Source organism: Clostridium bornimense (assembly GCF_000577895.1).
GTDB lineage: Bacteria > Bacillota > Clostridia > Clostridiales > Clostridiaceae > Clostridium_AN > Clostridium_AN bornimense.
In genome coordinates this window covers 288,357-749,729 of the sequence record NZ_HG917868.1, presented here as the reverse complement: position 1 = coordinate 749,729, position 461,373 = coordinate 288,357, and the positions used below count along the sequence as shown (strand labels likewise).

Below are 461,373 nucleotides of genomic sequence, written 5' to 3'. Positions count from 1 at the left end.
AACAGAGCAGTCGCTTCAGAAAATACTGCTCGATTGGCCCATTTTTCATTACCATGACGTTCTTCTTTATAAGCACGAACAGAAGCAAGGATGATATCCTTAGATTTACCGAAACCTTCACTGTCTCTCGTTGTTTCAACGGATATGATATCAATAAAGGTGTTCATCTTACCAAAACTCACACTCTACACCTTCCAATCTCGGTCAAGTCTAAGCAGTAAATTTACAGTGTTCCAAACTTGTTGGCTTGCCTGGACGTTATCAGCAAAAAAGCCGCCAGTACTGCCATCTCGACTTTCATAGAAGTGAGATGATAACATGATGACGGCTTGCTCTGTAGTTGGTGGCATTTCATTTTCAGAATAATGTCCTTCTGGTAGATGCTGATAACTCTCGGCATAAGCGATAGCGGTGTTGATATACATTTGAAGAAGCTCATCATCGCGTTCATGCTCGAGAATTAAGTTAGCTTTTACTTTTTCAAATAGAGTCATAACCGTCACCATCCTTTTTTTAAGGCGTATCCGCAGTCATGATTCCTGCGGCTTTAAGCTTACTTAGTAAGGCATTAAAGTCTGTCACCAAAGCTTCTACAGTTTCCGCAGTACTTGCTGGTTGATTATCAAGAACAGGGAGCCCAGTTACTTTGGCTCCCTCTTCAATTACAAGCTCTCCACCTATAACTGTCTTTTCCCCGCCTTGTTCGGTGTAGTTCTTTGCGTTATAGCTCATCATTTACACCTCCCATTAAGCCTTCTGCTGAAGAACTTTGATGGCTTCAGGTAAGATAAGCTTTCCATCTACACGCTGGCTCGCAAGGAAACCAACCTGCCCTGTGGTTGCAAAAAGCTCGTTTAAACGTTTGAAAGAACGTCCCTGTCTATCGGCAATCCAATAATATCCGAAATCACCGAAGGCAATAGTTTTAGCTCCAGCTTCAATAGTAGGAGCATAAGCTGAAGTATAAACCGGACGATTTAATAAAGTATCTGGAGTACCTGCTGTTAAAGAAGGCTGCCACAGATATTGACCTTGACCGTCTTTCAGCTTACGGATTGCCTTTACTGTTGCATCATTCATCAGGAATACCGCGTTCTTTCTATATGGCGCTTTTAATGAGTAAACAAGATCGATAATCTCATCTGCAGTAATAGCAGTTGCAGACCCTGCTGTCACTCCAAGCTGTGCTCCGCCTGTTGCGTTGAAAATACCAGTAGGTTTTCCATCTCCATCTCCAACTAAAAAAGCTTCTTCTTCCTTAGCACCGATTCTACGGGCAAATTCAGTGGAGATATAATTCTCCAGATCAAATACACTGTCATTGAGAAGTTCATCAGAAACTTTAATCATTGTACCCAGCTTGTAAGCACCGATAGATGTCTGACCGAATACAGAATCACTCTCATCAAACTCCTCACCTTCGTCAAGCCAAGCCGCTGTACCTTTGGTCACCACAACCGGGATTTTACGATCACCGCTTGAAGTCTGAATAATTTTTGCCAGTTTACGGAATACATTCTCTTCCTCAAGGGTTTGAACTAGGGTACGCTCAAATTCATCAGGAACAAGATATCCTCCCTCTGAATCAGTGCCTACAGATAAGGCGTTTAACACATCATGACGAGGATTTTTGCTACGCATTACGTTCCAGAATGCCTTTCTGTACTCATCACTGGCTCTTCCGGTCTTTGTATCCATCCCCGGAATAGCTGGCTTTTCGGTAAGAGGTGTGTTTACAGGCTTATTAAGCTCTGCTTCAAGAGCTTCTTGACGTTCCAATCTTGCTATTTCCTTACCGAGATTAATAATGTCTTCTTCCATTTTGTCATAGGTTGCTGCATCTTCTGCGGATACAAGCCCATCACTACCACGCTTTGAATCAAGAAATGCCTTTGCTGCTTCCCATGCTTTTGCGCGTTTTTCACGCAGTTCAAGAATTTTACTCATTTTTATTCCTCCTAATATTTCAATAAATTAAGCCGCTCATAAAGCGGCTCTACTGACTGTTTTACAACTGGTTTTTGAAGTTTATTCATTAGTGAATTGGTCACTGCTCTTCTGCTGAATACAAAGCTGTCTTGTAGTGAACTCTCTCCTGGTTTGAACATAATGTCATCTGCAAAACCAAGCTCAACTGCCTTATTGGCGTTTAGCCAAGTTTCAGCATCCATCAGGTGCGACAACCTTGTTCTAGATAAGCCGGTTTTAAGCTCATATGCATTGATGATGCTCTCTTTCACTTCATCAAGCATTTGGATTGCTTTTTGCATCTCCTCACTATCGCCAATAGCTATGGTAAAGGGATTATGGATCATCATCAGTGAGGTAGGAGACATTAAGACTTCCGTCCCTGCCATAGCGATGACAGAAGCAGCTGATGCAGCAATACCGTCAATCTTTACAGTGACGTTTCCTTTATAATCCATCAGCATGTTGTATATCTGAGATGCTGCAATACAATCACCACCAGGAGAGTTAATCCAAACTACTATGTCTCCTTCACCACTCATTAGCTCTTCTCTAAAAGCAGCTGGGGTAACATCATCCTCAAACCAACTCTCCTCGGCAATTACACCGTTTAGATAGAGGGTTCGTGTCTGTGTATCTGTGTCGCGAACCCAATTCCAAAATTTCTTCATTCAGGTTTTCCCTCCAATCCTTCTTTATTTGCGAAAATACCCGCATCTTCAAGTTTGGTCATATTGCCATTGATTAGATATAAATCTCCTCCAAGCTCTGGTGGGATTCGATCAAGGTTCTCAAGCTCCCTAATATCATTGGCACTCATCCAGCCGTTCTGTCTCGCGGTTGCATACCCATTCATTCGAGAAACATAATCACCTCGAAGCAGTCCATCTACATTGAACTTGGCAAAATAAAGTTTCTTTTCATCTGGCCTTAAAAGTGCTCGGCTGATGGTCTGCTCCCAACGAATCACCCAAGGATCTAATGTGTATTTCACAAACTCCAGTGACTGTTGCTCAATATTAGAAAAGCTCGATTTTTCCAAGTCACCAACCATATGTGGAGGCACGCGGAAAATCCGAGCGATTTCATTAATCTGAAACTTTCTTGTCTCTAAAAACTGAGCTTGTTCTGGTGAGATACCAATAGGCTGATACTTCATCCCTTCCTCAAGCACTGCCACACGATGGGAGTTGCTGCTTCCTTGATAGGCTGCATTCCAACTATCCCGTACTTTTTGAGGGTCTTTAATGGTACCTGGATGCTCAAGTACCCCTCCTGGAGCAGCTCCGTTAGCAAAGAATTTAGCTCCATATTCCTCACAAGCAATTGCCATACCTATAGCATTCTTAGCCATTGCAATCGGCGAATAGCCCACTAGTCCATCAAAGCCTAAGCCAGGTATATGAAATACATCACTTGGTCTAAGTGTGACTGTCATACCTTTCATCGTAGGTGCTTCATCAGAATACTTAGTATAAGTATAATAAAGAGCGCCACTGGAATCCCGATCCACCGACATTCGATTAGGCATTAACGGATATAATGCTATGACTTCGCCTTTGCCATTTCGAATAATTTGTGCATAGGCATTACCCCATAATAAAAGATGAGTCATTAACGTTTCTCGGAAAACGAAAGAACTCATCTCTGGGTTAGGTTCATCATGTAATAAAAAATACAGCGGATGAGAAAGAGCCTTTTCCTTACCACCGCTTGCAGTGTATTTATATAGGTGTAGGGGGAGCCCTGCCACAGCCTCTGCAAGTATTCTTACGCATGAATAGACCGCTGTCATTTGCATTGCTGTATGTTCGTTTACAGGCTTACCGCTGGTTGTTCCACCAAAAAAGAAGCTGTAATTGCTTCCTGTGGTTCGATTTTGCGGCTTATCACGCGCTTTGAAAATATTAGAAAACAATCCCATCTGCATCACTCTCCTTTGCTACAAAATAAGAAGCCCTCGACCGTCATAAACAGAGTTACCTGTTCCACCTTTGCGGATTGCTCGGTCAAGAGCCATAATGGTAGCGACTGCTCCATCTATTCTTTCAGTTGATTTTTCTTTATCAGGCTTGATATTCCCAGCAGGATCAGTACGTATAAAGATATTATCCATCATCCATCGCAAAACCGGATGTCCACCATGGGCCAGTTTCTCCTCTAAGGTAAGCTTCATTAATTCCTTTGTAGGTGGACTCATATCTTTAAATCCCTGACCAAAAGGAACTACCGTAAATCCTAGGTTTTCTAGGTTCTGAGTCATTTGCACAGCTCCCCAACGGTCAAAGGCTATTTCTCGGATGTTATATTTCATACCAAGTTCTTCAATAAAACTTTCAATGTAACCATAATGCACCACATTTCCTTCAGTGGTGTGTAAAAACCCCTGTTTCTCCCATACGTCATAAGGTACATGATCACGCTTTACCCTTTGATCCAGATTATCTTCCGGAATCCAGAAATAGGGAAGGATGATATATTTATCTCCCTCATACTCAGGCGGGAAGATAAGAACAAATGCTGTAATGTCAGTGGTAGAAGATAAGTCCAAACCACCATAGCATGCACGCCCTACAAGGCTTTCTGGGTTTATAGTAAATGCACATTTATCCCACTTTTCCATAGGCATCCAGCGTACCGACTGTTTAACCCATTGATTTAAACGGAGTTGTCTAAACAGGTTCTCTTCTGCTGGATTTTGCTTTGCACTTTCACAAGCAATATGAATCTTTTCTATGTCAACGGTAATGCCCATTGAGGGGTTGGCTTTCGCCCACACCTTTGGATCGGTCCAGTCATCATTCTCATCAGCACCATAAATAACTGGATAAAATGTAGGGTCAACCTTTCGCCCTTCAAGGATGTCTTTAGCCTTTTGATGCACCTCGTAACAAATGGAGTGTGTATCATTTCCGGCAGTCGTAATTAAGAAATACAGTGGCTGCTTTCTTGCATCACCAGAGCCATGAGTCATGACATCGTAAAGCTGTCTATTTGGCTGAGCATGAAGTTCATCAAATACAACACCATGCACATTTAATCCATGCTTGGTATATGCCTCTGCAGATAAAACTTGATAGAAACTACCTAGAGGTTTATAAACAAGTCGTTTTTGCGATAGTACCGGTTTAATTCTTGCTTTCAGAGCTGGACATTGTTCTACCATATCCACTGCTACATCAAAAACAATGGAAGCTTGCTGTCTGTCAGATGCACATCCATATACTTCACCACCATGCTCAAAATCGCCACAAGTAAGCAGTAAGGCAACCGCTGCTGCAAGTTCAGATTTTCCTTGCTTTTTAGCGATTTCGATATATGCAGTATTAAATTGACGGTAGCCATTGGGCTTTAAAATTCCAAAAACATCGCGGATAATCTGTTCCTGCCAGTCTATCAATTCAAATGGCTGCCCATACCATTCTCCCTTGGTATGCTTTAAGCAATTAATAAAAGACACCGCATTATCTGCAGCGTCCTTATCATATACCGAACCATCCGCCTTAAAGATGGTCGGCTTATATTTTTTTAGTTTACGTATAGCCGCCACCTCCTTATGGATACGAAAAAAGGAACCCCCTAAGAGTTCCTTAATATTTTATATAGTTGATTAGGCTATTTTATTTTGTTTTGTCTTCCCCTGTCAGAATAAAATGGACATATGCTTCTTTATCCTTTTCAAGGTAATCTACTAGCTTACTATAGCCTTCTCTTAAAGCAATGCTAGTCACAATCGGGATATCAAACATATTTGTTTCACCTGAATCTCGAATGGCAAGTATTTGTTTTTTTATGGTTTGGTTCATTCATTATCCTCCTCAAAAGAATCCGCTACCGCCTTACGCAGAATCTCTACATCAAAACCTGCACTTTTATAGCCATCTAGAATGGTGCTGTAATAATAACAGCTTGGCTGGCCTAATGGCCTTCCTTCATTCATGATGTAGACCATAGCCTGCACAGTTTTACCATTCAATCTCACTTTAATGGTTTCTTTACGATATAAAAATGGCCATCCTTCATAGCGGTCAAGAGCCGCTTCATCTGCCGGTGTGATATCCCAGACTAACACTGGAACGCTTTCGCCTTTGAAAGGCTCTATGGTTGCCACTGCTCCCGCATGTGATCCTCTAAAAAGCAGCCGATAACCTTTTATTTTACTTGCCCCAACTACCTTGGCTGTGGGGCATCTGTTTGCCATTTGCTCCAGATTAAGATTAGAACCATAGGCAAGATATAGTTTGTTACTCATTGTTTTCCTCCTTCCTAGCTTAGGACCTTAGGGCAGCTCAGGCCGCCCGAAACCGCCAAGCTGCAGAACCTGAAAGTGCTGCTGTTAAATGCTCTCTGCAGTTTTTGAACTCTTCTCCTATAAACCCAATACGGTTTAGGTAGGTTCTCATGGCAAACTTTTCATTTTCTACTTGAGGCTTCTTCGCAGAGGCAAATTTTTGCGTTAAAGCTTGGTTGTTTAAAGCTAAGGCAAGAACAATGTAGCTTCTGATCTTGCCTGCGTGCAGCTCGCTATTAAAGCCTCTAAGCTCAACCGTATGATTCCCAGTAAAAAAGCTATGTAGATTAAGGAAATGGTATCTACTATTGTGGTAATGTGTACCCCTGCTTTCGCTGTAGCCTTCGTACCAAATGTCCTCAATCTGCCTCATGGTCGTTGGCTTTTTGTGGTTCATCTTCTCAACTAAAATGCTATCCATCTTCTTGCAGTAGCGCATTCGCTCTGGTGCAATCTGTAGTGCTTTATAAAAAAGATCGTTTTTACTTGCAATAATATTTACAAAGTTTCGGATGCTTCTTGGTGTATGGTTGGAGCCATCTAAATGAATGTGAATTCCACAAGAAGTGTTTGTAAAGGCTCCAGCTTTGCGAAGCTTTCTTACTAGCTCCTGCAAAGTTTCAATGTCCTCCCGGTAGGTTAGGATTGGGCTAACCAGCTCAACGCTATAATCTCTACCTGCAGCTACTTTTCTTCTACCTTCTTTTCTTTGGCAGTTGATGCTACCATCGTACATAAACTTCCACACGCGCCCATCTGGAGCTTTTACCTTCTTAGTGTCGTAGTAAGTCCCGCCTTCACTATAAGTGCCTTGCAAAAACTCTGCAGCAACTCTGGCTGCCCTTTCCCTTGTAATCCCTGTAAATTCAATCTCGATTCCGAATTTTGCACTTAACATCGTACCTCACTCCTTTTAAAGTGTTTTTATCCTTTCGGCATGTACATATATCACTCTAAAAGGCTTATATAGCAAGACAATTCTGCAATATAAATCTACATATTTACTGCCATATTGGGCTTAAAATGTGTATTTTTATTCTTCGATTTTCTTGCATAAATCCTCTCCAAAAACCACTCCAAGGGAACTGCCTGAATCCCAACTGACGTGGATAGTTCCCATATCATCAACACTAGTAACTGTACCTTTATCTCCTGGCTGAAGCTTGGTATAAGGGTCATTCATCTTAAGTAGCATAACACGAGTTCCTGGAGTGTAATAACTTCTAAGTTGCTTTAGCATTTCTGGATGAATGATATTCATTATTCACTCACCTCCTCATGCTTAGTACTTCCGCTTTTGAAGGCAGAGCTACCCGACAGTTTGGAGAGGAGAATTTTTCGTTCTGTTTTGTATTCTGGCCCGATAAAGCCAAGTCTTAGAAGGAAACAACGGAAAGCGTACTTTTCATTCTCCACTGATTTCTCGGTCGAGTTGACGCGAGTCTGCTTCTTTGCCATTTCACAAAGTGCTGTTACAAAGTGGGTATAAGCCTTAACCTCCTCTGCGGAGCACTCACTCTGGAACCAAGGGAAGGTTATAAATTCCTCATTTATGATAATGGGAATAGAGTCAGTATCAAGTGCTTTCTTTATAAGGGTTTCTTTGCTTTCTACCAATCCTTTTAGGTTACCAAGTGCAGTTTCGCTAAAACCCTCCCTCGGCATTTGAATAATCAAACTAATAGCTTCTTCGGTTTCATTTGATTCGTTGTATACGGGAGATTCTTCGTAATCATTATATGGGCTTACCCTTCCACCAAGAGCCGCTTCATAGGGAATTTGAATATTTTCAGGAACAAGCTCTGCTTTTGGAAGTGGTGTGTCATATTCTTCCGTAGCTGCCTTGAAGTCATGAAAGCTTAATAGAGCATCAACCAGTTCAGAATTATCTGGTCCTCTGACTACTCCATTTTTGTCAATATTGTAGTCTGCCACCTCATATGCAAATGTAGGTGCTCCAAGATATCTTACAGGAGCATTCAGTTTTTGGCTGATTGCGTTGACTAACTCTTTTCTTTTTGCTCCTGTGACATTATAGTTTATCTGCATTTTTATACCGCCTTTCTATTTTCGGTACATACATATATCACTCTAAAGGCTGTTAATATCAAGTCATTTAGGGCATCTTTCTGTAGAAAATACTGTTCCATTAATCGGCGGTATTCCGTGCAGATAATACAATGCCAGTCAGCACAAAACAGACGCATGGAAGTGCTACACCATTACCCCACATTTTGTACTCAGCTGAATCAGAATGGGGGTTGTTAAGCCATTTAATAATTTGCTTTCTTGTTTTCGGCTTGCTACTCTTACCCATGATTTTGCGATGGGTTTCCCAAACCTCCGTCCAGAATGAAATTTCATCCTCTGTAGGGTTTTCCGTACCGAGGTCATCACACCAATCATCAGGGAAGCCTTGCAATCTTCCACATTCCGTTGGTGTAAGCCTTCGAACGATATAGTTCGGTTCAACCAATCCATTTTGATAACCTGGATTGGTACCATTAATAATCGTATTTGATGTACCGTCTTGTCTGTAGCATTGACTTTCGGCTTTCATCTGAGGATAAAATGAAGCTGGGTGTGCCACTGCCCCAGGTCCCTTTGCCGTGAGCGTAGGTTGCTGCTCTTCATCTATAGCAGGTTTATATAGCGCGTTCTTTCCTTGGTTAAAAGCTGCCCTATCAATACCGTAAGATGGCTGAGTCACAACAGGGGCATCCTTATAATCTCTCGACAATAACGTTGGCGCTTTATCTTCTTCAACCTGGGCATAGGCTCCAGTAGTCATGGCATAGGCAACAGCATGACGATCAGCGGTATTAAGTGTAAAAGAAACATCCTCATCTATACCGCTTCCTTGGGGATCCTGCCTTCCAATCATCGAGCCTTGAAGAGCAACTACTGCAATACCGCCTTGATTACATCCCGGATTTCCACCATTAGCATCGATGGTTCGGGAAGTATCTGCTTTATATATACCGCTGTGAGGATTGCTTGACTGCATAGAGTTGCTCTTATCAGAACAGATACCAAATGCAGTAGGCACAAAAACAGTCTGGTCATTGTTGCATCCAAGGGTAGCAGACTTATCATCCTGAATTAACGCACCTTTACCGCCACCTTCACACCCGGAACGAATTTTTAACGTTTTAGGAGTGTTCATAACAAGAGGTACATTCCCGCCACCAGTCCCCATACGAGAAGTAAGCGTCTGTACTTTATTATCTTCTGAGAGTTTCACACGGCTATCAGTTGGGTGGTTTTCTATTACAACAGCTGTTTGATTATCACCCATGCTTGCACGAAGTGCTCCACTTATATTTTCATCCGTGTGCCCGCCAATGCGTGAAACTGCACCTGGTTCAAAGGACATGACTGTACCTGGAACAACACCCGCTCTAAGGGTTGGGGAGCGTTCCTCCTCATAACCGACACTTCTACTCTTAGCACTGTGTTCGGTACAAAAACCGCTTGACTGCATGACGCAAGGCTGATGCCCGTGTTCCTCTGCTCTAAGTGTTGCAGTAATATCTTTAGAAACAGACATCACTCTTTCGCCTTGATCATTTAGGCAGGTTATGCTATTGCCTGTCTTTCTAGTGCAGTTTTTAGCATTTCCGGCAGTTCTTTGCCACGGGCTGCCGCTCGGCGTAAAATTCCTTGGCATGCCTTCGGACTCAAATAGTATTTCTGCGGCACATCTGCCTGCAAAATCTGCGACAAGGTAGATTCTACGACGACGTTGGGGTACTCCGAAATATTGCGCATCGATAGTTCGGTAAGCCACACTCCATCCGTCTCCCATATAGATGTCAGCGTATGGCCATCGTCCTTTTTCAGGTAAAGGCACCGAGGTGTTCGGCTCTTTGACACCGATGACCGCTTCGAGGACTGCCCTAAAGTCCTCTCCTTTATTTGACGAGAATGCTCCGGGGACATTTTCCCAGACTGCATACCTTGGATATTGTCCATTGGTCTTACACCTCATTTCCTTGATAATTCGTATTGCTTCATAAAAAAGGACGGATTGTTCTCCGTCCAGACCCGCTCTTTTACCCGCCACACTCATATCTGTGCAGGGAGAGCCAAATGTTATGATATCTACAGGTGGAAGCTCCGCACCATTTAATTTGTTTATATCCCCATAGTGTTTCATCTGTGGGATGCGTTTGGTCGTAACTCTTATAGGAAACGGCTCAATTTCAGATGCCCATAAAGGCTCAATGCCACAGAGCAGACCGCCTAGAGGAAAACCTCCGCTCCCATCAAAAAGAGAGCCGAGTGTCAATTTACTCATCTGCATTCACCTCCGGCAGGTCACAATATCTGATTTTCGAACCATCTCTTAAAACAAACACACCATCTGAGTTTCCAACTTGCTCAATATACCTTTTCACAATGACATCACAGTACTTTTCATCCAGTTCAATGGTGTAGCAGATTCTATCTGTCTGCTCACAGGCAATCAGTGTGCTTCCTGAACCACCAAAAGGATCAAGCACGATACAATTAGAAAGGCTTGAATTCAAAATAGGGTAGGCCACAAGTGCAACTGGCTTCATCGTAGGATGATCACTGTTTTTCTTCGGTTTCTCAAATTCCCAGATGGTGGTCTGCTTTCTATCGGAATACCAGTTATGCTTGCCTTTCTTTTTCCACCCAAAGAGAATAGGTTCATGCTGCCACTGATAAGGAGAGCGACCGAGAACAAGGGACTGCTTTTTCCATATACAAGTACCGGAAAGATAAAATCCTGCATCGGAGAATGCTCTTCTAAAATTGAGTCCTTCGGTATCCGCATGGAATACATAAATAGAAGCGTCCTTTGCCATCGCTGCTTCGGTGTTCTGAAATGCTGCAAGCAGGAAATCGTAGAACGCTTCGTTAGCCATATTGTCATTTTTGATTTTTCCAGCAGTGCCTTCATAGTTAACATTATATGGAGGGTCCGTAACTACCAAATTAGCAGTTTTCCCATCCATCAAGACATTAAAGGTGTCTTTCTTTGTACTGTCTCCGCAGACTAATCGATGCTGCCCAAGTAGCCAAATATCCCCTAAATGCGAAACAGCGGGCTTTTTCAGCTCGCTGTCTACATCGAAATCATCTTCTTTTATATTATCCTTAAGGGAATCCTTGAAAAGATCCTCCAACTCTCCCGGGTCAAAACCTGTCAAAGACACATCAAAGTCTGAAGCATTTAAGTCCGTGATGAGAAGTGCTAATTTGTCTTTATCCCAATCACCACTTATTTTATTTAGTGCAATGTTCAGCGCCTTCTCCTTTTGCTCATCCATTTCAACAACTACGCATTCTATCTCATCCATGCCCATACTCAGCAGGATTTTCAAACGTTGATGGCCTCCAATGACTCTGCCTGTAGTCTTATTCCATATTACGGGTTCTACATATCCAAACTCCTCAAGGGAGCGTTTAAGTTTCTCATATTCCGGATCACCCGGTTTTAAATCCTTCCTTGGGTTATATTCAGCGGGGATGAGTTGTTTAGTTTTTATCTTCTCTATCAACATACTTTTCCACCGCCTTTCTAAATTCACTGTACTTATTTACATCCTCCCACGGGAATAGACAACTATTAAAGTGACCATAAGCCGCGGTGTCAGAGTAAATCACATTTCTAAGACGTAGATTTTCAATAATGGCTGCAGGTCTTAAATTGAAAACTTCCTGTGCAGCAAGAGTTAATATTTCGTCAGAAACAATACCTGTGCCAAGGGTATTTACATAAAAGGCTACAGGATTTGCCTTACCAATGGCATAGGATATACTAACTTCACATCTCTTTGCATATCCACACCAGACGATATGCTTTGCAATGTACCGAGCCATATAGGCACCGCTTCGGTCAACTTTGGTGGGGTCTTTACCACTAAGTGCGCCACCTCCATGGGATGCAAGTCCTCCATAGGTATCAACCATAATTTTTCTACCAGTTAAGCCTGTATCGGCAGCGGGACCACCTTCGACAAATCTACCAGAGGGGTTAATGAGAATTTCTGTTTCATCATCAAATGAGAAGTCCTCAAAGCACTGCCATAGGACATTGTTAAGGATATCTGTCTTTAGTTCTTCCTGTGTTTTATTCTTATCATGCTGTACCGATATCACAATAGTCTTTATTCGCACTGGAGTGTCTCCTTCATATTCCACCGTCACCTGCGCTTTACCATCTGGGTGGATACCTTTTATCAGTTTCCCTTTTCGGCAATCATCCAGTCTCTTTACAATCCTGTGAGATAGTACAAGGGGTAGGGGAAGCATTTCTCCTGTTTCCTTTGTAGCATAGCCATACACAGTTCCTTGGTCTCCAGCACCTATCGAACCATACTGTTCGTTTATCCCATTTCTTACTTCCAGTGCAGTATCCACGCCAGTTGCAATATCTACACTTTGTTTGTGTACAAATACATAAATCAAGAATTTAAGAGGGTTGTATCCAATCTCTTTAAGGACATTCCTAACAATGTATCGGATGTCTATTTTCTCGCTGCAGGAGATTTCGCCCGCCACGATAATTTTCCCTTTGGTTGCCATTACCTCACAAGCGACACGTGATGCTTTGTCTTTACGTAAACATGCTTCTAAAATGCTATCTGCTATGATGTCGCATAGTTTATCAGGATGTCCAGCACATACACTTTCAGCTGTTAAATATCTTTTACTCATTACATATCTCCTCATCTTTATTTTCCTCTGCGGGCAGATAGCAGTCGCTCCATCACATCGTCCTGTGGGTTTAAACCAGAATACTCTGTAGCACAATTCTCTTTAACGATTTGATAAATCTCCATCCATAGTCTGTTTGTCTGACTCATAAAGTTCTGACTCATAGCTACATAAGGACTTTGAATAGCATTGCCGGTAGTTGGATGCTTGGCAAGAAAACCAAACTCAGTTACCGCCTCCTCACACTGTATCCATCTGGCCGCACTCATGGCATATCGTTCTAGAAGCTGTGGGAGCACCAAATGGGCACAGCCTCGCTCCTCAAGCCATTTCCAAGTAATTTCATAAATCTCGCTGGCTACTAGGGTTTTCCCGTCCTTTTGCACCGCTGAGAGCATGGCCCTTGGCTTTGGCATTTCCTGCCCCTTTAAATCAGCGGTATTTTGGAAGTCGATAATTTCTAGCTTTCTCTTACCTGGATTACCCTGTGCAATTTTATCTATAAGTGCTTTCTTTTTCTGACCAGATCCAATACGAGCACCACCTCGATTTGTACCATCTTTGGCCATTAACTCACCTCTTTTCTTATTAGGGGTTATTACCCCGTTTGAAACTGCGACTTTTTGCACGAAGCCCCACGCCCGTTGCACATTTAAATAGCTGTGGAGATATGACTCCCCCTACCGGGTTCCCCAACGGTCTCCATCTCTTGCTGTGATAGCTGAGTGACAAGGAGTACAAAGAGCCATTAGGTTGCTTTCATCGTGTGTCCCACCTCGTGCCAAGGGAAGGATATGGTGCACTTCAGTTGCTGGTGTCAGCTTTCCTTGTCTTTTACACTCTTCACATAGTGGATGGGCTGTAATGTAACGGTCACGTATTCTTTTCCATGCACGACCGTAACGCTTCCTCGTTTCAGGATCTCTCTGATATTTTTCATAACGAGAAGCTTCCTTTTTGGCATGCTCCGGACAAAAACGTCCATCTGTCAGTTCCGGACAACCAGGAGAAGAACATGGTCGTTTTGGTTTCTTTGGCATTTCGTACCTCCTTTGGACATGCAAAAAGCCCCCGCGGTATTTCCACGAAGGCTCTCTACAATTTTTCACAATACCATTGTATTATGGATTTCTAATAAAATCGTCCATGATATTACTCATTACTTTCCATAGAGTAGTAGCGCAAGATGCTGAAGCGCTCGATTCTTTTTGTTGTATGCAGAAGAACGTTCAATATTAAAGTGATCACAAATGTTATACACTGCATCAATCTGCTTTTGTTCATCATCCAAATAAAACTCCTTTAACACATACTGCTCATCTTCTGTTAAAGCATCCCATGCCGGTTGAAACCAGTCCATGTATTCCAGTGCTTGACGATAACGTTCTTTCAATACATCAATTTCATTGATGCAGGCAATGAGCCTTTTCTCTCCAGCTTTTGGATCATGGGTCGATGGCATGCCATTTAAAACTGGAGAAGCTGGGGAACTCATTTCTTCGTTGAGGGTTGCAATGTCCTCATCGGTATGTTCTATGATGTACTTCATACTGCTGTAATCTTTTAGGGCGTTAATTGCCGCTGCTCTTTTATCTAAATATTGCCAGACAATGTTCATTTTATCAGACCTCCTTTAGTGTGGCTTTAACCGCATCTATCAGTGCGGATTGAGTATTGTTTTTATCATTTAGGGCTTTCATTACACGTTCATCAATGGTGCCTTTGGAAATCAAGTGATGAATCACTACCGTTTCTTTTTGTCCTTGCCGCCAAAGACGGGCGTTGGTTTGCTGATAAAGCTCTAGGCTCCAAGTTAGACCAAACCATACAAGAGTTGAACCTCCAGCTTGCAAGTTCAGTCCATGTCCTGCTGATGCTGGATGGATAGCTGCAATAGAGATTTCTCCATCATTCCACCTCTTAATAGAATCGCTAGTGGATAACTCCTCAACCTCAAAGCGCTTTTGTATTCGTGACAAATCATGCTTAAACCAATAAGCAATTAGAACTGGCTTGCCATTAGCAGCTTCGATTAAGTCTTCCAGTGCATCCAGCTTACGGTCATGTATATGAAGTACTGTACCTTGATCATCATAGACTGCTCCGTTGGCCATTTGCAGTAGTTTTCCCGAAAGAGCTGCTGCATTGGCTGCAGTAATTTCCTCACCTTTAACCGTTGTAATTAAATCACCCTTCATAATGTCAAGGTTTTTCATTTCTTTTTCAGAAAGCTTTACATCTACTTCGTTTATAACCAGCTCAGGCAGCTTCAGGTAATCTGCCCCTTTCATGCTAATAGTGATATCAGATATTAGCCTATAAATTGCTTCTTCCGCTCCCGGTTTTGGCTTGTAGGAAAAGATCACTTGTTGATTACGCTTATCTGGTACAAAATAATCCTCTCGATATCTGCCAATAAACCTACCTAATCGCTGTCCCATATCTAATAAGCGATACTGTGCCCACAAATCCATCAATCCATTGGAGGATGGGGTTCCAGTAAGTCCCACTATCCTATTAACCTTTGGCCTAACTTTCATTAAACTTTTAAATCTCTTGGCTTGATGCGATTTAAAAGAGGACAGCTCATCAATTACCACCATATCAAAATCAAATGGAATTCCACTTCTTGCAATTAACCATTCCACATTTTCTCGATTGATAATGTAAACTTGAGCTCTTTTCATAAGGGCTGTTTTTCTCTGAACCTCCGACCCCACTGCTACGGTGTATTTAAGACCCTTTAAGTGATCCCACTTTTCAATCTCTGCAGGCCATGTATCTTTGGCAACTCGAAGTGGTGCAATAACCAGAACCTTACGAACAAGAAAACTATCTAATGTTAAATCAAATATAGCGGTTAATGTTATGACACTCTTACCTAATCCCATATCTAAGAGCACTGCTGCTATAGGATGATTGAGGATATACTCAGTGGCATAAACCTGATATTCATGAGGCTTGTATTTCACGAAGTATCCCTCCAATCTGTTCTAAGTTATCCAAGCAGAATACCAAAAACCCAAGTGCTTCTAACTGTCTTTTTCGCTTTTCCTGTAGAGGCCGTAAAGTTTTACCTGGTGCTTTTACCTCTACAAAAGCTATCTTTCTATTAGGTAACAGAATCAATCTGTCTGGCATTCCATCAAAACCTGGTGATACAATCTTTAGTGCAATGCCGCCTATATCTTTCACTGCTTTTACCAGTTGCTGTTCAATCCATTTTTCTATCATATATCCTCCATGTTCCCTACATCCAAAAAGTCTCTATACGCGCGTATATACGCGTCTGCAGGTAATTTCTTCTTTTTGTCTTTAGGATTATTTTTAATAATAATTATTGGAACAATGGAACGGAGGTTATAGAGCAGCCTACTTTACAAGGGGCTGCCGCCTGTTCCGATGGGATGTCCCAAAAGACTGTTTTTGTTTCACCGGAACAGGTGAAATCTGTTCCCGAGAAAAAATTGTTCCATGTGTTCCAAACTAAATTATTCTTTGGGAACATAAACCCATTGTGGTCCATAAAGCGGGATTCGTTCTTTTTTCACGAGACCTGTCCATCCTCCAATACTTGCCATAATCGCCGATATTTCATTACCATCCACCCTTCGCAGGTTGGCTCGATCCTTCCCAAAGCACTCACACCAAATTTCCATATTAGAAACCGATTTTCGTTTCCAAACACCAACTCTCTTGCTTTCACCAAACTCAGTTCCATTGATATATGCCCTACGTTCATATAAATCCATGGTGTCCCAATCCTCAGGTAATAGCATGTCAAGGTACTCTCGTACCAGACCTTCACGCTCATCGGATTCCATAGCTTCCCGCTGTTCTTCTTTTGCAAGCTTCTCAAGACTGGCATCAAGGTACAATTTTTCTCCGGCTTTCACATAAGTAAGAACTTCAGCCCATATCTGCAAAATTTCATCTTGCTCTAACTGCCATGACTTTTTTGTACCATTTCCCGGGGTCTTTACCGGCCAAAAACGACGGTTTCCTGTGGTATCCCGTAAATAGCCTTTTTCAGCATTAGTGGTGCCAAAAAAGACACATTGTCTTAAGTGAGGAGTAGCTCTCTTGCCAAAGCTAGCTCGATAAATATCATTCTGGCGAGATAAGAAGCTTCTAAGTGTTTCTACTTCTGCTTTTTTTAGTCCAGCCAGCTCTCCAATTTCTAAAATCCAGTAACCTTGTAACTTTTCTGCGGCGGTCTTATCCTTGGTATCTGACAAGCTCAAACTATCAGAAAACCAGTCTCCACCTAACTTGGCTATAAGAGTACTTTTTCCAACTCCCTGCGGGCCATTTAAAACCAACATGGAATCAAACTTGATGCCTGGAGTCAGTACACGAGAAATCGCTGCACATAAAGTTTTTCTTGTCACAGCTCGAACATATGGATTATCTGATGCACCTAGATAATCGATTAGCAAGGTATCTACTCTAGCTACCTTATCCCACTCAGGAAGAGCCTCAATAAATTCCCGAATCGGATGATAAGATCTATCGTCAGCGACCTTCGCTACCGCTACATCATAGTTTCTTGCAGAAAAGGTTCCGTAGTGGGTGTCAATGTAGCTGATCAGCTGTGCATCATCTGCATCTCTCCAGAACTTCGATGGATGCGGCCAAGGAACATCACCTTTAATTTCGAGACTATCAGATAGCTGATTAAACACTATGCTTTTTAGGTTGGGATCATTTTCAAGTATCAAAATCAAATTTCTAAGAGTATTTTTAACCGTTCCTGTCTTATCAATCTCCAGCTGCTTTTCCCAATCTTCATCAATAAACTCTTTTTCAGCCTGAGCCTTTCGTTCTTCAGCAAACTGCTCTTTTACCCGTTCATCCTCTAATACCAAATCTGTCATGGCTCTAAATGAAGGTAGTTTACTTGGCGGTGTATTTTCTGTCACCTTTTCATCTAGTTCCCGAAACTTATGCACTCGGACCAAATCAAATGCGTTTAGCAACATTCCACATGCTGGATCGGTAGCATGATGGCTATAAGCAAATTTACCATCATAGATTACCAAGCCTGCTGAAGAATCTGCTGGAATATAATCAAATCGTCCATTCATGGTACTAGGTTCATATACATCAGGTAGAAATTCTTCGATGGCTTCTTCAATGTTGTAGGCTCTGCAAAATGCTCCTATAACCCCTTCTTTAATTAATGGATCTGCTTGTTTAGTTATTTTCCTTTGTACAACCTCAGATTGTCGACTTGAGACTGGCCACATTGAAGTGTCCCGCCAGTCTACATATTTTGATAGATAGATATCTGGGTCCAATAGTTCACCGTCTTTCTCTTTAAATACAAACTCTCCATCTGACGGTGTAGAAGGCCAATACATTAGTCTTGAAGGTTCATAAGTGGTGTCATCGAATAAATCAATCCCAATCTCCTTTGCAACCATCCGACCAAGGGCTGGGTATTCATCCTCTGTTACTTCTCTTTTAAGTGGAATAATAAGTCTTAATCTTGGTGCATCTGGTGTATGTTTATGGGTAGAATAGATGCAGCATTTGAAATCATGTAACGCTTCAATTTGCTCCCAAACCTCTGGTTTGGCATAATCCATATCTAAAGTCAGAAGGGAACGGGAGAGGACATAACCATTTCTGCGTTTTCCTTCACGAAGGGCTCCTCCCACAAATCCTCCTACATCTTTTATTGAGTCCTGTTGAGCGCGACTCATTTTTCGGAACTCAGATACAGTTTCTGTTGTTCGTATGGTAGATTTAACTCGTGAGATAAAGTCCTCCCATGTGATATCTTTGTTCTTCCACTTTTTATCCATTCGGCTGTTACCAACCGCTATCTTCATAGCTTCTGCACCTCCTCGCAGTTTTCAGAAAAATACCGGATAGGTATACGATGCTTCGATGCTTTATTTATCTCTGCTTGCATCCCTTTTGAGATATAGCGACCAAATACCCACAGCTCATCACACTTTCTAAGCCATACCATGCCAAAGTATAGTCCTAGTTTTCTTTGTTCAGGATCGCCATCATCTAGCACTTGAGGGTATAGCAGATGAGGAGCAAAAGGAATGGTTCCTTGCTTCACTGCAAACTTCAGGTATTCTCTAGCTTTATTCAGATTTTTTTCTATGTCTCCAGCAAAAGGAGAACAAATAAAAACGCAAGGTTTATAGTTTTTTGCTTTTTCTTCACGCATGATATTTTCCAAGGCTTCTGCTGCAGTTGGATCTGGATAGCCTTCAGCGTTATATCTATCCATAAGTTACATCTCCTCGAATTCGGACTCTTGTTCAATCAATGGTAAAATGCCATGATCCTTAAGAAGCTCATAAATGAACAAGCGTCCTTTCTGAGTCCAGTAAGTATGAACCTTTGAATGCATCGTCCCATCATTTCCAAGGTAAGTATGGGTTTTTGTCGTCGTATATCCATGTTGAGCGTACTTTTGATATAGAAGCCAAATCTTCCCTTGACGGAATTGAACACCTAAATTATGCAGATACTCATTAAACCAGCGCCCTGACTTTCCATAGTCCTTGGCTATTGTTGTGATAGACACCGCATCCTTACAGTTAAGTACCACATCGTAATAACTTGCTTTAGGTTTCATTTCTGCAATTTGCTGTTCTTGAATGCTAATGGTAGTAGTTAACTCAGTATTTTTAGCTCTTTCCGCTTTAAGCTCCTGTAGTGCCTGAATCAAAAAGTCTGGATTCGCAAGTAACTCATCTGTAGCATAAAGGCCATGCCTTCTGATTGAAGGAAGCACCTCATGGGTTACCCAGCGCTTAAACTTTTTAGCTTCTGGCTTTCGAGAAACCAATATCACGCTATAAAGACCACTTTCATTGATAATAGATACTTCCTGTTTTCCTCCAGGGGTGTCGATAATATCGACTCCCTTTTCATCACTGTCCAAACGAGCCATAACATCACGACTGTTTCCAATGTCTAGTACCGAACATACATCTTTTAGAACCCACCAAGGATTTTCATCCTTCATTACTGTTCTTACTGTGTTGCCTTCATAGTTGAATATAGTTATTTTGTTCATATTGAACCTCCTGCTTATTGTAGTAGAGCAATAAGACATGCCCTCAGCTATAAGCAAAAAAAGAGGAGGTTTCGAACCCCCTCAAATTAATCTTTTTTATAAAAATTGCATTCGTATCCATCTGCGCGAAGTAAAAGTCCTTGAGCCCAAGTTGGCGTCTGATTCATTAGAGTACATATATCAGTAACGGTTACTTCTAAAGGGACTTCTAAAACTACCTCATCATGGACATGCATTACAATATCAAAACCTTTTTCATCAAGCTTTCTCATGGCACAGCAAAGAATATCTCTTGAAATAGCTTGCACAATATTCTCGACAAACTTAGGACCATAACTTTCAATGCGCTCCCATTTCTTTGTGGCACCAACTCCTTCATAAGTCACTGCTTCACTGCCAAAGCTGTTAATACCTATTCTTGGTTTAACATAAGTAAGTTGTCTGCCAGAAGGAAGCCATATTAATAGCATCCCGCTACGATACTCAAAACGGGTGCGATGAGTTTCGGTTCTGCACCTTTCTGTTACAGCTTCTTTGACAGCACGATCAACATCCCACCAAAGTCGTACAATATTAGGATTTGCATTTCGCCATGCATAGACCAAAGGTTTTAACTCTTCTTCGGTAAGACCCATGTCAAGTGCACCCATTGCTTTTAATGCACCTACAGAACCACCATAACCTAAGGCCAGCTCCGCAATTTTTCCTTTTTGTCTGAGAGGACTACCTTTTGTGACTTCTTCTAAGGGGACTTTAAACATCTGGGAAGCAGATGCTTCATAAATCTTGCCATGAGTAGCAAACACTTCATTTCTCCATGTCTCGCCTGCAATCCAAGCAATAACTCTAGCCTCTATTGCACTAAAGTCAGCAACGATAAACTTATATCCTTTCTTTGGCACAAAAGCGGTTCGAATTAATTCAGACAAAACTCCCGGAATAGAGTCATACAATATTTCCAAGGCATCAAAATGGCCACCTCTAACCAAGCGACGTGCCTGTTCCAGATCCGACAAATGGTTCTGAGGGAGATTTTGAACTTGTATAAGCCTTCCTGCAAATCTACCGGTTCGATTAGCACCGTAGAATTGTAGTAGTCCCCGAGCTCTTCCGTCAGTGCATACAGCATTTTCCATAGCGGTGTATTTCTTTACACTGGATTTAGCTAATAGTTGTCTTAGTTCCAGTACTTCACTCAGATTATCTGGAGCTTCCTTTAATAGCGCCTTAACTGATGCCTTATCAAGACTATCTGTTTCCAGACCATTTTCTGATAGCCAGGATTTCATTTGAACAACTGAATTAGGATTATCAAGATCAGTTAGTTCTTTTAGTCTGCTTGTTAGCTCTTCTCTTACTTTTTCATCACATTGAATCGCTTTTTTTACCAATTCCAAATCCAACTGAATACCTCGATCATTGATTTGCTGATCTAGAATATAGTTATTCCATTCCTCTTCAGGCATAGGAAATTTTTGAAGCTTTTCCTGTATAGAAAGTTCAACTTCAACGTCTCGTAGATTATATGCTTTGAAGCTATTCCACTTCTCTGGAGCATGTTCAGGTAGATTTCGTGTACGACCACCATTAGTTACTGTTGGTTTACATGGAACTGAAAAATATCGAATGAGCTCTTTACCTTCTGTTAGCTTTTTCTTGTCTGCTCCTGTTACGATTGCTGCTCCTTCCAAAGATAAAGGAAGCCCAAGGTACGCAGACCAAACCATTGTGCACCGCCAAGAATCAGGTGCAAGGTGTATACCAAAGTACTTCGATAAGCAAATCCGCTCAAACTGCGCATTAAACGCCCATTTGGTAACATTATTATCTAGAATCGCTTGCTGTATTTCTTTAGGTATTTCTTCGCCACAAGCGAAATCTACTACTTGAACCGGCCCAGCATCCACACTGTAACCGAAAAGTAAAACCTCAAAATCCGGTGCTTCAGCGTAACGATAGACCCCGCTTTTGGCGAGGTCTACGCTGCTATATGTTTCTATATCTATACTGAGGGTTCTCATGATAAAAAGTCATCATCCACATCAGTGGCAAAATCATCAGCTGCATTAGTTCTGCCACCCAAAGGTTCACCATCACGGATTTTTTGAATATTTCCAAGACCACAGGCTATACCTTTGTTTCCATTGGAGTTAAAGGCGTAGAAGTTGATACTCACTCTTGCATAGACACCAGAGTATACTTCAGAACGATCAATGATTGGATTGACGTTTCTATCTACAATTTGTGGAGGGGTATTGCTATTGGCATTGATAAAATAGCTATTTGCATAAGCTTCATCATCTGGACGATCAATATCTCCGTCACGTAGAGGAAGCTTTAACGCCGCTTTATTTGGAATCTTACCACCGAATTTACCTTTACCTTCTTCTATTGCAGCATTCACCGCTTCATTGATAGCACTTAAGGTTTTAGTATCACTCTTAGGAATAATCAGGCTCACACTGTATTTTTCAGCACCGCCATTGATTGATTTAGGTTCCCACACATTAGCATAAGAAAGTCTGACAACTCCTGTAACTACTTTTGTTGGATTTGTTCTTTTTGCTGTTTTTGACATAATTTTTATACCTCCATAAAATCATTTTTTGCTGATGATGTGTTCATTTCAGGACGCTTATCTGAAACTGGAACTAGCGTCGGTTTGCCTGGTGGCTTCATAACTAGCTCACCAAGGATTTCATTAAATTTTGACTTGCCCATCAATTTTTCCATTTCGGTAATGGTAATGAGACTTTGCTTGTATATATCTCGGTATCCTGCATTCTTTGCTGCTTCTGCGACTGCTTCTTCATCTTTATATTTACGGTTGGAGCGACCTTCGACTACTTTAAACCCTGGCCACTTCTTTCCATGATTAACTGCTGCATCCGTCGCATAGGCTATAATCTCATTTGCCCAGTTAGTGAGATCACCGATAGAAGATAAAATGTCAGCAATCTCTTCATCAGATATAAGTGGTGGTAGAGCAAACTCAAGCGTAGCCAGTTTCATTTTTGCTTCTGCTCTTGCTCTACATTTCACAGCTGCTCTGCAAAATTGACACCATTCACCGGGACAATAGTTGCCGTCACCATTGAAGGCTAATTCAGCTTTAGGTTTTAAAACTTCTTCAGCCCACTGATACAAGTTTTCTTTTGAGACTGTGGATGTACTGACATTTTCTCGACGGGGTTGATAAATTGTCATTGAAACCATCTCGATATCATAAATGCCATCAAATAGATCCAGTGCACCAAGGGCATAAAGTTTCATTTGAGGATTGTCTTCTGCGCTGACTAAGACACCCTGACCATACTTAAAATCAATAATGTGAAGAGTTCCATCAGCTATAATTAAACAATCCCCGGTTCCAAATCCCTCAGGTACATACTTTGAAAAGTCAAGCCGCTGTTCTATCAAGATTAGGGGATCACTACAAATTTGCTTAGCTTGCTCAATCACTTCAAGTACAAACTCCACGTAACCATCGGTATAATTGTCCATCTCATCTGAGTCGTATGGAGAGACCGGCTTTTTTGATCTCATCTTAAGTGCCTTTCGGAGTTTGTGTTCACTTAATGCATGAGCTGCTGTACCTTCAGCTGCAGCCTCACCACTGTTGTCATCAAACTCCTGTTCTAGCCTTGCCGATGGTGTACAGTTCATCCAGCGATGAGCCCCTGACGCGGAGAGAATTGCATGTTTACTCATTTCAACTCCTCCGCATCAGCAAGAATGGCAGCATACTTACTTGGATCAATCTGACTAAGTTTTGATGCACCATACTTTTCTAGAAGACCTCTAACCTGAGCAATAAATCCATCATGACTTTTCTCCGCGAGCACCGCTCTTACTTCTTCTAAGGTAATTTGCTTTTCTTCAGGCTGTTTTTCATGTTTTGGCTGCTCTGACTTTTTATCCTCCTTAGGCTCATTACTTCCAAGGGCATCAGCTACAGCCTGAACACTATCTGCCAGTGCTCGAAGATCTGACACTACATCAAGAAGGAGCTTAATCTTACTCATGTCCTACACCTCCTTCCTTTATTTCCTTAATTTCTACCGTCTCAACTGAGTCACCTGGAGTAATTACTAACAAACTGGCTTTCTTTCCAAATAGGAAATCAAGCATTCTAGTTCGGATAGTCTTACGACTACTTTGAATGACGGAGCTTTTTTCGCCATTTGGCTTTGCCACATTAATAGTGACTTTATGTTTTAGGCTCATATTCCCTCTCCTTTCCGGGGCAATTTATCTCCCCTCACCGATAAGCGAAAAAGAGAGTTCTTTCGAACCCCCTTTCAGAAAAGATTTTTTAATAGATTCTTTAGAACCCAATTAGGATAGAATTTTTCTAAGTCTTTCATGAAGCTTCTTAAGGCGGCCGCGAATGGCAGCTTCTGTCACACCTTCTTCTGCTGCAATGTCAGTGTTGGATCGTTTCTCAAGATATACTTTTTGGAAAAGTTCTTTCTGTTGTGGTAAAAGAGACTCCATTGCCTTTGTTAACTTTTCCAGCGTATCTTGATGCTCTACCTCATCTTCTGCTTGTATGATTAGCTGTTCTGGATTAGCAGTATCATCTGCAAGATACTTATTGCGGTCATGGGCTGCTTCCTCTTCACCATCATGATAAGCATCCAGATGTGTTGTTACCCGATAATCATAGCGGCGCTGCTCGTCCACTTCGTCATCATCCATAGTGTGTAAAAGCTCGATGTCCGCTTCGGTTACTCCATTCTCACCTGGAATAACCACAATCTTCGTTCCTTCGGATGTGTAATAAATGTAGTTAGTTCTCTTCTTTTGGCTAGTTTTGTACGCTCTTGACATGTTTTTGCATCCTTTCCGCCGGATTGCATTGGCGGCAAAGGATACAAAAATAGGTCTGTGCTTGAAGTACACAGACCCTTTTTCCTGAAAATGAGCGCAATAAGGTAAGGTACTTCTATTGCACCGCAACAATCTTTACAGATTGGAGCGAAACAATATGTATCCTTTGCCCTTATTGCAAATCAGGCATTTGATATTTTTTTGTAGACGAGGGTCGGTCTTAATCTAGCTACTTACGAAGGACCTTTCCTTCGTCTAATATTATTGTAAGGTAGAAATGGACAGCCTTGGCGGACACCTCATGCCCGGTTATTTCATACTCAAAATGATGCTTTTCTCCTCATAAACACCTAAAAACAGCAATAAAAAAAGCCATACACAAACCCTTAAAAGGATTCATGTATGGCTCATGTGCCTAACAGCTAAAAAAACGGACATCCCGTGTCCGCTTTTTCAAAAATATTTTGATATTTTATAATGGGTCTGCACCATGTTCCTGTAAAAACGCTCTAATCTCATCCATCGATTTTGGATATAGGTGAGTCAGGGCAAAATTATACCAAATATGACTATCGTTATTGAAGTTTAACGAAAAGGGGGAATTGCGAATTATATGACTACTAATATTAGGTGGTAGATGAAGTCCAAGGCAAATTAAGATTATGGAATTGATAGAACCTGGCTCTTCACCATTAACGATTCGTCTTATAGTACGTTCATTAATCAGTATTCGTTCAGCTAATTCTTTATAAGTTACATTTTTCCATTCACGCACTATTTTAAGAGAGCTTGTATAACTATTTGGCAGTTCATTATAGATCCGCGTTTCTTCAGCCAGTGTATCAGCTAGTATCTTTGCTTTCTTCTCTGGAGTTGCGTGTTCAAAACCGTTACAGTATTTTATGTCGAAATCAATATTTGATGTCTTATCTCGGTTGAGAAAACATTCAGTATAATATCTTTCCTTACATCCAGACTTGACTGATAAGTTAAAAGCCAAACAGCACTCTTCCATATGGGTTCGTGCATAATCAGTAAGTACAGTCTGTCCAAATATATCCTGTGTTAAATATTTGGGATGATTTAAAACAAAGTGAGAATCTACATAAACATAACTTCCATCTCCAACTAAAGCTGCCATTTCAGGATTAGTTATGCTTTGGATGGCAGCATCCTCCGCACTTATAGAGAACGTTTGATTTCTTTCAAGCGCACCCTTCTTAAACCTATGAGGTTTGACATAACGACCATCTATATATGTAAAGGTTCCAATTGCCTCCTCATACCCGGCATCAATCATACGGATTTTAGCTGCGGTTCGGGAGACACAGAAAAAAGTAGCCAAAGCGTCAATAACTGGCTCCATTACATCTATAAGTTCAGACGTTCCTAATTCCGTACGAAATTGCTTAATATACTTAAACGCTTGGGTTTTAAACATTGCAATTGGCATTTGTATCTTCGGGGTGAGGGCATTTGCCTGCCATTCCATCCAATCAGTAGCATCTCTGCTATTGTCTTTTATGCCACCAACTACCTGACACTTGATTCGTGTGACGCTGCTGTTATAAAGCCGCTCCAATTCAAATGCTTTTCTATGCTGATCCCAATGAACACACTCATGCACAATGGTATTGTTAACTGATCCTAGATTGCGTAGGAAGAACGCTTTTGGATCGACTATAATAGTTCTGGCATCTATATGGGTCTGCACCATTTCGTCACTGTCTTTATCATAGAATTCTGTATCGCAATCGTGAAAGTATAACTGTCCAAAAACAGAGAAATCCTTTGTAATTTCTCTCATTTCCACTGTAAGACCCATATTTTCTGCTAGTACTTGTGGTTCAATTGCCATTGGGGTTTTTAATGCTTTTGGGTAATGTCTGCGAAGGAAGTCTGTAGCAACAGATTCCAGTTGTTCCTTGTAAATGATAGGTACCAGAGAGTCCGACATAGGTTTGGGCTGCCTATTTTTGCTGGAATACTCAGTTACACTGGAGATTGTGAAATCATCTAAATTGCAATCTAAATCACCTGTGCATTTCAGCATAAACCACTGTCTACAGTTTTCCGATTCATCATAATGATAGTCCGACTCACGGACTTCTAATTCGGCTTCCACAACAATATCAAATTCTATTTTCATATCTGGCAAGTCATTAACAGATACAAACTTTACCTCTATATCTGATAATTCTATGCCTCCAATATTTCGAACCCTGTATAGCCTTAAGTCCAAATCATCGTAGTTGTCCGTGGTGTAACTTTGTATAGCAGCAAATACTTCATTATAGAATCTATCTGCCACATAGTCCTTAAAAGAATGATTGCCTGCCAAATGCCCACCCCCTCAAAGATAAGTTTTATTCTATTGTCTCTATACTCAAATTTAAGAAGCTCTCTATACTTATTTTCTTTCCTTTCGAATACATTTCAAATATCATTTCAGCAGGGACCTCGAACAATAATATATCTCTCAAAGTCAAACTTCTAAGAAAATCTATCTTTACTGTCCCAATTTGAGATAATGAGTTCTTTTCTGTGGGTAATAAAAATACATTTTTTACATTACTAAAGTTAAACTTTCTAATAAAAGCTTCAAAAGCAAGGTGATACAAATATTGTTTAGTAACATCCTCTACTCCTGGATGTCCAACAATTGTATCATTCTTAATTTCGAGTTTATAATACTTTGCATCTAAAATAGCAAATGTATTATGTGTAACACAGAGAATATCTGGTTTAAGGGTTGGTGCTTTATACTCTATTACTCCATCTAATGTCCATATTGGATTTGATATTAACTTCTTCAATATTGGGTATTTATTATTGAGAACATATCCACAGGTTTTCTCCCATACTAGATTGAAACTACGAGTGCCATAAAAGCTAACAAAATTATTATCTGAGTTAATAATTACATTGTTAATGAAAGAAATCATAGCCTTAAGGAGTATTTGTTTTCTGCTTACAAATTGTATGGACAGTTCATTATTTAATTTAGTCGTAATATAATTTGGTGAACCAAGGGTATTCTCATCTACATCAAATTCAAAACGGCTAAATCCAAAGTATTCAATTAATCCGTACGAATCTAATTTTTTTGTGCATTCATTAATAATATACTTGTGAAGTTGCATAAAATAGTTTTCATCATCAGTTATGTATGTATCCGTGTAATAGTCCAAATATAGAACATTGCCATTAGATAATATCGGCATGACATCATCTATAGTTTTTTGCCAGTTAATTTCTGAATTGCCATTTAACTCATTAACGCTTTTTTCATTAGTGTATACTCCATTCTCAATATAATCATTTAAAATAAAGATTATTGTAGAAAGCATATTATAAGAAGTCGTAGAATCTATTGCACCAAATGTTTCTAACTCTTCTTCCTCCAATTTCTCCCTCTTTGTGTATTGACCAAACAACTGGAGCAATTTGACAGCCTTATCTTTATAATTGCTCTTTTGAGTATATTTAGGTAAAGAAAAAATAACTTCATCCTTATATAGTAGGATACCTACATAGTCGAAAGAATAAAATCCACTGTCATATTTTATAAGTATTTTTTTACTAATCAAATATTCAATAATAGAGGAATCATTCAGAAAAATACTTTTCAAATAGTTGATATTATATTTTTCTAATTCTTTCACAAAAATCATAACTATTCATTCCCCATGTTATTCACCTGTTCGACCATTTGCTCGGTTATATCTTCTGAGTTATCTAGAAGCTCAGATGTTAGTTCAAAATCAAAAACATTCTCCCCCTTATCGTAGGCTTCGAATACTTTTGATAAAGTGTTTAAATCAGATCTGAAAAGTTTACCTTTCCGATGTTTTAATACGTCTTCATATAAGTACATTAACAGTTTACTCTTAAAAATCAGATCAATATTATTTGATTCTAGCTCTTTTTCGCTTAAAAAGAACGGCCCTATTAGCTTATCTTCGTTTATATTTAAGTCTGGTTGTGTTAATCTATCATTGATTTTCAATCTCAATTGATTCCAATTAACTCTTCCATAAGGTTTTAGGTCAATTTCCTTTTCAGAGATTTCATCCATACATTCATTAATTCCAATATATTCAAAATGCCACCTTCTCTTAAACGCAGAGTCTACTGGAGTAACACCTTGATCTGCACTGTTCATTGTTGCCCATATATACATATTGTTGGGAAGTTTTATAGAGGCGACTTCATCTATTGTAAAATAATGCTCTTCGATTAGGTATTTTCTCATATCTTCTGTTGTTGAAATTTCATATTCACTCGTACCATCCGCTTTCCTATCGAGTAATTGAAAAACATCTCCGAATACAGCAGCTACATTTGCTCTATTAATTTCTTCAATAATTAATAGATGACTTTTTCCATCATTGTCTTTCAAGCTCTTTTGTGCATTTACCCAGGTTCTTAAAAAAGGACCAGGAACAAATTCATAAGATACATACTCGTCACCGTTACCATTTTTTTTAGGTTTAGGCTTATATGAACCAACAAATTGTGAATATGAGTAGTTTGGATGGAATGTAACTCTCTCATAATTGTCGCCAAATACTGATTTATCCTTATCTAGTTTGAAACTTTTGCCTGTCCCAGGAGCGCCAAAAATAATTCTGTTATGAGGATAATCAATCACAGGTTGTTGTAAATCTACGCTTCCTTCTGGTTGTGCATTCTCCTCTATTGAAGGTGCATCATACCTATGGAGCGCATCCCTGTTTTTTAAGTATATGTGGATATTCTGGGGTTTAAAAGTTACAACATTATATGCAGAACTCTTATCAGCATACAATCCAAAAACCCTAGCTGGTTGAATATTTTCTTTTGTGTTAACTCTATATGCTCTGTTAGAGCCATCTGTTAAAATTTCCTTTGGCCATGATACTATTATGGAATTATTTAAATCCTCTTCACTATCTATTACATATAATCCTAAAACAAGCTTATTCTCTAAATTGTATTGGCTGAAGTCTTGTCCTTGAATGCGCTTTTCATATGAACTGGGTGATTCCGGGTCATCACTACGGTTACGGTACTCGTTTACCACATTCACTAATGCTACGTTATATATTACTGAATTTTCAAAGTTGGGATTGGAAAGACTTATTTTAACAAATTTACTAGAGTCATCTATAACTTGACATGTCCAACCATCCCTCTCGAATAATTCTCTTATTAATTCTGTCTTTCCCTCCCCTCTATTCCGAGAGCAAGTTGCGGCTTCTCGCCATACTAAAACCCCATTATAGTCAACTTCCCATCGCAAACTACTCATTAAAATAATCCTCCTTAATTTTTATTGCAAAGACTTCAGCAAGTAAGCAAGGAACTGCATTGCCAATTTGACGCCATTGTTCCTTTTCATCACCACAAAATTGATAACTATCTGGAAATGTTTGAAGTCTTTTTATCTCCTCTATTCTTAAGAATCGATTTTTCCAGTGAAAAGGCCCCTGATTGTTAGAGAAACTTGCTTGTATTGTCCATGACGGCCTATCAGGAGTTAGTTTTAACAAAAATGTCCAATAACGAGACTTCCATTTGAATTTAGGATCTTTACATCCTCTCTTTTCAGTGTAATACAAGTAGTTATCACCCGGGGGTATGTTCTTAAATAATTCATAATCTTTTGAACCTGGACGTTGCTTTTTCTCTTCTTCAGTAATTGTGTCGAATTCACCAATAGCCTCTCTACAAGTAACCCAAGGTAACTTATCACTCTTTTTAGTAGGATCAGAGTGAGTCTCCTCCGGGAAAACAAAAGGCTCAAGGTCCTTTTTGACTCCAACACAAATAAACCTTTTTCGTGTTTGAGGTACCCCATAGTTAGCAGCATTAACAACTTTATGCGTGATATTATATCCTAGTAGTTCCGCTTGCTCTTTTAGAAAGTTGAACGCTTCTAAATGAGTTTTAAATGTAAACCCATCCACATTTTCAAAAAAGAAAACAGTGGGTTCAAGTTCCTTAACCGCACGAAAATACTCAGGAACAGCAAATCCTGCTTTTTCATCTTCAAAACCGTCTTTTTTTCCAATTAAGTAATGACGTGTTTGACTGTATGGTGGACAAGGTGGTCCTCCAATTAAACAATCTATTTCACCGTGCTTTTCTTTCAACTTCTTGAAATCAATTTTCCTAACATCTATGCATTCAACATCATCGGCCATAGAGTTTTTCTTTAGTGTTTCACACGCAACATCCCATACGTCTGATGCATATACTGTATGAAATCCCGCCTTGTGAAATCCAATATCTAATCCTCCTGCGCCAGAGAATAAGCTTACAATAATAGGAGTTCTCATTATATCCACCTACACAATTCTTCAACAATTTTTTTTGCAAGTAAAGGTGGTACTGCATTACCAATTTGTTTTCTTTGTGACCTTAAACTTCCATAGAACACATAATCATCGGGGAAGGTCTGAATGGCTGCACACTCTCTTATACTTAATCTCCTATTATCCCAATGAAAAGGTCCCTCCCAATGTCCAGGACTAGCAATAATAGTCCAAGATGGTTGATATGGATGAAGTTTTAATAAAGAACTCCAGTATCTTTTTCCTGCAACAAATGTTGGATTCGGATGACCAGCTCTTTCCGATAAAGCAATGTAGTTCTTTCCAGGTGGAATGCAAGTCAATTCATTTTCCCATTTTCCTTCTGTACTAACATCCTCATCTATATAATATGATTTATCGTCAAATTTCCCAATCCAATCAATAACTCTTTCATACGGCAATAACTCAGGATTTTTTAGGATACTCTTTTCATCTCCGTGAGTAGCCAAAAGTTCTGCATGAATCTCCTTTTTTGATGCCAAAAAGAAAACTCTTTTTCTCTTTTGTGGTACGCCATAATCTGCTGCATTAATCTTCAAAAGGCTATAGTTGTATCCCAACTTCTCCATATTTTCAAAAATTGATTCAACTGCTTCATAATTCGAAGGATGTAAGATACTTTCTACATTTTCTAATACAAAGCCATCTGGCATTATCTCTGAAATAATTCTGAAATATTGTCCAATCATATTACGCGGATCATCATTAGCCTGTCGTTTTTCATTAGTTATCCAATATCCCGCTTTTGAAAACGGCTGGCAAGGTGGACCACCTACGACTATCAATTTGGATGGATTATTTTTCTTAATGATATCTGTAAAATCACTACCTTTAACATTACCTATATCCTCATTAAAATGAACACTATGATCAAAGAAAGAATTCTTCTTAAGAGTATTCACGCTATCTTCATAAAAATCTAAACTTGAAATAACCTTGACACCAGCAAGCTGTGTTCCTATATCCAATCCCCCACAACCTGAAAAGAAACTGATTGCTTGCACTTCAGAATTCTCAAAAAGATGCTTTTTATCGTTGCAAGTATATCCTTTATGTGTATAAGGAATATTTAGGTTTCCTTCTATATCAAATTCTAGTCCTTGAAACGCTTCCTCCAACTGAAAAGGGACAATATTCTTTAAATGTTCTTTTTTTAATTTATATATGCTATCATGCTTATTAATCATGCTGACACTCCAATTCTGTTATTATTCTTTATCTTCTGGCAATACCCAAATTCCACGCTTTGGGTTTAAGATTTTACCCTTTAATTCTGTGCGAATCCAACGCATTCTATATTCATACATAGTTCCAATACCACTCTCGTCTTCAAGAGTTAATATTTCTTCAGATAACTTAAGCAACTCTGCAACCTTGGTATTAATTTGTTGTGTTGTTGCAGTCCCACCAAGCTCTTTTATTGCCTCGATAGTAGCCTCTTTCAATACATTTTTTTCCGGAAAATAATAATTTTTATGTCCCATCCCTAAGCCTCCATATCATTTGAAACAAAATCAACTATATCCCCAATATTGCACTGCAAAACCTCACATATCTTACTTAATGTATCTATTGATACTTTCTCGTTCTTTCCTAGTTTTGCAATTACATTGGTGCTTAAATGGGCTTCATTTTTCAGCTGGGTCTTATTCATATTTTTATCAATCATCAATTTCCAGAGTTTGTTATAACTGACGTTCATATTTACACCTCTCACACAGCAAAATGGTCATACTGATGCATTCTGCTTAACTATACCATAGTGCTGGATTAAATTCAATATTTTCTTGATATTTATCAATATATTCTTGATAAAATTACTGTTAAACAATAACCTTACATCTATCCTATCTTCACAACCCTACGAAATTATCTATCCTGTCTCCACAACCCTAAGTACATCTTTGTGGTCGACTTGTTTCCTCATTAAATAAAAATAAGGATTTTCGAGATTAAAAGTAACTGCCGAACAACAGGCAGAAAACCTTCTAACCTCGGAAACCCTTTATTCATCTGTGTTTTGAGTTGCCCTATTTCTCAACCCTTGACATCAAGACAACACACTCAACATGGCACGAGATGAGCGAATGAATGTCAAACGCACATTTTCGACACCCCTTGTCCGTGGGAATATATCCACGGTATTTTGCCTGTTTGCGGGAATATGTCAACTAATATCCACCTTTAAAATTTGATATGTTTTTCCATTAAAAAAAGACGTATCTCCTTCTATTTTTCCTAATAGTTGTTTTGCCAATGGTGGAATATTCGTAGTTCCGGGAAGATAATTAACTGAAATTATTTTATGGGCATCCGTTTCAATTTCTAGAACTTCAACCTTGTGACCGACCACAATATATTTGTCTTCATTTAGTGTATCTGAAACATCTTCAGTCTTTTCATTATCATCATCTAAGTCGGCATAACCATCTTCCGAATCCACTTCCACTCCAAGATTATCTCCCTGAATAATACCATATATATTATCTACCACGATATCTGTAATCTCATCTTCGCTTAAGCAGTCAAGAATTACTCCGCCGCCTATAGCATTTAATAATTGTAATGATGGACGAATATGCTCTTTCAATGTAAGTTGTGTTCCTTCGTCTTTAAAGTTTTTTAGAGCATTTACTACACCAGTTAATATAACCGGATTAGAAGAAAAATTATTACTATAAAATATATCTGAAATTTTACTGCTTATATCGTTGCTGCCAATGATATCTAACTTTTCAAAAGGGTTGCTGTTAGTAGCATCATAAGTGTTTCTACCTACCCACCAACATTTAGCTATAGAGTTTCTGTATAATCCAGCTCTTATTCCTCCGGAAAAAAAGAATCTAGACTTTATATTGGAAACTGCTTCTTTTTGCGTTTTTGGTTTTTTCTTGTCATAATCCCATCTTTTTCTCAAGTACTCATAAAAAACAGAATGGCATAACCCCGCCCATAATCTTTCATCACAAGCCTGTGACTCAGTTAAAAATGAAAGATTCTTATATACTAATTTACAATTTTGAAATTCTATTTCACCTTTTAAGCTATCATCATCTATATGTGCAAGCGAGAAATCCGGTATCTCCTTGAATTCAACAAATGGATTGCCATCACATATTTTCCACAGCCATCTATTGTCTTTCTCCGTGAAATACATATTGTAAATCATATCCAAATTTGACTTCAGTATATCCAAAGCCTCTTTTTTCATAAAATACAATTTCATTTAAGATTCCTCCTCTTCATTTGTATCAAAAATGTCCGACATAGTTTTTAACGCCGCCGTAAGAGGTAGTTCCATTGCTTCCTGTGCTAATTGAACCGATGTTTTCTCATTTGATCTTATTTCTTCTTCGAGATTTATCCCTCTTTTTTCATAAGCTTTACTCAATGAAACAAACCATTTTTTGCCCTCATTATTTTCAATTCCATCGTCCTGTTTTAACTCTTCGAAAACATAAACCAGTGCGGGAAAAACTACCATTGTATTTAGAAGTGGTTGAAACTGAATTTTATCACAAAATTTTGAGTAAGTTTCAAATTCCTGCAAACCTAATCCAATGCCAATTTGAGTTGAATCTAAATCAACCTCCATTGGTTTTGGCTCCTTTGTAATTCTCTTGTACACTTTAAATATGGAACTTGCACTACTTAGTTCCTCATAATTTTTTATAATATCAAAAGTCGGAATATTCTTATAGGCTAATATACTTCCTTTTGATAAGTCGAACGCTATGTCTTGATAATCATCAACCCAATCTTTTACTTTTAGACCATTTATATCCGATTTTGATATAATGAGTACAACGACTTCTATTTTTCCACTAATTCTTCCAATGGGGATATCTTTTTCCACTATCTCCGCAATCGAATGTATTGTAGTTCTATATGATGTATTAGAGCATTCAATGTGAATTACATACTCAGCTCGTCCACTACCTATCAAAGATTGTAAATCTGGATTGTCCATCTCTATATTGAATTCTAGATGAAGACTATTAACACCGTTCATTTTATAACTGACATTGGCATCAAATGTAGAATTCTGATAATCATCTCTTTCTTCACTCAGCACAGGATATGTGTATAGACGTTTAGTTATGTTCATAAACATTTACCTCCATCGCATAATCTCTATTATCTAAGAGTGAAAATTCTACAAGCACCTTTTCGTTTCCATCCATGCTATCAAAATTGATGCCTAAATTACTTCTTTTAATTCCTGTACAGTGGTCTATTCCATTTGCAGCAGAAATTGATAACTTATTAGCCTTACCATTTTCTCCAACCGCAACTATCTCGATATGCCCTGCTGAAATATCTCTAGGTAGTTCAAATGATACTCTATAGTTTTTTTGAGATTTTTTTATAATCCTTACACTTTTCAAATTCTGATTTGTGTCTCCGCCACTCTTTTTATGTACTGTATCATGCCCTAAATCAGATGGTTTACCTTTATGATTCTCTGTAGTGGATCTATGACGAGTCCCCCCAAGACCTCGTGTAGTAGGAAATCCTCCGTCTTTACCTACAGTTCCAGGAGTGTCGCTATTCTTAGATTTTCCCTCTCCTTGATTACCATAGAACAATCCTCTTGTCTGTGTTTTGGTTGTACGTGGCTGAATTAATATTTCACCAATTGTTGAGTTCTCTCTTCCACACGGTTCTCTAGTTCGGATATATATTCCTTTTCTCTTTCAAGTATTTTGTCACGAAAAATACTATTTTGTGTAAAATTCGTAAATATAAAATATAGCATGATTGCTGTAATTAAAAATAATAACGAGGGAGCTTCTATACCTCTAAATACAAATAAAAGGATTGGAACTATTAGGAATAATAACTCTTTTTTTATGCGCTTAAAACTAATTTGCACTTTATCTATTTGCGCCCCTGTTTGATTTTTCTCTTCTTGATTGATTGATTTAAGTTTCATCAATCCAGAAATTCCCATTAGTACAAAAGCAGCTATGTATCCTCCATCTAAAAGAGAATTTGGTTCATATGATCTGTAAAAATATTCATAGTAATAAATGATATCGATTACTACAAAAGCAACTCCACCTGCCGCTGAAAATTTAATAAACAATGGTTCTTTTTGTTTTCTCGTTGAAAAAAACCAGATATTAGTCCATGCATATATCATAAAATCCATTATAAGTGAGCTCATGGAAACCGGATCGCTAAGCAAGACTTCGGCTTTTGCTGTATTTTGCTCAAACACAAATACCCAAACAATCACCATTATGCTTACCGCCACCATTGCTGTATCAAGAAATACTTGCATTTTATTCCAATTTCTAACTTGGAAGTACCCTGATAATATCAAAGAAAGCAGTAAAAAAAAAATCGTAAGGGAATACCCATACGTAATTAAAAGATTGTTTTCTGGATTTAGATTTAAAATTAAAGTAGAGAACCCCCAGGAAAAATCACATAAAAACCATGCAAATATGGCTAATGCATAAAACAGTCCTGATATTTTCAAAAGCTTGTTCTGCTCTTTCCAAAAAAAAGCATAAAAAACAGGTGCAAAAGCTAAAAAGGTAAGGATAGGTGATAGCAGATCACCAACTATATTATTTTGCTCAACTATCGCAATAAAATACACCATAATTAATATCGCAATAGGTATCAGTATCCGTTTTTTCATCCTATCCGCCCTCCTTGGCAATTTATTTATTTCCTAAAGCTGAAAGAAACCAACCATTTCATCCAGTTTCTCTGCACTCTTTTGATTTTCCATCGATTGATGCAGTACGTCATCCGTTTTAGAAGCAATTTCTGTTACTCTTGTTGCAATATCAGTTGTGCCTTGCGCTCCTTCACCTGCTGCAGTTGTGATTTCATCAATGGCCTGTCTCATTTGCTGAATCGTCTCATATAACTGCTCTGCAATTACATTTATCTCGGTTACAACATTCTGAACTGAGTCAGCATCCTGATCATATTGCTTGCTAGTATCTATTAACATTTTATAATCATTTAGGACCTGATTATCTACAAAATCAAGAAGTGCTTTAGAATCCTGCACTACACTCTCTACCGCTTCGGATACATTATATGTAATATCATTAATTCTAGATACCGCATTTTTAGAATTTTCAGCCAGAACTCGGATCTCATCTGCAACCACTGCAAATCCTTTTCCCGCTTCACCAGCTCTTGCTGCTTCAATTGCAGCATTTAGGGCTAGCAGATTCGTTTGACTCGTAATCTGTAGGATCGTCTGTGAAAGTTCCTTGATTTCTTCTATTGCTCCCGTTCTCTTAATCGATTCTCTCAGCTGTACATTTGTTCTATCATAAATCTCAATTGCATTCTGATGTGATTTTCCTGTCTCATCCTTAAGTTTGCCTGCACGCTGTTTAATCTCAGATGCCAGATTTTCCCCATGTAATGTTCGATCCTTCATGTTAGAAACTTCTGATTCAATTTCATAAGTAGATGCATTCATTTCTTCCGTTGATGCTGAAGTTTCTTCCATTCCGGCTGATAATTCTTCTGTAGTTGCTGAGATATCTTCAATATTTCCGTGAACTTCTTCCATTCTCTTAAACGTCTGGCTTGAAATTCCTTTTACATTTTCAGATTCAAGCTGGATATTTCTCATAATTTCCGCTATTTTTTTCTGCATATTATTAGAGGAACGTGCAATTGCTCCAACCTCATCTTTTCGATTGAGCAATTTATCTTCAAACTGAAAATTAAATTTCCCTTCTTCCATAAGCTGCAATCTGTCCTGAATTAGTTTAATGCCTTTGGCAATCGCATTCCCTAATAAATAAGAAACAACAACTCCCACAACCAGAAGAACTCCTGCCAATAAAATAATAAATATCATTGCATTATCAATCTTTTCAGACACCACATTCGTATATACTCCCACAAACCACATTCCAATAACAGCTCCACTCTCATCCATAATGGGAACATAATATGTTTGTGCAGACTTACCTAAAATATCTGCAGCACCTAAATAAGGTTTTCCTTGTTTGATAACCTGCTCAATTACTTCCGCAGAAGCCTGTGTTCCAATCATACGCTTTCCACTTTCATCCTGTACATTGGTTGCAATTCTCGTATCATTCTGAAATACCGTAGCCAGAACCTGAGTTTCCTTTGTAAAATCATCAATCAACTCATAATTTTCGTTAATCTGTGTGTCACCCTTAAAAAGTTTGCCTTCTTTTACTGACCAGCTTCCCTCATAGGCACGTTCAAATAATTGAAGTCCCATATTAGAGTAGTTCTGTAATTCCTCACTACTTTCACTAAACACAAGACTATTTACTTCTTCATGCGTAAAAAATACGATCGATAATGTTAATAAAACAATAATTCCTACTGATGCTGATACAATTTTCCATTTAATTTTCATTTTCTTATCCTCTTTTTAATGTTTTTAAATTATTTTTTTAATTCTTGTAAAATTCTAATTTCAATTTCGTTTGTTAATATATATACATAGGTATATTAATTTTACCAATATTTTGTTTTTATTTCTGTGATCATGTCACTTTGTAACAAGAAAAAAATTTCATATCCTCACTCAGAAGATGTCCTACTATTATTTCTTCGAATATAATAGCAAACGCCATGTATCGTGCAGGCTTTCCCTTTTATCATCGCCTGTTTGACTTGCATTTTCAGATTCTTTTTGTAGAACTCCTGCCAATCCTTCCACTTCAATCACTTCATCACTAGAGTGCTCACCCAAATCCTGTATAGTATCTCTAACCCAATCTTTCAGTTCACTATAATATTCTTTTGCTAAAGAAGGATTTGTTGAATGTCTGCTTGGCAACCACTTATCATGAGCAGGAGTTTCCATTTCTCTAAAGAATTCATTTAATTGCTTGCCTTCCATTTCCAATATACCAGAAAAAGAAATTAATCTAGAAATATTACCAAGGTCAAAAATTTTCATTCCTGACGATCTAGTAATAAGAATCTTACGGTTAAGTTTTTCTGTTGGATCAACTAGCACTCTCAATCTAAGTTGTCCCATCCCATGAAAATCTTTCACGAATTCCTTTGTATCTACTCTCGTTAGTACCTGATGAAACCAATACGCATTTCTTATCTCCTTTTGATACCGTCCTATATAACATTCTAAAGTGCTATTATCTATTGTATTATTACCAACGGTAACACTTAAAAGTTTTCTATTAATCGACATCAAAAAGTTTTCTAAAATTTCGCAGATAACTTCCTTTTCCCATTGATATCCGCCATTGAATCCATAGACAAAAACATCTGTGCCGACTTCACTTCTTTTTTTTATTTTGTCCAATTCGTATATTGAGTTTACAGGCAAATTTCCATCTTTATTGCCATAATAACCAAATCCCGTTGTCATTGTGTGAACGGTGTCTGCTAGATTCTCCGGAAAAGATATAAAACGTGCCATTCCTTGAGCGGCAGTTTCATTTTCTTCATTTAAGGTTCTATAGAAAACTAATCTATAATCAGAATTACAAAAAGGAGCATTTTTTCCTATACCAAATGCACCAGCTTTATCTCCGCTTTTTGTTGCCCCTCCATCTAATTTAGTAAGGGAATTCCATCCCTCATCACTATCACCATATGGATCTTTTAACCCTGTAGTATTATAATCACTTATCCTTAAAACATATGAAGAACTCTTATTTATCGCATTTAAAGCCTTTTTCAAATAACTGATCGTTTTCTCGCTTTTTTTGGTAGTCCAGTATTCATTTGCCTTTTTTATATTAGATGCGTAGTCCGTATAACCTGGAATATCATTTGAATTAATTGTATATCTTTCAAATTCTACTTTTACTCCTGTTGTACTTCCTTCAACATTAGCGTCAAGCGAATTCTGGCATATTTCTCTAGCAAGTGATTGAATTTCCGCACCTGTAAAAGTCTCAATACCTGCATCTGATATTCCTCTGACTTGACCACAACCGTTATTAGGAAAATTCCACATTGAACCCATTTTTATCACCTCAGTTTGAATTTACTTTCTTTATTACTTGTATCTTGATATTTGCTCTTGCAAACCTTTAATTCTTGCTCAATTGCAGTAAATATTTTTTTTACATCTTCATCCGTATATTCATAAGTGGCTGTACTCGAACAATTACCTAAAAGTCTAATCATGTCTATTATCTTATTAGTTCTTGATTCTGCTACTCGTACAAATTTCTCGTGTTTTGTTTCAGCCATAGATATATCCTCCTCAATCACTTTCTTAATTATACAACTGTTTTAGATATATTTCAACATTATTTTTCAAATAATTACATTATAACAAAAATATTTTTAAAATAGTTTACATATAAAACAAAAAACACCCTGCATTTCTGCAAGGTGCTGACCGTTGATATTTTCTTATCTCTCCGCATCCACGCTCATGCCGGATTTAAACTCAACCGTGAATTTATCCTGATGAACCGTTATTTTTTCAATCATTCGTCTAACCAAGGTTTCATCGTATGCTTCAATCTGTCCTGTCTGCTCGGCAAGGAACTGTTGCATCTCAGAAATGCGTTGCTTCAAGGCTTCTCGTTCTGCACTATCTGCCATAACATTAAGTTTTTGCTCCCGAAGATTGTCTATATTATCAGCAAGATCTTCGTAATCCAACTTTGAATTGGCTCGCCTAAGAAGTTCCTGCTGTTGTTCTTCCAGTTTGGCATCGATACTTTCCATTGAATTTTCATCTTCCAATGCAAGCACCATTGCTATATTCTCTTCCAAAACGGCAAGCATATCATCCTTTCCGCCGAGTGCCATATTGATTGCCTTTACCACAGCATTCTGCAATTCCGATTCCTGCACGGTTGGTGCATCACAGCAGTCGGGACCATGCTCCACACGGTTTACGCATCGCCACACCGTGGAGTGTTTTCCACGGTTGTTCCAAGCAATCCTGCGATAAATGTCTCCGCATTTTGAACAATACACAATGCTGGAAAGTGCATATTTGCTGCTGTAAACCCGTTTCTTCCGATTCGCTCCACTGTGAAGATTGGCTCGTCTGAGCATCTCTTCCTGCACCTGCATATAAATGTCACGAGGGATAATCGCTTCGTGGCTGTTCTCTACATAATACTGTGGAACGATGCCGTTATTTTTTACTCGCTTTTTGGTAAGAACATCTACGGTATAGGTCTTTTGCAGAAGGGCATCACCGATATACTTCTCGTTTTTCAGAATTTTCTTCACTGATTCCGGACGCCACTTTGGTTTTCCTGCACCCGTTAAAATTCCATCCTCCATCAATCCGTCTCCGATTTGCTTTAAACTTGCCCCCTGCAAGTATTCACGATAAATTCGTTTGACGATTTCTGCCTCGGCAGGCTCTATGATGAGATGTCCATCTTCGTCTTTTGTATATCCCATAAATCGATTATGATTGACCTGCACCTCGCCATTCTGGAATCGGAATTGCATCCCCATCTTTACATTCTTGCTTAAGGATTCTGATTCCTGCTGTGCAAGGCTGGCCATGATGGTCAGCAGAACCTCGCCCTTGGAATCCATAGTGTTGATATTTTCCTTCTCAAAAAATACAGGAATATTCTTTTCCTTTAATTGTCTTATATATCGAAGGCAGTCAAGGGTATTACGGGCAAATCTGCTGATGGACTTTGTAATGATCATATCAATATGACCTTCCATACATTCAGAAATCATGCGGTTGAACTCCTCACGCTTTTTGGTATTGGTGCCGGATATACCATCATCAGCAAATATACCGGCAAACTCCCATTCCTCATTTTTCTGTATAAAATTGGTGTAATGCTCCACCTGTGCATCATAACTGGTAGCCTGCTCATCGCTGTCGGTACTGACACGGCAGTACGCTGCGACCCTGAGCTTCGGCTTTACTTCTTTGTTTACTGTATTTCCCACACGCTTTCGTGCTGGGATAACTGTTATACTCTTATTCACTCATCGCCACCTCACTTTCAATCAAGCTGTAAGCATATTCTGCCTGTGAAAATGGATCTGCAAATTTTCTCTCAGCAGACGGCATGGTAAACCTTGTATCCGCCACAGGCTTTTGTGCAGCCTGCAGTTCTCTGACCCTGCCCAAGGAAGATGCTCTCGATATTCGGATTTCTTCCGCCTTATCAAAACGCTTTCTGTCGATAATGGCAGGATAATATTCATCGCCAAGGTAATGCGTGTTTCTTAGCATTCTCCCTGCACTGCCATGATAAATATCAAGACCCGCATTCTCTGCCGCAGGCTTTAATCCAAGTCCTGCAATGTAGCCATCAAACAGCTTTATGACTACCTCAGCCTGTTTTTCATCAACCTCTGCTTTTCCATTTACAATCTTATATCCGTAGGGTATATGTGCCATTATCCCACCAACCTTTCCTTTAATTTCAGTCCACACTTCAGTTCAAAGACGATTTCTTTTCTGGAAAGCACTGTAATCCCTTCTACATAGGAAAGGAATATCTCATCCGAATATTCCGTCAGCATCTCACTGCCGGATGCAAATTTTATAAGTGTCTCCAAGGCTTCAATCTTTGTCCTGTCACCGCTGACGGAATTTATCATTTGTTTCTTTTCTTCCTGCAAATGCTTCTCTTCCAAAATCAAAGCATTGTTTTCTTTACTGAAAAGTGCCGGCTCTAACAATCCGCTTGCCATAAGGCTCGTCAGTACCTGCCTTTGCTCCATATTCTTTTCCAGCTTTGTTTCATATTCTTGTATCTGCAAAAGCCTGTCCTTATCATCAAATCCCTGCAGGCTGTGAAGAAGCGGTTTTAGTACCCTCTGATGGGCAAATATCAGTTTATTCATCATGGTAAGGAATGCTGCTTTTATCCCATCATCCGTAATGTACTTCATAGAACAGGAATTCCTGTCCTCAATGTGTTGGGTGCAACACCAAGCAATATAACTTCCACTCGGTTTATAGTGGATTCTTCTTTTAAAGACTCCGCCGCATTCTCCGCACTTGATTCTGCCTGAGAATCCGTAACGGTTCTGATAGCGTTCGGTTCGCTCTCCATTGCCTTTTTCTCTGCCGCGCTGATTCAGAACCTCGTTTGCCTTGTCAAAAATCTCATGGCTTACAATCGGCTCATGATGATTTTCACACAGATATTGATTTAACTCGCCATCATTGGTATGGCGGCTGAATTGGCTGTCCGTATATGTCTTTTGAAAAATCACATCGCCTGTGAATTTTTCATTGCGGATAATCGCATTGATGGCTCCGGGAGTCCATTTTCCACCTTTTTTACTTGTCACTCCACAGTCATTCAGTTCCTTTGCAATGGCATGAGTGCTTTTCCCAGCAAGCGTATACTCGAATATCTTTTTTACAATCTCTGCCTGCTCCGGTACAACAATCATTTCTCCGCCTACATTTTCATATCCATAAGGCGGATAGGAAATAATATAGGTTCCATTCTGAAAGCGTTTCTGTATTGACCATTTGCTGTTTTCAGAAATAGAAACCGACTCACTTTCTGCAAGACTGCTTAAGATAGAAAGCATCAACTCACTTTCCATGCTTTCTGTGTTAATGTTCTCTTTCTCGAAAATCACGGTAACCTTCAGACCAATCAGCTTTCTTACCAGTTCCAAACAGTCTGTGGTATTTCGGCTGAAACGACTGATGGACTTTGTAATGACCAAATCCACAAGCCCTTTTTCGCAAGAATCTATCAGGGAATTCAAACCGTCACGGCACTCCTTTTTCGTGCCTGTGATACCTTCATCGTAAAATATCCCTGCATAATCCCAGTCGACATTGGATTTGATATAATCCTCATAATGTGCTTTCTGCGTATCAAGACTGATAAGCTGTTCATCGCTTGCCGTGGATACTCTGCAATAGGCAGCAACGCGGGTTTTCTTCTTAACCGATAAGGCTTTATTTTCTTCAATTTTTGTTATCCTTTTCATCAACTCACCTCGCTTTCGGTATGGACATATTCCCGTAGAATCGCTGATATAGCAAGTCATTTAGGGCATAATCTCAGATAAATATGGAGAGAAAGTTTGACGGTTTCTTTCGCTTATTTTGTTGAATTCATCCACGGAAATCATGCCGAACATAAACATGGTTTCCAAGACTTTCTGCGCCCTGTAATAATCATATTCCTTCTGCAATTCTTCCTGCGTAATCTCATGTGCAACGGCATTTGGTATCTTAAAATTCTCAATTCTCTGTACTTCCATTTCGATTCCTCCAATCATTCAACAGTGGAAATGTTTCCTCTGCCTATATGCGAAAAGACAGGCTGAATCGAACCCCCTTAAAAGCAAAAAATAATGCCCTTCAAGGAAAAATCCTCAAAGGGCATCGTCTTAGTTCGGAATCTTCAGTTTCCAACCGCTATAAATCACATTGGAAGTCAGTCCGTTCAGCTTTTTAATTTCGGTGTATCTTGCACCTTTACCAAGATACTGCTCGGCAATCTCCCATAAAGTGTCTCCCTTGACCACCGTATGGATACGGTAATCCGGCTCGGTAGTTTTATCCGCAGGGTAAATGGCAGTTCCATCATTGGCAAAAACAAAAGTGCCGGGGTTCTTATCGGCAGCTGCCTTTGCGTTGGTAAGAATACGATACGCACCTACCTGGGATTTGCTGTCCTTCCATGTCTTACGCACACGGTAATAACCGGATGTCAGCTTTTCGGGATAGGTCACCACAGGCTCGGCAGTATCTTCGGTGTCCTCCTTGGTATCGGCAGCAAGCAGAGCCTTTACCTCGGCACGGAAAGTATCCATGCTCTTGCCGTGTTTCGGAAACCAGTGCATCACATCTCCGTGGTTGGATGCAACGCCCTGTTTATAACCCTCACTGTGACAGATGATGTTCTGCTCGGTCAATCCGTACTCCTTACAAAGGTAGGCACAAAGTTCTACAGCCTCACGGTACACCTTCTTAAAGTAGGCATAATCCGTAAGACCGTCCTCGCAGATTTCAAAACCGATATGAGTATTGTTTGCACTGCCTCCGGCGTGCCATCCACGATGATTCCAAGGGAGTGTCTGATAGGTTGCGATAGTGCCGTCAGCCAACTTGCCGATAAAGGCATGAACGCAGACCTCTCTTCCTCCGGGATGATAAGTGTTCCAGTGATTGCCATACTGGTTTTTGCCAAGCAGACCATCGTCGGGACCCACATAGCGTTTCAGATTAGGGTTGTTGGCACCCGTGGAATGAACCATGATGCCTTTGACCGTGATTTTCTTACCTGCCTTGTAGCAGGCATTTTCCGTTAAAATAAGTTTGTGTAAATTCATGTTACTTTCCCTCACTTTCCGTATTTTCTGCACGGTTATGAAGTTGCTCCAAGATTTCCTTCATCTTCTCCGGAATCGGCAAACCAAGATGGGATGCGTTTTCCAAAAGGCTGACACCTTCATTGGAGATGTAGAAGAAAATAACCGCCGTTCTCAGCACACTGCCGTCACCGATGACATTGGCATCCAGGATGTGTGCCACGCCGACCATCGCAAAAATCAACACTTTTCGACAAATGCCCTTAAATCCGACCGAACTGGAAAGGTTCTTGTCCACCACAGCACACATGACTCCCGTGATATAATCCACAACCACGAAAACAATCAGTGCGTAAAGCAGACCGTCAAACCCACCGAGAAACCAGCCGAGCCAACCACCGATGGCGGCAAAGATGATTTGAATGGTGTTCCATAAATCCTTCATAGTTAAATCCTCGCTTTCATAATTTTTTGTATGCAAAAAGGGCACCCACCACATTGGCAGATACCCTTAAAGCCGTTATTCAGTTTGCTTGGGCAGCCATTCCCAGATACGCATATCCTCCTGCCCAAGGGACCACATACACATCCCTCGCAGTTTCCATCGGTATGCTGCCTGGTTCGCCCAATAGATCAGGCTGTCCACATCCTGATAATACAGAATAGAAAAGCCGTCTGAATCCCCAAGGAACAGTCTGGAAATCCATATATTGATATCCCTTGGGATGATTTTTGCCGTGTAGTCATTGCCACACTCCAAAGCCATCACATGGGAATGGTAGAACTCATAGTCCAGGGAGATACTTTCATCCCTTGTGGACGATTCCTCCACATCGGAAGTCAGCGTGAATACCTGGAACTCCTCATCCCATGTACAGTTGCTTCGCTCAATCCTGCCATAGGAAGTTTCCGTTCCATCCGGCATTACCACATCGAACCTCTCATACGGTTCATACGTCCAGGCATCACCCAATCGGAGCAACTGACAGTTTACCTTGTTATCGGAGCGTATGCCTGCATAACCGCTGACATCACTGACCGTTGCCGTAAATCGCAGTGTGTTGGATGCAGAGGAATATACACGCACCTTACTGCCACGCTTACGCATTTCAATGGTATAAACATTCGGGTTGCTGCGAAGGTCTGCCTTTGCTGTTTTGGAAAAACTGGTGGCATAACTACCTTTCAGCGTAGAACCCTCATACAACTCAACACGCTGACTGTCATAGTTATAACAGCAGAATAATGAGCCAAGGAAAATTCCCGCTTTGCCTCCACCATCTTCCGGGAAGATAATCTGCGCCCTCAGATGAATATCCGAAAAACTACCGTAATTCCACGCAAGCTGACCGTAACCCTCAAGCTGTGAATACGGTCGGTTTGCCGTGCTGTCCGGGTCTTGCCATACATCCCACTCACCGGAGAGAACCGTCCAGTAGCTTTCCGGTATTTTTTCTTCATCACGGAAGTCCTCATACCACACAAGAGCCGAGTCAGGCTTTCGGCGGAGCATCTCAAGTGTCAGCTTGAACCCTGTCGCAGGACCCACCATATCTCCGTTCACGTCTTTGAACTTTCGTGGAGCAAGGGTGTATTCCGCTTCTCCCGCCGTAGGTTCTTCAGAAAAATTGGTACATACACGGAAACCATAAAACTGCACACCGTTTACACCGACAGAAATGGTCAGCGTATGCTCTCCCGCAGAAAGGCTCACTCCCTTGGCAAGTGTCGCCCAGAAGGTAGTTCTCCAATACGGCCACCACAGACGGCTTTCCGAAAAATGCACGGTGTCACCATCCAGTGATGCGTAGATGCTGTTTTTATCCCAGAACGGGTAACACAAACGAACCGCTACATCATAAGTTCCTGCCTCATGAATCTTAAATTTGTAGGTAGCTGTACCCTCATCACCCAAAGTGACCAGTGTTTTCGATACCGAAACCACACCGCCGTAGCTGTCCGGCTCGGCATCGTGGTCAATGATGATATCTCCGAATTTGGTATGCTGCTGTTTTGCATAAGCGGTCAGATATCGTCTGCGGTTATAGGTTTCAGTCATTAGCGGATAAGAATAATCCGTTGCATCTCTTCCTTCCATATAATCGTACACGTGAGGCAATGCCCACGGTCCCATATCGTAATCGTCCCAATAAGAAACTATCGGAATGAATGGCTGCGGAGGTGCATCATCGGTAAAATTGTAAATGCCCTGCATCCAGTATTTCGCTGCATAATAAGTGTTGGATGTACCACGGTAATATTTGCCCAGGTTCTCCGGTGTATCATATATCTGCCAGTTCCAACCATAGGCAGGCATACCAAGGAATACCTTGTCGGGGTTCATCACTTTTGTTGCATAATCGTAAATGCCCTCAAGCCAACTTCTCGGAGAAACAGGGCCAGGTGCAGAACCCGCCCATGCCATACCATAGCTCATGATGGATGCCGTATCGCAATATTTATCCAAATCCCCATATACGCACCAGTTTTCTCCACCGACTGAGCCATTAACCGAGGTCATACCCGGCAGGCAGATATTCATCTCCTTGGTGGAATCGTATGCTTTTACGGTTTCATAAATATGCTTGAACATAGCTGTGGACGCTGCGTGAGTGGAATAATCATCACCCTTTTCAAGGTCAATATCCACACCATTACACCACGGGTACTTTTCCATAATACGGACAAGTTCCGAGCAGAATTTATCCTGTGCACCGTTTGTATTATCACGAAGTGCCTTGAAAATAGAATTAGCTCCATCATTTGCAACGGTAAGCAACCATCGAATGTGTGGCCATTTATTGATATAGGTCATCATACTGCTAATGGTTACACCACTTTCCGTAATTGTTCCTGTCCTGTCTACCTTAAAAGAAAACAGACCGATGGTATCAATGCGGTCACCGTAATTACGGAGTGCTTCATACATACGGGCATTACCCATGAATGTCCACACCATAATGCGTTTGCCTTTGAGTTTATCCCTCAAATCGATACACCTCCATCCGTCATTTCCTGTAATTCAAAAAGCACCCTGGCAGACTTACCGTCCTCCAAGGTGACCTTGTGCTTGGAATCCCAAGCCGCACTGTATTGATAAAAACCCTCTTTCGGCTCTGTGACGCCATTCTTTGTGCATTCCCTAACAGAAGCAAGTAAAGCCAGATCATCTTCTGCTGCCATTGCATTGGGAAATCTGACATTCTGACCTCCCACGCCTTGGGAAAGCTGCACCGAACCTGCCGTCATATCGCATTTCGGATAAATATGAATATCCAATCCTCCGGAGGTTTCTCCAAGGTTACAGACAATCACAGTTTCCGCAGAACGTACCACACCGTTGAACCATACCTTAGAGCCTTTCACAAGTCGACTCTCCGTGTGTGGCACATATCCTGTCAGTGCCGGTCCCTCTTGCAGCATGAGGTCGGTAAACCAAATTGTGCCGGAGCAATTCGTGATGGTAGGTTTCACGGTAACGCTCACAACACGCATATCCTGCTTTTTGTTGATGACCTCTGCCAAACGGATAAATACTGGTTTAGCCATCAAGCACCCACTTGATTTCGCAGGGATGACCTACCCATCCCGTGGCAACCGAACCCGGCTGCAGCAATAGGTCTGTAATATAAAAAGTGCCTGTGCAGTTAGTAACGCACACACGCACAGTAATAGATTTCACTTTGGAGAAGTAACTTTCAGGCGTTATCTTCTCCGATGTTTTAGAAAAATAAGCCATAAACACCTCCATCAGTAAAGGTCAATGAATCGGGTTTCAGTGCTGCCGTCCTCATATTCAATGACCACTTCAATGCCGACCTGTGCATCATCGGACAGCTTTTCCAGATCCTCCGATGCAATCTGCGCCGACAGTGTATAACTGCTACGGTTGGAAGGATACACGGTCTGATATAGACTTTTCGTCATTCCGGCAACACCTTCTGCCTTAAAGGATGCCGTACCGGACGCACCGTTTTCTCCATCCGCCTCAAAACCGGAACTTACCCAATAGGCAAGACCGTCATCTGCACGGGAATTTCGCAGATGATTGAATGGCACAAGTTCTCGGATATCATTGTTTGATACCATGCCTGTGCCTTCCAGTGCATCAGCAATAGTATCAATGGAACTAACCGAGCTGCCCAGGTTCTTAAGCGTAGTAGAAAGTTCCAATACTGTATTCCAAGGCTCCTGCAGATTGTACTCTCGGCGCACAATACGGGTAGTGACCGATAATCCCAAATCCTTATCTTCCACACGGACATAATCGCCTAAATTCCAAGCCTCATGCTCATAGCCTGTCAGAACAGACAAATCCATCGCATTCAGCACATAGGACACGGTCGGCTTGCAGTATTCAGCAAGGCGCATAGCCGTGTATTCCTTCATCTGATACGGATTTGTAAAAGAGGAACAATCCAGTGTGCTAATACGGATTTCGGAGGAATATGTGAAGTCCTCAAGGTACGCCTTTCCATTATTGATATCGGCAAATGTCATGCCGTTGGCACCGACCGCATAAAGTCTTGTTACAAGGGAGCGGGTGTCCACCACTCGCTCGATGCTTTTCATATTCTTTTTATAGGCAAACAGGGCACCGCTGTCTTTGCCGTTGACCGTAAGCAGATGCACCAGTCGGTTCGGACAGTCAAAAACAAGGTCGCCGCCGTGAAGATTGGCAACGCTGCGTAAGATGGAAAGTGCGTTTTTCTCCGAACTCGTCCAGGTACGTTTGGAAGTCACATTGACCGTTCCCACACTCCACTCGGTATCAGCAAGGGCATACGCCATAGCCACATCCGCCATTTCCGCATCAAACTTCTTTTCTTCCTTACGGACAGAAAAAGTAAGGTCATAAAACTCCGCCTCGGCATACACCTGCGTTACCGTGTTTCCGGTGCTGTCCTTCACATCCGTAATGGTACGCACCTTATACACATCATCTACGATTTGGATTTTCTTTTCGTTTTCCAGATACTTTCGTTTGCTGTCACGGAACGGAATGGAAAAAGTCAGCGTGTCCTCGCCGTTGATTTCGCCCGTTACGATGATATCGTAGGCATTCTCCAAAATGGCCTCCCACGCACCGTTATCATCAAGCACCACAGGACGGGCATAGCCGATTTTCTCATAAGGTGCTTTCGGAATGTCATAAAGACGGATATCGATGAGTTTCGGTGTCTTGGAAGTATCCGAAGTGGTCAGCGTTACCTTAAAACGGATATAGTTTCTGTTTGGAGATTGCAGCTTACCGTCCGTTCCGACTAAAACCCAATCGCTCCAATCCACAAGGTCATCACTGGTGGAAGTTTCCACCGAGGCGATTGCCGTTGTGCCTGCGATGTATTCGCTTGTATAGGAAACCCTGCCTGTACCAGAAAGATTGCACTCTGCCGCCTTGGTATAAAGCACACCGCTTTCGGGATAAACGCTGTCGGTTGCCTTTAGTGTCACACCACTTGCATCGGTCAGAGCATCCACATCCGAAGAACTGTCTGCACCGTTACAGAGGATGGTGGCGTTGAAATAATCCACCAGATCATCTGCGGTAAGCGGCGAATCACAGTCCAGGAACCATTCATCAAAGCCACCTGCGTAATAATAGGTGTCGGCGTGCATACCGATAACAAGGTCAGCCGTGCAGGAACGGTTCAATTCTCCACCGATTGTCAAAACTTCGGATTTCCATACCGTACCGGAAGAACGGTCACCAACAACATAAGTGAACTTCTTGTTGTACGGCTCAATAACTCCGGCAATGAAATACCACTTGCCATTCTGCAAAGAGAAAGATGGCGTTACGGTCTTATCCAAAATAAGACTGCCGGAGGAATTATAAAGCATAATTCTCGGCTTGCCGGAATACAGAGACAGATAGAAAATCGGCTGTCCCGGACCGTAACGGGTATTGAATATCGGACAGAATGTATTGCCTACGGAATAAGTGGTAGGACACATCCAACCGCCCACGATGATACGCTCACCAAGGTTTGCAAAAATTGTGCCGTCATTAGTCACCTGCAGGTGGGTTTTCTCCGTAGTCGGATTATTGATATTAAAGCGAATCTGACGCCCTTTCGGACTTTTACTAAGATTGGCGGTTGTGCCACTCCAATTTACAACAGTAAAGTTGCGTCCATAACCGGAAGAGTCGGCAAGCGCCGTATCCTCATCCGGTGCAGACTCGTTGAAACGCCACAGACCAGAGGCAGCATACTCTGCGGGAAATTCACCCGTGAAATCCGTCTGTTTATTCAGAATTGTTTTCAAAGACATACCATCACCTCCATCTGCTCTTGGCACCAATCTGTAATTCTGTCAGCGTGGCATTGCTTACTTCCACGGTGACCGTGTTATCTCCGACAGCCAGTGTCGGAAAGTTCAACTCCTGCAAATATGGCAGACCGTTACGGAGCGTTTCTCCGTTTTCATCCACCACATAGGCGGTCATTTTATCAGTATCCACAACAAGGGTTTCTCCCTCGGAAAGCGTAGCGTTTACGATTTTCAGTTCCGAGCCGTTTGTGGTAATGCTGATATAATTGCTTGCCCCTGCAGTAAGCACACCCTCAATGCGATACACAGGCAGTGACTCAATGTTTCCAATAGTTCTTGTAATAGTGTGAACTCCTTCTTCCACAATGGAGAAAGTTTCATCTGTAATGGCATATCCGAACGGGTCAGGGCAGAAAAACTTCAATTCAAAACTGCCCGCCGAGCGGATGAGCCTTTCGCAGTCCACCGCATCATTCAGACGCACCATAAAATATCTATCCGGCACATCATCAAGCACAAGCTGACGCAATCCCTGCACAGGGTCAAGCCATGCAGCCACATCATCCAAGGCAGATACCAACGCCGTAAAGCTGTGTTTCGGATAGACATTGCACTGCACCTTTATTTCACGGTAATCGAAGTCTGCTCCGAAATCCGCCACACCGTATTTACCAGGCACGGTGGTGGTAAAGTTTCGAAGTTTACCACACACCTGCCAGGAAGTCAGACGGGCTTTGATGCCCATGCTTGCCGATGTAATATCGTTAAAAATAAACCCCATAGGTCAAAACCCTCCTTTATGCCGTAGTGAAGTGACCCTGCGCACGGGAGCCACTCTGAATCAAGTTATAAAGTTCCTGGGAAATCTTACGGATGTCCTCTTCGCTTCGGACAATCATCTGCTGAATGGTAATCAGCGCACCGTAACCCGTTCCCATACCGGAAGCGGTGTCATTTCGATTGACCGTACCATTTACATTGAAATCCGTAGGCAGTGCCGTGGTCATATCATCCGCAAGGCTCTGCATCACATCATTGATGTCTGCACTCATATTTTCAGCGGCTGCAACTGCATCCTTACCACTGGTATTGATAGCACCTGCCAAGCCTTCCACCAACATCTCACCAATCCATGCCATCTCATCCGAAGGCGAATGGATACCAAAGAAGTCACAGATACCATCCCAAATGGAAGATATCCAACCGGACACCTTATTCCAGAGCCAAGACGCAAGGGACTGGATGCCCTGCCACAAGCCTTTGACAAGGTTGACGCCGACCTGCGCCATTTGGGAGACGCCTTTACTCAAGGCATTCACAATGCCCGTGATAATCTGTGGCACAGCCTTCACGATTGTTGCAATAATGGTCGGCAGATTCTTAATCAGTGAAGTCAGCAAACTGATACCCGCCTGTACAATCTGAGGAATATTGTTGATAACCGCATTGACGATGCCGGAGATGATTTCCGGAATGGCTGCCACAATGGTTGTGATGATTTCAGGCAGTGCCTCAATCAGTGCTACCAACAGGTCAATGCCTGCCTGGATAATCTGTGGAATCGAACCAAGCACCGCCGTGATAATGCCATCAATAATCTGCGGGATAGCCTCCACGATTGCCACGATGATTTCCGGCAATGCAGAAACCAACGAAGTCAGAAGCTGAATACCTACGTCTATGATTTGAGGAATTGCACCAATCACAAAGTCCACAATGGCAAGTATGATGGACGGCAGTGCCTCAATCAGCACAGGAATGGCATCAAGCAGACCTTGAGCAAGACCCATGATAAGTTGAAGTGCTGCATCCAAAATCATCGGCAGACTGTCAATCAAACTCTGCACGATGGTAATGACTGCCTGCACCGCTGTGGGAATAAGTGTAGGGAGTGCCTCGCCGATACCCTGCACAAAGGACATCACTATCTGAATAGCTGCATCAATCAGTAGAGGCAGATTTTCAATCAGCGTATTTACGATGGTCATCAGTGCATCAATTACCACAGGGATGAGTTCCGGCAACATGGTAAGTATGGTGTTAAGCACCTGCGAAAACAGGTCAACTACCGTATCCAAAAGTGTCGGAAGAAGTTCTCCCACAGTTGCTAACAGTGCATTCAGTGCCGTTGGCAAGGCTGCAATGATATTTTCAATGACAGGGGTAATATTGGTCAGCACATCCTGGAACGCATCCACCACATTGTTGCAGAGCATTTCAATGTCTGCATCTGCATTACCGAAACCTACGATAAGGTTATCGATGGCAGCCTTCATGGAGTTCAAAGAACCCTCAATGGTGTGTTCCGCCTCTGCTGCCGTTGCACCCGCCACACCCATGCTCTCTTGAATCACATGGATGGCAGAAACCACATCGGCATAGGAACTGATATCATACTCAATACCGGAAATCGCCTGTGCATCGGCAAGCAGACGTTCCATTTCAGTCTTGGTGCCGCCATAACCGAGTTTCAAGTTGTCCAGCATTGTATAGTTCTGCTTGGCAAATCCCTGGTATGCGTTCTGGATGAGTCCGATATCCGTACCCATCTTATTGGCGTTATCCGCCATATCCGTAATGGCCATATCCGCATACTTTACTGCCGCCTCGGTATCTCCTCCGAGGGAAGAAATAAGGGAGGCAGAAAAAGATGTGACCGTGGACATATAGTCGTTTGCCGACATACCCGCCGTCTTATAGGCGTTGTTTGCATATTCCTGCAGTGTAGCAGAGGAATCCCTAAACAGCGTATCGACACCGCCGACCAACTGCTCATATTCTGCGTAGGATTCAACTACTGCCTTGCCAAGGGAAACTGCGGCGGCAGCGGCAGCCGTAACCACCGCTCCCATTGCCACACCGACACCCTTTAAGACAGAACCGAGGCTTTCAAATTTGCCCTTGTTCTTTTCAGCAGAATCTCCGGCATCGTCCAGTTCTTCGCTCATATCATCGGCACTGTCAGCAACGTCATCCATTTCACGCTCGGCATCATCAAGCGCCGCATTGTTACGGTCGAGTTCACGCTCCATATCATTGAGCGCCGCCGTAGCGTTATTAAGCTGAATCTGCCACTGCTGTGTCCTGCGGTCATTTTCTCCGAAGGACTCGGAGGCATTGGCAAGGGCAGAACGAAGGGTTTCGATTTTCTGTTTCTGTGCCTCGATTTCCTTATTCAGCACCTGATTCCTTGTGGTCAGTGCCTGCACGGAATTATCGTTTTTGTCGAACTGTGAAGTAACAACCTTCATCTCCGACCCCAGAACCTTGAAGGACTGATTGATTTCTGACAGTGCCTTCTTGAATTCTTTCTCGCCCTCAAGACCGATTTTTAAGCCAAAATCATCTGCCACTTCAAACCACCTCCTTCATCAGATTCCGGCAGGAATAATGTCATCAATGAAATATTCCCTCGCAGGCTTCGCAAGCCCGTTATACTGTTTATGGCATTCCCATAAATCCAGGAGCAGACCAAACGGCATCAGCCACACCTCATCCTGTGTCAGATGAAGATGTGCGATGCCGTAATATAAAAGTCGAGTAAATAACTCATCGTCACTTACTCGACCGCCACGTTTTTTGAGTCAGCCTCGCTGACCACATTTCGCTTGGTGCCCTTATACAAAGCCTCGGTAATGGCAGATTTGTAATCAGCCAGATCCAAAGGTGTGGTCAAAAGTTCCACCATCTCCTCTGTAAGGACATCCTTCTTGTTTTCCTTGTTCTTCAGATTGTGGACAAGGATGGACTGATTGGCAAGCAGGGTAATCAGCCACACGATTTCGCCGATAGCCATCTCGAAGTTTTCGGACTTCATCAGCTTATCGCCAAGGTTCTCAAGACCGCCGTAGCGTCCTGCGATTTCCTTTGTTGCCTTGGTAGTGAGGAGCAAAGTATACTCGTCACCGCCGATATTGATAATTGCAGAGCGTTCTTTATCCATGTGTCAAATCCTCCTTATTCTGCGGCCTCGGTAGCATAGGAAGGCTCATATACTTCCTGATACCAGTTTGTGATGATATCTGCTGCAACAGCAGAATCGCCCTCGGTAACCTCTGCCTTCCAAGGATGCTTGTTCTGACCGTCCACTTTGTTACGGCGCAGAATCGTACCCTCGATTGTAGGTGTACTGAAAGTGATGCTGTCACCCTTGGTAGCAAGGTTCGTAGCAGGGATGCCGAACTTCACACGGTAAAGCCAGTAATACTTATATTTGCCGTTGGATTTCTTTGCGCGGAAACCAACAGCCACAGGCTCGCCGCCATCCTCACTTGCAGACACCACAACGCCGTTGGCATCGATGGTCGCACCCGTAAGGTCGGATGCCACAGAAGCACCGATGTCATCCACACCAAGGGAAAGGGTACCGTTCTTAAATTCCTTCACGATTTCCGATGCACCGTCATCTGCATAAAGGGTTGCCTCGGCAAGTTCTACCGAGAGGTCGGCGTTCATAGCCTTTGCCAACTTCACCGGAGTGCCGTAGGTTTCATCCCCGGCATCATCTTCGGTGATTTTGGCATAATACAGTTTGTCAAGACCGATAGTAGCCATTGTTTATTCCTCCATTTCATAGTGTTTCGCCACATCCACGTTGTAATGGAAGTAGCCTGTTTCGGTTTCATAACCGATGTATCTGCGGTCGGTTATGGTAAAATCCGCACCAAGCAAAGCACGGACGATTGCATTTTTGTCTTTGGTGTAGCTGCCTTTGGCATACATAGAAATTCGTGCCTCCTGGACATCATATTCGGGAGTATTGTCGGCATGAAGTTCAAAGCTGTCCGCCATAGGAACTACCACGATATATTTATCCGGAGCCTCGTCCTTAAAGACACCCGTTTCAAGCGGAATGCCTAACGGCTCCAGGGTTGCATTGATATCTGACAGTACACTCACAGCTTTCTGACCTCCTCCTCGAATTTATTCTGCATGGCACTGATACAGGCAGCACGGGATGCTGTTTTCGCAGGTTTCATAAAAGGTTTGGCAGGCTGACCGTGTTTGCCGTATTCGATGATGTTCGCCAGTTTTGCATTGCTGATACCGTCACTGCGGGGTTCGGCAAAACCGACTTTGATGTTGTGGTTGCCGTTCCTGTCCATCTTTACGGCAGACAATCCAAGTGCGCCCTCCAACTCTCCCGTGGAACGGGATTCATATTTTGTGCCGCTGCCTACCACAGAAGAAAGATTGCTCTGTGCCTTGGCAAGGACAATCTCGCCTCCGGCTTCAAGCACCTTCTGTGCAACAGGGTCAAAGTCCGAGCCGAGCCTGGAAATACGCTCCAGAAAGTCCTCCGGCATTTTGATATCCACTTTAGCCACTGGTCGCCACCGCCTTTTTCGCAAGCACCTCCACATACATCCCACGCCCTTTGACATCTTCCACGGACGTAATTTCAAAGCGTCCGTCCTCACAGACCAAAATGTGGTCAGTGGTAATCTCAAGACCGGGAATGACACGGAGGCGGAACAGGTCGGTTGCCTCGGAGAATGCAGCAAGGTTTGCCCAACGCTCACTCCCGTGGCAGCCTTCCCTGTAAACACGGACAGATGCGAGGATTTCATCCACCGTAGCAGAGAAACCCTCGCTGTCCTTTACCTTTTTTGCGATAATGATATCAGCAAAACCGTTCATTTTTCCAAAACTCATATCACACCTTCCAATCTCGGTCGAGCCTGAGAAGAAGGTTGACCGTATTCCATACCTGCTGACCTGCCTGCACATTGTCGGCGAAGAATCCGCCCGTAGAACCGTCCCTTGACTCATAGAAATGTGATGCCAACATAATCACGGCTTGTTCCGTGGTTGCAGGCATCGCATTTTCCGTATAATATCCTGCCTCGATGTGCTGATAGCTTTCCGCATAGGAAACGGCGGCGGTGATGAACCTTTCAATCAGTCCATCATCCACCGAATGCTCCAGTATCAGATTTTCCTTAACCTTCGTCAGAAGTTCGCTCATCACTGCCACCTCCCATCTTAGGCAGTAGCCATAGTGAGCAGTTTTACTGCTTCAGGCAGTACCAACTTGCCGTCCACACGCTCCTTGGCAACAAAGCCGACCATGCCGTTTCCGGCGAAGAGTTCCTTGAGTTCCGCAAAGGAGCGGGTACCACGGTCACCGATGTTGTAGTAGCTGTAGTCACCGAAGGCAATGGCAGGCATACCCGCAGTGATAACAGGGAAATAAGGGGAAGTATGCACCTCATAACCCAAGAGTCTGCCAGGTTCTCCCGCCTGTACGGAATCCTGCCAGAGGTAACGGCCGTTCTTGTCAGTCAGCTTACGGATGGCAGCCAAAGTCTGGTCATTGCAGATGAACTTGGCATTCTTGCGGTAAGGACGCTTAAGGGAGTACACAAGGTCGATGAGTTCATCGGCAGTGATATCCGTTGCAGATGCAGCAGTCACACCGATTTCTGCTCCGCCGTCGGTAGCAAGCAGACCCAAAGGCTGACCCACGCCGGTACCGTTGAGGAAGGCATCCTCTTCCGCATTGGCGAGTGCCTTTGCAAACTGACGGAGAATATACTTCTCAAGACCGAATGCGTTGTCATACAGAAGTTCCTCAGTTACCTTAACGGCAACATGGAGCTTGTGGGCATCCAGATTAATCTGGGCGAATTTTGCATCACCCCAAGTGAGTTCCTCACCCTCGTCAATCCACGCAGCCGCAGGCTTAGTGGCAGCGATGTTGATTTTACGCTCACCGCTGGTAGTGATGGTGTGGCCCAGCTTACGGAAGATGTTCTCTTCCTCCAATGCCTCAATCAAACGGGAATCGTACTCTTCGGGAACAAGGTAACCGCCGTCAGCATCAATGCCCTCGGACAAAACATTGCTGACCTGTCGGAAGTTGGTACGAAGAGCCTTGAGCATACCGTCCTTGTAGGCATCAGAAGCACGTCCGGTCTTTGCCTTCTGACCGTCCATAGCCTTGCCGTTCATAGGCTTTTCAGTGATGGGAGTAGAGGTAGGTTTGGAAAGCTGTGCATCCATAGCTGCCATCGCCTCCATACGCTCAATTTCAGCACCGAAGTCCTGAACCTTCTTCTCCATCTGTGCATAGGTCTTTTCATCCTCATCGGAAAGCAGACCGTCCTTGTCGCGCTTGGTTTCCACAAATGCCTTTGCAGCCTCCCAAGCCTGGTTACGCTTTTCGCGCAGTTCATTGATAGTCATAATAAATTACCTCCAATTTTTGATAAGATTTAGCCTGTCCATAAGGTCATCGGCTTTGGTTTTTCTGGTTGGTTCGGATTTAATTGCACACTTGGCGGCAACCTTATCCATCAGTGAATTGACCACATTTGCTTTGGAATAAAGCATGGATACCTGTGGCACATCCACTTCGTCCGTGGCAGTCCTTTGCATGATTTCATCAGCAAAGCCAAGTTCCACGGCCTTGTTTGCGTCCATCCATGTTTCCGCATCCATGAGGTGGGACAGCTTTGTACGGGACAAGCCTGTCTTAATCTCATAGGCATTGATGATGGAATCCTTAACGCTTGCGAGCATATCGATGGCTTTCTGCATTTCGCCGGAATCACCGAAAGTAACCGTCATCGGATTGTGAATCATCATCATGGATACCGGGGACATCAGCACCTTGGTGCCTGCCATTGCAATCACGGATGCTGCGGAGGCTGCAATGCCGTCAATCTTGACCGTGACATTGCCCTTGTAATCCATCAGCATATTGTAGATCTGGGCAGCCGCCACGCAGTCACCGCCGGGACTGTTAATCCACACGGTAATATCGCCGGAGCCTGCCATCAGTTCATCCTTGAAAAGCTGTGGAGTGACGTCATCGTCAAACCAGCTTTCTTCTGCGATTGTTCCGTTCAGAAATAGTGTCCTCGCCTTCGGCATCGTTTCCGTCTGTGCCTGGTTCTTCCACTTCCAGAACTTCTTCATCGGGGTTTTCCTCCTTTCCGTCATTGTCGGTTGTATTTGCAAAAGCACCCGCGTCTTTCAGAGGGAGCATATTGCCGTTGATAAGGTAAAGGTCGCCGCCTTCTTCCGTAGGAATACGGTCGAGGTTTTCCAGTTCACGGATATCGTTTGCAGACATCCAACCATTCTGGCGACCAATGGCGTAGCCGTTCATACGGCTTTGGTAATCGCCACGGAGCAGACCTTCCAGATTGAACTTCACGAAATAACGCACCTTTTCATCGTGGGATAAAAGCGCCCTCTGAATGGACTGCTCCCAACGGATAACCCACGGGTCAAGGGTGTACTTTACAAATTCCAAGGACTGCTGCTCTATATTAGAAAAGCTCGACTTCTCAAGGTCGCCCACCATATGGGGAGGTACTCTGAAAATTCGAGCAATTTCATTGATTTGGAACTTCCTTGTTTCAAGGAACTGTGCCTGCTCCGGAGAAATGGAAATCGGTGTGTACTTCATTCCTTCTTCGAGGACAGCCACTTTATTGGAATTGGAACTGCCACCAAAGGCAGCCTGCCAACTCTCTCTGACCCTCTGCGGGTCTTTGATGGTGCTTGGGTGTTCCAGTACGCCACCCGGCGTTGCACCGTTAGCAAAGAACTTGGCACCGTATTCCTCGCAGGCAATCGCCATACCGATGGCGTTCTTTGCCATAGCGATGGGACTGTAGCCGACAAGACCGTCAAACCCAAGACCTGGAATATGAAGCACATCGGAAGGCTGCAGGGTTACTGCAAATTCCATATTTTTAATAGCCTCATCGGGACCACGGTAATAGGTGTAATAGAGATGTCCGTTTTCATCCCTGTCCACACTCATCTTGTTTGGCATCAGAGGGTAAAGTGCCACCACCTCGTTTTTACCGTTACGGATAACCTGTGCGTAGGCATTGCCCCACAAAAGCAGATGGGTCATGAGTGTCTCTCGGAACACGAAAGAACTCATTTCCGGATTCGGCTCATCGTGGAGCAGTCGGTAAAGCGGATGGTCGATGGCTTTTTCCTTGCCGCCGTCATCGTTATATTTGTAAAGATGCAAAGGCAAGCCTGCCACTGCTTCTGCAAGGATACGGACACAGGAATACACTGCCGTCATCTGCATGGCAGAACGCTCGGTTACTGCCTTGCCGGAAGTTGTGCCGCCCATATAAAAGGTGTAGGCACTGCCCGCAGTTCTGTTTTCGGGCTTATCTCTCGACTTAAACATTCCCGTAAAAATACCCATATCAAATCACGCTCCTTCCTAAATAAACAAAATGCCACGGTCATCGTAAACCGAAGCACTGTTGGTGTTGCCACAGCGGATTGCACGGTCGAGTGCCATAATCGTGGCAACGGCACCGTCAATCTTTTCTGTGGATTTGGCTTTATCTGCTTTGATGTTTCCGGCAGGGTCAGTCTTGATGTAGATGTTATCCATCATCCACCTAAGAACCGGATGCCCGCCGTGAGCCAGTTTTTTCTCCATCGCAAGTTTCATCAGTTCCTTGGTCGGAGGGGACATATCTTTATAGCCCTGTCCGAAAGGCACTACCGTGAATCCCATGCCCTCAAGGTTCTGCACCATTTGAACAGCACCCCAACGGTCATAGGCGATTTCACGGATGTTGTATTTCTCACCCAGGGACTCGATGAATTTCTCGATGTATCCGTAATGGACTACATTGCCCTCGGTAGTCATAAGCAAGTCCTGTCGTTCCCAAATGTCATACGGCACATGGTCACGGCGGACACGCAGGTCGATGTTATCTTCCGGTATCCAGAAATACGGCAGAATGATATATTTATCATCCTCGTCTTCCGGTGGGAATACCAACACGAATGCCGTAATATCCATAGTGCTTGAAAGGTCAAGTCCACCGTAACAGACACGGCCTTCCAATTCGGATTTGTCGGTAGGAAATGCACAGGCATCCCACACCGCCATCGGCATCCAACGGACAGCCTGCTTTACCCACTGATTCAACCTTAACTGACGGAAAGCGTTCTCTTCGCCTGGGTTCTGCTTTGCCTGCTCACAGGCTTGCTGCACCTTATCGATACCGACCGTCACACCAAGAGATGGATTTGCTTTCTTCCATACTTCTGGGTCAGTCCAGTCATCATCGTCCTTTGCACCGTAAATCACAGGGTAGAAGGTAGGGTCAACTTTACGACCCTCAATAATATCCTTTGCTTTCTGATGGATTTCGTAGCAAATGGACTGTGTATCATTTCCCGCAGTGGTGATTAGGAAGTAAAGTGGCTGCATTCTTGCGTCACCGGAACCCTTGGTCATAACATCAAACAGTTTTCTGTTCGGTTGGGTATGCAGCTCATCAAAAATGACGCCGTGGGTATTGAAACCATGCTTGTTTGCCACATCTGCCGACAAGGCCTTGTACTTACTGCCTGTGGGATTGTAGGTCATGGTCTTTTGGCTTGCCTGGATGGTCATCTTATTTTTAAGCAGTGGACTTCGCCTTACCATTTCCAAAGCAACATCAAATACAATTCGTGCCTGGTCTTTATCCGCAGCACAGCCGTACACTTCTGCACCCGGCTCAAAGTCAGCACACAAAAGATACAACGCCACTGCCGCCGCCAGTTCCGATTTGCCTTGTTTCTTTGGGATTTCGATATAGGCTGTGTTGAACTGCCTGTATCCGTTTGGTTTTAGGACACCGAAGATATCTCGAATAATCTGCTCCTGCCAGTCAATCAGTTCAAATGGCTTTCCATCCCATGTACCTTTGGTGTGACAGCAGAATTTTTCGATAAAGCATACTGCGTGGTCGGCGGCATCCTTATCGTAATAACTGCCCTCCGCCATAAAGCGGGTTGGCTTATAGTTTTTCAGTTTTCTCAAATGCCGTCACCTCCTCAAAAATGGCATAAAAAATAGCCGCCACCATATTCGGTGCGACTTTGCGTATACGAGGAACAGAGCATCTCGGCTCCGTCCTGCCTTTACAGGATTTTTAATTGTGTTCGTTCAGCAAAATGCAAAGGGCAAGGTTTGCTTCTTCGGTTGCTGGCTCGATGTCCCAACCTCTGTCATAGTTGGCAATGACCTCACCATTCAGTTTCAGCATCAGCTTGCTGATTTTTCCGCCGTTGATACCGAACTGGCTGCCTTCCTCATAAACCTTTATCCAGTAGTGGACTGCCTTGTAACCGCCGTCCTTTTGCGGGATGCCGATTGTTCCTTCTTTCCACATAGTCAGTCCTCCATTTCGCCCGTCAGAATAAAGTGGGTGTATTCCTTACGGTGTTCCTCAAGGTATACCACCAATTCGTAAAAATGCATCTCATTGGCAATGTACTGCACCATCGGAACATCAAACATATTGGTGCGTCCGGTTGCTCGGATGGCGAGTATCTGTTCCTTGATTTTATTCATCGGTGCAGACCTCCTTGCCCATAAGCAGTTCAGTGTAAATCTTGGTATAGCGTTCACACTCGCTGCCCTCTGACCCTGCAATGGCACGAAGGTAGAAGTCGGCAGCCTCTTTTCTGCTGTCCCAAACCTCGGTGCTGCCGTAGCAGGTAATGGTCACTGCATCCAGTTTTCGACAATTATCGACACCATACACCACATTCAAGCCGGAGCCTGTATCCCATCTGACCATGATGGAGGCTGTGTCATCCACACCTCTGACCGTACCCTTTGTTCCAACCGGAGGCGCCTGCTCATCATCCATTTGGACGAGTTCCACACGGCATCCAACAGGATAGGCTTTTCTTACACGCTCAACCGTTTCTTTATTCGGAAATCTCATTCTTGGCACCTCCTTTGAAAGCACTGCTGCCGGAAAGATTGCGGAGCAGGATTTTTCTCTCGGTTTTGTATTCGTTTCCGATAAAACCGAGGCGAAGGAGAAAACAGCGGAATGCGTATTTTTCATTGTCCACCGCTTTTTCCGTAGCGTTGATGCGTTTCTGATTTCGGCTCATCTCACAAAGGGCTGCAATGAAATGGCTGTAAGCCTTGACCTCGTCTGCATCCAGTCCCTCTCCAAACCAAGGGAAGGAAACCCTGTCCTCGCCGATTTCGATTGGTGTTGCGGGAATGCCCAAGGCTTTCTTTATAAGGCCCCCCTTGGCATCCAGAAGGTTCGTAAGATTTCCGACCGCCACCTTATCAAGGGGAATCGCCACCGTAAGCCCCACCGTTTCGCCCTGTGGTTGTTCGGCGGGTTCTTCGGCCGTTTCCTCGGCTCTTGCATCAAGCCAAGCCTGCGCCATTTCTGCGGGAGCTGCGACAAAGCCTTTGTCGGCAAGGCTCTCAAGCAACTGCTCGATTTCCTCGCTGTCGGCTCTGTCATCAAACTCCACTGCACCGTCTTTGGTTACCGTGAAATAATCCACCTCGTAGTTCAGGCTCGGCACACCCAGGTATTTCGGTTTTACATTCAGAATGTCTGCCATTGCCGTAACCAGTGCCTTGCGGTCGCTGCCTGTTACATTAAATTCAAATCTCATCGTGTGAGTACCTCCTTGTTTTTTCGGTACTACATATATCACTCTAAAGCCGAAAAATAGCAAGTGATATGTGCAAAATATAAGGGAGAATACTTGTAGATTTACACCCCTTCGTTTTGTGTATAGTACACGATGCCCATCAGCACATAAACCACATTGGGCAGTGCCACGCCGTTGCCCCACATCTTATACTCCGCCGAATCGGAATGAGGGTTCTGAAGCCACTTGAATATCTGCTTCCGTGTTTTCGGTTTGCTTGATGTTCCCACAATCTTACGATGTGTTTCAAAGATTTCTGCCCACCGTGTGAGTTCCTCTTCAGAAGGAAGTTTCTCACCAAGGTCAGCACACCACCAATCCGGAAATCCCTGGAGCCTTGCACATTCCGTAGGAGTAAGCCTACGCACAATGTATTCCAGATCCGCATCGGTATCGTTGACAAGCGGAGGGTCTTTGTAATCCGTAGCTACTAAAGTATTGGCGAGTTCCTCTTCCGCAGAAGTGAAGAACGATGCCTTGCTGCTTGAGTAGGTGGGAACGGCAACCGCATCGGGCCCCGTGGCTTTCAGTGTGGAATTGACACCCTCATCACTGATACCCATATTCCTTGCGAAGTTCTGACCGCAGTTATAACTTTCACGGTCAATGGCATAGACAACGGCGTGGCGGTCTACGGTGTTCAAGGTGTACATGACATCACTTTCGGCATAACCGTTACCGTGGTGGGAAGGACGTGAGCCGTTGCCTTCCACAATGGCAATGCCACCCTGATTGCAGGTAGGGTTTCCACCATTGCCGTCAAGGGTACGGGAAGTGTCTGCCTTATAAAATCCGCTGTTGGGGTTGGCTGATTTCATTGCATTGCTGTCCTTGGAGCAGACGCCAAAGGCTGTCGGCTCTACCACAAACGGCTGATTGTTTCCGCCTGTGCCGTAGGTCGCAGCAACGGTCTGTGCCACATCAAGCGGTCCCACATAACGGGTATCCTGTGAGTGATTTTCATATACGGTTGCAGGAACGACTCCCGCTCGGAGTGTCGGAGATTTCTCCGCCTCATAACCGATGCCACGGCTGTCAGCAGAGTGTTCCGTGCAAAATCCCGCAGACTCCATAACACAAGGCGGATGATGCGCCGCCGCACGTAAGGTGCAGGTGAAGTCCTCTGTCACATCCATACGGTTGCCACCCTGGTCATTTAAGACGATGCCTGTCGCAGGAGTGCTTTCTTCAGTAGTTCCGGCAGTTCTTTTCCACGGGCATCGGCTCGTTTCAAGATTCCTAAACAGGCCCTCTGACTCAAATAATATTTTTCCGGCACACCCACCATTAAAATCTGCGACAAGATAGATTCGTCTTCTTCTTTGGGGAACTCCCCAAAACTGCGCGTCAACGCATCTCCATGCGATGCTGAAACTATCTCCCATGATTTCTCCTGCACCTGTCCATTTTCCTTTTGGAGGACAAGGGACAACATAGTCACCTTTGACGGACGCGACTGCTTCGAGGACGGCTTTGAAATCTTCTCCTGCGTTTGAGGAGAAGGCGCCGGGGACATTTTCCCACACGATGTATCTTGGATACTCACCATTGGTTTTACACCTCATTTCTTTTACGATTCGGATTGCTTCGTAAAACAGACAGGAACGCTCACCATCAAGACCGCTGCGTTTTCCCGCCACGCTCATATCTTGGCAGGGACTGCCGAAAGTAAGGATGTCCACGGGTTCAACTTCTGCGCCATTGATACCGGAAATATCTCCGAGGTGCTTCATCTGAGGAATGCGCCTGCTTGTTACACGAATAGGAAAAGGCTCAACTTCCGATGCCCACAAAGGGGTAATACCGGAAATCAAGCCTCCCAAAGGAAATCCCCCGGAGCCGTCAAACAGACTACCGAGGGTCATAGTTTTTTTATTCATCTGCACCAACCTCCTTCACAAGGTCGGCATAAGGTATCTGCACGCCGTTACGGATAACAAAGACACCGTCTGCATCACCTGTATCTTCCACATATCTGCGGAGGATAACCGATGCGTACTTTTCATCCAGTTCCATCGTATGGCAGATACGATTGGTTCTCTCGCAAGCCATCAGCGTAGAACCGCTGCCTCCAAAAGTATCCACTACAATGGAATTCTCACGGCTTGAGTTTCCAATCGGATAGGCAAGCAGGTCAAGAGGCTTGGAAGTCGGATGATTTTTATTTTTCTTCGGCTTATCGAAGTTCCAAATGGTAGTCTGGCTTCTGCCTGCGTTCTTGCTCCAGTAATGTTTGCCGTTCTGAAGGAAACCGTAAAGCACAGGTTCATGCTGCCACTGATAATCACTTCTGCCAAGCACCAGGGAATTTTTCACCCAAATGCAACAGCCGGAAAGATGAAAGCCTGCATCGATAAATGCCTTACGGAAATTCAAACCTTCCGTATCAGCGTGGAACACATAAGCGGCACCGCCTTTTTCCAGGTGGGCAGCCATATTCTGAAATGCCGATAACAGAAATTCATAAAACTTCTCGCTTGCCATCTTATCGTTTTTGATGGATAGACCGTCCGAACTTTCAAAGGCTACATTATACGGAGGGTCTGTCAGCACAAGGTTGGCTTTCTTACCATCCATCAGCGTTGCCACATCATCGGGGTTTGTAGCATCACCACACATAAGCCTGTGTCTGCCTACCGTCCATACATCGCCACGCTCCACAAAGGCAGCCTTTTCCAAAGCATCGTTCAAATCAAAATCGTCCTCTTTTACATCAGATTTATCATCTCCGGCAAAGAGGTCTGCGATTTCATCATCGTCAAAGCCTGCCAGGCCGATATCAAAATCCATACCCTGCAAGGACTCGATTTCGATTTTTAACATTTCCTCATCCCAGCCTGCGTCGAGCGCCATGCGGTTGTCAGCAAGGATGTAGGCTTTCTTCTGTGCCTCGGTAAGGTAGTCCACGAAAACACAAGGCACTTCATCGATGCCTTCCTCCTTGGCTGCCATCACACGGCCGTGTCCGGCAATGATGCCGTAATCCTTATCAATGATGACAGGATTGATAAAGCCGAATTCACGCAGTGAGGAACGGAGCTTCATAATCTGCTCCTGGGAATGGGTGCGGGCATTATTCACATACGGCACCAGTTTTGAAATAGACACTAATTCCATTTGTGTAGTTGTTCTTCCCATATGCGCCCTCCTTAATACAGACCCCATTCAGCGAACTTCTCAAAGCCACCGAGGTTCTGAATGTACTCTCTTGCAATGGCTACGATTTCCGCATAAGGCTTACCATCAATGATGTCATCTCCAATAGCACAGCAAAGCTGCACAGGCTGTTTTGTTTTCTGTGCTTTCAGGAACGCATACACATTTACAGATACATCCGCCTTACTGAGGTCTTTGCCGTGAAGACCGCCACCCGTTACGGAATCAGCCATATCACTGCCAAGTTTACGGTTGGTAGCACCCGTATCTACATCCGTGCCGCCAGTCCAGTCACCGAGCGGATTGATTTCCGCACCGGAATAGAGTTTCTTCAAATCTGCCGTTTCCACATTACTTTGGCAAATGATCAGGCGAACACCATCCATAATGTACTTTCCGTCATAAGGGCATCTGCCGTAAATGTCACGGGCAATAAGGGAAAGTTCCTCTTGCTCCTGTGTCAGAGGCATACCCTTAAAAATGCCGTTATCGCCACAGCGAATGCCGTCCTTCTGATTGTTTGACAGGTGCTTATCCTGGGGAACGATAACAATGCCCGTATCCATCACACCTGCGATGCGATGCACGGCACTGATGATTTCAGTCTTATCCAAATCCGCCGTGGTTTCAATAATGGCATGGCACACACCGTGGCCGATGAGAACCTCCACTGCGATTTTCGGATTATCTTCTTTTGCATACGCCAGATCCACAATGGCTCCTGCGATTCTGTCTGCCACCTTGTCCGGATGGCTCGGATTTACTTTTTCAATCATGGTTAAAACCCCTTTCGTTGGTGCAATAGTCGTTCCAGGTCATCATTCGGATTGGTACCGGAGAAATCCACGGAACAGTTTTCTTTTACGATTTGCATGATGTTGTCCCACTGCCTTGAGGCCTGGTTCATATAGTTGATGCCGATATTGATGAACGGAGAGGTGACAGGCTTTCCGGTTGTGGGATGCTTTGATAGAAATCCCAGCTCGTTTGTCATCTCCTCGCACTGCAGCCATCTCGCCACACACATGGCGTAACGCTCAATGGTCTGCGGGGAAACATAACCCGCACAGCCGATGGAATTGAGCCAGTTCCATGTATCCTCATAAATCTGCTTTGCTCTCAGTTCCGTACCGTCACGCTGCTTTGCACTGAGCAGTTCATTTGGTTTCGGCATCTGGATACCTTCCACATCGGGAATATCCAGCATCGTTAATTTGCGACCGCCGGGGTTGCCGTTCTGCACCTTTTCCAGATTGGACTTCGGCTTACGACCTGCACCCGGACGTTTTCCGCCACGGCCGCCTGTGTTATTCGATTTTGTTGGCACGATTCTCACCGCCTTTCTATCTGCGGGCCTTATTACCCTTTTGATTTCGCAATTTTTTCACACGAAACCCCACGCCCGTTACACAAAGAAAAAGCTGTGGAGATTTGACTCCCCCTACCGGGTTCCCCAACGGTCTCCATCTCTTGCAGTGATTGCAGAGTGGCAAGGTGTACAAAGAGCCATCAGATTACTTCTATCGTGAGTCCCTCCTCTTGCAAGAGGAAGAATGTGATGCACTTCGGTTGCTGGGGTCAGCTTTCCTTGTCGTTTGCATTCCTCACAAAGAGGATGAGCTGCAATGTAGCGGTCACGTATCCTTTTCCAAGCACGACCATAACGCTTACGTGTTGCTGGATCGCGGTCATACTTTTCATACCGTGCGGCTTCCTTTTTAGCATGTTCTTCACAAAACCGTCTGTCAGTCAGTTCTGGACAACCAGGATAAGAGCATGGTCGCTTAGGTTTCCTTGGCATACTACACCTCCTTTTGCCCATAGAAAAAGCCCTCGCAGGAGAAATGCTCCCGTGAAGGCTTCTGTTTGCTATTATTCCATACTACCATTATATAACTTTCACTACGGACAAACAGTGTCATCGTATGCCAACCTGTGCCAAAGTGTGCCAACTTTTATTTAGGCACCTTTAAATGCTGCAAGGCTGATGAGTGAAGTCTATGCACAGTTCTCATAGAAACATTAAGGTTGACACAGATTTCTTCCCAGTTAAGAAAGTTAATGTAACGGTAGCGAAGAAGCAGCTTCTCATCCACGTTTTCCATCTGGTTAATCGCTTCACGAATATCTGACTTAAGCTTTATTAAACGTTCCACCTCTTGTTGTATCTGCTTCTCCAAATCTACTATTCTAATCACGTATTTTTCAAAAGGTGGATCAGTACTTTTTGTTTTACTGACTTTTTCCTCAAGAACAGGAGATGAAACACTTCTTGAGAGTTCCCTTAGATTTTGCAACTCCTCAAGATCGGAATTAATCAGCTCATTTAAGCGATAAGCTTGTTTCAAGAATTCCTTTGCCGTCATCGCACCACCTCCTCATGTAGCTTTTTAATTAGCATCTCAGGATCGAGAGATGTCAGGGTAGTGAAATACCCGGAATGGAAGAAACGCTCAATCTCACGTTTCGTATATCTAGCAGAATCATTGCGAGGGTATTTTGCTAGTCTTTTCAGAGCAAAACGATAATCCTTGACCGCCTGTAGAATAATGGCATTTGCCAGCTTTTCAAATGCATCCATCATACAACACCCCTCGCTTTCCCCAGATTTGCTTTGACAGCATTAATAAGATCGGACTGTGTCTTTTCCTTTCGTTTCAAGGCTCTCATCACATCTTCATCAATCGTGCCTTTAGTAACAATGTGATGGATAACCACCGTTTCATTTTGTCCCTGTCTCCAAAGTCTTGCATTTGTTTGCTGATAGAGTTCCAGACTCCAGGTAAGACCAAACCAAATAAGCGTTGAACCTCCACTTTGTAAATTGAGACCGTGTCCTGCTGATGCGGGATGGATAACCGCCACAGAAATATCTCCGTTGTTCCAGTCTTTGATATCCTTAGATGTTTTAATTTCTCTAACATTAAATCTTGCTTTAATACGCTCTAAATCGTGATTATACCAATATGCAATAAGAACAGGTTTGCCGTTTGCACCTTCGATTAAATCTTCAAGAGCATCCAGCTTGCGGTCATGGATAATATGAGTATTTTTATCATCATCATAGACAGCACCGTTTGCCATTTGAAGGAGTTTGCCAGAAAGGACTGCTGCATTCATGGCATCAATCTCCTCATTTGCAAGCTCAAGAACCATCTCTTCACGAAAGTGATCATATACTGATTGTTCTTTATCATTTAGATACACCGACACTTCATTTATCACACATTCTGGCATTTTCAGAAAATCAACCGACTTCATTGAAATGGTAATATCTGAAATTAGCCGATATATGGCATCTTCTGCCCCAGGTAACGGTTTATATGAAAATACAATCTGCTGATTACGTTTATCTGGAGTAAAGAAGGAATTGCGGTAGTGAGTTATGTATCTGCCGAGTCTTTTACCCATGTCGAGAATACGAAACTCTGCCCACAAATCCATTAACCCGTTACTGGATGGAGTACCTGTAAGACCCACGATACGTTTCGCCCTAGGTCTGACTTTTAGTAAACTCTTAAATCTTTTTGCTCCATAGGACTTAAAAGATGACAATTCATCAATGACCACCATGTCATAATCAAAAGGAATGCCACTTTTGTTTACTAACCAGTCAACATTTTCTCTGTTTATAAGATAGACACTTGCTGGTTTCCTAAGAGCTGCTAACCGCTCCTGTTCTGTTCCAATAGCCACTGAATACTCCAGTCCTTTTAAATGCTCCCATTTGTTTATCTCAGCTGGCCAAGTATCCCTTGCTACCCTTAGAGGGGCAATGACCAGAACCTTTCCAATTTCAAAACTATCAAGACATAAATCAAATATAGCAGTTAAAGTGATTACGCTTTTGCCAAGACCCATCTCTAAAAACACCGCTGCTATGGGATGCTCAAGTATGAAATTCGTAGCATATGTTTGATATTTATGAGGATTGTATTTCATCGAGTATCCCTCCAATCTGCTCAACATCGTCAATGACATAGCAGGTAAAGCCTAACTTCTGTAATTGCTTTATTCTTCTAATCTGTAGTGGACGAGGTTTCTTTCCGGGAGCCTTTAATTCCACAAATGCTATCTTCCCAAATGGTAAAAGCACTAGGCGGTCTGGCATCCCATCCAAACCCGGACTAACAAACTTTGCTGCAATGCCTCCCATCTTTTTTACCTCAGCCACCAGTTTCTTTTCGATATATTTTTCAAGCATAAATACCTCTCATATAAAAAGGCTCGGAACAAGAAAACAACTTTGACCCATTTTTCCTATACGCGCGCGTATGCGTGTATGCACAGGCTACACTTTCTTCTTTTTTACTACTTATAAATAAATAGGATACTTCTTGTTCCACTTGTTCCGAACCGTAGATTTTCCTTTTGATTATTAGCTTTGGGGAAAGAACCAGTGTGAGAACAAGGCAAGATACAACTAGCTTTGTTCCTCGGCTCGGGAATAAGCTCGTTGCTTTCCATAGATAGGAAAATTGATTGTTCCGTTCTTGTTCCCGGTGTACTTGTTCCACCCACTGATCTTTCTCATAATGGCACCGATGGCATAAGAATCAGATGTTCTCAATGAGGATGCATCTTTTCCAAAACATTCACACCAAATCTCCATATTGCAGACAAGGGTTCTTTTTACTGTTCCAACACGGGTGCCGCCGCCAAATTCGCTACCGCCGAGGAAATTTCTACGCTCGTATAAAGACATAGTGTCCCAATCATCCGGCAAAAGAGTATCCAGATAGGTACGAACCAATCCTTCTCGTTCATCTGTTTCCATGGCATCTGCCTGCTCACTAGTTGCCATGGATGCATCATCACCTTCAAGGTAGAGTTTTTCGCCCTTCTCATATAGCACTAGTGTCTCTGCCCAAATCTGTTGTACTTCCTCTTTAGTCATCTGCCAAGCTTTCTTTTTACCATTACCGCTAATACGGACTGGCCAGAATCTTCGATTGCCGGTTATATCTCGAAGAAACCCGCTTTCTGCATTGGTAGAACCGACAATTACACATTGACGGGGATGGCTCTCCACATTGACTCCATAACTTGCCCGGTACTTATCATCTGCCCTCGAAATAAAAGACTTCACAATTTCCACATCCGTCTTACGCATACCAGCAAGCTCACCCAGTTCCAATAACCAATATCCCTGAAGTTTCTCAGCTCCAGATTTATCTTTCATGTCCGTAATGGTCAAACTATCTGAAAACCAATCTCCAGCAAGTTTTGCAAAGAAGGTTGACTTACCGATACCTTGAGGACCGTTTAAGATAAGGACACTATCAAACTTTGTGCCTGGTCTATAAATGCGGGCTACCGCTGCAACCATCGTTTTGCGGATGACTGCTTTTGTATAGGAATTATCTGTTGCACCGAAATAATCAATTAATAGATTATCTACTCGACTAATTCCATCCCATTTTGGCAGGGAGTCCAGATACTCCTTAACAGGATGGTAGGCTCGTTCAGCCGCTACCGCTAACACAGCATCCTTGGTCTTGGTAGGTGAATAAACTCCGTATTTGCTGCTTAAATACACTTTAAGAAGTGCATTATCTGAATCATTCCAACCCGCCTTGATCTGTTCCCAAGGCAGGCCACCTTTGGCATCAATACCATCACGGTGGCAATTAAAAGCTATATGCTGTAATTCCTTGTCATGACGAATAATCAAAACGATGTTGTCTAGAGTGTCTTTTATTCGGCCTTGCTTATCCAATTCCAAAGCTGTCTGCCAATCCTCATCACTAAACTCCTCTTCAGCCTGTGCCTGCCTCTCCTTAGCAAACTCAGCTTTTACTTTTTCATCTTTTATAGCAAACTCGCACATTGCCACAAAAGATGGCATCTTACCAGGAGCTGTAGTGGTAGAAGCTTTATCATCTAAAGAACCGAATTTATGAATACGAACGAGATCAAAAGCATTGAGGAGTAATCCACTTGCTGGGTCTGTAGCATGATGGCTGTATGCGAATTTATCATCGTAGATAATCACACCGGCACTACTATCAGCTGGAATATAATCGTATCGCCCTTCCATAGCAGAAGGTGCATAAACTGCACCTAAGAATTTCTCAATTGCTTCACGAACGGAGTAGGCACGACAGAATGTTCCTACCACACCTTCCTTTAAAAGCGGGTCTGCTTGCTCTTTAAGACTGCGATTTATAACTTCAGACTGCCTGCTTGATACTGGCCATGTTGATGTATCCCGCCAGTTTTGATATTTTGAAAGATAAACATCAGGGTCAAGCAATTCTCCATCCTGCTCTTCATAGACAAATTCACCATTAGAGGAAGTGGATGGCCAATACATAAGGCGATGGGCTTCATAAGTCGTATCATCGAAAAGATCTATGCCGATTTCTTTTGCCACCATACGTCCAACGGCTGCGTATTCTTCTTCGCTGATTTCACGAGCAAGAGGAACGATTAGCCTAAGTCTTGGATTTTCCGGTGTATGCTTATGGGTGGAATAAACACAGCATTTGAAATCAAAAAGCATACTGATTTGTTCCCAGATATCTGGTCTACCGTAATCCATATCTAAGGTAAGCAAAGAACGGCATAAAACATTGCCCTTCTTTCGCCTTCCCCCTTTTAAATGGCCTCCGACAAAACCACCCACATCTTTGATATCATCTTGTTGGCCTCTTTTTAATTTCCGATATTCTTCTACTGTTTCCGTAGTACGTTGTGTTGTCTTTACACGGGCACAAAAATCCTCCCACGAGATATCTTTGTTTTTCCATTTCTTGTCCTTCCGACTGTTGCCCACAGCGATTTTCATAAGCTTTCGACCTCCTCATGCTCTGGACTAAAATACCTGACCGTTTGTCTGCGTTTCTTGGCTACTTCAATCTCCCTTGCCATCCCGCTTGAGATGGTATTGCCTAGCACCCAAACCTCGGAGCATTTGCCCATAAGCACGATGTCCATAAATATGGCAAGTTCCCGTTCCTCTGGATTTTCATCATCCAAAAACTGTGGAAACATAAGGTGGGGAGCAATCGGAATACAGTTTTGGTCTAATGCAAACCTGCAAAAACTGCGAGCCTTTTTAACGTTTCCTTCTACATCACCGGAATAGGGAGAACAAATATATACAAGCGGCTTAAAGGCAGATTTTTTCTCTGCCTTTTTCTTTCTTATTATGTTGGTCAGTGCCTCATGGGGAGTTGGGTCATGGTATCCTTCATGATTGAATTTATCAATTCCCATTACACACCCTCCATTTCTATCTGCGGCAAAATACCATCTGCCTTCAACAGTTCGTAAATGAAGAGTCTGCCTTTTTGAGTCCAATATGTATGGACTTTTGTATGCAGTTCACCGTTACTACCGATGTAGCTATGTGTCTTGGTGCTGGTATAGCCTTTTTCTGCATACTTCTGATATAAAAGCCAGATACCACCTTGTTTAAACTGGATGCCCTTTTTATTAAGATAGCGGTTCATCCAAATAGCTGACTTGCCGTAATCTTTGGCAATTGCTGATGTAGAAATGAGGTCTTTGCAATTTAGAACTACATCATAATAGGAGACTTTCGGTTTCATTTCCGCAATCTGCTGATTCTGAACAGCAATCGTACCTTCAAGTAATTTATTTTGTTTCCTTACTTGAGTTAGCTGTTGATTGGCAATCTGAAGTGCCCTTGCCATGATTGCCTCTGGTGAATTCCATCTTCTTTCTATTTCAAGAAAGTATTGGCGACACTCTTTGCCTTTTGGAGTACGCTGTATCATGCATAGCTCTTTTGCCATATCAATTGTTATTTGGTGGTCAACAGCTGGTCTTCCACCTGTACTTTCCGACAGAAATGTCGAAAAGTCCGTACCCTCCACAAATCCATACTCACACATTCTTGGAAACCATTTATCATAGGGTGTTTTCACTTCCAAAACTGCATGCAAATCACGGCCAAGCACTGTGGGGCGGTCATTTTCATAATTGATTCTTACTAATTCGTCCATACGAATTACCTCCTGTAATATAGTCAGAGAGGAAACCCCTCTACCTAATAGCCACAGGAGGTAATGAATGTTGAGGATTTTGAAAAAATATATTTAATCTTTTTGATAAAACTGACACTCATAGCCATCAGCACTAAGTAACAGGCCATTTGCCCATGTTGGTGTCCTAGCCATTTGTTCACAAATAGTAGAAAGTGACATCCTCATATCCGCTTCGATTATAATTTCATCGTGTACATGAGCTACAATGGAACAATTCTTTAACGTCTGCATGGCATGACACAAAATGTCCCGACTGATTGCCTGAACAATATTCTCTACAAATTTTGGTCCATAGCTTTCGATTCTTTCCCATTTCTTTGTCCCACCAACCCCTTCATAAGTAATTGACTCACCACCAAATACATTCTCTCCCATACGAGGTTTTACATAGGAAAGCTGTCTGCCGGAAGGAAGGACAATAAAGAGCATCCCACTTTGATATATAAATTCAATACCATGTGTTTCTGTAGGAGTTTTCTGCTTAACGCAGGTTTTTACAGCACGGTCAACATCCCACCATAATTTTGTAATATTGGGATTGGATTGTCTCCAAGCCGTTACAAGAGGTTGAAGTTCCTCTTCTTCAATTCCCATCTCCAAGGCACCCATTGATTTCAGTGCTCCAACAGATCCACCGTAACCTAGGGCTAATTCAGCAATTTTTCCCTTCTGACGAAGATGTCCATTAACACCGTTTTTCTCCACAGGTACATTAAACATCTGAGATGCACTTGCACAGTAAATATCACCGCCATTTTGGAATACATCTATTCTCCATTTCTCTCCCGCAAGCCAGGCGATAACGCGAGCTTCAATCGCTGAAAAATCTGCAACTATAAACTTCATGCCCTCCTGTGGAATAAAAGCAGTTCGGATAAGTTCCGACAGTACTTCCGGGATAGAATCATAAAGTAAGGTAAGAGCATCAAAGTTTCCGCTACGAACTAAAGCACGAGCCTGTTCCAAATCAGGCATATGGTTTTGAGGGAGATTTTGTAGTTGAATAAGCCTGCCCGAAAACCTACCAGTTCTGTTTGCTCCATAAAACTGAAACATTCCTCTTGCACGACCATCTTTGCATACCGCATTCTCCATTGCCGTATATTTTTTCACCGATGATTTTGCAAGCTGCTGACGAAGTTCCAAAACGGTGCCTAGTGGTTCAGGTGCTGTCTTTAACATCTCAACAACTGCTTTTTTACCAAGACTATCTGTTTCCAATCCGTTATCAGCAAGCCATTCTTTCATTTGTTGTACAGAGTTTGGATTCTCCAAATTAGTTATATCCTGCATTAAAGCCATTAGCTTTTCCCGCGACTTTTCATCCATCTTGACGGCTTGTTTTACAAAAGCCATGTCTATAGCGATACCACGATCATTGATTTTCTGGTCAAGATGATATTCTGACCATATATTCTCTGGAAGCGGGAATTTAGATAGTCTCTGCTGTATTGACATCTCGGCTTCCACATCACGGAGGTTATATGCTTTAAATCGCTCCCATTTATCCATGTCGTGTTTTGGCAAATTACGAACTCGTCCTCCGTTTGATTTAGTAGGGGAGCAAGGTGTACAGAAATATTTAATGAGGTCTTTGCCTTCCGTCAATTTTTGTTTTTCCAATCCTAAGACTGCACCGACGCCCTCAAGTGAAAGTGGAAGTCCCATATAAGCCGACCATATCATTGAACATTTCCAGGATGTAGGGTCAAGATAATCAGTAAGGTTAAGCCATTTTGATAGGCAAACACGCTCAAACATAGCATTAAAGGCCCATTTGGTAACGGAATTATCCATAAGAGCATTGATTATTTCTTTTGGGATTTTCTCTCCGCAGGCAAGATCAACCACCTGAACTGCACCGCCATCAACCGAATAACCAAACAATAGAATTTCAAAATCATCACTCTCGGCATAACGGTAGACTCCACATTTTTGAAGATTGGCACTACTAAATGTCTCAATATCAATAGATATAGAATTCATGTATTACACCCTTTCCAATGCAAACGAGGTGACAGAAGAACAACTTCCACCACCCCGTTTGTATTCATACTTTAGCTGTTATGCTAGGAAATCATCATCTTCAATTGTGGTGAAATCATCAGCCGCTGTGGTTCTGCTGCCTAAAGGCTCTCCGTCTCTAATCTTCTGGATGTTACCAAGTCCGCAGGCCACACCCTTGTTCCCATTAGAATTGAAAGCATAGAAATTAAGTGACACTCTTGCATAGCAACCACTGTATACCTCATTGCGATCCAGAATAGGCTTGACTGCTTTATCTACAATCTGAGGCGGAGTAGTGCTGTTGGCATTTACAAAATAATGTCCTTTATAAGCCTCATCATCTCGTTCTACATCACCATCTCGAAGCGGCAGCTTGATAGCAGCCTTATTTGGTTTTTTACCGCCAAACTTTGCAATGCCCTCTTCAATAGCTGCATCAACTGCTGCATTGATGGCATTAATGGTTTCCTTATCCGATTTAGGAATCAATACCGATACACTATACTTTTCTGCCCCACCATTGATGGATACCGGTTCCCAGCCATGAAAGTAGCTGAGACGTGTGTTTACACCAGTAATAACCTTCGTTCTGTTTTTATTATTCATATTCACATTCCTCCGTTATTTCGTTAAATTCGTTTTTTGCATTAGATACGTTCATAGCCGGACGCTTATCCGATAGCGGGACCAGAGTCGGCTTTCCCGGTGGCTTGTATATAAGATCACCGAGTATCTTCTCAAATTTTGATTTGCCCATCAGCCTTTCCATTTCCGTAAGAGTGATGAGACTCTGACGAAAGATATCTTTATAACCGTTTGCTTTGGCTACTTCAGCCACAGCATCTTCATCCTTGAATTTGCGGACAGATCTGCCCTCAACAACCTTAAAACCATGCCACTCTTTACCGTGATTAACAGCTGCATCGGTGGCATAAGCAATGATTTCATTTGCCCACTTCGTAAGATCGGACAGTTTAGATAGAACTTCCTCGATTTCAGAGTCCGTAAGTAGTGGGGGTAGCTTGAATTCCGATTGTGCCAATTTCAGTTTTTCCTCGGCCCTAGCACGGCATTTAACTGCCGCTCGACAGAAAGTACACCACTCACCCGGAAGATATTCACCTTCACCGTCATAAGCTTTTTTAGCCCTTGGTTTTAGTTCTTTTTCTGCCCAATCTTTCAGATCCTCTACCCGTATTGTCCATGTGCTGACATTCTCTCTGCGTGGCTGGAAAATGGTCATGGAAACTTCCTCGATGTCGTACAAACTATCGTAAATTTCTAAAGCACCCAGTGCGTACAACTTCATCTGTGGATTGTCCACCGCATCTACCAATACTCCCATGCCATACTTGAAATCGATAATGTGAAGTTTCTTATCGGCAATAATGATGCAGTCACCGGTTCCAAATCCCTGTGGAACATAGCAAGAAAAATCAAGACGCTGTTCGATTAGTATTAAAGGGTCTGTGCAGCTCTGCTTTGCCAGCTCCAACTGCTCCATTACAAATTCCACATATGCATCACTGTGTTCTTCCATCTCATCGGAGTTATAAACTGAGACAGGACGCTTACTTCTCATATGAAGTGCTTTTTTGAGTTTATGTTCGCAGAGAGCATGGGCGGCGGTGCCTTCGGCAGCTGCACTGGATTCGTTATTTACAAACTCCAGTTCCAATCGTGCAGACGGAAGGCAATTCAGCCACCTATGGGCGCCTGATGCGGAAAGAACTGCATGATCACTCATTCCCAAGTACCTCCGCATCTTTTAACATATCTGCATAATGTTTTGGGTCCACTTCGCTTAATTTAGAGCCACCGTATTTTTGGATTATTTCTCTTACTTGGGCAGTAAGACCGACTTGACTCTTTTCAGCGAGTTTTGCTCTGACTTCCTCCAGAGTGATTTCCTTTTTATTTGGTTCAGGTTCTTTTACAGTTGAAGTTGGTTCTTTTATTTCGACAGGTTCATTGCCCGCCATTACATCAGCAACCGCTTGTATGCTGTCTGCCAAAGAGCGCATATCGGAAACCACATCAAGAAGTAGCTTGATCTTGCTCATGGTTTATTCCTCCTTCCTTAATCTCACTGATGGCGAGTTCCTGTACGGTGTCACCCGGAACAAGGATGGTCAGTTTCTGCTTATCACCAAGTAAAAAACGAAGGAAACGCTCCCTAATGGTGACGTTTCGACAGGAAACAATCCCGCCAGTCTGTGGTTTTTTTGAAACACTGATTTTCAAGTTGTGCTTCATGTATTCACCTCTTTCCGAGAGCGTTTATGTATTGCCCTCTAACTATTAGCCGTGGCAAGAGGGGAAAGTTGAGGATTTTGGATAGATTTTTTTGAAATTCTTCTTAGCTGTATCTAAGCGGTGTGAAATGGCACTTACACTTACTCCCTCACGTTCTGCATACTCCGTTACCGAAACACCATCCAAGACTATAGCTATCAGTAGCTCCGCTTGTTTTTTCTTGAGAGCCTTGCGAATAATTTCACAGATATGCTCATACTCTTCTTTTTTCTCTCTAGCCATTTCATCTGAGTAGTCAGGGAAGTAGTCCATATGGTCGGTTTCATCAACCTCTTGGTCATCCTTACGGAATGGTTTCTTTGGCATACCTCTGTGTCTGTCAAATTTATGCCAGTTATTGTACTCCGGCTTGTTGAAACGTTCGTCCATTATCTCCTGTGGAGAACGCCGAACCACAATTTCTTTGTCCTCTGCAGGAGATAGCCTGTCCTCATAATCCGCCTCAATCATTAAGGTAAAGTCCTCGTCTGGTACCTCCAGATAGATAGATTTGTTTTCGTGCTGAATTCTAATTTTCATTTTGCATCCTTTCCGCCGGATTGCATTGGCGGCAAAGGATACAAAAATAGGCCTGTACCAGAAGTACACAGACCTTTTTATCCTGAAAATGAGCGCAATAAGGTAAGGTACTTCTATTGCACCGCAACAATCCTTACGGATTGGAGCGAAACAATATGTATCCTCTGCCCTTATTGCAAATCAGGCATTCGATATTTTTTTGTAGACGAGGGACGGTCTTAATCTAGCTACTTACGAAGGACCTTTCCTTCGTCTAATATTATTGTAAGGTAGAAATGGACAGCCTTGGCGGACACCTCATGCCCGGTAATTTCAGGCTCAAAATGATGCTTTTCTCCACATAAATACCTAAAAACAGCAATAAAAAAAGCCATACACAAACCCCTAAAAGGATTCATGTATGGCTCATGTGCCTAACAGCTAAAAAAACGGACATCCCGTGTCCGCTTTTTTAAAAATATTTTGAAATTTTATAATGGATCTGCACCATGTTCCTGTAAAAACGCTCTAATCTCATCCATCGATTTTGGATATAGGTGAGTCAGGGCAAAATTATACCAAATATGACTATCGTTATTGAAGTTTAACGAAAAGGGGGAATTGCGAATTATATGACTACTAATATTAGGTGGTAGATGAAGTCCAAGGCAAATTAAGATTATGGAATTGATAGAACCTGGCTCTTCACCATTAACGATTCGTCTTATAGTACGTTCATTAATCAGTATTCGTTCAGCTAATTCTTTATAAGTTACATTTTTCCATTCACGCACTATTTTAAGAGAGCTTGTATAACTATTTGGCAGTTCATTATAGATCCGCGTTTCTTCAGCCAGTGTATCAGCTAGTATCTTTGCTTTCTTCTCTGGAGTTGCGTGTTCAAAACCGTTACAGTATTTTATGTCGAAATCAATATTTGATGTCTTATCTCGGTTGAGAAAACATTCAGTATAATATCTTTCCTTACATCCAGACTTGACTGATAAGTTAAAAGCCAAACAGCACTCTTCCATATGGGTTCGTGCATAATCAGTAAGTACAGTCTGTCCAAATATATCCTGTGTTAAATATTTGGGATGATTTAAAACAAAGTGAGAATCTACATAAACATAACTTCCATCTCCAACTAAAGCTGCCATTTCAGGATTAGTTATGCTTTGGATGGCAGCATCCTCCGCACTTATAGAGAACGTTTGATTTCTTTCAAGCGCACCCTTCTTAAACCTATGAGGTTTGACATAACGACCATCTATATAAGTAAAGGTTCCAATTGCCTCCTCATACCCGGCATCAATCATACGGATTTTAGCTGCGGTTCGAGAAACACAGAAAAACGTAGCCAAAGCGTCAATAACTGGCTCCATTACATCTATAAGTTCAGACGTTCCTAATTCCGTACGAAATTGCTTAATATACTTAAACGCTTGGGTTTTAAACATTGCAAGTGGCATTTGTATCTTTGGAGTGAGAGCATTTGCCTGCCATTCCATCCAATCAGTTGCATCTCTGCTATTGTCTTTTATGCCACCAACTACCTGACACTTGATTCGTGTGACGCTGCTGTTATAAAGCCGCTCCAATTCAAATGCTTTTCTATGCTGATCCCAATGAACACACTCATGGACAATGGTATTGTTTACCGATCCTAGATTACGTAGGAAGAACGCTTTTGGATCGACTATGATAGTTCTGGCATCTACATGGGTCTGTACCATTTCATCACTGTCTTCATCATAGAATACTGCATCACAATCATGAAAGTATAGCTGTCCAAAAACAGAGAAATCCTTTGTAATTTCTCTCATTTCCACTGTAAGACCCATTTTTTCTGCTAGTACTTGTGGTTCAATTGCCATTGGGGTTTTTAGTGCTTCTGGGTAATGTCTGCGAAGAAAGTCTGTAGCGACAGATTCAAGTTGCTCCTTATGAATGATAGGGACAAGAGAGTCCGACATAGGTTTGGGCTGCTTATTTTTACTGGTATACTCAGTTACACTAGAGATTGTAAAGTCATCTAAATTGCAAGCCAAATCTCCTGAACATGTCAGCATAAACCACTGCCTACAATTTTCCGATTCATCATAATGATAGTCTGACTCACGGACTTCTAATTCAGTTTCTACAACAACATCAAATTCTATTTTCATACCTGGTAAGTCATTAACAGATACAAACTTTACTTCTATATCTGATAATTCTATGCCACCAATATTCCGAACCCTGTATAGCCTTAAGTCTAAATCATCGTAGTTATCCGTGGTGTAACTTTGTATAGCAGCAAATATTTCATTATAGAACCTATCTGCCACATAGTCTTTAAATGAACGATTACCTGCCAAAGCACTCCCCCCCTAATCAACGATTAATTAGATATATAGTTTTGCATTACTTCCTTTATATTGAGATACTGCTCAATAATTTTTGTTCCTGTTTTTCTGTCGCCCAAATAAGCAGGGGATAATGAAAAGTGTAAATTCGAACAGGTTGCATTATTGGGTAACATCAAGGCACTATATATTTTAGTATTCTTTGAAACCCCACCTCTGAGTATCTCATTATATGAAAATTGCTTATAGTTTAAATCTGAGACATTGTAATAATATTTTGAATCGAAAATATAAATAGAATCATCTTGTTTTGCATAATGATCTAGCCGTATTTTAAACTGGTGTGAAGAATCATCTATAGCAAACTCTTTAGCTTCAAAACTTAAGGGCGATGCTACTAAGCTTTTATCAAAAATAATAGAATTAGAAACTTCGTCAACACATTTAAAATATTTATTAAGATACGCAGAAACCATCCTTTCCCATATCTTATCGAAATAATTAATTTTTATATGTATATCACCGCCTTTTGGCGACTTTTTATATTGTTCAAAAAAACTAATTAAGTTTGCTATCAGTTTTTTATGAGTGTCTTTAAAAGTTTTACTATTAATTTGGCGCAATTGTTGCAATGTATATTCTCGATGTTTGATAAAGTCAAAAGAACTTATTTTGTAACCAGTCTTTGGTAAACTAATGAAATATGGAAAGCTATTAATCGTGTAATCGATAACAAACACCATGCATTCACTCAGGAATACATTCTGTTGCTTCTTTTTCTTTCTATAGAGGGGTGAAAAAATCAGGTTGCCATCGCTAACTATAGTCTGTGCCTTTTGAATCGTTTTTCTCCAAGCAACTGGTCCACTTGCATTAGGCTTGACTTCAATATTACTTTCACGATAAATACCATATTGGCGAAAATGTTTGTAGACCTCGTAAAAGGAAGCAAAGGGGTAATCAGATACAAATTCTGGTTTTGATCCGATGTATTTAGTAGCTTTGGCAGTAGTAGATACTTCCTTTGTATATTTTACAAACACATCAAATAACAACTTAATATCTTCTAGATTCGCCTTTTTTCTTCTATTCAAATCTTTCAACTCTAAATCAGTATAAAAATGCTTCGGAAAAACAGATAATAAATTATCTTCATTTAAAACAAATCCAACAAAATCAAACACTTCTCTATTATCAGATTTTAAATATTTTGTATCACCTTTTCCCAGACTAAAAGATAATAAATCTATATCATCAACGTTAAAATAATCTTGACCATAATGAAATTTCATTAGATTAGTACCACCTCTTTTCACCAAGAAATCATAAACTACCTCTTAGCCACAGCTCTATGCATTCTAAAAATTTATCACTAAAAACCTTTTTATCATCCTCGTAAGCATCATACAGTTCGGAAAAACTTGTAATTGACGAATCAAACAAACTAATTTCAGTGCTATAACTCGATTTATGAATGTCACTCCATAAATAATGTAGTAATTTATTTTTTACTTGATTTTTATGCTCACTTGGTGTGCCACCAACTTGAAATTCAATAAAGAACTGCCCCAACTGCTTATCTTCGCCAAGTCCTAAAAATCGTGAGTCAGCAATGAATTTATTTAAAGTACCGTATAAATCAACCCACTTAACAGTTTTTTTAGTACCCGCATTATCTAAAACAACTTCAATATCAATATTATTTTTATAAGGACCTCCTACTGGTACCGGTTTTGTGCTAATATATTGCCATTCAAACCTTCTCTTAAAAGCTGTATCCATTACAAACACATTCTGGTCACTTGTATTAACAGTTCCTAAAATGTTGAAGTTAGGTGGCAATTTAATTTTATCATCAGTAATTGCAATAATGTCTTTTGCAATTATATCGTTATTGATAAAGTATTTGCTATAACCTTTATTAATGCCTTGAGATTCTCTATCTAACAATTGAAAAATATCTCCGAAAATACCCGCACAATCTCCTCTTGACATTTCCTCAATTATTAAAAATACTTGTTTAGCGGTATCTTCGTATGCTTTTTCTAATGCTCTTGTAAATACTCCCTTTGTAAATTCATAGCTGATACTAGTTGAGCCGCTTGTTGTTCTCTGGACTTTTGGCAGCAATTGTCCGACGAAATCGTTATATGTATACTCCGGATGAAATGTAGTTCTAAAAATTCTATCATCACCAACACCAGATGCTTTTACCAGTTCATCTACCATATAACTTTTTCCTGTACCTGGAGCACCATAATAAATTATCTGCATTTATTTTCCCTCCTAATTTTGTATTAAATCTTAGAAATATAGGTTCTAATGACATCAAACATGCTCAACCCTACACTATCAAAATCGTCTATATTAATTCGATATCCTTCGTCAATTGCCATATAGATTGCTGGTAATACTTTCAAACAATATCTATACATTTCAGCAGATGGATTTTTTGACGCAGTAACTTTATCTGAAAGCAACTGCAATACCTTTTCCTCATCATTGACTATAAACAGTTCATTGTCACCATTAACTGCAAATAATCGATTAAAATCAGCTAAAGAAGATATCTGGAATTCATCATCTTCCGTGCTAAGGCTCGTTAATATATCATGAAATTCTCGTCCGAATATATCCAGATACTTAAATCCAAGTAATTCTGCACATATAAAGCTTACTTTTACGGCTCTCTGTTCTGATCTGTTTGTCTCGTTTATATTTAAAATGTATACTGGTCTATTATTAAAATGTAAATCTATCATATCCTGAGATATTCCTTCATAAATTCCTAACAGTGTTGGCATAACTTGTCTGGTTAAAAAGTCATTCCCCGAGTTAAGTGAAGGAGGAATATAAAAAAACAGCCCGTCCACATTTCCATTTTCAGTTTCAAGATATCCAGCATATATAGAACTACTTCCTCTATTCCCAATAGTTTCTTTTATGTTGTCTTTATTATCGACCCTATAATTGATAATGCTCAATTTGGGAAACCTTTCGTTCATTTCAGATATAACTCTATTTATCATATCTTGAACTGTATCGACACCGATTTGAAGCCACTTTTCATGAATATCACTATCTGCATGCGCTTCGTTTAATTTAGTTTCAAACTCTTCTGGTAAAACAAGAATATGATTCAACAAGCCCGCCCCCTTAATAATTTACTATTAAGACTTCATTTTTTGAATACCGCCAACCACTTGTACCTATTTCAATCACACGGAATTTGTGCTCTTCTGCCCATTTTTGAAGAAGATGGTTTGTTCTATCTTTATGGTGCATTACATTCGATAGAATGAATTTATATCCCAATGAATCAATATGGCTTAATGTATTTAAAAGTTCTAACTCTTCATCGGCAGACCAACCCTTCATGCCCCTCTTGCCATCGTTATAGGCAGCACTTGTAATAAAGTAAGGTGGATCAAAATAAAAAACCGTATCTGGAGGAAATTCACTCCAGTTTATTGTTGTATAATCAACATTCATCATTTTTAGATTTTTGGTTTTAACTTTAAAGTTTAGTATTCGCTGTTTTATATCTTCGCTGTAACCTGCTACCCCAATCGGAGTGTTAAACTTATGCTTACCATTAAATCTGATCATATTTTGGAATGAATACATGTGGAGCAAATACAAATTTAATGGTGAATTATCCCTTTCATTATAATCTGACCTAAGTTTATCAAATGGTTCCTTCTCACCTTTCTCCAACTTGTACTTAGCTATACCTTCTTCTATAGCTTTAATAATTTCAGTTTTATCTGTTGTTAAAAGCCATTCAATAATTTCATAGACATAAGGATTGAGTTCATTGTAAACAACGCAATCTGTAGCAACGATATTAGCACCAACGTTAAATGCACCTCCCATAACATCTACAAAAGTATTCACAGATGGAGGGAGTTCTTTTATTATTGCTGGAAGCAAAGTGTCCTTACTGCCAGAATAATTGAGTGGTGATTTATTTAGAGATAAGTCTTTTTGAAAATATATTATCACTTCGTTGAGGGATTCACCGTTCCTCTTTTTACTTGACCGATGATTCTGATACTCCCTATAGTCAGTACTTTCTATGTATACTTCTCCATCTTTAGCAAATAACTTAGCCAAATCAACTAATTCATCTAAACTAACCAGTCCTTGGTTACTATAGCTCACCAATACATGCTTGTAGTTAATCTGTCTAAACAAATCTTCAAAGGCACTTAATGCCTTTGTTCTCTGAGCATATAACGAGTTTTTATTACCCCTACCTCTTTTTCCACCTACACCTTTTATATCGGGTGAATCATATTTAGCAATAGTATCCAACATATGATAAGCTGATACATATTGGGTTACAGTATATGGAGGGTCAATATATGCGATATCTCCTTCAATTCGCCTCACTAAACTATTCGTTTCTTCATTATAAACATCGTTTTCAGCAAAAAGTTCTTGTTCATTCATCTCAAGTGGTTCCAAGACAAAATCTTTTGTCGCCCTCGGATCCCAAAATTTAAAAAATGCTTCATAAGTACCTGAAGTATTTGAAAACTTAGTGGTACTTTCAATTAAAGAAGCTAATAGAAAATAATACTCATTTTCAGAAATAGTTTGTTCTCTATAAAGTTCCTCAATCTTTATTCTAATACCATCGATTTTCTTCCCATTTTCTTCTGTAAAAAACATTCTTCCGCCAATCGGGGTGTAGTTATTATAAATAAAATAATTGCTATCTGGTGTAAATTCAAGGGAATTAAGCCAATCGAAAACATTACTTTTGTATTCTTTGGTAAATTTTGAAAAAGACGGAATTCTGCTATTATTTAATTTCGCTTTGCTTATTACGTAAGAAAAATATAGAAAGTCATTAGATTGGATCTTATACCTATCTTTAAAATAATCTCCAACGCAGCTAGTACCAGCAAATAAATCTCCAAACGTATATCCTTCGATATTATACTTGTCAATAACTTTTTCTATCGTATTCAGCAATTTCGCTTTGCTGCCTAAATATCTCATCTTATCACCTTTTCTAGTTATGCTATTTTTCTTCTTTGTTGTCTGGTTGATATTCTAATAAATCAGTTAGGTCGCAACCAAGAACCCTACAGATATTATTAAGCAAATCCAAATCAATCCTTTTTACTCTTTCATGGTACAAATCACCAATTGTATTTGGGCGCACACCTACTAATTCAGCTAGTGCTTTTCTTGTCATTTTGTTTTTGCCTAATAGTTCTGACAATTTTATTCTAATCAATAATATCACCTCTAGGGTATTAAATAACGTTTATCGTTATAAATTAACATCTTTCATTATATCATAACGATATTTGTTTCTCAATAGAATAAAAATATAATTCCAAAATCCTGTGTCTAACCTTTTTCGCTGACTAGTTTATATCTATCCTGTCTCCTCAACCTCTATAAAAAATCTATTCTGTCAACTCAACCCTATCGTATTAAGTGTAGTTGACATGTTTCCTCAAAGTATAAAAATAAGGGTTTCCCGACATTAACATCCTCGACAAAGACGTCATGAGAAAAATTCAATGTCTGGAAACCCTTTATCTATCAGTGCTTAAAGTATCTTTATTTCTCCATCCTCGACATCAATGTCACGCACTCAACGTGTGACGTATGAGGAAACATATCTACCGGTGTTACTTCCTCTGCTACATATCCTAACTCTCTTAAAATCTTAAGATCTCTAGCAAGAGTTGCCGGATCACAGCTTACATATACTATTCTCTTAGGATTGATTTCTGTTATAGCATGTAATAAAGATTCTTCGCAACCTTTTCTTGGTGGATCTACTACTACTACATCAGCTTTTACACCTTTATTTATGATTTCAGGGATTATTTCTTCACATTTACCTGTAAAAAATTCCACATTATCCACATTATTTTCCTCAGCATTTTCTCTTGCTTTTATTATAGCTTCATCTATTATTTCTACACCATAAACTTTTTTTGCTTTTTGACTTAAAAATAGTGATATTGTTCCTGTTCCACAGTAGGCATCAAATACTACTTCATTTCTTGTAAGATTAGCATATTCTAATGCCTTATTATATAACACTTCTGTTTGAATAGGGTTAACCTGAAAAAATGATAATGGAGATATTTTAAACTTAAATTTTCCTATATAGTCTTCTATATCTTCTTTTCCCCATATCACTTTATTTTCTAAACCTAATATAACATTTGTCTTCTTAGTATTAATATTTTGAATTACAGAAACTAACCCTTTAATTTCCTTTTTTAACATCTCTGCTAATTTTTCAAGGCCATAAACTTTTTTCTTATTCGTTACTACTACTACCATAACTTCTCCAGTCTTATAGCCTTTTCTAACCATGATATGTCTTATTATACCTTCACCAGTACTTTCATTATAAGGAGCTATATTTTCTGCTTTCATCCACTTCTTTAAGATAGCTGTTATTATTTCTCCCTCTTCATTTTGAATATAACATTTATCCATATCAATAATTCTATGGCTCTTTTTAGCATAGAATCCTACCTTTATTCCTTCTTCATCAGCTCCCACAGGTAGCTGTACTTTATTTCTATATCTATATGGTTCATCCATTCCAATAACATCATTTAATATGATATCTTTTCCTACTGTAAAACCACCGATTCTTTCTAATACATCTTTTACTCTATCTTTTTTTAGTGTTAATTGTCCTTGATAATTTAAATGTTGCAATTGACATCCACCACATTTAAAATAACTACTACAAATAGGTTCTTCCCTATTTTCACTTGGCTCTATTATTTCTTGTAGCTTTCCAAAGCCAAAGTTTTTATTAACTTTAACTACTTTTACCTTAACTTTTTCACCTTTAAGTACCATTGGTGTGAAAAGAGTAAACTCATCTACTTTACCTACTCCTTCACCATCGTGACCAAAACCTTTTATATCAATTATATATTCTTCATTCTTCTTAACTGGAACTTCTCTTTTCATATTATCACCCTATATCTTCTATTTGCTTAATTTAGACTATCATATATTATTATTTTTCTCAATAGATAGATATTTAAATAAATACTATAAAAAAAATTAACTTCTAATTTTATTCATAGATTAACTTCCTATCATTCTAAATGTATTTAATGATATAATAATTACTATATTAAAATTTTATTGTATATTAGGGGGGCTTCACATATGCCAATAAAATTACCAGCGGGATTGCCAGCAGAAAAAATATTAGAAGAAGAAAATATCTTTATAATGACTGAAGACAGAGCTTCAACTCAAGATATACGTCCTTTAAAAATTGCAATTCTTAACTTAATGCCAACAAAAATAGTTACAGAAACGCAAATACTTAGACTTTTAGCTAATACTCCACTTCAAGTAGAGTTTGTTCTCCTACACCCTAAAACTCATATTTCAAAAAATACTTCTGCAGCTCATCTTGCAAAGTTTTATAATACCTTTGATGAAGTGAAGAATCAAAAGTTTGACGGTCTTATAATTACAGGGGCTCCAGTTGAACAAATGCCATTTCAAGAAGTGAATTATTGGGAAGAACTTTGCGAAATTATGGAATGGAGTAAAAAAAATGTTTACTCTACATTTCATATATGCTGGGGTGCACAAGCTGGACTATATTATCATTACGGAATAGAAAAGTATCCATTAGAAAATAAAATGTTTGGTGTTTTTGAACATAAAGTAATTAAGCCTGAAACTACACTTTTACGTGGATTTGATGAAGTATTCTATTGTCCTCATTCAAGACATACTGAAGTGAAAAAAGAAGATATATTAAAACATCCAGAATTATCTATTATAACAGAATCTAAAGAAGCAGGTCCTCAACTAATTATTTCAAAAGATGGTCGTCAAATTTTCTCAACTGGACATGCTGAATATGATGCTGATACCCTTGCTAAAGAATACTTTAGAGACAAAGAAAAAGGACTAAAAATTACAGTTCCAAAAAATTATTTCCCTAATGATGATGATACACAATCACCATTAATTCGTTGGAAAGCAAATGCATCCTTACTGTTCTCCAATTGGTTAAACTATTATGTTTATCAATCAACACCTTTTAATCTTAATGAACTATGAATATTCTATACCAATTTTTATAAATCATAAAGAATTATTGAAAATTACATCAATAACTAAAAGTCGCCAACTTTATTTGGTGACTTTTAGTTATTCAACATTGATATTATAATCACCTTAACCTAACATATACTATTAATCCACTGACAAAGCTCACCAGCATAATCTGCTGGCCCATGGTCCTCATCCCAAACCATTGCATAGTCAACTTTCGTTTCCTTGGTTTCTTCTAGTTTTAACGCTAATATCATAGCCATTGTAAAGGAAGTATGGGCATCTCTAGTGCCTACTCTGATTCTATAATATGGTGCTAACTTTCCTTGTCTTTCTGTTCCTATATGTATAAAGGGATCTATAGCCTCAACTCTATATTGAAGATCATTATCACCTTTCATTTTTTCATAGCTTCTGAAGTATTTATTATACTCTTCTGGATACTTCGGTTTTAATTTTTCTATAGCTTCTAATACATAATTATCAAAATGAAGATAATCTGTAGTCTCATCACCAAAAACTTGATTTTCCGGTTGATTATTCTCTAATGAATCGAAAGCTGGACAAGACTTTAATCGTGGAAGATAGTATTTTATCATATCATCTAATGATGTAATTTTTACCTTAGTACCATCATAAGTTAACCACTTTGTCTTATCTATCCCTTGAATTTCTATAACATTTTTTCCATGATGTCTTTTATATGTATAATTGCCTTTTAAATAATCCTCTACAGTACACTTTAAATTTAATTTATTTTTTTCTATTAACTTTAAATGCTTTTCCGCTGCCTTTTCTATTATTGATAATAAATATTCATAAGCTGAACCACTACGATAATCATTACCTATAATAAGGTTTTCTAATGTATCAGGATTTACTAAAGATAGACTATTGAAATAACTTGGATAATGAAATTTCAATACTTTAGATAATTCCTCTTGAAATGGTGTCAATTCTCCACCATTATTATGTCCCATACCTTTGTAGTTAGTTACATTAGAAAACATCCATTCATATGCAATATCACCATGAGATAAATCTATAATGGGACAATAACATTGTGCTCCATAAATATCATCAGTTTCCTCCATCATAGCCCCTGATTCTTCTAATAAAGATAAATATTCTTCACTATTTCCAGTGCAACCAAGTAAAGAACTCATAGCACCTCCAGCACTTACTCCTACTGATATAATTTTATTAACATCACCAGGTAAACACTCTCTATTATGCTTAATAAATCTTATAGCGGCTTTTAAATCTACTAATCCAATAGGAGCTTTACCAATAAACTCCCCATGTTCTCCAACGGTTTGCTTTCCTCTTGCTCCTACAGAAATGTAAATCATACCTGCATTTAAAAATTCCTTTCCTTTACACCATGGGTTATCAATAGTTTCTGGAGCTGCCTCTGAATATCCTCCAATAGAGTTTTCAAATACAATTGGTGCAGAAAGTGAAGTGAATTTTCCAACTTTAGATTTTATATTCTTTGACATATCACTTTTAAAATAAGCTTCTGGTACGTATATATTCATACATTGTAATTCTGGCACTTTAACATCGTTACAATATACAACATTTAACAATTCATAACACTGCAAATCATTTCTATGTTTCCATTGACATTGTTTATCTCTCAATCCCATATTATCAGTCCTCTTCCATTTAATAATTATTTATATCAATCTTACTTATTTTTACTTAATATGTCTATATTTATATTGTTAATAAAAAAAAGCTACGACATACAAATTTTATAAAATTCTTGTCATAGCTCTTTTCTATTTAAAAATTCTGGAGAAATTTTTATAAATTATTCAGTTTATGACTAATGTCACAACTGATAATAATTAACTATTAATTATTCTTCTACCGGCTCAATTTCACTAAAATTTCTTTTTAACTTCATAAATTCTTTTTCTACTGAACCAGATTTTTCGTTATAGAATAAGTTGATTCCTTGATTTAATACTCCAATACCCCAACCTACAGTAGTTGACATTGGAATTATTATTTTTCCTGATTCGCTAATTGTAATAATCCATATAATTATACTTATTGATATGTAAATAATGAGATGAAAGAAAAAATCTTTTTTCTCCTCTACTCTCTTCTTTGCCATAGTATATAGTTGCTCATCAGTTAATTGATTATCGTACACAATAATCCTCCTTAAATAATTACTACTAAAATAGTATACCATTTTTTACCAAGAATTTCAACTATATATTTTATATTCCCATATTAGTTTTATCAAAGCCATTATTTCTTATTAATTTATATACCATATAAATACCATAGGCCGCTAGTATTATCATAAGTGATGTAACTGGATACATATATCTAGAAAAAGCATAAAAAGGTAAATATACGCAATTAAAGTACAATATAATCATAGATATAAATAAGAAGTTTAAATTTCTTCCTCTCTTATATAAATAGAATATAAATCCAATTATTGCTGAAATTAATAAAATGCGATGATATACTAATACAGTATTTAAACTAATATTATATATTTCAACCCAATAAAATGGTTTTATCCAATTATGAGCAGTCTTTCCTATTGTATACCATCCTATATATCGCAATGGTTCATTTTTTAACACCTTCCAAAAGCGCTCCTTAGATAAGGCTACCTCTGTCTCATTATTTTTAAATTCATCTCTATCATAATAAGGAAACTTATCATGATCTATTCCATATTCTATATCTGTTGTATCTTTAACACTTTGATCATAATTTATATATGTACCCTGTAACATTGGATTTCCTGTTGCATAAGTAAATAATATAACTTTATCAAAAGCAACATAATTTCTTATCCACCACGGAGCCATTATAGCTATAAATATTACTATTACTATTGATGCAAACTTTACCATTTCAGAAAACTTGTATCTTCTGCTTATTATCCACATTATTAAAACTAACACTGGCAAAAGTGCTACTTGAGGCCTAAAATATGAGGATACACCTAATAGCACTCCCCCTATAACATAATACATAGTTTTTTTAGTTTCTATAGCATACATAGTCACATATATTAACAACAATAATAATGTTTTAAAGATAGTTTCTGTTAAAATAAGTTGTGATGCCCATAAATTCGGCAAATATAGTGCATCTAATATAAACGCTACAAGTGATATAGAAGAATTTTTAAATACTTTTTTAGCCATAAAAAATACTAAAAGCAATGATATAGCTTGCAAAAATACTTGTATTAACCTCACTGCTGTTATTGCTCCCATTTTTCCAAAAATAGCAGTACATGCTGCTATAACAATAGGCAACCCAGGCATCATAAATGCTGACTTATTTTCTGGATAATGATATGAATAGTAACCTCTTTCATAAAGATTCCATCCACTTCTTATAAATTTTACGTCATCATTATCTGGTACCTCTAGGCTCCCTAATAACGTATTATTTCCAAATTTAAATGTTGCATATATACCTAATAATATAAAAATAACTGTTACTAATATTAATATAATTTTAGTTTTTCTACTCTCTTCTTTTAGTGAAAACATTCTTTTCCTCCAAATTTTATTATTACAATAATACTATATCCAATTTTGATATAATAATTACTTATATATTATTAGAGTTAATTTTGTATCACCACATAGTTTAGAGATGGATTTAATAAAAAATTATGTTTATATTTAACCATATAAACTATATAATTTTAAATTATAAATTCTTAATTTATGATTGTATCTTAACATTTTTTACTTTATAAAATGCTTTTAGTATTTTAGATTCAATAATTTGAATCATATTAATTATTTTATTAATTCCAAAAGATATTGGTATCAATAATATACTTAACCATATCATAATTAATATTGGAATTTTAGGCATATACACTATATTTTGAATATATTGATAACATAAAAAGCTATGTGTAAGCCACATATTTGTAGAATTGTTTCCTAAAAAAATAAATATATTTTTTAATTTTTGTCTTTTTAATATATTTATTGTTACATAAATCAATATCGGAGTATATAGATAATCATACCTCATACTTTCAAAAGTTAAGTCTGCAATTTTAAATCTTGACGCTATTATAACTATAAAAATAGTGATATATACAAGCCTATTATGTAATTTTATCTTTTTAAAGATTTCTTTCATCTTAGTAAATGAATCAAATTTAACAAATAGACATCCCATAAAGAATATAGGTTGCCAATACAATAATGTAATGAAATCTCTATATATCATATGATTATTTAAAAATACAAGATTCGGATTAGAATTTACAACTAAAGTTGCTATCTTTCCTAACTTTGAAAATATAAAAATAATTAAAAATGATAACCATGGATTTTTACGAATTATTTTATTCATAATAGGAAATAATATTATTAATTGAACATATAATTTTAAAAACCACCATTCCCCATTATATGTTAAATCTATTGCCAAAAAGTTGTATAAAAATTCTCTCGTATTAAAGACTTTTACCCCAATCACAAATCCAATTGGAACAAAAATAAATAAAATAACCCAATAATTAATATATAATTTCTTTAAACGTTTAAAAACATTAGTTATAGTAAATCTACCATTTTTCATCACGGTAATATATAAGCCATAACCACTTAAAAATAAATATATAGCTACGCATAGCTTACCTGCATGTCCTATAATGTATGCTAAATTAGTATCTCCAAATCTTATTAAGGGTAAAAATTCATTTCCTGGTGCTATTCTATCTTGAAAAGGAAATAAATGATGTGCAAACATCAACCATAATGCTACTCCTTTCATCATTTTAGTATCTTCTTTACTTAATCCCATAATTCTTTCCTTTCACTAATGTTTCTTTTTTATTTATGTAATTCATATGTAATTCATATATACTTCATATATACTTCACATATAATTTTACATATTTTTCTTTTATAGTAAAGTAATTTTTTATAATAATGTATTATATTAACTACTATGTAATTTTTGTAGACTATTGCTATATCTATATATGGTTTAATCTTCTATTTTTTTATGATAATATTAAACTAAGGAGGTGCTTAAATGAGATCAAATTTTTCTCTTGAAAATTCTTTTTCTATAATAGATGCTATGGTAAATGACTCTCGTTTTGAAATTCTTGAATATCCTATGCTAAATGGCGGAAACTCTTTAGAATCTGCTATTGCATTTAAATATATGAAAGATAGTAATATTAAATTAAGACAAGTTAGAATCTTATTAAATGACTCCGCTGTTAAATTAGAATCAGGTTCCCTTTCATTCTTAAAAGGTGATATCGATATTGCATCTAAGATTGGTGGGGTACTGGGTATCGGTAAGAAATTTATTTCTTCTAAATTAAATAAAGAATCTATGATAAAACCTGTATACACTGGATCAGGTGCCATCTACCTTGAACCTTCCTTCAATCATTATCTTCTTTTAGAATTAGATGATGAAGAAATAATTGTTGAACCTGGTATGTTTTATTGCTGTGAAAATTCCGTTAATGTATCTACTGCAATACTAAATTCAGTATCATCATCTCTATTTAGTAATGAACAAATATTTCAAACTAAACTTTCCGGATCAGGTATTGTAGTATTAGAATCTCCAGTACCAGCCAATGAAATAATGAAATTTAGACTTTGTGATGATTTTCTTAAAATTGATGGTAATTTTTCATTTTTAAGAACTGAAGATGTAGAACTTACCGTTGAAAAATCTACAAAAACTTTTATAGGTTCGGCTGCCTCTGGTGAAGGACTTTTAAATGTATTTAGTGGAACTGGTGAAGTGTGGCTTATGCCAACAAAATCAGTGTATGATGATTTAGAAAAAGAAGGCCATAAACTAATGATAACTCCTTCCAAATCTTATGGAAAAGATGTTGAAAATACTACCGATGATGAATAAATTTAAGGGGTGTGTTATTTATGGAAACTTACAGTAAATCTTTATTAGAGCTTGAAGAATTACATGATAGTAAAATCATGTTTTCTTCATATTTTTTAAGAAAAGGAAAAAAAGAAACTAGCATTGATGATGGTACCTTCAATGACCTTATGCTAGACAATATATTTTTTAAATTTTTTTGTCCTTACTTTAAAACCTCTTTAGGTGAACAAATTTTATATAATAATCTTAGAAATCCTATTTTTAATAAGGATGAATTACTAAGTAAAAGAAAAAAACTTAATGCCTTAGATTCATCACCTGAGAAATCATCATTGTTAAATTATCTAAATTCTATAGGAACATTAAAATACTACAACTTCTCCGACATACTATTTAAGCCTTTAAAAACATCTACTCTCGTAACTGTCGTTGCATTGATATCTTTTATAATAACTTTACTTACTATAATTTTATCTTTTAAATCTATATCCGCACTATTTCTTTTAGCTATTCCTTTACTAATTTATCCTTATATAAGCGGTGTATTCTTCGATTCAATTAACTCAGAAATACTAATTCTTAGATATCTCTCTAAAGTTGTTTCTAATGCAAAATATATCTCTAATCTAGATATTCCAGAGTTTTCTGTTGAATTATCTACTCTAAAAAATCTTTATAATTAATTTAAATATATTAAATTCTACAGTAATTTTCTTGGTCAACCTCTTCAAGGTACTGATACTATTATTACTTTATTAGATGTTTTTACTGGTACAAGAGCATTAGGTTATTTATATATTGCTAAAAAAATAAATAGGAATAAGAAAGATTATATTAAAATGATAGAAATAATAGGTACTTTAGACAGTCTTGTAACTATTAACGAAATAAAAGATAATAACTCTGTCTGCATACCTACATTTACTGATGATAAAACTTTTTCTGTAGAAAATATTTATAACCCTATAATTAATAACTGTGTTAAAAATTCCATCACACTTAATAATAATGGAATACTTCTAACAGGATCAAATATGGCGGGAAAGTCTACATTTCTTAGAAGTATAGGTTTGAATGTAATTTTATCTCAAACTATAGGTATAGTATTTGCTGATAATTATATAGCTCCTATTTCGAAAATATTCACTTCTATCAGTAGAAATGATGATTTATTATCTGGCAAAAGCTATTATCTAGAAGAAGCTGAGGCTGTGCAATACATAGTTAATAACTGTAATGATGACATTCCTATGATTTGTATTATAGACGAGATTTTTAAAGGAACTAATCCTACTGAAAGAATTGCTGCTGCCACTGAAATTTGCAACTACTTATCCTCAAGTAATTGTATTCCATTTATAGCTACTCATGATTCTGACCTAACAAAATCTTTAGAAAATTATAAGTTATATCACTTCTCTGAAACAATAAATGATGATTTATCAATGACATTTGACTATAAATTAAAAGAAGGTATCTGTCCTTCATCAAATGCCATTAGAATTTTGGAAATTCTAAAATACCCAGAAAATATTTTAGATAGAATTAAGAAAAGACTATGTTAAATCTTACAAATTTAAATTCCAAAGGAGTATTGCATAATTAATCATATAAACCTATGTTTATTCAGCTAATTCACAATTAAGGTTAATTTTCCTCTGTGAGGAAAATATTGTAGTTCTACGGACGGCCAGTACCGATGAAATGAACAATAAAGAAATACTATAATCCTTCACCACTAATTAACTAGAACAGATGCTAATATATGTACTTTAACTATATCTTCATCCCATAAAGATATAGAGCATGCTATATGAAAGTGCAACTTTCATTAGCTTCATATAAGGCTGTATTATACTCTCTGTTTAATTATAAAATAAGTCTTTATAACAAACCAATAACATAATACTTATAATCTCAGAAATTCCGCAGGAATTTCCACCACAATTGTGAATCGTGAATTGCGAATTAAAAAAAGGGCCTTCGCCAACAAATTCTTGTTTGTTAACGAAAGCCTTTTTTTAATTTCTACATTCCAAGTATATCTTGAATATTTGATTTTAACACATCAGCTTTTGGCCCGTATATAGCTTGAACACCTTTATCTTTTATGATAAGTCCTAGTGCTCCAGCAGATTTCCAAGCTTTTTCATCTCCAACTAAATCTTTATTCTTAACTGTGACTCTTAATCTTGTCATACAAGCATCTACATCTTCGATATTTTCTTTTCCACCTAATAATTCAATAATCTTTATACATTGTTCATCATTAGAGGAAGTTGTTTCTGAAGCTACTTTATCTTCATTCTTTGTATTTGTAGTTTCATCATCGATATAGTTTCCTTTACGTCCTGGTGTTCCAATATCAAATTTCTTTATTAAGAAATTAAATACTACAAAGTTTATGAAGAAGAATGCTATACATGCTAATAAGAAGTTAAGTAAATCCCATCCAAGTCCTGCTTTAAACATCATTGGTAGACGTGTACATAATTCTATTGCGCCAAAGGCATGAATTCTTAAATTAATAATATCTGCTAATGCAAATCCAAGTCCTGTTATTACTGCATATACAACATATAGTATTGGTGAAATAAACATAAACATAAATTCTATTGGTTCAGTTACTCCTGTTAAGAATACTGCAAGAGCAGCTGAGAAAAATACTGATTTATATTTATCCTTTTTATCTTTATCTACATTGTTATACATCGCAAATGCTACACCTATTAAAGATGCACAAGATAAGATTACTTGTCCCACTTTAAATCTTGCAGGTGTGATATCATTTAATAATGCATTATATGCTGATGTATCTCCTGCGTCTTTTAATGAATTTAAATCTGATACCCATGCTAACCATAATGGATCTTGTCCTGCAACTCTTACACCTTCTAAAGAAGTATAAACTCCCCCTAAGTCTGTATAGTTCATTGGAATAGTAATCATATGGTGTAATCCAAATGGTAGTAATAATCTTTCCAATGTTCCATATACAAATGGTGCTAATATTGGAGCTGAATCCTTTGACTTAGCAATCCACTCTCCAAAAGCATTTAATCCTGCTTGAGCAAATGGCCATATTAAGGATAATATTAATGCAGTAACAACTGATCCTGCAATAACAACAAAAGGAACAAAACGTTTACCATTAAAGAATCCAAGAGCTTGTGGTAACTTATCAAAGTTATAATACTTATTATATAATACTGCACCTAAAAATCCTGAAATAATACCTACAAATACTCCCATATTAAGGGCCGGCGCTCCTAGCACAGAAGTAAAATAATCTCCTACTGGTAATGCACCAGCTAACAGTGAGTTTACTGTTGCTCCTTCTTTGCTAAGCATATCAGAAGTTACTCCAAAAACTGTTCCTGTAATCCTGTTAATAAGTATAAATGCTATTAAAGCAGCAAATGCTCCTCCAGCACGTTCCTTTGCCCAAGATCCACCTATAGCTACTGCAAATAATATGTTTAAATTCCCTATAATTCCCCAACCAATATCTTCTACAACTGAAGCTATTGTTGCAATAACGGTTGCATCAGAGGTCATTCCTATTAGTTTTCCTAAAGAAATCATAAGACCTGCTGCTGGCATAACAGCTACAACTACCATTAATGCCTTACCAAACTTTTGCCAGAAATCAAATGATCCTAATTTAGTCTTTCCCATTAACATCATCTCCCATAATCATTGAATTATTACAACTTATGTGAATATGATACCATATATTGTATTCATCTAAAAGAGAAAACGTTTTATTCGTAAGATTTCATATTATTATTGGCAAATTTTTGTATATTTATATAGTTATATTATTAATATTTATGTAATACACAAAGACAATACATAGTAAATGTGATTATTGAATCTATACTAAATATGAAAACGCTATGCATGCCTCAGAGCTATAATAAAATTCCTTTCTAAGGAAAATTTTTCACATTTACTCTGCGTTGTTCATAATAAACAAAAAATAAGGAAGTGAAGAACAATTTCTATTTATGCTCTTCACTTCCTATTTATCTTTTTTATATAGTTACTTCTACCCCATAGTGGTCTGAAACAACTTCTTCATTATCTCCATTAAATACTACTGATGAATTTTTTACTGATATCTCTCTATTAGCAAATATAATATCAAGTCTCATATCAATTTTATTTTTTTCCCATCCATCAATTTTACCTTTTACAGTAACACCTGAATCTTTTGTATCCGCAAGAGTAAATGTGTCTTTTAATCCTTGTGATATTAGATAATCATAGCCTTCATTTCTAACGTTGGCATTATTATTAAAATCACCCATGAAGAATGATAATCTATCTTTTGAATCTTTACTTAGAAGTTTATCAGCTTGATATTTAAATGGTTCTTCTTCATCTTTCCACCATCCTAAATGACAAGTATAAAAATCTGTTTCAGTACCATCTAAATTAATAGTTGCCTTTAATATTTTTCTAGTTTTCCAATAGTTTCTATCTTCACCTTGAGATATAAAGAAACTTTCAGTGTTTACAATTGGATGTCTAGTTAGTATACCTATACCTTCTTCATATATATCATAGCCTATGTGGGAATAATCCCACACAAAGCTATAATTATTACATCCTATCTTTTTTAATGTTTCATTTAAAACAACTAAGTAATTATCCTGCTTTATATTTTCAAAAATTATATCTGATTTTATTAATTGGCTAACTTCTTGAAGAGTAATAACATCATACTGCTCTTTTTTTATTCTATTAGCTAGTATCTCTATCTTCTTTTCTTGATCAGATTCTTGCCATGAATGGCAGTTAACTGTTAATAACTTCATTTATTTTACACTCCTAATATATCTTGTATATTAGATTTTAACACATCAGCCTTTGGTCCGTAAATAGCTTGAACTCCTTTATCTTTTAAAACAAGTCCTAATGCACCACATGCCTTCCAAGCCTTTTCATCTCCAACTACTGAAGAATCCTTTACTGTAACTCTAAGTCTTGTCATACAAGCATCTACATCTACGATATTTTCTTTTCCACCTAATAATTCAATTATTTTAATACATTGTTCATCATTAGCTGTCTTTGAATCTACTTTAGCATTAGTTGTATTTTCTTCTCCTTCATCATCAATATAGTTACCATTACGTCCTGGAGTAGCTATATTGAATTTCTTAATTAAGAAACTACATACAAAGAAGTTTAATACAAAGAATCCTACGCATGCTATTAAGAAGTTAATTATATCTCCAAGTAATCCTGCTTTTATCATCATTGGTATACGAGTAATTAACTCTATAACACCAAATGCATGTACTCTTAAATTAATTATATCTGCTAATGCGAAAGCTAAACCTGTCATAATTGCATATGCTACAAATAATATTGGTGATACAAACATGAACATAAATTCGATTGGTTCTGATACACCTGTTAAAAATACTGCAAGTGCTGCTGAGAAGAACATTGATTTATATTTATGCTTCTTATCTGCATCAACATTTTTGTACATTGCACATGCAACACCGATAAGTGATGCACAAGATAATATTACTTGACCAACCTTGAATCTTGCTGGTGTAACATCATTTAATAAAGCTGTATATGCTGCAGTGTCTCCTGCATCTTTTAAAGTATTTAAGTCTGTAACCCATGCTAACCATAATGGATCTTGTCCCGCAACTGTTGTACCTGCTAAAGTTGTATATACTCCTCCAAGTTCTGTATAGTTCATTGGAATTGTTAGCATATGATGTAATCCAAATGGTAATAATAATCTTTCTAATGTTCCATATACAAATGGTGCTAATACTGGTGCAGTATCTTTAGATGATGCAATCCATTGTCCAAATCCATTTAATGCACTTTGAATAAATGGCCAGAATAATGATAATACGATTGCTGTTACAACTGATCCACCGATAACTACAAATGGTACAAATCTCTTACCATTAAAGAAACCTAATGCTTCTGGTAGTTTGTTGAAGTTATAGAATTTGTTATATATTACAGCTCCTAAGAACCCTGAAACTATACCAACGAAAACTCCCATGTTAAGTGCTGGCGCACCAAGTATAGAAGTAAAATAATCTCCAACTGGCAATGAACCAGCTAATAAAGAATTTACTGTAGCATCTGCATCTGCTAACATATCAGAAGTTACCCCAAAAATAGCTCCTGTTATTCTATTAATAAGTATAAAAGATAATAGTCCTGCAAATGCTCCGCCGGCACGTTCTTTAGCCCAAGAACCACCAATAGCAACTGCAAATAGTACATGTAAATTACCAATTATAGCCCAACCTATATCTTCCATAACTCTTGATATTGTAGTTATAATGCTCGCATCTGATGTCATTCCTAGTAACTTAGCTAAAGAAATCATTATACCTGCTGCTGGCATTACAGCAACTACAACTAATAGAGCTTTACCAAATTTTTGCCAAAAATCAAATGATCCCAATTTAAATTTCTTCATATATTTCTCTCCTCGCCCAAATATTATGATTGGTATATGAAAACAACCGATTGCATCTTATGGAAAAAAATTTAATAATAACATATTTTTATGCACAATCGTTTGCATACAGTATAAAAAATAAGTACAGGTTTTATCCTGTACCTATATATTACACCTTTTTGAAAACGTCGTCAACATCTTTTTACTTTTTTCTTCTTGAATTTGTATTTTTCTATTTTATTTCCATAATAGCTAATGCAGCGGCTCCTAATACTCCTGCTTTTCCCCCTAAAACCGCCTTTTCAATAACGCAATTTTCGCTTATAGCTTTTAAACATCTATTATCAACTTCTTCTTGAATTTTATCAAATACTATTTGTCCTGCGTTAGTAACACCACCACCAACTACTACTTTTTCTGGATCAAAAATGTTTACTATATTTGCTACAGCAATACCTAAATATGATAATGCTGTGTTTACTATTTCTTTAGAAACTCTATCACCTTTAGCTGCTTCTTCAAATACTTCTTTTGATGTAACTTCAGAATAATTTTTTAATGTAGTATTGGCATTACTGCTTGCAGCATCTCTACCTCTCTTCATTATAGCAGTTCCTGATCCTAAAGCTTCTGCACAACCAGCATTTCCACATCCACATCTTGGTCCATCAACCATAACTGTCATGTGACCAATTTCTAAAGCATTGGCTGTATTTCCTCTGTAAAGTTTTCCATTTAATACAGCACCGCCACCAATTCCAGTACTTGCAGTTACAAAAACCATATTTTCTGTTCCCTTACCTGCACCAAACATAAATTCACCTAAAGTAGCTACATTAGCATCATTATCTAAAAAAGTAGGTAATTTATACTTCTCCTTTAAAGGTTGTACTATATTAAAATTCTTAAATGGAAGATTAGCTGAATTTACAATAATTCCATTTTTAACATCTAATGGTCCTGGTGATCCTATACCAATAGCTTTTACATTACTTATATCAACATTCTTTAATACTGTTTCTACTGTGCCTAATATTCTATTTAATACAGCTTGTTCACCCTCTGCAGCATTTGTAGCAACAGTTTCTTCTGAAATTATATTTCCTTCTAAATCAACTACTGCAGTATAAATTTTTGTTCCACCCAAATCGATTCCAATTACATAATCCTTTGACATATCCTATCCTCCTATTACTCTCTTATCAAAAATAACTAGATTTTATACCTTAAGTATATCAACTTAAGAAATTGTTTACAAATATAATTTTTTAAAATTTGCTTATTTATAATAATTATGCTCTCTTATACTATATCTCTTTTAATATATATTATGCAAGCGATTTCCTTATTTTTTATTTAAAAGATTCTCTCTCAATAAAATTTGTAGATACGATATGATTTAATTTTGTTAAAATTTCTCCTTCTAATTTATCAATAAGTAATTTTGCTGCATAATATCCTAAATCAGAAGCATTTATATCTATTGATGACAATGGTGGATCTTGAAATTCTCCTAATGGTATATTATTAAAACCTACCAACGCAACATCTTCTATTCCTTCTTCTTTTAATGCTTTATTGACCCCAAATGCCAATAAATCATCACTAGCTACTATAGCTGTGACTTTTCTCTTTGAAAGAATTTGTTTTATAGCTATATATCCCTGTTCTTCATCAAAATTATTCATCTCACAAATAATATCATTATCTATAGCAATATCTGCATCTCTTAATGCAGCTTTATAGCCTTTCAATCTATATTTCGAAACATTCATTTGACCTTTTCCACCAATAAACCCTATGTCCCTATGCCCTTTTTCTATCAATTTATGTACTACATCATAGGTAGCAGAAAAATTATCATTGTCTACCCACATAGAATTTTTTTCATCATCTGGTCTACCAATTACTACAAAAGGAAAATCCCTCTCTTTTAAAAAATTAACTATTTTATCATCTTCAACTACTCTTAATAAAACAATTCCATCTACTAGACCACTTGTACAAAAATCCGTTAACGATTCAAATTCTTCATCACCTTTTTTACTAAAAGCATACATTATGTAGTATCCCATAGATTGAGCACATATACTCATTCCCTTCATTGCTTGCATAAAAAATGGATTTGCAAATAAGTCTTCCGCCTCACTATCTAATACGACACCTAATGTTCTTGTTTTGCTATTAGCTAAACTTCTAGCAATAGCATTAGGTCTATACTTTAATTTTTTTATAGCTTTTTGAACCCTAAGTTTTGTCTCATCACTTATCTTAGGGTTATCAGATAACACCCTAGATACAGTAGAAGGTGCCACTTCAGCTTCTTTTGCTACATCCTTTATTGTAACTTTCATAACCTCACCCCTATACATACAATTATAGTATACACCAATATGCAATCGATTTCAATATTTGTAAGTAATTACATTTTGATTTTTTACAATAACTCTAAAATCATTATATGATATGAAATAAGGTGCTACAAAATAAACTCTATTATTCTGTAGCACCCCTAATGATATATTATTTATTTAAATACTTATCTACTTCAGCAGCACAAGCTTTTCCTTCATTCATTGCCCAAACTACAAGCGATTGACCTCTTCTCATATCTCCCGCTGCAAAAACTTTATCTACGTTAGTTTTAAACTTACCGTATTCAGCCTTTACATTTGTTCTAGCATCTAGCTCTACACCGAAGGTATTTGGTAATGTATTTTCACTTCCTACGAATCCCATAGCAAGTAATACTAAATCAGCTTTCCAAGTTTTTTCTGTACCCGGAATTTCCACAGGAATCATTCTTCCTGTTTCATTCTTTTCCCATTTAACATTTACAGTAATAGCTTCTTTAACATTACCATTTTCATCACCAATAAACTCTTTAACTGTAGTTACATACTCTCTTGGATCTTTTCCGAAAACAGCTTCAAATTCTTCTTGACCATAGTCTACCTTTAAGACTCTTGGCCATTGTGGCCATGGATTACTTGCAGTTCTACCCTCTGGTAATTTATCCATAATCTCAAATTGTACAAGTGAAGCACATCCATGTCTCATTGATGTTCCAACACAGTCATTTCCTGTATCTCCTCCACCAATGACAATTACATTTTTATCTTTCGCTGAAGTATATTTACCATCTTCTAAATTAGAATCTAATAAACTCTTTGTATTTGCACTTAAGAAGTCAACAGCAAATTCAATTCCCTTAAGTTCTCTTCCTTTAACCTTAAGATCTCTTGGATTACTTGCTCCCCCTGCTAATACTACGGCATCGAACTCTTTTAATAATTCTTCACCTTTTATATCTACCCCAACTTCAGTATTGACTTTAAAGTTAATTCCTTCTTCTTTCATAAGATTAACTCTTCTATCAATAATATGCTTTTCTAACTTCATATTAGGTATACCATACATTAAAAGACCACCTATTCTATCATGTCTTTCAAATACAGTTACCTCATGACCTCTTCTATTTAAATAAACTGCTGTAGTAAGTCCTGCTGGTCCTGATCCTACAATGGCTACTTTTTTACCAGTTCTATACTTTGGAATAATAGGTTTTACCCATCCTTCCTCAAATGCTCTTTCAATAATTGAAAGCTCATTTTCTTTTATTGATATAGCTGGACCATTAATTCCACAAGTACATCCTGCTTCGCAAAGAGCCGGACATACTCTACCAGTAAACTCTGGGAAGCAACTAGTTTTCATTAATCTATCTGCTGCTTCTTTCCATAATCCTCTATATATAAGATCATTCCATTCAGGAATTAAGTTATTTAATGGACATCCTGTTGCTCCACCATTAATAATAATACCTGATTGACAAAATGGAACTCCACAATTCATACAACGAGCGCCTTGAATTTCTTGCTCCTCTTTTGAGAGAGGAGTATGAAATTCATTCCAATCCTTTATTCTTTCCTTCGGATCTTTGCTTTCAGCAACCTTACGCTCATAATCCATAAATCCGGTTGGTTTTCCCATATTCTACTCCCCCTCTATTTAGTATTTAATGCGTTGTTCTTTTCAAAAGCTGCAAGTTCTGCTTCTTCTCTTGAATAGCCTTCGCCTTCTAATTCTTTTATTGTTGTAATCATTCTATTGTAATCTCTTGGCATTACTTTAATGAACTTATTAGATAATGCGTCTAAGTTTTCTAATACTGATTTACCTTTATTAGAATTAGTATTTTCTATATGAGCTTCTAATATTGTTCTTAACTCTTCAATATCTTCACTAGATAATTGTTGTAAGTCTACCATGTCAGTATTAATCTTACCTTTATTATTACCAGTTTCATCAAGTATATATGCTATACCACCAGACATACCAGCTGCAAAGTTTCTTCCTATTTCACCAAGAACAACAACTCTACCACCAGTCATATATTCACATCCGTGATCTCCTACACCTTCCACTACTGCTATCGCACCAGAATTTCTAACAGCAAATCTTTCTCCTGCTATACCATTGATATAAACCTCACCACTAGTTGCTCCATATAATGTAACATTACCAGCAATTATATTATCTTCTGCAACAATTTTTGAGTTTCTATGAGGGTAAACAGAAATCTTACCACCACATAGTCCTTTACCAAGATAATCGTTACAATCCCCTTCAATTTCAAGTGTTATACCATTATTAACAAAGGCACCAAATGAATTTCCTCCAGCTCCATTTGCTTTTATGTGTATAGTATCTGCTGGTAAACCATCTTGTCCATATACCTTTGTAACTTCTGATGATAAAATAGTTGCGAAACTTCTGTTTATATTTTTTACATCAACTTCAAAACTAACTTTTTCACCTTTTTCAATAGCATTCTTACATCTTGGAACCAAAACTTGTAAATCAATAGTATTTTCTAAATTAATTGGTTGTGGATGTGTACATGAAATAGCTACACCTTGTGGTACTGAAGGATTGTGTAAAATCTTTTCAAGATCTACCTTCTTAGCCTTCCATCCTTTTACATCTTTCTTAACCTTTAACTTATCAGTTCTACCGATCATTTCTTCTACAGTTCTAAATCCTAATTTAGCCATGTATTCTCTTAGTTCCATAGCTATGAATGTCATAAAGTTAACTACATGATCTGGATTACCTTTGAATCTTTTTCTTAACTCTTTATTTTGAGTAGCTATACCAACTGGACAAGTATCTAAATTACATACTCTCATCATAACACAACCCATTACTACTAATGGTGCTGTTGCAAAGCCATATTCTTCTGCACCAAGTAATGCAGCAATAGCTAAGTCTCTACCAGTCATAAGCTTACCATCTGTTTCAATAACAACTCTATCTCTTAATTTATTCATTACAAGAGTTTGATGAGTTTCTGCAAGACCTAATTCCCATGGAAGCCCTGCATTAGCGATACTAGTTCTTGGAGATGCTCCTGTACCTCCATCATATCCAGAAATTAATATAACCTCTGCTCCTGCTTTAGCAACACCGGCAGCAACTGTTCCTACACCAGCTTCTGAAACAAGCTTTACAGATATTCTAGCATCTCTATTAGCATTCTTTAAGTCATATATTAATTGAGCTAAATCTTCTATTGAATAAATATCATGGTGTGGTGGTGGTGATATAAGTCCTACCCCAGTTGTAGAATGTCTAGCCTTAGCTACCCATGGATAAACCTTCTTAGCTGGTAGCTGACCACCTTCACCTGGTTTTGCACCTTGTGCCATCTTTATTTGAATTTCTTTAGCATTTACTAAATATTCAGCAGTAACACCAAATCTACCTGAAGCTACTTGCTTAATAGCTGAAGAACGTAAGTCTCCATTTGCATCTCTTACAAATCTTTCTCTTTCTTCTCCACCTTCACCGGTATTTGATTTACCACCGATTCTGTTCATAGCAATTGCTAAACATTCATGAGCTTCTTTTGAAATTGATCCATAAGACATAGCTCCTGTTTTAAATCTCTTAACGATAGATTCTACTGATTCTACTTCATCTAGTGGAATTTCTTCTCCACTATAGTCAAAATCTATTATGTTTCTAAGATTTATTACTTTTTCATCTCCAGATAACATAGCAGTATATTCTTTAAATTCTTTGTAGTCTTTATTTCTACATGAATTTTGTAACTTATGAATTGTAAGAGGATTATATAAATGTTCCTCTTTATTGCTTCTATATCCATGACTTCCTTCTGAATCTAAAGTTACTTCTACTGATAACTCATCATAAGCATTTTTATGACGTTTTAAAGTTTCTTCTGCAATTTCATTTAATCCTACACCATCAATTCTGCAGGCAGTAGATGTAAAGTATTCATCAACAACTTCTTTTGAAATACCGATAGCTTCAAATATTTGAGCACCATTGTAAGATTGAATTGTTGAAATACCCATCTTAGAAAGTATTTTAACTATACCTTTATTACATGCTTTTATGAAGTTTTTAACTCCATGTTCATAAGTGTCTTTTAGCATGCCTTTTTCAATTAAATCACTAATTGTATCAAATGCAAGATATGGATTTACTGCATTAACACCAAAACCAAGTAATGTAGCAAAATGATGAATTTCTCTTGGTTCTCCTGATTCTAATACTATAGATACAGATGTTCTCTTAGCAGTTCTAATTAAATGTTGATGTAATCCTGATGTTGCCAATAAGGCAGGAATTCCAGCATTATTTTCATCAACCATTCTATCGCTAAGTACTAATATAGTAGCACCATCTTCAATAGCTTTATCAGCTTTGGCAAATAAGTCATCTAAAGCTTTCTTTAAGTCTCCACCTTTAGCATCAAATACTATTGGAAGAACTTCAACTTTAAATCCTTGATTATCAAGATTTAACACCTTATACATTTCTTCATTTGAAATAATAGGTGATGTTAATTTTACTCTTCTACAATTTGTTTCATTAGGATTTAAAAGATTTCCTTCTGGTCCTAAGTACATTCTTGAAGATGTTACAATAACTTCTCTAATAGCATCAATTGGCGGATTTGTAACTTGCGCAAATAGTTGCTTAAAGTAGTTATAAAGTGGTTGTGGTCTATCAGAAAGAACTGCAAGTGGTGTATCTACACCCATAGCTGCTAAAGCTTCTTCACCTTTTTCACTCATTGGAAGTATTGCTGATGTTAATTCATCATAAGTATATCCAAAGTTTCTTTGAAGAATTAATCTCTTACTTTCATCGAATGATTCTTCTTTAAATCCTTCTGATGAGATATTCTCTATTTTAACAAGATTCTTCTCTAACCATTCTCCATATGGTTTTGCAGAAGCATATTGTTCTTTTAATTTTTTATCATCAACAACTTCACCTTTTACAGTATCAACAAGTAACATTCTACCTGGATGAAGTCTTTGTTTTTCTTTTATATTTTCTTCTGGTATATCTAATACACCAACTTCTGATGCAAGTATTAAGTAATCATCATTAGTTACATAATATCTTGCTGGTCTAAGACCATTTCTATCAAGAGACGCTCCCATGATATCTCCATTAGTAAATACTACCGCTGCAGGACCATCCCATGGTTCCATTAAAGTAGATTGATATTCATAAAAGTCTCTCTTTGTCTTATCCATATCCTTATTTTTACTCCAAGGTTCTGGAATAAGCATCATTACTGTTTCTGGTAAAGTTCTACCGTTCATAACTAAAAATTCTAATGTGTTATCAAACATTGCAGAATCTGAACCTTCTCTATTTATAACTGGAAGAACTTTCTTTAAATCATCTTTAAAAACATCTGATTCAAATCTATCTTCTCTAGTATGAATCCAATTTGCATTTCCTCTTATTGTATTAATTTCTCCATTATGAATCATACATCTGTTAGGATGAGCTCTTTCCCAACTTGGAAATGTATTAGTTGAGAATCTAGAGTGTACCATACCTATTGCACTTTCCATATCTTCATCTTGAAGATCTAAGAAAAATTCTTCAACTTGTGTTGATAAAAGCATACCTTTATATACTATAGTTTTACTTGAAAAGCTACATGCATAAAAAGTCTTATCTTGAAGTATTTGTGTAGCTTCTTTTTCGGCAACTCTTCTTGCAACATATAACTTGCGTTCAAACGCTTGTCCTTTTTCTATATCAGTAGGTCTTTCAACAAATCCTTGTACTATATGTGGCATTGCTTCTAAAGCAGTTTCTCCTAAATTAGAAGGATTAACTGGTACTTCTCTCCATCCCAAGAATTTTAAGCCTTCACTTTTCATGGCTTTTTCAAAGACTACTTTAGCTTCTTTTCTGTCATTTTCATCTACTGGCAGGAACATCATTGCTACAGCATAATCTCCCTCTTCACCAATATTGAATCCTAATTGTTGCTTTTTGAAAAATTTGTGTGGTAATTGAATAAGAATACCTGCACCATCTCCAGTATTCTTTTCTGCTCCAGCACCCCCTCTGTGCTCAAGCTTAACTAAAATATCTAACACATCTTTAATTATATGATGTGATTTTTTACCTTTGATATGGGCAATTGCACCTATACCACAGGCATCTTTTTCAAATAATGGGTTATATAAACCCTGTGCTTGTGGAATACTGTTAAATTTCATAACCTTCCCCCTTAATTATTATTTGGGTATTCAATGATTATTAAAGAATAGCGTTATATTTACTTTCCTACATAACTGAACCATTATATTGTTTGTGAAGTTATCTTATCACCAAACTTTCATAAAATCAATATTAATTTAATATTCATTGGTGAATTTTTATGCATATTTATCTTTTTTGCAAGGATTATCTTTGATAACTTCATATTTTTTATTTTTTTATTACTATTACTTAGAATTATTTTAACATTGAATATTTTTTTTCTTTAAGATTTACTAATGCAATATAAATTTCATTTCAATAAATAAAATTTTTATCTTATAGATAAAATTTGCATTTATATATCTTATTAACATCATTGCTATAAAAAAACGCACCTTTCGGTGCATAAAATCAGTTGCCTATCTATATTATATCAAGAAATTAATGATTTAAACATATATTTACTTAAATAATTCACAATTGTGATGGATTTGTCCCATTGACAAATGAAAATTTATTAGCAATAACTCCTTTTATTATGGCACAAGTAAGGTTAATTTTCCCTGTTGGGGAAAATATTATAGTCCTGCGGACAGCAAATACAATTCGTAATTTATATTTAAAATTTAGCATTTCATAATTACTATGCATTGAAAACTGTGAACTGAAGATATGCTACATGAAAGTGCAACTTTCATTATCTCCCCGTAATGATTTTGTATCAAATAAAATTAACTTAAGAAAACTAATCTATTTTATAACACAAACTTAATCACTTAAATTCTAAGAAATTCCGCAGGAATTTCCTTCATACCTGTGCCCTGTTTTGTGCACTGTTTTCACTATTTCTATGGCATTATAAAAGGACCATAACACTAGGTTACAGTCCTTTATATTTATAAATATTAAGCTAAGTTAGCTTTACCAGCGTAAACTACTCCTCTGTTTACATCCATTGATACGAATGTTCCAGCTTTAATAACTGTAGTAGCATCACCAGCATTAGTGATTAATGGAATGTTTCTTGATACACATTCAACAGCTAAATGAGAAGTTAATCCACCTTCTTCTGAAATGATACCAGCAACTTTGTCTAAAACTTCAACGAAGTTCTTATCTAAAGTTTTAACAACTAAAATATCATCTCTTTCGATGTTGCTTAAATCTGATGAATCTGTAACAACTTTTGCATTACCAAATCCGTGAGCATTTCCCATTCCTTTTCCTTGAACTAAAACGTCACCTACTACATGAACTTTTAACATGTTTGTAGAACCTGATAAATGAACTGGGATACCAGCTGCAACAACTACTAAATCACCGTCATTTACGCATCCAGCTTCTTTAGCTTTGTTTACTGCATCTTGAATTAATTCATCAGTAGTTTCGATCTTTTCAGAAAGAATTGGGTGTACACCGAAGTTTAATGCAAGCTTTCTAGCAACTATAGCACTTGGAGTAACAGCTATAACTGGAGCTGCTGGTCTGTATTTAGAAACCATCTTAGCAGTGTTACCAGTTTGAGTTGCAGTAATTATAGCTTTAGCATTTAATTCCATTGCTGTTGTGCAAGTAGCAAGAGATATAGCGTTAGCTACGTTAGTCATAGCAGCTTCTTTTCTCTTTTCTAAAGCAGCAACATAATCTATGTTTTCTTCTACAGCTTGACAAATTTTAGCCATAGTTTGTGCAGCAACTACTGGGTAAGAACCGTTTGCAGATTCCCCTGAAAGCATAACTGCATCTGTACCATCATATATAGCATTAGCTACGTCTGATACTTCTGCTCTTGTTGGTCTTGGATTTCTCATCATAGAATCAAGCATTTGTGTAGCAGTAATTACTGGCTTACCTGCTTTGTTACATTTTTCAATGATCATTTTTTGAACCATTGGTACATTTTGTAGTGGAATTTCAACACCCATATCTCCTCTAGCTACCATGATACCATCAGAGAATTTGATAATGTCATCGATATTATCAACACCTTCTTGGTTTTCGATCTTTGAGAATATTTGGATTTCTGATCCACCATTTTCTTCTAATACTTTTCTGATTGCTAATACGTCAGCAGCTTTTCTTATGAATGAAGCAGCTACTAAATCAACACCTTGTTCACAACCGAAAATTAAATCTGCTTTATCTTTATCAGTTAAAGCTGGTAATTTAATTGATACTCCTGGTACGTTAACACCTTTGTGAGTAGCAACTAATCCTGTATTTTGAACTTCACAAATTATTTTCTTTTCGCTTTCAACTACTTCTTTAACTGTTAATCCTACTAAACCGTCATCTATTAAGATTGTGTTTCCTGGTTTAACATCTTTGTAAAGTTCTGCATATGTAACAGAACACTTTGTGATATCTCCTTCAACTTCTTGACCACAGTAAACTGTGAAAGTTTCACCTTTTTGTAATTCTTCTTTCTTATTTACAAACTTGTGTGTTCTGATTTCTGGTCCTTTAGTATCTAACATTATTGCTATTGGCTTATTATACTTTTCTCTTAACTTTTTAACTAAGTCAAGTCTAGCTTTGTGCTCAGCATGATCTCCATGTGAGAAATTATGTCTTGAACAGCTCATACCTGCTTCAATAAGTTGTGATAGAACTTCTTCAGTTTCACTTGCTGGTCCTACAGTGAATACCATTTTTGTTTTTTGCATCTTGATACTCTCCTTAATCCTTAAATTCTTTTTTAATATTTTAGATAGTATATAGTATTATAATTATAGGAAATTAGACAAAGAGTCTAATTTCCTTTATTAACTCTTTTAATTAGATATTATCTTAGATATCGTGTATAACTCCTCATCGAAACTTCTTGGTACTTCTAACGCTTCATTAATATCCATATCGAATATTTTTCCGTTTTTCATTCCAAGAACCTTAGATGTTTTTCCTTGGCACAATAATTCTACAGCCTTATAGCCCATTCTTGATGCTAAAACCCTATCAAAAGCTGATGGACTTCCTCCTCGTTGAATATGTCCTAATTTCGTAGCTCTTGTTTCAATTCCTGTTACTTCTTCTATTTTATTTGCTAATTCATCAGTGCCACCGACACCTTCTGCCATAATAATTAAACTATGTAATTTTCCTTTCACTTTGCCTTGTAAAATATTTTTACAAATTTCTTCTTCATTATATCCTTTTTCAGGAAGAATGACAAATTCAGCTCCTCCACCTACTCCTGCATGCAATGCAATATCACCACAGTCTCTTCCCATAACTTCAACGATACTCACCCTTTCATGAGAACTTGAAGTATCTCTTAACTTGTTGATTGCATCAAGAACAGTATTTAGTGCAGTGTCAAATCCAATAGTATAATCAGTATAAGGTAAATCATTATCTATAGTTCCTGGAAGTCCTATTGTTTTTACTCCTAACTTAGATAATAATTGAGCACCTGCAAAAGTACCATTGCCACCAATGACTACAAGTCCATCTATGCCAAAAACTTTTAAAACACTAGCTGCTCTTTTTCTTCCTTCCTCTGTCTTGAATTCTTCACAACGAGCTGTTCTTAAAATAGTGCCTCCTCTATGAATTATATCTGAAACTGATTCCCTATTCATTTCAAATAACTCACCATTAATTAGGCCACTATATCCTCTATTAACGCCAAATACTTTCAAATCCTTATCTAGTGCAGTTCGAACCACCGCTCTTATAGCAGCGTTCATCCCTGGTGCATCCCCACCACTAGTCAAAATAGCAATACTTTTCATCCCAATACCCCCATTGCTTTTTGGATTCTATTCAATTTTACTTTGATATTTGATAAATTCCCCTTTCTATTGTAATAGAAATATGTAAATTATTCAATGCTTTCACGAAAGCTATTGATAAATTTCACATTATCTTAAAAATAAAATAGGAACAATAGTATTTTTATCATATTTAATTATTTTTATGTTAGTTAGAGCTATTTTTTATTTTCTATAGATTTTAACACTTATACTTGTAGAACTTATTAATATTTGCAATTCAGTGCACAGTTCACAGTGAAGGTTAATTTTCCCCTGTGGGGAAAATATTATAGTCCTGCGGACAGCTAGATGTTTCTATTTTACTATAAATGAAAAATTATGTTTCACGACAAATCTCCAACTTACATTAGCATTTTACCACCCACATTCAAGCATCCTGCGAATATAACTGACATAATTCTTCTATTACAATCTATTTAGAAAATCTAAATTTATTAAAAAACCCAGAACAAATTATGAACTGTTACTTTATACTTATACTCTAAGAAATTCTGCAAGAATTTCAACCATCACTTTGAACTGTGCACTGAGAAAGGCTCTCGCATACAAATTTTTATTTGATATTGCGACAGCCCTCTCATCATTCTTACCTATATCTTATTTTATTTTTACATTTTCTTCTCCAAAAGAGGATTTCAAAAATTCCATTGTATCTAGCTTTGAATTTACCCATAAATCACTTGGCATTTTATATGCCTTTCGATCTTCTTCAATAAATATCAAAGTAGGACAACCACCCTTCATAAATTCATTCATATATCTTAATATATTTTTAGCTTCTGTCGCCGCTCTTCTATTAGCAACTCTTATATAAACTTTTTCGTCTTCTACTTTAATAAGTGGCTCTATATTTTCACAAATAACTTTAGGGGCTTCATCTTCTCTTTTTGTTATTCTTCCTCTTATTAATACCAATGCATCTTCTTTTATATACATAGCATTCTTTTCCATTGTTTTTGGAAAAACTATAACTTCAACTTCACCATATAAATCTTGTACGTTAATAAATGCCATAATATCATTATTTTTAGTAAACTTTTTAGTTACTGATGATATTATTCCACCTATTTTTACTCTATCTCCATCTTTAATATAATTTCCACCATCTACTGTTTCTCCTTCAAGTTCTACAGATCCAACAATATCTATAGTTGTTGTATCAGTCATTTCTTCTAAAGTATCAACGTAGTCATCAAGTGGATGACCAGAAATATAAATTCCTGTCATTTCTTTTTCCATCGCTAAAATATATTTTTTCTCAAATTCTTTTATATTAGGATATGAAATCTCAAGAGATTTATAGCTTTCTTCAAAATCGGTAAATAAATTCATCTGACCTGCTATATTTCTTTTTCTATCATTAGAAGCACCATCTAATAATTTTTCATATACTGCTAATAATCTAGATCTAAATATCATAAATGAATCAAAAGCACCGGCTTTTATTAAGCTTTCTACTGCTCTTTTATTAATTTCTGATGTATCAATTTTATTTATAAAATCTCCAAAATCAGTAAAGTCCCCTTTTTCTTCTCTTGTTCTTACAATAGAAGAAATAACATTAGAACCAACATTTTTTATTGCACCTAATCCAAATCTTATTGTGTTCTCTTTTGCTGTAAACTTCCAAAAAGATTCATTTATATCTGGTGGTAAAACTTCAATACCTTGTTCTTTAGCAAATCTTATATAGAAAGCAACTTTTTCGTTATTACCCATAACAGAGTTTAGCATTGCTGCTATATATTCTGTTGGATGGTAATACATAAGATACGCTGTATAATATCCTACTAACGCATATGCTGCTGCGTGGCTCTTGTTAAATGCATAAGAGGCAAAATCCATCATTTGATCAAATATTTTATTTGCTGCTTCTTCACTAATTCCATTTCTTATACATCCTGGAACCTCAATTTCTCCATTTTCATCTACAATTCCATAAATGAAATTTTTTCTTTCCTCTTCCATAACTTTATGTTTCTTTTTTGACATGGCTCTTCTAACCATGTCAGAACGTCCCATGGAATATCCGGCAAGTTTTCTAACTATTTCCATTACCTGTTCTTGGTAAACCATTACTCCATACGTCACGTTAAGAATTGGCTCCAATTCTTTAGTTATATACTGTATTCTATTTGAATTCTTTTTACTTTCTATATAGGTAGGTATCTCTGCCATAGGACCTGGTCTATAAAGAGAAATCCCCGCTATAATATCTTCCAAAGAATCCGGTTTTAATTCTTTCATAAAGTTTGTCATTCCTGGAGATTCTAATTGGAAAACTCCCACAGTCTTCCCTTCACCTATCATTCCATAAACTCTATGGTCGTCTAAATCTATTTCATCTAGATTTATATCTATTCCTTTGTTATTTTTCACGAACTCTAAAGTATCTCTTATAACTGTTAATGTTCTAAGGCCTAAGAAATCCATTTTTAGAAGTCCAAGTTCTTCTAATGTACCCATAGTAAATTGACTTACTATAGCTTCTTCATTTTTTGTAAGGGGAACATATTCTACCAATGGCTTTGATGCTATAACAACACCTGCAGCATGAGTAGATGTATGTCTAGGTAACCCTTCTAATTTTTTTGCTATATCAATAAGATTTTTTACTCTCTCATCACTTTCATAAGCTTTTTTAAGCTCTGGATTAATTTCTAATGCTTTATCTATTGTTATTCCAAGCATAGTAGGAATCATCTTAGCTATAGCATCAACTTCTGCATAAGAATAACTCATTGCCCTTCCTACATCTCTTATACAAGCTCTTGGTGCCATAGTTCCGAAGGTTATAATCTGCGAAACACATTCCTTACCATACTTATCCACAACATAATCTATAACTTCTTGTCTTCTCTCATAGCAAAAATCAGAATCCACGTCGGGCATACTTACTCTCTCAGGATTTAAGAATCTTTCAAAAATAAGACCATACTTTATTGGATCAATTTTTGTTATTCCTAATGTATAAGCGACAATAGATCCAGCTGCAGAACCTCTCCCTGGACCAGTCATTATATTATTATCAATGGCGTACTTTATAAAATCCCAAACAATTAAAAAGTAATCTACATACCCCATTGTCTTGATAATATTAAGCTCATAATCCATTCTTTCTTTTATTTCATCTGTTATAACATCATATCTTTCAGCTAGACCTTTATAACATTGCTGAACTAAATACTCATAATGATCTGTTCCTTCTGGTAGTGGAAAGTTTGGTAACTTAGAATGATGAAATTCATAATGAAAATCACATTTTTCTGCTATTTTAACAGTGTTATCTAAAGCTTCTTCAAGATCTGGAAATAATTCTTCCATCTCTTCTCTTGAACGAATATAAAATTCTCCTTCTTTATATGTCATTCTATTTTCATCATCTACAGTTTTTCCTGTTTGAATACAAATAAGAACGTCATGTGCTTTATAATCTTCTTTTTCTATATAGTGAACATCATTAGTAGCCACTAACTCTATATTTAACTCTCTTGCTAAAGATACAATTTCACTATTTACTTTTATCTGTTCTTCCATACCATGATTTTGAACTTCTAGATAAAAATCTTCTCCAAAAATATCTCTAAGTGTTATAGCCCATTGTTTTGCCTTTTCTTTCTCATCTCTTAACAAATGCTTAGCTACCGTTCCCCCTAAACATGCAGATAGGGCTACTAATCCCTCACTATGAGCTTTTAAATACTCTACATCTACCCTAGGCTTATAATAAAATCCATTTAAAGATGCCTCTGTTACAATCTTCATAAGGTTATTATACCCTGTTTCGTTTTTTACTAATAAAACTAAATGATAAGTATCATTTCCACCTTCTAAAGATTTTATTCTATGATCTTTACCTGCTAAATATATCTCGCATCCTATTATTGCTTTTACGCCGGCTTCTTGTGCTGCTTTGTAAAATTCTACACAACCATACATAGCACCATGATCAGTTATAGCAACAGACTTCATCCCCAATTCTTTTGCCTTCTCTATTACTTTCTTAACTTTACCAGATCCATCTAATAAAGAATATTCTGTATGAAGATGGAGATGCACAAAATCTTTCATCACTAAAATCACCTCCTGTATGAATTTTAACATACTTTGCTTTTTCTTTATATAAACAGTTTTAAGAAAAATCATTTACATTTTTTGTAAATAAGAGTAAGATATATTTATGGTAATATTTTACAAATAGAAGGTGATATTATGAAATATTTAATTAAAACATTATCGTTATTTTTTATAGTGCTACTTTTACCTCTTAGCGTACAAGGTGCCACTACATATAAAAAATACACTTTTAAAGAAAATGAAAAATTTCTATTTCAATACGAAGATAAAAGTTATTTTTTAGTAAATAACTTACAATTTAAAAATTCATTATGCATCATGGATAATGGCAATTTTACTCCTATAAATACATTGCATTTTTCAAATACATCTAATTATTTAGGTATATTTGATGGAAATATACTTTTTTCATTAGAAAAGGAAATCTGGAGATTCAACCCTTCAGATAATAGCTTAAATAGAGAAGAAAATATATCAACACCATTTATACAAAAATTTGTATATGAAAATGCCTATAATCACTCCAAAATCTCTGCAAATATTTCAAAAATTTTAGATTGCTTTGATAATAATACCTTTTTATTTTCTTTCTCCGGTAAGTTAGATGATGAAAAAGTAAAAGGAATTGCTACAAATAAAGGTAATTATGTAATAATACCTGATGATTTTTCTCTTATACCATCAAACAACAATGGTTCAGTATGGATAAGTTATGATGATAACAATTATACAAAAATATTAAAACTAGATTCTAATCTTAATAAAGAAGAATTTGATATTCCATTAGATTATACAAAGTTTAAAAAAGATAATTCTGTACTTATTCAAAATAATTCACTATATATACTCTCATCAAAAAATAAAATGGATAAATTTCAATTGATAGATTATCAATTTAAAAAAGTAGATTCTATTAATATATCTAAAAATTACTCAAATAAGTTAGCTCCATTAATCCTAGGTGAAGATAATTTTATTTATACAATTATCGATAATAAAATTTTTAAAATCAATGATTCAAATATTGAACCTATATCTGATATACCTACTGAATCTAATTCATTATTTGTATATAATGATAAAAACTTTGTAGCTAGTTACTCATATAAAAATCCTAAAAATGAATTTGTTCAAAATGTTAATTTCATTTCATCACCATCTAAAAATGCGAACTTAACAAATATATCAACTACAGCAGTTATTAACGATGTTAGAATTGATTCTTCCACTGAAAACACATCAATATATTACGCTCTGACTATATTATTATTAATTTTTATTACTATCTCTCTTTTCAAATTTAATAGAAAACGTAGAGGTATCTAAAAGTTTTACAATTGCTAAAAAAAGCCCTGAAATCTTAAAGATTCCAAGACTTAAAAAAAATATGTTGTCAAATTAATTATAAAGAAGCTGCTGCATCATAATTATTATAAGGAATTATTATGGATTTCCTTAAATGATAATAATATAATTTATTCTTATCATTAATCTAAAGTTTTGTATTATTGTGAATTTATATAAGGTAAGGTACTAAAGTGTAAAATTAAATGATTATGCAACAGTCTTTCAAATTGTTCAATAGGGTTATTTATACTGAAACAGACTTTAAACCTTACTAAGTTAATAGTAAGGTTTAATTGTTAAATCTAGTTAAAATTTATGTTATATTCATGTTAATCTTTCTTTTTTTTAACCGATCTATATTTTCTATTATAATGTGTGTATTTATATACTAAATATAACTTATAGTCGTTACTGTTGCTAACTATTAATTATTTCGATGAATCATCTTCATCATCTACTCTATAAAATGTTATCTTTTGCCCTACTTCAAAATAAGTAGTTTTTTCAACAGTTACTGTGAATTTATCTTCTCGATTAAAATTCCCCATCCATGTTTCATATTCTTCCTCAGGATATAAGCCTAGTCTACCTTTTGCTTCAATTGAATAAATCCAAACTCTCTCTCCAGGTCCATTTTCAAATATAAATGGAATTTCTGTACCTTTAATATTCATAGACCCAGTAGCCTGTTGATTTTCATCAACATGAATCTTAATACTACCATCTTCTGAAACCCATTCTGTACTTGGTTGATCACAAGGACGATTTCCTTTATACCAATTTATACACACACCATATAAAACTAGAGCACAGAAGAAAATCAAACAAAATATAATATAGCAACACGCTAATTTATAAAATCTCTTCATAATTTTTATCCCCCTAAATAATACCCACAAATATAATTATTCGCATATTCTGATGGTTCAGCATAACTAATATTACCCCAGCCTTTTAAATTATACGTAGCATATGAAATACCATTATAATCAACTGCAACTGTGTGTAATGAACTCATATATGGCCTACCGTTCCAAAACGATATAATATATGTCCCTGATTCCGCCATGTCATTCAATCCAACTCATATGTATATTGTATCTATAAATGTAGATTTTATCCATTTACAAAAGCTTATCATCTAAAATTTAGCTCTATACTGTATTTTTTACATACAAAATTATATAGAAAACTTTCGCCTTCTATCTTCTTTATGTTTTTTACATTTTTATCCTTTTAACTACCATGCATATGTATAATCATCTATTATATATTTTTCTATATCTCTCCATTCAGAAGAAGGATAACTTACCTCCTGTGTTATGATATATTCATTATTTATAGAAGGACATTCATGATAATTACCAAGATACTTCAAATCTTTAGGTATTATTCTTTTTGAAGTATTTAAAAGTTTTAACCTATAATTAAATAGTTTCTCACCATTATAAATACTCTTTCCTTCAAAACTTATTTTAATATACTGCAAATTATAAAATTCCTCTTCTGTAGGAAGATGTTCATCATCAGTAACTTTTACTTTAACAATAGGTACAACATGTCCTGGCCACCAATCCCCTTCTCCTACTTTTTGAAAAAGAATATATCTACCATAAAGCCCCTTTTCTCTTGCATATTCGCTATTCATTTTATATGCATACACATCACCTATTTTCCATTGACATTTGTATAATCTATACTGTGATACCTTCTTTTCTTCTGGCATTGGAGATTCTAACTTATTCTTCAGTTTTTCCAATACTTCTTTTCTTATTTTTATCTCCTTAGCTGTCCCTTCTTCTTCCCATCTTCTAATATCACTACCATCTTCTATCCACTTAATCGCATTTTCTTTTACCTCTGGTAATAATCTGCCATAATCCCATTGTATATCTGCTAATGCAAACCAGAAAATTGGACCATCATCTATATCCTCAATTTCTCCACTATATTCGTCTATTAATTCTTCTGTTATCTCTTTTGTTGTCTTCCCTCTTCTTAATCTATCTTTGTATGTATCTCTAACATCTTGTGCTATATCATCTTGATATAACTTTGGTCCCCATGACCCCATTTCATCCCCTCCCCTCATTGCGGATATCTATCTTTTTATTTTCACCATTAAAAACAAAAGTCAGAAAACTATTTGCTTTCTGACTTCCTCTTGATGAATTTAACTCTAAAATACTAATCTTTTTTTCTAAAAACCGGTCTATACCTTCCATTGCATGGTATATACTTACCTTCTAAATATAATTCATAACAATGTGGTCCAATATAATAACCTTTATCCTCTGATATAATATAATTTTTAGTTATGTATCTTTTTACCCTATTATAAAATGTATCTAAGTCTTTTAATTTATATACTAACTCTTCATTTTCATTATAATAATTATTGTTTAAATATAACCTCGAATATATTTCACCTCCATTTTTTAAATCTTTCATATTAAAACTAAAATGAATTATATCTGATTGCCAATGTTCAATATACTTTCTTTTTATTTTTTCTGCATAATCAAAAAATAATCTTGATGCATCTAACTTAATATAAAAGGTATCATATTTATAATTTCTATTCCTAAAGTTTTCATCCATTATATTTCCTAATACCTTTTCATCAACTATACTTCCATCTTCATAGATAATTCTGCCTCCGTTTTTACAAATTACTTTTAATAATTCATCAAAATCTTCTTGTACTATATAAAAACATATTTGTCTTCCCATTTTATCTACTCCTTTTAATTATAAGCGAAAAACCACACTGTATTCCCTTCACTTTCTATATCACTTATTGCTCTTCTTTCTCTTGCTACTGGCATTCCAGATTTCGTTTGTTTTCCTACTTGAACATATATTGTTTTATTATTCTTAGATACTGCAAAATCTGCATATCTCCTACTTTTATAGCCATTACTTATATCTATTCTTACTTCCTCTTTAATTAAATTATATCCTCTTTGAGATAACTTCTTTTCCATTTCTGCTATCTTAGCTTGATGTGCTGGTCCACCCTTTTTCCCATATGGATTTGTACACTTGTTATGTACCAATACACCACTATTAGAAACATAATATGTATGATAATCTTCGACTTCAAAATTATATACCTTTATTGGTGTTTCTAATATTTCATGTTGTACCTTTTCAACAACTACTTCTTTTCCATTTACTAATACAAGAATATCTCCAGCTCTTAGTTTTATAGCTTCTGTCCACCCTTGTCTTGGTACATAAAATGGATGCTCTGGTGTTGTTACTATTTCTTCTCCATTTACTTTTATATGTACTAATTCATCTGTTTCATTCTCAAAGGTTTGAACTACTCTCTTTAATCCCTTTTCTCCTGTTTCAGGATTTTCTGAGTATACTAAATCTCCTACTTTAATTTTTTCTATTGGAACATTTCCTTTTTCCGTAGATATCATCGTTCCCGCTACAAAGCATACTGATCCAGGTCCTACTACTGTACTTCCTGCTATAATTAATCCTCCAACTGAATTTACTATTCCTTCTGCCCTATTATATGCTTTCTGATTTCCTCTAAAAACTGTATTCTTAATTACATTTTTACCCGTCGCAGCCTGATATGCTCGATTTATCCCAAATGCACCTACTGCTGCGGCTGTTACATAACAAGCTGCCGCTGTTACTGCTGCTATGGCTGTCGCTGTTGCTGCTGATGCACCTATCGCAAGAGCTACCCCTGTTCCTACTGCACATGCTACTACCGGTGCTGCCACTACTATTGCAGTTACTACTGCCGCTGTAACAGCAACTTTTGCTACAACCTTTGCTGCCTTTTTCATCCACTTCGGGCATTGACCACTTTCATCACTCATATTTACTGGATTATTGAAACAATATTTAAATGCATTGTGAGTTCCTAGTTCACCTATTTTTCCGCCTATGTTATCACAATTTACAAACCTTCCCCACTCTGCATTATAATATCTACTTTGCAGATAATACATTCCAGTTTCTTCATCATATCTATATCCTCTGTATCTATATGGGTTCTTTTTACCTACACTATCCTTTAAACTTCCTGTTATTGATACTATATTTCCCCATGTATCATAACTATAGTTTACTACTACTGTTCCTGTACTATCATGCAATCCTATTACATCATTTTGTACATTTCTTATGTAGAAGTACTCTTTTCCATTTAGATTCATAGATATTAAATCGCCGTCGGCATCATATGTATAGTATATCTTATCTGTTCCATTATCTTCAAGTGTTACTGTATCTCCTGATAGATAATATTTTGTTGTTACTCCATTTACTGTTTTTTCTGTTCTTATTCCACTATCATTATACTTGTAACTTATTGTTTTATTATTGCCTTCTATTGACTTTAATTGTCTTCCCATTTCCCATGTATATTTATATCCATCATAAGTTAATGGGTTTCCTATTTCATCATAAGTTATTTCTTCCGTTGATTCTACTGTTGCTTCAGTACCATTTGATGTTATTACTGTATCTCCAACTTTAAGTTCAGAAGCAAGGCGCCATACACCTTGAGAAAGTCTAAATAAATGTCCTGGTGTTGTTTATATAAGTTCCCTGATATAACAAGGTTTATTATGGATTTTGTTTTATTTTTATAAACTTCTAAAATAGCTCTATATGCCATTTTCCTAGTATAAGTATTTTCAGAGCTTCATTCTAAATCTGCATCATAATTTTTAGTTTATAATTTATATTACTTGTAAAGTTTTGTTGTTTAATAATTTTTTTGACGATTACAAATTCCTTAGAAAGCCTTCCAGTGCCAAAAGCATCAATTTTGATAGACACAGATTTCGATATACCAATTGTATAAGCTATTCATATTTCAATTTTCTCTGCGACACCGGCAGCTACTAAATTTTTTGAAACCTATTTAGTAGCATAGTTTCCAGAGCTATCTACTTTCGTAGAATCTTTCCCGGAAAAAGCACCTCATCTATGTTCTTCAGCACCTCCATAAGAATCTACTATTATTTTTCTGTCTGTTAATCCTGAATTGCCTTGAGGACCACCAATTACAAAATGTCATGTTGGATTAATATAGAAACTTATTTTTGCGTCAAAAAGGTTTGATGGTACAATTTTCTTAATTGCATATTTTGCTATATCATTCTCATAATTTTATCAATTGGAGATTTTAGTATCTAGGTACTTAATTTTTGACGCTTACAGATATTATGATTTATTTTTACGAATACAAAAGCATGTTGCAAAACCACCGATTACAACATGCTCTTAAATTTATTTATTCACTTTCTATATATCAATAATCATATTTCCAAATATTCACCAAGTTCTTTACACCTTAAATGGTTATTGTCAAATATTAAATCTAATTCTACTGATTCGGAATCACTTCCCCATCTAAATATAACATCACCCTTTTTACATAACTTAGTTGATAAATTAAAATAATCTATACTCATATTCTTTTTATTATATTCAACAAAAGAATAATAAAAAATCTCTTTTATCGAATCGCATGTAAGCATATTTTCATTTTTACTAGCGATAAGCATAAAATTCTTTGCATCATCACTTACTAAATTTAATACCTGATCAATCTGATACAAATTTACTTCTGCAATACTAAACCAATTAACACCTGTTTCTAAGGTAAATTTAATTTCTGATCCAAGCACAAAATTGCTGATATCTATATGATTCTGTACAATTTTCCAAACCTTTTTATAATCAGAAATCTTAGAATTCACATCATAAACATTAATATTGGCTAACAAATATAATCTGTATCCTTTTAACTTAGGTAATAAGAGTAACTTTATTATTTCCATACTACACATCTTAATAAATTGTCTTTTTTCACTTATACTAAAAATTTTATCACCATTAATACTAGCTACAGCTAAGTTCAATTTCCTCTTATCAACATATTTAAATGCTTTATTATCATCTAAATACAAATAATCACATAAGTTTTCACATAATTCTAAATAAGTTTTCATGAATCTACCCCTTTAATCTCCTCTTACAGTATAATCATAATGATTTCCATTTACATCATTAATATGAGGTCCTCTATTTTGTGTTGGATCATCTTTAAATGTATGCCCTCCTGAATGATCTCTTATTACTTTTCCATTACCAAAATCATAGTCTCTGCCTTGTATCGGTTTTCCTCTTTTATCAACTGCGGGTGTTGTTACTGGTGTCTGTGTAACTGGTATACCACTTTTCCTTTTAGCTTCTCTAAAGGCACCATGTCTTCCTGCCCCCGGTGGTGTATAATTTTTAGGTCTTGATGATGGATTTGCCGAAACTTCATCATTCGAAATTTGATTATCACTTTTATTATTTACTTTAGGTTTATTTTTAGGTTTATTTTTTGCTTGTGCAACGTTATTAGCTTTGTATCTTGTATATGCATACACACTAACAACAGTTACTAACACTACTGCAGTTACAACTACTGCTGCTGGTGTACTCATAACAGCTAACACCTTGGTCGCTACCCTTGCAACTTTAAATAACGTTTTTGCATATCTTAAAGCTGCTAAAAATTCCCCATCTGTATCCTCTGCATTTACTGGATTATTACTACAATATGCAAACATATTACAAGATAAAATCTCATTCATTTCACCTATGTAACAATCTTCATTTATAAACCTTCCCCACTCTGCATTATAATATCTACTTTGCAGATAATACATTCCAGTTTCTTCATCATATCTATATCCTCTGTATCTATATGGGTTCTTTTTACCTACACTATCCTTTAAACTTCCTGTTATTGATACTATATTTCCCCATGTATCATAACTATAACTTACTACTACTTTTCCTTCTGTATCATGTAGTCCTATTACATCATTTTGTACATTTCTGATATAGAAGTACTCTTTTCCATTTAGATTCATAGATATTAAATCGCCGGAACCAGCATATGTATAGTATATCTTATGTATTCCATTTTCTTCAAGTGTTACTGCATCTCCTGATAGATAATATTTTGCCCGATGACTACCATCCGTAATATTCACTTTGTGAATATACGGCTGCTACGTCCCTGGATAACGATTTCTAACCTTTAGTCTCGCTTTGCTCCCCTAAAGCTAAGAACTCTGTTTATTGTTACTCCATTTACTGTTTTTTCTGTTCTTATTCCACTATCATTATATTTATAACTTATTTCTTTTCCATTATATGTTGTTAGCTTATCCTTCCAATTGCTATCTCCATAAGTATATTCTACTGCACCACCTTCGGTGTTTTACTTCTTCTACATTTTTAACTTTCCTTTTTAATCTCACCATTTCTATTATATCTTTTACAGCCTTCGGCTCAGCTTCGCTGTTTAACTTCTTTGCTAAAAACAAAAGAGATAGAAAACTTTCGCCTTCTATCTCTTTTATTATTTTATATGTTTAATTCATACTTCAATTACTTAGTAAACTTAATAAGAATCTTACCATTTATTTTACTACTTACTTAGATGAATCTTCGTCATCATCTACTCGATAAAATGTTATCTTTTGCCCTACTTCAAAATATGTGGTTTCTTCAACAGTGACTGTAAATTTATCTTTTCGTTTAAAATTGCCCCTCCACGTTTCATATTCCTCCTCAGGATATAACCCCAATCTATCTTTTGCTTCAATTGCATAAATCCAAATCCTCTCTCCTCTTATTTCACCTGAAAATATAAATGGAATTTCTGTACCTTTAATATTCATAGACCCAGTAGCATGTTGATTTTCATCAACATAAATCTCAATACTACCATCTTCTGAAATCCATTCCGTATCTGGCTGATCAGAAGGTCTTTTTCCTTCATATCTATATATATACATACCATATAAAACTACACCAAAAAGACAAATTAAAATAAAAATAGCAAACCCTATAATTATTTTCTCAAATAATCTCATAATTTTCACCTTCCTAAATAGTAACCACAAATATAATTGCTTGCATATTCTGATGGATCCTTATAACTAACACCATCCTCTAAATTATATGTGAAATATGAAATTCCATTATAATCAACTGCAACTGTATGTAATGAACTCATACATGGCGTACCGTTCCAATAAGATATAATATATGTTCCTGGTTCTGTCATTTCATTTAAACCTACTCTTGAGTAACTTATTCCACTATTATTTAGTACTTTGCCTATTGAATATGGATTAGATCCCAAAAATCCACCTCCAACCATTGCTTGTGACTTTTGAAATTCCAACATTGTTGACGATAAATTTGAATTTATCCCTTTTAATACTTTTGCATTATGAACAGCTATTGTCTCACATGCATTATGCGATGCTGGATAAAATCCATATCTAAAGTTTCCACCGGTTCCACTCTTATTATTTTGATCATTTATCAATTTATTTTGAGTCGTTGTTGTCTTATTTTTATCAACTTGTGTATTTCTAACATAATTCATTCCATAAAACCCCCTTTCTTTTGCATATTCACTATTCATTTTATATGCATATACATCACCAATTTTCCATTGACATTTGTATAATCTATACTGTGATACCTTCTTCTCTTCTGGCATTGGAGATTCTAACTTATTCTTCAGTTTTTCCAATACTTCTTTTCTTACTTTTACCTCCTTAGCTGTTCCTTCTTCTTCCCATCTTCTAATGTCACTACCATCTTCTATCCACTTAATTGCATTTTCCTTTACCTCTGGTAATAATCTGCCATAATCCCATTGTATATCTGCTAATGCAAACCAGAAAATTGGACCATCATCTATATCCTCAATTTCTCCACTATATTCTTCTATTAATTCTTCTGTTATCTCTTTTGTTGTTTTTCCTCTTCTTAATCTATCTTTGTATGTATCTCTAACATCTTGTGCTATATCATCTTGATATAACTTTGGTCACCATGATCCCATTTTTATCCCTTCCCCCTTATTGCTGATATCTATCTTTTTATTCTCACCATTAAAAACAAAAGTCAGAAAACTATTTGCTTTCTGACTTTCTCTTAGTGAACTTAACTTTAAAACGTTACTCCTTTTTTCTAAAAACCGGTCTATATCTTCCATTGCATGGTATATACTTACCTTCTAAATATAATTCATAACAATGTGGTCCAATATAATAACCTTTATCCTCTGATATAATATAATTTTTAGTTATGTATCTTTTTACTCTATTATAAAATGTATTTAAATCTTTTAATTTGTATATTAATTCTCCTTTTTCATTATAATAACTTTTATTGTAATATAATCTTCCAACATCATATATGTTTATATTATCTAACTGTACTTCACTCAGTGATAACTCTATTATATCTGATTTTGTTTCCAATATATACCTAGTGTAAATATCTTCTTCATCTTCAAATACTAATCTTGACTGATCCAACTTTATATTTAAACAATTATACTTATTTTTAAATGCATTTAATCTAGAATCAAATATATTTTCTAATAACACATCACTTAACTCATATCCATCACTATATATAATTATTCCATTATTCTTTTTAATAACTTTAACTAATTCATTAAAATCTTTTTGAATTATATAAAACTGTATTTGTCTTCCCATATTAATCACTCCTCTAATTATAAGGAAAAAAGAATACTGTTCCGCCTTCACTTTCTATATCACTAATAGCTCTCCTTTCTCTTATTACAGGCATTCCACTTTTTGTTTGTCGTCCAACCTGAATATATATTGTTTTATTATTTCTTGTAGCTGAAATATCAGCATATCTTGTCTTTTTAAACCCATCACTTATTTTTATTGCCACTTCTTTTTTTACTTTAAATCCATTTTTTCCAAATGCCTTTTCAAGTTCTGCTATCTTAGCTTGATGTGCTGGTCCACCTTTTTTCCCATATGGATTTGTACATTGATTATGTACCAATACACCACTATTAGAAACATAATAAGTATGATAATCTTCGACTTCAAAATTATATACCTTTATTGGTGTCTCCAATATTTCATGTTGTACCTTTTCAACAACTACTTCTTTTCCATTTACTAATACAAGAATATCTCCAGCTCTTAGTTTTATAGCTTCTGTCCACCCTTGTCTTGGTACATAAAATGGATGCTCTGGTGTTGTTACTATTTCTTCTCCATTTACTTTTATATGTACTAATTCATCTGTTTCATTCTCAAAGGTTTGAACTACTCTCTTAAATCCTTTCTCTCCCGTTTCAGGATTTTCTGAATATACCATATCTCCAACTTTTACATCTTCTATTGCTTTTTTACCCAATTGTGTTGATATTACAGTACCAGCTATAAAACACGCATTACTTGTTACCCCTCCCGTTATAGCTCCTGTTATAGCTCCTTCCATAAATCCATCTGCAGCACCACTTATCGCTGCCTTACGCGAACCCTTCCAACTTCCCGTCGTTACTCTATTTGATACTACTCTAGTGGCTGCACCTATTACTGCACCAGTTGTTGCGCCTACTATAGCTCCCACTAATGCACCACTTGCTACACAATGAACTGCCGCTAATAATGTTCCTGCTGCTGCACCTCCTGTTGCTACAGTAACTACCGCAGCTGCCGAAATTACCGCAACTCCAATTGCAATTTTTTTAAAAGTTTTAGATTTCATCCACTTTGGCCATTGACCACTTTCATCACTCATATTTACTGGATTATTGAAACAATATTTAAATGCATTGTGAGTTCCTAGTTCACCTATTTTCCCACCAATATCATCACAATTTACAAACCTTCCCCACTCTGCATTATAATATCTACTTTGAAGATAATACATTCCAGTCTCTTCATCATATCTATATCCTCTATATCTATATGGGTTCTTTACTCCTACACTATCTTTTAAACTTCCTGTTATTGATACTATATTTCCCCATGTATCATAACTATAACTTACTACTACTTTTCCTTCACTATCATGTAGTCCTATTACATCATTTTGTACATTTCTTATGTAGAAGTATTCTTTTCCATTTAGATTCATAGATATTAGATCGCCATCGGCATCATATGTATAGTATATCTTATCTGTTCCATTATCTTCAAGTGTTACTGCATCTCCTGAGAGATAATACTTTGTCCGATGACTACCATCCGTAATATTCACTTCGTGAATATTACGGATGCTACGTCCCTGGATAACGATTTCTAACTTTAGTCTCGCTTCGCTCCCCTAAAGCTAAGAACTCTGTTTATTGTTACTCCATTTATTGTTTTTTCTGTTCTTATTCCACTATCGTTATACTTATAACTTATTGTTTTATTATTGCCTTCTATTGACTTTAATTGTCTTCCTATCTTCCATGTGAATTTATAACCATCATAAGTTAATGGATTTTCTATTTCATCATATGTTATTTCTTTTCCATTATATGCTGTTAGCTTATCCTTCCAACTGATATCTCCATAAGTATAACCTACGGTGTTTTGCTTCTTCTATATTTAAAACTTTCTTTTTTCATCTTATATTTTTCATTTATAACAGCCTACGGCTCAGCTTCGCTGTTTGATTGTTCTCCTAAAAACAAAAGAGATAGAAAACCTTCGCCTTCTATCTCTTTTCTCACCTTTTATATTTATATTCATCCTTTAATTAGTTAATAAATTTAAAAAGAAACTTACTCTTGCTTTTACTGCTTACTTAGATTAATCTTCTTCATCATCAACTCGATAAAATGTTATCTTTTCTCCTACCTCAAAATAAGTAGTTTTTTCAACAGTCACTGTGAACTTATCTTTTCTTTTAAAGTTTCCCCTCCACGTTTCATATCTCTCCTCAGGATATAACCCCTCTCTACCTTTTGCTTCAATTGCATAAATATCAATTATCTCTCCTCGTATTTCACCTGAAAATATAAACGGAATTTCTGTACCTTTAATATTCATAGACCCAGTAGCATGTAGATTTTCATCAACATAAATCTCAATACTACCATCTTCTGAAATCCATTCCGTATCTGGCTGATCAGAAGGTCTTTTTCCTTCATATCTATATATATACATACCATATAAAACTACACCAAAAAGACAAATTAAAATAAAAATAGCAAACCCTATAATTATTTTCTCAAATAACCTCATAATTTTCACCTTTCTAAGCAATAGCCGCACGACATCATTTACCTTTATTATACATAAGTACACATCAGCATTTTGTAAAATTACGTAAATCACTTTAGCTAATTTTATTACAAATTCCCCTTTAAAACTGCTTATATTGTTGATTTATGTCTACATACATAAAAAAGCCCCACCTTTACAGGTGGAGCTCTTTCTTAATATTGTTCATTTCTTATCTCAGAAGCAATTTTTTCAATTCTTCTTAGCCTATGATTGACTCCTGATTTTCCAACTGGTGGATTCAGCATTTCTCCTAAGTCTTTCAGTGATTCATCAGGATATGATAATCTAAGCTCTGCGATATCTCTTAAATTTTTAGGTAATCTATTTAATCCAATTGTACTAGAAATAAGTTTTATACTTTCTATTTGTCTTACTGCAGCATTAACAGTCTTTGATAAGTTAGCTGTTTCGCAGTTAACTAAGCGATTTACGTTATTTCTCATTTCCTTCATTATTCTTATATTTTCAAAGAATAATAATGATGAATGAGCACCGACAATGTTTAGCAAATCTACTATTTGTTCCCCTTCTTTTATATAGATAATATAACTTGATTTCCTTTGAATAACTTTAGAATTTATACCATACTTATTTATTAATGCTGATAATTCTTTTGCATAGTCAACATTGTGAGTTACAAATTCTAAATGATATGTCTTTTCTGGATTTGATATACTTCCCCCACCTAAAAATGCTCCTTTTATATATGCTCTTTTTATATTATCATCTTTCAGTACAAATTCAGGTATACTATAATTTAAAGTAATTATACCATCACACTCTATCATTACCCCTACTTCTAAAAGTAAATCCTTTGCTCCCATTTTTTCGTCAATTACTACCATATATATATTATTTTTCTTCAGTGAATTACTCTTCTTAACCATTAATTTAGAGTGAATTCCAAAGCTTTCCTTTAACAACTTAAATAAAAGTCTTGCTATGGCAGGATTTTCTGTAGATACTCTAAAAGAGAATGACTTATGAGAACCTAGCATAAGAGTTCCACTAACTTTCATTATTGCTGATATAATAGCTAAGGACTCTTCTCTAGGATACTCCGCTACTCTACATATCTCACTTTTTACCTTTGCTGAAAATGACATTTAAATTACTGCTCCTTTTTATTTTTATTCTCTTTCAAACGCTCGGATAAGTAGAAATATTCTATTATCTTCTTTTTATCATAAAATAACTTCTTATCCATTATAATTTCTATAATAACTGATGCTAATACATCGGAATTATGTCTTACAAAACCATTTTTGTTTATAGCAAGTAAGTTTGCCTTTACTACCTCAACGTCTAATTCATCAATTTTATCTTCATCTATTTCTACTGGTATAGAATTTTCATCTAGGTATTTTTTCTTAAGGTCCTCACTGATTTCTTCATCATTAACGATAACATAATCTATTATATTAGTACCTATATGATTATTTATCACTTCTAAATGATCTGAAACCTTAAATCCATCAGTTTCACCAGGTTGTGTCATAACGTTAGAAACGTAAGTTATAAGTGCCGGTGTCTTATTTAATGCTTCTTTTACTTCTTCTACTAAAAGATTTGGAAGTACAGATGTATACAAGCTTCCAGGTCCTAGTATTATAGCATCTGCATTCATTATAGCATCTAATGCCTCATCTAATGCTTTTGCATCTTTAGGTTCTATCTCTAATTTGTCTATTGGAGATTTTCTATTAGAAGCTTCTATTGGTATATTAGACTCTCCACGAACTACTGTACCATCTTTTAATGTTGCCTTTAATTTCATATTATCTAAAGTAACAGGTATAACCTTTCCTGTTACAGCTAAAACTTCGCTCATGTTTTTTACAGCTTCCTCAAAATTAGTTGATATTCCATCCATAGCTGCTAAAAAAAGATTCCCAAAGCTTTGATTTTTTAATCTTCCATCTGGAAACCTATACTGTAACAACTCTTCCATTAGAGGTTCTGTATCTGAAAGTGCTAATATACAATTTCGTATATCTCCTGGAGGAAGTATTCCTAAATCCTCTCTTAAATCTCCTGAGCCTCCACCATCATCAGCAACAGTTACAATGGCTGTTATATTACTAGTATATTGTTTAAGACCTCTAAGCATAGTAGAAAGTCCTGTTCCTCCACCAATAACTACTATCTTAGGCCCTTTTACTAATAATCTCTTCTCATATATAAGGTTTCCTAATCTACGTGAATTTATATGAACATTAAGATATCCTTTATTAATAAGCACTATCATAGATTCCATTAATCTTGTTGCTGCTATATATATTATAAATGCTCCAGTAACAATTATAAATAAATAAAATAAGGTGTATTTAATTTCATATTCTCTAGATTTCACTAATATTTCAGCTAAAGCAAATGTTATAAAAAGCATTCCCATAACTGCTAACATTATAAATCTCTTAACTTTGATTCCAGGCCTTAACCAATCTAAGATTTTCATAGTTTCTTTTCACCTTTTCTATTAATATCCTCATTAATATCTCTATGATAAATATTAACTCTATGACCACTTTCAGATAACCTTTTATAAAGTTCCTCTGCTATAGCTACAGATCTATGTCTTCCACCAGTACATCCTATAGATACAATAAGTTGCTTTTTACCTTCCCTTAAATAATTAGGAATTAAAAATTCTAATAAATCTTCATATTTATCTACAAAATCTGTTGTTTGTTTAAAACTAAAAACATAGTCTCTAACATCATTATCTTTTCCTGAGTTAGGTTTAAGCTCTTTTATATAAAAAGGATTTGGTAAAAACCTAACATCCATTACTAAATCTGAATCTACTGGTATTCCATACTTAAATCCAAAAGATAATATGCTTATAGATAGTCTGCTTTCTAGTTGTCCTTCTTCTACATATATCTTTTCAATATCTTCTCTTAATTCTCTTGCTGAAAGAGTTGTAGTGTCTATTATATTATTAGAAATATCTCTTACAGCCTTTAATTTAGTTTTTTCTAATAAAATTCCATCTAACACTCTTCCTTCTGGTGATAATGGATGTTTTCTTCTAGATTCTTTATATCTCTTAATAAGAACTTCATCAGAAGCTTCTAAATATAATATCTCATATCCGTAATTTTCACTTTGAAGATAATTTAAACTTTCAAATAAATCATCAAAGAATAAGCCACCTCTAATATCTATAACAAGTGCTATTTTTTCTATTTTTACATCTGATTGAAAACATGCTTCAGCAAATTTAGGTATTAATGTTGGAGGTAAGTTATCTACACAAAAATATCCTATGTCCTCTAAACTTCGTATAGCCTGTGTCTTCCCGGCTCCTGATAACCCTGTAACTATTACAAATCTCATCTAAAACTTGCCCCCTTAACTTTTCTTTTAATATATTATATCATAAATTTAAATTGTTTCTTTATTATTAAAGACCAAATTGTTATTATTATATTAAAGAATTACAAGGAGGATCTTATGAAAAAAATAATATTAGAAGTTGCAAATAAAAATTTAGATAATATAATTGAAGTTTTAAATATACATGATATTTATAATATTTACTATGATCAACCTTTTCAAGTCACTACAACAGAGTATGGCTACGGATATGTAGAAGATGAAGATTCCATTTTTAATTTAAATATTATTATTGAAAATGATGAGGACTTAGATAATATGACAAATCTATTATCTAAAATATTACCAAACTACACTTTATCAATAGAAGATGTTGATACTAGTAATTTCGATAACACCTTTGAACCGTTAGACTTACATAATGGATATATAATTTGCTCTCCTGATGATAATATTGACGACTCATCACTAGAAAAAATTTATTTTATACCACAAGGTGCTTTTGGAACAGGTCTTCATGAGACTACTCAAGATTGTTTAAGATATATTCTTAAAAGCGACTTAAAAAATAAATCAGTACTAGACATTGGAACTGGTTCAGGAATACTTTCTCTTGCCTCTGCAAAAAAAGATGCATCTAAAATTATAGCTTTAGACATAAGAGATGTATCTGCAGAAATAGAATATAATGCTTCATTAAATTCAATAAGTAATATCGAAGTTGCTGTTGGAAATGCCCTTGATGATGAAATAAAATTCGATGAAAAATTTGATTTTGTTATTATTAATATAGGTGGAGAAGAAACCCTTATGTTTAAAGATTTTATTTATAATACTTTAAAAGATAATGGTACTCTACTAATTTCAGGTCTTGTTACTTGGAGCTATGAAGATGTGTTAAAAGGACTATCTGATCTTAATTTGACTATTATAGATAAATCTATATCTAATGAATGGGTTACTGTTTTATGCAAACAAAACCCAAAATAAATTTTTTAACATACATTTATTTTATTTAATAACAACACTTAAGTATAACAGTTTTGTATATGAAAAAAACGGAAATCTTTTCACCATAAAAAGGAGCGAAGCACAATGTCTATTTATTGCGCCTCAGCTCCTTCTCTATTATTCCTTTAACTCTATCTCTGTTATTACAGCTTCTTCTTTTTCATCTTTATTTTTATCTACTACTTCTTCTACTTTTTTTGCTTTTATAGCCGTAGTTTTTTTTGTAGTTGTTTTTCTTGGTTTTCTTCCTCTTGTTGTAGTGCTTTTTGTTTCTGTATTAGTAGATTTTTTTTCTTCCTTTTCTATAGTTTTAGATTCTTCTTTTGCTACTGTTTCAATAGTTTTTTTTACGCTTTCTTCTTCTATTTTATTTTCAATATTAATTTCTGCTTCTTTCTCTTCTATTTTATCAACTTCAACTTTGTTAATTTCTTTATTTTTTTCGATAACATTTTTAGCTTCTACTTCACTTTCAGAAACTTCTTCCACTTTTTCTCTACTCCAACTAGTACCTTTCACTTCCTCTAGAATATCTTTGTATCTAGACTCTACTTCTTTAGCTACTGACTTCCAACAATATCTAGATTTCAACATTTCCTTCGCATTCTCAATAAGAATTGGTCTTAATGGAAGATCATTAATGGCTATGTTAATATTATCCTTTAAACTTTCTGGATTTCCTTTTAACATCTTCAATCCATTAACTTTATGAATAATTGGATCTACAACTTTTTCTGTATCAGCCACTATAACTGGACATCCTGCTGCCATAGCTTCAATAGTTTCTTTACCAAACGGTTTATATGCCCCTGGAAATACTGTTACATCAGCAATATTATATAACTTTTCTACATCTTCATCACTTAATGCTCCTGTAAATAGAACTTTATTTTCTATATTATTTCTTTTACATATAGATTTTAATTCTTCACTACTATCTCCAGTTCCAACTACAACAAATTTAACATCCCATCTTTCATTTAATATCATTCTGGCAGCCTCTATAAGTAATGAAACTCCTTTATCATAATCAAGATTTCCTACAAAGAGAACTATTTTTTCATCTTCTCTAGCAAATCTATTTTTAAAAGATTTTTTATCAAATATATTAACATTAGAATTAATTCTTATTCCCTTAGGAATAACTGTAACCTTTCCCATTGGTAATGAAAATAGTCTTTGTATTTCCTCTTCCATATAATTATCACAGGCTATTATCTTAGATGATTCATATGTTAATAGCCATTCTACAGAAGCTATATATCTTTGAATTTCATTTTTTATTCCATTACTTCTTCCTACTTCTGTACCATGCATTGTAGATATAAGCGGTATACTATGACTCCACTTTAATACCTTTGCTGCATAGGAAGTATTCCAATCATGACAGTGAATTATATCGAAATTTCCTTCTCTATTTATAAGTCTTGTTCCTTCTTCTATCATAGAGAAATTTAAGTGCATTATCCATTTTGTAAAATCTTCAGTAGCTATATTACAAGGAGTTACTCTATGTACCTTTACCCCCTCAATATCTTCATATACAGGTGATACTCCCTCTTCTAAAGTAATAACATCCACCTCGTGTCCTAATATAGTAAGTTCTTTTGATAAATTATATACATAATCTGCTAATTCCCCTTTAGCTTTAGGTGGGTACTCCCAAGTTAACATCAATATTTTCATTTTTTCTCCCCCTTATTACTATTGTAAAAATTTGGTAATTATCCCCTCTTTTATTATAATATAAATATTTATAAAAAAAAACCACATAGTGAATTATATTTATTCTTTATAATATGTTATAGTTTATATAATTAGATAAATACTAAAAATGATTAATCATAAGGAGTGATAAAATGAACTTTGTAAAAGTATCAGCTGCTTCTCCTAAAGTAACTGTAGCTGATGTTGAATATAATTATAATCAAATAATCGATTTAATTGATAAAGCTGTAGAAGAAGATGTTAAGTTTATTGTTTTCCCTGAACTTTCCCTTACTTCTTATACTTGTGCAGATTTATTTCTTAACTTTTCTCTTATAAAAACTAGTGAAATATACTTAGATAAATTATGTAACTATTCTAAAAATAAAGATATTGTTATAGTAGTTGGTGCTCCTATATTAGTTAAAGATAAACTATATAACTGTGGTGTCAGTATTTTTAATGGTAAGATTCTTGGAATAGTACCTAAGAGTTTTCTTCCAAACTACTCAGAGTTTTATGAAAAAAGATGGTTTGCAGAAGGTATCGATATTAGAGACTCTTATATAGATCTTTCTTTCCAAAAGAACATTCCTTTTGGTGTAGATTTAATTTTTAAAGATAATAATATTAACTTCTTTATAGAAATTTGCGAAGATCTTTGGGTTGCAATACCACCTAGTTCTTATGCATCTATTGCCGGTGCTAATATTATAGGAAATTTATCTGCATCAAATGAAATTGTAGGAAAAGCTTCTTATAGAAAAGACCTTATTAAAAATCAAAGTGCAAGAACTTTAAGCTCTTACATATATTCATCTGCTGGTGTTCATGAATCTACTACAGACTTACTTTTCAGTGGAGACTTACTTATCGCTGAAAATGGAGGAATTTTAGCTTCTGGCGAAAGATTCTCAAGAGAAAGTCAACTTATAACTTCTTGTATAGACATTGAAAAGCTTACTTTTGAAAGAATGAAAAATTCTTCTTTTACCAACACATTAAAAAATGTACCTAAATTTAGAGAAATTGAAATCGGCTTTAAATCTCTTAATTTTAAAACATTTAATAGATTTGTAGATAAACATCCATTTGTACCAAGCAATCCTAAAGAAATTGAAGAACGTTGTGAAGAAATATTTGCTATTCAATCTTCTGCTCTAGCCAAAAGATTTGAACATACAAAATCAAAAAAAGCTGTCATTGGAATTTCTGGTGGTCTAGATTCTACTTTAGCATTACTAGTAGTTATAAGAACTTTTGATATGCTTGGAATGGATAGAAAAAATATTGTTACAATCACAATGCCAGGTTTCGGTACTACTGATAGAACTTATAATAATGCCGTAGATCTTTGTAAACTACTTAATTGTGACTTTAGGGAAATAAATATCGTTGAAGCTTCCCTTCAACATTTCAAAGATATCGGTCATGATAAAGATATTCACGATGTTACCTATGAAAATGTTCAAGCAAGAGAAAGAACTCAAATTCTTATGGACATAGCAAACAAGGAAGGCGGTTTATTAATTGGAACTGGAGACCTTTCAGAGTTAGCTCTTGGATGGTGTACATATAATGGAGATCATATGTCTATGTATGGTGTTAATGGATCAATTCCTAAAACTTTAGTTAAATATTTAGTTAGATATGTAGCTACTCATAAAATGGATGAAGAATCTAAAGCGGTATTATTAGATATATTAGATACTCCTATATCTCCAGAATTATTACCAAAAGGTAAGAATGGTGATATAGTTCAAAAAACTGAAGATGTTGTTGGGCCTTATGAACTACACGACTTCTTCCTATATCACTTTATAAGAAGTGGCGCTGAAAAAGATAAAATAAGTTTCTTAGCTAAAGAAGCCTTTAAAAATGACTATGATGAAGAAACTATAGATAAATGGTTAGATAAATTTATAACTCGTTTCTTTACACAACAATTTAAGCGTTCCGCATTACCAGATGGACCAAAAGTTGGTACTGTTTCTTTATCTCCAAGAGGAGATTTAAGAATGCCATCAGATGCTTCATATAATAGTTTTAGATAACAAAAATATGGTCTTTCTTGAAATAACTTAATATTATAACAATAAAAAGTGACTAAAACATAATAAATTAATATTGTGCTTTAGTCACTTATTTTATTATTTTAGTTGCCATATGCAATTTTCTCATATTAGTACCTGTTCTAGATAAATAGTGGTGGAATTCTACAGGTATACACTACTTTAACTGTATATTGAATTATCCATATTCATAACTATTTCTATTAATTTTTCTTTTTCATTTTTATCAGGGCTTTCTATTACTTCTTCTAATAACTTATTCAGTATCATCCCTATTTCCTTCCCCGGTTTAATACCTAATTTTATTAAATCCTTTCCTGATATAGCTAAATCCTTCAATGAAAAACATTGATTACTTTCTATAATTTCTTTAAGTTTATCTTTAATACTATTTATTGCATCTATTTTTTCTTCTATAAACTTAGGATTTTGAGCCTTTATATCTGCTATCCATACCTTAATTAAATCATTAAAATTTTCTTCCTCTACTTTACTTAATAGTTTTCTTATAGACTTTTTGCTATTTACCCTTTGATCATGATATTGAACTAATAATAACACTTTTGCTATAGTATTATTATCATATTTCATCCTTCTCAAAATATCTTCTGCCATATCTTTTGAAACTAATGGATGATTATAAAAATGATCTATACCATTTTCATCTGTCGTAATAGTTTTAGGTTTACCTATGTCATGTAAAAGCATAGTAAGTCTCAATATTAATTCTTTATCTATATTCTCCATAGATTTTATAATATGTTCCCCTACAGTATAAATATGATGAGGATTATTTTGTTTTGTATTAATTGCAAATTGAAACTCCGGTAAGAAATTTTCTAAAAGTCCATACTCGTATAAATCATATATTGACCTTGGATTATCAGATAAAATTATTTTATTAAATTCTTCTCTTATTCTTTCTACTGAAATATTTTTTATATTAGAACTTAATTTTTTTATAGCTTCTATAGTCTCTTCTTCTATATCAAAAGTTAGTTGTGCAGAAAATCTAATAGCCCTAAGCATTCTTAATGCATCTTCTTCAAATCTATCCATAGGATTTCTTACAGTTTTAATCTTTCTTTCTTTTAAATCATCTATCCCATTGAAATAATCCTTTAATCCCTCTTTAGGATTAAAAGCCATAGCATTTATAGTAAAATCTCTTCTAGCTAAATCTTCTTGTAACTTTGACGTAAATATTACTTCTTCAGGCCTTCTACTATCTTTATACTCTCCATCTATTCTATATGTGGTTATTTCATAACTATCATTATTAATAATAACTGTAACTGTCCCATGTTTTATACCTGTAGGAACTACAGTAGCACCAATATCTTTAAATACTTCCATAACCTTCTCTGGTAATGCATCAGTAGTTATATCCCAATCATTAGGCACTCTACCTAAAATAGAATCTCTTACACATCCCCCTACAACATAGGCCTCAAAGCCGTGACTTTCTAAAATTTTTATTATATTACTTACTGTACTTGGTATGTTTATATTCATCTTATCACCATCTTATTTCTCTTCTAATTTTGCTTTCAATTTTCTTAATGCTCTTTCTTTTCTTTTACATAAAGCTACATAAGAAATTCCTAATTCTTTAGCTAATTGTTTTCCCGATATTTTATTGACTTGAAGATCTATTATTAATTTCTTATCATTATCATTCATATCAGCTATAGCTTCTATAACTTCTTTTACATATTCTTTTAATATCATTTTCTCTTCTATATTTTCATTACCTTCTATTATATCAATTAATTCTATATTTTCATCATTACTTCTATTTAAAGAAGTTGTCCCATTATATTTAGCTCTATTTCTTATCATCATATAATAATTATTCACTATAGCTCTTGTACCATAAGCAACAAAAGGTCCTTTTGCTTCATCATATTTCTCCATTGCTTTCATAAGGGATATATATCCTTCTTGAATCAAATCCTCTTTATCATATCCTTCTATATATATTTTATTACATTGCTTTATTATAAACATTTTAAATGAGTCTAAAATCTCTTCTATAGCTTCTTTGTTTCCTTCCTTAGCTAATTTTATATTCATATCTCTCACTCCTTTTCTATGACTTTAGAATATAGAAAAGGACTTTTGTTTTGTATTCTGAATAAATATGTTACTTTAAAAATAAACTTCTTAAATCAATAAATAATATAAAAAAATTTGCGACTTTATTAAAAATCGCAAATTCTTTAGTAATTAAATAATTGTTCTATATCGTTACTATTTTTTATATTGTTCGAATCCCACATATATAAATAATTAAGTATAACTCCCTTTTTATATAATTTACTTGTTTCTAAATCTAAATTATATTTTTTATTATCTTCATAATTATCTCTATCTTTTTCATTAATAAAGTACACTGCTAGGGAATATTCTCCTAGGTTATTCTCTAAAAACATATTTTCTATTACTTTATATATTTTTTTTGATTCCTTCTCTTTATCAATGTTATTTTTACAAAATACATAATAAGTAAACTCTAAAGTCACATCCTCTGGATATGTTTTTATCATAGACTGAATATCCATTTCTCTATCATATTCACCTGGTGTAACTTTAAAATCAAAATAAAAATTTACATCTTCTTTGTATACTTCTTTTAATTTTTTCTCTATAACCTTTTTTCCTTCTTCATTCCATTTATATTTTAAATAATCATCTTTAAATGTTCCTATATCATCTTCACTCCATTTAACAGTAAATTGATGATTTTCATTTTTTTCTGGATATGCTGTAGCTAAATGGTATGTGCCTTTTTCTCCATTATCATGGATTTTAGATTCCTCAACTATAAATTTCTCTTCATACTTATTCTCTAAATAATTCTTCATTGCCTCCTGTACAGGATTTAACTTTTCTTCTTTAGCACCACCGCAGCCTATAAAATTAACACTAAAAATTATTGTAATAACTATAGCTATAATTTTATAGATATATATTTTTTTTATATTAATTCCTCCTTAACAGAATTTTTCTTTACTCATTACTCCGAAAAATATCCACACTACTGATGCCACAGATATTATACTTATATTGAAAAAACTTTGTGTAATAAATGCTACGAATACTAAAAGTAAAATTTTATACTGATCCTGTCTAATATTCTTTATTATATTCTTTAAAATCAATAATAAAAATATTAGATAAATGATTAATGTAGGTATTCCCATAGTTGCTGCTATCTGCAAAAATTCATTATGTGCTTTGTCTACAATAAATCCTAATTCCTTATAATCATCACCACATATCGCTGGCAATGCTTTATCTATAGTATCAGGGCCTGTTCCTAAAATCGGCTTTTCTTCTATAACCTTTATTACTAATTTCCATATTCCTATTCTACTTGATCCAGATTTTTCACTAAATGATGTAACATCTTTACCTAACAATCCTAATCTATTTGCAACTGCACCTTTAGATGTAAAATTTATAAATCCAAATATCATTATAAATGCTAAAGCTAACATAGCTAATCTTTTAAAATGTTCTTTATTTTTCTCTTTTATTAGTAGAGTTAAAAGTATAATTCCAGCAAATATAAAACCTACATATCCACTTCTCGTTAATGTACAAAGTAATGCACCATATATAAATAATGATGCTATGAAGCAATATTTATTTTTATAAAAAATATATCCCCCAATAGTTACTGGCAAAAATATAGAAAAATATGTAGAGACAAAATTCCTATTTCCGATAGTAGCTAGGTATTTTGGAAAAAGTATTTCATCACTTAACCCCTTTTTTATTCCTTCCGTTAGTTCTTTTCCAAAATAAGATTTTTGTCCCCAGATAGGGTCAAAACCATAAAATTGTATCAATGATAATATTGCTAATATAGTTACTAATGCTAATGTCATATTTAATGCTTTTTTATCTATAGAAAAATAATTTTTTGCGGCAAAAAATAATACTACATAAACTGATATCATTATTAAACCTTCATATCTTCCATGGGCACCTACTATAGATTGTTTTATATCCATAGAAAATACTGTTGATATACTAACCAGTGCTAAATATATCAACGCTATTTTAGATATTAAATCCATCTTTATCTTTTTCTCTTTTACAATGATAGTTAAACTAATAATTGATATTACAATCAAAAATATCCCTTTACCAAATTCTATACCTTTTCCTGATTCTTTCGTCACTATAAAAAAAGGTAACATCCATAATAATAAGTATATCAACGTATTTACTAACTTTTCTTTAGTAAACTCTTCTTCTAATTTTAAGTTTATTCTCATGTTTTCCCTCACCTAGAAAATTTAGTTGCATTTCTTTATATTATTATATATTTTTTACTTTAAAGTATCAATAAACTATTTTTACAACTTTTATCATATTTCTTAAGTTAAATAGTATTTAATTGTATAAAAAAGGAGAATGCCTATACTAAGCATCCCCTTCTCACTATTGAAATTCTTCTGGAATATAATAATCATCATCAATAGTCCTACTATTTACTTCAGCACTACCTTTAGACATAAGAAAATACTCATATTCTACACCATAATCTTGATCACCCCAGGTAGCATCCACATACTTTACTTCTCCATCCAATATTACTGAATTCCATGCATGTTCTTCTCCATCAGCAGTTCCAAATATAACCCAACATGGCAAATTGACTCTATCACATATAGCCTTAAAAGCAGTAGCATATCCTGTACATACAGTTTTTTCTCTTACTAAAGCTCCATAAGTCTGTCTATAAAGATTTAATTCTGACTCTAAATTTTCATTAGTTATTACATCTGCCATATCATCATCATAAATGACATCTTTACAAAGTACCTTGTATATCTCTCTATATTTTTCCTTATCACTTTTTCCATCAATATTTAATTTTGCAACAATATCATCTAATGATTTTGACACTTCTTCTTTAGCTTTTGCTGCATTATCATTACTTATATCTTCAACAGTAACTTCTAAAATATATTCGCCACTATCAACATCGCCATAAGTTAGATACATTCTCTCTACTGATGTTAATACCACATCTTCACAATCATTCCATGGAGCTGTCTCAAATAATGTTTGTAGATCATCAAAAGGAATAATATTATCTTTTACATATACCGTCATTGTTTCTGTCCCTGTCTCTACAGTATCAATAATATATTTCATAGTGTCTTTTTCATTGTTCACAACATACATATCTTTAAATGGTATTCTGTCATCTTTAAAATTAAATGTAGTCTCAATATATATTCCACTATCTTTAACATAGTAATTATATGTACAATCTTTAAGATAATAATTTATCTTTGGATCCTTCTCCATGAAACCATTCCATGAACTCTTAAACTCCTCTTCTGTTATTCCTGGATTATTAAAAAATATCTCCTTATTCTGCTTAGTATCAATAACTTCACTTATAAATTTTTCTACTACCTCTTCTGAATATACTTCTCGTTCTTCTACTACTGTTAAAAGTTCCGATATTTCATTTCTATACTTATATAAAGCCAATATACTTACTGCAACAATAACTATAAATATTACAGCTATTGTTATAAGAATTTTACTTAAAACACTTCCTTTTTTACTTTTACCCCTGAATTTTTCCATTTGCGCCCCCTTAATTTATTACTTACTTCAACTATAAATTTAAAAAGTTGTATGTAAATATTATACTATATTTACTTATAAATTATAATTTCATTTTTACTCATAATTCCAAACAAAATCCATACTATATACTCTAATCCCCTTAATTCCATATAATTTAATACTGCTTCTACTGTTTTTACAAAATATAATTTGTTCTATCTCAGCTTTCAACAATAGTATAAAAAAATTTTTTCTTGCTTTTGAAATGTCTACATATTACCGTATCTGAAACACCAATGCATAGTTAATCATACTTAATAAAATATACTTAATAAAAATAAGCCCTTGTAATATATTCATATAAACATATTGCAAAGGCTTTCCCTTTAAAAACATTTTTCGTTTTCTATCACAATTAATCTATCGTATGAAATGTGTAAAAATATGATTTTCCACTTCTGGCAATCCATATTTTTCTTTACCTAATGCAATACTCTTCATTAAAAATGCCATATTTCGTGCTAGAGTACGCATAGTCTGTAACCCCTCTTCATCCATTGATGCCTGCCCTGCTTCACGCCCATGAACACTATTCCAATACTGGCTAGATGCAACTGGCATTCCTGTTATAGTAAAGTATTTATTTAATTCATCAAATGTTGAAGAGCATCCTCCACGTCTTGCCACTGCAACACTTGCTCCTACTTTCATAGTTTTATCAAAATGAGTGCTGTAGAATAAACGATCAAGACAGGCAATCAATGTGGCATTTGCTGATGCATAATAAACAGGACTAGCAATTACAAGACCATCACAAGCTTCAAATTTGGGTGCAAGTTCATTAACCACATCATCAAATACACAAACTCCTCTTGTAGCACAAGTGCCACAAGCAATACATCCTCTTACATCTTTTTGTCCTATTTGAACAACTTCCACCTCAATCCCTATTTCTGTAAATACATTCTCCATTTCCTTTAAAGCAATAGATGTATTTCCATTTATACGTGGACTTCCATTTATCATTAATACTTTCATCTTCTTATATCCTCCAATCTAATTATACTCCAATATCTTCTAAAATCTGCTCTGGAGTTAAGTGGTTTTCTTTCAATACATCTTCTACAACATAGCGGTCAATGAATTCTTTTTTCAAACCATAGTTATACACTTTTACATCTGTTGGTCCAAAATAACGTGCAATCTTCTCTCCAAAACCACCATCTAAAATACCATCTTCTAATGTAATTACTTTCATGTGATTAGCCTGTAGTTTTTCTAAAAGTTCTACATCAAGTCCTGTAATATATCTTGGATTAATCAAAGTTGGTGCTATACCACTCTTTTCTTCAATTGCCTTTGCAACTTCTTCTCCAATCTGATAAAAATCTCCAAGGGCAAGAATAGCAATTTCGCTTCCTTCTCTATTCACTTGATACTGATTCAATCTACTATAATCTATATCTACTTTTAATCCATCAGCGTGAATAACACCGTTACATGGAGTACGAATCGCAACAGGATACTGATTCTGCTCAATACTCCAATCAAGCATTGCAAAATATTCTTCACTATTGGTTGGTGCTAAATATACAAGATTCGGAATGTTAGCCATCATTGCAATATCGTAGATTCCTAAATGCGTAACATCATTCATTCCATAAATAGAAGCAGTATTAACGATAATTGTTGCGGCATTACCATTTACACATAAATCCTGTGACAATTGATCATAGGTTCTTTGCATAAAACTAGAATGTGTTGCAAAGACTGGCTTTCCACCATTTTTTGCAATACCAGATGCAAATGCAATAGCATGTTCCTCTGCTATCCCTACATCTACAAACTGTTTCCCAGCTTCCTTACGCTTGTCTTCTGTGAACCCAATATTCGTTGGAACAGCTGCAACAATCGTAGTCACCTTTGGATCTGCTTTCATCTTTTTCATAAGAAAATCACAGGTCATGGTTGCATAATTTTCTCCTTCCATTACAAAGTTAGATTTGCCAGTTTCCACATCAAAAGGCATGCACCAGTGCCACTGTTCTTTATTATCCTCTGCAAGTTTGTAGCCTTTTCCCTTTTGTGTATTAATATGCACCACAATTGGATGATCTATATCCTTTACTTGATAAAAAGCCTCTATTAATTTCTCCAGATCATTGCCATCATCTACATATACATAATCAAGACCCATTGCCTTAAAAATATTACATTCGCAGGTACCATTGCTTTCTCTCAGTTCTTTAAGATTTTTATATAATCCACCATGATTTTCTGCAATAGACATATCATTATCATTAAAGATAAGAATAAAATTACTCTCTAACTCGGAAATAAAATTCACTCCTTCTAAAGCTTCGCCACCACTTAAAGAACCATCTCCAAGGATTGCAATTATATTTTCTTTATCTCCCTTTAAATCTCTAGCCTTTGCAAGACCAGAGGCAAGACTTACTGAAGTAGATGTATGACCTACATTAAAGAAATCATGATCACTTTCTTCTGGATTTGTATAACCTGATACATCTGTGAAATGTTCTTCATACAGATATGCATCTTTTCTACCTGTAAGCATTTTGTGAGGATAACTCTGGTGAGATACATCAAATACAAACTTATCTTTTGGAGACTCAAATACATAATGTAATGCAATTGTAGCCTCTACCATACCAAAATTAGGACCAAAATGTCCTCCTCTCTTGCTTAATCTATTCATAAGAGCATCTCTGATTTCTCCTGACAATAGCTTTAATTCTTCTCTAGACAATACTTTTACATCTTCAGGTCCGTTTATTTTCTCTAAATACATCTTCTTATTACCCCTTTTTCTTCTTTTTTCTTTACAATTATAAGTATCTAGTATAATATCAAATACTTCATATACTTCTTTAATTGTCTCTATTTTACATTCTAGAGTTAACTCCAAGTCAAGACTTTTTCTATTTTAATTTCATCAATTAGTACACCAAATGCTAGAACAGATAAAAATAATAAGATTTCTATTGCACTTCTATATGTATTCATACTCTATAATTTTCATATCCTCATAATACACTTACAATATAAAGCAAATAAAAATAAGAAATGGGGTTAATGCAGAATTTCTACATTAACCCCAGATAAATACCGGTATTAAGCCATTTATTAACTTATATCAACTATTCCCACTCAATAGTAGCTGGTGGTTTACTTGTTATATCATAAATAATTCTATTTACACCTTGAACTTCATTTACAATTCTTCTTGATACTAAGTCTAATACTTCATATGGTATTCTTGCCCATTCTGAAGTCATAGCATCAGAAGATGTTACAGCTCTTAATCCTACTGCATGGCAGTATGTTCTTTCATCACCCATAACTCCAACAGATTGAATGTTTGGTAGACAAGCAAAGTATTGCCATATTGATCCTTCAAGTCCAGCGTTAGCTATTTCTTCTCTAAAGATTGCATCAGCTTCTCTTACGATTTCTAGTTTTTCTTCTGTAACTTCACCAAGAACTCTTATAGCAAGACCTGGTCCTGGGAATGGCTGTCTCCATACTAAGTGATGTGGAATTCCAAGTTCTTCTCCAACTGCTCTTACTTCATCTTTAAATAATTCTCTTAAAGGTTCAATAAGTTCAAATTCCATATCTTCTGGAAGCCCACCAACGTTATGGTGACTCTTAATTGTCGCTGAAGTAGCTGTTCCACTTTCAACGATATCTGGATAAATTGTTCCTTGTACTAAGAAATCAATTTCTCCAAGCTTATTAGCTTCTTCTTCAAAAACTCTTATAAATTCTTCACCGATAATTTTTCTCTTCTTTTCTGGATCTGAAACGCCTTTAAGTTTTCCAAGGAATCTTTCTTGTGCATTAACTCTTATAAGATTCATATCAAATTGATTCTTAAAGATTTCTTCAACTTGATCACCTTCATCTTTTCTTAAAAGACCATGGTCAACAAATACACAAGTTAATTGATGTCCTATAGCTTTGTGTACTAATACTGCCGCTACTGAAGAATCAACTCCTCCAGAAAGAGCACATAATACTTTTCTATCTCCAACTAAATTCTTAATTTCTGCGATTTTTTCTTCAGCAAAAGAAGCCATAGACCAGTCTGCCTTTAATTCACATACATCAAATAAGAATTTTCCAAGCATATCAAATCCAAATGGAGTATGTTCTACTTCTGGGTGTAATTGTACTCCATAGATTTTTCTTTCATCATTTGCCATAGCTGCTACTGGACACTTACCAGTATGTGCTGTTACTCTAAATCCTGCTGGAACTTCTGATACATAGTCTGTATGACTCATCCAACATATATTTTCTTTATCCATTCCTTTAAATAAAGTTTCTTCTGTATTTAAAGTTATTTCAGTCTTACCATATTCACTAGTTCCCATATCTTCAGCACTTTGAACTTTTCCGCCTAGCATATGAGTTATTAATTGATGTCCGTAACAAATACCAAGTACAGGTACTCCCAAGTTAAATACTTCTGGATCTAATTTTGGAGTATCTTCTCCATAAACTGAGTTTGGTCCACCAGTAAGAATTATTCCTCTTGGATTTTTTTCTTTTATTTTTTCTGCAGTGTATGTGTAAGGTACTATTTCACAATAAACATTATGTTCTCTTACTCTTCTAGCAATAAGTTGATTATATTGACCACCAAAGTCAATAACTAATACTAATTGTCTTTCCATGGTTTCCTCCTATTATAATAGCTTAGTTTGTGCTATAATTTGGTGCTTCTTTTGTTATTTGAATATCATGTGGGTGACTTTCTCTAAGTCCTGCTGAACTTTGTACTACCATTGTAGCATTTTCATATAAATCTACTAAAGTCCTAGCTCCTAAATATCCCATACCAGATCTTATACCACCAATAATTTGGTAAATAGTTTCACATAGTGCTCCCTTAAATGGTACTCTTCCTTCTACTCCTTCTGGTACTAGCTTCTTATTTCCTTCTTGGAAATATCTGTCCTTTGATCCCTTATTCATAGCTGCAAGAGATCCCATTCCTCTATATACTTTGTAGCTTCTTCCTTGATAAATTTCAACTTCACCTGGAGCCTCTTCACAACCAGCAAACATAGATCCCATCATACAAACCTTTGCTCCTGCAGCTAAAGCCTTAACCATATCTCCAGAGTATTTAATTCCACCGTCTGCAATTACTGGAATTCCATATTCGTTAGCTACTTCCACACAATCCATAACTGCTGTTAATTGAGGTACACCTACACCAGCAACTACTCTTGTTGTACAAATAGAACCAGGTCCTATACCAACCTTAATACAATCTGCTCCAGCTTCTATAAGATCCTTTGTTGCAGCAGCTGTAGCTACGTTTCCTGCTATTATTTGCATGTCAGGATATACTTCTTTAATTTTTCTTACAGCTTCTAAAACTCCTGCTGAATGTCCATGTGCTGTATCTAAAGTTATTACATCAACTTCTACTTCATAAAGAGCCTTAACTCTTTCCATCATATCGCCAGTAACACCTACTGCAGCTCCGCATAAAAGTCTTCCTTTTTCATCTTTTGCAGCATTTGGATATGTCTTAACTTTCTCTATATCCTTTATTGTTATTAATCCTTTTAAATTGTTATTTTCGTCAACTAAAGGTAATTTTTCAATCTTATGCTTCTTTAAAATTTCTTTTGCTTCCTCTACAGTTGTCCCTTCTGGTGCTGTAATTAACTCACTCTTTGTCATTACATCTCCAATTTTAGTATTGTAGTTTTCTTCAAAAAGAATATCTCTATTTGTAAGAATTCCTATTAATTTTCCATCCTCTGTTACAGGAACACCAGAAATTCTATATTTACTCATAAGATCTAACGCATCTTGAATTTTGTGGTCCTTACTTAAAGAGAAAGGATTTGTTATAACTCCATTTTCTTGTCTCTTTACTCTATCTACTTCTAATGCTTGAGCTTCAATAGACATATTTTTATGGATAATTCCTATTCCACCTTCTCTAGCAATAGCGATAGCCATTTTAGATTCTGTTACAGTATCCATACCTGCACTCATAATAGGGATATTTAATTTTATCTTCTTCGTTAAGTTTGTACCTAAAGTTACCTCCTTTGGTAACACTTCTGACTTGTTAGGGACTAGTAATACATCATCAAATGTATAACCTTTTTTTAAAATTTTAGCCATCTTTCAATACATCCTTTCATTATTTAAATTAAATTTCCCCGAAGACAAGATTATACTAGAACTTTATCTTCTGATATCCAGGACAAAAAATAAAAAACACTCCGGGAAGGATGCGTCTTTGCACCTTCGCCCGTAGTCAGAAATTATCGGTTTCTGGTAGAGACTTCTTGCCATATTCAAGATATATACGAGGAATGATTTTTTTATTTCATTTTATTAAATTTTCCGACATACAACTTTCAATTAGTTATGTTTATAATATTTTATTAATTTTTAAGGTTCATGTCAAGGTTTGCCACTACATAATTTCTGTATAATTTTATTATTTTTATTCTATAATTTGTATTTAATAAAGAGTATCCCCCATTTTACTAGAAGATACTCTTTATTATTAATATAAATCTGGTTGTTTTACTATAGTTATTTTAGCATCAGCTGAAGTATCTGCTCCGTCGATACTAACAGTGTTATTTAATACTACACCTTCTCCGCTATAATTAGGCATAAGCCCAGTATATTTTATTAATATAGTATCATTTTTTGAAACACTACTATCATTTATACTTCCTGTTATAATAGTTGAACCTATATCTAATCCAATAGTTTTTACCTCAATTAGCTTACTTCCTACAATTTTATATGCTCTAACGTTATTAATGTTTGTAATGCTACTATCTACAACTATCTTAAATTTATCATCACTACTCTTATACTGATATTTAATACCAAACGTTCCATAAGTTCCTCCTACTAAAGAAATACTTTGTCTTATTGCATCTCCTTCATCAGGATGGTCAAAACTATAATCATCAAACAATCCATGAATTAAATTATACTCATGTGGTGGTTCAATTGGATCTGTAATTTTAAATATCTTAGTTATACAGTTTGCCTCTGCATCTCTATCGTCCTTACCTTTAATTATAACTTGTATTTCTGTTATTTTGCTATTATCTCCGTTATAATTATCTTTTGATATAGTATAATCTACATTTGCACCAGATTTAACCTTGAAAGAAGATTCTAATAAATCAATTTGTTTCCAGGATGATTTATCATTTTCTCTAACCTCTACAGTCATTGTCACAGTAATATTATCACCAATATCTATGTCATTTGGAATTACTCTAATATCCAAATCATCTTCCCTTTTTATTTCATCTACCTGATAGATATTTTTGTACTCATCATTAACATAAACCTGAGCATTCAATACTGGTGCATGATTACAAGCTCTATCAGCTTTAATTATTGTATTAACAAATAATTCTAATTCCTCATCACTAAAGTTACTAGCATGACCAGTTCCAGAATAAGTTATATTTCCTTTAGAATAGGTATAATAATAATCCCTTGCATTGTAATAGTTAAAATCATTTGCTTTTCCGCCTAAATTACCTATAGCAGCATCATTACAATTAGCAACTTGACTAGGATCCAATGTATACCAAGGTACTACATCTTCATCTTCCAAATTTAATTGATACCATTGGTTATGTGTCATGGCTACGGGCATACTTTTTTTATTAGATAAATCATATGGATAGCTAGTTATTGAACCTTTATTTAATAAATTTACTGCTGTATTTATAACCTTATATGGTTGATTTTCAATTCTTCCTTGATTTGCCTTATTACCACCTATAATAAAACCATTATTTCTTCTTACCCTCTCCAATATAGGAGTAGTATATCCACAACTATATACTTCAGTATTTCCTAAAGTGCTCTTCAAAGCATCATGAACCTTAATTTCATCATGAGGGATATTGGTATCTTGGCTTTCAAATTTCTCTACTTCTCCCTTACTATTATATATCGGTACAAATGTCGCATAAATATTCTTTTCCTCACCATTTCTCATAGGGTCTATATATCTAGCTTGACCAATATAATCTCTAAAAAATTGTGCTAATCTTTTAGGACCTGTAACTGACTCATTAATGTTTCCAGCTGATTCGATATTTATTGGCATAGTATCATGAGTAAACATTACACTTTTTCCCTTTTGTACAAACTCCTTCAATTTATTAACCATATTTTCATCTAAATCAGATGAGCCACCATAAGTATCGGCAAATCCAAATATTATCATCGTATAACTCTCGTCTATTTTTCCTATCTTATTTACATCTGAAACAGATTTAACATCTATAGATATATTGTAGCTATTTAAAAATTCACTTCCATTACTAGAAAGATATTTTTGCATTCTTTCATTAGTTTGTATATTTAATAATGTTTTATTATCTGGAGTTATTTGTAAAACTTTTATATTTTTCTTATTAGAATAATTAGTATAAACAACATTCCCTGTTACATATGTTTTAGTCCTTATATTATTTTCTACATCTTCTTTGGGAATATATCCATCCTTCAGTGTACTAACTTCTATTTTCCAATCTAGTTGACCTACAAAAGAATCTGTCATTTCATATACAACATCACAAGTAACAAATCCATTTTCTATGATTCCATAAGTACTATATACTAAATCCGTACCCTTAAATAAAGTATCTCCATTAAAATCTAAGTATAAATCAACCTTTACTTTATCTCCATCTTTTACAGCATTACCAGTATTAATAGTAACTTTACCATTAATTTTTCTATCACTTTCTACAGAAGTACTCTTAACTTTACTAGGCATTCCTTCGACAGCAACTTCCGGCTTAACATTTTCTTCTTTTACTACATCATCATCAAAATACTTATCTACTATATTTTGTACTGTAATATCACTATTATTAAGTTTTAAAACATTACTTTCTGAAACATCCCTGAAGTTACTTACTAACTTTGTCTCATTAAGATCACCTGTAAAAATAGCATTATCTAAAACTATTAATTGACCTGAATCCTTCATTGCTAGAATTTCTTTAGCTCTCTTATTAGTAATATCATTTTCACTATAATACTCTACATAAGTTTTTCCGTTATATATATCAGAAGTTTTTATACCATTTCTAATTCTATAGCTATCTGGTGTACCTTCCCCATAAGCATTTCTAAACCCCTCTGGTATCGGAATACCGGTTTTATCATCACTGCTACTAGTATCAAACATATCATATGGAGTGGCTGGATTAGTATAATCACTGTCTTTTCCTGAAACAGTATTTCTTGTAATAACTACAGCGTCATACTTACCATTCAATTGATCTACTTGTCCTATAAATTGTGGCATTGACACTGAAGTTACATTAGCAGTTACATATCTTTCGCTACCTTTATATTGAGTCTTCACTTTTCCACTTGGAGTAGTTAATTTAGTATCATTTCCTGGATTTATTACTAAAATATTTAATTTATCTTTGCTTTCCTTTAATGGATTTATAGCTGCCTTATACCTTACACCACTAAAAACAATAGTAAAAAATAAAGTTAATATAACTATAATAGATATTATCTTTTTTCTTTTTCCTAGGAAACTCTTAATATATGTCATTTCACTCCCTCCTTTTCTAATTTCTAAACTCAATTATCGTAGATATTTCTCGAGTTATATTACTATACCCCTTTTTCTTACTTAAAGTTAATATAATTTCTATTGATTTTGTGTCTTTTAAATCTTTTACAACAGGCAATGTTCCCGTAACAGTCGTTACAGTTTTATCAACTTCAGTAGATTTTACTTGGAAGCTATCTACATTCGATGAAAGTAATGTTAAACCACTTATAGTATTAGATGTCATTATATCAGGATCTGTACTCTCACCATAATATATACTTTTATTACCCTCATCATATTTGAATATTACTTCTTTATGAACAATTGCATCACTAGAATCTATAGTAGCTATATTAAATTTAATAGCCTTAACATCACCTTCTTTTAAACTCATTAAGCTATTATTATGAAAATCATTAATATCAATAATATTGGTTGTTTCCATTCCTAAGGTAGTTATTTTATCTTCAATTTTATGCCCTTCACTTTGAAGCTGTTCTTTTACATCAGCATCAGAAAGAATTCTATTACTACTAAAAGAGAACAAATATATAACGCTTAGTATTATTGTAAAAATTGATATAGAAATAAGTACTTCTATAAGCGTCATACCTTTAACTTTCTTTTTCATAACATTCTCCTTTCTATTTTTTTACTTTCCATAGTTTCTTAACAATTGCATCCTTTATCTTATATGGTTTATTTGCATCTACTCTGTCACTTACAATGGACTCTGGTTCAGTTACAGTATCAGGTATTTCAATTATATCTTTACTTATCTTTTCATATTGTAATATTTTATCTACATATGTTCCCCCTGAAGTAAATACTTTTTCTTTTTCATCATTTTCTACCTTTAAATTTCCTTTGGCTAAAATACTCCCTGTAAAATTAACCTCACCTGTGACAATTACATCTCCAGCAGTTACTATTAAACCATTTATTCTATCCCCATTTATTTTTATATATTTACTATCCTTATATTTACTATCATCTATATCTTTTCCAACTATCACAACATCCTTTTCTTCATCTTTATTTAAAGTTATCCACATCTCTTTTTCTAATCCATCTTTATCTTTAATAGTTAAACTATTTTGATTAATTTCACTAGTTATTTTCGAAAAATCCACCAAACCATCAGTTGTAGAACCTTTAGATACTGATTTCTTTATTTCACCATTTGCAAAAACTTCAGTCTTATCATCACTTTCGTTCCAATTATAACTTCCCATTCCAAATACTTTTTCAGTATATTCTTCTTGTTTCTTTGTAACTTCTTCCTGCTTGTTTATTAAAGTATCTAAATCAGTTCCTTTTATTAACTGGCCTTTCTCATCAGTAGATTTTGTAATATAAGATGCTATGGAATAAGTATTATTCACCGGTAAACTTATAGTTCCTGGTTTATCTATAGAAAAATTTGATTCTTTTGATATATCATCATACTCTTTTATATAAGTGGCCTTATCAAAAACTGTTACTTCTTCATCTCCAATTTTATATAACAATTGCATAGAATCCTGATATTTAAACTTTGCATCACCACTTGTTAGAGGTAACGGATAACTATATGCTTTATAATTTCCTTTTACCGATACAGATTCTCCTGTCTCATAACTATTTACAAAAGCAGCTCCCCAAATATAAGCTTCATCACTTATATTTATGGTTGCGCTATTTTCATTAATAATTATGCTACTAGATAAATCTTCATTACCTCTAGTTACTACTGTCTCTTTATTAGACCCGTCATTAGTCTTAGATAATGAATAAAAATCATTAATCCCATAAAAACTTTTTATATTTACTATTGCTCCAACTGAATTTATAGCAAGATCATTTCTAAGACATAAGCTGTTAGCTTTTATTTCCCCATTTTTCGCCGCATTATCACTGGAGCATTTTTTCCCAAAATTTATATTTCCTCCATATATATCTTCTGCTATTAACTGAGCATTTGAATTAATTTGAATAGTTCTCGGTGTAATTATATTTCCTTTATTCACTGAAACTTCTGCTAATGGTGATAGATTTATTCCACCATTATATTTATTTTTTATGCCGGTATATTGATTATTACTACTTCCTTTTGCATATATATCTCCATTAATTTTTACTTTCCCTGATAAATCAATATCTCCATCTACTGCAATAACCTGTTTATAATTTTTATAATCTTTGTTATATATAGTTTGATATTTTATATTTAAATAATCAGGAATATTTATCGTATACCTGGCTTCTATAACACGTGATATTTTGTTTCCTTCACCATTTTTATTATTACATTGAAATGTAGAGGTTAATTTTATGTCAAATTGTTTATAGTATTCTATCGCTCCAACTTTTACTTTTGATCCATCAACAGCTTTAACCTTAGAGTCAACTTTAAAATTCCCCTTATCATTATCTAACTTTATATCTTTACTACTATTATTTTTAACATCAAACCATATTCTATTTTCAATATTATTTTTTAAATTTACCATTAAATAGTCACTGACGTCTTTTTTAAAAATATCATTACATTTATCATAATTTGTTTCGCCAGAAGCTTTTACTGCTTTTTCACCTTGATCAATGGCTTTTTCTATACTATTAGCAATTATATTGTAAGACAAATCTAGCCCCGACTCCGCACCATACAAATTTTCAAGTCTATTAGTTTCTCCAATCCTAGCTCTATAACCACTAAATGTCAATGATATTAAAGCTGCTCCTACTGTAGAAAGTACCATAATTACTATTATTAAAGTGACTAAAGTAGATGCCTTTTTCTTTTTCTTCATAAAACCCCCTCCTTTTATTATTTTATATTTTTTATTCCCGTATCTTTGAACACTTCATCTCCATTTTGTTTTATTATTATTTGATAATTATATGCATCTCCTACCCGTTCATCACTACTTAACATCTTTACACTATTATAGGTAGTCAATGTTTTTTCATCTGTAGATTTACAATCTATTATTATAACCTCATCAGAAGGTTCTTTTACTTCTCCTTCAAAATTAATCATAATAGGCTTTATTTCTTTATTGTTAATTTCAAATTTTATCTTATCTTTATTTTTTATAATATCATCATCAATTTGAAACTTTATATATCCAGTTTTCCCCTCGATCTTATTTCCTGCATTATCTTCAAAATCATTTTCTACATCTCTAGTTATATAAATTTTCTTTGTTTCTGTATTACTAGGATTATGGATATCTGTTATCTCTTCAAACTGTATTTCTATGTTTCCATCATTTATAATGCTTATTGTATTCCCTCTAATTAAATAACTTATGCTAGTTTCTACCCATTCTTTAGTCGTACTATCATATGTATTTTCTTTCAATCTATAATAAATGTTTCCATTAATATCTTCTTTAACTATATCAATAACAGAATCCCAATTTAAGCTGCGAGCTATATTATTAGATGGCATATCATTTCTTTTATCTAAAGTTATATCTGCCGTAAGACCATTACCTATATCTTTATTACTTACACTATAATGTCCCACACTTCCATTCAACTTTATCTCATCATGGCCTATTGATATTTCTGTAGTTGTAGGATCTATATCTATATCTGACACTTTTAATTTTTCTGATATACTTTGTGCTAATAACTTAATATCCTGTTCTTCTTCCGCATTTTTATTATTCTTTACTGATGACATAATAAGATCACTTATAGGTATTATAATAATAGTGATTATAGCCATACTTATTATTATCTCTAGCAAAGTAGCACCTTTTTTCTTTTTTATATTCATGAAAATCACCTACTTTTTATCTACATCTACACTACCCTCACTATCAATATTTACTCTTGGATTTTTATGATCATCTTCTTCAATTGTTACCTTTACTGTTTTGTTTGTATTATTTACCAATTTAATCTTTACTGAAGCCTTATCATCATCAATTCTAGAACTAGACAAAATTTTAAATCTAATTTCATCTCCACTTGGCGTAAATTCTATACCATTTCCATCATAAGCCACTGGATATGAATTATTACCTACTTTATATTTACAATAGTATTTTCCTCCATCTTCTTTTAAAACTAATTCCACATTTTCTTCTTTATTATTTGTAGAGTTTATATATGAAGTACTTCCATTATCATTACCTTTTCCTAAAACTACTGTAGGAAATGAAGATTTATATGGTTTTAACATCATTATGAAATCATTACTTTCCTTCTTATCTTCTATAACTGATGATGTGTTAAATGCTACATCTACACCACCATTATTATCATTAACTAAATTTTCTTCTTTTTCATTTTCCAAGGATGGCATAACATAAATCTCTAAATTAATTGTGCCAGAAATAATATTTCCACTAGATTCTTTTATATCTATATTTCTAATAACAATTTTCTTTCCATTCTCTTCTATAGCTTTAAGAAAATCTAATGTAGAATCTAAAGATGATTCACTAAACTCCACAACAAATTTCATTTGCTCCACCGTTGCCACAGTTTTTTTCATCTTTATATCTGTAGATTTTTTAGGCACTTCACTATTATCAGTAGATATATTAGCAGTAGTATCACCTGTTACTGATGAATCTATTTCCTTTCCTAACTTATAACTATCAGCAAATTCTTTAAGAGTACTATCTGGATTTTTTACTGTAGCCATAGGATATTCCATTTCTACTACATCTATAGGATTAAAAGTTACTACTTTTCCATTAAATTTAGTATCTTCAATAAACTTATTTAATTGAACTATTATATTTTCTTCAACAAGTTCTCTATAATATTTATCTGTAACTATAGAAATATTAGAATTTAATACTTTAAGTTGTCCTTCTTTTCTTTCTAATGATGATATCTTTGTCATAGCCTCATCATATTTTCTTTTTTCTTCTAAAGCTTGTACTTTTAATTCTTCTGACCTATTTTTTTGTTTTTCAAATACAAAGAAATAATATCCTAGTGATAGTAATAATAAAATAAATATTATTAAAAGCCTTTCTTCATTCTTATTTATTTTCATTATTATCCACCACCTTTATTACAGCCTTTATAGAAAAAGCACACTTTCCAGAATTATCTTTTATATCATTAACATGAACATCATTGAAAATCCCTAATTTTTTTAGGTTATATTGTAAAGTTGCTATATCATTTCTATTGTTAGCAGTACCTTCTATATTTACTACTCCTTCTTGAATAGATAACTTAGAATATTCCATATTTTCAGTACCACATTTTCTTATTTTTTCTATATTTTCTTTAGATACATCATCTCTTCTATCTACTGCCATAGTAACTTCACTAAGATTTGTATCATAAACCTTTAATACAGATATTTTATTTTCTACTTCTTCTACTTTTTGCAGCTTCTTTGTAACCCTATCAGAATTTAGTTGCTCATTATAATGTTTATATTTATTTTTATATCTTAAAATATTAAAAGAATTATACCCTAAAGTTATAACTATTATCACTATCCAAAGTCCTATTACTATATAGAGATATTTTGACTGCTTTATTCTTTCTTGCTTTCCACCTTTATAATCTTTAAAAAAATTAAGATCTCTCATAGTTATGCTTCCTCCTCATCTAGCCTTATAAGTGCACCAATAGCATTTACATACTTTTCTATAGAAGCTTCTCCATCTCTATTATCCTCAAAGTACACATTACTTAATTCTTTTATTCTTCTTACCTTTGTAGTAAATCTTCCAGACAAATAACTTTCTATTCCCTTAGTTTTAGAAATACCACCATAAATAAAAATTCTATCTATCTTATTTCCTATATCTTTACTTTTATAAAACTTAAAGATTCTATCTATTTCAGATGTCCATTTTTCAATAATGTCTCTAACTACAGCACTTGGGCCCTCTTCTTCTAAATCTATTAAATTCACTTCTTGAAACTTTACCCTTTCAAAAGCATTTTGAGGAATATTGCACTTATTCTTCAAAGCCTCATCAATCTCATTACCACCAAGTTTAAGAATTCTAGTAAAATCTAGTTTTTCATCTTTGTATATATTTACATTAACTGAAGCTGCCCCCATATCTATAAATGCTAAGGTATCTCCATCATTATATTCATATTCATTTATTTCTTTTGAAACTTTAACTATTTTATTTAATGAGTTAAAAGTAGCATCTAAAGCGTAGGGTTTAAACCCCAAATTTTTTATAAATTCATAATAAGTCCTTGCTACTTTTTCAGGATATGCAATAACATTAACCTTTATTTTTTCTTTTCCATCAACTTCCTCTTCACCCAATTCAATATATTGCACAATATAATTATTTAGGTTTATTGGAAGATATTCTTGTATCTCAAATTTTATTACTGTATCCATTTCACTTTTATCTACTTTAGGAATATAAATTTCCCTATTAATAATTGAAGATGAATTTGTAGTACAAATAACATCTTTTATATTTATATCATTTTCTTCTATTATTTTTTTCACCACAGATTCTAAAGCTAAAATATTTATTATAGCTCCATCTATAACAGAGCCTTCAGGAGTTTTTTCTATTATGCAATCTCTTACTACTACTTTATTTCTATAAAACCTTCCTATTAATACTTTTATAGAACTTGTACCAATATCAAATACTATAACTTCTTTATCTTTTTTTCTATTAGACTTTCCTAATGATTTAAATTTATTAATATTTATATTTTTAACTTTTTCGTTACCTATATGTAACTTATCTTTTATAGCTTCCACTTTTATCTTCACCCTCTTTCTAAAATTTTATGGATTAAAGTGTAAGGAGTTCCTTACACTTTAATCTATTAATATATTATTGTAAAATAGGATCTTGATCAGGATATGCTATATAATCATTTGTACCATCTGTAATATAAACTTCTATATCTCCATTACTTAATACTTCAACTTTGAAAAATTTATCTTTACATACACCTGTCTTACTTTTTGGTAAGCCTTGTAACATACCTTCTATTTCGGTACCATCTGTATTGGCACCTGATCCATCTAAGGTTATCCTAGATGCTGATGGTACAGATATTTTTTGATCTGCAACTAAACCACTCGCTGCATTAGCTATTGTTTTTGCAGTTGATATATCATGTTTTTGATTAGCACTTTCTCTAAATGCTGAATACTTTGGTATTGCAATTGCAGCTAATACTGCCATAATAGCCATAACTATAATAAGCTCTATAAGTGTAAACCCTTTCTTTCTTTTCTTTTTGTTAAGTACATTTTGTCTTTTCATAAAAATTCCTCCTAAATCTTTAATTTTTTATATTTGTTGATACATATCAAACATAGGTAACATAATTGCAAAAACTATAAATGCTACTACAATCCCCATAACAATTATCATCAGTGGTTCTAACATTGCAGTTCCTGAAGATACAGCCATATCTAATTCTTCATCATAAAAATCTGCAGTTTTATCTAAAATATCATCTAAAGCTCCAGACTCTTCTCCGATTTTTATCATTGATGATAACATTGGTGGAAAAAGATTATTAGCCCTTACAGGTCCATACAATCCTTCTCCTTTTACTACATCTTCACTTATTTTTATAAGTCCTTCTTCAGCAACTTTATTGTTTACTACTCCTGCTACAATTCTTATAGAATCTACAAGAGAAACACCACTAGATAATAATGTTGATAAAGTTCTTGTAAACCTTGAAACTATAATTTTTTTAATCAGTTCCCTAATGATTGGCAATTTAAGCGCAAATTTACTTACGTTGTAAGCTCCTTCTTCTGTATTTTTATAATATATAAAGCCACCAATGGTAGCAGTTAAAACTATAATAATCAATATCCAATATGATGTTATAAAACCACTAATAGCTAGTAAAGCCCTTGTTACCCAAGGTAATTTTGCACCGCTTTGCTGAAACATATCAACAAACATTGGTACTACTTTCACCATCATAATGACTAATACAATAATAGCTACTATACTTAAAATTATTGGATATATCATAGCGCTTTTAACTTTACTATTTATCTTATTTTCCTTTTCATAATACTTGGCCATTCTTAACATAATAGTATCTAATGATCCACTAGCCTCTCCCGACTCTACCATCTTTACTAAAAGATTAGGAAAAACATCACTATATTTTTTCATAGAGTTAGATAATATCTCTCCTTTTTGCACATCTTCGCTAATATTTTTCAAAGTTTCTCTAAGCTTAAAGTTACTTACTTGATTTGATAAAATATCTAAAGCTGTATTTATTGTTAGTCCAGCATCGATCATTACATAAAACTGCCTACAAAATACTGCTAAATCTTTTGTTTTAACTCTCCTTGATGTTCTTAAATTTATTTCTTTACTACCATATACTTCTTCTAGCTCTAATAAATACATACCATTAGCTGAAATCATAGAAATAACATCCTCTTTTGAGTTTCCTTCATAGCTTCCTGCTAATCTTTCTCCATGACTATTCATAGCTTTATATTTAAATTTAGTCACTATACTTCATCCCCTTGTCTATATTTCCTTCAATAAAGTTATAGATGCTAATTCACTAAAAGTTGTAATACCATCTAGTACTAATTCCATACATTGTTCTCCTAAGGTCTTCATCCCTTGACTTTTCGCTATATCCCTTAATACTCCAATATCTTTCTTCATAGCCATGGCATCCCTTAACATTCTTGACATTTCCATAATTTCGTATACACCTATTCGTCCTACATATCCAGTATCATTGCAGTAACCACAACCTCTTCCTCTATGTAAAGTAAGATTTTTTGAAGTATCTCCCAGTAATACTTTTTTCTCATATTCACTAGCTTCATAAGCTTCTTTACATTTAGGGCATATTCTTTTTACAAGTCTTTGTGCAATTATTCCAGCTATAGATGTAGATGCAAGATAAGGTTCTATACCCATATCCATAAGTCTTACTACTGATGACGGTGCATCATTAGTATGAATAGTGCTAAGAACTAAATGTCCTGTTATAGCTGCTCTTACAGCTATCTCTGCAGTTTCATCATCTCTTATTTCTCCAATCATAATTATGTCTGGATCTTGTCTTAAGATGCTTCTAAGGCCACTAGCAAAAGTTAATCCTGCTTTTGTATTTACATTTACTTGATTTATACCTTTCAATGTATATTCCACTGGATCTTCTACAGTAACGATATTTACCTTATTTGTATTTAGTTCATTTAAAATTGTATATAAAGTAGTAGATTTACCACTACCTGTTGGCCCTGTTACTAGTACTATTCCATTAGGACTAGATATTATATTATCTAACTTTTTTAAATCTTCTTCCTTCATTCCTAGCTTTTCTCTACCAATTTGATAACTATTTCTATCTAATATTCTTATAACTATCTTTTCCCCATTAACTATTGGAAGAACAGATACTCTAAGATCTACATCAATATCACCTACAGTAGTTATTATCCTTCCATCCTGTGGAATTCTTTTTTCTGCTATATTCATATTGGCTAATATCTTAATCCTTGCTACTAATGGTGATAAATTTTCTATTGGTAAAGTATTAATTAATTTTAGTTGTCCGTCTATTCTATACCTTATTCTTATTTCATTTTCATAAGGTTCTATATGAATATCCGATGCCCTCATTTCGATAGAATTCTTAAATATGTACTCTATCATTTTTACTACAGGAGCATTTTTTACATCATTAACTTCTTCTATATTTGTTTCTAAAGATTTGTTTTCTAATGTTTCTTTAAACAACTCTTCTGCTGCTTTATCAATTTGTTGATTGTTATAATATACTTCTATAAATTTTCTTATTTGCCATTTCGGCGATATATATGATTCAACATCAAATCCCGTTGCAATAGATATATCATCAATTGCAAAGATATTTGAAGGATCTGCCAACGCAACTTTAATTTTATTTTCATTAAACCCAAAAGGAATGAAATCGTACTTCTTACAAAGATTGTGAGATAACATTTTTATTGCTCTATTATCAAAATCTATTACTGTAAGATCTATCTTCTCTATTCCATTCTGTATTGATATTACATCTATAATGTCTTCTTCAGATACAATATTGCTTTCTACTAATATTTCCCCTAATTTCTTACCGGATTTCTTTTGTTTATCTAGTGCAGTAAATAATTGTTCTCTTGTGAGCTTTCCACGCTCTACTAAGATGTCTCCCATTCGCTTTTTTTCAAACATATTCAATTTTACTCCCCCCTTGCACTAAACCATAAAAATCCTATTAAAACCTTTACATTTAAAAACCAGAAAAAATTTTATATCGTTAACATATAAAATTCTAATATCTTCTCTCCCCACACCGCCGCTATTACCGTAGCTAAAGCAATATATGGACCAAATGCCATTTTACTTTGTAAGCCTTTTTTTCTCCTTATAAGAAGAATAGTAGCGACAATTCCTCCTAGTACAATAGAAAGAAACAATGTTAAAATAATTCCTTTGCTGCCTAAAAACAATCCTGAAACAGCAGCTATTTCATAATCTCCTTCTCCCATCCCCTTTGTAATGACAACTATTAAAAATATAATAATAAATCCTATAGAAAAACCTAAAATATTGTCTCCAATACCATCTCCATCTATAATTACTTTTAGAACAAGAAAAATTATTCCCCCTATTATTCCTGTTCTAATAGTAGATGTATAGACAAAAGTTGTATCATAATCTATAACTCCAATCACCAATAATAATGATGACAAAAATGCAAATTTAAAAAAATCTATAGTAAATCCAAATCTTATATATAATATTAAATACAAAATTGAATTAAAAATTTCTATAATGGGATATCTTATGGATATCTTTTCTCCACAACTCCTACATCTTCCCTTCAAAAATAAATAGCTCAGCACTGGTATTAACTCAAACCACTTAAGTACATGTCCACATTTCATACAATGCGATGATGGAGTTACTATTGACTCTTCTTTTTCAATCCTATAAATACATACATTTAAAAAGCTACCTATCACTAATCCTATGATGATTACAAAAATTGTATACATAATAAATTCGTCTCCTGTTTATTAAATATATTATTAATATATTCTTGAAATTATTCCACTATATGTATTATACCATTAAAAAGATATTTTTCCACTATATTTTTATAATTAATTAAATTTTTTCTAAAAATTTTAATAGTATTTTTTACTATTAAAATATTATTGAATAAATAAAAAAGAGTAGATTTTACAAATCTACTCTTTTAAGGAATTTATTATTCTTTTTTTATTAATACATTCCATCCATTCCCATTCCAGCTGGTCCTGCTGGTGCTGGATTCTTTTCAGGAATATCTGCTACTACACCTTCTGTTGTTAAGAATGTAGCTGAAACAGATGCAGCATTTTGAAGTGCACTTCTTGTAACCTTAGTTGGATCTACGATACCAGTCTTAACCATATCAACATAAGTTTCATTATATGCATCAAAACCTATTCCTACTTCACTGTTTCTTACCTTTTCTATAATAACTGATCCTTCAAGACCTGCGTTAGTTGCAATTTGTCTTAATGGTTCTTCTAAAGCTCTTCTTATTATGTTTATACCAACTTGAACATCGGCATTATCATCTGTTAATTTTTCTACTGATGATATAGCAGAAACATAAGCTGTTCCACCACCTGGTACTATACCTTCTTCTACCGCTGCTTTAGTAGCATTTAAAGCATCTTCTATTCTTAATTTCTTTTCTTTAAGTTCAGTTTCTGTAGCTGCACCAACTTTAATTACTGCTACTCCACCAGCAAGTTTTGCTAATCTTTCTTGTAGTTTCTCTTTATCAAAATCAGAAGTAGTTTCTTCTATTCTCATCTTTATTTGACTAATTCTATCTTTTATAGCATTCTTGTCACCTTTTCCATTAACAATTGTTGTATTGTCTTTTGTTACTTTAATACTTTCAGCAACACCTAGCATGTCTAATGTAACATCTTTTAATTCTCTTCCTACTTCTTCTGATATTACTTGACCACCAGTTAAAATAGCTATGTCTTCTAACATTTCTTTTCTTCTATCACCAAAACCAGGAGCCTTAACAGCTATACAAGTAAATGTTCCTCTTAACTTGTTTACAACAAGAGTTGCGAGAGCTTCCCCTTCTATATCTTCAGCAATAATCATTAACTTCTTTCCTGTTTGAACTATTTGTTCTAATATTGGAAGTATTTCTTGAATATTAGTGATTTTTTTATCTGTAATTAAAACATATGGATTATCAAGATCAGCTACCATCTTTTCAGTATCTGTAACCATGTATGAACTTAAATATCCTCTATCAAATTGCATTCCTTCAACTACATCAAGCTCTGTTCCCATTGACTTAGATTCTTCTATAGTTATAACACCTTCGTTACCAACCTTTTCCATAGCGTCTGAAATAAGTTTTCCTACTTCTTCATCAGCTGCTGAAATAGATGCAACCCTAGCAATATCTTCTTTACCATTAATAGGTTTTGAAATCTTCTTCAATTCCTCAACAGTAACATCTACTGCCTTCTTAATTCCTTGTCTTATAAGCATTGGATTTGCTCCAGCTGTTACATTCTTTAATCCTTCTCTTATAATTGCTTGAGCAAGTAATGTAGCTGTTGTAGTACCATCACCTGCTACATCATTAGTTTTAGTAGCTACTTCTTTAACAAGTTGAGCTCCCATATTTTCAAATGGATCTTCAAGTTCAATTTCTCTTGCAATTGAAACACCATCATTAGTTATAAGTGGTGCACCAAATTTCTTATCTAAAACAACATTTCTTCCTTTTGGTCCTAATGTTACCTTTACTGTATTTGCTAATACGTCCACGCCTCTTTGCATGGCTCTTCTTCCTTCTTCGCCTAATAATATTTCCTTAGCCATAAAATAATTCCTCCTTAAATTTTTTACTATTTATATTTCACTTCTAAAAATTATTCTTCAATAACAGCTAAAACGTCTCCTTGATTTAATACTGTATATTCTGTACCTTCAAATTTGATTTCATTGCCTGCATACTTTGGAAATAAAACTTTATCTCCAACCTTTAATTCCATTTTTACCTCTTTACCATTAACAATTCCTCCTGGTCCAACAGCAACAACTTCTGCTATTTGAGGTTTTTCTTGTGCAGTTGATGTAAGGATAATTCCTCCTTTAGTAGTTTCTTCTGCTTCTACTCTTTTAATAACAACCCTATCTCCTAGTGGTCTAAGTTTCATGTCAATTCCTCCTTTTAAAATTCTATTAATATTTAAATTCATTATGTATACATTGTTGTTAGCACTTATCCTCATCGAGTGCTAATAATATTATAATAAATAATCCAACAAAGTATTGCAACCATTTTATAGATTTTTTATTTTTCAATTTATTCCTTTAATATTGATTATCTTAATTTAAATTACCTATTCTATCATTTTCACCGTTTTACTAACTTTTTCTTTTTTTGTATTTTAAAGAAACTACTATCTATACCCTCATTTTTATTTATACTATTTTATACTTTTTATTTTAAATACGCTCTATCTATTATTACTTTAAAGATAGATTTTTATTCCAATAATCAAATATACAAATATATAATTCACAATACTAAACTAATGATATCGCACTTATAATCTAAGAAATTCTACAACAATTTCTATCATTACTGTGCAGTAAAATAGGCTCTCATAAACAAATTTTCATTTGTTATTACGACAGCCTATTCTATAAAATCACTAAATTATTATCTTATTTTCCCTAGCATAATAAAATAAATATTGTTGAGCAAATCCAGCATATTTACCAAACTTCTCTCTTGCAAATTCTCTTATTTTAGGTAAAGATACATCTGGAGCTAAATAAAAATGTTGCATAGCTCTTTTTACCCAAACATCTACGGGAAATGCTGAATATTTCTCCATACTAAAAAGCATTATACAATCGGCAACTTTAGGCCCAATGCCTGGTAACTTCTGAAGTAACTTATGACACTGATCATCATTGGCCTTCAACATTTCATCTATCATATTAACATTTAAAGTTTCCACTGTAGCTTTTATATATTTTCCTCTGAACCCAACTCCACATTCTCTAAGTTCTTCTTCAGTAGCATTCCTTAAACTATCTATAGTGGGAAAAGTATAATATATATTTCCTTTATACTCTACTTTCTCTCCCCATCTTTGTGATATTTTATCAATAGCTCTTTTTATCATAGGTATCCTATTATTTGCAGAAATAATAAAGGATATAATAAGCTCAAAAGGATCTTGCTTTATTAATCTAATTCCTTTGCCAAATTCAATAGCTTCTGCTAACAATGGATCCCTTGATAATTCTTCTTTTATCATTCCATAATCCCTATTTAAATCAAAATAGTTTATCCATATATTTTCTACTTCTTCTTTAGTAGCATTATATATGTATAAGTCTTTTTCTATTACCTTTACTTCAATAACCTTACCAAAAGCTATACCAATATAACTGTTCTCATCAGTTTCATTCCATCTAAAACATTGACCACACTCAAATATATCTCTTAAATTAAAATTTTTCACATCTTTTACTTTTATATAATCATTATGTTCTTCTATATTTCTATAATCCATATTTCACCTCATATATGAAGTGCATAGTACACACAGTGCACAATGCACAATTTATTTAATTTGCAATTTAAATTAGTTTACAATTATATTTTTCCCAACTAATCATTTCACTAAAGTAACAATCTTTAATCTTTTCACTTATTTTATTTTTCTGTATTGTGTTCAATTACAAATTACTTCTTATCTCTTTTAATATATCTAAAAACTGAAAAACTTCTTCTAAGTATTCATTATATTCATCTTTTTCTATAACTTCATAATCTTCTGATGCATATCTTCTTGTAAAATAAAAATCTTTTAAATCTCTACATAAACTTTTATATTTTTTTAATTGTGGAAAATCATTAAGATACAACACCTCTAGCAACTTTACCAAATTATGTTCCCTATTTACAATTCCATATTTTTTAGTTATTATACCTTTTATATTTTTTTCAATACATTGTTGACAATGAACTAAAACTCCATCTTCTAATCCTTCGATATCTTTAGTATTTAAAATAAATTTTTCATCCATATCAGCAAAATAAAACATATCTCTTTTAACCAATTTACCACATCCTTATATCAATTAAATCATCTAATATTTCACTTTCAAATGATGGTTTCGTTGATAACTGATAAAATCTATCTTTATCATAAATCTTCAAATCAACTTCTCTATCTAATATTAACTTTTCTATCTTATCTTCTAAAGTGTGTCTAATTTGCCTAATTTCTTTTACTGATTTATCTATACTTATTAATACTAATATATCTATATCACTGACTTTCGAATAACATCCCTTTGCTATAGAACCAAATATATATATATAAGCATCATTAAAGTCATCTAAAATAGTATTCTTTACTTTAGTTATTTCTGATTTCACTTCATCTTCTAACTTGTAGCTAACATCTTTTTTTATTTCTTTTATCATATCTATATTCCTACCCATTTACTTATTATAAACTATTTTAGATTTAATTATATCATATTATCGGAAGTAAGAAATTTTCACTATTTATATACATTATAATGCACTCCTTCATTGTCCATACTCAATAACAAGAAAACTACTTTCCGAGGATAGGCATTCTTAATCATTAACCATCAAAAAAAGAGCTTCACCCTAAAGTGAACCCCTTTATTTCTTTAAATTTCTTCACCTATTATTCTTACTTCGGTTTCAAGAGTAACATCAAATTCATCTTTAACAATTTTTTGTACATGACTAATTAAATCTAAAATGTCTTTCGCTGTAGCTTGACTTTTATTTATTATAAATCCAGAATGTTTTTCTGATACTGCTGCTCCACCAATAGTTTTTCCTTTTAAGTTACTATCTTCTATAAGTTTTCCTGCAAAATACCCTACTGGTCTTTTAAAAGTACTTCCTGCTGAAGGATATTCTAATGGTTGTTTTTCTGCTCTTCTTCCCATTAAATCATCTATAGTTTTCTTAATTTCATCATATTCTCCGTTTTTAAGATTCATTTCGCATTCTAAAGCTAGATACTGATTTTTTAATACTGCAGATGTTCTATATCCTAATTCTAATTCATCATGAGATAGTATTTTTATATTCCCATCATGGTCTAAGATAGTAACATTGCATAAAACATCCTTCATTTCTCCACCGTAAGCACCTGCATTCATAGCTACTGCTCCACCAACAGTACCTGGAATACCACATGCAAATTCTAATCCTGATAAAGAATATTTTAATGCTTCTCTAGCAGTTTTAGCTAAAGATGCTCCACATTGTACTTTAATTACATTATCCTTTATATCAATATTACTAAACTTGCTTAACTTAATAACAACGCCTCTTATTCCACCGTCTTTTACAAGAAGATTAGATCCAAACCCTATTATGAAATATGGTACCTTTCTCTCCTTACAACTTCTAATTACTTTTACTAATTCATCAACATTTTTAGGAGTTACAAATATATCTGCTGGTCCTCCTACCCTAAATGAAGTATGCTTCTTCATCGGTTCATCTAATTTAATATCTTCTTCACTTAAAATTAAATTTAGCTCCTTTGCAAAGTCCAAATAATGATTCATTTTAACACCTCAACATATATGATAACAATAAACTTAGTATACTGTAATTTTATAAATCATGCAATTTCCCTTTATTTTTCAAATGATTTATTATCTTATCATAAGTATTCATAATTAATTCTTCTGGAATTAATACTTCTTTTAATATCTCTTCACATTTTTCAAACTCACCTATTGTAGTGCAAAAATGCGAATCTGATCCCAATATTATCTTCGTTTCATATTTTTTACATAGTTCAGCTACCTTTGTACAATTATTTAAACTTCCTACTCTAGATCCTCCAAGAGACGAATTGTTTATTTCTATAATTATATCCTTTTCTTTAGCCTTTTTTACTACCTCTTCATAATTTAATGGAAAAACAGGATTACCACAATGTCCCAATATAGTTACATAAGGATTATCCATAGCTTTGATAACAGCTGTAGTATTCTCTTCTATAGTACCAGGAGATATACATACATCATGAAAAGAAATAATCATATAATCAATAGATTTTTGAACTCTAGTAGGTAAATCTATATTTCCATTATAATCAATTATATTCCCTTCTGCCCCTTTTAATACCGTTACACCTTTTATTATTCTTGGTATTACCTTTAAATTCCCAAAATAAAATAATGGCGCTCCACCCGGCATTGCTGGTGCATGATCTGATACCCCATAAACTTCTATTCCTTTTTCCTCACATGCTTCTATATTTTCTAGTAAAGTTGAATACGCATGACCACTTATTATTGTATGAGTATGTAAATCTACAGGATATTTTCTCATAAGATCACTCCTTTTTATCTATACTTAAATACTCCATTAAGCTTTTTGTACTTTTTTTATCCATAGATGGTGTAGACAAAATTTCATCATAGCTAGATTTTTTTATATTTTCTATTGATCCAAATTTAATAAGTAGATTTTTTCTTCTTCTTTCCCCTATATTGGGTACATTATCTAATACAGACTTTAAGCTTCTCTTATCTCTTAAACTTCTATGATAAGTTATAGCAAATCTATGAACTTCATCACTTATCTTTCTTATTAATCCCATAGCCGGCGACGTGGCTTTAAAAGAAATCTCTTCATTCTCATAAATCAGTCCCCTTGCAGTATGCTTATTATCTTTAACCATCCCTGCTACAGGTATATCTAAATTAAACTCTCTTAAAACATCTTTAGCTACCGATACGTGCCCCTTACCTCCATCCATTAGTATTAAGTCCGGAAATACTGTAAATTTTGTTTTATCAAATTCCACCTCTAATGAAGATAACTTTTCTAATTCTTCTAATCCCCTTTTGAATCTTCTTCTAAGCACTTCTCTCATGGATTCATAATCATTAGCTCCAATAACGGTTTTTATTTTAAACCTTCTATAATCAGAATTTTTAGCTTTTCCCTTTTCAAAAACAACCATAGCACCAACAGAATCTACCCCTTGAATATTTGATATATCATAAGCCTCGATTCTTCTCGGTATATCTTCTAAAGATAAAACCTCTGCTAAAGTTCTAAGTGCCTCTTCCCCTCGCTCCTTATCTTTTATTATTTTATCTTTAAAATCTCTAAGAGTTACAACAGCATTATTTTCTACTAAATCTAGAGTTTTCTTTTTATCTCCTTTTTGAGGTATCTTTATCCATACTTTAGATTCTCTTCTCGCCGTTAACAATTCTTCTAGTAATTCTTGATCTTCAACACTATCTACATAAATTGTTTTTGGTATAAATGCTGTGTTACCATAAAAACCTTTTATAAACTCTCCAATTAAAACAGAGTTTTCTTCTGTGGCACCATCTTCAATTATAAAATGTTCTCTTCCATTAATTTTCCCTTGTCGCATAAAAAAGATTTGAATAAGAGCATCTTTTTCATCTTTAGCTAAAGAAATAAAATCTTCATCTTCAAATCTTCCTGTTATCATTTTTTGTTTAGATATAATTTTCTCAAAGCTCATTACTTTATCTCTATACATAGCTGCTTTTTCAAACTCTAAGTTTTCCGATGCTTTAATCATATCTTCTTTTAACTCTTTTATAAGAGCTATATCTTTTCCTGATAATATATCTATTACATCATTTATCATTGTTCTATATTCTTCTTTTGTCACTTTTCCAGCACATGGTGCATTACATTTCTTTATATAATAATCGAGGCAAGGTCTTATCCCTACCTCGTTTTCTTTTATTCTAAGTCTACATTCCCTAATAGGGAATAGATTTTTTATAGTATCTACTGTTTCGTAAACAGCACTAGAATCAGTATATGGTCCAAAATACTTTGACCCATCTTTTATAATATTTCTAGTTACAAAAACTCGCGGAAAATCCTCTTGTAGAGTTACTTTTATCATAGGATAATGTTTGTCATCTTTAAGTTTTATATTATATCTAGGACTATATTTTTTAATTAAATTACATTCTAAAATTAATGCTTCAAATTCTGAGTCTGTAACAATATACTCAAATTCTTCTATATTAGAAACCATCTTCTTTACTTTCTCAGAATGATTTTTAGAGTTTTGAAAATATTGTCTAACTCTATTCTTTAGTATCTTAGCTTTACCTACATAAATAATTTCTCCTAAAGAATTTTTCATTAAATAAACTCCTGGTTTATTAGGCAGTATCTTTAATTGATGAGCTAAATCAAACATATTTCCTCCTACTTTTTGGTAGCGACTTTTAATATATCTCCTGCTACTTTTGCTGCATTTATAGTCTTACTTTGATTTTCCTCTAAAATTACAGATATAGCATACTTAGGCTTATCATATGGTGCAAAACCTATAAACCATGAGTGAGCAATTCCTGCTGTTCCATTTTTCTCATGATCCGCTGTACCAGTCTTACCTGCTACTTTTATCCCTGAAACCTTAGCATTTTTACCTGTTCCCTTAGTACCTTCTACAACATTAAGCATATATTCTTGTAATGTTTCTATACTAGAAAGTTCACCTACTTTTCCTAATGATTCTATTGGTTCTTCTTCTACAACATTTCCTGATGCATCTTCTATCTTTAATAATGTATGAGGTTTCATCATCTCTCCATCATTAGCTATAGCCTGTGCCACTGCAGCCATTTGTAACGGAGTAGCTGAATCTTGTGCCTGACCAATACCGCCTTGAGCTAACTCACCATCGCTGCCATATCCCGGAAACTTAGATACAACTTCATTAGTATAAAGACCTTGTACCGGTAAATCTTGATTGAAATAAAATTTTTCTGCAGTCTCTTTTAACTTTGAACTACCTACTTCTATAGCAACTTGACCAAATACAACATTTGAAGAAACTGTAAGTGCTCCTTTTAAATCTAGTGTTCCATGAGCAATATTATTATAATTTGATAGTGTATATTCATCAGCATTACGCTCAATTATATTTCCATCTTCATCTTTTTTATCAAAAGTTAATATACCATTGTCTTTAAATGTTTCATCTTCTATTCCTGGTACATTTTCTAAGGCTGATAATGCTGTAATTACCTTAAATGTCGATCCTGGTGGATATAATCCATTAAATGCTCTATTATATAATGGGTTATTATCAGTATCTGTATTTAATTCTACCCAATCTTCTTCAAGATTATTAGCATTAAATGTTGGTCTTGATACTGCTGCAAGAATTGCTCCTGTTTCTGCATCTAATACTACCGCTGCACCTTTAAAACCATCCATAGCATCATAAGCTGCTGCTTGTATATCATAATCTAAAGTCAATGTGACATCATTTCCTACCTTAGGCACTTCTTCAAATCCATTTTTTATCAATTCCGTAAGACTTAATGAATTGTTTTTAGTTAAATATTTGTTGTAAATTTTTTCTGCTGAGGCTGTTCCATACTTTGTATTATAATATCCCAAAACATGACAAAACAAATCTCCATCTACATATGTTCTTTCTTGAGTATTACCATCTACTCTTTCCATAGTAGTTAATTGTCTTCCATTTCTATCATAAAAGTTTCCTCTTAATATTTCATTTTCTCTTATATATTTTCTCCCGTTATCATCATTGTCAATTATATCAGGCGCCACAAAGATTTCAAAATATCCAATGTATGTACATAACGCTGAAAATAATAATAATACAACTATTAATATATGCTTTATATTACTATTTAAATTTTTATTTTTTTTCTTCTTTCTAACCTTCATATTATTTTTCTCCTTCTGAAATCTTTTGAAGAATACCTAAAATTATAAATGCTGATAAAATTGAAGTACCTCCATAAGATACAAATGGTAACGTTATTCCTGTAAGTGGTATAGCTCCTGTTACACCTCCAACAATAACTAATGATTGAATAGCTATCATTGTACTTAAACCTACATCTAAAAGCTTAGCACCATTATCTCTTATATTTATTGCTCCCCTCATAGAACGATAGAACATTAATAAATATATAAGTATAATTGCAAATCCAACTAATATTCCCATTTCTTCAGAAATAGCTGAGAAAATAAAATCTGATTCACACATTGGCACTTTATTAGGATATCCTAAACCTAATCCTTTTCCTATAACTCCACCTTCTGCCATACCATAAAACCCTTGAACCAATTGATAACTTTCTCCTGACACATAAGGCCATGGATCCCTCCATATTAATACTCTTCTTTTTACATGAGCAAACATAAAGTAAGCAGCTACGGCACCCACCGATGCAAGAGCAAAAGTAGCCAACATATATTTAAAATTACCTGTAGCCATATATAGCATAGTAATAGATACCCCAAAAATCATTAGAGCTGTTCCTAAATCTGTTTGTAGCACCATAAATCCTAATGAAAACATTATTGTAAAAATAGGTTCTATGCCAATTCTGTAATACTTACCAAATGGTCCTAATACTTTTTCCATAAAGTCACTTATACCACCTAAATACTCATCTTTGCTACTACTTTCTTTATTTAATGCTAATGCTAAATATATTACTAAAAATATCTTACCAAACTCTGACGGTTGAAAAGAAAAACCACCAATATATACCCAGTTTAATGCTCCATTAACTTCTGATTTCCCTGTAAGAGTATTATAAATCTTAGCCATAGACATGAATATAAGAGTTAGTATAAGAAATATATAACGATATTTCTTAAGTCTATCTAATTCTGGCATCAATACTATAACAAAAACATATATAGTAACTCCAATTATAAACCATACAATCTGTTTAATTGCAAGATTCGTTCCCTTTGCAACATCTAATCTATAAAGCATAGTTATACCTATCGTAGCAAGGATACATGCTAATATATATAGATATTTATCTCCTTTAGGAAAGTATCTTCTAAGCATAAAATGTATTGTTCCTATAAGTACCATAAGTATAGCTCCCATAACTAAAGCCGCTGTATTAATCGGTGTAGTTATAAAAGATAAATTAATAAAGCATATAGCTATAAGTATGTATGTAAATCTAACTAACCTTTTTTCTTCCTTGTAAACTTTCCCCAAATTACTCTACCACCTTTACGGTAAAATCTCCTAATTTTATTATATCTCCAACATCTAAAAATGCTCTATTGACAATTGGATTTCCATTTAAGTATGTTCCATTTGTACTACCTAAATCCTCTAAGATATACTCTGCTTCATCTTTATATATTCTTGCATGATGAGATGATATATAAGGGTCTTTTAATACTATTGTATTTCCTTCTTTTCTACCTATAGTTATCAAGCCAGTTATCATTATGACTTGATTATTTCTTAATCTTTCATATGGTCCTATGTTTATAACTCTAAGTCCTAATCTTCTATTTCTCTTATCTGCAACCTTATCTGCTATTTTTATATCTTTATTTATTGCTTTTATTGCATAAAAAATTATAAAGTATATAACTACAATTATTACTACCCTAAAAATTAACGATAACTTTACTAATTCCAAGTTGTTCACCGTCCTACCTAATTTCTGAACTTTAATTCATTATAACATCTTTTTTAGGTATTGTCCTGTATAGGAATTTTTCACCTTAGCTATCTCCTCTGGAGTTCCTTTGCATAATATTTCTCCACCCTTATCTCCGCCTTCTGGTCCTAGGTCAATTATATAATCTACTGACTTTATAACATCTAGATTATGTTCAATTACAACAACACTATTACCGCCATCTACTAGACGTTGAAGAATTTCAATAAGTCTCTTTACATCATCAGTATGAAGTCCAGTAGTTGGCTCATCTAGAATATATAATGTTCTTCCTGTTGCACGTCTAGATAACTCATAAGCTAACTTAACCCTTTGAGCTTCACCACCAGAAAGTTGAGTTGATGGTTGACCTAATCTAACATATCCTAGACCAACATCTAATAATGTTTGTAACTTATTTTTTATTCTAGGTATATTTTCAAAGAACTCTACCCCTTCTTCTACTGTCATATTTAATACTTCATCAATATTTTTCCCCTTATATTTTACTTCTAAAGTTTCTCTATTATATCTTTTTCCTTTACACACTTCACATGGAACATATACATCTGATAAGAATTGCATCTCAATTTTTATTATTCCATCTCCACGACAAGCTTCACATCTTCCACCTTTAACATTAAATGAAAATCTTCCTGGTTTATATCCCTTCATCTTCGCTTCTGTAGTTTGTGCATAAAGTTCTCTTATATAATCAAATACACCAGTATAAGTAGCAGGATTTGATCTTGGTGTACGACCGATAGGGCTTTGATCAATATTTATTATTTTATCTATATTTTCAATACCTAAAATTTCTTTATGCTTTCCTGGGTTTTCTTTCGCCCTAGTAAGTTTTTTATGTATACCCTTATATAAAATCTCATTTACCAATGTTGATTTTCCTGAACCTGATACCCCAGTAACAGCAGTAAATACTCCCAATGGAATCTTTATGCTAATATTCTTTAAATTATTCTCTTTGGCATTCTTTACTTCAATAAAGTTACCATTTCCTTTTCTTCTTTCCTTCGGTACTTCTATCTTTTTTTCTCCTGTTAAATATTGACCTGTTATAGACTTCTTGCAGTTTTTAACTGTTTCTAAATCTCCGGCTACTATAATTTCACCACCATGTTCTCCTGCTTTTGGTCCTATATCTACTATATAATCTGCTTCCCTTATAGTATCTTCATCATGCTCTACTACTACCAATGTATTTCCTATGTCTCTAAGATTTTTCATTGTAGCAATTAATTTATCATTATCTCTTTGATGTAATCCAATACTAGGTTCATCTAATATGTATAAAACTCCTACTAATGCAGATCCAATTTGTGTTGCAAGACGTATTCTTTGAGATTCCCCACCTGATAAAGTTCTTGCTTCTCTACTTAATGAAAGATACTCAAGTCCTACATCTATCAAAAACTTTAACCTAGCAGAAATCTCTTTAACTATTTGATCACTTATTATTTTATTTTTCTCTGATAAGTGTAATGAATTTATAAATTCTAATTCCTCTTTTATAGATAATGAACATAACTCATTTATGTTTTTTCCATCAACCTTCACACTTAATGCTTCAGGTTTTAATCTTGCACCTTTACATTTCGGACATGCATTGTCACTCATATAATTTTCTATTTCTTCTTTTATAAAATCTGATCCTGTTTCCATATATCTTCGTCTTAGTTCATTTATAATCCCTTCAAAGATATAATTATATTTAACTTCTCTTCCATCTTTTCTATAATTTACTACTATTCTCTCACCTTTAGTACCATATAATAATACTTCTATTACTTCTCTAGGTAATTCATTTATTGCAGTATCTAATGAAAACTTATACTTCTCACACAAAGACTTAAGAATAGCAAAATTCCAAGAATCCTCTTTTAATCTTCCTTCACCCCAAGGCGCTATAGCTCCTTGAAGAATAGATTTTTCTTTATCTGGTAAAACTAAATCTTCATCTATTTCCATAAGAGTACCAAGTCCATCACAAGTTTCACATTTTCCAAAAGGAGAGTTAAAAGAAAATAATCTTGGTGCTATTTCTTCAATACTTATGTTACATTCAGGACAAGCGAATTTTTCTGAGAATAATACTTCTTCTTCTCCTATAATATCTATTATAACTAATCCGTCACCCATTTTCAGAGATGTTTCTATAGATTCAGCTAACCTACCTTCTATTCCCTCCTTTACTACTAATCTATCTACTACTGCTTCTATACTATGCTTTTTAGTCTTTTCTAACTTTATCTCTTCATCTTCAAGGTCATATACCTCACCATCAATTCTAGCCCTTACAAAACCATTTTTCTTTATGTTTTCTAATACCTTGACATGTTCACCTTTTCTTCCTCTAATAAGTGGCGCCAACACCTGTATTTTTGTTCTTTCTGGCAATGACATAACTTTATCCACCATCATATCCACTGTTTGTTGACTTATTTCCTTACCACATTTAGGACAATGAGGAACCCCTATTCTAGCATATAACAATCTCAAATAATCATAGATCTCTGTAACAGTACCTACTGTAGATCGTGGATTTCTTGATGTTGTTTTTTGATCTATAGATATAGCCGGTGACAAACCCTCAATATATTCTACATCTGGTTTATCCATTTGCCCTAAAAATTGACGTGCATAAGAGGATAATGATTCTACATATCTTCGTTGACCTTCAGCATATAATGTATCAAAAGCAAGGGATGACTTTCCTGATCCAGACAAGCCTGTAAACACAACTAATTTATCTCTAGGTATCTCTAAAGATACATTTTTTAAGTTGTGTACCTTCGCGCCTTTTATAACTATCCTATCTTTCATAATAACTTTCTCCTTTTTATATACTTAATAACTATTTTTTACGTATTAACTTATTTTTAACCTCGAACATTCGTTCTACTAAGATTTTAATTTTATTTATTTTCCTTGTCAATAAAAAGAAGTTGTTTTATAAATCTCTAATTAGGACTTGCCTTTATTAAATTTTATATTTTTTAGCATTTCTTGTCAAACTTTTGCTTGTATTATATTTTTTCTGTCAAATTTAATCGTAATTTGTATATAAAAATTTAAATTTTTTCTCTAAGTAAATTTATTTCATCTCTTAATTCTGCCGCTCTTTCAAATTGTAGATCTTTAGCAGCTAACTTCATTTCATCTTCAAGTTCTTTTATTTTATCTATAATTTCCTCTACTGTTAATTCTTCTTTCTTAACTGCCTCATAAGTAGCCTCTTCTTCTGCCACTGTAGAAATTTCTAAAACATCTCTAATATCTTTCTTTATAGTGGTAGGTATTATATTATTTTTTTCATTATATTCTATTTGAATCTTTCTTCTTCTTTCTGTTTCTCTTAATGCATACTCCATAGATTTAGTAATTCTATCAGCATACATAATTACCTTACTCTCAGAATTTCTTGCCGCTCTACCTATTGTCTGTATTAATGAAGTATTTGATCTTAAAAATCCTTCTTTGTCAGCATCTAAAATAGCTACAAGAGCAACTTCTGGAATATCTAACCCTTCTCTTAAAAGATTTATCCCTACTAATACATCTTGTTCACCACTTCTTAATTCCTTTATAATTTTCATTCTATCCATAGTTGATACATCTGAATGCATATATGTAGTTTTTATTCCCATGCCCTTTAAATACTCAGTTAAATCTTCTGCCATCTTTTTAGTAAGTGTAGTTATAAGTGTTCTGAATCCCTTCTTTGTAGTATTTACTATTTCACTATATAAATGATCAATTTGACCTTCCACAGGGACTACTTCTATTACTGGATCTAACAATCCTGTAGGTCTTATTATTTGTTCTGCAACATTTTCACTATGCTGAAGTTCATATTCTCCTGGCGTTGCTGATACAAATACTACCTCATTCATCTTATTTTCAAATTCATCAAACTTTAATGGTCTATTATCATAAGCTGAAGGCAATCTAAAACCATATTCTACTAAAGAATCTTTTCTAGATCTATCTCCTCCATACATCGCCTTCACCTGTGGCAACGTCACATGACTTTCATCAATGAACATAAGAAAATCCTCAGGAAAATAGTCGATTAAAGTTTTAGGAGGTTCCCCCGGATTTCTTCCATCTAATATTCTTGAATAATTTTCTATCCCAGAACAATATCCCATTTCTTTTATCATCTCAATATCAAAATTAGTTCTTTGCTTTATTCTTTGTGCCTCTAATAACTTTTCTTCACTATTAAACTTTTTAACTCTCTCATCTAACTCAATCTCTATTTGTTTTATAGCTTTTTCTGTTGTCTCTTGTGATGCAGCAAAGTGAGATGCCGGAAAAATAGATATATGTTTTCTTGTTGATAATATTTTTCCTGTCAATACATCAAATTCTCTTATTCTATCTATTTCATCTCCAAAGAATTCCACTTTTATTCCCTTTGAATTTTCACTAGCTGGAAATATATCTAATACATCTCCTCTAACTCTAAAAGTTCCTCTTACAAAATCTATATCATTTCTTTCATATTGAATAGAAACTAATTCTTTAACTACATCATTTCTTTCTTTTGTCATTCCTTCTCTTAATCTTACTGTTAACTTTTTATATTCTTCTGGATTACCTAATCCATATATACATGAAACTGATGCAACGACTATTACATCTTTTCTTTCTAATAATGCAGACGTAGCAGAATGACGTAATTTATCTATTTCATCATTAATAGAAGCATCTTTCTCTATAAAAGTATCTGTTTGAGCTACATAAGCTTCTGGTTGATAATAATCATAATATGAAACAAAATACTCTACTGCATTATTAGGAAAGAACTCTTTAAACTCTGAACAAAGCTGTGCCGCCAGCGTTTTATTATGAGCTAAAACTAATGTAGGTTTTTGTACTTTTTCTATTATATTAGCCATGGTAAATGTTTTTCCTGATCCAGTTACTCCTAATAACGTTTGAAATTTTTCACCTTTCTCTATCCCTTTAATTATAGAATCTATAGCCTCTGGCTGATCTCCTGTAGGAGAAAACTTACTCTCTATTTTAAATTTTTCCATATTTAATCACCTCTTATTTAGATTAAATCATTTGCTTTACTTACCATTATACTTTAAAATTAAAAATTTTATTACTTTTCTATATTTTATTATTAAAAACTATGCACTTAATAATAAAATTTTTTCTATAATATATTGTAGCTACTAAACATTTAACTTTTGAGTAACAGTTGAGAAACTTTACGATGTACAGAAATTCACAAGAGATAAATTTTATAATATACTAATAAAAACTAATGAGTAATTTTTCTTAACATCAAAATTAAAATACAAAGGCTGTGCAAACTTGCACAGCCTTGAATTTAAGCATCTATTTTTTTATACTTAAATCTTTATATCTTGTTAAATATAATTCATAATTCATCTTATTATTTTTAACTATTGTATCTAATATCACTCCACATACTAATGATAGTATAGCAATGACCATAAATCCTACTGCTAAAATAGCTGAAGGTACTTTACTTACAAAACTAGTTTTTACGAATTCAAAAATAACTGGAACTCCTACTAAAAGTCCTAGTAAAAAAGAAACTAAAGTTACTATACCAAAGAAAGCCATAGGTTTATAATTTTTAAATAGTGATCCTAGTGCACTTAGGACTCTATATCCATCCTTAAAAGTACTTAGTTTAGACTCACTTCCTTCTGGTCTATCTCTATAATCTATTGGAATTTCTTTTAATAAGAATTTCTTATCTAATGCATGAATACTCATTTCAGTTTCTATTTGGAATCCATCACTTAATACTGGCATAGTCTTTACAAAATATCTATTAAATGCTCTATAGCCAGTCATTATATCTCTAATTTCATTTTTAAATAATAAACCTATTAACCCCTTAACTAAGTTATTACCGAAATCGTGAAAAGGTCTTTTATTTTCTTGGAAATATGTCCCATTAGATAATCTATCTCCAATTACCATATCTGCTTCGCCATCTATAATTGGCTGTATCATATCTCTAGCTGCTTCTGCTGGATATGTATCATCTCCATCTACCATTATATATATATCAGCATCTATATCTCTAAACATAGATCTAACAACATTTCCTTTACCTTGTCTATATTCTTTAACTACAATAGCACCTTTTTCTTCTGCTATTTTTGATGTGTTGTCCTTCGAATTGTTATCATAAACATATATATCTGCCTCTGGAAGTTCCCTCTTAAAATCTTCTACAACCTTCCCAATCGTAAGTTCCTCATTATAGCAAGGAACTAATACTGCTATTTTCATATATTTTCCTCCTATATACTATCTTTTATTTATCCTTAATATAACACCTTATAAATTTTTATATTATCAACATCACTATTATATAACTTTTCAAAATTTATACTGGAATTACTGAACTCATTTTCCAAATCTCTCCTAGTTACTATATATTTAACATCAATTTTAGACATATCATCTAAATTCATATTTATAGTAATAGCATCTAAATTATCTAAAATATAACTAGTTTCTTTATCAGACAAATTAATTTTCACATGAGCATATCTATTATAATAGAATTCATTTTCACCTGTTGGATCTATCTTACTCCACTTCTCTTCATCTGGATAAAATTGTATTCCCCCAAAGGTTTTTGCTCCATTTGCATAAATATAACTCCCATTAATATCTCCATCTGAAATCCATACTCCATTAGAATCATTACTAGATATATCAATAATAGCTTTTGATAATGTTTTATTATATATAGCGCCTACTCCTCTTGCCACAGGATTTACTGTCATACCTGATACTATAATTATTATTGACATTGATATATAAAATAACTTTTTAATTCTGCAGAATAAACTTATATTTATTATCAAATATATAATGAACACAATAATATAAGACTTCATTGATACATATTCGGTAAATATTGACGTAATTATCAATCCAATATAAAATGCAAAATTGACTATAGCTACTAATATTCCGACTTTTTTTGAAAATAACTTTTCTCTAAATAACATACCTATTGCCCATATAGATAATAGCATAGATGTAAAACTAAATGCTAAGATCATTCTACTACTGGTAACATAACTAAGGAAAGTTATTTTTGCAAACCATTCTGGGAATTCAATAAAACTCCATATTAATTGACATACTGAAACTATAAATAAAGAAATTCCTACTCCATCAACTTTTTTCTTTTTAATAGATGCAACTAATATTATCACACTTCCAAGGAAGAAATTGATAAAAGAACTTACTTCACAATTATTCATATTAGGTAAATAAATATCTTTATAAGGTATAAATGCATTTATTATAAAATCCGATAATCTAAATAAATCCGTTCCTCCGCCTACTGATACCCTTTTCCCTGGATATACGGTGTTTAAAGATAACTTTAGAGCATCGTGAGATACTATAACAAAGTAACCTAATATCGCTACAATGACTAACAAAATAGATGATATCAATACGTAATCCACTTTATTCAGTTTATTCTCTTTTATAAACTTAAAAAATACAACAGCCATAAGAACAAGTGTCAAATATGCAAAAGGTACCTGTAATGCAGGATATATTACTAGTGCAAATCCAATTGTACTAAATGCAAAAACTATTGAACTAATAACTCTATATTTAGTACTATGATGATATTCAAAATACTTATAAAATGATACTATCATCGCTATAGAAAAAAATACTATATCTCCAACATGTTGCATGAACCACCATTGAACAGCTGGTGAAAATGCTATCCAAAATGCACCTATTAAAGATAATACTTTATTTTTCTTTGTTAAAATCATTGATAATTCAAAAGACAATAAAATCAATGCAATAATTTTAAAAGACCAATACCATGATAATCCATATTCTTTTCCTAGAAGTAAAAATCCCCAGTTGAATGGCTTACCGATAACTGTGATATTAGCTACTGGCGCATTATATGATAAAATCATATTCTGACCATTTTCACTTACATTTTTATTCATTAATGGATAATATTCATCATTCGTTGCTTGTGCTAAATAGTATGTCGATTGTACTAACCATTCATCACTTCTTATTGCTCTATTTTCACCAATAATCACATTTTTTTCTTGAGGGTTAATCTTTTCTGTAATTATACCGTCCCACATACCAATGGAACTTCCATGTAATTTAAATATAACACATAGTATAAATACTATAATTGATATAACAAATCTCCACTTTATTATAGAGTCAATTATATTTTTCCCAAGTTTATTATTTCTTTTCCTATCTAATCCCATCTCTTCTCCTCTAAATATAAAAATACTTATTAGATTATACCTCAATATTATATAAATCTCAATTTCTATTTTCTATTTTTGCATAATCTTAAATTATTTATCAAAAATGATCTTAAAGATTTCAATTCAATATCTAGTTCAAGATTTCTTTTATATAAAAAACAATTTTTATAATAAAATAAGAAGCCGCCGCATTCATGTATATGCGACGACTCCTTAAAAATAACATTTATTTTCTGTAGCTATAACACTTAAACAAATTAGAGACCTCATCTTCTTCAAAACTATTTAATAACATTCTCCTAGCGCACACTACATTTAGTTTATCTTCAGGTACTGAATAAAAAATTCTTATCTCCTTCTTAGCTCTAGTCAGTATATATGAGAATCTAAAAAAATCTTTATTTTTATTTAAAGGTAAGAATCTTCTGTTTTCTCCTATTACCATGGACAAGTATAACACATCTCTTTCAAACAAATAAAAATCATCTATATCTCCAATAAAAATATCTAATCCTTCATTAATCTCTTTATTAAAACAGTTACTAATACGAGAATTAATATAATTTTTTTGTTCCTCTCCACCTAAAGATACTATTCCTAAACTATATTTTTTCTCTTTATATTTCTTCATTTGAAGTCTAATATGTTTAATAATCTCATCAACTTCCTTTATATTTATGTTTTTCTTTTCCTCCCGTTTACCTCCTACAAAAACCTTTTTCATAAATATATTTCTTCTGTAATTCTCAGTAAAGTTATATTTTACAGGTAATGATTGCTTTGAAAATTCTAAAAGACTAGAATTTATCATAACCTTATCTTCTTCATCCAAATATACTTGTTTTAAGAGATTATTGCCTTCATATTGTTCCCTATAACCATCTCCACCTACAATAACTATTTCTCTCCCTAAATTAAGTAGCCCTAATTCTTTTAATGTTAAAGATTCTCCCCCTTCTACTATTACAAGATCAAAATACGTTTTACTTAGATCCATTCCTTCTCTTACTTTTTTTAAATTAACTAACCAAAGATAATTCTCTTCTATTGCTTTTTTCATTAAAGTTTGAGCTTCTTCTATATATTGATAATATTTTTTACTTCTTCCCTTCCCAATTCTAATTAATGCATCTATCCATTCAATAGTTTTTTCCTTTTTATCATTACAAAAAGTAATTAAATATTTACTTTTATTCTCTATATACATATCTAATAAATTTCTACCTTTAATATTTTCTAATCGATTTACTAGTTCTATATATTTTCCCTTTTCTTTTTTTACATAAAAAGCCTCTTCTATATCTAAGTAATTATCTTTATCTGATGACATAAGAATTTTGCATAATGTTAAAGGAATTGTACTTTTCAATTTATTTATATAATAACTATACTTCATCGCTACATTTTTTATATTCCATATATCTTTTAAATTATCAAAGCCCTCTTCTACAAGTTTTTCATCTAGATTTTTTAGTCCATTGTACAACTTTAAAAACTTCTCATTTCCTTCTATTTTCAACATTAGACCTTTAAAGATAGCACTTAATTCAATTTCATTCTTTTTATTATCAACGGCAATCTTAAGCTTTGTAATCTCTCTTGATAAATCACCACTTACAACATTAACTTTACCTATAAACTTAGCAGTTTTCATTGAATTCAGAAGTTCTCTTCCTTTAGATTCATAATCAAATACACTTTTAAAATCATCAATAAACTTTAATATTTGCATAATATTATCTATTGTGTATTTTTTAACTTTTTCATATCCATATTTATAAAAATACTTCTCCATATATTCATCTAAAATAAGTACATTTTTTTCTTCGTCTATCAAATTATCCACTATATCTTTAACAGCTTTTAACGATTTAGTCTTTTTATATAATTCATCTACTATATAATTTTCATTTTTTCTTAATATGTACTTATCTTTTAAAAACTCAATATATTCCATAGATTTTTTTAATTCCATATAATAATTATCATTTGTATTTATAATTTCCTCTCTTATTAACTTCACTTTTTCATTCATAGATAATATCAAATGAATTATTGCTTCAATATTGTTTATATTATTTATTAAATCATTTTGAAATTCTATATCATTAATATATTTATTCCAGAATTCTTTAGGAAATCTATCTTTAAACTGATCCAATTCCTTTTCATAATCTACAGCTAATATTTCAGTATTTCTTATCTCTTCAGAATCAAATTCTTTAATAAGCCATCTATTAAGAATATCTATATACTGCTTTTGTTTATCCTTTAGTTTTTTCATTGATTTAACTTTTAATACCAATTCATACTTAGTACCTATTTCTTCGAAAATAGTAATATTACTTAAATATAACTCTATATCCTCAATATTATTATTCTTAAGTATATCTATAAAATCTTTCATTTCTTCATTAGTAATAGGACATGTATCTTTATATGTCAAATCATCTTCTATCCACCCATTAGACTTATTCTTTATTCTATCTATAAATGATAATGGTACCTTTACATTCATTAATTCTTTAGCTTCCTTAGCATTTCTATAAAATTCATATTGATTGCCACTTACCCCTCTATATCTAGAGATATTATCTCTTAATTCTAGTAAATTATCATCCCCTATAAAAATCGATAACGGCTTCATAACTCCCGGAATCTTTTTTTCTATCTCACTTAGAGCCAAAGAACTTTCTGAAGTAACTAAAATTCGTTTCCCTTGCAATATATTATCTATTATTAATGATATTATTGCATAAGTCTTACCACTACCACTTATACCTTCTAAAACACCAGAACCATACTTATTTATATCTAATATAAATTTATTTTCCTCATCATTTAAAGTGTAAGGGGTTACACAAGAACCAACCTCATTATTCTCATACTTATTCCATTTAAAAATATATCTTAAAGCTGAAGTAACTACTCTCTTTTTCTCAAGACTAGTATTAATAAATTTCAATAATTTTTTTCCTTCATCAAGCAATAACTTATTTTTACTCTTTCTTAATACAATTAATTCCTCATCTAATTCCATGTATTTCTTATCTACACAGTATTCATCTTTCCCTTTGTATCCCAATTTCAGAAATAAATCATTAATCTCTATTGTTACTAATGAATTTATTATTACATCTATAGACTTAGATTCCTTATTATAATTTAATTCTACTTCATAAGAAGTTATTGGATACTTATACTTATCATCTATCTTAAAAGTACCCTGTATTAATACTACTTGATATAATGTTCCTTCTTTTTCCATAAAAGATAAGAACTTTTTTAACTTATAAAACTGATCATTATCTTCATAAATTGATATATATTTTCTTCCTATTGACTTATCCTTATTCTTACTTTCATTAGGTATATTAAAAATATATTTACTTTCGTATAAAAGATTTTTTTCATATCCATCTTCTATATTTTCTTTATGAACTAAATAACTTATTAACCTTTGTAATCTCAACATATTCCCTTTATCCATACTCATCACCTATTATTATATTGTTTAGATATTATTAATATGTTTATAATTTTACCATTTTTTGTAAATTTCTTCAAAGGTTTTATTACGTCATTTTATAACTAATAAAAAAGAAGTCTCACAAGAAACTTATATATCTTACAAATTTCCTATGAGACTTCCATATTTTCTTCTATTTTTTACAAGAATCCCTTTCTATCAAATTATGTGGTAACACATATTGAGTTACATCTAATGGCTTTTTGTTAATTATTTTTATTAACATTCTCATACCTACAGATCCCATATCATAAGATGGTTGATCTATTGTTGTTAATTTAGGATAATAAATTGAAGCTACATATGTATTATTAAAACTTACTACATCTACATCTTCTGGAACCTTTATTCCCTTTTCTCTTAACTTATTTATAGCTCCCATAGCAAGTTCATCACTACAACAAACTATAGAATCAAATTTCACATTTCTTCTTGTTAATTCTTCTATAGCTTCTTCTCCATGTTTGGCTTTTAATCCAGTAAATATAACCTTTGAAGAATCAACTTTCATATCAGCTTCTTCCAAAGCTGCTTTATACCCTAAATATCTCTTAGCTGATGCATTCTTAACTTCATAATGTGTTCCTATATATGCTATTGACTTATTTCCTTTTTGTATAAGATATGATGTTGCATCCAGAGCTGCTCCTTCATTATCAATTGTTACACTTGGAAATATTTTTTCATCATCATTAGTCTCTACTAATACTGTTGGTAAATCCAAGTCTTTTGTTAATTGTAAAATTTCTGGTGCTAATGAATTAGACATATATATAATTCCATCCACCATTTTTTCTTTTAAAACTCTTAAATAATCTTTCTCTCTTCCTGTATCTAAATCTGTATTACACAAAATTATATTATAGTTATATATATTAGCTACATCTTCAGCACCTCTAACTATTTCTGGATAGAATGCTGATGATATATCTGGCATAACTATACCCACAGTCTTTGTTCTTTGTGTTTTTAAGCTTCTTGCAACTATATTAGGTCTATACCCTAGCTTCTTTATTGCTTCCATTACTCTTTTTTTAGTTTCTTCATTAACCACATCAACTTCATTTAAAACTCTAGAAACTGTAGCAATAGATACACCTGCTTCTCTTGCCACATCTTTTATTGAGGCAACCATTTATAACCACTTCCATTCCTTATTATTAATAATTGTATTTGAAATAATGAATTATTAACTTATTTATTCACTAATTATGTTTCAAATAATAAATCATAACTTTTACAGCTCATTTTCATAAGGTTTCATAAAAAACCTTAGATTATAGCTACCATAAAAGGTTTTCATAAAATATTTTACATAATCTTTTCAGTTTTGTCTATATATATTTTCGATATTGTTCATGTATCACATTTTTTTATAAGATATTATGTGTATTATTATAAAAAATATTTTGAAAAAAAGGGCCTCACTCACGAAATTTAATCGTTATTGTGACAGCCCTATTCTATATTGTTATGTTATTTTATTACTTCTACTGCCATTGATAATTCTTCACCGTTTATCTTATTTACAGTATAGTCTCTATTTTCATCATATACTATAGCCTCTGCTAAAGTTTCTCTCTTTATAACATCTTCAAATTTCTTAATTATAGATTCTAACATATCGTTATTAGCAACATATAATTTTATTTTATCTGCAACCTCAAATCCACTTTCTTTTCTCATATTTTGAACCTTTGAAAGAATTTCTCTTAAATACCCTTCTTCCTTTAATTCTTCTGTTATATGAGTATCTAGAACTACACCAACTTCTCCTTCTCCTGCAAAAGCAAAACCTTCAAGTCCTTTCATTGTAACAAGTAAGCTTTCCTTTGTAAGATCTATGGAAGTTCCATTAGCATCTATAGTTACAGTTTTTCCACCATTAATATCTTGAGCTAATTTCATTTGATCCATTTTGCTTAAAGATTTTCTTATAGCAGGTATAAGTTTTCCATACGCTTTTCCAAGCACAGGAAGGTTCGGTTTTATTTCAAAGTTAACGTGTTCTGAAAGGTCAGCACCAAATACAATATTTTTTATGTTTAATTCTTCTTTTATTATATCTCCATAATATTCAGGAAGTGAAGCAATTGAAACTAACATTTCTCCAAGTGGTTGTCTGTTCTTAATATTAGCACCATTTCTAGCACTTCTACCAAGTTTAACTATTTTATAAGCTAAATCCATTTCTCTCTCTAAATCAGCATTAACAACAGATTCATCATATTCTGGCCATTTACATAAGTGAACACTTTCAATTGCATTACTATCTAAAGATACAACTAAGCTTTGGTATATATTTTCTGTCATAAATGGTACAAATGGAGCTGCCACTTTTGATAATGTAACTAAAACTCTATATAAAGTTGTATAAGCACCAATCTTATCATCATTAAGTTCTGTAGTCCAGAATCTTGCTCTATTTCTTCTTACATACCAGTTAGATAGCTCATCTACAAAATCTTCTATAGCAAGAGCTGCACTAGTTATATTGTAGTTTTCTAATCCGTTTTCTACAGTCTTAATTAATGTATTAAGCTTTGATAGTATCCATTTATCCATTACATGTTCTGATTTGAAATCTGAATATTTAGTTGCATCAAATTTATCTAAATCAGCATATAACACATAGAATGAATATACATTCCATAAAGTGCTTAAGAATTTTCTTTGAGTCTCTTCAACATCTTCCTTTGAGAATCTTGTTGGAAGCCATGGTGCACTTGCAGTATAGAAATGCCATCTTGTAGCATCAGCACCTACTGTATCAAGAACATCTTGAGGTGCTACGACATTTCCTTTTGACTTACTCATCTTCAAGCCCTTCTTATCAAGAACGTGACCTAAAACTATACAGTTTTCAAATGGATTTCTATCAAATATAGCTGTTGATATAGCAAGTAATGTATAGAACCATCCTCTAGTTTGGTCTACAGCTTCTGAAATAAATTGAGCTGGATAATTCTTTTCAAAAAGTTCTTTATTTTCAAATGGATAGTGTAATTGAGCAAATGGCATTGATCCTGAGTCAAACCAGCAATCTATAACTTCTGCTGTTCTTATCATTTCCTTACCACACTTTTCACATTTTAAATGAACATTATCTATAAATGGTTTATGAAGTTCTATATCATCTGGAACATTAATTCCTTTTTCTTTAAGTTCTTCTATGCTACCAATACATTCCTTATGACCACATTCACATTGCCATATTGGTAGTGGTGTTCCCCAATATCTATCTCTTGAAATACCCCAGTCAATAACATTTTCTAAGAACTTACCAAATCTACCTGTTCTAATGTTATCTGGATACCAATTTATTTTATTATTATTTTCTATAAGTTTATCTCTAAGAGAAGTCATTCTTACAAACCAACTTTCTCTTGGATAATATAAAAGTGGAGTGTCACATCTCCAACAATGTGGATATGAGTGAGTATGCTTCTCAGCTTTAAATAACTTATTATTTTCTTCTAAGTATTTAACGATGCTTTCATCACATTTCTTAACAAATTTTCCTGCCCAAGGTGTAACTTCTTCAACAAATTTTCCTTCAGCATCTACAAGGTTTAAGAAGCCCATATTATTAGCTTTTGCAACAATATTATCATCTTCACCATAAGCTGGAGCTATATGTACTATACCAGTACCATCTGTTAATGTTACATAGTCTCCATGAATAACCTCAAAAGCTTTTCCTTCTGGTTTTACAAAAGGCATTAATTGTTCATACTTTGTTCCAAGTAATTCTGAACCCTTAAATTCTTTAACAACTTCATAATCTTCACCTAATACTTTTGGTGCTAGTTCCTTAGCTAATATTAAAATTTCATCGCCAACCTTAGCTTCTATATAGTCATAACTTTTATTTAAACATAATGCTATATTAGAAGGTAAAGTCCATGGAGTAGTTGTCCATGCAAGTATATATTTATTTTCTTCTCCTACTACTTTAAACTTAGCTACAGCAGTTAAATCCTTAACGTCCTTATATCCTTGAGCTACTTCATGAGAAGATAATCCAGTTCCACATCTAGGGCAATATGGCATTACCTTATGACCTTTATATAAAAGATCTTTATCCCACATTTGTTTTAATGCCCACCATACTGATTCTATATATGAATTATGATAAGTTACATATGGATTTTCCATGTCAACCCAATAACCAATTTTATTAGTCATTTCTTCCCACATAGAAACATATGTAAAAACACTGTCTTTACATTCCTTAGTGAACTTTTCAACACCATAATCTTCTATTTGCTCTTTTCCTGATATACCAAGCTTCTTTTCTATTTCAAGTTCAACTGGTAACCCATGAGTATCCCATCCCGCTTTTCTAATAACCTTATATCCCTTCATTACTTTATATCTAGGAATAAGATCCTTCATTACTCTCGTTAAGACATGACCTACGTGTGGTTTTCCATTAGCAGTTGGAGGTCCATCGTAAAAAGTAAAATATTCTCCTTCTGGATTAGCTTCAAAACTTTTCTTAATTACGTCTTCTTCTTTCCAAAGCTTTATAACGTCTTGTTCCATCTCTACAAAAGATTTATTATTATCCATCTTTTTGTACATAATTTTGTCTCCCTTCAATAAAATAATAATAAAAAAACTCCGCCCTAAAAGGACGAAGTATTACACTCGTAACCACCTAATATGTGTTTAATTCATGCACAATCATGCACTATTCTGTAACGTAGAACTACGTGGCCACTTACTAAAATTTCAGTACCATGCTCCAAGGTGATTTTTCTTTACTCTTCCCTATAAGGCTCGCACCATCCCTTAATCGCTTTAGTAACCTAAGTAAAGTACTTATCCTTTTCAACGCTTTTTTCACTATTTGGTTAAAATTATACTTCAATATACTTTTCATGTCAATTATTTAAAATAGAAAAAGACCGTAAAGTTCTCTTTACGGTCTTTACCAAGGAAGATAAAATTATCTTCTGTTGTTTTGTTGCTTTCTTGCTTTTCTGCAAGCTGGGCATCTTACTGGATCATTTTCGAATCCTTTTTCTTTGTAAAATGCTTGTTCTCCTTCAGTAAATACGAAATCAGCTCCACAATCTTTACATACTAAATTCTTATCAGCCATTTGAAATTCCTCCATCATTAAAGATTTAGACTCGATTAACAAATTCTCTAATAATGGAGAAAATTATTATCTATTTAAATCTTTACATCTTTTATTTTCACTGTGTCATCTAACACTGTTATTTAATTATAACATAGTATTTGAAATTTTTCAACTATTTTTAATATTTTTATTAAAACCTTATTTGATCTTTAACATTATAAAAATAAATGATCAAAGTAATAATAAATGGTATATAATCTACTATTTTTTTTGTAAAAGATATCCTCTTTCCATCTAATTTCTTATAATCATTACTTTCCATCCATCTTTCTTCATTTCTTTCTTTTATAAGATTCACAAGAAGATATGTTAACCATCCAAATAATACTACGACACCAATTGCTAAAATACCTAGTAATATATAATAAGCAACATTTTGATTCTGTGATACTAACATTGAAGATGTATCAACTTCAGTATTTGAAAGTTCTCCTGGAAGCAATGTCAATAAATATGTTAAAATAACAGAAGTTCCGTTATTGAAAAAATGAAGTAACATAGGCGCTACTATAGATTGTGTATAATACATAAGATATATTGCTAAAAATCCTAAAAGTATCGGAAAAAAACCTTGTTCAAAGTTCATATGGAATATTCCAAAAAGCACTCCATTAAACAATGCTGCAGCAAATAAACTATATCTTTTAAAATTGTTTGCTACTATTCCCCTCATAAAAAATTCTTCAAAAATCGCTGGTAGTATAGCTACTACAAGAAACATGGCTAAAAATGGCATTTTGCTCAATATTGATACTGCTTCAGCCATTGGTGTATCAACAGTAAAGTATGATGTTATCATACTTATAACCCCTATAATTGGTCTTGTAACTACAGTTATTAAGAATATATAGAATATATCAGCGCCTTTTATTTTTCTTATAGGTATAACATCTTTAAATTTTTCTCTAGTTACTAAGAAATATATTAAAACAACTCCTCCTAGAATTACTATTTGATTTGTCGCTAATTGTATCGCATAAATATAAGATTCATTTCTAGTAAAACTTTGTATATTCACTAAATCTATCAATAAAAATCTCAATATATTTAGGGTAAATAATCCTATAATCATAAATACCATAAAGGTTATATTACCTTTTAAAATACTAGGTTTTTTTAAATTGTCCATTATTGATTTCAAAATCTTCACTTCCATTCTTTAAATATTAACTTCATAGTCTAGCTTTATAAAAAACTCATCTTAACTACTATTTCAAAATATCCTTCATTTTATATTCGTATAATTTATAATATATTGCTTAAAATAATGTTATATTCTAATATAAGGAGATTAATTTTATATGATTATTGAGTATATTAGTGAATCAACCTTTGTTTTCAAAACATCTCTAGGTACAAAAATACTAACAAATCCAACTAAAGAAATTTATAATACTGTATTTAAAAATTCATCTATAGATATAGTTACATTTAGCAATGCTTATTCTGAATATAATGATACTAAGTTCATAAAGAGTACATTTTCACCTGTAGTTAATTGCGGAGATTACTCTTTTCGAGATGTAAAAATTAAAGGAATTACTTCTTTTCAAGATACTTATAAAGGACATCTAAGAGGTGAAAATATAATTTTCTCTTACTTTTTTGATAATATTAACATAACTCACCTTGGCTACTTAGGACACATACCATCAAAAGAACAGTTATCTCTTTTAGGAAATATAGATATATTACTAATTCCCATAGGCGGTAATTTTACCATAAATGGTAAAACCGCTTTTGAAATAATTAATTTAATCAAGCCAAAAATATCTATTCCAATGTTATATAAATCTCCTTCATCATCATCACTAGATACAATAGACAAGTTTCTAATTTACGTAGATTCTTGTTACAAAATTAATGATAATGTTCTAGAAATTAATAATTCTTCTTTTCCTAGTGAAAACGTAATTCTACTAAAAAGTTTATTGTAACAACTATATATTTAACTTATGTTTTATATGTGATAAACCTACACTAAATATACTATTAACATGCTCATCATCTAATGAATAAAAAACAGTTTTTCCTTCTTTTCTGTATTTTACAAGACCTGTCGTCTTTAATAGTCTCAATTGATGAGATACAGATGATTGACTCATTTCTACTATTTCACATATATCACAAACACATAGCTCCTTTTGAAGTAATGCATAAATTATTTTTAATCGTGTTCCATCTCCAAAAACCTTAAATAATTCCGCTAATTTTTGAACAACGGCTTCATCTGGAATAGACTCTTTTATATTTTTCACTACTTGATCCTGTACTTCTTTACATTGACATAACTCAACATTATTATTCATAAATATAACCTCCTTCTTTTTAGACTTTATCTTTTGTTATCCTATTACTAAGTATACTATATTATATTTACATCTCTCTATCATTTCTTGTAAAAAATCTGGGAAATCCCATTAACAATAAATTATAATCATTATTTTATCCATAATATTCTCATTTATTATTTTAATTATATACTTATTTTACTATAAAAATCCTAACTTGTATTTAAAATTTACTATATATTCAAATGGAAGAGATACAGTTTTACCACTACTTAATTAGAACAGGTAATAATATAAGCTTAACTCTATATATAATCCTATGCAAATATATATTCAGAGCTTCATAAAAGTGCAACTTTCATGAGCCTTCTGTAATGACTTTTATATCAACTATATCCTAAATTAGATACATAGTCTAACTTATAACATTCAACTCAACACTTAAAATTCCAGAAATTCCGCAGGAATTTCCTCCAAAACTGTGCACTAAAAAAGAGGCCTCGCCTACAAATTTTCATTTGTTATTGCGACAGCCTCATTATATATACTTTTAAAAATCTAAAACTACTACTTCTTTTGATGTTAAAGATTCTTTAACATCAATTATTCTTTGATTTGATGATCCTCTATACTTTAATTTTTCTGATTTACTTTTTAAATCAAATATTCCGTCTACTAGTACATCAACTTCTTTCAATAAAGATGACTTTTCATCTGACTTTAAAATTTCCTCAAAAGAATATCCAGTATAACACCATATATTTAAGCCTAGAGTCTTAATTTTTTTACATAAATTCACCAATTTCATTGGCTGCTCCATAGGATCTCCACCACTTAAAGTTACGCCTTTTATAATTCCTGCATTCTTTTCTATACGATTAAAAATCTCTTCTTCTGTCATTTCTATGCCAAAATTAAAATCCTGTAACTCTTTATTATGACATCCCTTGCACTTATGAATACATCCTGATAAAAAGATTACCGTTCTTAGCCCTTTTCCATTAGCCAATGAGTTATCTAATATACCACCAACTCTTATTTTTTCCATATACCCTCCTAAACCTTAGAGTACATCGCAATAAGTTTTTTCTCCATTAGTATGTGACACTCTATCACTTCTTTCAGCAACTTTACCGCTACCAAATCTTTCATCTAAACTTAAATACCCTGTTACTCTAGAAATTCCTTGAATATCTTCGCTACCACAATTAGTACATTTGTGATCACTAGATTCTAGATATGTTCCACAAGATTTACAATATTTTATATGGAAGTTTATACCCAAATAACTTATATTGGTATTTCCATATGCATAAGTTATTATATCTTCTATTGTTTCCTCATCTGGATATCCATCTAGTTCTATATAACTTATATGCCCACCATTACATAATTTATGATAAGGAGCTTCAATATTTATTTTATCAACCATAGATATTTTATATCCTACAGGAATATGATAACTATTTGTATAATAATCTTTATCTGTTACTCCTTTTATTTTTCCAAATACTTGTTGATCTTTTAAGATGAATTTTCCAGATAACCCTTCTGCTGGTGTTGCATAACAACTCCAATTAAGTCTATCTTTTTCTTTATATTCATCACAAAACTCTCTTATATATGTTACTATTTTTACACCTAATTCTCTCGCTTCTTCAGTTTCACCATGATGAGATCCTACAAGAGCTGTTAAAGTTTCTGCTAATCCAATAAACCCAATTGCCCATGAGCCTTGTTTTAATATAGGTTCTATTGAATCATCAGGTGATAACCCCTCTGCGCCTTTCATTAATCCTTGACCAGCTACAAATGGCAAATCTTTTACTTTCAACATCTTTAGAACATTATATCTATGAAGTAAACTTTCTCTTGATAATTCTAATTTTTCTTGTAATAATTCAAAGAACTTATTAATATCACCATCAGCTAATATACCTAATCTTGGAAGATTTATAGTTGTTGGTGCTATATTTCCTCTTCCTTTTGTCCCTGGTTCACCATTTATATTACTCATTAAATAAGTTCTACATCCCATAGTTGCTGGCATATATCCATTATCATAATATTCTTTATTAAAATCAGCATCTATGTTCATAAATGTAGGATTCATTCTCTTTGATGCTACTCTACAAGCTATCTTAAATAAGTAATAATATGGATCTCCTTCTTTCTTATTCACACCATCTTTAACTCTAAAAATTATATTAGGGAATATAGGTTGTTCACCGTTACCTAATCCTTTGTCATATTCTTCTAAAAACACTTCACAAACTAAAGCTGCTTCCTCTGTATTAGGTATTCCTAAATTTATAGATGAAAAAGGTACTTGTGACCCAGCTCTAGAATGCATCGTATTTAAATTATAAACAATTCCTTGCATTGCTTGTTCTACTGATCTTCTTAATTTTTTATCTACTATTTGGTCTATCTTCGATTCAGGAACTTCCATCTCTTCTAATTCAGATTTTATTTGTTCTCTAGTAAACACAACAAATTCAGCCATATCATTATCAAAATCAGGATGTGATTGTCCTCCGAACATATCATTTTGAGTTGATTGCAGAAGGATACATGATAACTCTGCTGCTGATTCTATTCTTTTAGGTGGTCTTATATAACCATATCCAGTATTAAAACCACTTTCTAATACTTCTTTAGTAGGTATATGCAAACAATTTGTAGTCAAATTGTAACTATCTAAATCATGATAATATAAATCGCCATTTTCATGAGCTTTTGCTAATTTTTTTGGCATTATAGCTAAATTATGCCACTTATTTGACTCTGATGCTATTCTAAGCAATTTTGATGAAAAGTTATTACCTACGTTAGCATTATCTCTATCAGTTTCTACACCAATAGCACTTATAGCTCTCATCAAATCAGATTTAATTTCTCTTACTTTTGTTCTCTCTTGTCTATAACTGTTATATAAATTTGCAATATCTCTATAACCTATTTCTTTTAGAGAGGCTTCTACAAGATTTTGTATTTCTTCTACTGTTATTGACTCCACTCGCATTTCTTCTATTTTTTCAATAACTTTATGAGTGATATCTAATAAAGCAGTTTCCTTTAATTTTATATTCCCTTCAATTGCTGAACCCTTAATAGCTTTAGAAATTTTGTCAGCATTAAATTGGACTTTTCTCCCATCCCTTTTCACAACATATAGCATATGTAATCCTCCCCAAACACAATATATAGTTTAAAACCGTATATTATTATATCTCTTTATCTTAACTTTTGCAAAATGAAAAGCCATATAAAAAATTTTTTACATGGCTTTATATTAAATTACCTTTCTCTTGTTTAATATTTTATTCATTTGCTCATTATTTTCTTACACTATATATGTTGAATTCTTTATTATATTCTTAATTATAATTTTTATTACATCTTTCTTTTTACAAAAAACTTTTTTCTATTTTTTATTGAATTTACTTATATAATATAGTTATTTTTTGTTTTATTTTTCTTAATTTACGTTTTTATTCTATTTATTTTCTTGTATTTAATGGAATCATTTCCTTTATAAAATGTAATATTAATATAACCATTTATCATATTCTATTATTAAGATATATATTATTTATGAGGAGGTTCTTATGCGAAAAACTTTAGCATTGTGTATCATAAATACTACAGAGTCTTCTAATATTAAAATAACACTAAACAACTTATATACCTATGTTTCTGAAATATATTTAATTTGCACAAATACCTTTCCTTTACTCTATGAATTGATAGATACATATAGCAATATAAATATAATTACATGCAGCAATATATGTGACATAAAAGATACTAAAAATTATATCCTAAATCAAAGTAAATGTGACTATATACTATTTATGAACTCTAATGAGATTATAAATGAAGATCAATGTAGCAAATTACATTCTCTTAATGATACCTTATATGATGGATTCGCTGTTAAGATTAAAGAATATATAAATGATACATGTAATGAATATTATGAAATAAGGCTATTTAAAGTAGATAAAAATATAATATTTCAAGGATATATAAATGATACTGTTTCTTTTTCACTAAATAATCATAATTTTAATACTATACAAAGCACTATAATATTAGAACGAAAACTCTCTTCTGAAAATTTTATTGTAAGCAATACTTATAAATTTTCTCTTATAAATTCTATTAAGAAAAATAAGAAGGATGGTTATTATTACTTTTGTATTGGAGAAATATTTATGGATCTACAAGATTACAAAAGTGCTGAAACATATTTTAAAAAATCACTTTTATACTCCAAGCATGAATTTAATGTAGAATTTGTTTATAGTGTTTATTTAGCTGTAAGCATGTCTATGTGTCTACTAGAACAAAATAAAATTAAAGACTGCCTTGAAAATATCAATTATTGGCTTAATATTTTTCCTAATCATAAAGACTTATTTTTTATTGAAGGGATGTGTTTTCTTAAATTATTTCATTATAGTGAAGCACTATATTCATTTAAAAAATATAAATCTTGTAATTGTTCTTTCTATGGTACTAAATATTTTTACACTGAAAAGAATATTGATTTACTAATAAATGAATTAGAATCTCTCTCATTAAGCTCTGATATAAAATTCACTACTATAATAATTACTGAGAACTCTATTAACCCTGAAACAATTTTATCTATAAATGAAATTTCCTCAAATATATTAATTATTTCTGAAAAAAAGATATTAGATTGCAATGTAAAAAACTTATCAATTAATTCTATATCTATATATATTAAAGAAGAAAAAAATCATCTAAACTTTGACTCAATACTAGACTGTGATTACATATTCATTTTAAACAATGGTGAAGTTTGGCCTTTAGAGCCTCAAAAAAACTTAGTAAATTCTATAAAATAAAGAGACCATCGCAATAACGAATGAATTTTCGTGAGCGATAGTCTCTTTTATATTTTAAAAACCTGTCATACACTATGTGCAACAATCCTACTTTACTTATGAAGGTAACATACCTTCATTTATTATAGTTTTTAAATTTTCAACTGCTATTTCATAAGATAATCCATCTTTATAAAGTTCTTTAAACAACACTTTAGGCATTTCTCCTGATTTTATTGATAAATTAAATGCCATATTATCTAAAGTAGCATAAAAGTCACTATTTCCTTTAACATTTATCTTTCCTGCATAATTTACCATATCCATAGCACTTTTATATTCACCTAACTTAAATAATGTTATAACATTATTTATAAGGTAGTAACTATAAGTTTCTAGATAATTATTAAAATAATCAGTAGGTATATCTGTCATTACCTTGAAATTATTTTTTGCAAATCTACCTAGTATAGTTATCATATTATTTAACGCTTCTTTGCTTTCATTATACTTTTCTTGATTCATGTATTGATCAACTATTAACTTTAATTCTTCTTGAACTTCTTGAAGTTTTAATAAGTTATATTCATCTAATAAGTCCTCATATTTAAATTTCATCTTATAATCACCTCTCTAAATACAAGATTATAGTATATCATATAAATATTTTCAAAGTTTTTATACAAAATAATAATATGTCATTTTTTTTCTGTACATTTTGCAGCATTTACGTATAATTATTAATGATTATGAATATATATTTATATTTTATTGAAAATTAACTTATATATTATAAAAAGGAGTTTTGAAATGATTAACACTAAAGAAAAAAAACTTTCCTTTATGGGAATACTTAAATTCTTAATCCCTTCATTAATAGGAATTTTTCTGTTTATGATACCTTTACCTATTAATGGTAATATCACTGTTGCTGTAGCATTTTTATCTAATAGTCTCCAAGGACTTCTTGATAACTACCTTACTGCTATTATGACAACTATGATAGTTATTTCAGCAATAGGATCTATCTATACTAAAATATTTAAACCAAAACTTATTATTAATAATAATTTCTTAAATAATCTATTTAATATATCTCCTATATGGTTTATTTCAAGAATAGTTGGGGCTGTATTGGCAATACTGACTTATTTTCAAGTTGGTACAGAAATAATCTATAGTGGTGATACTGGTGGTACATTACTATTTGATTTATTACCTACATTATTTAGTGTATTTTTATTTGCAGGATTATTGTTACCACTTATATTAGATTTCGGATTATTAGAATTCTTCGGTACATTACTTTCTAAAGTAATGCGTCCATTATTTAAGCTACCTGGTCGTTCTTCAGTAGACTGTATCGCTTCATGGGTAGGCGATGGTACCGTAGGGATACTTCTTACTAGTAAGCAATATGAACAAGGCTATTATACTAAAAAAGAAGCAGCTATAATAGGAACAAACTTTTCCGTTGTTTCTATAACATTTTCATTAGTAGTTTTAGCACAAGTAGGTCTTAGTGATAAGTTTCTACCTTTTTACTTAACTATAACTTTCGCTGGAATAATAGCAGCAATAATTATACCTAGAATACCACCTCTTTCTAGAAAAAAAGATGAATATATATCTGATAGTATCAAAAAAGAAGAATGTCCAGTACCACCAGGAGTTTCAACTTTTAAATGGTCACTTTTACAAGCAGTAGATAAAGCTGAAAACTCTAAAAATATATCATCTATTATTACAAGTGGATTTAAAAATGTACTTGATCTATGGATAGGAGTTACTCCTATAATAATGGCTTTTGGAACTATAGCACTTATTATAGCTAACTATACTCCTTTATTTCAGTGGTTAAGTATACCATTTATACCGTTATTAAATCTTCTTAATGTTCCTGAAGCTACTACTGCTGCTCCAACCCTTATTGTTGGCTTTGCAGATATGTTTTTACCTTCAATATTAGCTGCTAATATAACTAGTGATATGACTCGTTTCATTATAGCAAGTGTATCAGTAACTCAGCTTATATATATGTCCGAAGTAGGTGGGCTTTTATTAGGTTCTAAAATTCCTATAAAATTGATAGATCTAATTCTTATTTTTATACTTAGAACATTAATAACATTACCTATCATTGTATTAGCTGCAAACTTAATATTCTAGATTATGGAGCTGTTGCACGAAAAGTGTGGCAGCTTTTTTCAGTATGTTTGATAGAACGCAAGGCACAAAGATGGAAGAAATCCCCGCAGAATTTCTTAGGTTATAAGTGTTGAGTTGAATGTCATAAGTTAGATTATGTCTCTTATTTATATCAAAGTTAATATAAAAGTCATTCAGAAAGCTCATGAAAGTTGTACTTTCATGAAGCTTGGATTACGAATTATAATATATTTTCTGTATCTATAGTAAATATGAAAACATTTTGCTGTCCGCAAGACTATAATAAAATTCCTCCCAAAGAGGAATTTTCACCTTACTTGTGCCCTGTGCCTTCTAACCTGTGCCATGATAAAAGGAGCTATTGCTCACGAAATTTCATCCATTATTACGAAAATTCATTTTTCTTTATAAACAAAAATACCTCAGTAAATAGTCAAAATACTTATTTACTGAGGTAGAAATTTCATTTAGATATTCATTTTAATCTTATAATCCTGTTTCTTCAAATTTTTCGCTCATTCCCTCACTAACTACTCTCATTGGTTTCTTAAATATTGATAGGCATAAAAATACTATGATAAATATAGACATTAATTTAAAATTATATATTACACTATCCCAATATGGTCCAGCTATGGCTTCTCTATACATATTTATTGCATAGGTGAATGGCCATAAAGGTTTTAACACTGCAAAAATATGAGGATTTGTTTCTACAGGATATAGTCCTCCAGTTCCGGCAATTGCAAATACCATCATTATTACAGCTATAGCTTTTCCTATGTTTCCAAAAACAGATACAAGACCATATATAACCATAGTAAAAGTAACAGCTACCAATAAAGCAGTACCTATAAATAACATAAAGTTTTCAGGTTTTATACCTAGAATTATTATGTCACCTAAAGAAACTATAAGTGCTTGGATCACTCCTATTGTTAATATTAATAGCATCTTACCAAAATGTTCTTGAATTGGAGTAACATTATGTTCTTCTGCAAAAGTTTTTTCACTCTTTAAATTTAAAATTGCACAAGCAAGTAATATTCCTACCCAAATTGCTATAGAAGTATAAAATGGTGTTAAACCAACGCCAAATATTGTTGAGTTATATATTTCTTCTTCCTGTACTTCTATAGGTGACGATAATATACTTGATATCACATCAGGATTTTTGTTCATTAAATCTAATAAACTATTTATATTATCTTCAGTAAGAACTGAAGCCTTATCTACAAGTTTATCTAATTCTACTTGAAAACTACCTATTTTACTACTTAATTCACTTGTTTTTGACTTAGTTGCAGAAGATGTATCTATAGCAAATGTTGACAATGCATCTAGCTTAGGTACTATTCCTTCTATATTTGATAAAAGAGACTCAACCTTATCTAAAGTACCTGATAAATTATTTGATGTAGAATTAATAACAGGTATTACTGTGTTATATAAATTATTTGAACTATCTAGGATATTATTACTAACTGTATTGCTTATCTGTATTAACTTTTCTATATTATTGTTTATTACTTCTTTATTGCTACTATCTGAATTAATGATATTTTTTAAATTTTCAAGTTCACTAGATGGAATTAAACTATTTTTTATATTATTAAGTTTATTTATAAGAGTAGTAGTACTTCCAGGCTTAATATTATTAATAGCTTCTAAAAATTTTATATTTGCATCTATTTTAGCACTTATAGATTCATTGGTTTTTTCTATTTCATCAATAGTAGCTACTATAGCATCTTTGTCTATATTAGTGCTATTAACTAAAGTCTTAATATTAGTTAATTTATCTGAAACATTACTATCAAGAGTCTTAATATTACTCATATCATTGTTTAAAGTTGTCACTATTGAATTCAACGTATTTTGAGTAGAAAATGTTATAATCCTACTACTTTCAGCCACTTCTTTCAAACTAGAAACGCTACTACTTATTAAAGGTAAGTTATTTTGCAAATCCTTCAAGTATTCTTCAAAACTACTTGAATTTACATTAGCTTCATCTATATTACCTTTTATTCTCTCTATATCACCTTTAGCTTCATCTAAAGTAGTTTTAATTTGTAAAATTTCAGATTTATTTTTCTCTATGTTATATCCTAAATCATTTAATATTTCGATGCTCGTTTTATTGACTGTACCAACAAATGTTTCTTTTATTTGTGTTGTTAATGTACTTTCTGCTGCACTAGTAATTTTATTTGCTATCGCATTTAACTTTTCATTAGATTTATATACTATTGATGGCTTTTCAGGATCCATACTAAGTAAGGTAACTAAACCTTCCGTAAAATTTTCTGGTATTTCTATAATTGCATAGTACTCACCAGACTCTAATCCTTCTTCTGCATCTTCCTTTTCTAAAAATCTCCAGTCTATATTGTCATTATTTTTTAGTTCCTTTACTATATTTTTACCAGCATTAATTTGCTCTCCATTTAGTACTGTTCCATCATCATCATTTACTACAGCTACAGGAATATTTCCAGTATTAGAATATGGATCCCAAGCTGCATAGATATTAACCCACGCATATAATGATGGTACTATACATAACCCAATAATTACAGCTAAAGCTACTTTATTTTTTATAATACTATTTATATCTCTTTTATATATTCCTAATATATTTCTAATTGTATTCTTCTTATTATGCTTTTTCTTACTTTTACTATTCTTCTTCATCAAAAAGTCACCTCCCTACTCTGCAAGTCCTGATTCTTTAAATCTAGCTCTTAATTTATTCATAGTATTATTTGTTTTTAATTTTAAGAAATATCCCAATAAAATGAATATTATAGATACTATAAATAAGAATGTAAAATCTTTTACAACATTTGATGTAACTACTCCCCCTATAGCTTCTCTAAATCCTCCCACAGCATATGTGAAAGGTAAAAAAGGTTGAACTATTCTAAAGAATACTGGATTAACCTCTATAGGATATGATGCCCCGCTCCCTGCCAATTGCACTACTAAAAATACTATAGATATTCCTTTACCTAAATTACCAAATAAAGAAACTAAAGTATATATTATTATTGTAAAAGTTAAAGATGTCACAAGTGAAAATGCTACTAAGAGCAATGGCTCTACAGCATGTATTTTTAATAAATACAAATCTCCTAATACTGCTATCAGCCCTTGCATTACACCTATAAAACAAAATGTCATCATTTTTCCAAAATATTTTTCCTTTATGGTTAAACTCTCACTACCTTCGAATTCTGGTGGCTCTGTCTTAAATATCGCCGATGCTATAACTCCACCTACCCATAAAGCTAATACTGTATATAATGGTGCCATAGCTGATCCATAATTAGGTATAGAGAATATAGATTCTTCTTCTATTTTAAATGGATCTGACATAAAATCACTCATAACTTCCGGACTATTTTGTAAAATAGCAATAATTTGAGATACATCATCATCATTTACTGATTTTAATTTATCACTTACTTCCTTAATAACATCTGAAAATTCCTCTAACTTATTCTTTAATTTACTTGTCATTTCAGAGGTCAAATCTGTTGCATCTGTTGCTGTAGATAGCATATTTTCTAACTCTGATGTTATTCCTTCAGTTTTAGAAATTAATTTAACTGCATCATCTGTACTATTCCTCAAACTACTTGCTATATTATTTAATTGACCTTTTACTATATTAGTATACTGAGTGGAAGTAGAATCTAAATTTGATTTTATCTTACTAATGTTTTTCTTAGCATTATCTATAGCATTACTATCTAGTTTTCCATTATTAATAGAACTTTGAATTGCTGATATATTAGTTTGTATTCCTTTTATTATCTCATTTGTATTTTCTAATGTAGAAATCATATTAACTATAACTTCATTATTATCTCTATTTATTTTTTCTAAAAAATCTTGTATATCTTTAATATTATTTGACATAGATTGAAGATCACTTTGTATTGATGTAGCAATAGCCAATCCTTCATTACGTATACCCTCAGTATCTAGTTTTTCTAAGTCTCCAATTAATGATATAACGTGCTCTGTTGATCCTTGTGATGCCTTAATCCTAAATTGTATATTGTCTATAGAAGTATTTATAGATTCTATAGATGTTTGTAATGTTCCTCCGGTATTTGCTGTATTGTTTTTTAAATTTTCTATACTCTTAGCTAACTTTGGTATAGATGTTTGCAACGTTGATAAGTATGTTGTTAAATCTCCAGAACTATTTGATACTTTATCCAACACTTCTGTTATTAAACTCATATTATTATCTATATTAATAATATTATTTTTTAAATCTATAATGGCCTTTTCATCTTCTTTCAAAGATTGTCCATTTTCTTCTAAGTATGAAAATAATATTTCATTTACTGTAGCTACAAAATTTGTAGTTATTTCATCAACTAATGTTTTTTTAGCAGTATCAGTAATCTTTACTGCTACTGCATTAGTCTTCGTATCTACTTTATATAATATAGTAGCTTTCTTAGGATTATCCGATAGAAGACTTGCTAAACTTTCAGAAAAATCCTCTGGAATTTCAATATATGAATAATAAGTTCCATCTAAAACTCCATTTTCTGCTTTTTTACTATTTACAAACTTCCATCCTATCTTCTTATTCTCTTTTAAACTTTCTATTATTGTATCTCCAAAGTTTAAATCTTCATTATTAAAAGTAGTCCCTTTATCATTATTTACTACTGCTACTGCTATATCACTAGTATTTTCATAAGGATCCCAGCAAGCTTTAATATTTATCCAAGCATATAAAGATGGAATAATACACACTGCCACCACTATTAAAATTGCTACTGGACTTTTTACTATACTAATAAGATCCCTTTTGAATACTTTCAAATCATTTTTCATATTCATCCTCCCATTGTCCTCTGCTATATATTGTACTGACCAGTTAGTACAAGAACTTATTATATTATAATACTAAAGTAATCCAATTAAAATACTATTTTCCGTTTATTTATATTTTGTTAAAATGTAATCGTTAACCGTTCCTTAATTAGATTTTACTGTAAATATATTCATTAAAATCTATATATTATTTTTATTAATATACAGAAAAAAAATGCCGTAATATAATATTACGACACTTTTTGTATTCTATATCTCTAAACCAACCATCTTCATAAGGAACTGTGCATTTGTTGTAGTGGCTTTTCCTTTTTTTATTTTATAATCAAAAACTATATTATCATTCTCATAACTTTCACTAAAATGATAGTTTTCAATTCTGCTATTTTCATCTAAATGACATAATTCAAAATCATGAGTTGCTATCCCACCAACAATCCAAGGTTTATCTAAAGTCTTAACTACAGTTTCTGCTCCTACTATTCTATCTAAAGAATTTGTTCCTCTAAATATTTCATCCATAAGGAATATCATAGGCTTTTCTTTCTTACTAAAAGCTATAATTTCTTTTATCTTTAAAAGTTCAGCATAAAATGTTGAAATTCCTTCTCCTAAATTATCTCCAATTCTCATTGATGTAAAAATATCCATCATTGAACAATTCATTGACTCTCCACAAATTGGAGCACCGGCATATGCTAAAACCATATTTATTCCTATTGTTCTAAGTATTGTTGTCTTTCCTGCCATATTTGAACCTGTTATAATGAAAATCTTATTACTTATATTTATATCATTAGATACACGCTTTTCTTTATTAATCAATGGGTGCCCTAAACTTTTACCTTCTACAATGCCCTTTTCTTCTTTAAATATAGGAAATTTACTGCATTCTTCTGTATGAATTAATACACTTAAACTAGCAAGCATCTCAATCTCACCTATATATTCAAGAATTTTGTCCATTCCTACTCCATAATTTTTTCTCCATTTTTCTAAATTATATATAAATCTATAATCTAAAAGTAATATTAAATTTAAAGGAAAATAAATTAAAGAATTATTTCTTATTGCAATCTTTCTTGATACCCTCTCTAAAGCTTCGATGGACTTCTTACCACCATTTTCATCTATTGCTATCTTTTTTGATAACTCCTTTAAATATGGAGCATCAAAATTCTCTTTTTCTATAACTTTTATAATATTTTTATATGTAGTCAGATCGTCACTATAAGTGCCCACTTCATCTAAATCTTTTGAAAACTTCATAGCACCATAAATATTAAATATTATCTGTACCACAAATAATCCTACTGCAATATAAGACACTAATTGAACTCTAATAAATAAGTTAACTAAAAGCAGTGCTATAAGAATAACTGGTATATATCTTACTATAGAAATAAATCCAATCTTTTCAGCAAAATTTTTTCTAGAAGAAAAATCTATTAATTCATCTGGCTTTTTTGTTATTCCTGATGACTTTATTCCAGATGCCTCTAAATGTTGAACAAAATCTAACTTTTCCCCTAAGTCTTTGACAGCCTGTTGTCTCTTTACTATCTCACCTATAGAATCATGAGATCCTAATAAAACATTAGCTAATTTTTCTCTTCCCTTAAAAGTATTTGTTGTATTTATAAGTTGAAAAAGTGAATTCCTACCTACTATATCTAAATCCATACCATAAAAATGTTCTTCATTGCAATATTCTTCACCTTTATCACTGAATGATTTCCATTGACCTGAAATCCTATCTACATACTTCTTATTAACTTCTATTAATCTCTCTATCCACTTTAATTCTTTTATAGCTATACTATGTTTATAAACAAAATATACAAATGTTAATACTAATACAATTAATATTATCCCTCTCAAAAATGTATATCTATCAAAAAATATAGTACATAATATAATAGCTATAGCAACCATAGTTAATCCTCTAAAATTGGATAATGAATTGCTTTTTTTCTTTGCTTTATCTCTTTCTAGTTCTAAATTATCAGCTTTTTCTTTAAATCTCAATTTCATATTACCCCCAAATATATTTCTATATATAATTATACCCTAAAAACTATAAATATCCTCCTACTTTATTATAAAAGTAATAATATAATAAATAATTAACATAAATATAGGGGATACTGGTAATAGTAAGGAGGGCTTTTTTTGAAAATTAAATCTATATTAATATTTTTATTAAATGCTACTTTTTGTTTTAATCTTATAAATTTCCACTCACTAGCATCGGAAAATACAGGTTCTATAGATATAGATGCTCTAAAAAATTATAGTATTATTTCAGAATATAGTGAAGATGTTACCGGTGATAACATTGAAGATAGAATTTTACTCCTAGCTATGAATATTGAAAATACAAACAATATAAAATCTTCTATCAAAATTTGTGTTGTAGATGGTATCACTTCAAAATATGTAATCAAATGTCCTGGCTATTTTGATAGTGGCTATGATCCTAAAATATCCTTTGGAGATATAAATAACGATGGCGTGAAAGAAATTTTAGTCTCTATTAATAGTGGCGGAAGTTGTAATTTTTCTTTTCAAAACATATTATCCTTTAAAGATTTAATTCCATATGAAATAATAGATAGTAAAAAATTCAACCGTGGTCTTAACTACATAGTTACTCTTAAAGATAATTATTACTATGAAGTTAAAAATCTAGAATTAAACAAACTATTCGGTCTTAAACTAACCAATCCATATAAATATCCTAATGCATATGATTCTAAAGGTAATTTAACTTCTTCAGTGATTGGCTCATATATACCTGGATATTACAAAACAGAGTTAGTAGATGTTGATACCGATAGAATTATTGAATTAGTTACTTATCAAAAAATAATTGGTTTTTCTAACAATAATACCATAGCAATAGCTGAAGGAATCTTTAAATATGAAAATGGAGCTTTACGACTAAAAGACTTAAAAGTAATTAGTGTATAGGCACAGGGCACAGGGCACAGGGCACAGGGCACAGGGCACAGGGCACAGGGCACAGGAATATTTTACTTTGTACATCTTTTAAATACAATTCTTTTTTAAAATATATTTTAACTATAAATTAATTCTTCATTTCAATAATAAAAATAAAAGAGTTGTAGCAAAATAATTTAACTCCTTGCTTCAACTCCTTTATTCATAAAGTTTATCTTACTTATCTATCTTATATCCAACTCCCCATACTACCTTTAAATATCTAGGTTCCTTAGGGTTTATTTCTATTTTTTCTCTTATTCTACGGATATGAACTGCTACTGTATTTTCTGAATTATAAAAAGGTTCATCCCATACCCTTTCATAGATTTCTTCTATAGGAAAAACACGACCGGTATTCTCCATTAAAAGTGCAAGTATTTTAAATTCCATTGGTGTAAGTTTAATTTCTTCCCCATTTACATGTACTTCTTTAGTCTCATTATTTAAAACTAATCCTCTTACTTCTATTTCGTTAGAATTCTTAGTTTCTTTTTCATAAGTTCCAAGAGTAACATATCTTCTCATTTGTGCTTTTACCCTAGCCACTAATTCTAAAGGATTAAATGGCTTTCTTATATAATCATCGGCTCCAACATTCAGTCCTAATATCATATCCACATCTTCTGATTTAGCTGTAACCATAATTATTGGTATATTTCTACTTTCTCTTATCTTCATAGTTGCATTTATACCATCTAAATTAGGCATCATTACATCCATTATTATCAAATGTATATCTTCACTCTCTAAAATTTGAAGAGCTTTCATCCCATCTTCTGCTAAGTAAATATTATATCCTTCGCTTTTCAAGTATATTCCTATGGAATCTCGTATGTCTTTTTCATCATCTACTACTAAAATATTTTTACTCATCTTTTCCCCTTTTCAAATTCTAAGGTTATCTTGAACAAGTCACCGTCTATATCTACCTTTACTTCACCATTTTGAGAATCTATTAAAGATTTAACAATAGAAAGTCCTAGTCCTGCACCTTCTGTATTTCTTGATTTATCTCCACGAGTAAATCTTTGTAATGCTTCTTCTCCTGTTATATCTAAAGGATATTTAGAAACATTTTTTACTGATACTACTATTTTATCAAAGTCTTCAATCATTTCCAAATACACTCTAGTACCTTCCATTGCATATTTTATTATATTAGTAAAGATATTTTGTATAATTCTATGACATCCCTTTTCATCACCTAATATTATAGTGCCTTCAATAAGCTTCGTTCTTAATGTTAAATTATTTTCTTTTAATTTTGCACTATAATTATCAATTTCTCTAACAATTAAATCATTCAAATCTATTTCTTTTAATTCCACTTTATACTCAGCAGTATTTAATGTGTCAATTAAAGCTTTAAGCCTCAATGAATTTTTGTTAATTCTATCTGCATAATCCTTTTTTTCTTCTTCTGTTACATCCTTATTTCTTAATATATCTACATAATTTATTATAGAAGTTAATGGCGTTCTTACATCATGAGAAATATTAGTTATAAGCTGGCTCTTAAAATTTTCTTCCTTTGCATTTTCTTTATAAGCCCTATCTAATGATAATTTTAGTCCATCTAAATTATTAAAAGTCTCTGCTACATATAAACTTTTAATTTTTTTATTATATTTTGTACCTAATAACAAAGACTTACTCTTATTATATAAATACCAAGTGTTCCTAAGCATTATTATTCCCATAGGGGCTAATACAATAAACAATACTATCATATCAAATAATGCAAATTCAAAAACCATATATATGTTACCAGAAAATATTAATGATATTAAAGATATTGTTACTCGAACTATTAAGTATAATGTAGCTCCTTTTATAATAAAATTCATTAATCTATTTCTTTTAAAAATTGTTTTAGTAGAGTTAAAAATCTTATATAAAGCAAATTCTTCTACTATCAACCTTCTATTTTTAAATGATCTTATTAAATCTTTAAATATAAATATTGACATATATAATGCAATAATAGCCATAAGACTTATTAAAAAGCTATTTATAAAATTTTCATTTCCTACCCTCGCTAAAAAAGACAATATTGAATTACTTAAAGCATGGCCTCTAATATTTGTGTATATATAAGATATAAATATACCAAAAGCAGCAATAAATAATACTATTTTCGCATCAAAAGGAATATTAAAACTAACATCATTTATAATTGTTTTTCTTTTCATTAATATAAAAAATAATAATGAAATCACTGATAAAACTATCAATATTACTATACCTTTTAATATTCCATTGCTATCTTGATATGCGCTATTTATTTGATACCCATCATAACTATAGAATACTCCAGATTCTAAATTAGTAATATACGCTATATATCCACAAAAACAATTTAATAAAAGAGAAGTCGTTATTAAAAAAATTATAGTTTCGAAATTAACTTTATTTTTTGTCATATTATTCTCCTCCTTTACTTAAAACTTTCAGCATTATTGTAATCTTTACCAAATCTCCATCAACCAATATATCAACATTTCCTCCTTGAGCATCTATCAAAGCTTTTGATAATAATAGTTGATTACTTCCATCATCACTAATGGCTTCTAAAATATTTATCTTATCTTCCAAAATAACTTCTTCTCTAGAAATATACTTAATTTCTAATATTCCACTATTCTCACCTAATATAGTGTCTATATAAATTCTAGTATTTTTAAAAGATTCCTTAACTATAACATTCATTATGTTATCTAATGCTTTAAAAAACTTTTCTCCATCTAATCTGCTATAAAAAGTCTCTTTATTGTTTCTTATCAACTTTAATTGATTTTTATCTATTTCATCTTCATACTCACCAATAGCTTGATCTAAAAGATTAGATACATTAACATCTGCTAAATTTAACTTCAGTGTATTTGTATTAGCCTTTGATATCTCGAACAATCTATCTACGGATTCTTTAAGATCATTAGATTCTATCCATAATTTATTAAGATTTTCCATCCTATCTTTATTTTCAGAAATATTTTCAGCATATACAACCATTTTTTCTACTGGATCTATTAACTGTTCTGCCATGTTTTCAACTACTTGTTCTTTAAAGTTCTTATTGCTGCTTGTTGAAGTAACTTTTTCTTTTATACTTTCTTTTATTTTATTTATATTTTTTATTATTATATCAATAGGAACAAGCCCTATTTCATCGGTTTCTTCATCTATCCTCTTATTATCTCTACTAGTACACTGATTAATATAAATAAGCCCGTCTATTAACTTTGATATTATTGGAATTATCACAGCAAAACATATAACAACATATGTAACAGCAGCTAAAACATCATTCCCATAATTAGTAACAGAATTGAATATTATCCAAAAGCAAACTATTCCTGCTGCTACTAATAAATAGTATCCTTTTAATTTAGCTTCTTCCTTTAAATTTAAGTATAATGATTTTTCTATCTCCTTTTTCCTAAATTCCTTAGATAAAATCATATTTGCTCCCCACCAAACAAATACAATGATAACAGCTATTAGTGAGCCTTGCGCTAATATCTTCACAATACCTGAAACATAGCTATAACTATTAATGTCAATATTTAATCCTTTTTTATTACATATTGAAGATAGAATAGAGTATGCTAAACCTCTATTATTTTGTATATAGTTATTCAGCATAGCTATTAATGAAACTACAATTGCTATTTTTATTTCTAAAATTAACTTTATATTAGTAATTTCTTTAAATTCAATTTTTTTAGCCCTTATTAAATATCTTATTATCATAGCTCCAGTAAATAGCAATATGAATGAACTTACTAAAATTACTGTTATAACCTTACTAAATTCATTATAAGAACTAGAGACCTTATACATATGCTCCTTTACTACTTCTGGTTTTGTCCAAGTATATACTACTCCTTTACCTTTTACCCCTTCTTCTATATGATGAGTCATACTATTTTTATTTTGATCAATAGATTGTTCTTCTCCTCTTAAAACCTTCACTATTTTTAAAGGTTCCTTAGTTTCTTCAGTGTACATTTCATTTAAATTTTCATAATAATATTGATCATAATCCATACCATAATATCCATATTCATCTCTTATCTCATTCCAATTTTCCGGTTCTTCTTTTTCACGTATTATAGTTCCATTTAGATATGAAATAGTACTATCATTTATAAGTGACTTTAATAATTTTTCATAACTAGAGTTACCTGTATTTTTTATTGATGAAATTTCATTTCTTTTTCCTTCTCCATCTATAAAAGAAATATAAAAATCTATAGTATTTGTATCTATTAAGTTATAAACTTCTTTATCAATATTCTCAAAAGAATTTTTTTCCTCAATATAACTTGTTATAGCATTATCTGCTACACTAGCACCATCATTATAAGATGTAAGTACAGTAATATCACCATTTACACCTACTCCATTAACATTAAGAGTATCAATATAATTTATAGATAGTCCTATAGTAAAAACTAATATAATACTCCATAAAGCCATTAAAACTCTAATAAAACTTTTCATATGTTATCACCCTAACTCCACTATATAAAATAAAATCATGCTTATTATAAATACTAATCCTATTATACTATAATATTGTTTTTTAATAATAACCTCCATAAAAATCCCCCTTCTTCATTTATCTATATTTATATAATACTGAATAAATCTTACGATAAAAGTTATAAAGTTCTTAAGAGTTTCTTAAGATATTAATTTAGTGCACAATTGTAGATAAAATCACCATAGAAATTTTACATTTCAATAATATTAATTACATCATTATGTTTAATATCTTTTAATTATTTAAAAATTAGAATCTGTTTTAAATCAGTGTTGATGATTAAACGTATAAAAGTGGACAAATTAACTTGTCCACTTTATTTATAAATCGTAATATTTTAAAAATTGTTTGCCTAAATCAATGTCAAAATTCTTAAAAGATATTTCGGTAATCAAACAAACTGCAATTTATCTACGTTGAAAGATTCTTTTCTTAAACAATCTAATTTTAGAAATATGTTGACTCGTATAGATTACAGCTACTATAAGCATTCCAAAAGATATACCTGCACAGAAAGCTGCAACACTTTCACTAATTCTACTATCAGCCAAGCCCGTTTCTTCCAGAATCATGAAAATGATAAAACTCACTACGCCAGTCCAAGAAAAAATATGTAGTTTTTTCATCAGTTTCATCTTCTCATCATTACTATAATCAGCAACCTTCAATACAGTTTCTTCTAAATCTTTGTTCATTTTCTCACTTTTCCTTTCTCCATCAAGTAATTCTCTAAGATCTACTTCGTAATAATCTGCCATTTCTATAAGAATATCTAAATCTGGCATATTATTACCTGTTTCCCATCGTGAAATTGTTCTCCCAGAAACATTAAAATATTCTGCTAATTGCTCTTGGGTGAGCCCTTTCTCTTTTCGAAGTTCTTTGAAGAAACTTCCTATTTTTTTCTGATCCACTTCATTGCTCCTCCTTTTAACAATATGATAGTTTAGGATTGCCACAATTAACACGACACAAAGTGAGAAATGCCGTATTTTCGCACTAGACATACATTGTCAAGTTAATATTTCAGCTTAGTTAGCCATACAACTTCCTATTTATCAAGTAGTTTAATAAACAAATAACTCGCATAATAATAAAATTGTTTACTATTTTACTTTCCTATTCCACTAGAATTTTTTATTTTAGAAATAAGTTTCTTTTATATATCTTATCATTTCTTCTACATCATCAAAGGTTTGGCCATAATTAACTTTAGGTCTACTTACAACTATAACTTTTGCATTATTGCTTAAAGCAGCCTCTACTTTTTCCTTTGTCCCACCCTCAATACCGCTATCCTTGGTTATTATTGCTTTTATATTATATTCTTTTATAATTCCTTCATTTAATTCATATCCAAAGGGGCCTTTTATTGCTATTATATCCTCCATATTTACCCCTATATCTAATAACTTTCTTATTATTTCTGGATATGGCATTATTCTATGAATTATTCTATTACTAATATTTAGATTACTAATTAATGAAATATTATTGCTACCAGTAGTATTTAATATATTGCCATCTATATTTTTTAATACTTCTTCTAACTCTTCATATTTATCAATTTTTATAATTCCTTCTTCTATATCAGAGAAATAACTTTTTCTTTCATATCTTATATAGCCAATATTCATAGCTTTACATACTTTTATTGCAGTATTACTAACTTCCTTAGCATAAGGATGTGATCCATCTACTAATACCGTAATATTAAAATCGTTTATTAGATCTTTAAAGCCATTTTCATCTAATGGTTTTATATTTATATACTTAGTTTTATACTCCTTTAATAACTCACCGCCATAGCTAGTAGCTGTAGATACTACTACATCATCAGTATACTGATTTATCAAAGATAAAATTTTTTTACCTTCTGAAGTGCCAAGTATAAAACCTATCATATCTTATATCCCCTTGGTGTTATAAATTTATCCTCTTTAATATAACTTTTAGAATTTCCTATTATAACAATAGAAAACATATCTACAACTTCACAATCAATAGTGCCTAATGTGCAAAGTATTGATTCTTCTCCATCTCTTAAAGCATGTCTAACTATAGCCACCGGTACATTATCACTTCTATATTTTTTAATAATATCTATAGCTTCTCTAAGATAATGTGGTCTCCCCTTACTTCTTGGATTGTATAATGATATTACAAAATCACCTTCAGCAGCTAATTTAATTCTCTTTTTAATATCTTCATATGGTGTCATCAGATCACTAAGACTTATATTACAATTATCATGCATAAGTGGTGCCCCAACTACTGAACCTGCTGCACTAGATGCCGTAATTCCCGGTATTATCTCAACATTTTCATCACTTTTCATTTCTAATATTAATCCAGCCATACCATATATACCAGAATCTCCAGTGCTGACTAATGCTACTATATTATTTCTTGAAAGTCTTAATGCTTCTCTACATCTTTCTTCTTCACCTCTCATTCCAGTAGAAAATACTTCTTTATTCTCTATTAGAGGCTTTATCATCGATATATATTTTGTATAACCGACAATAATGTTACTTTCTTCAATGGCTCTCATTGCCTTTACTGTAATGTGATCTAATCCTCCCGGTCCAATACCTATAACATATAATTTCCCCATTAATCTTTCTCCTTTATATAACTCTTCCAATAGCTAAAGTTATTCCATCTCTTTTTATCTTATTTATAATAATTTCTGCTGAAGATAGTTCTATAACTGGTTCACAGACAGCTTTCACACCAACTGTGTTCTTAACAAATTCACTACCTATATATTTATCTTCTACTACCTTTATCTCATCTCTAGAAAAAAAACTTAGTGGTACTTGTAAATCTTTAGCTAATTCTAATAAACCTTCTTCATTACTTTTTACATCTATAGATGATATATTTTTTATCGCCTTTAGTGATAAATTATTTTTCTGCATAACTTCTTCTATAAGGTTATATATTTTTTCTTTTTTTGTACCTCTTCTACAACCAATCCCTAACACTAAATCTTTTCTTATAAGCTTCGTTACAGCAGGAATTTCTTTATCTTTATCTGTAATCCATAAAGTATTTTCCTGTAATGTATCTGTAATTTCATAACCTTTTGGACAAGGTATTAACCTTCTTTCATCTAAGAAAAACACTTTCTTACCATTAACAATGCTACTAGCCAAGTCCTTACAGTTCCTTAAACTATCAATAATAAGATTATTATTTTTAGCAATTACATCAGGAGCCATTATATCCAAGTTATCTGTAGCAGTAGTTATTACTGCAATATTACTAAGGATCTTAGAGATTTCTAAAGTAAGTTCATTAGCTCCACCTAAGTGCCCTGATACTAAGCTTATAGAAAATTTACTACATACATCTACAACAACAACCGCTGGGTCCTTATCTTTTCCCTTTAAAAATTTCGCTATAGACCTTACAGCAATACCTGTAGAAGAAATAAAAACTATACCTTTATATTTATCAAAGGCTTCCTTAGTTATTTCTTTTAATGTCCTTTCTTTTACATCAAAACTTTCAAATAAATCTCCACCTATGGAACTTTGAATTTGCCTTCCTATAGAATTTCCTTTTTCAGTAACACTTATTATAGCAATCATTCTTTAATACCCTTTCTAAACATATGGGTAAAAGTCTTGTCATATAAAAGACTTTTTTCATAGGCAGTATCAATAAAATCACCAACTAATATTTGTGCACATTTTGTAATTCCTGCTTCCTTAACCTTATCAGCTATATCATCTAATGTGCCTATAATAGTTCTTTCATCTTCCCAAGTAGCTCTTTCTACTACTGCTATAGGAACATTTCTTTTATATCCTGACTTAAGCTTTGCTACTACTTTGTCTATCATTGATATTGATAAAAATATTGCCATAGAAGCACCAATAGAAGCTAATCTTTCTAAATCTTCACCTTCTGGTACAGGAGTTCTTCCTTCTACCCTTGTTAATATAACAGTTTGTGTTACCGATGGTAGTGTAAACTCTTTATTTATCGCTGCTGCTGCTGCAGTAAATGAACTTACCCCTGGCACCACCTCATAATTTATTTCTAATTTATCTAACTCGTCCATTTGTTCCTTTATTGCACCATATATTGATGGATCTCCTGTATGAAGTCTTACCACTATTTTTCCCTTATTTTCTTCTATAACATTTATAACTTCTTCTAAAGTCATTTTTGCTGAATTATATTTTAAAACATTATCTTTACAAAAATTAAGATGTTCCTTAGAAACTAATGAACCAGCATATATAACAACATCAGCTTTTTCCAAAATATCTCTACCTTTTACCGTTATTAAATCTACATCTCCTGGTCCTGCCCCTATAAAATAAACCATATTTCTCTACTCCCTACTTGCTAATATTAATGACATATAATCTCTAGCCTGTATTATATCTTCTTTTTTATCTAAAATAACTTGACCTTCTCTACCAGCTCTGCTGATATAAACATAGTCAAAACCCTTTTCCTCTAAAGTATTCACTACTAATTCCTCTTGTTTATATACTTTCATAATAACAACGTACTTTTCATCTTTAATATCTTGTACCCTTGCTGCTGGCAATATTAACAATGGATTGTTCCCTACTACCAGTGTTCTATCAACAATACTTGCTGCGGCACAGAAAGACGGTATTCCCGCTATAGTTTCTACCTCAAAACCTCTCTCCTCCATATGCTTTAAAAGATGAATATATGTACTATAAATATAAGGATCACCTATAGTTAAAAATGAAACATTTTTTCCTTCTCTAAGCTTTTCTTCAATAAAATCATATGCTTCCTTTATCTTAGATACTCTATTTTCTTTTCCCATAGGAAAATGTTTTATAACTACTTCTGTACCTTCTTTTATATATTCCCTAGCGGTTTCTAAAGCTATACTTTCTCCACCTTCTTCTGCACTAGGTGCTACTACCACTTGTGAATCTGCAATTCTTCTTGCTGCCTTTATCGTAACTAATTCTGGATCTCCAGGTCCGACACCAATACCATATAAAATTGCCACTATTAAACCTCCCCTTTACTACACTTAACTATAAAAATTGGATTATTTGATATCATCATATAAGTTCCTTCTCTATTGTTGCTTATATTAACTAAAGATATATTAGTTAAATAACTATATCTTTTAACATATTCCATTGCTTTATAACAATTATCTAAAGTTATAAAATTCATAACTAATGCTCCATCTTCCTTTAATAAGGCATCACATCTATCAATAATTTTTTCAATACTTCCACCACTACCACCAATAAATATAGAATCAACCTTAATCCCTTTTTCTATATAACTATCTAAAACTTCTATTGCTTCGCCTTTTGTAATTTCCACATTGGTACAATTAAATTTATCTATATTTTTTATAGTTGTATCATAAGCATCTTCATCTCTTTCTATAGAGTATACCATTCCCTTTGAAGCTTCTATTGCAGACTGAACTGTTATTGTTCCCGTACCAGATCCGATATCAATTATTTTAGAATCTTCTTGAATATCCATTTTTGCAATAGTTAATACTCTTATGTCTTCCTTTGTCATAGGACACTTTCCTCTAATAAAATCTTTATCTTTAATTATTGCCATATATACACCCCTATATTTCCCTTTCAACTATTAATATTGATAAATTCCCAAAATTATTTTTAATTATTTCTTCTGGAGTACCCTCCACTATTTTTTCATCTTTATAAGATAAATTTTCTCCCACATAAACCTTACATTTTATGTTGTTAAAAAAAAGAGCTTGTGATAATTTTAAAGGAGTATTTTTACTATCAGTAAGCCATATTGAAATTTTGTGATCTAAAACTTTTTCTATAAATTTATCTTCTCTTCCATGAACACTACCTAAATAACTGCCACTCCAACATTTACCTAGCTTACAAGTAAGATATTGAAATGAACTTATTCCTGGAATAACTTCTATTTTTCCATTGTATTTATTTTGCACATATTCTGTAATACCATAAAAAGTTGGATCTCCAGAAGCTATTATAGATATTGTTTCATTTTCATTTAAAAGCTCTATTATCTCACTTAAAGACTTTACCTTAACTTTTTCATTTTTTATGAATTCCAAGGAATCTATAGCCCTAGAAAACCCTATTATCTTATCACTACCATTTAAAATCTCTATTGCCTTAGGCAATATATATTCTTTACTTCCTGGTCCTAACCCTACTATATAAATCATTTTTCCTTACCTCTAGAATCATATAAAATTTTATAATCTGAATAACCGCTATACATTATTACATCACATTGTAATTCTCCATATATATATAACTCCATGCGATCCTTTACCTTATCACCAATATTTTTATATAGTTCATAATATCCATCGCCTAAAAACTTAACAGCACCTTCACTAGTTTTTTGCTCTATAACTTTTTTAACAAACTCTCTATCATAACCTAGTAACGCTAATTCTAATGCTATTACTTCAAGCCGTACATCAGCTACTCTACTATGAGTATTAAAACAACCGTAAGCTATTTTGCTAATCTTTCCTATATGACCTACTAATAACACCTTTTTTAACTTTGCAGATACACAACATTCTAAAGCAAAGCCAACGAAATTAGATATTATAGCAATATCATCAATGCTATACCCTTGTTCTATGGCACATTTTTCACCAATATTTCCAAAAGCTAATACTAAAAATTCTTGTCCTAGAGACTTCTGATTAATTTCTATTTTTATGGACTCCTTCAGAGCATCTTCTGACATTGGATATACAATTCCCGTTGTCCCTAAAACTGAAATTCCCCCTTCTATACCTAATCTAGGATTAAAAGTTCTTTTTGCAATCTCTACTCCCTCTGGGATTTCAATAGTTATTTTAATACCACTATCATTAGTAATAACTGACTGTACTGCTTTTTCTATTTCTGCTCTAGGTACAGGATTAATAGCATATTCTCCTTTAGGAACAAATAGCCCATCTTTAGTTACCATACCTACTCCCCTGCCGCCAGTTAGAATAAATCCTTTATTAATTTTTTCTGCCTTAGCCCACACTTCTATACCATCAGTAACATCACTATCATCTCCAGAATCCTTAATTACTGAAGCCTTTACATAATCTTCACCAAATTCTATATTATTAAGCTCCAAATTAAGATTAATCCCTTTAGGTGTATCAATTTCTATATTACTAATAGTTACATTATTTATTAGCATATATGTAGCTGCCTTAGCTGCTGCTGTAGCACAAGAACCTGTAGTATATCCACATCTTAATTTTTTTCCACCACTTTCTACATAAAGGTCTAGCATATCTTATTCCTACCTTTCAACTATCATGTACATTAGTGCATTTACTATAGATGCAGCTACAGTACTTCCCCCTTTTCTTCCTCTAACAGTTATATAAGGTATATTTAATTCCTCTAATCCTTCCTTACTCTCACTTGCTCCTACAAAACCAACTGGTACAGCAATAATAAGCTTTGGTTTTGCTTTTCCTTCTTTTATTAACTCTCTAAGCTTAAAGAGAGCGGTAGGAGCATTACCAAAAACAAAAATATCAACATTTTCATCACAAGCCTTCTCCACCGCCGCCATAGAACGAGTTATTGATTTTTCTTTTGCTTCTTTATGTACCTCTTCCAAGTTTACATAACAAATAGCATTACCTTTTAAAGTACCTAATGCCCTTTTATTAATGCCGGAAAGTATCATATTTGTATCTGTATAAATTAATGGTGAATTTCTTAACGCTTCCTTTCCAGCTTCTATGGCACCTTCACTAATTTCTAATAAATCCTTATACTGAAAATCTGCAGTAGTGTGGATAACTCTTTTTACTATTTGCAATTGTGCCTCTGTAAAATTATGCTCTCCCATTTCCCTACCAATAATCTCAAAGCTAGTTTTTTCAATTTCCATAGGATTCTTTATATACCTCATATTATTTCCCCTTTATTATGTATTTTAAGAAATCAATGTTGCCAAAAAAATGTACATGTGGATAACCAGCTAATGTATTTTTTTTCATATATCCACAATTCCAAGAAATTTTATCCCCATTATATTTAAACTTTTCCACATTATACACAGTCTCTTCATTTGATTCTACCTTTGATTTATGGAATTCATGACAATTTATACTTATACCATCATAATTCACCGTAGCATAACCGAATCTATTTAATCTATTAGTCATTTCGCTTTTACCATTAAGGAAACCAACCATAGGAACATCATCAATAGCTTCTGTAAGGTACATAAGCCCACCACATTCTCCGTAACATCTAAGCCCGTCCTCTAATGCTTCTCTTATTGAATTTCTCATAGAAAAATTCTTATTTAACTCTTCCTTAAATACCTCTGGATAACCTCCACCTAAATAAAGAAAATCTATATTACTTGGCAATTTCTCATCCCTTAATGGGCTAAAATAAATAACTTTTCCTATCTCCTCTAATAATTCTAAATTTTCTTTATAATAAAATCTAAAAGCCTTATCATAAGCAACGGCAATTTTAATTTTTTTATCCTTCATATGAAATAAATCTTCGTATTGATTTACTTCTTTAAAGATTTTCAGTATTTCATCTAAATCGATATATTTTTCCATCATATCAGCAATTATATCAATCTTGTCAAAAAGATTATCTACCTCAATACTCTGTACTAAACCTAAATGTCTATTAGATAATTCTATTTTTTCTTCTCTAGGTAAATATCCAAAAACTTTTATACCGCAGTTTATTTCTATTGCTGGCTTTAATAAATTATAATATCCCTCTGATATATTATTTAATATCACTCCAACAACATTGGCATTTCTAAAATTCTTAAGTCCTTCTATTTCTGCACATAAAGTTACACTTTGACCTTCAGCCGTTAATACTAGAACTATAGGTATATCACCTAATGCCTTTGATATACTATAACTTGAATATTCCTCATCTAATCCTTTACCATCATATAATCCCATAGCACCTTCAATTACTGCTAAATCACCTTCACCTCTAGAAAATGCTGCTTTTACACCATCTTCTCCCATAAGATATAAATCTAAATTTCTTGATGGTACCCCTGTAACCTCACTATGAAATGCAGTATCTATATAATCTGGCCCAGTTTTATACCCCTGAACCTTATATCCTCTATTTTTTAATGCCTTCATTAATCCTAATGTTACAGTAGTCTTTCCTCCACCACTTCTATTTGAAGAAATCATTACACTTTTCATTATCTATGCCCTTTCTTTGTTTCACCAATAGAAATATATCTTCCTTCTATAATATCCTCTATTCTAGTGATATATAATTTATTGAAACTATCTAACTCTCCAAGACCATGAGGATATGTTTTAACTTCTATCCCGGCCTTCTCTAGCATTGATTTCCATGATCCTTCATCATCAGAGGATATATCATTTAAAGTATGATCTCCTGCTACCAACATAAGTGGTATTAACTTAACGGAGTTAATATTTTTACTTTTTACTCTTTTAATAACAGTTTCTATTGTTGGATATCCTTCTACAGTACCTACAAAAATATTGTTATATCCCTCATCTTCTAACACTGATTGAAGACATCCATAAACAGCATTACTAGGATTTGCAGTACCATGCCCTACCATAACAACAGCTTCCTCATCTAGAAAGATATTTTTAACAGCATCAATAAATAAAGAATAATCATTAGGTATACCTTCTACCCCTTGATAATAAAATATAGGTCTTCCTAACTTTAAAGAATTAAACTTTCCCTCATATTGAAGCCTAACCTTATTTATATACTGAAATTCCTCTCCCGGTATTATATGCAATGGTTGCATTATCACCTCTTCGTAACCTTCATTATATAATTTCTCTAAAGCATCCTCGGGAGCATCTATATCCATACCATATTTATCATTAAGCTTTTTTATAATCCTATGTGCAGTAAAAGCCCTTCTCACCTCATAATTAATAAAATAATTTCTTATAGACTCCTCAGCCCTTTCAATTGAGCTTTTTAGAGCCTCTATGTAACTAGTTCCAAAACTTATAACTAAAATTGCTTTTTTCATAAAAACTCCTTTCTAGAACACAGCTTAGAAGGCACAGAGCACAAGTACTAAAAAAAGCTGTCACACGCCTTCGTGCGACAGCTCATTTTTTATCAATAATAAAACCTAAAGTATAATCTACTTAGGTCTCCACTTTTACTGAATTTTGCTTTTGCCTTCCCACCGAAGTAAGCATAACTTTAGGCAGGTCTCCTGACTTAAGCATCAACCGCCTCTTCTCCTTCCCAACAAAAGTAGTCAGTGGATAAATGAAGATTTGTCTGCTTTTACAGTAGCGGGGGCTGTAGTGGACTTTCACCACTTTCCCTTTTAATTTTGAATAATTAAGATTATATTCAAAAACCCAAAATTGTCCTATTTAATTAAGGTAATTATACACTATATCATTATAATTCACAACATATTAACAATCATCATAAATCACCTGCTATTAATTCTATAAAATAATAGGTATTGCACAACATTTATTTATAAAATATCATGCAATACCCATATATTATAGTCTCTTTTATAACGTATTATTACACTATAAAAACTACTAATTATTTAAATTATCTTTATATTTATCTGTTTCTAATTTATCTTTATATATTGATTTTAATTTAGCTTCTACACCATTAGTAAGTATATCTTGTTTTAATTGATATTTAAGTCCAGTTTCTCTATCAACAATTTGAATTAAGAAATACCCAAACTTTAAATTTCCATCATCATCTTTAGTAGACTCTACTATATCTGATTTTTCACCAACATTTAAATTCTTTACTGCTTCAACGAAGTTAGCATCTATACTAGACATGTCTTCTGAATCTGTATCCATAAATCCAAAGAACCCACCATTACTTGCTCCTGAATCTGTTGAGTATGTTGCAGCTATCTCATCAATTGATTTTCCTGCATCTAATTCTTTCTTAGCAGCTTCAATTTTTTCTTTGTCTGAATTTACAATATAAAGAACAGCTTTTTGGTTTTCCATAGCATCATAATCTTCTTTATTGTCTTCTTTATACTTTTCCATTGCTGATTCATTAGAACTTACTTCTAATAAGTGTTCTCCAGCAACTTTAGAATAATACATTTCCCCTAATACCTCTTTCATTTCATCTAAAGTAAGATTAAATTGAGCCTTTGCCTTTTCTTCAAAATCATCATCAGTAGCCCCTAAAGCACTCTTATAATATTCCATTTGTTCGTCAACATATTTTTCTTTATCCTCATCGTTAACTTCGATATTATTATCTTTTATATACATCTGTACCAATTCATTATAAACTAATTCATCTAATTTACTTTGTTTTGCAGATTCATAGTATGATTTTGCTGTATCATCCTTAAGAAAATCTTCTCCATAGTTTTCTATTAGAGTTGCTTCATAATCTTTTAATTCACTCTCTACTTGAGATCTCTTTATTACAGTATCTCCAACCTTTGCAACTATTTGTTTTCCTTTAGCTTTATCAGTCTTTTCTAGCACAGCACATGATGTTAATCCCATAGTTGCAAATATAAGACCAATAGCAATAACTGTATTTCTTATTTTCTTCAATTTTATTTCCTCCACCTTCTTTGTTTTATATGATAAACTGCTTCTCACAATACTTCATAGTATATATAGTATTATTTATCCCTATAAAACATTTAATTTTTGCATGAACAAAATCAGTATATTTCTTTGTAGATTATACCGAACTTTTATGTCATTTTCATGTCAATATATTATATTCCAATGTTCATGAAAACTTTTTCATCATTTTATAATTATATCATAGATCTATAACTATACAATAGAAATACTACTGTAGCATAATATACTATATAAACTTATGTTTAACAGTAAAAATCAGAAAGGGAATCTCACTGACGAAATTTAATCGTTATTGTGACATCCCCATTCTTATTACTTAATATAATGATAGATTATCTACCTTTAGCCACTTCTATTCTAACTCTACGTCCATTAACTCTCTTACCATTACACTTATCCATTATAGATGTTAAGACTCTTTCTGAAACATCTACAAAGCTAAACTTATCAAATAAATCTATTTCTCCGACATCTTCTTTATACACATTAGCTTGATTCAATAAACTTAAAATTGTCTTTGGATTTACTCTATCTATTTTTCCTACTGATAAGAATAATCTTACTTGTTTTGATTTAGATGAGCCTATTGAGTTCTTAGTATAATCAAAAGAAACTTCTTTACTATATATCATACTCATTAATGCCGCTGAAACTTCTATAAGATTATATTCTTCATCTAACTCAGTAACCATTGGAACAAACTTTTTATAATCTTCTCCATTTAAAGTCTCTTGAACTCTCTCACATATGTTTTTATATTTAGCATAAAATATATCATCAATTGTTGGTATTTCTTTTCTTTTAATTTTACCTTTAGTAGTTCTTTCTATTTGTTTTAAAGTCATATATTCTCTAGCTGTAACTAAAGTATATGCAATACCTTCTCTGTTAGCTCTTCCAGTTCTACCAATTCTATGAACATAACTTTCAGTATCTTGTGGTAAATCATAATTTATAACATGTGATACATTTTCTACATCAATACCTCTTGCGGCAACATCTGTAGCAATTAAGAACTCTAAACTTCCTTCTTTAAATTTTCTAAGAGTATTCATTCTATGGTTTTGTGTCATATCCCCGTGCATTCCTTCGACACTATAACCTCTACTTTGCATTGATTCTACTAACTCATCAACGCCTCTTTTAGTCTTACAGAATATAATTGCAGCAGTTGGTTCATCTACATCTATAACTCTACATAATGTTTCAAATCTATCTTTATTTTTAACTTCAAAGTAGAATTGACTTACTGTTGAACCAGTAATAGTATTTTTTACAATTGATATATGTTGAGATTCTGGTTTCATATATCTTTTAGCTAACTTTTTAATTTCAGCTGGCATTGTTGCGGAGAATAATAACGTTTGTCTTTCCTTATTTGCTCCTTTTAATATTGATTCAATATCATCAATGAATCCCATATTTAACATTTCATCAGCTTCATCAAGAATTAAAAAGTTTAATTTTGAAAGATCTATTACCTTTTTGTTAATTAAATCTAAAACTCTTCCTGGAGTACCTACGATTATGTCAACGCCTCTTTTAACAGCCTTTATTTGTCTATCTATCGGTTGCCCACCATACACTGGTAATATTCTAGTTTTTGAATGTTTTGCTATTCTAGCTAACTCATCATTTACTTGTATTGCTAATTCTCTAGTCGGAGCTAATACAAGACATTTTATATGATTACCCTTAGGTATATTACTAATAACCGGTGCTCCAAATGCTAATGTCTTTCCAGTTCCTGTTTGTGCCTGACCGATAACATCATGACCTTCTAACAAAACAGGAATAACTTTTTCTTGGATTTTAGAAGGTTCTTCAAAGCCCATTTCATCTATAGACTTTAAAACATTCTCGTTCAATCCTAATTCTTTAAATTTTATGTTTTCCATTAAATTTCCTCGTCTTTCAATTAATATATATAATAATTTTATTTTCTACACGCTACCCTCTATAATAATACATTTCTTTAATATTTGCTAGTAAAACTTTATTTTTTATATAATCGATCAAGTAACTTAGAAAATATAACTTGGAATACGGGCATGACAACCGCCGCTAAAATTATTATTGCCACTGAAATAACTATGAAAATAAATGGTACCATTTTTAAGTTAAATATTTTTTGTGTTATTGGTAATATAAATGCTGCTATAAATGCGGTAAGCATAGATAAAAATAATAGTGCTTTAAATCCATTAAACGGTCTTGATACATCTATTAATATTATTAAACCTATTCCACCAGCAATCATTACTGCAACAGTTCTACTATCCATTACTCCTAATCCGCTCATCATAGAAAATAAATATGCACCAATAGTAAATAATGCAAATACTAATGCATTTGGTAATGATATATTTAATATTCTCCTTAAAAATCCCTTTTTTACCACCTCTTTATTTGGTGATATCGCCAAGAAAAACGAAGGAATTCCTATGGTAATTGAACCTATTAGTGTTAACTGTATTGGCTCAAAAGGGTATGGCAATACTATAATACAAAATACTATAGACATAATAAGAGAAAAGAAAGTTTTTGATAAATATAAATTAGAAACTCTCTCTAGATTATTAATCATCTTTCTTCCTTCTTCAACTACTTTAGGTAAAGCACTAAAGTTCGAGTCAAGAAGTACTAGTTGAGCCACTGCCCTTGTAGCATCACTTCCAGAAGCCATAGCTATTCCACAATCAGCTTCCTTTAAGGCTAAAACATCGTTGACACCATCTCCAGTCATAGCCACGGTATTATTATTATACTGAAGTGCTTTCACTAAATTCTTTTTTTGATGTGGTGTTACTCTACCAAAAACACTATATTCCTTAACAAGCTCTGATAATTCCTCTATATCATCAGGTAACGCTCTTGCATCTATGTATTTTTCTGATTTTTTTACACCAGCTCTTTTAGCTACAGCAGATACTGTAATTGGGTTATCTCCAGAAATTATCTTTATTTCAACACCTTGATGTTCAAAATATTTCAAAGTACTTGGTGCTTCTGCTCTTATAATATCTTCTAACATTATTAAAGCTACTGCTCCAACATTATTAGGTAATTTTTCTGTTATATTTTCTTCTGGAAAATGTGCTAACAATAATACTCTTCTTCCTTTTTTAGCCTCTGACTCTACCTTCTCTCTAATATAATGATATTTCTCTTTTAATATCATCTCAGGAGCTCCTATAATCCAAGATCCCATTCCTTTCAAACTAGCTCCGCTCCATTTTCTTGATGATGAAAATGGCACTATCTTTTTTACCTCAACATTACCTTTGTTATGATATTTATTCATAAGTGCTACCTGGGTAGGATTTTTACTTGGAAAAGCATGAGCTAACGTTGCCATAACTTCATCTATGTTAAAATTAGATAGTAACTTAATTTCAGCCACTTCTAGAATTCCTTCTGTAAGCGTTCCAGTTTTATCTAAACATAATACATTAACCCTAGCTAAAACTTCTGTGGCAGGTAATTCTTGAACAACAGTTTTGTATTTTGACAAAGTTATTACACCTACCATAAAAGTTACACTTGTTAATAATACTAACCCTTCCGGAACCATACCTATAATCCCTGCAACAGCAGCAATAGCAGCTTCATTCCACTTCTTCCCACTAAATATTATTTGTGTACTCATTAAAAGTATACCTACAGGTAGTATTAACCATATAATTGTTCGAATTATTTTATTTATAGCATCTTGCATTTCAGAATTTATAGTTTTAAATTTCTTTGCCTCATTAGCAAGCTTAGCAACATAAGTATCTGAACCTACATTAGTAACTTTAAAATACCCTTTTCCTGCTACTACAAAGCTACCTGATAAAATTTTATCCCCTCTTTTCTTTACTATCGGATCTGACTCTCCTGTTAATAGTGATTCATCAACTTCAAAAGTATCTTCTCCAATAACAATTCCATCAGCTACAATCTGATCTCCATTTTCTAATAATACAACATCATCCTTAACTATTTCTTCTATATTTACTTTTACTTTATATCCATTTCTCATTACAGTAGCGCCTATACTACTTAACACTGATAATTTCTCTAATGTTATTTTTGATCTTACTTCTTGAAATATTCCTATTATAGTATTAGTGAAAATAACCATTGAAAAAAGAGCATTTTTAGGTGAACCAGCAATGCATACTATAACTGCTAAAATAAAATTCAATCCGTTAAATACATTAAATACATTTGCTTTAATTATTTGAGATATAGTTCTAGATGGCGTCTTTGGTAAAATATTCACTTGTCCTCTATCTATTCGTTCTTGAACTTCTTCATCATTTAAACCTGAAATATCCGCTGCGCTTTGTATCCTTAATTTTCTCATACTCCCACCTTCCTCATATAGTTAGTATAACAAAATTTATTACATATATTAACTATTTATCTACTAACTTAATTAAACTTTAAGGTTATTTACATATTTTTGCATTTTATGTTGTTTTATTTGTATTTTTTTGAATATAAAGTAAAAAAGAGAAAGTTTTTTACATTAATCTATTTACAAATTTAATGATATGCTGTAATATTAATATATAGCATAAATTTGAATTGTAGTTTTAAATTGACATATTCCCCGAAAAACTGCACCACATCTCCCCGGTGTAGTTTTTCTTTTTTTTGAAAAAATTAATAATCATGAATTATGAATTCAAAAAAGGGTTATTGCTCACGAATTATAATCGTTACAACAACCCTTTTTTCTTAATTTAAAATATTCTTTAATTCTTCTATTAAAGTTTTCATTTCTTCATCTGTACCTATAGTAATTCTTAAGAAATTATTAATTCTAGGTTCATTAAAATATCTTACTAATATACCTTTTTTTCTTAATTCTTTAAATATCTCTTCTGCTTTCATTTTTTTATGGCTCACAAATACAAAATTAGCTTTAGAATCCATAACTTTAAATCCGATATCTCTTAACTTTACTATTGTTTCTTCTCTAGTGTTTATTATCTTTGAAGTTAATTCCTTAAAATAAGCTTCATCTTCAAAAGCAGCTATGGCACCTACTATAGCTATTCTATCAATAGTATATGAATTGATAGAATTCTTTAATCTATTTAACCCTTCAATTAACTCTTTTGAACCCAAAGCAAATCCTACTCTTAACCCTGCTAATGCTCTAGATTTAGACAAAGTTTGTACTACCAATAAATTGTCATAATCTTTTATTAAATTAACTACAGAAGCTCCTCCAAAATCAATATAAGCTTCATCAACTATAACAACATTATCCCTATTTGATTCTAATATTCTTTTTATATCATCTATTGATACTTCTTTGCTAGTAGGTGCATTAGGATTTGCTAATACAACACCTCCACTATTTTTGCAAAGTTTTTCTATAGGAATATTGAATTCTTCATCTAATGGAATAATTTCTGTATCCAAATTTAATAATTTTGCATAAACTTTATAAAAACTATATGTTATATCTGGAAATAAAACTTTTTTTTCTGGTGAAAAAAATGTCATAAAAGAGAATGCTAACACTTCATCTGATCCATTTCCCACAAAAACCTCATCTTTATCTATATCATAATATTCTGCTACTACATTTCTAAGATTATCCGTATTAGGGTCTGGATAAAGTCTTAGTGTTCCATTGTTTCCTTCAGATATAGCTTCTAATACCCGTGGTGATGGTGGATATGGACTTTCATTAGTATTTAACTTTATATATTTCATATCTTTTGGTTGTTCACCTGGTACATATGGCTGAAGTTGTTTAACTGTACTATTCCAATATTTACTCATAATATAGCCCCCCAAAAATTTAATAACTACTACAATTATAACATATAAGCCATTATCTTATTTCTTATACTTAAAATGTAATATATCATGAGCTAATCCTTCTCCAGGCTTTCCCATATAGCTCTCATACATTTTTAAAATTGCTGCATTTTTATGAGCTTTTCTTCTCGGTAATTCCCTATCTTGAGTATATAGTACTGATGATCTCAAATCTTTTATTAAAAAATTAAATCTATCCATTGATGGTACATGTGGTTGTCCTCCTCCATCTATACACCCTCCAGGACATGCCATTACTTCAATAAAATGATATTGTTTTTCATTTATCTTCCCACTATTAATAAATTCAAACAGATTAGCCGCACCATTAATAACAGCTACATTATATTCTTTTCCTGCCATTTCTACTGTAGCTTCTTTTATTCCTTTGAAACCTCTAACATCTTCATAGTCTACATCTGGTAAACTTTTTCCTTCAAGTAAGTCTTTCGCCGTTCTAAGGGTAGCCTCCATTACTCCACCAGTAACTCCAAAGATAGCACCAGCACCTGTGTATAATCCCATTGCCTCATCAACTTTACCATCTTCTAAGTTTTTAAAATCAATTTTGCTATCTTTAATCATTTTAGCTAATTCTCTTGTTGTTAACACCGCATCTATATTTCTTATTCCATAGTTCTCCATACCTTCTCTATCTGCTTCATATTTTTTAGCAGTACAAGGCATTATAGTAACTGTAAATACATCTTTGGGATCTAACCCCTCTATTTTAGGATAATATGTTTTACTAGCTGTACCAAATATCTGTTGTGGAGACTTAGTACTAGATAGATTATCTAGTAATTCTGGATAGTAGTTTTCTACAAGTCTTACCCATGAAGAACAACAAGATGTAAACATTGGAAATTTTCCATTATTCTTTATTCTATCTACTAACTCCGTTGCTTCTTCAACTATTGTCAAATCTGCTCCAAAATTTATATCAAATACCTTATCAAATCCTAGAATCCTTAATGCTGTATATAATTTCCCTGTAACATCTACACCATAGCCCATTTTAAACATTTCACCCATAGAGGTTCTTATAGAAGGTGCCATAGCAACAATTACATGTTTCTTAGGATCTTCTAAAGCTTCTTTCACTCTATCTAAATGTGATTTTTCATATAATGCATCTACAGGACATGCAATGACACATTGTCCACACAATAAACATTTCGTATCATCAAAACATTTGAATTTTTCTGGTGCTATAATATCTTTATTGTCTTTAGTTTGAAACTTTATCGATTCTGTATTAGTTTTATTTTTACAAGCTTCCACACATCTTCCACACATAACGCATTTACTTCTATCTATAACTATAGATTTACTTCTATCATCAATATATTCTTGTGGATCTTTAACAATAAAAGGTTTAGATGCTCTTGCTCTATGCTTTATAATAAGCTTTAATAATTCACAATTTTCTTTTCTTTTACAAGGACCACATTTAAAATTATGTTTATCTAATATTGCTGAAAGTCTAGACTTTATTTCTTCTTCAACCTTCGGTGTTTTTGTTTCAACTATCATACCATCTTCCGCTTTTGCAACACATGCTTTAAACAATTGATCTTTTCCCTGTATTTCTACAACGCATACTCCACAAGTTCCAATATCACTACATTCCTCTAAAAAACATAATGTAGAAATATCAATATGATTTTCAGTAGCAACTTCTAATATCGTAGGTTCACCACTGAACTGAATTTCTTTCCCGTTAATAGTAATTACACCCATGTTTTTCCCCCGTTTAATAATATAGATTCCCATTAAATATTAATATTAAATTATATTGTTAATTATATCACAAATTTCACTTTTTTAAATTATTTATTAACTAATAGGAAAATAAGTGTTTTTTTATTTTAATCATTTTTTACATATAAAAATGAATACTAAACATAATATACTTGAGGTGATATAATGGCTAAAAAAATACATTTTAACTTTATAAAGATATTTATTGTATTAATAATCTTTTCCTTAGCTCTACCTAATTTATTAGTTAATGGGAAATCCCCTTCTTCCGATATACATATTGTCTTAGATACATTAAACAACACTGAAATTCCTAGAAATTTTCGTAGTACAAATAATATAAATGTATCAAATTCAATAAATACAAAAGGCATGGAGAATTTAAACATATCCGGTAGTAGTCAATTTTCTAAAACAAACCTTCCACTACTTATAAAAAGCATTAATACAAATTTACCTATAATAGATATTGACCTCAGACAAGAATCTCATGGATTTGTTAATGAAATGCCAATAAGCTTTAAGAATGACAAAAATAATGCCAATTTAGGTTTATCCTCTGAAGAAGTACTATTAAAAGAAATTAAAGATTTAAATACTATAAATTTAAATAGTACTCTAACATTTTATAATGATAAAAATAATCCCGTACTTGTTAAAAGCGTAGAAAATGAATCTCTTGTTATATCAAAAAATTCAATAGGATATCTTAGAATAGCCGTTACAGACTCTATGTTGCCAAATAAAGATGAAGTAAATAAGTTTGTAACATTTGTAAAAAATCAACCTAAAAATACTCATCTTCACTTTCATTGCAAAGAAGGGATAGGAAGAACTACTATTTTTATGATTTTATATGATATGATGAAAAATTATAATGATATACCTATGGAAGACATTATTAGTAGACAAATAGCCTTAGCTAAACTAGATGAAAAAGATTATATGGCTTTCTATGATAAAAATCATACAGAGTTTTTTACTAGTTTTTATAACTACTGTAGATCCTCTAAAGACTTATTTTTATCCCCATGGCAATAATTTAGATATAATGGCCTCGCAGCAAATTTATATTTGCTATTGCGAAAGCCATTTTTATTTTACTTATTTCAAATAATCTTTTGCTAACTTTTCAAATAATGGCATTGCTCTTTCTATTTGTTCTGTTTGTACACAATAGGAAAGTCTAAAATGTCCTGGGCATCCAAAATCATCCCCTGGAACTAATAATAAATCATACTTTTCTCTTGCCTTTTTACAAAATTCTTTTGCATCTGCTTCTAATGATTGTGGAAATAAATAAAATGCTCCTCCTGGCTTAACACATTTATATCCTAACTTAGTTAACCCTTCATATAACAAATTTCTATTAGTTTCATATATAGATATATCTGCTGTAGCAGTAGCACACTTTCCTACAACTTTTTGAAATAAACTTGGTGCATTTACATATCCTAAAACTCTTCCGCCGCCACAAATTGCTGCATAAGCTAAATTAAAATCCTCCATCTCACTTGGTACAACTATGTACCCAATTCTTTCACCAGGAAGTGATAATGATTTACTATATGAATAACAAACAAAAGTATTGTTATAGTATTTTGTTAAATATGGCACTTTAACTCCATCATAAGCAATTTCCCTATAAGGCTCATCTGAAATTAAATAAATTGGATGATTATACTCTTTTGACTTTTCTACTAATATTTTTGCTAATTTCTTTATAGTTTCTTCAGAATAAACAATCCCCGATGGATTGTTGGGAGAATTTACTATTATTGCTTTTGTATGTTCAGTGATTGATTTTTCAAACTCTATAAAATTAATTTGAAAAGTTTCTATATCTGCTGGAACTACAATTAACTTTCCCCCTGCACCCTCTACAAAACACTTATATTCTGGAAAGTACGGTGCAAAAGTTATATATTCATCTCCAACATTAGTTAATGCTTTAAGACATATGCTTATAGATGCTGCTGCTCCTACAGTCATATATAAATTATCTTTTGTAAACTTTGTATCAAATCTATCATTTAAAGATTTTGCAATGGACTCTCTAACATCATCGTCTCCTTGTGCACTTGTATACCCATGAATCAATGTAGGATCTTCATTATTTACTATTTCTAAAATAGTTTCCTTTACACATTGTGGTGCTGGTACATTAGGATTTCCAATACTAAAATCAAAAATATTTTCCTTTCCAACAACAGATGCTCTCTTTTTTCCATACTCAAAAATTTCTCTTATTGTAGACTTTTTTGTTCCTAATTTAAGTATTTCCTCTGAAAACATATAATAGCCCCCTTATTTATAATTCACAGTTCACAATTCGCAATTCATAATTGTGGAGGAAATTCCACTGGAATTTCTTAAATTGTAAATGTGGTAACTTAATGAATATAATTTAACTTCATTTGGAATGTATATCCTTTTCTTACCTATACAAAATTTCTGATATATAAAATATTTCTCTATCTCAAATTCTAATTTATCATCACATTATAGCTAAGGTAAATCACCTTACCGGGACATTTTACCACATTTAGCAAATAAATAAAAGGAGCTAGAAATTTGACGCGTACACCTTTTTATAAAATAACTATTACTGAACTTTTCCGTCTTTTATCTTTATTATCCTATTTCCATAAGTTGAAGATTCATGAGAATGTGTTACTTGAGTTATAGTAATTCCTTTTTCAATATTAATTTTCTTAAGTAAATTCATAATTTCTATACCTGTTTTAGAATCTAAAAATCATAAATATTCCTTCCTAGCTCATATCCCTACCATATTAAACTTTATTCTGCAAAGATTTTTTATATTCTGAGATACTCATTCCACACCAAACTTGGAAAGCTCTTAAAAAAGAGTTCAAATCTTTGTATCCTAATAGAAAAGCAATATCATCACTTGTCATATTAGTATTTTTAATGTAGTTCTTTGCTAACAATTCCCTTGTATGATTTAATTGCTTTTGAAAAGTTGTTTTTTCTTCTGTTAGTTTTCGTTGAAGTGTCCGTTTACTGACTGCAAGTTTTAATGACACTTCTTCAATGCTACTACACCCCATGGGCAATAATTCTACCAATGCACTTCTTACCCTCGCTCCAAAGGAATCATCAGTTTGTAATTCAGATAGTCTACGCTTCAATTCAGGTTCAAAATAATCCCACATAATTTTATTTTCACTAACAAATGGTTTCAGTGAATCGCTAAGAGATAATGTTAAAGTACTTTTACAACTTTTCTCTGGCTTACATCCCCAATATCTTTCTAATTCCATATTGTTAATTGAATTCTGCAATGTTATTCTCAAAGGAATAATTTTTTCTTTTGTGGCTTTTCGAATTAAGTTAATAAGGAAAGTAATTTCCGTAATTTCCAAAAATGAAGGTATTTTATCTACAGGATCTTCAGTAGTTATCTTAACAGTAATGCTATTCTCATTTTTCATTATAATAAAAACCATAGGTCCAATAAGTTTCTTATATTGTGCTAAACGTTCTATACATATCTGAGCATTTTTACTACAAAAGGCCGCAAAGATAGCTGGAGAAAAAGTTTCGATATTTTCTGATGTTGCGATTTTTATTGGCGTTTCTTCATTAGAAATTGATTCTCCGATGTTCTCCATCAAACGGAAATATTCCTTTTGTGATAACCTTATATTTTTTCTACTAAATAAATCCTGAGGTAATTCTGATTTTATCAGTATTTCTCGTAGAGGAAGACCTACTGCTGATAGAAGAGAACCATATCTTCCATCCATAATAAATCGATCCACAAAAACAACTCCATTCTATTTTCTTATTTTTCCTTTTGCATTTCATAAATTTGCTTTAACATTATTTTTTTAGGTGTAAATGGTGCAAGTGCTAAAAATATTCTTTGTAATGGTGTTACTCCAGCAATTACGTTTAATTTTCCATTTAACATTCCCTCATATCCTGACCTTGCAACATCAACTGGACTAACAGTCTTAGCAAACAATGGAGTATTACTCATATCTGATGCCTTAGCAAATCCTGTATCCATTGCACCTGGCATCAAAGTTGTAAGGGTTACACCTGTGCCCTTAATTTCTTGCCAAACAGCATTTCCAAACGATGTTACATATGCTTTTGTAGCATAATAAACTGCTTGCAACGGCCCTGGCATTGTAGCAGCTGTTGATGAAACATTTAATATTTTTCCACTTTTACGTTCAATAAAATCAGGCAAAAATAACTTTGTTAACCTTGTAAGAGTAATAACATTTACTTCAATCATTTGCATGTCTTGTTCCATAGTACGAATATGAAACTCACCTCTCCCACCAAATCCAGCATTATTTATTAAATAATCAATATTTATATTGGCAGCTTTTACTTCATCATAAATATCTTGGGCTGCGGTACTTAAAGATAAGTCTTTAACAATAACTATAACCTGTATGCCATATTTGCTTTCAAGCTCTGCTTTTAATTCATTAAGCTTATCTTCACTTCTTGCAACAACTACTAAATTTCCACCTTTAGATGCATGTAATTTTGCAAATTCTTTTCCAATACCACTAGATGCACCAGTAATAAGTGCAGTTTTATTCTTCATAATCATGCCCTCCAATAACTTGTATTTAAACTTATATCTCAATTATATAAACTTCCAAAAAAAATATAACATCACTTTGTGCCAATTATTATTCAATTTACGCCAAATACAATTTGAGCATTATTTATCTTAATCATAGTTTTAATCAAACTAATCTCAATATTCATATTTTCCATTTAGACATGACTAGAAATCTCTCAAAATAAGCTTTTACTACTTCTTCAATATAACCCTTATAGTAACTTCTATTAAATATATATATCCACATTTACTTCTCTATCCAAAATGATATAAATGAACCTGAGAACGACATTATAAAGTCTTTAACTCCTACAAAATAATTTTCTAAATTAAGCTCTGCACAAGAAGAAGGGTGATTAACACTAAAACCCTTAATCTTACCATTTTCTTTTACCAATCCCTTTACAACTATTAAATGTCCACCTTTTGGAATAACTTTTCCTTCGCTATTTATTTTAAGTATTTTTTACATTACTAAATCTAATAATAAACTATATTGAAAAAAGTATAGTCTTATATTTACTTAATACAAAACTATACTTAAAATTAAAAATAAGCTTTATTTAATTTTACCAAGAAGTGCTGCAAATGGATTATCCTCTTTTTCAATCTTTTCTGCTTCTTTTTGCATCTTCTTCATATAATTATTTATTTCCCTTTTATCAACTTTACCTGATTTATCAAATCTCTTCTTAAATTGCGATGCTTTTTCTCTAAAATGACAATTTGCTCCTGGACAAACATATATGGCTCCATCACCTTTTCCTCTAAGTTCCAACTTCTTTTTGCACTCTGGACATCTTGCATTAGTTATTACACTAATAGACTTTCTAAAGCCACATTCCCTATCTTGGCACACTAACATTTTACCCTTTTTGCCGTTTACCTCAAGCATCTTTTTTCCACACTCTGGGCAACGTTCTCCACTTAAATTATCATGAATAAATTTAGCTTCACTATTCTTAATTTCATTTACAATTGTTTTAGAATAATTTTTCATATCATTTATAAATATATCTTTTTTACTTTTTCCTTTAGCAATATTACTCAAAGCCATCTCCCATTTAGCTGTTAATTCTGGAGATTTTAATTCCTTAGGTACCAAATTTAGAAGTTGTTTACCCTTAGAAGTTATATAAATATCTTTGCCTTTTTTTTCTATTAAAAAAGAATTAAATAGCTTATCAATTATATCTGCTCTAGTAGCAACAGTTCCAAGTCCCCCTGTTTCTCCTAGTGTCTTCTTTAACTTTTCATCATTATTATCCATATACTTAGCTGGATTTTCCATAGCTGATAATAATGTTGCTTCATTAAATAATGCTGGTGGCTTTGTTTCTCCTGTAGTTTTGCTTACAGTAAAATTCTTTAACTCCATACCTTCTGAAAAATCTATTGATATAGAATTTTCCTCTTCTTCAGCTGAAAATACTTCTTTATATCCTAATGAAATTATCTTTTTACCTTTTGTTTTAAATATTTCCCCGGCAATTTCTCCTTCAACAGACATCTCCTCATATTGACAAGGTTCCATAAGTACAGCTAAAAATCTCTTTACTATAAGATCAAAAACTTTGCGTTCTTTATCATTTAATGATGATAAACTTGCTGGTTCTTCTGTTGGAATAATTGCATGGTGATCTGATACCTTTGAACTATCTACAAAACTCTTATTAGCCTTTATATTTTTCTTTAAAATTGATGACGCTACCTTACTATATGGACCTACAGATACTGCTTTGACTCTATCCTTAAGTGTTGATACCATGTCATCTGTTAGATATCTTGAATCAGTTCTTGGATAAGTTAAAAACTTATGACTTTCATATAATTTTTGTAAAATGTTCAAAGTTTCCTTAGGTGAGAATCCAAAGATTTTATTACAATCTCTTTGTAGTTCTGTTAAATCATATAATGATGGTGAGTAACTCTTTTTATTTGCTTTGTTCACTGATTTAATCTTAAAGATACCTTTATTTATTTTTTCAATAACATTATCTATATCTTTTTCATTGAAAGTTTTTGTATCTTTATTACTCTTATTTTGCCAAGTAAATTTTATCCCTTTATATGTTATAGTAGCTCCGTAATATTTTTTTGCTTTAAAGTTTCTTATTTCTTCTTCTCTAGTGGCTATTATAGACAATGTTGGTGTTTGCACTCTTCCCGCTGAAAGACTAGTATTATAGTGACATGTTAACGCTCTTGATGCATTTATACCAACTACCCAGTCTCCCTCTGCTCTAGCAACAGCAGAATGATATAAATTATCATAACTTCTACCATCTTTAAGATTGTTAAAGCCATCTCTTATTGCTTTATCTGTTACAGAAGATATCCATAATCTCTTTAATGGCTTCTTGCATCCCGTCTTAACAAGAATCCATCTTGCTACTAATTCCCCTTCTCTTCCGGCATCAGTAGCAATAATAACTTCATCTATATCTTTTCTAAATAATTGTTCTTTCACTGCATTAAATTGTTTTCTTGTATTAGGAATAACTGATAACTTAAAGTTGTTGGGAATTAACGGCAATTGCTCCATATCCCACTTTTTATACTTATTATCATATTGCTCTGGATCTGCTAAAGTCACAAGATGTCCTAGCGCCCAAGTAACAACATATTTATTTCCTTCTAAATAACCATTTCCTTTTTTATTACAGCCTAATACCCTTGCTATATCTCTAGCTACTGACGGCTTTTCTGCTAATACTAACTTTTTCATATTATATCCTTTCATGCCATATACCTAATTCTTTACTTATAACTATATACTATCAATTCTCTTATTTCCACATTAATAATAATATTAATATAAGTTACAATTATAGTTTTAGAATCATAATATAATTATAAATCAATATTCACTGGAGGTTTAAATGTGTTTATAAAACTTACTCCTCCAATATTTGAAGATAACACAAATAATGATACTGTCGTTAATGATGACGAAATAGTTTTCTTAAATCAAAATAGACTATTTTGTTTTCTAGCCATAAATCCTCTAAATGATGATAATGCAATAGTGGGATCAAGCATACTTTACTTAAGAATGCAAATTAGTCTAAAAAATCTTTATCTTGCCTTACTATTGACTAATTTAGATTTAGCAGAAGCACAACTAAATCCACATATAAAACTTCATGAAGATGAAAGTTTAGACGAAATAATTCATGGATACTTTTACTCCAATGTACAATATAGCTTAGCTGGACTTCCCTATGTTACTTTCGTTGTATCAAGTCTAGATGCTATAATTCCATTTTTCAACTATCAAATTAGTATAACACCAAGAGTTTTTTACATTATCTTTGTTATCTCCATTTTAGAAAATGATCCTAACCTATATTATTTTAATAATGACTATGTTGAATTTACAGACATAAACCTTGAATTAGCTTCTATGGGACGCTCAGAACCAAGACATTGTTATAAACACAAAATGGTTCCTAGAAATAGAAAATATAGACGTAATAAAAGGTCATGAAATAAGACCTAGATATAGTATTTTACCTAGGTCTTACTTATATTAATTAATTTCTATAAGTTTATTATTTAACATATCCCATTCAAAAGCTTCTTTGTTATACTTATCTATAAAATACCATCCTATAGTAGCTAGATGGTCATCCATCATTTCACTAACTTGTATCATGTAGCCTTCTTTTCCATTATTACTTTCAGCGTTTTGAACCTCTAAACTCAAATTTTCTTTATTTTCTAATTTCTCTCTTAAGAATTCAACTGCTTCATCTTCTGTAAAAGCTTCTCTTTCCTTTTTCTCTTCTTCTTCTTTTTGCTTTCTTTCAGCTTCTTCTTTAGCTAATTTTTCATCTCTCTTTTGTATTATTTCTTCCTGTAGGTTTTTAGCTTCTTCATCATCTTTTCTTACATTAAGTACATCTGTTATACTTTTTAATGCACTATCATAATCTCCCTTATCAAAAGCTTGTTTTGCTTTTTCAAAATTAATATCTACCAATGCATCATCACATTCTTTTATTTTTTCCTGTGCATCTACATATATCTTTCCTTCATTAGCATGAATCTTATTTAACTTATCTTTAGCTTCTTCATATTTTTCTTTTTTCATTAAATTTGTAGCTTCTTCAAGTAAAGTCTCTGACTTTTCAATTTTCTTCATTAATTCTAATTTTTCTTTACCTTCTTCAGTAGATTTTAAATCTTCAGCTTTTTTTAAAACCTCTTCAGCTTTGTCATATTCCCCACTCTCTACATACTCTTCAAATTGATGTAGATAATTTAATACTTTATCATTAACTTTTATACTATTAAATAATAATAGTACTCCTAATATCATAATAATTATTAATATTGAAATGATTCCTATAATAATTTTAGTAGTTTTTTTTAACTTTTTCGTTCCATTCCTCATATTATCCTCCTTTTTTATGCAACTTTATTCTTGGATATATTTATTTTTTAGGAAGTATCTTGTCACTAATAAATATATCATTAATAATCTTTCAATTTCTAATTAAAATACCATATAAAAATAAAATTCTTATTTATAAATATAACGCGAACCCCTATAAATATCAATATATATGTATTACTATTTATGTAACTACAAATTATTTAATTATAAAATGTATTTTTTATCGAAATGTATTTTAAAGGAGATTATTATGAAAAAATTTTTTGCATTAACTATTAATGGTAAGCTACGTTATGAATTAATTTTTGAAAAACTGTTCTTCTTTTTATTAATTTCTACGTTTATATTTGGAATATTAAATAAAAATTCTTTTATATATTTATCTTCTTTATTAACTTTAGTAGTATCTCTATTGATAAAGTTAGTATTTATGTACACGAGATTTAAAGCTACTCTACTTTTATACTTTCTTTCTCAATTATTTATTTTTTTATCTATGTTTCTAGGACGAATAATCTCTATATATAGTATCTTTCCTTATTGGGATAAATTTGTTCATTTTTATTCAGGAATCATATTATTTTTTATAGGGTTGGCTATTTTTACAACTTTATGTAAAAGTAATTTAAATAAAAACTTTTCCCTTTCAATTCTATTCGGTATATTTTTCAGTATATCAATGGCAGGATTATGGGAAATATATGAATTTACTACCGATTTACTTTTAAAACTTAATTCACAAAACCATAGCTTGACTGATACTATGATTGATATAATCTGTGGTTCTATCAGTACAATAATCTCATCAATAATATATATCTTTTATTCAAAATATAGGAACAATAAATAAAGATTACGTAAAAGTTCCTTTTACAGGGCACAGGCTAGAAGGCACAGGGCACACGTAAGGTGAAAATTCCTCTTTGGGAAGAATTTTATTATAGTCCTGCGGACATCAACGCGTTTTCTTATTTACTGCAAATATAGAAATTATAGCTAAAACTTCATGAAAGTACAACTTTCATGAGCTTTCTGTAACGACTTTTATATCAACTGTAATCTAAGTAAGAAACATGTTCTAACTTATAACATTCAACTTAACACTTAAAATTTCAGAAATTCTACAAGAATTTCCTCCATTACTGTGCCTTGTGCCATCATACTTGTGCCCTGCGCTCTATCAAGTTTACTTAAAAAAGCTGCGCACTCTTCGTGCAACAGCTTCTATTTTTAACTCTTAATATTGTTTTACAGGAAGTATTATAATAAATTCACTTCCAACACCCACTTTGCTTTTTACAAATATATCTCCTTTATGTAGATTTATAATTTGTTTCGTAAATGTTAATCCTAAACCACTTCCTCCATACTCTTCTGTTGTATTTCTATATCCTTGAGAAAATCTATCAAAAATAATTTCATAATTTTTTTCTTCAATTCCTATTCCAGTATCTTTAACATTTATAGTAACATATTCATCATTATCACTTATTCCCACTTCAATTTTTCCACCTCTATCAGTAAATTTAATAGCATTACCAATAAGATTAACTATACATCTCTCTATATTTTCAGCATCACATTCTATTACTTTTTCTTCTACTTCAGGATCTATAATTAATTCTAATCCAGAGTCCTCTGCAAAGTCTTTCATTGACAAAACTACTTCTTCAACTAGATATACTATATCATTTTCAGTAATATTTAATTTATAAAATCCAGCATCTATCTTTGCAGTATCTATAATGTTATTAATAAGGCTTAATAATCTTTTAGAGTTTCTATTCAATACAGACATATAATACTCTAATTTAGATTTATCTATATGCTCCTCTTTCTTATTTAATTCTGTCACTAACTTTTCTGTAGATAATATAACATTTAACGGTGTCCTAAGCTCATGAGATAGATTAATAAAATAATTATTTTTATATTGCTCATGCTCAATTATCTTATTATACAATTTTTTATTCTCTAATAGTTTATTATGTAATTGAAGTGTCCTTTGCTCAACTATCTTTTCTAAAATTCTAACATGATTTATTCCAAAGAAAATTAGTATTATAACACATATTATGTATATTAAATACGCTATTGGACTAAGCCATGGTGGGTTATCTATAACTATATTTATAGATAATTCATCACTAAGATTTCCCACTGAATCTCTAGCCATAACTTGCAATTCATATTTTCCTGGATGCAAATTAGAATAATTTATATTATTATTATTTTCATTATCTATCCATTTGTTATCTGTCTTTTTCAGTTTATATGAATACGATATTTTTGATGGATTCCTATAATCTGATACAAATAATTCTATTGATATGTTATTTTTATCATATGGTAAATTAATTTTTCCCTTATCTAAATCTAAATATTTTGCATTACCATTTTCATCTCCATTTACAAGAACCGATTCTATTTTTATCTTAAAATTTTCAAGATATTCTCTACTCATTTCTTTAGGATCAAAGGAATCTATACCTTTAATACCTCCAAAATACATTATTCCTTCTTTATTCCTATAATATGAATATATATTAAACTCATTACTTTGTAGACCATCAGTAACATCAAAATTTTCGGCTTTATTTTCTTTCACATTTAATTTAAAAATTCCACCATTAGTACTAATCCACGGATTATCTTCATCATCAAATAATATTCCATATATATATGTATTAGTTATACCTTCATTTTCACCATATCTTATAAACTTCTCATTTTCTTTATCTAGTCTATTCAATCCATGTGCAGTTCCTATCCATAAGTTTCCTTTACTATCCTCTGCTATAGACTTTATTGAATTATAACTTAAACTATTTACATCATCTTCATCATTAGTATAAGACTTCATAGTCATATTTTTTCTATCAAATCTTATTAATCCACCATCATAACCACACCCAATCCATAATATTCCATCTGAGTCTTCATATATGCTAGAAATATATCTATCACTTATTTTATATTTACTCATTAACTCACTATAATCTATAAATTTGCTTTTTCTATCAAAAGAACATAATCCATTTCTAGTGCCGATCCATAATATGCCCTCTTTATCAATATGCAATGATACTACATCATTATATACCAATGAATTTTCACCATAAATATCCTTATATCTAGTAAATAAGCCAGTACTTTTATCAAATTTATCTAATCCACCACTGGTAGCAATCCATATTTCATTGTTACCATCTCCAACAACTTGCCATACTCTATTGTTACTAATTGAATTTATATTTTCACTATCATGCTGATAATACTTTATTTCATTAGTATACTTATTAATAACATTAAGACCACCACCGTTAGTTCCTACCCAAATTAGACCTTCATTATCTTCATAAATTCCATATACCATATTATCGCTTAAAGAATTTTCTTCAAACTCACTTTTTATATAGCTTTTTAAGTTAACTTTTGGATTGAAATTATTCAGACCATCATAAGTTCCCACCCATATAAGACCTGATTTATCCTGATATAATGAAATTATATAGTCATCTGTTAACGATTTTTGATCATATTCTTTATGTATATAATTTTCAAAATTATTCTTACCTTTTCTTTTAACTGCTATTCCTTTATTAGTTCCTATCCATAAATCCCCATTATCATCTTCTAAAATAGCATCTACCCCATTATGTGGTAATGAGTTTTTATTATTTTCATCATTTTTTATATCTTCTATAGTACCTTCTTTCTTATTATATTTTTTTATTCCATTTTCTTCTGTAGCAATCAATATTTCTCCATTAGATAATGTATATATCTTATTTATATATTCATCTTCACTAACTTCTTTAAAACGTTTTAATACTCCATTTTCCTCATCTAAAAATAACACTCCTGTTCTAGTTCCGACCCATATAACTCCATCTTTATCTTCTTCTATAGTTAATATATAATTTTCTACATTATATTCATCATTGAAACCTTCTACATAAAATCTTTTAAATTTATCACTTTTCTCATCATATAAATTTAACCCTTGCTCCGTCCCTACCCAAAGTCTATTTTTAGAGTCAATAAAAACATATCTTGTATTATAATGTGATAATGCATTATTATCTTTTTCATCTGAAGTATAGTTTTGTATTTTTTTTCTATCTTTACTTATCTTGCTTAACCCTTTGTTTGTGGCTACCCAAAGATTTTCTTGCTTATCTTCTACTATCTTACATATAAAGTTCGATGGTATTGTTACTTCTTCTCCATCATTATACTTATATACCTTAAACTTCTTACCATCATATCTATTTAAACCATATGACGTAGCTATCCACATATACCCTTGCTTATCTTGATATATATCATTTATTGTTGTTTGTGATAAACCATCCTCAATAGTAATTCTTCTGAACTTAATATCTTCTCCTCGTGCAAATGCTAGTTCGCTAAAGCTTAATCCACATATAATTACCACTAATACTATTAAAAATACTCTTTTTGGTAAGCCCTTCATTTGCTCGCCCTCTTTCTATACATTGTTCCAAAATGATATATAGTTATAATATTATTAATTCAATATATTCTATCATAAATTATATTTGTATTAAATATCCTGTCATTTTTTATTGAGATTTGTTTAATCAAAAAAAACTCTAATACATTTTATGTACTAGAGTTTTCACTACTATTTTAAAGCTTCTTCTATAAATTTTTTAACTTCTGTACTATACTTAACTTTATCTTTAGGATAAGCCTCTACATGTGCTGCTCCTTCAATAAGTAATAACTTATTTTTATCACCAATTTTCCTTTTATACATGTCTTCACTCATATAACATGGTACAAAATCGTCTCCTATACCATGAATAAACATTGTAGGTATTTTCTTATCCTTTATATCATCAATAGGTGAAATATCATTCATATCGAACTTACAAAGCTTTTTACACCTTCTATTAACAAACCAATACAATGGATATAATGGTGTTCCTTTATATTGTTTAAATTGATATCTAAGTATTTCTTTCCCACTTGAATACGGACAATCGGCTATTATAAAATCTACTTTGTCTTCATATTTTCCTCCATACATAAGAACTGTGGCTGCACCCATTGACTGACCATGTAACCCGATTTTTATGTCATTACCAAGTCTATCTGTCATAAAATCTATCCATTGATTTAAATCTTCTCTTTCATAATATCCATAAGTTGCGTAAGTACCTTCACTATCACCATGACTTCTTACATCTATCATAAGTACATTAAATCCTTCTTCAAAAAACATCTCCAAGTATTGTAATGCTATATAATGATTAGAGGTATATCCATGTACTATAATCATTAACTTTTTACACTCTTTAAACTTTTCTATATAATATCCTTTTAATTTTAAGCCCTCTTTTGATACTATCTCTAGAACTTCAATATCTAATTCTTTATATTTAGATAAATCATAAGCTTTTCTTTCTGTTAATACTCCAAAAATATCTTCTTTAGTTTTTCGCTCTCTTAAAATAGTTTTATAAAAAGCATAATCTGTAAGTTTTTTTCCTATTAAAAATAGAATTACTACTAATATAACAAATGAAATAATTATTATTTTAAACATAACCTTAATTCTTCTCCAATAATTTCTATAACTTTATCTATTACTTCCATCATCTCATTGTCATCTTTCTCATTTTTACCACTTTCTAATACTGTAACTGGACACGATGAACAGCATCCTTGTAATAATGATGTTATTTTATACTCTCCTCTTAATTCCTTAAAATCTTCAAATGTCATATCTTTCTTATTAACTATTAAATTTAAAGGCTTTATACCATTTGACATCATTATTATTAGTCCATCTTCAGTAACTTGTTCTATTTTGGCTTTTACTATCCTCATATAACCCACCCCCATAATAATATCTATTTAGTATATAATTTAGATATTTCTACAATAACATCCACAGCCTTTTCCATGGAACTTACAGGTACATATTCAAATTTTCCATGAAAGTTTTCACCACCAGCAAAAATATTCGGTGTCGGAAGACCCATAAAAGAAAGTCTTGCCCCATCAGTTCCTCCTCTTATAGCTTTTACTTTTGGTGTTACACCACAATTTTTCATCGCGTCAAAAGCCTTATCTACTACATATTGAACTGGCTCTATCTTTTCTTTCATATTATAATATTGATCTTTTATTTCTATTTCACAAGAATTTTCTCCAAATTCTTTATTAATTTCTTCAGCCCACATCTTCATATTACTTTTTCTATTTTCAAAACTTTCTCTATCAAAGTCTCTTATTATATAAGATAATTTAGTTTTTTCCACAGAACCATCTATAGAAGTTAACATATAAAATCCTTCTTTATTTGAAGTTAACTCTGGCACCTCATCCTTTGGCAATTTTTCTATAAACTTGTTAGCGATAAGCATAGAATTTATCATTTTATCTTTAGCATAGCCAGGATGAACATTTACTCCATTAAGTATAACTTTAACTCCTGCAGCATTAAAATTTTCACATTCTAGCTCTCCAATAGCACCACCATCAATAGTATATGCTACATTAGCTCCGAATTTTTCTACATCAAATAAATCTGCACCTCTTCCTACCTCTTCATCTGGAGTAAAACAAATAGCAATAGGACCATGTTCTATATCTGGATTATTTATTAAAAACTCCATTGCAGTGATTATCTCTGCTACTCCAGCTTTATCATCAGCTCCAAGTAATGTAGTACCATCTGTAGTAATAAGCGTTTCTCCTATATAATTTTTTAATTCTGGCGATTTTTCTGGAGACAACACTATATTTAAATCTTTATTTAAAACAATATCTCCCCCATCATAATTCTCAACAATTTGAGGATTAACATTTTCTCCTGAAAAATCTGGTGCTGTATCCATATGAGCAATAAATCCAATTGTTTCTATTGCTTTATCAACATTAGATGGTAAATATGCCATTACATAGCCATTTTCATCTATAGATACATTTTGCATACCTATGGTTTTTAGTTCCTCAACTAACATTTCACCAAACTTGTATTGTGATTTTGTTGTTGGACATGTTTTACTTTCCTCATTGGATTTTGTGTCTATTTTTACATATCTTAAAAATTTCTCAACTACTTTTGTCATTTTCTATCCCTCCACTGTCATATAAACTTCTATTACTATTATTGTAATACATATATGAAAATTATCCCATGTTTTTATAAAAAGTTTATTTTTATATAAAAAAATAAGACTGTTGATTAAAATAATTTTTCAACAGTCCATTTAATGATACTTTAATTCTCTACTCTTCTAAACTCTCTGATAATAAAAATACCTGTTATCATTGAAGCTATAAAATCTGAAAAAGCTCCAGCAAGCCATACTCCATTTACACCAAAAAACCTAGGTAAAATTAAAGTAAAAGGAATTAATAATATTACTTGTCTTAATAAACTTAAGAAAGTAGCTATTTTTACTTTACCTATAGATTGAAAATAATTACTTCCCACTACTTGAAAACCTAGCAATGGCAACATAAATAAATATACTCTAATACCTGTAACTCCTATTTTCAAAAGACTTTCATCTGAATTAAAAATACTTATTACTTTCTCTGGGAAAAGCTGAATTACCACTGCTCCAATACAAACTATTATAGTAGCAGCTACAATAGCATATTTTAATGTCAATTTTGTTCTTTTATATTTCTTAGCTCCATAATTATATCCTATTATAGGTTGTGATCCTTGATTGATTCCGAAAATAGGCATTAAGAATATTAATGATACCGATGATATTACAGCCATAGCTCCAATAGACAAGTCATTTCCATATGCTTTAAGTGAATTATTTGCTATTATTTGAACAGCACTGGCAGCTATTTGCATTGCAAACGGTGCAAAACCTATCGCAAATATTCTTTTAACAATACTAATATCTAATTTCAAATTTTGAATTTTCAACTTTAAATTTGATGATCCCTTTGTATAATAATAAACCATCACTAAAGTACTAATAACTTGTGCTAATACTGTAGCTACAGCTGCTCCTTTTATACCAAGATTAAAAATAAAAATAAATACATAGTCAAACACTATATTCACAATACATCCTAATGCCATTGTAGCTGCTGCCATCTTTGGATTTCCATCAGCTCTTATTGTAGCATTTAATGCAAATGAACTTATTGAAAAAATCGTTCCTACTAATATTATATTAATATATTCTGTAGCATAATAAAGAGTATTTTCACTAGCACCAAATAATATCAATATTTTGTTTCTTAATAATAATCCTATCACCGTAAGAATAATTCCCATTAGGACCATCAAAACTACAGCATTTCCTAGTATGGATTCTCCATCTTTTTTATTTCCACTTCCTAAGGTCAATGATATACTAGTTGTAGCTCCTATACCTACCAACATAGATACTCCTAAAATCATGGTCATTATAGGCATAGTTACTCCTACACCTGTTAATGCAAGTGGACCTATATCCGGTATTTTACCTATAAAAATTCTATCCACTACATTATATAAAGCATTTACCAGCATACCAATTATTGCTGGTATTGAATATTGTAAAAGTAACTTCTGTATTGGTTCCTCACCTAATATCTTTTGTCTATTCATATATTTCTCCTTTGTTTATGTTTTACACATCTTATAATTATATAAACTAATTTGACTTTACAATTATACAAAAATGCTGAAACCGTCGCAATAACGAATGAATTTTCGTGAGCCCTAGTTCCTTTAGTCATGGCGCAAGTTAGAAGGTACAGGGCACAAGTAAGGTGAAAATTCCTCTTTGGGAGGAATTTTATTATAGTCCTGTGGACAGCAAAATGTTTTCATATTTACTATAGATACAGAAATTATATTATAATTCGTAATCCAAGCTTCATGAAAGTACAACTTTCATTAGCTTTCTAACGACTTTTATATTAACTTTGATATAAATAAGAGACATAATCTAACTTATAACATTCAACTTAACACTTATAACCTAAGAAATTCCGCAGGAATTTCCTCCATCCCTGTGCCTTGTGTCATCATACTTGTGCCTTGCGTTCTATAAAACTTACTGAAAAAAGCTGCCACACCCTTCGTGCAACAGCTCCAACATTTTGCTTATATTATTTTGTCTCATATGAATTAGGTCCTATTTTCTCTCCATGATATATACCTAAATCAGAATTTCCACCTGGATTCATTTTTCTACGTTCTGGTTTAGATTTAGGTCTATCTTTCATTCTATACTTATTGTTATCCATAATTTCACCTCTCTAAATTTTAAAATCAGTTGGATCATATGGTTTTGCTTTTGGTTCTCCAAAAACAGCCTTCGCACTTTCTACTCTTGGATCATGATTTACATGTTTATGAGTCTTAGTTTTATGTTTTATCATCTTGTTTCCCATAAAATCACCTTCCTCAATTATAGAATGTGATTTTTTTATAAATTTATGTCTATTTTGATTTGGATTATTCTCTATTTAATTGATATACAATATAAATATTCCTTATTTACATAATGAATTTTATTGCATTTTTGGTATAAAAATTTTCTCCAAATTTCTCGCTTTTTTATTTTTTTTAATATATATATGATATAATTATTTTGTTAATATTTGTTTTAAATATACTTATAATATTTATTATAATTCAAAATTATATAGGGGATGCAACTGATGAAAAAGCTAAAAATTAGTGCAACTATACTTAATACAGTATTATTAATGTTAATTTTTATACTAATTAATTGTATAGTAGCTAATATATCAAATAAATATTCAAAAAAAGATGATATATCCAAACATAGCAATACATTGCTATCTAATGGTCCTAAAAATGAAATTACTACTGAACCTAAGGTTCCGGAAAAAACTATAGAAGAGAAACGAAAAGAGATATCTGATAAATATGGATATGAAACAAGGGATATTGAATATATTTTGTCAAATTATATTTATAATGTAGATGGTAAAAAAGTAGCCTTCTTAACATTTGATGATGGTCCATCTACTACAAATACACCAAAAATTTTAGATATACTAGATAAAAAAGATGCAAAAGCTACATTCTTTGTATTAGGTAACGAAATTGAACGCTCCGAAGAAAGTAAAGCCGTCTTTAAGGAGATTTATAAAAAAGGACATGCTATAGGAAATCATAGTTATTCCCATGACTATAATTACTTATATCCTAATAGACATGTTAATACCGATAATATATTAGAAGACTTTACTCATTCAGAAAATGTAATGAAATCTGTATTAGGTAATAATTTTAAATGTAATGTGGTTAGATTCCCTGGAGGACACATGTCTTGGGATGGAATGAAAGCTTCTGAACAGTTTTTTATCAATCATAATATGAAATACATAGATTGGAATTGCTTAACTGGTGACTCAGAAATAAGAAATGCCACAAAAGATCAATTAATAGAAAAGTTTCATGATACATATAAAAATCAAGATAGATTAGTGGTTTTAATGCATGATACTTATGGAAAAGAATCAACTGTAGAGGCATTGCCAGAAATAATCGATTTTTTAAGATCCGAAGGATATGAATTTGGAATATTAATATAGGGCACAGGGCACAGGGCACAGGGCACAGGGCACAGGGCACAGGGCACAGGGCAATTATAATTTATAATGCTTTTTAAATCAAATAAAATGTACTAAATGAATTAGTTTTTAACACAACAATTCATTTAGTACATTTTTTATATGTGGATAGTATCTTTATTGTACTTTAATCATCCGCCTAATGTAATGTCTTGATTTTGGTACCAATCTAAGGCATCATAAAAATGCTTTTCCTTAAAGTCAGGCCAAAATTCATCTATAACATAGAAGTCTGAATATACTGATTGTATTGGCAAAAATCCACTAAGGCGTCTTCTACCTCCCCATCGAACTATCATATCAACTCTTGATATGTCACTACTTATAATATCTCTACTTAATGATTTTTCTGTTCCATCACCAGAGCTCAAGGATTCCAAATCTTTTTTCCAACTATAATTGATTAAAAAATTAACTTTTATTCCACCTTTACCACAGATTACTCTTTTTGTATACTTAATTAATTCTTTTGGAAACAATTCTGACTTAGTATTTCCTACTACTAATATTTCAGCATCTTCATTTGCTATCACATTAACAGATTTAATACACGCGTCTATAAATGCCCTTTTTTGCTCTTCTGGTCTCTTCGTATTGTCTGTAGTAAATCCATAAAAAGTTACTTCTTGTACTCCTTCTTTCTCACATAACTTAAATAACTTATATCCAGGATCTATTCCATAACTATAACCTTTATCTTTAGTCATACCTTGACCTTGTGCCCATCTTCTATTTCCATCTGGAATAACCCCTATATGCCTTGGAACTCTCATTTAAATTCCTCCAATAATATCTTTTTCTTAAATAATATAGATATTATTAGACTATATTAAAGATTTTATTCGTTACTTTAAAGATTCAAGTAATCCCTCTAGAGCATCTTCTACTTCATTTCTTGGTAAATTACCATTTTCTAAAGTTTCATCATCTAATTTTAAAAGTCTATTATAAAAATCTAACCCAAAAGAAACAATATCTTTATTATAATTTGAATCATCTAAAATGTCATATAGAAGATCTTCACTTTTATCAAAAACACCTATAGATTCATAATACTTTATTAACATTAGAGTTGTATCTATTGGCAAATGATAATTAGAAAGTATTTCTTCAATCTCATTAACCTTAAGTATATATCTTTCCTCTCTCACTGTGTCATCTTCTATCATAACTTCTGATAAAATAGTAATAGATTTAATATATGTACTTAAAGCTTCTTTTTCCTTCCCTTCTTCTCTATATAGATCTCCTTGTTCTTTTATAAGATCACCTAAAAGTAATGCTTTTACATTATTGTTTTTATCTCCACCTGTAACAATATCTATTAAACTTTTAGATTGTAAAGTTTCAATAGATTTAGGATTAAGTCCAAAAAATTGCTTCAATGCTTCCTTAATAGATTCATGGGCATCCTTAAAAGCAGTTTTTCCCTTTAAACCTGTTATTGTTGTAATAGCATCACTTATTTGCTCTATCATTTTCTCTAAAAAATCATTTTTAATCACACTTTCACCTTATTTCACTAATTATTTAATTTCTCATAATAATATATACTGTATATACTATATACACCATAATAAGTAAGAATCCTTCTTTTCTACTTATAGTTTTTTCTTCTTTTTTATTAATAAAGACTAAAGCTCCAATTAATAATGTCACCACTAATAATACAGCTAAATCTATAAATAAAGACATAGACACTTCTATAGGATTTATTGCAGCTGCAACTCCTAAAATTAATAATAAATTAAATGTGTTAGAACCAAGTATATTTCCAAGAGCTATATCATCTTCTCCTTTTATTATTGCCACAACAGATGTAACTAATTCTGGCAGAGAAGTTCCTATAGCTACAATTGTTAACCCTATAAGTTTATCGCTCATTCCAAAGGTAGCAGCTATATCTTTTGCTGAGTTTACTACTAGTTGACCACCTACAATAATACCTGCCACACCTATTATAGATAAAATAATTTTTATAGGTAGCTTAATATTATTAAACTCCTCTACTTCATCACTATTTTTCCCCTTACTTTGAAATATTAATATAAGCATATATGCTAATGTGCAAATAAGTAAAACTACTCCATCAATTCTTGATATTACTTTCCCATCTAATATAAAACAACCTAATGCTAAAATAACTACTAATATAGTCGCAAAAATATTAACAGCAAAATCTCTTTTACTATCTTTCTTATTAATAACTAGTGGAACTATCATTGCTGATACTCCTAAAACTACTAGACTATTAAATAAATTAGATCCTATTACATTTCCTAATGTTATTCCATTATTTCCTTGAATAGATGATACGACACTAACTGCTAACTCTGGAGCACTTGTTCCTAATGATACAAGAGTAAGACCTACTATCACAGGTGGTATTCCTATTTTTTTTGCAATAGATGATGATCCATCAACAAAAAGATCTGCTCCTTTTATAAGTAAAATAAATCCTATTATTAAAATAATGTAACTCAATATATTTTTCTCCTTTGCTTATATATCTTCACTGTTTATTATATACATGTTATAAATATTAAACAATTTAATTTAGGCTTGCTTTCATTGTATATTTTTTACTCTTTTTTTATCTTATAATAAAGTTTCAATTATTTCATTCGATTATCTTAAGTGAATAATTTTTTAATCATGGGGGAATATGTATGAAAAATGCGAAAAAGATAAAAAAACCTTTTTTAAGTGTGGGAAATAAAATACTTGCACAAACTGTATCATTAATAATATTTGTATCAGTTTTCTCTTCTTTGCTAGCATTTGTTCAATCAAGAGGAATTTTGATTAATTCTAGTAAAGAAAATATATCTGTTCGTTCACAAGAAAGTGCAAACGTTCTATCTAGTGAATTTAATTCAAGAAAAGAACAATTAACTTATATCGCTGGATTACCGGAAATAACATCAATGAACTGGGATATCCAAAAAGACTTTTTATTAAATCAAGCTGAAGAATGGGACTTTAGAAATATATTTGTAATGACCACTGATGGGTATGGTCACTATCCTGATACAGGAAAAATAGTTGACCAATCAAATGAAGAATTTTTTGAAACTATGGTGGAAAAATCAACTTTTATCACTGAACCTTATATAAACAAAAGTGATGATACTTATATAACTACTATTGTTGTTCCTATAAATGATTCTTCTGAAAAAATAATTGGATATCTTTGCGGTACTATAAACTTAGAATATATAAACTCTATAGTTCAAAATATAAAATTAGGCGATAGCGGTTATGCATTCTTAGTTAATGATTCTGGACAATTTGTAGCTCATAAAGATATGGATATAGTATATAGTCAAAAGAACTTAATAAAAGATTCTAAAGGTAAAAAAATATCAGATGAAGCAACATTGGATTTATTTAATAATATGAAAAATAGAAAAACCAACGTTACAGCAATAACATTAGATAATGATAAAAAATATGTAGCTTATACTCCTGTGGAAGATACGCCTTGGTCTATTGCACTAACAGTTTCTGAATCAGAATTATTATCATCAATAAATAAAGTAGGTTTCACTCAACTAATAATATTTTTCATAGCTATTATCGTTGGAGTAACTGTATCAATGTTAATTAAGAGATTTATAAAAAATAATCTCGATAATGTTAAACATTATTCTAATGAATTATCATCTTATAATCTTTCTTATAGAGGTGATGTAAAGGTTAATGATGAATTTGGACAAGTAATTACAGAATTGAATAATAGTGTAGATTCTTTAAGCACTACTATGTCAGAAGTTAAAGCTAGTGGAGATGAGATCTTTAAGAGCAGTGAAGAAATAGATACTATGCTTATTGATATTTCATCCTCTCTTGAAGAAGTAACAGCTGCAGTAGAACAGATTTCTGCAAACATGGAAGAATCAACTGCTGAAGTCTTAGAGGTTTCTTCTATGTCTCAATCAGTAAATGATATAACTAAGCGCTCTGTTGATATCGCTAATGACAGTATACATATAGCTGATAAAATAGAAACTGATGCTGAATCTCTTCATAATGAAACTATTGCATCTAAAGATAATATTGAAAAAATTTATTCTGAATGTAGAGTAAAATTAAAAGATTCTCTTAAGAAAGTCGCTGTTGTTGAAAATATTTCAACAATCTCTAATAGTATTTTATCTATATCAGATCAAACTAATCTACTTGCAATTAATGCATCTATCGAAGCTGCTAGAGCTGGTGAACATGGAAAAGGTTTCGCCGTTGTTGCTGATGAAGTTAGAAATTTAGCTGAGCAATCTGCATCTGAGGTAACAAATATTCAAAATAATGTTTCTGATGTATTAGTAGCTGTTAATGAGTTATCTTTAGCATCTTCTGAATTATTATCTATATTAGAAGATGATATATTAAAAGATTATAACAATCTTATTAATGTAACAGTAGCTTATAAAGATGCTGGTAGCACTGTTAAAGAAATGGCAACTAAATTCTCAGATATATCAAATGAAATTTCTGATTCTATGAATCAAATTTCTGATAGTATGGGTAGTTTATCTAGCTCCGTAACTAACGTTACTAATTCAGCAACTACTATAGCTGAAAATATGACTAATGTAAGTATACAAAACTCATCTATCTTAGATAAAGCTGAAAATAATAAATCTATAGTTGTAGAACTTTTAAACTTAATTAATAGATTTAAATTATAGTAAAAAGTAGTTTAACTAAAGAGCACCACAATAGGATTTTGCAATATAAATGATAAATTCATTTTAATTATTTTGCATCAATTCCTTTGTGGTGCATTTTTAATTATTAATAACTATAATTAAAAGAAAATCATTATTTGGTACTTTTTTACTGTATTTTGTATTATTTTCTTTCGATAAAATTTATGTATGTGCTAAATAGATAAATTTTATAACACTTAATGGAGGAATGTTTTATGGACAGAACAAATGATAAAAAATCATTTAATCTAAACTTTGGAACTAAAATTATGCTACAAATTATATCTTTAGTTGTAGTAATTTCACTATTTTCTGCCTATATCTCTTTTGTAGGTTCTAGAACCTCAATAATAGATTCTACAAATGGCTTATTACTAACTAAATCTGATGATGCTAGTAAGTCTGTATCAAAAGAACTTCAAGTTAGAAAAGAAAATTTAGAAGCATTTGCTAAGCTTCCTATAATAAAATCTATGGACTGGAATATTCAACGCTCTTATTTACTTCAATTAATATCACTCTCCAATTTTGATAACCTCTTCATATTGGATAAAAACGGTACAGGATATTATCCTGATACAAATGATATTAAAGATCAATCTGATGAACCTTTCTTTAAAGAAATGGTTGAAAAATCAAGCTTTATAACAGATCCTTTTATAAAAGAAATTGAGAGACAATCTATAACTACTATAGTGACTCCAATAAAAGATGATAATGAAAGAATAGTAGGATATTTATGTGGATCAGTAGATCTTAAAGATATAAATACTATTATACAAGATATAAATCTTGGTAAATCCGGCTATGCTTTCATGATAAATAACTCTGGTCAATATGTGGCTCATAAAGATATGGATCTAGTATTTTCTCAAAGAAATATCTTAAGAGATGAAAATGGCAAAGATCTTAATGACAAAAACATAACTAATCTTTTTGATATGGTTACTAGTGGAGATACTGATACTTCAACTGTTACACTTAATGGTAAAAGACAATTAATTTCTTATTGTCCCGTAGAATCTACTTCATGGGGTATAGCTATTATCGTTCCAGAAAATGAAGTTCTTTCAAGTGTAAGAAAACTTGCACTTCAACAGGTAGTAATATTTATTATAGCTATAATTGTAGGCTTTTTTGTGTCTGTATTTATTAAAAAAATAATAAACAAGCACTTATTAAATATAAAAAAATATTCTACAGAACTTTCATCATACAACTTATCATATAGAGGTGAATCATATACTAAAGATGAATTCGGTGACGTTATAACAGCTTTAAATACAGGAGTAGAATCTCTAAATGAAACCATGCTAGAAGTACAAAATAGTAGTAACGATATATTTGATAGCAGCAACACTATTGATTCTATGCTTGTTTCTATATCAACTTCACTAGAAGAAGTTACTGCTACTGTAGAACAAATATCTTCAAACATGGAAGAATCAATGGCAGAATTATTAGAAGTTTCAACAATGTCTCAATCAGTGAATGATATAACAAAACGCTCTGTAGATATAGCTGGTAGTAGCATAGAAACCGCTACAAAAATAGAAAATGATGCTCAATTACTTCATGAGGAAAGTCTTAAATCTAAGCATACTATAGAAGAAATCTATGCTTCTTGCAGTATAAAACTAAAGGAATCTCTAGAAAGAGTATCTGTAGTAGAAAATATATCTACTATTTCTAATAGTATCTTATCTATATCAGATCAAACTAATTTACTAGCAATTAACGCTTCTATTGAAGCTGCTAGAGCTGGTGAACATGGAAAAGGATTTGCAGTAGTAGCTGATGAGGTTAGACGCTTAGCAGAACAATCAACTAACGAAGTTACAAATATACAAAAAAATGTTGCTGATGTTTTAGCAGCTGTAAAAGATTTATCAATAGCATCTTCAGAATTACTAAAAATACTAGAGAATGATATATTAGAAGATTATTCAAAACTAATAAACGTTACAGTAGCATATAAAGATGCCGGAATTACTGTTAAAGACATGGCTTCTAAATTTTCAGATATATCTTCTGAAATTTCTGAGTCTATGGATCAAATATCAAGCAGTATGAATAGTATCTCTTCATCAGTATCCACTGTTACTGAATCTTCTACAACTATTGCAGAAAATATGACAAACATCAGTATTCAAAATTCAGCTATCTTAGATGCAGCTGAGCATAATAAATCTATTTCTTCAAAACTTACTAACTTAATTAATAAGTTTAAATTATAATATTGGAGCTGTTGCACAAAGTGAACTGCTCCCTGTCAAGTAGACAGGTGAAATAATAAAAATATTTAATATAGCTAATCACTTTTGTGGTTAGCTATATTTTATGCTACAGATTTTAATAAATACTCCCTATATTCTAACGGAGTCATAGAGTTGAGACGTTTTTGATATCTACGATTATTGTAATAATCTATGTACTCTATAATTGCTGCTTCTAATTCTTCATATGAATTAAATTTCTTTAAATAATACATTTCTGATTTTAACATACCCCAAAATGCTTCCATTGGACCATTATCAATACAACGTGATACTCGTGACATACTTTGAATCATATTAGCTTCTTCAAGCTTTTTCTTAAATGTTTTTGAAGTATACTGAAAACCACGATCACTATGAAAAATAGGCGTAGCCTGCGGATACTCCCTACGGGCAATATCAAATGTTTGAAACACTAGATTATTATTATTTGAATGCCCAATTACAAAAGAGACAATACTCTTATCAGAAAGATCTAGAATTGCACTTAAATATGCTTTCTTTCCAATACCATACTTCATTTCCGTTACATCTGTGAGCCACTTTTCACCAAATTTATCTGCATAGAAATCTCTATTTAGAATATTATCAGCTACAGTTTCAGGTGTAGATTTTTTATAAGTTTTTCGTTTTCTACGACATACTGACTTTAGATTAAGAATACACATAAGCCTATAAATTCTCTTTGGATTTACATGAAAATCATTTTCACGATTTAATTTTATAGTCATTTGTCTATATCCTAATATTCCGTTTATTTCTTCATATGATTCTTGTATAAGTGATAATAACACCTCATTAAATTTTTCATTCATACTTACTTTGCGATTCGTCCATTTATAATATGCGGAGCGTGCAATACCGGCTATTTCACATAATTCTTTAATAGAAAAAGATTTTTGCTTATGCAACTCTTGTATTGCTAAATAGATAAATTCATTTTTTGTTTTACTTAAAATCGCCTCCTTTCTATTTCGTCTAACTTTTTTAAGAATTCTATCTCCATCTGTTGTCTACGATTTTCGGCTTCAAGTAATTTGTTTTTCGCTTTTAACTTTTCTATTTCAGACATTTCATCGGCAAGCTTTCGCTTTCCACGTTTATCTAATAGTGCTTCAATGCCATTGGTTTCATATTTCTTAATCCAACTATATATTTGTTGATATGATATTTGAAATTTTTCTGCTGTTTTAGCGTAATTTTTATCATTTTCTATATAATACTTTACAATCTCAATACGTTCATTATAAGTTGTAGTTCTACCTTTAGTCATAATTGCTGTCCCTCCAACTCCAGAAGATTTTAGTTTATTATGACTATTATATATTGAAATCCATCTTTGTAGTTGCGTTTTTGAACGTATTTTATATTTTGCACAAATTTCATCTTGAGAATATAAATTTGACAAATAAGCTTCTACTGCTTGTAATTTCAATTCTTTAGAATAGCCCTTATATCCTTCCATCGTAAAGGCTTCCGCGCCTATACTATTGTAGTTACGAATCCATTGACGAAAAGATTCTAAGGCAATCCCCAGCATAGATGAAAAATGACTCATACTATTTTTACTTTTTAGATATTCCTCAACATATTTAACTTTTTCTTCAGCACTAAAATTACGTTTTTTACACATAAAAAAATACTCCCTCTCATGATAGACATTTTAATTATTTTATGTGTCTACCATAAGGGGAGCATATCAAAGTGCGACAGCCCCATCTATTATTTCATATGACCCTTTTTTATCTCATTTAAAGCTTTTTTTGACCCTCTTTCAATATCTTTCTTTATCTTTCTAGTTTTAAAGTCTACAAATAATTGTTCCATATCATAATCTTCAGGATATAAATCTTCCCTCTTTATTTCTAACTTTACTCTTTTATAATTCACTTCTAAAAACTCTTTTTTATATAAAACAGTTATATTGTTAAATCTATCCATTCCCTTGTATACTATAGCTGATTCACCTTTATCCAATAACAATACCTTATCACCAACGTTATAATGATTAATACTTTCCTCTTTAATCTTTTCTATAATAGTCTTCTTTTTACTTTCTTTTATCAAGTTATAACTATATTCTTTATTTTCAATATAACATTTTGTTTTTTCAATTATAAAATCCGGTATTCCCATCTTTTTAGATATATAAAGAGCATTACTATTACCTGACTTTCCAATACTTAACTTATATAGTGGTTCTAATGTCTCTTTTTCAAAATCCATAGCAGCATTTTCAAAATCCGGATGCTCTCTTGAAAAATTCTTTATCTCACCATAATGAGTAGATGCTATAGTAATTGCACCTTTATAATAAAACTCTTCTAACATAGCAATAGCTAATGCAGCTCCCTCATTTGGTTCTGTACCACTTCCTATCTCATCAAATAGCAACAATGTAGAATTATTAGTTCTTTTTAAAATATCAGCTAAATTTTTTACATGAGATGAAAAAGTACTTAGAGAATTTTCAACACTTTGATTATCACCTATATCAACAAAGATATTATCAAAAATACTTATCTCTGTCCCATCATCTGCTGCAATATGGAATCCTGATTCCGTAGCTAATGTCAATACCCCTATAGTTTTTAATACAACAGTCTTCCCCCCAGCATTTGGGCCTGTTATTATTAATGTCCTATAATCTTTTCCTATTTCATAATCCAAAGGTACTGAATTTTCTATAAAAGGATACCTTCCTTTATTAATTTTAGTATAACCGCAATCATTAACTTTTGGCATAATTCCATCTATAGCTTTACTATACTTTGCTTTAGCAAAGATCATATCATATTCTGCTATAACTTCTACATTAATTTTTATTTCTTTTATATAATTATATATTTCTTCTGTCAGTATTGATAAAATCCTGTATTCTTCAATACTTTCTTCCGCCTTCAACATAGCTAATTCTGAAGTATATTTTGAGATTGCTTCTGGTTCTATAAAGACAGTACCTCCCTTAGCTGAAGTATCTACTAAAACTCCTTTAACATAATTTTTATATTGCGCTTTTATTGGAATAGTATATTTATCATTTCTCTTACTTATGAAAAAATCTTGTATATACTCCTTATTATTAGGATTTCTTAAAAACTTATTTAACCTCTCATCAATTCTTCCTTCACAAATATCTATCTGTTTTCTTATCTTTTTTAACTCCTTAGATGCATTTGTATCTATACCACTGCCCTTTATAGCATTATTGATATTTTCTTCAACCTCACATAGCTCTGATATATTTTCACCATAAGCACTTAATGTAGGAGCATATCCTTCTTTATTCTTCATAAAACCCTTAATTTTTCTACATCCTCTTAAAAAATCCGATATACTAATTAACTCTGATGGATCCAAAACTCCATTTTTATCAATTTTATCAATAAGAACAGTGACATTTGATATTCCTTCTAATGGTATATAGTAATCTGCATCTAAAAGACATCTTCCTTCCGTTGTCTCACTTAATCTTCGCTGTACTTCTTTTATACTACTACTTGGTTGTAATTTATCAATTAGATTTCTACCTAAACTACTAGAACAATAACTCTTAACCATTTCTTTTAATTTATTATAATTTAATTTTTCCATTGTATCATTATTCATTCTCTTTATATCCTCCCTGTAATGATACAAGTCCAAATACAAAAAATATAAAAAAGCTGTAGACAATTCCACAGCTAAAATTTCAACTCTAATAAAAGGTAGTATTAAAACTCCCATCGGCTCTTGTGGACTTGTATCTTAAATAGTTATGCTTAACTCCATCACAATAAAAGGTACATAATACCCCATTTTTTGAAGCTAATATTAAATTTCTATTTTAGATACTAAACACTCACAAAGACACCTCATCTTTTATTTTATTATTATATATATATACTACTCTATTGTTATGTTCACGTCAATAAATAATTATTTCACTTAAATAACCAATAAACTTTTGTTTTTGATATATCCATACCTAGACTTCTTTGTAATTTCATTGATATTTCATTATCTTCTTTAACCTGACAATAGGGATATCTTCCCTTCGCTATTGCAATGTTTATAGCATACCTTTCCAATTCACTTCCTATCCCCCTTCCTCTGAACTCTGGTATAACTTCTAACATTCCTATTGATCCTTCCTCATGAACTCCTATAAAACCAGCTAATCTATTACCTAAAAATGCTCCATACATCTCTTTATTTTTTATTCGCTCTTCTATGTATCCATTATTACATAAACTTAATTCTGAATAATTACTATTTACTAATTCTATGAAATCTTCTTGTAGCACTTTTATCTCTGCTTCACAACTACTTTCTTCTATATATTCTTCTTTTAAATATACCGCATTATGACAAATCATTTCTTGTGAAAATTTCATTTTATTTTTTAACACCTTATATTCAAATTCATTATGCAAAACTATACAATTTGCCTCTAACACATCTTCAACGCTATCTCTTACAAATTGTTCTGATAATGCATACATCATATAAATACATGATACCTTATCTTGTATTAATACTCCATTCTCTTCAACTACAATAATATTTGCAGTCCCTCTTCTTATACACTCTAGCATATCTACATTTAATATCATTTCCTTTTTTAATATGCTCTCAGCAATTTCTTGTTTATCCATAGTAACTATATTTCCTTCCCCAAATTTATAAATTACTATAACTTATTAAGTTTACATTATTCTTATTAATATATTCTTTAATTTCAGAATCTAAATATACTTCTAACTCCCTTTCTCTATTATACGTAAGCGACGATACTCCTTTAAGCTTCTCATCAACAAACCCAGGATGTGCTAATAATTCTATGGTTATATCTCCTTCATTTTTATATTTCTCAATATTTTTTATAATATATTCTTTTGTAACTACTTTTCCTGATTGAAATAATAATATATCTGTGGTATTTATGTTGTTTTCTCTAGCTATATCAAATAAATGTTCCTCATTATCACACAAACTAAAATCTCTTCTTATTGGAACATTATATTCCTTAGCTAGCTTAACGACTATTTTAAATATTTTTTCATCCATTATAGAGAAAATATGATGTGTATCCAAATGATTTAACTTTAGCCCAGTAGATAAAAACTTTTCTATTTGTGACCTAAGTTCATTTTCTATTTCAATATAATCATATGGTACAGGAATTAATACTGGCTTTCTATAAAAATATCCATCTTTATCAACTATATTTTTTAACCCCTTTAATACAGGTTTTAAAAAAGTAATTGTTAAATGAACTCCCATTGATAATATTCCTTCCTCTTTAGCTAGAATAGCCGCATCAAAAAAATAATCTGAATTTGCTAAAGCAGAAGTATCTGTAATTATTCCTTCTTTTATCCCTTTAATTATCCCATTTGTAACACCTTCAGTTAATCCAAAATCATCACCATTAATTATTAACCTCATTTCATTATCTCCCCCATACTTTCTTATAATATTTATTATATATAAAAGGAATTGTTGCACAAGTCACAGGGGAAAATTAACCTTACTTGTGCCTTGTGTCCTAAAACCTGTGCCATAATAAAAAGCTATTACAAATCCTTTTTACTGGAATTTGTAATAGCTTTACTAAAACTACATAGTTTGTGATCTAGATTTCATATAAGAAAAATTACCATTATTTAAATGAATAACTTCATCTGATTGTCTAGCCAATTCATTTGAATGTGTTACTACTATGACACATTTATTTTCTCTATGTGCTAAATCTTTAAATATATTTATTATGTCACTAGCAGTTTCCTTATCTAGATTTCCTGTAGGCTCATCTCCTATTATTAAATCAACATCACTAACAATAGCTCTTGCTATAGCTACCCTTTGTTGCTGACCTCCTGATAACTTAGTAACAGGTCTAAATAAATCATCTTTGCTTAATCCTACTTTTTCTAATATTTCTATCGCTTTTTCTTTTTTATTAGCTACTTTCTTTTTATTTATATCCATAGCTGTAGTAACATTTTGAACAGCATTCATATAATTTATAAGATTATATGATTGAAATATTATTGCAATTTTATCTCTTCTATATTTAGTTAACCCCATAGAGTTAATATCTTCACCTTCATAACATATGGTACCACTTTTAGGTGTATCTAATCCTGCCGCTAAAGATATAGCCGTAGTTTTTCCAGATCCAGAAGGCCCTAGTATACTATAAAATGTTCCCTTATTGAAAATAACATTACTAGATTTTAATATTTCTTTAGTTCTATCGCCATCTTTATATGAATAGCATACATCTTTAAATTCTAATATCTTTTCCATATAATACCTCCTAATCTCTACTTGTTAATATATCTTTTGGCTTATATCTCATTATTGAAACAGAAGTTAATGCTGTTGATAAGAATATAATAACTACTCCTAGTCCAGCTAATTTAGCTAAATCATTTGCTGTTACATTAACATCTATTGTATCAATTGTTTCTACATTACTAGTACTTGGACCTCCTTGGCCTCCAAATTGACCTCTACCTTGTCCTCCTGGCCCATTACTTGGTACTGTTTTGCTAGTCTCTGTAACTGTTGCTTCATTAGCTAATAAGCTATCTGCCATCTTTTGAGCTATTACATTTCCTGAGAAAATTGAAATTCCAAAAGCTACTACTCCTATTATTAATAATTCTGAGAAGAATTGAAGTAATAATTTAAATTTACTTTCTCCTAAAGATAATAATACACCAATTTCATAAGTTCTTTCTTTTGTAAATAATACTACTACTAAAGTTAAAACTACAATTCCTGCTACAGCTACAATAATTACTACTTTATCTGATACTGAAGCTACATTTTCAATAGGTTGTATCATTTGTTGATATTCATCATCATTAGCATCTAATTTATATGTGTCTTCATCAACACCTTTTTTTACTGCTTCTGCCTTAAATGCATCTATATTTTCAGGGTCATTTAAATAATATACTGCACTATCAATTGTATCATCACCAGTACTACTTTCACCTTTTAAGCTCTCTGCTGCCTTATATGATGTATAAATCTTATTATATGGACTCATAGCATTCATCATTTGTCTTCCTGGTTGACTGCTAGTACTTGTATCAGAAGTTTTATATATACCAATAACTTCAAATTCAGTTGAAACTGTCTCATCTGATGATACTAATGTAACCTTACTACCTACTGAAAGATTATTATCATAAGCTAACTCTTCTTCTACTAATATATAATTACTATCTACATCATCATCACTAAGTGCTCTTCCATCTGTGATTTCACTAGTTCCATTATAGAAATCTTCATCAGAATCAGAATTCAATACACCTTTTAATGTAAAATCTGCTGATATCATTTGCTTACCACTGCCTTGTTCCTTTGTGCTACCACCTGGCATATCTGCTGGTGCATTATCACTATCACTACTTTCATCAGTAGTTGTTTCCTCAACTGGTGTTATAGTATCACTATTTACCACAGTAGAATTTACGAAGTTATATCCTTGTACATATTCTGAATCTGCTATACTTTCAGCTGTTTCTATAGAAACTGGTTCAGACGTTGGCATAGTTCTTTTGCCTCCATCAGTAGAGGAATCTGACTCACTTCTTGATGCTTCCATTGCCTTTTGCATATCATACTCATATGTAACAGTTGCACCTAGCTTCTGTCTTGCTAATTTAGCAGATTCCTTGGATGCACTCTTTATTGAAAATCCTGAAAGAACTAAATTTGTAATTACAAATAAAATTACAAATAAAATTATATTTCTACTTTTTCTTTTTATTATGCTTGTAAAGCCTCTCTTTAAAAAACTCATCGTATCACTCCTTTGAATTTATATTAACTTCCTAATATGAATTCAACATGAATTCAACTTGTAGTTTAAAAGTAATTGAAACCTTATTACATTTTTGATATTATTAGTTTAAATTCAAAAATATTAAAGGGGTTTTTTGTTATGTATTGTAGAAATTGTGGCAACAAAATTAATGATAATGCCGATGTATGTTTAAATTGTGGTGTTAAAAAAGGTAATGGTAATTCATTTTGTCCAAGCTGTGGTTGTGAAACTACCGTAACTGCCGATTTTTGTATAAATTGTGGTGTACAACTTAAAAATATATACGCAAATTATAAATCAAAAGTTGCTGCTGGTATTTTAGGAATATTACTTGGAGGTTTAGGTGTTCATAGAATGTACCTTGGTTATGTAGGTATAGGTATTCTTCAACTATTCTTATCAATCTTTACTTGTGGTTTTGCATCTTTATGGGGATTTATTGAAGGAATTTTAATTTTATGTGGTTCAGGCATAACTACTGACAAAGATGGAAATCCATTAATTTAAAAATAAAAAAGGCCCTCACAACAACGATTAAATTTCGTTAAGCGAGAGCCTTTATTCAATTCACTATTTCCACGAACTCGTAAGTTTAAATATTTTTTTATTCACTATCAACAGATACTAGTTCTATTGTAAACTTAACAGCATTTTCTATATTTTCTATAGTATACTTATAATCATGTACTTCTAAAACTTTTTTAACGATATGTAGCCCTAGACCGCTACCTCCAGTTTTTCTATTTCTTGATTTCTCAACTCTATAAAATGGTTCAAAAATCTTATCTAAATCTGCCTTATCTATATAAGCTCCAGTATTTATAACTTGAAAATTATTGCCTTCAAGTTTTATGATTAACTCTCCATTTTCTTCAGAATACTTAATACCATTAATTATTATATTGGAAAATGCTTTCTTTATCATATCTAGATTTCCTTCAATATAATATTCTTTCCTAACATCTACAGTTAATTTTAACTTTTTTTCTTCTATAAAATACATAACGTCTGCAACTATTTTATCTATCAAATCGAATAAATTTATTTTAACTTTAATTTTTAATGCCTTTTTATTATCCAGTCTATACACATCTAATAATTCATAAACTAACTTTTCCATATCTTTCATTATATATAGTGATTTTCTTAAATATTTTTCTCTATCTTTATAAGCACCTATATTATATAACATTCCTTCTATTTGTCCACTTACAGCTGTTATAGGCGATTTTAGTTCATGTGAAATAGTTGCTACAAATTCACGTCGTTCCTCTTCTTGTTCTTTTTGCCTTTGTATATCCATCTTCAATTTCTCATTTGCATTATGTAAACTATCCATAGTTTCTTTGAGATTAGCAGATAATTCGTTAAGACTAGTAGCTAGTTCACCCATTTCATCATTAGACTTAACATTACACTTTACTGAAAAATCTAATTTAGACATTTCTTTAGCTGTCTTATTTATCTTTATAAGAGGGCTTACTATTGATTTTGAGTATAAATAGGCTGCTATCAATGATACAATAATAATAATAACCATCATATAAGGCATTAAATAAGCCATAACAGTAGAAGCTTCATCTATTGGCTGTAGTGGAGTATTAACTTCCAATATATAAACTTCATCTGAATCACTAAAACTAATATTACCAGTTACTCTTATAAGTTCTTCCCCGCTTTTTCTTTTGTCGCCTAATGGCACTTTAAGATTATTTTTTTCATCATCTTTTATAATATTATCTTTAGTAGAATCTATACTATTTTTATCTGTATTATTATCAGATATAATATTTTCATTTCCCACTTCATCCTTTTCTGGCGGAGTAATATTTTCATTTTCCACTTCATTCTTTTCTGGTGGAGTAATGTTATTATTATCTTTATAAAATGCCGGAAAACTCCACCATATAACTCCATTGGAATAGGATATTTTGGCATGAACATTATTCTCTCTAACAAATTTATCTATAGCTAAAAATCCGTTACTAATACTTTCATTCTTACACTCTTCTATTAGTTTATTTACTGAAACACTTGTACTATTTTTTTTATACTTATAATAATATTGTGGTAATACCATATATAATGATAAATATATTATAAAAGCACAAAAAGTTAGTAATGCTGCTGTAGTTAAAAAAATCTTAAATCTTACACTACTCTTTCTCATCCTTAAGCTCCAATCTATATCCTACACCTTTAACAGTTTGAATATATGATTTTTTTAACTTTTTTCTTATGTTTTTTATATGAGAATCAACAATTCTAGTTTCTCCATAATAGTCATATCCCCACACCTTATCTAATAACATTTCTCTTGTTAATACTTTATGAATATTACTAATTAACAAGTTTAATATTTCAAATTCACGAGTTGTAAGCTGGATTTCTTCGCCATCCTCATAAGCTTTATATTCATCACAATTAATTTTAAGTCCTTCATAGGTAATACTATTTTCTTCCCCTTTATTGTGCCTTCTTAAAACTGCTTCTACTCTTTTTACTAATATATTAAAAGAAAATGGCTTTGTTATATAATCATCTACTTGAAACTCAAAAGCCTTTAATTGATTATCTTCATCATTTAAAGCTGTCAATATTATTATAGGTACATCTGATTTATTTCTAATCATTTTGCAAGTAGAATGTCCATCTAAATTAGGAAGCATTAAATCTAAAATAATCATATCATATTCATTACTATTAAATTTACTTAAAGCCTCTATACCATCATTTGCAGAATCTACTTCATATTCTTGTGATTTCAAAAACTCACATATCAATTCCTGTATATTTAAATCATCTTCAACCACTAAAATTTTTGCTTTCATATTTATCACCCCATATAATTATATCTTTTGTATATGAAAATGGTATGGATTTTTCTGTCCATACCATTTATATTAAAATCAGCAGTGTGTTCTCACTAACCAAAATTTTATTTTAGGATTACTCCATCCTAAATCCCATGGTACCATATATCTATCGGTATTATGACAAGTAACTAAAGGGTATCCTTTAGAATCTAATCCTGTTACCATAGAAATATGATTTATATCGCCTTTAGCTTCATATGCTACAAAATCTCCTGGAAGCATTTTATATGCAGCTTTATATACTTTTTCATAACCACCATAAGCAATTACAGATGCTCTACCTGAATTAACCATATAATTCTTAAAACCACCTGCATTTACCCAAGGTCCTGTAGCTCCACTACTATCACAATTCCAAACAGAATTTTTCTTAAATTTCCCACCTTCATGTAACATTTGTGAAGCAAAATTTGCACAATCTCCACCTTCTGGATTATAATTTCTATATTTTTTATTATATTTAAATCCATATTGTTCTTCTGTAGCACCACCACAAAATTGTTTTCCATATTCTATAATACCTTTTCTTCTTTCATTAATCCCTTCTAAATCTTTTGCCTCCTGTGCCATTATAAAACTTTTCACATCATCACTTTTTAATTTTTTTAATTCCAAAGAATCTCCAAAAGGATCCTTATACCATTCCTTAACAATTATCCATTTATCCCCTTCCCTTGCTAACGTTAAAGTGTGATCAGTTCCTATTCTAAATACATTAGTTACTTCCATATTATCTTCATACATATATTGATACTCTGTAGAGCACATAAGATAAGCATTTACCTTTTCTGATGTGCCTTTTAAACTTTTAATTACTACTTTAGGTTTTATTTCTACAAATACTGCTCCTTGCTTCTCTTCCCAATTATGAAGGTAATTAGCCTTTTTTTCTTCATACTCATAAGCCCACATTCCATATTTACTTTTAGTATTGTAATGTTCTTTTACAAGACTTAAATCATGTTCTAAAATCGCTCTATTCCTGTCTTTAAAAATTTCTTCTACAATTTTAGTTACTTCTTCCTTTTCCGGTAGTGGTAATTTCTTTTCTTCATTTCCACATCCATCTTGTGCACTTACTAAATTTCCTACACCTAATTGAATTAGCAACATTATAGTTATAATAATTAATACTACTCTTGATATCTTACTCATATTTTTCATAAGTTACCACCTTTAAAGTTTATCTATTTTCTCTATATATTCTTGCAAATTTTCAATATCTTTTGGCACACCATCATACCAATGCTCTCTTTCCTTTGACTCATCACCAAAATATTTCGCTTTAAGTATAATTTCTGGTCTATACTCATAATGAAGTATATCAAAATGACTCCATTTTCCTCCCCAAACAAAATTATTTTCTTCAAAAACCTTTGGCAATTCTTTAGAATATTCTCTTATTCTTTCATTACCTTGTTCCAATGTAGCCCATTTCCAATAATCTTTATTGTTTCTATTTAAATCTATTGCTATAGCATAAGCATGAGGGCTTAACATTCCTGTACCAGAAATAACTCTATAATTATATGTACCATTTATAGGATAAAAACAAGCAGCTGCCTTTCCTTCCCTTTTACATAACTCCCTAGCCCCTTTAAATGCTTTATTCAGTTGCTCAACAGCACCATTTTTATTATTAAATGTTACACCTTCAGTGGTAGCTTTTAAATTTTTTTCTATTTCCCCTCGATTTTTTCCGTAAACTTCATTAAGTATTCCATAATGACGTATTCTTCCTGGATCTATATTTTTATCCATAATCTTATCAATAGACTCCAATGGATATATTTGTTCCATAACATCTTGAATATCTGGATTTGCAAATTTTTCTTCAAAAGTCTTTTTTCTCTTATCATCATAAATATGCTTTTGACCAGATTTCATAATAACATATATATTGCCATTATCATTTTTTTCAAAATCCACTATATATCCTGGATAAGCTATGCTTAAAATAAGCAAATCTCTTTTCATCGTAATATCATAGTTATCTTCCGCTCCATATACTTTTCCCGTAAAGCTTAAAATATTAAAAATAATAAGTGCATAACATATAACTTTTTTCTTCATAATTTCTACCTCATCAATTAAAATAATTATATTATTCTCTTAATTTTCCCATTGATGTTTTGCACTATTCATTACTTTTACTTATTACTTCTTTAAATTTTTTTATATCATTAAATACTTCTTTTCTTTTATCTTTATCTATGCCGCCTCTTCCTAACCTATCTGATAATGAAAATAAAACAATATCATTTATATTTAATTCACTGACCATTTTATCTATTTCTTTAAATGGTAAATTCTTATTTACATAAAGACTTTGCATATGCCATCTAACTAATGATTGTACTAATAATATAAACTCCTCATCTTCATTGAAGTATTCCATAAATTCTCTTACCATAACTGCTCCAACTTTATCATGATTATAAGAAGTTAATCGTCCTTTTCTCATTTTTGTGGTAGGAGTTTTCCCTATGTCATGTAATAATAGTCCCCACATAAAAGCTCTCTTATTAGTAACTTTGTTCCTATGTTGTACACCTTCATCTATTACCATCATAACGTGATTAAAAACATTTCCCTCCGGATGGTATTTAGGGTTCTGTGGTATTTTATTAAGATCTGATATCATATTAAAAGGATATTTATTTAATCTATCTGTTTTCAGTAATTTTTCTATAGATATAGACGGTTTTTCTTCTTGCAATAAAATTTTCTCTATTTCTAAAAATTCTTCTTCCATCTTTTCCTCCTTAGTATAAAAATATATTTATATTTTACCTATATTTAATTTCCTATATACTTTTATAAAAAGAAAAAGAGTTGCTGCATATTTTTACACATGTTACAACTCTTTACAAAACAGAAAAGTCATCGGATATATTCCGATGACTTATATTAATCTGGCGACTCAGAAGGGGCTCGAACCCTCGACTTCCAGCGTGACAGGCTGGCACTCTAACCAACTGAGCTACTGAGCCATATATGGTGGGAACAACAGGGCTCGAACCTGTGACCCTCTGCTTGTAAGGCAGATGCTCTCCCAGCTGAGCTATGCTCCCATACATGTTACTAGAGAAATAACTCTCAAGCAAGTACTATTATATTTATTTTATACTAAAAAGTCAATAGTTAAATTAAAAAACTATTTTTATATTTTTTCATCTTAGTGATATAATTATTTATATAGGATGTTTTATAACAGTATATTAACTATATGACTGCCGGAATAATGATTAAATTTCATAATCGGAAGCCTTTTTTAGTGCATAGAAAATAGCGAATAAGTAAGAGTGAATAATGTTTGGAAATTTCGCCGTCCGAAGGACTTATAATATTTTTCCAAAAGGGAAAATTAACCTTCACTATTCACTTTTATCTCTTCACTATAAAAAAATCATAGACACAATGTAGATTTATTGTACTTCAGGCTCCATCAATAATTATTTATAACGTTTTCTTAAACTTACATTTTTATACTCGTTTAATATAAATACATTTAATTTTCTATATTTAAGTAGGTGAATAATATGAACAAAGATATATATTTGAAATTTGTACCAGAAGTAAGCAAAAATAAACCTAATAGTTGGAACAATAAAAAAACAATTTGTCCCTTTTGTCATCGAGAAACTTTAGTAGATATAATAGATTCTGATGGTCCTTTATTATTATTAAAAAATAAATATCAAACTTTAGAAGATGCTCTTTTGCTTGTAATTATTGAAACATATGATTGTGAAAAAGATATGTCCATGTACTCTAAAGAAGAAATGTTCAATCTTATTAAGTTTTCAATAAATCACTGGTTAAAACTAGAATCTAATGATGATTATAAATCTGTTTTATTCTTTAAGAACTTTGGCCCTCACTCTGGTGGTTCTATATCACACTCTCATATGCAATTAGTAGCACTTAAAAATGTTAATTATAGAGATCAATTAGATGATAAATATTTTGAAGGTGATATGGTTCATAAGACTAACAACTGTACTGTTAATATCTCTAAAGAACCTATAAATTGCTTTACAGAATTTAATGTGATTATTGAATCTTTAGAACACCTAGATGAGTTTGCTGATAATATACAAAAGATAGTAAAATATATTTTAAATGACTACTATGCTCCATGTGATAGCTACAATTTATTTTTCTATGATTGGAAAGGAAAAATAATATGTAAAATCGCACCTAGATTTGTTACATCTCCATTTTTATTAGGATTTTCTCTAAAACAAATTGGTAACAACTCTAAAGATATAATTAATACAATAAAAAATAAATATTATCAATCAAAATAGAGCTATTATAATAAAATAGCTCTATTTTTAAATAATATTATTGATAAATAGCCTTTATAGGATCTAATTTCGATGCATTTCTTGCTGGAATTATTCCAAAAACTATTCCAACTAAAACTGAAATGATAGAAGAACTTAAGAAGGTTTTAGTGGTCATAACTGCTTTAAATCCTTCAATTGGAATAAAACTACCAATACCCTTTCCTAATAAATATCCTAATAAAATTCCTATTAACCCACCTGTAAATGTTACAATAATAGCTTCAAATAGAAATTGAAATAATATTGTAATTGGTTTAGCTCCAATAGCTCTTCTTATTCCTATTTCTCTTTTTCTCTCTGTTACAGATACATACATTATATTCATAACACCAACTCCACCTACAAATAATGCTATTCCCGTAATTGCTGTTACAAAAGTAGTTATTGCACTTACTATTGTTGTAAGTAATTGTAATTGTTGTGATGGATCATAAACTTCATAACTTCCATCAATTCCACTATGATTTTTACTTAATATCTTCTTTATATCATCAAATGCAGTCTCTGTATCATAACTAGGATCCACATAAAAATAAATAGAAGATATAGTGTCATCTTTATTTAAACTATCCATATTATATTTTGATATAAAACAATAAAGCGAATTTATATATTCAAAAAAATTATCAGATTTTTTTGTAACTCCTATTACTTCATATATATCACCATTAATTGTTATTCCTTTTCCTATAGCATCATCAACATTATTAAACAATGTTTTAGCAGTATCTTCATTAATTACAATTGTTTTTTCCTCATTCTCTCCATCATAAAACCATCTTCCACTTTGAACTTCTGGTTTCATATTTTCATAACCCATATAAAATATTTGTGTTGAATTTGAAAAAAATCTTGCTTCTCCATATCCTGCTTCAGTAGATCCCGATGCTGTTGCTGCTGATACATCAGTGACACCTTCTATATTCTTTATGTCATCAATATCATTTTCATCGAAAGGTTCAATCATTTCTGAATTCATAGTATCATTTTCATATTCAAAATATACTTCATATTTATTAGAATTAGAGCTTTCCATGGACGAGGTTATGTATTCTGATAATCCATCACCAATTGATTTAATAGCAACAGTAGAGCTTATTCCTATAATTATACCAATCATAGTTAGAAATACTCTAAGCTTATGAGCTTTAATGCTATATAGAGAAGTTTTTATTAAATTTACTATAGACATATATCAACTCTCCTCTAAAATTACACCATCTTTTATTCTAATTACTCTAGTAGCATATTTTACTAAGTCACCATCATGAGTAACCATAATAATGGTCTTTCCTTCTTCATTTAATTTTTTTAAAATATCCATAATTTGTATACTCGTTTCACTATCTAAAGCTCCAGTAGGTTCATCGGCAAAAATAACATAAGGATCGTTTATTAAAGATCTAGCTATAGCTACTCTTTGCTGTTGACCACCAGAAAGTTCTTTTGGAAATCTATTTATCTTTTCTTCTAACCCAACTAATTTTAAATATTTTTCTACTAATTCTTTTCTCTCTTTATGAGGTACTCCACCTTTATATAAAAGTGGTAACTCAACATTCTTTCCTATTGTTAATGAATCAATTAAATGAAATTGTTGAAAAATAAATCCCATGTACTTATTTCTTAACTCTGACTTCTTATTTTCACTAATATTAGTTACATCTTCGCCATTAAAATTATAAATACCATCATCAAATCTATCTAGAAAGCCCAATGAATTCATAAGAGTAGTCTTTCCTGAACCAGACTTACCCATTATCATTACAAATTCACCTTGCTCTATATCAAAATTCAAAGATTTTAGTACATGTAACTTGTCCTTATTTAAATTATAGTACTTATTAATATTCTTTAACTCCATTAAATTACTCACATTTCATTCCCTCTTTCGTAGTACTAGATGGATTAGTAACTACCTTATCCCCTTCTTTTAATCCACTTAAAATTTTAACGTTCTTATCATCCTTTTTCTCATAAGTAACGTCTTTTTTAGCCAAAACACCATCTTTATTAATAAATACATAACTCTTGCCTTCTTTTGTTAATATTGCTTTCTTTGAAATACATATATCATTATTCCCATCATAAATAGTAGCTTGTATATGATATCCTTCTAAGATATTATCTTGCGAATCTAATATTAGTGTTACTTCATAATTAGATAAGTCGCTACTACTAGATGCACTTGCCATATCTTTACTTATAGTTGGCTTATTACTAACCTCTTCTATTTTCCCTTTGACAGTTTTATCTGTTGCTATTATTAATACATCAGCTTCTTGATCTTTTTGCAACTTACTTATGTATTTTTCATTTACACTACCTTTTATATGCATATCTTTGCTGTCAATGATGATATATGGATTTGTATAATCATCTTGAGATCCTACTATTCTAACAATGCCTGAAACTTCAGATGTTACCTTCTCATATTCCTTATCTTTAATTGATGCTAATTTACTATTTGATTGAGAAATTAAATCATCAACACTTTCTATTTCGCTATCATATGAATCTAGAGTAGCTTCTAAACTTTGTACTTCAGCTTCCAATGAAGATATAGAAGTGGCAATAGTTTCATCTTGATCATTTAATAATTGTTCCTTCATTTTTGAAAGCTGATTTTTCTTTTCACTAAGACTTTTCTTAGCCTCTTCTTTTTTACTTTGTAATCTAGATTTTTTATTATTATAACTAGCAATTTCACTATTATACTCATTAATTTGTGTTACTATAGTTTCATTTTTATACGAAAATAATACATCTCCTTTAGATACTGCTTGTCCATCAGTCACTGAGACAGTGTCAATTTTCCCTTTTTCTGCATTTAAATATATGTTTTTACTTTCTACTGCCTCAACAACTCCATTTACATATATTTTTTTAGGCCCTTTTATTGTTGTGGTTTTGATTTGTGAAACTTCATTTTTTTCCGGCTTTTTACTAAAAGCATTAATTAAGTAGATTCCTATTGTAGAAACAATTATTATTGCTGCTACAATTACAATTCTTAAATATTTTTTTTGCATTTTTTTATTTCTTCCCCCTTTATTTGAAACTACTTTATTAATTATATCAATTTTTTCTATTTCTGTGTTAATTTATATTATTTTTGTAATATTTTATGTAAATTTATTGCTATATATAATCCGTTTGATTAATTTATTACTTTAATGTATAATATTTCTAAAAGGAGTGATGATTTATGGAACAAAAATTAGGTGGAGGAATAATTACAATCTCTGTACTAACACTAGTTGGTTTTGCATTCAATTTAATCAGTTATTTAGCTATGTTAATCATGGGTGATTCACTAAATGAAATGTACTCATCAATGGGTCTAGGTAATATAATTCCTTCAACTTCTACCTTAGTAGTAAGTTTAATTTTATCTATAATAATTGGAGTATCTACAATACTAATTCTTATGAAAAAATCTATCGGCGTGTATGGCTATTTCATAGGTGAAGTACTTTCTATTATTTCATCTATAATATTTACTGGATTTTCTTTATTTGGACTAATAATCTCACTTATTTTTCCTGTACTTATGTTCATATTTATTTATAAAAGAAAAACAGTCTTTGGATTTAGCGAAAACTAATAAGTATACGTATATGAAATAAAAATGAGGCTATCGCAATAACAAATGAAAATTTGTAGGCGAGGCCTCTTTTTTTAGTGCACTGTTAAACTTAAATTTATATATTTCATTATGCACCAGTTCTATTTTTTAAGAGGGTTTTCCCAAACTTATCTAGAATAATTATATATAACATTTCATGAAAGTGGGAATTTATTTATGTATAAAAACTATGTATTCGATTTATATGGAACCTTAGTAGATATAAATACTGATGAAGATTGTGAAGTTCTATGGGAAAAGCTATCTTTATTCTATAAGTTTAAAGGGGCCGACTATTCCCCTTTTGCTCTAAAGAAAGCCTACAAAGAAAAAGTAAAAAAAGCTCAAGATGCCATAACTAATACTAAGTATCCAGACATTGTTCTAGAAGATGTCTTTAATGATCTTTTTGAAGACAAAAATGTTTATGTATCTAAAGACACATTACATGATACAGCACATTTATTTAGAGTACTTTCTATCAAATACATTAAACTTTATGACGGAGTTATAGAATTATTAGGACTTCTAAAAATGAAAGGTAAAAAAATTTACTTATTATCAAATGCTCAAAGAATATTTACTTTGTATGAGATGAAAATGTTGGGTATAGAAAAATTTTTTGATGACATATTATTTTCTTCTGATTTTAAAGTTTGTAAGCCAGATATTTTATTTTATAATCAATTATTAGAAAAGCTGAACTTAGATAAACATGAGACAATTATGATCGGCAATGATTATATTGCTGATATTGAAGGAGCCTATAACTTTGGAATAGATTCTCTCTATATAGATTCTAATTTATCTCCTAATATAGACTCAAGACTAAAAAGTACATATTCAATTATGGACAAAGATGGAACTGTAAATAAAATTGCAAGTTTTATTATTAAAAGTTAAAAAGTAATAGGATAATAAATATATATGGTAATAGATATCAAATTTCTAGGCTTATCCAAGAAATAACTTTGACTCTTATTCACTATAAAAAAATGTTCTGAAGCACAAATTTAATTTATTGTGCTTCAGAACATTTTATTTTTAACCTTAAATTATCTAACCATGTTACTCCATTTAACGCATTCTTCATATATATCTTCTTTTTTTAATATAGCTGAGATAACTGCATATCCATCTATGCCATATTGCTTAAGTAATCTTACCCTTCCTAAAGTTAACCCTCCAATAGCAATGACAGGAATATTTACTGACTCTTTTATAGCTTTTAACTGTTCCATAGTAATAGTTTTTGCATCAACCTTAGTATTAGTTGGAAAAATAGCACCTACTCCAAGATAATCTGCTCCCTGAAGTTTAGCTTCTTTTGCCTCCTCTATAGTCCTTGCAGATACACCTATTATTCTATCATTTCCCAAAATCTTCCTAACCTCCATGGCAGGGATATCACTTTGACCAACATGTACACCATCAGCATCACATAAAAGTGCTATATCAACTCTATCATTAATTATTAACCACGCACCATATTTTCTTGTAATCTCTCTGAGTTTAATAGCTTTTTCCAAAAACTCTCTTCCATCACAGTTCTTTTCCCTCAATTGAACTGTAGTTACTCCACCTTTTAAGGCATTTTCTATTTCCTCATAGAAATCTCTACCCTTTAATATTTCTGAATCCGTTACTAAATATAACCTTAACTTATCCACTTTTATTCCCCCCGTTGAATTTATAAAAATGATGTACTGGTCCCACACCTATTCCAATATCAAAAGAATTTCTTATGGCTTCCGTTATATACTCTTTACTTAATTTTACTGCATTTATTATATCATAGTCTAGTCCTAAATATCATTAACTGTCTTTATGTCACCTGTATACCTAATCCTATAAAACAATATACAACAGCTATTGTCAATGCATGTAACTATAATCTCTCATGTAATACTCGCCCTTTATTTTCATTATTATCTTATTATTTCTCTATATTGATCTTCTTTAAATCCTACTAATACCGTATTATCTTTTATTAAAATAGGTCTCTTAACTAACATACCATTTGTTGATAATAAATCTATTTTTTCCTCTAGAGACATATCCTTAAGTTTATCTTTTAATCCCATCTCTTTATATAGCTTTCCAGATGTGTTAAAAAACTTCTTTACATCTAATCCACTGTTTTCTATCCATAAAGTAAGTTCTTCTTTACTTGGATTATTCTCTACTATATTTCTATCTTCAAACTCTATATTGTTATTTATTAAAAATTTCTTTCCTTTTATACATGTAGTACATTTTGGATATTGTATATAAATCATAATTTTCTCCTCTTTCATAACTAATTAAATTTACTTATAGTTTCTTTTTCTACATTTTCGATTAAAGAAATAAATTTATCTTCACTACTTTCTTCAAGATATATATTTAATATAACTTCTGTAGTCATATCATTCAACCCTCTAACACCATTAATTATCATATTAGATATATCTTCTTCAAATTTATTTTTATTAATTTTTATTTCACTTTCCAATTTACATATTTTATTCTTAACAATTTCATCAATCAATGCATCTCTAAGAATACTTCTGAACTTTTCAATATAAGCTACTTCCTCTTTCTTATATCCAGATATATCACCTGATATTAATCTATTTAAATCAATCATATATTTTAATCTCCATTTTACAACTTATAATTATATTATCTCATAAAAATCATATATAGAGAATAATTTATTATATTTAAAATTCTCTAAAAAATTATTTTTATACTGATCAGTATATACAAGATAATAAACACTATTTTAAAATAATCATAGTACACCATGTTAAACAACATTTCCATTTTTTTCTGTATAGTTTTATAATATACTTACATTATTTGTAAGGAGTCTCTTTAATATGAATGAATTTTTTAAGAAAATCACTTCTACATTGGTAATAATATCATTTCTATGCCTTATTCCTACTCCAATATATGCAGAAAATAATTCCCAATCCACTTTAAAAGATAAAACTAACGATTATCCTATAATAATGGTTCATGGCCTATTTGGATGGGGCAATGATGAATTGGGCATTAATTACTGGGGCGGTGAATCAAGTTTAAAAGAAATTTTAGAGAGTAAAGGATATACTGTTTACACTCCAACAATAGGACCTGTATCTAGTAACTGGGACAGAGCCTGTGAATTATATGCTTATATTAAAGGTGGAACTGTAGATTATGGTGAATATCACTCAAAAAAATATGGTCATAATCGATATGGTACAACTTATCCAGGTATATATCCTGAACTCGGTAATAATAACGCCAATGACATTAAAAAAATCCACTTAGTTGGCCATAGTATGGGCGGTGAAACCATTAGAGTCCTAGCTCAATTATTAGAACAAGGTGACAAAAATGAAATTAATTCTACTGGTAAAAACACTAGTCCATTATTCACTGGTAATCATCATTGGATTAAAAGCATCACTACCATAGCTACTCCTCATAACGGCAGCCAAGAAGCTAAAAAGCAAATATCTCTAGAACCATTCGTCCATCAGTACATTGCTGCTCTTGCCGCAAAATATGGTGCCAATCCCGATACTGCTAAACTAGATTTTAAACTAGATCAATGGGGATTAAAAAGAGAACCTAATGAATCCTATGAAGATTACTATAAAAGAGTCTCTCAAAGTAATATCTGGAATGAAACAAAAGACCTAAGTATTTGGGATCTATCTCACGAAGGAGCCAAAGAACTAAATTCTTGGGTATCAGCACAAAGTGATATCTACTACTTCTCAATAGCTTGTTCAGATACCCATAAAGACTTATCAACTGGATATCAAGTTCCAAATATCAATATGATTTCTCTCTTGAAAAAAAGTTCTTTATTCTTAGGTTCATATACTTGCAATAATCCTAATGAAGTACCAATAGATAATAGTTGGTGGAAGAATGATGGTGTCGTAAGTATTTCCTCTGCAATTGGTCCTACCATTGGTTCTACTGACAAAATTATTAACTTCGATGGAGTTCCTCAAAAAGGTGTTTGGAATTACTTAGGTCTAATAAATAATATAGATCACATTGAAGTAGTAGGCCAAAGTGAACCTATTTATAAACACTATCTTCAAAATAAATTTATTGACTTAGCAAAAACATTGACAACTCTACCCAACTAAAATTTAAATAAATTTATACTAAGCTGTTACATAATAAGCATCTATATTTGTAGCAGCTTATATTATAAATATTAATCTCATTTATTGTAGTTTTTATGTTATTCTACATATATAGCATCATTTAAAATAAAAACAAGTTCACTATCATTTGACATCTCTTCGCAAAATTCATAACCTTCTTCATTAAACTTCTTAAGCTCCTCTACGGATTTAATTTGATTTTTTATAATAAATGATGTCATTAAGCCTCTAGCTCTTTTAGCCTTTGTCGATATAATTTTATACTGTCCATTTCTATATTCTTTAAATACAGGCGTAATGACTTTGATTTCATCATCTATATCTTCCAAACCTTCTATAGCTTTAAAATACTCTTTTGATGCAAGATTAATTAATATATTATCTCCTGTATTTTTAATATCTTCTATTATTACTTCTCTAAGAATATCTCCCCAGAAACTATATAAGTCTTTATGATTTTCAATAGTTATCTTTGTTCCCATCTCTAATCTATATTGATGTACTCCATCAAAAGGAGATAATATTCCATAAAGACCTGACAAAATTCTAAGATGATCGTTAGCATAAAAAAAGTCTTCTGCCTTGAAACTTCCTACATCTATCCCCCTAAAAGCTTCCCCTTTAAATACCAATAGACATTGTCTAGCTTCATCTAATGATTCTGTCCAACTTTCGAATCTCTCTTTATTTAAATTAGCTAGCTTATCACTTATTTTCATTAACTTAGTTAGCGAATAGCTATCATATTCCTTTAATTCTTCTATAATAATCCTTGATTTTTCTAAAAATCTTGGTTCACTTATTGGTAATGTTTCATTGATTTTATTAAAATCTAAAGTTTTTGCTGGCGAAATTACTATAAGCATATTTTCTCTCCTATAATAAATAGTTTTTATTCACATTATAACTAATTATAATCATATAATCTATTGAATTTTAATATTATTGTAATAAATACTACTTATAGGAGAAATTTATGGTAATAACACCTGGCATCGAAAACTTATCTTTTACTTATAAAGATGGAGTAAAATACTTTACATTAATAGCTGAAGAAGTATTAAATGAATTAATTCCAGGACTTTTCATTAAAGCCTGGGGATATAATGGTTCTGTCCCAGGACCAACTATTATAGCTTTACCTGGTGATAGAGTCTGTATAAGAGTAATAAATAATCTTTCTGAAAAAACCAGTGTGCACTGGCATGGATTAGAAGTACCTAACAACATGGACGGAGTTCCCCCAATAGAGCCTTCTCCATTCATATATCCTGGAGAATATTTTGACTATGAATTTACAATAAAAAATCCACCTGGAACCTATATGTATCATTCTCATGTCAATGTAGCTGTACAAGATAATGCTGGACTCTTTGGTGGATTAATTATAGAAGATCCAAAATATTGCAATAAAAAACACTACAAAGATTATCTTATTTTGTTACAAGAATGGGCTGTTAATAGCCTTCCTTGGGGTGATATTGATTCTGGCACTTATAATCTTACTTTTAAAATGCCAGAATTTAATTTTTTCACTATGAATGGAAAATGTTATCCTTCAACAGAACCTCTTCATGTATCTTATGGTGATAAAGTTAAAATTAGATTTGGGAATATTCAAATGCATCATCATCCTATACACCTTCATGGACATCAATTTAAAGTGGTAGGTGCTGATGGATTTCCTATAAAAAAAGAAACTCAAATCTACAAAAATACCATATTAGTAGCTTCTGGTGAGACTTGGGATATAGAGTTCCTTGCTAAAAATCCTGGAATTTGGCCTATGCATTGTCATATGCCTCACCATACAACTAATAACGGCGCGCCAGGAGTAGGTGGCATGTTTACTGTAGTCCAATATGATATATAAAAGTTATATAGAAAAGAGGCCATTTTTTAGTCTTTTAAATTCTTTTACTATAGCCTCTTTATAACTTTTATTTAATTTTTTAAAATTTTATTTCTAATTATTCATATCTAAATATTTATCAATATTCTCCACAAGAACTTTAATTTCAGTTAAAAGTTTTTCATTATCTCCAGCAGAATATTTTAAAATATTATTTATATTTTCCTCCATATTTTCAGGTATAGATAAATTATTATCCTTTATAATCTTCATTAACTTTTTTTCTCCAGGATGTGCCATCTCATTTACTGCAAAAATTATATCAAAATAGCTAGCTAGAAGCGCTGCTACCCTGTGATTTATACTTATAATATCATTTCTCTTTATTGCCTTTTCTATTTGAAAATAATAAGCTGGCATCTGTTTATTTAAAAGAGGATAATTCTTCTTTATAATATTCTCTTTTAATTTCTTAGGATATTCTATATTACAACTATCTTGTATTTCTTTTAATTTTCCTTCTCTATCATAAAGAATTATAGAATTCTTTATATTGTACCAAAAGCAAGTACTATATCCTACATCAGCTTCACATTTTACCAATGTTCTGTTAAGGCTATCTTTTATCCAGTCTAAACTTCTATATATTATTTCAACTGGAACATTATCTTCCTTTAAAATACCATCATCTTCTGTTTCCCAAAATGTATTGTTTACTTCCATATAGCTACAATATTTATCATATATATTTTTTCTGTACTCAACTGAAATTTCTTCAGATGTATATACATATACATCATAATCAGAACTTTTATCATCAGTATTTACCGCCTTAGATCCAGCTAAAAGTACTCCATCAACACTTTTTAATTTTGAAAACTCCTCAATAATTTTCTTTAAATTTTCACTAATCTCCATATATATAACCCCCTTAATGTAAATTAAACTTTTATTTTAGACAACAATTTTATAGATATAATTGCTGATAAAATACCTAAAATCATTCCTACAAAAACATCCGATGGATAATGTACATATAAATAAAGTCTTGAAAAAGCTATTAATACTGCTAGTATCATAGCAATTATTCCAACCTTCTTATCCATATAAATTAATACTACTGCCGCCGCAAAGGAACTCATAGTATGTCCCGATGGAAATGAGTAATCTGTCGGAGCCTCTATCAATAAAATGTTCTTTAAATCATTAGCATCAAAAGGACGTGTCCTCGCTATCAAAGGTTTCAACGTTAGATTTCCAACAACCAAAGTAATGATTAGTGCCAAAGCTAACATATAACCATACTTTCTATATCTCTTCATAGCTATTAATACAACAGATATTAATATCCACACTATTCCGCTATTTCCTAAAGAAGTTATTACTGGCATAATAGTATCCATGAATGAACTTTTAAAATGCTCTTGTATAAAATTTAAAACGTTGTCATCAATATTATGTACTATATCCATTATATCCCTCACTTTCATAACATCAATAAAAATAAACTTTATAATTAATTATTATACTATAATCAGTCATAAAAAATATAATATACTTTCTTTTTATTATTATACCTTTTCTTTCCTAATTTGTATCTAATATATTATAGTTTTTAATACTTTTTTATTAGTTTTAAATTCCATTATACATTATGTAAAATTATTAAAAATTTATTATTTTCATTACAAATCTCAACATTTTCATTTAAATTTTCTATAACTACCTTTATAATAATAGTGATAGAAATATAGAAAATTTATCGGGGGTAAATTAAATGGACTTTTTAGAAATTTTTAAAGCCATTATTCTTGGAATAGTTCAAGGAATTACAGAATGGCTACCAGTAAGCAGTACTGGTCATATGATATTAGTAGATGAATTTATTAAATTAAATTTTAGCTCTACATTTGTAAGTACATTTCTTGTAGTTATACAATTTGGTTCAATACTGGCAGTATTAGTTCTATATTTTAATAAACTTAATCCTTTTTCACCATCAAAAAGTGTAACTGAAAGAAATGATACTATTAGTTTATGGCTTAAGGTCATTGTAGCAGTAGCGCCATCAGGAATAATTGGTGTCTTATTCGATGATAAAATTGAAGAAGTATTTTTTAATCCTACTGTAGTTTCAATAACTCTTATTATATATGGTATATTATTTATATTTATCGAAAATAGAAATAAAAAACCTGCAATAAATAGCTTCTCAGAATTAACTTATAAAACTGCTATTTTTATAGGTATGTTTCAAATATTGGCACTAATTCCAGGAACATCAAGATCTGGTGCAACAATTATAGGTGCTGTTCTTTTAGGTACTTCAAGATTTGTAGCAGCTGAATTTTCATTTTTCTTAGCTGTTCCAACAATGTTAGGTGCTAGTGCCCTAAAACTACTTAAAGCTGGTTTTGCTTTTTCATCTTTTGAATGGATAGTATTATTAACTGGATCAGTAGTTGCATTTTTAGTATCAATCTTTGCTATTAAGTTCCTTATGGATTACATAAAGAAACATGATTTCAAAGTATTTGGATACTATAGAATAATATTAGGTATATTAGTACTTCTATATTTCTTTGTTATTAAATAATTAAAAAGGACCATCGATTACAACATCAAATTGTAACTCCGACGGTCCTTTAATTATTTTATTGAGCTTTTTTAATAGCTTGTACTATTTTTTATCTATAAAATTCTTGTGTTGCATAAACTCTATTTCCTGACTTATAAACTCCAACTCCAACTGATGTAAAGTTAGTTGATAGAATATTTTCTCTATGTCCTTGTGAGTTCATCCAATTATTCATAAATTGTGTTGCTAAAGCATCTGCATCAGATACTCCGCCTATATATGCAATATTTTCTCCCCAAGCATTATATCTTACACCATCTTGTTGCATTTTTACAGTTATAAGATTTCCTTCTGGATCTACATGGTCAAAATATCCTCTGTCTCCCATATCTTGAGATTTTATTCTTGCATATTTCTCCATAGTGCTATTATATGATAAAGTCGCAACTCCTGCTTTTGATCTCTCTTCATTTATTTTTTCATATATTTTTTGTTCCACTTGTGCCATAAATTTGTCATTAACACTTGGCGTTTCCTCTGTTGTTGGTGGAACTACCTCATCTATTGATGGTGTATCTCCTGTTGTCGGTGGAACCACTTCATCTATTGATGGTGTATCTTCCGTTGTTGGTGGAATTACTTCATCTATTGATGGTGTATCTTCCGTTGTTGGTGGAATTACTTCATCTATTGATGGTGTATCTTCCGTTATTGGTGGAATTACTTCATCTATTGATGGTGTATCTTCCGTTGTTGGTGGAATTACTTCATCTATATCTCCATTACCAGGACAATTAGTAGGTTTGTTATTGCATCCTAAATGATGAAATGGATGTTTTTTCTTAGATAACCTATCATGTTTTTTCTTGTAACTACAATTACTTTTTGATTTACTTACTACTACATTGGAAGTATTATTTGAACTTATTTCAGCAGCATAAGCTGTACTTCCTACTCCCCCTATAACAGCAGTTGTTAATATTATGGCAATTAGTTTATTTTTCATCTGTACCACTCCTTTTTATTTTTTCGGATTCCTTATAAATAAATCCAATATCTTATTAGTTAAAGTACTTTTTACTTTTCCTAACGCCGTCACTTAAAGTTATAACATAGATTGTCCAATTATCTTAGTCAACATTATTTCCACCATAGGTTACTTATTCCCTCATATGATTTTTTTTACTTTTATTGCAATAAAATAAAGCAAGTGATATTTAGGCTATCACTTGCTTTACAGGAACTATTCCATTTTATTCATTGGCTATAATTACTAGTATATTTAATTAAAAAATTCTTGTGTAGCATAAAATCTATTTCCTATTTTATATACACCTATACCAATTTCTGAGAATCTATCACATAATATGTTAGCTCTATGACTTGAAGAGTTCATCCAATTATTCACAAACCTTTCAGCTATAGCAGTTTCATCTGTCATTCCACCTATATATGCTATATTTTCTCCCCAAGCTTTATATTTAATTCCATCTTTCTTAATTATATCACTCATTAAACGCCCTTCAGGGTCCCTATGCTCAAAATATCCTCTCTCACCCATATCCATAGATTTTATTCTAGCATATTTTCTCATTGTACTACTATATGTTAAAGCAGTAAGCCCTTCTTTAGCTCTTTCTTCATTTACCCTTTGCAAAATAATACCTTCTATATTTGCAAAAAAATTATTACTAATTGGCTCTTGAGAAACTTCAGTTACGGTATTTTCTTCTACAGTAACTGTAGGAGTATTTACATTCTCATTTTCATTGGATGCTTTATTATTCGCTTCTGCAATAACAGCTTGTACATTTTCATTGCTATCTTTTTTTTCTTCATCACTATCAGCTGTATTACTTTCTTTTTGTATATCTGATTTATCTTCTGCAGTATTTATATTAGTTTCCTCTATTTCATTGTCATTCTTTTCTTCTATATCTTTTTTATTATAGAACTTAGAATTTTCATTATATTCCTCTACTAATAATGCTACTATATCTTGTTTACTTTCTATAGGTTCAACAGCAATTTCTTCTTCAGAAAAGTATGTAATGCCAGATAATATACCTAAAGATACCGATACTATTATAGAAATTGATAATGCAAATAACACTGTAGTAATTATTTTTTTCATATTTTCACCATTCAAAGCCTTATTTATGTACAAATTTATTATATATACTATTATACTACAGTAATTTATTTTATAAAGTAGTTATTATATTAAATTTTTCCTGTTTTTATACAATTCATTGTAATTTTTTATATTTTTATAAAGTTTCATTATATTTTATCTTATAAATTCTTGAGCGATATAAACTCTATCCCCTGACTTATATATTCCTATCCCAACTTCTGAATAAGTAGTAGATAAAATTTTATCTTTATTACTAGTTGAGTTCATAAAATTACCTATAAATTTTTCTGCTAAAGCTGTTGGATCTGAATCATATGTAACATAACCTATATTTTCACCCCAGCTACCATAAGTTATACCATCATTCCTCATATATACGGTAATTAAGTTTCCATTTAAATCCTTACTAGCCAAGTATCCATTATCTGCCATATCTTTAACTTTTACTCTTGCATATTTTTTTATTCTTTCACTATTAGTTAAATTTTGAATTCCAGCTTTACTTCTTTCTTCATTAATTTTTTGATACACTATATTTTCTACTTCTGATAAAAAGTTTTCTCCTTCTGGCATCACAGTAGTATTCACTTTCTCTGTTTCCACAGCCTTTGTAGCAGTGTTACTAACTTCTGTCTTTTTTACCTCCTGTACTTTACTTTCTATTACTGTATCATTCTTTTCTTCTGTTTCGTTATTGTCTTCAACTTTATCTTCTGTAACCTCTGACTCTTTTGTTTCTTCTTCAACCTTAGGATCTTCTTCATCTTTTTCTTCAACATCAGTAGTTTCCTTTTCATTTTTATCTACCTTACTAACTATTTTATTATCCTTCTTATTTTTAGCTTCTGCTTTATTTTTACCTAATACCGCTATTGCCATTGCGCTAGAGGATATAATAACTATAAACGCCACAACAGCTACTAATATCTTTTTAGTTCTCTTAGAAGATTTTATCTCTTTTTCTCTAAATTCTATATTATCACTTTCTTCAAATTCTTCTTTATTAACTCTTTCAATTTCATCCAATACTCCTGTTATAGAAAGTTCAATAGTATCATCTATATCCATTTTAGTATTTTCTTTAGTTGTGTTAATCTTATTCTTATCTTTCATATTTTCACCTCATAAGGTCGTATTTTGTAAATATATACAATTATAAGGTATTTTGACGAATTTTTCAACATTTTGTTTGTTTTTGCCATAAAACTAAAATTCAATAGGGATATTGCAGTTAAATTCCTGCAATATCCCTATTAAATTTATATATGCTTAGGCATCACATCTTTTGATAATTTTCCATCTAAAGATAAATAATAGCTCCTTATAGGTTTCAAATCATCATCTAATTCATATACCAAAGGTGTACCTGTAGGTATATTTAAATCTGCAATTCCATCACTAGATATATTATCTAAATACCGTACTAAAGCTCTTAATGTATTACCATGTGCTGAAATAATAATTCTTTTATTATTCTTTAAATTCGGCACTATATTTTCATTCCACTCTTGTAAAACTCTTTTTTCTGTATCAGCTAAATTTTCAGTAAGGGGCAAATCACTTTCATTTAAATCATGATACTTAAACTCATGTCCCGGATATCTTGGATCGTCCTTTGTTAGCTCTGGTGGTCTTACATCTACAAATCTTCTCCACTTATGAACTTGTTCTTCCCCATACTTCTCTATAGTCTTTTCCTTATTTAGCCCTTGTAAAGCTCCATAATGTCTCTCATTAAGCTTCCAAGACTTGTATACCGGTATCCACATTAAATCCATCTCATGTAATACTATCCACAATGTTCTTATAGCTCTTTTTAAAACAGATGTATATGCTATATCAAACTGAAATCCATTCTCCTTAAGTATCTTACCTGCCATCCTAGCTTCCCTAAGTCCATTTTCTGATAAATCTACATCTGTCCATCCAGTAAACTTATTTTCTAAATTCCAAAGACTTTCACCATGCCTAATTAAAACTAATTTTTTCATTTTAACTCTCCTACCTTTCTATACAATGTTAGTATGAAAACTGTATTAAATAGATATACATTTTTCTTTATTTTTAAATAAAATTAAAAAGCTGTTACATAATATACTTCAGTCTTACGTAACAGCTTTTTAAGATTTTACTATTCTTCAAATGGACGTACCCTTAATGGTAATCCTATTTCATTACATACTCTTCTACATGATTCTATCTCTTCTTCACCAATACAATCAACTACGGTCATTACAACATTAGGTACATATTTTTTACATTCTACTGCAAACTTTAACATCTCATCATAAGATTTTATACCAAACTTATTACGAGTTATTTTATAATACTCTTCAGCATTAGATGCATTTAAGCTTATTGAAACTGTATCTATGGACCCTTTAAGTAATGGTGTAATATCTTTTTCATGAATTAAATTAGCTAATCCATTAGTATTTATTCGAATATGCATATCTTTGTATTTTCTCTTTATATATGAAGCAATTTCAACTATATCATAAACTCTTTCCATAGGTTCACCAAAACCACAAAAAATAATTTCATTACATTTACTTAAATCATATTTATCAAATTCTGATATAATTTCTTCTCTTGTAGGTTCTCTCTTTAACCATAAACTATTTGACTCTGCCATTTCCTTTGTATTCCTCAAACAAAAAGTACATGCTGCTGGACAACGATTAGTTAAATTAACATAAACATTATCTTTAATATTACTTTGCCCTTGAAGGCTTGTATATTCTCCATTTTTAGCTGTATATAATATAACCATATATATCCCCCTAAGATTCTTTTAATTCTGTTAAATATTCTTCAAAGCATAGTCCATCAGTAACTGGAGTGTTTAACTCCGCTGTATATTTAATAGTTTTACTTATAAATTTTGTTGCTTTTTCTACTGCTTTTACTAGTGAAATTCCCCTTACAACACTAGCTATTATAATTGCTGTAAAAACATCTCCTGTACCAGATCTATCTTCACCTATTTTCTTTACATTAATAATATTATATCCATTTTCTTTTTCATAAATAAAGTTTTGTATTTCTCCATCATATTGAAGTCCTGTTATTACAACCTTTTTAGGTCCCATTTCACAAAGAGTTTTAGCTATATTTTCCAACTCTTCTTCGTTTAATTGTTTCTTTGGATACTCTATGTCTATAAGTCTACAAGCTTCTGTCAGATTAGGAGTTATTATATCTGCATACTTTAGTAATTTTTTCATTTCATTACACATCTCTTTAGTATACGTTGCATATAACTCTCCATAATCACCCATTACAGGATCAACAACTACTATAGTATTATTATCTTTAAACTTTTCCATAAACTCAACAACTACATCAATTTGTTCTTTTGATCCTAAAAATCCCGTAGCTATACCATCGAAATTAATATTTAACTCTTTCCAATTATTCATATACTCCTTCATCTTAGAAGTATAATCATCAAAGAAGAAACTAGGAAAACCTGTATGTGCAGATAAAATTGCTGTAGGCAACGGACAGCATTGAATCTTCATAGCAGATATTATTGGTAATTGTGCTGCTATAGAACATCTTCCAAATCCAGTCATATCATTTACTATAGCAATCTTCTTTTGTTTTTCTAGAGTCATAGCTTTAAACACCTCATTTCTAATTATTACATTATAATCCAAACTGTTGCTTAAATCAATTGTACCGTTACCCTTTAAATGTAAGTAATGGTTTAAATGTTGCTATAACTAATTTATTTATATTACGTATCTCCATTTTTTAACTCTTCAACACATTTTCCTATAACTTTTATACCTTTTTCTATCTCATCTAACGACAATCTAGATAATCCTAATCTTAAAGTATTATCACAACTACTATCTACAGAAAAAACATCTCCAGGCATAAAAATAACTCCTTTTTCATAACACTTTGCGAGAAGTTCTCTAGAATTTATATTTTCTATACCTATATAAATATGAAGACTTCCTTCTCCCCATATAAATGAAGGCTTTATATATTCTTTTACACATCTAAGAGCAAAATTATATTTTTCTCTGTAGATACGTCGAATTTTTTTTATATCTTTTTTAAAAGTCCCGCTACATAAATACTCATATAATATTCCCTGATCTAAAAATGAAGTATGTATATTTTTGCATCTCTTAACACTCTCAAAAGTATTAATTAATCCTTTATCAGCTATAATCCATCCTATTCTAACTCCTGGAAATAATATTTTTGAAAAACTTGATATATAAATTACTGCATTTGCATCTTTATCAAGAGCAGCTATAGGAGATATATGACTACTATTATGCATCAATTCTTCATTAAATCCATCTTCAATTATTGGAACATTATACTTTTTGAAAGTCTCATACACACAATATCTTTTTTCAGCACTAATAACTATACCTGTTGGATTATGATAAGATGGAATTAAATATCCAAATTTAACTCCACCTTTCTTTAATTCTTCTTCTAACTCTACTATATCAATACCATCTTCATTTACTTTTACAGGAACAATATCTACTCCATGAACTCTCATCATTTTTATTGCTGTATTATGTGTAGGATTTTCACATATTATCTTATCTCCTTTTTTGATGCATGAGGTCAGTAATATATCTAATCCCTCTGTAAATCCGTTAGTTACTATTATATCTTTATTAGTTACATCTATTCCTTTATTTTTTGTATATTCCAATATATATTCCATAAGTGGTTTATATCCTTTTGCATAACCATAATTTAATATCTTATGATTTTCTTTAGATATTGTATTTAAAAAAGCCCTCTTAATCTCTTCTATATTAAAAAGCTCCCCTTCTGGTGAAATACTTTTAAATGATATAAGATCTTTACTCCATGGAATCTCACTTTTTACTATATCTAATTCGCTAGCCTTCACTGCATAATCATTAATATAATCTTTCCAAGATACATGCCACTTAACTGATGAATCTATATTTCTACTACTAATAAAAGTTCCTTTGCCTTTAATAGTGTATAGAACTCCTTCTGCCTCAAGATTTTCATATGCCGTAATTACTGAATTTCTACTTACACCTAATAACTTTGCCATTTCTCTTGTAGCTGGTAACTTTGAGTTTTGTGCAAGCAAATTCTTATCTATAATTCCTTTTATATAATTTTCAATTTGAATATATATAGGCTCATTGTCATTAAAATTTTTATTAGAAAGAAACATTTTTACTCCTTTTTAATCAAGGGAATACTCTATCATCTTATCTAATAAACTAGGGAAATCAATTCCTTTTTCCATAGCACTTTTAGGGATAAGACTTGACCTAGTTAACCCCGGTAATGTATTTACTTCTAATACATATGGTATTCTATCTTGTAATATCATGTCAATTCTTATATATCCCTTACATCTTAACACTTTCCATATTTTATGTGATATTCTGTCAACTTTTTTTTGCAAATGACTATTTAATCTTAATATTTTTTCATCTGCACCACCTTCGTCGTACTTTGATGAATAATCAAAAAAGTTTTTACCATTACTTTGTATAGAAATTGTAGGCATAACTTCACCATTTAATACAAATGATGTTATCTCTATTCCGTTAATATATTTTTCAATAATAACTTCATTATCATACTTTAATGCTTCCTTAACAGCATCTTCTAAGTCTTCTTCACGCTCTACAAGAGTTGTAGCTACACTAGAACCTCCATTATTAGGCTTAACAAAAACAGGATATCCCATTTTTCTTATTCCATAATAATTAATTTCCTTTAAACTTCCAGCTATAAACCATTGGGCTGTATCTATTTTTTCTGATAACATAACTCTTTTACATAAATCCTTATTCATTGCTATTGAGCTTGAAAGAACTCCACATCCACTATATGGAATACCCATAGTCTCTAATATTCCTTGTACAGTACCATCTTCACCAAATGCACCATGTAATGCTATAAAAGCAAAATCTATATCTTTAACCTTATTAATAACATCTTTTTTTGAATTAATTATTATAGGAATTACTTTATATTTTTCTTTATCTAAATTATTTATAACTTCTTCACCAGATTTTAAAGAAATCTCCCTTTCAGATGAAACTCCACCCATTAATACACCAATTCTCATTTTTTCTACCTCACTTCTTAGTTATATTTTTATTATATTAGTTTCAAAAAATAAAATAAGAGCCACCATTATATTAATTTCTATATAATGTGGTTCTTTCTTAATAATCTTATATATCATTTTCTTTTAAAAATTTGTAATAACTAAGAATACTCTTTCTCTTCTCCTCTGATAAATCAGATAAATCAATAATAACTTTATCCTTTTCCTTAATCTTCTTTTCTTTTCTCTTATATATCTTTGAAAAGAAAAATGTCGATATGGTGCTAGTAAGCATACTTAAAAAACCTATACCGGTTATCATCAATATACATGCTATAAACCGCCCTACTCCACTTGATGGACTTATATCTCCATATCCAACAGTTGTAACAGTAACAAAACTCCACCATAATGCATCACCATAATTTGATATGTTTTCTGTTCCACGCTCAAAAACATATATCCCTAGTGATCCTATAAATGTTATAAGAACTGTAGACCCTAATGCATATATAAATCCATTAGTAAATAATACTTCTTTTATATTTCCAACTAATCTTAATACATATGTAACTACCCTAACTAATTTAAATACACTTCCAAAATTAGATTCCATAAATAACATAAATGGAAATATAGCTATTGTATCTACTACATTATGTTTAAAAAATCTTTTTTTATTCTTACTTGTTAACAATCTCATCAAATAATCACTTAAGAAAATAAAATAAATAGCTCCATCAATAATATTAACACCCCTATTAACCTTTGGTGATAAATTATTTGAAAACTGTAACATTACGACTATAACTGCTATAACAGCCATAACTCCTGCTATTCCATCATATATCCACTCAATTTTCTCATTATCAGTAAATTCTAGATCTCTCATAACTCACCCCTAAAATATTACAAATATTCACACTTGTAATTTTATCATAGTATGACTTTAATTAACACAATACAATTCATGTATCATACTCAAAAAACAACACTTAAATATAATAGATTTATATATAGAGTCATATAATACCTAACACCTCTAAAATAAAATAATTTGCCACTAAAAAAAGGAGCTTAAAGCACCAGATTAATATATTGTGCAATAGCTCCTATCATTATAATATTTAATTTGTTTTTTTAATTATCTGTTATTTAAATCTACATATTCTCTTTGTTCTTTAACATTCATATATGCAGGACGAATAATCTTATCCGTATTTATTAATTCTTCAATTCTATGAGCACTCCATCCAGCGATGCGTGCCATAGCAAAAATAGGTGTATATAATTCTAATGGTAAGTCTAACATGCTATAAACAAATCCACTATAAAAATCTATATTTGCACTAACACCTTTATAAGTTTTTCTTTCTTCTGCTATAACTTCAGGTGCTAATTTTTCAACTAAAGAATATAAATTATATTCTTCTGTCCTACCTTTTTCCTCTGATAGATTCTTTACAAACTTCTTAAATATATTTGCACGAGGATCTGATAAAGAGTAAACTGCATGTCCCATCCCATAAATAAGTCCAGATTTATCAAAAGCCTCTTTGTGTAATAATGCTTTTAAGTAGCTTCTAATTTCATCCTCATCATTCCAATTTGATATTTTTTCCTTCATATCATTGAACATTTTTACTACCTTTATATTTGCTCCGCCATGCTTAGGCCCCTTTAAAGATCCTAATGCAGCGGCAATAGCAGAATACGTATCTGTTCCTGAAGATGAAACTACATGAGTAGTAAATGTTGAATTATTACCACCACCATGTTCTGCATGCAATACTAATGCTACATCTAAAATTCTTGCTTCCAACTCTGTATATTTACTATCTGGCCTTAACATGTATAAAATATTTTCAGCTGTAGATAAATCTGTTCGTGGAGTATGAATAATTAGACTATTTCCATTATAATAGTGATCATAAGTTTGATATCCATATACTGATAGTAATGGAAATACCGCTATAAGTTGCAAACATTGACGTAATACATTGTCTATAGAAGTATCATCAGCTTTTTCATCATAAGAATATAATGTTAGGACGCTTCTAGCAAGAGTATTCATCATATCAAAGCTAGGTGCTTTCATTATAATATCCCTAACAAAAGAAGTTGGTAGACTTCTATACCCTGCTAATATATCTGTAAAATCATTTAATTGTTCTCTAGTAGGCAAGTCCCCCAGTATAAGCAAATATGCAACTTCTTCAAATCCAAATCTCTTTTCTTTTACAAACCCACTTACTAAGCTCTCTATATTTATACCTCTATAGAAAAGCTTTCCATCACACGGAACTTCTTTACCATCTATAACCTTCTTAGAGCATATTTCAGAGATTTCCGTTAATCCAGTAAGAACTCCTTTACCATTTATATCTCTTAGTCCTCTATTAACTTTATGCTCTATATATAGACTTTGTTCTATTGTACTATTTTTAACACATACATCTTTTAATCTTTTTATTGCTGGTGTGATTTCAGAGAAATTTATTTCTGTTACTGTTGCCATAGCCCCTCCCCTTTCTTAAATAAAAATAGTATTAAACAAATATTGTGTAATATATCTATTTTAACATATATTACAAAAATTCTGAAATCTCTTTTTATTTATAATTTGTAAATTTTTATTTAAGAACAAAAAAATATCATAATCAGGACACAATTTTCAATGTACTTTTCGTTTATAACCGTGCCCTGATTTACTGTAATTTCTATTACTATAACTTAATTAAATAACTAGTATGAGCTTTTACTTTTAAATAAATGTCTTCTTTTTCTACAATAAAGTTTAGCTCTGTTCCAAATATATCTGTAGATTTAATCTCTGGGCTTTTACCAAAAATTCTTACAGGTATTTTTACTTTTCTATCCATATCATCAGCAGAGAAGACAACTATAAATACATCCTCTTTGCTAAATCTTGCATAAACAAATACATAATCTTCATCAGAAAGTACCTTAAATCCACCATCTTGAAGTGCTTCTTCACTAGTCTTCAAATGTGCTAGTTTAGAATATAATTTATAGTACTCCGTTGATTTTATATCCTTATCCCAAGGCATTGGATATCTACAACCTTCATTGGTATATAATCTTCCATCAATTCCTGCTTCATCCCCATAATATATATTAGCTGTACCTATCATTGTAAATAACATAATAACAGCACCACGATATTCTTCAAAACTTATTTCTTTATTATTATGAAGTCTTGATATATCATGACTATCAAAAAGATTAAATTGATTTTCTTGTATTACAAATGGTAACCTACATAAATGTTCCTTTATTCTACTTGCAAAATTTTTAGCTGTAATCTTAGGTTTTATCTTTGAAAGATTAGGATTTCTCATCATAAAAAAGTCTGTTTCTCCTAAGAAACTTCTAAGCGGTCTTCCAAATCCAAAATAATTCATTGCTGAATCCCATTCATCACCATTTAAAAATTCATTATGATCGCTCCAATCCTCACCTATAATATAAGCGTCAGGCTTTTCTTCTTTTATGCTTTTTCTAATCTCTGGCCATACTTTATGATGTAATTGTATTTCATTATTTCTAGCCATAGTATCTGCTACATCAAATCTCCAACCATCAATACTATACGGTGGCTTTAGCCATTTCTTTACTAAAGAATTTTCTCCTTTATAAATAATATTTCTTAACTCTTCAGATGTGTAATTTAAAGTAGGCAATGTTTCCACGTCAAACCATGCCTTATAGCTATTATCTTCATTAAAAAAGTAATAACATCTTTCTTTAGAATCTGTATTATTATATGCTCCTTCACTTTTATCAAAAAAAGTTCCTTCTTTATTAAACCAACGATTTGCAGTTCCAGTATGATTTATTGATACATCTAACATCAACTTCATATTATTTTTATGTAATTCATCCATTAATTCTTCGAAAGCTTTGTCTCCACCAAAATGAGGATCTACAGTAAAATAATCTAAACAGTCATATTTGTGAACTGTAGCTGCATAAAATATTGGATTCATATATATAGCATTTACCCCTAACTCTTTTAAATAAGGAATTTTTTCTTTAACACCTTCTAAATCTCCACCATAAAAATCAAGACAATGACTTTCCTCATATTCCTTTGGCTCGGCATTCCAATCCTCTATCTTTACAGCAGGATATCCATCAAAATAATATTCTCCTGTTTTTACATCATTTTCAGTGTTACCATTAAAAAAACGTTCCGGAAATATTTGATAGAACACAGATCTTTTTACCCAACTTGGCTGATTATAATCTATTAGGATTTTAAAATCATATGTTTCTGCTGGCATGTAATCTATGATTTCTTTTTGATTATAAAAATATATCTTATCTTCAGTTACAATATAAAAATGATAATGTAATACATCTTCATAGACAGTTATTTCTGCAGAATAGTAAACAAGACCTTTCTCTACAAATTCCTTCTTCATATCCAATACAGTCTCTATACCATTTAACTTAGTTCTTAACATAACAGCTTTAACTGGCGAAGTATCATACATCCTTATTAAAATTTTTATCGTCTCACCCTTTTTAGGCAATGGATTGCTAACAAAAAACTTTGATCCATCACTATATACACTTTCTAACCATTTTTCCATAAAATCACCCCTCTTAATCCATTATTAATTTATACTTATTCTTTGTCAATTATTTAAAATTCATAAATTTAATATTATCTTTACTGTTAAACATCAAGAATTATAGTTTTTCTCCAACTTCATATAAAATTCTTATATTTGTCATATATTTGTCATATATTATTGTTATATTATAGTTGTAGTTAATAATACTTTGTTTTTTTTTATCATTTTCCTTTTTAATATAAAAGAATGGTCTTTCCCAAGCCATTCTTTTTTTGCATAAGACAAAAAATAACTAATTTATTTGCATAAAAATCCCCTTAATTATAAAAAGATGCAATTACCTATCGCATCTTTTTCATTAACTAAATCTTATCTTCACGAATCAAGTATCTATTTCCATCTTGATCTTTAAAAGAAAACATACTTCCATATGGCATCTTCATAATATCCTCTACTTCAACACCATTTTCTTTCATATTCTTATAAGTATCCTCTATATTATCCGTACTTAAAATAATGGATGGATGAGCTACAGCTTCAGGATTTTGTGTTTTCATCAACTCTTTATTATATAAAATAAAAGTAGTAAATTCACTTTCACTTGGCCCTACTTCTAACCATGTCATATTAGGTCCCATAGGATTTTCTGCTTTTACAACAAAATTCATTTTCTTTGTCCAAAATTCTTTAGCTTCTTCTTGATTGTTTACATATAAAGTTATCTTTCCTATTTTATTTATCATTTGTTTCACTCCATTTTTAATTATTATTAATATATATTATAATAAAATACGAGGTGATATTGTGCAAAAACTTCTTAGTAAAATGAGGCAAGCGATAAATGATTTCAACTTAATAGAAGATGGAGATAAAATAGCTGTGGGACTTTCTGGCGGTAAAGATAGCTTAACTCTTCTTCATCTTTTAAATTTATATAAAAAATTTTCTCCAGAAAAATTTGACCTTATAGCAATAACTCTTAATCCTGGTGGAGTAGACAACGGTCCTCTTCATTCTCTATGTAAAGAACTAGATGTTCCTTTTTACGAAATACAAACTGATATAAAAGAAATTGTCTTTGATTTAAAAAAGGAAAAAAATCCTTGTTCTCTATGTGCAAAACTTAGACGTGGTATACTTAATAATACTGCTGAAGAACTTGGATGTAATAAAGTTGCTTTAGGACATCATAAAGATGACGCTATAGAAACCTTAATTCTATCATTAAGTTATGAAGGACGTATAAATTGTTTTTCTCCAAAAACATTTATGGATAAGAACACCATTACATTAATACGTCCCATGGTCTATATATCAGAAGGCTCCATAAAAAATATTGCAAAAAAATATAATTTACCTATTATAAAAAATCCGTGTCCTGCTGATGGAAAAACTAAAAGACAAGATGTAAAAGAATTAATAAATGAATTAAACGAACGTATTCCTGGTTTCAAAAGAAATATATTTGGAGCATTAAACAATCCAGAACAACTTTTTATCTGGAATAAAGATTTAATAAAATAATAAAAGTGGCTATGATACTGTAGTACCAGTATATAGCCACTTCCTTTTTTATAAAATTACAATCTATTATATATAGTAATTTTATGCTTTATACTTGTTATATAATTTTTCTACAACAGACCAATCAATAATATTCCATATATTTTTTACATAGTCTGCTCTTACATTTTTATATTTCAAATAATAAGCATGTTCCCATACATCTATTGTTAATATAGGTTTAGCCCCGATACTCAAAGGATTATCTTGATTTGACATTCTCATAACTTGCAAAACGCCATATTTATTTATAACAAGCCATCCATATCCTGATCCAAAATGCCCTATAGATGCATTGGAAATTTGCTCCTTTAATTTATCAACACTACCAAATGTATCATTTATATCTTTTAATAATTCTCCTTCTGGTAATAACTTGGCAGTAGGTGATAATATTGAAAAATACAAATTATGATTAAATACTCCGCCACCTTGATTTATTACTGGTAACTTTATCTCCTCTGGTATATTATTTACATCTGATAAAACTTCTTCTAGCGTCTTACCAACAAAAAAAGATGGATTATTTTCTACTATAGTATTAAGATTATTAACATATGTTTGTAAATGCTTTGAGTAATGTATATTTACAGTTTCAGCATCTATATGAGGTTCTAAGTCGCTAAACTTATATGGCAAACTTATTTTATCATATTTCATATTATTCACTCCTAATAATTTTCTGATAATAACTCAAAATATCCTTGTGGATGTAAGCAAGCTGGACATGCTTTTGGAGCTTCTTCTCCTTCATAAATATATCCACAATTATTACATTTCCATAATACTACTTCGTCTCTCTTAAATACTCTATCATTTTTAATATTATCTGCTAATTTCTTATATCTGATTTCATGACCTTTTTCAACTTTCATTATCTCCCTATAAGCCTTAGCAATAGTTGGATATCCTTCTTCCTCTGCTACTTGTGCAAATTCAGGATATAACTTAGTCCACTCTTCATTTTCTCCCATTGCTGCTGACTCTAGATTTTTCATTGTATCTTCATGAAGTGCTACTGGAAAACTTGCAGTTATCTCTATTTCTTCATCTACATAATCTTCCTTTAAAAATTTATAGAATCTTTTTGCATGTTCCTTTTCTTGCTCTGCAGTTTCCATAAATATTTTTGAAATTTGAACATAACCTGCTTTCTTTGCCGCACTAGAATAATACGTATATCTCATCCTTGCTTGTGATTCTCCTGCAAAAGATTTTAGTAGATTCTCTGCAGTTTTACTACCTCTTAAACTCTTCATAACATCACTTCCTAATATTATTCCCTAATATATATATTTATGTTAGGTTATATATATATTACACCTTTTATAAAAAATATATATGTTTTTCCTTTTTATTTAACAATTTGTTAAATAATACATAATTTACATGAACATAAAGTGGTTTACCATACAGGAAACCCTATATAGTAAACCACTTTATCTAAATAAACTTATTATCCTATAAGTTAGAAGTATTAATTCATTAATGTAAAATACTAGTTATTAAATCAAAAGTGATATTATACTATGATTCATAAATTACTTAAATAAATTCTATTAAATCCTTACCAAGTTTTTTTATTCTCGCTAATGAATAAATATCATAACCTTTATCTTCTAATAACTTACGTCCCGGTTGGAATGACTTTTCAATCACTATTCCAATACCGGCAACTTTTGCACCAGCTTCCTCAACTAATCTTATAGCTCCAAGTGCTGCTTCACCATTAGCTAAAAAATCATCTATAATAAGTATATTATCATCTTCAGAAATATATTTTTTTGATAATGTTAACTGATAATCTAAAGATTTTGTAAAAGAATGAACTGTAGTTTGATATACTTCACCATTTAATATCTTAGAACTTTGTTTTTTTAATGTAACCATAGGTAATTCCATTTGCATTGCTGTCATAACTGTCGGCGCTATTCCTGAACTTTCAATTGTAAAAATCTTAGTTACATTATGCTTTTCAAAATAATTTTTAAATTCTGTACCTATTTCATACATAAGTTTTGCATCTACACCATGATTTAAAAAACTATCTACTTTTAATACATTTTCACTTAATGCTTTTCCTTCATCTAAAATACGTTTTTTTAATAATTCCATACTATGCAATCCCCTCTTCTGTATTTTCTAATATTTCCTCTTTACTCTCTTTTAAAACTAAGTTTAATACTAATGCAACTATTGTTCCTGTTGAAATTCCTGATGCAAATATCATTTGTAACCCCTCTGGTAACTCTGATATAACTTCTGGTCTAAATGTTACTCCTAATCCTAATGCTATAGATGTTGCAATTATTAAAAGATTTCTATCAGTTAATTTTACCCTACTTAATGTTTTAATTCCAGCCGCTGCAACAGTTCCAAACATTACTATTCCTACACCACCAAGTACAGGTTGTGGAATTCCATTAATTAAACCTGCTAGTTTAGGGAATAGTCCTAAAATAACTAAAATTATTCCTGCCATAACTGCTACATACTTACTTGCAACCTTTGTTAAAGAAATTAAGCCTACATTTTGACTAAAAGATGTATTAGAGAAAGATCCCACTGTAGCTCCAATGATGCTACCTACCCCATCAGCTAAAACTCCAGAACCGACTTTCTTTTCATCCATTTCTATATTAGAAGTTTCTCCTATAGCCTTTAAACACCCAACAGTTTCTATTGTTGTCACAAAATATGCTGGTATAAAAGCTAATACTGCCTTCCAATCAAATACTACTCCATATTGAAATATTTTAGGTATTGAAAACCATGATGCTTCCTTAATAGCTGAAAAATCAACCATTCCAAGAGGAATACATATTAAATATCCTATAGTCATACCGATTAAAATAGATGCACTACTTAACATTCCTTTTCCGTAACGATTTAATATTAATGTTATTATCATTACTAACATTGCAATAGATAAATTTCTTAGGCTTCCATAATCAGCTGCTCCACTTCCTCCAGCAGCCCAATCTATTGATACCGGAAGTAATGTTAAACCAATTAAACATACAACAGTTCCAGTAACTATTGGTGGAAATAATTTCATTAATGGTTTTATAAAATAACTTAAAATAATTTCAAAAAATGATCCCAAAATAGTTGCTCCAACTATACCTGCCATACCTAATGTTTGCCCCACTGAAATTGCTGGTGATACAAAAGTAAAATCTGTACCCATAATACAAGCAACTCTTGATCCTACTTTTCCAATTCCTCTTGCTTGTACTATAGTTGCTATACCTGATGCTAAAATAGATGCACTGATTAATGCTGTAGTCATTGCACTATCAAAACCTAGAGTTCCTGCAATTACTAGTGGAACTACAACTATGCCTGAAAATGCAGCAAATATATGTTGAAGTCCAAATAAAATTTTCTTCGGTAATGAAGGATTATCATCTACCTTGTACGTTAAGCCACTATTATTTTCATTCTTCTTAATCATATAAAACTCCTTTTTCTTTTAAATAAAAAACACCTCAATTAATATTGAGGTGTTTTATTTCAAAAGTAATCTTCTTTTGGTAAATAAATGAAATACAACTCCTCGTAGTCTGCACTTTTACGGTTTGCAGGTAGAAACTTTCGATCCATATTATCGATTATATACGAGATTTATTACGTTATATTTCGTATTATATTATGAACATTATTATATTTCAATAAAATTTTATACGATATTTATCAACACATCTGTAATTTTTCTTATGCATAACAAATAACATATATATTTTAAGACGTCTTTTCTTTTGGAACCTTTTGCAATTCTTTTTCTATTAATTCTTCTATATTATCACCACTTAATACTAAAATATCGCCTTCTTCTATAACTGTTGCACCTTTAGGGATTAATACTTCACCTTTGCGTTTTATCATTACTATCAATATTTCTTCTGGTATATTTGAATCCATAATACTTTTATTAATCCATTTATTATCTTTAGTTACATTAAGCTCAATCAACCTAGTACTCATATCTCCTGAATAGTCGTTGAAAGTCTTCAATACTGTTGTAGTATTATCAACTAAATCAAGCTTTCTAGCTATAAACGGTATTAATGTTCCCTGTATCGATACTGAAAATAAAGCTATAAAAAATATTATATGAAAAATGTCATTCTCTATAGATACTCCATAAGTAACAGCATATATTGCAAAAACTATTGATGCAGCACCTCTAAGACCTACCCATGAAATAAATAATTTCTCCTTTATAGAAAAATTAAATGGATGCAGTGTTAAAAATGTGGCCACTGGTCTTGCAATACATAACATAAATAATGATATAGCTATTGATGTTCCAATAACAGTAGGAAATTTTGAAGGAAAAGCTAATAATCCTAAAATAAAGAATAATGCAATTTGCATGATCCATGAGATTCCATCTAAGAAATGAAATACACTTTTTTTATGTGGTATTTTACTATTACCTATTATAATCCCTGCCATATATACACTTAAATATCCGTTTCCACCTAACCATTCACTTAATGCATAAGATAATATAGCTATAGCTATTACAAAAATTGTGTAAAACCCTTTTACCTCAAAATTTGCATTTCTAATAGCATAAACAGCGACTTTAGCCAAAATTGTTCCAACTAATAACCCAAATACAATTTGTTTTATTAACATAGGTACTATGCTTCCTACTCCGCTATTATCCATAAGAGTTAGTATTGTTAATGTAAACATATATGCAATAGGATCATTACTACCACTTTCAACTTCTAATAATGAAGCTAGTGATCCTTTCAAATTTAATTTTTGAGATCTTAATATAGCAAAAACTGATGCTGCATCAGTAGATGCTACTACAGCTCCAACAAGTAATCCCTCTAATAAAGTAGTACCTAATACTAAATCACAAAACAGTCCTGTTAAAACTGCAGTTATTATTACCCCTACTGTAGACATCAATATAGAAGGAACTGCTGAAGGCTTAGCCATATTCCAATTGGTACCAAATCCACCGTAAAACATTATAAGCACTAACGCCATAGAACAAAGTTCACTAGTGAGCTTATAGTTATCAAAATATATCCCTACAATTCCATCGGAACCAAATAACATTCCAAGCACCATAAATATTAATAGCATAGGTACACCAAATTTATATAGTACCTTGCTAGATGTAATGGAAATTAATAAGACTAGTCCGCAAATAATCATTAATTCAACCATATATCACCCTCCCCTTAATTTTCTTTATATTTAAATTATATAAGAAAATTAAGGTTAATGATACTTTTATTAATAAATTAATAAATAATTTTATAAAAATCTACTTTTTGTTATTAATTGTAAAGAATATATATCATTTTATCATTTCTAATCTTCTTATAGTTGTAAATAAAAATAAGGAGTTGCAGCACAAATATTGTGCAACAACTCCTTAATAATCATCTTATAGATGCCAAATATCTTCGTTGTATTGAGCAATTGTTCTATCAGAAGAGAAGAATCCAGCTTTAGCAATATTAATTACTACTTTTCTCATCCATGCATCTCTATCTGAATAATCTTCGAATACTTTATCCTTAGTCTTGATGTAATCTTCAAGATCTAATAAAGTCATGAACCAGTCTTTATTGATTAATTCATTATGAAGTCTTTCTAAGTTTTCTTTGTCACCAACTTTAATCATTTCATCACTTACGATAAAGTCAACTAACTTCTTAATTGCTGGCTTATTGTAGAATTCTTTAGATACATAATCAGCATTCTTGTAATGTTCAATAACTGTTTCACTTGATTCACCGAAGATATAGATGTTTTCATCTCCAACTAATTGATGAATTTCAACGTTAGCTCCATCTTCAGTTCCTAGTGTTAAAGCACCATTTAACATGAACTTCATGTTACCAGTACCAGATGCTTCTTTAGATGCAAGTGAAATTTGTTCTGAAACATCACAAGCAGGAATTAATTTAGAAGCTTTAGTTACATTATAGTTTTCAACCATAACAACATTTAAGTACTTATTAACATCTGGATCATTGTTAATGATTTCTTGTAAGCAAAGGATAGTATGAATTATATCTTGAGCTATGATATAAGCTGGTGCTGCTTTAGCTCCAAAAATCATAGTTATTGGAGTAGCTGGCTTCTTACCACCTTTGATTTCTAAATACTTGTTAATGATGTATAAAACATTCATTTGTTGTCTCTTATACTCATGAAGTCTCTTAATTTGAATATCAAATATAGAATTTTCATTGATATCTAAGTTTTGAGTTTCTTTTAAGTATTTCTTTAAAGCAACTTTATTGTGCTTCTTTATTTCATCAAGTTTAGCTAATACTTCTTTGTTATCAACATATTTTAATAAGTCTTCTAACTTAGTAGCATCTTTCTTAAAGTCATCACCAATAAGTTCAGTGATATAAGAAGCTAATTCATTATTACAATGTAATAACCATCTTCTGAAAGTGATACCATTTGTCTTATTATTGAATTTTTCTGGATAAATATCATAGAATGGTTTTAATTCTTCATCCTTTAATATTTCTGTGTGAAGTGCAGCAACACCATTTACACTGAATCCATAATGGATATCCATATGAGCCATGTGAACTCTGTTTTCTTTATCTATAATATAAACTTTTTCGTCATCATATTTAGCTTTAACTCTGTTATCTAATTCAACGATAATTGGCACAATTTGTGGAGCAACTTTTTCTAAGTACTTAATTGGCCATTTTTCTAATGCTTCAGCTAAAATAGTATGGTTTGTATATGCACAAGTCTTTGTAACTATTTCTATAGCTTCTGACATTCCAATTCCTTTTAATCCTAATAATCTTATTAATTCAGGAATAACCATTGATGGATGTGTATCATTGATTTGAACAACTACATGTTCATGTAATTTGTGTAGATCATATCCATTTTCTTCTGCTTCTAATAAGATTAATTGAGCAGCGTTACTTACCATGAAGTATTGTTGATATACTCTTAATAAGTGACCAGCTTCATCACTATCATCTGGATATAAGAATAATGTTAAGTTTTTAGCTATATCTGTTTTATCAAAGTTTATTCCGTCTTTAACTAATGATTCATCTAAAGTATCAATATCGAATAAACGAAGTTTATTTGATGCTTCATTGTATCCAGTTACATCTATATCATATAAAGTTGATTTTAAAGTAAATCCTCCAAATGGAACTTCAAATTTAATATCTGATTTGTTTAACCAGCTTTCACTTGTAATCCATGGATTCTTAACTGCTGTTTGTTTATTATTTTTAAATACTTGTTGGAATAATCCAAAATGATAATTTAATCCAACACCATCTCCATTTAATCCTAAAGTTGCAATAGAATCTATGAAACATGCTGCTAATCTTCCAAGACCACCATTTCCTAAAGAAGGTTCTAATTCTACTTCTTCAATCTCAGTTAATTCTTTTCCGTTTTTAGCTAATACTTCTTTAACTTCATCATAAAGACCTAAGTTAATTAAGTTGTTAGATAATAGCTTACCAATTAAGAATTCAGCAGAAATATAGTAAAGCTTTTTCTTACCTTTGTTAGTTCCCTTTGCTTTAATATTTGATTTTGTTAATTCTAATAAAGCTAAGTATATTTCTTCATTACTAGCTTCGCTAATTGATTTATTAAATCTTTTTGTTAAAATTTCTTTTAAGTTATTTTCTAACATATACTTTCCCTCACCTTAAATTTATATTTATTATATAACATATAATTTGTTAGTTACGTTATATTGAAATCGCTTCCTCTGAAGACAATTATATTTTATCAAGTTTATCCATATTGTTGTTGTATATTTTTAATATTATTTGTACATTTATAATGCAAGTTTTAGTAATTTATGCTTTATTTTTACTTTTTATACTTTTATAGTTAAATTTAAAAGGTTTTCATTTACATTTTTATGGTACTCTGTAGTATTTATATAATATATTCTTTTATTTGTCACACATGTATTTTATTCATATTAATATCATAAAAAGAGCTTATACAATTCTATAATTGCAAAGCTCTTTTAACAAAATTATATTACTTATTCTTTTCAACAATTTCTTTGTAATCTTTTAAGTCAGTATGTACATCTTTATTAAATGGATTTCTTTTATACTTAAATATTTTATAATAATGATATACAAACACTATTACATTAACTATAAACGATACTAAACTTACAATAAATAAAGCAGTAGTATTATGTGATGATTGTACTGCAAATATAGAGTCTTGTACAAAATTAGGAAAAGACATAGTAAACATCATCCATGCGGCTAAAGTATATGCCCTATGTTGTATCCATGCACCTTTCTTTATAAACAATGCTGGTATTGTACATGATATTAAAAGTGCCGCTCCTGCATAAAAGGAATGATCTGAAACACAATTATATACATATGCAAAATTCCAAATATCATATGCTATAATCCAAAACCATAATTGATCAGGCCATAACATATCTTTATTTTTATCTTTACCAACAAATATACCAAGCCATCCAGATATAGTTAGTATATTCAATATACCCGCAATACCATTTAATATATTCCAAGGTCCACCAACCATCCATACTCCATCAACTATTCCTTCAGCGTATCCAAAGCATTGAAAATCACGTATTACTGCTTCAAGCATATTTATTGCCAATATAATAGCTGGAAACATTAAAATATATCTATTATCTTTCCATCCTTTGATATATCTAATTCCCATAAATCCAAGACACCCTGCCAATGCAGAATATACTTTTACCCAATGGAACCAAGTTCCTGTACTAGAATCCTCTCCAGCTGTTTTAGGCCATACAAAAATAGTTAATATCATAGGCAAAATTACACATAAAAATATAGAAAACCATTTGCTTCTTCGAGCAACTTCATTTATCAACATCAAAATGAAAAGTACTACAAACCACATAATTGCTGAGTACCATGTAATATTATCAAATAGAAACATTATTCCTCCTTAGTATCTCAATTAAGTACCTAATTTCTTCTTTTGTAAACTTTATAAAATTCACTCATAATTTTACTTATCGTGTACTATTTTGTCAATAATGTATTTTATATTTCTATATGTTAAAAAAAGATGATGTTATATATATTCAAAGTATACAATAACACCACCTTTCTTCCCTTATGCCATTGCATCTACCATAGCTATTTTTTGATACTTGTCTACATCACCAAGCATATTTTGTGATGCTGCCTTTATAATCATCTCTTGTACTTCTTCCGGATATGAAAAATTACTAATGCTAAAGCTAGTAATCTCAACTCCTATCTTACACATTTCCATATCTAAATCTTCACATATTCCATTAGATATATGATGTTGCATAAATAGGGAATAATAGATTCTTATATGTTTCATTATAAAATTTGCTATTTATTCTTATATTTCTAGCATGATCATATTCTTTTCTACTCTCTCTACTTGCCATAGAAGACAATTCACTATTCATTTTCTTCTTAGCTTCATCATAACCAGTTTCTAAATCTATTGAATAATTTTCAGATAAATATCCAGATATATAATCTGGCGAATATACTTTTAGCTCTTTAAAATCAAAAGGTTCTATTCCTTTAAAATATCTTTTAATACATCTATATCCCTAGATAACTTATCTTGCATTTTTTCCATTTTATCAATATTATCTTCTTCTAATTCTGTCTTTATTTATAATAGATGCCTCAGTCTCACTTTTTACTGTCCTTAAACTTTCTTCTAACTCTCTAATGTCCTTACTCATATCGTCAATAATTTTCTAACAATAAATCTTTTAACAAAACAGAGCTGCCACACCCTATGTACAACAGCCCTTAAAAAATGATGATTTCCCTCTTTTCACCACTTAGTAAGTATTTAAAGTTTTTCATATATTGTTTTATTAATAATTATATTCCAAACACAGGTTGACTAATATCTCTCTCATAAATTCCTTGTGCACCACGTAAAGCATACATATATCCTAATGCAGATAATATATTTGCAGTATTAATATCATCATTAGGTTGAAGTGAAAAGTTTATCTCTCCATTTTTAAATCTTTTAATTAAAATATCATATTTAGTAAATGCTACATCTGCAAGCATTAATCTTGCCACAATAGCAGCATATATTGATTGTAATGTTGTGATATCAGGATTATATATGTTCGTTATATTAGAATCATATTTACTATAAATAAGTTGTATACCTTCAATTGTTGCAAGGTAGGATAAATAATCTGAATATATAAACATGGTTTGAGCACGAAGTTGCTCATCTAATAACTTTAAGCTTCTTATGTCATTTTCACTAAAGTTATAATAGTTATTTGAATTATAATTCAACTTCAATCCTCCATTAATATCATTTACTTTATAATATATATCTTATTTACTTCTTGTGAGACAAATAAAGCTACAAACCTATTTCAAAGTAAAAAAATGACTCTCGCATTTACAAATTTTCATTTGTTTTACGACAGCCATTTTATAACTTAAAGATTATGCTTTTTTAACAAATTCAGATTTTAAGCTCATAGCTCCAAAACCATCAATTTTACAATCAATATTATGATCTCCATCAACTAAACGAATATTTTTAACTTTCGTTCCTATTTTAATTGGTGATGAACTTCCTTTAACTTTAAGATCTTTTATTACTGTTACAGTATCTCCATCTTTTAATATGTTTCCATTAGCGTCTTTTACTACTAATTCATCTCCATTTTCATTTTCTGAACCAGGTGTCCATTCATATGCACATTCTGGACAAACTAAAAGATTCCCATCTTCATAAGTATATTCTGAATTACATTTTGGGCAATTTGGTAATTGATCCATATTTTCATTTCCTCCTAAAGTTTTCAATTTAATATCGGCTTATATAATATCATAGACTACTAATATTAACAAATTAGAGACTACTATATAAATCTTCTCTTCTATCCTTTTTTATATCAAAACTATTTCTTATATCATCTACTAAAGCAATATCTATATCTCTTATTACAATTTCTTCCTTAGAATTTACTTCATTTAGCACTTTCCCATTGGGAGACACAAATATAGATGCTCCACTATACTCTAAGCCATTTCCAATTCCAACTCTATTAATTCCTAAAACATAACATTGATTCTCTATAGCTCTAGCTCTTAATAAAGTTATCCAATGGTCCTCTCTCTCTTTTGGCCAATTAGCAGCTACAGTTATAACCTGAGCCTTCTTAGAAGCAACTTGAAAAATCTCGGGGAACCTTAAATCATAACAAATAAATGAAGCAAATTTTACATCTTCAATATCACAAATATCTATAGTATTACCTTTATCGTATACCTTATCTTCTCCTGAAAAAGTAAATGGGTGTATCTTAGTATAATTACTCAAAACTTTACCTTTTCTTGATACAATAACAAATTTATTTTTCCCCTTATTTCCTACTTTAATAGCAAATCCTAATCCTATATTTATATTATTCTTTATAGCTATGTCTATAACTTCTTTTACTATTTCATCTTCATTTTTAGCTAATGCATCTAAATTATTAGTAAATCCACTTAAACTCATTTCTGGAAACAGAATTAGAGTTACGTCTTTCTTTTTTCCCTCATATGCAAATTTTTTTATTTTTTCTATGTTTTCCTTAAAATTTTCCCATACTATATCAATTTGTGCTAATGCAATTCTCATCTAATCTCCATACTCCCCCTAATTAAATATTTAAAGATTTCTTTCTATATTGTTTAATATAAGAATTTTTATAAAATGAATACGCTAACTGCAAGCACATGCAACACCATACTACTGGTTCACAAATAATTACTCCAAAATACTTAAGACTTGGTATAAATATAATAACAAATACTATTTTTCCAAAGAACTCTATAATACTTGATACTAAAGGCAATAGCTTTTCCCCTATTCCTTGAAGTGCATTTCTTAAGTTTAACAATATTCCTAGTACAGCATAAAAAGGTGAATTCCATAATAAATATCTTACTCCATTATTGATTACTATATCTTCACTTGATCCTGATAATACCTTCATAAATATTTGTGCAAAGAAAATTAAAATAACAGTGATAATGATGCCCCAAATTACTGATATTATATTTGCATAACGTACAGCTTCCCTTATTCTATATCCTTGATTTGCTCCTTTATTTTGAGAAACAAAAGTTGCAAGACTCATTGATAAAGATGATACAGGTATCATGGCAAAACTATTAAGTTTACGAGCAGCTGTGTGTCCTGCAATAATTAAATATCCTAAATTATTAATAGCTGTTTGCAAAATAACTGTACCCGCAGATACAATCATAAGCATAACTCCCATAGATAGTCCTTGTCCCAATAATTCTTTGTATAATTCCTTATCAAAAACAAAATGTTCTTTCTTTGGTATGAGAATTGGGCATTTTTTGTAAATATATATTATACAAAGTACTGCTGAAATTCCTTGTGCAATAACCGTTGCAACAGCAGCCCCCTTAATTCCCATATCGAACTTAGTAATAAACAATATATCTAACCCAATATTCAATATAGAAGATACTATAAGAAATATTAATGGCATAATACTATTTCCAATAGCTCTTAAAACTCCAGCACAAAGATTATATAAAAACATTACACCAACAAATATACATACTGTAAAAATATATATGTAGGATTCCTCTATAATATTTGAGGGTGTATTTAATAATTCTAACAATGGTAATAAAAATACCTTAGCTATAATCATTATTATAATTGTTATTCCAGCACCTATAACCAAGGAACCAGCTACTGATTTTTTAACTGAATCTTCATCATTTGCACCATAACTTCTTGCTGTAACTATACTAAGTCCATTACCTACTCCTAATGCAAAACCTACTAGTAACTCATATATCGCAGCACATGCACCTATTGCTGCTAAAGATGTGTCTCCCAAATAATTACCCACTATCATTACATCGACAGTATTATATAATTGCTGAAATAAATTCGATATAAAAAGTGGTATTGCAAATATAATTAGAGCTCTTAAAATATTTCCTTTTAACAAATCAACTTCTAGACTCTTCATTCCATCACCTTCCTTTCTTATTTTAGTGCAAAACAAATCTATCTAGGATATTAACTAATTCTATAATTAATATTTGTTTCTTTTATATATAAATTTACATTGTCAATAAATAAATTTCAATTATTTTGTGCAATATATTAATTAATCTTTAATGATACAAAGAACATTCTAACTATTTAAAAATAAACATAAAAATTGTATTTATATTATCTATAAATATATTAAAATATTATAGTTACTTTTGAAATAAATTTATGGAGTGAATAAATTTGAAAATTTCTAAAAAGATAAACTTACAACTTACAGCAATCATCTTAGCATCGATATCATTTATTATAATTATTAATATAGCATTAATAACATATAGCTCTAACAAATTATCAAAATTCATAGGAAACACTTATTATACACAAGTAATATCAACTATTGATAATATGACTAATATTTTAAAAGCTACCGCTGAAAAAATAAGCTATGATGAAAAAATATTAAAGGTGCTGAATGAAAATAGAGATACCTCTATATCCAGTGAGGAAGATATAGAATTAATTAAAAATCAGATTAATTCATTCGAAGAAATAATAAATCCACTTCCATTTATAAAAACTATAAATATAGTAAACTTAAAAGGCGAATATCTATTTTCTCATGGAACTTTATATGAACAAATGGATATAAAAAATCGTCCTTGGTTTTTTGAAAATGAATATTTAAACAATCAAAAAAATTCATTTATTACAGATATCTATAAAAACTTAAATGCAGAACAATATATTATAAGTGTAGTAAAATATATATACTATGAAGATGAACCTTTAGGTGCTGTTATTTTAGATATATTTGTACAAGATTTATTAGAATATATAGACTCTAACTTTTATTTAGGTAAACTTAATTCATATATATATCTAGGTAATTCTCAATACTTATCAAGAGATAATATTATTACCTTAAATAGTATATCTTCTGACAAGTCATTACTTTATACCGCTAAAATTTTAAATGACAAAATAGATATTATTTTTGCTTTTAATAAAAATTTAACATTATATAAACACCAAATGAAAATGGTAAATAAAACCACAACAATTATATTAATTATAGTGGGGATAATATCCTCATTTATCATAGTGAGAATTTTACATTTAGTATTTAAACCAATTATTAACTCGTTAGATAAACTTAAAATATTACTTAGAAATTTAGAAGAAAACAATTTTGATTTAGAAGTAGATAATGAATTTGAACAATTAGAATTCATCTCTGAGTCTTTAGGTAAATCTGTTGATAATAAAATACATTCTTTAATTTATCATGATGAGCTTACATCTTTACCAAATAGAAAAATGTTATTAAATACAGGAACTTCTTTAATAAAAAACAAGAAATCATTTGCATTACTATTTATTGATTTAAATAACTTTAAATATGTAAATGATTCATTTGGACATAATGCAGGAGATCAATTACTCATCAACTTTAGTAATTCCTTAAAAAATATTTTTAAAAATAAAGGAATTGTAACTAGATATTCTGGTGATGAGTTTGTTGTTATTTATGATAATTACATTGATGATAAAGAATTACTTAACTTTTACAATACAATTGTTTTACCTGAATTTTTAAAACCGATATCTTTTAATAATACTAATATAGTAGTAGAATTTTCAGCTGGTGCTTCTATATATCCTCGCGATGGTGAAACTTTTGATCAATTAATACAGAAAAGTGATTTCATGATGTATAGTAATAAGAAAAATTCTGATAGCAATGAATTATTACTTTTTGATAATGATACCTATAATAAAATCAAAAGGATAGAAGATATAAAATTTCAATTAAAAAATGCTCTAGATAGAGATGAGTTTTCAATAAATTATCAACCTATTGTAAATAGATTAAAAAAAATTGAAAAAGTAGAAGCTCTTATCCGATGGAACAATGGAAAACTTGGTTTTATTCCTCCTATAGATTTTATTAATTGTGCAGAAGAAATTGGTGAAATCGTTCCTATAGGATATTGGATAATTGAAAAGGTATGTAAAGACTTTGAGGATCTTTATAAAGATAATATTTCTCTTCAAATTAGTATAAATATTTCACCAACTCAATTAATTGATATTAACTTTGTTAATAATGTAGAAAAAATAATTGATAAATATAATATACAATTTAGTAATTTATGTTTTGAAATAACTGAATCAATTATTTTAGATGAGAATAGCACAGTATATGATAATATACACCTATTGCATAAGCGCGGAGCACAAATTGCACTAGATGATTTTGGTACTGGCTATGCATCTTTTAACTACTTGAGAAAATATAAGTTAGATATATTAAAAATCGATAAAATTTTCATTGATATGGCGGAAGAAAACTCTTTTAGCATTATTGAAAATATAAAAAATATATCACACTTATTAGATATGGAAGTAGTAATTGAAGGAGTTGAAACATTAGAACAATTTAATAAACTAACTAAAATAAATTGCGATTATTTTCAAGGTTATTACTTCTCAAAACCACTTACTTTTAATGAATTGAAAAAACTGTTATTTTAGATTCTACAGAACATAAAATAGCCTAGGGTTTTACTTTGATCCTAGGCTATTATTAGGTAAAAATATAGAAAAAATTGTTCCTTCTTTAGATTTAACTTTAATATATCCCCCATGTTTAGACACTATTTCTCTCGTCAAATATAATCCTATTCCTATTCCTTCTATATCCCCAACATCTTTTCCTCTATAAAATCTCGCAAATATTTTAGGAAGTTCTTCTTCTTTTATTCCTATACCATTATCTTCAATATCAATTCTTACAAATATCTCATAACTTTGTATTGTAACCTTTATTTTTCCATTAATATCTGTATACTTTACGGCATTTTCTAATATATTAAATACTCCTTCACATATCCAATTCTTATCATAAGTGATTTTAACTTTATCAATTTCCTGAAATTCAATTGATATATTTTTTTGATTAGCCTTTTTTTGAATTTGTCCAATAGCAGTTAATACAGTATCTGATAAATAATTAATATGTTTATTTAATTGAATTACTCCACCTTCTAATCTAGACATCTTAATCATACTTTCAATTAAAAAACTTAATCTATCTAATGATAATAATATTACATTAGTGAATTCTTTTCTTTCTTCTTCAGTTAAATCTTCTTCTTGTAAGAACTCTCCATACATCTTTAAATTTGTTAATGGAATCTTTAGTTGATGTGCTATATCAGAAATTAATACTTTAATATCATTTTTTTCATCTTCAATTTGCTTCTTCTGATTTTTTAATATACCTGTAAGCTTAATTGTTTGATGCTGTAACTTGGAAAATAAATCATCTTCTATTGTAGAAAATACTTTCTCATCTTTCATATTTATAATAGTAGTTAACATATCTGATAATTGTACAAATATATCTTCCAGGTAGTTCTTATATAATTTTTCACGAATAAAAAATAACATTATTATCACCATTGAACATAATAATACTATTATAATTACACTGATGTCCTTAACAATAAAATATACTGATATATTCATCATTAAAATAATTAATATATAAATAATTTTTAATATACTATTCTTCTTATCAAAACTATACTTCATAAATTATTCTCCAAAAGTATATCCAATACCGAATACATTTATTATATATTCTGGCCTTCTAGAATCTTTTTCTACCTTTTTTCTAAGTCTTCGAATATTAACGCTTAAAGTATTTTCATCAACAAAATTTCCATTATTATCCCATATCTTTTCTAAAAGCATTTCTTTTGTAACAACTATACCTTTATTTTTTGCTAAAAGCTCTAACAACTTATACTCTGTAGCAGTTAAATTGATTTCTTTATCAGCTACTAATACTGCCATTCTATCAAAATCTATCTTTAGTTCCTTATACTTAAATATATTCTTTAATTCCATATCATTTCTTCTAATCATAGCATTAATCTTATGCTTCAATATTTCTACTGAAAAAGGTTTAGCTATATAATCATCACAGCCAATTTCAAAACCCTTTATCATATCTTCTTCTGTATCATTAGCTGTAAAAAATACTATTGGAAAATCTACTTTATCTCTTATTTCCTTACAAAGCTCTACACCATTTCCATCTGGTAAATTTATATCTAAAAGCAACAAGTCTATTTTATTATTTAAAATTTCTTGCATTCCATCTTTCTTTGAATAAGCATAAATAACATTATGTCCATCCTTCTTTAAAGCAAAAGTTACACCCCTATTTAAAACTCTATCATCTTCAATTATTAATATATTTGACATGTATACACCTCTTTACCTTATTATACCAAAAGAGAAGCTCTCGCCTACAAATTTTAATTTGTTATTGCAACAGCCTCTCTTCATGAATCTATTCTTCTCTAATTCTATCAGTAACACTATTTTTTGATAATAATTTAAAAACAATAGTAGGTGTAACTAAACATACTAAAAATATAAAGATTAATAATAGAGCTAATGGTACTATTGGAAAAGCAAATGCTGCATAATCTGCAATTTCTTTTGTAAGCTTATATACACCATAAATAATTGCCATTCCTATAGTTGATATAAACAATGTAGTAATAACAGCATAATATAATCCTTCAAATGTTAACATCTTTTTAATTTGCTTTTTAGTCATTCCTATACTTTCCATAATAGCAAGTTCTTTAACTCTAGTATTTACTCCTGTTATCATTACATTAACAAAGTTTAAAATTCCTATAAATATAAGAATAATTGAAATTCCGCTACCTAAAATATTCATAACTATTTGTGAATTATTAAAACCCTTTGTTTCCTCAACCTTAGATTCAAAATCTACACCACACTTATTAGATAAATTCTTTAGCTTATTACTTATAATACTTTCATACTTTTCATCAACATTTATATACAATGTATAATTTATACAATTAGAATCTAATTTTTCTAATGCAGAATTACTTACATAAATCGTTGGTAGTGTCAGTTCTGCTGGAAGTCCCGATGGTAACACATTTTCATTATCATTTACTACTTTAACTTCAGCATTTAATGAATCATTAGTATCAACATTTTTTATTGTTAAGTTACCTTTTATATTTTTATAATTCTCACCATAACTCCATGAGTCCAACAAAATTAATTTTCCACTTTTAAAAGCTGCTATATCTATTTTTTCTTTAGAATCTTCATTAAAACTCGTTATAAGCTCATCATCTATTCCAATAACTGCCGTAGATAACTTACTTGGATCTTCTTCTATTGATTTTAAAATTTCATTTATATCTTCAGGTGTACTTCCAAATCTTTTATACACTTCTTTTATTGCTGGCAATAATACATCTTCATTCATTTCTAATTGTAAATAACTTGATTTTGATGTATTTACTGTTTTTATCCCTTTAATATATTTTATTTTATTAATAATAGCTTCATCAATTTTATCTCCTTCCCCACTTTCGTTTGTCAATATAAAATCATTCTTCACATACTTCTCTATATAATTTTCTACACTAATACTATTTAAAAATGTATTAACACTTAGAAACGTTATAATCCCCATAAATAATGATAGAAATACTAATATTGCTCTTTTCTTTTCTCTAAAAACATTATACCAAGCCATTTTATATAACTTTCCACCATTAGTAGACTTTCTATTTTTCTTTTGTTTCTTAGTTTTGCTTCCTGTATAACGTAATGCTTCTGTAGGAGAAATACTTGATGCTATTTTAGCCGGTTTTCTGCAACTTAATAATACTGTTAATAAAGAAAATAATGTTGTTGCTATAAATATTACTGGATTAAATGACACAACACTTGGCATTGCTGCTGAATAATTTCCTGAATTCATTGCATCTAAAACTACTGGAACTATAACAAAAGATACTATTGCTCCAAGTGCTAACCCTACAGGAATTCCAATAATAGAAATTCTAATAGCTTGTCCTTTTACTATTTTTTTAATTTGTCTTGGAGATGTTCCTATGGTCTTAAGTAATCCATAAAAATTAATATCTTTAGTTACTGCTATATATAAAACATTATAAATTAGTAAATATCCACTAAGAACAATAAATAAAGCAATTATTGATATTAATACTATAGTTATCATCATAGTTTCTGTTGTATCATTAGTTATATCATAGTTAAAATTAAACTTTTGATTATCCTTAAGAGAAACTTCCTTATTTAACACATCTGATGCTGTATTTTTATATTTATTCTTTATTGTGATAAATAAAGTCCCATTTTTCTCTAATGATAAATTATTCGTATGTACAAATTTCTCTGAAACTAATAAATATCCTGCATCTTCTATAATGCCATATGTAGTATAATACCCACTTAATACAAATTCATTATTTACAACTTCTCCATTTATATTACAAGGTACTTTTATCTTATCGCCTATCTTTGCGTTACCTTTTCCTAAGAATTTTAATGCCTTTTTAGATGCCATAACCTCATTTTCTTTTTCTGGGTACTTTCCTTCAATATCGCTAATACAAGGTTTCATTTGCTTTTCATAATCTTCTTCATCACTATATCTTATTAATATACTTGTTTTATTTTTTGTTAAACTATCTAAAACAACTTTTCCTACATTAATTTCATAACCGATACTATCATGTAACTTTAAAGATTTAATTTTATTAATTTGTGATTCTGTCGGCTTTTCAAGAAATGTTGTTGCTTTATTCCCTTGTAATCTTAAATTCATAGTCTTATAGTTTTTTAGAAAACTTATTCCAATACTAAACACAGAGGAAATCATAAATGTTGTTAATACTATAGCTAAAATAGTAAATATATTTCTTACTTTATTTGATTTTAATGATCTTTTAGTTATTCTTTTAATAACCTCTTTATTATTATTTTCAAACTTCATTATTGATCACCCCTAGTAAATATCTTTCCATCCTCAATTCTTATAATTCTATCTGACATTTGAGCTATTTCTTCACTATGGGTGATCATTACTATAGTTTGATTAAATTTTTTACTTGTTACTTTTAATAAACCTATAACATCCATACTAGTTTTACTATCAAGATTTCCTGTTGGTTCATCAGCTAAAATAATTGCTGGTTTTGTTGCTAATGCTCTTGCAATAGCGACCCTCTGTTGTTGACCTCCTGAAAGATTATTGGGCATATTATTAAGCTTTTTACTTAACCCTAATGTATCAATTATAGTATCAATATATTCCTTATCTATTTTTACCCCATCTAATTCTATTGGTAATACGATATTTTCATAAACATTTAATATAGGAACTAAATTATAGTTTTGAAATATAAACCCTATATTTCTTCTTCTGAACACTGTTAATTCTTCATCTTTCATATTGCCTATTTTATTGCCAGAAATGGTGATTTCTCCACTAGTAGGTTTATCTAATCCTCCTAACATATTTAACAATGTAGATTTACCACTACCAGATGTACCTATTATTGAAACAAATTCTCCTTCATTTATTTCAACACTTACATTATCTAAAGCTTTTACTATATTAGGTTCTTCACCATATATCTTCACTAAATTTTTAGTTTTTAAAATACTCATTTTTTATCACCTCATCATCTACTATGATTTATATTTTACATGTAACTTCTTACAATCTTCTGACAAAATAAAAAAAGGCTCTCGCCTACAAGTTTTTATTTACTCTCAGCGATAACCTTATTTAATATTTAATCTTATATACTCCATCCTAATGCTAATCTTTTTTCTTTTAAATCTGATATTATTAGCTCTGCTAAAGCATCTGGATCTGTATTTACCTTCATACTAGATCCTAATGTTTTCTTTGTTCCTTCAGTTATAAACTCTGTAACCTTATCTGATCCCTGTACTGGAGCATAAACACAATGATATGAATTTATTCCAAATAATCTAAATCCAAGTGCTGCCCCTATTCCTTTTTCATTAGACCATTCTGGACTGGATAATCCATAAGGCATATCTTTAATATCATGTCCTACTTCTGCTGCTATTTTAGCAAAAAATCCTGATGATCTTGCATTATCAATACATTCTCCAACATGCCATACTGGTGGCAAATTATCTTTCTCTAAAAATTTTCTTAGCTTTGCGCCTGTCTTTTTCAATGCAGATGTGTTGCAAAATCCCAGTTTTAATAATGGGAATGAAGCACATCCATTAGTAAGAATAAGAACATTATTTTCAATTAATTTTGTTGCTACATCTACTGTAGCCTTTTCATAAATTACTCTTGGATTATTACATCCAACGATGTTCACAATTCCTAATATATCGCCATTTTTTAAACCATCTGCAATAGGTTTTACACTACCATAAAGACTTTCAATATATTCTACAGAGAATCCTACCTCTGCTTCAACTTCATATGGAGGTATAAACACTGGCATCCCCTGTCTATCTCTAAAGCTTTCAATAGCTCTTGTAACTATCTTTTTTGCAATCTTTGTAGTTTCATCTAAATTACTATGTTCATGATCGTAAGCATAATGTTCTGCACCTGGAAGTCTTGCTGAATCACTAGTTGTTACCACTGTAGTTTTAAAACAATTTGCAACATCCATTATAGATGGAAATACATCTTGAACATCAGCAACCCAAAGATCTAAAGCTCCAGTTCCCAAAACCATTTCTGCACCCACTGCATTAGATAATGGTATTACTCCATTATATCTATACATAGCTGAGAGTCCTGAACAACATATTCCATAAAACTGAATTCCTTTTGCTCCGTTTTCTTTTGCCAATTTAATAAATTCTTCACTTTGCCCTTGTTTTACTATCTCACTAACAAGAACTGGTGAATGTCCATGTACAGCAATATTTACATATCCTTTTTTAAGTGCACCAACATTAACTCTTGAAGTAGTTCTATTTCCTATTCCAAAAAGACTATCTGTAGCAATTGCTGAACCTACTACTCCAGAGAACACAAATGCAAGTCCACATCTTAAAAATTGTTGTAGAACATTATCAGCATCTCCATCAGTAGCTGCACCAGTTCTATGTAGTGCTTCAAATACTTCATGATAAGCACTTATCGGCATAATTCCTAGGTCACTCCACACCTTTTGTCTTTCAGCTGGTGCACAAGCTTTTATTGTTTTATATTCATCAGGAATTGTTCTTGATAAGTCATCTAAAAGAATATCTGCTAGTTTTGATGCTAATTCTTTTACTGTTTTTCCTTCTTCATATATTCCAAATTGTTTTGCTGTATTAATTACTTTTTCTTCACCGATTATAGGCAAGTCCAATTTTCCTTCTGCTGCAGATTTAAGTGCAAGAATTACTTCTCTTGCATGAGCTCCATGTGCAGCTACCCCACCAGCTAATGCACGGGTAAAATTTCTTGCCACAATAAGATCAGCATCCGCTCCACAAACACCTTTAGGACTTTTTTTAGTTATCTTACAAGGACCCATATAACATATCTTACAACAGGCACCAGCAATACCAAAACTACATTGTGGTTGTTGCTTATCAAATCTATCAAAAGCAGTATCACAACCTATTTGTTCCATATTCAAAAGCATTTCTCTTACTGCTGGGTCTGGAGTTTTCTCTAATACATCTTGTTTTGACGGAAATGTCTTTCTATATTCTGCTACTGCCTCTAAATAATCATTTACATTAGCTCCTCCACCATGACTATGATGATGACCATGATGATGTCCCCCTAAAACCTCATGATGATATTTTACCTTACTTCTTCTTAATTTAAACAAAATAATGCCCCCTTTTTAATTGTTTCATCTTTGAAATGATAATGGTAACTCTAAATTTGCTTTTTCTAAAACCTCCTTATTTCTAAGAAGTTCCTCTGATTTCCCTATAGCAATAACTTCACCATCTAGCAATATAACAACCCTTTCACAACAATCCAAAATCATATCTAAATCATGAGTAGCTATAATAAATGTCTTAGGAATATTCCTTATGATATTAATTATATTCCTTCTAGATTTTGGGTCTAATGATGCTGTCGGCTCATCCATTAAAATTATTTTTGGTTTCATCACAATGACACCAGCTATAGATATAATCTTCTTTTGTCCCCCTGATAATTTATATATTTCCTTATCTTTTAGTTTCTCCATAGATAACTGATTTAAAATTTCTATAACTCTAACATTAACATCTTCTTCTGAAACTTTATTACTTCTAAGACCAAATGATATATCTTCATATACTGTATTCATAAATAACTGATTATCAGAATCTTGAAATACAAAACCTAAATTTTTTCTAACTTCTTTTAAACTTTTTTTCCCTACCTCTACATTATCTACAACAATTCTTCCTTCATTACAAAAATAAAGTCCTGCAATAAGTTGTAATACTGTTGATTTTCCTGCACCATTTGCTCCTATTAAGCCAATCTTTTCTCCCTCTTTAACTTTAAAAGAAATATCTTTTATCGCCTCATATCCATCTGGATATTTGTAAGTTACTTTATCAACTTCCAATATATCTTTTCCCATAACACTTCTCCCTAGAATAAAATGAAAATAGCAACTATAATAAAACCATAAATTAAATCTATATTCTTCACCTTATGAACTTTACCACTATAGTATTCTCCTTGAAATCCTCTCATAATCATAGCTGAATATACCTGTTCTGACCTATCTATAGTCCTTAAAAGTAGTTGTCCCATTATCATCCCCCAATCACTAATAGTCATAGATTTTCTATTTGCTGTTCTTAATTGATAAGCAGATTTTATTCTACATCCTTCCTCCATTATTACTATAATATATCTGTAAATCATAAGTAATATAGAAACTAGAACTTTCGGAATTCTTAATTTCCTCATGGCCATAGCTAAATCAATTATTGTAGTAGTTGCTAAAAGTTGAAGTGTTCCAATTAATGAGAATATACATTTAAATAATAATAATAAAGAGAAAATAATTTCTTCATTAGAAAAATCTATAATAAGATTAATAGATATTATTCCTAATACAATTGGTAATACAAATATTAACTTTCTTAAGATTACCCTTATTGGTATTTTCCCCAAAATAAAAATAAAGATAGGATATGCTAATATAGTAATAGTATTTACAAGTAAAAATTCTTTCATGGAAATAACCTTTATAACATAAACTAATGTAACTATAATCTTTATTACAGGATTAATTTTATGTATTTTACTATTTTTTCTTCCTAAATCATCAATTTTTCTTATATTATATATAGCTTTACTGATATCTCCCATTTACTTTTATTCCTTTATAACCTTTCTTTTTTTCGATAATAATCCTAGTAAAAGAACAAATGATATTGTAATTACAACTCCAATAACCCCTGCTACAGTAGTACCAAACTTACCTAATACTTCGTTTCTTAAATTATACTCTGGCAAAATAGTAGTTTTTTCTTGAATTGATGCCACCTTTTCGTGAATTTCATTATTTCGTACTATTTCTTCTCTTCCTGTAGTTTTTAATATAGACCATTCTAATCCATCGGGATTTGATGAGGCGAAAATTGAAAGCCCTCCCCCAACAATTAAAGCTCCTAATAAAAACACCATAACTATCTTTTTTCTTGATACTTTCTTTACAGTGCTACTATTATTTTTTTCTAATAACTCTGGCCTATGACTCCAAATGAAGTTTATTAAAATTGCCGTAATCGCTCCTTCTACCACTGCAATTATAAAATGAATTGGTTGCATAAATATAAGAAATGTTGAAAAAGGTAATTCTGTTATTCCAGAAACAACGGTTTCTACAACTACACTAAATGAACCTAGTTGTAAGCTAATTACTGCTGCTAAAATTGATGCAAAATATATCCTCTTCTTTGAGTAACCTTTACTTAAAATCTTACTATATATTAATCTGTATCCTATAAAACAACTAAAAAAGCCCATATTAATAGCATTACATCCTAACGCTAATAATCCTCCATCGCCAAAAAATAATGCTTGTATTAATAACACCGATAATATCGATAAAAATCCTGCCTCAGGCCCTAAAAGTATAGCAAGCAAAAGGCCCCCTCCAATGTGTCCACTAGAGCCTGTTCCTGGTATTGTAAAATTAATCATCTGTGCCGCAAAAATAAAAGATCCTACAACACCCATTAAGGGTATTTTCTTATCAAATTCTAATTCTTTTCTTATTTTTTTCGTAGAATATGCAGAAATACCAACAGTAGCTACTGTCATCGTCACACCTACTAATGGTGTTATAAGTGCATCTGCCATATGCATAATGATTTCCCCTTTTTAAATATAATATTCTATACCATCTCTAGAGTTTTCTTCTAAAATATTTATGATGGTGCTTTTTAATTGATAAAACTCCTCACTTGATTTCTCTATTAACTGTTGATTTTCTCTATTAATTACCTCCCTTATCCTACCTGGATGTGGTGACATAATAATTATCTTATTTCCAAGGTATACTGCTTCTTCTACATCATGAGTTACAAAAACAATTGTAATACCTTCTTCACGCCATATATTTCTTACTTCCTCTTGAAGATTACTTCTTATTATTGGATCTAATGCACCAAAAGGTTCATCCATAAATAATATCTTTGGTTTTACAGCAAGAGCTCTAGCAATAGCGACCCTCTGTTGCATTCCTCCTGACAATTGGTGAGGATAATGATTTTTAAACTTTTCCAATCCTACTAATCTCATATATTTTTCTGCCACAACTTTTCTTTCTACTTTAGGTAATTTCAATGTTTCTAATCCAAATTCAATATTTTTCTCTACATTTCTCCATGGTAGAAGTCCATAGTTCTGAAATATTGTTACTCTTTCTATGGTAGGCTTATCTACCTCAATACCATTAATATATATTTTCCCATCAGTAGGTTTATCAAAAGCAGCCATCATATTTAGTAATGTACTCTTTCCACATCCACTAGGTCCTAAAAGGCATACAAAATCGCCTTCATCTATATCGATATTTATATTATCTAGTACCTTAATCTTATCATTAAAAACCTTAGACACACCTTCTACCTTTATACTCATAAAAACTCTCCTTTCTAAATCTAATATGAATTTCCCCATTTAGAACTTATTTTTCTCTCTACTATTTCTATACCCTTATCTAAAATAAGTCCTATAACTCCTATAAATACTATTCCAGCTAATAACATGTCATATCTAAGATTATTTCTGGCATCAATTATTAAATATCCAAGTCCTGATTGAGCTCCTACCATTTCTCCTGCAACAAGAAAGATCCATGCACTACCTAGTGCAATATGCATTGCATTTATTATCACTGGAAATATTGCTGGCAATACTACCTTTATCATCAATCTAAATCCCTTAACATCAAAATTACTAGCTATTTTCAAATATGTTTTGTCTATCTTTTTTACTGCTGAAACTGTAGATAACAATACTGGAAAAAAAGCTGCTATAAATATTATTACTATTGCTGGTAAATTACCTATCCCAAAAATAATAACTATAAATGGAAACCAAGCAGTAGGTGATATAGGTCTTAAAAGTTGTACTATTGGATTTACAATATTCCAAGCTTTTTCATACCATCCTAATAATAATCCTAACAATATAGCCACGACTACTGCTACAGAGTATCCTACAAAAAACCTATATAAACTTATGCCTATATATTTTAATAAAATACCATCCTCTATCATTTCCCTAATTGCTTTCACTACATTTATTGGTGATGGTATAATAGTACTCCCTACCTTTCCTGTCACAGATAGTAAAGTCCATAGTATAACTAATATTCCAATAGATATAATAATGTTGATAATTTTTTCTCTTTTTTTCATCTCTACCCTCCTATTTTTACTTACTCTAATAAAGAATTATCTACAAATTCATCATAAGTTGGTGGCTTATCTAATAACTTCATTTCTTTTAAATAATCAGATATTTTATTATAATCTGATTCTTCAATTCTTAATTTTTCGAAAGATATCCATCCTAAAGATTCAGTTAGAACTTTATCTTGTACATTAAGAAATTCTTTTGCTCTAATTTCCCTTTCTCCTTTATTACTCAAATCTTCTGTAGCTGCACTATACTTTTTCACTATTTCTTTTGCCTTTTCGTTTCTATTTTTTATAAAATCGCCTCTAAAAACTAATGCACAACAAATTGAATTTGGAATAATTTCAGAAGATTGTTTTAATACCTTTCCATTACCATTAACAACTGCTTTTGCCCCAAAAGGCTCTGCAACACAATATCCATCTATTCTTTTTTCTAATAATGCCACAGCCATCTCAGATGGTGGAAGCTCAATAATATTTATATCTTCTAATTTCATATTTTCTTCTTTTAACATTTCATAAAGTAGAATATAGTGAGTAGACAACTTATTAGGTATTGCAAAATTTTTTCCCTTAAGATCTTTTACACTTTTTATTTTTTCATTTACTATAACAGCGTTTCCATCACTATGCCCAAGTGCCACTGCTTTTAAATCTATCCCTTGTGATTTTGCTTTCATTGCCAACTCTATAAGTACAGAAGCACCATCTATCTTTCCAGAATTTAATGCATCCATAAGTTCTGGCCATGATCCAAATTTAATAAGTTCTATATCACCTCTCTCTACTTCTTTTTCTACATACAATGGTAATGAATGTGTTATAGGTAAATATCCTATCTTTACAGAATTTTTCACTACCTTTTCATCACTGTTGCACGATACTAATAACAAAAACATCAACGATATAACTATAAATAAAACTATTCTTCTATATTTTTTCATCTTCTCACTCCCTACCACTTTAATTATTTAATTTATACTTTTCTTATATGATTACTATGTTTTAAATTTTATCACTATATTTTACATTTATCAATATTTTTGTAACAATTTCATTATCATTACATTTATCTATATTCACTAAAAGATATATTTAGTAAAACACCTATAAATTCCTTCCCCCTATGTTACTTTATTTTTTGTTCATATTATTGTAAGTACATTTCTCTTGTTTTCAAAAATATAACATTAAATTATATTTTTTAATATTATGTGTTTTATTGACATTGATGAGGTACCGAACTATAATATTATTCGGTACCTCATCAATTTAAAAGGAGTTGAATTTATGACTTTAAAAGACGAAGAAATTGTCGAGTTATTTTTTGATGTTACTAGATTAAATCGGCATTTTTCACAAACTCGTTACGGTAATATGAATCCTTTCAGAGGACAATATTACTGTTTATCAGTATTGGACTATGTTGATATAATCAATCAAAAAGATTTAGCAAAACTACTTCATATACGCCCTACATCACTGAGTGAACTCTTATCTAAATTAGAACAAAAGGGGTTTGTAAATCGAGTTACCTCAGATACTGATAAACGTATTAGTTTAGTTTCTCTTACTAATGATGGAAAGCATAAAGCAGAAGAAGTTCGTAAAAAACGAGCTATTGCGCATAAAGATATGTTGTCTTACTTAACATCAGAAGAAAAAGAGGTATTTTATAGTGCTCTACAAAAAATACAAAAATTTTATATTAGTATGGAGGGAAAAAATGAATAATTCAGAATGTCTCACAGAGCATAAAAGCACAATGAATAATGTAGAATCTATTACAGATCGTAAACGCTCAATGATATTTATAAATATCGTTATAACTTGTATTGCTAGTTCAATGCTAGCAACAGCCTTAACAACAGCTTTGCCATCAATGATTTCTGATATGAATATTAGCGTTACTACCGGGCAATGGCTCACAAGTGGATATGCCTTGGCTATGGGAATTATGATGCCTTTAACAGCTTTCTTAATTACAAGGTTTCCAACTCGTAACTTATATTTATCTGGCCTCACTATTTTTATTTTAGGATTGATACTCTGTGCTATTGCTCCAAACTTTCATTTCATGATGTTTGGTAGAATACTACAAGCTAGTGGAAACGGCATTCTTACATCAATGGCTCAGGTTATAATTTTATCAATTTATCCTGCTGAAAAACGTGGTACTGCAATGGGGTGGTATGGTTTGTCCATAGGTGCGGCACCTGTAGTTGCTCCAACCTTAGCAGGTATAATTGTTGATGTAATAAGTTGGAGAGCCATATTTTATATTACAATCGTAATAATATCAGCTTCTTTAATCTGGGCTCTATTTGTATTTGATAATGTTTTAGATACTGTTAAAAAGAAATTTGATATAATTTCATTTATTATTAGTATATTTGCTTTTGGAGGTATCACCTTAGGTGTTGGTAATATAGGAAATTATAAATTTATAAGTATACAAGTATTGCCAATATTAATTATTGGAAGTATAGCTACGATTCTATTCGCATATAGACAACTTCACTCTAAGCAACCATTTTTAGAATTAAGAGTTTTAAAAAATAAAAATTATACTATAAGTGTTATAGCAAGTATGTTATTTTATTTTGTTATGATGGGTTCATCTATGTTAATGCCTTTATATGTACAAACAATTCTCGGTTATTCTGCTACAATTTCTGGACTAGTTATATTACCAGGTTCTATGTTAATGGCAATTATAAGCCCATTTGCAGGAAAATTATATGATAAAGCAGGTATGAAGATACTATTTATCTCTGGAGCAGCATGTCTATTGTTAAGTAATATAGGTATGATTTTTATTAGCATGAATACACCTTTATGGGTATCATCAATTTTAAATGTACTTCGTAATTTATCTATTGGTTGTCTATTGATGCCACTTGTAACTTGGGGAACAAGTAATGTAAAAAAAGAATTTACAGCAGATAGTACTGCACTTCTAACATCTCTTCGTACAATTGCTGGCGCAATTGGTACTGCTGTATTTGTAGCTATTATGAATACTGTTACAAAAAATTCAATCAAGACTTATGGATCTAATGCACCGATGCATGGAATTAATATTGCATTCTTATTTATGAGTATAGCTACAGTAATCTTACTATTAGTTGCTATTTTCACTTTTAGTGGAACAGAAAACAATAAATATAAAAATATTGAGAAATAAATTTACAAGAAATACTGTAAGTTTTGGTATGTCGAGTCACTAGCAAATATAGGTGGTAACATTAAAGGTCATATGTAACACTGTACATTTCATTCTTGTCGGTCGCCACCTATTCTGCTATCTTTTCTAATATGTAATCTTTAACCAAAAAATTCAACTAGTACCACGAAATCAATTTTATTTTCATTATGATAATCATTAAACACTCTATATCTATATGAATAGTTTAGTTGACTAGTCAACTAAAAAGTAATAAAATAACATTTGTAATATAGTTGACTAGTCAATTAAATTTAAGAGGTGATTACTATAAAACACTTTGTAATGTTCAATAATAAAATCTTTAGAAACACTCAAAGCTATTTAGATAAAATTTTAAAAAAATATGATCTAAGTAGCGGAGCTTACCCTTATTTGTTTATGCTAGAAAAAAATGAAGGCATTAGCCAAATTAAAATAAGTAAAGAGATTGGTAATGATAAAGCAATGTCAACACGAACCATTAATAAATTAATAGAAAATGGTTTTATTTATAGACATCAAGATGAAAAAGATAATAGAGCATATAAGTTATACTTAACTCCAAAATCAAAAGAAGTTATACCTAAACTACATAAAGAGATTCAAATAGTAGTTGATTTAATAACAGAAGATTTATCAGAGGAAGAATTGCTTATTACTATGAGATCTTTAGAAAAAATTTTTGAAAAAACACAATTATTAAGAAAAAAGGAGAATCTATAGTGGAAGAATCAAAAAATATAAAGAAATGGACTATATTTATAGTAGTAGTATTAGCCGTATTTATGTCTACCTTAGATGGTAGTATTGTAAATGTTGCTTTACCTAACATGGCAAAAGCTTTAGGTGTAACAACATCTAAAATTCAATTAGTAGTAACAAGTTATTTAATTGTTATTGTAGGAATTATTTTAGTTTTTGGACGTCTTGGAGATATGTTTGGTAAAACTAAAATGTTTAAAATTGGCATGCTATTCTTTACTATTGGATCATTATTATGCGGAATTTCAAGATCTTTTCCAGTATTAATTTTTTCAAGAGTAATACAAGGAATAGGTGCCGCAGGAACTATGGCAAATAATCAAGGTATTATCACTGAAATATTTCCTGAAAACGAAAGAGGAAAAGCACTAGGACTATCAGGTACAGCGGTCGCATTAGGCTCTTTAGTAGGTCCAGGATTAGGCGGGATTATAGTAGGCGCTACTAGCTGGGAATACATCTTCTTAATAAATGTTCCTATTGGAATAATAGGACTAATTTGTGCTTTTAAATTACTTCCTAAATCAACTAAAAAAAGTAATGAAAAAATTGATATTATAGGCTCTATTCTATTTCTATTTACAATGGTACCTTTATTTATATCATTAAATGAAGGTGTTAATATCGGATTTACTTCACCACTAATTATTTGTGGCTTTATTATTTCAGTTATTGCATTTATTATATTTATTCTTGTGGAAAGAAAGTTAGAATCTCCATTATTGCAATTAGATATGTTTAAAAATAAATTATTTTCTTTAAGTATATTCTGCGGATTTATAAGCTTTGTAGCAATATTCTGTCATAATACTATATTGCCATTTTATCTTCAAAATTTAATGTCTTACTCACCACAAAAATCAGGTATGATTCTGATGGTTTATCCATTAATATTATTGGTAGTTGCCCCTATAAGTGGTAGTTTATCAGATAAAATCGGTTCTGAAATATTAACACTTATCGGATTAATCTCTACAAGTTTAGGACTATTTCTGATGTCATCATTAAATGAAAGTTCATCAATAATAAATATGATCTTCTTTATTGTAATTATGTCTATTGGAATGGGATTATTTCAATCTCCAAACAATTCACTTGTAATGTCTACAGTTGCAAAGAACAAACTTGGGGTTGCTGGTAGTATAAATGCACTTATCAGAAACATTGGTATCATAAGTGGAACAGCATTATCTACAACTCTATTATATACAAAGATGAGTTCTAAAATTGGATATCATGTTACCACTTACATACCAGAGCGAACTGATGCATTCATATATGGAATGAGATGGGTTTATATAGTAGCTGGGATAATATGTGTTATTGGTGCCTTATTAACATTTTTAAGAATGGTAAGGAAAACAAAGTAATTAAACTCTATTACTTTGAAATCAGAAATTGCTCCTTCTTTCTCTTCTAGAAGGAGCAATTTAACTAATCCACTTTAATTTATCCTATTCAATAATATATGAATTTTATCTCTAAAACTCTTTTACTGTTTCTTTAGCTTCCTTAATTGCATTTTCAATAATTGCTTCTACATCTTCACCTATAACATCTAAATTATCTGCTGCTATTGTAGTAAAATCACTTATTCCAAAGAAAGCAAATATTGTTTTTAAATATCTATCTCCCATTTCCAACATTGTAGCTGGTCCTTCTGAATATGATCCACCTCTTCCAACAATATATACTGCTTTTTTCCCTTCGCATAAACCAACTGGACCATTGGCAGTATATTTAAATGTAATCCCTGTAACACTTACATAATCTATATATGCCTTTAGTATTGCAGGTATACTTAAATTCCACATTGGTGCAGCTATAACATATTTATCTGCCTCTGCAAATTGATATGCATATTTTAAAATTGGATGATTTCTACTTTCATCATTCTTTGGTCCAAAAACTGCACTTAAATCTTCACCTTTTAAGAAATCAATGTTTTCTTTATATAAATCTAAAGTTATTATTTCATCCTTTGGATTTTTTAATTTATATTCTTCTATAAATTTATCAGAAATTTTAAATGTTCTTGATTGCCCTTCTGGTTTTACATTTGCTTTTATATATAATATTTTACTCATTTTTATATACCTCACTTTAAATTAATTTTATTAAAAACTCTTATTAAGTCTATCCTTTTCCTTATTGAAGAATTCAGCTATTGTAAGTATCTTTAAAAAATATCTTATTATAATAGTATGATATAATTAAAATAAACTTTTATCAATAACGCACTTTTTGGTAACATAGTGACAACAAAGTAACTAATATGAATGTGAGGTATCTAGAATGAATGAAATATCCAATATACATGACGAATGTTATATGAAAGATAAATGTGCTACATATACAAAATGCCCTATGGTTTTAGTTCAAGATATAATATCTGGCAAATGGAAAATACTAATTTTATGGTATCTAAGTTATAGTACCCTTAGATTCAGTACTCTTCAAAAAAAATTACCTAATGTTTCTCCCAAAGTGCTTTCAAGACAATTGAAAAGTATGGAAAAAGATAATCTTATACATAGAAAAGTATATCCTGTTGTTCCACCTAAAGTTGAATATAGCTTAACAGATACCGGAAAAAAATTAATTCCTATCTTAGAAATGATGCATAAATTTGGATCTGAATATATAGAAGAATCAATTGAGTCTTCAGAAAAAAATAATCTCCAATAATAAATATCTATATTATTGGAGAAATATATTAAAAAAATATTCTTTAATCACTATTCCACACTTTCACTTATTGATTGAATCATAGCAACAAACTTAGGACTATTTACATATACATATTTAAAATCAATATTTTCTGGTTTAACATTGTTACTAATAAAAATTTTAATTTGCTCTATGAATATATGCCATAACCCACTTATCTTATATTGCATATTTTGCAAAACATCTAGCCCACAACCAGTAAATGAATATCCTATATTTTGCAAATCTAATATACTTGGATATAATCCTTCTTTTAAACAAGAGTTAAATAACATTTCTAAATCTTTCATCTTTATAAAGCCCATAACTACTTCAGTAGGATCATATTTAATTTCAATCTTTTTATTTTCTTCACATATTTCATTAGAACCTTTATTTTCTAAATCATTCTTAAAATTTACTGTAGCTCTTTTCTTAGCTTCTTCATTTTCCAATATAGGTTTAATCTCCTCCATTATGCGATAATATCTATCTTTGGGTATAATATCTTCATTAAACTCTCCTAAACTTTTAATAAGATTAAGAAATTTTTCACTATTTTTACATACATAATTAAAATCAATATTTTCAACTTCACCAGTACTTGCTAGTCTTTCGCCTTCAGATATAAATTCACTCCATAAATATTTTATGATATTATCTAATGCTGTAACTTCATTAGAATCTAGACAAGCTATAACATAGTATTTTTCCTTAAAACTAGATGCATCTGGAATACGTCCATTTTCTAAATATGAATTGAATACTTGCTCTAAATCCTTTATACATATAAATCCTAATAATTTATCTAAATTCTCACCAATGCTTGGAATCTTATAACTATCTTCCTTATTTTCATATACCTCACCTTTAAGATCACTAAAGATATATGTATTGAATTTCCCTGTATCTTCATATTTTTCAAGGTCTTTAGTAATAACTTCTAATCCTCTATATAAAATTTGATTCATCGCAAAGTTATCTTCAATAACCAAACCTTCCTTACCTAAAATAGAACTTAACCTATTTTGAATATAGCATATTCTATTTTCTATCTCTTTGCTTATTTTTAAATTCATAATACTGTCACTCCTTACTATCTTCCGTGCTTGTACAGTTTTTCTTTTATGATTAAAATATTCTGCTCTTAGTCGATAAATAATATTTATATACATATTTTATCATCTTTTGTAATATATTTGTATATTCTTATATACAATTATTAACTATTATTTTAACTTCTATAATAAAATATGTATAAATTCAACTTAAACTATCCATACTATAATTGTAAAACCAAACTGAATGTAGGAGGGAACAACGATGTCAAATCAAAGTAACCAAAACATTCAATGTTCAGAGGCTTACGAAGGAAATGATGCTGGAGATAAGCCAATTAACACGCTAGGCTTATAGGACTCTATGTCTTATAAGCCGGTAAGGTTTTATAAAAAAGAGCTATCGCTAAGAAATTATTTTCATTAGCGATAGCTTCTTTATGTTCTACATTTATATTTTTCTAAATAGAAAACTAAATTTACTACCTTTTCCTTCCTCACTTTCAACTTCAATTTCTCCATTATGATTGTAAATAATACGATGCACTATAGATAATCCTAAACCATATCTTAAATTTTATCTTGTTCAATCTACATCGTAGCTAATTAAAATGAATTAATTACCGCTGAATATGACAATCACATAGTGTCAAGTCAATATACCTATAAAATTAAAAAAGGTTGTAGTACAAACTACAACCTCTAACAATCTAAAATTATCTTCTATTTTGTTCCTTTTTAGCTCTTCTACAAGACACACATCTTGTTGGCTCATTTGTGAATCCTTTTTCTTCATAGAATTCTTGCTCTCCTACTGAAAATACGAATTCACTTCCACAATCTCTACATTTCAATGTTTTATCTGTCATAAACATTCCTCCTAAAATTAAAGATTCTAAATTGATATAATAATCTCTAACTTTCGAGAAACTATTTACCTAAATGAAACTTTTTTATTAGCAACTTTGCTATTTATTTATAATAACATAATATTTATTTAATAGCAACCTTTTTTTATCTGTAAAGAATATTTTCCAGATTAACATTTCACAAACATTTCTTAAAAATTTCACAAACATAATAGAAGTAGAATACAATTACCGAAGTAAAACAAAAACATTTTTGGAGGTATTTAAAATGACTAAGAAAAACTTTATTACTCTGGTGCTTGGTGTTATTGGCGGAATTCTGTTCGGAATTGGTATGTGCATGTGCCTACTCTCTGAATGGAATGCATTTACCCTCGGCATTATTGTAACAGCAATCAGTGCAGCATCTCTTCTTGCATTACTGCTCGTTCGTAGAAAAATCGATGGTAAGAAAGCCGAAAAGCCAAACTGGAAACTCATCGGTAAAATCACCTTCGGTGTGTTTGGTTCTCTAGTTCTTGGATCAGGTATGTGTTTGGTTATGGTTTGGGAAATGATGCTTTCAGGAATTGTTGTCGGTGTATTAGGTATTTTCTTGCTGCTATGTTTAATTCCGATGTGTATCGGCTTAAAATAAATTGTAAAGGAGATTATAAAAATGGCTAAATCAAAATTAGTTAAAGCTAACGAAAAAATTGCAAATGGTGTTGTAGGTAGATATAAAAAGATTGAGGATACCGTTGTTAAATCCTATCAGAAAATTGAAGATAGGTTTATTGACCAATATTTAACCAAAGACGGAGAAAGTATTGAAGATGCCAAAAAAAGAATTAACGAAGAAAAACTAAGATTTTAAAACTACTGAGAATGTTTGATAACACATGAATTATCGCTATTAGTGATGCAGTTGTTGTTACTATTATTAAAAAGAATAAAAATAATTAGCAAAGCCTGACCTGTACAGTATTATTGTACAATCAGGCTTTGCTTAATTCCAAACGTAAACAAAACTTTAACATTTTCGTGTTATAATACAAAAAAATAATTGTAAGGAGCAGATGATATGTTCAAAATTTTAGTTGTCGAAGATGATAGGGAATTGAATAATTCTGTCTGTGCTTTTTTAAACAGTAGCGGATATGAAGCCATAGGCTGCCTTGATGCCAACACTGCTTATGATGCAATGTATGAAAATATATTTGACCTTATCATTTCTGACATTATGATGCCGGAAATTGACGGCTTTAAGTTTGCAAAAACGGTGCGTAGCCTCAGTGAGGATATTCCTATACTATTTATGACCGCAAGGGATGATTTTGCTTCAAAGCAACGTGGCTACCGTGTAGGTATTGACGATTATATGGTAAAACCTATTGATTTAGACGAGCTTTTTCTACGTATTGGCGCTTTACTCCGTAGAGCAAAAATCGCTTCAAGTCGTACACTGATGGTAGGTAGTTTTACGATGGATATGGACGAGCATACCGCTTATTTAAATGATGAGGAAATCTCGTTGACTACAAGAGAGTTCAGACTTTTATATAAATTACTATCTTACCCGAAAAAGACCTTTACAAGAACACAGCTGATGGACGAGTTCTGGGATGCAGAAACCACCTCGGGAACAAGAACGGTAGATGTATATATAACAAAACTTCGTAATAAACTATCCGCTTGTGGTGATTTTGAGATTATAACGGTGCACGGTCTTGGATATAAGGCGGTGATTAAGTGAGAAAAAAAGATTTTTGTTTAGAAATACGGTCTTTTATAATAACATTTTTACTTTTTTTCATTCTCTGTGGCTTTGTAGTAACAGTTTCATTTTTGATATTCTTTAGATCCACTGAATTACCACCAGAAGAAGTCCGTGAAGCAGCACCGATAACCTTTATAAACATACTGATTATTACCATAGTATTTGTATTGATAGACACAATCCGTCGTAAAATTACGGTAGACCGACCTGTAAAGCAAATCAAAAAAGCATTAAAGCAAATAACAAAAGGAAACTTTGATGTAAGACTTAACACGCAAGGCATCAATTCAAATTTTGCAGAAATTATGGAAAGTATCAACATAATGACTACGGAGCTGTCCGGTGTAGAAACCTTGAGAACAGACTTTATCGCTAATGTGTCCCACGAAATGAAAACTCCTCTTGCCGTTATCGGCAATTACGGTACACTTTTGCAAAGTGATAGTTTGAGCGATGAACAAAGAGCAGAGTATGCAAGAATAATAACAAATTCAACAAAACGCCTCGCAGAGCTGATGACAAATATCTTAAAGCTCAATCGCTTAGAAAATCAGCAGATTTATCCACAATCAAAAGAGTATGATTTGAGTGAACAGCTATGCCAGTGTTTTTTACAGTTTGAAACAATTTGGGAAGATAAAAAAATCGAAATTGATACTGATATTCCCGAAAATATAACTGTAAATGCTGATGCAGAGCTACTGTCACTTGTATGGAACAATTTATTTTCTAATGCTTTTAAGTTTACTGAGAAAGGCGGCACCGTCACTGTTTCACTTTCGACTGATGAGAAATATACAACTGTAAAAGTTACAGACACAGGTTGCGGAATGACAAAAGAGGTTGGTTCACATATATTTGAGAAATTCTATCAAGGTGATACATCTCACGCAATGCAAGGTAATGGCTTGGGACTTGCTCTTGTTAAGAGAATTATGGATATTACAGGTGGCGAAATTTCTGTCAACAGTTCTGTGGGGATTGGCAGTACCTTTGCGGTAAAGTTGCGTAGGAATACTAATGGAACGCTATAAGAAAATTTTACTTAAAACATTATTCCCCAACATTGCCATAGTTTTATCGATTGTTATATTTGCAGCGCTAGGTCTCGCTTATGTGTTTTTCAACGATTTGGAGGAAAATACTATTGCTATTACAGTATATTCACTGTCCTTTTATGCGTTGTGCGTGATAATTGCAAGAATTATTACTTCGGCAAAGCGTATCAATGTTTTTTTACATGAAAATAGTCATACTGCAAGATATTTATCAGAAGCTGAGTTTCGAGCAAGAATTTCCTTGCATATCGGAACACTTATCAATATAGGATATGCTATATTCAAACTAATTGCCGGAATTTTATATTCCTCAAATTGGTTCGGTGTAGTTGCCACTTACTATATGGTATTATCTCTTATTCGTTTTTTACTCATATCCAATGACCATCAGGCAAAAAAACTTAAAGAAAATATATCAATACACCAATGGAAAAGCTACCGTTTATGCGGAATACTGCTTCTGCTTCTTAACGTTACAATGTCGGTAATGATATTTCAGATGATTTGGCAAAATAAAGGATACTCTTATCCCGATTTTATCATATATGGTTCAGCCACATATACCTTTTACCGCTTAACCATATCTATTGTAGGAATATCAAGCAAAAAAATCGCAAGCCCTGTATTATCAGCGGCGAAGCTTCTTGATTTATCAATCGCATTGATGGCAATGTTCTCCCTTCAAACCGCAATGCTGTCTGCTTTCGGCACTGATATAGCGGTAAATACATGCATACTGATGAATGCACTAACCGGAGGAGCCGTCTGTCTTACGGTGGTGTGCATTGCCGTGTATATGATTGTAAAAGCGAGAAAAAGATTATTGAATGTGTCAAAAGAAGTATGACGAATGAACAATAATTTATTTGCCTTCATTACAAATCTATTGTTTTGCAGTAAATAATATCATTATAAAAAGATTGTAAATTAACAAAACTTAAACATAACACAATCAACTCGAAAACAAAAGTCCTTTATAATTAACTCATAAATCAAATAGGAGGTTTTCACATATGGGAAATAATAATAATAATAATAATAATTTTAATTATACCTACTCTGCACCGGAGCAAGAAGAAATCAAAAAAATCCGTGCCAAATATACGCCGAAAAACGAAACTGTCAGCAAAATGGAACAGCTCCGAAATCTCGACAGAAGCGTAACCAATAAAGCGATGATAATATCATTAACTGTTGGTATCATTGGTACGTTAATCCTCGGATTTGGTATGAGCTGCTCAATGGTATGGACAGATAAATTATTTGTTGTAGGTATCATAGTAGGCATTGTAGGCATCGCTATTCTTTCGGTAGCCTATCCTCTATACAATAGAACAATCAAAAAAGAACGAGCAAAAATTGCTCCACAGATTTTGAAGTTGACAGAAGAATTGGAAAAGTAATTAAACTTAAAAACTTATATTAAAATAAACAGTAACTATCCAAGTTTTTTATCTTTTATTACTTTAAAATATCTCGATATAGATATTTACGCAATCCCTATCAATAATCTATTTATTCATCTATAAGAAAGACCACACAAAAGCTTTTTATACTTTCGTGTGATCTTTACTTTGACATCACATAGTTTCAAACTAATGGAACTACAAAATTTATAAAATCAAAAAAGGTTGTAGTATAAACTACAACCTCTAACAATCTAAAATTATCTTCTATTTTGTTCTTTTTTAGCTCTTCTACAAGATACACATCTTGTTGGCTCGTTTGTGAATCCTTTTTCTTTATAGAATTCTTGTTCTCCTACTGAAAATACGAATTCACTTCCACAATCTCTGCATTTTAATGTTTTATCTGTCATAAATATTCCTCCTAAAATTAAAGATTCTAAATTGATATAATAATCTCTAACTTTCGAGAAACTATTTACCTAAATGAAACTTTTTTTGTTAGCAACTTTGCTACTTGTTTATAATAACATAGTATTTATTTAATTGCAACCTTTTTTAATTATTTTTTATAAATAATTAAAATTAATATAATATCTTCTATAAATTCCAATTATGAAATGCTATCTTCCTCATATTTTAGTATATCCCCAGTATTAGAATTTATGTCATAGTTATACTCCTTATTATTATAGTAAAATTCTATTTCATATTTTTCAATTCCATCATCAAAATCTAATTCTGCTTTTTTAAATGTAACCTGATTACTAGATAGATTTGCATGTTTTAATGCTATTTCTTTTGCTTGATCTACTGAAATACTAGTTGTATTATTTATATTATCTTGTTGATTGTTTTTTTCATCATAATCATATTTTATTATTTCTCCATTAGATGCATTTACTTCATAATCATATTCCTTATTTTCATGATAGAATTCTATATCATATTTGTTTACTCCATCATCCGAGTCACTTTCTGCTCTAATAAATGAAACTTGATCACTTGTTAAATTTGCATGATTTAATACTATTTCCTTCGCTTGCTCAATTGTTACTTGTTTATTAGCCTCATTGCCATTATTTAATGTTGTTGAATTATTACATCCTACTAAGCTCATACTTATACTAATTATAATTGTTACTAATGCTAATTTCTTCATTTTATTCTCCTCCTATATAAATTATTTAATTAGATTAATCTTCACTTTTATATTTCCCAAAATATCAATAATATAATTTATATTTAGAATTCTATATCGTTCCATTCCTCCATCTATTTTTCTCGTTGTAAGTATTGCCATAACTTTTTTTATATTCCATTAGGATATGTTATTTTCTTTTAATTGTACTATTTATAATACCGCATTTTATATATTAATAAAATCAATCTACGAATTAATTTATTTAATTTTATATATTGAAATATTAAATAAATTAATTTTATGATTAATTTATTTAATAAAACTCTTTACATTCTATAAAAAAAGGAGTACATTATTATTAGAGATTGGAGGTAATTTATGTATAAAATATTAAGTCGTTGTCCAGTATGCTCTCATAAACTAAAAGCTATAAAATTAAAATGTACTAATTGTAATACTATTATCGATAATGAATTTAAATTATCTAAATTTGATTATTTAAATAATGAACAATTATATTTTATAGAAACCTTTATAAAATGTAGAGGAAGTATAAAGGAAGTTGAAAAAGAGCTGGGCATCTCATATCCAACAGTTAGAGCCAAGTTAGATGAAGTTATTGAAAGTTTAGGCTATTCAACAAAAGAAACTAAAGTTAAAGAAGATAGCAAGGACGTTTTAGTTGCTCTAGAAAATGGAGATATCTCCGTTGATGAAGCTATTAGTAAATTGAAAGATTAAAATTGGGAGGATTATTATGAACGAAGAAATAAGTATGATATTAAAAATGGTTGAAGAGGGTAAAATCTCTGCTGATAAGGCAAAGGAACTAATTGATGCTTTAGGAAATAAATCTAAAAATACTGAAGCTGTAATCTCTAAAAAATATGAGGATAAATTTTTAAGAGTTGAAGTTTTAAGTAATGAAGGTGATAAAGTAAATGTGAAATTACCAATCAAGGTAATTAAAGAAGTCATAAAAGTTACTGGTAAATTACCAATATCTACATCTATTGAAGGTATGAATGGAATCGATATAGATGACCTAATGAATACTATAGTATCTTGTTTAGATAATGAAGTTATGGGAGAAATAGTAGATATATGCTCCAGCGAAGGAGATATCGTTAAAATAGTTATAGATTAGAGGTCTTTAAATGATAGTTTCAATAAAAAGTAAAGATTTAAATTTAACTTTACCAGTACCATTATCTATGGGAAGTATGATAATAAGATTTATTCCAAAAAAACATCTTAACAATGAACAAAAAAAGATAGCCTTACAGCTTTTTAAATCATTAAAAAGTAGTTTAAAAGGTTATAAAGGATTACGAGTGGTAGAAGTTGTATCACAAAACGGTGAACATATTACTGTCACAATATAACAGAAGTCACAGGACACAAGTAAGATATGCTAGTGAATAGATAATAGTGAACTCAACACTTATACTCTAAGAAATTCCGCAGGAATTTCCTCCATCACTGTGCCCTGTGCCCTCATACTTGTGCCTTACCTTGTGCAATAGCTCTTTTATTTACCTAAAATAATTCACGTCATTCTATTTACATATTGTATCTTTATTTAGTTAGGTCATCAATTATATCAAAATAATTTTCAAAGGTTTTTGCGCAACATTTATAATTATTAATTACTATGCCTCCAACACGCAAACCAATTAAGGTAAATGCCATTGCAATTCTATGGTCATCATATGTCTCTACAGCAGCAGGGATTATTGTTCCTGGTTGTATACTGATACCTTTATATTCCTCACATTCCTCACACTTAATTCCAAGTCGAGTCAATTCTTTAACAATTGCACATATTCTATCTGTCTCTTGAAACCGAATATGTGCAATATTTTTTATTATTGTCTCTGAAGTTGCAAATGGCGCAATTGCGGCTAATGTCATTGTTTGATCAGAAAAATCATTCATATCAACAACTATACCAGGGTATGTTCCATCTTTGGTTCCTCTTACAGATATTCCATTGTCTGTATCTTCTATTGAGCATCCAAGTTGTTTTAGCACGTCTAAAAATTTAATATCGCCTTGTATTGAAGTGAAATGTACATCCTTAACTACTACTGTTATTCCTAATAATACGGACATTGCATAAAAATAACAAGCTCCTGATACGTCAGGTTCAACTTGATACACTGGTATTTGATAAGATGAATTAAATGGTATATAGAATTGATTTTCTTTACGAAAAACATCAATTCCGAACTGTTTCATCATAGAAAGAGTAAGCTTAATATAAGCCCCTTCAGTCCTGCTACCAGACATTTTTAACTTAAGCCCTTCAGGTATCATTACACCAGCCATTAGTAGTGCACTGACAAATTGACTACTTACAGTTGTATCCATCTCTATTTCATTGGAACTTATTCCTGTTGAATGGATTTCGAATGGAAAGTGTCCCTCTTCCTCAATACAATTTACTGTGACTCCAATATTTCGAAGTAAGATTTCTTATTATCACAATCAACTTCAGCTAATGCTCCATATAGAATTATCATCGGTGCTGTATGCCCAAATTTCATAAAATGTCTTTTGGATGTTTAATTTGAAATATATGTTTTGTATAATAAAATATATTCATAATTAATGATAGTAACAACAATATAATCAATGATAGGATGATATTATGAAAAATATAAAATTAATAATTACAGATTTAGATTTCACTTTACTTCATACTGATAAAAGCATCTCTGAATATTCTAAAAATATATTTAGAAAATGTTCTGAATATGGAATAAAAACAGCAATTGCAACAGCAAGATATAAGATAGGTGCAGAAAAGTATATTAATATTCTGAAACCAGATTTTGAAATAACCACTGATGGAGCGATGGTATATCACGACGGTGAGCTAATCTATGGTTGCGGATTTAGCTTAGATACAACTAATCATATAATTGGTGAAATAAGAAATATTAGTACAACACTTAAAATAACAGTAGCAACAGATATCGGTGTCTTCTGGAATAGCCATAACATCTCAGAATCTCCAAAATTGTATAAAGCAATTTATAATGATTATTCAAAGCCAATAAATAATTGCGCATATAAAATAGTAGCAGAGTTGCCGGACAAAAAAACTGCTTTAAATATAGCTAATAAATTTCCAGATTGTAAGTTAATTTGTTATCGAGGCGAAAATCTATATGGCTTTATAAATAAAAATGCTGGTAAAGTTCAAGCCATAAAATCATTAGCAAATTACTTAAATATTGATTTATCAAATATTATTGCCTTCGGTGATGACTTTAATGATGTAGAAATGCTTAAACAATGCGGTTATGGTATTGCTGTATCAAATGCTATTGAAGAAGTATTAAATATAGCTGATTATATTACTGATAATAATGATGAAGATGGAGTTGCAAAATTCATTGAAAAAAATATTTTTCTTATATAAACGTAATATAACAGAAACCTGATTTTTCTCAAATATATTTTAATATTTCCAGTGGTGTTTCAACTTGTATAAACTCTTTCTTCCTTCCCACTGGTTGAGTGGTTCCTTCTTTCAAGTACCATACTGCCTGCAAAGCCTTCATTCCTATCTGAGATGCAGTTTCCAACTTTAAACTACCACCATCACCAACATATATGCATTCATCAGGCGACATTGATAATTTATCCATAAATCTAATAAATATTTCTTCGAAAGTCTTTTTGCCAACAGTTCGATCATCCTCTGTTGGTTCCCATAATGATTGAATAAGATATCCACCTTCCAATTTTTTATATTGTAATTTCCCTATACTAGTGACAGTTAAAGTAATTGACACAATAAAATAAGGTATATAAAATAATATTTATCTAAAAAAGTACGTAAGCGTCAAAGTTTTGGTACCTTTTATCAATTAAAAAAATATATTAAAATATCCCGGTAGGGCAATTTATATAAGCCCTATCGGGATTTGTTTATTTCTTTATTTTAATTTTTAAATTATCAGGAATACTACTTGACCAAGGCATTAGATTTTCTAAAGCTTCGCTATTATTAGAATCAATATTTAGTAAATTGTTAAAAAGATAAACCAAATATTTTTCTACAACAACTTTATTAGCTTTAGCTGTTTCTATAATGCTGTATAACTTAGCACTAGATGTTGCACCTTTAGCAGTATTAGCAAATAAGAAGTTTTTTCTTCCAATAACAAAAGGTTTGATAGCTCTTTCAGCAGCATTATTATCAATTTCTAGTGATCCATCTAATAATACATTTTTCAGTCCAGGTAAATGTTTTTTAGCATAGTCTAACGCTTTACCTAACGGACTTCTTGGAAGTGCATTTTTTATTTCAGTTTCAACATATTCAATAAAGTTATCTAGAATAGGTTCTAATTTTTCTTTTCTTATATTAAACCTAATATCATAATAATCTTCATTAGAAGAATATGTTTCTCTAAGCTCTTTTTCAAGTTTATAAATTTGCTCACAATAATTAAACCCTATTACACCACGAGATTTTTTTAGGGCTTCTTTATCAAGATTTTCTACTATTTCATAGAATTTTCTTCTTATGTGAGCTAAGCAATATAGCCGAGTAGCTTCGCTAACGGAGTTGTATCCGGAATATCCATCAGTTTGTAGATATCCACTATATTCTCCAAGAAAAGCTTTAGGACACGAGCTAGATCTAGTATTTTGATAATCATAAAGGATTATCGGTTTAGCATTAGTTTCACTCATATATAGCCACATATATTTCTTAGACTTAGAACTCTTACCATTATCATTGATTACCTTCAATGTAGTTTCATCAGCATGAATGTAATTTCTATTAAGAAGTTCTTTTTTCATGTAATTATATATCGGCTCTAATGCTTTAGCAGCTGACATGGTCCAGTTACATAAAGTCTGACGACTAAGAGTAGCCCCCATCATGTCAAAATAAGACTGTTGCCTATATAATGGCATAGCATGAAGATATTTAAGTGCAATAGTATGAGCAATTAATTCATTAGAAGCCATGCTATTATAGAAAATAGTTTTAGGCATTTCTGGTGAAACAATCTTACTATCTTCATTTTCCTTCTCGCATGTTTTACAAGCATAGCTGTACAATACGTGTTCTTCTACTATTAATTTACCAGGAATATATATTAAAATTTCTTTTCTAGATTTAACTCCAATTTCAACTAGTTCACTGCCACATTTATCACAGATTAAATCATCGCCTTCTAATTTATGTTCTATGATTTTTCTCTCTAAATTAGCAAGGTTATCTTTCTTACCAATATTATTGCTTTTCTTAGCTCTCTTATATGTAATTTCTTCTACCGTAGGTTCTTCTACTTTTGAATCACTATGTTTTTCTGCTTCATTAAAAAAGCATAATTGATTAGCATCTACTTTCTCACTAGATGCTCCAAATATTTTTTTATTTTTATTTGAAATAATTCCTTTTAAAAACTCTAATTCATTTTTGAGATTTTCTATTTCTTTATTTTTAGAATCTATTTCTTTTTCCATTTCTTCGACTTTTTCAATTAATACTTGGCTTCTTTCATCAAGTTCATTGCTAATAATTTCGTGATTCATAAGTACCTCTTTTAACATTTATTTATATATATATTATACCACAAAAACCCTTGAAAATAAAGGATTCTCAAGGGTTCTTATATATCTATTTTTAATAATAATTACCTTCTTTTACTGGTTTAAATTTAGACTTTATTCTCACTTCATATCCTTTCAAAAGCCAACGTAATTCTTCTATATTTACACTTACTGCTTCCTCCTGCGTAGCAGGCCATTTAAAGCGATTTCCTTCTAAACGATGATAATATAACCAAAATCCTTCATCAAAATGGAGTATCTTTAACTTATCCATCTGTTTATTACAAAAAACAAATAATGCTTTATCAAAAGGATTGAGCTGCAGTTGATTTTTTACTATCATTACTAATCCATCTATACTTTTTCTTAAGTCTGTTGGGCCGCAGGCTATATATACTGTTTCAACCTTATCTATATTTAACACTTTAATAATAGCTCCTTAATTAAAGAATTTATCAAAGCAGTCTCCGATGTCGGAATAGCTACGCTAATATTACCAATTGAAATCTTCACCTCAGATGAAGCTCCAATATCTTTTCTAACGATATTTGCTTCCGTATTAATTTTTATAGGATGAAATACTGGCGTAGCCTTTTCTTCAATTTTTCTTTTATGATAGTAAAATTGACTTTTATTAATATTATTTTCTTCACAATAATCTTTTACAGTTAAATTTTCATCACTAGCATAATAACGATTTATATATTCTCTCCATTCATCATTACTTAACTTTTTATACATACCTAACCTCCTGATAAAATGTTATTTCCTTAATTTTATCAATTGGAAATTTTAGTATCTAGGTACTTAATTTTTGACATTTACAAAAGTACAAGGAACTTTAAATGAATATCTATATGTTTACGAATAAGAAAAAAATAATAATTTTTATAGTACTACTTTTAATATCTATAAGTACTCCCATACTAACTTATGCCTCTGAACTTATGTTTTATAATCTAACCACATCAGATGGATTATCACAAACTTCAATAAGTTCTATATATCAAGATAGCTCAGATTATATCTGGATTGGTACTAAAAATGGTCTAAACAGATATAATGGATTTGAGTTCGAAATTTATAATAAAGGTTTTAGTAAAAAAAGAAATATTATTGATAATTATATTACATGTTTAAATGAAGATTTGAATAATAATTTATGGGTAGGAACATATGATGGTTTAAGTAAAATTAATTTAAAAACTGATGAAATAACTAACTATACTATAACTAATAGTTCATTGTCATCAAATATAATTAAGGATATCAAAATTAATAATAAAGGTGATATTGTAATTGCTACATCAAATGGATTAAATATCTATGATGATACTAACGATAATTTTATTCCCTTAGTTAAACACGATTTTAAGCCTTCATCTTCAAAGATATTATTTATAGAATTTTATAATGATAATGAAATTTATATGATATCAAAAAAATATTTTTTTAAATATGATATGATAAGTGGCCAGTATAGCATTATTAATCTCTTAATAGAAAATAATATTTTTACAACTTTATCATTATATGAAGATACTATATACTTAGGAACTAAATCTGGTGGTATATATACATATAATATTAAAACTGGAGAAATAGATAATCAATATAAGTTATATGTTAATGGTCGTAGTGGTCCTTCCCATACTGTTCAATATATTTACAATGATGACACAGGAGTTTATGTTGGGTCAACTAACGGATTATACATATTTGAAAAAAACGGTTCACAAAAACATTTTGCAAATAATTCATATGATCAATACTCATTAATTGATAATAATATTTCTTATATTATGAAAGATTCTAGCGGACTTTTATGGATAGGTACATTTTCTGGAATAAGCACAGTCGATTGCAATTTAGGAATAAGTTTTTACAATAACTTTATTATTGATCAAAATGTAAAAAATAACATTATAATTGGTACATATGAAGATGTTAATGAAAAACTATGGCTTGGAGTTTATGAAAACGGTATTAGTATATGGGATAGAAAAAATAATACTGTTACACAACTAAATACTAAAACTGATAACAAATTAAATTCCGATACTATTTGGGATATAAAAGGTAATGAAAAATATATTTTTGCTACCTCCTCTGTTGGATTAAATATTATTAATAGAGAAACTTTAGAAGTACAAAGTTTATTAGATGGCAAATTTTGTCATACTCTATATGTTGATAGAGATTATCTATGGGTAGGATCTCTAGATGGTTTTGATATTATTAACTTGAATGACTTTAGCATAAAAAGTATTAACGAATTACTTACTAAAAATAATATAACTGTTAACTTAGGCGGAGCTATTTTTAAAGATTCACAGGGTATTTATTGGTTGGGAGGTGCAAATAAAGAAGGATTGATACAATTTAATCCTAAGGATAACTCTTTAAACCTCTTCAAATATAATGAGTCTAAAAATAGTATTTCTGATAATACTATTTTATCAATATCTGAAGATTCTCAGGGAAATTTATGGTTTGGTACTGAAAGTGCTTTAAATAAATATAATAGGTCAACTGGAGAATTTAAAATATATTCCATTGAAGATGGTCTTTCTAATAATACTATTTATAGTATTATTCCTTTTAATGATGAAATATGGATAACTACAAACTCAGGGATAAACTGTTTAGAGTTTAAAAATGATCAATTAATAAATGTACGGAAATATTTAAATAAGGTAGAATTTTCGTCAAACTCGTTTTTTAAGACTAAAAACGGAGAATATATTTTTGGAGCTATTGATGGTATATACATTATAGATCCAATTCTTATAGAAAGTAATATATCTTCTCCTGTGATACACTTTGACTCTGTTTCTATAAATGGAGTAAAGATAAATGATTTAAGTAATATTTCCATGGACTGTAAAGAAAACTTTATCACTATTAATTTATTTACTAATATTTATAGTAATATACAAAATGTCAATTTTTATTATCGTATAAATAATGATAAATGGACATTAATGAATGATAATGAAATTACACTCTCAAATTTAGCTGATAAAAAATATACTATAGAATTTATAGCTCAAAGCTTTAATGGAAAAATTAGCGAAATTGAAAGTATTTCTTTTTATGTAAATCCACCATTTTGGAGAAGTAAATTAGCGCAATTTATTTATTTTTTACTATTCATTGTAATGATAATATATGTTTCTTTAAAAATAGCACACTTGAAGAATGCTATTATTCTAAAAAATAAACAATTAGCAAAAGAAATCGAAGAAAAAAATGAACTTCTTCAGAAAAATATTGAATTAGAAAAGCGTAAAAATAATTACTTAATAAATATGTCCCATGAACTTAGAACTCCATTAAATGTTATAGGAGCAACTCAACAACTAATAGTTAATCTTAATAAAACAGGTACTATTTCTTCCGAAGAACTATCAAGATATATGAAGATAAGTAATAATAATTTAAAAAGACTTCTAAATATTATTAATGATTTAATCGATTCTACTAAAATGAATGAAGGTATTTATAGTCTGCTTATAGAAGAAAAAAATATTATCTATGTAATTGAAGAAGCTGCTTTATCATTAAAAAGCTTAGCTGAAGAAAAGGAAATAGACCTTATTATCGATACAAATACAGAAGATTGCATTATGAAATTTGATCAAGATGCTATTGAAAGATGTATTATAAATATTGTTGGTAATGCTATAAAATTTACGAATTTTTGCGGTAAAATATTTATTAATATAATTGATTCACATAGTGTATTAACTATAGAAATAAGTGATAATGGTAGTGGAATACCACCAGAAAAAATATCTAATATATTTGATAGATTTAATCAAGTTGTAAATTCAAAAAGAGAATTTTCAAAAGGTAGCGGTCTAGGACTTACTATTACAAAAGGATTAATTGATCTACATGGTGGAGATATTACTGTTACAAGTGAATTAGGCAAAGGGTCAACCTTTACAATAATATTACCTAAAAATGTTTAAATACCATATCTTCATTTATACTAAATAAGTTTTTATATTAAATAAATAAAGCTGAATATAATATTAAAAAATTTGAAGCCTCTACTGAATTACAATATAATCCCCATATGTAAATTTTCCTATACTCCTTCTTTTGAAGGCTCTTGTGATTATATTTCAGTATTAAAAGGAGCAACTGCAATATGAAATTAATTGAACAAATAAAAAAATATGAACCTTTTAATGAACAAGAAGAAAAAGATAAGTTATTTATTATTTCTTGTCTTGAACAATATGATAATATTTTTCTAAGAGAAAATATCATTGCCCATATGACAGCATCTGCCTGGGTTGTTAATAAAACTCATGATAAAGTACTGATGGCTTATCATAACATATATGATTCATGGTCATGGCTAGGAGGACATGCAGATGGAGAAACTGATCTTTTAAAGGTAGCTATCTCTGAAGTTTCAGAAGAAGGAGGAATACAAAACGTTCATCCAATTTCAGAAGATATCTATTCATTAGAAGTATTGACTGTAGATGGTCACATTAAGAATGGAAAGTATGTTTCTTCTCATTTACATTTAAATGTTACATATCTTTTAGAAGCAGATGAAAAAGAATCTTTATCTATAAAACCTGATGAAAATAGTGATGTTAAATGGTTTGAATTAGATGAGGCTATTAAAGCTTCCTCAGAAAAATGGTTTAAAGATAATATTTATAATAAATTAAATGAAAAACTTAAATGTATTAATTAGAAATTTGTATAATCTCATAGATAATTATATACCAATTAAAGTTAACTTCATTAGACTTTATATATAAGTTATATTCCTATATTTTAGATGAAAACAAAGGCAAATATTACCTCTGTTTTTATCTAAAATATCTTTATATATTAAAACCTAATTTTTCTTTACTGGAATCCAAACTTCGCTATAGTAATTTTCATCTAAAGTTCCTTTTTTATATTGACTTGGATCCGTATACATTTCTATATTATAACCTGCTGCAATGCTATATTCTTTTTCATTTGGTAACCATTCTGAAAATATCTTCTTATTAATCTCTTGAATAGATGTTGGACTTGGTCCATAACAAGGGAAAATAGCCCATGTAAACTTAGGAATTGTTTTAACTATATATCCTTCCATTCCTTCTTTCTCTTTGGAATAATCCTCTGCAATAATATACTCAAATTCATTTCCACCCATTTCCTCATCAATATTAATGCCATACATTCCGCATATATCTTTTAAATTTCCTTGTGAAATATGGTCATTCCAAAATGACGGTACCTCCATAAATGCAGAATCATACTTAAATTTCTTAGACACACCTATAACCTTAAATTCATCCTTCTCAACAATTTTATAGTCCATAATATATCCACCTTCCAATGAAAATTTTATTCTAAGAGCGACAAATGACTTTACCATTGCACCCTTTTTACGAACAGCAGATGGTGTAACCCCATGAAATCTTGTAAAAGCTTTAGTAAAGCTATCTGGAGAATCATACCCGTACTTTATTGCAATATCTATTATTTTTTCATCAGTAGATAAGACATCACTGCCGGCAAGTGCAAGTCTTCGATTCTTAATATATTCACTTAATGAGTAGCCACATAACATTCCAAAACCTTTTTGAAAATAAAAAGGAGAAATATTTACTCTATCTGCAATTTCTTCAATAGATAAATCCTCGGTAATATTCTCTTCGATATAACAAATAGCTTTTCTAATACTTTCAATCCACTCCACAATTTTTACCCCCTTACGATTCGTTAATCTAATCTTATCATCATTAAAGATGTCCCTCCCGACTTTTTAGGGTTTCTTTTGTCCTATAAAAATCATATCTTCATAAACATATTCTTGCATATGATACTATATATCTTGCTAATAAAAATAGCCTTAGCCATTATTGTTATTACTTAGCTAAGACCACTTTTCGCACTTATTTATGGTATGGTTCCCCATTACTAATTCTAAATCCTCTATAAATTTGCTCCAATAACATCACTCTAAATAACTGATGTGGAAATGTCATCTTACTGAAACAAAGGCTATAATTCCCTCTTTTCAATACTTTATCACTTAATCCAAGACTTCCTCCAATTACAAAGCAAAGGTTACTATCTCCTCTTACTGCACATTGATCCATAAATTTTGATAGTTCTTCTGAAGATAACATTTTGCCTTTTAAGTCTAATGTAATAACATACATATTATCTTTTATATAGTTTAGGATTCTATCTCCTTCTCTATCTTTTATAATCAATTCTTCTTTTTCCGATGCGTTATCTGGAGTTTGCTCATCTGGTAATTCCACTATATTAAGCTTACAATACCTTGTTAATCTCTTTGCGTACTCATCTATAGCCGATTTTAAATATTTTTCTTTTAATTTTCCTACGGAAATAACTGTTATGTTCATATCGTCACCTTTTATCTTAATATTACCTTACTTTTTAATATATCCTTTTTCTAAACATTCATTTACTACGAAATTAATAATTTCTTTAAATTCTTCCGGTCCTTCTTTCAGTGTAATTTCATTTCTTTTATATACTTGCTCTGCTGATATATTATTATCCTTCCAGCTTCCGCCACCAACTACATAATTCAATACAAGTGGTTGAAGTCTATCAAGCATTGCACCATATTTTGCTTCTTTTGTTTGGCATTCTTCAAACTCTTCCCATAATCCTTTAAATTCTTTATATTGATCCTCTGGTAAAATGCTAAATAACTTTTCTGCAGCATTTCTTTCTCTTTCTTCCTTGTCTTCATAGCCCTTCTCATCAAAAGCAAAAGTATCTCCTGCATATATTTCTACTAAGTCATGTATCAATACCATTTTCATCACTTTTGTTATATCAACATCATCATCAATATATTCAGAAAATAAAAATGTCATAACTGCCAAATGCCATGAATGTTCAGCATCATTTTCACGTCTATTACCACTTGCTATATATGTCATTCTTATTATTTCTTTTACTTTATCTATTTCAATCATAAAATCTAATTGCTTTTTTAATCTATCATTTATCACTGAATTACTCCTCCTAATTAAGTTCACTAATTTTATCTTTGTATTCTGCTATCATATTTTCAATAAAACTTCTTATATCATCGTTAATATCATCTTCTAATAAAAACTCTTCTGAATTTTTTATTGATGTTAAAAGAGCTTCTATAGCCTTCTCTCTTAATTTTTCTTCTTTATCTTTTTTTAGTGAATTCCTTAACTCATATACTGTTTCTGAGAATCTACTTTTTATACCTGCACTATATGGAATTTTGATTCCCAGTTCTTCTAATTTTTTCTCACATCTAAGCTTCTGATCTATATATAACTTCTCTATACTAGTTAATAAATCTCTCGTTTCACCATATTCACAATTGCTAGATAAAAAATTGAAAGTATCTATACCTATATATAATCCTTTCATATATTCTCTTAAAGGCTTTTTCATAAAAACTCCTCTTTTCTATCATTCATCATATTTACCTTCTATATTTATTAATATATAATGTTTTCTTAAAAAATACAATTAATTATCTAATATAGCGAATTTAATTACATTTCGTTAAATATAAAAAAGACTCCGCAATTAAGCGAAATCTTTCTTAAAGTTATATTCTATCTTCACAATAAAATGTAGAACATGCTGTCTCTTCACGGCATTCTGCCCTATTCCCTGATATTTCTACTCCTGATGCATGACAGCTACATTCTTCATTATAAACACAATTTTCTGCCTTACATTTAATATCTACTTCATAATTTGGTACAACAGCAGCATTAGTAAATGATCCATCTTTTTCACAAAAACTACTACAACAAGTTGATTCTGACTCTGTAGCTCTTTCACCACTTACATCTATAGAACTTATACAACAACAATTTTCATTATTATAATTGCAATTTTTAACACCGCATATTAAACTTGGCATATATTTTACCTCCTATAACTTTTTCTTATAATAGTTTTCCTAAATTTATATTTACTATTCAAGATCTTTCGTTAATAAGGTTACTATGTAGTTTTCTAACTGTTATCCAAAAATCCATAATAATATATATGAATAATACTGGCACAATTACAAACCACAATCTAAAATATACTAAAAATGCCTTGTTGATTATCGGTTGAACATACTTTATAGTTAAAAAAGTTAACACTGTCCAATATATAGAAAACTTTAAACATACAAAACCATTAATATTAAATTTCATACCAGAATAATCCCAATAAGTTTTATTGAAAATAGCTTTTAAAAAATATCCACTTAAATATTCTACTGTAGATGGAACTATAACATATAATGGTATCATCATTACCCAGTTCAGCCTTAATATATATGCAAAATATACTAAAATACTCATTGCTATACCATACATAGGCTTAAAAGGACCGAAAAGAAAACCATCTTCTTTAAATCTCTTTTCAATACAATAACAATAAACTTCTTCTAGAATCCATCCAAAAAATGAATAAATAATAAAGTTAAATATCAAATAAAAAGATAAATCCATTATTACACACCACTTTCTATTACAGAGTAATATTAGTATGAGCATAATTAATGGATTTAATTATCTTTAATATTTAATTTTCTTTAATAGTGAACCTCTTTCAAACATAAACCTTTAGCTTGCGCTATAGGACCTGATTCTGATCTCTTCTTTTCTTCTAATATTCTTCCAACATCAGAAGGTTTCATATGGCCCATCCCTACTTCCAAAAGTGTACCTACAATTATTCTTACCATATTCCATAAGAATCCATTGCCATCTACCTCAATCTCTATCATGTCACCAGTTTTATTTATATTGATATATTTTATATGTCTTTCTGTTGACTTAGTCTTTGGTTTTTGGCTAGTAAAGCTTTGAAAGTCGTGGGTACCTACAAGATATTTTGCCCCTTCTCTCATGGCATCTAAGTTAAGTTTAACACTAGTATGGTACGTATATTTTCTGTTAAATACGTTTCTAACCTCACCATTGTTTATCCTATATACATAAGTTTTACCTTTAGCATTATATCTAGCATGAAATCTTTCTGTTGTATCTTTAATAGATTTCACCACAATATCTTCTGGTAGAAACTCATATAAATAATCCATCATAGTTTCCACTGATAGTTCTGAATTAGTATGAAAGTTAGCTATATAATTTTCAGCATGAACTCCAGCATCAGTTCTTCCACAACCTATTACTTGTATTTCCTCTCCAGTCATTCTTTTAAGAACATTTTCTATTTTCCATTGGATTGTAGACTCTCCTTCTTTTTGCTTTTGCCATCCCTTATATCTACCACCATCATATTGTATTGTCATTTTTAAATTTCTCATATAATCATTCACCTTTGCCTTAGTATTTCTATAGTCCATTATATACTTAATGTATTATAGAAAAAAGGATTATTGAAATTTCATACCAAATACATCTAATATTAATGGATATTTATCATACTTAAACTCTATCTTTTCTCCTGCTGCATTTGCTCCCGCAACTTTACCTTGTTCAACAGCTATTGGCCATAATCCTATAACTAGACCCTCAAATTCAGCCACATCACCACAAGCATAGACATTTTCTAAAGTAGTTTCCATAAATTCATTAACTAAAACTCCTCTATTAGAGTCAATAGAAGTATTTTGACATAATGCTATATTAGATCTAACCCCTATAGATGTTAACACCATATCTGCTTCTATAATAGTTCCATCTTGTAATTTAACTCCTGTTACCTTTGTTTCACCAACAATTTCTTCAACTGCCCCACTTACGATAACTTCTGTTCCTGTGTTTCTTATTGTTTTTAACAATTCTTCACTTTGCTCAGGTTTTAATTGTCTTCCAAGCAATACAGGAGCTGCTTCAATTACTGTTAATCCTTTCTTTTGAAGATAAATTTCATATGCAGCTTCAAGACCTAATGCCCCTCCACCAATAACAACTACCTTCTTAGCTTCTTTCAATGCCTTTTTTATTTTCTCTAAGTCTTTAATATTTCTTAATGTATATACACCATCTAAATCTTTTCCCTTAAACGGTGGTATAAAGTTTGAGCTACCATTAGCTAAAATTAATTTATCATATTTAATATTTTCTCCATCATCAGAAATTAAAGTTTTATTTTCTTCATCAATTTTTACAATATTAGTATTAACAATATTCTTTATATTTTTTCCATTATACCACTTATAATCAGCTAAATAGAATTCTTCATTAACTTCATCATTTATTAAATCTGATAAAGCCGGTCTATAATAACTTAAGTCACCTTCATTAGTTACCATAGTTATTTCAGCTGTTTTATTTCTTTCTCTTATAGCTTTAGCTGCATAAAATCCAGCTGCACCATTGCCTAAAATAACAAACTTTTCTTCTGTATTTTTAGTAAATCTATCATTACTTTCTTCTTTTACTTCTTTAAATAATTCTGGTCCAGCTCCACATAATGGGCATACTTCTGGAGGTGTATTACCCTCATGAATATAACCACAAATTGTACATATAAATTTTTTCATAGTTTTTTCCTCCTCTATTTTAATATATCCATTATTGTAAATGATATAATTATATTATTATATTAACATAAAAATACGATAAAGGAGAATTATTATTATGAAAAAACTTTTCTATACTGATCCTTACATAAAAGAATTCACTGCTGAGATATTAGAAATAAAAGAAATAGATAGTAAATTTCATGTTACCTTAGATCAAACTGCTTTTTTCCCTGGAGGTGGTGGCCAATGTGGTGATTTAGGTTTTATAGAAAATCATAAGGTTGTAGACGTTTATGAAAGTGAAGATACTATATATCATGTAGTAGAAAAAAAGCCGATAAAAATCCACAAAGTTAAATGCTCTATAGACTGGAATAGACGTTTCGATGGAATGCAACAACATTTAGGTCAGCATGTTCTCTCTGGATGCTTCTATAAACTTTTTGGAGCTAATACCTTTGCAATACACCTTGGTTCTGAAATAAGCACCGTAGATATAGAAGGAACTCTTACAGAAGAACAAGTGAGAGAAGCAGAGAGATATGCAAATGAAGTTATATCTGAAGGTTTAACTGTTGATTTCCTAATTCCAACTAAAAAAGAATTAAAATCATTAACACTAAGAAGAGCATTACCTAATACAAAAGAAGATATTTCTATAGTAAAAATCGATGACTTAGATATTAATGCCTGCTGTGGTGTACATCCACGTAATACTAGAGATCTTAGAATGATAAAAATAAAAAAATATGAAAAACATAAGCAAGGAACTCGTATTGAATTTCTTTCAGGAGATCGTGCTATTTCTGATTCATTAAAAAAAGATAACTTTGCCAATATGATTTGTAAATACTTAAACTGCAATGAAGAGGAAGTTATAAATGGAATAAAAAATCTAAACGCTTCATTAAAAGATACCTTAGATGAAAATAAAAAAATTAAAAATCAATTAGCTACTTATGAAATAAAAGAGCTTATTAATGAAGCTGAAACTATCGGTGATATGAAAGTACTAAAAAAAATCTACACCGCTGAAACTGTTAAATATGTAAATACAGTAATATCTAAAATTGTGGAAAATGATAATATGGTAACACTTATGGCAGTAGTTTCTGAGGATAAAGTAAATCTTATTTTCGCCTGCTCAAAAAACTTAAAAGATGTAAAAGTTAATGAAATTCTTAAAGATACCATTACCTTAATTGATGGCCGTGGCGGCGGAAGTCCATTCCTTGCACAAGGTGGCGGTAAAAACAATGGTAATCTCGAAAATGCTCTAAACTATGCATTTAATAAACTAAAAAACTAACCATATTAGGTCACAGGTTAAAAGGCACAGGGCACAAGTAAGGTTAAAATTCCTCCTTAGTGAGGAATTTTATTATAGTCCTGCGGACAGCGGAAACAGTTGAAGATAGGCAATAAAAATTAACATTTTCATATAGCTTATGTATTTATGGATTAAATATGATATATAAAATTCTTTGTATAATATAGTAATTAATTATGTATTGATTATTTTCATATACAAAACTATTATACTTAAGTGTTGTTATTAAACTATAAACATCAACTACATTCATTTTACCCCGTTACCTGTGTCATTTTACCTGCAAACCACCACTACTTAACTAGAACAGATACCAATATGATTTTTAAATACATCTTGTTATCACATACAGATACATATTAAGCTACATGAAAGTGCAACTTTCATTAGCCCCATGTAAGACAGGATTACAAACTTAATTCTAATTATAAACTAAGACTCAATAACAAACTAACAACGCCACACTTATACTCTAAGAAATTCCGCAGGAATTTCATCCATACCTGTGCCTTGTGCCCTAATACCTGTGATCTTACATCTGTGCCTTGTTATATACCATCCAAAAAAGCTGCCATACCTATATATGACAGCTCTCAATCTATAAAATTTCTTAATTACTCTTCTGTATCTTCTTCAACAGCATTATTTCCATCTACTTTAGCTAATACAACATCACTATTAGTTACTAATTTCATACCTTCCTCAAGCTTTAAATCTCCAGCTAATACAGTATCTCCATAATTAAAAGTTGACACGTCAAATTCTATATTTTCTGGGAACTTATCTGCTTCTCCATATAATTCTACTTCTGATAAAAATGTTTCTAAAAATAATCTCTTAGATTCCAATAGACCCTGTCCTGTATAAATTACTGGAATTCCTAATTTTATATTTTCATCTTTATTTACATATTGAAAATCAATATGTATTACTTTACCATAATTATCCTTTTGCAATTCTTTTACTACACAATTTTCTGTGGTTCCATTTAAATTTAAAGACAATATAGAACTTTTAGCACAAGTTAAGAGCTTGTCTACTTCTCCTCTAGTTATTTTTGCAGAAATAGGTTTTTCAAGATGTTCTCCATAAAGAACACAAGGAATCTCTCCTCTTCTTCTTACTACTTTACCACTTTCATTTCTTTCACTAATATTGAATGCTACATTTGTCATAATAAAGCCTTCTTTCAATTATTGTATTCACTTTAATTATAGCACCATGATATTAATAACTCATATTATATATTTTGTAAAATTATACAACAAAAGCCTCTGACATTTAATCAGAAGCTTTTATCTCTATCAAGATTATCTTTATTTATTTTTATTTGCACTATCTACAATAAATCATTACAGAGATTCGCCATAATTTTCTATAAATCCTTCTCCTAATACTTCTCTAACATCAGCTATTGTAATAAATGCTTTTTCATCTATTGATTTTACTAAATCTCTTAACTGTGTTATCTGTTTTTGTGATACAACTACAAATAACATCTCTTTGTCATTTTTAGAATACATTCCCCTTGCTTTTAATCCCGTAGCACCTCTTGGTATCTTCTCCATTACTTCTTTTGCTACCTCTTCTGTTTTATCAGTCATTATGAAAGCTGCTTTCGCATAATGCATCCCTTCTAAAATTACACTTATAACCTTTGATGTTACCAGTACTGCTAAAATAGCATACATTCCATTTTTAGGTCCGAAAATAAAAAATCCACTTAAAATTATAATACCATCAATTATTAACATTAGTTGTTGTATTGGAAAATATGGAAACTTAAACTTAATTATAGATGCTAATGTATCTGTTCCTCCAGTTGTAGCAGATACTTTTAAAACAATCCCTAAACCTGCACCTACAAAAGCTCCACCAAATATTGAACATAAAAATAAGTCATCATTAACATTAAAAATATTAGGAATATATTCTGTATACCATAATGCTAAAGATAAAGACACTACACCATAAAGTGTTTTTTTCATAAAATTGAATCCTCTTTGCATAAATATAATTATAAATAATGGTATATTCAATACAAAAGTAGTCACTGACAACGGTATTCCGTATCCTATGATATTTTCACTTACAGTTTTCACAACTATTGAAAAACCAGATAACCCACCAGTTACTAGTCCTACTGGTTCCAAAAACCAATTAACTCCTAATGCCAAAATAGCAGTTCCGATAACTATCATAAATAATTCATAAAACTTCTTCAAATATGTATCCTCCTAACTCTTTTGTAACAAAGTTATTATAATTGCATATCTACATTTTTACTATTATCACTATTGAGTATATGTTTGATTTTTTCTTACAAATTCCTTATATATAGCGACTTTAGATAAATTTCAAAAAATTATTTTAAAAAATTTTACATTATCACTATTGATAATGTAATCACTTTTGATATAATGATACTATAATAACTTAACGGAGGATTTTCTATGGAGAAAATAGCATTAATCACAGATAGTATTTGTGATTTATCAAAAGAAATAATAAAAAAATATGATATAAAAGTTTTACCACTAAAAATTATTTATAAAAACAGAGAATATATTGATGGAGTAGATATCAGTGCTGAAGATGTTTATGCTAAATTAAAAATTGAAATTCCTACTACTTCAATGCCTTCTGTAGGCGAAGTAGAAGCTCTATATGAAAAATTAGTTGCAGAAGGATATACTCATGTTATTGGTACTTGTATTTCATCAGGTTTATCTGGTACATTCAATAACTTTAACCTAGTAGCTGAAGACTTCAGTGATAGAATCAAATCATATATAATTGATTCACTATCTATTTCTAAAGCTGAAGGTGAATTAATGGTTGTCGCTGGTGAAATGATTGAGCAAGGTAAATCATTTGATGAAATTATAAAAGTATTACCAAAATGCCGTGATAATATTAAATGCTTCTTTACATTCAGTACTCTTGAGTACTTAAAAAAAGGTGGGCGTATAGGTAAAATTTCTGGTACTATAGGAGAACTTTTAAATTTAAAACCAATAGTATCTATCGATTCTAAAGATGGTAAATACTATACTTATGACAAAGTTAGAGGCGATAAAAATGCCTTTAACAAATTGGTTTCTATTGCCACTGACCTTATCAATGAAGGACCTTGCAAAGTTAAAGTTCTTCATGGAGATGCTCTTCCTAAAGCAGAACGTTTATATGAAATTTTAAAGCAATTACCTAATGTAAAATCTATAGAATTAGGTGTCTTAAGTGCAGTTGCTGGTGTACATTCTGGTCCTGGATTCTTAGCTTTTGGGGTAATAAAAGATTTTGAATAATATGATGTCTCCAGAAGATATAAAAAAAGAAGAAAAAAGATTATATGAGGAATATAAAGCAAAACTTTCAGAGCTAAAGAAAGTAAAAAAAGAGCGTGAAGCCGTAGGCAGTATTTTTACAAAAGGACTACTGCCTATATATGTTCTATATATTCTTTCTCTTCAACCAACCAATGGAAATGATATCTCAAATAAAATCGGAGAAAGAACCAATGGACTCTGGACGCCAAGTACCGGTGGTATATATCCACTATTAAAGAAATTAGAAAAAGAAGGTCTAATAGAAGGTAAATGGGATAATCCTAAAAAGAAGGTTCAAAAGATTTATGAGTTAACTTCTTTAGGTAAAGAAGAATTTAATCATAGAAAAGAACTATTAAAAGATAAAATGTTAGAATCTTTACAAGTATTTAATATGGTGTATGAAGATCTATATAATGATATTAAATAAAACCGAGGCAACATAATCACTTTGCCTCGGTTTTCATTTCTTTATATCTATCCATAAATTTTTCAAATAAATCTTTGTATTTATTTACCTTAAATACATATTCTTCTGCATTACCTTCGTCTAGCGACTCTAAAAGTTTTAAATCCATTGGTAATTCAGCTATCAAAGGAATACCAAAATAATTTTCATACTGTTCTGTAGTTTTATTAGAAAATAATTTAATTTCCTGACCACAACAACCACAAGTTATATATGCCATATTCTCTACCAAACCAATCATAGGTATAGATAGTTTCTCTGCCATATTTATAACTTTCTTAACAATAACTGAGACCATATCCTGAGGTGTCCCAACTACTAATAGTCCATCTATAGGGAATGTATTCATTATAGTTATAGCTATACCTCCAGTTCCTGGTGGCATATCTATTATTAAGTAATCTAAATCCCCCCACTTTGTATCTGTATACATTTGTTTTAAAACCTTATGAGCCACTGATGATGTCCATATCACAGGATCATCTTCCTTATCTACAAGTAGATTTAAAGACATTATCTTTAATCCTAAAGTAGTAATTACCGGCTCAAACATAGCATCTCCTGTATAAGGTTCTGGATTTATTAATGATCTTTTTTCATTAACACCAAAAAATCTTGGAATAGATGGTCCCGTTATATCTGCATCTAGAATCCCAACTTCATACCCTGACTTTCTAAGTTCTGTAGCTAATAATCCTGATACTGTTGATTTTCCAACTCCACCTTTACCTGAAATTACAGCAATAACATTTTTTATTGTACCAAATTTAAGATTACATATATCTTTTTTTGTTTTTTTTTCACATTCATTACAAGATTCACAACCTACCATATAATCCCCCTTTATATATAGTATTAATCATAATTATTATATAACTATTCAAATTGTGATATATTTTCTTTTAAAAATAGCCCCACTATATATTTTACCATAAAATGTAACACAATTCTATATCTCTATTTTCTTAAAAATCCTCTGGTTTAGTATCCGTTATATCTGTAACCCATTTACCTCCAGAGTTATTACTAACACTATAATAAACTTTCTCCTCATTTGTTCCCCTATTATGGAATGTAATTATAGCTTTATATATTGATACATATTTTCCTGATGAAGTGGTGGTTCTAAAACCTGTAGTCTTTACACTCATAGTAATTTTACCTTCATTTTTAGATGTTTCGACGATTTCTAAATCCTTCATCTTCTTTTTATATCCTTCTAACTCAATAGATGTAATATATTTTTGTATAGTAACATCATCATTTAAGTTTAAAGTAACTGTATCATTGGTTTTTGTATCTTCTCTAAATTTGTTTAAGGAACCTCTTATAACTCCATAATAATATACTTCATCAAAATCTTTAGGTTTTCTTATATCCTCAAAATAATTAAATACCTCAGAATCTAATCTTGATGAAACATTATAATATTTATCTTCACTATAAAAATTCCCTCCATCATTAGGATTACCTATAACATAGTTAAAATTTTCAACACTTCCATCTACCTTTTCAATTTCTATGCTATAGTCAGGAACATATTCACTCTTTGATTTAACACTTTTAGCTGATGATAAAATTTTGTAAAACCCTTGTAACTTTACTGGATCAGAAATAACAAATGTATATCCTTTATCCCTTGTGTTTTGTATCTTAATTTCTGTAACCATACCATCTTTTATGTATTCAAAATCTGAATTTGTCCAACCAATTTTATCTGTCATAGCACAACTATTTAAAAATATCGTCATAAATATTAATATTACCGATATAACTTTTTTCAACTAAATCCCCTCTTTATACTTTAATCTTTTAATTTTATCGAGATTAAAAACTATTAATCCAAAAACTATAATTCCTATACTAATAAATTGTGATGTAGATAGTGTTCCAATAAAACCTCTTTCTAAATCTCCTCTAAAAAACTCTATTATGAATCTTCCTATACTATATAAAATCAAATATGCACCAGTAACTTTTCCAGGATTATGTCCTATATTTTTCTTTTCTAAGAAGGATAAATACCATATCAAAACTCCTGCTAAAATAAAGTCAAAAATAGAACTAATTATTTGAGTTGGTACTAATGCAACTTCATTAGGAGCGATAAAGGAATTATGAAATGTTATTCCTATAACAGAATCTGTAGTTCTTCCATAACAACATCCTGCAAGTAAACATCCTATTCTCCCAAACCCTTGACCAATTGCTAAGCTAGCAACTGCTAAATCTCCTACCTTAAGCGGACTATATTTATACCTTTTACACATTAATATAAATACTATGAATCCTCCTATAATCCCACCATAAACAACAAATCCTTGTGAAAAAGTCTTTACTATTTCAACTGGATTAAGTAATAACTTAGGATTCTCTATTACAATATATAATAACTTTGAACATAAAAAACCACCGATTAATGAAAAAACAGTTATATCAAAAAGATTATCTACATTATACCCTCTTTTTTTACCTCTATATGTGAATAAACAATAAGCTACTATAACACCAATTAAAATCATAGTGCCATATCCTGCAATTTTTAACTTACCTATCTCTAATAAAAACGGCTTCATTACAATCCCCATTGTCAAAACTTTGCAATAATCATATTTATTTAATAACTATATTTTTAGTTTTGACTTATCCTTTCCCTTTTATTTTCTATATTATCTTTATTTCTAATTACATAAATTTCATCTCTATATTACTATCCTATTATATCATAATTTAGCATTCTTCAAATAACATAGTTATTAAATTAAAATTATGATATGATTCAGAATGAATTATATCAGTCTATATTTAAATTAATATTACTATAATTCACAATTCACAAAGCTCAATTCACAATTGTGAATTAAAAAAAAGAGCTCTCGCTCACGAATCTTTATTCGTTATTGCAACAGCCCTACTTTTATTTCAAAATGAAATCTATTCTTTTTTAGCTGGAACACACACTGTAGCATCTTTAAAATCATAAAACATAACCCAATATCCAGGATCTTTTTCTCCTTCTTTTCCCTTTTCCATAGGAAGCCACATAACATAACCTGTTTTCCCACCATATGGTTGATCATATGGATGTTTAGTTCCTGGTACTGCGTATAACATATATTTCAAATTATTATTTTCATCTAATTTGTATCCAAATAAATAATGACCATACTTACAAATATATGGGTAATTATTAACCATTGGATAATAAATCATAGAATATTTTCTATAATCAGTTATATAATATAAATCATCAAGAGTTTTTACCCTAATTTTATACCACTTGCATTTTTTTATTTCTGGCATTACATCTTTAACTTCTTCTAATCCAGATACTAAGTACTCAAAAAATTCCCCACTAGCACCTCTAAAGAAAGAATTTTTTAAGTTTCCTTTTATAGTTTCTTCATATCCATCAAAATCCATAGCATTAGATTTTGTATTACTATTCATAGTATTACTATTCATAGTATTGCTACTTTCTTTCTTTGAACTATTTTCCATAGTTTGATTAGTCTTATTTCCCATACTTGTCTTTTCCTCTTGCGTTTCTTCCTGCTCAACCTCCTGCAAATTATTCTGTGGATTAATTATGTCATCTGTAGAATAAGGTTCCTCCTTCTTAAGTGCCTGTATATCATTTTGTGGATTAACTATGTCATCTGTAGAATAAAGTTCCTCCTGTTGTTTTTCATGTTTTCTATCATCACAATAAACTTCTTTTTCTTCATTACACTGATCTATTTCCTTTTCGCTTTTACATTCTTCTTTCTTTTCTACTTCTTTATATTCTTTTACTTCTTCTACCTTTTTCTTTTCTTTTGGTTTTTCTATCTCTTTTACTTCTTTTGGTTTTTCTTGTGAGTTATAATCATTATGCTCTTTTACAAGTTTATATTTTGTCCAATCCTCTGGTATATCTTTTATTGAGAATCCACACATAACACCATCTATCTTACCACCATCTACTACGGCTATAGCAGCACCGATAACCTTATCAAGACTTATATCATTATTTGCTAAGTTATCCATAGACTTTTCTATGTTAATTTCACATTTTCCGTTACCATCTATTTTAGCCTTACCTAAATCAATAGCTTTCCCATCATTTTTATCTCCACTTAATAAAAGCATTTTGTAATCTTCCGCCACTGGTTTCAGGTTCTGTACATAAAAACAAATCTTACATTTCGTATTTTTAATTTCTAACTTTACATACCCATTGGGAATTTTATCAGAAGATATCCCAAGATTCTTTTTCATTTCTTGTAAAATTATAAATATTCTACTATATGTTTTTTTATGGGTCATAGCAATCCCCCCTGCCTTTTCTTTATATTTTCACACTGATATATATATATTAATTATTATTCTTTAATATTCTAGTAACTACAAAAATAATCACTTCATAAAAAAAGAGACTGAAGCACAAGTTCAATTTCTTGTACAAAAGTCTCTTATAATTAATTATTAATTTTTTTATTTATAGCATTAGCTAAATCAGCAAACTCTTGTATTGTAAGAGTTTCACCTCTTCTTTTTTGATCTATTCCAGAATCTTTAAAAGCTTCTTCTAATTTTTCCTTGTCTAACCCTATATTTTTCATTCCATTCCATAAAGTCTTTCTTCTCATGTTAAAAGAATCTCTTATAACTCTAAAAAATAACTTTTCATCATCAACTGTTACTCTCGTTTCTTCTAGCCTATCTAATCTTATAACAATAGAATCTACCTTAGGCCTAGGTATAAAACACATAGGTGGTACCTTCATTATAATTTTTGTATCACAATAATATTGTACTAATAGTGAAAGTGATCCATAATCTTTGCAATTTGGTTCACTATTCATTCTTTCAGCTACCTCTTTCTGAATCATAACAGTAATTGACTTAAATTTATATTTTGCATTTAAAAGATTTGTTATTATCGGAGTAGTAACATAATAAGGTAAATTAGCTACTACTTTTACATTTTCATTTTCTTCAATAATCTTATTAAAATCAACTTTCATAGCATCTTGATGAATAAGTTGAAAATTATTATGTTCTTTTAATTCTTCACTTAATATAGGTATTAAATCGCTATCTATTTCAATAGCAATTACTTTTTTAGCTCTCTTTAAAAGCTCCTTTGTTAAAGTACCTACACCTGGTCCGATTTCAATTACTGTATCTTCTGAAGATACTCCTGCTCCTTCTACAATTTGATCTATAACATTATGATCTATTAAAAAGTTTTGCCCTAAACTTTTAGTAAACTTAAATCCATATTTTTTTACTACGTCTGCAGTATCTATTACATCCTTACGTTGATTCATATGTCCTCCAATGTCTCTTATATTTATTACTTTGATAATTGTTTTTCTATCTTATCCATAGCCTTAACAAATTCTTCTTCTTTTATATTAAAATTATTAAGCCTTTTTACCATTTGAGATCCATTACAATATCCAATCCCTAATATTTTGCCTAATAATTGTCTTCTTTCTTTAGACTTAGTATCTCCAACAAGCTTATAATATACTAAATGGTTAGCTGTAAATACTTCTCTCTTCTCTTCTATAACTGCTTTTGCTTTACTTAATGCTTCTCTTATTGATTCTGGAGAAGCATTTTCAACACCTATATCTCCATCTTTTGTTCCTTCTTCTCTAGATATATAAGCATGTTTTACACCATCAACTCGCTTTGATATAATTCTTCTTATCTTTTCTCCCGCAAAATCTGGATCAGTTAATATTATAACACCTTTTCTTTTTTGAGCCTCTTTTATTTTATCAATGGTATTTTTATTTATTCCAAAACCACTTACAGCTATTACCTCAGCATCTACTGCTGCTTTTACTGCTGTTACATCGTCACGACCTTCCACAACAATAATTTCTTTGATCATATACTCAACTCCATGTCTAATGTATTTATCCTCTTTTAATATCTTTCTAATACTGAATTAGTATAATACTTTTATATTAATTTGTAAAATATAGAATGTTATCTACAATGCACAACTCTATTTCATTTCTCGTATTAAATATTAATCTGTACAAAATAAAATGGCACAAAATAACCAACGTTATTTTATGCCATTTCCTTGTTTACTCTAATATGTAAACGTCAACATTTCTTGATCCCCAAGAGTAACATTCACTTACCGAATTAAAGTAAACATCTACCTTATTGCCTTTAATAGCAGATCCTGTATCACAAGCTATTGCATAACCATATCCTTCTATATATAGTTTAGTACCCAGAGGTATAACTCTTGGATCTACAGCAACAGTACTTGTACCATTTGGATCTCTAGTCGCTTTCATACCACTAGCAGTGATTCCTGTAACGCCTTTATCGCTACTTGAATATGCTGTTGATTTCATAGTCAATTTTGATTTATAAGGAATATTTCCACCCCTAGATGGCACATTTACTGTTGGAACAACTTTTTCTTTTGTCCCATAAGCTATTTTTTCGTTTGTTGGTTCCTCGATAACTCTCTCCCCTATCACTGAAGTAGCTACAACATTTCCATCTTCTGTTGTAACCTCTGTAGTGACTTCTTTAATACCAGGTTTACCAGCAACGACTACTTTTTCTTTATCATCCTTATACATACTATCATCGACTACTTTTTCTGTGCTATACGGTATTTCCGCTTGAGTTACTTCATTTTTTTTCTCAATTCTCTTAATAATAACTTTCATATTTGATGTTATCTTTGTATCAAGAGTAGGTTCTATTTTATCTTGTTCCCTAATTGGAGAAATCTTTTCTGATTGTAACTTTTTGGACATACTTTTAGATTCTATCAAATCCTTGACGCTATCTGCTGCACTTTTAATCACCACGGTTTTACCGTCGACTATTAAATCTAAACTCACGGCTCTTTTTATTTTAATTGTTTGTCCATTTTTAATCTCCGAAGTGAGCTTCGGTTTGACACTATCTTCTGTCTCTAGTTTTAAGTCTATGTCACTAATTACATCTTCTACTTTTCCTTTATAAGTTGTAACTTTTGTTGTCGTTCCATCAACATCGATATAAACAGTCTTCTTAAAGCTTATTCCGGTAAAAACTAATCCTACCGATAAAACTATACTGATCACTGCCATAGGCTTTTTGAAAAAACCTTTAAAGTCTATTTTCATACTTTACCTCCTCTGGCAAATGCGTCGTGTCTATTATATCCATAACTTCCCTATTTGTCAAATTTGCCATACTTTTTTGATATGGATATAGAACATTGTAGCCTTGAACCATATTATACTGGTGGTATGAGACTTCGCTTTATAAGGTATTACCATAATACTCTACCAAATGTTTTTTGTAAAATTATGGGAATTTCGTAAAGCTATATCAGCTACCTCTTCCTCACTTATACTCTTTATTTCTGCTATTTTCTTAATGACTTCTGAAATATACATAGAATTATTTCTCTCTCCCCTATGAGGTACAGGAGCCATATAAGGGCAATCTGTTTCAAGAAGCAAATTCTCCATAGGAATTTCTTTAACTACTTCTACAAGCTTTCTTGCATTCTTAAAAGTTACCACTCCACCAATTCCTAACATATATCCTATTTTAACACATTTTCGAGCAATTTCAACACTTCCTGAAAAACAATGTATAATTCCCCTTACTTCTTCAAATTCTTCCAAAATTTTTAAAGCATCTTCATGAGCATCTCTAATATGGATTATTACTGGCTTTGATAGCTCTTTAGCTAATTGCATTTGTGCTCTAAATGCATTTTTTTGTATTTCTCTAGATGGATTATCTTCATAATAATAATCCAATCCTATTTCTCCAATTGCAACAATTTTTTCATTTTTTGCTGCCATTCTCAACTCTTCTATCGTTTCTTCATTTATTTCATCAGCTGAACATGGATGTACCCCTATAGCACCATAAAACATAGGGTATTTTTTTGTAAGTTCTATAGTACTTTTAACACTTTTCATATCTGCAGCACAATTAATTATACCTACTACATCATTTTCTATAATTATTTTTATTAATTCCTCTCTATCACCATCAAAAGCCTCATCATCATAATGACTATGGGTATCAAAAATTTTCATAATATCCTCCTAAAAAAAATTCCTCACTATCTCGTGAGGAATAAAATAATATGTAAATTATGCAAAAGTTTTCTCATATTCTTTCATTACTAATGAAAGTTCCTTATCATCTTCAATAGCTATGAGTTCATCTTTTCCATCAGCATTTGTAACAACCTTGTAAACGTATGCATCATCTTCATTTCCAACTGGTGCTAATAATATATATTTCTTTCCCTTAACAACAACAGTTTCTATTAATTCTAAATCTACCTTTTCTCCATCTTCAGTCATAAAACTAACTATGTTTGATTTTTCATTGTGTTCCTCTTCACATTCACAATGATCTGCTTGTATTACTTCTTTATCCATATAAAATCTCCTTGTATTTCCTATAATATATTTATAATAACATATCGTAACTAAGGAATAAAATCCTTTTTAATATAATTCTTTAAAAAACTATATGGTATATTAAACTCTGGACTTCCTGAAGCATAAGGAGCTATTTCATAGCTTTGAAAATAAACAACTAATCCTTTATCATTAAAATAAAAATTATTTTCATTAAATCCACTATATTTTTGTAAGGTATCTTCAAAATACTTTTCAGGCTCCTTTTTTATTTCATTTATTATGTAATTATTAATCATAGTTTTATAGTCTACTTTATCTAAAAAGAAATCCTCTAATAATAAAAAGTTTTCATTTTCCTTAATACCACCAGAATTCGGTACATATATATTAATTGATCTTTTTGTTGTTAATCCATGTGCTCCTCCATAATATTCATAGTAATATATAAGCAAACTAAATATTTTCTTATTATTAGTAACAGTATAATGAACTTCGGCTTCACTATTATTACCACTCTTTGTATTTTCTATAAAATAATCTTTAAACCTCAAAATCTCTTCTGAAATAGTATCATTTATACTGTTTTGTTTTTTTATATCCTTAAGTCCAGTTATTTTAGGAATATGAATTCTAAACTTATATTCTGGTTTATTTTCTTCCTTGACGATATCTTTTATAACTATAGGCTTTTCTTCATTTATCGTAATATTTTGTGACGCATTTGCACATTCTTCACTTAAAAATATCATTCCATTTCCATACCTACAAAAAGATATTATGCTTGTTAAAGCCATAAAAATTCCAAGTACCATAGTTGCTGCCCTTTTCATATTCATCACCTCTTTACATGGTTATTTTTTATTGTCTGCATTTAATGTTACTTTTATACAGAGACAGTGCACAGTAAAATCAGTTCACTGTTTTTGATAGAGATGTTACACAATAAATATTGTGTCTTAGTTCCTTTTTTAGAGTGAAAGTGAAGAAGTAAGAGTGAATGGTGAATAGTTAAGGTTAATTTTCCCCTGTGGGGAAAATATTATAGTCCTGCGGACAGCAAAGTATTTTCATATTTATTATAAATCCAGAACCTTTAATCCAAGCTTCATGAAAGTGCAACTTTCATGAGCCCCCTGTGATTAGTTTTGTATCAAGTGTAACTAACCTAAGGAAACTAGTCTACTCTATAACACAAATTTAAACACTTATATTCCAAGAAATTCCGCAAGAATTTCATACAAAACTGTGCACTGATATATCCTTGTGCCCTGCTATTCTTCCCTATAAAAAAAGACTGAAACACAATGTTAATAAAATCATTGTGTTTCAGTCTTTTTCCTTCATATTATATAGTAATATTATCTTACAACTGATCCTGTTTCAAGTTTTCCTGGATCCACCACAAATAACTCTTTATCATCATCAGATGATGCTGCAAGAATCATACCTTGTGATAATTCTCCTCTTAACTTAACTGGTTTTAAATTAGCTACAAGAACTACATTTTTTCCTACTAGTTCTTCTGGTTTATAATACTGAGATATACCAGAAACAACTTGACGTTCTTCTCCTCCAAGATCAACTTTAAGTTTTAATAGTTTCTTAGCTCCTTTAATTGGTTCACAAGCTAATACTTTAACAACTCTTAAATCTATTTTTTCAAAATCTTCTATAGTTATTTCTTCTTTTATAGGTTTTATTTCTCTTTTTGGTGCTTGTGCTTCTTTCATCGCTGCTAACTCTTCAAGTTTCTTTTCCACATCGATTCTTGGGAATATAACTTCACCTTTTTCTAACTTAGTACCTACTTTTACACCATCAAAAGATTTTAATGATTCATAAGAAACATTTTCAAATTTTAATTGTTCCTTAATTTTACTTGCTGTATTAGGTAAGAATGCTTCAAGTTCTACAGTTACAAATCTTAATGCTTCTAGAAGATTATATAGAACTGTTGCTAATCTGTCTTTCTTAGACTCATCTTTTCCTAAAATCCAAGGAGTTGTTTCATCTATATATTTATTAGCTCTTCTAACTACAGTCCATATTTCATCTAGAGCTTCTGGTATCTTAAATGCATTCATTGCAGCTTCAACTTTTTCTGGCATTGAAAGTGTAACTGCTTTTAATTCTTTATCAAAATTATCTTCTTCAGATGATGGTGCTAATACTTCTCCACCAAAGTATTTAATTATCATTGCTGAAGTTCTTGATACTAGGTTTCCTAAATCATTAGCAAGATCAGAATTAAATTTATTCATAAATATCTCACTATTATATAAACCATCACTTCCAAATGGTATTTCATGAAGTAAGTAATATCTAACAGCATCGCATCCAAATTCATTAACTAATAATACAGGATCCACTACATTTCCTTTTGATTTACTCATCTTTCCACCATCAACAAGTAACCATCCGTGACCGAATACTTGCTTTGGAAGTGGTTCTCCAAGTGCCATTAATATTATTGGCCAATATATAGTATGGAATCTTAATATATCTTTTCCAATTAAATGTACATCTGCTGGCCAGAACTTTTTATATAATTCATCATTATCACTACCATATCCAAGTGCAGATATATAGTTAGATAATGCATCTATCCATACATATACTACATGACCTGGGTCAAATTCTACTGGAATTCCCCATGAAAATGATGTTCTTGATATACATAAATCCTGAAGACCTGGTCTTAAGAAATTATTTAACATTTCATTTTTTCTTGACTCTGGTTGTATAAATTCTGGATGAGTTTCTATATATTCTATAAGTCTATCTGCATACTTTGACATTTTAAAGAAGTAAGACTCTTCCTTAGTTTTCTCTACTGGTCTACCGCAATCTGGACAATTTCCATTTACTAATTGAGTATCAGTGAAAAAGGATTCACAAGGTGTACAATACCATCCCTCATATGATCCCTTATATATATCTCCTTGATCATATAACTTTTTAAATATTTTTTGTACTGTCTTTACATGATAATCATCAGTAGTTCTTATAAATTTATCATAACTTATGTCCATCATATTCCATAAATCTTTAATTCCAGCAACTATTTCATCAACAAAAGCTTTAGGTTGCATATCTTTAGCTTCAGCTCTTTGTTGTATCTTTTGACCATGTTCATCAGTTCCAGTTAAGAACATAACATCGTAACCAGTTAATCTCTTATATCTAGCAAGTGCATCTGCTGCTACTGTTGTATAAGTATTTCCTATATGTAGTTTATCTGATGGATAATATATAGGTGTTGTGATATAAAAGTTCTTTTTACACATAAAAATTCCTCCATTTTATAAAAAATAAACGCCTCTAAACAAGTATATACTTATTTAGAGGCGTTAAACCGCGCTACCACTCTAATTCCCAAGCTAGTTACCTAGCTTAGCTCTGCAAGTGAATCATTCACTCTGTACGTAACGTGTACCACGTATTTTCCTACTATAAATAATCATTGTTCAGAAAATCTGCTTCAAGACCATCTTCATAATTACTCCACCACTACTTTCCACCATCTGTAGCTCTCTTTAGGCTTTATAACCATTACTCTTCTTTTCATAGCATTTGCTTTTCATATATTTCATAATAGTGTATGTATTTTATTTTGTCAATATACCCTTTTTTCTTAAGACTGTCCTTAAACCTTATCTGAGGACAGTCCATATCTATTTATATTTATCTTTTTCCTCATTATTTTTTAATGTTCTATAATCCTTTTCAAAATCTTTTACAATGACCCATAAATTTGAGAATACAACTTCTATATTATCTTCATTTTCTACATTTTTAATTTTCTTCATTCTATCGGTAAAATTTTGAACCTTATTATTATTCAAATCTGTTATCAAGTCTCGATATAAAGAACTCATTCTTTCCATTTTAGCTATATATATTTTTAATATATGAAGCCTATCTCCCATATCATTTATTGCCTTCCCTATCTCTTTTCTTTCATCGGTTTTATCCATTCACCTCAAACCTTTCAATGAATTATAGTAAAGTAATGTATCCTATGATATATAATATGAAAATCTTAATTATAAGTGATAAAAAAGTTGTTTTTCATATTTTTACTTTTTAATTTTTTTAATATATAATACAATATATTGGTATATAGAATTTAATATCTATATATTAACAATGATACTTTGAAAGGTGGATACTTATGTCAAACCGTAGACATAAAAGAAAACATAATAATAAACCATTTATAGTTACATCTATTATTTTTCTTATTTTTATTGTTTTGATGATTTCTATTCTAATTACATATCTTACATCTAGTAAAAAAACTAGAAATGATATGATTCAAGCAGCTAAAATAGAAAACTATGAAGAAGTATTAAAAGATAGTAACAAACTTATATCCAAAGGTGATTATTTAGATTTGGCATATGAATATAAAGGATATAGCTTAATGCATTTAAATAAAAGTGATGAGGCTCTAGATACATATCTGAAACTTGTAAAAAAAGGAACTAAAAATGCACTTATATATAATCAAATAGGAATTATATATAACGATAAATTACATAACCATGAAGAAGCCTTAAATTATTTTAATAAAGCAATCGATCTTGATGATTCTAATGCTAATTTTTATACCAATAGAGGTATAACTTATCAATGGTTAAACAATAATTCTGAAGCTATAAATAACTTTGATAAAAGTATAGAATTGGATTCTAAAAATAGTTATAACTATTACTATAAAGGTGTATCTTTATTAAATGAAAATGACCTTGATAACTCAATAGAAAATCTAGAAAAAGCTATAAAGCTTAATAATAATGATGCAACTTTCTATGTCTCTCTTGGAAATGCATATATAAAAAAATCTAGCTTTGATAAAGCTTTAGATTCTTTTAATGAAGCAATAAAACTAGATAAAAAATCTATCAATGCCTTCATTGGAAAAGGTTCATCACTTTATGAAGAAAAGCAATATGATGAAGCTTTAGAAGCCTTTGACACTGCTTTAGAGCTAGATAAAAATAATAAGTATGCTCTTATAGGTAAAGGTAATGTATTATCTGCCAAAGGGGATACTACAACAGCGGAAGAATATTATAATAAAGCTGATGCTATAAAATAATATAGATCAGGGCACAAAGCACATGTTTGGAGGAAATTCCTGCGGAATTTCTTAAATTATAAATGCGGTGATATTAATTTAGTATCACCGCACTTATTTTATAATTAAATATTGTGAATTATAACTATATAAATTTAACCATCTTTAAATGATTCATATTTTCTAAGTTATATTTAAATTTTTTATAGTATCTTACTATACCTCTATCTTTAGCTAATAAAGATATTTTATTATACCCTTTTTCTTTTGCTAAATCTTCAGCTTCTTCTAATAGTGTCTTTCCTATACCAAATTCTCTATATTCTTTATCTACAGCTAAATTAGCAATATAGTACTCATTTATATTACATTCTTTAAAAAATATATATGATAAAATGTTTCTGACATTGCATATTACATTTTTAAATGATCTATCAAAATCTATAAACTTAAAATAAGTATTATAAGTTAATTTTCTTATTTCATTCCCTCTCAATGTTAATAAAACACCTACAACTTTATTATCTATCTTGATAACTTTAGTTCTATCGTAACTATATCTATTTCCTTTTACCTGTACTAATTGTTCTAACTTTTTTATAATTTTTTCTTTAGGATACGGCCCCCATTCATGCTCTGGATATTCCTCCGTTTCATAAATAAGAGCCGCTATACTGGGGGCATCCTCTGAACAACCATTAGTAATTTCTATATTTCTCATATTAATTCCTCACTTTTGTTTTAATCTATTTTTAGTATAATTATTTTTTATCATATATCCTATCCCTTTGTTGCTCAATATAAAGGTACATTTATGCTAGTTTAAAGAATTACTAATGAAATTAAAATGTATAATTTGTACTTTAATATATAAAAAGCGAGATAAAAATATAAATATATATTTTTATCTCGCTAAATATATTAAACTAAATATAAATTATCTTACACCACAATACATATTGTACAATTGTCTTATTTCTTCAACTAATAATACATCTTTTATCTTGTCCACATTTATCTTATATCCATCATTATCAACGAATTTATCTTCTACTTTTTTTATATTTACATACTTTAAGTTGTTACTTATATCTAATATATTTAAATCTGACTTTAATACTGCTACCTTATATTTATTTTCACCTTCATCCATTAAAACACCATATAACGTATGTCCATCTATTTCTGTTACTTTAATAAAATCGCCATCATTAAAAAATTTGTCCAAATTTCTCACCCCTTGTATCTTATACTTAAATATTTTATATATTTTTGTAAAAAAGTTCAATAGTTATTTTTTTCATATTATTGCTCTTGCTACCATTAAAGATATTATAAGTGCAGTAAAGTCTGTCAAAAGTGCAGCCCATAAAGTATGTCGTATTTTTTTTACTCCAGCTGATCCAAGATATACAGATATAGTATAAAATATTGTTTCTGTAGTTCCCATTATAATAGATGCTACAATTCCTATAAAAGTATCTGGACCAAATGTTTTTACTATATCAGTATATACTCCTAATGCTCCACTACCTGATAACGGCTTTATTAGCACTAGTGGTAATACTTCTGGTGGTAACCCAATAAAACTAACTATAGGTGCAGCTAAATTTATAAAAGCCTTTAATGCTCCTGATTCTTTAAATAAATTTACTGCCACTAACATTGCTAGAATATACGGAAATACTCTTAGAGATAATGCTATTCCATCTTTAACTCCTTCTATAAAACAATCATATACTTTTACTTTCTTTATAATACCATATGTAACTATACTAAAAATCAAAATAGGAATTATTCCCTTTATTATGTAACTAATCATTAAAAATACCTCTGCAATATCTTACAATATACGACACCCATTATTGCTGCACTTCCTGTCGCCAATATAGCTGGTCCAATGATGATAGCTGGATTAGATGATCCACAAGCAGCTCTTATAGAAATAACTGAAGTTGGTATCAATTGAATTGCTGCTGTATTTAATACTAAAAATAACGCCATATCATTAGTTGCAACACCTTTATTTTTATTATCTTTTTCTAATTCCTCCATAGCTTTTATACCGAAAGGAGTTGCTGCATTAGATAATCCTAACATATTTGATGTTATATTCATTACCATGGCTCCTAAAGCTTTTTCATTTTTTACAGCATCTTTAAATATGACCTTCATTATCGGTGTCAAAATCTTAGCAATCTTATTTGTAAGCCCACTTCTTTCAGCAATCTTCATAACTCCACACCATAAACACATCATCCCTACAAAAGTTATCATGAACTCTACAGTTGAGCTAGTGGAATTTACAACAGCTTTAGATACTTCCTCAATTTTTCCTGTAATAACTCCAAATATAGTTCCAATAAATATAATTCCGAACCATATATAGTTAATCATAATACCTCCCATTTATATTGATACCTTAAATTATATGTTAAAAAAGTAAATAAAATTCTTTAACTTGAAATATATATATAGCTTTGATACTATTTTAATTACAGATACTTATATTTTTAATTAACTTTAAGGAGAATTATTATGACTTTAAATAATATAATGCAGTATATAGAAAGTGAATATTCTATAATAAATAATACTCATTGCAAATATTGCAACGGTATGTTTATAACTGAAGAAATCTTAGTAGAAGTATTAAATACTGGAGCTCTAGATGTTTTTCACTGTACCTGTGAAAATTGTGGAGCAGAAAAAACTTTTAAATTTAATGCACCATTTATTGGTGTGCCATCACAATATAAATTAAATTAGGACAAGTTATAATGGGAGATGTTTTAATATGGGAAAGAAAAAAAAGTTTTCAATTAGTAAATTCATAGGATTATTATTAATTCTTGTAGGTCTATCAACTATTGGTGTTGTACTTTATATGAACTATAAAGGAACATCAGAAAATAAAGCTAAGATATCTGATTTTGAACAACAATTAGATAATCCTACCGATGAGCAAAAAGATGAAGATTATATAGTCGGAGATACTATTGGTATCTTAACAATAGATAAAATTGATTTGAAAGTTGCTGTTACAGAAGGAGCAGAACTAGAAGACATAAAATCTACTGTAGGGCATTTTGAAAATACAGCTATGCCTGGTGAAATTGGTAACTGTTCTATAGCTGGACATAGAAGTTACACTTATAGTGAGCATTTTAATAGATTAGATGAAGTTGAAATTGATGATGAGGTTAAAATTCAAACTTTAAAAGGAACATTTACATATAAAATAAATGATATTTTTATAGTAGATCCTGAGGATGTTTATGTTCTCGATCCTACAGATAATGCTACAATAACATTAATAACATGTACTCCTAAAAATACTGGAAAACAAAGGTTGATTTTAAAAGGAGACTTAGTACAATAAATATAAAAAAAGGGCCATCGTAATCGAGGTCCTTTTTTTATATTATATTTCCAAGTTGTCCACACATTATCCACAATGCTGTGGATAATGTGGATAACATTTAGATATATATACCACTTTTTCAACTTGTTGAGTTCTAATTTACATTATATGTAAATTATTTTTACTTTATTTCTCTCTTTTATCCACATATTATTTACTTTATAAAATTTTATTAACATCTTGTCCTCATTAAACAATTATCAACAAATTAATCACACCTTATCCACATATGTCCTGTGGATATTGTGGACAACTTTAATTTCTGTAGATAGATATTCCCCCTTTGGTAATTATAACCTTTTTATCATCTTTTTGTAAAACCTCTATAATCTCTTTTAATTCAATATCTTTCTTATTATCTATTCGGAAATATGTAGTTATACCATTACTATCACTTTTATCCACAACCATTTTCTCTTCTTTCAATTTGTTATATATTTTCAACATAACTGTGGATATGTCTTTATTTTTTACATTTATAGAGTTTATAAATGTCTCACTTTCTCCATCAAAACTTTGTATCTTTGTTACCTTATTAAAATAATTAAATTTTAGAACCAAAGATATTTCACCATCAACAGATACTGACCCTACTGGCTTTAAGTATCCATAAACCGCTAACGAAATTGTTACCACAATTACTATCAATGTTATTAATATAGACTCTTTATTAAATTTAAGTTTTATTTCTTTAACTTCTCTCCCGGTATATTCTTCTCCTTTCTCAGGAATATATTCTTTACTCCTAAGTTTAACTTTTGCAAATTCTCCATCTCTTGTTAATATTATTACGTTATTTCTTTCAACATTAACAACTACACCAGTTTTATCCATCGTTTTCACCTACTCGTATTCCTATATATGATATTAAATATATTAAATCACTATTAGAAAATAACGTAGTTAATACCACTACATACTTATTATATTTTTCTATTATATCTTCTTTAAATTCTCCATATAGCCTTAACCTTTTATATGGAATTTTCCCTTTTCTCTTTATATAATCCAATAAAAATTTCTCTCTACTAAAAATCATAGCTACATTTAACAAATAGTTTTTTATCTCCTCTTTGTTCGGAGTATAATTTCTTATTTTCTTATAGCTAATATTATGCCTTTTTAATTCTTTATCTAATCTATCTATATCAGTATAAATTTTATTGTAGTATTCTAACTTTTCCTCTTCTTTTATAAACTCTTCATCTAATAATATATTTCCATTAGAAAATTTAAAATAATATCCTTTTTCTCTATAATATCTTAAAAGTTCTAACTTTATTAAAGCTCTCAAATATACTAGTTGACTTCCCATTTCCTTTTTGTAACTCTCTAATGCAAAATTATATGCTATTACAGCTATACTATAATCCTCTAAATCTACACCAGACTTTATCCTATCAACTTCCTCTAATATACGAATTATAAAATTATATTTAAATTCCTCATCTTTAAACTTCTCCACACCCTATCACCACCTATCATAACCATTATGTCAAAAAATAAAAAAAAGAGCAATAATGCTCTACTTTATATGTTACTTAAATATTTTCCTTAGCAAAGATATTTTCCCAAGATAAGGAGGATATCTAAGCGGTATGTCAATAAAATTACTTCTTTTCAGAATACTTTTTTCATGAGTGAAGGTGTCAAAACTCTTTTTTCCATGATAAGATCCCATTCCACTCATTCCTACCCCTCCAAACGGAAGTTCTGTTGTTGCTAAATGGACTATAGTATCATTTATGCATCCTCCACCAAAATTTATATCTTTTATTATTCTATCTTCTAGTTTTTTATCCTCAGTAAACAAATATAGTGCTAATGGTTTTTCGAAACTTCTCACAATGTTTATAATTTCTTCATATTTGCTATATGTTATTATCGGCATTATAGGACCAAATATCTCTTCATCCATAATTTTTTCATCTAAACTCTTGACCTCTACTACCGTAGGTTCTATTTTCAATTTAGATTCATTATATTTTCCACCTAAAAGAATATTATCTTTATCTATTAAAGATAGTATTCTTTGAAAATGTCTTTTATTTATTATCTTTACATAATCTTCGCTATCTATAGGATTGTCTCCATAAAATTCTTTTATGTATTTTTCCACAGCCTTTAAAAACTCTTCTTTTATATCTCTATGAATTAAAAAATAATCAGGAGCTACACAAGTTTGACCACTATTTAAAAGTTTACCCCATACAATTCTTTTAGCAAAAAGATCAATTTTATCGCTTTTATCCACTATACAAGGACTTTTTCCCCCTAATTCTAATGTTACTGGTGTTAAGTATTTTGTTGCTGCTTCCATAACAATTTTACCTACAGCTATACTTCCAGTAAAAAATATATAATCAAACCTTTCATCTAATAAAGCCTTATTTACCTCTACATCACCTTGAACTACAACAACATATTCTTTATTAAATATATTGCCAATTATCTTTTCTATAACGTTAGCAGTAGCTGGCGCCAATTCCGATGGCTTAATTACAACTGTATTTCCAGCTGCTATAGCTCCAACTAACGGTGACATTACTAATTGAAATGGATAATTCCATGGCGCTATAATAAGTATAGTTCCATATGGTTCTTTATATATATAACTACTTGCCTTAATTTGTGATATTGGAGTTTTTACCTTTTTTCTTCTACTCCATTTATCTATATTTTTAATAGCATCTTTAATTTCTTCATAAACCATAGCAATTTCAGTAGCAAAGCTCTCAAATTCTGATTTATTCAAATCATCTTTAAGTGCAGCAAATATATTGCTTTCATTTTTCTTTATTTCATTTTTTAGTTTTATTAATGCAGACTTTCTATTACTAATGTCTAATGTATTACCACTATAAAAATATTGTTTTTGCTCTTCTAATATACCCTTTACCTTCTCCATCCTTAACCTCCTAAAAAATAAAAGAGATATTCTCTTATTTATAGAATATCCCTTTTATTTTATATTGAAAAGTATTTCTTAATTTAAATTAAATATTTATATTATGCCACCTTCATCTTTCGATAGCTCTCTAACAATCTTTCTTAATCCTATAAGTTCCCCTATAATATTTTTTTCTGATATTGCAGCATTTAAATGACTTTTTGCATCAACTAAAAGGTCTTCTGAATCTAATTCTAACTCAGAAACTTCTTTTTGTATATCATATGATTTTTCTATTTCTCTCTCAGCCATCTTAAATAATTCTTCTGCTTTTTTATACTTTCCTTCATTAGCACATTTTAATGCTTCATAGCTATATGTTCTCACATCACCAGCACATGTTATTAACTGCATTGTAATATTCTCTATCTCCATATTAATCGTAACTCCTAATTTTATATTTATTATTAATTAATATGAAAATTTATGAGAAGTAATACATAATCCTGATATTATAATATTTTTTACGTTATACTACCTCAAATCAATTTTTTATTACATTCTATACATTATAGCTTCATATGGACGTAAACTCATAGTATTTTTTAACTCTACTATATCTTTATAATTACTTAAAAGTACTTTGCTATCACCTATCTCCATAGAATCCTCTTTAAATGTAGCTATTTTATCAGTAAAATTACAAATAACTACTACTTTATCACCATCTAATTCTCTTATATATGCAAATACATCAGGATTTTCAGCATCTAACTCCCTATATTCACCGTAAATTATAGTTTCACTGTTTTTCCTTATATCTACAAGTTTTCTATAGTGATGAAATATAGAGTTTTCATCCTCTACTGCTGCTTTAGCATTAATTTCTTTATAATTTTTATTTACAGCAAGCCATGGCTTTCCACTTGTAAATCCACCATTTTCACTATCATCCCATTGCATAGGAGTTCTTGCATTGTCTCTTCCCTTTGCATAAATAGATTTCATTATTTCTTCATGACTATATCCTTTTGCAATCCTATCTTTATACATATTAAGAGTTTCTATATCATCATATTCATCGATAGAATTAAAATGAACATTTGTCATCCCAAGCTCTTCTCCTTGATAAATATATGGTGTTCCCTTAAGACCATGTAGTAATGTAGCTAACATTTTAGCACTTTCTACTCTATATTCCTTATCATTTCCCCATCTAGAAACTATCCTAGGCAAATCATGATTATTCCAAAATAATGAGTTCCATCCTTTACCCTCTAATGAACTTTGCCACTTAGAAAATACTCTTTTTAATTCTTTTAATTCCAACGGTTTTAAATCCCATTTTTCTTTCCCCGGCTGTTCATCAAGGCCAATATGTTCAAATTGAAATACCATACTAAGTTCTTTTTCTTCTGGATTAGAATATAATTTTGCTATTTCTGGTGTAGCTCCCCAAGTTTCACCTACTGTAAGAAGATCATATTTACCAAAAGAATTTTTATTCATCTCCTTTAAATACTCATGTAGCTTAGGGCCATTGCCAGTAATCATCTTATCTGGTACCTTTCCAATTAGATCGATTACATCCATACGGAAACCACCAACACCTTTTTCACACCAGAAGTTAACAATATCCCAAACAGCTTTTCTAACCTCAATATTCTCCCAATTTAAATCAGGTTGTTTTTTACTAAATATATGCATATAATATTGGCCTGATGCTTCATCATACTGCCATGCACTTCCACTAAATAATGACCCCATTTCATTTGGCTCTTTACCATCAATTGGATCTCTCCATACATAATAATCTCTATATTTGTTGTCCTTAGACTTTTTAGCCTCAATAAACCATGGATGTTCATCAGAAGTATGGTTAACTACTAAATCCATAACTATTTTTATCCCTCTACTATTAGCTTCTCTTAAAAGATTGTCCATATCTTCCATTGTTCCAAACTCATCCATAATATCACAATAATCACTAATATCATATCCATTATCATCATTAGGAGATTTATAAACAGGCCCAAGCCAAATAACATCTATACCTAATAACTTTAAATAATCCAATTTTTCTATTATTCCATTAATATCCCCAATACCATCATTATTACTGTCATAAAAACTTCTTGGATATATTTCATATACTACCGATTTATGCCACCATTTCTTTTCCATAACTCACCTCATAATTTAAAAATTTCCCATCATATATATACTACTATTATAATTTTTTTATGTAAACATTTAATTGACAAATTCACAGTTCAAAATTCACAATTAATTTAGTATAGGTTACTCCTAGAAAGATATGCAAGTAGCGAGATTCATTTATAATTAATAATTTGAGATTATATTTCACGTTAAATCAATTTTTCTCATAAAAAATAACTAGTAAAACTTTTGAAATTTTACTAGTTACCGAGCTTGAAGTATGTAGTATTCTATCTTCTTTATGTTTTATAATTAATTATTTTCACTCTTTCTTCTAATATTACTCATTATAAATTTGCTTTCAGGCAAAGTGGGCATTTTTTTCATGCTATAACTTAAATTCTGATTTGGAACATCATACTCAATCTTATTAACAAGAAAATCTAGACTAGCTTTCATGATTTCAATAGTAATTCCTTCTCCTGGACATCTGTGTCCTTTTTCAGGATTACTTCCACCTTGAGGTATAAAATCAAATAAGTTTTCCTTTCTTTCTTTAAAACGCTGAGGACAAAATTTATCAGGATTATTCCATATTCTCGGGTCATGATCAATACCATAAACATCAAGTAGCACAAGCATTCCTTTTTTAAATTCACATTTATTCCAGACAAAATCCTTTTTAACCCTTGCTCCTAAAAGAGGAGTGAATGGATAGTAACGTCTAACTTCCTGTACAAACATTTTAAGCTCATTCTCATCTCCTGATAATAGCTTATCTTTGCACTTTGGATACTCATGTAGTGCTAATGCTTCAAAGACAATAAATGTTGAAATAGCAACAATAGGACGTAGTACGTTGATAAGTTCAATCCCAGCCATATGACTATCTAGATGATTTTTATCAATATCTCTATAAAAAGCCATAGCATAAAGTGCTGAGCCTTCTTCAGCCTTAATATTCCCCGAGCGTACATCTTCTATGATTCCTTTAATCCACTCTTCTGCTCTAGTTCTCGCTCTTCTTCCCTTCCAATGTCGAGGTCCAACTGCACCGAAAGCATCTACCATTAAAGTAAAGTCTTCTGCTCTCTCTTTTACTTCAGATTCTTTTAAAGGAACTCCAGCCCACTGGCATGCTACTCTGCACAAAATTTCACTTACTTCATCGAAAAGAACAATCTGTTCTTTATTTTCCCACCCCTTAACTGAATCTTGTAACATATCCATTGTAAGCTTAGCAAGTTGATTCTGATATGATGGAGCCATCAATGACATAAATAATTTTTTCCTATGTATATGTGCTTCGCCATCCATAGATTGAATAGCCCCCACACCAAATAATGTTTTTTGTACTCGTTTTGGTGTAACACCCTTACGATAAAATAATTCTGGATCATAAAAAATTTTTGCAGCCTCTTCTCCAGTGATACAAATTACTTTTTGCCCAAGTAAGTGAGTTTCAAATATATCAGCCTTATATTGTTCAACCCTGTTTTTAATGAACATGTATCCCTCATTCAGTAAATCCATAGTATCGTCTAACCCTCTATCATGTGGAACATGTTTCTTATTTGGCATATATTCTCATTCTCCTTTCTATATAATTTATAAATATGTTGATATTCTAAATTTTTTAATATCATTCTGTTATATAATTTAAGATAAAAATACATCTTCTCTATTTTTCCCTTATAGGATAATTAGTATGTCAGATTTTATTTCATTTATTACAAGTGCTATATTTTCAATATTTAATTATTCTTTGACCTTACATACAAGCCATATCATCTGTTTTGTTATTTCATAATAATCTTTTTATTCATTAATTAAAGATTTCAGTAAAGCTTATTTGTCTTGATATTAAAATTAAAAGCAAACAAAAAGATGCTCCATCCAGCAAAGATTAGCATCATTTTTGTTAATACACATATTAAAATTCAATAGCCCTAAAACTAAAATTTATCACTAAAATTCCTTAATGTACTTAATATTTTTTATAATAATATCTGACTTCCACCAATTTTTACTTATAGCCCATTCTTCAAGATAATTATTCCAATCCCAAGTAACGTTCCAAGAACCATCATTATTTTGAGTATTTAAAATAAATTGGCATTCAAAATCACATATATCCTTGTTTTCTAAATAGAAATCACTTGATTTACTGTTTATGAATAATGATGGTTTGCATACATAATCAGTGTTCCATGTTTTAGTGTCATATGTTATAACTTGTTTAATTTGCTTTTGTAATAATTTTTTAAATTCTTCCATATCTAACAAATTGCAAATAGAGCATTCTTTCATGTACTCGTATAATTCTACAAAACAAGCACTTTCATGCATAGACTCTAAAGGAAAACTCTTTTTAAAATAATTATAAGCTTCTTTTGATAACTCACAGGCTAACTTATATATAACAGTATCTTTTTCTGCATATTTCAATATAAAACCTATCAGACTCGCCGTAGGATTATATGTTAATTCTTGCTTTTGACTATAAGACCACCAGGGTGCATGGGGATAATTATCATTTGTTACTACTGTATTTAAACCATTCCATCTATGTCCATCAAATTCATCATTAGATGATAAATAATCTAAAATTCCTTTTATTATTGGATGGGTTTTATCATCTAAATTAATTTCTTTAATAATTTGAGTTGCTACCCATGTTTGCATAGGTGTTGAATTAACATTCCAGCAATCTGGCTCAAGTGCATTGGCAAATCCACCATCAATATTTTGGTATGTCTTTAAAGCACTAATAACTTCTTCCCTACTTCCATTTTCGAATAAGTAGTTCCATCTTGCCATATCAAGAGGTCTTGAATTCTTTAATATAAATTTTTTTGCACGTGCATAATAATCCATCACTTTCCTCCTATAAAATCAGTAGTTCCTATTTACCTTTCACTTTAAGTTTATTATAACATAATTTGTAAATACAACCTTACTTATGATACGCTATTTTTAGATAAAAAAATAGCCTTAGGCAAGTTATATCAATGCCTAAAACTATAAACCTCATTTATTTATGATACGCTTCACCGTGTCATAAGCAAATGTATTACATCCTATATTTTCTTTTTTAAGCTATACTTTTATCATATTGTATCCATACACTTGTCACAAACAATTTATTGTAATACTATAATTTCAATAAATGGAAATAAGTAATTGGGGGTTATAATTATGAGTAGAAATGAATTAAATAAAAATTTAGCACAAATGCTTAAAGGCGGAGTAATAATGGATGTTACTAATGCTGAAGAAGCTAAAATTGCAGAAAAAGCTGGGGCTTGTGCTGTAATGGCACTTGAAAGAGTTCCTTCAGACATTAGAAAACAAGGTGGAGTAGCTAGAATGTCTGATCCTAAAATGATAAAAGAAATTCAAGAAGCTGTTTCAATACCAGTAATGGCAAAAGTAAGAATAGGACATTTTGTTGAAGCGCAAATATTAGAAGCATTAGGAATAGATTATATTGATGAAAGTGAAGTATTAACTCCAGCAGATAATGCTTATCATGTTGATAAAACAGCTTTTAAAGTTCCTTTTGTATGTGGTGCAAGAAATCTTGGAGAAGCTCTTAGAAGAATAGGTGAAGGTGCTTCAATGATAAGAACTAAAGGTGAAGCTGGTACAGGTGATGTTGTTCAAGCAGTAACTCATCAAAGAACTATGCAAGATGATATAAGAAGAGTACAAAATGCTCCAAAAGAAGAGTTAATGACTTTAGCAAAAGAATTTAATGCTCCATATCACTTAATAGAATATGTATGGGAAAACGGAAAACTACCTGTAGTTAACTTTGCAGCTGGTGGAATAGCAACTCCTGCTGATGCTGCATTAATGATGCAACTTGGAAGTGAAGGAGTCTTCGTAGGTTCAGGAATATTTAAATCTGGTAACCCTGAAAAAAGAGCAAAAGCTATAGTTTTAGCAACTACTTACTACAATGATCCTGTAAAACTTGCAGAGTTATCAGAAGATTTAGGAGAACCAATGAGTGGTATAAACTCTGAAGAAGTTACTTCAAAATACGCTGAAAGAGGTTGGTAATATGAAAATTGGTGTTTTAGCTCTTCAAGGTGGCTTTAAGGAACATATTGATCATATAAAGTCATTAGGATACCAAGCTGTAGAAGTTAGAAAAAAAGAAGATTTAGATGGGATAGATGGTATTATTCTTCCCGGTGGTGAAAGCACTACAATGGGAAGATTATTAAGAGTTACTGGGTTAAAAGAGGTTTTAAGAGAAAAAATTATAAATGGACTTCCTGTATGGGGTACTTGTGCTGGTATGATTCTTTTAGCTAAAAATATTGATGGAGCTGATTCACCTCACCTTTCACTTATGGATATTACAGTTAAGAGAAATGCTTACGGTACTCAAATAGATAGCTTTTCTAAACCAATACATCTAGATATTTTGGGTGAACAACCTCTAGATTTAGTTTTTATCAGAGCTCCATATATTAGTTCACTAAATATAACAAATAATTTTTTAGATGACTCCGATGGAATGCACTTTGCTAATGATAATTGGATTATCAAATTAGATAAACATATTGTTGGAATTAAAGAAGGAAATATGATAGCCACATCATTTCATCCTGAATTAACACCAGACACAAGATTTCATAAATATTTTATCGAAGAAATTGTGTCAAGGCACAGATGCATGGCACAATATTAGTGAATAAGTAAGAATGAAGAGTTAATTGTATTTTATACCAAACTATTACAGGGGGCTAATGAAGGTTGCACCTTCATATAGCTTGGGTTAAAACTTTTGGATTTATAGTAAATATGAAAACACTTTACTATACGCATGACTTATAATAAAATTCTTCCCCAAGAAGAATTTTCACCTAAATTGAAAATTGTGAAATGTGAATTAGCTATATAATATTTTCCCCACATGGGGAAAATTAACCTTACTTGTGCCCTGTGCCTTCTGACCTGTGCCCTGATTTGTGCCCTGCCCTTATTTCCTTTGGAAAATTAATACTTACTTTAAATAAATCTCCATCTATTGTTATTATCATTTTTCCACCTTGGAGTTCAATAAAGGTTTTAGCTATAGCTAGCCCTAAACCACTTCCTTCTGTATTCCGTGATTTATCTCCCCGTACAAATCTTTCAGTTATATAATCTCCATCAAAATTTATCTCTTCCGCGGACATGTTTTTTAGAGTAATATCTACATTGTCAATATTATTAATTATATCAATATACACTCTAGAATTTCTCATAGCATATTTAGTAATATTAATCATTAGATTCTCAAACACTCTAAATGTATACTGACTATCTAACTTTAATACAACTCTACCTTCCGGAAAGTTTTTTCTTATTATTAATGCAGATTCTTTTATCTTATCATCTAACTCTATTAAAATTTGCTTAATTAAATCTATTATATCTACATTTACCATATCTAATTTAATATTTCCACTATTAGCTTTACTCATATCAAATAAGTCTTCTATTAATACTTTCAATCTATTAGATTTTATCTCTAAGGTTTTAATATATTTTTTGCGTTGTTCCTCTGTAATATCTTCATCCTTTAATAAATCTATATAGCTTATAATTGATGTTAATGGAGTTTTTAAATCATGAGATACATTACTTATAAGTTCCGTTTTCATTACCTGACTTTTAGTTTCTTCTTCTATAGCCCTTTTAAACCCTACTTTTATATTCTGAATTTCTTTCTTTATTGGCTCGAACATTCCTAATTCTTCATCTATTTCAACATCTAAATTTCCTCTCGATATTTCTTCAGTAGTAGTAAGTATTCTATTATACTTTTCCTTAACATCATCTAAATACTTCTTTGCAATACAAAATAACACTATAGAATAAGTAATAGATATTACTATCGCTGTCCATACATTAATAGTCAATAACAACATAACTATAAAATTAATTGATATTAAAATTAATAACTTATATGTAACTGGCTCCCTAAAATCTATCCTTATTAACCATTTAAAAAATTTGTAAATTAAAGACTTATTTTTTATACCTTCCAAATTGTCTTTTCTCATGACCTCACAAATCGCTGATACAATAACAAAAAACATTAAATATATAATAAAGCATCTTAATATATTACAAATATCAGTATTAATTATATCCTCACTTTTTATATATTTGATTTCTGTTACAAAGCTTCCATTAGTTATTTTCTTAATAGTATCAATTATGTATAATGATGCAATGGTACTTAATAATATACTAATCTCTATAGGTATTCTATATATAATTTTTGTAAATATTATTTCATTCATATATTTATGTGATATTAATAAAGCAAATAGCACTATTCCTGCAATAGCAATCCACAAGAATAAAATATTTTGATCTATAGTAATTACACTTGTATCTATATTTCCTTTATTATTTAATAATGATTGATATGATATAGCATATACTGCCTTTACATCATTAACCTTATTAATTTTCATATCACCTGATAAATTTTTATCTATCCTCAATAATAAATTGCTTATCTCTCTCTTATCTACACCTTTACAATCTTCTATTTCTATATTACCATTCTTATCAAAAGATAGAATAATAAAGAAATCATACCTCCCTCTTATTTCTTCTTTTCTAGAACTTTTTATCAATATCTCAATATCTGAACTAGCATATTTTTTTACTAATTCTCCTTTACCATTAAAAATAGCATACTCTAAATTATCTGAATCATCTTCTAATTGTGACTTCCACTTTTTAAACCTATAACTTTCCTTAACCTTATCATCTATACTATCGTCTATTACAGTGTTATATAATACATAACTATTTGTACATAGCTTATTCACAAAGCCATAACTTTTATACCCCTCATGAATATGATTGTTCATATAATCCTTAGAATATACTTTAACTATTATTGCTGATAGTATCAATAATATAGATAATATTATCGTATTTACAATTACAGTTTTTTTATCAACCTTCAATTTTATACCCTACCCCCCATACTACTTTTAAGTACCTTGGTTTTTTGGGATCTATCTCTATCTTTTCCCTTATATTTCTTATATGAACCATTATTGTATCTGTATTGACTGCCTTCTCATTCCAGATTCTTTCGTAAATTTCATCTGTTGAATATACTCTTCCAGGATTTTTTATTAATAATCTAAGAATTTTAAATTCACTAGGTGTCATCTTTATCACTTCTCCATCAACATTTACTGTCTTTTTATCATCATTAAGTTCTAGACCTCCAACAGTAAATATTTTTTCGTTTAAACCTATTTTCTTTGTTAGTGAATATCTAAAATATCTCCTAAGTTGTGAATTTATCCTAGCCATTAACTCCATTGGTTGAAATGGTTTTGTAACATAATCATCAGCCCCTATATTTAACCCCATAATTTTATCTAACTCTTCTGATTTAGCAGAAAGTATTATCACTGGAAAATCGTACTTTTCTCTAATCTTAACAATTAATTCTGTTCCATTCATCTTAGGCATCATTATGTCCACAATTGCCAAGTGAATCTCTGTTAATAAAATTCTTTCTAAAGCTTCTATTCCATCTCCAGCTTTAAACACATTATACCCTTGATTTTTTAAATATATTTCTATTGCCTCTGATATTGATTTATCATCCTCCGCAATTAAGATATTGTACATACTGCATCCCATCCTTTCTTCCCCTATATGAATTATACAATATCTTACATAATCTCTACAAATTACATACATACTATCATTTATTTATTAAAAAATAACTTAGATAATTCTAAAGATTTTCTAAAGATATTTACTCTAAATAACAACACTTAAGTATAATAGCTTCATATATTTATCTACGAATATATATACCCAAGAACATTGTGATTAAATTCCTTTTTTTAGAGTGAAAGTAAACTTGTAAACTAAAAAGTGCTATCACACACGAAATTTAATCGTTAATGCGACAGCACCTTTACATGTTTTTATTCTCTTTTTTCCTTCTTCTTCAGCAATGCTGATGTATCTAAAACTTCTTTTTCATTACTAGCTTTTTTATTTATATTTTTAGTTTTAACCTTTTTCTTTTTTTCTATTTCTATATTTATTTTCTTATCAACTTTCTTTTCCACTACTACAACTTTTTTATCTTTTCTTTTTTCATAAAAAGTCTTTACTCTTTTTATCGGAATTTTTGCTAATAATTTTCTATAATCTAAATTTAATCTCCTATAAACAATATCAAAGAAAAATAATAATATAGCTATTACTAAACAAATATTTTTAAGCTGTATTTTTTTATATGCTATTTTTTCTTTACCATTAAAAACCTCTGAAGCCTTATTTATAAATTTACCATTAACTTCACTTACTAATATATCAATATTTCCACTATTATTGTTAAACTTAAACTCCTCAGAATACTGCATAGCAAAAGCACCATTATAACTATTAACTATCTTACCCTCATTTTCTTCTCTTATATTAAAATTATAGAAGCCAAGATTATTAACTTTTACTTTTCCTTGATACCTTCCCGGTTCAACTTCAGATAATTCAAACTTACCTTCTTCTCCTTCTTCTGAGTTATAATGTCCATCTAATTTACTACCTTTTTTTACATCATCACTATAGAAATCAATTACTGCTTCATCGCCGCTTACTGTTACATTAACATTACCACCATCACCGTACTCTGGAATTGTCCAATATATCATATTTTTTATAAATTGTGCTCCATTATTCCATGATAAGTAATTTTTGCTCCACTGACCATTAATATCAGAAGTCCAGCTTACAGTTTTACCAAGTCCATATTGATATACTGCTAAAAGTGGTTCATCTTCTTTAGTTCTTAATATTTCAATAGCTTTATCTTTTTTAGATGTTCCTATATATCCTAATACTGATGGCAACCCCTGATCAACCAATCCTCTTGTTATTTCATGGCTACTAACTATCTTAGGTGTAAACTCTTCATTAATTATATACTCACCAGTACTTATTAAAATTTCCTTAGCAAATATTCTTGGAATATCTGTAAAAATATCTGTATGATAGCTTCTACCATTACCCTTCTTAGCTAAATTCTCAAGAAGAGTGCTATTAGCATCTGTTCCAACTGAAACTGTAGATAACGTTATATTATTTTCATTTATCTTAGATATTACATCATCATAGCCACTCTCCGGAAAACCATCTTCTCCATCTGTTAGTAATATTGTGTGCTTTATTTTGGCCGAAGATTCAATTTGCTTTTCTATTGCATCTTTTAATGGAGGATATATAGAAGTCCCTCCCCCCACAGTAATTCCTGATATCTTTTCCTTTATCTTATCCTTATCTTGAACTTTTTGTGGCTCAACAACATAACTAAATCCATCATCAAAAGCAATAACAGATATTTCATCGGTATTACGCAAATTATCCACAGCCTTTAGCGCTGATTCTATCGCTAGAGTAAGCTTACTAGTTGATCCATCTCCACTACTCATACTTCCTGATTTGTCTATAATCAGACTTAAGCTAATCTGAGGTATCTCATTTTTGCCCTTTTTGTCCATATCTACAGGCAAAATCTTTTCCAACGCAGTATCCTTATACCCACCTAAAGCATAAGAATCCTCACCTCCAAATGTTACTACACCACCACCATAATCTTTAACATAGCTTTCAATATTGTTCATAAAGCCACTATTTAAATCATCACTATGTACATTACATAATACTATAGTTTTATATTCTAATAATTCATTTAAATCTCGTGGTGCTGCTGATGAAGTTATTACCTTCATGTCACTATTAGCTGCCTTTAACACATTAATAGCTCCAGCTCCATCACCAAATTTTCCTTCTATCAATAATATTTTTGCTGGTGCCGTTACATTTGTAAAACAAGTATATTCATTATTGACAGTTGAAGTATCCTCATCAGGTTCTATCAATACTCTATATCCCTTAAATCCACCAGATGTTTGTACATCCTTAAATACAAAAGTATTTTTTCCTTTTTGAACTTCAACCCTTTGCTCAGCTTTTTTATCTCTTCCTGAAAATAAAACTAAATTTGCGGAAATTTTTACATTTGATTCTAAAGTAATTACTACTGAAAATTCTTCTCCTATAGGAATATTATCAGGTACCTTTACATTATCTACATAAACCTCATTTCCTTTTTCATTTGAAACTTTATATGTTCTAAAATCTATATCCTGCTCCTTTATTAATGATGTATCCTTTATAACCTCTCCCTGATTTTCTTCACCATCACTAATAAGTACTATTCTTTTTGACACACCACTTGGAAATAAACTTACTGCACTACTTATTGCATTTTCTATATTTGTAGCTGTTTTTATTGGTGTATTGTTAACTTCTAGATATTTTTTATCATTATCAATAACCTTGTCCACTTCACTATTACCACCAAAAACTACAACTCCTGCTTTATTATTCTTTGGCATTTCTTGCAATGACTTATTTATAAATTTTACTCCTTCTTCTTTGAAGGAAGACATACTTTCAGAGGTATCCAATAAAAATATTGTTACAGTATTTTTCCCTTTTAAGCTAATAGTTATATCTGATAAAGCTAGTATTAAAAGCACCATTACTAATACTCTTGATACTATAATAAAATAATCTCTATTCCTTACTCCTTTATATTTTCTAAGAGAGAAATATATGAAGGCTATAACAATAGGTATCAATACAAGAGCCCATGTCATCATTATCTCAAACTTCATAACATTTTCCTCCTAATTTCCTTTTAAATATAATATCCATTCTGTTGATATTACACCTAAAGCTAAAATAATCAAAATAAAATCTAGATTAATCCCTTTTTTTAATCCATCAATACTATCACTTTCTCCTACTTCACCTAAATATTCCAAATTAGCATTACTCTCTTCCTCTGAAGGGAAATTTACAGATATCATTTCATTTCTACTATCACTTTCTAATACTTCTTCTATATTATAAATACCAAGGTTATATTTAGAATTTATCTTTTCATTTAATGCTAAAGTCTTAGACTTTTCTCCTGGATACGCAACCTTTACTTCCTTAGATAAATTGCTTGCCTTAACTTCTATTTCTTCGCCACTATTATAATTGGATTTATTAGATAATCCGTTACTTATTAACTTTTCACCTAACTCATAAATTAATATAGGAAATTGTTTTTTAAGTGCTACATCTGAATTATGAATATCAAAAGATAAAGCTGCAATCCCTCTATTGTCCTTTTCTCCATAAAAGCCTACCGCCGTATCCTCTACTTCTAAAAATACTTTACCATAGTAAGGCACTTCTATACCATTAAACTCTGCTAGTGTAAACTGGAGATCATTAATATATTTAGAAACCTGTTCTTCAACAACTTTTGCTTCCTTAACTTCTCCACCTTCTATTACATTAAAAAACTCATTAGACTTAGGATTAACAAATAGTATATTGCCTGTAGTAGGTAATTTATCTGGTGTTACATTATCAAAAATATATAGATCATATTTATCATCATCACTTATATTGCTAAAATCATTAGTTTTAAATAACTCTATATTCTGTAGTGCGGAAAAACTTTTTTCTAAAAATATATTTTCTTCAGTAACTAATAATATCTTTTTATTTTCAGTATCTCTTACTACATCATAAAATACATTGTCTTCTATCAAATCATCCTTTTTAGATAATTCACCTTTTAATAGTGTTCCATTGTAATTTTCTAGGTTGAAATTAAGAACTATTTTTTCACCAGAACCTAACTCTACATTCTTAACTTCTACCATATTATCATCATTATATAAAGTAAAATCGCCACTATAATCATTAGCTCCCCTATTGGTAACAGTTGCAATTACTTTAAGATTTCCATCACTATATTTATGAGCTATATTATCAATAGAAGCATTTTCTCCTTCATTTCCAACAGCTATAACCTTACCTTTTACCTCTCCAAATGATACTTCTTTATCAGTGACAACTATAACTTCACTTTCTTCACCAATACCATTTTTAATTGCTTTCACAAAAGACATAGCTGAAGAAACATCCCCAGTGCTATAACTTTGTCTTATATTATCTATAGTATTATAAATTGTACTTTTATCACTACTATCATTTAATAATAAATTCTCATTACCATCATAAGAAATAATATAAGCTCTTGTATCATCACTACTAGAAGAAATATACTCTTTAATAAGTTCTTTGCCATTTTCAAGCCTTGATTTACCTTTAGAATTTATAGCCATACTACCTGTAGTATCCATTACTACAATAACATTTTTATATGTACTTCCACCAATATTTAAGTGCATCTTCATAAGAGCTAAGATAATGAGTAAAATTATTATAAGTTGCAATGGCAGCATAATATTTTTTCTTAGTTTTTCCCATGGCGTACTGGCATGGGTATTTTTATAAACTTCTTGCCATAAAAGCAATGAAGAAACTTCTTTTTCCTTATACTTTCTCTTTAATATATAAAGAGCTATTACTAGTGGCACTAATATCAATAAAATTAGTGGCCATAATGTACCAATGGTCATTTTCTCCTCCTTTCTAGCATGTTAAACAACTATATTATTTCTTGTAAATTTATCTAAAATAACTTTTTCTAAAGCTTCATCAGATCTTACAAATACAATCTTAGCTCCATATTTCTTAGCCATATTTTTAAGATTGTTATTATAAGTTTTTAGTGCTTTTTTATATTCTTCTATAACCTTATAGTTTAAAGTCATCTTTACTTCTTCTCTTGTTTCACTATCTATTAAAGTAACTTCTTCATCTATAGTAGGCTCCATATCTTCCTTACTCAATACTTGTACCAAAATTATTTGTTGTTTCTTAAAAGCTAAATATTTTAATCCCTCTTCTAAATTTTCTAAGCCACCATTATTTAAAAAATCCGATACTACAATAGATACCCCTCTACCAGTAATTTTTCTTTTTCGTATACTTTCACCTAAATTAGTAGCTCCATTAAATTCAATATTATTTAAATCTCTTAAAAGTTTTTGAAATGTTCTTTTTCCTGTTCCACTTCCTAGATCTATAATATTGCCATCTTCTAATCCACTTACAATAATTCTATCTAAATTATTTATTGTTATATATCCTAAAGCTGCCATAATCTTTAAAGCCATTTCTCCTTTATTATCATCACCTTGATCCATAGACTTACTTTTATCTAGGAAAAAATTAAAAACGCCTTCTCTCTCTTCCATAAAAACTTTAACAAATAATTTATCTAATCTTCCGTAAGCATTCCAATCTATTCTTCTAAAATCATCACCGGGAGCATATTCTCTAAAATCAGAAAATTCTACTGAAACACCTTTAGCTTTAGACTTTCTTCCACCTTGAGTTCCATTAGATAATCTAAAATTTAAAGCCATATTTATCTTATTTAACTTTGTAAAAAAGTCTTTATCAAAAATATTTTCTTTCATTGCTTACACAACCTTTAAATCATCTAAAATTTTCTTTATCAAATCTTCTTCAGTTACTCCATCAGTTATACCATCAAAATTTATAGCAATTCTATGTCTTAATATTGGATATGCCATAACTTGAATATCTTCAAAGGATACATTATATCTACCTTCCATAATTGCTCTTACCTTTGCACCACCAAATAAACCTTGTGCTGCTCTAGGACTTGCCCCTACTTCGATATATTTTTTTGCCATTTCATGTCCTTCTGGAAGTTCTGGATGTGTAGCTAAAATAACCTTTAAAGCATATTCTTTTACAGCATCAGCCATAGGAACTTCTCTTATTATCTCTCGAAGTTTTATTATTTCTTCTCCATCTATAATAGGCCTTATTTCTACCTCTTCATTTGAAAGAGTTAAGTCCATAATTTCTTTTAATTCATCTAATGTAGGAAATTCAACCTTAACCTTAAATTGAAATCTATCAAGTTGAGCCTCTGGTAATGGATATGTTCCCTCTTGCTCCACTGGATTTTGTGTTGCCAGCACCATAAACGGCTTTGGTAAAGTATATGTTGTCTTACCTACTGTTACAGATTTTTCACCCATAGCTTCTAATAAAGCTGACTGTGTCTTTGGCGTTGCTCTATTTATTTCATCAGCCAATAAAAGATTTGTAAACACTGGTCCTTTTTCAAACTTAAACTCTGTTCTATCATTTTCCTTAGAAACAACATTAGTTCCAACAACATCAGCAGGCATAAGATCTGGTGTAAATTGAATCCTTGAGAAATCTAAATTTAATACCCTTGCTATTGTTTTTACTAATTGAGTTTTCCCAAGCCCCGGCATACCCTCTAATAAAACATTCCCACCTGAAAATATAGCAATTAGAACTTGTCTCACTATTTCCCTTTGACCAATTATACCTTTCCCAATCTCCTCCTCACACTGTTGCAACCTATCTGCAATCTCCTTTATCATATCCTCATTTATCTTCATAATATCACTCCTATTTCAATTCACATTTCAATCAATTCACATTTCGCAATTATGGTTAATTTCCCCTGACAGGAAAATATTTTAGTCCTTCGGACGGCAGTTTTCAATTCAGGCAATTCAATCAATTTTCATTTCACAATTGTAGTTAATAGATGTGTTTAGTTCGTATATTAAACTATTATACTTAAATGTTGTTTTTCACAAATTAATAGTTCCTAGTCCATGCTACATGAAAGTGCAACTTTCATTAGCCCCCTGTAATAGTTTTATATAGAATACAACTTCCTTAAGAAAACTAATCTATTCTATACTCCAAGCTAAACACTTATATTTTAAGAAATTCCCCAAAGGAATTTCATCCATACCTGTGCCATGTGCCCTGATACCTGTGCCATGTCTTATCTTAGTCCCTCAAAATAATCCTTGATTACGCCTTTCAAACTATCTGGCATCGTTGAACTATCTAAATTATTTAATGCTTCGTCACTATAATCTTCAACATATTTAGTGTAACTGTCCTTACTACCACTAGTATTGATTCCATTTTCAGTAGTGATATTTTGTGTATTTCCATCTTCATTTTTTCCCCCTGATAAGTTACTATCACTGCCTACTTCTCTACCTGGTATATAAATTTCCTCTGAAGACTTTGTAGTATCAACTTTTTCATTTCCATTTTTACTTCCAGTATTCCAACCTGCTCCATTTCCTGATCCATTTCCACTGCCATTTCCTGATCCATTACCAGAACCATTTCCTGATCCATCACCTTCTCCATCACCAGATCCAGAACCATTGCCATTACCACTTTCTGATTTATTACTACCACTACTTTTTGATTTCATTGATGCAAGTGCTCCTGATAGATCATTCTCATTTATCTCTCCATCCATAACTCCATCGGATGCACTATTTAATGCTTCCTTAAGTTCATCACTATTTACTGCTGATGCTGCTTCTGAAAAACTATTACTTAACTTACTTTTTTCAACATCACTAAGGCTATCTAGTGATTTATTTAAATTACTCACAGCTTCTGATATTTTTTCTTTGTCCCCAGTTTCTAAAGCATCTAATAATTTCTTACCTTCTTCTGTCTTCATTAAATTATTCTTTACTTCATTCTCATCTTTTTGAGCTTCCTTTTTCATATTCTCTTTAGCTTCTTTTAATAAGTTATCTTTTATTTTATCTATATCTTTTTTTCCTTCTTCTGATTTAAGATTATCCTTTAAAGTTTCTAACTTTTTTTCTAATCTTTCATTAGCTTTATCTAATTCTTCTTTCTTATCACTTTCTTTTATTTGATCCTTTGCCTTATCTAACACATCCTTTAGTTCTTTCTTTTCTTCCTCAGTAAGATTCTTTAACTGATCAATCTTATTTTCCTCTTTATTAATTTCCTCTATCATATCTTTCTTTATTTTATTTAACTCTCTAATCTTATTACCTTTTTCAGTAGCTGAAGTAGTTATAAAAGACATCAAAATACATACTACTATAAGTACTACAGCTAACATCGCTTCTTTTTTAGGGAACTTTATCGGAAGTTTATCCTTTGTATTAAATTCTCTTACTGCAACTAACGTATCTTCTCTTTGTGCTTTTGCAAAATCATCTTCCCTATCTCTTAACTCTAAATATGTAGTTACCCTCTCCTTTAACCCCTTAGAATCAACTATTAGTGCTACCTGCTTCCTTCTATACCTTCTTATAAAAGAATAGCCTATGGAAAGCATCACTAAAACAATGATACTTCCATAAGCTAACTCAACCCTAAAAGGCATAGGCAAAAATAGTGATAAACCTATTATCAAAATAGAAATACCTAAAGCAATATTTACACTAATTACTAAATTTCTTATGAAAAAATTTACCCCTATCTTTATTGAGGCTTTTTTTATAAATTTATCTATTTCTTTTTCTAAAGCCTTCACACCATTCACCCTTTATTTCTTATTTTTTAATTATCTTCTTTCTATTTAATGGATTTAACTTATATGCTGATAGCAATACTAGTATACCTGTTATTACTAATTGAACTGCTATAGAAATCAATACTGCATAATCACTATACGGAATAAAATCTATATTCCCAATCACTCCAAATTGTGTTCCTCCTAATTGATCTATTAACATTGATATAAAACCAATAATAGGACTTAAGTAACAAAATATAGGTAGATTAACATCACTTACCCCAGTAGAAACATTATTCTTAGCTGATATAACCATCCATATTGCTGCTATTATTAAAATAGCAATAAATATAAATAACGTAACCCCATAGGTTATCGCTGTAGCTGCCTTTGATGTTTTAATAACTGTTGAAATAAATAACCCAATAGCACCTACAAAGAAAGTAGTAACTATAAAAAATAAACTTAAAGAAACGATATTTCCTACATTAACCCCACCAATAAAAAACGTTATTGCATATACAGGCATAGTGGCAATTATCATTATTACAACTTTACTTACAGATGATATAAGTTTTCCAACAACTATAGATAACGGACTCATACTAGTAGATAACAATATATCTAAAGTTTGCTTTTCTCTCTCCGAACATATAGCTGTTGATGTTAGCGCTGGAACAATAAAAAGTAATAAAATTGCTTCAATAAAGGCTATACTTATGTATATAAATATGTTTCCTGATAAATCTATTCCTCTTGCAATAGCATCACCAATATTTATCTTAAATAAAATTACACCTCCTAATGATAGCAAAGCTATAAAAACTAATATCATCATAGAAAATCTAATATTTCTAGTAGCAAGTCTTCCCTCATTTTTTAACACTGGATTTATTCTCATATCTCTTCCCCCTAACTTTCAATATTCTCAGTTAACTTTATAAATAAATCTTCAAGATTTCCTTCAGACTTATTAAACGAAGTAACTTTTATATTTCTATTAATCAAGGTTCTAAGAACTTCGGCTGCTTCAGCTTCATCACCACTTAAACTAGCAGTAATTTTATTTTTATCAAAAGTAACTTTACCTATAGTAGGAATCTCTTTTAATACCTTTATAGCTTCTTCTACTCCATCTATTACTGTAATAAACAAAGGATTATTTCCTTTTGCTTCTTCCATAATCTCTTCTACAGTACCTTGGCATACCATTTTACCTCTTTCTATAATACCTATATTAGTACATATCTCACCAAGCTCTGATAATATATGAGAACTTACTATTATAGTTTTGTCCATTTCTCTTAAATTCTTTAATATATTCTTCATCTCAAATCTAGCTCGAGGATCCATTCCAGAAGCAGGTTCATCAAGTATAAGTAACTTTGGATTATGCATAAGGCATCTAGCTAAACAAAGTCTTTGTTTCATACCTCTAGATAATCCATCAACATAAGATTCTGATTTATCCTTAAGATTTACCAATTCTAGCAAATCCATCCCAATTTTTTTTCCTTCACTATAACTTAAACCATAGATAGATCCATAAAACTCTAAATACTCTATAGCTTTTAAATTATCATAAACTCCAAAGAAATCTGGCATATATCCAATTTTCTCTTTTAGTTCCTTATTTCTTTTTATAGCATCTATACCATCTACATAAACTTCACCACTATCAGGAGTTAATAATCCTGATACTATCTTCATTGTAGTACTTTTCCCTGCACCATTAGGGCCAATAAAGCCAAATATCTCACCTTTATTTATCGTAAGGTCTAAACCATTTAATGCTTTAAAATCTCCATATGTCTTTTCCAATCCTTTAATAGACAGCATTATTTCTCCCTCCCTGATACAGATATTTGTGGAATAGTCATTCCTTCTTCTTGATTAGCAATTATTCTCACTCTTATAGTATTATCTTTTAAATAACTCTTAAAATCACTAATGTCGCATATTTTACCAGTTTTCAATTCAAATTTATCATATTTACTTGTATTATTATTGTAAATCTCAATTTCTTCATTATTATTATAAGAATAATTACTACTTGGTATAGAAAAACCTATGTTTTGTACATTTACATTATTATCTATATTGTAGTCCATTTCAATTGTCCCATTTCCCCAAATTACTGATCCTCTATCAATACTTATACCTTGACTCATAGTGACAATATCCATATTGAAATATCCTGCTGGATAATTTAAGTTCCCATTTTCGTCCTTAAATTCTATATCTACTTGTCCTATCATTGTGGTTATATCATATTTAGATAATTTCTTCTTATCAAAATTGAAACCATAATCTATTTCCTTATCAGTAATAGCAATATAATATACACCACTATTGTCTAATTCCTGAGATAACGAAGTTAGTATTTGCGAGTTAATAAATAGATTCTTATACTTATTATCATTTCTATTCCCCATATAATAATCATTAGTCATATCATATGAATACTGTTCAAGGCCGCCATTATAACTACTTTTCATTTTATTTATTTCAATTTCCTTGCCCTCATCCATTTCTCCTAAATCCCATATACTACTTCCAGAGATAACAAATAATTTTTCAATATTACATCCTAAATTATTTTTAATAGTTCCTGATATACCGTCATTTACATAGTTAAGCTTTGTTTCTAATTTACCTACCGATTCTTCTCTACCAATTATCGAAAAGTTTCTAAGGTTTAATGCTCCATTATCTTTAAATTCATAAAATGCCTTTTCATTTTTATATATTGTCTTTACACCTAATTTTGTTGGCTCACTACTTGTATCCCCATAATATCCATAATTATTGGTAACATAATCAAGACTTGTCCCTTCTACCTCTTCCACAAGTAAATCATCTTTACTTTTATTAGCTATACCTATATTTCCTTTAACTGTACCAATTCCATCTTCATCTACATTTATTATATTTACTTGATTAAGTATAATATCCTTAAATCTAGTAGAACTTCCTAAACCGTATATTGCTACTGTAAATACTATAGATAGTACTGGTATCGCTATCCATAAATACTCGTTTTTCTTAATTTTTTTCAAAATAAGATATGCTCCTAGTCCAATCACTAATACATAAATAAAGAATACTACAACAATTAATGTAAAATTTATTTCTTTATTCATTGGAATATTATTTGAAGAACTATTGTAATAATATCCTCCATACATCTGATAATTTTCAAGTTCTTTACTTAAATCTTCAATTAAGATTTTTTGCCAAATTTCCTTATTTCCATGAAATGATGTTATTGGTTCTGTTCCTAAATCAAAAGTAGCTACATATATACGTCCTTTTTCCTTCTTTACAGAATAAATTAATGTATCACTATCAGATTCTAATTCTTTATTAGAATTATTAATATTTAAATTAGCAACTGTAGTTACTAGATTATTACCTAATATATTTATACTTTTATCTTCTTTACCACCTACTGTTAAATCTAATAGTCGATTACTTATTCCATTTACAGTTTTACTTGCATTTACTCCAGTCCCTATAATTAAGGTCCCACCATTCTTAACCCAATTCTCTAAATTTTTATAATGAATTTCTTGTAGTTTTGAAATAGAAAAATTATTTATTACTATCACATCTAGTGCTTCAAAGTTTCCAATATTACCACCTAATTGATCTAGTGATAATGGAACATTAGTAACCTTTCCAGTTCCTACATCTCCAAATTTATTATTATCATATTCAAAATTCATATCGCTAAGATAACTTATTCCATTAAAATCATCAGTCAATGTACCCATAAATAAGTCATAATCTAATACTCTGCCTGAATCAATTAATATTTTTTTCTTTGCTACTTCCTTATCTTTTTCCAGAAATACTACTGTAGCTTTTTTATTTTCTTCTCCTAAATTTATTGGTATTGTTATATGTTCTGTTTTCCCATTGCCTAAAACTACTTCTTTAGCATAGGCATCATATGTATCACCATAATCAGAATTTACCCTTATTTCAACAGTTCCTTTAATATCTTTTTCTGTAGTATTGCTAACCTCAACATTTATAGGAATAGAGGATGACCCTTTATATTTTCCTTCAATTCCATAAGTTGCATTAATCTCCACCTTAGAACTTTTACTTGCTTTTGCATCATAAGGTCTAAAGATTGTACACAAAATGATTATTGTCATAGTTAGTAATGATAATTTTTTAAACCACTTCCCCATTCTGTTCCTCCTATAAGGTTTTTTCTAAATTATAGCATAAATAAATGTTTTTCAGATTATTGTACGTTGTTTGTAAGAATTTCTTAAGAAATTAACTAGTATATTCATAATAAAAAATAAACTGTTGAAAAACTAACTAAAAATCAGTTTTTCAACAGTCCATATACCTTATTAAAAAATTACTCTATTCTTAACTTATCGTAATATACATCAAGGTTTTATGCAGAATATACTACAAGTCCATCATTATCAAATACTGAATATCCTTTACCTTTATTTTTGTCACATAATTCTATAGCGTTATCTAATTCTTTAAATGCGCCTATTTGGCTCGATTCATCTGACCATTTCTTTCTTACTCTATACATTGTTACAGACTTTGGATATACTTTCTTTCCATTACCGTTAAATACTGAATATCCTTTATGTTCATCGCATTTTTTTATGGCATTTGCAAGTACACTATAAGCTCCTACTTGACTTGACTCATCTGCCCAACTCTTTCTTACTCTATATACGTTGTCATTACTATTCCCGTTATATTCCTTTTTAACCATATTTACAAACCTACTCCATCCCATGTCTAAAGTTCTATGAGGACAATATTTATTACTAAAATCTTGATGTTTTTTAACTGCTGATGTAGTCCATCCATATTTCTTTAATAACTGAGCAGTTACCTTTGCTGCATTTTTTTCTGCTTTTATAAACTTGTCTCCTCCACTCTTTGAATAACAAATCTCAATTGATATATACTTTCTATTTCCTTTACCCTTTGAACCATCTCCAGCATGCCAGGTATTTCTATTAAATGGAATTGCTTGAATAGCCTTGCTATTATCAATTGCTATATGAAAACTTACTGAATTGTTATTACTTTTCATATAGTTTATTTCACTTTGAGCACTAGCATCATTAGCAGTATTATGTATGCATATACCTATAGGCTCCATACTATATGGGCACTTTACCTTATATTTATCTGAATCTATTAATTGTTGTTCTATTTTCATAAAAAATACTCCTTATTTTTTCTTTTGAATTAGCTAATTCATTATATATAAAGAATTTAAAAATCATTTTGTAAACATTATTTATATACATCCATTATTAATAAATAAAAAAACTGCCTCATAAATTAATGAAACAGTTTTTATTATTAATTATTCTATATTTCTTTTAAGGATTTAGTCTAATAACCCATATTCCAATAAAATCTCTTCTAATCTTTCTTGTGTCATAGGTTTTGGAATTACAAATGAGTCATTTTCTTCTATCTTTCTTGCAAGTTCTCTATATTCATCACTTTGATTAGCTTCTGGATCAAAGTCAATTACTGTCTTCTTTCTAATTTCTGCTCTTTGAACAACATTGTCTCTTGGTACAAAATGAATAAGTTGTGTACCTAGTTCTTTTGCAAAAGCTTCTAAAAGTTCTAATTCTCTATCTACATTTCTACTATTACATATAATTCCACCAAGTCTTACGCCACCTTTATTGGCATATTTTCTAATACCTTTTGAAATATTATTTGCAGCATATAGTGCCATCATTTCTCCTGATGCTACTATATAGATTTCTTGAGCCTTTCCTTCTCTAATAGGCATTGCAAATCCACCACAAACAACATCACCTAATACATCATAAAAAACATAATCTAATTCTTCTGTATATGCTCCTAATCTTTCAAGCATACCTATAGAAGTGATTATTCCTCTTCCTGCACAACCTACTCCTGGCTCTGGTCCACCAGATTCAACACACTTTGTTCCACCATAACCAATTTTCATTATTGAATCTAATTCAATATCTTCCCCTTCATCTCTTAATGTATCAAGTACAGTTTTTTGAGCTAATCCACCTAATAATAATCTTGTAGAATCTGCCTTAGGATCACATCCTACTACCATTACTTTTTTACCTAATTCAGCAAGCCCAGCTGTTAAATTTTGTGTTGTAGTAGACTTACCGATTCCTCCTTTTCCATAAATCGCAATTTGTCTTAATTTTTTTTCAGCCATTATTGTCATCTCCTTATAATTTTTATGCACTGGCACTTATTGCAGTGGTATATATTTTTTCAAGTAAGCTTAAGGCACCTCTATATCCTATATAACTTCTTGATATAACTACTTCATAAGATGCTGGAAAACCAACCTCAACAATATGTCCTTTTAACTCTTTAGCTGTATCTCTTTCCCAGGTTGTCCCAAATATAATCGGTGGTTTATGTCCAAAATCCGTTTCCTTTAATAATTTATTTACTATATATCCATCTTCAACAAAATCTACTGTAGTAGATACATCATCAGATAATGTTTCATATTCCTTTGCTATACTAGCTCTATATTTTTCTGGTGTATTATCAGTTATTATTTGTCTTCCTGGTATTAATCCTAATTGATTTACTAAAAATTTATTTAATGCTAAATTATAAGCGCTATCACCTACAACTGCATACTTAGCAGGTAACCCCCACCAATATTCTGCATAGAAATCAGCAAAATGTTCTAAATAATAATAATATTCTTTTTCTTCCTTTTTAATAAATTCTTCAGCCTTTGTATTATCTATACCAGCAAATTCTACAACTTCGCGAATAAACCTTGTTGTTTCCTTTGCTCCAATTGGTACTACTGGTATATGCAAAAATTCTTGATCATATTTTTTCTTTAGATGTTTTGCAATATCAAGACCTAACCATGGAGATAAAACTAAATTAAATTGAGCCTTAGGAATAGTCTTCCACTCCTCTACTCCACCTGAACCTGACCCAAATAATATATTGACCTTTAATCCTACACCTTCTAATATTCTTTTAATCTCTACTAAATCACCACGCCAAAATGTATCTTGAAAAGGCAGTAGTGACCATACATTAACTAACCCTTTTTCTTTATCTTTGTCTTCTGCAAATTTATCAACATATTGATCAATAATTGCTTTTACCACTAATTCATGACCAATATAATTATTTCCTTTAAATCCTCCTGTTTCCGCATATACTATAGGTATATCATCTTTTTGAAATTCTCCAACTACAGAACCTACATCATCACCAACTAATTCTCCTATACATCCATTAAGCACTACAAATAAATCCGCATCCATAATCTTAAGCGTTGATTTTATAAGTCCTCTAAGTTTATTTTCTCCTCCAAATACAACTTCATTTTCACCGGCATTTAAGCTAGGAGCCACAGCACCACCGCTATAACCCCCACCTTGAAAGCCATTATAAAAAGCAATACTTGTAAACTGTTTATCTCCACAACCTGGTCCACAATGAGTTATTGGCATAGCTCCTGGTATAGCTGCAACACTATATAAAGCACCAATTGCACATCCATATCTAACTTGATTAATAGAATTAGTTTGTCCATTTTTATCTTTAATAATTGCCATACACTTATACCCCCTTATAACGCCTCTTCAACATTCTTTTTATAATCATCTTTATAATCTTCTATAAGTTCAGGATGCTTTGCTAAAATATATGGGTCTTTTTGATCAAGCCACCACTTTTTATAAGGTAATTTAACATGTTCCTTTAAATCATTATGGAATTTCTTATGCGCAAGAACATCTAAAATTGCCTCTCCTAAATTAATAATTCCTTGATATCCTATAGCTATATGCTCATCACCAAGTGGTGCTGCTGGTATACCAAGTCTTGATGCTAATGGTGCTAATCCATTATGTCTAATAAGCATAAAATCAGGCTTTACTTCTTTTAAGAAACCATAAAGTTGAAATTGTTGTCTATTACTAACGTTGAAAGAAGGTACATCACCATAATTATTAATAAGATGACTCAACGAATCTTGCTTAGGATCACCACTATCATAAACAGGATCATGATGGAAAACTAAAGAACCATTAACTTCTATACCAAGTTCTCTTAATACAACTATGAGACCATGAGCATAAGCTGAACCCGTAGCTACATATCCTTTTACTCCCTTAAGTTTTTCTCTTAACTCCGCAATTCTAGGTGCAACTCTCTTATGTTCTCTTTCTATATACGCCTCTGCTAATTCTTCTCTATGTGTTACTTTTGCTATTTCTCTAAGCCAAGCATCTGTACCTTTAAATCCATAAGGTTGTGGTGCCTTTACCTCTGGAACACCAAATTCTTGCTCTAATGCTGCAGCCATATATGAAGATAATGTATAACAAAATCCAACTGTTGCTGCTGCTTCTGAAAGCATTGCTAAATCATCTACTGTGGCTAAATCTACTACGTAATTTACTCTAAGATTTAATTCCTTTAACATTGGAGTAAATACATCTGATCCCCAAAGATTTATTACATTAACTAAATCCTCTTGTTTTTTAGGATTCTTTTTTACAATTTGTCTTAATATTCCATGTTGTGTGGCATCAAATCCAGTACTCCAGTGTTTAGATCTAAAGCCTTCACATTGAAGTGGTATAACTGGTATCCCAAGCTCACTCTCCATCTCAACTGCTACACTTTCAATATCTTCTCCTATAATACCAGTAGCACATGCTGTAGATACAAATATTGCCTTCGGATTATATCTCTCAAAAGCATCATTTATAGATTGTTTTAATTTATCTAGTGCTCCAAAAACCATATCACTTTCTTGAAGATTGGTACAAATTATTCTTATATTTTCAACATCATGATTTCTAAGCTTTAATCCATTTCTATATATTGAATTATAAGGTACTTGTCCAGCTGCACAACCTATTGGTGCGTGTTGAATAAGAACAGCATCTCTTACGTTTCCAGCCTGACACTCTACCATCTGCTCACTACAAACTGATCCTTGACTAAAAGGGCCTTTTACTTCACAAAGTTTGCATCCAGAACCTCTACCTTTACAGCCAGAACCTCTCCTTTCATAAGCTGATTGTGCTGCTAAATCTGATGCTTTACCATCCCAAGCAATGATTGTACCCAATCGTTGTTCACGACTTTCAACTTCTGTAATATCAAGATTAATCTTGCTCACCCTAACATCCCCTTTAATTTAATTTCTAAGAATCTCCTCCTATAGCATCAGCTTTTAATATTGCCTCTTCTATAACAGTTTTATTTTCTTGATTTTATTTCTTTTATATAATCTCCTGAGTTTTTCAGTATTCCCCATTGATTTTCATATTTATTAGGTGTTTTTATTGCAGTCATTACTTTACCCCCTTGAAAATCAGATTAACTCGTTTTGATAATTTTTCTAAAACCTCATCAATAAAACCCGGAATTTCTAAAGCCACTAACCCCCTCTCTCCTATATACTTTTCTGCAGCATATCCAATTTGACTAACTATAACTATCTGACAATCCTTTAATAACTCTATTGTAGAATTAAAATCAGATTCCTCATGACTTCCACCATTACAAATAGCCTTAGTATCTCTTTCCTCTATAAAAGAAAAAGTTTTATCTGCTATTTCGTAAATATAAAATTTCTCTGCTCTTCCAAAATGCCTATTTACTAACTTTCCATCACTACTTGCTACTGCTACGTTATATTTCACTTTCATCACCCCTTTAGATTTTCTTAGAAAGCCGGTATAACTGAGCCATCATATTTTTCTTTAATAAATTCTCTTACTTCACCACTTTGTACAGTCTCAGCTAATTTCCTAAATTTTACGCATTCTCTCATTTTACTATAGACTTACTAGGTTTTAATTCAGTTTAAATCTCTTCTTATTAATTTTTTTAGCTATTACATCACCAATCAATTGTATCCCTTGTACTAAAATTACTAAAATAATAATAGTAACAATCATATAATCTGTTTGAAATCTTTGATAACCATATCTTATTGCCACGCTTCCAAGTCCACCAGCCCCTATAGAACCTGCTAAAGCTGTACATCCTATTATAGAAATAATACTAAGAGTATAGCCTCTTATTAAAGAAGGTAATCCTTCTGGTATCAACACCTTGGATATAATTTGAATTGGATTAGCTCCCATAGCTATAGCCGCCTCGATTTTTCCATAGTCTACTTCTTTTAAGCTACTCTCAACAACTCTACTTAAGAATGGTATCATTCCTATAGTTATAGGTATTACTGCCGCTTCTTTTCCTATTGTTGTACCAACTATTAATCTTGATAATGGTAATGCAATTATTATCAATATAATAGTAGGAAAAGATCTTAATATATTAACTATTGTTCCTATTGCCTTATTTATTTGAGGCGAAGATAATATATTATTCTTCTGTGTAGTAACTAAAACTATGCCTAGCAAAGTACCTAATATAATCGTAGCAATACTTACTATCACTACCATATACATTGTTTCTTCTAATGCTTTAAGAATAACTTCACTTAATTGACTCATATTCCATCACCACCTACTGTTACTGTACAATTCTGCAGTTGTTTTGTAATATTAAGAAAAAGCTTTGCTGTATCACTAGTAGGATTTGCAAAGAATGATTCCACATCTCTATTCTCTATTATCTTTCCATCTTCTAATACTGCTACATTGTTGCAACAATATTTTATAACTTCTAATTCATGGGTAATTAAAATAATAGTTAGTCCTAATTTCTTATTTATATCTTTTAATAATTTCAAAATAGAATACGTTGTTTGTGGATCTAATGCTGATGTAGCTTCATCACTTAATAATACATCTGGATCATTAGCTAAAGCTCTGGCAATACCAACTCTTTGTTTTTGTCCTCCACTTAACTGTGCTGGATACGCATTTCTCTTATCAGTAAGCTCAACTAATTTTAATAACTCCTCAACCCTATCTTTTATTTTATTTTTAGGATATTTAGCTATTTCTAATGGAAAAGCTATATTTTCAAATACAGTTCTAGAATCTAGTAAATTAAATTGTTGAAATATCATTCCTATCTTTTTTCTAGCACTTCGTAATTCTTTATTACTTAATGAAGATATTTCTTTATTTCCTATATAAACTTCTCCACCATCTGGTGACTCAAGGCAATTTAAACATCTAATTAATGTTGATTTTCCTGCTCCACTGAAGCCTATTATTCCAAAGATATCTCCTTTTTCTATATTTAAATTTACATCTTTTAGTACATCTACTTTTCCAAATGGAGTATTGAAGGTTTTTGTAATATTTCTTATACTTATCATTATCCTCACCCCAATATTGTTACATCGCTAAAATGCTGGTATAACAGCTCCATTGTATTTTTCTTCAATAAACTTCTTTATATCGTCACTTTGCAATGCTTCTACTAATTTTTTTATTTTTTCTTTATCTTTATCACCCTTTCTTACTGCAATTATATTTGCATAAGGTGAATCAGATCCCTCTTTTATAATAGTTTTACTTGTATCAATATCAGATTGTAATGCAACATTTGTGTTGATTATAGCTGCTGTTACATCTTGTAGTGATCTTGGAATTTGATATCCATCTAATTCTTTAAATACTAGATGTTTAGGATTTTCTTCGATGTCGTTTACTGTAGCTGTTTTATTACTTGCTGTAGACTTTAATTTTATTACATTATATTTTTCTAAAAGTAAGAAAGCTCTATATTCATTTGATGCATCTTCAGGAACAACGATAGTATCTCCATCTTTTAATTCATCTAAAGATTTTATTTTATCTGAATATAATCCAATTGGCTCTACATGAATATTTCCTGCTACTTCAAAATCAAATCCTTTTTCATCTGCCACAGAATCCAAATATTGTTTGTGTTGAAAATAGTTGGCATCTATTTCTCCATCTTTTAATGCCGGATTTAATTGACTAGAATCATCAAATACTTTTATTTCTAGATCAATTCCCTCTTCCTTTAACTTAGGTTTTACTTGTTCTAGTATTTCCGAATGCGGTGTTAATACCGCACCAATAACTATTTTATTTTCATCATCATTTTCCTTCTTACCACAAGCAGTAAGAGAAATTGATAGTATTGCTATTAATACTGTAGCTAATATTTTCTTTTTCATAATCTCCCCCCCCTATTTATAGGTATCCAATATAGCAGTATAGATATCTTCTGTTAAAGTTAATCCTCCACTATATCCAACATAGTGCTTGTTCATAACTAACCTATGTTGTACTGGCAAGGCAATATTTAGCCCAAAGCCATCAAGTTCATTAATTAAATCTCTATCCCAGCTACTTCCTAAAATAATAGGTTTATTGTTACCTATATCTTTTCTTATTTCTTCACTAATTTTTCCACCATCAACTTCAAAATTTACTTCTGCTGACTTATATGGTGATATATTTTTAAACTCATTTCTTATTAATTCTTGATATTTTTCTGGTGTATCATCAGTAATATATTGAACCCCTGGTGAAATACCTAATTCATTAATCAAAAACTTACTTATACCAAGGCTATATGCTGCTTCATTTATATTGTAGAAACTACTAGCCAAGTCATAACGGAATTCTACAAAGAAGTCTGCTGCTCTATCTATATAGTAATAGTAGCGTTCTTCTTCTTTTCTTATAAATTTTTCAACTATTTCTTCATCAATACCAGCAAATTTACCTACTTCTCTTAAGAATTTAGTAGTTTCTTTTCCTCCTACTGGTAACGTAGGATAATGCAAAAATGGTATTCCATATTTCTTTTCTAAATGTTTAGCTGTATCTATACCTACCCATGGATGAAGTACTAAATTAAACTGTGCATTAGGTATGCTCTTCCATTCACTTAATCCCTCTGAATCTGGTCCAAAAAATATATTTACCTTAAGTCCTATACCTTCTAAAAGCTTCTTAATTTCACCTAAATCTCCTGTCCAGAATGGATCTTGATATGGAACTACAGACCATAAGTTTACAAGACCTTTTTCTACATTAGGCTTAACATCTCCAACATATTGATCCACAATAGCTTTAATTACTATCTCATGACCTTTTAAATTTGTTCCCTTAAATCCACCAGTCTCAGCATACACTATTGGTTTACCTTCATATTGATATTCGCTAACTACTTGTCCAATATCATCACCAACTATATCAGCTGTGCATCCTGTTAATACTACAAACAAATCAGCATTTAAAACTTGAAATGCTCCATCTATAACTTCTTTTAATCTTTTCTCCCCTCCAAATACTACTTCTCTCTCAGTAGTATTTGTGCAAGGTATAGTACTTCCACCACCATACCCTATACCTTGATATCCTGAATCTGTACTTAATCCACGGAAAAGTTTCACACCACATCCAGGGCCTGAATGTAGTATTGGTATTGATTTCTTTATTGCAACTACTGTTTGTTGTGCTCCTAAAGTACAAAAATGTCTAGGTTGTTCTACCGCTTTTACCATCTTACTTTCCCCCTATAAATTTATTTGCTGGCTGACTAAGCCACCAATCTGAATATGGTGATAATGAATGAGAAGCAATGTTCTCAGAAAATTCTTTTGTATTTAATATTTGAAGAATTTTTTCTCCATAATTTATTATTCCTTGATAACCTAATCCAAATTGTTCATCACCAACTAACAATGTTGGAATTCCAAGCTTTATTCCCCATACTGAAACTCCACCATGTCTAGCAATTAACAAATCTGGCTTTATTCTATTTAAATTATTTACTAATTCAAACGCTTGCTTATTGCAGACGTGAAAATTAGGTACATCTCCATAAGTATTTACTACGTGATTTAAACTTTCAGTGCTTCCATTACAGCATTTATTTCTGGCACCACCATCACAATCATATTTAGGATCATGATGAAATATCCCGGCTCCAGTAACTTCTAATCCAAGCTCCTTTAAAAGAGCAATTATACTATGACCATGCGCTGCCCCTGCTGTTACATAAGCTCTTTTTCCCTTAAGCTTCTCTCTTAATTCTTTAAGCTTAGGTGCAATTTTTTCTTTTTCTTTTGCTATTAATTCTTCTACTTCTTTTTCTTTTCCAGTTATTTTTCCAAGTTCCCTAAACCAATTGTCTGTTCCTTTTAGACCATATGGTACTGGCGCCTTTACTTCTTTAACTCCGTATTCTTGCTCTAATCCTGCTGCTAAATAAGTTCCAAGAGTTGGACAGATTTGTACTGTTGCTGTTGCCTCAGATATTTTTTCTAATTGCTCTATTGTTGAAAATGGGACTATATAATTAGGTCGTAAATTAAGTCTCTTAAATAGGTCGGTAAATATATCGCTTCCCCAGAAGTTTATTACATTTATTAGGTCGTCCTGTTTCTTAACAGGTGGTTTTACAACTTTTCTTAAAATTCCATGAAATGTTGCGTCAAATCCTGTGGTCCATAATTTAGATCTAAATCCTTCACAAGAAATATATGCAACAGGAATACCTAGTTTCTCCTCAGCTTCATTTGTTATTGATTCTATATCATCTCCTATAATTCCTGATGCACAAGAAGCTGTTACAAATATAGCCTTTGGATTATATCTTTCATATGCTAACTCAATAGTTTTCCTTAACTTTTCTCCTCCACCATAAATAGTGTCTTTCTCTTCTAAATTTGTACTAATAGCTCTACAATTTTTTATCTCTAAATTTCTAAACCCTCTATTTACCCTATTAGTAAAATTAAAATCTGCAAAATCCCCAGCACATCCAAGTGGTGCATGATTTATAGTAACTGTATCTTGAATCATTATGCTCTGACATATAGCGTTACCTGAACTACAACCTAAACATTGACTAAAACTACGCTTCTTATCACATAATCTACCACTATTAGACTTATCACAAAGTTCTCTAGCAGTACCTGCAAATCCACTTATAGAATTCAACCTCTCTTCTCTTTTTTGAACCTCTGGATGCTCTAAATTAATTCTCATTTATCTCCCTCCATATATCATATTTTCTCTAAAGCTTCACTATAATCCTCAATAATATCATTGATATCCTCAACTCCTACAGAAACTCTTAGAAGGTCTGGTAACACTCCACTTTTGATTTTTTCCTCACTTGATAATTGTGCATGAGTGGTACTCCATGGATGAATTATATATGAACGTACATCCCCTAAATTTACTACTAAAGATGTTACTTTTAAATTTTCTATTAACTTACCAGCTACAGCTTCTCCCCCTTTTAATCCAAAAGTCAAAATTCCACTTCCACCACCTCTTAAATATTTCTTTGCTCTATTATACTGAGAACTTGATTCTAAATAAGGGTAGTTAACCCATGATACCTTAGGATGACTTTCTAAATATTTCGCTAACTTTAAAGCATTTTCACTATGTCTTTGTACTCTTAAATGCAATGTTTCCAATCCTCTATTAGTTAAAAATGCGTTTACCGGTGCCGGAATAGCTCCAAAATCTCTAATCAACGTTGAATGTATTTTAGTTGCATAAGCTGATTTCCCAAAATTTTTTACAAAACTTATTCCATGATAACTTGGATCTTCTTCTACAAATTCAGGAAATTTGCCATTATCCCAATTGAAATTACCTCCATCTACAATAATTCCCCCTAATGCATCAGCATGGCCATTAGCATATTTAGTAGTAGAATGGACTACAACATTAGCTCCGTAATCAATAGGATTCACTAAATAAGGTGTCGCTATTGTATTATCCACTATAAATGGTATATCTAATTCCTTAGCCACAGCTGCAAACTTCTCAAAGTCTAATACATTCAAACCCGGATTCCCAATAGTCTCTCCATAAATTGCTTTTGTATTAGATTTTGCTACCTTTAAAATTTCTTCTTTACTTGCTTCGGGATCTACAAAAGTTGTCTCTATTCCTAACTTAGGTAAATTTATCTTTAATAAATTATAAGTTCCTCCATATACTGCCGATGAAGCTATAATATGATCTCCAGCCTTAGCTAAAGCTAATATTGAATAAACTACAGCTGCTTGTCCACATGCGGTGGCTACCGCTGCAACACCTTTTTCAAGCTCTGCAAACTTTTCTTCTAATGCCGTAACCGTTGGATTTCCTGTCCTTCCATACAGATATCCATCTGCCTCTAAATTAAATACCTTTGCAACAAACTCTGGATCATCTTGTTCATAAGTAGCACTTTGTACAATAGGCACTACTTTTGGTTCTCCACCCTTTGGATTATATCCACCCTTTATTGCTATTGTCCCGATTCTATAATTTTCACCCATATCATTACACCTTTCCTTCTATTCTTTAACCATGTGAAAAAGTCTCTTCAACTTGAATATCATATAAAAGTTTTGAAATATCTACCCCTTTACCTGGTATACCACAAGCATCAGCTCTACAATGTTTACAATGTTTAAATACCTTAAGATATTTTTCTGCATCACTTCGTGCTTTTTCAATTTCTTCACAAGTAGGTCTTCTATGGTCCGAAAATTCATTTTGTGGTATTAACGGTATTATATTTATAATACTTGCACCTTTCTCTGCTGTGGTCTTAGCTATCTCCTCAATTTCTCCATCATTTAAGCCAGGTATTAATACAGTATTTATTTTAACTACTACTCCCAATTCTGAAATCTTCTTTATTCCACGCAATTGAGCATCTATTAGTATTCTTGCTGCCTCTTCTCCTATTATCTTTTTACCATCGACATTTATATAAGAAATTATATCTTTTTGTGTTTTAGGATTTACCGAATTCACAGTAACTGTTAATGTCTTTACACCAGCCTTTGCTATAGCTTCAGCTTTATTATATAGTTCTAATCCATTGGTACTTAAACAACTTATTAATTCTGGAAACTCCTTACCTATTGCAGCAAAAGTATTTATTGCATCATCTGTTGCTAAAGTATCTCCTGGACCTGCTATTCCTACAACTGATATTTCAGGACAAAGTTCCAATGCCTTTCTCACAATTTCTACACTTTCCTCTGGTTTTAATATCTTCCTTGTTACCCCCGGTCTCTCTTCAAACTTATTAAAACCTCTTTTACAAAACTTACATTGAATATTACATAATGGACTTACAGGAAGGTGTATTCTCCCCTTATTAAAATGAGCTTTCTTGCTAAAGCATGGATGTCTTAATTCTAACTCTTGAAATTTGTCCATAATTCTACCCCCCTATTCCTATAGAATTACTTGGTTTTAAAATAATAATAGCTATATTACCTTCTATTTTAATTTTTGTAATATTACGACTTCATACTTTATAAATCACTAAAAAACAACTTAATTTTTGCTATTTTTAAGAGCTCTTGATAACTCATCAATCAAGTCATTTTTATCTTCAATTCCTACTGATAATCTCAAAAGTCTATCGTTAATTCCTAAAGCTTCTCTTGCTTCTTCTGGAAGTGCTGCATGGGTCATTGTAGCTGGATGACATAATAATGACTCTACACCTCCTAAACTTTCCCCGAAAGTTATTAATTCTAGAGAATCTATAAACTTTTTAAAATCATAGTTTTCCTTTAAAGCAAATGAAATTACAGCTCCCGCTCCTCTTGCCTGCTTTTTATTTATTTCATAACCTGGGTGTTCTTTTATGCCTGGATAGTATATTTTTTCTATAGCATCTTGCTCTTGTAAAAACTCAACTATAGCTCTAGCATTTTCAAGATGTCTGTCTAATCTAACTGAAAGAGTCTTTATTCCTCTTATTAATAGATATGAATCGAATGGTGGTAATACTCCCCCTGTAGAATTTTGAATAAAATGAAGTCTTTTACCTAACTCCTCACTATTTACAACTACTAATCCTGCTACAGTATCTGAATGTCCTCCTAAATATTTGGTAGCAGAATGAACTACGATATCTACTCCAAAATCTAATGGATTTTGTAAATATGGAGTCATAAAAGTATTGTCTACTATTGTTAATAAACCAGCTTTCTTTGCTTTTTCTGAAACTTTTTCTAAATCTGTTATAGTTAATAATGGATTTGTAGGAGTTTCAATAATCACAGCTTTTACAGATTCGTCTACATTATCAAAATTATAATTATTAAAATCTTCTACAATTTCATAAGTAAGATTAAAATTACTAAATATTTTATCTATTACTCTGAAAGTTCCTCCATATAAATTATCATTGATAAGAATCTTATCTCCACTTTTAAATAAATTTAATACTGCTGTTATTGCTGCCATTCCTGACGCAAAAGCAAAACCTCTAATCCCCTTTTCTAAATCTGCTATAAGCTTTTCTACTGCTTCTCTTGTCGGATTTCCTGTTCTTGAATATTCATAACCTAAATTCTCTCCAAATCTCGGTTGCTTATAAGTCGATGTTAAATATACAGGTACATTTACTGATCCAGTAGTTTTATCTCCATCTACTCCCCCGTGAATTAACTTTGAATTTAATTTCATATTTACACCTCATTCCTATCGTTTTACTTGGTTTTATTGCAAAATAAAATTATTTTAATATTTACACCTTTTAAGACAACAATTCATTTTTATCATAATACCGCTCCTTTTAATTCTTGTTTTCCTATAGGATTTAGTATATTCTTCCTTTTCATTTTAGTCAACTATTTTTTGTTATTTTTTATAATATTTTTACATTCATTATTTTTCAACATATGCATTATCATTATTTTAAAATAATGTTATTACGAACCCCTACCTTATATTTTTCATATTATAAACAGTAAGGTAACAATTTTAAGGAGATTTTTATGGGTTCAGGAAGACTTCAAGTCCAACTCTACATCGGAAGAGAAGCTAGACCAGTGACTACTGCTACTGTTACGATAAAAAAAATAGCTAATGGCATAACTATTGCTGAATCAGATTTTAACGTAGACATTGATGGTAAAACATCTTATATAAAGTTAGAAACAAAAGATAAAGATTTATCTCTAAAACCTACTAAAGACTTAGTCCCTTATGAAACATATGATATTCATGTTAGAAGTACTGGATTTAAAGATATTATAGTTCATGGAGTAGAAATTTTTGATGGCATAACTACCCTTCAAAAAATAGCAATGATACCAAGTGCAAAAGGAGTAGACAATTTTGAAGTAATAGATATACCTAAAAATGCATTACTCTTAGATATACCTAATAGACAAGTAGGACCACCTCCTACTAGCACTTATGTATTAAAAGAACCATATATTCCTCAATATATTACTGTACACTTAGGTTCACCTAATTCTTATGCCGAAGATGTAACTGTTCCATTCATAGATTATATTAAGAACGTTGCTTCTAGTGAAATTTATCCAACTTGGCCTACTGAAGCATTAATATCAAATATTAATTGCCAAGTTTCTTTTGCATTAAATAGAATCTATACCGAATGGTATCGAAATAAAGGGTATAGTTTTCAAATTACTAATTCTACAGCTTATGATCAATATTTCGTAAAAAATAGAGATATTTTTGATAATATAAGTAAAATAGTTGACGCTCTTTTCAATGTCTATATAGGAAGAATAGGTTTTGAAGAGCCTTTATTTGCTAAGTATTGTAATGGATCAACAGTAACTTGCAAAGGCCTCTCTCAATGGGGAACAGTAGATTTAGCAAATCAAAATTATTCTGCACTAGAAATTCTTCGACATTACTATGGAAATGATATTGAGTTAAGACGAACTAGTACTGTAGAAGGCAGCCTAGAATCTTATCCTGGAGAATTATTACAACTTGGTAAAGAAGGTGCCGATGTTGAAACTATCCAAATACAACTAAATAGAATTAGCGATAATTATCCTGCTATACCAAAAATCTATCCCGTTAATGGTGTATTTGACGAAAACACAGAAAAATCTGTGAAAGCATTTCAAAAAATATTCAATCTCACTGCTGATGGAATAATCGGTAGAGCAACTTGGTATAAAATTTCTTCTATCTATGTTGCTGTAAAGAGCTTAGCAGAATTAGAATCTGAAGGTGAACAACTTCCTTCTACTATCACTTATCCTGGAATATTAAAAAGAGGTTCCACTGGTGAAACTGTAAAACAACTTCAATACTTTTTAAGTACTATTTCTGCTTATTATGAAGATATTTCTCCAGTAAAAATTGACGGCATATTTGGAATTGATACAGAAAATGTAGTAAAAGATTTTCAAGATGCCTTTGATCTTCAAGTCGATGGTATTGTAGGTAAAAAAACTTGGGATAAAATATATAATACTTTTAAAAGTATAGAAAGTAACTTAGAAGAAGGCATAGTAAAACCACCAGAATATCCTGGATATGTATTAAAAGAAGGTAGTAAAGGATATGATGTAAGGAGGATTCAATCTTATCTTTCCTCAATCTCTTATAAATATAATGTAATTCCAGATATATCTGCAGATGGATACTTTGGTCCAAAGACTAAGGCTGCCGTAATTGCTTTTCAAAAATATTTTGGATTATATCCAGATGGAATAGTGGGACCTGCTACCTGGAATATGATTTTTGAGGTTTACTCCAAATTAGATTCTACAAATAATGTTAATACTCCAAAACTATACTATGAATATCCTAATATAGAATTTAAAATAGGTGATTCAGGAAATTGGATTAAAGTATTACAAGAAGTTTTGAATATAATTCATAAAGATAATTCAAAAATTAAACCTTTAATACTTGATGGTGAATTTGGTGAAAAGACTCGTGAAAATTTAGTAGTTTTTCAATTAGAAGATAATCTCGATGCTAATGGAGTAGTCAATAAAAATACTTGGGATGATATGATGGAAGAATATAAAAATGTTTACTTTGGTAAATATGTTGTTGACGATGATAATAGAGATATAAATTCTGATGCCTCTAACACAAGACCTACTTTAATCGGTGCTGATATAGAAGTGCAACATGCTCATTCTTGTCCTGCTTGCATTCAAACTCCTGCAAATACTACACCTAACACTTATATTTATACTTCTAATCCACCTATACAAGAGAGTAAAGCATCTAATGAGTATAATGTAGTATGTCCAAAGTGTCCAGAATGTCCACCTTGCCCTCAATGTCCGCCTTGTCCACCTTGCCCTGAGCATCACCACCATAAAGAAAAAGATATTACTGAAAAGAAATATAAGAAATGTAAAGATTGGAAGAAAAAAAAGAAGAAGAAAAAGAAAAAACATCATCATCATTGCCATAATTGCGGAAATTGCTATTACTGCTAATATGTATATAACAATGACAAATTATTTATATGTATGATTTTATAAAAATACAATGGGACTGTAGCAAAATAAATTTTGTGCTTCAGTCCTATTTTTAATACTTTATTTTATATAATTCCGTATAAATATTAATTTAATCACAAAACACAGATTAGAAGACACAGGGCACAATTAAGGTATACTAGTGAATAGATAAGAGCAAATGTTCAATAGTTATTGAAGAAATTCTGCAGGAATTTCAACCATCACTGTGCACTGAAAAAGGCTCTCGCCTACAAATTTTCATTTGCTACTACGACAGCCCCTTAATATATAAATCTATTATACTTAACTGTTGTTATCTAAGTTATAAATTTTCACTTAATAAAATATCATATAATCTATATAATTCTAAAATATAAAATTATATACTGTTTTGGTACAAAAGCATACTACAAAAGCTATTACCGTAGGCAATATAAAAGATATTATAGTCCACTTTTTGCTTCCTGTTTCTTTTTTTATAGTAAACAACGTAGTAGCACAAGGCCAATGGAGTAAACTAAATAACATAGTATTTAACGCTGTGAGCATAGTCCAGTTATTATTCACTAAAATTGTTCTAAGAGAATCTAAACTTGAGAAATCATTCATAGATCCTGTAGCTAGATATCCCATTAATAATATAGGCAAAACAATTTCGTTAGCTGGCAAACCTACTATAAAAGCCATTAATATAAATCCATCTAATCCTATAAACTCTCCAATAGGTTGTAGAAAATTAGCAATATGAGCCATTATACTAGCATCGCCAATATAAATATTGGCTAAAATCCAAGTTATAGCACCTGCTGGCGCTGCTACAGCAATTGCTCTTCCTAAGACAAACAATGTTCTATCTAAAATTGAACTATATAAAATTCTTCCTATCTTAGGTACCCTATATGGAGGTAACTCTAAAGTAAAACTTGATGGTATTCCTTTCAACAAAGTCTTTGATAAAATATAGGATACTAACAATGTTATTCCTATACCTATGACTATAATTATTGCTATTGCTAAAGCTTGTATAATGGAATTAGTGAAAACATTAGCAGTCGTTGCAAAAAATATAGTTGCTATTGCTATAAGTGTTGGAAATCTTCCATTACAGGGTACAAAGTTATTAGTTAGTATCGCTATCATTCTTTCTCTTGGTGACTCAATTATTCTACACCCAACTACTCCCGCTGCATTACAACCGAATCCCATACACATTGAAAGACATTGCTTTCCGTGAGCGCATGCCTTTTTAAACAAATGATCCATATTAAAAGCTACTCTAGGCAAATATCCTAAATCTTCTAATAACGTAAATAACGGAAAAAATATAGCCATAGGCGGTAACATCACAGATACTACCCATGCCAATGTTCTATACATTCCAAGAACTAATACTCCATGTAACCAATCTGGTGCTCCTAAATAGTTAAATAAATCTGTTAGCTTATCTTGTAAACCAAATAGTAAATCTGATAATATCTTTGAAGGATAGTTAGCTCCTTGTATAGTTATCCAAAAGATAACTCCTAATAACAATAACATTAATGGTATTCCCCATCTTTTTGATGTTACAATATCATCAATTTTTTTATCTCTATTAATTTTTTTCATATCTTCTTTTACATACTTCTCTTTTATTTCATTTGCCTTATCATAGTTTATTTTAGAAACTTTCTCTCTAAGCTTAACTTTATCTATTTTATAATCTAATTTACCTTGTATCTCTTTTGCAACATTACTATTGAACTTTTCCCCTAATTCATCCATTTTATCAAAGATATTAACTTGGCTATCCAAAAGCCTTAACGATATCCACCTCTTATTTATTGACCCATACTCTTCTAATAACTTTGATGTTTCCAATACCATATTTTCTATATCATCATCATAAATAACATTATTAGGCTTAGTATTTATTTTATTAAAGGCTACTTTTTCTATAATATCTTTTAACTCATCCATTCCTTCACCTTGCCGTGCCGCAGTTAATACTAAAGGAATACCTAATTCATTCTCTATTCCCTCTTTATCTATAATAATATTTTTCTTTTTAGCTTCATCTATAAGATTTACGCAAGTAATAACTTTATCTGTTAATTCCATAACTTGAAATACCAGATTCAAATTTCTCTCTAAACACGTGGCATCAGTTACAACTATTACTGCATCATAATCTCCATAACAAATAAAATCTCTTGCTACCTCTTCATCTATAGATGATGAAAGTAATGAATATGTCCCTGGTAAATCTACCAGAACATATTCATTACCTTTATATTTAAATTCTCCTCTTGCATTAACCACCGTTTTTCCTGGCCAATTTCCCGTATGTTGATGAAGCCCAGTTAAATAATTAAAAACTGTACTTTTCCCTGTGTTTGGATTTCCCGCCAGTGCAATAACATACTGATTTGACTTTCTTTCGATATTAAATATATCCTTCATAGCTGTACTTTTAGTTGATTGAGCTGTTAACCCCAACAGTATCACTCCTAAGATAATTAATATATAATCACTTAGCCAAAGAAACCTTAATTAACGAAGATTCTTCTTTCCTAAGTGCAATCATGGCTCCACGAATTCTATAAACTGTCAAATTATTTTTAGGCCCTTTCCGTAGTACTTCTATAACTGCTCCCTTAGTTAATCCTAGAGACAGTAACCGCTCTTTTAATAATTCTCCTGCTTCATTTGATGTAACTACAGCTGATTCCCCTGCCCCTATTTCTGATAACATCTCCATTTTATTTTCCTCCATAAAACATAAAATTCATAAGTATATTTGTTAGATTAATCTAACTTTTATTACTCACTATATACTATTCATAATAAAAAAATATCGTTACACATTTTCAAAGTAGTACCATTCACTTACTACTATATTTATGTACTACTACAAGACTTATAAAAATATATATATCTATAATTATATTTTTGAGGTGATATCATTGGACGATAAAAATACATTCTATACTTTTAACACATATCTCAACAATAATCTCATAACAGCATCTATGGAGGACTATATAGAAATGATTTATAGACTTTCATTAGATCAAGGCTACACACGAGTTAGCGAATTATCACATTCTCTTAATGTAACAGCTCCCTCTACTAATAATATGGTAAAAAAATTATGTGCTTTAAAATTAATTGAATATGAAAAATATAGTACTATAAAATTAACTACTTATGGAAAACATTATGGTGAATATCTATATAAAAGGCATAATACAATCTTCAAATTTTTATCTATTTTAGGCGTGAAAGATTCTATCTTAGAAGAAACCGAAAAAATTGAACATGTAATAAATGAAGAAACCTTAAACTGTATAAAAAACTTTATAGATAATTCTATAAATTCCCATTAATATTAATAATTCCTATATTTTTACGTTATTTTATTGTATAATATTATTAGATTGTAATTTTTTATAAGGAGTTGTTATCTTTGGAGAAAAAATTATTAAAAAGTGAACTTTCCATCATTAATAAAACCGATTTAGAATCTTTAATATTTTATCTTTCTGAAATAGATAGCAATATTAATAATTTAATTTTAGACTGGATTCAAAAAAATACTAAATCAAATAAACAACCTATTTCTTTAGTTCATACATCTTCAATATCTATGATACCTAAAACTATAGTAGATGAATCTCCTCAAAGATTATTATGGGAAAAATGGGACATACTTTCTAGGCTTCTTTCTAAATTAGAAAATAAAACTGATTACTCTGATGACGATTTATCTGAATTCTTTAGTATAATAGATTCTTTAACTCTAATATCATCAAACAATGAAATTGATGATACTTGTAAATCAAAATTAATAAATAAAATCTTTGTATATTACAACAAGTTAAACGATACGATAAAAGATACTTTTTTAGACTTTTTCTCTAACTTATGTACTAATTCAAAATTATGGACTCAAACTGTAGATTTACTAGAGAAAAACCCTACCGATAACGATTATTTATTTATAATGAATATATACAAAGACAAATTAAATAATGAAGAAAAGTTCTTAAGAATCAAAAGAGAAAAATTTGGAATGACCTCTTGGGAATTAGCTAAATATTATATAAATACACATCAAAATGATAAAGCTATAGAAGCTTGCGAAGAAGCCCTACTTAATAATGAAGAACCAATAGTTGATATATATAATTATCTTTTAAATTCCTATATAAAATACGGAGAAGAAGAAAAATTAAATAAATTAGCTAAAGAATCTTTTAATCATATGGATATTACTAAAAATATAGTTGATAAGACACTGCATTATTATTCAACTACTGGCAACATGTATGATTATATACAATTATTAATTTCTGCTTTTAAAATTCCATATAAAAAGAATTATTTTGAGGAATATAAAAGAATAAAAGACTGTATGGATGAAGCTGAATTTATTAGCATACGTCCTAGTCTACTTAATATTGTAAAATTTAGTATCAATACAAAAGAAGACTATTTACAAATATGTCTTTATGAAAAACTTTACGATAACATTATAGAAATATTAAAGAATGCTAAAACTACCCCTCCAGAAGATAACGATTTTGAAGTGTTAGATAAGTTTGCAGATCACTTAAAAGAAAGATTTCCTATAGAAATAATTGATTATTATATATCTGTATTTGAACTTCTACTAAGAATGAATAATGATAACTCATACGATGATATAACAAAGTACATTACAAAGATTCAATACATATATATAGAAATTCTAAATTCTGTAGAAAAATGGATGAATTTTATTTATAGAATAGAGCTAAAATATAGTGAAAAAATTGATTTAATAGAAAATATAAGAAAATTAGTTCCTAATTCTGAAGAGTAATATAGTCTACTGTTGCATATAATAATAACTTGCAACAGTATTTTTTTGATTGTTTGTGACTGTTTTTGATTATTTTTGATTATTACTATTGATTTTTTGATTTATTTTGATTATTATATAACCAGGGAGTGATGTAAATGTTAACAGAAGAAAGACATGAAATTATTCTTGAGAAATTAAAAGAGCAATCTACCATTACAGTAACGGAGTTAGTCACTTTACTAGATGCTTCAGAATCAACTATTAGACGTGACTTAAATACTCTTCACAAATCAGGACTTTTAAAAAAAATACATGGTGGAGCAACTATAATTTCAAATACTAAATTTAAAGAAGAAACTACAGTTAATATAAAAAAAGAATTAAATTTTAATACAAAACAAAAACTAGCTAAGTACGCAGCATCTCTTATTAATGATGAAGATATAGTTTATATCGATGCTGGAACTACTACTGAACTAATTATTGATTACATAGATGCTAAAAATGTTGTATTCGTAACTAATGGTATAGTTCATGCAAAAAAATTAATACAGAATGGCTTCAAGACTCTTATATTAGGTGGAGAAGTAAAACTTACTACTGAAGCTATTATCGGCATAGAAGCTGTAAACAGTCTAAAAAAGTATAACTTTACTAAAGGCTTCTTTGGAACTAATGGTGTTACAGCTGAAAGCGGATATACTACACCGGATATAAATGAAGCTCTAGTGAAAACAGAAGCTATAAACAGGTGTAATAAAAGTTATGTACTTTGCGATGAGTCGAAATTTAATGAAAATAGTTTTATTACATTTGCAAATATAGATGATGCAATAATGATCATCCCTAAATGTACTAATAACTTTAAAAATTTTACTAATGTAATGGAGGTAGAATAACTATGATAAAAACAATTACCTTAAATCCTTCCCTAGATTATATTGTTGATGTAGATAGTTTTCAAGAAGGCATGGTTAATAGAACTAACCATGAAGAAATCTTTGCTGGTGGAAAAGGAATTAATGTATCTATAGTCTTAAAAAATCTTGGGATTGATAATGAAGCATTAGGATATATAGCAGGATTTACTGGTGATGAAATATCAAAACGTGTATCAAAATTTGGAGTTCATTGTGATTTTGTTAAATTACAAGAAGGTATGTCTAGAATTAATGTAAAACTTAGAAGTAGCAAAGAATCTGAAATCAATGGTCAAGGCCCTAAAATTACACCTGAAGATATATTACACCTTAACCAAAAGTTAGATTCACTGAATGATGGAGATATATTAGTACTGGCAGGTAGTATCCCTACTTCTCTTCCTTCTGACACATACGAAAATATTATGAGTAGACTACAAGGTAAGGGAATCAAATTTATAGTAGACGCTACAAAAGACTTACTTTTAAATGTTTTAAAATATAAACCGTTTTTAATAAAACCAAATCATCATGAACTAGGAGAAATTTTTAATACTAAACTTACTAGTAAAGAAGAAATAATATCTCATGGTAAAAAGCTTCAAAAAATGGGTGCTGAAAATGTTCTTATTTCTATGGCCGGTGATGGTGCCATATTAATTACAAGTACTGGAGAAATATATTTTAGTGAAGTTCCTAAAGGTACACTAAAAAATTCTGTCGGTGCTGGCGACTCTATGGTTGCTGGTTTTATAGCCGGTTTTATAAAAACTAATGATTTCAAAGAAGCTTTCAAAATGGGTGTTGCCACTGGAAGTGCTAGCGCATTTTCTGAAGGCTTAGCCACAAAAGATAAGGTGTATCAGTTGTTAGAACAACTTAATGATATATAAATAGTTTACGAGGTGAAAAATATGCGAATTATTGACTTACTTAATAAAAATGGAATTGATCTTAATTTTAATGTTAACTCAAAATCAGAAGCAATTGACAGATTAGTTGACTTAATGAATGCAGCAGGAAACTTAAATGATAAGAAAGCATATAAAGAAGGCATATTAGCTAGAGAATCTCTTAGCACTACAGGAATAGGTGAAGGTATAGCTATTCCTCATGCTAAAGTTGCCGCAGTAAAAAAAGCTGGTCTTGCAGCTGCAGTCTCTAAAAAAGGTGTAGATTATGATTCTTTAGATGGTGCACCTGCTCACCTTTTCTTTATGATTGCAGCTCCTGAAGGTGGCAATGATGTACATTTAGAAGTATTATCAAGATTATCTACAATATTGATGGATGAATCATTTAGACAGTCACTTATAAATGCAAAAGATAAAGAAACATTTTTAAAACTTATTGATAAAAAAGAGCGTGAAAAATTCGATGAACCTGCTAAAGAAAAACAACCATCAAAAGAAGGTTATAGAGTATTAGCAGTAACTGCTTGTCCTACTGGTATTGCCCATACTTTTATGGCTGCAGAAAGTCTTGAAAATAAAGCAAAAGATTTAGGTATATCAATTAAAGTAGAAACTAATGGTTCTGGTGGCGCTAAAAATGTTCTTACTAAAGAAGAAATTGAAAATGCTGACTGTATTATTATCGCTGCTGATAAAAATGTTGAGATGGCACGTTTTGATGGAAAAAAAGTTATTAAAACTAAGGTTGCCGATGGTATTCATAAAGCAGAAGAATTAATTACTAAAGCAGCTAATGGAAATGCTGCAATTTATCATCACTCAAATGGAAACGATAACAGTGGAAGTGAATCTTCTGATAATGAGAGTATAGGTCGTAAGATTTATAAACACTTAATGAACGGTGTTTCTCATATGCTACCTTTTGTTATTGGTGGTGGTTTACTAATAGCTCTTGCTTTCTTATTTGATAATTATGAAATAGATCCTTCTAACTTTGGTTCTAATACACCTTTCGCAGCATTTTTAAAGAAAACTGGTGATATTTCATTTGGATTTATGCTTCCAGTATTAGCTGGATTTATAGCTATGAGTATCGGTGATAGGCCAGCACTTGCTGTAGGTTTTGTTGGTGGAATGATTGCAAAAGATGGTGGTTCCGGTTTCCTAGGCGCTTTAGCCGCAGGTTTCATAGCTGGTTATTTAGTAGTATTATTAAAGAAATTACTATCTTATCTTCCAGCATCATTAGAAGGTCTTAAACCTGTATTACTTTATCCACTACTTGGTATACTTGGAATTGGAGCAATTATGTTCTTCTTAATTAACCCTCCAGTATCAGCAGCAAATAACGCTTTAAATAACTTCTTAATGAGTATGAATTCTAGCAGTAAAATAATACTTGGTGCAATACTTGGTGGTATGATGGCTATTGATATGGGTGGTCCTTTCAACAAGGCTGCATATGTTTTTGGTACAGCAGCATTAAGTTCAGGACAATTTGAAATAATGGCAGCAGTTATGATTGGTGGTATGGTACCTCCACTTGGAATTGCATTATCTTCAACATTCTTTAAAAGTAAATATAGTAAACGTGACAGACAATCAGCATTAACAAACTATATCATGGGATTATCATTTATTACAGAAGGAGCTATTCCTTTCGCAGCAGCTGACCCAATAAGAGTAATACCTGCTTCTGTTGCTGGATCAGCAATAGCTGGTGCCTTATCAATGGCATTCGGATGTGGTCTTAGAGCTCCTCATGGTGGAATATTTGTAGTTCCAGTTATAAGTAATCCTTTCGGATTCTTAATCGCCTTAGCTGTTGGATCTGTAGTATCAATGTTTATACTTGGTATAATAAAGAAACCTGTAGTAGAAAAATAAACTTATATTTAAAAAGGGTGTCGCATTAGCAAATGAAAATTTGTTAGCGATACCTTCTTTTATTATGTCACAAGGTATGGCACAGGTAAATTATAGTAGAGAATAAGTAAGAGTGAATGATAATGGTGAATAATGAAAGTTAATTTTCCCCTGTGGGGAAAATATTATAGCCCTGCGGACAGCAAGCCGTTTTCATATTTACTATAAATTCAGAAACTTCAGCGAAACTTTATGAAGATGTAATTTTTATTATGGTGATATATTTATATGTTCAGCTCATATATAAAGCTATTATACTTAAGTGTTGTTTTATACTTACTATAAATACATAGATTCTAGTCCACCAACTTTGGCACTTATAATCTAAGAAATTCCTCAGGAATTTCATCCTTAACTCTTCACATTAATTCTTACTTATTCACTAACACTATGCCTTGATTGAAAAAGCTGCCACATTCCTTTATGATACATCCCCTTCTTTTTAAATAAATTAATATCTATTTAGTATATTTTCTATAAAATAATGAGAAACTAATTTTATATTATAAGGAGATGGTAATATGGATAATCAAAATATGAAACCTAATATGGATAACATTAAAAATGATTTAAAAAAATTTACTTCTGATATAGCTGAAGATGCTAAGTCAGCAACTCACTCTACAGCAAGTGCCATGTCTAATTTAGGTCATACAATAAAAAATGATGCAAAAAAATTCGGTAGCGAAATAAGCACCGACGCTCAAGAAATGATTAATAAGGCACAACAATACATAAAAAAAAATAACTAAAATAAAAATTATAGGGGCTGTTGCATTAGTAAATAAAAATTTATAAGCAATAGTTCCTTTTATCATGGCACAAGGTAAGGCACAGGTTAGAGGGCACAAGTAAGGTTAATTTTCCCTATGGGGAAAATATTATAAATCCTGCGTACAGCAAAGTATTTTCATATTTACTATAAATCTTAAAATTTTAGTCCAAGCTATATGAAAGTACAACCTTCATTAGATCCTGTAATGGTTTTGTATCAAATACAACTAACTTAAGAAAACTAATCTATTCTATACCCCTAACTTAAGCTCTTACAATTCAAAAAATTCTGCAGGAATTTCATCCATACCTGTGCCTTGTGCCATCATACTTGTGCACTATTACTCTATATGAATTGCACTTCCAAACCCAACATTATCCCATAACCATTTTGCATTTTCTTTTGCAAGTCTTATACATCCATCTGACAGCTTCATTCCAAGTCGTCCATCTCTTACTGTATCATCTAAGTTGTATATTATAGAATGAAATAAATAGTTTCCTTTAATCTGTGTATAATAATAACATTTATATCCTCTTTCAACACCAAAGTAAAGGCCTTTTGCCCCTACCTTAAAATCTCCTGTTATAGTTGGTGTTGATGGTTTTCCAATTGTACATAAATAAGTTTTCTCTAAAACCCATTTATTATTTTTTCTTATAAAAATATTAGTTCTGAAATTCTTTAAATCAACAAAGATAAAATAATTAGTACTACTATAATAATTTTTCGAGTTAGCCTTTATTGTAATTTCTTCGCCATAATCACCGCTATATGCAATATCATCTGATTTCCTTTTAGCACCTATATATATATTATTTTTTAATGACCTTAAACATCTAATAACCTTATTCATAACCTTTCCTATAATTATTACTTATGTTTTATTGTATGCAATACTAAAATATAGTGCCTAAATTTGAAAATTTTATTAATATACTATAAAATCATTGATAGATTTAATATTAAAAGGAGTACATTATGAAAATAAATTCTGTAATTCAATATATAAAAAACGAATTAGTTCTTTTCATTGCAGCAATCTTAGCAATATTAACTTCATTTTTTGCTACACCAAAATTAAGTTATATAGATTTTAAAGTTCTTATACTTTTATTTAATTTAATGATAGTTATTGCCGCATTTAAAGAATTTAATATTATGAACTATATTGCATCTATATTTATAAAAAATTGTTCAAGCTATAAAAACCTTACTATAGCTTTACTTTCTATATGTTTTTTTTCATCTATGATAGTAACTAACGATGTATCTCTAATAACTTTTGTACCATTAACTCTGATAATATGTTCATCTATTAATATAAATCCAATAAAAATCATAGTTCTTGAAACAATTGCATCTAATTTAGGTAGTGCATTAACTCCTATGGGAAATCCACAAAATTTATTTCTTTACTCATATTTTAATATATCACCACTAGAATTTTTTAAAATTACATTTCCCTTAACATTATTATCTTTAATTCTTCTTATTATAATTGCACTAAAAGGAGAAAACTATAAATTAGATGTAAAAGTATCAAAAGTAACTATTAAAAATAAACGCTTAAGTATTATTTTCTTTGTTCTATTCATAATAATACTTTTATCTGTATTTCACTTAATTAACTACAAAATCGTTTTTGTTATGACCATAATAACTACTGTTATTTTTGATAAAAAATTATTAATAAAAATAGACTATTCATTATTAATAACTTTTGTAGCTTTCTTTATATTCATAGGGAATATATCTTCAATAGAAACTATACGTATATTTATTAGTAATATATTAAATAATGGATTAAACACATATATTGGAGGAATTATCAGTAGTCAATTCATTAGTAATGTACCTGCAACAATGTTACTTTCTGGATTTACAGATTACTATAAGGAACTTTTATTATCTGTAAATATTGGTGGTTTAGGTACCTTAATTGCATCATTAGCTAGTGTTATTTCATATAAGCTATACTCAAAAGAATTTAGTAATGAATCTACTACATATCTTAAGAAGTTTACTAAGTATAATTTTATATTTTTAATTATTTTAACACCTATCATATACTTGTTAATATTATAATATAAGAGACTGCTGTATACTGATATGCTCCCCTTATGGTAGACACATAAAATAATTAAAATGTCTATCATGAGAGGGAGTATTTTTTTATGTGTAAAAAACGTAATTTTAGTGCTGAAGAAAAAGTTAAATATGTTGAGGAATATCTAAAAAGTAAAAATAGTATGAGTCATTTTTCATCTATGCTGGGGATTGCCTTAGAATCTTTTCGTCAATGGATTCGTAACTACAATAGTATAGGCGCGGAAGCCTTTACGATGGAAGGATATAAGGGCTATTCTAAAGAATTGAAATTACAAGCAGTAGAAGCTTATTTGTCAAATTTATATTCTCAAGATGAAATTTGTGCAAAATATAAAATACGTTCAAAAACGCAACTACAAAGATGGATTTCAATATATAATAGTCATAATAAACTAAAATCTTCTGGAGTTGGAGGGACAGCAATTATGACTAAAGGTAGAACTACAACTTATAATGAACGTATTGAGATTGTAAAGTATTATATAGAAAATGATAAAAATTACGCTAAAACAGCAGAAAAATTTCAAATATCATATCAACAAATATATAGTTGGATTAAGAAATATGAAACCAATGGCATTGAAGCACTATTAGATAAACGTGGAAAGCGAAAGCTTGCCGATGAAATGTCTGAAATAGAAAAGTTAAAAGCGAAAAACAAATTACTTGAAGCCGAAAATCGTAGACAACAGATGGAGATAGAATTCTTAAAAAAGTTAGACGAAATAGAAAGGAGGCGATTTTAAGTAAAACAAAAAATGAATTTATCTATTTAGCAATACAAGAGTTGCATAAGCAAAAATCTTTTTCTATTAAAGAATTATGTGAAATAGCCGGTATTGCACGCTCCGCATATTATAAATGGACGAATCGCAAAGTAAGTATGAATGAAAAATTTAATGAGGTGTTATTATCACTTATACAAGAATCATATGAAGAAATAAACGGAATATTAGGATATAGACAAATGACTATAAAATTAAATCGTGAAAATGATTTTCATGTAAATCCAAAGAGAATTTATAGGCTTATGTGTATTCTTAATCTAAAGTCAGTATGTCGTAGAAAACGAAAAACTTATAAAAAATCTACACCTGAAACTGTAGCTGATAATATTCTAAATAGAGATTTCTATGCAGATAAATTTGGTGAAAAGTGGCTCACAGATGTAACGGAAATGAAGTATGGTATTGGAAAGAAAGCATATTTAAGTGCAATTCTAGATCTTTCTGATAAGAGTATTGTCTCTTTTGTAATTGGGCATTCAAATAATAATAATCTAGTGTTTCAAACATTTGATATTGCCCGTAGGGAGTATCCGCAGGCTACGCCTATTTTTCATAGTGATCGTGGTTTTCAGTATACTTCAAAAACATTTAAGAAAAAGCTTGAAGAAGCTAATATGATTCAAAGTATGTCACGAGTATCACGTTGTATTGATAATGGTCCAATGGAAGCATTTTGGGGTATGTTAAAATCAGAAATGTATTATTTAAAGAAATTTAATTCATATGAAGAATTAGAAGCAGCAATTATAGAGTACATAGATTATTACAATAATCGTAGATATCAAAAACGTCTCAACTCTATGACTCCGTTAGAATATAGGGAGTATTTATTAAAATCTGTAGCATAAAATATAGCTAACCACAAAAGTGATTAGCTATATTAAATATTTTTATTATTTCACCTGTCTACTTGACAGGGAGCAGTTCATACTGTAAAATTCAGTATTACTTCAGTCTCTTTAATCATTGTTATTATTCATTAATTACTTTATAAATTGCCTTAGCAACTCCATCATTATAATTAGTATCTGTTATATATTTTGCTATTGCTTTTATTTCATCAATTGCATTTCCCATAGCAAAGGATATAGGAAATTCTTTAAACATAGAATAATCGTTAAAACTATCTCCTAGAACTATAACTTCATCCTTTTCTATACCTAATTTTTTAGCTACCTTAGCTAAAATAAGTCCCTTTTGTGCTTCTATATTATTTATCTCTATATTTCTATGAAAACTTCCTGATACTGCAATTCCTTCAATATCACTTAATTCCTTTTTAACTTTATTAGTAGTTTCTTCACTATCATAAAAGGCAACAAATTTTGCTATTTCAACATCACTATTAAAGAATTCATCTAAATCACTAATATAATTTAAACTTGTATACTCTGGATGATTAACTGCTATTTTTAATGCCTCTTCAAAGGATATATTCATAAAAATTTCAAGCATATGAGCAGTATCTTCTAATGCCTGTTCTTTTGTCTCTGTAGTCCACATCCCCTTATTGGTATATATTTGTAATGCTACACCTTTTTTGTTTACCTTCTCTATAACTTCTCTTGCCTTTATTTTATCTATATATACTTTCTCTATTATGCTACCATCATAATCACGATACTCGGCACCATTCATAACTACACATTGACACTTCAATCCTGCTTCTTTTAAAAATGGTTCAACATCTTCATATTTTCTTCCTGTTACTATAGCAAAATCTATGCCTTTCTCTTCTGCCATTTTTATAGCTTTTAAATTTTCTTTTGATATTTTATGATCACTTCCAAGTAAAGTTCCATCCATATCTGATGCAATAAGCTTTATCATAAACATTCCTCGCCTTCTTTAGTAAATTTACTTGTCTTATTATACTATAACACAAATTTAGATTATTATTTTATCCACTTTCGTTACATTTTATGGTATAATTGTCTTATTATTTTATTAATTAAAAGAGGTGTATAAAAAATGGAAACAGACCCTAGCGCGACGAGTAATATTGCTATACAATTACTTTTAGTTGTTATACTAACATTAATCAATGCTTTTTTTGCATCAGCAGAAATGGCTATCGTATCAGTAAACAAACATAAATTAAAACTCTTAGCTAATGAAGGCAATAAAAAAGCACAACTACTATTAAATCTTACTGATGATCCAAGTAAATTATTGGCTACAATACAAGTAGGAATAACTCTTGCAGGATTTTTCTCTAGTGCCTCCGCTGCAACAGGAATATCAAGTCATTTATCAAAAATTTTAAAATCTGTAAATATTCCTTATAGCAATCAAATTTCACTAATTGGTATAACAATAATTTTATCTTATATCACATTAGTCTTCGGAGAGTTATATCCAAAAAGAATTGCTCTTAGAAATGCGGAATCTTTAGCAATGTTTTCTGTAAAGCCAATAATGATAGTTTCTACTATAGCTTCACCATTTGTAAAATTTCTTTCCTTATCAACTAACTTTCTTGTTAAAATTACTGGGATAGAAAAAAATGCTATAGAAGATAGCGTCTCTCGTGAAGAACTTCGTTCTTTTGTTGAAGTTGGACAAGAGCAAGGTGTTATTAATGAGACCGAAATGGATATGATTAATAGTATCATAGAATTCGATGATAAAATGGCAAAAGAAATTATGACTCCTAGTACTGAGACATTTTCTATTGACATTAATATTCCTATCAAAGAATTCATTGATAAATTGTTAGAAGAGCAATATTCAAGAATACCAGTTTACTCAAATGATCTTGATAACATTATTGGTATTGTATATCTTAAGGATATATTTGAAGCAGCATATAATTATGGATTTGATAACATAAACTTAGAAAAAATAATGAGAAAACCTTATTTTGTTCCAGAAACAAAAAATATTGATGTTCTTTTTAAAGAATTACAAGATTCAAAACAACATATGTCTATATTAGTGGACGAGTATGGTGGTTTTTCTGGAATTGTAACCATTGAAGATATTATAGAAGAAGTTATGGGAAATATAGATGATGAGTTTGACATAGAAAATCATTACTTCTGTAAAATCGATAATAATAACTTCATTGTTGATGGGTTACTCTCTCTTGTAGATTTAAATAACTACCTCGATATAAATGTAAAATCAGATATTTCTGATACTGTAGGCGGATTTCTTATTAATGAAATTGGGGGAATACCAAAACCTAATGAAGATATCACCATTGAATATAACAATGTCCTATTTAAAGTAGAAGAAGTAGATGAAAAACGAATAAAAAAGGTTAAAATTTCTATATAAAATCAAAAAAGGAGCTGTCGCACAAAGAAGTGCGGCAGCTTTTTCAGCAAAATAGAGCAAATGAAAGGTACATACAGGGCACAAGTATGAGGGCACAGGGCACAGGTATGGATGAAATTCTTGAAGAATTTCTGAAATTTTAAGTGCTTAGTTGAATGATATAAGTTAGGCTATTCTTTTACTTATATAACAATTACTATAAAAGTCATTACAGTGGGCTAATGAAGGTTGCACCTTCATATATCTTGGTGAATATATGGATTTATAGTAAATGTGAGAACACCTTGCTGTCCGCATGACTATAATAAAATTCCTCCTAAAGAGGAATTTTCACATTACTTGTGCCCTGTGCATTCTAACCTGTGCCATAATAAAAGAATTTATCGCTCACAAATTTTCGTTTTTTAATGCGACATCCCTTTCTATTTATTCCATAATATATTTATTATTAGTTTTCCCTCTTCCAACGATGCTTTAATCTCATGCCCCATTTCTTCTATCAAAGCTTTTACAATAGATAATCCTAACCCTGTACTATTATCACTTCTCGATAAATCACCAGTATAAAATCTATTGAAAATTTTCTCTATATCTCCGTTATTTAAACCTGGTGCATCATTTATAAATGTTGTTACTACAAACTTTTCTTCATCTTTTACTATAAACTTTACTTCTCCACTATTATATTTCAATATATTATTTATAAGATTGGAAAAAACTCTATTTACTGATCCCTCATCTGCAATAACCTTAGGAACTTTTTCATCAATAACTACTGTTGTCTCTATATTTACCTCTAAAAAATTATCATAAAATAATGCTAAAACTTCACAAAATACTTCCTTGATATCTACTAATTTTAAATCCATTTTATACTCATTACACTCTATTCTTGATAAGTCATAAAAAGAATTTATGAGGTTACTTAATTTTTCTGTTCTCTTCTTTACTATCTTTATATACCGATTTTTATCTATCTCTTTTACACTATCACTTTCAATAAGCTGCATATATCCCATTATAGAAGTAAGAGGAGTCCTTAAATCATGAGCCATACTAGCGATGCTCTCTTTAAGATTTTCATCATTTTCCTTAACCCTTAAATTCGATTCATGATTTTTTTTATATAAATTATTAATTTCTATCGCTAAATTTTCTATTTCTCTATTTATAGAAGATATTCTTATTGGAGTTAAATAGCCATTACTATTCCTTATCTGCTTACTCATATTTTTAATTTCTCTTTTATACCCAATAATAATGGCTAATAAAATCAATATTATTATTAATAATATAAGATTCATCTTTCCCTCCTATAATTGAAAATTTAAACTTTTAAAATTATGCTCTAAATGCAATATATAAAGCTATTATACTTAAGTGTTGTTATTTTAAAGAAATCTAAATTAATACACTTATTTTATATCTTGTTTGTTAATTACACAAACTCCCACCAAAATTGCTATAACTAAAGTAACTATTGAAACTACCGCTGCTCTTAATAAATCTCCATTATTAGCAAACGAACTCACTACAGTTGCCCAAGTATATGCCGGGATAAATTTAAAAATATTGTCTAACCACCCATATATTCCATATGCCATTCCTAAAAACATTGGTATTACAGAAAATAATACAATACCTATTCCGATAGTTGATCCGTTACTTTTTAATACTGTTGCTAACAACATCATAAGAGATGTAACAGCTATCGTTGCTAATGACGCTAATCCAAATACCTTTAGAATTTCTAGGACTTCACCAAAATCAAAAGTTTCACCCCATCCTTCAAATATACATATTCCTACTGTAGATACTGAAACTAAAATTGCTAATAACAAAATTACACCAATAGAAATTGCTAGAACTTTTCCAATATAATATTTGTATCTCTTTACACCATAAGCTAGTGTGTTCTTAATTGTTCCTTGTGAATATTCTTTTGCCACCATAGCACCTACTAATACAGCAATAAATATTTCTATAATACCAGTTCCAAAAGATTGATAAAATACTTCCTTCCCTGTAGGATGAAATGGATCCTCTCCAGAAAGAGTCATTCCCATATTCGTTGATAATTTTATCTCTTTATCTTGATTTGGAATAGCCTGCATTTGTTGCTCAAAAATTTGTTTTTCTGATTCTGACATCTCTTTTGTAATGGAATCAATAAATCCTTCACTACTCATTATCTTTGTGATTCCCATAGTAAAAAAAGACATTAATAATATAATCAAACATAATACTTTAAAAGTAGTATTTTTCTTTAATTTAAATAACTCTGCCTTTAATATTCTAAGCATTTTTTACACCCCCAATTTTAGTTAAGAAATATTCTTCTAAATTTTGACCTTTTAAGAATATCCTCTCCACTATAATTCCATTGGTTGCCAAAATGCTGTTTATCTCACCAGATTTATCTAAATTACTGTATATTTTAATTAAGTTATTTGATAATACTTCATATTCTATTATTCCTAATTTTTCTTCTAAAATAACTACAGCTTCTTTAGCATCATTTACTGCTACCTCTATATACTGTCTACATTTTTCATTTAACTCTTTTGCTGTAATCTCTTCTATGAGATTACCATTATTTATAATACCATAACAAGTAGCTAGCTCTGATAATTCTCCTAATATATGACTTGAAATTAATATAGTTATATCTCTTTCCTTATTAATCTTTTTTAACAACTCTCTAATTTCTACTATACTTACTGGATCTAATCCATTTACGGGCTCATCTAAAATTAATATCTTAGGATTACCTAGAAGAGCATTGGCAATTCCTAGTCTTTGCCTCATTCCAAGAGAAAAATTCTTTACCTTCTTTTTCCCTGTATCTTTAAGTCCTACTAATTCTAAAACATCATCAATTTCTTTTTTACCGGCAATTCCTCTTACAAGTCTTGACACTTCTAAATTTTCTTTTGCTGTCATTGATCCATAAAATGTAGGGGTTTCTACAATGCTCCCTATCATCATTCTAGCTTCATTTATATTTGCACCTTCTGTAGTACCTAAAATTTCTATGTCACCACTAGTTTTATGAATTAAACCTACTATCATCCTAATTAATGTTGTTTTACCAGCTCCATTTTTTCCTATAAATCCATATATATCACCTTTACGTATTGTCATATCTACATTATTAACTGCAACTTGACTTCCATACACCTTTGAAAGTTTAGTTGTTTTTAATACTATTTCTTTCATTCTCTTACCTCCTTGACCTTATAACAAAATTATAAATATAAACTTATAAGACCAATTAAAGAAAACATTAAGAAAATCTTAAGTTTATTCCTTAAGCTTAAATCCTATCCCCCATACTGTTTGTATATATTCTGTATCCTTATCAAAACTATTTAATTTAGATCTTAAATTACTAACATGTACATTAACGGTATTATCGTCACCTAAAAACTCACTTTTCCAAACACTTTCAAAAATATTAGTCCTAGTAAATACCTTCTTTGGATTAGTAAGTAGTAACTCCAAAATACTATATTCTCTTAAAGTAAGATTTACTAATTGATTTTTTACATATACCTCATGCGATTCTCTATTTAAATATAGATTTTTATATGTGATATTGTCGTTAGTATTTATATTAGTGGAAAACTTAGTATATCGCCTAAGTTGTGCCTCTACTCTAGCTATCACTTCTTCAATATCAAAAGGCTTAGCTATAAAATCGTCTGCTCCCAATCTTAGCACATTTATTTTATCTTCCTTGCCTATCTTTGCTGAAATAACTATTATAGGCATAACTTTTACCTTTCTAATTTCTTCTATAAGACTTTCTCCAGTTACACCAGGTAACATCAAATCTAATAATATTAAATCATAATCATTGCTATTTATCCAAAGCTTACCCTCACTTCCTGAATAAGCTTTTGTTACTTCATATCCTTCTCTTAATAAAATCTCACTTAAAAGATCATTTATATCTGAATCATCTTCTATTATTAATATTTTATTATTCATCATAATTGACCCCCATAAATTCGCTGTATATAAATTATATCATATACATTATAATCACCCTCATACATAATTCTAAATAAAATATAGGGCTGAAGCACAATAAATTAATTTTGTGCTTCAACCCTATTATTAATATCCAAATACTATAGCTTTAATAACAGCAAAAAACTCTCTTACATAAAAGTTTACAGCTAATGCTTTATGTCCAGGTGAAGGATATCTTAAACACTTAAATCCTATATCTTCAGCCAATAATTTAGCTCTATACATATGAAAATTATTCGTTATCACTGTTATAGTAATATTCTTTTTATCGTCAATTTCTTTAAGTTTTCTTTTAGTAAATTTAAAGTTTTCATATGTATTAGTTGACTTATCTTCCTCAATTATTAATTCTTCATTAACTCCATTTGTAATAAGGTAGTTCTTCATTGCCTCTGCTTCACTTAGATCCTCATCAGGTCCCTGTCCTCCTGATACTACAATAGGTACTTCTGGATATAACTTATTATATTCTACTGCCGCATCTAATCTGCATCTTAATGCTGTAGTAATCCTACTACCTCTAAGTCCTGCTCCTAATACTACAACGTAATCTGGCTTTCCTTTATCATGTACAAAACCATTGTATATTATTATGCACTCAACAAATAAAAATATCACTAAACAAATAGAAAATAAAATAAATACACTGCTTCTAAAAATCTTAGGGATCTTGTCCCATATGCTTATTTCTTTCTTTAAAGAAATACTATTATAAGCAATAAGTAATACTCCTACAATAAAAAAAGTTTCAGAAAAAGCTATCTTACCATAAAAAAATCTTAAAGCTAAATAATATATTACAAATATACAACCTATAAATATTAATACTTTATTCATCCATTTTACTTTTTTATTCATATATCCCCCATACTAAATCTATCAATAAAGCTCATATATATCCGAGAATTCAATATTAATCTTATCTGCTATTGGATTGCTCTCCATATTGATTCTTGCTTCTTGTTTACTTGTATTACATTTTATATTAGGAAGTTTAATTATAAATTCGCTTCCTACGCCTTCTTTAGATTTTAATCTTATTTTTCCATTATGTAATTCTATAAGGGATTTAGTTAATGCTAATCCTATTCCACTTCCTTCGTTCCTTCTATTAAATGATTTATCAGCCTGTACAAATCGTTCAAAAATATTATCTCTTATTTCTTCTGGAATTCCTATACCATCATCTTTTATACTTATTGTTACGAATTCTTCATCCGCATCCATAAATACTAATATATTACCTCCTCTATTAGTAAATTTAACAGAATTTGATAATAAATTCAATATCACTCTCTCAATACTGTCTGGATCACACTTTATTTCTAATTCTTCAACATAAGTATCAAAAATTATATTTATCTTTTTTTCTTCTACATAGGGTACTACAGATAAAGTAATATTTTCCACCAAATTTACAATATCATAATCTATAAAATTCATATTCATAAATCCAGAATCTATTCTAGTTATATCCACTAAATTATTTCCCAACCTTATCATACGATAGCAATTTTGTTTTATTGTAAATTCATATTTATTATATATTTCTATAAACTTTTCATTATCGCCTTTGTAGTTCTCTAGTAACTGCATACAAGAATATATAATATTTATAGGTGTTTTAAGTTCATGTGATATATTTGCAAAAAATTGTCCTCTTATTTCTTCTAGCTCTTTTACTTCATTATACTTCTTCTCTAAATTCCTAACTTTTTCTCCAAAAATGTTATCTCTAGCTACAATAATTTTGCCTACAACTTCTTTTTTTTCATTTACAATCTTATTAGCCATAGTTTCTGTTATAAATATATCTCCATTTTTACACTTCCATCTTTGCTCTATAAACTCTGTCTTATCATCTTCATCACTTATTACATATCCTTCACTATCAATAAAATCATAAATTTTTCTTCCTATCATTTCTTCCTTCTTATATCCAAGATTTAATTCTACTTCACTATTTACATAACGTATACATTCATTTCTTGTTGTTATTATCATATCTTTAACATTTCCAGTTATAGTATTAAAGATATCTTCTTTACTCTTTACTTCACTATACAATTTTTTCTCATTTTTTATAGTTATCATTACATCCATACACAATCCTATAAATAATAGTATAAGACTTATAAATGATATATATTTGCACTGTGATGAAATCAATTTTATATCTACTATACCTAATGTACCTATAATGAATATAGGTCTAGCTATATTTAAAATTCCAAGACTAGATGTAAAAATAGTATATATCAATCTATTCTTCCTTAAAGATATCTCATACACCTTATATAATAGATAATAATAATATATACTAAATAGAAGCTGTATATTTACAACAATCTTTACATATAATTCACTATAAATTCCACTTAATTTTAAATCTATTATACTAATTAATATTATAGCTGGTATAGATATAATTAAAAATAATTTCTTATTTTTTGTAACTTTCTTCACCAATTTGCTATCAGAGTTAATTGCCATTAAAATTAATATTATTCTAAATATAAAACAAAACAACATATGTACATAATAATTTACTTCAATAAATATATTATTATCAATGATACATTGCATAACATATTGCATATATACTGATGAATATACAAATATCAGCAAAAACAATTCCGTTTCTTTATATATGTAATAATACAAAACACACGAACAAATCGCTATTATTCCTACTGCTATATTGGCACCATCAATATCTCCTAGTATATCCATCCTGATCATATCTTTATAGTCCCAAGTAAATAATCGTATATATATACTGCATATATATACGATTGTACCTATCATTAAATATTTTGCTATATTTTTAATCGTTTTATTATATTCACTTTTACAACTCATCTACTTCATTTTCTTCCTTTGTTCAATTGTTAAATAATAAATTAAATAAAAATAATTTTTTATAATATTTATCAACGATTATCTTTTAGATGTATATATTTATTTTTCCCATTATTTTTAGCTATATATAAAGCTTCATCTGCTTCTCTAATTAATTCTATATATGAATCAAATATCGATGCTGTAGCTATTCCTATTGATACTGTAATAATATTTGCTATATCAGAATACTTATGTTCTATATTAGTTTCTCTTACTTTATTTATGATTTCCTCTGCTATTTCTATAGACTCTTTATAATCTTTATTATAAAGAATAGCAAGGAACTCTTCTCCCCCGTATCTTATAGCTATCTTTTCTTCCGTATTACATACACTCCTCAAAATATCACCAATACTCTTTAAAACCTCATCACCTTTAAGGTGTCCATAATTATCATTATACTTTTTAAAATAATCGACATCTATCATTAATATAGATACCTCTTTTAAAATTTCTTCACCACTTGTCGTTCCCTCTATAATTTCTTCTAAAAATCTTCTATTAAATATCCCCGTTACTCCATCCATATTACGAATATCTGTCAACCGTTCTTTCATAGACATTAATTTAGATATTTCCTTATTTTTATTATTAATATCATATTCTCTTAAAAGTATTTGTGTATAAAGATCACTTTGATTTTCATACCATTCTTTTTTCATCTTAATATTCTTTTTTAAAAATTTACTTGCATTTTTTATATCGCCTAATTTCTCATAATCTGCTGACACTTTACCATAATACTCTATAACTAATCTTTTATTTCCATTGTCAATGCTATACTTTAATAACCTGTTATGAATTTCAAAAGATTTTTCATATTCCCCCAAATAAAAATAAATATCTCCTTCAAGATTAGTCATATGATAATCTAAATTACTAAAAAAACATTTATCTTTTATCCTATGATATACTTTTTTCATCTCACTATATAATAGCTTTATATCCTGATCTTCATCTCTTTTATTTATTAAGTATCTAATCTTACATTCAATCAATAAAAAAGTACAATGATCCTTTTCTAATGACTCATTTGTTATATAACTTTCTTCCATATATTCAATGAGTTTATTAGCATTTTCTAATTTATCTGTTGCTAAAAAAGCTTCTATTATATTTTCTACGATACAATACTTGTACACAATATCCAGTCCATTATACTTATCATCCATTATTAAAGGTATTAATACCTTTATTTTCTCTTCTTCATTACCTTCAATTCTATAACATTCACCTAATTCACGTCTTATTCTACTCTCTAATTGAATACTATTGTGCTTCACAGCAAAATCAAGAGCTTGTGTTAAATAAAAAATAGCTCCAATTATATTATTAAAAACAAGAGTATTTACTTTACCTAATGTATAATAACAAAGATCTAGATTATCTACTTCACTATCACTTACTATCTTATGTATTTTTTCTAAATACTTATTTATATCATCATAAAATTCTTCTTTTCTAGAAAGTAATTCTACTATCATTAAATATAAATTAAGTAATTCTTCATAAGAAGCTAATATCTTAAATTTTTCTTCTGCTTCTTTAAATGATTTTTCAAATTCTATTATGTCACCTTGCTGAAAATAGATTATAGATAAATAACCCTTCAAAACAGCCTCATACTCTGTATCTGCCAAATCACTATTACTTAATAAAGTAATAGCTTTTTTTATGTCTTCTAATGCCATCTCATCTTCTTTAACTATAAGATTAATCAATCCTATAAGGAAATAGCACTTTGATTGTTCATGAAACAAGGTACCTTTTTTAATATAATTGATGTACTCATTTACAGATTTCTTTATAGAATTTAACTCTTCAAATTTTAAAGGAAATTTACCATAATTACGTACCTTATCTATACTTTCCTCGATAAATTTATACTCTATCATATTTCCCCCTAAAGTAATATCTATATACCATCCTTAAAACTGCGATGTCTCTTTTCGTTATATAAATCTTTATCCGCTTCCTCAATTAATCTTAAATAATCATTTTTATTATTAGTAACACCATTACTTATACCAATACTTATAGTAACTCTATCACTAACTTTTGAATATTTATGTTCAATATTCACACTATATAAACTTTCTTTTATCTTATCTCTCAATCCTTCAATATAATTAACATTCTCAGTATATGATAATATTAAAAATTCCTCTCCACCATATCTTATAGCCTTATCACTTTCTTCATTGCAACATGACTTAATAGTCTTAGCCACCTTTTCTAAAACTTCATCACCCATTATATGCCCATAGTTGTCATTGTAAAGTTTAAAATAATCTATATCTAACATCATTACCGAAATTCTACGAACTTCACCATTATCTTTTATGACGTTATTTAAATACTTTCTATTAAACAAAGATGTTAATGAATCTACATACAATTCTCTTTCTATGATTTCATTAATTTCTGACAATTCTTTTATTCTTTCATCCATAGCTACCTTTTCAAATTCTTTATGAACTAATTCCATATTCTCCATCTCAGCATATTCTTCAAATAACTTATCATATTTCTTATAATATTTTAATGCATTATTATAGTCTTCGATTTTTTCATATGAATCTGCTAATGCTTCATATGCCTTCATTTCATATGAGTGTCCCCACCTTTGACCTATGCAAATAGCTTCTTTATACGTCTCTATAGATTTTTCATAGTCTTGTAATGCAAAATATATCTTTCCTATAAGCATAATTAAATTAAAATCAAAATGGCTAAATGCAAAGGTATCTACATTTATATTGTAACTTTCTTGTGCTCTCATTGCATATTTCAATGCTTCATTGAAGTTATCTCCTCTTGCAAATCCTATAGATGCCTTTAAGTATAGAATCATTGCTTCTATACTATCTTTAACGAATTTACTTAGTTTAGCCTTATTGTTAATTATGTAATTTATACAAAAATCTACATTCTGAAATTCATTAGTATATATATACGATTCTACCAATGTTACTGCTGATGAACATCTTAAATTAATATCCATGAATTCATATTGAGAATTATACACTATTGGCTCTAAATATCTTATTGCTTCCTTATATTTATGCATTCCATCATAATAACTAACGCCTATGTTATACATAACTATACATTTTACTTCTATAAGTTTATAAGTTTCAGCTATCTCTAAAGCTTTCAATAAGCACTTCATACCCATAGTATAATTATTTAGTAATTCTATGTATCTTGTACCTATAATTATACAATAATATCCATATTCTTTTTTATTACCTTCACTGATATAGTCAAATAACCGCTCTAACTCTTTTTCCAATTTATCCTTGTTATATTTTTCATACTTATTTTTTAATATAGATTGAATATGTATGATTAATGTTTCATCTAAATCATCATGATTCTTTATTAAGTCAAATCCTAATTTTAAATATTTTTGAGAATTCTCATCATCCTTAATCTTACTATATATCATTCCTATATTAACAAAATTCCTAGCACACCAAATTTTATCATCAATTTTCCATGCGTACTCTAAAGCTTTTTTAAATTTTATTATAGCTTTTTCATATTCTACGAAACTTCTTTCCAATAATCCCATTAAATAATATATCTTAAATAATTCTTTATCATCATTAATATTCTTTACAATTGTTTTACACTTATTTTTTAAGAAAACTAACTTTTCTATATTTAATATATAACGTGGCCTTACTTCTAATCCTTCAATTATTTCCTCTATACCACTGATACCATTTATCATATTATTACTCCATCCTATAAATATAATAAATTAATTAAATAAACATTTTTAACCTTATTATAACATACTTTTACCTTTTTAGTTATATTTCTAGTCAAAGTATAATTTTCCAACATAAATGTAAAAAAATAAAAGCATTGAGATAATCTCAATGCTTTTATTTTAACCTACCTGGCAACATCCTACTCTCCCACACAGTCTCCCGTGCAGTACCATCGGCCCTCTGAGGCTTAACCATCGTGTTCGGTATGGGAACGGGTGTATCCCTTAGAGGCATCATCACCAGATTTGAAAGATATTGTTCTTTCAAAATTGCATGCTACAATAAACTTTTTTATATACATTGGACAAGCCCTCGACCTATTAGTATCAGTCAGCTAAATATGTTACCACACTTACACCTCTGACCTATCAACCTGGTAGTCTTCCAGGGGTCTTACTGACTTAACGTCATGGGAAATCTTATCTTGAGGTGGGCTTCACGCTTAGATGCTTTCAGCGTTTATCCCTTCCCGACATAGCTACCCAGCTGTGCTCCTGGCGGAACAACTGGTACACCAGAGGTCAGTCCATCCCGGTCCTCTCGTACTAAGGACAGCTCCTCTCAAATTTCCTACGCCCGCGACGGATAGGGACCGAACTGTCTCACGACGTTCTGAACCCAGCTCGCGTGCCGCTTTAATGGGCGAACAGCCCAACCCTTGGGACCTACTACAGCCCCAGGATGCGACGAGCCGACATCGAGGTGCCAAACCTCCCCGTCGATGTGGACTCTTGGGGGAGATCAGCCTGTTATCCCCGAGGTAGCTTTTATCCGTTGAGCGATGGCCCTCCCACGAGGAACCACCGGATCACTAAGCCCGACTTTCGTCCCTGCTCCACTTGTAAGTGTCGCAGTCAGGCTCCCTTCTGCCTTTGCACTCTTCGAACGATTTCCGACCGTTCTGAGGGAACCTTTGGGCGCCTCCGTTACTTTTTAGGAGGCGACCGCCCCAGTCAAACTGCCCACCTAACAATGTCCCGTGACCTGATTCAAGGCCTCCGGTTAGAAATTCAGTACTGTCAGGGTGGTATCCCAAGGATGACTCCACACAGGCTGACGCCCATGCTTCCTAGTCTCCCACCTATCCTGTACAGACAATACCAAATCTCAATGCTAAGCTACAGTAAAGCTCTACGGGGTCTTTCCGTCCAATCGCGGGTAACCAGCATCTTCACTGGTACTACAATTTCGCCGGATTTGCAGTTGAGACAGTGCCCAAATCATTACGCCATTCGTGCGGGTCGGAACTTACCCGACAAGGAATTTCGCTACCTTAGGACCGTTATAGTTACGGCCGCCGTTTACTGGGGCTTAAGTTCACACCTTCGCTTGCGCTAAGTGATCCCCTTAACCTTCCAGCACCGGGCAGGCGTCAGCCCCTATACATCAGCTTTCGCTTTAGCAGAGACCTGTGTTTTTGCTAAACAGTTGCTTGGGCCTATTCTCTGCGGCCTACATTTCTGTAGGCACCCCTTCTCCCGAAGTTACGGGGTCAATTTGCCGAGTTCCTTAACTGCAATTCTTCCGCTGGCCTTAGGATTCTCTCCTCATCTACCTGTGTCGGTTTGCGGTACGGGTACCAAACTCCTCCCTAGAAGCTTTTCTTGGCAGCGTGGAATCAGGTACTTCGCTCATACGAGCTCCCCATCACACCTCAACTTAGTCTCCGGATTTGCCTAGAGACATGTCTAAGTGCTTAGACAGACATCCAATAGTCTGCACACCCTATCCTCCTGCGTCACTCCATTGGTAATAACGTCATTTGGTAGTATCGGAATATCAACCGATTGTCCATCACCTACGCCTTTCGGCCTCGGCTTAGGTCCCGACTAACCCTGGGCGGACGAGCCTTCCCCAGGAAACCTTAGATTTTCGGCCATTGAGATTCTCACTCAATTCTCGCTACTTATGCCAACATTCTCACTCCTGTACAGTCCACCGCTCCTTTCGGTACGACTTCAGCCCATACAGGAAGCTCCTCTACCACTCCGTTAGGAGTCCGTAGCTTCGGTAGTAGATTTTAGCCCCGGACATTTTCGGCGCAAGGTCTCTCGACTAGTGAGCTATTACGCACTCTTTAAATGAGTGGCTGCTTCTAAGCCAACATCCTAGTTGTCTTAGAAACCTCACATCCTTTACCACTTAATCTACATTTAGGGACCTTAGCTGACGGTCTGGGCTGTTTCCCTTTTGACTACGGATCTTATCATTCGCAGTCTGACTGCCTGGGTACAAGTGTATGGCATTCGGAGTTTGATAAGGTTCGGTAAGCCTCGCGGCCCCCTAGCCCATTCAGTGCTCTACCTCCATCACTTAATTTACCAGACGCTAGCCCTAAAGCTATTTCGAGGAGAACCAGCTATCTCCGAGTTCGATTGGAATTTCTCCGCTATCCACAGCTCATCCCATGGTTTTTCAACACCAACGTGGTTCGGTCCTCCACGAGGTTTTACCCTCGCTTCAACCTGGCCATGGATAGGTCACCCGGTTTCGGGTCTACAGCATGCAACTAGTCGCCCTATTCAGACTTGGTTTCCCTTCGGCTACGTACCATAAGTACTTAACCTTGCTGCATACCGTAACTCGTTGGCTCGTTCTACAAAAAGCACGTCGTCACACACATAAGGTGCTTCGACCGGTTGTAGGCACAGGGTTTCAGGTTCTATTTCACTCCCCTCCCGGGGTTCTTTTCACCTTTCCCTCACGGTACTGCTTCACTATCGGTCACTAGGTAGTATTTAGCCTTGGGAGGTGGTCCTCCCTGCTTCCCACAAGGTTTCACGTGTCTCGTGGTACTCTGGATCAGTTCTGACTTTTTCGTTCTTTCGCCTACATGACTATTACATTCTGCGGTGCAACTTTCCAGTTGTCTTCGACTAGAATTCCAAAGTATTTATGAACTGTCCGCAACCCCAAGAGCAAGCTCTTGGTTTGGGCTCTTTCCGTTTCGCTCGCCGCTACTCAGAAAATCGATGTTTCTTTCTCTTCCTCCGGGTACTTAGATGTTTCAGTTCCCCGGGTTACCTTCCTTAAGCTATGTATTCACTTAAGGATACATGAGGTTTCTCATGTGGGTTTCCCCATTCGGAAATCTGTGGATCACGGCCTATGTGCGGCTACCCACAGCTTATCGCAGCTTATCACGTCCTTCATCGGCTCCTAGTGCCAAGGCATTCGCCCTGCGCCCTTTGTAGCTTGACCTATCATTTATTCTACTATAAACTGCGCATTACTTCGTCAGCTACGTCGCTCATTTCGTTCACATACAAAAGTATTGTTCACTCATTCGCTCCTTGCTTCCTCGTACTGCTTGTTTCTAGCGAATAAATCTATACAATCTTTACTAGATTAGTATAGGTATATAAATCAGTAAATCTATAATAGATTTTAAAGTCTTTATTGTAACTATGCAATTTTCAAAGAACAATCTGCTCTACTATAAGCTTCGCATTACTTCGTCAGCTACGTCACTCATTTCGCTCATATACATAAGTATTATTCGCTCATTCGTTCCTTGCTTCCTCGTACTGCTCGCTTCTAGCGAACATATAATTTTGAAAGATTCTATGATCTTTCAAAATTGAACAGAAGACATAAACCTTTTTGCTTAGGTTCTCCCTAAACATATATCCTTAGAAAGGAGGTGATCCAGCCGCAGGTTCTCCTACGGCTACCTTGTTACGACTTCACCCCAATCACTAATCCCACCTTCGGCCGCTGGCTCCTTGCGGTTACCTCACGGACTTCGGGTGTTACCAGCTCTCATGGTGTGACGGGCGGTGTGTACAAGGCCCGGGAACGTATTCACCGCGACATTCTGATTCGCGATTACTAGCAACTCCAACTTCATGTAGGCGAGTTGCAGCCTACAATCCGAACTGGGATGAGTTTTTGAGTTTTGCTCCACCTCACGGTTTTGCGTCTCTTTGTACTCACCATTGTAGCACGTGTGTAGCCCTAGACATAAGGGGCATGATGATTTGACGTCATCCCCACCTTCCTCCGCGTTAACCACGGCAGTCTTGCTAGAGTGCTCAACTTAATGGTAGCAACTAACAATAAGGGTTGCGCTCGTTGCGGGACTTAACCCAACATCTCACGACACGAGCTGACGACAACCATGCACCACCTGTCTTCCTGTCCCCGAAGGGACTTCCTCGATTAAGAGTAATTCAGGAGATGTCAAGTCTAGGTAAGGTTCTTCGCGTTGCTTCGAATTAAACCACATGCTCCGCTGCTTGTGCGGGCCCCCGTCAATTCCTTTGAGTTTTAATCTTGCGACCGTACTCCCCAGGCGGAATACTTAATGCGTTTGCGACGGCACGGAGGTCATGACAACCCCCACACCTAGTATTCATCGTTTACGGCGTGGACTACCAGGGTATCTAATCCTGTTTGCTCCCCACGCTTTCGAGCCTCAGCGTCAGTTATCGTCCAGTAAGTCGCCTTCGCCACCGGGGTTCTTCCTAATCTCTACGCATTTCACCGCTACACTAGGAATTCCACTTACCTCTCCGACACTCTAGACCTCCAGTTTGAAATGCAGCACCCAAGTTGAGCTCGGGTATTTCACATCTCACTTAAAGGTCCGCCTACGCTCCCTTTACGCCCAGTAAATCCGGACAACGCTTGCCACCTACGTATTACCGCGGCTGCTGGCACGTAGTTAGCCGTGGCTTCCTCCTTTGGTACCGTCATTATCGTCCCAAAAGACAGGGCTTTACGATCCGAAAACCTTCATCACCCACGCGGCGTTGCTGCATCAGGCTTTCGCCCATTGTGCAATATTCCCCACTGCTGCCTCCCGTAGGAGTCTGGACCGTGTCTCAGTTCCAATGTGGCCGATCACCCTCTCAGGTCGGCTACGCATCGTCGCCTTGGTGAGCCGTTACCTCACCAACTAGCTAATGCGCCGCGGGTCCATCTTATAGCGGATTGCTCCTTTAAAGCTAAAGCCATGCGACTTCTACTTCTTATGCGGTATTAATCTTCCTTTCGGAAGGCTATCCCCCTCTATAAGGCAGGTTACCCACGTGTTACTCACCCGTCCGCCGCTAACTCCACTCCCGAAGGAGCTTTGTTCGCTCGACTTGCATGTGTTAAGCACGCCGCCAGCGTTCGTCCTGAGCCAGGATCAAACTCTCAATTTAAAAAGTTTGATTACTAGCTTAGTACTAGTTTGCTGACTTCATATATATGAGTCAATTTAAAGAATTAACTGGTTATATGTTTCTTCTGTTCAATTTTCAAAGATCATCTGTCGCTCTCTTGCGACGCTCATTTATTATATCAAAGCTATCGAATCTTGTCAATAACTTTTTTCTTTTTTGTTACTGCTCTCTCGCAGCGACAAGACTTATTATAGCACCTGTTTTATATAAAAAATTTATCAATTGTTCTTTTTTTGATATTTATCATAAGAATACTTAAAATTTCTCTATTTTTCTTTGTTTTATGTATATTGATATACACGGGACATTTGTCGTTATTCTTACATAAATCTTACAATTATATACATAATACAATCTTATATAGTATTATCTACTTCGATATTATCTATACTTCCAACTAAATATACGCTTCTTATAAATCTTGTACTGCTGAATACAAATTTCTAAAGTCAACACCTCTAATTTTGCTATAATAACTCCAATTATAGAGTTTTATATAACTAATCACTTCCTGAGATTTATCCCCTAATCTCTTTGCTACTTCTATAAGATCATCTAAATCATTTTATATTTTCTTCTATACTACCTTTGCAAATATATAACCAACTATTGTTGCTATAATGATTAGCAATAATATTAATACAAAAATCTTAATAATCCCAGTTGATAATTTTTCTTTATGTCTTTTCTTTCTTGTGAGCCTTCTCATATAATACTCCTTCTATTGAATTATTTTACATTATTGTATCATATAATTCTTAATAAAATAACAAAGTACTATCATATAATAAAAAACTTTATGCTCCAGTCCTCTGATTATCAAACTTACTAAAAAAGCTGTCACACCTTTCGTGCAACAGCTCATTATTAGAAACTTTTGATTTCTTACCTATTCACTATTTTTCTTAAAACTATTCTAAATAGCCTTCTCTATAAAGCAATTCTGCCATTAAAACAGCTCCACCTGCTGCTCCTCTTAATGTATTGTGGGAAAGTCCAACAAATTTATAATCAAATATAGTATCTTCTCTTAATCTACCAACAGATATTCCCATTCCTCTTTCTATATCTCTATCTAAATGAGTTTGTGGTCTATTTTCTTCTTCAAAATAAGTAATAAATTGCTTTGGTGCTAATGGAAGTTCAAGTTCTTGAGGTCTTCCTGAATATTCAGCCCATTTAGTTAAAATTTGTTCCTTAGTTGGTTTCTTCTTAAATGAAACAGAAACAGTTGCTAAATGTCCATCTAATACTGGAACTCTAATACATTGAGCTGATATTGTTATACCATCAACAAATTTTATCTCATCATTTTCAATATGGCCCCATACTTTCAATGGTTCTTGTTCACTCTTTTCTTCTTCTCCACCGATAAATGGAATGATATTATCCTCCATCTCAGGCCATTCTTTTAAAGTTTTACCACTTCCTGAAACAGCTTGATAAGTAGAAACTACTACCTTTGTTGGTTCAAATTCTAATAATGCTGTTAATGGTGGTACATAGCTTTGTATTGAACAGTTAGGCTTTGTAGCTATAAACCCTCTCTTTGTTCCTAATCTCTTTCTTTGTGCATTAATGATTTCTAAATGAGATGCATTTATTTCTGGAACAATTACTGGTACGTCTTTTGTCATTCTGTGAGCTGAATTGTTTGACACGACAGGAATTTCAGCTTTTGCATATGCTTCTTCTAATTCCTTTATAGTATTTTTGTCCATATTTACTGCACAAAATACAAAATCAACATCATCCTTAACTTCTTCTATATTATTAAGGTTTCTTATAACCATTGGTTTTACCCATTCTGGCATAGGTATATCAAGTTTCCATTTTGATCCTACCACTTCTTCATAACTTTTTCCTGCACTTCTACCACTAGCTGCTACTACAGTAACATCAAAATATGGATGATCTGTCAATAATGTAACTAATCTTTGTCCAACAAAACCTGTAGCCCCAAGTATACCTACTCTTAATCTCTTTTTCACGATGAATTCCCCCTAAAAATTAGTTTAAATATTTAGCGTAATTAAATGCTATAGGTACATTTTTATATCAAGAAAAGCCCTGGAGAAATCCACGGCTATTAATTCATGTTGAAATACATGAAAAATTAACTACTTCGGATAGCACTCCACAACACTGTGACAGTCTTACATATATTTTATGCAAGCCCAGCAATATAGTCCTTAAAGCATTAACTATACACTTCGGCGATGATTCCTTTTCCATTACTTCATAGCGCTTACCTCCATAATGGTACTATTAAACATCGCACCTCTATCATTACAACTAATATTCACATGTTTTTATAATACACTTATTTATCTTTAAAATCAAGTGACTTGTAATAATTTGTATTTACTTAGTTATTATATTTTTAAACATACTTTTATGTACATACACTATCAACAACTTTGAACATCATAATAGACGAAACTACTTGATCTTTATCGGAAATATTTTCTAAAGTACAATATACAGCTAAAAATTGATTTCCTTCTTTGGGTTGAGCAAACTGATTATCTGATTCAACTTTATATACATTATTTATAATACTAGTATAAATAGAACATATGGTTACCAAATATTAAATAGTGATAAGAAATCAATATGAATATAATTTTACCTCTATTAGGAGAGAAAGAGCTATAAATAAAAAAGAACCTTAAAAAGGTTCTTCTAAACTCCACCTAAAATTAATTTTAGATAATAATAGTCCATTGAATCATCAACTTTTAAAATTGCAGCACATCCCAAGCACATTAATACTACTATGCCTAATGATACAGAAGAACATATTATTCCTGCTAGTGCCATACCACTTCCATTTATCTCTCCTTGTGATCTCTGTATTTGTGATCTTCCTACTATGCCCAAAACCAATCCTACTATTCCCAAAATTACACCTAAAAAAGCAAATATAAAAGTTATCGAAAATACTATTGATATAATTCCTAATATCATAGATGCAATAGCCAACCCTGAATTTTTTTGCATACTTTTTTCCTCCTAATTTATAAGACACTAATAATAATATATCATATCCACATATTTACTTTCAATTAGTATAATTCCTATTTTTCAACCTTTTTTATTAAGATGCAAAAATTCCTTAAAACATTTTCTTCAAATATATTAGTACATCACCTTAAATTAACCATTTATTTTGTCTTATTTAATAACTTTTTTAAATAAGCTACCTGTTTATCATATACTGTCTTATTTCCATATCTCACTTCTTCATATGTAATAGGAATTTCAATCATTACTGTGTACTAAAAAAGCTCTCGCCTACAAATTTTCATTTGTTATTGCGAGAGCCTTATCTTTTTAATAGGTTATATAATATTAAAACTATTTGTTAGTGAAGTATCTTTCTAATAATCCTTTGAATGCCATTCCGTGTCTTGCTTCATCTTTACACATTTCATGAACTGTATCATGTATAGCATCT

Annotated in this window: 409 protein-coding genes, 2 tRNA genes, 3 rRNA genes, 1 pseudogene, 4 riboswitches and 2 other annotated features (2 of these 421 running past the window's edge); of the genes and pseudogenes, 62 read left to right on the top strand and 353 right to left on the bottom strand. The window is 31.5% G+C overall.

Going from position 1 to position 461,373, the window contains the following annotated elements; all coding sequences use genetic code 11:
- The 94 genes from CM240_RS03355 to rlmD form a co-directional block, all read right to left on the bottom strand.
- Positions 1 to 182 carry the 5' portion of a head-tail adaptor protein gene (locus CM240_RS03355; RefSeq protein ID WP_044036458.1) on the bottom strand. It extends 154 nt beyond the left edge of the window, so the window shows 182 of its 336 coding nt (coding positions 1–182); it begins with the start codon at positions 180 to 182; its stop codon lies beyond the left edge, outside the window.
- Between the two features lie 3 nt (positions 183 to 185).
- Positions 186 to 494: a head-tail connector protein gene (locus tag CM240_RS03350; RefSeq protein WP_009052885.1), complete on the bottom strand. Its 309-nt coding sequence runs from the start codon at positions 492 to 494 to the stop codon at positions 186 to 188.
- Positions 495 to 513: 19 nt separating this feature from the next.
- A complete protein-coding gene (locus CM240_RS03345) occupies positions 514 to 735 on the bottom strand; it encodes a hypothetical protein (protein WP_009052886.1) in 222 nt (73 codons plus the stop codon).
- 12 nt (positions 736 to 747) lie between these two features.
- Positions 748 to 1,947 (bottom strand): phage major capsid protein, encoded by a 1,200-nt coding sequence (locus tag CM240_RS03340; RefSeq protein ID WP_044036455.1) that lies wholly within the window; start codon positions 1,945 to 1,947, stop codon positions 748 to 750.
- 11 nt (positions 1,948 to 1,958) lie between these two features.
- Positions 1,959 to 2,639: a head maturation protease, ClpP-related gene (locus CM240_RS03335; RefSeq protein ID WP_044036453.1), complete on the bottom strand. Its 681-nt coding sequence runs from the start codon at positions 2,637 to 2,639 to the stop codon at positions 1,959 to 1,961.
- Complete coding sequence (locus CM240_RS03330; RefSeq protein ID WP_084485359.1) at positions 2,636 to 3,892, bottom strand: phage portal protein; 1,257 nt, start codon at positions 3,890 to 3,892, stop codon at positions 2,636 to 2,638. Before CM240_RS03330 ends, CM240_RS03335 begins: the two co-directional genes overlap by 4 nt.
- Positions 3,893 to 3,910: 18 nt before the next feature.
- A complete protein-coding gene (locus tag CM240_RS03325) occupies positions 3,911 to 5,509 on the bottom strand; it encodes a terminase large subunit (RefSeq protein WP_051483841.1) in 1,599 nt (532 codons plus the stop codon).
- Positions 5,510 to 5,588: 79 nt separating this feature from the next.
- Positions 5,589 to 5,774 (bottom strand): DUF5049 domain-containing protein, encoded by a 186-nt coding sequence (locus CM240_RS03320; protein ID WP_044036449.1) that lies wholly within the window; start codon positions 5,772 to 5,774, stop codon positions 5,589 to 5,591.
- Entirely contained in the window at positions 5,771 to 6,220 is a 450-nt protein-coding gene (locus CM240_RS03315; RefSeq protein WP_044036447.1) for a gamma-glutamylcyclotransferase family protein, read from the bottom strand. The genes CM240_RS03320 and CM240_RS03315 overlap by 4 nt, the downstream gene beginning before the upstream one ends.
- Before the next feature lie 37 nt (positions 6,221 to 6,257).
- A complete protein-coding gene (locus CM240_RS03310) occupies positions 6,258 to 7,157 on the bottom strand; it encodes an amidoligase family protein (protein ID WP_044036445.1) in 900 nt (299 codons plus the stop codon).
- Between the two features lie 135 nt (positions 7,158 to 7,292).
- Complete coding sequence (locus tag CM240_RS03305; RefSeq protein WP_019155121.1) at positions 7,293 to 7,520, bottom strand: DUF4314 domain-containing protein; 228 nt, start codon at positions 7,518 to 7,520, stop codon at positions 7,293 to 7,295.
- Positions 7,520 to 8,308 (bottom strand): hypothetical protein, encoded by a 789-nt coding sequence (locus CM240_RS03300; RefSeq protein ID WP_044036430.1) that lies wholly within the window; start codon positions 8,306 to 8,308, stop codon positions 7,520 to 7,522. Before CM240_RS03300 ends, CM240_RS03305 begins: the two co-directional genes overlap by 1 nt.
- 100 nt (positions 8,309 to 8,408) lie before the next feature.
- The gene (locus CM240_RS03295; protein ID WP_044036422.1) at positions 8,409 to 10,559 is read right to left on the bottom strand and encodes a DNA cytosine methyltransferase; all 2,151 of its coding nucleotides are present in this window, start codon (positions 10,557 to 10,559) and stop codon (positions 8,409 to 8,411) included.
- A complete protein-coding gene (locus CM240_RS03290) occupies positions 10,552 to 11,793 on the bottom strand; it encodes a site-specific DNA-methyltransferase (protein ID WP_044036420.1) in 1,242 nt (413 codons plus the stop codon). Before CM240_RS03290 ends, CM240_RS03295 begins: the two co-directional genes overlap by 8 nt.
- A complete protein-coding gene (gene metK, locus CM240_RS03285; RefSeq protein WP_156930503.1) occupies positions 11,768 to 12,949 on the bottom strand; it encodes a methionine adenosyltransferase in 1,182 nt (393 codons plus the stop codon). Before metK ends, CM240_RS03290 begins: the two co-directional genes overlap by 26 nt.
- Before the next feature lie 17 nt (positions 12,950 to 12,966).
- Entirely contained in the window at positions 12,967 to 13,518 is a 552-nt protein-coding gene (locus tag CM240_RS03280; RefSeq protein WP_044039691.1) for a P27 family phage terminase small subunit, read from the bottom strand.
- 111 nt (positions 13,519 to 13,629) lie between these two features.
- Complete coding sequence (locus CM240_RS03275) at positions 13,630 to 13,989, bottom strand: HNH endonuclease (RefSeq protein WP_009052900.1); 360 nt, start codon at positions 13,987 to 13,989, stop codon at positions 13,630 to 13,632.
- A 119-nt stretch (positions 13,990 to 14,108) separates the two neighbouring features.
- On the bottom strand, positions 14,109 to 14,567 hold the full coding sequence (locus tag CM240_RS03270; RefSeq protein ID WP_044036416.1) for an ArpU family phage packaging/lysis transcriptional regulator: 459 nt from the start codon (positions 14,565 to 14,567) through the stop codon (positions 14,109 to 14,111).
- A 4-nt stretch (positions 14,568 to 14,571) separates the two neighbouring features.
- Positions 14,572 to 15,921, bottom strand: a complete 1,350-nt coding sequence (locus tag CM240_RS03265) for a DEAD/DEAH box helicase (RefSeq protein ID WP_044036414.1) — start codon at positions 15,919 to 15,921, stop codon at positions 14,572 to 14,574.
- Positions 15,902 to 16,183 (bottom strand): VRR-NUC domain-containing protein, encoded by a 282-nt coding sequence (locus CM240_RS03260; protein WP_044036413.1) that lies wholly within the window; start codon positions 16,181 to 16,183, stop codon positions 15,902 to 15,904. Before CM240_RS03260 ends, CM240_RS03265 begins: the two co-directional genes overlap by 20 nt.
- Before the next feature lie 257 nt (positions 16,184 to 16,440).
- On the bottom strand, positions 16,441 to 18,786 hold the full coding sequence (locus CM240_RS03255; RefSeq protein WP_044036411.1) for a virulence-associated E family protein: 2,346 nt from the start codon (positions 18,784 to 18,786) through the stop codon (positions 16,441 to 16,443).
- Positions 18,783 to 19,202 carry a DUF7768 domain-containing protein gene (locus CM240_RS03250; RefSeq protein WP_009052904.1) on the bottom strand — a complete coding sequence of 140 codons (420 nt, stop codon included), beginning with the start codon at positions 19,200 to 19,202 and terminating at the stop codon, positions 18,783 to 18,785. Before CM240_RS03250 ends, CM240_RS03255 begins: the two co-directional genes overlap by 4 nt.
- Positions 19,203 to 19,205: 3 nt before the next feature.
- Positions 19,206 to 19,997, bottom strand: coding sequence for a phage antirepressor (locus CM240_RS03245; RefSeq protein WP_044036408.1), 792 nt, complete (start codon positions 19,995 to 19,997; stop codon positions 19,206 to 19,208).
- A gap of 86 nt (positions 19,998 to 20,083) precedes the next feature.
- A complete protein-coding gene (locus tag CM240_RS03240; protein ID WP_044036407.1) occupies positions 20,084 to 22,018 on the bottom strand; it encodes a DNA polymerase in 1,935 nt (644 codons plus the stop codon).
- Positions 22,015 to 22,575 carry a DUF2815 family protein gene (locus CM240_RS03235; protein WP_021400962.1) on the bottom strand — a complete coding sequence of 187 codons (561 nt, stop codon included), beginning with the start codon at positions 22,573 to 22,575 and terminating at the stop codon, positions 22,015 to 22,017. The genes CM240_RS03240 and CM240_RS03235 overlap by 4 nt, the downstream gene beginning before the upstream one ends.
- 5 nt (positions 22,576 to 22,580) lie before the next feature.
- A complete protein-coding gene (locus CM240_RS03230) occupies positions 22,581 to 23,708 on the bottom strand; it encodes a DUF2800 domain-containing protein (RefSeq protein WP_044036399.1) in 1,128 nt (375 codons plus the stop codon).
- Positions 23,705 to 24,022, bottom strand: a complete 318-nt coding sequence (locus CM240_RS03225; protein ID WP_044036397.1) for an rRNA biogenesis protein rrp5 — start codon at positions 24,020 to 24,022, stop codon at positions 23,705 to 23,707. The genes CM240_RS03230 and CM240_RS03225 overlap by 4 nt, the downstream gene beginning before the upstream one ends.
- Positions 24,015 to 24,224: a hypothetical protein gene (locus tag CM240_RS03220; protein ID WP_041160340.1), complete on the bottom strand. Its 210-nt coding sequence runs from the start codon at positions 24,222 to 24,224 to the stop codon at positions 24,015 to 24,017. Before CM240_RS03220 ends, CM240_RS03225 begins: the two co-directional genes overlap by 8 nt.
- Before the next feature lie 111 nt (positions 24,225 to 24,335).
- The gene (locus CM240_RS03215; protein WP_278246577.1) at positions 24,336 to 24,902 is read right to left on the bottom strand and encodes an RNA polymerase sigma factor; all 567 of its coding nucleotides are present in this window, start codon (positions 24,900 to 24,902) and stop codon (positions 24,336 to 24,338) included.
- Positions 24,903 to 25,302: 400 nt separating this feature from the next.
- Positions 25,303 to 27,171, bottom strand: a complete 1,869-nt coding sequence (locus CM240_RS03210) for a helix-turn-helix domain-containing protein (RefSeq protein WP_044036394.1) — start codon at positions 27,169 to 27,171, stop codon at positions 25,303 to 25,305.
- A 25-nt stretch (positions 27,172 to 27,196) separates the two neighbouring features.
- Positions 27,197 to 28,504, bottom strand: coding sequence for an LlaJI family restriction endonuclease (locus CM240_RS03205; RefSeq protein WP_044036392.1), 1,308 nt, complete (start codon positions 28,502 to 28,504; stop codon positions 27,197 to 27,199).
- 2 nt (positions 28,505 to 28,506) lie between these two features.
- A complete protein-coding gene (locus CM240_RS16705; RefSeq protein ID WP_051483659.1) occupies positions 28,507 to 30,123 on the bottom strand; it encodes an McrB family protein in 1,617 nt (538 codons plus the stop codon).
- Entirely contained in the window at positions 30,116 to 31,153 is a 1,038-nt protein-coding gene (locus CM240_RS03195) for a DNA cytosine methyltransferase (RefSeq protein ID WP_044036390.1), read from the bottom strand. Before CM240_RS03195 ends, CM240_RS16705 begins: the two co-directional genes overlap by 8 nt.
- Positions 31,153 to 32,376, bottom strand: a complete 1,224-nt coding sequence (locus CM240_RS03190; protein ID WP_044036388.1) for a DNA cytosine methyltransferase — start codon at positions 32,374 to 32,376, stop codon at positions 31,153 to 31,155. Before CM240_RS03190 ends, CM240_RS03195 begins: the two co-directional genes overlap by 1 nt.
- A gap of 21 nt (positions 32,377 to 32,397) precedes the next feature.
- On the bottom strand, positions 32,398 to 32,673 hold the full coding sequence (locus tag CM240_RS03185) for a winged helix-turn-helix domain-containing protein (RefSeq protein ID WP_044036386.1): 276 nt from the start codon (positions 32,671 to 32,673) through the stop codon (positions 32,398 to 32,400).
- A gap of 2 nt (positions 32,674 to 32,675) precedes the next feature.
- Positions 32,676 to 32,891 carry a helix-turn-helix domain-containing protein gene (locus CM240_RS03180; protein WP_044036384.1) on the bottom strand — a complete coding sequence of 72 codons (216 nt, stop codon included), beginning with the start codon at positions 32,889 to 32,891 and terminating at the stop codon, positions 32,676 to 32,678.
- Positions 32,892 to 33,356: 465 nt separating this feature from the next.
- Positions 33,357 to 34,415: a DUF6339 family protein gene (locus CM240_RS03175; RefSeq protein WP_044036383.1), complete on the bottom strand. Its 1,059-nt coding sequence runs from the start codon at positions 34,413 to 34,415 to the stop codon at positions 33,357 to 33,359.
- A complete protein-coding gene (locus CM240_RS03170; RefSeq protein ID WP_044036382.1) occupies positions 34,416 to 35,297 on the bottom strand; it encodes a hypothetical protein in 882 nt (293 codons plus the stop codon). It abuts the gene before it with no gap.
- On the bottom strand, positions 35,284 to 35,778 hold the full coding sequence (locus tag CM240_RS03165; RefSeq protein ID WP_044036380.1) for a hypothetical protein: 495 nt from the start codon (positions 35,776 to 35,778) through the stop codon (positions 35,284 to 35,286). Before CM240_RS03165 ends, CM240_RS03170 begins: the two co-directional genes overlap by 14 nt.
- A 35-nt stretch (positions 35,779 to 35,813) precedes the next feature.
- The gene (locus CM240_RS03160) at positions 35,814 to 36,842 is read right to left on the bottom strand and encodes a hypothetical protein (protein WP_044036378.1); all 1,029 of its coding nucleotides are present in this window, start codon (positions 36,840 to 36,842) and stop codon (positions 35,814 to 35,816) included.
- 33 nt (positions 36,843 to 36,875) lie between these two features.
- Complete coding sequence (locus CM240_RS03155) at positions 36,876 to 38,570, bottom strand: methyl-accepting chemotaxis protein (RefSeq protein WP_044036377.1); 1,695 nt, start codon at positions 38,568 to 38,570, stop codon at positions 36,876 to 36,878.
- 189 nt (positions 38,571 to 38,759) lie between these two features.
- Positions 38,760 to 40,154 (bottom strand): hypothetical protein, encoded by a 1,395-nt coding sequence (locus CM240_RS03150; RefSeq protein ID WP_242838488.1) that lies wholly within the window; start codon positions 40,152 to 40,154, stop codon positions 38,760 to 38,762.
- Between the two features lie 5 nt (positions 40,155 to 40,159).
- Positions 40,160 to 40,384, bottom strand: coding sequence for a hypothetical protein (locus tag CM240_RS03145; protein WP_044036375.1), 225 nt, complete (start codon positions 40,382 to 40,384; stop codon positions 40,160 to 40,162).
- Between the two features lie 165 nt (positions 40,385 to 40,549).
- Complete coding sequence (locus CM240_RS03140) at positions 40,550 to 42,115, bottom strand: recombinase family protein (protein WP_044036373.1); 1,566 nt, start codon at positions 42,113 to 42,115, stop codon at positions 40,550 to 40,552.
- Entirely contained in the window at positions 42,108 to 42,533 is a 426-nt protein-coding gene (locus tag CM240_RS03135) for a recombinase (RefSeq protein ID WP_044036372.1), read from the bottom strand. The genes CM240_RS03140 and CM240_RS03135 overlap by 8 nt, the downstream gene beginning before the upstream one ends.
- Positions 42,533 to 44,095, bottom strand: coding sequence for a recombinase family protein (locus CM240_RS03130; protein WP_044036370.1), 1,563 nt, complete (start codon positions 44,093 to 44,095; stop codon positions 42,533 to 42,535). The genes CM240_RS03135 and CM240_RS03130 overlap by 1 nt, the downstream gene beginning before the upstream one ends.
- Positions 44,096 to 44,155: 60 nt before the next feature.
- Entirely contained in the window at positions 44,156 to 44,371 is a 216-nt protein-coding gene (locus CM240_RS03125; protein ID WP_051483658.1) for an SHOCT domain-containing protein, read from the bottom strand.
- A 129-nt stretch (positions 44,372 to 44,500) separates the two neighbouring features.
- Complete coding sequence (locus tag CM240_RS17945) at positions 44,501 to 45,445, bottom strand: N-acetylmuramoyl-L-alanine amidase (RefSeq protein WP_044036368.1); 945 nt, start codon at positions 45,443 to 45,445, stop codon at positions 44,501 to 44,503.
- 1 nt (position 45,446) lies between these two features.
- Entirely contained in the window at positions 45,447 to 45,869 is a 423-nt protein-coding gene (locus CM240_RS03115) for a phage holin family protein (protein WP_044039687.1), read from the bottom strand.
- Positions 45,870 to 45,944: 75 nt separating this feature from the next.
- Positions 45,945 to 48,413, bottom strand: a complete 2,469-nt coding sequence (locus CM240_RS03110) for a glycosyl hydrolase family 18 protein (RefSeq protein WP_242838487.1) — start codon at positions 48,411 to 48,413, stop codon at positions 45,945 to 45,947.
- Complete coding sequence (locus CM240_RS03105) at positions 48,410 to 48,973, bottom strand: hypothetical protein (RefSeq protein WP_044036366.1); 564 nt, start codon at positions 48,971 to 48,973, stop codon at positions 48,410 to 48,412. Before CM240_RS03105 ends, CM240_RS03110 begins: the two co-directional genes overlap by 4 nt.
- Entirely contained in the window at positions 48,966 to 49,163 is a 198-nt protein-coding gene (locus CM240_RS03100) for a hypothetical protein (RefSeq protein ID WP_044036364.1), read from the bottom strand. The genes CM240_RS03105 and CM240_RS03100 overlap by 8 nt, the downstream gene beginning before the upstream one ends.
- Positions 49,164 to 49,174: 11 nt before the next feature.
- A complete protein-coding gene (locus tag CM240_RS03095; RefSeq protein ID WP_044036362.1) occupies positions 49,175 to 51,700 on the bottom strand; it encodes a phage tail spike protein in 2,526 nt (841 codons plus the stop codon).
- A 4-nt stretch (positions 51,701 to 51,704) separates the two neighbouring features.
- Entirely contained in the window at positions 51,705 to 52,481 is a 777-nt protein-coding gene (locus CM240_RS03090) for a distal tail protein Dit (RefSeq protein ID WP_044036360.1), read from the bottom strand.
- 16 nt (positions 52,482 to 52,497) lie between these two features.
- A complete protein-coding gene (locus CM240_RS03085; RefSeq protein WP_044036358.1) occupies positions 52,498 to 55,053 on the bottom strand; it encodes a phage tail protein in 2,556 nt (851 codons plus the stop codon).
- 206 nt (positions 55,054 to 55,259) lie between these two features.
- Complete coding sequence (locus CM240_RS03080) at positions 55,260 to 55,643, bottom strand: hypothetical protein (protein ID WP_044036356.1); 384 nt, start codon at positions 55,641 to 55,643, stop codon at positions 55,260 to 55,262.
- 14 nt (positions 55,644 to 55,657) lie between these two features.
- Positions 55,658 to 56,254 carry a major tail protein gene (locus tag CM240_RS03075; protein ID WP_044036354.1) on the bottom strand — a complete coding sequence of 199 codons (597 nt, stop codon included), beginning with the start codon at positions 56,252 to 56,254 and terminating at the stop codon, positions 55,658 to 55,660.
- A gap of 3 nt (positions 56,255 to 56,257) precedes the next feature.
- Complete coding sequence (locus CM240_RS03070) at positions 56,258 to 56,599, bottom strand: hypothetical protein (RefSeq protein WP_044036353.1); 342 nt, start codon at positions 56,597 to 56,599, stop codon at positions 56,258 to 56,260.
- Entirely contained in the window at positions 56,596 to 57,027 is a 432-nt protein-coding gene (locus CM240_RS03065; RefSeq protein WP_044036352.1) for an HK97-gp10 family putative phage morphogenesis protein, read from the bottom strand. The genes CM240_RS03070 and CM240_RS03065 overlap by 4 nt, the downstream gene beginning before the upstream one ends.
- Positions 57,020 to 57,355 (bottom strand): head-tail adaptor protein, encoded by a 336-nt coding sequence (locus tag CM240_RS03060; protein WP_044036350.1) that lies wholly within the window; start codon positions 57,353 to 57,355, stop codon positions 57,020 to 57,022. Before CM240_RS03060 ends, CM240_RS03065 begins: the two co-directional genes overlap by 8 nt.
- A 1-nt stretch (position 57,356) precedes the next feature.
- A complete protein-coding gene (locus tag CM240_RS03055; RefSeq protein ID WP_044036349.1) occupies positions 57,357 to 57,668 on the bottom strand; it encodes a head-tail connector protein in 312 nt (103 codons plus the stop codon).
- Positions 57,669 to 57,685: 17 nt separating this feature from the next.
- The gene (locus CM240_RS03050) at positions 57,686 to 58,888 is read right to left on the bottom strand and encodes a phage major capsid protein (protein WP_044036347.1); all 1,203 of its coding nucleotides are present in this window, start codon (positions 58,886 to 58,888) and stop codon (positions 57,686 to 57,688) included.
- 6 nt (positions 58,889 to 58,894) lie between these two features.
- Positions 58,895 to 59,623 (bottom strand): head maturation protease, ClpP-related, encoded by a 729-nt coding sequence (locus CM240_RS03045; RefSeq protein ID WP_084485358.1) that lies wholly within the window; start codon positions 59,621 to 59,623, stop codon positions 58,895 to 58,897.
- Complete coding sequence (locus tag CM240_RS03040; protein ID WP_044036344.1) at positions 59,520 to 60,884, bottom strand: phage portal protein; 1,365 nt, start codon at positions 60,882 to 60,884, stop codon at positions 59,520 to 59,522. Before CM240_RS03040 ends, CM240_RS03045 begins: the two co-directional genes overlap by 104 nt.
- An 18-nt stretch (positions 60,885 to 60,902) precedes the next feature.
- A complete protein-coding gene (locus CM240_RS03035) occupies positions 60,903 to 62,507 on the bottom strand; it encodes a terminase large subunit (RefSeq protein ID WP_044036343.1) in 1,605 nt (534 codons plus the stop codon).
- A 112-nt stretch (positions 62,508 to 62,619) separates the two neighbouring features.
- Entirely contained in the window at positions 62,620 to 62,859 is a 240-nt protein-coding gene (locus tag CM240_RS03030) for a DUF7678 domain-containing protein (RefSeq protein ID WP_044036342.1), read from the bottom strand.
- A gap of 2 nt (positions 62,860 to 62,861) precedes the next feature.
- Positions 62,862 to 63,041 (bottom strand): DUF5049 domain-containing protein, encoded by a 180-nt coding sequence (locus CM240_RS03025; protein ID WP_044036341.1) that lies wholly within the window; start codon positions 63,039 to 63,041, stop codon positions 62,862 to 62,864.
- The gene (locus tag CM240_RS18250) at positions 63,034 to 63,420 is read right to left on the bottom strand and encodes a DUF4314 domain-containing protein (protein ID WP_044036339.1); all 387 of its coding nucleotides are present in this window, start codon (positions 63,418 to 63,420) and stop codon (positions 63,034 to 63,036) included. The genes CM240_RS03025 and CM240_RS18250 overlap by 8 nt, the downstream gene beginning before the upstream one ends.
- Positions 63,404 to 64,123 (bottom strand): hypothetical protein, encoded by a 720-nt coding sequence (locus CM240_RS03015; protein ID WP_044036337.1) that lies wholly within the window; start codon positions 64,121 to 64,123, stop codon positions 63,404 to 63,406. Before CM240_RS03015 ends, CM240_RS18250 begins: the two co-directional genes overlap by 17 nt.
- A 101-nt stretch (positions 64,124 to 64,224) precedes the next feature.
- A complete protein-coding gene (locus CM240_RS03010; protein WP_044036335.1) occupies positions 64,225 to 66,042 on the bottom strand; it encodes a DNA cytosine methyltransferase in 1,818 nt (605 codons plus the stop codon).
- Positions 66,035 to 67,300, bottom strand: a complete 1,266-nt coding sequence (locus tag CM240_RS03005; RefSeq protein WP_044036333.1) for a site-specific DNA-methyltransferase — start codon at positions 67,298 to 67,300, stop codon at positions 66,035 to 66,037. The genes CM240_RS03010 and CM240_RS03005 overlap by 8 nt, the downstream gene beginning before the upstream one ends.
- A gap of 11 nt (positions 67,301 to 67,311) precedes the next feature.
- The gene (locus CM240_RS03000) at positions 67,312 to 68,094 is read right to left on the bottom strand and encodes an S-adenosylmethionine synthetase N-terminal domain-containing protein (protein ID WP_044036331.1); all 783 of its coding nucleotides are present in this window, start codon (positions 68,092 to 68,094) and stop codon (positions 67,312 to 67,314) included.
- A gap of 2 nt (positions 68,095 to 68,096) precedes the next feature.
- Positions 68,097 to 68,645 (bottom strand): hypothetical protein, encoded by a 549-nt coding sequence (locus CM240_RS02995; protein WP_044036329.1) that lies wholly within the window; start codon positions 68,643 to 68,645, stop codon positions 68,097 to 68,099.
- Between the two features lie 114 nt (positions 68,646 to 68,759).
- A complete protein-coding gene (locus CM240_RS02990) occupies positions 68,760 to 69,119 on the bottom strand; it encodes an HNH endonuclease (protein ID WP_044036327.1) in 360 nt (119 codons plus the stop codon).
- A 154-nt stretch (positions 69,120 to 69,273) separates the two neighbouring features.
- Entirely contained in the window at positions 69,274 to 69,684 is a 411-nt protein-coding gene (locus CM240_RS02985; protein WP_035150326.1) for a DUF1492 domain-containing protein, read from the bottom strand.
- Positions 69,681 to 69,902 (bottom strand): hypothetical protein, encoded by a 222-nt coding sequence (locus tag CM240_RS02980; RefSeq protein WP_171011288.1) that lies wholly within the window; start codon positions 69,900 to 69,902, stop codon positions 69,681 to 69,683. Before CM240_RS02980 ends, CM240_RS02985 begins: the two co-directional genes overlap by 4 nt.
- Positions 69,899 to 71,260, bottom strand: coding sequence for a DEAD/DEAH box helicase (locus CM240_RS02975; protein WP_035150319.1), 1,362 nt, complete (start codon positions 71,258 to 71,260; stop codon positions 69,899 to 69,901). The genes CM240_RS02980 and CM240_RS02975 overlap by 4 nt, the downstream gene beginning before the upstream one ends.
- Complete coding sequence (locus tag CM240_RS02970; protein WP_044036319.1) at positions 71,241 to 71,522, bottom strand: VRR-NUC domain-containing protein; 282 nt, start codon at positions 71,520 to 71,522, stop codon at positions 71,241 to 71,243. The genes CM240_RS02975 and CM240_RS02970 overlap by 20 nt, the downstream gene beginning before the upstream one ends.
- A 219-nt stretch (positions 71,523 to 71,741) precedes the next feature.
- Entirely contained in the window at positions 71,742 to 74,108 is a 2,367-nt protein-coding gene (locus tag CM240_RS02965) for a virulence-associated E family protein (protein ID WP_044036317.1), read from the bottom strand.
- Positions 74,105 to 74,539 carry a DUF7768 domain-containing protein gene (locus CM240_RS02960; protein WP_044036316.1) on the bottom strand — a complete coding sequence of 145 codons (435 nt, stop codon included), beginning with the start codon at positions 74,537 to 74,539 and terminating at the stop codon, positions 74,105 to 74,107. Before CM240_RS02960 ends, CM240_RS02965 begins: the two co-directional genes overlap by 4 nt.
- Positions 74,539 to 75,291, bottom strand: a complete 753-nt coding sequence (locus CM240_RS02955) for a phage antirepressor KilAC domain-containing protein (RefSeq protein ID WP_044036314.1) — start codon at positions 75,289 to 75,291, stop codon at positions 74,539 to 74,541. The genes CM240_RS02960 and CM240_RS02955 overlap by 1 nt, the downstream gene beginning before the upstream one ends.
- A 93-nt stretch (positions 75,292 to 75,384) precedes the next feature.
- The gene (locus CM240_RS02950; protein WP_044036312.1) at positions 75,385 to 77,319 is read right to left on the bottom strand and encodes a DNA polymerase; all 1,935 of its coding nucleotides are present in this window, start codon (positions 77,317 to 77,319) and stop codon (positions 75,385 to 75,387) included.
- 78 nt (positions 77,320 to 77,397) lie between these two features.
- A complete protein-coding gene (locus CM240_RS02945) occupies positions 77,398 to 77,946 on the bottom strand; it encodes a DUF2815 family protein (RefSeq protein ID WP_044036310.1) in 549 nt (182 codons plus the stop codon).
- Complete coding sequence (locus CM240_RS02940; protein WP_044036309.1) at positions 77,939 to 79,087, bottom strand: DUF2800 domain-containing protein; 1,149 nt, start codon at positions 79,085 to 79,087, stop codon at positions 77,939 to 77,941. Before CM240_RS02940 ends, CM240_RS02945 begins: the two co-directional genes overlap by 8 nt.
- Positions 79,080 to 79,403 (bottom strand): hypothetical protein, encoded by a 324-nt coding sequence (locus CM240_RS02935; RefSeq protein WP_044036307.1) that lies wholly within the window; start codon positions 79,401 to 79,403, stop codon positions 79,080 to 79,082. Before CM240_RS02935 ends, CM240_RS02940 begins: the two co-directional genes overlap by 8 nt.
- A complete protein-coding gene (locus tag CM240_RS02930) occupies positions 79,378 to 79,596 on the bottom strand; it encodes a hypothetical protein (RefSeq protein WP_044036305.1) in 219 nt (72 codons plus the stop codon). The genes CM240_RS02935 and CM240_RS02930 overlap by 26 nt, the downstream gene beginning before the upstream one ends.
- Positions 79,597 to 79,641: 45 nt before the next feature.
- Positions 79,642 to 80,175, bottom strand: a complete 534-nt coding sequence (locus CM240_RS02925) for an ECF-type sigma factor (protein ID WP_044036303.1) — start codon at positions 80,173 to 80,175, stop codon at positions 79,642 to 79,644.
- Positions 80,176 to 80,645: 470 nt separating this feature from the next.
- On the bottom strand, positions 80,646 to 82,514 hold the full coding sequence (locus CM240_RS02920) for a helix-turn-helix domain-containing protein (RefSeq protein WP_044036302.1): 1,869 nt from the start codon (positions 82,512 to 82,514) through the stop codon (positions 80,646 to 80,648).
- Positions 82,515 to 82,537: 23 nt separating this feature from the next.
- The gene (locus CM240_RS02915) at positions 82,538 to 83,794 is read right to left on the bottom strand and encodes an LlaJI family restriction endonuclease (protein WP_044036300.1); all 1,257 of its coding nucleotides are present in this window, start codon (positions 83,792 to 83,794) and stop codon (positions 82,538 to 82,540) included.
- A 31-nt stretch (positions 83,795 to 83,825) separates the two neighbouring features.
- On the bottom strand, positions 83,826 to 84,776 hold the full coding sequence (locus tag CM240_RS02910; RefSeq protein ID WP_051483656.1) for an McrB family protein: 951 nt from the start codon (positions 84,774 to 84,776) through the stop codon (positions 83,826 to 83,828).
- Between the two features lie 23 nt (positions 84,777 to 84,799).
- Positions 84,800 to 85,645, bottom strand: a complete 846-nt coding sequence (locus CM240_RS02905; protein ID WP_044036298.1) for a hypothetical protein — start codon at positions 85,643 to 85,645, stop codon at positions 84,800 to 84,802.
- Between the two features lie 13 nt (positions 85,646 to 85,658).
- Entirely contained in the window at positions 85,659 to 87,512 is a 1,854-nt protein-coding gene (locus CM240_RS02900; protein ID WP_044036296.1) for a Dam family site-specific DNA-(adenine-N6)-methyltransferase, read from the bottom strand.
- A 22-nt stretch (positions 87,513 to 87,534) separates the two neighbouring features.
- Positions 87,535 to 87,753, bottom strand: coding sequence for a helix-turn-helix domain-containing protein (locus tag CM240_RS02895; protein ID WP_044036293.1), 219 nt, complete (start codon positions 87,751 to 87,753; stop codon positions 87,535 to 87,537).
- 332 nt (positions 87,754 to 88,085) lie between these two features.
- Positions 88,086 to 89,471, bottom strand: coding sequence for a 23S rRNA (uracil(1939)-C(5))-methyltransferase RlmD (gene rlmD / locus CM240_RS02890; RefSeq protein ID WP_044036291.1), 1,386 nt, complete (start codon positions 89,469 to 89,471; stop codon positions 88,086 to 88,088).
- 204 nt (positions 89,472 to 89,675) lie between these two features.
- Between rlmD and metA the strand changes: the two genes are divergently transcribed.
- A complete protein-coding gene (gene metA, locus CM240_RS02885; protein ID WP_044036289.1) occupies positions 89,676 to 90,590 on the top strand; it encodes a homoserine O-acetyltransferase MetA in 915 nt (304 codons plus the stop codon).
- Between the two features lie 122 nt (positions 90,591 to 90,712).
- Here metA and CM240_RS02880 read toward each other — a convergent pair whose 3' ends face one another.
- The 4 genes from CM240_RS02880 to CM240_RS02865 form a co-directional block, all read right to left on the bottom strand.
- The gene (locus CM240_RS02880; protein ID WP_044036287.1) at positions 90,713 to 92,236 is read right to left on the bottom strand and encodes a subtype B tannase; all 1,524 of its coding nucleotides are present in this window, start codon (positions 92,234 to 92,236) and stop codon (positions 90,713 to 90,715) included.
- A gap of 215 nt (positions 92,237 to 92,451) precedes the next feature.
- A complete protein-coding gene (locus CM240_RS02875; RefSeq protein ID WP_044036285.1) occupies positions 92,452 to 92,751 on the bottom strand; it encodes a 2TM domain-containing protein in 300 nt (99 codons plus the stop codon).
- A gap of 70 nt (positions 92,752 to 92,821) precedes the next feature.
- A complete protein-coding gene (locus CM240_RS02870) occupies positions 92,822 to 94,126 on the bottom strand; it encodes an ArnT family glycosyltransferase (RefSeq protein WP_044036284.1) in 1,305 nt (434 codons plus the stop codon).
- A gap of 178 nt (positions 94,127 to 94,304) precedes the next feature.
- Positions 94,305 to 95,405 (bottom strand): acyltransferase family protein, encoded by a 1,101-nt coding sequence (locus tag CM240_RS02865; protein WP_044036283.1) that lies wholly within the window; start codon positions 95,403 to 95,405, stop codon positions 94,305 to 94,307.
- Between the two features lie 234 nt (positions 95,406 to 95,639).
- Here CM240_RS02865 and CM240_RS02860 point away from each other — a divergent pair, with 234 nt between their 5' ends.
- From CM240_RS02860 to CM240_RS02850, 3 genes are all read left to right on the top strand, one after another.
- Positions 95,640 to 96,494: an AIM24 family protein gene (locus tag CM240_RS02860; RefSeq protein WP_044036281.1), complete on the top strand. Its 855-nt coding sequence runs from the start codon at positions 95,640 to 95,642 to the stop codon at positions 96,492 to 96,494.
- A gap of 20 nt (positions 96,495 to 96,514) precedes the next feature.
- Positions 96,515 to 97,159, top strand: coding sequence for a hypothetical protein (locus tag CM240_RS02855; protein WP_044036279.1), 645 nt, complete (start codon positions 96,515 to 96,517; stop codon positions 97,157 to 97,159).
- Between the two features lie 156 nt (positions 97,160 to 97,315).
- A complete protein-coding gene (locus CM240_RS02850; protein WP_044036278.1) occupies positions 97,316 to 98,041 on the top strand; it encodes a MutS-related protein in 726 nt (241 codons plus the stop codon).
- A gap of 463 nt (positions 98,042 to 98,504) precedes the next feature.
- On the opposite strand, the gene CM240_RS02845 is transcribed toward CM240_RS02850, so the two are convergent.
- The 10 genes from CM240_RS02845 to CM240_RS02800 all read right to left on the bottom strand — a co-directional run bounded on the left by CM240_RS02845 (position 98,505) and on the right by CM240_RS02800 (position 119,327).
- Positions 98,505 to 100,154 (bottom strand): PTS transporter subunit IIBC, encoded by a 1,650-nt coding sequence (locus CM240_RS02845; RefSeq protein WP_173400225.1) that lies wholly within the window; start codon positions 100,152 to 100,154, stop codon positions 98,505 to 98,507.
- 359 nt (positions 100,155 to 100,513) lie between these two features.
- Complete coding sequence (locus CM240_RS02840) at positions 100,514 to 101,299, bottom strand: endonuclease/exonuclease/phosphatase family protein (protein ID WP_044036274.1); 786 nt, start codon at positions 101,297 to 101,299, stop codon at positions 100,514 to 100,516.
- A gap of 5 nt (positions 101,300 to 101,304) precedes the next feature.
- Positions 101,305 to 102,948 (bottom strand): PTS transporter subunit IIBC, encoded by a 1,644-nt coding sequence (locus CM240_RS02835; protein ID WP_044036273.1) that lies wholly within the window; start codon positions 102,946 to 102,948, stop codon positions 101,305 to 101,307.
- A gap of 214 nt (positions 102,949 to 103,162) precedes the next feature.
- Positions 103,163 to 104,107 carry an ROK family protein gene (locus tag CM240_RS02830; protein ID WP_044036271.1) on the bottom strand — a complete coding sequence of 315 codons (945 nt, stop codon included), beginning with the start codon at positions 104,105 to 104,107 and terminating at the stop codon, positions 103,163 to 103,165.
- Positions 104,108 to 104,282: 175 nt separating this feature from the next.
- Positions 104,283 to 105,284 carry a LacI family DNA-binding transcriptional regulator gene (locus CM240_RS02825; RefSeq protein ID WP_044036269.1) on the bottom strand — a complete coding sequence of 334 codons (1,002 nt, stop codon included), beginning with the start codon at positions 105,282 to 105,284 and terminating at the stop codon, positions 104,283 to 104,285.
- A 169-nt stretch (positions 105,285 to 105,453) separates the two neighbouring features.
- Positions 105,454 to 106,923: a glutamate synthase subunit beta gene (locus tag CM240_RS02820; RefSeq protein WP_044036267.1), complete on the bottom strand. Its 1,470-nt coding sequence runs from the start codon at positions 106,921 to 106,923 to the stop codon at positions 105,454 to 105,456.
- A gap of 14 nt (positions 106,924 to 106,937) precedes the next feature.
- Positions 106,938 to 111,497, bottom strand: a complete 4,560-nt coding sequence (gltB, locus tag CM240_RS02815) for a glutamate synthase large subunit (protein ID WP_044036266.1) — start codon at positions 111,495 to 111,497, stop codon at positions 106,938 to 106,940.
- A gap of 888 nt (positions 111,498 to 112,385) precedes the next feature.
- Positions 112,386 to 114,146, bottom strand: coding sequence for a pyruvate kinase (gene pyk, locus CM240_RS02810; protein ID WP_044036264.1), 1,761 nt, complete (start codon positions 114,144 to 114,146; stop codon positions 112,386 to 112,388).
- A gap of 108 nt (positions 114,147 to 114,254) precedes the next feature.
- Positions 114,255 to 115,214, bottom strand: coding sequence for a 6-phosphofructokinase (gene pfkA / locus CM240_RS02805; RefSeq protein ID WP_044036262.1), 960 nt, complete (start codon positions 115,212 to 115,214; stop codon positions 114,255 to 114,257).
- Positions 115,215 to 115,853: 639 nt separating this feature from the next.
- Positions 115,854 to 119,327 (bottom strand): DNA polymerase III subunit alpha, encoded by a 3,474-nt coding sequence (locus CM240_RS02800; protein WP_044039685.1) that lies wholly within the window; start codon positions 119,325 to 119,327, stop codon positions 115,854 to 115,856.
- Positions 119,328 to 119,468: 141 nt separating this feature from the next.
- Between CM240_RS02800 and CM240_RS02795 the strand changes: the two genes are divergently transcribed.
- Positions 119,469 to 120,659 carry a hypothetical protein gene (locus tag CM240_RS02795; protein WP_044036261.1) on the top strand — a complete coding sequence of 397 codons (1,191 nt, stop codon included), beginning with the start codon at positions 119,469 to 119,471 and terminating at the stop codon, positions 120,657 to 120,659.
- Positions 120,660 to 121,108: 449 nt separating this feature from the next.
- Here the strand turns inward: CM240_RS02795 and CM240_RS02790 are convergent, their stop codons facing one another.
- The 16 genes from CM240_RS02790 to rapZ form a co-directional block, all read right to left on the bottom strand.
- Positions 121,109 to 121,549 (bottom strand): hypothetical protein, encoded by a 441-nt coding sequence (locus tag CM240_RS02790; RefSeq protein ID WP_044036260.1) that lies wholly within the window; start codon positions 121,547 to 121,549, stop codon positions 121,109 to 121,111.
- A gap of 5 nt (positions 121,550 to 121,554) precedes the next feature.
- On the bottom strand, positions 121,555 to 121,698 hold the full coding sequence (locus CM240_RS02785) for a hypothetical protein (protein WP_162148682.1): 144 nt from the start codon (positions 121,696 to 121,698) through the stop codon (positions 121,555 to 121,557).
- Between the two features lie 222 nt (positions 121,699 to 121,920).
- Positions 121,921 to 122,754, bottom strand: coding sequence for a cytochrome c-type biogenesis protein (locus CM240_RS02780; protein ID WP_044036258.1), 834 nt, complete (start codon positions 122,752 to 122,754; stop codon positions 121,921 to 121,923).
- 113 nt (positions 122,755 to 122,867) lie between these two features.
- On the bottom strand, positions 122,868 to 123,413 hold the full coding sequence (locus CM240_RS02775; RefSeq protein WP_044036257.1) for a hypothetical protein: 546 nt from the start codon (positions 123,411 to 123,413) through the stop codon (positions 122,868 to 122,870).
- A gap of 14 nt (positions 123,414 to 123,427) precedes the next feature.
- Positions 123,428 to 125,110 carry a polymorphic toxin-type HINT domain-containing protein gene (locus CM240_RS17425; protein WP_479723193.1) on the bottom strand — a complete coding sequence of 561 codons (1,683 nt, stop codon included), beginning with the start codon at positions 125,108 to 125,110 and terminating at the stop codon, positions 123,428 to 123,430.
- A gap of 529 nt (positions 125,111 to 125,639) precedes the next feature.
- A complete protein-coding gene (locus CM240_RS18205) occupies positions 125,640 to 125,723 on the bottom strand; it encodes a methionine adenosyltransferase domain-containing protein (RefSeq protein ID WP_084485462.1) in 84 nt (27 codons plus the stop codon).
- A 254-nt stretch (positions 125,724 to 125,977) separates the two neighbouring features.
- Positions 125,978 to 126,673: a hypothetical protein gene (locus CM240_RS02765; RefSeq protein ID WP_044036256.1), complete on the bottom strand. Its 696-nt coding sequence runs from the start codon at positions 126,671 to 126,673 to the stop codon at positions 125,978 to 125,980.
- 12 nt (positions 126,674 to 126,685) lie between these two features.
- Positions 126,686 to 127,711: an RHS repeat-associated core domain-containing protein gene (locus CM240_RS17830; protein ID WP_051483654.1), complete on the bottom strand. Its 1,026-nt coding sequence runs from the start codon at positions 127,709 to 127,711 to the stop codon at positions 126,686 to 126,688.
- A 444-nt stretch (positions 127,712 to 128,155) separates the two neighbouring features.
- Positions 128,156 to 128,599 (bottom strand): hypothetical protein, encoded by a 444-nt coding sequence (locus CM240_RS02755; protein WP_044036254.1) that lies wholly within the window; start codon positions 128,597 to 128,599, stop codon positions 128,156 to 128,158.
- 5 nt (positions 128,600 to 128,604) lie between these two features.
- The gene (locus tag CM240_RS16695; RefSeq protein ID WP_051483653.1) at positions 128,605 to 129,270 is read right to left on the bottom strand and encodes a hypothetical protein; all 666 of its coding nucleotides are present in this window, start codon (positions 129,268 to 129,270) and stop codon (positions 128,605 to 128,607) included.
- Between the two features lie 430 nt (positions 129,271 to 129,700).
- Positions 129,701 to 130,249: a hypothetical protein gene (locus tag CM240_RS02745; protein ID WP_044036253.1), complete on the bottom strand. Its 549-nt coding sequence runs from the start codon at positions 130,247 to 130,249 to the stop codon at positions 129,701 to 129,703.
- 13 nt (positions 130,250 to 130,262) lie between these two features.
- Positions 130,263 to 131,780, bottom strand: coding sequence for a polymorphic toxin-type HINT domain-containing protein (locus CM240_RS17825; RefSeq protein ID WP_051483652.1), 1,518 nt, complete (start codon positions 131,778 to 131,780; stop codon positions 130,263 to 130,265).
- Positions 131,781 to 132,319: 539 nt separating this feature from the next.
- The gene (locus CM240_RS02735) at positions 132,320 to 132,754 is read right to left on the bottom strand and encodes a hypothetical protein (protein ID WP_044036251.1); all 435 of its coding nucleotides are present in this window, start codon (positions 132,752 to 132,754) and stop codon (positions 132,320 to 132,322) included.
- 194 nt (positions 132,755 to 132,948) lie between these two features.
- Positions 132,949 to 133,902 (bottom strand): DNA-binding protein WhiA, encoded by a 954-nt coding sequence (gene whiA, locus CM240_RS02730; RefSeq protein WP_044036249.1) that lies wholly within the window; start codon positions 133,900 to 133,902, stop codon positions 132,949 to 132,951.
- Between the two features lie 5 nt (positions 133,903 to 133,907).
- On the bottom strand, positions 133,908 to 135,254 hold the full coding sequence (locus CM240_RS02725) for a gluconeogenesis factor YvcK family protein (RefSeq protein ID WP_044036247.1): 1,347 nt from the start codon (positions 135,252 to 135,254) through the stop codon (positions 133,908 to 133,910).
- Entirely contained in the window at positions 135,251 to 136,138 is an 888-nt protein-coding gene (gene rapZ, locus CM240_RS02720) for an RNase adapter RapZ (protein WP_044036246.1), read from the bottom strand. The genes CM240_RS02725 and rapZ overlap by 4 nt, the downstream gene beginning before the upstream one ends.
- Positions 136,139 to 136,255: 117 nt before the next feature.
- On the opposite strand from rapZ, the gene CM240_RS02715 reads away from it, so the two are divergent.
- Entirely contained in the window at positions 136,256 to 137,128 is an 873-nt protein-coding gene (locus tag CM240_RS02715; protein WP_044036244.1) for a 50S ribosomal protein L11 methyltransferase, read from the top strand.
- Positions 137,129 to 137,266: 138 nt separating this feature from the next.
- On the opposite strand, the gene CM240_RS02710 is transcribed toward CM240_RS02715, so the two are convergent.
- Positions 137,267 to 138,835, bottom strand: a complete 1,569-nt coding sequence (locus CM240_RS02710) for a glycosyltransferase family 4 protein (RefSeq protein ID WP_044036242.1) — start codon at positions 138,833 to 138,835, stop codon at positions 137,267 to 137,269.
- A 173-nt stretch (positions 138,836 to 139,008) separates the two neighbouring features.
- Here CM240_RS02710 and CM240_RS02705 point away from each other — a divergent pair, with 173 nt between their 5' ends.
- Positions 139,009 to 140,910: an NAD(+) synthase gene (locus CM240_RS02705; RefSeq protein WP_044036234.1), complete on the top strand. Its 1,902-nt coding sequence runs from the start codon at positions 139,009 to 139,011 to the stop codon at positions 140,908 to 140,910.
- Positions 140,911 to 141,090: 180 nt separating this feature from the next.
- Here CM240_RS02705 and CM240_RS02700 read toward each other — a convergent pair whose 3' ends face one another.
- From CM240_RS02700 to CM240_RS02505, 40 genes are all read right to left on the bottom strand, one after another.
- Entirely contained in the window at positions 141,091 to 142,443 is a 1,353-nt protein-coding gene (locus CM240_RS02700; RefSeq protein WP_044036232.1) for a CCA tRNA nucleotidyltransferase, read from the bottom strand.
- A gap of 12 nt (positions 142,444 to 142,455) precedes the next feature.
- Positions 142,456 to 143,004 (bottom strand): sigma-70 family RNA polymerase sigma factor, encoded by a 549-nt coding sequence (locus tag CM240_RS02695; protein WP_044036230.1) that lies wholly within the window; start codon positions 143,002 to 143,004, stop codon positions 142,456 to 142,458.
- Positions 143,005 to 143,150: 146 nt separating this feature from the next.
- Positions 143,151 to 143,795, bottom strand: a complete 645-nt coding sequence (locus CM240_RS02690; RefSeq protein WP_044036228.1) for a hypothetical protein — start codon at positions 143,793 to 143,795, stop codon at positions 143,151 to 143,153.
- A 129-nt stretch (positions 143,796 to 143,924) separates the two neighbouring features.
- Positions 143,925 to 145,217 carry an O-antigen ligase family protein gene (locus CM240_RS02685; RefSeq protein WP_044036226.1) on the bottom strand — a complete coding sequence of 431 codons (1,293 nt, stop codon included), beginning with the start codon at positions 145,215 to 145,217 and terminating at the stop codon, positions 143,925 to 143,927.
- Between the two features lie 166 nt (positions 145,218 to 145,383).
- On the bottom strand, positions 145,384 to 146,547 hold the full coding sequence (locus CM240_RS02680) for a transglutaminase domain-containing protein (protein WP_044036224.1): 1,164 nt from the start codon (positions 146,545 to 146,547) through the stop codon (positions 145,384 to 145,386).
- A gap of 402 nt (positions 146,548 to 146,949) precedes the next feature.
- Positions 146,950 to 147,567: a flavodoxin family protein gene (locus CM240_RS02675; RefSeq protein ID WP_044036223.1), complete on the bottom strand. Its 618-nt coding sequence runs from the start codon at positions 147,565 to 147,567 to the stop codon at positions 146,950 to 146,952.
- Positions 147,568 to 147,589: 22 nt separating this feature from the next.
- Positions 147,590 to 149,341 carry a 1-deoxy-D-xylulose-5-phosphate synthase gene (locus tag CM240_RS02670; RefSeq protein WP_044039681.1) on the bottom strand — a complete coding sequence of 584 codons (1,752 nt, stop codon included), beginning with the start codon at positions 149,339 to 149,341 and terminating at the stop codon, positions 147,590 to 147,592.
- A 349-nt stretch (positions 149,342 to 149,690) separates the two neighbouring features.
- Complete coding sequence (gene guaA, locus CM240_RS02665; RefSeq protein ID WP_044036221.1) at positions 149,691 to 151,232, bottom strand: glutamine-hydrolyzing GMP synthase; 1,542 nt, start codon at positions 151,230 to 151,232, stop codon at positions 149,691 to 149,693.
- Between the two features lie 22 nt (positions 151,233 to 151,254).
- Positions 151,255 to 152,706 (bottom strand): IMP dehydrogenase, encoded by a 1,452-nt coding sequence (gene guaB, locus CM240_RS02660; RefSeq protein WP_044036214.1) that lies wholly within the window; start codon positions 152,704 to 152,706, stop codon positions 151,255 to 151,257.
- Between the two features lie 113 nt (positions 152,707 to 152,819).
- Positions 152,820 to 152,917: riboswitch (purine riboswitch) on the bottom strand.
- A 180-nt stretch (positions 152,918 to 153,097) separates the two neighbouring features.
- Entirely contained in the window at positions 153,098 to 156,154 is a 3,057-nt protein-coding gene (locus CM240_RS02655) for a DUF5057 domain-containing protein (protein WP_044036212.1), read from the bottom strand.
- A gap of 16 nt (positions 156,155 to 156,170) precedes the next feature.
- A complete protein-coding gene (locus CM240_RS02650; RefSeq protein WP_044036210.1) occupies positions 156,171 to 156,788 on the bottom strand; it encodes a type IV pilus modification PilV family protein in 618 nt (205 codons plus the stop codon).
- A gap of 13 nt (positions 156,789 to 156,801) precedes the next feature.
- Positions 156,802 to 158,949, bottom strand: a complete 2,148-nt coding sequence (locus CM240_RS02645; RefSeq protein ID WP_044036209.1) for a hypothetical protein — start codon at positions 158,947 to 158,949, stop codon at positions 156,802 to 156,804.
- Positions 158,950 to 158,966: 17 nt separating this feature from the next.
- Complete coding sequence (locus CM240_RS02640) at positions 158,967 to 159,926, bottom strand: prepilin-type N-terminal cleavage/methylation domain-containing protein (protein WP_044036208.1); 960 nt, start codon at positions 159,924 to 159,926, stop codon at positions 158,967 to 158,969.
- 9 nt (positions 159,927 to 159,935) lie between these two features.
- Positions 159,936 to 161,162 carry a hypothetical protein gene (locus tag CM240_RS02635; protein WP_044036207.1) on the bottom strand — a complete coding sequence of 409 codons (1,227 nt, stop codon included), beginning with the start codon at positions 161,160 to 161,162 and terminating at the stop codon, positions 159,936 to 159,938.
- Positions 161,149 to 161,712 carry a PilN domain-containing protein gene (locus CM240_RS02630; RefSeq protein WP_044036205.1) on the bottom strand — a complete coding sequence of 188 codons (564 nt, stop codon included), beginning with the start codon at positions 161,710 to 161,712 and terminating at the stop codon, positions 161,149 to 161,151. The genes CM240_RS02635 and CM240_RS02630 overlap by 14 nt, the downstream gene beginning before the upstream one ends.
- Positions 161,713 to 161,714: 2 nt before the next feature.
- A complete protein-coding gene (pilM, locus tag CM240_RS02625) occupies positions 161,715 to 162,869 on the bottom strand; it encodes a pilus assembly protein PilM (RefSeq protein WP_051483651.1) in 1,155 nt (384 codons plus the stop codon).
- 76 nt (positions 162,870 to 162,945) lie between these two features.
- Positions 162,946 to 163,383 (bottom strand): type II secretion system protein, encoded by a 438-nt coding sequence (locus tag CM240_RS18125; protein WP_051483650.1) that lies wholly within the window; start codon positions 163,381 to 163,383, stop codon positions 162,946 to 162,948.
- Between the two features lie 27 nt (positions 163,384 to 163,410).
- Positions 163,411 to 164,613, bottom strand: coding sequence for a type II secretion system F family protein (locus CM240_RS02615; protein WP_044036202.1), 1,203 nt, complete (start codon positions 164,611 to 164,613; stop codon positions 163,411 to 163,413).
- Positions 164,614 to 164,631: 18 nt separating this feature from the next.
- Positions 164,632 to 166,317, bottom strand: coding sequence for a GspE/PulE family protein (locus CM240_RS02610; RefSeq protein ID WP_044039678.1), 1,686 nt, complete (start codon positions 166,315 to 166,317; stop codon positions 164,632 to 164,634).
- Between the two features lie 77 nt (positions 166,318 to 166,394).
- Positions 166,395 to 167,144 (bottom strand): prepilin peptidase, encoded by a 750-nt coding sequence (locus CM240_RS02605; protein ID WP_044036200.1) that lies wholly within the window; start codon positions 167,142 to 167,144, stop codon positions 166,395 to 166,397.
- Positions 167,145 to 167,373: 229 nt separating this feature from the next.
- On the bottom strand, positions 167,374 to 168,999 hold the full coding sequence (gene groL, locus CM240_RS02600; RefSeq protein WP_044036198.1) for a chaperonin GroEL: 1,626 nt from the start codon (positions 168,997 to 168,999) through the stop codon (positions 167,374 to 167,376).
- 50 nt (positions 169,000 to 169,049) lie between these two features.
- Positions 169,050 to 169,337, bottom strand: coding sequence for a co-chaperone GroES (groES, locus tag CM240_RS02595; RefSeq protein WP_044036197.1), 288 nt, complete (start codon positions 169,335 to 169,337; stop codon positions 169,050 to 169,052).
- Positions 169,338 to 169,838: 501 nt separating this feature from the next.
- Complete coding sequence (locus tag CM240_RS02590; RefSeq protein ID WP_044036195.1) at positions 169,839 to 170,711, bottom strand: DNA-3-methyladenine glycosylase family protein; 873 nt, start codon at positions 170,709 to 170,711, stop codon at positions 169,839 to 169,841.
- Between the two features lie 166 nt (positions 170,712 to 170,877).
- Complete coding sequence (locus CM240_RS02585) at positions 170,878 to 171,261, bottom strand: HEPN domain-containing protein (protein WP_044036193.1); 384 nt, start codon at positions 171,259 to 171,261, stop codon at positions 170,878 to 170,880.
- Between the two features lies 1 nt (position 171,262).
- Positions 171,263 to 171,631 (bottom strand): nucleotidyltransferase family protein, encoded by a 369-nt coding sequence (locus tag CM240_RS02580; protein WP_051483649.1) that lies wholly within the window; start codon positions 171,629 to 171,631, stop codon positions 171,263 to 171,265.
- A gap of 215 nt (positions 171,632 to 171,846) precedes the next feature.
- Positions 171,847 to 172,764 carry a UDP-N-acetylmuramate dehydrogenase gene (gene murB, locus CM240_RS02575; protein WP_044036192.1) on the bottom strand — a complete coding sequence of 306 codons (918 nt, stop codon included), beginning with the start codon at positions 172,762 to 172,764 and terminating at the stop codon, positions 171,847 to 171,849.
- A gap of 49 nt (positions 172,765 to 172,813) precedes the next feature.
- Positions 172,814 to 173,539, bottom strand: a complete 726-nt coding sequence (locus CM240_RS02570; RefSeq protein ID WP_044036190.1) for a phosphatase — start codon at positions 173,537 to 173,539, stop codon at positions 172,814 to 172,816.
- Positions 173,540 to 173,543: 4 nt separating this feature from the next.
- On the bottom strand, positions 173,544 to 175,415 hold the full coding sequence (gene uvrC, locus CM240_RS02565) for an excinuclease ABC subunit UvrC (protein ID WP_044036188.1): 1,872 nt from the start codon (positions 175,413 to 175,415) through the stop codon (positions 173,544 to 173,546).
- A gap of 8 nt (positions 175,416 to 175,423) precedes the next feature.
- Positions 175,424 to 176,920, bottom strand: a complete 1,497-nt coding sequence (locus tag CM240_RS02560; RefSeq protein WP_044036187.1) for a peptidoglycan D,D-transpeptidase FtsI family protein — start codon at positions 176,918 to 176,920, stop codon at positions 175,424 to 175,426.
- A gap of 1 nt (position 176,921) precedes the next feature.
- Positions 176,922 to 178,223 carry an FtsW/RodA/SpoVE family cell cycle protein gene (locus CM240_RS02555; protein WP_044036185.1) on the bottom strand — a complete coding sequence of 434 codons (1,302 nt, stop codon included), beginning with the start codon at positions 178,221 to 178,223 and terminating at the stop codon, positions 176,922 to 176,924.
- 1 nt (position 178,224) lies between these two features.
- A complete protein-coding gene (locus CM240_RS17930; RefSeq protein WP_278246575.1) occupies positions 178,225 to 178,668 on the bottom strand; it encodes an FHA domain-containing protein in 444 nt (147 codons plus the stop codon).
- A gap of 30 nt (positions 178,669 to 178,698) precedes the next feature.
- On the bottom strand, positions 178,699 to 181,521 hold the full coding sequence (gene uvrA, locus CM240_RS02545) for an excinuclease ABC subunit UvrA (protein ID WP_044036182.1): 2,823 nt from the start codon (positions 181,519 to 181,521) through the stop codon (positions 178,699 to 178,701).
- A gap of 248 nt (positions 181,522 to 181,769) precedes the next feature.
- Entirely contained in the window at positions 181,770 to 183,743 is a 1,974-nt protein-coding gene (gene uvrB / locus CM240_RS02540) for an excinuclease ABC subunit UvrB (RefSeq protein ID WP_044036180.1), read from the bottom strand.
- 310 nt (positions 183,744 to 184,053) lie between these two features.
- Complete coding sequence (locus tag CM240_RS02535; RefSeq protein WP_044036178.1) at positions 184,054 to 184,986, bottom strand: glycosyltransferase family 2 protein; 933 nt, start codon at positions 184,984 to 184,986, stop codon at positions 184,054 to 184,056.
- Between the two features lie 35 nt (positions 184,987 to 185,021).
- On the bottom strand, positions 185,022 to 186,977 hold the full coding sequence (locus CM240_RS02530) for a DUF7657 domain-containing protein (protein ID WP_044036176.1): 1,956 nt from the start codon (positions 186,975 to 186,977) through the stop codon (positions 185,022 to 185,024).
- A 229-nt stretch (positions 186,978 to 187,206) separates the two neighbouring features.
- A complete protein-coding gene (locus tag CM240_RS02525; protein ID WP_044036173.1) occupies positions 187,207 to 190,470 on the bottom strand; it encodes a DEAD/DEAH box helicase family protein in 3,264 nt (1,087 codons plus the stop codon).
- A 172-nt stretch (positions 190,471 to 190,642) separates the two neighbouring features.
- Positions 190,643 to 191,644 carry a LacI family DNA-binding transcriptional regulator gene (locus CM240_RS02520; protein ID WP_044036171.1) on the bottom strand — a complete coding sequence of 334 codons (1,002 nt, stop codon included), beginning with the start codon at positions 191,642 to 191,644 and terminating at the stop codon, positions 190,643 to 190,645.
- A gap of 341 nt (positions 191,645 to 191,985) precedes the next feature.
- Complete coding sequence (gene ileS, locus CM240_RS02515) at positions 191,986 to 195,096, bottom strand: isoleucine--tRNA ligase (protein WP_044036169.1); 3,111 nt, start codon at positions 195,094 to 195,096, stop codon at positions 191,986 to 191,988.
- A gap of 45 nt (positions 195,097 to 195,141) precedes the next feature.
- Positions 195,142 to 195,358 (bottom strand) — a binding site (T-box leader).
- Positions 195,359 to 195,463: 105 nt separating this feature from the next.
- Positions 195,464 to 195,619, bottom strand: coding sequence for a zinc-ribbon domain-containing protein (locus tag CM240_RS02510; protein WP_044036168.1), 156 nt, complete (start codon positions 195,617 to 195,619; stop codon positions 195,464 to 195,466).
- Between the two features lie 172 nt (positions 195,620 to 195,791).
- Positions 195,792 to 196,802 (bottom strand): CPBP family intramembrane glutamic endopeptidase, encoded by a 1,011-nt coding sequence (locus tag CM240_RS02505; protein WP_044036166.1) that lies wholly within the window; start codon positions 196,800 to 196,802, stop codon positions 195,792 to 195,794.
- A 160-nt stretch (positions 196,803 to 196,962) separates the two neighbouring features.
- Between CM240_RS02505 and CM240_RS02500 the strand changes: the two genes are divergently transcribed.
- Positions 196,963 to 197,598 (top strand): MBL fold metallo-hydrolase, encoded by a 636-nt coding sequence (locus CM240_RS02500; RefSeq protein ID WP_051483648.1) that lies wholly within the window; start codon positions 196,963 to 196,965, stop codon positions 197,596 to 197,598.
- A gap of 3 nt (positions 197,599 to 197,601) precedes the next feature.
- Here the strand turns inward: CM240_RS02500 and CM240_RS02495 are convergent, their stop codons facing one another.
- From CM240_RS02495 to CM240_RS02485, 3 genes are all read right to left on the bottom strand, one after another.
- Positions 197,602 to 197,970, bottom strand: coding sequence for an ArsR/SmtB family transcription factor (locus CM240_RS02495; RefSeq protein ID WP_044036164.1), 369 nt, complete (start codon positions 197,968 to 197,970; stop codon positions 197,602 to 197,604).
- A gap of 532 nt (positions 197,971 to 198,502) precedes the next feature.
- A complete protein-coding gene (gene nrdG / locus CM240_RS02490) occupies positions 198,503 to 199,000 on the bottom strand; it encodes an anaerobic ribonucleoside-triphosphate reductase activating protein (protein ID WP_044036163.1) in 498 nt (165 codons plus the stop codon).
- Positions 199,001 to 199,015: 15 nt separating this feature from the next.
- A complete protein-coding gene (locus CM240_RS02485; protein ID WP_044036161.1) occupies positions 199,016 to 201,133 on the bottom strand; it encodes an anaerobic ribonucleoside triphosphate reductase in 2,118 nt (705 codons plus the stop codon).
- Positions 201,134 to 201,563: 430 nt separating this feature from the next.
- Here CM240_RS02485 and CM240_RS02480 point away from each other — a divergent pair, with 430 nt between their 5' ends.
- The gene (locus CM240_RS02480) at positions 201,564 to 202,832 is read left to right on the top strand and encodes a tetratricopeptide repeat protein (protein WP_044036159.1); all 1,269 of its coding nucleotides are present in this window, start codon (positions 201,564 to 201,566) and stop codon (positions 202,830 to 202,832) included.
- Between the two features lie 96 nt (positions 202,833 to 202,928).
- Here the strand turns inward: CM240_RS02480 and CM240_RS02475 are convergent, their stop codons facing one another.
- Positions 202,929 to 203,429, bottom strand: coding sequence for a hypothetical protein (locus CM240_RS02475; RefSeq protein ID WP_044036158.1), 501 nt, complete (start codon positions 203,427 to 203,429; stop codon positions 202,929 to 202,931).
- Positions 203,430 to 203,621: 192 nt separating this feature from the next.
- On the opposite strand from CM240_RS02475, the gene CM240_RS02470 reads away from it, so the two are divergent.
- Entirely contained in the window at positions 203,622 to 204,980 is a 1,359-nt protein-coding gene (locus CM240_RS02470; RefSeq protein WP_084485352.1) for a YjiH family protein, read from the top strand.
- Positions 204,981 to 205,466: 486 nt separating this feature from the next.
- Here CM240_RS02470 and CM240_RS02465 read toward each other — a convergent pair whose 3' ends face one another.
- From CM240_RS02465 to CM240_RS02455, 3 genes are all read right to left on the bottom strand, one after another.
- Positions 205,467 to 207,677: a YhgE/Pip domain-containing protein gene (locus CM240_RS02465; protein WP_051483647.1), complete on the bottom strand. Its 2,211-nt coding sequence runs from the start codon at positions 207,675 to 207,677 to the stop codon at positions 205,467 to 205,469.
- Positions 207,678 to 207,692: 15 nt separating this feature from the next.
- A complete protein-coding gene (locus tag CM240_RS02460; protein ID WP_051483646.1) occupies positions 207,693 to 209,846 on the bottom strand; it encodes a YhgE/Pip domain-containing protein in 2,154 nt (717 codons plus the stop codon).
- Positions 209,847 to 210,095: 249 nt separating this feature from the next.
- Positions 210,096 to 211,880, bottom strand: coding sequence for a MutS family DNA mismatch repair protein (locus CM240_RS02455; protein ID WP_044036155.1), 1,785 nt, complete (start codon positions 211,878 to 211,880; stop codon positions 210,096 to 210,098).
- Positions 211,881 to 212,018: 138 nt separating this feature from the next.
- Between CM240_RS02455 and CM240_RS16685 the strand changes: the two genes are divergently transcribed.
- Positions 212,019 to 212,819, top strand: coding sequence for a hypothetical protein (locus CM240_RS16685; RefSeq protein WP_051483645.1), 801 nt, complete (start codon positions 212,019 to 212,021; stop codon positions 212,817 to 212,819).
- A 207-nt stretch (positions 212,820 to 213,026) separates the two neighbouring features.
- Here the strand turns inward: CM240_RS16685 and CM240_RS02445 are convergent, their stop codons facing one another.
- From CM240_RS02445 to CM240_RS02350, 20 genes are all read right to left on the bottom strand, one after another.
- Entirely contained in the window at positions 213,027 to 213,725 is a 699-nt protein-coding gene (locus CM240_RS02445) for a response regulator transcription factor (protein ID WP_044036154.1), read from the bottom strand.
- Positions 213,722 to 215,275: a sensor histidine kinase gene (locus CM240_RS02440; RefSeq protein ID WP_044036152.1), complete on the bottom strand. Its 1,554-nt coding sequence runs from the start codon at positions 215,273 to 215,275 to the stop codon at positions 213,722 to 213,724. Before CM240_RS02440 ends, CM240_RS02445 begins: the two co-directional genes overlap by 4 nt.
- Before the next feature lies 1 nt (position 215,276).
- Positions 215,277 to 217,358 carry a hypothetical protein gene (locus CM240_RS02435; protein ID WP_044036151.1) on the bottom strand — a complete coding sequence of 694 codons (2,082 nt, stop codon included), beginning with the start codon at positions 217,356 to 217,358 and terminating at the stop codon, positions 215,277 to 215,279.
- A gap of 450 nt (positions 217,359 to 217,808) precedes the next feature.
- Entirely contained in the window at positions 217,809 to 218,315 is a 507-nt protein-coding gene (locus tag CM240_RS02430; protein ID WP_044036150.1) for a helix-turn-helix domain-containing protein, read from the bottom strand.
- Between the two features lie 228 nt (positions 218,316 to 218,543).
- Complete coding sequence (locus CM240_RS02425) at positions 218,544 to 219,305, bottom strand: cobalt-precorrin-6A reductase (protein ID WP_044036149.1); 762 nt, start codon at positions 219,303 to 219,305, stop codon at positions 218,544 to 218,546.
- The gene (gene cobJ / locus CM240_RS02420) at positions 219,302 to 220,018 is read right to left on the bottom strand and encodes a precorrin-3B C(17)-methyltransferase (protein ID WP_044036147.1); all 717 of its coding nucleotides are present in this window, start codon (positions 220,016 to 220,018) and stop codon (positions 219,302 to 219,304) included. The genes CM240_RS02425 and cobJ overlap by 4 nt, the downstream gene beginning before the upstream one ends.
- Positions 220,019 to 220,031: 13 nt before the next feature.
- Positions 220,032 to 221,000, bottom strand: coding sequence for a cobalt-precorrin 5A hydrolase (gene cbiG / locus CM240_RS02415; RefSeq protein WP_044036145.1), 969 nt, complete (start codon positions 220,998 to 221,000; stop codon positions 220,032 to 220,034).
- Positions 220,997 to 221,746: a precorrin-4 C(11)-methyltransferase gene (gene cobM, locus CM240_RS02410; RefSeq protein ID WP_044036143.1), complete on the bottom strand. Its 750-nt coding sequence runs from the start codon at positions 221,744 to 221,746 to the stop codon at positions 220,997 to 220,999. Before cobM ends, cbiG begins: the two co-directional genes overlap by 4 nt.
- Positions 221,747 to 221,752: 6 nt before the next feature.
- Complete coding sequence (locus CM240_RS02405) at positions 221,753 to 222,418, bottom strand: cobalt-factor II C(20)-methyltransferase (protein WP_044036142.1); 666 nt, start codon at positions 222,416 to 222,418, stop codon at positions 221,753 to 221,755.
- A 2-nt stretch (positions 222,419 to 222,420) separates the two neighbouring features.
- Complete coding sequence (gene cbiT / locus CM240_RS02400; protein WP_044036141.1) at positions 222,421 to 222,999, bottom strand: precorrin-6Y C5,15-methyltransferase (decarboxylating) subunit CbiT; 579 nt, start codon at positions 222,997 to 222,999, stop codon at positions 222,421 to 222,423.
- Between the two features lie 10 nt (positions 223,000 to 223,009).
- Complete coding sequence (gene cbiE, locus CM240_RS02395) at positions 223,010 to 223,609, bottom strand: precorrin-6y C5,15-methyltransferase (decarboxylating) subunit CbiE (protein ID WP_044036139.1); 600 nt, start codon at positions 223,607 to 223,609, stop codon at positions 223,010 to 223,012.
- Positions 223,606 to 224,697, bottom strand: coding sequence for a cobalt-precorrin-5B (C(1))-methyltransferase CbiD (gene cbiD / locus CM240_RS02390; RefSeq protein WP_044036137.1), 1,092 nt, complete (start codon positions 224,695 to 224,697; stop codon positions 223,606 to 223,608). Before cbiD ends, cbiE begins: the two co-directional genes overlap by 4 nt.
- A 9-nt stretch (positions 224,698 to 224,706) precedes the next feature.
- On the bottom strand, positions 224,707 to 225,330 hold the full coding sequence (locus CM240_RS02385) for a precorrin-8X methylmutase (protein ID WP_044036135.1): 624 nt from the start codon (positions 225,328 to 225,330) through the stop codon (positions 224,707 to 224,709).
- 1 nt (position 225,331) lies between these two features.
- Positions 225,332 to 226,621 (bottom strand): cobyrinic acid a,c-diamide synthase CobB, encoded by a 1,290-nt coding sequence (locus CM240_RS02380; RefSeq protein ID WP_044036134.1) that lies wholly within the window; start codon positions 226,619 to 226,621, stop codon positions 225,332 to 225,334.
- On the bottom strand, positions 226,621 to 227,448 hold the full coding sequence (locus CM240_RS02375; protein WP_044036133.1) for a sirohydrochlorin cobaltochelatase: 828 nt from the start codon (positions 227,446 to 227,448) through the stop codon (positions 226,621 to 226,623). The genes CM240_RS02380 and CM240_RS02375 overlap by 1 nt, the downstream gene beginning before the upstream one ends.
- Positions 227,449 to 227,613: 165 nt before the next feature.
- Positions 227,614 to 227,810: riboswitch (cobalamin riboswitch) on the bottom strand.
- Positions 227,811 to 227,986: 176 nt separating this feature from the next.
- On the bottom strand, positions 227,987 to 228,994 hold the full coding sequence (locus CM240_RS02370; RefSeq protein WP_044036130.1) for a SurA N-terminal domain-containing protein: 1,008 nt from the start codon (positions 228,992 to 228,994) through the stop codon (positions 227,987 to 227,989).
- A 371-nt stretch (positions 228,995 to 229,365) separates the two neighbouring features.
- Positions 229,366 to 230,931 (bottom strand): DEAD/DEAH box helicase, encoded by a 1,566-nt coding sequence (locus CM240_RS02365; RefSeq protein WP_044036128.1) that lies wholly within the window; start codon positions 230,929 to 230,931, stop codon positions 229,366 to 229,368.
- A gap of 98 nt (positions 230,932 to 231,029) precedes the next feature.
- On the bottom strand, positions 231,030 to 233,384 hold the full coding sequence (locus CM240_RS02360; protein WP_044036126.1) for an HAD-IC family P-type ATPase: 2,355 nt from the start codon (positions 233,382 to 233,384) through the stop codon (positions 231,030 to 231,032).
- Between the two features lie 377 nt (positions 233,385 to 233,761).
- Entirely contained in the window at positions 233,762 to 234,820 is a 1,059-nt protein-coding gene (gene hisC, locus CM240_RS02355; RefSeq protein ID WP_044036124.1) for a histidinol-phosphate transaminase, read from the bottom strand.
- A gap of 57 nt (positions 234,821 to 234,877) precedes the next feature.
- Positions 234,878 to 236,602 carry a ferredoxin hydrogenase gene (locus tag CM240_RS02350; protein ID WP_044036123.1) on the bottom strand — a complete coding sequence of 575 codons (1,725 nt, stop codon included), beginning with the start codon at positions 236,600 to 236,602 and terminating at the stop codon, positions 234,878 to 234,880.
- Positions 236,603 to 236,788: 186 nt separating this feature from the next.
- Between CM240_RS02350 and CM240_RS02345 the strand changes: the two genes are divergently transcribed.
- A complete protein-coding gene (locus CM240_RS02345; protein ID WP_051483644.1) occupies positions 236,789 to 237,664 on the top strand; it encodes a fused DSP-PTPase phosphatase/NAD kinase-like protein in 876 nt (291 codons plus the stop codon).
- A gap of 63 nt (positions 237,665 to 237,727) precedes the next feature.
- Here the strand turns inward: CM240_RS02345 and CM240_RS02340 are convergent, their stop codons facing one another.
- The 5 genes from CM240_RS02340 to CM240_RS02325 all read right to left on the bottom strand — a co-directional run bounded on the left by CM240_RS02340 (position 237,728) and on the right by CM240_RS02325 (position 243,966).
- Positions 237,728 to 238,918 (bottom strand): pyridoxal phosphate-dependent aminotransferase, encoded by a 1,191-nt coding sequence (locus tag CM240_RS02340; RefSeq protein WP_044036121.1) that lies wholly within the window; start codon positions 238,916 to 238,918, stop codon positions 237,728 to 237,730.
- 310 nt (positions 238,919 to 239,228) lie between these two features.
- Positions 239,229 to 239,351 carry a hypothetical protein gene (locus tag CM240_RS17170; protein WP_423219469.1) on the bottom strand — a complete coding sequence of 41 codons (123 nt, stop codon included), beginning with the start codon at positions 239,349 to 239,351 and terminating at the stop codon, positions 239,229 to 239,231.
- Between the two features lie 67 nt (positions 239,352 to 239,418).
- The gene (locus CM240_RS02335; protein ID WP_242838486.1) at positions 239,419 to 240,411 is read right to left on the bottom strand and encodes an AraC family transcriptional regulator; all 993 of its coding nucleotides are present in this window, start codon (positions 240,409 to 240,411) and stop codon (positions 239,419 to 239,421) included.
- A 23-nt stretch (positions 240,412 to 240,434) separates the two neighbouring features.
- Positions 240,435 to 241,217 carry an SDR family NAD(P)-dependent oxidoreductase gene (locus tag CM240_RS02330; protein WP_084485351.1) on the bottom strand — a complete coding sequence of 261 codons (783 nt, stop codon included), beginning with the start codon at positions 241,215 to 241,217 and terminating at the stop codon, positions 240,435 to 240,437.
- 580 nt (positions 241,218 to 241,797) lie between these two features.
- Positions 241,798 to 243,966, bottom strand: coding sequence for a DNA topoisomerase III (locus CM240_RS02325; protein WP_044039668.1), 2,169 nt, complete (start codon positions 243,964 to 243,966; stop codon positions 241,798 to 241,800).
- 156 nt (positions 243,967 to 244,122) lie between these two features.
- Between CM240_RS02325 and CM240_RS02320 the strand changes: the two genes are divergently transcribed.
- Positions 244,123 to 244,728, top strand: a complete 606-nt coding sequence (locus tag CM240_RS02320) for a hypothetical protein (protein WP_044036115.1) — start codon at positions 244,123 to 244,125, stop codon at positions 244,726 to 244,728.
- A 42-nt stretch (positions 244,729 to 244,770) separates the two neighbouring features.
- On the opposite strand, the gene CM240_RS02315 is transcribed toward CM240_RS02320, so the two are convergent.
- Positions 244,771 to 245,637: a tetratricopeptide repeat protein gene (locus tag CM240_RS02315; RefSeq protein WP_044036113.1), complete on the bottom strand. Its 867-nt coding sequence runs from the start codon at positions 245,635 to 245,637 to the stop codon at positions 244,771 to 244,773.
- A 253-nt stretch (positions 245,638 to 245,890) separates the two neighbouring features.
- Here CM240_RS02315 and CM240_RS02310 point away from each other — a divergent pair, with 253 nt between their 5' ends.
- Complete coding sequence (locus CM240_RS02310; protein WP_051483643.1) at positions 245,891 to 246,490, top strand: DUF2238 domain-containing protein; 600 nt, start codon at positions 245,891 to 245,893, stop codon at positions 246,488 to 246,490.
- Between the two features lie 387 nt (positions 246,491 to 246,877).
- Here the strand turns inward: CM240_RS02310 and CM240_RS02305 are convergent, their stop codons facing one another.
- From CM240_RS02305 to CM240_RS18120, 7 genes are all read right to left on the bottom strand, one after another.
- Complete coding sequence (locus CM240_RS02305; protein ID WP_044036111.1) at positions 246,878 to 250,120, bottom strand: sensor histidine kinase; 3,243 nt, start codon at positions 250,118 to 250,120, stop codon at positions 246,878 to 246,880.
- 171 nt (positions 250,121 to 250,291) lie between these two features.
- Positions 250,292 to 251,218 carry an alpha/beta hydrolase gene (locus tag CM240_RS02300; RefSeq protein WP_044036110.1) on the bottom strand — a complete coding sequence of 309 codons (927 nt, stop codon included), beginning with the start codon at positions 251,216 to 251,218 and terminating at the stop codon, positions 250,292 to 250,294.
- The gene (locus CM240_RS02295; protein ID WP_044036109.1) at positions 251,206 to 251,502 is read right to left on the bottom strand and encodes a hypothetical protein; all 297 of its coding nucleotides are present in this window, start codon (positions 251,500 to 251,502) and stop codon (positions 251,206 to 251,208) included. The genes CM240_RS02300 and CM240_RS02295 overlap by 13 nt, the downstream gene beginning before the upstream one ends.
- A 23-nt stretch (positions 251,503 to 251,525) precedes the next feature.
- The gene (gene pepT / locus CM240_RS02290) at positions 251,526 to 252,749 is read right to left on the bottom strand and encodes a peptidase T (RefSeq protein ID WP_044036107.1); all 1,224 of its coding nucleotides are present in this window, start codon (positions 252,747 to 252,749) and stop codon (positions 251,526 to 251,528) included.
- Positions 252,750 to 252,901: 152 nt separating this feature from the next.
- Positions 252,902 to 254,242, bottom strand: a complete 1,341-nt coding sequence (locus tag CM240_RS02285; protein ID WP_044036105.1) for an MATE family efflux transporter — start codon at positions 254,240 to 254,242, stop codon at positions 252,902 to 252,904.
- A gap of 506 nt (positions 254,243 to 254,748) precedes the next feature.
- Positions 254,749 to 254,886: a hypothetical protein gene (locus tag CM240_RS17755; RefSeq protein ID WP_173400224.1), complete on the bottom strand. Its 138-nt coding sequence runs from the start codon at positions 254,884 to 254,886 to the stop codon at positions 254,749 to 254,751.
- Positions 254,887 to 254,898: 12 nt separating this feature from the next.
- On the bottom strand, positions 254,899 to 255,033 hold the full coding sequence (locus CM240_RS18120) for a CPC_1213 family protein (RefSeq protein WP_278246574.1): 135 nt from the start codon (positions 255,031 to 255,033) through the stop codon (positions 254,899 to 254,901).
- A gap of 270 nt (positions 255,034 to 255,303) precedes the next feature.
- Between CM240_RS18120 and CM240_RS02280 the strand changes: the two genes are divergently transcribed.
- Complete coding sequence (locus CM240_RS02280; RefSeq protein WP_051483642.1) at positions 255,304 to 256,206, top strand: polysaccharide deacetylase family protein; 903 nt, start codon at positions 255,304 to 255,306, stop codon at positions 256,204 to 256,206.
- Positions 256,207 to 256,376: 170 nt separating this feature from the next.
- Here the strand turns inward: CM240_RS02280 and CM240_RS02275 are convergent, their stop codons facing one another.
- From CM240_RS02275 to CM240_RS02265, 3 genes are all read right to left on the bottom strand, one after another.
- Positions 256,377 to 257,018, bottom strand: coding sequence for an undecaprenyl diphosphate synthase family protein (locus CM240_RS02275; RefSeq protein ID WP_044036103.1), 642 nt, complete (start codon positions 257,016 to 257,018; stop codon positions 256,377 to 256,379).
- A gap of 72 nt (positions 257,019 to 257,090) precedes the next feature.
- Positions 257,091 to 257,750: a DUF6483 family protein gene (locus CM240_RS02270; RefSeq protein WP_044036102.1), complete on the bottom strand. Its 660-nt coding sequence runs from the start codon at positions 257,748 to 257,750 to the stop codon at positions 257,091 to 257,093.
- A 25-nt stretch (positions 257,751 to 257,775) separates the two neighbouring features.
- The gene (locus CM240_RS02265; RefSeq protein WP_044036100.1) at positions 257,776 to 258,729 is read right to left on the bottom strand and encodes a calcium/sodium antiporter; all 954 of its coding nucleotides are present in this window, start codon (positions 258,727 to 258,729) and stop codon (positions 257,776 to 257,778) included.
- A 185-nt stretch (positions 258,730 to 258,914) separates the two neighbouring features.
- Here CM240_RS02265 and CM240_RS02260 point away from each other — a divergent pair, with 185 nt between their 5' ends.
- Together CM240_RS02260 and CM240_RS02255 are read left to right on the top strand one after the other, a co-directional pair.
- Positions 258,915 to 260,936 carry a methyl-accepting chemotaxis protein gene (locus tag CM240_RS02260; protein ID WP_051483641.1) on the top strand — a complete coding sequence of 674 codons (2,022 nt, stop codon included), beginning with the start codon at positions 258,915 to 258,917 and terminating at the stop codon, positions 260,934 to 260,936.
- Positions 260,937 to 261,172: 236 nt separating this feature from the next.
- On the top strand, positions 261,173 to 263,194 hold the full coding sequence (locus tag CM240_RS02255) for a methyl-accepting chemotaxis protein (RefSeq protein WP_051483640.1): 2,022 nt from the start codon (positions 261,173 to 261,175) through the stop codon (positions 263,192 to 263,194).
- Positions 263,195 to 263,295: 101 nt separating this feature from the next.
- Here the strand turns inward: CM240_RS02255 and CM240_RS02250 are convergent, their stop codons facing one another.
- The 7 genes from CM240_RS02250 to CM240_RS02220 all read right to left on the bottom strand — a co-directional run bounded on the left by CM240_RS02250 (position 263,296) and on the right by CM240_RS02220 (position 271,037).
- Positions 263,296 to 264,192, bottom strand: coding sequence for an IS3 family transposase (locus tag CM240_RS02250; RefSeq protein WP_084485331.1), 897 nt, complete (start codon positions 264,190 to 264,192; stop codon positions 263,296 to 263,298).
- On the bottom strand, positions 264,186 to 264,866 hold the full coding sequence (locus tag CM240_RS02245) for a helix-turn-helix domain-containing protein (RefSeq protein WP_044035761.1): 681 nt from the start codon (positions 264,864 to 264,866) through the stop codon (positions 264,186 to 264,188). The genes CM240_RS02250 and CM240_RS02245 overlap by 7 nt, the downstream gene beginning before the upstream one ends.
- An 89-nt stretch (positions 264,867 to 264,955) precedes the next feature.
- Entirely contained in the window at positions 264,956 to 266,842 is a 1,887-nt protein-coding gene (locus CM240_RS02240) for an endonuclease MutS2 (RefSeq protein ID WP_044036098.1), read from the bottom strand.
- A gap of 314 nt (positions 266,843 to 267,156) precedes the next feature.
- On the bottom strand, positions 267,157 to 267,870 hold the full coding sequence (locus CM240_RS02235; protein WP_044036096.1) for a GNAT family N-acetyltransferase: 714 nt from the start codon (positions 267,868 to 267,870) through the stop codon (positions 267,157 to 267,159).
- Positions 267,871 to 267,895: 25 nt separating this feature from the next.
- Positions 267,896 to 268,663 (bottom strand): ChbG/HpnK family deacetylase, encoded by a 768-nt coding sequence (locus tag CM240_RS02230; protein WP_044036094.1) that lies wholly within the window; start codon positions 268,661 to 268,663, stop codon positions 267,896 to 267,898.
- Between the two features lie 171 nt (positions 268,664 to 268,834).
- Positions 268,835 to 269,527 carry an ABC transporter ATP-binding protein gene (locus CM240_RS02225; protein WP_044036092.1) on the bottom strand — a complete coding sequence of 231 codons (693 nt, stop codon included), beginning with the start codon at positions 269,525 to 269,527 and terminating at the stop codon, positions 268,835 to 268,837.
- Between the two features lie 10 nt (positions 269,528 to 269,537).
- Positions 269,538 to 271,037: an ABC transporter permease gene (locus tag CM240_RS02220; RefSeq protein ID WP_044036090.1), complete on the bottom strand. Its 1,500-nt coding sequence runs from the start codon at positions 271,035 to 271,037 to the stop codon at positions 269,538 to 269,540.
- A 141-nt stretch (positions 271,038 to 271,178) separates the two neighbouring features.
- On the opposite strand from CM240_RS02220, the gene CM240_RS02215 reads away from it, so the two are divergent.
- The gene (locus tag CM240_RS02215) at positions 271,179 to 271,568 is read left to right on the top strand and encodes a TM2 domain-containing protein (protein WP_044036088.1); all 390 of its coding nucleotides are present in this window, start codon (positions 271,179 to 271,181) and stop codon (positions 271,566 to 271,568) included.
- 97 nt (positions 271,569 to 271,665) lie between these two features.
- Here CM240_RS02215 and CM240_RS02210 read toward each other — a convergent pair whose 3' ends face one another.
- The 7 genes from CM240_RS02210 to CM240_RS02180 all read right to left on the bottom strand — a co-directional run bounded on the left by CM240_RS02210 (position 271,666) and on the right by CM240_RS02180 (position 277,011).
- The gene (locus CM240_RS02210; protein ID WP_044036087.1) at positions 271,666 to 273,231 is read right to left on the bottom strand and encodes a sensor histidine kinase; all 1,566 of its coding nucleotides are present in this window, start codon (positions 273,229 to 273,231) and stop codon (positions 271,666 to 271,668) included.
- Entirely contained in the window at positions 273,218 to 273,892 is a 675-nt protein-coding gene (locus tag CM240_RS02205) for a response regulator transcription factor (RefSeq protein ID WP_044036086.1), read from the bottom strand. The genes CM240_RS02210 and CM240_RS02205 overlap by 14 nt, the downstream gene beginning before the upstream one ends.
- A 78-nt stretch (positions 273,893 to 273,970) precedes the next feature.
- Entirely contained in the window at positions 273,971 to 275,092 is a 1,122-nt protein-coding gene (locus tag CM240_RS02200) for an amidase domain-containing protein (protein ID WP_044039662.1), read from the bottom strand.
- A 21-nt stretch (positions 275,093 to 275,113) separates the two neighbouring features.
- Positions 275,114 to 276,010 (bottom strand): M15 family metallopeptidase, encoded by an 897-nt coding sequence (locus CM240_RS02195; protein WP_044036084.1) that lies wholly within the window; start codon positions 276,008 to 276,010, stop codon positions 275,114 to 275,116.
- Positions 276,011 to 276,074: 64 nt separating this feature from the next.
- The gene (locus CM240_RS02190) at positions 276,075 to 276,692 is read right to left on the bottom strand and encodes an HD domain-containing protein (protein WP_044036082.1); all 618 of its coding nucleotides are present in this window, start codon (positions 276,690 to 276,692) and stop codon (positions 276,075 to 276,077) included.
- Positions 276,693 to 276,853: 161 nt separating this feature from the next.
- Positions 276,854 to 276,930, bottom strand: a tRNA-Asp gene (locus CM240_RS02185).
- Positions 276,931 to 276,935: 5 nt separating this feature from the next.
- Positions 276,936 to 277,011 (bottom strand) — tRNA-Val (locus tag CM240_RS02180).
- A 468-nt stretch (positions 277,012 to 277,479) separates the two neighbouring features.
- Between CM240_RS02180 and CM240_RS02175 the strand changes: the two genes are divergently transcribed.
- A complete protein-coding gene (locus CM240_RS02175) occupies positions 277,480 to 278,250 on the top strand; it encodes a DUF4931 domain-containing protein (RefSeq protein WP_044036080.1) in 771 nt (256 codons plus the stop codon).
- Between the two features lie 37 nt (positions 278,251 to 278,287).
- Here the strand turns inward: CM240_RS02175 and CM240_RS02170 are convergent, their stop codons facing one another.
- The 3 genes from CM240_RS02170 to CM240_RS02160 are packed head-to-tail and all read right to left on the bottom strand — an operon-like array spanning position 278,288 to position 281,324.
- A complete protein-coding gene (locus CM240_RS02170; protein ID WP_044036079.1) occupies positions 278,288 to 279,484 on the bottom strand; it encodes an ABC transporter permease in 1,197 nt (398 codons plus the stop codon).
- Positions 279,485 to 279,487: 3 nt separating this feature from the next.
- Positions 279,488 to 280,168, bottom strand: a complete 681-nt coding sequence (locus CM240_RS02165; protein WP_044036078.1) for an ABC transporter ATP-binding protein — start codon at positions 280,166 to 280,168, stop codon at positions 279,488 to 279,490.
- Positions 280,161 to 281,324, bottom strand: coding sequence for an efflux RND transporter periplasmic adaptor subunit (locus tag CM240_RS02160; protein ID WP_044036077.1), 1,164 nt, complete (start codon positions 281,322 to 281,324; stop codon positions 280,161 to 280,163). The genes CM240_RS02165 and CM240_RS02160 overlap by 8 nt, the downstream gene beginning before the upstream one ends.
- A 176-nt stretch (positions 281,325 to 281,500) precedes the next feature.
- On the opposite strand from CM240_RS02160, the gene CM240_RS02155 reads away from it, so the two are divergent.
- Positions 281,501 to 281,899: a hypothetical protein gene (locus CM240_RS02155; RefSeq protein ID WP_044036072.1), complete on the top strand. Its 399-nt coding sequence runs from the start codon at positions 281,501 to 281,503 to the stop codon at positions 281,897 to 281,899.
- Positions 281,900 to 282,097: 198 nt separating this feature from the next.
- Positions 282,098 to 282,823 (top strand): HAD family hydrolase, encoded by a 726-nt coding sequence (locus CM240_RS02150; RefSeq protein ID WP_044036071.1) that lies wholly within the window; start codon positions 282,098 to 282,100, stop codon positions 282,821 to 282,823.
- Positions 282,824 to 282,975: 152 nt separating this feature from the next.
- Here the strand turns inward: CM240_RS02150 and thiE are convergent, their stop codons facing one another.
- The 3 genes from thiE to CM240_RS02135 form a co-directional block, all read right to left on the bottom strand.
- Entirely contained in the window at positions 282,976 to 283,596 is a 621-nt protein-coding gene (gene thiE, locus CM240_RS02145; RefSeq protein ID WP_044039660.1) for a thiamine phosphate synthase, read from the bottom strand.
- A 252-nt stretch (positions 283,597 to 283,848) separates the two neighbouring features.
- Positions 283,849 to 284,199: an arsenate reductase family protein gene (locus CM240_RS02140; protein ID WP_044036069.1), complete on the bottom strand. Its 351-nt coding sequence runs from the start codon at positions 284,197 to 284,199 to the stop codon at positions 283,849 to 283,851.
- Between the two features lie 20 nt (positions 284,200 to 284,219).
- Positions 284,220 to 284,549 (bottom strand): hypothetical protein, encoded by a 330-nt coding sequence (locus CM240_RS02135; protein WP_044036068.1) that lies wholly within the window; start codon positions 284,547 to 284,549, stop codon positions 284,220 to 284,222.
- Positions 284,550 to 284,784: 235 nt separating this feature from the next.
- Between CM240_RS02135 and CM240_RS02130 the strand changes: the two genes are divergently transcribed.
- On the top strand, positions 284,785 to 286,059 hold the full coding sequence (locus CM240_RS02130) for an esterase/lipase family protein (protein WP_044036066.1): 1,275 nt from the start codon (positions 284,785 to 284,787) through the stop codon (positions 286,057 to 286,059).
- Positions 286,060 to 286,157: 98 nt separating this feature from the next.
- Here CM240_RS02130 and yaaA read toward each other — a convergent pair whose 3' ends face one another.
- Positions 286,158 to 286,946 (bottom strand): peroxide stress protein YaaA, encoded by a 789-nt coding sequence (gene yaaA, locus CM240_RS02125; protein ID WP_044036065.1) that lies wholly within the window; start codon positions 286,944 to 286,946, stop codon positions 286,158 to 286,160.
- A gap of 110 nt (positions 286,947 to 287,056) precedes the next feature.
- On the opposite strand from yaaA, the gene CM240_RS02120 reads away from it, so the two are divergent.
- Positions 287,057 to 287,953, top strand: a complete 897-nt coding sequence (locus tag CM240_RS02120) for a multicopper oxidase domain-containing protein (RefSeq protein ID WP_044036063.1) — start codon at positions 287,057 to 287,059, stop codon at positions 287,951 to 287,953.
- Between the two features lie 93 nt (positions 287,954 to 288,046).
- On the opposite strand, the gene CM240_RS02115 is transcribed toward CM240_RS02120, so the two are convergent.
- Positions 288,047 to 288,850: a DUF4037 domain-containing protein gene (locus CM240_RS02115; protein ID WP_044036061.1), complete on the bottom strand. Its 804-nt coding sequence runs from the start codon at positions 288,848 to 288,850 to the stop codon at positions 288,047 to 288,049.
- A 23-nt stretch (positions 288,851 to 288,873) separates the two neighbouring features.
- Positions 288,874 to 289,404, bottom strand: coding sequence for a phosphatase PAP2 family protein (locus tag CM240_RS02110; protein ID WP_044036059.1), 531 nt, complete (start codon positions 289,402 to 289,404; stop codon positions 288,874 to 288,876).
- Positions 289,405 to 289,709: 305 nt separating this feature from the next.
- Here CM240_RS02110 and CM240_RS02105 point away from each other — a divergent pair, with 305 nt between their 5' ends.
- The gene (locus tag CM240_RS02105; protein WP_044036058.1) at positions 289,710 to 290,528 is read left to right on the top strand and encodes an undecaprenyl-diphosphate phosphatase; all 819 of its coding nucleotides are present in this window, start codon (positions 289,710 to 289,712) and stop codon (positions 290,526 to 290,528) included.
- 91 nt (positions 290,529 to 290,619) lie between these two features.
- On the opposite strand, the gene CM240_RS02100 is transcribed toward CM240_RS02105, so the two are convergent.
- The 12 genes from CM240_RS02100 to CM240_RS02045 form a co-directional block, all read right to left on the bottom strand.
- Positions 290,620 to 291,516 (bottom strand): CAP domain-containing protein, encoded by an 897-nt coding sequence (locus CM240_RS02100; RefSeq protein WP_044036057.1) that lies wholly within the window; start codon positions 291,514 to 291,516, stop codon positions 290,620 to 290,622.
- 276 nt (positions 291,517 to 291,792) lie between these two features.
- Complete coding sequence (locus CM240_RS02095; protein ID WP_051483639.1) at positions 291,793 to 292,644, bottom strand: CAP domain-containing protein; 852 nt, start codon at positions 292,642 to 292,644, stop codon at positions 291,793 to 291,795.
- Positions 292,645 to 292,800: 156 nt separating this feature from the next.
- Positions 292,801 to 293,760: a CAP domain-containing protein gene (locus CM240_RS16680; RefSeq protein ID WP_051483638.1), complete on the bottom strand. Its 960-nt coding sequence runs from the start codon at positions 293,758 to 293,760 to the stop codon at positions 292,801 to 292,803.
- 146 nt (positions 293,761 to 293,906) lie between these two features.
- Positions 293,907 to 294,638: a 2,3-diphosphoglycerate-dependent phosphoglycerate mutase gene (gpmA, locus tag CM240_RS02085; protein WP_044036055.1), complete on the bottom strand. Its 732-nt coding sequence runs from the start codon at positions 294,636 to 294,638 to the stop codon at positions 293,907 to 293,909.
- A 140-nt stretch (positions 294,639 to 294,778) separates the two neighbouring features.
- Entirely contained in the window at positions 294,779 to 295,420 is a 642-nt protein-coding gene (locus tag CM240_RS02080; RefSeq protein WP_044036054.1) for a TIGR04100 family radical SAM protein, read from the bottom strand.
- Positions 295,421 to 295,430: 10 nt separating this feature from the next.
- Positions 295,431 to 296,267, bottom strand: coding sequence for a pyridoxamine kinase (locus CM240_RS02075; RefSeq protein WP_044036053.1), 837 nt, complete (start codon positions 296,265 to 296,267; stop codon positions 295,431 to 295,433).
- A 122-nt stretch (positions 296,268 to 296,389) separates the two neighbouring features.
- The gene (locus CM240_RS02070) at positions 296,390 to 297,844 is read right to left on the bottom strand and encodes an aminotransferase-like domain-containing protein (protein ID WP_044036051.1); all 1,455 of its coding nucleotides are present in this window, start codon (positions 297,842 to 297,844) and stop codon (positions 296,390 to 296,392) included.
- A 12-nt stretch (positions 297,845 to 297,856) separates the two neighbouring features.
- Positions 297,857 to 298,753, bottom strand: a complete 897-nt coding sequence (locus CM240_RS02065; RefSeq protein WP_044036050.1) for a D-alanine--D-alanine ligase — start codon at positions 298,751 to 298,753, stop codon at positions 297,857 to 297,859.
- A 109-nt stretch (positions 298,754 to 298,862) separates the two neighbouring features.
- Complete coding sequence (locus tag CM240_RS02060) at positions 298,863 to 299,627, bottom strand: potassium channel family protein (protein ID WP_044036049.1); 765 nt, start codon at positions 299,625 to 299,627, stop codon at positions 298,863 to 298,865.
- 252 nt (positions 299,628 to 299,879) lie between these two features.
- Positions 299,880 to 301,253, bottom strand: coding sequence for a citrate/2-methylcitrate synthase (locus CM240_RS02055; RefSeq protein ID WP_044036043.1), 1,374 nt, complete (start codon positions 301,251 to 301,253; stop codon positions 299,880 to 299,882).
- Between the two features lie 208 nt (positions 301,254 to 301,461).
- Positions 301,462 to 303,354: an alpha-amylase family glycosyl hydrolase gene (locus tag CM240_RS02050; protein WP_044036041.1), complete on the bottom strand. Its 1,893-nt coding sequence runs from the start codon at positions 303,352 to 303,354 to the stop codon at positions 301,462 to 301,464.
- A gap of 347 nt (positions 303,355 to 303,701) precedes the next feature.
- Positions 303,702 to 304,082 (bottom strand): VOC family protein, encoded by a 381-nt coding sequence (locus CM240_RS02045; RefSeq protein WP_044036040.1) that lies wholly within the window; start codon positions 304,080 to 304,082, stop codon positions 303,702 to 303,704.
- A 61-nt stretch (positions 304,083 to 304,143) separates the two neighbouring features.
- On the opposite strand from CM240_RS02045, the gene CM240_RS02040 reads away from it, so the two are divergent.
- Positions 304,144 to 304,863 carry a tRNA 2-thiocytidine biosynthesis TtcA family protein gene (locus tag CM240_RS02040; RefSeq protein ID WP_044036039.1) on the top strand — a complete coding sequence of 240 codons (720 nt, stop codon included), beginning with the start codon at positions 304,144 to 304,146 and terminating at the stop codon, positions 304,861 to 304,863.
- Positions 304,864 to 304,944: 81 nt separating this feature from the next.
- Here CM240_RS02040 and CM240_RS02035 read toward each other — a convergent pair whose 3' ends face one another.
- The 12 genes from CM240_RS02035 to CM240_RS01980 form a co-directional block, all read right to left on the bottom strand.
- Positions 304,945 to 305,562, bottom strand: a complete 618-nt coding sequence (locus CM240_RS02035) for a superoxide dismutase (protein ID WP_044036037.1) — start codon at positions 305,560 to 305,562, stop codon at positions 304,945 to 304,947.
- 11 nt (positions 305,563 to 305,573) lie between these two features.
- Positions 305,574 to 306,161 (bottom strand): rubrerythrin, encoded by a 588-nt coding sequence (gene rbr / locus CM240_RS02030; RefSeq protein WP_044036036.1) that lies wholly within the window; start codon positions 306,159 to 306,161, stop codon positions 305,574 to 305,576.
- A 286-nt stretch (positions 306,162 to 306,447) separates the two neighbouring features.
- Entirely contained in the window at positions 306,448 to 307,017 is a 570-nt protein-coding gene (locus tag CM240_RS02025; RefSeq protein WP_044036034.1) for a xanthine phosphoribosyltransferase, read from the bottom strand.
- Position 307,018: 1 nt separating this feature from the next.
- Positions 307,019 to 308,359, bottom strand: coding sequence for a uracil-xanthine permease family protein (locus CM240_RS02020; RefSeq protein ID WP_044036033.1), 1,341 nt, complete (start codon positions 308,357 to 308,359; stop codon positions 307,019 to 307,021).
- Positions 308,360 to 308,444: 85 nt separating this feature from the next.
- Positions 308,445 to 308,546, bottom strand: a riboswitch (purine riboswitch).
- 100 nt (positions 308,547 to 308,646) lie between these two features.
- A complete protein-coding gene (locus tag CM240_RS02015; RefSeq protein WP_051483637.1) occupies positions 308,647 to 310,098 on the bottom strand; it encodes a potassium/proton antiporter in 1,452 nt (483 codons plus the stop codon).
- A gap of 223 nt (positions 310,099 to 310,321) precedes the next feature.
- Positions 310,322 to 312,580, bottom strand: a complete 2,259-nt coding sequence (locus tag CM240_RS02010; protein WP_044036032.1) for a glycogen/starch/alpha-glucan phosphorylase — start codon at positions 312,578 to 312,580, stop codon at positions 310,322 to 310,324.
- 359 nt (positions 312,581 to 312,939) lie between these two features.
- A complete protein-coding gene (locus tag CM240_RS02005; RefSeq protein ID WP_044036030.1) occupies positions 312,940 to 313,860 on the bottom strand; it encodes a DUF5692 family protein in 921 nt (306 codons plus the stop codon).
- A gap of 180 nt (positions 313,861 to 314,040) precedes the next feature.
- On the bottom strand, positions 314,041 to 314,277 hold the full coding sequence (locus CM240_RS02000) for an SPFH domain-containing protein (RefSeq protein WP_156930497.1): 237 nt from the start codon (positions 314,275 to 314,277) through the stop codon (positions 314,041 to 314,043).
- A 524-nt stretch (positions 314,278 to 314,801) separates the two neighbouring features.
- Complete coding sequence (locus tag CM240_RS01995) at positions 314,802 to 315,239, bottom strand: hypothetical protein (protein ID WP_051483636.1); 438 nt, start codon at positions 315,237 to 315,239, stop codon at positions 314,802 to 314,804.
- 156 nt (positions 315,240 to 315,395) lie between these two features.
- On the bottom strand, positions 315,396 to 315,734 hold the full coding sequence (locus CM240_RS01990) for a zinc ribbon domain-containing protein YjdM (RefSeq protein ID WP_044036025.1): 339 nt from the start codon (positions 315,732 to 315,734) through the stop codon (positions 315,396 to 315,398).
- Positions 315,735 to 315,807: 73 nt separating this feature from the next.
- Positions 315,808 to 316,581, bottom strand: coding sequence for a carbon-nitrogen family hydrolase (locus CM240_RS01985; protein ID WP_044036024.1), 774 nt, complete (start codon positions 316,579 to 316,581; stop codon positions 315,808 to 315,810).
- Between the two features lie 22 nt (positions 316,582 to 316,603).
- Positions 316,604 to 317,962 (bottom strand): MATE family efflux transporter, encoded by a 1,359-nt coding sequence (locus CM240_RS01980; protein ID WP_044036023.1) that lies wholly within the window; start codon positions 317,960 to 317,962, stop codon positions 316,604 to 316,606.
- A 269-nt stretch (positions 317,963 to 318,231) separates the two neighbouring features.
- Here CM240_RS01980 and CM240_RS01975 point away from each other — a divergent pair, with 269 nt between their 5' ends.
- A complete protein-coding gene (locus tag CM240_RS01975) occupies positions 318,232 to 320,526 on the top strand; it encodes a bifunctional diguanylate cyclase/phosphodiesterase (protein ID WP_044036022.1) in 2,295 nt (764 codons plus the stop codon).
- Positions 320,527 to 320,556: 30 nt separating this feature from the next.
- Here CM240_RS01975 and CM240_RS01970 read toward each other — a convergent pair whose 3' ends face one another.
- The 11 genes from CM240_RS01970 to CM240_RS01920 form a co-directional block, all read right to left on the bottom strand.
- Complete coding sequence (locus tag CM240_RS01970) at positions 320,557 to 321,588, bottom strand: sensor histidine kinase (protein ID WP_044036020.1); 1,032 nt, start codon at positions 321,586 to 321,588, stop codon at positions 320,557 to 320,559.
- 3 nt (positions 321,589 to 321,591) lie between these two features.
- Positions 321,592 to 322,266 (bottom strand): response regulator transcription factor, encoded by a 675-nt coding sequence (locus CM240_RS01965; protein WP_044036015.1) that lies wholly within the window; start codon positions 322,264 to 322,266, stop codon positions 321,592 to 321,594.
- A gap of 88 nt (positions 322,267 to 322,354) precedes the next feature.
- A complete protein-coding gene (locus tag CM240_RS01960; protein ID WP_044036013.1) occupies positions 322,355 to 324,862 on the bottom strand; it encodes an ABC transporter permease in 2,508 nt (835 codons plus the stop codon).
- On the bottom strand, positions 324,862 to 325,539 hold the full coding sequence (locus CM240_RS01955) for an ABC transporter ATP-binding protein (protein ID WP_044036008.1): 678 nt from the start codon (positions 325,537 to 325,539) through the stop codon (positions 324,862 to 324,864). Before CM240_RS01955 ends, CM240_RS01960 begins: the two co-directional genes overlap by 1 nt.
- 134 nt (positions 325,540 to 325,673) lie before the next feature.
- The gene (gene cooS / locus CM240_RS01950) at positions 325,674 to 327,704 is read right to left on the bottom strand and encodes an anaerobic carbon-monoxide dehydrogenase catalytic subunit (RefSeq protein ID WP_044036006.1); all 2,031 of its coding nucleotides are present in this window, start codon (positions 327,702 to 327,704) and stop codon (positions 325,674 to 325,676) included.
- A 24-nt stretch (positions 327,705 to 327,728) separates the two neighbouring features.
- Positions 327,729 to 328,460, bottom strand: coding sequence for an energy-coupling factor ABC transporter ATP-binding protein (locus CM240_RS01945; RefSeq protein WP_044036003.1), 732 nt, complete (start codon positions 328,458 to 328,460; stop codon positions 327,729 to 327,731).
- Between the two features lie 11 nt (positions 328,461 to 328,471).
- Positions 328,472 to 329,200: an energy-coupling factor transporter transmembrane component T family protein gene (locus CM240_RS01940; protein WP_051483635.1), complete on the bottom strand. Its 729-nt coding sequence runs from the start codon at positions 329,198 to 329,200 to the stop codon at positions 328,472 to 328,474.
- 6 nt (positions 329,201 to 329,206) lie between these two features.
- On the bottom strand, positions 329,207 to 330,202 hold the full coding sequence (locus CM240_RS01935) for an energy-coupling factor ABC transporter permease (protein WP_044036001.1): 996 nt from the start codon (positions 330,200 to 330,202) through the stop codon (positions 329,207 to 329,209).
- 15 nt (positions 330,203 to 330,217) lie between these two features.
- Positions 330,218 to 330,979, bottom strand: a complete 762-nt coding sequence (locus tag CM240_RS01930) for an ABC transporter ATP-binding protein (RefSeq protein WP_044036000.1) — start codon at positions 330,977 to 330,979, stop codon at positions 330,218 to 330,220.
- Positions 330,980 to 330,999: 20 nt separating this feature from the next.
- Positions 331,000 to 331,761, bottom strand: coding sequence for an ABC transporter permease (locus CM240_RS01925; RefSeq protein ID WP_044035999.1), 762 nt, complete (start codon positions 331,759 to 331,761; stop codon positions 331,000 to 331,002).
- Positions 331,762 to 331,781: 20 nt separating this feature from the next.
- Positions 331,782 to 332,708 (bottom strand): ABC transporter substrate-binding protein, encoded by a 927-nt coding sequence (locus tag CM240_RS01920; protein ID WP_044035997.1) that lies wholly within the window; start codon positions 332,706 to 332,708, stop codon positions 331,782 to 331,784.
- Positions 332,709 to 333,054: 346 nt separating this feature from the next.
- On the opposite strand from CM240_RS01920, the gene CM240_RS01915 reads away from it, so the two are divergent.
- The 4 genes from CM240_RS01915 (at position 333,055) to CM240_RS01900 (ending at position 337,104) form a co-directional block, all read left to right on the top strand.
- Positions 333,055 to 333,498, top strand: a complete 444-nt coding sequence (locus CM240_RS01915) for a MarR family winged helix-turn-helix transcriptional regulator (protein WP_044035996.1) — start codon at positions 333,055 to 333,057, stop codon at positions 333,496 to 333,498.
- Positions 333,491 to 334,951 carry an MDR family MFS transporter gene (locus CM240_RS01910; protein WP_242838485.1) on the top strand — a complete coding sequence of 487 codons (1,461 nt, stop codon included), beginning with the start codon at positions 333,491 to 333,493 and terminating at the stop codon, positions 334,949 to 334,951. The genes CM240_RS01915 and CM240_RS01910 overlap by 8 nt, the downstream gene beginning before the upstream one ends.
- A 324-nt stretch (positions 334,952 to 335,275) precedes the next feature.
- Positions 335,276 to 335,695 (top strand): MarR family winged helix-turn-helix transcriptional regulator, encoded by a 420-nt coding sequence (locus CM240_RS01905; RefSeq protein ID WP_044035995.1) that lies wholly within the window; start codon positions 335,276 to 335,278, stop codon positions 335,693 to 335,695.
- The gene (locus tag CM240_RS01900; RefSeq protein ID WP_044035994.1) at positions 335,695 to 337,104 is read left to right on the top strand and encodes an MFS transporter; all 1,410 of its coding nucleotides are present in this window, start codon (positions 335,695 to 335,697) and stop codon (positions 337,102 to 337,104) included. The genes CM240_RS01905 and CM240_RS01900 overlap by 1 nt, the downstream gene beginning before the upstream one ends.
- Positions 337,105 to 337,215: 111 nt before the next feature.
- Here CM240_RS01900 and CM240_RS01895 read toward each other — a convergent pair whose 3' ends face one another.
- Complete coding sequence (locus CM240_RS01895) at positions 337,216 to 337,821, bottom strand: FMN-dependent NADH-azoreductase (protein ID WP_044035993.1); 606 nt, start codon at positions 337,819 to 337,821, stop codon at positions 337,216 to 337,218.
- A 208-nt stretch (positions 337,822 to 338,029) separates the two neighbouring features.
- Here CM240_RS01895 and CM240_RS01890 point away from each other — a divergent pair, with 208 nt between their 5' ends.
- Complete coding sequence (locus tag CM240_RS01890; protein WP_044035991.1) at positions 338,030 to 338,422, top strand: winged helix-turn-helix transcriptional regulator; 393 nt, start codon at positions 338,030 to 338,032, stop codon at positions 338,420 to 338,422.
- 50 nt (positions 338,423 to 338,472) lie between these two features.
- Here the strand turns inward: CM240_RS01890 and CM240_RS01885 are convergent, their stop codons facing one another.
- The 3 genes and pseudogenes from CM240_RS01885 to CM240_RS01880 form a co-directional block, all read right to left on the bottom strand.
- A complete protein-coding gene (locus tag CM240_RS01885) occupies positions 338,473 to 339,522 on the bottom strand; it encodes a hypothetical protein (protein ID WP_044035990.1) in 1,050 nt (349 codons plus the stop codon).
- Positions 339,523 to 339,952: 430 nt separating this feature from the next.
- Positions 339,953 to 340,057 (bottom strand): annotated as a pseudogene (locus tag CM240_RS17165) (hypothetical protein); the annotation flags it as partial.
- A 160-nt stretch (positions 340,058 to 340,217) separates the two neighbouring features.
- The gene (locus tag CM240_RS01880) at positions 340,218 to 340,370 is read right to left on the bottom strand and encodes a zinc-ribbon domain-containing protein (protein ID WP_044035989.1); all 153 of its coding nucleotides are present in this window, start codon (positions 340,368 to 340,370) and stop codon (positions 340,218 to 340,220) included.
- A 268-nt stretch (positions 340,371 to 340,638) separates the two neighbouring features.
- On the opposite strand from CM240_RS01880, the gene CM240_RS01875 reads away from it, so the two are divergent.
- From CM240_RS01875 to CM240_RS01850, 6 genes are all read left to right on the top strand, one after another.
- Positions 340,639 to 341,007: a hypothetical protein gene (locus CM240_RS01875; protein WP_044035988.1), complete on the top strand. Its 369-nt coding sequence runs from the start codon at positions 340,639 to 340,641 to the stop codon at positions 341,005 to 341,007.
- A 21-nt stretch (positions 341,008 to 341,028) separates the two neighbouring features.
- Positions 341,029 to 341,226 (top strand): hypothetical protein, encoded by a 198-nt coding sequence (locus CM240_RS01870; protein ID WP_044035987.1) that lies wholly within the window; start codon positions 341,029 to 341,031, stop codon positions 341,224 to 341,226.
- 207 nt (positions 341,227 to 341,433) lie between these two features.
- Positions 341,434 to 342,105, top strand: a complete 672-nt coding sequence (locus CM240_RS01865) for a response regulator transcription factor (RefSeq protein WP_044035985.1) — start codon at positions 341,434 to 341,436, stop codon at positions 342,103 to 342,105.
- Positions 342,102 to 343,163, top strand: coding sequence for a HAMP domain-containing sensor histidine kinase (locus CM240_RS01860; protein ID WP_044035984.1), 1,062 nt, complete (start codon positions 342,102 to 342,104; stop codon positions 343,161 to 343,163). The genes CM240_RS01865 and CM240_RS01860 overlap by 4 nt, the downstream gene beginning before the upstream one ends.
- A complete protein-coding gene (locus CM240_RS01855; RefSeq protein ID WP_044035983.1) occupies positions 343,150 to 344,034 on the top strand; it encodes a hypothetical protein in 885 nt (294 codons plus the stop codon). Before CM240_RS01860 ends, CM240_RS01855 begins: the two co-directional genes overlap by 14 nt.
- Before the next feature lie 166 nt (positions 344,035 to 344,200).
- Positions 344,201 to 344,590, top strand: a complete 390-nt coding sequence (locus tag CM240_RS01850) for a hypothetical protein (protein WP_044035982.1) — start codon at positions 344,201 to 344,203, stop codon at positions 344,588 to 344,590.
- Positions 344,591 to 344,853: 263 nt separating this feature from the next.
- Here CM240_RS01850 and CM240_RS01845 read toward each other — a convergent pair whose 3' ends face one another.
- Positions 344,854 to 345,006 (bottom strand): zinc-ribbon domain-containing protein, encoded by a 153-nt coding sequence (locus tag CM240_RS01845; protein ID WP_044035981.1) that lies wholly within the window; start codon positions 345,004 to 345,006, stop codon positions 344,854 to 344,856.
- 200 nt (positions 345,007 to 345,206) lie between these two features.
- Positions 345,207 to 345,755 (bottom strand): PepSY domain-containing protein, encoded by a 549-nt coding sequence (locus CM240_RS01840; protein ID WP_044035980.1) that lies wholly within the window; start codon positions 345,753 to 345,755, stop codon positions 345,207 to 345,209.
- Positions 345,756 to 346,115: 360 nt separating this feature from the next.
- Here CM240_RS01840 and CM240_RS01835 point away from each other — a divergent pair, with 360 nt between their 5' ends.
- The 3 genes from CM240_RS01835 to CM240_RS01825 are packed head-to-tail and all read left to right on the top strand — an operon-like array spanning position 346,116 to position 347,122.
- Positions 346,116 to 346,478 carry a DUF2089 domain-containing protein gene (locus tag CM240_RS01835; protein WP_044035979.1) on the top strand — a complete coding sequence of 121 codons (363 nt, stop codon included), beginning with the start codon at positions 346,116 to 346,118 and terminating at the stop codon, positions 346,476 to 346,478.
- Between the two features lie 16 nt (positions 346,479 to 346,494).
- Positions 346,495 to 346,884 (top strand): SHOCT-like domain-containing protein, encoded by a 390-nt coding sequence (locus tag CM240_RS01830; protein ID WP_044035978.1) that lies wholly within the window; start codon positions 346,495 to 346,497, stop codon positions 346,882 to 346,884.
- Between the two features lie 10 nt (positions 346,885 to 346,894).
- Complete coding sequence (locus tag CM240_RS01825) at positions 346,895 to 347,122, top strand: hypothetical protein (protein ID WP_044035977.1); 228 nt, start codon at positions 346,895 to 346,897, stop codon at positions 347,120 to 347,122.
- A gap of 193 nt (positions 347,123 to 347,315) precedes the next feature.
- Here CM240_RS01825 and CM240_RS01820 read toward each other — a convergent pair whose 3' ends face one another.
- Positions 347,316 to 348,146, bottom strand: coding sequence for a 3-phosphoshikimate 1-carboxyvinyltransferase (locus CM240_RS01820; RefSeq protein ID WP_242838496.1), 831 nt, complete (start codon positions 348,144 to 348,146; stop codon positions 347,316 to 347,318).
- A 244-nt stretch (positions 348,147 to 348,390) separates the two neighbouring features.
- Between CM240_RS01820 and CM240_RS01815 the strand changes: the two genes are divergently transcribed.
- Positions 348,391 to 349,167, top strand: coding sequence for an HAD family hydrolase (locus CM240_RS01815; RefSeq protein ID WP_044035975.1), 777 nt, complete (start codon positions 348,391 to 348,393; stop codon positions 349,165 to 349,167).
- A 28-nt stretch (positions 349,168 to 349,195) separates the two neighbouring features.
- On the opposite strand, the gene CM240_RS01810 is transcribed toward CM240_RS01815, so the two are convergent.
- From CM240_RS01810 to tnpA, 4 genes are all read right to left on the bottom strand, one after another.
- On the bottom strand, positions 349,196 to 349,543 hold the full coding sequence (locus tag CM240_RS01810) for an HAD family hydrolase (RefSeq protein ID WP_156930496.1): 348 nt from the start codon (positions 349,541 to 349,543) through the stop codon (positions 349,196 to 349,198).
- A gap of 136 nt (positions 349,544 to 349,679) precedes the next feature.
- Entirely contained in the window at positions 349,680 to 351,302 is a 1,623-nt protein-coding gene (gene tnpC / locus CM240_RS01805; RefSeq protein WP_051483633.1) for an IS66 family transposase, read from the bottom strand.
- Positions 351,303 to 351,393: 91 nt separating this feature from the next.
- Entirely contained in the window at positions 351,394 to 351,744 is a 351-nt protein-coding gene (gene tnpB, locus CM240_RS01800) for an IS66 family insertion sequence element accessory protein TnpB (RefSeq protein ID WP_044035973.1), read from the bottom strand.
- The gene (gene tnpA, locus CM240_RS01795; RefSeq protein WP_044035972.1) at positions 351,738 to 352,061 is read right to left on the bottom strand and encodes an IS66 family insertion sequence element accessory protein TnpA; all 324 of its coding nucleotides are present in this window, start codon (positions 352,059 to 352,061) and stop codon (positions 351,738 to 351,740) included. The genes tnpB and tnpA overlap by 7 nt, the downstream gene beginning before the upstream one ends.
- 104 nt (positions 352,062 to 352,165) lie before the next feature.
- Here tnpA and CM240_RS01790 point away from each other — a divergent pair, with 104 nt between their 5' ends.
- A complete protein-coding gene (locus CM240_RS01790; protein ID WP_044035971.1) occupies positions 352,166 to 355,297 on the top strand; it encodes a sensor histidine kinase in 3,132 nt (1,043 codons plus the stop codon).
- Between the two features lie 182 nt (positions 355,298 to 355,479).
- Positions 355,480 to 356,043, top strand: a complete 564-nt coding sequence (locus CM240_RS01785) for an NUDIX hydrolase (RefSeq protein WP_051483632.1) — start codon at positions 355,480 to 355,482, stop codon at positions 356,041 to 356,043.
- Between the two features lie 147 nt (positions 356,044 to 356,190).
- Here the strand turns inward: CM240_RS01785 and CM240_RS01780 are convergent, their stop codons facing one another.
- From CM240_RS01780 to CM240_RS01745, 8 genes are all read right to left on the bottom strand, one after another.
- On the bottom strand, positions 356,191 to 357,048 hold the full coding sequence (locus tag CM240_RS01780) for an AraC family transcriptional regulator (RefSeq protein ID WP_044035969.1): 858 nt from the start codon (positions 357,046 to 357,048) through the stop codon (positions 356,191 to 356,193).
- Positions 357,049 to 357,244: 196 nt separating this feature from the next.
- Positions 357,245 to 357,724 carry a 23S rRNA (pseudouridine(1915)-N(3))-methyltransferase RlmH gene (gene rlmH / locus CM240_RS01775; RefSeq protein WP_044035968.1) on the bottom strand — a complete coding sequence of 160 codons (480 nt, stop codon included), beginning with the start codon at positions 357,722 to 357,724 and terminating at the stop codon, positions 357,245 to 357,247.
- A gap of 27 nt (positions 357,725 to 357,751) precedes the next feature.
- Entirely contained in the window at positions 357,752 to 358,345 is a 594-nt protein-coding gene (locus CM240_RS01770; protein ID WP_044035967.1) for an HD domain-containing protein, read from the bottom strand.
- A 13-nt stretch (positions 358,346 to 358,358) separates the two neighbouring features.
- Positions 358,359 to 358,769 carry a hypothetical protein gene (locus tag CM240_RS01765; RefSeq protein WP_044035966.1) on the bottom strand — a complete coding sequence of 137 codons (411 nt, stop codon included), beginning with the start codon at positions 358,767 to 358,769 and terminating at the stop codon, positions 358,359 to 358,361.
- Positions 358,770 to 358,929: 160 nt separating this feature from the next.
- Positions 358,930 to 359,250, bottom strand: a complete 321-nt coding sequence (locus CM240_RS01760; protein WP_044035965.1) for a DUF1540 domain-containing protein — start codon at positions 359,248 to 359,250, stop codon at positions 358,930 to 358,932.
- Between the two features lie 58 nt (positions 359,251 to 359,308).
- Positions 359,309 to 359,833, bottom strand: coding sequence for a putative ABC transporter permease (locus CM240_RS01755; protein WP_044035964.1), 525 nt, complete (start codon positions 359,831 to 359,833; stop codon positions 359,309 to 359,311).
- A gap of 83 nt (positions 359,834 to 359,916) precedes the next feature.
- Entirely contained in the window at positions 359,917 to 360,654 is a 738-nt protein-coding gene (gene truA / locus CM240_RS01750) for a tRNA pseudouridine(38-40) synthase TruA (protein ID WP_084485342.1), read from the bottom strand.
- Positions 360,655 to 360,723: 69 nt separating this feature from the next.
- Positions 360,724 to 361,836 (bottom strand): FAD-dependent oxidoreductase, encoded by a 1,113-nt coding sequence (locus CM240_RS01745; RefSeq protein WP_051483631.1) that lies wholly within the window; start codon positions 361,834 to 361,836, stop codon positions 360,724 to 360,726.
- A 97-nt stretch (positions 361,837 to 361,933) separates the two neighbouring features.
- Between CM240_RS01745 and CM240_RS01740 the strand changes: the two genes are divergently transcribed.
- Positions 361,934 to 363,127: an alanyl-tRNA editing protein gene (locus CM240_RS01740; RefSeq protein ID WP_044035963.1), complete on the top strand. Its 1,194-nt coding sequence runs from the start codon at positions 361,934 to 361,936 to the stop codon at positions 363,125 to 363,127.
- A 635-nt stretch (positions 363,128 to 363,762) separates the two neighbouring features.
- On the opposite strand, the gene CM240_RS01735 is transcribed toward CM240_RS01740, so the two are convergent.
- Complete coding sequence (locus tag CM240_RS01735; RefSeq protein WP_044035962.1) at positions 363,763 to 364,323, bottom strand: 50S ribosomal protein L25; 561 nt, start codon at positions 364,321 to 364,323, stop codon at positions 363,763 to 363,765.
- Positions 364,324 to 364,500: 177 nt separating this feature from the next.
- Positions 364,501 to 365,373, bottom strand: coding sequence for a YitT family protein (locus CM240_RS01730; RefSeq protein WP_044035961.1), 873 nt, complete (start codon positions 365,371 to 365,373; stop codon positions 364,501 to 364,503).
- 228 nt (positions 365,374 to 365,601) lie between these two features.
- Here CM240_RS01730 and CM240_RS01725 point away from each other — a divergent pair, with 228 nt between their 5' ends.
- Together CM240_RS01725 and CM240_RS01720 are read left to right on the top strand one after the other, a co-directional pair.
- Positions 365,602 to 366,456 (top strand): DegV family protein, encoded by an 855-nt coding sequence (locus CM240_RS01725; RefSeq protein WP_044035960.1) that lies wholly within the window; start codon positions 365,602 to 365,604, stop codon positions 366,454 to 366,456.
- Between the two features lies 1 nt (position 366,457).
- A complete protein-coding gene (locus CM240_RS01720) occupies positions 366,458 to 366,907 on the top strand; it encodes a PadR family transcriptional regulator (RefSeq protein WP_044039648.1) in 450 nt (149 codons plus the stop codon).
- 16 nt (positions 366,908 to 366,923) lie between these two features.
- Here CM240_RS01720 and CM240_RS01715 read toward each other — a convergent pair whose 3' ends face one another.
- The 12 genes from CM240_RS01715 to CM240_RS01660 all read right to left on the bottom strand — a co-directional run bounded on the left by CM240_RS01715 (position 366,924) and on the right by CM240_RS01660 (position 379,331).
- The gene (locus CM240_RS01715) at positions 366,924 to 367,778 is read right to left on the bottom strand and encodes an Mrp/NBP35 family ATP-binding protein (RefSeq protein ID WP_044035959.1); all 855 of its coding nucleotides are present in this window, start codon (positions 367,776 to 367,778) and stop codon (positions 366,924 to 366,926) included.
- A gap of 133 nt (positions 367,779 to 367,911) precedes the next feature.
- Positions 367,912 to 368,730: a YhfM domain-containing protein gene (locus CM240_RS01710; RefSeq protein ID WP_044035958.1), complete on the bottom strand. Its 819-nt coding sequence runs from the start codon at positions 368,728 to 368,730 to the stop codon at positions 367,912 to 367,914.
- Positions 368,731 to 369,522, bottom strand: a complete 792-nt coding sequence (lgt, locus tag CM240_RS01705; protein WP_044035957.1) for a prolipoprotein diacylglyceryl transferase — start codon at positions 369,520 to 369,522, stop codon at positions 368,731 to 368,733.
- A gap of 358 nt (positions 369,523 to 369,880) precedes the next feature.
- Positions 369,881 to 371,254 carry a hypothetical protein gene (locus CM240_RS01700; RefSeq protein WP_044035956.1) on the bottom strand — a complete coding sequence of 458 codons (1,374 nt, stop codon included), beginning with the start codon at positions 371,252 to 371,254 and terminating at the stop codon, positions 369,881 to 369,883.
- Between the two features lie 152 nt (positions 371,255 to 371,406).
- Positions 371,407 to 372,261 (bottom strand): 16S rRNA (adenine(1518)-N(6)/adenine(1519)-N(6))-dimethyltransferase RsmA, encoded by an 855-nt coding sequence (gene rsmA, locus CM240_RS01695; RefSeq protein WP_044035955.1) that lies wholly within the window; start codon positions 372,259 to 372,261, stop codon positions 371,407 to 371,409.
- 26 nt (positions 372,262 to 372,287) lie between these two features.
- Entirely contained in the window at positions 372,288 to 372,836 is a 549-nt protein-coding gene (gene rnmV / locus CM240_RS01690) for a ribonuclease M5 (protein WP_044035954.1), read from the bottom strand.
- A 202-nt stretch (positions 372,837 to 373,038) separates the two neighbouring features.
- Positions 373,039 to 374,085 carry a 3D domain-containing protein gene (locus CM240_RS01685; protein WP_051483630.1) on the bottom strand — a complete coding sequence of 349 codons (1,047 nt, stop codon included), beginning with the start codon at positions 374,083 to 374,085 and terminating at the stop codon, positions 373,039 to 373,041.
- A gap of 162 nt (positions 374,086 to 374,247) precedes the next feature.
- Positions 374,248 to 375,018, bottom strand: a complete 771-nt coding sequence (locus CM240_RS01680; protein WP_044035953.1) for a TatD family hydrolase — start codon at positions 375,016 to 375,018, stop codon at positions 374,248 to 374,250.
- A 57-nt stretch (positions 375,019 to 375,075) separates the two neighbouring features.
- A complete protein-coding gene (locus CM240_RS01675; protein ID WP_051483629.1) occupies positions 375,076 to 375,369 on the bottom strand; it encodes a DUF1292 domain-containing protein in 294 nt (97 codons plus the stop codon).
- A 50-nt stretch (positions 375,370 to 375,419) separates the two neighbouring features.
- Positions 375,420 to 376,184 (bottom strand): DUF3298 and DUF4163 domain-containing protein, encoded by a 765-nt coding sequence (locus CM240_RS01670; RefSeq protein WP_051483628.1) that lies wholly within the window; start codon positions 376,182 to 376,184, stop codon positions 375,420 to 375,422.
- A 528-nt stretch (positions 376,185 to 376,712) separates the two neighbouring features.
- Positions 376,713 to 378,641 carry a methionine--tRNA ligase gene (gene metG / locus CM240_RS01665; protein WP_044035952.1) on the bottom strand — a complete coding sequence of 643 codons (1,929 nt, stop codon included), beginning with the start codon at positions 378,639 to 378,641 and terminating at the stop codon, positions 376,713 to 376,715.
- Positions 378,642 to 378,694: 53 nt separating this feature from the next.
- Positions 378,695 to 378,931: a binding site (T-box leader), on the bottom strand.
- Between the two features lie 97 nt (positions 378,932 to 379,028).
- On the bottom strand, positions 379,029 to 379,331 hold the full coding sequence (locus CM240_RS01660) for a hypothetical protein (RefSeq protein WP_044035951.1): 303 nt from the start codon (positions 379,329 to 379,331) through the stop codon (positions 379,029 to 379,031).
- 197 nt (positions 379,332 to 379,528) lie between these two features.
- On the opposite strand from CM240_RS01660, the gene CM240_RS01655 reads away from it, so the two are divergent.
- Entirely contained in the window at positions 379,529 to 380,458 is a 930-nt protein-coding gene (locus CM240_RS01655) for a tetratricopeptide repeat protein (protein WP_044035950.1), read from the top strand.
- A 124-nt stretch (positions 380,459 to 380,582) separates the two neighbouring features.
- On the opposite strand, the gene CM240_RS01650 is transcribed toward CM240_RS01655, so the two are convergent.
- The 4 genes from CM240_RS01650 to CM240_RS01635 form a co-directional block, all read right to left on the bottom strand.
- Positions 380,583 to 381,158, bottom strand: a complete 576-nt coding sequence (locus CM240_RS01650) for a GNAT family N-acetyltransferase (protein WP_051483627.1) — start codon at positions 381,156 to 381,158, stop codon at positions 380,583 to 380,585.
- 216 nt (positions 381,159 to 381,374) lie between these two features.
- Positions 381,375 to 381,665, bottom strand: coding sequence for a hypothetical protein (locus tag CM240_RS01645; RefSeq protein ID WP_044035949.1), 291 nt, complete (start codon positions 381,663 to 381,665; stop codon positions 381,375 to 381,377).
- A 72-nt stretch (positions 381,666 to 381,737) separates the two neighbouring features.
- A complete protein-coding gene (locus tag CM240_RS01640; protein WP_044039643.1) occupies positions 381,738 to 382,256 on the bottom strand; it encodes a spore maturation protein in 519 nt (172 codons plus the stop codon).
- A 2-nt stretch (positions 382,257 to 382,258) separates the two neighbouring features.
- Positions 382,259 to 382,834: a nucleoside recognition domain-containing protein gene (locus CM240_RS01635; RefSeq protein ID WP_044035948.1), complete on the bottom strand. Its 576-nt coding sequence runs from the start codon at positions 382,832 to 382,834 to the stop codon at positions 382,259 to 382,261.
- A gap of 141 nt (positions 382,835 to 382,975) precedes the next feature.
- Between CM240_RS01635 and CM240_RS01630 the strand changes: the two genes are divergently transcribed.
- Both CM240_RS01630 and CM240_RS01625 read left to right on the top strand, forming a co-directional pair.
- Positions 382,976 to 383,206 (top strand): hypothetical protein, encoded by a 231-nt coding sequence (locus CM240_RS01630; RefSeq protein WP_044035947.1) that lies wholly within the window; start codon positions 382,976 to 382,978, stop codon positions 383,204 to 383,206.
- A gap of 28 nt (positions 383,207 to 383,234) precedes the next feature.
- Positions 383,235 to 383,819: a class D sortase gene (locus CM240_RS01625; protein ID WP_044035946.1), complete on the top strand. Its 585-nt coding sequence runs from the start codon at positions 383,235 to 383,237 to the stop codon at positions 383,817 to 383,819.
- Positions 383,820 to 384,116: 297 nt separating this feature from the next.
- On the opposite strand, the gene CM240_RS01620 is transcribed toward CM240_RS01625, so the two are convergent.
- From CM240_RS01620 to CM240_RS01590, 7 genes are all read right to left on the bottom strand, one after another.
- On the bottom strand, positions 384,117 to 384,695 hold the full coding sequence (locus tag CM240_RS01620) for an anti-sigma factor domain-containing protein (RefSeq protein ID WP_044035945.1): 579 nt from the start codon (positions 384,693 to 384,695) through the stop codon (positions 384,117 to 384,119).
- Complete coding sequence (locus CM240_RS01615) at positions 384,688 to 385,326, bottom strand: hypothetical protein (protein WP_044035944.1); 639 nt, start codon at positions 385,324 to 385,326, stop codon at positions 384,688 to 384,690. The genes CM240_RS01620 and CM240_RS01615 overlap by 8 nt, the downstream gene beginning before the upstream one ends.
- Positions 385,327 to 385,398: 72 nt before the next feature.
- Positions 385,399 to 386,769 carry an aldehyde dehydrogenase gene (locus tag CM240_RS01610; RefSeq protein WP_044035943.1) on the bottom strand — a complete coding sequence of 457 codons (1,371 nt, stop codon included), beginning with the start codon at positions 386,767 to 386,769 and terminating at the stop codon, positions 385,399 to 385,401.
- Between the two features lie 96 nt (positions 386,770 to 386,865).
- Entirely contained in the window at positions 386,866 to 387,186 is a 321-nt protein-coding gene (locus CM240_RS01605; RefSeq protein WP_044035942.1) for a PTS sugar transporter subunit IIA, read from the bottom strand.
- Positions 387,187 to 387,306: 120 nt separating this feature from the next.
- Positions 387,307 to 388,935 (bottom strand): glycoside hydrolase family 13 protein, encoded by a 1,629-nt coding sequence (locus CM240_RS01600; protein WP_044035941.1) that lies wholly within the window; start codon positions 388,933 to 388,935, stop codon positions 387,307 to 387,309.
- 288 nt (positions 388,936 to 389,223) lie between these two features.
- Positions 389,224 to 390,492, bottom strand: a complete 1,269-nt coding sequence (gene cypC / locus CM240_RS01595; protein WP_044035940.1) for a CYP152 family fatty-acid peroxygenase CypC — start codon at positions 390,490 to 390,492, stop codon at positions 389,224 to 389,226.
- Positions 390,493 to 390,879: 387 nt separating this feature from the next.
- Entirely contained in the window at positions 390,880 to 391,788 is a 909-nt protein-coding gene (locus CM240_RS01590) for a hypothetical protein (protein ID WP_044035939.1), read from the bottom strand.
- 321 nt (positions 391,789 to 392,109) lie between these two features.
- Here CM240_RS01590 and pdxS point away from each other — a divergent pair, with 321 nt between their 5' ends.
- Complete coding sequence (pdxS, locus tag CM240_RS01585; RefSeq protein ID WP_044035938.1) at positions 392,110 to 392,979, top strand: pyridoxal 5'-phosphate synthase lyase subunit PdxS; 870 nt, start codon at positions 392,110 to 392,112, stop codon at positions 392,977 to 392,979.
- A 1-nt stretch (position 392,980) separates the two neighbouring features.
- The gene (gene pdxT, locus CM240_RS01580; protein ID WP_044035937.1) at positions 392,981 to 393,616 is read left to right on the top strand and encodes a pyridoxal 5'-phosphate synthase glutaminase subunit PdxT; all 636 of its coding nucleotides are present in this window, start codon (positions 392,981 to 392,983) and stop codon (positions 393,614 to 393,616) included.
- 241 nt (positions 393,617 to 393,857) lie between these two features.
- On the opposite strand, the gene CM240_RS01575 is transcribed toward pdxT, so the two are convergent.
- The 23 genes from CM240_RS01575 to CM240_RS01465 form a co-directional block, all read right to left on the bottom strand.
- Positions 393,858 to 395,900, bottom strand: coding sequence for a sensor histidine kinase (locus tag CM240_RS01575; RefSeq protein WP_051483626.1), 2,043 nt, complete (start codon positions 395,898 to 395,900; stop codon positions 393,858 to 393,860).
- Positions 395,890 to 396,594 carry a response regulator transcription factor gene (locus tag CM240_RS01570; RefSeq protein WP_044035936.1) on the bottom strand — a complete coding sequence of 235 codons (705 nt, stop codon included), beginning with the start codon at positions 396,592 to 396,594 and terminating at the stop codon, positions 395,890 to 395,892. The genes CM240_RS01575 and CM240_RS01570 overlap by 11 nt, the downstream gene beginning before the upstream one ends.
- A 293-nt stretch (positions 396,595 to 396,887) precedes the next feature.
- A complete protein-coding gene (locus tag CM240_RS01565; protein ID WP_044035935.1) occupies positions 396,888 to 399,647 on the bottom strand; it encodes a VWA domain-containing protein in 2,760 nt (919 codons plus the stop codon).
- 12 nt (positions 399,648 to 399,659) lie between these two features.
- The gene (locus CM240_RS01560; protein ID WP_044035934.1) at positions 399,660 to 401,456 is read right to left on the bottom strand and encodes a vWA domain-containing protein; all 1,797 of its coding nucleotides are present in this window, start codon (positions 401,454 to 401,456) and stop codon (positions 399,660 to 399,662) included.
- Positions 401,457 to 401,477: 21 nt separating this feature from the next.
- Positions 401,478 to 402,362: a DUF58 domain-containing protein gene (locus CM240_RS01555; protein WP_044035933.1), complete on the bottom strand. Its 885-nt coding sequence runs from the start codon at positions 402,360 to 402,362 to the stop codon at positions 401,478 to 401,480.
- Positions 402,363 to 402,365: 3 nt separating this feature from the next.
- Positions 402,366 to 403,349: an AAA family ATPase gene (locus CM240_RS01550; protein ID WP_044035932.1), complete on the bottom strand. Its 984-nt coding sequence runs from the start codon at positions 403,347 to 403,349 to the stop codon at positions 402,366 to 402,368.
- A 398-nt stretch (positions 403,350 to 403,747) separates the two neighbouring features.
- Positions 403,748 to 405,286, bottom strand: coding sequence for a coiled-coil domain-containing protein (locus CM240_RS01545; protein ID WP_044035931.1), 1,539 nt, complete (start codon positions 405,284 to 405,286; stop codon positions 403,748 to 403,750).
- 19 nt (positions 405,287 to 405,305) lie between these two features.
- On the bottom strand, positions 405,306 to 406,169 hold the full coding sequence (locus tag CM240_RS01540) for an ABC transporter permease (protein WP_044035930.1): 864 nt from the start codon (positions 406,167 to 406,169) through the stop codon (positions 405,306 to 405,308).
- Between the two features lie 11 nt (positions 406,170 to 406,180).
- Positions 406,181 to 407,107 carry an ABC transporter ATP-binding protein gene (locus tag CM240_RS01535; RefSeq protein ID WP_044035929.1) on the bottom strand — a complete coding sequence of 309 codons (927 nt, stop codon included), beginning with the start codon at positions 407,105 to 407,107 and terminating at the stop codon, positions 406,181 to 406,183.
- Positions 407,107 to 409,470: a hypothetical protein gene (locus tag CM240_RS01530; protein ID WP_044035928.1), complete on the bottom strand. Its 2,364-nt coding sequence runs from the start codon at positions 409,468 to 409,470 to the stop codon at positions 407,107 to 407,109. The genes CM240_RS01535 and CM240_RS01530 overlap by 1 nt, the downstream gene beginning before the upstream one ends.
- A 218-nt stretch (positions 409,471 to 409,688) precedes the next feature.
- Positions 409,689 to 410,483 (bottom strand): peptidoglycan recognition protein family protein, encoded by a 795-nt coding sequence (locus tag CM240_RS16675; RefSeq protein ID WP_051483625.1) that lies wholly within the window; start codon positions 410,481 to 410,483, stop codon positions 409,689 to 409,691.
- Positions 410,484 to 410,657: 174 nt separating this feature from the next.
- Positions 410,658 to 411,491 carry a nitrogenase iron protein gene (gene nifH, locus CM240_RS01520; protein ID WP_044035927.1) on the bottom strand — a complete coding sequence of 278 codons (834 nt, stop codon included), beginning with the start codon at positions 411,489 to 411,491 and terminating at the stop codon, positions 410,658 to 410,660.
- A 22-nt stretch (positions 411,492 to 411,513) separates the two neighbouring features.
- Complete coding sequence (locus CM240_RS01515; protein ID WP_044035926.1) at positions 411,514 to 412,875, bottom strand: nitrogenase component 1; 1,362 nt, start codon at positions 412,873 to 412,875, stop codon at positions 411,514 to 411,516.
- 14 nt (positions 412,876 to 412,889) lie between these two features.
- Positions 412,890 to 414,452, bottom strand: coding sequence for a nitrogenase component 1 (locus CM240_RS01510; protein ID WP_044035925.1), 1,563 nt, complete (start codon positions 414,450 to 414,452; stop codon positions 412,890 to 412,892).
- A 175-nt stretch (positions 414,453 to 414,627) separates the two neighbouring features.
- Positions 414,628 to 414,978: a NifB/NifX family molybdenum-iron cluster-binding protein gene (locus CM240_RS01505; protein ID WP_044035924.1), complete on the bottom strand. Its 351-nt coding sequence runs from the start codon at positions 414,976 to 414,978 to the stop codon at positions 414,628 to 414,630.
- Between the two features lie 153 nt (positions 414,979 to 415,131).
- The gene (locus CM240_RS01500) at positions 415,132 to 415,797 is read right to left on the bottom strand and encodes a methionine ABC transporter permease (RefSeq protein WP_044035923.1); all 666 of its coding nucleotides are present in this window, start codon (positions 415,795 to 415,797) and stop codon (positions 415,132 to 415,134) included.
- The gene (locus CM240_RS01495; protein ID WP_044035922.1) at positions 415,794 to 416,573 is read right to left on the bottom strand and encodes a methionine ABC transporter ATP-binding protein; all 780 of its coding nucleotides are present in this window, start codon (positions 416,571 to 416,573) and stop codon (positions 415,794 to 415,796) included. The genes CM240_RS01500 and CM240_RS01495 overlap by 4 nt, the downstream gene beginning before the upstream one ends.
- A gap of 27 nt (positions 416,574 to 416,600) precedes the next feature.
- Positions 416,601 to 417,404 (bottom strand): MetQ/NlpA family ABC transporter substrate-binding protein, encoded by an 804-nt coding sequence (locus tag CM240_RS01490; protein WP_044035921.1) that lies wholly within the window; start codon positions 417,402 to 417,404, stop codon positions 416,601 to 416,603.
- 12 nt (positions 417,405 to 417,416) lie between these two features.
- Positions 417,417 to 418,742 (bottom strand): nitrogenase component 1, encoded by a 1,326-nt coding sequence (locus CM240_RS01485; protein ID WP_044035920.1) that lies wholly within the window; start codon positions 418,740 to 418,742, stop codon positions 417,417 to 417,419.
- A 1-nt stretch (position 418,743) separates the two neighbouring features.
- Positions 418,744 to 420,231 (bottom strand): nitrogenase component 1, encoded by a 1,488-nt coding sequence (locus CM240_RS01480; protein WP_044035919.1) that lies wholly within the window; start codon positions 420,229 to 420,231, stop codon positions 418,744 to 418,746.
- 17 nt (positions 420,232 to 420,248) lie between these two features.
- Positions 420,249 to 421,526 (bottom strand): O-acetylhomoserine aminocarboxypropyltransferase/cysteine synthase family protein, encoded by a 1,278-nt coding sequence (locus tag CM240_RS01475; protein ID WP_044035918.1) that lies wholly within the window; start codon positions 421,524 to 421,526, stop codon positions 420,249 to 420,251.
- Positions 421,527 to 421,551: 25 nt separating this feature from the next.
- Entirely contained in the window at positions 421,552 to 422,421 is an 870-nt protein-coding gene (locus tag CM240_RS01470; RefSeq protein ID WP_044035917.1) for a radical SAM protein, read from the bottom strand.
- A gap of 120 nt (positions 422,422 to 422,541) precedes the next feature.
- Entirely contained in the window at positions 422,542 to 423,684 is a 1,143-nt protein-coding gene (locus CM240_RS01465) for a trans-sulfuration enzyme family protein (RefSeq protein ID WP_044035916.1), read from the bottom strand.
- A 311-nt stretch (positions 423,685 to 423,995) separates the two neighbouring features.
- Here CM240_RS01465 and CM240_RS01460 point away from each other — a divergent pair, with 311 nt between their 5' ends.
- Positions 423,996 to 426,449 (top strand): peptidoglycan-binding protein, encoded by a 2,454-nt coding sequence (locus tag CM240_RS01460; protein ID WP_084485339.1) that lies wholly within the window; start codon positions 423,996 to 423,998, stop codon positions 426,447 to 426,449.
- A 390-nt stretch (positions 426,450 to 426,839) separates the two neighbouring features.
- On the opposite strand, the gene feoB is transcribed toward CM240_RS01460, so the two are convergent.
- On the bottom strand, positions 426,840 to 428,951 hold the full coding sequence (feoB, locus tag CM240_RS01455; RefSeq protein WP_044035915.1) for a ferrous iron transport protein B: 2,112 nt from the start codon (positions 428,949 to 428,951) through the stop codon (positions 426,840 to 426,842).
- A 31-nt stretch (positions 428,952 to 428,982) separates the two neighbouring features.
- Positions 428,983 to 429,213 (bottom strand): FeoA family protein, encoded by a 231-nt coding sequence (locus CM240_RS01450; RefSeq protein ID WP_044035914.1) that lies wholly within the window; start codon positions 429,211 to 429,213, stop codon positions 428,983 to 428,985.
- A 205-nt stretch (positions 429,214 to 429,418) separates the two neighbouring features.
- Here CM240_RS01450 and CM240_RS01445 point away from each other — a divergent pair, with 205 nt between their 5' ends.
- The 6 genes from CM240_RS01445 (at position 429,419) to CM240_RS01420 (ending at position 435,813) form a co-directional block, all read left to right on the top strand.
- The gene (locus CM240_RS01445) at positions 429,419 to 429,841 is read left to right on the top strand and encodes a metal-dependent transcriptional regulator (RefSeq protein WP_044035913.1); all 423 of its coding nucleotides are present in this window, start codon (positions 429,419 to 429,421) and stop codon (positions 429,839 to 429,841) included.
- Positions 429,842 to 429,921: 80 nt separating this feature from the next.
- Positions 429,922 to 431,319, top strand: coding sequence for a hypothetical protein (locus CM240_RS01440; RefSeq protein ID WP_044035912.1), 1,398 nt, complete (start codon positions 429,922 to 429,924; stop codon positions 431,317 to 431,319).
- A 137-nt stretch (positions 431,320 to 431,456) separates the two neighbouring features.
- Positions 431,457 to 432,200 carry a DeoR/GlpR family DNA-binding transcription regulator gene (locus CM240_RS01435; protein ID WP_044035911.1) on the top strand — a complete coding sequence of 248 codons (744 nt, stop codon included), beginning with the start codon at positions 431,457 to 431,459 and terminating at the stop codon, positions 432,198 to 432,200.
- A 2-nt stretch (positions 432,201 to 432,202) separates the two neighbouring features.
- Positions 432,203 to 433,114, top strand: a complete 912-nt coding sequence (pfkB, locus tag CM240_RS01430; protein ID WP_044035910.1) for a 1-phosphofructokinase — start codon at positions 432,203 to 432,205, stop codon at positions 433,112 to 433,114.
- A gap of 21 nt (positions 433,115 to 433,135) precedes the next feature.
- Positions 433,136 to 435,022 (top strand): PTS fructose transporter subunit IIABC, encoded by a 1,887-nt coding sequence (locus tag CM240_RS01425; RefSeq protein WP_044035909.1) that lies wholly within the window; start codon positions 433,136 to 433,138, stop codon positions 435,020 to 435,022.
- Positions 435,023 to 435,582: 560 nt separating this feature from the next.
- Complete coding sequence (locus tag CM240_RS01420) at positions 435,583 to 435,813, top strand: hypothetical protein (protein ID WP_044035908.1); 231 nt, start codon at positions 435,583 to 435,585, stop codon at positions 435,811 to 435,813.
- 363 nt (positions 435,814 to 436,176) lie between these two features.
- On the opposite strand, the gene CM240_RS01415 is transcribed toward CM240_RS01420, so the two are convergent.
- Positions 436,177 to 436,692 (bottom strand): L,D-transpeptidase, encoded by a 516-nt coding sequence (locus CM240_RS01415; RefSeq protein WP_084485337.1) that lies wholly within the window; start codon positions 436,690 to 436,692, stop codon positions 436,177 to 436,179.
- A 125-nt stretch (positions 436,693 to 436,817) separates the two neighbouring features.
- On the opposite strand from CM240_RS01415, the gene CM240_RS01410 reads away from it, so the two are divergent.
- The 3 genes from CM240_RS01410 (at position 436,818) to CM240_RS01400 (ending at position 439,584) form a co-directional block, all read left to right on the top strand.
- Positions 436,818 to 437,924, top strand: coding sequence for an SLC13 family permease (locus CM240_RS01410; RefSeq protein WP_044035906.1), 1,107 nt, complete (start codon positions 436,818 to 436,820; stop codon positions 437,922 to 437,924).
- A gap of 89 nt (positions 437,925 to 438,013) precedes the next feature.
- Positions 438,014 to 438,694: a helix-turn-helix domain-containing protein gene (locus tag CM240_RS01405; RefSeq protein WP_044035761.1), complete on the top strand. Its 681-nt coding sequence runs from the start codon at positions 438,014 to 438,016 to the stop codon at positions 438,692 to 438,694.
- Complete coding sequence (locus CM240_RS01400) at positions 438,652 to 439,584, top strand: IS3 family transposase (RefSeq protein WP_156930482.1); 933 nt, start codon at positions 438,652 to 438,654, stop codon at positions 439,582 to 439,584. Before CM240_RS01405 ends, CM240_RS01400 begins: the two co-directional genes overlap by 43 nt.
- A 124-nt stretch (positions 439,585 to 439,708) precedes the next feature.
- Here CM240_RS01400 and CM240_RS01395 read toward each other — a convergent pair whose 3' ends face one another.
- Positions 439,709 to 440,566: a Cof-type HAD-IIB family hydrolase gene (locus CM240_RS01395; protein WP_044039637.1), complete on the bottom strand. Its 858-nt coding sequence runs from the start codon at positions 440,564 to 440,566 to the stop codon at positions 439,709 to 439,711.
- Positions 440,567 to 440,707: 141 nt separating this feature from the next.
- Here CM240_RS01395 and CM240_RS01390 point away from each other — a divergent pair, with 141 nt between their 5' ends.
- Positions 440,708 to 442,018, top strand: a complete 1,311-nt coding sequence (locus CM240_RS01390; RefSeq protein ID WP_044035905.1) for a hemolysin family protein — start codon at positions 440,708 to 440,710, stop codon at positions 442,016 to 442,018.
- A 422-nt stretch (positions 442,019 to 442,440) separates the two neighbouring features.
- Here the strand turns inward: CM240_RS01390 and CM240_RS01385 are convergent, their stop codons facing one another.
- From CM240_RS01385 to CM240_RS01320, 16 genes are all read right to left on the bottom strand, one after another.
- Complete coding sequence (locus tag CM240_RS01385) at positions 442,441 to 443,322, bottom strand: sensor histidine kinase (protein WP_044035904.1); 882 nt, start codon at positions 443,320 to 443,322, stop codon at positions 442,441 to 442,443.
- Positions 443,323 to 443,433: 111 nt separating this feature from the next.
- The gene (locus CM240_RS01380) at positions 443,434 to 444,321 is read right to left on the bottom strand and encodes an ABC transporter permease subunit (RefSeq protein ID WP_044035903.1); all 888 of its coding nucleotides are present in this window, start codon (positions 444,319 to 444,321) and stop codon (positions 443,434 to 443,436) included.
- The gene (locus CM240_RS01375) at positions 444,314 to 445,237 is read right to left on the bottom strand and encodes an ATP-binding cassette domain-containing protein (protein ID WP_044035902.1); all 924 of its coding nucleotides are present in this window, start codon (positions 445,235 to 445,237) and stop codon (positions 444,314 to 444,316) included. The genes CM240_RS01380 and CM240_RS01375 overlap by 8 nt, the downstream gene beginning before the upstream one ends.
- A gap of 84 nt (positions 445,238 to 445,321) precedes the next feature.
- On the bottom strand, positions 445,322 to 446,014 hold the full coding sequence (locus CM240_RS01370; RefSeq protein WP_044035901.1) for a response regulator transcription factor: 693 nt from the start codon (positions 446,012 to 446,014) through the stop codon (positions 445,322 to 445,324).
- A 126-nt stretch (positions 446,015 to 446,140) separates the two neighbouring features.
- Positions 446,141 to 446,914, bottom strand: coding sequence for a YdcF family protein (locus tag CM240_RS01365; protein WP_044035900.1), 774 nt, complete (start codon positions 446,912 to 446,914; stop codon positions 446,141 to 446,143).
- Positions 446,915 to 446,935: 21 nt separating this feature from the next.
- Positions 446,936 to 448,918, bottom strand: a complete 1,983-nt coding sequence (locus CM240_RS17920) for a sensor histidine kinase (protein ID WP_051483624.1) — start codon at positions 448,916 to 448,918, stop codon at positions 446,936 to 446,938.
- A gap of 71 nt (positions 448,919 to 448,989) precedes the next feature.
- A complete protein-coding gene (locus CM240_RS01355) occupies positions 448,990 to 450,855 on the bottom strand; it encodes a GGDEF domain-containing protein (protein ID WP_044035899.1) in 1,866 nt (621 codons plus the stop codon).
- A 20-nt stretch (positions 450,856 to 450,875) separates the two neighbouring features.
- Positions 450,876 to 452,699, bottom strand: a complete 1,824-nt coding sequence (locus tag CM240_RS01350; protein WP_044035898.1) for a tetratricopeptide repeat-containing diguanylate cyclase — start codon at positions 452,697 to 452,699, stop codon at positions 450,876 to 450,878.
- A 169-nt stretch (positions 452,700 to 452,868) separates the two neighbouring features.
- Positions 452,869 to 452,986 (bottom strand): 5S ribosomal RNA (gene rrf, locus CM240_RS01345).
- Between the two features lie 56 nt (positions 452,987 to 453,042).
- Positions 453,043 to 455,943: ribosomal RNA gene (locus tag CM240_RS01340) — 23S ribosomal RNA — on the bottom strand.
- A gap of 435 nt (positions 455,944 to 456,378) precedes the next feature.
- A 16S ribosomal RNA gene (locus CM240_RS01335) occupies positions 456,379 to 457,892 on the bottom strand.
- The 16S, 23S and 5S rRNA genes sit together here, the layout of an rRNA operon.
- A gap of 598 nt (positions 457,893 to 458,490) precedes the next feature.
- Positions 458,491 to 458,622 (bottom strand): hypothetical protein, encoded by a 132-nt coding sequence (locus tag CM240_RS18115; RefSeq protein WP_278246571.1) that lies wholly within the window; start codon positions 458,620 to 458,622, stop codon positions 458,491 to 458,493.
- 202 nt (positions 458,623 to 458,824) lie between these two features.
- Positions 458,825 to 459,904 carry an aspartate-semialdehyde dehydrogenase gene (gene asd, locus CM240_RS01330; protein WP_044035897.1) on the bottom strand — a complete coding sequence of 360 codons (1,080 nt, stop codon included), beginning with the start codon at positions 459,902 to 459,904 and terminating at the stop codon, positions 458,825 to 458,827.
- A 131-nt stretch (positions 459,905 to 460,035) separates the two neighbouring features.
- Positions 460,036 to 460,207, bottom strand: a riboswitch (Lysine riboswitch).
- Between the two features lie 101 nt (positions 460,208 to 460,308).
- Positions 460,309 to 460,503: a DUF4352 domain-containing protein gene (locus CM240_RS17160; protein ID WP_084485336.1), complete on the bottom strand. Its 195-nt coding sequence runs from the start codon at positions 460,501 to 460,503 to the stop codon at positions 460,309 to 460,311.
- A gap of 95 nt (positions 460,504 to 460,598) precedes the next feature.
- Positions 460,599 to 460,916: a DUF4190 domain-containing protein gene (locus tag CM240_RS01325; protein WP_051483623.1), complete on the bottom strand. Its 318-nt coding sequence runs from the start codon at positions 460,914 to 460,916 to the stop codon at positions 460,599 to 460,601.
- 357 nt (positions 460,917 to 461,273) lie between these two features.
- Positions 461,274 to 461,373, bottom strand: partial view of an NADH peroxidase gene (locus tag CM240_RS01320; RefSeq protein ID WP_044035896.1) — the final stretch only. 449 nt of this gene lie beyond the right edge of the window; the window shows 100 of its 549 coding nt (coding positions 450–549); its start codon lies off the right edge, out of view; its stop codon occupies positions 461,274 to 461,276.

Excerpts from the sequence above, each read along its gene's own strand:
- CM240_RS03350 (WP_009052885.1), bottom strand. The coding sequence starts at position 494 with ATGACTCTATTTGAAAAAGTAAAAGCTAACTTAATTCTCGAGCATGAA.
- CM240_RS03345 (WP_009052886.1), bottom strand. The coding sequence starts at position 735 with ATGATGAGCTATAACGCAAAGAACTACACCGAACAAGGCGGGGAAAAG.
- CM240_RS03340 (WP_044036455.1), bottom strand. The coding sequence starts at position 1,947 with ATGAGTAAAATTCTTGAACTGCGTGAAAAACGCGCAAAAGCATGGGAA.
- CM240_RS03335 (WP_044036453.1), bottom strand. The coding sequence starts at position 2,639 with ATGAAGAAATTTTGGAATTGGGTTCGCGACACAGATACACAGACACGA.
- CM240_RS03330 (WP_084485359.1), bottom strand. The coding sequence starts at position 3,892 with ATGGGATTGTTTTCTAATATTTTCAAAGCGCGTGATAAGCCGCAAAAT.
- CM240_RS03320 (WP_044036449.1), bottom strand. The coding sequence starts at position 5,774 with ATGAACCAAACCATAAAAAAACAAATACTTGCCATTCGAGATTCAGGT.
- CM240_RS03315 (WP_044036447.1), bottom strand. The coding sequence starts at position 6,220 with ATGAGTAACAAACTATATCTTGCCTATGGTTCTAATCTTAATCTGGAG.
- CM240_RS03310 (WP_044036445.1), bottom strand. The coding sequence starts at position 7,157 with ATGTTAAGTGCAAAATTCGGAATCGAGATTGAATTTACAGGGATTACA.
- CM240_RS03305 (WP_019155121.1), bottom strand. The coding sequence starts at position 7,520 with ATGAATATCATTCATCCAGAAATGCTAAAGCAACTTAGAAGTTATTAC.
- CM240_RS03300 (WP_044036430.1), bottom strand. The coding sequence starts at position 8,308 with ATGCAGATAAACTATAATGTCACAGGAGCAAAAAGAAAAGAGTTAGTC.
- CM240_RS03295 (WP_044036422.1), bottom strand. The coding sequence starts at position 10,559 with ATGAGTAAATTGACACTCGGCTCTCTTTTTGATGGGAGCGGAGGTTTT.
- CM240_RS03290 (WP_044036420.1), bottom strand. The coding sequence starts at position 11,793 with ATGTTGATAGAGAAGATAAAAACTAAACAACTCATCCCCGCTGAATAT.
- metK (WP_156930503.1), bottom strand. The coding sequence starts at position 12,949 with ATGAGTAAAAGATATTTAACAGCTGAAAGTGTATGTGCTGGACATCCT.
- CM240_RS03280 (WP_044039691.1), bottom strand. The coding sequence starts at position 13,518 with ATGGCCAAAGATGGTACAAATCGAGGTGGTGCTCGTATTGGATCTGGT.
- CM240_RS03275 (WP_009052900.1), bottom strand. The coding sequence starts at position 13,989 with ATGCCAAAGAAACCAAAACGACCATGTTCTTCTCCTGGTTGTCCGGAA.
- CM240_RS03270 (WP_044036416.1), bottom strand. The coding sequence starts at position 14,567 with ATGAACATTGTCTGGCAATATTTAGATAAAAGAGCAGCGGCAATTAAC.
- CM240_RS03260 (WP_044036413.1), bottom strand. The coding sequence starts at position 16,183 with ATGATAGAAAAATGGATTGAACAGCAACTGGTAAAAGCAGTGAAAGAT.
- CM240_RS03255 (WP_044036411.1), bottom strand. The coding sequence starts at position 18,786 with ATGAAGATAGCGGTTGGTAACAGCCGAATGGATAAAAAGTGGAAGAAC.
- CM240_RS03250 (WP_009052904.1), bottom strand. The coding sequence starts at position 19,202 with ATGGATAGATATAACGCTGAAGGCTATCCAGATCCAACTGCAGCAGAA.
- CM240_RS03245 (WP_044036408.1), bottom strand. The coding sequence starts at position 19,997 with ATGAACAAAATAACTATATTCAACTATGAAGGCAACACAGTAAGAACA.
- CM240_RS03240 (WP_044036407.1), bottom strand. The coding sequence starts at position 22,018 with ATGAGAACCCTCAGTATAGATATAGAAACATATAGCAGCGTAGACCTC.
- CM240_RS03235 (WP_021400962.1), bottom strand. The coding sequence starts at position 22,575 with ATGTCAAAAACAGCAAAAAGAACAAATCCAACAAAAGTAGTTACAGGA.
- CM240_RS03230 (WP_044036399.1), bottom strand. The coding sequence starts at position 23,708 with ATGAGTAAACATGCAATTCTCTCCGCGTCAGGGGCTCATCGCTGGATG.
- CM240_RS03225 (WP_044036397.1), bottom strand. The coding sequence starts at position 24,022 with ATGAGTAAGATTAAGCTCCTTCTTGATGTAGTGTCAGATCTTCGAGCA.
- CM240_RS03220 (WP_041160340.1), bottom strand. The coding sequence starts at position 24,224 with ATGAGCCTAAAACATAAAGTCACTATTAATGTGGCAAAGCCAAATGGC.
- CM240_RS03205 (WP_044036392.1), bottom strand. The coding sequence starts at position 28,504 with ATGATTTTTGTGAAAGAATTAGAAAAATATAATATCAACTATTTGAAA.
- CM240_RS16705 (WP_051483659.1), bottom strand. The coding sequence starts at position 30,123 with ATGAGTAGTTTGCGATGGGAAGTTGACTATAATGGGGTTTTAGTATGG.
- CM240_RS03195 (WP_044036390.1), bottom strand. The coding sequence starts at position 31,153 with ATGAGAACTCCTATTATTGTAAGCTTATTCTCTGGCGCAGGAGGATTA.
- CM240_RS03190 (WP_044036388.1), bottom strand. The coding sequence starts at position 32,376 with ATGATTAATAAGCATGATAGCATATATAAATTAAAAAAAGAACATTTA.
- CM240_RS03185 (WP_044036386.1), bottom strand. The coding sequence starts at position 32,673 with ATGGGACATAAAAATTATTATTTTCCGGAAAAAAATGTATTGAAAGAG.
- CM240_RS03180 (WP_044036384.1), bottom strand. The coding sequence starts at position 32,891 with ATGAACGTCAGTTATAACAAACTCTGGAAATTGATGATTGATAAAAAT.
- CM240_RS03175 (WP_044036383.1), bottom strand. The coding sequence starts at position 34,415 with ATGAAATTGTATTTTATGAAAAAAGAGGCTTTGGATATACTGAAGTCA.
- CM240_RS03170 (WP_044036382.1), bottom strand. The coding sequence starts at position 35,297 with ATGAACATAACTAAACGTCTATACACATATCCTGTGCTGAGTGAAGAA.
- CM240_RS03160 (WP_044036378.1), bottom strand. The coding sequence starts at position 36,842 with ATGAAAAAACGGATACTGATACCTATTGCGATATTAATTATGGTGTAT.
- CM240_RS03155 (WP_044036377.1), bottom strand. The coding sequence starts at position 38,570 with ATGAAAATTAAATGGAAAATTGTATCAGCATCAGTAGGAATTATTGTT.
- CM240_RS03150 (WP_242838488.1), bottom strand. The coding sequence starts at position 40,154 with ATGGGTTCAATGTGGAATTTTCCTAATAACGGTTGTGGTCAAGTCAGA.
- CM240_RS03145 (WP_044036375.1), bottom strand. The coding sequence starts at position 40,384 with ATGGCTGAAACAAAACACGAGAAATTTGTACGAGTAGCAGAATCAAGA.
- CM240_RS03135 (WP_044036372.1), bottom strand. The coding sequence starts at position 42,533 with ATGGCACATATACCCTACGGATATAAGATTGTAAATGGAAAAGCAGAG.
- CM240_RS03130 (WP_044036370.1), bottom strand. The coding sequence starts at position 44,095 with ATGAAAAGGATAACAAAAATTGAAGAAAATAAAGCCTTATCGGTTAAG.
- CM240_RS03125 (WP_051483658.1), bottom strand. The coding sequence starts at position 44,371 with ATGGAAGTACAGAGAATTGAGAATTTTAAGATACCAAATGCCGTTGCA.
- CM240_RS17945 (WP_044036368.1), bottom strand. The coding sequence starts at position 45,445 with ATGAATTTACACAAACTTATTTTAACGGAAAATGCCTGCTACAAGGCA.
- CM240_RS03115 (WP_044039687.1), bottom strand. The coding sequence starts at position 45,869 with ATGAAGGATTTATGGAACACCATTCAAATCATCTTTGCCGCCATCGGT.
- CM240_RS03105 (WP_044036366.1), bottom strand. The coding sequence starts at position 48,973 with ATGGCTAAACCAGTATTTATCCGTTTGGCAGAGGTCATCAACAAAAAG.
- CM240_RS03100 (WP_044036364.1), bottom strand. The coding sequence starts at position 49,163 with ATGGCTTATTTTTCTAAAACATCGGAGAAGATAACGCCTGAAAGTTAC.
- CM240_RS03095 (WP_044036362.1), bottom strand. The coding sequence starts at position 51,700 with ATGTCTTTGAAAACAATTCTGAATAAACAGACGGATTTCACGGGTGAA.
- CM240_RS03090 (WP_044036360.1), bottom strand. The coding sequence starts at position 52,481 with ATGGGGTTTATTTTTAACGATATTACATCGGCAAGCATGGGCATCAAA.
- CM240_RS03080 (WP_044036356.1), bottom strand. The coding sequence starts at position 55,643 with ATGGATAAAGAACGCTCTGCAATTATCAATATCGGCGGTGACGAGTAT.
- CM240_RS03075 (WP_044036354.1), bottom strand. The coding sequence starts at position 56,254 with ATGGCTACTATCGGTCTTGACAAACTGTATTATGCCAAAATCACCGAA.
- CM240_RS03060 (WP_044036350.1), bottom strand. The coding sequence starts at position 57,355 with ATGAGTTTTGGAAAAATGAACGGTTTTGCTGATATCATTATCGCAAAA.
- CM240_RS03055 (WP_044036349.1), bottom strand. The coding sequence starts at position 57,668 with ATGAGCGAACTTCTGACGAAGGTTAAGGAAAATCTGATACTGGAGCAT.
- CM240_RS03050 (WP_044036347.1), bottom strand. The coding sequence starts at position 58,888 with ATGACTATCAATGAACTGCGCGAAAAGCGTAACCAGGCTTGGGAGGCT.
- CM240_RS03045 (WP_084485358.1), bottom strand. The coding sequence starts at position 59,623 with ATGAAGAAGTTCTGGAAGTGGAAGAACCAGGCACAGACGGAAACGATG.
- CM240_RS03040 (WP_044036344.1), bottom strand. The coding sequence starts at position 60,884 with ATGGGTATTTTTACGGGAATGTTTAAGTCGAGAGATAAGCCCGAAAAC.
- CM240_RS03030 (WP_044036342.1), bottom strand. The coding sequence starts at position 62,859 with ATGTGGAAAGAAGGAACAATCGGCATCCCGCAAAAGGACGGCGGTTAC.
- CM240_RS03025 (WP_044036341.1), bottom strand. The coding sequence starts at position 63,041 with ATGAATAAAATCAAGGAACAGATACTCGCCATCCGAGCAACCGGACGC.
- CM240_RS18250 (WP_044036339.1), bottom strand. The coding sequence starts at position 63,420 with ATGAGATTTCCGAATAAAGAAACGGTTGAGCGTGTAAGAAAAGCCTAT.
- CM240_RS03015 (WP_044036337.1), bottom strand. The coding sequence starts at position 64,123 with ATGAGATTTGAATTTAATGTAACAGGCAGCGACCGCAAGGCACTGGTT.
- CM240_RS03010 (WP_044036335.1), bottom strand. The coding sequence starts at position 66,042 with ATGAATAAAAAAACTATGACCCTCGGTAGTCTGTTTGACGGCTCCGGG.
- CM240_RS03005 (WP_044036333.1), bottom strand. The coding sequence starts at position 67,300 with ATGGGAAGAACAACTACACAAATGGAATTAGTGTCTATTTCAAAACTG.
- CM240_RS03000 (WP_044036331.1), bottom strand. The coding sequence starts at position 68,094 with ATGATTGAAAAAGTAAATCCGAGCCATCCGGACAAGGTGGCAGACAGA.
- CM240_RS02990 (WP_044036327.1), bottom strand. The coding sequence starts at position 69,119 with ATGCCAAGGAAACCTAAGCGACCATGCTCTTATCCTGGTTGTCCAGAA.
- CM240_RS02985 (WP_035150326.1), bottom strand. The coding sequence starts at position 69,684 with ATGACGGCAAAGGAATTCTTGAAACAAGCTTATCGCTTAAATGAGCTG.
- CM240_RS02980 (WP_171011288.1), bottom strand. The coding sequence starts at position 69,902 with ATGATGGATGCATTTGAAAAGCTGGCAAATGCCATTATTCTACAGGCG.
- CM240_RS02975 (WP_035150319.1), bottom strand. The coding sequence starts at position 71,260 with ATGAAATACAATCCTCATAAATATCAAACATATGCTACGAATTTCATA.
- CM240_RS02970 (WP_044036319.1), bottom strand. The coding sequence starts at position 71,522 with ATGCTTGAAAAATATATCGAAAAGAAACTGGTGGCTGAGGTAAAAAAG.
- CM240_RS02965 (WP_044036317.1), bottom strand. The coding sequence starts at position 74,108 with ATGAAAATCGCTGTGGGCAACAGTCGGAAGGACAAGAAATGGAAAAAC.
- CM240_RS02960 (WP_044036316.1), bottom strand. The coding sequence starts at position 74,539 with ATGGGAATTGATAAATTCAATCATGAAGGATACCATGACCCAACTCCC.
- CM240_RS02955 (WP_044036314.1), bottom strand. The coding sequence starts at position 75,291 with ATGGACGAATTAGTAAGAATCAATTATGAAAATGACCGCCCCACAGTG.
- CM240_RS02950 (WP_044036312.1), bottom strand. The coding sequence starts at position 77,319 with ATGAATTCTATATCTATTGATATTGAGACATTTAGTAGTGCCAATCTT.
- CM240_RS02945 (WP_044036310.1), bottom strand. The coding sequence starts at position 77,946 with ATGAATAATAAAAACAGAACGAAGGTTATTACTGGTGTAAACACACGT.
- CM240_RS02940 (WP_044036309.1), bottom strand. The coding sequence starts at position 79,087 with ATGAGTGATCATGCAGTTCTTTCCGCATCAGGCGCCCATAGGTGGCTG.
- CM240_RS02935 (WP_044036307.1), bottom strand. The coding sequence starts at position 79,403 with ATGAGCAAGATCAAGCTACTTCTTGATGTGGTTTCCGATATGCGCTCT.
- CM240_RS02930 (WP_044036305.1), bottom strand. The coding sequence starts at position 79,596 with ATGAAGCACAACTTGAAAATCAGTGTTTCAAAAAAACCACAGACTGGC.
- CM240_RS02925 (WP_044036303.1), bottom strand. The coding sequence starts at position 80,175 with ATGAAAATTAGAATTCAGCACGAAAACAAATCTATCTATCTGGAGGTA.
- CM240_RS02915 (WP_044036300.1), bottom strand. The coding sequence starts at position 83,794 with ATGAAATTTCATTATGGTCAAGATTATTTTAACGTTGATGATATAGAT.
- CM240_RS02910 (WP_051483656.1), bottom strand. The coding sequence starts at position 84,776 with ATGCAGATAATTTATTATGGTGCTCCAGGTACAGGAAAAAGTTATATG.
- CM240_RS02900 (WP_044036296.1), bottom strand. The coding sequence starts at position 87,512 with ATGAGATATTTAGGCAGCAAAGCGAAATTGCTGAATACGATAGAAAAA.
- rlmD (WP_044036291.1), bottom strand. The coding sequence starts at position 89,471 with ATGAAAAGAGAAGTTCCAGTTAAGAAGAATGAAGAATATATAATTGAT.
- metA (WP_044036289.1), top strand. The coding sequence starts at position 89,676 with ATGCCAATAAAATTACCAGCGGGATTGCCAGCAGAAAAAATATTAGAA.
- CM240_RS02880 (WP_044036287.1), bottom strand. The coding sequence starts at position 92,236 with ATGGGATTGAGAGATAAACAATGTCAATGGAAACATAGAAATGATTTG.
- CM240_RS02870 (WP_044036284.1), bottom strand. The coding sequence starts at position 94,126 with ATGTTTTCACTAAAAGAAGAGAGTAGAAAAACTAAAATTATATTAATA.
- CM240_RS02865 (WP_044036283.1), bottom strand. The coding sequence starts at position 95,405 with ATGGGATTAAGTAAAGAAGATACTAAAATGATGAAAGGAGTAGCATTA.
- CM240_RS02860 (WP_044036281.1), top strand. The coding sequence starts at position 95,640 with ATGAGATCAAATTTTTCTCTTGAAAATTCTTTTTCTATAATAGATGCT.
- CM240_RS02855 (WP_044036279.1), top strand. The coding sequence starts at position 96,515 with ATGGAAACTTACAGTAAATCTTTATTAGAGCTTGAAGAATTACATGAT.
- CM240_RS02850 (WP_044036278.1), top strand. The coding sequence starts at position 97,316 with ATGATAGAAATAATAGGTACTTTAGACAGTCTTGTAACTATTAACGAA.
- CM240_RS02845 (WP_173400225.1), bottom strand. The coding sequence starts at position 100,154 with ATGGGAAAGACTAAATTAGGATCATTTGATTTCTGGCAAAAGTTTGGT.
- CM240_RS02840 (WP_044036274.1), bottom strand. The coding sequence starts at position 101,299 with ATGAAGTTATTAACAGTTAACTGCCATTCATGGCAAGAATCTGATCAA.
- CM240_RS02835 (WP_044036273.1), bottom strand. The coding sequence starts at position 102,948 with ATGAAGAAATTTAAATTGGGATCATTTGATTTTTGGCAAAAATTTGGT.
- CM240_RS02830 (WP_044036271.1), bottom strand. The coding sequence starts at position 104,107 with ATGTCAAAGGATTATGTAATTGGAATCGATTTGGGTGGAACAAAAATT.
- CM240_RS02825 (WP_044036269.1), bottom strand. The coding sequence starts at position 105,284 with ATGAAAGTTACAATAAAGGATGTAGCAAAAGAAGCTGAAGTGGCACCT.
- CM240_RS02820 (WP_044036267.1), bottom strand. The coding sequence starts at position 106,923 with ATGGGAAAACCAACCGGATTTATGGATTATGAGCGTAAGGTTGCTGAA.
- gltB (WP_044036266.1), bottom strand. The coding sequence starts at position 111,497 with ATGAAATTTAACAGTATTCCACAAGCACAGGGTTTATATAACCCATTA.
- pyk (WP_044036264.1), bottom strand. The coding sequence starts at position 114,146 with ATGCAAAAAACAAAAATGGTATTCACTGTAGGACCAGCAAGTGAAACT.
- pfkA (WP_044036262.1), bottom strand. The coding sequence starts at position 115,214 with ATGAAAAGTATTGCTATTTTGACTAGTGGTGGGGATGCACCAGGGATG.
- CM240_RS02800 (WP_044039685.1), bottom strand. The coding sequence starts at position 119,327 with ATGAAAGATTTTGTGCATCTCCATCTTCATACAGAATATTCTTTATTA.
- CM240_RS02795 (WP_044036261.1), top strand. The coding sequence starts at position 119,469 with ATGAAATATTTAATTAAAACATTATCGTTATTTTTTATAGTGCTACTT.
- CM240_RS02790 (WP_044036260.1), bottom strand. The coding sequence starts at position 121,549 with ATGAAGAGATTTTATAAATTAGCGTGTTGCTATATTATATTTTGTTTG.
- CM240_RS02785 (WP_162148682.1), bottom strand. The coding sequence starts at position 121,698 with ATGAGTTCATTACACACAGTTGCAGTTGATTATAATGGTATTTCATAT.
- CM240_RS02780 (WP_044036258.1), bottom strand. The coding sequence starts at position 122,754 with ATGGGGTCATGGGGACCAAAGTTATATCAAGATGATATAGCACAAGAT.
- CM240_RS02775 (WP_044036257.1), bottom strand. The coding sequence starts at position 123,413 with ATGGGAAGACAAATATGTTTTTATATAGTACAAGAAGATTTTGATGAA.
- CM240_RS02765 (WP_044036256.1), bottom strand. The coding sequence starts at position 126,673 with ATGAAAACTTATTTAGAATTATGTGAAAACTTATGTGATTATTTGTAT.
- CM240_RS02755 (WP_044036254.1), bottom strand. The coding sequence starts at position 128,599 with ATGAGATTATTTGAGAAAATAATTATAGGGTTTGCTATTTTTATTTTA.
- CM240_RS02745 (WP_044036253.1), bottom strand. The coding sequence starts at position 130,249 with ATGGGAAGACAAATACAGTTTTATATAATTCAAAAAGATTTTAATGAA.
- CM240_RS02735 (WP_044036251.1), bottom strand. The coding sequence starts at position 132,754 with ATGAGGTTATTTGAGAAAATAATTATAGGGTTTGCTATTTTTATTTTA.
- whiA (WP_044036249.1), bottom strand. The coding sequence starts at position 133,902 with ATGTCATTTTCAGCAAAGGTAAAAAGTGAGATATGTAGAGTAGCGGAG.
- CM240_RS02725 (WP_044036247.1), bottom strand. The coding sequence starts at position 135,254 with ATGAAAATCTTAGATTGGTTAAGGCCTGGAATCAAAGTTAAGAGATTT.
- rapZ (WP_044036246.1), bottom strand. The coding sequence starts at position 136,138 with ATGAGATTTGTAATAGTTACAGGGTTATCAGGAGCCGGGAAGACACAG.
- CM240_RS02715 (WP_044036244.1), top strand. The coding sequence starts at position 136,256 with ATGAAAAAAATAATATTAGAAGTTGCAAATAAAAATTTAGATAATATA.
- CM240_RS02710 (WP_044036242.1), bottom strand. The coding sequence starts at position 138,835 with ATGAAAATATTGATGTTAACTTGGGAGTACCCACCTAAAGCTAAAGGG.
- CM240_RS02705 (WP_044036234.1), top strand. The coding sequence starts at position 139,009 with ATGAACTTTGTAAAAGTATCAGCTGCTTCTCCTAAAGTAACTGTAGCT.
- CM240_RS02700 (WP_044036232.1), bottom strand. The coding sequence starts at position 142,443 with ATGAATATAAACATACCAAGTACAGTAAGTAATATAATAAAAATTTTA.
- CM240_RS02695 (WP_044036230.1), bottom strand. The coding sequence starts at position 143,004 with ATGAATATAAAATTAGCTAAGGAAGGAAACAAAGAAGCTATAGAAGAG.
- CM240_RS02690 (WP_044036228.1), bottom strand. The coding sequence starts at position 143,795 with ATGAAGAATTATTTAGAGAATAAGTATGAAGAGAAATTTATAGTTGAG.
- CM240_RS02685 (WP_044036226.1), bottom strand. The coding sequence starts at position 145,217 with ATGAGAATAAACTTAAAATTAGAAGAAGAGTTTACTAAAGAAAAGTTA.
- CM240_RS02680 (WP_044036224.1), bottom strand. The coding sequence starts at position 146,547 with ATGGAAAAATTCAGGGGTAAAAGTAAAAAAGGAAGTGTTTTAAGTAAA.
- CM240_RS02675 (WP_044036223.1), bottom strand. The coding sequence starts at position 147,567 with ATGAAAGTATTAATGATAAATGGAAGTCCACGTATAAATGGAAATACA.
- CM240_RS02670 (WP_044039681.1), bottom strand. The coding sequence starts at position 149,341 with ATGTATTTAGAGAAAATAAACGGACCTGAAGATGTAAAAGTATTGTCT.
- guaA (WP_044036221.1), bottom strand. The coding sequence starts at position 151,232 with ATGGAAAGACAATTAGTATTAGTTATTGACTTTGGTGGTCAATATAAT.
- guaB (WP_044036214.1), bottom strand. The coding sequence starts at position 152,706 with ATGGCTAAAATTTTAAAAAAAGGTTATACATTTGATGATGTATTACTA.
- CM240_RS02655 (WP_044036212.1), bottom strand. The coding sequence starts at position 156,154 with ATGACATATATTAAGAGTTTCCTAGGAAAAAGAAAAAAGATAATATCT.
- CM240_RS02650 (WP_044036210.1), bottom strand. The coding sequence starts at position 156,788 with ATGAAAAAGAAAGTTAAAGGTATGACGCTTATAGAAGTACTTATTTCT.
- CM240_RS02645 (WP_044036209.1), bottom strand. The coding sequence starts at position 158,949 with ATGAAGAAAAAGAAAAAGGCATCTACTTTAGTCACTTTAATAATAGTA.
- CM240_RS02640 (WP_044036208.1), bottom strand. The coding sequence starts at position 159,926 with ATGAATATAAAAAAGAAAAAAGGTGCTACTTTGCTAGAGATAATAATA.
- CM240_RS02635 (WP_044036207.1), bottom strand. The coding sequence starts at position 161,162 with ATGAAAATAAATAAGAATGAAGAAAGGCTTTTAATAATATTTATTTTA.
- CM240_RS02630 (WP_044036205.1), bottom strand. The coding sequence starts at position 161,712 with ATGAGAGATCTTAATTTTTTTAAAGATTATAAAGGTGGAAAGCAAGAA.
- CM240_RS18125 (WP_051483650.1), bottom strand. The coding sequence starts at position 163,383 with ATGAAAAGACAAAATGTACTTAACAAAAAGAAAAGAAAGAAAGGGTTT.
- CM240_RS02610 (WP_044039678.1), bottom strand. The coding sequence starts at position 166,317 with ATGTTTGAAAAAAAGCGAATGGGAGACATCTTAGTAGAGCGTGGAAAG.
- CM240_RS02605 (WP_044036200.1), bottom strand. The coding sequence starts at position 167,144 with ATGTATACAATTTTTGTAATCATCATAGGATTAGTGATAGGTAGCTTT.
- groL (WP_044036198.1), bottom strand. The coding sequence starts at position 168,999 with ATGGCTAAGGAAATATTATTAGGCGAAGAAGGAAGAAGAGCCATGCAA.
- groES (WP_044036197.1), bottom strand. The coding sequence starts at position 169,337 with ATGAAACTTAGACCACTAGGAGATAGGGTTGTTATTAAAAGAGTAGAA.
- CM240_RS02590 (WP_044036195.1), bottom strand. The coding sequence starts at position 170,711 with ATGGATTATAGAAATATAGAAGAACATAATGATTATATAAAAGTAAAA.
- CM240_RS02580 (WP_051483649.1), bottom strand. The coding sequence starts at position 171,631 with ATGATAAAAGAAATAAAAAAAGATGTTAGCTACAAGTTAGAAGATGAA.
- murB (WP_044036192.1), bottom strand. The coding sequence starts at position 172,764 with ATGAATCATTATTTGGACTTTGCAAAGGAGCTAAATTTAATTTTAAGT.
- CM240_RS02570 (WP_044036190.1), bottom strand. The coding sequence starts at position 173,539 with ATGAGAAAATATCCTGTAGATTTACATACTCATACAATAATAAGTGGT.
- uvrC (WP_044036188.1), bottom strand. The coding sequence starts at position 175,415 with ATGTTTGATTTAGCTCATCAATTAAAGATACTGCCTAATAAACCAGGA.
- CM240_RS02560 (WP_044036187.1), bottom strand. The coding sequence starts at position 176,920 with ATGAAGGTTAGAAAGAAGAAAAAAAATAAAAATTTAAATAGTAATATA.
- uvrA (WP_044036182.1), bottom strand. The coding sequence starts at position 181,521 with ATGAAAGATAGGATAGTTATAAAAGGCGCGAAGGTACACAACTTAAAA.
- uvrB (WP_044036180.1), bottom strand. The coding sequence starts at position 183,743 with ATGGAAAAATTTAAAATAGAGAGTAAGTTTTCTCCTACAGGAGATCAG.
- CM240_RS02535 (WP_044036178.1), bottom strand. The coding sequence starts at position 184,986 with ATGAAAATAGCAGTATTAGTTCCTTGCTATAATGAGGAACTTACGATT.
- CM240_RS02530 (WP_044036176.1), bottom strand. The coding sequence starts at position 186,977 with ATGGGATTAGATAGGAAAAGAAATAATAAACTTGGGAAAAATATAATT.
- CM240_RS02525 (WP_044036173.1), bottom strand. The coding sequence starts at position 190,470 with ATGGATAAAGGGAATATGTTGAGATTACAAAGGTTAATAAGTTATTTA.
- CM240_RS02520 (WP_044036171.1), bottom strand. The coding sequence starts at position 191,644 with ATGGTTGCCTCAATAAAAGATGTGGCAAGAGAAGCAGGTGTATCTATT.
- ileS (WP_044036169.1), bottom strand. The coding sequence starts at position 195,096 with ATGTACAAAAAGATGGATAATAATAAATCTTTTGTAGAGATGGAACAA.
- CM240_RS02510 (WP_044036168.1), bottom strand. The coding sequence starts at position 195,619 with ATGGCTGATAAGAATTTAGTATGTAAAGATTGTGGAGCTGATTTCGTA.
- CM240_RS02500 (WP_051483648.1), top strand. The coding sequence starts at position 196,963 with ATGATTATTGAGTATATTAGTGAATCAACCTTTGTTTTCAAAACATCT.
- CM240_RS02495 (WP_044036164.1), bottom strand. The coding sequence starts at position 197,970 with ATGAATAATAATGTTGAGTTATGTCAATGTAAAGAAGTACAGGATCAA.
- nrdG (WP_044036163.1), bottom strand. The coding sequence starts at position 199,000 with ATGGAAAAAATAAGAGTTGGTGGTATATTAGATAACTCATTGGCTAAT.
- CM240_RS02485 (WP_044036161.1), bottom strand. The coding sequence starts at position 201,133 with ATGCTATATGTTGTGAAAAGGGATGGGAGAAAAGTCCAATTTAATGCT.
- CM240_RS02480 (WP_044036159.1), top strand. The coding sequence starts at position 201,564 with ATGCGAAAAACTTTAGCATTGTGTATCATAAATACTACAGAGTCTTCT.
- CM240_RS02475 (WP_044036158.1), bottom strand. The coding sequence starts at position 203,429 with ATGAAATTTAAATATGAGGACTTATTAGATGAATATAACTTATTAAAA.
- CM240_RS02470 (WP_084485352.1), top strand. The coding sequence starts at position 203,622 with ATGATTAACACTAAAGAAAAAAAACTTTCCTTTATGGGAATACTTAAA.
- CM240_RS02465 (WP_051483647.1), bottom strand. The coding sequence starts at position 207,677 with ATGAAGAAGAATAGTAAAAGTAAGAAAAAGCATAATAAGAAGAATACA.
- CM240_RS02460 (WP_051483646.1), bottom strand. The coding sequence starts at position 209,846 with ATGAAAAATGATTTGAAAGTATTCAAAAGGGATCTTATTAGTATAGTA.
- CM240_RS02455 (WP_044036155.1), bottom strand. The coding sequence starts at position 211,880 with ATGAAATTGAGATTTAAAGAAAAAGCTGATAATTTAGAACTAGAAAGA.
- CM240_RS02445 (WP_044036154.1), bottom strand. The coding sequence starts at position 213,725 with ATGAGTAAAAATATTTTAGTAGTAGATGATGAAAAAGACATACGAGAT.
- CM240_RS02440 (WP_044036152.1), bottom strand. The coding sequence starts at position 215,275 with ATGACAAAAAATAAAGTTAATTTCGAAACTATAATTTTTTTAATAACG.
- CM240_RS02435 (WP_044036151.1), bottom strand. The coding sequence starts at position 217,358 with ATGAAAAGTTTTATTAGAGTTTTAATGGCTTTATGGAGTATTATATTA.
- CM240_RS02425 (WP_044036149.1), bottom strand. The coding sequence starts at position 219,305 with ATGATAGGTTTTATACTTGGCACTTCAGAAGGTAAAAAAATTTTATCT.
- cobJ (WP_044036147.1), bottom strand. The coding sequence starts at position 220,018 with ATGGGGAAATTATATGTTATAGGTATTGGACCGGGAGGATTAGATCAC.
- cbiG (WP_044036145.1), bottom strand. The coding sequence starts at position 221,000 with ATGATTGCTATAATAAGTGTTACTGAAAAAGGAAATTCTATAGGAAGG.
- cobM (WP_044036143.1), bottom strand. The coding sequence starts at position 221,746 with ATGGTTTATTTTATAGGGGCAGGACCAGGAGATGTAGATTTAATAACG.
- cbiT (WP_044036141.1), bottom strand. The coding sequence starts at position 222,999 with ATGGCAATAATTAAAGATAAAGATTTTATTAGAGGAAAGTGTCCTATG.
- cbiE (WP_044036139.1), bottom strand. The coding sequence starts at position 223,609 with ATGATTTATATAGTAGGGTTAGGACCAGGAAGTAAAGAATATATATTG.
- cbiD (WP_044036137.1), bottom strand. The coding sequence starts at position 224,697 with ATGCTAGACCTTTATGTAGAAAGTGGTGGAAAAAAATTAAGATGTGGA.
- CM240_RS02385 (WP_044036135.1), bottom strand. The coding sequence starts at position 225,330 with ATGAGGTATATAAAGAATCCTATGGAAATTGAAAAAACTAGCTTTGAG.
- CM240_RS02380 (WP_044036134.1), bottom strand. The coding sequence starts at position 226,621 with ATGAAAAGTGTAATGATTTCTTCAAATAGAAGTGGTGGAGGAAAGACT.
- CM240_RS02375 (WP_044036133.1), bottom strand. The coding sequence starts at position 227,448 with ATGAAAAAAGCAATTTTAGTTATAAGTTTTGGAACTAGTTACATAGAG.
- CM240_RS02365 (WP_044036128.1), bottom strand. The coding sequence starts at position 230,931 with ATGGAAAACATAAAATTTAAAGAATTAGGATTGAACGAGAATGTTTTA.
- CM240_RS02360 (WP_044036126.1), bottom strand. The coding sequence starts at position 233,384 with ATGAGAAAATTAAGGATACAAAGCGCAGCGGATATTTCAGGTTTAAAT.
- hisC (WP_044036124.1), bottom strand. The coding sequence starts at position 234,820 with ATGAGTAAATATTGGAATAGTACAGTTAAACAACTTCAGCCATATGTA.
- CM240_RS02350 (WP_044036123.1), bottom strand. The coding sequence starts at position 236,602 with ATGGGTGTAATTACTATTAACGGGAAAGAAATTCAGTTCAGTGGTGAA.
- CM240_RS02345 (WP_051483644.1), top strand. The coding sequence starts at position 236,789 with ATGGCTAAAAAAATACATTTTAACTTTATAAAGATATTTATTGTATTA.
- CM240_RS02340 (WP_044036121.1), bottom strand. The coding sequence starts at position 238,918 with ATGTTTTCAGAGGAAATACTTAAATTAGGAACAAAAAAGTCTACAATA.
- CM240_RS17170 (WP_423219469.1), bottom strand. The coding sequence starts at position 239,351 with ATGAATTTACTTAAGAAAATTAATATTGAAAAAGGAATTACTATAACT.
- CM240_RS02330 (WP_084485351.1), bottom strand. The coding sequence starts at position 241,217 with ATGAAGAATAAAACTGCACTTATTACTGGTGCATCTAGTGGTATTGGA.
- CM240_RS02325 (WP_044039668.1), bottom strand. The coding sequence starts at position 243,966 with ATGAAAAAGTTAGTATTAGCAGAAAAGCCGTCAGTAGCTAGAGATATA.
- CM240_RS02315 (WP_044036113.1), bottom strand. The coding sequence starts at position 245,637 with ATGAGGAATGGAACGAAAAAGTTAAAAAAAACTACTAAAATTATTATA.
- CM240_RS02310 (WP_051483643.1), top strand. The coding sequence starts at position 245,891 with ATGAAAAAATTTTTTGCATTAACTATTAATGGTAAGCTACGTTATGAA.
- CM240_RS02305 (WP_044036111.1), bottom strand. The coding sequence starts at position 250,120 with ATGAAGGGCTTACCAAAAAGAGTATTTTTAATAGTATTAGTGGTAATT.
- CM240_RS02300 (WP_044036110.1), bottom strand. The coding sequence starts at position 251,218 with ATGTTTAAAATAATAATTATTTCATTTGTTATATTAGTAGTAATTCTA.
- CM240_RS02295 (WP_044036109.1), bottom strand. The coding sequence starts at position 251,502 with ATGAGGATAGTAAAAGCCAAAATAGAACAAGTTACTGAAGATGGACTA.
- pepT (WP_044036107.1), bottom strand. The coding sequence starts at position 252,749 with ATGACAAAAGTAGTTGAGAAATTTTTAAGATATGTAAAAATAGACACA.
- CM240_RS02285 (WP_044036105.1), bottom strand. The coding sequence starts at position 254,242 with ATGAATAGACAAAAGATATTAGGTGAGGAACCAATACAGAAGTTACTT.
- CM240_RS17755 (WP_173400224.1), bottom strand. The coding sequence starts at position 254,886 with ATGGATAACAATAAGTATAGAATGAAAGATAGACCTAAATCTAAACCA.
- CM240_RS18120 (WP_278246574.1), bottom strand. The coding sequence starts at position 255,033 with ATGGGAAACAAGATGATAAAACATAAAACTAAGACTCATAAACATGTA.
- CM240_RS02280 (WP_051483642.1), top strand. The coding sequence starts at position 255,304 with ATGAAAAAGCTAAAAATTAGTGCAACTATACTTAATACAGTATTATTA.
- CM240_RS02275 (WP_044036103.1), bottom strand. The coding sequence starts at position 257,018 with ATGAGAGTTCCAAGGCATATAGGGGTTATTCCAGATGGAAATAGAAGA.
- CM240_RS02260 (WP_051483641.1), top strand. The coding sequence starts at position 258,915 with ATGAAAAATGCGAAAAAGATAAAAAAACCTTTTTTAAGTGTGGGAAAT.
- CM240_RS02255 (WP_051483640.1), top strand. The coding sequence starts at position 261,173 with ATGGACAGAACAAATGATAAAAAATCATTTAATCTAAACTTTGGAACT.
- CM240_RS02245 (WP_044035761.1), bottom strand. The coding sequence starts at position 264,866 with ATGTGTAAAAAACGTAATTTTAGTGCTGAAGAAAAAGTTAAATATGTT.
- CM240_RS02240 (WP_044036098.1), bottom strand. The coding sequence starts at position 266,842 with ATGAATAATGATACAATGGAAAAATTAAATTATAATAAATTAAAAGAA.
- CM240_RS02235 (WP_044036096.1), bottom strand. The coding sequence starts at position 267,870 with ATGGATAAACAAGAAATTGCTGAGAGCATATTAAAAAAGGAAATGATA.
- CM240_RS02230 (WP_044036094.1), bottom strand. The coding sequence starts at position 268,663 with ATGAGGTTAATAATTAATGGTGATGATTTTGGATTAACTGAAGGTGTT.
- CM240_RS02225 (WP_044036092.1), bottom strand. The coding sequence starts at position 269,527 with ATGGAAAAGATATTAGAATTTAAAGATGTATGCTATTCATATAAAGAT.
- CM240_RS02220 (WP_044036090.1), bottom strand. The coding sequence starts at position 271,037 with ATGAGTTTTTTAAAGAGAGGCTTTACAAGCATAATAAAAAGAAAAAGT.
- CM240_RS02215 (WP_044036088.1), top strand. The coding sequence starts at position 271,179 with ATGTATTGTAGAAATTGTGGCAACAAAATTAATGATAATGCCGATGTA.
- CM240_RS02210 (WP_044036087.1), bottom strand. The coding sequence starts at position 273,231 with ATGAGAAAGAGTAGTGTAAGATTTAAGATTTTTTTAACTACAGCAGCA.
- CM240_RS02205 (WP_044036086.1), bottom strand. The coding sequence starts at position 273,892 with ATGAAAGCAAAAATTTTAGTGGTTGAAGATGATTTAAATATACAGGAA.
- CM240_RS02200 (WP_044039662.1), bottom strand. The coding sequence starts at position 275,092 with ATGAGTAAGATATCAAGAGTAGTATTAATTATTATAACTATAATGTTG.
- CM240_RS02195 (WP_044036084.1), bottom strand. The coding sequence starts at position 276,010 with ATGAAGAAAAAAGTTATATGTTATGCACTTATTATTTTTAATATTTTA.
- CM240_RS02190 (WP_044036082.1), bottom strand. The coding sequence starts at position 276,692 with ATGGAAGAAGAATTTTTAGAAATAGAGAAAATTTTATTGCAAGAAGAA.
- CM240_RS02175 (WP_044036080.1), top strand. The coding sequence starts at position 277,480 with ATGAACAAAGATATATATTTGAAATTTGTACCAGAAGTAAGCAAAAAT.
- CM240_RS02170 (WP_044036079.1), bottom strand. The coding sequence starts at position 279,484 with ATGTCTATAGTAAATTTAATAAAAACTTCTCTATATAGCATTAAAGCT.
- CM240_RS02160 (WP_044036077.1), bottom strand. The coding sequence starts at position 281,324 with ATGCAAAAAAAATATTTAAGAATTGTAATTGTAGCAGCAATAATAATT.
- CM240_RS02155 (WP_044036072.1), top strand. The coding sequence starts at position 281,501 with ATGGAACAAAAATTAGGTGGAGGAATAATTACAATCTCTGTACTAACA.
- CM240_RS02150 (WP_044036071.1), top strand. The coding sequence starts at position 282,098 with ATGTATAAAAACTATGTATTCGATTTATATGGAACCTTAGTAGATATA.
- CM240_RS02140 (WP_044036069.1), bottom strand. The coding sequence starts at position 284,199 with ATGATTTATATACAATATCCAAAATGTACTACATGTATAAAAGGAAAG.
- CM240_RS02135 (WP_044036068.1), bottom strand. The coding sequence starts at position 284,549 with ATGATTGATTTAAATAGATTAATATCAGGTGATATATCTGGATATAAG.
- CM240_RS02130 (WP_044036066.1), top strand. The coding sequence starts at position 284,785 with ATGAATGAATTTTTTAAGAAAATCACTTCTACATTGGTAATAATATCA.
- yaaA (WP_044036065.1), bottom strand. The coding sequence starts at position 286,946 with ATGCTTATAGTAATTTCGCCAGCAAAAACTTTAGATTTTAATAAAATC.
- CM240_RS02120 (WP_044036063.1), top strand. The coding sequence starts at position 287,057 with ATGGTAATAACACCTGGCATCGAAAACTTATCTTTTACTTATAAAGAT.
- CM240_RS02115 (WP_044036061.1), bottom strand. The coding sequence starts at position 288,850 with ATGGAGATTAGTGAAAATTTAAAGAAAATTATTGAGGAGTTTTCAAAA.
- CM240_RS02110 (WP_044036059.1), bottom strand. The coding sequence starts at position 289,404 with ATGGATATAGTACATAATATTGATGACAACGTTTTAAATTTTATACAA.
- CM240_RS02105 (WP_044036058.1), top strand. The coding sequence starts at position 289,710 with ATGGACTTTTTAGAAATTTTTAAAGCCATTATTCTTGGAATAGTTCAA.
- CM240_RS02100 (WP_044036057.1), bottom strand. The coding sequence starts at position 291,516 with ATGAAAAATAAACTAATTGCCATAATATTAACAACTGCTGTTATAGGG.
- CM240_RS02095 (WP_051483639.1), bottom strand. The coding sequence starts at position 292,644 with ATGAAAAAAATAATTACTACAGTGTTATTTGCATTATCAATTTCTATA.
- CM240_RS16680 (WP_051483638.1), bottom strand. The coding sequence starts at position 293,760 with ATGAAAGATAAGAATAAGATTAACACAACTAAAGAAAATACTAAAATG.
- gpmA (WP_044036055.1), bottom strand. The coding sequence starts at position 294,638 with ATGAAAAAATTAGTTTTAATTAGGCATGGTGAAAGTCTTTGGAATTTA.
- CM240_RS02080 (WP_044036054.1), bottom strand. The coding sequence starts at position 295,420 with ATGGTTATATTATATACAGCTAAAAATGGAGAATATACAAGCCTTCAA.
- CM240_RS02075 (WP_044036053.1), bottom strand. The coding sequence starts at position 296,267 with ATGACTCTAGAAAAACAAAAGAAGATTGCTATAGTAAATGATATGACT.
- CM240_RS02070 (WP_044036051.1), bottom strand. The coding sequence starts at position 297,844 with ATGTTTCTTTCTAATAAAAATTTTAATGACAATGAGCCTATATATATT.
- CM240_RS02065 (WP_044036050.1), bottom strand. The coding sequence starts at position 298,753 with ATGAGAATTGGTGTATTAATGGGTGGAGTTTCATCTGAAAGGGAGATT.
- CM240_RS02060 (WP_044036049.1), bottom strand. The coding sequence starts at position 299,627 with ATGAGAGATCTAGAATTTACTGATAATGAGAAAATTGAGTGGATATAT.
- CM240_RS02055 (WP_044036043.1), bottom strand. The coding sequence starts at position 301,253 with ATGGCAACAGTAACAGAAATAAATTTCTCTGAAATCACACCAGCAATA.
- CM240_RS02050 (WP_044036041.1), bottom strand. The coding sequence starts at position 303,354 with ATGGAAAAATGGTTAGAAAGTGTATATAGTGATGGATCAAAGTTTTTT.
- CM240_RS02045 (WP_044036040.1), bottom strand. The coding sequence starts at position 304,082 with ATGATAAATAAAATAGGAAAGATAACTTTATATGTAAACAATCAAGAA.
- CM240_RS02035 (WP_044036037.1), bottom strand. The coding sequence starts at position 305,562 with ATGAAATATGATAAAATAAGTTTGCCATATAAGTTTAGCGACTTAGAA.
- rbr (WP_044036036.1), bottom strand. The coding sequence starts at position 306,161 with ATGAAGAGTTTAAGAGGTAGTAAAACTGCAGAGAATCTACTAAAATCT.
- CM240_RS02025 (WP_044036034.1), bottom strand. The coding sequence starts at position 307,017 with ATGGAATTATTAAAAAAACGTATTTTAGATGAAGGAAAAGCATTAAGT.
- CM240_RS02020 (WP_044036033.1), bottom strand. The coding sequence starts at position 308,359 with ATGATTAAGAAGAATGAAAATAATAGTGGCTTAACGTACAAGGTAGAT.
- CM240_RS02015 (WP_051483637.1), bottom strand. The coding sequence starts at position 310,098 with ATGGTTGAATTAATGATTATTTGCGGACTAGTCTTATTAATTTCCATT.
- CM240_RS02010 (WP_044036032.1), bottom strand. The coding sequence starts at position 312,580 with ATGTTAGAAAATAACTTAAAAGAAATTTTAACAAAAAGATTTAATAAA.
- CM240_RS02005 (WP_044036030.1), bottom strand. The coding sequence starts at position 313,860 with ATGTTTCTATTTGATAATATTACATGGTACTCAGCAATTATGTGGTTT.
- CM240_RS02000 (WP_156930497.1), bottom strand. The coding sequence starts at position 314,277 with ATGAAACATATAAGAATCTATTATTCCCTATTTATGCAACATCATATA.
- CM240_RS01990 (WP_044036025.1), bottom strand. The coding sequence starts at position 315,734 with ATGGATCAATTACCAAATTGCCCAAAATGTAATTCAGAATATACTTAT.
- CM240_RS01985 (WP_044036024.1), bottom strand. The coding sequence starts at position 316,581 with ATGAGAATTGCATTAGCACAAATTGATATAGTATGGGAAAATTTTAAG.
- CM240_RS01980 (WP_044036023.1), bottom strand. The coding sequence starts at position 317,962 with ATGAAGAGTCTAGAAGTTGATTTGTTAAAAGGAAATATTTTAAGAGCT.
- CM240_RS01970 (WP_044036020.1), bottom strand. The coding sequence starts at position 321,588 with ATGAAGTATAGTTTTGATAAGAAGAATAGTATATTAAAAATTATTTAT.
- CM240_RS01965 (WP_044036015.1), bottom strand. The coding sequence starts at position 322,266 with ATGTCAAATATATTAATAATTGAAGATGATAGAGTTTTAAATAGGGGT.
- CM240_RS01960 (WP_044036013.1), bottom strand. The coding sequence starts at position 324,862 with ATGAAGTTTGAAAATAATAATAAAGAGGTTATTAAAAGAATAACTAAA.
- CM240_RS01955 (WP_044036008.1), bottom strand. The coding sequence starts at position 325,539 with ATGAGTATTTTAAAAACTAAAAATTTAGTGAAGATATATGGTGAAGAA.
- CM240_RS01945 (WP_044036003.1), bottom strand. The coding sequence starts at position 328,460 with ATGGGAAAAGATATATTGGAAGTTGATAAAGTAACTTACAAATATCCA.
- CM240_RS01940 (WP_051483635.1), bottom strand. The coding sequence starts at position 329,200 with ATGGGAGATATCAGTAAAGCTATATATAATATAAGAAAAATTGATGAT.
- CM240_RS01935 (WP_044036001.1), bottom strand. The coding sequence starts at position 330,202 with ATGCATATGGCAGATGCACTTATAACACCATTAGTAGGTGTGACGATG.
- CM240_RS01930 (WP_044036000.1), bottom strand. The coding sequence starts at position 330,979 with ATGAGTATAAAGGTAGAAGGTGTGTCTAAGGTTTTTAATGATAAGATT.
- CM240_RS01925 (WP_044035999.1), bottom strand. The coding sequence starts at position 331,761 with ATGAAAAAAAGAGAAAAAATTATCAACATTATTATATCTATTGGAATA.
- CM240_RS01920 (WP_044035997.1), bottom strand. The coding sequence starts at position 332,708 with ATGAAAAAATATAGAAGAATAGTTTTATTTATAGTTATATCGTTGATG.
- CM240_RS01915 (WP_044035996.1), top strand. The coding sequence starts at position 333,055 with ATGACTTTAAAAGACGAAGAAATTGTCGAGTTATTTTTTGATGTTACT.
- CM240_RS01910 (WP_242838485.1), top strand. The coding sequence starts at position 333,491 with ATGAATAATTCAGAATGTCTCACAGAGCATAAAAGCACAATGAATAAT.
- CM240_RS01905 (WP_044035995.1), top strand. The coding sequence starts at position 335,276 with ATGTTCAATAATAAAATCTTTAGAAACACTCAAAGCTATTTAGATAAA.
- CM240_RS01895 (WP_044035993.1), bottom strand. The coding sequence starts at position 337,821 with ATGAGTAAAATATTATATATAAAAGCAAATGTAAAACCAGAAGGGCAA.
- CM240_RS01890 (WP_044035991.1), top strand. The coding sequence starts at position 338,030 with ATGAATGAAATATCCAATATACATGACGAATGTTATATGAAAGATAAA.
- CM240_RS01885 (WP_044035990.1), bottom strand. The coding sequence starts at position 339,522 with ATGAATTTAAAAATAAGCAAAGAGATAGAAAATAGAATATGCTATATT.
- CM240_RS01880 (WP_044035989.1), bottom strand. The coding sequence starts at position 340,370 with ATGACAGATAAAACATTGAAATGTAGAGATTGTGGAAGTGAATTCGTA.
- CM240_RS01875 (WP_044035988.1), top strand. The coding sequence starts at position 340,639 with ATGACTAAGAAAAACTTTATTACTCTGGTGCTTGGTGTTATTGGCGGA.
- CM240_RS01870 (WP_044035987.1), top strand. The coding sequence starts at position 341,029 with ATGGCTAAATCAAAATTAGTTAAAGCTAACGAAAAAATTGCAAATGGT.
- CM240_RS01865 (WP_044035985.1), top strand. The coding sequence starts at position 341,434 with ATGTTCAAAATTTTAGTTGTCGAAGATGATAGGGAATTGAATAATTCT.
- CM240_RS01855 (WP_044035983.1), top strand. The coding sequence starts at position 343,150 with ATGGAACGCTATAAGAAAATTTTACTTAAAACATTATTCCCCAACATT.
- CM240_RS01850 (WP_044035982.1), top strand. The coding sequence starts at position 344,201 with ATGGGAAATAATAATAATAATAATAATAATTTTAATTATACCTACTCT.
- CM240_RS01845 (WP_044035981.1), bottom strand. The coding sequence starts at position 345,006 with ATGACAGATAAAACATTAAAATGCAGAGATTGTGGAAGTGAATTCGTA.
- CM240_RS01840 (WP_044035980.1), bottom strand. The coding sequence starts at position 345,755 with ATGAAGAAATTAGCATTAGTAACAATTATAATTAGTATAAGTATGAGC.
- CM240_RS01835 (WP_044035979.1), top strand. The coding sequence starts at position 346,116 with ATGTATAAAATATTAAGTCGTTGTCCAGTATGCTCTCATAAACTAAAA.
- CM240_RS01830 (WP_044035978.1), top strand. The coding sequence starts at position 346,495 with ATGAACGAAGAAATAAGTATGATATTAAAAATGGTTGAAGAGGGTAAA.
- CM240_RS01825 (WP_044035977.1), top strand. The coding sequence starts at position 346,895 with ATGATAGTTTCAATAAAAAGTAAAGATTTAAATTTAACTTTACCAGTA.
- CM240_RS01815 (WP_044035975.1), top strand. The coding sequence starts at position 348,391 with ATGAAAAATATAAAATTAATAATTACAGATTTAGATTTCACTTTACTT.
- tnpC (WP_051483633.1), bottom strand. The coding sequence starts at position 351,302 with ATGAATCACGAAATTATTAGCAATGAACTTGATGAAAGAAGCCAAGTA.
- tnpA (WP_044035972.1), bottom strand. The coding sequence starts at position 352,061 with ATGTATAAAAAGTTAAGTAATGATGAATGGAGAGAATATATAAATCGT.
- CM240_RS01790 (WP_044035971.1), top strand. The coding sequence starts at position 352,166 with ATGAATATCTATATGTTTACGAATAAGAAAAAAATAATAATTTTTATA.
- CM240_RS01785 (WP_051483632.1), top strand. The coding sequence starts at position 355,480 with ATGAAATTAATTGAACAAATAAAAAAATATGAACCTTTTAATGAACAA.
- rlmH (WP_044035968.1), bottom strand. The coding sequence starts at position 357,724 with ATGAACATAACAGTTATTTCCGTAGGAAAATTAAAAGAAAAATATTTA.
- CM240_RS01765 (WP_044035966.1), bottom strand. The coding sequence starts at position 358,769 with ATGAAAAAGCCTTTAAGAGAATATATGAAAGGATTATATATAGGTATA.
- CM240_RS01760 (WP_044035965.1), bottom strand. The coding sequence starts at position 359,250 with ATGCCAAGTTTAATATGCGGTGTTAAAAATTGCAATTATAATAATGAA.
- CM240_RS01755 (WP_044035964.1), bottom strand. The coding sequence starts at position 359,833 with ATGGATTTATCTTTTTATTTGATATTTAACTTTATTATTTATTCATTT.
- truA (WP_084485342.1), bottom strand. The coding sequence starts at position 360,654 with ATGAGAAATTTAAAAATGACAATACAATATGATGGTGGTAGATATAAG.
- CM240_RS01745 (WP_051483631.1), bottom strand. The coding sequence starts at position 361,836 with ATGAAAAAATTTATATGTACAATTTGTGGTTATATTCATGAGGGTAAT.
- CM240_RS01740 (WP_044035963.1), top strand. The coding sequence starts at position 361,934 with ATGAAAAAACTTTTCTATACTGATCCTTACATAAAAGAATTCACTGCT.
- CM240_RS01735 (WP_044035962.1), bottom strand. The coding sequence starts at position 364,323 with ATGACAAATGTAGCATTCAATATTAGTGAAAGAAATGAAAGTGGTAAA.
- CM240_RS01725 (WP_044035960.1), top strand. The coding sequence starts at position 365,602 with ATGGAGAAAATAGCATTAATCACAGATAGTATTTGTGATTTATCAAAA.
- CM240_RS01720 (WP_044039648.1), top strand. The coding sequence starts at position 366,458 with ATGATGTCTCCAGAAGATATAAAAAAAGAAGAAAAAAGATTATATGAG.
- CM240_RS01715 (WP_044035959.1), bottom strand. The coding sequence starts at position 367,778 with ATGGTAGGTTGTGAATCTTGTAATGAATGTGAAAAAAAAACAAAAAAA.
- lgt (WP_044035957.1), bottom strand. The coding sequence starts at position 369,522 with ATGAAGCCGTTTTTATTAGAGATAGGTAAGTTAAAAATTGCAGGATAT.
- CM240_RS01700 (WP_044035956.1), bottom strand. The coding sequence starts at position 371,254 with ATGACCCATAAAAAAACATATAGTAGAATATTTATAATTTTACAAGAA.
- rsmA (WP_044035955.1), bottom strand. The coding sequence starts at position 372,261 with ATGAATCAACGTAAGGATGTAATAGATACTGCAGACGTAGTAAAAAAA.
- rnmV (WP_044035954.1), bottom strand. The coding sequence starts at position 372,836 with ATGATCAAAGAAATTATTGTTGTGGAAGGTCGTGACGATGTAACAGCA.
- CM240_RS01685 (WP_051483630.1), bottom strand. The coding sequence starts at position 374,085 with ATGAAAATAGACTTTAAAGGTTTTTTCAAAAAGCCTATGGCAGTGATC.
- CM240_RS01680 (WP_044035953.1), bottom strand. The coding sequence starts at position 375,018 with ATGAAAATTTTTGATACCCATAGTCATTATGATGATGAGGCTTTTGAT.
- CM240_RS01675 (WP_051483629.1), bottom strand. The coding sequence starts at position 375,369 with ATGGATAAAGAAGTAATACAAGCAGATCATTGTGAATGTGAAGAGGAA.
- CM240_RS01670 (WP_051483628.1), bottom strand. The coding sequence starts at position 376,184 with ATGAAAAGGGCAGCAACTATGGTACTTGGAATTTTTATGGCTTTAACA.
- metG (WP_044035952.1), bottom strand. The coding sequence starts at position 378,641 with ATGTGTAAAAAGAACTTTTATATCACAACACCTATATATTATCCATCA.
- CM240_RS01660 (WP_044035951.1), bottom strand. The coding sequence starts at position 379,331 with ATGGATAAAACCGATGAAAGAAAAGAGATAGGGAAGGCAATAAATGAT.
- CM240_RS01655 (WP_044035950.1), top strand. The coding sequence starts at position 379,529 with ATGTCAAACCGTAGACATAAAAGAAAACATAATAATAAACCATTTATA.
- CM240_RS01650 (WP_051483627.1), bottom strand. The coding sequence starts at position 381,158 with ATGAGAAATATAGAAATTACTAATGGTTGTTCAGAGGATGCCCCCAGT.
- CM240_RS01635 (WP_044035948.1), bottom strand. The coding sequence starts at position 382,834 with ATGATTAACTATATATGGTTCGGAATTATATTTATTGGAACTATATTT.
- CM240_RS01630 (WP_044035947.1), top strand. The coding sequence starts at position 382,976 with ATGACTTTAAATAATATAATGCAGTATATAGAAAGTGAATATTCTATA.
- CM240_RS01625 (WP_044035946.1), top strand. The coding sequence starts at position 383,235 with ATGGGAAAGAAAAAAAAGTTTTCAATTAGTAAATTCATAGGATTATTA.
- CM240_RS01620 (WP_044035945.1), bottom strand. The coding sequence starts at position 384,695 with ATGGATAAAACTGGTGTAGTTGTTAATGTTGAAAGAAATAACGTAATA.
- CM240_RS01610 (WP_044035943.1), bottom strand. The coding sequence starts at position 386,769 with ATGGAGAAGGTAAAGGGTATATTAGAAGAGCAAAAACAATATTTTTAT.
- CM240_RS01605 (WP_044035942.1), bottom strand. The coding sequence starts at position 387,186 with ATGGAGATAGAGAATATTACAATGCAGTTAATAACATGTGCTGGTGAT.
- CM240_RS01600 (WP_044035941.1), bottom strand. The coding sequence starts at position 388,935 with ATGGAAAAGAAATGGTGGCATAAATCGGTAGTATATGAAATATATCCA.
- cypC (WP_044035940.1), bottom strand. The coding sequence starts at position 390,492 with ATGCCAAATAAGAAACATGTTCCACATGATAGAGGGTTAGACGATACT.
- CM240_RS01590 (WP_044035939.1), bottom strand. The coding sequence starts at position 391,788 with ATGGATTATTATGCACGTGCAAAAAAATTTATATTAAAGAATTCAAGA.
- pdxS (WP_044035938.1), top strand. The coding sequence starts at position 392,110 with ATGAGTAGAAATGAATTAAATAAAAATTTAGCACAAATGCTTAAAGGC.
- pdxT (WP_044035937.1), top strand. The coding sequence starts at position 392,981 with ATGAAAATTGGTGTTTTAGCTCTTCAAGGTGGCTTTAAGGAACATATT.
- CM240_RS01570 (WP_044035936.1), bottom strand. The coding sequence starts at position 396,594 with ATGGGATGCAGTATGTACAATATCTTAATTGCGGAGGATGATAAATCA.
- CM240_RS01565 (WP_044035935.1), bottom strand. The coding sequence starts at position 399,647 with ATGAAGTTTGAGATAATGATGACATGGGCTCTTGTATTGATACCTATT.
- CM240_RS01560 (WP_044035934.1), bottom strand. The coding sequence starts at position 401,456 with ATGACCATTGGTACATTATGGCCACTAATTTTATTGATATTAGTGCCA.
- CM240_RS01555 (WP_044035933.1), bottom strand. The coding sequence starts at position 402,362 with ATGAAAGAAAATATTTTTGATAAAGACTTTTTTACAAAGTTAAATAAG.
- CM240_RS01550 (WP_044035932.1), bottom strand. The coding sequence starts at position 403,349 with ATGAAGATAAATGAGGATATGATAAAGGAGATTGCAGATAGGTTGCAA.
- CM240_RS01540 (WP_044035930.1), bottom strand. The coding sequence starts at position 406,169 with ATGAGAATAAATCCAGTGTTAAAAAATGAGGGAAGACTTGCTACTAGA.
- CM240_RS01535 (WP_044035929.1), bottom strand. The coding sequence starts at position 407,107 with ATGCTGTCTATTAAAGGATTGGAAAAGACATATGGAGATTTTAAAGCA.
- CM240_RS01530 (WP_044035928.1), bottom strand. The coding sequence starts at position 409,470 with ATGGGGAAGTGGTTTAAAAAATTATCATTACTAACTATGACAATAATC.
- CM240_RS16675 (WP_051483625.1), bottom strand. The coding sequence starts at position 410,483 with ATGAAAATAGAACAACAATTAATAGATTCAGATAAATATAAGGTAAAG.
- nifH (WP_044035927.1), bottom strand. The coding sequence starts at position 411,491 with ATGGCTGAAAAAAAATTAAGACAAATTGCGATTTATGGAAAAGGAGGA.
- CM240_RS01515 (WP_044035926.1), bottom strand. The coding sequence starts at position 412,875 with ATGGCAATTATTAAAGATAAAAATGGACAAACTAATTCTATTAATCAA.
- CM240_RS01500 (WP_044035923.1), bottom strand. The coding sequence starts at position 415,797 with ATGAGTCAATTAAGTGAAGTTATTCTTAAAGCATTAGAAGAAACAATG.
- CM240_RS01495 (WP_044035922.1), bottom strand. The coding sequence starts at position 416,573 with ATGATAAGTATAAGAAATATTACAAAAACCTTCAATACTCCATTTGGA.
- CM240_RS01490 (WP_044035921.1), bottom strand. The coding sequence starts at position 417,404 with ATGAAAAAGAAAATATTAGCTACAGTATTAATAGCAATACTATCAATT.
- CM240_RS01485 (WP_044035920.1), bottom strand. The coding sequence starts at position 418,742 with ATGGTAAAAGCGGTAGAACAACCTAGACATTTTTGTACTTTAGGAGCA.
- CM240_RS01480 (WP_044035919.1), bottom strand. The coding sequence starts at position 420,231 with ATGAGAATTAATTTAGAGCATCCAGAGGTTCAAAAAAGAGAAGAGAGG.
- CM240_RS01475 (WP_044035918.1), bottom strand. The coding sequence starts at position 421,526 with ATGGGTGAAAATTATAGAATCGGGACAATAGCAATAAAGGGTGGATAT.
- CM240_RS01470 (WP_044035917.1), bottom strand. The coding sequence starts at position 422,421 with ATGGACAAATTTCAAGAGTTAGAATTAAGACATCCATGCTTTAGCAAG.
- CM240_RS01465 (WP_044035916.1), bottom strand. The coding sequence starts at position 423,684 with ATGAAATTAAATTCAAAGTTAATTCACGGGGGAGTAGATGGAGATAAA.
- CM240_RS01460 (WP_084485339.1), top strand. The coding sequence starts at position 423,996 with ATGGGTTCAGGAAGACTTCAAGTCCAACTCTACATCGGAAGAGAAGCT.
- CM240_RS01450 (WP_044035914.1), bottom strand. The coding sequence starts at position 429,213 with ATGGAGATGTTATCAGAAATAGGGGCAGGGGAATCAGCTGTAGTTACA.
- CM240_RS01435 (WP_044035911.1), top strand. The coding sequence starts at position 431,457 with ATGTTAACAGAAGAAAGACATGAAATTATTCTTGAGAAATTAAAAGAG.
- pfkB (WP_044035910.1), top strand. The coding sequence starts at position 432,203 with ATGATAAAAACAATTACCTTAAATCCTTCCCTAGATTATATTGTTGAT.
- CM240_RS01425 (WP_044035909.1), top strand. The coding sequence starts at position 433,136 with ATGCGAATTATTGACTTACTTAATAAAAATGGAATTGATCTTAATTTT.
- CM240_RS01420 (WP_044035908.1), top strand. The coding sequence starts at position 435,583 with ATGGATAATCAAAATATGAAACCTAATATGGATAACATTAAAAATGAT.
- CM240_RS01415 (WP_084485337.1), bottom strand. The coding sequence starts at position 436,692 with ATGAATAAGGTTATTAGATGTTTAAGGTCATTAAAAAATAATATATAT.
- CM240_RS01410 (WP_044035906.1), top strand. The coding sequence starts at position 436,818 with ATGAAAATAAATTCTGTAATTCAATATATAAAAAACGAATTAGTTCTT.
- CM240_RS01405 (WP_044035761.1), top strand. The coding sequence starts at position 438,014 with ATGTGTAAAAAACGTAATTTTAGTGCTGAAGAAAAAGTTAAATATGTT.
- CM240_RS01395 (WP_044039637.1), bottom strand. The coding sequence starts at position 440,566 with ATGATAAAGCTTATTGCATCAGATATGGATGGAACTTTACTTGGAAGT.
- CM240_RS01390 (WP_044035905.1), top strand. The coding sequence starts at position 440,708 with ATGGAAACAGACCCTAGCGCGACGAGTAATATTGCTATACAATTACTT.
- CM240_RS01385 (WP_044035904.1), bottom strand. The coding sequence starts at position 443,322 with ATGAATCTTATATTATTAATAATAATATTGATTTTATTAGCCATTATT.
- CM240_RS01380 (WP_044035903.1), bottom strand. The coding sequence starts at position 444,321 with ATGCTTAGAATATTAAAGGCAGAGTTATTTAAATTAAAGAAAAATACT.
- CM240_RS01375 (WP_044035902.1), bottom strand. The coding sequence starts at position 445,237 with ATGAAAGAAATAGTATTAAAAACAACTAAACTTTCAAAGGTGTATGGA.
- CM240_RS01370 (WP_044035901.1), bottom strand. The coding sequence starts at position 446,014 with ATGATGAATAATAAAATATTAATAATAGAAGATGATTCAGATATAAAT.
- CM240_RS01365 (WP_044035900.1), bottom strand. The coding sequence starts at position 446,914 with ATGAATAAAAAAGTAAAATGGATGAATAAAGTATTAATATTTATAGGT.
- CM240_RS17920 (WP_051483624.1), bottom strand. The coding sequence starts at position 448,918 with ATGAGTTGTAAAAGTGAATATAATAAAACGATTAAAAATATAGCAAAA.
- CM240_RS01355 (WP_044035899.1), bottom strand. The coding sequence starts at position 450,855 with ATGATAGAGTATAAATTTATCGAGGAAAGTATAGATAAGGTACGTAAT.
- CM240_RS01350 (WP_044035898.1), bottom strand. The coding sequence starts at position 452,699 with ATGATAAATGGTATCAGTGGTATAGAGGAAATAATTGAAGGATTAGAA.
- CM240_RS18115 (WP_278246571.1), bottom strand. The coding sequence starts at position 458,622 with ATGAGAAGGCTCACAAGAAAGAAAAGACATAAAGAAAAATTATCAACT.
- CM240_RS01325 (WP_051483623.1), bottom strand. The coding sequence starts at position 460,916 with ATGCAAAAAAATTCAGGGTTGGCTATTGCATCTATGATATTAGGAATT.